Genomic DNA, 454,347 nt, shown 5'->3' with positions numbered 1-454,347 from the left:
TCACGGTCTGGCCGAGAATGAGGCGCAGATCCGCGGCATTGTGGCCGATCTGCTCGACTATGTGGGACTGGGCCGGTCCGCCGGGGTGAAATTTCCTCACGAGTTTTCCGGCGGTCAGCGCCAGCGCATCTCCATTGCCCGCGCCCTGGCTACCCGGCCGCGGCTGCTGATCTGCGACGAGCCCACCTCGGCGCTGGATGTGTCGGTGCAGGCGCAGATCCTCAACCTGCTCAAGGATCTGCAGGACGAGCTCAGGCTCACCATGCTGTTTATCAGCCACGATCTGCCGGTGATCCGGCAGATGTGCGATCGCATCGGGGTAATGAAAAAGGGCACCCTGGTGGAGGTGGCGCCCACCGAGCAACTCTTTACCGGAGCGGCAGATCCTTACAGCCGCTCGCTGATTTCCCTGATGCCCGAGTTCAGGGGCATGTCCCGGGAAGGACTGGATATTTCGCAACAGGCGCAAGGCCAACATTAACCCCGTAAATGGAGTGCTACATGAAAAAAGGACTCAACAAAATCGCCGCCGCCCTGGTGGCTGCCGGTTTCGCCTTCAGTGTGCAGGCCGCCGACATCACCATTGCCTACGACGCCGATCCGGTGTCGATGGATCCGCACGAGCAGCTTTCCGGTGCTACCCTGGAAATGTCGCACCTGGTGTTCGACCCCCTGGTGCGCTGGACCAAGGATTTTCAGTTTGAGCCCAGACTGGCGGAAAAGTGGGAACGGGTGGATGAAAACACCATGCGCTTTTACCTGCGCCAGGGGGTGAAGTTTCACAGCGGCAACGAGTTTACCGCCGATGACGTCGTCTGGACTTTCAACCGCCTGAAAACCTCGCCCGACTTCAAGGCCATTTTCGAGCCCTTTGCCGAAGCGAAAAAGGTGGATGATCATACGGTGGATCTGGTGACCAAGGGCCCGTTCCCGCTGGTGCTGAACACGGTGACCTATCTGTTCCCGATGGACTCCAGGTTCTACACCGGCACCACCGCAGACGGCAAGAACAAGGCCGAAGTGGTCAAGCACGGCAGCTCCTTTGCCTCCACCAATCCGTCGGGCACCGGTCCGTTCAGGCTGAAATTCCGCCAGCAGGGGGTCAAGGTGGAGTATGAGCGCAACGCCGATTACTGGGATAAAACCTCGCCCGGCAACGTGGACAACATGACCCTGGTGCCGATCAAGGAAGACGCCACCCGGGTGGCGGCGCTGCTGGCCGGCGACGTGGACTTTATCAAACCGGTGTCGCCCAACGATCACAAGCGGGTAGAGTCCGCCGGCGGGGTGAAGCTGATCACCGAGCCGGGCACCCGTATTATTACCTTCCAGCTCAATCAGGACCGTTTTGAGCCGTTCCGCGACGTGCGCGTTCGTCAGGCGGTGAACTACGCCATCAACCAGGAAGGCATCGTCAAGCGCATTATGCGTGGCTTTGCCACCACCGCCGGGCAGCAGGCCCCCGCCGGTTATGTGGGCCACAACCCGGAGCTGGTGCCGCTTTATGATCTGGACAAGGCCAAGGCGCTGATGGCGGAAGCGGGTTACAAGGACGGCTTCAAGCTCAGCATGATCGCCCCCAACAACCGCTATGTGAACGACTACCGCATTGCCGAGGCGGTCAAGGCCATGCTGGCCCGCATCAACATCGACGTTGAGCTTAAAACCATGCCGGTGGCCCAGTACTGGCCCGAGTTCGACAAGTGCGCCGCCGACATGCTGATGATTGGCTGGCACTCCGACACCGAGGATACCGCCAACTTCTCGGAGTTCCTCACCATGACCCGCAACGAGGAAACCGGTCGGGGCCAGTATAACTGCGGCCACTATTCCAACCCGGCGCTCGACAAGTTGATCGAGGAGGCCAACCTGGAAACCGACGGCGCCAGGCGTGAAAGCATGCTGCAGCAGGCCGAGAAGATGCTCTATGACGACGCCGCCTTTGTGCCCCTGCACTGGCAGAACCTGGCCTGGGGCGCCCGTGACGGAGTGCAGGCCGAGGCGGTGGTGAATGCCATGGACTTCCCCTACCTGGGTGATCTGGTCGTCGAATAAACCGGTAGGGACTCGGGACTGGGGATTAGGGACCAGGTTTGTTCCAGTCCCCAATCCCCGATCCCTAATCCCGCAGTTGGAACTTAAAACATGTTCACTTTTCTGCTTAAACGGGTGTTTCAGGCCCTGGTGGTGATGTTTGTCATCAGCCTGGTGGCCTTCTCGATTCAGGATAATCTGGGTGACCCCCTGCGTGAGCTGGTGGGTCAGTCGGTGTCGGAAGAGGTGCGTCAGCAGATGCGCGACGACATGGGCCTGAACGATCCCTTTTTGGTGAAGTACGGCCGCTTTGTGGGCAATGCGCTGCAGGGCGACTTTGGCACCTCCTATTTCTTCAAGCAGCCCACCCTGGAGGTGATTTTTGACAAGCTGCCGGCCACCCTGGAACTGGTGTTCTGCGCCAGCGTGCTCATTATTGCCCTGAGCATTCCGCTGGGGGTGTATTCCGCCATCAAGCCCAGAGCCGTGCTGTCCAAAATCATTATGGGCGTCAGCATAGTGGGCATTTCGGTGCCGGTGTTCCTCACCGCCATTCTGCTGATGTATGTGTTTTCCATCGAGCTGGGCTGGCTGCCCGCCTATGGCCGGGGTGAGCTCACCAGCCCCCTGGGCTGGGAGTCGGGGCTGTTCAACTGGCAGGGCTTTCGTAATCTGATTTTGCCGAGCATGGCGCTGTCGTCCATCATGCTGCCGCTGTTCATTCGCCTGGTGCGTTCGGAAATGCTGGAGCAGCTCGGTGCCGAATATGTGAAATTTGCCTGGGCCAAGGGCCTGGACAAGTACCGCATCTGGTTTGTGCATGCGCTCAAAAACACCCTGCTGCCGCTGATCACCGTGGGTGGGGTGCAAATCGGCACCATGGTGGCCTACACCATTCTCACCGAAACCGTGTTTCAGTGGCCGGGTATCGGCCTGCTGTTCCTCGAGGCCATTACCCGGGTGGATACGCCGCTGATCACCACCTACGTGATTTTTGTGGGCTTTATCTTTGTGGTGACCAACACCATTGTCGACTTGATCTACGGCCTGGTGAACCCCACCGTTAACCTGGCAGCAAAGGGATAAGCGCATGAGCACCGAACTTCAACTGAGTCGCTGGGCCCGTTTTTGCCGCTCCGACTTTCTCTATCATTTTCTGCGCGACAAGGTCGCCATGGTCAGCTTTGCGGTGTTTGTGGCGCTGGCGGCGTCGGCCTTTCTGTCGCCGGTTATCGCGCCCCACAACCCCTATGATCTGGCCACCATCGACATTCTCGACTCCGAGCTGCCGCCGAGCTGGCTGGACATGGGGGACGAGCGTTTTGTGCTGGGCACGGACGTGCAGGGCCGTGACATTCTCAGCACCATTCTCTATGGCTCGCGGGTGTCGCTGATCATCGGTCTGGGCGCGGTGGCGCTGCAGCTGGCCATTGGCATCGTAGTGGGGCTGAGCGCCGGTTACTTTGGCGGGCGCATTGACAACTTTCTTATGCGCATTGCCGATGTTCAGCTGTCGTTTTCCACCATGATGGTGGCGATTATCGTGTCGGCGGTGTTTCAGGCCACTCTGGGGGCCGACTTTTACGCCCGCTATGCGGTGCTGATGCTGGTGGTGATCATCGGGCTGGCCGAATGGCCGCAATATGCCCGTACCATTCGCGCCACCGTACTCGCCGAGAAGAAAAAGGAATACGTGGAGGCGGCGCGAGTGATGGGCTTCAGATCCATGCGCATCATGTTCCGCCATATTCTGCCCAACTGCCTGTCGCCGATTCTGGTGATCTCCACGGTGCAGGTGGCCAACGCCATCATGAGCGAGGCGGCGCTGTCCTTCCTCGGCCTCGGCATGCCGGTAGACAAGCCCTCGCTGGGGTCGCTGATCAGCATGGGCTTCAGCTACATCTTCTCCGGCTCCTGGTGGATCACCGCCTTTCCCGGCATTTATCTGGTGGTGCTGGTGCTGGTGATCAACCTGCTCGGCGACTGGCTGCGGGACGTGTTCAACCCGAAGATTTACAAAGGGTAAAACATGGCTGTAAGCCATCAGCTTTAAGCTATAAGTTCGTTATGACCTGCAGGCACAGCCTTGTGTCTGCAGGTTTTTTTGTGTTCGTCATTCCGGGCTTGAGCCGGAATCCATACTACAGGCAACCTTGGTAGCTTTGCGCCAGCTGAAGCGGTGCCTGCAAACAACAACGACTTACAGCTGACAGCTTACGGCTTACAGCTCGCGGTGTTTATGGTTATCATCTCGCCTTTACTGCCGTTATCCCGGAGCCCGCCTTGCTCGCCACCCTGTATTCGCTGTTTCCCCTTGCCTTGCGCCGGCAACTGGCCGGAGGCCTTATTCTGGCGGCCATGGTGCTGATCGCCGCCGGTCTGCTGGGCCTGCCGCTGGCAACCCACTGGGCGGGGCTGGCCTACTGGTGCGCGGCAGCGCTGCTGTGGCCGGGGCTGGCCAAACGCAACCGCACCCAGGCGCTGGTGTTGTTGCTGGTGGGCGGCGGCTGTCTGGCCTGGAGTGCGGGGCAGGGGGCCGAGGTGGATCCACAGCGACTGCTGGCGGGCAACAGCGGCCTGCTCTCCATGCTGGTGGCGGTGAGCTTTTTAAGCCTGGTGAGCCGGCCGACCGAAGCCGACGAGCGCGTGCCCAAAGGCCGCCGGGCGCTGGCGTCCACTCTGGCGGCGGTGCATCTGTTTGGCTCTGTGATCAACCTGTCGTCGGTATTTATTATCGGAGATCGCCTGGCCCGGCGCGGCAGCGTGACCCGGGAGCAGGCGCTGGCACTGATTAGAAGCTTTACCGCCGCCGCCTTCTGGTCGCCGTTTTTTGCCGCCATGGCGGTGTCCCTGAGCGTGGCCCCCGAGGCCCGGCTGAGCATCCTGTGGCTGGTGAGCATGCCGCTGGCGCTGTGCAGTCTGCTGCTGACCGGCTGGCAACTCAGCCGGCCCGGTGGCGCCAATGCCCCGGTCAGTGAGTTTACCGGCTATCCGCTCCATGCCGGCGGTCTGTTGCTGCCGGGCCTGCTGGCGGCGGCGGTGCTGGCGTTGCACGAATGGCAACCACAGCTGTCCATTCTGGCGGTGATCACCCTGATGGCGCCGGCGCTGACCCTGATCATGCTCACCCTGAAGCGGCAACGGCCGCTGGCGGCGGTGGGCGGACTGGTGAGTGGCCGGTTGCCGCAAATGGGCAACGAGCTGGCGCTGTTTCTGGCCGCCGGGGTGCTTGGCTATGGCCTGGAAAGCCTGTTTTCCACCCTGGGCGGCAGCCTGCCGCTGACGCACTTCGGCGCCCTGGAAGCCAGCGTCACCTATCTGGCCACCGTGACACTGGCGTTGCTGGGCATTCATCCCATTATCTGCATCTCGCTGGCGGGGGCGGTGCTGATGCCCCTTGCGCCCAACCATACCTTGCTGGCGCTGGTATTTTTGTCGTCCTGGGCGGTGGGCACCGCCACCGGGCCGTTGTCGGGCATCAACCTGGCGTTTCAGGGCCGCTACGGGCTGGACTCGTTTCGCATCATGCGCTGGAACCTGGGCTACGCGGCGGCCATGTCGGCACTGGTGGTGGCAGGAATTTTTGCGCTGGCGACCCTGCTCGGGCTGGCGTAATAGCGGGGAGGGTGACACAATCGGGAGCGGCAAAACGGGCTGAACCGGCCCCACAGGAGACGACCGTGAAATTTATCTGGCTCAAGGTGTTGCTCACCGTGGTGATTTTTGCCGGCCTGTTTGGCTGGGTCTATTACAAGGTGGCCAACGGCGGAATCTGAGTGTGGCAACCCGGTCACACGCCGCGGTAGCAGGCGGCGTTTGGGCGAGGCGGGGGCCGAGACGGTCTGCACAAAAAATATGCGGCAACCCGGTTGGGCCATTTGCGCACGGCGGGGTTCTACTGCATAATGTGCGCCTCGAAATCTGAGGTGCGGTGTGCTGGTACTCTTCGCATGCTCCGTCTACTTCTTTAATCAACCATATAAAGTTGCATCATGTCTGACTTATCACATTACAGAAATATCGGTATTTTTGCTCACGTTGACGCGGGCAAGACCACCACTACCGAACGTATCCTCAAGCTGACCGGTAAAATCCACAAGGCGGGCGAGACCCACGACGGTGAGTCCACCACCGACTTCATGGAGCAGGAAGCCGAGCGCGGCATTACCATTCAGTCCGCGGCCGTAAGCTGCTTCTGGAAAGGTCACCGTTTCAACGTTATCGACACCCCCGGACACGTTGACTTCACCGTTGAAGTGTACCGCTCCCTGAAGGTACTGGACGGCGGTATCGGCGTATTCTGTGGTTCCGGCGGCGTTGAGCCCCAGTCCGAAACCAACTGGCGCTATGCCAACGAATCCGGCGTTGCCCGTATCATCTTCGTGAACAAGCTGGACCGTCTGGGCGCCGACTTCCTGCGCGTGGTACAGCAGACCCGCGACATTCTGGCCGCCAACCCGGTGGTAATGGTACTGCCCATTGGCCGTGAAGACGAGTTCAAGGGTGTGGTTGACCTGCTGACCCGCAAGGCCTACATCTGGGACGACTCCGGCGAAGCCGAAAACTACGTGATTGAAGACGTGCCGGCCGACATGGTTGACATGGTTGAAGAATACCGCGAGAAGCTGGTAGAAAGCGCCGTTGAGCAGGACGACGACCTGATGGAAGCCTACATGGAAGGTGAAGAGCCCTCCATCGAAGACATCAAGCGTTGCATCCGCAAGGGTACCCGCACCATGGCCCTGTTCCCGGCCTACTGTGGTTCCGCGTTCAAGAACAAGGGCATGCAGCTGGTGCTGGACGCCGTGAACGACTACCTGCCGAGCCCGACCGAAGTTGATCCGCAGCCGCTGACCGACGAAGAAGGCAACGAAACCGGCGAATACGCCATCGTTGACGCCGACGCCCCGCTGAAGGCGCTGGCATTCAAGATCATGGACGACCGTTTCGGCGCCCTGACCTTCGTGCGTATCTACTCCGGCCGTATCAAGAAGGGTGACACCATCCTCAACAGCGCCACCGGCAAGACCGAACGTGTGGGCCGCATGGTGGAAATGCAGGCCGACGAGCGTACCGAGCTGGAATCTGCCCAGGCCGGCGACATCATCGCCATCATCGGCATGAAGAACGTGCAGACCGGTCACACCCTGTGTGACGTCAAGCACCCCTGCACCCTGGAAGCCATGGTGTTCCCCGAGCCGGTAATCTCCATCGCCGTTGCGCCGAAAGACAAGAACGGCTCCGAGAAGATGGGTGTAGCCATCGGTAAACTGGTTGCCGAGGATCCGTCTTTCCGCGTTGAAACCGATGAAGACTCCGGTGAAACCATCCTGAAGGGCATGGGCGAACTGCACCTGGACATCAAGGTAGACATTCTGAAGCGTACCTACGGCGTTGAGCTGGTTGTGGGTGAGCCGCAGGTAGCCTACCGCGAAACCATCACTGCCCAGGTTGAAGACAGCTACACCCACAAGAAGCAGTCTGGTGGTTCCGGTCAGTACGGTAAGATCGATTACATCATCCGTCCGGGCGAGCCGAACACCGGTCTGGTGTTCAAGTCTTCCGTTGTGGGTGGTAACGTACCGAAGGAATTCTGGCCCGCCATCGAAAAGGGTGTTGCCAGCATGATGAAGACTGGTCCGATCGCCGGCTTCCCGGTACTGGACATCGAGTTCGAGCTGGTTGATGGTGCCTACCACGCCGTTGACTCCTCCGCCATCGCGTTTGAAATCGCCGCCAAGGGCGCCTTCCGTCAGTCTCTGCCGAAGGCCCAGCCGCAGCTGCTGGAGCCGGTGATGAAGGTTGACGTGTTCACTCCGGAAGACAACGTGGGTGACGTTATCGGTGACCTGAACCGTCGTCGTGGCATGATCAAGGATCAGAACGCCGGCGTGACCGGTGTGCGCGTGAAGGCTGACGTACCCCTGTCCGAAATGTTCGGTTACATCGGCTCTCTGCGTACCATGACTTCTGGCCGCGGCCAGTTCTCCATGGAATTCTCTCACTACGCTCCCTGCCCGGCCAACGTGGCCGACAAGGTGGTTGAGAAGGTGAAAGAGCGCAAGGCTGCCGAAGCCAAGAAGTAATTCCGGCTAACCCCGCTTACTTCGATAAAAACCGCTGCTTCGGCAGCGGTTTTTTTATGCATCTGAAGGAAGCAGCAGGCCTTGTTGCAATTGAAACAACAGGCAACCACAGCCAGAATGGAGCCATTTCATTCACGGAATAACATATGTCCACCTTTCTCTCCGGGTTTGCCTTAAGCTTTTCCCTTATTCTTGCCATTGGCTCGCAGAACGCCTTTGTGCTGAAGCAGGGCATCAAGCGCCACCATGTGTTTGTGGTGTGTGCGGTGTGTGCTCTGTCCGATGCGGTATTAATCTCCCTCGGGGTGGCAGGCTTTGGCGCCATCGTGCAGCAGTTTCCGGCCATTGAGACCGTTGCCCGTTACGGCGGGGCCACCTTTCTGGCGGTATATGCCTTTCTGAGTTTCAAGTCGGCCTTTGCCACCAGTCACGCCATGACGGCGGCGGGGGACACCCGGCAGTCGCTGCCGAAAACCGTGGCCATCTGCCTGGCGTTTACCTGGCTGAACCCTCATGTCTATCTGGATACGGTGGTGCTGCTGGGCTCCATTTCCACCCAATATCCGGCCCAGGGGCTGTTTGCTCTTGGGGCCATGTCGGCCTCGCTGGTGTTTTTCTTCAGCCTGGGTTACGGCGCCCGTATGCTGGCCCCGGTGTTTCAGCGACCGCAGGCCTGGAAGGTGCTGGAGTTTGTGGTGGGGGTGATGATGGCCACCATTGCCGCCACCCTGGTGATGGGGGCGTAAGGGGACGTCATTCCCACGAAGGTGGGAATCCAGAGCATGGAGCAGAATACTGATGACAAGGTAGCGTCTGCAGAGACAAACCAAAAAGCGAAGCCGGGTGGCTTCGCTTTTTTTATGTTGCCAGCTGAGCCGGAGCCGTTTGCTATGGACCCCCGCCTTCGCGGGGGTGACGTACTGTTAGAGCTATCGCCTTTTTCTCGTTCCCACGCTCAGCGTGGGAACGTATAGTGAGTCTGAAAGCCCGTGATATACATCCACACTGGAGCGAAGGATGGAGTGCCCCACTAAGGTGGGGCCGGTATCAGCGGGCCTGATAGTCCTGCACGGCTTTGGTAATGCCGTCGGCGTCCAGGCCCAGTTTGGCCAGGATCTGCTGCTGGCTGCCCTGCTCAATAAAGGTGTCGGGAAGCCCCAGGTTCAGCACCGGCACCGGTTTTTTATGGCGCATCAGGCACTCGTTCACCGCCGAGCCGGCGCCGCCCATGATGGCGTTTTCTTCCACCGTTACCAGCAACTCGTGCCCGGCGGCAAGCTCCAGCAGCAGGGCTTCGTCCAGGGGCTTGACGAAGCGCATGTCCACCAGGGTGGCATCAAGGGCGTCGGCGGCGGCTTCGGCGGCGGGCAGCAGGGTGCCGAAGTTCAGCAGCACCACCTTGCTGCCCTTGCGAATACGCCGGCCCTTGCCGATCTCCAGCGCGGTCATGGCATTGTCTATTTTCGCACCCCGGCCGCTGCCGCGGGGGTAGCGCACCGCCGCCGGGCCGGGGTGCATATAACCGGTGTAGAGCATTTGCCGGCATTCGTTTTCGTCCGCCGGAGTCATGATCACCATGTTGGGCACGGTGCGCATAAAGCTGAGGTCAAAGGCGCCCTGGTGGGTGGGACCGTCGGCGCCGACGATGCCGGCACGGTCGATGGCAAACAGCACGTCCAGGTTTTGCAGCGCCACGTCGTGGATCAGCTGATCGTAGGCGCGCTGCAAAAAGGTGGAGTAAATGGCCACCACCGGCTTTTTGCCTTCAATGGCCAGGCCCGCAGCCAGGGTGACGGCGTGCTGCTCGGCAATGGCCACGTCGAAGTAGCGTTTGGGATATTCCCGGGAAAAGCGCACCAGGCCCGAGCCTTCGCGCATGGCCGGGGTAATGGCCATCAGTCTGTTGCAGTCGCGGGCCATGTCGCACAGCCAGTCGCCGAAAATGGCGGAAAAACTGGGGCTGGCAGCGGCGCTTTTGGGCAGGGCGTTGTCCGCCGGGTTGAATTTGGGCACGCCGTGGTAGCCGATGGGATCCTGCTCGGCGGGCAGGTAGCCCTTGCCCTTGCGGGTCATCACATGCAGAAACTGCGGGCCCTTGAGCTTGCGCATATTGCGCAGGGTCTCCACCAGGGTATCGATGTCGTGACCGTCAATGGGGCCCACATAGTTAAAGCCGAATTCCTCGAACAGGGTGCCGGGCACCACCATGCCTTTCAGGTGCTCTTCGGTGCGCCGGGCCAGCTCCTTCAGCGGCGGCAGTATTTCCAGCGCCTTTTTGCCACCCTCGCGCAGGGTGCTGTAGAGGGAGCCGGACATGATTCTGGCCAGGTGGTTGTTGAGCGCGCCCACGTTTTCGGAGATGGACATTTCATTGTCGTTCAGCACCACCAGCATGTCTTTGTGCAGGTCACCGGCGTGGTTCAGGGCCTCAAAGGCCATGCCGGCGGTGAGGGCGCCGTCACCGATCACCGCCACCACCTTGCGGTTCTGTTTTTCCTCATCGGCGGCAATGGCCATGCCCAGCGCCGCGCCTATGCTGGTGCTGGAATGGCCCACCGACAGGGTGTCGTATTCGCTTTCTTCCCGCCAGGGAAAGGGGTGCAGGCCTTCATACTGGCGAATGCTGGCCATGCGCTCGCGCCGGCCGGTGAGGATCTTGTGAGGATAGGCCTGGTGGCCCACGTCCCACACCAGGCGGTCAAAGGGGGTCTTGTACACATAGTGCAGCGCTACGGTGAGCTCCACCACCCCCAGGCCCGAGGCCAGGTGGCCGCTGCTGCGGCTGACTGAATGCAGCAGGTAGGATCTCAGCTCGTCACACAGCGCCGGCAGGCGCTCCTGGGGCAGGCTGCGCAGCTCTTCCGGCAGGTTGGCCAGGGCCAGGGTGGGGTAATCGGCAATATTCAGACTCATAGGCTTGTCGTTATTGTTGTCGCTTCAGTACTCGCGCTGCACTATGTAGTGGGCGAAGGCTTCCAGAGTGTCGGTGTTGCAGGGCAGGCCGGCCAGAGCGGCGAGGGCGTCCCGGTGCAGTTGCCGGGCCAGCTCCCGGGCACCGTCCAGGCCCAGCAGCGCCGGATAGGTGCTTTTCTGCTGGATCTCGTCCTTCCCCTGAGTTTTGCCCAGGGTGGCGGTGCTGGCGGTAATGTCGAGAATGTCGTCCTGCACCTGAAACGCCAGGCCAATGGCCTCGGCGTAGCGGCTGAGGGCGGCCAGTTCGGCTTCCTGCATGGTGGGCGAGCACAGCGCCCCCAGGCGTACGGCGGCGCGGATCAGCGCCCCGGTCTTGTGACGGTGAATACGCTCCAGGGTGGCGCGCTCCACCGGCTTGCCCTCGTGGTAAATATCCAGCGCCTGGCCGCCGCACATGCCGCGGTAGCCGCTGGCGGTGGCCAGCTCCCGCACCAGCTGCAGTTTGCGCTCGGCGGGCAAGGCTCCGGCGGCATCGCTCAGCAGTTCAAAGGCCAGGGTCTGCAGGGCGTCGCCGGCGAGAATGGCGGTGGCCTCGTCAAAGGCCTTGTGCACCGTGGGCTTGCCCCGGCGCAGATCGTCGTTGTCCATGGCGGGCAGGTCGTCGTGGATCAGCGAATAGGCGTGAATGCATTCAATAGCGGCGGCGGCGGCGTCCTGAGCCTGTTCGTCGGCATCAGGAGTCAGCCCGGCGGTGGCATACACCAGCATGGGGCGCACCCGCTTGCCGCCCTGCAGCAGGCCATATTCCATGGCGTCGCGCAGGGTGGGGGCCAGGCTGTCGAGCCGGTCCAGCGCCTGGCGCAGGGCGGCGTCAATGCGCTCGCCGTATTGCTGTTGCCATTGGCCGATCACGCCTCGTCCTCCCCCGGGTTGAAGTCGGTCAGGGTGTCGTCCTTCAGCAGGATCTTGACCTGCTGCTCGGCCTGGCTCAGCCGCTGCTGGCCGGCACGCACCAGCTGCACCCCGCGCTCAAACGATTTCAGTGCCTGCTCCAGACTCAGCTCTCCCTGTTCCAGCTGACCCACCAGCCCTTCCAGCTCGGCGAGTGCGCTTTCAAAGTCCATGTTTTCCGGTTTTCTGGCAGCCACGGGCATCCCCTGTTCTATCGCTTGCAAAATTGGGCCAATAGTAACACCGCTGCCCGGAATTTGGCGAAGGATTAGCGACTTTCAGCCGCCGGCTTCGCGGACCGTTAAGCATTTTTGCCCGGTGCCGATAACAACACCGGCGACAACACTGGCCCCCAAGGGGTAAGATTGAGTCGTTTTTGCCCGCATTAACCTGAGAGGATTCCCGTTTTGGATCTGGCAACACTGTTCGGACTGATTGGCGGACTGGCGTTCGTCGCCATGGCGATGGTGCTGGGGGGCAGCATCACCATGTATGTGGATGTGCCCTCCATTTTCATTGTGTTTGTGGGCTCTCTGTTCGTGGTGATGATGAAGTTCAACCTGGGTCAGTTTCTGGGGGCGGCCAAGGTGGCCGGCAAGGCCTTCATGTTCAAGCTGGAAAAGCCCGAGGAGCTGATTGAGCGGGTGGTGCAGCTGGCCGATGCGGCGCGCAAGGGCGGCTTTCTGGCGCTGGAAGAAGCGGAAATCACCAATCCCTTTCTGCAAAAGGCGGTCAACATGCTGGTGGACGGCCACGATCAGGGCGTGGTGAAGGCGGCGCTGGAAAAGGACATCGACCTCAACGCCGAGCGCCAGGAGCAGGGCGCCAAAATCTTTCGCGCCCTGGGCGACGTGGCCCCGGCCATGGGCATGATCGGTACCCTTATCGGCCTGGTGGCCATGCTCGCCAACATGGACGACCCCAAGGCCATCGGCCCGGCCATGGCCATTGCCCTGCTCACCACCCTGTACGGTGCCATGCTGGCCAACATGATTGCCCTGCCCATTGCCGACAAGCTGGATCTGCGCTCGGAAGAGGAGCGGCTTAACCGCACCCTGATCATGGACGCTGTGCTCGGCATTCAGGACGGCCAGAACCCCCGTGTGCTGCAGGGGCTGCTGGAGAACTACCTGGCCGAGAACAAGCGCACCAAGGAGGACTAGTGGCCAAAAAGAACAAGCCGCAGCCGGCGGGCGCTCCCGCCTGGATGGCCACCTTTGCGGATCTGGCCACCATTCTGATGAGCTTTTTCGTGCTGTTGCTGGCCTTTGCCGAGATGGACGTGCTCAAGTTCAAGCAGATTGCCGGCAGCATGAAATATGCCTTTGGCGTGCAGAACCAGATCGAGGTCACCGAAATTCCCAAGGGCACCTCGGTGATCGCCCTGGAGTTTCGCCCCGGCCGGCCCGAGCCCACGCCCATCAACACCATCATGCAGCACACCACCGACTCCACCCTCACCGAGCTTGATTTTCAGCCCGGTGAGTCGGATCAGGCCTCGGGCCAGAGCCGGGAAGACGGCAACATGAGCGGCAGCCAGCAGCCCAACATGCCGCAAACCAGTGCCGAGGCCATCAGCCTGGCCCAGGCCATGGCCGAGCAGCTGAGCAGCGCCATTGAACAGGACGCGATAGAGATTGAAGCGCTGGGTCAGCAGGTGGTGATCCGCATCAAGGAGAACGCCTCCTTTCCGGCGGGCTCGGCATTTTTGCAGCCCCAGTTCTGGCCGGTCATTCGCCTGATCGGTCGTCTGGTCAAGGATGTGCCCGGCGAAATTCTGGTGTCGGGTCACTCCGACGACATTCAGAGCGGCTACGAGCTGTTCAGCTCCAACTGGGAGCTGTCTACCCAGCGGGCGCTGGCGGTGGCGGATCAGCTGCGGAGCACCGAGGGCTTTGACGATGGCCGCATGGTGGTGATGGGGCTGGCCGATACCAGGCCGCTGGTGGACAACGACACCCCCGAAAACCGCCGCCGCAACCGGCGGGTGGAGATCACCATTTCCCAGGGCAAGCCGGTGTATACCGAGCCGCTGGAAGCGGCGCCGCCCGCTTCCCCCTGAGCTGCTTTTCTTTTAACCGCAAGCCCGGCACGTGTATAATGCCGGGCTTTCTTTTTTATGTGTTGTTCGAGCGTACCGAATTATGAAATTTATCATCAAGCTTCACCCGGAAATGACCATCAAGAGCAAGTCGGTGCGCCAGCGCATGAGCAAGATCCTCTCCGGCAACATTCGCAACACCCTCAAGCCCCTGGATGAGACCATCAAGGTGCGGGTTGACTGGGACAAGCTGGTGGTGCGCAGCAACAATAACGATGCCGAACGTCGCCGGCAGCTGATTGACGCCCTAGCCTGCATTCCCGGCATTCAGTCGTTTCTGGAAGTGGTGGAATACAAGGTGTCCTCTCTCGATGACATTCTCGAGCACACTCAGGCCATGTTTGGCGACCAGCTCGCCGGCAAGACCTTTTGCGTGCGCGCCAAGCGCCGGGGCAGACAGGAATTCAGCTCCCTGGACGTGGAGCGCTACGTGGGCGGTGGCCTGAATCAGCGTTGCGCCACCGGCGGCGTCAAACTCAAGCAGCCCGATGTGCAGATCAACCTGGAGCTGGACGACGACAGGCTCTATCTGGTGAGCGAGCAGCACGCCGGCATGGGGGGGTATCCCATCGCCACCCAGGAAAGCGTGCTCAGCCTGATGTCGGGCGGTTATGACTCGGGCGTGTCGTCCTGGCAGTTCATCAAGCGTGGCAGCCGGGTGCATTACTGCTTCTTCAACCTGGGCGGGCGCGAGCATGAGGCCGGGGTGCGCGAGGTGGTGCATTTTCTGTGGAAGAAATACGGCGCCTCGCACCGGGTCAAGTTTATTTCCGTGCCCTTTGAGGGCGTGGTGACCGAGATCCTGGAGAAAATCGACAAGGGCCACATGGGCGTGGTGCTCAAGCGCATGATGATGCGCGCCGGTGCCGCCGTGGCCGAACGCCTGGGCGTGAATGCCCTGGTCACCGGCGAGTCCATGGGGCAGGTATCGAGCCAGACCGTGACCAACCTCAATGTCATCGACCGGGTCACCGACACCCTGATCCTGCGTCCGCTGATCGCCACCGACAAGCAGGACATCATCGATCAGGCCCGGGCCATCGGCACCGCACCCTTTGCGGAAAAAATGCCGGAATACTGCGGCGTGATCTCGCAAAAGCCCACCATCAAGGCGGTGCTGAGCAAGGTGGAGGAAGAGGAGGCCAAGTTCGACTTCGGTGTGCTCGACACCGCGGTGCAGGCCTCCTTTGTGGAAGACGTGCGCGATCTGGGCAAGGTATGGGAGGTGCCGGAAGTGGAATTCAGTGAACCGGCCAGTGAAGCCGAGGTGATCCTCGACATTCGTGCCCCCGAGGAAGAAGAGTTGTCGCCGCTGGAAGTGGAAGGTCACCAGGTGGTGCACTTGCCGTTCTTTCGTCTGGCCCATCAGTTTGGCGAGCTGGATCAGAACAAGACCTACCTGCTCTATTGCGCCCGGGGCGTGATGAGCCGGCTGCAGGCCATTCACCTGAAAGAGCAGGGTTTTGATAATGTGAAGGTGTACAAGCCCTGACTCCACGAGGGGGGGAGGGGGCAGGAGTGAGGCGATTCACTTCCTCCTCACCTCTCCCGTTTTATATCTTACGTTTCACGTCAGCCGTTTTGCGTCTTACGTTTTTCACCCGCCCTGTTTTTTCACCTCATGATACAACTGCCGGCACACCGGCACCGGCAAGTCACCCGCATGCTGGAGTACATAGCCGGTGATGTAATCGATCTCGGTGGGGCGGCCGTGGGCCAGATCCTGGTGCATGGAGGAATAGTTGGTGGCGGTAAGTTCAATCACGCTGTTGAGCCGGCGGCGAAACTGCGCCAGGGTGTCGGTTTCGCCCAGCCGGGTCATGACGCCGTGCACCTCCTCACTGAGCTGCGCCAGCACATCGGCAAAGCGGGGCTCATGCAACTGGCCGTTGCGAATGTCGTGGCAGGCGGTGAGCGGGTTGATCACGGCATTGATGGCCAGTTTACGGTGCTGCCGTGAAAGTATGTCCTCACTCCATTCGGCATGGCCCAGGGCCGTTGCCAGCAGGGGTTGCAGATGAGCAAAGTCTTTGCCGCGCTCATTCACCGGTCCCAGCCAGGTTTCGCCCTTGCCGGTGTGGCGCACCTGCCAGGGACCTTCCTTGAGCGCACCATGGCTGGTAACGCCCGCCAGCAGCGGGTTGTGGGGAAAGACGCGGGTCACCACCTCGGCCACACCCATGCCGTTGTGCAGCAGCAGGATGGGCGTGTCGGCGGGCAGGCCGCGCAGTCCGGTGAGGGCGGGCAGTACCTGATAGGCCTTGGTCATCACCAGCAGGCAGTCGATGCCGGCGGCCTGCTCGGCAAAGCGTGGGTGAGTGCTTACCAGCCGGCGGCGCTCGTTCAGGCCGATAAACTCAAAGGCCGGATGAAAATGCCCCCGGTGGCGTTCGCTCAGCAGCAGCGACACCGGTTGTTGCCGTGCCTTGAGCAGGGCGGCAAAGGTGCAGCCCAGGGCACCGGCCCCCAGTATGGTCCACTCACGCATCACTCTTCCCCTGAACTCTGATATTCTTCTGCCTTGTTAACCCCATACGTTAGCCGTGAACCCTTGCCGTTGCCAGCGGTTTCGGCGCTCAGCCCAGGAGCCACCATGCCCTCTTTTGATATTGTTTCCGAAGTGGAAATGAATGAAGTACGTAACGCCGTGGACAACGCCAACCGCGAGCTGACCACCCGCTTTGACTTTCGCGGTGTGGAAGCCAGCTTCGAGCTCAGCGACGGCAAGGTCAAGCTGGGCGCCGACGCCGAGTTCCAGTTGCAGCAGATGCTCGATATTCTGCGCGCCAAGCTGATCAAGCGCGACATCGACACCCGCGTGATGGACGAAGACAAGGTGGTGCACTCGGGCAAGCGTTATTATCAGGACGTGAACTTCAGGCAGGGTATCGACAGTCTGCTGGCCAAGAAGCTGGTGAAGAAGATCAAGGACAGCAAAATCAAGGTACAGACCGCCATTCAGGGCGACCAGCTGCGCGTGACCGGCAAGAAGCGGGACGATTTGCAGCAGGTGATCGCCCTGCTGCGCGCCGAGGAGCAGGAGCAGCCGCTGCAGTTCAATAACTTTAGGGACTAAAACCGTGAGGAGTGAGGTGTAAAGGGTGAGGAGAACATGGTTGCGCCGTCTCAAACGGCGCTAAAATACACGCCTCACGCCTCACGCCTCACGCCTCACGCCTCACGCCTCACGCCTCACGCCTCACGCCTCACGCCTCACGCCTCACGCCTCACGCCTCACGCCTCACGCCTCACAGGCACTCGCCGGGCCACCATCGCAATCAGCACCAGCACCGGCAGGCCGAGCAGGGCGGTGCCGGTAAAAAAGCCGGCATAGCCGATGGCGTCCACCGCCATGCCCGAAAAACCGGCCACAAACTTGGGCAGCAGCAGCATCACCGAGCTGAACAGGGCGTACTGGGTGGCGGAAAAGGCCACGTTGGTCAGGCTCGACAAATAGGTGACAAAGGCGGCGGTGGCAATGCCGGCGCTCAGGTTGTCGAGCGAGATGATCACCGTGAGCAGGCGCACGTCCGGCCCCAGCTGGCTCATCAGGGCAAACAGCAGGTTGGTGCCGGCGGTGAGCAGGGCGCCCAGCATCAGAATGCGCAGGGTGCCAAAGCGAACCACCAGAACGCCCCCCAGCGCCGCCCCGGCCAGGGTCATGATCACCCCGTACACCTTGGTCACGGTGGCGATCTCGGTCTTGGAAAAGCCCATGTCCACGTAAAAGGGATTGGCCATCACTCCCATCACCACATCGGCAATGCGGTAGCTGGCGATCAGTCCCAGGATCAGCAGGGCCTGCCAGCCGAAGCGCTGAAAAAAGTCGGCAAAGGGCGCCACTACGGCGCTTTTGCCAAAGGCGGCCAGTCCCGCCAGCCAGCCCGGCCAGCCCCGGGACACCAGATGCTCCCGGTGTTCACGTTGTGAACGTTGTTGCTTGCCCAGATCCACTTGTGGCTCGTGCAGCAGCAAACAGGTGATCACCCCCACCAGCATGCAGCCGGCCATGGCCAGATAGGCGGTTTGCCAGCCCGTCATGTTATAGCCGGTGTCGGAGCCGGCCCAGGCGGCAATGGCCAGCGCCCCGGCGCCGGCCAGGATCATGGCAAGCCGGTAGCCGGTCATGTAGGCGGCGGCCAGCGCCCCCTGCAGCCGCTCCGGGGCCGACTCAATGCGGTAGGCGTCGATAACGATATCCTGGGTGGCGGAGGCAAAGGCCACCGCCAGGGCAAACAGTGCCAGCCGGCTGAGGTCCGTGACGGGATCGGAGAAGGCCATGCCCGCCAGCGCCGCCATGATGATGCCCTGAGAGAGCAGCATCCAGCTGCGCCGCCGGCCCAGCCAGCGGGACAGCAGTGGCAGCGGCAGCCGGTCCACCAGCGGTGACCACAGCCATTTCACACCGTAGGCCAGCGCCACCCAGCTGAAAAAGCCGATGCTGGTGCGGCTGACGCCGGCTTCCCGCAGCCAGAACGACAGGGTGCCGAACACCAGCAGCAGCGGCAGGCCGGAAGAAAACCCCAGCGCCAGCATGACAAGCACCCGTCGCTCGGTGTAGAGCGCCAGGCTTTGCTGCCACTTCATGACACGGGCGAGAATGGGTTACTCCTCGGGCAGGCGGTGCACCTGCTCAAGCACGATGGGCTCTTCCGGTACATCCCGGGCGCGCAGTTGCAGGCTCATGCCGGTGGGCACGGCGGCCATGCGCGCCAGCACCTCTTCCCCCTTGACCACGCGGCCAAACACGGTGTAACCGGCGCGGCGGCCACCGTCCAGCGAGGTGTTGTCCGACAGGTTGATGTAGAACTGGCGGGTGGCACTGTGGGGATCCTGGGTGCGGGCCATGGCGATGGTGCCGGTGGTATTCGACAGGCCGTTGCCTGACTCGTTCTGCACCGGATCATAGGTGGGCAGGGGTTCATAATCGGCATTGTAGCCGCCGCCCTGCACCACAAAGCCCGGGATCAGCCGGTGAAACAGGGTGCCGGCATAACTGCCGTCATCCACGTAGCGTAAAAAGTTGGCCACGGTGGCGGGTGCGGCCTGCTCGTTCAGCTCCACTTCCAGGGTGCCCAGGCTGGTGACCAGCTCGACCCGGGGGCCGGCGAGGGCGGTGGCGGACCACAGGCCTGCCAGCAGGATTAACATTTTTTTCATTAATTATCGTCCGTGTTAAAGGTGAAACTGTGTCATGAAATCAATGACTTGATCCCGCCCCCTTGTAGCTGCCGCTTTAGCTGGCAGAGCCTGTGTAACAGGCTTTAAGCGCAGGTTTGTCTGCGAGTTTGCGCCGGCTAAAGCGGCGCCTACAGCGCAAGTACATGCTGACCTTAGTTACCGTTGATAAAGCTCTGTACGTCACGATCGGACAGAATGTCCTGCACCATCAGGCCGAGTTGCTTGTTGAGGGCCTCGGTCACCGGGGCCAGCTCCGGGTGCAGGCGACCGGGGAATTCCTGCTGGGCGCTGCGGCGATACTGCTTGGTGATGCGGCGGCCATCCCGCTCCAGCACCAGTTGTACCCGTACCCTTTGCACCACGTCGTAGCTGATGTGGCCGCGGATCACCCGGGACAGCACCTCCTGCAGCTCCAGGGTGGCACGGGTGTTGGCACCCTGCTCGATAAAGGCGCCCTGAGTGCTGAATCCCTGCGCCAGCGCCTGTTCCAGCTGCAGCCGCAGGTTGTTGGCGGCACCCACCACCACCGGGGACTTGTCTTTCTGCTCAATCTGAATAATGAAGTCACTGGCCCGGTTGTCGGTGCTCGACAGCGCCAGACTCTGGCCCCGGTATACGCCGCCACCCACCTCGGCCGGCGCCGGCTTGACGTCCACGGCAATGGGGTAGTAGCTGGCGCAGGCACTCAGCCCCAGAGCCAGCAGGGGAGCGGTCAACCATTTGATGCAGTTCATGAATAATTCCTTCAGGCGGTTTGAATGGCTCTCAGAATAACGAATTTGCGGTTGGATGCCACTACCCGCTGATTGCCAAACAGCCGTTTGAGCTTTTGGTGGTAGTCGAGGTGGCGGTTGCCCACCAGCAGCAGCTCGCCGCCCCGGCGCAGCACCCGGCGGGCGTCGGTCATCATTTGCCAGGCAATGTGATCGGTAATGGCCTGCTGCTGGTGAAAGGGCGGGTTGCACAGCACCGAATCGGCGCTGTCGGGGCCCATGCCGTCGAGACAGTTGTTGACCATAAAGCGGGCCCGAGCCAGGGCCTCGGGCAGGTTTTTCTCCACGTTCAGCCTGGCACTGGCCACCGCCATATGGGATTCGTCCACAAAGGTGACGGTGGCTTCGGGATTGCGCGCCAGGGTCATCAGCCCCAGCACGCCATTACCACAGCCCAGATCGACAACCCGGCCCGGGCGATTGGCGGGCAGGTGCTCCAGCATAAAGCGGGCGCCGATGTCGAGGCTGGCCCGGGAGAACACACTGGCGTGGTTGTAAAGGGTGAAGGGGCTGTTTTCCAGCGGCCAGCTCAGGGGCGCCGGCGAGGCAGCGGGGGCGATATTCATGTCCCGCTTTGCAAAGATCAGCCGGGCTTTTTTCCAGGCCAGGCTGGTGCGGGTGGGGCCAAGCATCTGCTCAAACAGCTTGAGGGTGGAGCTGTGCACGTCCCGGGCCTTGGCGCCGGCGATGATCTGCGTTTGCGGTCCCGTCACCCGGCTGATGGCGGCGAGCTGGTGCTCGAGCATGGCGTTGGTCTTGGGCAGTTTCATCAGCACCAGCCCGGGGGCCTCGGGCAGTTCGTCCAGGCTGGTGAGCGGGTGCCAAGTTGGCGCAAGGTCATTGGCGGCGGCATTGTCAGCCAGGGCCAGCTCGGCCACCCGGGAGTCGGTAACTGTAAAAGGCCGGTACTGATGCAGCGCCAGCGTCAGGGCGCCAAAGGCGTCGTTGAAAATCACCAGGGGCGCACGCCGGTCCCAGTCCAGAGTGGCCAGCTCGTTCATGATATATTCGTCGGCCGCCTCCCAGGCCTGCAGGCCGTGGCGGGCCTGGCGCGGGTAGCGGTGCAGCTCGAGCTCGCCGCCCTCGGGCAGGGGAAAGTGATGATTCATGGGATTTACGCCTGATGATTGCAAAGGGCGGCATTTTAGCAGTTTGGAGGGGAAAATCAGCATGCGGCTGTGGTCGGAGCCCGAGTGGCTCACCCTAAACGACGGGCGGTTGTTGTGGTGGCCCGGTGCCTTTGCCGCCGAGGCGGACGCCTGGCAGGCCGAGCTGCGCCGGGACATTCCCTGGCAGCAGCACCGGCTGACCATGTTTGGCCGGGAAGTGAATGAGCCCCGCCTGTCCTGCTGGATGGGCGACTGGGCTTATCGGTATTCCGGCCGGGAACGCCGGCCCGTGCCCTGGCATCCGCGGGTGAAAGAAATGGCCGAAAGGCTTGAGACCATCTGCGGTCAGCCCTTTGACGGTGTGTTGCTCAACCTTTACCGCAATGGCCAGGACAGCATGGGCTGGCATGCCGACGACGAACCGGAGCTGGGCCCCAACCCCATGGTCGCCTCGATCAGCCTGGGCGAACGCCGGCGGTTTTTGCTGCGTCACACCGGCGGCGAGCGGCGCGAGCTGTGGCTGGAGCACGGCAGCCTGCTGGTGATGGCGGGAGAAATGCAGCATCATTGGCGCCACGCCTTGCCCAGAATGGCCCGGGCCACAGGGGCACGCATCAATCTGACCTTCCGCCGCCGGCATTCCGCGTGAAATGAGTCGGGAAGCGCGCCTGTCATCTGTCCTGTTAACCGCGAGGAACTACCATGTCGATGCAAAACACCATAGAGCACAAGGTCCGGGAGGCGCTGTCTCCCGAACATCTGGAAGTGATTAACGAAAGCTACATGCACAGAGTCGAGCCGGGCTCGGAAACCCACTTCAAGCTGGTGGTGGTGAGTGCCGCCTTTGAAGGCCAGCGTCTGCTGGCCCGCCACCGCACCCTGAACACCCTGCTGGCCGACGAGCTGGCCGGTGGCGTGCACGCGCTGGCGCTGCACACTCTGACCCCGGCCGAGTGGCGGGAGCGGGGAGCGGTGCCCGCCAGCCCCAACTGCATGGGCAAGGGCGGCGTGTCGGCCTGAGCCGACTGTTATTTGTGGTTAGCGAAATTGTTATCAGCCCGGTGAGCATGGAAACCGCTTCCATTCCGGAGCCGCTTGCGACCAAAGCATGATTCTGCCTTGAAAATCATGGCCTTATTTTTGCTTGGTGAATTAACGAGCAAGCCGATTTTGCTGACCATAACGGTAATTTTTAGCAATTGCCATGGCAGCCGTTGTCGTAAAAGTGCTAGAATTACGCGCCTTTTAAATCGGGCTGGATGTTACCGGAGTGTAGTCGTGCTGTTGTCAGGGCGATGCGAACATGCCGGTAGCGACTCATCAGCATGTTGTCATGTTCTGCATGGCAAGTACCTGTCTTCCCCTAACAAGTAGTGCAAGTGAGTATGATTACAATTAAAAAAGGACTGGACCTCCCAATTGCCGGGGCACCAGAGCAAGTAATCTACGATGGTCCCTCCATCAAGCGCGTTGCTACGCTGGGCGAGGAGTATGTGGGTATGCGCCCTACCATGCACGTCAAGGTAGAGGATCGCGTCAAGAAAGGTCAGGTTATCTTCGAAGACAAGAAGAACCCTGGCGTCAAGTTCACAGCTCCCGCCGCCGGTACAGTGGTTGAAATCAACCGTGGCGCCAAACGTGTACTGCAATCCGTTGTTATTGCCGTTGATGACAGCGAAGAGCAGATTACTTTCAAAAGCTACAGCTCTGCCGAACTGGCCAAACTGGAACGTGAAACCGTGCAGGAACAGCTGGTTGAATCCGGCCAGTGGACTGCGCTGCGCACCCGCCCCTACAGCAAGGTGCCTGCCGTGGGCTCGGCCCCGCGCTCCATTTTCGTTACCGCCATGGACTCCAACCCGCTCAGTGCCAATGCCGAGCTGGTGATCAAGGAAAACGCTCAGGCGTTTACCGATGGTCTGCAGGTGCTGAGCCGCCTGACCGATGGCCAGGTGCATGTGTGCAAGGGCGAAGGCAGCCTGCCTCAGGCCACTGCCGGCAACGTCAAGGAACATGTGTTCGGCGGCGTGCACCCGGCCGGTCTGCCCGGTACCCACATTCACTTCATCGATCCCATCGTGCCCGGCAAGGTGGTGTGGTACATCAACTATCAGGACGTGATCGCCTTCGGCAAGCTGTTCACCACCGGTGAAATCTGCACCGATCGCGTGGTGGCCCTGGGGGGCCCCGTGGTCAACAAGCCCCGTCTGCTGCGCACCCGGCTCGGCGCCTCCCTCGACGAGCTGACCGCCGGTGAATTGCAGGACGGTGAAAATCGCGTCATCTCCGGCTCCGTGCTGTCCGGCAACACCGCCAATGGTCCTCACGCCTACCTGGGTCGCTACCATCTGCAGGTCTCCGTGCTGAAGGAAGGCCGCGAGAAGGAATTCATGGGCTGGCTGGCCCCGGGCTCCAGCAAGTTCTCGGTCACCCGCGCCTACCTGGGCCACCTGGCCAAGGGCAAGCTGTTTGACCTGACCACCACCACCAACGGCTCCTCCCGTGCAATGGTGCCAATTGGCAACTACGAGCGTGTGATGCCGCTGGACATTCTGCCTACCCTGCTGCTGCGTGATCTGCTGTCCGGCGACACCGACAGCGCCCAGAACCTGGGCTGCCTGGAGCTGGATGAAGAAGATCTGGCGCTGTGCACCTATGTGTGCCCGGGCAAGTACGATTACGGCCAGGTGCTGCGTCAGTGTCTGACCAAGATTGAGCTAGAGGGCTAAGAGAAATGAGTTTGAAGCACACTCTGGAAAAAATGGAACACCATTTCGAACCGGGTGGTAAATACGAAAAGTTTTACGCCCTGTACGAAGCGGTGGCGACCGTGCTCTATACCCCGGGCATGGTAACCCGCAACGCCTCCCATGTGCGCGACAGCATCGACCTGAAGCGCATCATGATCATGGTGTGGCTGGCGACCTTCCCCGCCATGTTCTTCGGCATGTACAACGCCGGTGGCCAGGCCATTGCAGCCCTCACCAGCATGTACAGCCCGGCCGACCTGGCCGGCGTGATCGACGGCAACTGGCGCTATGGCCTGGCCGAGAGCCTGGGGGCAACCCTGGGTGAAGGGGCCGGCTGGGGCAGCAAGCTGCTGCTGGGGGCCACCTACTTCCTGCCCATCTACCTGACCGTATTCGTGGTCGGTGGCTTCTGGGAAGTGCTGTTCGCCACCGTACGCAAGCATGAAGTGAACGAAGGCTTCTTCGTGACCTCGGTGCTGTTCGCCCTGATCGTGCCCGCCACCCTGCCGCTGTGGCAGGCAGCCCTGGGCATCACCTTTGGTGTGGTCATGGCCAAGGAAATCTTTGGCGGCACCGGCAAGAACTTCCTCAACCCGGCACTGGCGGGTCGTGCCTTCCTGTTCTTCGCCTACCCGGCCGAGATCTCCGGCGACACCGTATGGACCGCCGTTGACGGCTTCTCCGGCGCCACCGCTCTGGGCCAGTGGGCCGCCGGCGGTCAGGCCGCGCTGATGGACGCCAACACCGGCGCCGCCATCAGCTGGATGGATGCCTTTATCGGCAACATTCAGGGCTCCATCGGTGAAGTCTCCACCCTGGCCATTCTGATCGGTGGTCTGTTCATCATCTACCTGGGCATCGCCTCCTGGCGTATCGTGGGCGGTGTGATGATCGGCATGGTGGCCACTGCGACCCTGTTCAACCTGATCGGTTCCGACACCAACGCCATGTTCTCCATGCCCTGGTACTGGCACCTGGTGCTGGGCGGTTTCGCCTTCGGCATGATGTTTATGGCCACCGACCCGGTCTCCGCGTCCTTTACCAACAAGGGCAAGTGGTGGTACGGCGCCCTGATCGGCGTCATGGTGGTGCTGATCCGTGTGGTCAACCCGGCCTTCCCCGAAGGCATGATGCTGGCCATTCTGTTCGCCAACCTGTTCGCTCCCCTGTTCGATCACTTCGTGGTTCAGGCAAACATCAAACGGAGGCTGGCCCGTGGCTAAGAAAGAAACTATCGGCAGAACCTTTGCCGTTGTCGGCGGTCTCTGCCTGGTCTGCTCCATCATCGTATCCGGCGCCGCCGTGATGCTGAAGCCGACCCAACAGCGCAACCAGGCGCTGGACGTTCAGACCAACATCGTCAGCGTGGCCGGTCTGGGCCGGGACAATGTGGCGGAAAACTACGAGCGTTTCATCGACGCCCGCCTGCTTGACCTGACCACAGGTGAACTGACCGACCAGTCCGCCGCCGGTTACAACCAGCGTGCCGCCGCCAAGGATCCGGCCACCAGCATCAGGCTGAGCGCCGACGAAGATCCGGCCGGTATTCGCCGTCGCGCCAACCTGGCCCCGGTTTACCTGGCCAAGGACGAAAACGGCGAGCTGGACAGCATCATTCTGCCGGTGCACGGCCAGGGCCTGTGGTCCACCATGTACGCCTTTGTGGCGGTCGCCCCCGATGGCAACACCATCAAGGGCATCACCTATTACGAGCAGGGTGAAACTCCCGGACTCGGCGGTGAGGTGGAAAACCCCAACTGGCGTGCCCAGTTCGTCGGCAAGAAACTGTACGACGATAACGGCAAGCCGGCGCTGAAGGTGGTCAAGGGCGGTGCCCCCGCCGGTGCCCCCTCCAGCGTGGACGGTCTGTCCGGTGCAACCCTGACCTCCGACGGTGTGCAAAAAACCTTTGAATTCTGGCTGGGTGAGAAAGGCTTTGGTCCTTTCCTGGCCAAGGTTCGTGAAGGAGAACTGAACAATGGCTGATAAAGCTGAAATGAAAAAGGTTCTGTTCGGTCCCATCATCGGCAACAACCCCATCGCCCTTCAGGTGCTGGGTATCTGTTCTGCCCTGGCGGTGACCTCGCAGATGCAGACGGCATTCGTAATGTCGCTGGCGGTAATTGCGGTAACGGCGTTCTCCAACCTGTTTATCTCGCTGATCCGCAACCAGATCCCCAACTCGGTACGGATTATTGCCCAGATGGCGATCATCGCCTCTCTGGTCATCGTGGTGGACCAGATCCTCAAGGCCTACGCCTACGACATCTCCAAGCAGCTGTCGGTGTTTGTGGGTCTGATCATCACCAACTGTATCGTAATGGGTCGTGCCGAGGCCTACGCCATGAAGAGCCCGCCCATGATGTCGTTCCTGGACGGTATCGGTAACGGTCTGGGCTACGGCCTGATCCTGCTGGTGGTGGCCACCGTGCGTGAACTGTTCGGTTCCGGCACCTGGTTTGGCATTGAAATCCTGCCGCTGATCAAAAACGGTGGCTGGTATCAGGCCAACGGTCTGCTGCTGCTGCCGCCAAGCGCCTTCTTTATCATCGGTGGCTTTATCTGGGTACTGCGTACCTTCCGCCCTGAACAGGTGGAGGCCAAGGAGTAAAAGATGGAACATTATCTGAGTCTGTTTGTTCGTGCCGTGTTCATCGAGAACCTGGCGCTGGCCTTCTTCCTGGGTATGTGTACCTTCCTGGCGGTGTCCAAGAAGGTAAAAACCTCTTTTGGTCTGGGTGTGGCGGTGACCGTGGTACTGACCATTTCGGTCCCGGTGAACAACCTTATCTACAACTTCATCCTGAAGGACGGCGCCCTGGTCGAAGGCGTGGATCTGAGCTTCCTGAACTTCATTACCTTTATCGGGGTAATTGCGGCGCTGGTGCAGATCCTGGAAATGACCCTGGACAAGTTCTTCCCGGCGCTTTACAACGCCCTGGGCATCTTCCTGCCGCTGATCACCGTGAACTGCGCCATCTTTGGTGGTGTGTCCTTCATGGTGCAGCGGGACTACAACTTCGGCGAGTCTATCGTCTACGGTTTCGGTTCCGGTATCGGCTGGATGCTGGCCATCGTGCTGCTGGCCGGTTTGCGTGAGAAGATGAAGTATGCGGATGTGCCCGATGGTCTGCGCGGCCTGGGTATCACCTTTATTTCCGCCGGCCTGATGGCCCTCGGCTTCATGTCTTTCTCTGGCATTTCTCTGTAAACCCAGTGACGGAAAAGGAATAAACGATGGAAATCATTCTAGGCGTGGTCATGTTCACCGTGATCGTGCTGGCCCTGGTAAGCATTATCCTGTTTGCCAAGTCCAAGCTCGTCGCGGAAGGGGATGTGACTATCAGCATCAATGACGATCCCGAAAAGGCGATCACCTCCGGTGCCGGCGTCAAGCTGCTGGGCGCCCTGGCCGCCAACGGTATCTTCGTGTCTTCTGCCTGTGGTGGCGGTGGCTCCTGTGGCCAGTGCCGCGTGCGCGTGCTCGAGGGTGGCGGTGAAATTCTGCCCACCGAGCTGGATCACATCTCCAAGCGCGAAGCCCGCGAAGGCGAGCGCCTGTCCTGTCAGGTGAACGTCAAGCAGGACATGAAGATCGAACTGCCGGAAGAAGTGTTCGGCATCAAGAAGTGGGAATGTGAAGTTATCTCCAACGATAACAAGGCCACCTTCATCAAGGAACTCAAGCTGAAGATCCCCAACGGCGAAAGCGTGCCTTTCCGTGCCGGTGGTTACATTCAGATCGAGGCGCCGCCCCACCATGTGAAGTACAAGGACTTCGATGTACCGGAGAAATTCCGCGAAGACTGGGACAAGTTCAAGATCTTCGATCTGGAGTCCAAGGTAGACGAGGAAGTGATCCGCGCCTACTCCATGGCCAACTACCCGGAAGAAGAGGGCATCATCATGCTGAACGTGCGGATCGCAACTCCGCCGCCCAGCAACTGGTCTGCTCCTCCCGGCAAGATGTCTTCCTACATCTGGTCGCTGAAGCCGGGTGACAAGGCTACCATCTCCGGTCCCTTCGGTGAGTTCTTCGCCAAGGACACCGACGCCGAAATGGTGTTTATCGGTGGTGGTGCCGGCATGGCGCCGATGCGTTCGCACATTTTTGACCAGCTCAAGCGCCTGAACTCCAAGCGCAAGATCAGCTTCTGGTACGGTGCCCGCTCCAAGCGCGAAATGTTCTACGTGGAAGACTTTGACGGTCTGCAGGAGCAGTTCGACAACTTCCAGTGGCATGTCGCCCTGTCTGATCCTCAGCCCGATGACAACTGGGACGGTTACACCGGCTTCATTCACAACGTGCTGTACGAAAACTACCTGCGTGACCACGAAGCGCCGGAAGACTGTGAGTACTACATGTGTGGACCGCCCGTGATGAATGCCGCCGTGATCAACATGCTCAAGAACCTGGGCGTGGAAGACGAGAACATCCTGCTGGATGACTTCGGCGGTTAATTACTGATGATCACTCGCGTAATTAAATGGCTGGCCCCATGGGGGCTGGCCTTTTTATTGGCGGCCTGCCAGCCGGCCGACGACGCCACCCCGCAGCTGCACCTCACCGGCAACACCATGGGCACCTACTATTCCATCAAGATAGTGGGCGCCGATGACAGCCGGGCGAGTGCACTGCAGGCGGAGATCGACCGCCGGCTGGAGCAGGTCAATGATCAGATGTCCACCTACCGTGAAGACTCGGAGCTCAGCCGCTTTAACCGGCATAAAGCCGACACCCCCTTTGCGGTGTCGGAGAATACCGCCCGGGTGGTGACCGCCGCGCTGCAGCTGGGCCGGCTGACCGGCGGTGCCCTGGATGTGACCGTGGGCCCGCTGGTGAACCTGTGGGGCTTTGGCCCCGACGCCAGGCCCACGCACATTCCCGGTGATGAACAGCTGGCTGCCGTCAAAGCGCAGACTGGCCTCAAACATCTGAGCGTGCTCACCGCTGCCGACGGCGATTACCTGCAAAAATCCCTGCCCGGGCTGTATGTGGATCTGTCGTCCATCGCCAAGGGCTTTGGTGTGGATGTGGTATCGGAATACCTCTCCGAGCAGGGGTTCACCCACCACCTGGTGGAAATCGGCGGTGAGGTGCGCACCCGCGGCCTGAACGCCCACGGCCAGGACTGGCGCATTGCGGTGGAAAAACCCGGCCCGGGCACCGGCATGGTGCAGCAGGTGGTGGCCCTGGCCAACACCAGCGTGGCCACCTCGGGGGATTACCGCAATTACTATGAGCTGGACGGCCAGCGGCTGTCCCACACCATGGATCCGGCCACCGGCAAGCCGATTACCCACCGGCTGGCATCGGTGACAGTGATCCATCCGTCCTGTATGATGGCGGACGGCCTGGCCACGGCGCTGACGGTGATGGGCACCGACAGGGCGCTCGCCTTTGCCGAGCGGCACGGGCTGGCGGTCTATCTGCTCACCAAAACGGATGACGGCTTCAGGGTGGATATGTCCAGTGCCTTCAAGAAGTACCTAAGAGGTTGATATGCTGTATTTTCTGATTACCTTCGGGGTCTTTGCCCTGGTGATTGCCGCCATGGCCATTGGCTACATCATTCAGCGCAAGACCATCTCCGGCTCCTGTGGTGGCCTGGGCAGCATTGGCGTGGAAAAGGCCTGCGACTGCCCGGATCCGTGCGAAAGCCGCAAGAAGAAAATGGCCAAGGAAGAAGCCCGCCGCAAAATGCTGGAAGAAAACCGCATTATCTGACCGCCGGAGGTGAGGGGTGAGGAGTAAGGTGTGAAGAGATCGTCCTCACGTCTCACCCCTCACCCCTCACGTTTTGATGCGTAAAATCATTCATGTGGACATGGACTGCTTCTTTGCCGCGGTGGAGATGCGGGCCCATCCCGAATGGCGGGACATTCCCCTGGCCATTGGCGGCAGTGCCAGCCGGCGCGGGGTGATTGCCACCTGCAACTACCCGGCCCGCAGGTTTGGTGTGCGCTCGGCCATGCCCAGCCATCAGGCGCTGCGGTTGTGCCCCGATCTGCTGTTGATTTCCGGCAATATGGCGGAATACAAGCGGGTTTCGCAGCAAATCCGCGCCATCTTTCAGCGCTACACCGAACTGGTGGAGCCCCTTTCCCTCGATGAAGCCTACCTGGACGTGACCGGCAGCCCGCTGTTTGGCGGCAGTGCGACCCTGATTGCCGAGGATATTCGCCGGGCCATTCGCGATGAGCTGCAGCTCACCGCCTCGGCGGGAGTGGCGCCCAACAAGTTTCTGGCCAAGATCGCCTCGGAAGAAAACAAGCCCGACGGCCTGTTTGTGCTGCCGCCGGCGGCGGTGGCGGACTATGTCAGCAAACTGCCTCTGAGCAAGATTCCCGGTGTGGGCCGGAAAACGGCGGAAAAACTGGCGGCCATGGGGCTGGAGACCTGCGCCCAGGCGGTGGCCGCGGGTGAAAGCACACTGGTGCGCCGTTTTGGCAAGTTCGGCCGGCTGCTGTGGCAGCGGGCCCAGGGCATCGACGAGCGGCCGGTGCAAACCGAGCGGGTGCGCAAGTCGGTGGGCGTGGAGACCACCCTGGCTGCCGACATTTATGCCGCCAGCGAAGGCCGGGCAGTTCTGGCCCGGCTCTGGCCCGAGCTGCGGCGCCGGCTGGGTGAGCGGGCCATTAGCGGCCTGTGCATCAAGCTCAAGTTCGCCGATTTCGAGCAGACCACCCTGTCCCGGCGAACCACAGCGCCGGAGCTGGACTCGGCGCTGAAGCTGTGTGATCAGGCCTGGAACCGGGCCGAGGGGCGCGGCGTGCGGCTGGTGGGGGTGAGCGTGGAGCTGGCCGGAGAAGACAGCGGCGTCCAGCTCGGGTTTGACTGGGATTAAGAGCCGGGAATGGGGATTAGGGACTTGGGATTAGTCGAGTAGACTGGAATGAGCGAAGCGAAATTCAACATTCCGCAAGCGTCTGTATTTGTTGCGATTCACTTCGTTCATCACAACCTACGCCCGTATTCTGTCCCCAGTCCCCAGTCCCCAGTCCCCAGTCCCCAGTCCCCAGTCCCCAGTCCCCAGTCCCCAGTCCCCAGTCCCCAGTCCCCAGTCCCCAGTCCCCAGTCCCCAGTCATTTAAGATGATCCTCTTCCACAAACCAGCCCTGATTGTTCCGGGGCGTGGTGGCTGCGGGCGGAGACGGTGGCGCTACCACGGCGGCCGGGCCGGTGGTGGCCGAGCCGTAGCCCGGCTCCAGCGCCGGCGCATCACGGCCGTCGTCCGGGTGGGCGCTGGCCTGGCGGGGCGGCGGTGTACTGTGATCGTTCTGGATTCCGGGAGCCAGCTTGCGGGTTTCGTCAAGCAGCTCGCGACCGAAGTCGACCGCCCGGCTGAGAATATTGTCGGCCAGGGCCGGGGGGGTGACCAGCGCCAGCATCAGTAACAGGGACCTGGATTTCATGACGCCTCCAAAAGCAATGAATCGTGTTCAATAATACGCCAAAACCGGGACCGTGAACACGGCCCCGAAGTCCGGCCTGTCGTCAGTTGTCGCGGGCAGGTATTTGTTCCAGCACCCGTATCAGCAGCTGCCAGAAGCGGGCCACGGCTTCAATATTCACCCGTTCATCGGGAGAGTGCGCCCCCTGAATGGTGGGGCCGAACGATATCATGTCCCAGTGCGGGTAGGCGCGCTTGAACAGGCCGCATTCCAGCCCGGCATGGATCACCCTGACCGCCGGCAGGGTGCCGAACACGTCTTTGTGGGTGTCGAGCACCAGTTTCATGATGGGTGAGTCCGGATCGGGCTGCCAGCCCGGATAGGCGCCGTCAAACGACACCGAGGCCCCGGCCAGTTCAAAGGCCGACGCCGTCATCGCCGCCACTCTGTTCCGGCCGGTATCGTCGAGGGAGCGGATCAGGCACTGCACATGCACATGATCGTCACGGGTTTCAATGACGCCCAGGTTGGTGGAGGTCTGCACCACGCCGGCCATGGCACGGCTCATGGCCATCACCCCGTGGGGGCAGGCCAGCAGGGCGCGCACCAGCCGTTGCTGCATGGCCTCGCTCATCACTCTGGCGGGGGGCTCGGCGTTACTCAGCTTAAGACGAATAAAGTCATCCACACCAGCAAACTCGGTGGCGTATTGCTGCTGGTAGTGGGCCAGCAGGGCCTGCAGCGATGCCAGCTCGGCCTCGGGCACCAGCAGCAGGGCCGAAGCTTCCCGGGCGATGGCGTTGCGCAGGGTACCTCCCTCCAGGCTGGCCAGCCGGACCTTGTCGAGCTTGCTGAAGGCATGCAGCAGCTCGGCCAGCAGCCTGGTGGCGCTGGCCCGGCCTTCATGAATATTGATACCGGAGTGACCGCCACGCAGGCCGGTAATGCTAAGCTGAAAGGCTTGATAGCCGGCAGGTACCGTTTCGGCTTCATAGGGCAGGGTGATATTGGCGTCCACGCCGCCGGCGCAGCCCATGTATACATCGCCGTCCTGCTCGGAATCGGTGTTGAGCAGGATATCGCCCTCAAGCCAGCCGGGCTGCAGGCCAAAGGCGCCGGTCATGCCGCTTTCCTCGTCGACCGTCAGCAGCACCTCCAGCGGGCCGTGGGTGAGTCTGCTGTCGGCCAGCACTGCCAGGCAGGCGGCCATGCCAATGCCGTTATCAGCCCCCAGGGTGGTGCCGGTGGCATATACCCAGTCGCCGTCGATGCGCGGGCGAATGGGATCCCGGGTGAAGTCATGTCTGGTGTCGGCATTGGCCTGGGGCACCATGTCGAGATGGGCCTGCAGCACCACGCCCCGGCGGTTTTCCATGCCGGGGCTGGCGGGCTTTTTGATGATCAGGTTGCCGGTGTCGTCCTGGCGCACGGCAAGCCCCTGTTCTTCGGCCCAGCCGGTGATCCAGCGGCGCAGGGCGGCCTCGTGGCCCGACGGGTGGGGAATGCTGCAGATGGTGTCGAAAAAGCCCCACAGGCTAGCGGGGGCCAGAGTGCGAATGGAAGTCATCAGGTTCACCGGCAAGAAACAGATAACCCAAGCTTACCTTGCTCCTGCCGGTATTCGCTACGGTTGTCGGTAAACCCCGCTCACGCTTTGAAGCCATTTACCTCGTTCGCCAGCCGCTGGCCCAGGCTGAACAGGGCCTCCCCGGCGTGGTCGGTTTCCTGGGTCTTGCTGCGCACCTCGTCTGCCAGCTCGCTCAGCCGGGTGAGGTTGCGGCTCATTTCCTCCGTGGTCTGACGCTGCTGCTCGGCGGCGGTGGCAATCTGGTTGTTCATGTCGTTAATCAGTGCCATGCGCTCGGTAATGGTGGCCAGGGCCTCGCCGGCCTGCACCGCGCTGCCGCGGGTCTGCTCGGCCCGCTGCATCAGGGCGTGCATGCGGGCAACGGTGTCGTCCGATTCTTTTTGCAGGCCGTGAATGATCTGCTCAATTTCGTTGGTGGAGCTCTGGGTGCGGGTGGCCAGTTCGCGCACCTCATCGGCCACCACCGCAAAGCCCCGGCCCTGTTCGCCGGCCCGGGCCGCTTCAATGGCGGCGTTCAGCGCCAGCAGGTTGGTCTGCTCGGCAATGGTGCGAATGACTTCCAGCACGGTGCCGATGGTCTGGGTGCGCTCGGCCAGTGCCCCCAGCCGATGCTGGGCCTGGCCCAGCTCGTCCACCAGGGCCGAGGCATGCTCGCGGGTATCGGCCACCCGCAGCGAGCCCTGCTCGGCGGCCTGGGCCGACTCCTCGCTGGCGCCGGCGGCCTGCTCGGCGGAGCGGGCCACTTCGCTGCTGGTGGCCAGCATTTCCTGCATGGCGGTGGCCACCTGCTCGGTTTCTTCCGACTGCTGCTCCGACACGCTGCGATTGTGACGGACGATGTCTGACAGCCGGCTCGAGGCCTGGTTGACTTCCTGGCTGATGGGGGAGAGCTTGCGCACCGTGTCGCCGAGGCGCGCGCAAAACTGGTTGAAGCTCTGGCTGAGCTGGGCGATTTCATCCCGGCCGCTTTCGTCCAGCCGCCGGCGCAGATCCGCCTCTCCGTGGGAAATATCGCGCAGGGCGCGCACTGTCTGGCCCACCGGATTGAGTATGCTGCGAATAAGAATAATCGCCACCAGCACCGCCAGCGTGCCCAGTCCCAGCATCATGCTCATCACCTTGCCGGCCAGGGCCAGCAGCTGGGTTTCCACATCGTCAATGTAAATACCGGTACCGATGATCCAGCCCCAGGGCTTGAACAGCTGCACATAAGACACCTTGGCAACCGGGGCGTTGTGGCCCGGCTTGGGCCAGAGATAATGCACAAAGCCCTGACCGGCTTCCTCCACCCGGTGCACCATTTCCACAAACAGCCGCTTGCCGTCGGGATCTGCAAAGTCGCTCAGATCGCTGCCGTTGAGCTCGGGTTTCATGGGGTGCAGAATCATGCGCGGGTGATGATCGTTGATCCAGAAATAATCGTTGTCGCCATAGCGCAGCCCGGCAATGGCCGCCATGGCCTGCTCCCGGGCCTGCTCGTCGGAAAGGCGGCCCTGCTGCTGCAAGGCATGATAGTGGCCGGCCAGGCTGACCACCGACTGCACCTGGCGCATGGCCTGCACCCGTTTTTCTTCCACCAGCCCCTGGTAAAAGAACCACAGCATCAGCAGGGTGACGCCGAGAATGCCCAGTGACAGCAACAGCAGGTTGAGATAGAGCCGTTTGGCGATAGTGAGGGAGCGAAGCCAGTTCACAAGTATCTTCCTTGTATGAGTTCGTGCAGGTCCGTGTCACCACGGATTTTAGCCAGCCACCGGCTCGATGAATGTAAGGAAAATGTAAAAACGGGATCTGGTCGTCTGATACTTTGGTCTAATCTGCAGGCCCTTGCTCCCGCCGGCAAAAAAAGCTGTTTAGCTGGTCAAGAATGGGCGTGATCTCTATAATGCGCCCATTGTTTGCTCAGGGCCTGTTAAAACGGGCCCCCGAGCGGCTATTCTGTTTTAAAGCCAACACCCAAAGGTTCTTTCTATGTCCAACAAATTCGTCGTCACCTGGGACTCATTTCAGCGCGAAGCCCGCAAGCTGGCCGCTCGCCAGCTGCCCGCCAGTCAGTGGAAAGGCATTATCGCCGTCAGCCGTGGCGGTCTGGTTCCGGCCGCCATTCTGGCCCGCGAGCTGGGCATTCGCCACGTGGATACCCTGTGCATCTCCAGCTACGATCACAACCAGCAGCGCGATGACCTGCAGGTGCTGAAGCAGGTAAACGGTGACGGCGAAGGTTTTCTGATCGTGGACGATCTGGTGGACACCGGCAACACCGCCCGGGTGATCCGCGAGCTCTACCCCAAGGCCAAGTTCATTACCGTGTTTGCCAAGCCCAAGGGCGAGCCGCTGGTGGATGACTTTGAAGTGCGGGTTGGTCAGGACACCTGGATTGAACAGCCCTGGGACATGAGCGTGACCTTTGTACCGCCCCTGTGCGAACAGGACCAGGCGTGATAAAAAGGCTCTGCGGAGCCTTTTTTACGCTTTGATGCCGGAGCCTTCATGACGAGCCAGCAAAGCACCCTCAGCGAGCGGCTGTTTTCCCCCGTGCAGCACGCCCCGGAAACCTCCACCATCACCTTTGCCGGTCGCCGGCCAAACCCCTTCCAGCCGCCGGCTCCCTATGTGGACGGGGCCGATCTGCCCGGTTTTTACCGGCTGCAAAAGCGTGCCTTCTGGCACTGGCAGGGGATCGACAGCATCGAAATCGAGGCCACTCTGGCACGGATGGCGGCGGCACCGGGTCCGCGCAGCGTGGACGACTGGATTGATACCGTGGCCGAATACCGGCCCGGCAACTGGGTGTTTGAGTGGAGCCGGCTGGGCGCCGAGGCGCAGCAGAAGGCACAACAGGCCACCCGCGATGAAGACGCCAGCGTGCAGTTTCTGGCGGCGGCGCGTTATTTTGCCCTGGCCAGTTACCCGCACCTGAAGGGCGACCGGCTGGCGTTGCAGGCCCAGTTGCTGGCCAACCAGGCCTACCGGGAAGCGGGCCGGCGGCTGCCGGTGCCGCTGAAGGAGCTGCGCATTCCCTTTAACGGCAAGGAGGTGCAGGGTTACCTGCATCTGCCCGCCACCGACCGGCCGCTGCCGCTGGTGATTGTCAGCGGCAGCCTCGACAGCCTGCAGCTCGACTTCTGGCATTTTTACCGGCGTTTTCTGGCGCCCGCCGGCATCGCCATGCTCACCGTCGACATGCCCGGGGTGGGTTACTCTGCTCACTGGCCGCTGGTGCAGGACAGCAGCCGGCTGCACCAGGCCGTGCTGCATCATGTGCCCAGCATTCCCTGGGTGGATGAGCGCCGGGTGGCCATGCTGGGGGTGCGCATGGGCGGCAATGTGGCCGCGCGGCTGGCCAGCCTGGAGCCGTTCCGGCTGCGGGCGGTGGTCACCATTGCCGGTGCCGCCAACTTGTTCTTTACCGAACGCGAGCGTTTTATGCGGGCGCCGGCCATGCTGCGGGACTGCATCGCCAATCGCCTGGGCATGAAAAGCAACGACTGGGAAGGGGTCTATCAGCACTGTCGCGGCCTGTCGCTCAAGACCCAGGGGTTGCTGGGACGCAAAACCCCGGTGCCCCTGCTCAGCATTGGCCATCGCCACGACTTTCTCTGCCCCGAGCCCGAGATCCAGGCGCTGGCCGCCACCAGTCGCGGCGGCGAGGCGCTGGTGCTCGACAAGCTGCCGCTGCTGCAGGTGTATGAAACCTCGCTGGCCCGGACCCGGGACTGGCTGCTAGCCCATCTTTAACCTCTGCACAAGGTGAGGCTGAGGCTTTTTTGCTCACCAAGGGCGGCCGACCTTTATTATTGGGTGAAAAAGCGTTACATATAGGCCAGTTACCAGGGAGGTGGTTATGAGTACTGAAACGGTGAGTCATCAGAAGCTGTTGCGCGTGTTTACGGCCATAGGTCCTTACCTGCGCAGCGAGCAGTCAACGGAAAACAGCTATTTCTTTGATTGTCTGGCGGTGTGCGCCAGCGCCAAGGCCGCGCCGGAAAAGCGCGAGTTCTGGGGCTGGTGGCTGAAATTGACGCCAAAGAGCGAGCAGCACTTTGAATTCCACTACCGGCTGGGTTTTTACGACGCCGAGGGGCAGTGGCAGGAGCGGGACATTCCCCGCAAACACGAAGACGAAGTGGCGCGTACCCTGCGCGATTTTTACGACAAGCTTGCCACCTGCCTCGATGAACTCTCCCTCAGTGCCGGCCCGGCGCCGGAGCTTGGTGACAAGCACCTGCTGAGCCCCGTCTGACGGCCCCGCGGCCTGGTGCCGCAGGGGCCGTGTTCCGTCCATCTTGATCGTGCCGGCATCTCGCCGGCATTGCTGTGTTGTAAAGGAGCCGCAGGGCGTTCCATGAAAGGCAAAACCATTGTTGTAAAACTGGGTACCAGTGTGCTCACCGGCGGCACCCGCCATCTCGACAAGGCGCACATGGTGGAGCTGGTGCGCCAGTGCGCCAGCCTGCACCGGGCCGGGCACCGCATTATTGTGGTGACCTCGGCGGCCATTGCCGCCGGGCGCGAGCACCTGGGCTTTCCCGAGCTGGCCGGCACCATGGCCAACAAGCAGATGCTGGCGGCGGTGGGGCAGACCCAGCTGATCCAGACCTGGCAGTCGCTGTTCAATATCTACGGCCTGCATGTGGGCCAGCTGCTGCTGACCCGGGCCGATCTGGAAGACAGAGAGCGCTACCTCAACGCCCGCGACAGCCTGCGTGCCCTGCTGGATCACCGTATTATTCCGGTGATCAACGAAAACGACGCCGTCGCCACCAACGAGATCAAGGTGGGCGACAACGACAACCTGTCGGCCCGGGCCGCCATTCTGGCCGAGGCCGATCTGCTGATCCTGCTCACGGATCAGCGTGGCCTGTTTACCGCCGATCCGCGCAACAACCCGGATGCCCAGCTGATCGAGGAAGTGCAGACCATAGACGACACCCTGCGCAAGCTGGCCGGCGGCAGCGTCAGCGGCCTGGGCACCGGCGGTATGGCCACCAAGCTGCAGGCCGCCGACGTGGCGCGTCGCGCCGGGGTGGACGTGGTGATCGCCACCGGCCAGATCCCCGAGGTGATTGGCCGGCTGGCCGCCGGCGATCGGGTAGGCACCCGTTTTCCTGCCCTGGCCACGCCGCTGGAGAGCCGCAAGCGCTGGATCCTGGCCGGGCCGCCGCCTCACGGCGAAATTCATGTGGACGCCGGCGCCGTCAGCGCGGTCATGGCCAAGGGCTCCAGTCTGCTGCCCAAGGGCATAGTGCGGGTGGAAGGGCGCTTTCGCCGGGGCGAGGCGGTGCGTATTGTCAACCCCGAGGGCCGGGAGCTGGCCCGGGGCATCTGCCGCTACGACGCCCAGGATCTGGAGCGGATCAAAGGACAACATTCAGACCAGATTGAGACTCTGCTGGGCTATGGCTACGGCAGTGTCGCCATTCACCGCGACGATCTGGTGCTTTTGTAGGAGATAACATGGACTTGCAACACATGGGCCGCGCCGCCCGCGACGCCTCGTATGTGCTGGCCGAGGCCGGTACCCACACCAAGAACGCCGCCCTCGAAGCCATGGCCGAGGCGCTGGAAAGCCATGCCGAGGTCATTCTCGCCGCCAATGCCAAGGATCTGGACGCCGCCCGGGAAAACGGCATTGGCGAGGCCATGCTGGATCGGCTGATGCTTAACCCCGGGCGGCTTACCGCCATTGCCGATGACGTGCGCAACGTGATACGGCTGCCGGATCCGGTGGGCGCCGAGCTGGAGTCCCGGGTGCTGGAGAACGGCATGCGGCTGTCCCGCCGCCGGGTGCCGCTGGGGGTAGTGGGGGTGATCTATGAGGCGCGCCCCAATGTCACCATCGACATCGCCGCCCTGTGCCTGAAAACCGGCAACGCCAGCATTTTGCGCGGCGGTCGCGAGACCTTTCATACCAACCAGGAGCTGGTGAAAGTCATTCGCCATGCGCTGGCGGCCTGTGCGCTGCCCGAGGCCTGTGTGCAGTACATCGGCGAGCCGGGCCGGGAGTGGGTCAGCGGCCTGCTCAGGCTCGACCAGTACGTGGACATGATCATTCCCCGGGGCGGCCCCGGCCTGCACCAGCTTTGCAAGGAGCAGGCCACCATTCCGGTGATCATCGGCGGCTTTGGCATCAGCCACACTTATGTGGACGACAGCGCCGATCTGACCCGCGCCATTGAGGTGATCGACAACGCCAAGACCCACAGACCCAGTGCCTGCAATGCCCTCGACACCCTGCTGGTGCACGAGGCGGTGGCTGCCGCACTGCTGCCTGCCCTGAGTGCCCGCATGGCCGGGAAAGGCGTGCAGCTGGTGGCCTGTGAGCAGGCGCTGCCGCTGCTGCAGCAGGGCCCGGCCGCGGTGCGCGCTGCTGAAGAGGGTGACTTTGACACCGAATGGCTGAGCCTGACCCTGGGCGTCAAACTGGTGAGCGACGTGAATGCCGCCCTGGCGCACCTGCGTGCCTTTAATGCCAGCCATTCCGACGCCATTCTGACCAACAGCCTGGCCAGTGCCGAGCGCTTTGTGAACGGTGCCCCGTCGGCGGCGGTCTATGTGAATGCATCCACCCGCTTTACCGACGGCGCCCAGTTCGGCCTGGGGGCCGAGGTGGCGGTATCGACCCAGAAGCTGCACGCCCGTGGCCCCATGGGGCTGGAAGAGCTGACCAGTTACAAGTGGGTGGGGCAGGCGGATTACCTGATCCGCCGGTAACAGCCCGGGCCCGCGGGGGCTCTGGTTTTTCGTTGCGAGGGGAGAGGAGTATTATGCCGTCCAAGTTGCTGGATGCCCTGTTGCTGGCGATGCCCTTGTCGCCCACGCTGGAGTCCTGGCGTCAGCACCTGCTCAACCACCTGAACTACCCGGTACAGGGGGCACAGAGCCTGTTTATCGGCGATCCGGTACTGGTGATAGTGTCGTTCCACCACGATCGGGCCGAGGTGCTGCTGCCGGCCATGGAGTGGCGTCATCATGACATGCAGACCACCAAGCCCAGCTCACGGGGAGTGGTGGAAGAGCAGGGGGGGAGCCTGGAGCAGCTGCTGGCGCTGGTGGAAGAATGCATAGCGTTGCGGTTGAAGTCGTTCCACGAGTGCAGCCGCTGCGGCAAGCGCTGTGCCCCCGAGGCGCTGGGCTCCCTGATGGGAGATCCCACCTGCCGGGACTGTCTCAAGGGCCGGCGGGTGCTTTTCTGAAAAAGCAGTGAATAGGGATTGGCGAATAGGGAATCGTATCCCTAATCCCTAATCCCTAATCCCCGATTTGAACCAGCCAGCGCCTTAACATCATGCCCGGCAGGGTGGTAAAGCCGGTGGTGGCCAGTTTCAGCTCACCCCGGTGCACCACCATCAGGGTGGGCGTCACACCAATATTCAAGCGGCGTGCCAGCCGGTTGTTTTCATCGTTAATCACTGCAAAATCGTGGCCCTTGTCCTTCAGGTAGGCTGCAACCTTTTGATCGCTGCCCGAAGCGATGGCCATGGTCATCACTGCCCCGGGCACCAGATCCACCATGGGGGACACCAGCCGGCACACGCCGCACCAGCTGGCCCACACATACAGCAGCACCGGCTCATTGTGGCTGTGCGCCACCAGATCCACCCGTTTGCCGTCAAGCGTGACCAGCTCGCCCAGCCCCTCGGCCGAGGCGGGCAGATCCCGGCTGCGCCACAGATCCACCGCGGTCATTACCAGCAGCAACATCAGCCCGTATCCCAGCAGGCGTTTAAGGCGGCTCATTTGGCCGCCTCCAGGGCGGCGATCACCCTGTCGCTGGTCAGCAGCACCTCCAGCTCCTGGCCGTTCGGTGAGCCCGGGCCAAACACCTGGTTAAAGGGAATGCCGGCCCGGCCGTGGGCGCGCAGGTAGTCGGTGATCACCGGATCGGGACGAGTCCAGTCGCCCTGCATCAGTACCACGTCCTTGCGGGTAAGCGCGCCGTATACCGGATCCCGCTGGATCACGCCAATCTTGTTGGCCTGGCAGGTAATGCACCAGTCGGCGGTTATGTCCACAAACACTCGGTTGCCGGCGGCCACTTCGCGCTCGATGCGGGCAATGTCCAGCGGCTGCCAGGGCAGCTCCGGGTTGGCCGGGCTGACCCAGCGGTCCTGGGTCAGCAGGGCCACGCCACCGAGCACGGCGCCGGCCAGGCTGATGCCGGCCAGGCCGAAGATCAGGGCACGTGCGCCGTGGCGGCGCAGCAACGACCACAGCGGCAGCACCACCAGCAGGGCGCCCAGCAACAAGCTGGGGGTGCTGCCCAGGGTGGGGGAGAGCAGCGACAGCAGCCACAGGCTGGTGGCCAGCAGCATCAGGCCGAACAGCCATTTCACCTTGACCATCCAGGGGCCGGGTCTGGGCATGAAGCGCACAAAGCCCGGAAAGGCGGCCAGCAGCAGCCAGGGCAGAGCCATGCCCAGTCCCAGGCCGGTAAAGATGGCGATCAGCACCAGCGGCGAGGACGCCAGCGCCGCCGCCACCGCCGTGCCCAGAAAGGGGGCGCTGCAGGGAGTGGCCAGCAGGGTGGCAAACATGCCCTGTATCAGGTGGCTGCCGCCTCCGCCGGAGCGGGTGGCCAGCCAGGTGCTGAGCCGGCCGGGCAGCTGAATTTCAAACAGGCCAAACAGGTTGAGAGAGAACAGGGCGGTGACCGCCAGCATAAAGCCGATAAAGCCCGGCTGCTGAAACTGAATGCCCCAGCCCAGTTGGGCTCCGGACCAGGTCAGCACCAGCATAAAGGCGGCCAGCCCCCAGAACGACAGCAGAATGCCGGTGGCGGAGAGCAGCAGCGGCCGGCGTACCTGGGCCCGGCTGCGCTGGCCCAGCAGCAGGCTGTTGAGTTTGAGTCCGAGCACCGGCAGCACGCAGGGCATGACATTGAGAATAAGCCCGCCCAGCAGGGCATAGCCCAGGGCCAGCCACAGCCCGGGCCGACCGCTGCCACCGGCGGGCAGCGAGCCCCGAGTGACAACGGCCTCGAGCTCTTCGGCCAGGTTGGTGTCGGCCACGGTCACGGTCAGCGAGACACCGTCGAGATTGAGCCCGGGATCCCAGCTGTTGACGTTGAAGCGCGCGTCCAGCCGCTCACCGGCAAGCTGCAACTCGGGCTGACTGAATACCGCGGTGTCGGTATCGTCGATAAAGACGGTGGGATCCTGCCAGCCTTCCGGATTTATCAGGGTGACGGCCACTTTTTCTTTGGCCGCGTCCCAGCGCCAGTCGCCCGCCTGTACGCGGCTGGCCGGGCGTGGCACTCGGGACAACGCCTGCTGAAAATGGTGGTTGGTGGTTTCATTCAGTGCCAGATCGGCCTGCAGTGGCAGCGCCAGCGAGTACTCGGTCAGCACGCAGATGGTGGTGCAGCTTGGCAGGGTCAGAGTGGCGTTCAGCACCGCCGGCTCACCGGTGTTTACCGGGGTGATAAACAGCGGAAAGTTGACATCGTGCTGGTAGCCCTGAGTTTCAATGCCCAGCAGGTGAAAGCGGTCGGGCAGGGGCCAGCGCCAGTCCAGCGCCTGCACATTGGTGGAGTCCTGCCACTCCAGCCGGGGGGCAATGCCGCCTTCGCCGGGAGAGCGCCAGTAGGTTTTCCAGTCGTCGGCGAGTTTTACCTGCAGCAGAGCGGCGTACTGGCCGCTGGCGTTATCCAGCGGACCATTCTGCACCAGCCGCACCTGCACCGGCGGATGGTCGGGAGATTGCAGCCAGCCGGTATCGGCGGCGTGAACGGTGAGGCTGGCAAGCAGCAGTAAACACAGTGAAAAAAGTCGGTACACGTTGAATTCTCCGGTGGTCAAAGCCAAGCATAAGGTGAGTGGACCTTGACTGTCATTCCCGGAATACGCACAGCAGCAGGTGGCGACGGTACTCGGGCACCGGCTCGGGAGGGGGCATGGGGTGCCGGCTATGGCGGCGGGGCGGTGCCAGCCACCAGCTCAACAGGGCGAGCAGGCCCAGCAGCAGGCTGTCGGGGTGATCCCAGAACTTGGTCAGCAGTTGTTCCGACAGTGAGCAGGAGCCGCCCTGGTGCAGCTGGCCGGCGTCGTCGGATTGTGCCACCGTCAGCACTTCCCCGCTCTGCTGGCCACAGTGACTCACCAGGCCGGTACGCTGGCCGAGGCAAATGACCCCCACCAGCAGCACCAGCACAATGGCCAGCCGGGCCCGGCTCAGCCCAGCGCCAGCCACAGGGCCACTCCCAGCATCAGGCTGCCGGCAATGCGGTTCATCAGCCTGACCTTGCCCTTTTGCTGCAAGACCCGGCTCAGGGTGCGCCCGCCGCTGGCGTAGAGCAGCAGGCAGATAAACTCCAGGGTCAGAATGATCGACACCAGAGTGAGCAGCTGGCCGGCCAGCGGGGCCTGGTTATTGATAAAGGGTGGCAGCAGGGCAATGAAAAAGGCCCATCCCTTGGGGTTGGCAATGGCGGTCACAAACCCCTGGCTTATCAGGGTGGCAACGGGAATATGGCGCGGGCCGGCGTCCACCGGGCTCAGGGCCAGCTTGCCCCGGGAGCGCCACAACTGAATGCCGAGCCAGGCAAGATACAGGCCGCCACCGTATTTCAGCAGCAAAAACAGCTGGGGATATTGCAGCATCAGGGTGGCCACCCCGAGCACCGCCAGGCAGGCCACCAGGCCCACGCCGGCCAGCTCGCCCAGCATCATCCACAGAGCGCGCCTTACCCCCACCGTCATGCCCAGGGAAAGGGCCAGGGTCATGCACATGCCGGGGGTGACCGACACAAAGAAAAAGGTGGGAACAAACACCATTAAAACTGCCGTGTTAATAGGTCACCTGCCTGCCAGTTTCGCTTGAGTTGAACATAATCTGCGCCATTGTAGGCCAGGTGCCACAGATTAGGCCAGCCCTCGCCGAGCTCATTTCATCAGTCGCTGAAGCGGGGGCTGAACACCAGCCGGCCGGGGGCGATATCCATGGCCACGGGCACGGTTTTGAGCCAGCCGTAGCGGCCGTCGTCCAGAGTGTATACCGGCTGGTTTTCCAGCACGGCGCGCACCAGCTGCATCATGCCCGCCGAGGCGGCGGCGACGTCACCCTGATAGCCAAAGGCGTTCACCCGGCTTTTGAGCAGGTTGAGATCCCGAATAAAGACGGCGTTTTTCTGCCGGTCGTACACCGGACGGCCTTCAATCTGCAGATCCAGGGCGGCGGGAAAACGGGCGATCAGCGCATTGATGGCGGTTTCGCCGCGAATGTCGAGACGCACCACCTGGCGGCTGTCGGGGCCGATGGTGAGGTCCAGCTCATCGATGCGGGTTTCCACCAGCCCCTGGCTAAGGCGGGGCGCCTGCTCTTCCAGCTGGGTATAGAGCGCCTTTTCCAGCTCGGTTTCGGAGATGCTGTACTGGCTGACACTGGCGCAGGCGCTCAGCATCAGCGCACTCAGGGCAAGGGTAAGAGTTCTGAACATGGTTTACCTCTGGTTTGAAAGAAAGACGTAAGAGGTCACAGGTAAGAAGACGTCTTACATCTCACGTCATACGTTTTTACGTCTCACCGCAGCAGCCGGTCGAGCTGGTTGGCAAAGGCCTGGCGGTCGGCCTGGCTCAGGGTGGGCGGGCCGCCGGTCTGCACGCCGCTGGCACGCAGGGTGTCCATAAAATCGCGCATGGTCAGTTTGGCGCGAATGGTGCCCTTGTCAAAGCGCTCGCCCCGGGGGCTGAGCACCTCGGCACCCTTGTCCAGGGCCTCGGCGGCCAGCGGAATATCGGCGGTGACCAGCAGATCTCCCGCTTCAATACGGTGCACGATTTCGTTGTCGGCCACGTCAAAGCCTTTCGCGACCTGCAGCTGGCGCACCAGTTGTGAGGCCGGCACCGGCAGGGCGTGGTTGGCCACCAGAATCAGCGGCGTGCCGGTGCGCTCGGCGGCGCGCAGCAGGATTTCCCGAATCACCCTGGGGCAGGCGTCCGCATCCACCCAGATCTGCATCAGTTGCGCCGCCCCAGCGACTTTTTGCGATCCAGGGCCTCTTTCAGCTCATAAGGATCCACCACCACGCCGGTTTCGTCGGGGGTGGGGAACACCGCTACCAGCAGCTCGTCGTCGGCCATGCCGGGGACCCAGCGCTTGAGCCACACATTCAGGCTGATGGCCTCGGGCTGGCAGTTCTTCCAGTCGCCTTCGGCCCAGTCCCTGGCGTAGTCGGCGTGGGGCCATACCGGAATGCAGTCCTCGTCGTCGTCGGTGGTGAGCATCATGCAGCCGTGCTCGTCGGTGAGGATCCAGATCTCGTCCTGTTCGCACACCCGGTTGACGAAATGATTGAAACGCTCGTCATCGCCAAGGGCGAGCACGGTGGCCTTGTCTTGTTCGCTGAGGGAATAGCTCATGAAGATTCTCGTTAGGGAAAGCGTGACGCATGTTCACATTGCCGGCCCGGTCTTGTCCAGCTTCGCCTTGCCAAAGCGGCTCCAGGCCTGTTCGTGAAAGAAATAGGCAACGGTATTGACCATGGGTTCGACCAGGGCGATCAGGCCCCCCACCAGCAGGCTGCCGGACAGCAGCCAGGCCACAGTGAAGGCCACGGTAAAATGCACCAGGGCAAAGGTCAGGGTCTTGTACATGGCTGGCTCCTTGGAAGCGGCAAAGTCCTGTGATAAATAATAATGGTTATCAGTTAATGTTCTAATCGTTCTTTTTTATCGGCGTCATTGGTGTTTCCTGTCAAACAAATGGCGTCCGGCGGCAATCCAGCGTTTACAGCCGGTCCCCGCTCGGGATAGATTGAAAACAGTTTCTAATACGGGCCAGGGGGTCCACCAGTACAAGCAGGGTTGCTCATGCATTTTCAGACCGACGATATCCGCATTAACGAAATCAAGGAATTACTGCCGCCGGTGGCGGTGCTGGAGAAGTATCCGGCCACCGATACCGCCTCGGCCACCGTCTTTGAATCCCGCCAGGCCATTCACCGCATTCTGGCCAGCGAAGACGATCGTCTGCTGGTGGTGGTGGGCCCCTGCTCCATTCACGATACTCAGGCCGCCATTGAGTACGGTCAGCGGCTCAAGGTGCTGCGTGAGCGTTATGCCGATACCCTGGAAGTGGTGATGCGGGTGTATTTCGAAAAGCCGCGCACGACCGTGGGCTGGAAAGGGCTGATCAACGACCCCTATCTCGACAACAGCTTTCAGATCAACGACGGCCTGCGCATCGGCCGCAAGCTGTTGCTGGATCTCAACGACATGGGTCTGCCCACCGCCAGCGAATTCCTCGACATGATCACGCCCCAGTACCTGGCGGATCTGATGAGCTGGGGCGCCATTGGCGCGCGCACCACCGAATCCCAGGTGCACCGGGAGCTGGCCTCGGGCCTGTCGTGTCCGGTGGGCTTCAAGAACGGCACCGACGGCACCATCAAGGTGGCCGCCGATGCCATCGGCGCCGCCAGCGCTTCGCACCATTTTCTGTCGGTGACCAAGTTTGGCCATTCGGCCATTGTGTCCACCGCCGGCAACCCGGACTGCCACATCATTCTGCGGGGCGGCAAGGAGCCCAATTACAGCGCCGACCACGTGGCCAGTGTCTGTGCCGGGCTGGAACAAGCCGGCCTGCCGCAGAAGCTGATGATCGATTTCAGCCATGCCAACAGCAGCAAGCAGTACCAGCGTCAGATGGTGGTGGCCGAGGACGTGTGCGGCCAGATCGCCGCCGGCCAGCAGGCCATCATGGGCGTAATGGTGGAAAGCCACCTGGTGGAAGGCCGCCAGGATCTGCAGGAAGGCTGCGCGCTGACCTACGGCCAGAGCATCACCGACGCCTGTATCGGCTGGGACGATACCGAAAGAATGCTGGCGCAACTGGCGGAAGCCGTGGCCGCCCGCCGCCAGGTGTGAACGTTTGACGTAAGAAGTAAGAGGTGAGGGGCGAACTGCCTGGAGTGCCCCCGATAAAGTAGACACTTAAGTTAAGCGGCAGCTGCGTAGGCATCGGGAGTCATCCCTCCCAGCGCCATGTGGCGCCGCACTTTCGGGTAATACTCGTCTGTATAATACCGGACTTCATCTGCCATTTCGTCTCTTCCGAGCACGCCCAGAGGGCGAGTCCACTCCTTCTTGAGTAGCGCGAAGAAGCTTTCCGAACAGGCGTTATCCCAGCAGTTACCTCGGCGTGACATGCTGATGGTGATTCCCCGTGTATTCAGCCATCTCATCACCTCTCCGTTGCGATACTGACTCCCTTGGTCCGAGTGGAACAACAGCTGTTTCCCATCTGGCCGCTGATGTTGCCATGCCTGCTCAAGGGCCTCCAGCACCAGTTGGGCGCTATTGATGGCACCCATGGCTCGGCCCACCACGCGGCGTGTGCCCAGGTCTAGGACTGCTGCGATGTAGAGCCAGCCTTCACTGCACCGGATTTGGGTGATATCTGATACCCAAACTCGGTTCGCTGAACCCACCGAGAACTGGCGATTCAACAGATTCGGTAACACAGGCAAGGACGATGTTGGCTTTTGATATCCTGCTTTAGGAGCCGTGCATGAACGATAACCAGCGTCTCTCAGCAAGCGCTGAACCTGGTTCTTGCCGCAGCAGAACCCGGCATCCCGTGCTTCCAGCCACAGCTTGCGATAACCCGGCACATTCTTCAGTTGCCTGGCTCGCTCGAGCAGGAAGGTGTTCAGCGTCCGTCGCTCGATGGCACGCGCCCCCGGAGAGTGTTGACGTGTTCGCCAGCGATAATATCCCGCTCGTGACACGTCGAGTACTTCACACATTATCGAGACCCGCCAGCGTTGACTTCGGTGGGCCTCGATAAAGGCAAACCTTACTTGCCGTGCTTGGCGAAGTACTCTTGCGCCTTTTTTAGGATTTCGTTCTCCAGCTCTTTCCGCTCAAGCTGCTTCTTCAGCCGAGCTACCTCGCGCTCCAGCTCCTGCAGGCTTTTTTCTGGTCCGGTGTTTTCAACGGCTTTGTCGGATGATTTCTTGGTCATGCTCCACTCTCTACGCCAGCGACTCAATTGGTTAGGATGGATCCCAAGTCTGCCAGCAAGCTGAGCTTGTGTCTCTGTGGTGGAGAGCGAGGCCTCGACGGCCTCACGTTTGAATGCATCGCTAAAGCGACGGTGGGGTTTGTATTTCATAACACCTTCTCATCTAATGAAGGTGTCTACTTTTCTCGGGCCAGTCCAGCCTCTGATCTGAACAACAAAAAGGAGCCGCAAGGCTCCTTTTTTGATGCTGGTTGACGTGAATTTTCGTCTAACGTCTCTACGTCTTACCTTTCACGGGGTTATTTCACTTCCACACCCTGGGCCTGCAGATCGGCGTGGTAGGACGAGCGCACGAAGGGACCACAGGCGGCGTGGGTAAAGCCGATGCTTTCGGCCACCTCCTTCAGCTCGTCGAACTCGGCGGGCGGCACATAGCGCTTCACCGGCAGGTGGTGACGACTGGGCTGCAGGTACTGACCCAGGGTCAGCATGGTGACATTGTGCTCGCGCAGATCCTTGAGCACTTCCACGATTTCCTCGTTGGTTTCACCCAGTCCCATCATCAGGCCGGACTTGGTGGCCACCTGGGGGTGCATTTCCTTGAACCGGCGCAGCAGCTCCAGCGACCACTTGTAGTCGGCGCCGGGGCGGGCCATGCGATACAGGCGCGGGGCGGTTTCCAGGTTGTGGTTGAACACGTCCGGCGGGGTGTCCTTGAGGATCTCCAGGGCGGTGTCCATGCGGCCACGGAAGTCCGGGGTCAGAATTTCGATTTTGGTGTTCGGGCTCTGCTCGCGAATGGCGCGAATGCAGTCGGCGAAGTGCTGGGCCCCGCCGTCGCGCAGATCGTCCCGGTCCACCGAGGTGATCACCACGTACTTGAGGCCCAGTTCCTTGATGGTCTTGGCCAGCTTGGCGGGCTCTTCCGGGTCCACCGGCAGCGGGCGGCCGTGGGCCACGTCGCAGAAGGGACAGCGGCGTGTACAGATGGCGCCCAGGATCATGAAGGTGGCGGTGCCGTGGTTGAAACACTCGGCCAGGTTGGGGCAGGACGCCTCCTCGCACACCGAGTGCAGCTTGTTCTCGCGCATGATGTTCTTGAGGCCCTGTATGCGCTGGTTGCTGGGAGGAAGCTTGATCTTCATCCACTCCGGCTTGCGCAGCACCTCCTCTTCCTGGTCGGGCAGGTGTTTGACCGGGATCAGGGCCATCTTGTCGGCGTCGCGCAGTTTTACGCCGGGTTCGACGCGTACGGGTTTGCTCATAATTTCACTTTCTCTGTGGTGTAGAAGAGATGTTGATAGCCAAGCCGGTTCGCCAGCAGGGGCACCAGGCGGGACTGGGCTTCATCGAGGGTCTGGGGGCCGCCCAGGGTGCTGCACTGGGTCATGGCCATGCCGGCATAGCCGCAGGGGTTGATGCGCAGAAACGGGCTCAGATCCATGTTTACATTCAGGGCCAGGCCATGAAAGGAGCAGCCCCGGCGCACCCGCAGGCCAAGCGAGGCGATCTTGCTGTCGGCCACATACACCCCGGGGGCATCGGGCTTGGCATAGGCCTCGATATGGTATTCACCCAGCAAACCGATAATGGAGTCCTCCATGGCGGTGACCAGGTTACGCACGCCGAGTTTTTTGCGGCGCACGTCAAGCAGCAGATACAGCACCAGCTGGCCGGGGCCATGATAGGTCACCTGGCCACCGCGGTCGGCCTGCACCACCGGAATGTCGCCGGCGTTGAGCACGTGCTCGGCCTTGCCGGCCTGGCCCTGAGTGAACACCGGCAGGTGCTCCACCAGCCAGAACTCATCACCGGTGTCTTGATCTCGCCGATCGGTGAAGGCCTGCATGGTGTGCCAGACGTGTTCGTAGGACGAGAGGCCCCAGTGCCTGATGGTGAGTTTGTCCTGCTGCATGAATGGCCCTCAGAGCACGTACTTGACCAGTTCGATCTTGCCGAGCTCGCGATACAGCAGCTCGACATGCTCCTTGCTCTGCACCATGACATGCACGCTCACAGAGTGGTAGTTGCCCTTGCTGCTGGGGCGAACCTGGGGGCTGTAGTCACCGGGGGCGTGTTGCTGCAGTACTTCCACCACCAGGTCGGGCAGGCGCGCATCGGCCAGGCCCAGCACCTTGAACGGAAAACGGCAGGGAAACTCGAGCAACTCATCAAATTTGGTATTCATGGCAACCTTTGAAAACGGCAGTATTCAATTGGGAATGGAGGTAATTTCCATCACCCTTGGCGCATTTTTATCATAAATGCGGCTAATTCGAAACCGACAACTTGCAGGGGCTTTTGAGGGCGCTGAACAGCAAACGGGGCCAAATGAAGATTGGCCCCGTGCGGATATCAGTTGAACAACCCTTGAATCAGCAGGGTGAGGTAGTCGATCAACCGGCTGAACAGGCCACCCTGTTCAATGTCTTCCAGTGCCACCAGGGGCACGGTGGCCACCTCCTTGTCACCCAGCTTGAGATGCAGGGTGCCCACCTGCTCCCCCTTGGCCAGCGGCGCCTTCAGGGCCTGATCCAGGGTGAAGTCGGCCTGCAGGTTCTGGGCCTGGCCGCGGGGAATGGTGACTGCCACCGCCTTGTCGACGCCCAGGGCCACGGTGTCCTTGTCGCCCATCCAGATCTGCTGATCCACCAGCTTGCTGCCCGCCTGGTAGGGGGTCAGGGTTTGGTAGAAGCGGAAACCGTAGGTCAGCAGCTTCTTGCTTTCCGCCGCCCGGGCGCGCTCGTTGGCTGCCCCCATGACCACGGCGATCAGGCGCATGTCGTCCTTGGTGGCGGAAGACACCAGGTTGTAGCCCACGGCTTCGACGTGGCCGGTCTTGATGCCGTCCACGTTCAGGGACTGATCCCACAGCAGGGAGTTGCGGTTGTGCTGGGTGATGCCGTTAAAAGTGAACGATTTCTCGGCGTAGATGGCGTACTCTTCCGGCACGTCACGGATCAGCGCCTGGCCCAGCAGCGCCATGTCGTAGGCGGTGGTGTACATGTCTTCGCTGTGCAGGCCGTGGGGCGTCACGAAGTGGCTGTTGTGCATGCCCAGTCGCGCGGCCCAGGAGTTCATCAGATCGGCAAAGGAGTTGACGCTGCCGGCCAGGTGCTCGGCCACCGCCACGGTGGCGTCGTTGCCCGACTGAATGATGATGCCGCGGTTGAGATCGTCAATGCTGACCTGCTTGCCCACTTCCAGGAACATCACCGAGGAGCCGGGAAAATTCTGGGCCCAGGCGGCTTCGCTGATGGTGACCATATCCTCGCGCTTGACCTTGCCTTCCTCCAGGGCCTGGCCAAGGATGTAGGAGGTCATCATCTTGGTGAGGCTGGCCGGCGGCAGTTTCTGATCGGCGTTTTCGGCCACCAGCACCTGGCCGCTGGCGTAGTCCATCAGCACGTAGGATTTGGCGGCAATGGCCGGCGGCTCGGGGATCATGGACACCGAGGTTTGCGCCTGAGCGGCAAAGGACACCAGGCCGGCGATGGCGAAAGTAGAAAGAGTGTTAACCGTACGCATAAGGTGAGTCAGACCCTTGTTTGAAAAATGAATGGGCAGCGGTGTGCCGTTAAAAATACATTGAAATCCGTTCACTTCAGGAAATATGCCTGCTTGTAGCCTTCGGCGATCAGCCGGGCCAGAAGGTCGTCCGTCTGGGTTGCCGGAATGGGCCCCATCTGCAGCTTGTACCAGTCCGACTGGTGCTCCACCCGGGCCGGGAAACCATACTCCCTGCTCAGGCGGGCGGCAAGCTCCCTGGCCTTGTCTCCGGAGCGGGTGGCCAGCAGCTGAATGTGCCGGCCCGGCCCCTGGTTGGCCAGACGCACGTCTTCCTTGTTGGGAGCCACCTTGATCAGCTCCACCTTTACCGGCGCCGTGCCCTTGCCGAGCATGCCCAGCTTCCAGGCGGCGGCGTAGGAAAGGTCGATAATGCGGCCGTCGTGGAAGGGGCCGCGATCATTGACCCGTACCACCACCTGCTTGCCGTTCTCGGTGTTGGTGACCCGCACAAAGGACGGCAGCGGCAGGTTCTTGTGAGCCGCGGTCATGGTGAACATGTCGTACACCTCGCCGTTGGAGGTGTGGTAACCGTGGAACTTGGCGCCATACCAGGAGGCCATGCCCTCGTCCTTGTAGTTCTGCACATCGCGCCACACTTCATAGTCCTGGCCCCAGACGTTGTAGTCCTTGTTGCCCTGGCGGCTGTAGGGTTCAAAGCGGGGCACCGCGTCCTTGACGTGGGACATGTCGGGCATTTCCCCCGGGGCCATGTCCTTGCGCAGGGCATAACGGCCACCGGCGGTTTCCCGATCGTAGCTGTCATCCTTCTTGACCGGCTCACCGGGCTGGCTGCTGCAGGCGGCCAGCAGCAGGGCCGCCAGGGGCAAGAGGCGTTTAACGTTGTTGTTCATGGGCCTGCCTGATTGCTTCACTCAGTTGGTACACCGCCATGGCATAGAGCGGGCTGCGGTTGTAACGGGTGATCACGTAAAAGTTGTGGCGCACCACCCAGTATTCCGGGCCTTCGGCGCCGTCCAGCTTCAGCAGCTTGACCGGGGTATCCGGGGCCAGTTCATGCTCGGTGCTCACCCCGGCGGCGGTCAGCTCGGCCCAGCTGTGGTCGAGCTCCAGGGCGGTGGACAGCAGCGCCTCGGCGGCCTGCTCGTCGGCAACCTGTGCCCGGTGGGCCACGGGCTCGTCCGGCTGCCACTTGTGCGCATGAAAGTAGTTGGCCACGCTGCCGATGGCATCGGTGGCGTCAAACAGGTTGGTGTGGCCGTCCTGGTTGAAATCCACCGCGTAGTGGCGGTAGCTGGAGGAAATGAACTGGCCCATGCCCATGGCGCCGGCGTAGGAGCCCTTTTGTTCTTCAAGCCGCCACTCCTGCTGCTCGGCCAGCTTCAGGTAGTGGCCCAGCTCGGAGCGGAAAAAGGCCCCTCTGGGCGGGTAGTGAAAGCCGAGGGTATAGAGGGCGTCGAGTACCCGGTAAGAGCCCATGTGAGCGCCATAGAAGGTTTCCACCCCGATAATGGCGGTAATGATCTGGGCCGGTACCTGAAACTCCTGCTCGGCCCGGGCCAGCAGGTCGGTATGCTGTTGCCAGAAGGCGGCGCCCTGTTCAATGCGCTTGTCGGTGAGGAAGATGGGCCGGTACTGGTGCCAGGGCTTGGCCTCGGCGGGCCGGGTCATGGCGTCGATGATCGGCTGCTGGTACTGCGCCTGGGCCAGGGCTGCGTTCAGCGCCTCCTGGGACAGCTCGAACTTGCCGGCCAGCTCGTCGAGCCATTGCTGTTGCTCCGCCACGGTCGGTGCCGCCGAGGCCGACATTGATAACCACACTGCCGCTGAAAGAAGGGCGAGGCGCATTAATGGGTTCCTTGTTTGTTATTTCGCCAACAGGCGTTTGTGAGTATGAACGGACATGAGAATGCCAAATCCGGCCATCAGTGTCACCATGGAGGTGCCGCCAAAGCTGATTAACGGCAGCGGCACCCCCACCACCGGCAGCAGGCCGCTGACCATGCCGATGTTGACGAACACATAGACGAAAAAGGTCAGGGTCAGGGCGCCGGCCAGCAGCCGCGGAAAGGCGCCTTGAGCCTGCACCGAGATCTGCAGGCCGCGGCCGATGATAAACAGGTACATCAGCATCAGCAGGCTGACCCCCACCAGGCCGAATTCCTCGGCCAGCACCGCGAAGATGAAATCGGTATGGCGCTCGGGCAGAAATTCCAGCTGGGACTGGGTGCCGTGCAGCCAGCCCTTGCCCCACAGGCCGCCGGAGCCGATGGCGATCTTGGACTGAATGATATGATAGCCGGCGCCCAGGGGATCACTTTCCGGGTTGAGCAGGGTCAGCACCCGTCGCTTCTGGTAGTCGTGCATCAGAAAGTACCAGAGCGCCGGCAGAAAGGCGGCCAGGCCGGCCAGCGCCAGCAGAATCAGCCGCCAGGGCAGGCCGGCGAGAAAAATCACGAACAACCCCGATGCCGCCACCAGCACAGAGGTGCCCAGATCCGGCTGCTTGGCGATCAGCAGGGTGGGCACCAGCACCAGCGCAAAGGCAATGGCCACGTGCAGCAGGCCGGGGGGCAGCGGATAGCGGCTGATATAGGCGGCAATGGTAATGGGCATGGCCAGTTTGAGCGCCTCGGAAGGCTGAAAACGAAAGCTGCCGATTTCCAGCCAGCGCTGGGCGCCCTTGCCGATGTCTCCCACCAGCAGCACCAGCACCAGCAGTATCACGCCAACAATGAATACCGGCGGTGCCCAGCGGGCGTAAAAGCCCGGCGACAGCTGGGCCAGCACCACCATCACGGTGAGCGACAGGCCGATGCGCATGCCCTGGCGGGTGACCGCCTGCAGATCTTCGCCGGTGGCGGAATAGAGGATCACCATGCTGGCACTCAGCAGCAGCAGCAGGCCCGCCAGCAGCGGCCAGTCCAGGTGCAGACGTTCTCCCAGGGAACGACGATGCTTATTCATGGGCGATGACTTCCTCGTTGGACAGGGACTCGGGCGCCAGGTAGGCATCCAGCATGGCGCGGGCAATGGGGGCGGCATGGGAGCTGCCGCCGCCGGCGTTTTCCAGCACCACCGACACCACCGCCTCGGGGTTTTCAAAGGGGGCAAAGGCCACGAACAGGGCGTTGTCGCGCAGGTGCTCGCGCAGGCTCTGGTGATCGTACTGCTGGTTTTCCGCCAGGCTGAATACCTGGGCGGTGCCCGATTTGCCGCCGGCCACATAGGGGGTGCCGACAAAGGCCTTGCGCGCCGTGCCCTCGCTGCCGTTGACCACCCGCCACATGCCGGTGAGGCCGACCTTCCAGTAGTTGTCCTGCTTGAGTACGATGGGGTCGCCATGGCTGATGGGCATACTCACCTTGTTGCCGTCGATCACGATGCCGTTAAGCAGGCGCGGGTGCACGGTGTCGCCGTGATCCACCATGATGGAAGTGGCCCGGGCCAGTTGCAGCGGGGTGGCGGTCCAGTATCCCTGGCCGATGCCCACCGAGATGGTGTCGCCCTGGTACCAGGGCTGCTTGTGGCGGCGTTGTTTCCAGTCCCGTGAAGGCATGATGCCGGTGGCTTCCTCATGCAGGTCGATGCCCGAGGGCTGGCCAAAGCCAAAGCGGCTCATGTAGTCGTTGATGGTGTCGATGCCCACCCGGTAGGCGAGATCGTAGAAAAAGGTGTCGGCGGAGATCTCGATGGCCCGGTAAACGTCCATCCAGCCGTGCCCCCAGCGCCGCCAGTCGCGGAACTTGCGCTTGGTATTGGGAATTTGAAAGTAGGGGCCACCGAAATAGCGGGTGCTGGAGGTAATGGCGCCCTCGTTCAGCCCCATCACCGACAGCATGGGCTTGACGGTGGAGGCGGGGGCGTAAATGCCCTGGCTGGCCCGGTTGATCAGCGGGCGGTCGGGATTTTCCAGCAGCGCCTTGTAGTCGGGGCCGCTGATGCCGTGCACAAACAGGTTGGGATCGTAGCTGGGATTGGACATGATGGCCAGCACCTGGCCGTCTTTCGGGGTCATCAGCACAATGGCGCCGCGGCGGCCTTCCAGCAGCTTCTGGGCCTGCTGCTGCAGCCGAATGTCGATGTTCAGGTAAATATCGCTGCCGGGCACCGGCGGCTCGTACTTGAGGGTGCGGATCACCCGGCCGCGGTTGTTGACCTCCACCTCCTGATAGCCCACATGGCCGTGCAGCAGGTCTTCGTAATAGCGCTCCACCCCGAGCTTGCCGATGTCCCGGGTGGCGGCGTAGTTGGCCAGTTTGTTGTCTTCCCGCAGGCGCTCCAGATCCCGGTCGTTGATCTTGGCCATGTAGCCCAGCACATGGGTGAGGGTGTCCTTGTAGGGATAATGGCGCTTGAGATAGGCCTCGATGGCGGCGCCGGGAAACTTGTGCTGGTTGATGCTGAAACGGGCTACCTGATCCTCATTCAGCCGGCTGACCAGCACCACCGGATTGAAGCGCCGGTTGCGGCGCACATCATGAAAAAAGCGTTCCTTCAGCTCCGGGTCCAGATCCAGCAGGGCAATCAGCCCGTCGACGGTGGCGTCCAGATCCTCCACCTTCTCGGGGGTGATCTCCAGGCTGTAAATGGGCCGGTTTTCCGCCAGCAGCACGCCGTTGCGGTCGTAAATCAGACCGCGGGTGGGGGCGATGGGCACCACCTTGATGCGGTTGTCGTTGGAGCGGGTCTGGTAGCTCTGGTGCTGGTTCACCTGCAGATGATAGAGGTTGGCGAACAGCACCCCCATCAGCAGCACTATGCCGATAAAGGACACCAGGGTACGGCGCCAGTGCAAGGAGGACTCGGCGACATGGTCGCGCATTTTTACCCGGGACCTGGCCATGACTTACTCGCGGTGGTAGGGGTGATTGTTGTTGATGCTCCAGGCGCGGTAGAGGCTTTCCGCCGCCAGCACCCGCACCAGGGGGTGGGGCAGGGTCAGGGGAGAGAGCGACCAGCTTTGTTCGGCGGCGGCCTTGCACGCCGGCGCCAGTCCTTCCGGGCCGCCGATCAGAATGGCCACGTCGCGGCCGTCGTGCTGCCAGCGGGTGAGCTGGCCGGCGAGTTGCTCCGTGGTCCAGGGCTTGCCGGGAATGTCGAGAGTCACGATGCACGCCGACTTGCCGACGGCAGCCAGCATCTGCTCGCCTTCCTTGTGCAGAATACGCTCGATATCGGCATTCTTGCCGCGCTTGCCGGCGGCAATTTCGGTCAGCTCCAGGGGCATGTCCCGGGGAAAGCGGCGCTGGTATTCCTGAAAGCCCGTGGTTACCCAGGCCGGCATTCTGGTGCCGACCGCCACCAGCTGCAGTTTCATCCGGCCAGGGCTCCGGTCGTGCTGCCGCCCCAGAGTTTTTCCAGCTGATAGAAGTCGCGGGTTTCTTCCTGCATCACGTGCACGATGGCTTCACCCAGGTCGACCAGCACCCACTCGCCCGCGCCCTGGCCTTCGATGCCCAGCAGGGGCAGGCCGGCGTGTTTGGCCTCGGTGGCCAGGTGATCGGCGATGGAGTTGACGTGGCGGCTGGAGTTGCCGGAGCAGATGATCATGCAGTCGGTGATGGTGGATTTGCCGGTGACGTCCAGTACACGAATGTCACGGGCCTTGAGATCGTCCAGTTTGTCGACGATAAAATCGTGCAGTGCTTGGTCTTGCAAGAGCGCATTCTCCTCGTTGAAACAACGGTCGATTATACCACGGACCCGCTATAGAGTCCCTGTTGTCGAATATAGTTCGCTACCGCATCCGGCAACAAATATTGCGGATTGTTCCCGCGGCGAACGCAGTCGCGGATCTGGGTGGACGACACTTCCAGCTCCGGATTGTCGAGCAGGAAAATATGGCCGGCGGGGGTGCGGTGCAGCGCTTCACGGTCCTGGATACCGTGGTGTTGATAAAGACCGGCCAGGGTGTCATTCAGTTCGGGCTTCCAGCCTGGCCTGTGGCTGACCACCAGATGAGCGTGATCCAGCAGCTCGTGCCAGCGGTGCCATTTATCAAGGCCGCATAACGAGTCCATGCCCATGATAAAGCACAGCGGCCGCGTGCCCAGCTCGGTGCGCAACTCAATCAGGGTGTCGATGGTGTAGGACGGCGTGGTGCGCTTCAGCTCCCGTTCGTCCACGGTGAGCCCGGGGGTGGCCGCCGCCGCCAGGCGAGTCATGGCCAGGCGGTGCCGGGGTGCGCTGTCGGGGGTGGCCCGGTGGGGGGGAATATGGTTGGGCAGCAGCCGCACCTCGCTCAGGCCCAGTTGTTCTTTGGCCTGAATGGCGGTGCGCAGGTGGCCGACATGAATGGGGTCAAAGGTGCCCCCCAGCAATCCGATGGGTGCAGTCATGGCAGTATGGTAGGTGGTTGGTCGTCAAGAAAAGCCACACACAGGGCCTGCAGCCAGCGCCAGGCGCTGTCGTCATCAAAGGCCGCCACGGCGGCGTCGGCGGCGGCCAGCAGGCGCGTGAGGGCGGCGAGCTTGGCGGTGCCAAGCCGGTTCAGTGCCGCCTGCATCAGCGGCTGGCGGTTGGACCACACCTGCAGGGCGGTGGCCGCCTGGTGAAAGGACTGGCCGCTGGCCAGTGCCGCCTGCAGGCTTTGCAGGGTGGTGAGTTCTTTCGCCAGCAGGTGGCAGAGCATGCCCGCCTCCACCCCTTCCTGACGCAGTTGCAGCAGAATGCGACAGCCCCGCCGGATCTTGCCCTGCAGCAGCGGATCGAGCAGCTGAAAGGGGTTGAAATGGTAATGGGGCTGCACATGTTGCTGCAGGTCGGCCAGCGTCAGCGGCTGGGGCAGGTTGAGCAGGGCCAGTTTTTCAATCTCGCCGGCGGCGGCCAGCAGGTTGCCTTCAAAGGCCAGGGCCAGCCAGTGCAGGGCATCGGGCTCGGCGGCCAGGTGATGCCGGTGCAGCCGTTGCTCCAGCCAGCGGGCCAGGTGACGGGCATCGGGGGTAAACACCGGTACCACCGGACCGGCGGCCGCCAGGGCCTTGTACCAGGCGGTTTTCTGCTGCTGCTGGTTGAGGCGGGGGCCGCTGACCAGCAACAGCAGATCGGTGTGGCACTGCCCCAGCAGCTCCCGCAGCCGGTCCGAGCCGGTTTTGTCGAGCTTGTCCGGCAGGCTCAGCTCGATGATCTGCCGGTTGCTGAACAGACTCAGGGTCTGGCTGGCATCGAAGATGGCGTCCCAGTCCAGACCGTCGTCGGCGTCGAACTTGTGGCGTTCGTCAAATCCCAGAGCCCGGGCGGCCCGGCGCAGTTCGTCCAGGGCTTCCTGCTTGAGCAGGGGATCGTCGCCATAAATGAAATAGCAGGGCGCGAGCCCTGCCTGAAGATGTTTGCCCAGTTGTTCGGGATAAAGACGCATCAGAACGACAGGCGGCTCAGCTGACGCAGGATCTGCTCGGCGGCCTCGTGCTCCATCTGCTCGCGCAGTTGCTGCTGCTCCCGGCTGGAGGCCAGGGCCTGGGCCGACTTGTCGAGAAAGCTGCGGTTAAAGGCGACGTTGAACACCTGGCGAGGCTCGTCGGGCATGTCCAGGGTAAAGCGGGTGCCAAAGCGCATGGCGTATTCCAGGGTATCGCCCCTGGGATTTACCGAGGCGGTGGTGTTGGCCTGGCCCAGCTGACCTATGGTCAGCACCGGGGTGTTGCCGTCGTCGGGCACCAGTGTCACGCCGGCGCGCAGCAGGCGGGCCGACACCAGCCGGTAGAACTGGGTCTTGTCGTCGCCACTGAGCACCAGCCGCTGCAGTTCCGGCGGCAGGTTGTCGCCGCCGCGCAACTGGAAGCCGCAGCCGGCCAGCACCAGGGTCAGCGACAGCAGTGCAATGGCCTTGATTCGAGTGAGCATAACAACTCCTTGATTCTGCCGTGAGGAGTGAAGGGTGAGGTGTGAGGCGTTTGCTCCTCTCTCCTTTCACCTTACTCCTCACCGTCTGGTCAGTTGGCCACGATATTCAGCAGCTTGCCCGGCACGTAAATGACCTTGCGAATGGTTTTGCCATCCAGGTGGCGGGCGACGTTGTCGTCGGCCTTGCCGGCGCTTTCAACCGCGTCTTTATCCGCGTCGGCGGGCACGGTAACCTTGCCCCGCACCTTGCCGTTGACCTGCACCACCACCAGTTTTTCCTCTTCCACCAGGGCGTCGGCATCCACCTGCGGCCAGGCGGCGTGATCGATGTCGTCGTGACCCAGGGCGCGCCACAGTTCAAAACAGGTGTGCGGCACTATGGGGTGCAGCATCACCACCACGGCTTCCAGCGCTTCCTGCAGCAGGGCGCGGTTCTGCTCGTCGTTCATGTCCACTTTCGCCAGGTGATTGAGCAGCTCCATGATGGCGGCGATGGCGGTGTTGAAGGTCTGGCGGCGGCCGATGTCGTCGCTCACCTTGGCAATGGTCTTGTGCACTTCCCGGCGCAGGGCCTTCTGTTCACTGCTCAGGCCGGCCAGGTTCAGGGCCGGGGCGGCGCCGCGGGCCTGGTGCTCAAACACCAGCTTCCACACCCGCTTGAGGAAGCGCTGGGCGCCTTCCACACCGGAGTCGGACCATTCCAGGGTCATGTCGGCGGGGGAAGCGAACATCATGAACAGGCGCACGGTGTCGGCGCCGTATTTGTCGACCATCACCTGGGGATCGATGCCGTTGTTCTTGGACTTGGACATCTTGGTCATGCCGGTGTGTACCAGCTCGCGGCCGTCGGCGTCCACCGCCTTCTTGATGCGGCCCTTTTCGTCCCGCTCCACGGTCACGTCCAGCGGGCTCACCCACACCCGGCCGCCCTTGTCGTCGGTATAGTAGAAGGCGTCGGCCAGCACCATGCCCTGACACAGCAGGCGCTTGAACGGCTCGTCGGACTCCACCAGGCCGGTGTCACGCAGCAGCTTGTGGAAGAAGCGGGCGTAGAGCAGGTGCATGCAGGCGTGCTCAATGCCGCCGATGTACTGATCCACCGGCAGCCAGTAGTTGGCCTTTTCCACGTCCAGCATGCCCTGATCGTACTCGGGGCTGCAGTAGCGGGCGTAGTACCAGGACGACTCCATAAAGGTGTCAAAGGTGTCGGTTTCGCGCAGCGCCGGCTGGCCTTTGTAGGTGGTTTTGGCCCACTCGGGATCGGCCTTGATCGGGCTCTGAATGCCGTCCATCACCACGTCTTCCGGCAGCACCACCGGCAGGGACTCTTCCGGTGCGCCGACCACGGTGCCGTCTTCCAGGTTGAGCATGGGAATGGGGGCGCCCCAGTAGCGCTGGCGGCTCACGCCCCAGTCGCGCAGGCGGAAGTTCACGGTCTTGCGGCCCAGGCCTTTCTGTTCCAGAGTGCTGGCAATGGCGTCAAAGGCCTGTTCGAAGTTCAGGCCGTCAAACTCGCCGGAATTGAACAGTACGCCCTTGTCGGTATAGGCCTCGGTGCTCACGTCGAGCTCGCTGCCGTCGGCGGGCTTGATCACCGGCACGATATCGAGGCCGTACTTGCCGGCAAACTCATAGTCGCGCTGATCGTGGGCGGGCACCGCCATCACGGCGCCGGAGCCGTAATCCATCAGTACGAAGTTGGCAACCCAGATGGGCACCTGCCTGCCGGTGAGTGGGTGCACCGCCATCAGGCCGGTGGCCATGCCCTTTTTCTCCATGGTGGCCATGTCGGCCTCGGCGACCTTGTTGTGCTTGCAGTCGTCGATAAAAGCGGCCAGTTCCGGGTTGTTTTCGGCGGCGCGGGCGGCCAGCGGGTGGCCGGCGGCAATGCCCACATAGGTGACGCCAAACAGGGTGTCCGGGCGGGTGGTGTACACTTCAAAGCTGTCGTCGCTGCCGGCCACGTCAAAGCGCAGGGTCACGCCCTCGCTGCGGCCAATCCAGTTGCGCTGCATGGTCTTGACCTGCTCGGGCCAGCCCTCCAGCTCGTCGATGTCGCGCAGCAGCTCATCGGCGTAGTCGGTGATCTTGATAAACCACTGGGGAATTTCCTTTTGCTCCACCGGGGTGTCGCAGCGCCAGCAGCAGCCGTCGTTGACCTGCTCGTTGGCGAGCACGGTTTCGTCGTTGGGGCACCAGTTGACCGAGGAGGTCTTTTTGTACACCAGGCCCTTTTCATACAACTTGGTAAAGAACCACTGTTCCCAGCGGTAATACTCCGGCGTACAGGTGGCCAGCTCCCGGTCCCAGTCGTAACCAAAGCCCAGCCGCTTGAGCTGGTTCTTCATATATTCGATGTTTTCGTAGGTCCAGGGCGCCGGCGCCGTCTTGTTGTTGATGGCGGCGTTTTCGGCGGGCAGGCCAAAGGCGTCCCAGCCGATGGGTTGCAGCACGTTTTTGCCCTGCAGCCGTTGATAGCGGGAGATAACGTCGCCTATGGTGTAGTTACGGACGTGCCCCATATGTAGCCGACCTGAAGGGTAGGGGAACATCGACAGACAATAGAACTTGTCCTTGCCGGGCTGCTCCGTGGCCTTGAAGGTCTGCTGCGCGTCCCAGTGCTGCTGCACGCGGGGCTCGATATTCTGGGGATTGTATTGCTCTTGCATTATGACGTCCGGTTCCGTAAATGAGTGGTAACACCAGCGATAAATCGGCATAGAATACCTTAGGGGGTAGCCGGCAACAATAGCTCACCCCGGGCCTGCCTGAGAGGACAAGACCATGAGCGAGCAAGACGACAAGCACAGGAAAGGGTACGACGCCTTTGTGGAAGAGCTGCAGCGCCAGTGGGAAATGGCGGAGAACACCACCATCAAGGAAGCGGTGGAAAAGACCCAGGCCTACATGGAAGCGGCCGGGGATCTCACCAAGGACGAGCTGGCGCTGATCGCCGAGTATGTAAAGCGGGATCTGGCCGCCTTTGGCGATGAACAGGGGGGCTTTCGCGACAGTCTGTTTTACCGGCGCATCAGCGAAACGGTGTGGGGCTGGCTGGCCGGCGTGACCGACAAGAGTCAGCTGGAATGGCAGGAGCTAGGCGAGGACCTGGCCCATCACGGTGAATATCAGGCCGGCGAGGTGGTGGGCCCGGGTCTGTACGACTGTACCCTGTGCGCCCACCGCCATGAGGTAACACACCCCGAGGTGCTGACCACCTGTCTGGAATGCAATCACCATACTTTTATTCGCCATCCGCTCACGCCTTGAGGCGTTACAAAATACCGGCACTCCGGGCATGACCCGGAGTCCATGGCATGGAGCACAGTCTCCTGCGAAATCCTTCCTTGTCTCGTAAACCGGTTATTTAAACAGCCGCCGTTCGGCCATGACCAGCCGGCCGGCAGGCTGGCGACAGCGGGCGGCAATCAGCAGGCTCAGTCCCAGCACCGCCAGCAACGGCAGGTTGCCAAAACGGGCATAGGGGGTGAGCCCGGTCATGCCAATCACCTCGGCGGTAAGCACCCCCTGCTCAAACTGGGGCAGGCTGGCGCTCATGCGGCCTTTTTCATCGGTCACCAGGGTCACGCCGTTATTGGTGGCGCGGATCATCGGCCGGCCCAGCTCCAGAGCGCGCATGCGGGCGATTTGCTGGTGCTGCCAGGGGCCGATGGAGCGGCCAAACCAGGTATCGTTCGACACCGTCAGCAGAAAGTCGGTGCTCGGCTTCATGTTGGCCCGCACCAGCCCCGGGAAGGCCACCTCATAGCAGATGGCCACGCTCATGTCGCGGCCGGCGGCGTGAATGTCGGCCTGGCCGGACTCCCCCCGGGAAAAGGACGACATGGGCAGGTTGAAAAACGGCGCCAGGGGCCGCAGCCAGTCGCCAAAGGGCACGAACTCGCCAATGGGCACCAGCTGCTGCTTGTAGTAGCGGTTGTCCTGGCCCGGCCGGTAATGGCCGTTGCCCAGCCCCAGCACGGCGTTGTACACCTCGCCTTCGGCGGGGCGGGACACCAGGCCGGTGATCAGGCTCTGGCCCCGCTCAAACATCAGTTTGTCGACCTGCTCCAGCCAGGGGGCCAGCTGCTGCTCGGAGGCGGGCAGGGCGGATTCGGGCCAGATTACCACATCGGCATTCAGCGCCGGCCGGGTCAGGTCCAGATAGCGCTTCAGGCTGTGCTCCAGTTGCCCCGGAACCCACTTCAGGGATTGTTCGATATTGCCCTGCACCAGGGCCACCCGCAGGGTTTGAGTGGGAGATACCCACTGCAACTGCTGGCTGGCCACGCCCAGGGCCCAGAGCACGCCCGCAAGGGCGGCGGCACGCCAGCGTAGCCCGGTGCCGAGCCAACACAGGGCGGCGGCGGAAAAGGTCAGCAGCCAGCTGATGCCCTGCACGCCTAGAATGGGCGCCAGCCCCGCCAGCGGGCCATCCAGCTGGGAGTAGCCGAACCACAGCCAGGGAAAGCCGGTGAGCATCCAGCCGCGCAGCCAGTCGGCACCGATCAGCAGCACCGGCAATACCCACAGCAGCCGGGCCCGGGGCGAAGCCACAAAGCGGTGGGCCAGCCACAGGGCGAGCGCCGTGTAGAGGCTGAGATAGGCGGCCAGCAGGGCCACCAGCACAAAGGCCACCGGCAGCGGCAGGCCGCCGAACAGGGTCATGCTGTTGTGGATCCACCACAGGCCGGGCAGGTAAAGCCCCAGGCTCCAGACAAAACCGCGGCGGGCGGCGGGGCCGGGGGCGCAATGGTGAGTAACGGCGAACAGTCCGGCCAGCGACACCAGCGCCAGCGGCCAGAGATCAAAGGGGCTGAAGGCCAGAACGCCAAGGGCCCCGCACAGCAGGGCCCCGAACAATGGCAGCAATTTAAGCACTTATACCGGCTCCGACGAGGAGGTTTCCTGATTGTCGGGTATCTTAACCTGTAATTGCAGCAGCCGTCGACGATCGGCGTGGGCCACCTTGAAGATGAAGCCACCCAGCTCCACCTGTTCACCCTTGCCGGGCAGATGGCCAAAGGCGTGCATCACCATGCCGCCCACGGTGTCGGCCTCTTCGTCGCTGAAGTCGGTATGAAAGAAGTCGTTGAAATCCTCGATGTCGGTGAGCGCAGCCACCGAATACACCCGCTTGCTGATCTGACGGATTTCGGCGCTTTCCTCGGCGTCGTACTCGTCTTCGATGTCGCCCACAATCAGCTCGAGAATGTCTTCGATGGTGACCAGGCCCGACACGCCGCCGAATTCGTCCACCACAATGGCCATGTGGTAGCGTTCTTCGCGGAACTCCTTGAGCAGTTTGTCGAGGCGCTTGCTTTCGGGGACCACCACCGCCGGGCGCAGTACTTTGTCGATGGAGAATTCTTCCTCGGTGAGGCCAAAGCCGTAGGGCAGCAGATCCTTGGCCAGCAGAATGCCTTCGATATGATCCTTGTCTTCGTTCACCACCGGAAAGCGGGAGTGGGTGGACTCGATGATCATGGGCAGAAAGCTGGAAACCGGCTGGGATTTTTCCACCGTCACCATCTGGGAGCGGGGGATCATGATATCGCGTACCCGCAGTTCGCTCACTTCCAGTACGCCTTCGATCATGTCCTTGGTGTCCTGATCAATCAGATCCCGTTCACCCGCGTCCATGATCACTTCAACCAGTTCTTCCCGGTTCTTCGGTTCGCCCTGAAACATCTGGCCCAGTCGCTCCAGCCAGTTTTTCTTTGTGGACGAACCGTTTTCTGAGTGTGAATTATCGTCGCTCACTTGTTAACCTTCGTCGTCTTGATAGGGGTTGTCCATGCCCAGCCCGGCCAGAATGACTATCTCTCTGGCTTCCATTTCTTCGGCCTCGTCATCCTTAATATGGTCAAAACCGAGTAAATGCAAGCAGCCGTGCACCACCATGTGGGCCCAGTGCGCCTGCGGCGGCTTGTTTTGCTCGGCCGCTTCCCGCTCCACCACCTGGCGACAGATCACCAGATCGCCCAGCAGCGGCAGCTCCACACCGGGAGGGGCTTCAAAGGGAAACGACAGTACATTGGTGGGCTTGTCCTTGCCGCGATAATCCCGGTTGAGGGCCTGGCTTTCGGCCTCGTCCACCAGGCGCACGGTCACTTCGGCCTCATTCTGCTCGCCGTCAAGGGCGGCGGCAAGCCAGCGTTCAAAGTCCTGCTCGGTGGGCAGGCCGGGGGCTTCGTCACAGGCGATTTGCAGATCCAGCCACAGGGTCATGCCTTGGGCTCCTCACGGGAAGGGGGCGCTTGTTCTTTCTGTTTCTGTTCTTTTTGTTGCTTCTGGGCGTCGTCAAAGGCCTCGTAGGCGCGCACGATGCGGGCCACCACCGGGTGGCGCACCACGTCTTCGGCACGAAAGAAGTTGAACGACAACCCTTCCACCCCGCTCAGCACTTCAATGGCATGGCGCAGTCCGGAACGGGCGTTGCGGGGCAGGTCGATCTGGGTGATGTCGCCGGTGATCACCGCCTTGGAGTTGAAACCGATGCGGGTGAGGAACATCTTCATCTGCTCCACCGTGGTGTTCTGGCTTTCGTCGAGAATGATAAAGGCGTCGTTGAGGGTGCGGCCGCGCATGTAGGCCAGCGGCGCCACTTCGATCACGTTGCGCTCAATCAGCTTTTCCACCCGCTCAAAGCCCAGCATTTCAAACAGGGCGTCGTACAGGGGACGCAGGTAGGGGTCGACCTTCTGGCTCAGATCCCCGGGCAGAAAACCGAGTTTTTCGCCCGCTTCCACCGCCGGCCGGGTCAGCAGAATGCGGCGGATTTCCTGGCGCTCCAGGGCGTCCACCGCCGCCGCCACCGCCAGATAGGTTTTGCCGGTGCCCGCCGGACCGATGCCAAAGGTGATATCGTGGCTGAGAATATGGGCCACATAATGGGCCTGATTGGGGCTGCGCGGCTTGATCAGCCCCCGTTTGGTCTTGATCACCACTTCCTTGCCGTAGCGATAGCCGCTGTGGGCCTCCTGTTCGTCCTGCTCCAGTACCCGGCTTTCCTTGATGGCCAGATGAATGTGCTCCGGAGTAATGTCGGGTACGGCCTGGCCCTTGATGGACTGGGTCTCTACATAGAGGCGGGTGAGAATGTCGCCGGCCACCCGGGACAGGCGCTCGGGGCCGACAATCTGAAAGTGCTGGTCCTGATGGTTGATTTCCACCCCCAGGCGACGTTCCAGTTGCTTGATGTTGTCGTCAAAGGGGCCGCACAGGCTGGCCAGGCGCTGGCCGTCGGCGGGCTGCAGTTCAAGGTCCAGATGAGTGACGTTGGCTGTCAAGGTAACTCCTGAATATAGGGGAATAGGGCACAGGGACGAGGGAGCAGGACATCCAGTCCCTGTTCCCTAATCCCGCGCCCCTGTTTTTAGGGGGTAAAGGTGGCCACGCCGGTGTCGTCGGGCACGCCGTCGGGGCGGCGGGCCAGAATGCTTCGGGGGGATACCTGGGTGCGCAGATCCATTTCGTCTTCGCCGCGCAGGAATTTGCCGCGCAGGCTGTGGGGCATGACCTCGGTGATCTCCACATCGGCAAAACCGCCAATCAGGTGATGGGGGCCTTCGAAGTTCACCACCCGGTTGTTCTCGGTGCGGCCGCGCAGCTCCATGGGGTTCAGCTTGGACGGGCCTTCCACCAGAATGCGCTGGGTGGAGCCCAGCATCTGCCGGCTGATCAGCTGCGCCTGGTTGTTGATGGTGTTCTGCAGCCGGTACAGCCGTTCCTTTTTCTCTTCCATGGGAATGTCGTCGGGCAGATCGGCGGCCGGGGTGCCCGGACGGGGGCTGTAAATAAAGCTGAAACTCATGTCAAAACCCACGTCCTCGATGAGTTTCATGGTCTTTTCAAAGTCATCGGCCTCTTCCCCGGGAAAGCCCACGATAAAGTCGGAGCTGATGGTGATGTCGGGGCGGGCGGCGCGCAGCTTGCGGATCTTGGACTTGTATTCTAGGGCGGTGTGCGGGCGCTTCATCAGGGTCAGAATGCGATCCGAGCCGCTCTGCACCGGCAGGTGCAGGAAGCTGACCACCTCGGGGGTATCCTTGTACACCTCGATAATGTCGTCGGTGAACTCGATGGGGTGGCTGGTGGTGTAGCGAATGCGGTCGATGCCGTCGATGGCCGCCACCAGGCGCAGCAGCTCGGCAAAGCTGCAGATGTCGCCGTCGTGGGTTTCGCCCCGGTAGGCATTGACGTTCTGGCCCAGCAGGTTGACTTCGCGCACGCCCTGCTCGGCGAGCTGGGCGATTTCATAGAGCACGTCATCCAGCGGGCGGCTCACCTCCTCGCCGCGGGTGTAGGGCACCACGCAGAAGGAGCAGTACTTGGAGCAGCCTTCCATGATGGAGACAAAGGCAGTGGCACCTTCGGCTTTGGGTTCGGGCAGGTTGTCGAATTTCTCGATCTCGGGAAACGCCACGTCCACCTGGGCACCGCGGCCTTCCAGCACCGACTTGATCATGGCCGGCAGCCGGTGCAGGGTTTGCGGACCGAACACGATGTCCACAAAGGGAGCACGGGCGCGAATGGCGTCGCCTTCCTGCGAGGCCACGCAGCCACCCACGCCGATCACCAGTTTGGGATTGGCTTCCTTGAGCGGGCGCCAGCGGCCGAGCTGATGAAAGACCTTCTCCTGGGCCTTCTCGCGAATGGAGCAGGTGTTGAGCAGCAGCACGTCGGCCTGCTCTGCTTCTTCGGTGAGCTGGTAGCCGTGGCTGGCGTCCAGCAGATCGGCCATCTTGGATGAATCGTATTCGTTCATCTGACAGCCCCAGGTCTTGATATGAAGTTTTTTGCTCATGGCGCTCTTGAATTACTGCAAAAGGTCGTGCGTTTTGGACCGGGCATTCTACTCCTTTCTCCCGGTAGTGGCCAGATAATATCCAGCCACAAGGGGGCGCCAAGTGGGCAAATTGCCCCCGGCGAAATCAGGGAAATTGGGGTAGAATGGCCGAAAAATCCGGAGGTTGGACAATGCAACAGTGCGATATCGCCATTATTGGCGGCGGCATGGTGGGGGCCCTGGCGGCGGCGCTGCTGGCGCCCAGCGGGCTGGCCATTCGGGTGCTGGAAAGCCGGCAGCCACGCGAGTTTTCGCCCGCGCAACCCCATGATCTGCGCATTTCCTCGGTCAGCGCCGCCTCGGTGCGGCTGCTGCAGCAGGCCGGTGCCTGGGAGGCCATCGCTCACATGCGCGCCTGGCCCTATCAGCGACTGGAAGCCTGCGAGTGGCCGGGCTTTGCCACCCGCTTCAGCGCCGCCGAGCTGGGCTGCGAGTATCTGGGCTACATGCTGGAAAACCGGGTCATTCAGCTGGGCCTGTGGCAGGCGCTGGCCCAGTGGCACAATGTCACCCTCGACTGTCCGCAAACGCTGGATACGCTTGAGCAAACCTCTGAAGGCGCGTTGCTGACGCTGGGGGATGGCTCTCGGGTGCAGGCGCGGCTGGTGCTGGCCTGTGACGGTGCCGAGTCCCGGGTACGGCAACTGGCCGGCATTGGCGTCACCGCCTGGGACTACGCCCAGCAGTGCATGCTGATAAGCGTTCAAGGCGAGCAACTGGAGCAGGACATCACCTGGCAACAGTTCTGCGCCAGCGGCCCCCGGGCGCTGCTGCCGCTGGGCCATGGTAAGGCTTCGCTGGTGTGGTACGACGGCAAGGCGCGTATCGAGCAACTGGCGGCCCTGAGCAACCAGGCGCTGGAAGCCGAGATAGGGACGCATTTTCCCGCCCGTCTTGGTCCGGTGCGGGTGCTGGACAAGGGCCACTTTGCCCTGCGCCGGCGCCACGCCAATCACTACGTCAAGGGGGCAGTGGTGCTGCTCGGCGATGCCGCCCACACCATCAATCCACTGGCGGGGCAGGGAGTGAACCTCGGCTTCAAGGACGTGGCGGTGCTGAGCGAGCTGGTACATCAGGCGGTGGAACGGGGAGAGGATATTGCCACCACTACCCTGCTCAGGCGCTTTGAATGCCGCCGCCGCCCCGACAACCTGCTGATGCAGGGGGCCATGGACGTGTTTTACCTGGCTTTCAGCAATGAGCTGGCGCCGCTCAGGCTGCTGCGCAATCTGGGTCTCAGGGCCGCCGAGCACAGCGGCCCGCTGAAGAAACAGGTGATGAAGTACGCCATGGGGCTGTAACTGCAGGGAATGGGGAGCAGGGACTGGTACGATTCCCTAATCCCTAATCCCTAATCCCTAATCCCTAATCCTTAACCTCAGAAAGCAAAAAAGCCGACCCAAAGGCCGGCTTTTCGATAGATGGCTGGGGTACCAGGATTCGAACCTGGGAATGGCGGGATCAAAACCCGCTGCCTTACCGCTTGGCGATACCCCAATTTTTAATGGTGCGGGAGGCGAGACTTGAACTCGCACACCTTGCGGCGCCAGAACCTAAATCTGGTGCGTCTACCAATTTCGCCACTCCCGCGAAAAGAGTGGTGGCTATGGCGGGATTCGAACCTGCGACCCCATCATTATGAGTGATGTGCTCTAACCAACTGAGCTACATAGCCACATAAAGCATTGAGTCGCCTCAATGTTGCGATACGCACTGGCCGTCGTATGCGCTTGAAATGGCTGGGGTACCAGGATTCGAACCTGGGAATGGCGGGATCAAAACCCGCTGCCTTACCGCTTGGCGATACCCCAACAGCGAATGGATGATAACAAATTTTTTGATATCAGCCACTGTGAAAACGGTTGAAGCTGCGGTTTGTGCCTGGGCACCAGCGCCGGGATAATACCCGCTTGGTCTTCAACCTTTTCTGAAAATGGCTGGGGTACCAGGATTCGAACCTGGGAATGGCGGGATCAAAACCCGCTGCCTTACCGCTTGGCGATACCCCAGCAATGGTGGCTATGGCGGGATTCGAACCTGCGACCCCATCATTATGAGTGATGTGCTCTAACCAACTGAGCTACATAGCCACTGCTTGTTGATGACCATCCGTCACCGAACGGGGCGCATTATGCGTATCCGGGCCGACAGCGTCAACCGTTTTTCCGTAAAAAAATGGCGTGCCACGGTCGGTTGGCCATAAAAGCGGCATGGTGATGAAGGGGTGGTCAACAAGGCCGGTTTTTTCTGCGAAAACGGGAAAAACAAAAAAGGCCGGGAACATGCCCGGCCTTGAAGCAAGCGTGCAGAACGCTCAGACGTTGAACAGGAAGTTCATCACATCGCCGTCTTTGACGATGTAGTCCTTGCCTTCGGAGCGCATCTTGCCCGCTTCCTTGGCGCCCTGCTCACCCTTGTAGGTGATGTAGTCTTCATAACCTATGGTCTGGGCGCGAATAAAGCCCTTTTCAAAGTCGGTGTGGATCTTGCCGGCGGCCTGGGGCGCGGTGGCGCCCACGGGAATGGTCCAGGCACGCACTTCCTTCACCCCGGCGGTGAAGTAGGTCTGCAGGTTCAGCAACTGGTAACCGGCGCGGATCACCCGGTTCAGACCCGGCTCTTCCAGACCCATGTCATCCATGAATTCGGCGGCTTCTTCCGCGTCCAGCTCGGCGATTTCGGATTCCATGGCGGCGCACACCGGCACCACAATGGCGTTTTCGGCGGCGGCAATGGCTTCCACCTCGGCCAGGTAGGGGTTGTTTTCAAAGCCGTCTTCATTGACGTTGGCAATGTACATGGTCGGCTTGATGGTGAGGAAGTTCAGGTAGTCGATGGCGGCCTTTTCTTCCCTGGTCAGCTCAACGCTGCGCAGCACTTTGGCTTCTTCCAGCACCGGCAGCAGTTTTTCCAGTACGGTGATTTCGAACTTGGCGTCCTTGTCGCCACCCTTGGCCTTCTTGGCGTTACGGGTAATGGCGCGCTCGCAGGTATCCAGATCCGCCAGGGCCAGCTCGGTGTTGATGATTTCGATATCGTCTTTCGGCGATACCTTGCCGGCCACGTGGACGATATTGTCGTTTTCAAAGCAGCGCACCACATGGCCGATGGCGTCGGTCTCGCGAATGTTGGCCAGAAACTTGTTGCCCAGGCCTTCGCCCTTGGAGGCACCGGCCACCAGGCCGGCGATGTCCACGAATTCCATGGTGGTGGGCAGCACCCGCTGCGGGTTGACGATGGCGGCCAGGGCGTCGAGGCGTTTGTCCGGCACCGGCACCACGCCGGTGTTCGGCTCTATGGTGCAGAAGGGAAAGTTGGCGGCTTCGATGCCGGCCTTGGTCAGAGCGTTGAACAGGGTGGATTTGCCCACGTTGGGCAGACCCACAATACCGCATTTAAAACCCATGATGGTGTCCTGAAATTACTTGGTGGAATCGGCGTTGAAGGCATGCAGGCGGTTCATCGCCCTGACCATGCCATCCTTGAATAAAATATCGGTGGCGCGGGCGGCTTCGTCCACGGTGGCGTCGAGCAGGGTCTGCTCGGCGGCCGGTGCCCTGGTCAGCACAAAGCCGGCCACCCGGGACTTGTCGCCGGGGTGGCCGATGCCCAGCCGCAGCCGGTAAAAATCCTTGCTGTTGCCCAGACTGCTGATGATGTCGCGCAGGCCGTTGTGGCCGCCGTGACCGCCGCCCTGCTTGAAGCGGGCGGTGCCCGGGGGCAGGTCCAGTTCGTCGTGGGCCACCAGAATGCCTTCGGGCGGGATCTGGTAAAAGTTGGCCAGGGCCGCCACCGCCTTGCCCGAGCGGTTCATAAAGGTGGCCGGGATCAACAGACGCACGTCGCGGCCGGCAATGCGCACGCGCCCGGTCCAGCCAAAGAATTTGCCTTCTTCCTTGAGCTGGGCGCCGTGCAGCCGGGCCAGCTCGGTGACGTACCAGGCACCCGCATTGTGGCGGGTGTGGGCGTATTCCGGGCCGGGGTTGGCCAGCCCGACAATGAGTTCGATAGGTTGCATAGCAGAATCGGCCGTTAAAATGACGCCACATTCTAATGAAGTGCGGCGATAATGGCCACCGTCAGGGCCGGATTTGCCATGGCACCGGCCGCGTATAGATACCACATGTATTGTTTACAATCTGTGCTATGATTGTGCATTCAAAAGCGGCTCCTTCGCTTTATCCTGCTTTTCTGCACTCGATTTTCACGGATACCATCATGTTTGAACTTCTGGGTTGGTCCCTGCTGGCCGGCGTGGTCAATGCGCTGGCCGGTGGCGGTCTGTTTTTTACTCTGCCGGCCCTGCTGGGGGCGGGCATTCCCAGCACCGGGGCCGTGGCCACCGCCAGTGTGGCATCCTGGCCCGGTTATGTCAGCGCCTTCTGGGGCATGCGCCGTCGCCTGCGGGGCGGTCCGCTGCTGGCGCTGACCCTGATCGGCCTGGCCGGGGGCGGGCTGGGGGCTTTTGCCCTGACCCGGTTTCATGCCGACCACTTCAATTATCTGGTGCCCTGGTTGTTGCTGGGGGTGAGCCTGCTTTACGGCCGGCAGCTGCTCAGCAGCCAGGGGTTTGAAGGCCCCCTTGCCATGAAACCAAAGGCCTGGCCGGTGCTGTTAAGTGGCAGCTTTTACGGCGGCTTTTTTGGCGGTGGTCTGGGCGTGCTGCTGATGGCGCTGATGGGTCAGCTGCGGCTGGGCTCCAGCCTGCAGCAGCACGCCATCAAGCTGTATCTGTCGATGCTGGCCAGCGGTGCCACCATTGTGGTGTATTCCCTGTCGGGACTGGTGTACTGGCACGAGGCCCTGTTGCTCGCGCTGGGCTATCTGCTCGGCGGCAAGCTGGGTGCCCGGCTGCTGGAGTGGATCAAGCCGAAGCTGCTGGCCTGGGCCATTGTCGCCTTTGGTGTGGGCCTGAGCGGGTACTATTTTGTGCGCTTTTACGGATAAAAAACGGGGATTAGGGAACAGGGACTGGTATTGCTGCCCGGCGAAATCCGAACCGGAGTCTACAATTTCCCCAGTCCTCAGTCCCCAGTCCCTGCACTTAAATCCCGTCCACAAAAAAGCCCGCGAAGTTCGCGGGCTGTTACTTCCAGCTTGTCCGGGCTTAGTGCTCGAACATGGCGGAGATAGACTCTTCGTTGCTGATGCGACGAATGGCCTCGGCCAGCATGGGCGACAGGGTCAGCTGCTTGACCTTGTCCAGGGCCTTGATTTCCGGGCTCAGGGGCACGGAGTCGGTGATGATGACTTCATCGATCACGGAGTCGCGAATGTTTTCGGCGGCCTTGCCGGAGAACACGGCGTGGGTGGCGTAGGCGAACACCCGCTTGGCACCGCGCTCCTTCAGGGCTTCGGCGGCCTTGCACAGGGTGCCGCCGGTGTCGATCATGTCGTCCACGATCACACAGTCACGGCCTTCCACGTCACCGATCAGGTGCATCACCTGGGACACGTTGGCGCGGGGGCGGCGCTTGTCGATGATGGCGATGTCGGTTTCGTCCAGCAGCTTGGCCACGGCACGGGCGCGCACCACGCCACCGATATCGGGAGACACCACCACGGCGTCCTGCAGGCCCTTGGCCTTCATGTCTTCCAGCAGCACCGGCGTGCCGAACACGTTGTCTACCGGCACGTCAAAGAAGCCCTGAATCTGCTCGGCGTGCAGATCCACGGTCAGCACCCGGTCCACACCCACGCTGGACAGGAAGTCGGCCACCACCTTGGCGGTGATCGGCACCCGGGCGGAGCGCACTCGGCGATCCTGGCGAGCGTAACCGAAGTAGGGAATGACGGCGGTAATGCGACCGGCGGAGGCGCGACGCAGGGCGTCGACCATGACGATCAGCTCCATCAGGTTGTCGTTGGTGGGCGCGCAGGTGGACTGGATGATGAAGACATCGCCGCCGCGTACATTTTCGTTGATTTGCACGCTGATCTCGCCGTCGCTGAAACGGCCGACATCGGCAGCGCTCAGTTTGATGAAAAGACGATCGGCGATACGTTGGGCGAGTTCCGGCGTTGCATTACCAGCAAACAGCTTCATGTCGGGCACGGTTTAAAACCTCGGGGTTGCTTCGTGGGTGGCGAGACTGGACGGGGCCGTGAACCCGTGTCACGAAAAACGTTTTCGCTATCCAGCCCCTGGTCGGAATTATTCTGCTTCGGAGCGCCGGCAGGGGGTTGAGTGAGAGCACGCAACGGTGAGTCGGCATTAGCCGTGTCATCCTGCTGGCGACCGCCGGCAGCGAACTGACCCTCGGGATAAGGGAGAAGGCGAGCCCACCCCGCCTTCATGCATCGCTGCCTGATCTGTCTTGTTCGATAACGGGTGCTTACAGGGCCTTCAGTGCCGCCAGCAGCGGCGAGTGGTTGCAGCCTCGGGCTACAAAACCACTGGCGTCATCCGGCACATTCCTGAGCGCTGTTTCGGCCGCCTCGCGGCTGTCAAAGGTGCCGAAAATACAGGCGCCGGTGCCCGTCATTCGTGACGGCGCATATTCTAGCAACCAGCTCAGAAGTTTGGCAACCTCGGGGTGTCGCTTTTTGACCAGCCCCTCGCAGTCGTTTTGCCAGGGGGAAGACAGCCGTTGTTGCAGGCTCAGCACCGGGCTGTTGCGGGGCAGATCCGGGTCGGTGAAGATGGCCGGCGTAGACACCTCCACCCCCGGATTCACTACCAGATACCAGGGCTCGGGAGGATGGGCTTCGGTGAAGATGTCGCCCACGCCTTCGGCAAAAGCGGCGCGGCCGTGCACGAACACCGGCACATCGGCGCCCAGTTGCAGACCCAGGGCGGCCAGCTCCTCGGCCGGCAGATCCAGTTGCCACAGCCGGTTCAGCCCCACCAGGGTGGTGGCGGCGTCGCTGGAACCGCCCCCCAGGCCGCCGCCCATGGGCAGCCGTTTGGTCAGGTGAATGCGGGCGCCCCGGGTGCAGCCGGTGTGGCTTTGCAGCAGCCGCGCGGCGCGTATAATGAGGTTGTTCTCGGTGGCCACCCCGGGCAGGGCCGGAGACAGGGTGAGCTCATCGGCTGCCTCAAAGCGCAGTTCGTCGCCAAAGTCCACAAACTGAAACAGGGTCTGCAGGTTGTGATAACCGTCGTCCCGGCGTCCGGTAATGTACAGAAACAGGTTGAGTTTGGCGGGGGCGGGCAGGCGCATCATGGATTCAGCTCCCACCGGTTTACCGCCAGTTTCAGGTTGGTGGTGTCGTGACTCAGCTCCAGCCGGCTGGGCAGCCAGAGACCGTCGATTTGGGTGTAACCCAGGTAGCTGAGTTGCCAGCCGTGGGACTGCACTCGCGCCGGGCGGCCGTCGGCGTCAAAGCTGACGGTGTCGGCGTCACCGGGCAGGCCCTTGATCCAGTCGGCCAGCTGCTCCACCGGCAGGTTCCAGCCGGTCAGTTCATACACCAGGGCCTGGGCGTTGGCGGCGGTATGGCGCCGTCCTTCGCTGTCGATGAGTTCAATGCGTCCGCTGCGGCGGCTGAGATCGAACACCCGTTTGCCGACCACATTGGTGAGGTTCAGGCGATAGTCGCCGCTGTCCTGACGCCAGAACAGGCTCAGACTGCCGCGCTCCTCGGGGGTAATGATGCCGAGCCTGGCGGCCAGCTGCCAGTTCTGCAGCCCGGCCAGTTGCTGTTTCTGAGCCTGCCAGCTGCCGGCCGGGGCTTCTTCGGCCCGGTAGGCACAGCCCGACACCAGCAACAAGCCAAGGCAGATCAATAAAATACGCACGGCGAGCACTCCGCGTTTGAAAGGGGCGGCCAGTATAAGGGCAAGGCCGGTGCCTTTTAAAGATTTGGCCTTTCTCGTACAATAGCCGGCTACTTGAAGAACGTTGTGAGCCGCATCAAATCCTCATGAGCCTGCTGGTACTGGGAATCAATCATAAGACAGCGTCCGTCGCCCTGCGCGAGCGGGTGGCGTTTGGCCCTGATCTTGCCCCCAGGGCACTGCAGGAGCTGAGTAACACACAGGGTGTGGCCGAAACCGTGATCCTGTCTACCTGCAACCGCACCGAGCTGTATTGCAGCCTGAAGGACGACGGTGACAGTGATGTGGTGCGCCACTGGCTGCAGCGTTTTCACAATCTGGACGAGGACGAGCTCACCGCCTGCCTGTATCAGCATCAGGGGGAAGAGGCCATTCGCCACCTGATGCGGGTGGCCTGCGGACTCGACTCCCTGGTGCTGGGCGAGCCCCAGATACTGGGCCAGATCAAGCAGGCCTACAGCCAGTCGCACCAGGCCGGCACCCTCAAGGGCCTGCTCGAGCGGTTGTTCCAGAAGTCCTTTTCCGTGGCCAAACGGGTGCGCACCGAAACCGACATTGGCGCCAGTGCGGTGTCCGTGGCTTTTGCCGCGGTCAGCCTGGCCAAGCGCATTTTTTCGGATCTGGGCCGCACCAAGGTGCTGCTGGTGGGGGCCGGTGAAACCGTCGAGCTGGTGGCGCGTCACCTCAAGGAGCAGTCGGTGACCCGTATGATGGTGGCCAACCGCACCCTGGAGCGGGCCCAGAAGCTGGCCCAGGAATTTGAGGCCGAGGTGATGACTCTGGAGCAGATCCCCGAGTTTCTGCCTCAGGCCGATATCGTGATCAGCTCCACCGCCAGCCCCCTGCCCATCATCGGCAAGGGCATGGTGGAGCGGGCGCTCAAGGTCCGCCGGCACAAGCCCATTCTGCTGGTGGACATCGCCGTGCCCCGGGACATCGAGCCCGAGGTGGACGAGCTCAACGATGCCTATCTGTATACCGTGGACGATCTGCAGGGCATCATCGAGCAGAACCTCGAGGCCCGCAAGCGGGCCGCCGCCCAGGCCGAGCGCATTATTCTGGAAGAGCGGGATCAGTTCATGGCCTGGTACCGCTCCCTGCGCTCGGTGGATCTCATTCGCGATTACCGGGCCCAGGCAGAAAGCGTGCGCCAGCAGGAGCTGGCCCGGGCGCTGCAGGCCCTGGCCCAGGGTGACGACGCCACCCTGGTGATGCAGCAGCTGACCCGGCGGCTCACCAACAAGCTTATTCATACCCCCACCCAGGCTCTGAGCCAGGCCGGCAAGGACGGCGATCAGGACATGCTGGCGGTGCTGTCCCGTAGCCTGGGCATCAGCCGGCCCTGAGCCGGCATAACGGCGAGACCCTCGATGAACGAATCCGTACTGAAGAAACTGGAAGGCCTGGAAGAACGCTACCAGGAGGTGCAGGCGCTGCTGGGCGAGGCCTCGGTCATCAACAATCAGGAGCAGTACCGGGCCCTGACCCGGGAATATGCCCAGCTGGAAGACGTGGTAGCCTGCTTTCAGCGCTATCGTCAGGCCGAGGCGGATCTGGCCGAGGCTCAGGAAATGCTGGCGGAAGACGACGCCGAGCTGAAGGCCATGGCCCGGGACGAGATCGACAGTGCCGCGGCGGCCATCGAAACCCTGGGTCAGGAGTTGCAGATTTTGCTGCTGCCCAGGGATCCCAGAGACGACAACAACTGTTTTCTGGAGATTCGCGCCGGTGCCGGCGGTGACGAGGCCGCCATTTTTGCCGGCGATCTGTTTCGCATGTACAGCCGCTATGCCGAGACCCGGCGCTGGCGGGTGGAGATCGTCAGTGCCAGCGAAGGCGAGCACGGTGGTTTCAAGGAGATCATCGCCCGCATCGAGGGTGCCGGCGCCTATGGCCAGCTCAAGTTTGAGTCCGGCGGTCACCGGGTGCAGCGGGTGCCGGAAACCGAATCCCAGGGCCGCATTCACACCTCTGCCTGCACCGTGGCGGTATTGCCCGAGGTGCCCGAGGCCGAGGCGCCGGAGATCAACCCGGCGGACCTCAAGGTAGATACCTTTCGTGCCTCCGGCGCAGGCGGCCAGCACGTCAACAAGACCGACTCCGCCATTCGCATTACCCACCTGCCTACCGGCATGGTGGTGGAATGCCAGGACGAGCGCTCCCAGCACAAGAACCGGGCCAAGGCCATGGCGGTGCTGGCCTCGCGCCTGGCCCAGGCGGAGCAGGACAAGCGCCAGGCCGAGGAGCAGAGCACCCGGCGCAACCTGCTGGGCAGCGGCGATCGCTCCGATCGCATCCGCACCTACAACTACCCTCAGGGCCGGGTGTCGGATCACCGCATCAACCTCACCCTGTACCGGCTGAGCGAGGTGCTGGAAGGTCAGCTCGAGATGCTGACCCAGCCCATTCTGCAGGAGCACCAGGCCGACCAGCTGGCCGCCCTGGCGGGGCAATAATGCAGCTCAGCGAGCTGCGCACCTGGCTGCGCGAGCAACTGGCCGGCGGCGAGTCGCCGGCGCTGGATGCGGACGTGCTGCTGTGCCATGTGCTGGGCAAACCCCGCAGCTTTTTGCTGGCCTGGCCGGAATTTGAGGTGTCTGCCGAGCAGAAGACCGAGCTGGCCGAACTGATCACTCGCCGCCGGGCCGGCGAGCCGGTGGCCCACCTGACCGGTCAGCGCGAATTCTGGAGCCTGATGCTGGAAGTGACCCCCGATACCCTGATTCCCCGGCCCGACACCGAGGTGCTGGTTGAAAGCGCGCTGGCACGCCTGCCCGAGCGGCCGGCGCGGGTAGTGGATCTGGGTACCGGCACCGGCGCCATTGCGCTGTCCATCAAAAGCGAGCGACCCGCCGATACCGTGCTGGCGGTGGAATTCAACCCGCAGGCCGCCGCCCTGGCCCGGCGTAACGCCGAGCGGCTGGGGCTGGATGTGACGGTGGTTGAGGGCAGCTGGCTGGCGCCACTGGCCGGGCAGGTTTTTGACATGATAGTGTCCAACCCGCCCTATATCGATGCCGCCGATCCGCACCTGGCCGAGGGCGACGTGCGCTTTGAGCCGCGCACCGCCCTGGTGGCCGGTGAGCAGGGCCTGGCCGACATTCGCCATATCGCCGCCGAAGCGCCGGCACACCTCATGGCCGGCGGCTGGCTGCTGGTGGAGCACGGCTGGCAGCAGGGCGAGGCGGTGCAACGGATTTTTATCAATAATGGTTTTGAGAAGGTCACCACCCTGCGCGACTACGGCGGGCAGGACAGGGTGACGCTGGGCCGGTGGCCCGGGAGAGAGCATGCTTGAAAGCAATATCAGTGCGCGCTGGCTGGGCGATGAGCCCCTCGATCTGATGACCCTGGCGCTGGATGTGGTGGAAAGCCTGGCCGGCCTTGACGCCCGGGATGAGGCCGAACGGGAGCTGTTTGCCCTGGAGCGGGCGCTGAGTGAGGAGCTGGAAGGCATGGTGGCGCCCCTGCACCTGCTGCCTTGCCTGTATGACGGCCTGGGCCTGAGCGGGGACAGCGAGACCTTTTTCTCCATCGACAACTGTCTGATGAACCGGGTGCTGGCCCGGCGGGAAGGCATTCCGGTGAGTCTGGGGATCCTGCTTATTCATCTGTGCCGGCGTTTTGGGGTGGAAGCCGAGGGCATCTGTTTTCCCGGCCACTTTCTGGTGCGGGTCTTCTCGGAGGAAGAAGGGGCCATTATCGATCCCTTTACCGGCCGGCAGCTTTCCCGGCGGGAAATCGAACAATTGCTGCGGGGCGCCCAGGGCAACCTGGCCCGGCTTACGCCCGGGCACCTCAAGAGCGCTGAGGACAGCGAGATCCTGGCGCGGCTGCTCAATGTTACCAAGGCGGCCTTTATTCATGACCAGCAGTTTGGCAAGGCGCTGGCCTGCAGCGAGCTGCTGCTGCGACTCAAACCCGACTGCCCCTTTGAGCGGCGGGACCGGGGCTTTCTGTATCAGCAGCTGGATTGTGGACAACTGGCGGCCGACGATTTTGAATTCTTTATCGAGCACTGCCCCGACGACCCCATTGCCGACGTGCTGAAAGCCCAGATGGCGGGGCTTGATCTGACCCCGAAAACCCTCCACTAAGGAGTTGTGATGAAAACCGTACACATCAACGACATTGCCGTTGCCAACGACCAGCCCATGGTGCTGTTTGGCGGCATCAATGTGCTGGAATCCCGGGATCTGGCCATGACGGCCTGCGAGCACTACGTGAAGGTGACCGAGAAGCTGGGCATTCCCTACGTGTTCAAGGCCAGCTGGGACAAGGCCAATCGCTCCTCCATTCACTCCTTTCGCGGCCCGGGCCTGGAAGAGGGCATGAAGCTGCTGCAGGAAGTGAAGGACACCTTTGGTGTGCCGGTGATCACCGACCTGCACGAGCCCCATCAGGCGGCCCCGGTGGCCGAGGTGGCCGACGTGATCCAGCTGCCCGCCTTTCTGGCGCGCCAGACCGATCTGGTCAAGGCCATGGCCGATACCGGCCGGGTGATCAACATCAAGAAGCCCCAGTTCCTGAGCCCGGGGCAGATGAAAAACATCACCGACAAGTTTATCGAATGCGGCAACGATCAATTGATCCTGTGCGAGCGGGGCAGCAACTTCGGTTACGACAATCTGGTGGTGGACATGCTCGGTTTTGGGGTGATGAAAAAGGCCACGAATGACGCCCCCATCATCTTCGACGTGACCCACGCCCTGCAGTGCCGGGATCCGCTGGGCGAAGCCTCCGGCGGCCGCCGCGAGCAGGTGCTGGATCTGGCCCGGGCCGGGCTTGCCACCGGCCTGGCCGGCCTGTTCCTGGAGGCCCACCCGGATCCGGACAAGGCCCGCTGCGACGGCCCCAGCGCCCTGCCGCTGGACAAGCTCGAGCCTTTCCTGGCCCAGCTCAAGGCGCTGGACGAGCTGATCAAGGGTTTTGAACCGCTGAATATTCGCTGACACCGTTAGCCAGCCACAAAAGGCCCGACCATGTCCGGGCCTTTTCAGTTTTTCTTCCTGTCTTTCTTTTGTCTTGATCAGGTGATCTCGGTGGGCGCATCGGGATCTTCCGGTGGCGCTTCCGTGCCCATGTTTCGCAGGATTTTGCCCAGCTCCATGGGCAGGGGAAACACCACTATCTTGCTGTTGTCACTGCTGATCTCGGTGAGGGTCTGCAGGTAGCGCAACTGAATGGCTTCCGGCTGCTGGGCCAGCACATGGGCCGCTTCCCGCAGTTGTTTTGACGCTTCCAGCTCACCGGTGGCGTGGATCACCTTGGCCCGGCGGGAGCGCTCTGCCTCGGCCTGGCGGGCGATGGCGCGGATCATGGACTCGTCGAGATCCACGTGCTTGATCTCTACCGCCGTTACCTTGATGCCCCAGCCGTCGGTGCTCTGATCCAGAATGCGCTGCAGATCCGCATTCAGGGTGTCCCGGGCCGAGAGGATCTCGTCCAGCTCGTGCTGGCCGAGCACCGAGCGCATGGTGGTCTGGGCCAGCTGGCTGGTGGCTTCCAGGTAGTTCTCCACATTGATGATCGCCTTTTGCGGATCCAGCACGCGAAAATACAGCACAGCGTTCACCCGTACGGTGACGTTGTCTTTGGAGATCAGATCCTGGGACGGCACGTCCATGGTGACGATACGCAGATCCACCCGCACCATCTGCTGCACCAGGGGGATCAGAATAATAAAGCCGGGCCCCTTGACCTTGTAAAAGCGGCCCAGCAGAAACACCACCCCGCGCTCGTATTCCCGCAGAATGCGGAACATGCTGGCAAACAGCATCACCACCAGAATGACGATCAGCAGCTGAAAATAAAGTAGGTCGATGATCATGCCTGTGTCTCCTTTACCGGTTCCACTTCAAGTACCAGATCCTTTACCGCCACCACCACCACAGGGCTCTGTGCCGCCACCGGGGTTGGACTGAGCGCCTGCCAGCGTTCCCCCTGCACCAGCACGGCGCCGGAGGGGCTGAGTGGGGTGAGTGCCACGCCGCGCTCGCCGATCATCGCCTCGGCTCCCGACACCGGTGCCGCCCGGCGCTGTTTTACCAGCATGCGTACCACCACCAGGATCAGGGTGAGGGAAAATACCGTAAAGGCGGCGATAAAGGGCCAGGCCACGCGAAAGGCCTGGTCGGGGGTGTCGAACAGCAGTACCGAGCCGAGCACAAAGGCCACCAGGCCGCCGCCGCCGAGAATGCCAAAACTGGGCGACAGCCCTTCCGCCACCATCAGCGCCAGCCCCAGGGCCAGCAGCCCCAGCCCCGCGGTATTGAACGGCAGCATCTGCAGCGACAGCATGGCCAGCAACAGGCAGATAGCGCCGATCACCCCGGACACACCAAACCCCGGGCTGTAAAACTCCAGCAGCAGGCCATAGACGCCCACCAGCATCAGCAGATAGGCGATATTGGGGTTGCTGATGGTAATAATGAACTGCTGGCGCCAGTCGGGCTGGCGTTGCTCGGCCGTGAGCCCGGCGGTGGAGAGGGTGAGGGTGCCGTTTTTAAGGGTGATTTCGCGGCCGTCCAGTTGCCGCAACAGATCGGGAATATCACTGGCCAGCAGTTCAATCACGTTGTGTTCCAGTGCCTCGGTGGCGGTGAGGGTGGCGGCGTCGCGCACCGCCTGCTCGGCCCACTCCACATTGCGGCCCCGTAGCTGGGCCAGGCTGCGCAGATAGGCGATGGCGTCGTTGAGGGACTTGCGCTCCATGGCGCTGCCAGCCGGTGAAGGAGAGGCTTCGCCGTCCTGTTCGTCCTTGGCCGGCTCGCCGGGCGGGGGCGTGCCGGTGGGCATCATCTGCACCGGGGTGGCGGCGCCCAGGTGGGTGCCCGGGGCCATGGCGGCCACATGGCTGGCGTAGATAATATAGGTGCCGGCGGAGGCGGCCCGGGCCCCGCCGGGGGAGACATACACCACCACGGGCACGCTCGATTCCAGCATGGCGGTAATGATATCGCGGGTGGCGCTGTAAAGGCCGCCGGGGGTGTCCATGGTCAGCAGCACCAGGGCCGGGCGCTCGTTCTGGGCCTGGTTCAGCTCGCTTACCAGATAGTCGGAAATGCCGGGGCCGATGGCGCCCTTGATGTCGAGCTGCCAGTAACGCTCCTGGGCCGGCACCATGACACTGACCAACAGCAGCCACCATGCCCACCAGCCTGTTCGCCCACTCATGCTGCCTCCTTTTTGTTCACACTCTGAAGCTTAGCCGGGTGGTTATTATTTATACAGTCCGAGTGAGGGAAAGCCGGGTGGCTTTGTTGTAGCTGCCGCTTTAGCTGGCAGGGCCTGTGCAACAGGCCTTTGATGCGCTTACCATGTTGCCCGCAATGTAAGGAACAGGAACAACCGATGAAAATAAGAACCGCAACCGGGGCCGATCTGGCAGCGGTCCATGGCCTGGAGTGCGCCGCCTTTGGGGAGCACGGCTACCCGGACTTTTTTCTGCGCCAGGCCTGGGATCTGTGGCCGGGCTCGCTATTGGTGGCCGAAGGCGAGAGCGAGCCGCTGGGTTATGTACTGGCGGGCCGGGGCGAAGCGCGAAACGAGGGCTGGATTTTGTCGCTGGCGGTGGCACCGGCGGCGCGGGGGCAAGGGTTGGGCCGGCAACTGCTGCAGGCGGCGGTTTCCGCGCTGGAAGGTCAGGGTTGCGCGCGCATTAAACTGACGGTATCGCCCGACAACCCGGCCCTGCATCTTTACCAGAGCCTGGGCTTTATTGAAGCCGGCCGTGAAACAGACTACTTCGGCCCCGGCGAACCCCGGCTGGTAATGGTGAGAAGCTAAACACACCAACAATCGCCATGCGAAGCAGCTGCGTTATGCCGACACGCTTTGGTTAATGTCATCCAATAAAACACTTGTGCGAGCATATTCAAAGTTCGGTCAGGCCCTGGCCGCCTGCTCCAGGCTGCGCCAGTCGCTGAACAGGTGCACAGGATCACACACCTTGCGCATGGCGTGCAGGGCGGTGGCGTAGCCCAGCTGCAGGCCAAACAGACGCACACCCAGGGCCTCCTTGCCGTGCTCCACCTGGGCTTGCAGCTCTCTGGACACTTCAAACTCGCCATCGCTTACCAGCAGAATGTCGGCCTGGCGCCATTCCTGCTGTTGCAGCCGGGTGAGGGCGGCATTGAGCGGCGTGCTCACATCGGTGCCGCCGCTGAAGGAGCCGCGCAGCATGTCGAGCAGCTCGGGCAGGGTCAGGGTGTGATTGTCGAGCACCAGCAATTCACCGGCACCGCCAAACAGATACACCAGACAGCCCCTTTGCTGCTGTTTGGCCATACGCAGGGCTTCCAGCACCATGGCCTTGGACACCTGCTCGGCCAGGCCGTGCATGGAGGCGGAGGTGTCCAGGCACAGAATAATGGGGCCCAGCTGCGTGCCCTTGCCGTCTCCTTCGCCCTTGCCGGCCCGGGGCAGGGGCCAGTCGTTGCCGGCATCGATGGGCATGACCCCGGCCACGGCGTAGCTGAGCAGGCTCTGCTCGGCCCGGCGGGCGTGCCACAGCATGTGCAGGGACGGGTGCCCGAGCAATGCCGCTTCCAGCGCCAGCATGCGTGACAGGTTATCGGAGCGGGTAATGCCCTGGGTTTCCATGGGAATGCCCGGCAACCGCCGCTCCCGGGGGCCGTTGTCGCGGGGGCTCATCATCTGCTGCAGCTGGCTCAGGGTGGCGCTTTGCTCCGGATCCGGCCGCTGCTGGCCCATGAGCTTGAGCAGCTTCTGTAACTGGCGAATGTCCGCCACCCAGCGGGCCAGGCGCAGCAGATCAAACCAGGCACGGTCGCGCAGAGTGCCGTTGTCCTTGTCGGTGCCGATGGCCGGTGCGATGCCGAACTCCTCGGCCACGTCATCCAGCGCCTGCCACAGGCTGATGCGCTGCTGCCACTGCTCCGCCAGTTTGGCGAGGGCTTTGCGCGTGTGCCGGGCCCGGGCGCGGCGCTCGGCCCGCTCGGGTGTGATGCCCTGTTGCACCAGCAGGCCGGCGGTGGCCGGCCAGGCCAGCTCCACCTGCTCCAGCACCAGCAATATGTCCTGCACGATGGCCCGGGCCACGTCCGGGGTTTCCCTGCAGTATTCCAGCGCACTGGCGCGCACCAGCAGCTGGCGAATGCGTCGCTCCGTGCTGGTGCTCAGCCAGTCGCCGGGGGCCGGCAGCCGGCCCTTGTCGAGCTCGCTCAGCATGGCCAGCACCCGGCTGGCCCGGGGCAGCAGACTGCCCAGGGGGTGGGTGACCACCAGGCTGAACAGGCTCTCGGGCAGTTCGCTTAAGGGCGCCAGGCCAGTGGGTTGTGCGGGGGCCATGTCAGTCTTCAACCGGCAGTTCGGCAAAGGCCTGGCGCAGTGCCAGCAACCGCTCATGCTGGCGGCTGAGGGCGGCCTGTTGCTGCTCCAGCTGGGTGCGGGCACGCTCGCCCAGCGCCGGGCTCAGCCACAGGTGCTGGCGAAGCCGCTGGTCCAGGTCTTGCTGCTGGGTTTCCAGCCATGCAAGGTAGTGGGCCAGCTCGTCGATGCGTTCATCCAGCTGGCGCAGGCGCGAGGCCACATGGCTGGCGGGCCAGGCCCTGGGCTGCAGGGCGCTGGGGCGCTGATAGCTTTCCATCAGCGGCTGGTATTGATCCAGGTTGCCGCCGAGATTTTGAATTTCCTGCTCGGTAAATACCGAGTCGGGCAGCCGGGGCTGGCGATAGAGCAGCTGGCCGGATTCGTTGCGTTTGTGGCGCTGGCCCCTGGCCTCGGTGACCGGCTGGCCCTGCTCGTCGAGATAAAGCTGATAGCCCTGCTCGTTGAGGGACGGCAGCACCGGATCGGCGTCCTGATCCAGCCGTTCCTGCCAGCTGTCCACCAGCTCGCTCACCAGCTGCGGGCTGAAGCCCGGATCGGCGGCAATGTGCTCGTGCAGCCAGTCGGCCAGCCGGCCCTGCTGCTCCGGTTGCTGCCACAGACAGTGGGGCAACAGCCAGGCGTCGAGCAGGTCGGCCTGTGGCTGGCCATTGCAGCAGGCCGACACCTTGAGCAGCTTGACCACCTTGCGCCAGCGCCGGTCCGACACCGGAATTTCCTGCTCCGCCAGAAAACGGCGCAGGCTGTGCAGCAGGCGGATCAGCGCCGGCGACAGCGGCAGCTGCCCGGCTTTTTGGCGCAGCGCGGCCAGCTCGGTGCCGGTTAACTTCAGCTCGGCCGCCGGGGCCTGATAGTCGTGGTTCAGGGTAAGCAGGCCGGTAAAGGCGTCGTCGCCCACCGGGGCCACCTGGTAACGCAGCAGAAAGCGATCGTACAGGGCGTTGAGCTCGGCCCCTTCCGGCAGCTCGTTGCTGGCGGCGATCACCGACACCAGCGGCACCGGCAGGCGTTCGTTGCCGTTGTCGAACTGGCGCTCGTTGAGCAGGGTGAGCAGGCTGTTGAGAATGGCGCTGTTGGCCTTGAAGATTTCATCGATAAAGGCGATGGACGCCTCGGGCAGGTAGCCTTTGGTCTGGCGCAGGTAGCGGTCCTGCTCCAGCGCCTTGATGGACAGGGGGCCAAACAGCTCTTCCGGCACCGAGAAGCGGGTCAGCAGCCGCTCAAAATAGCTGCCGTCGGCCATCAGGGTGTGCAGCCGGCGCGACAGCTCGCTCTTGGCGGTGCCGGGCGGGCCCAGCAGCAGCAGGTGCTCGCCGGAAAGGGCCGCCAGCAGGGCCAGCCGGGCCGGTGTTTCCCGCTCCAGCAGGCCCTGTTGCAGGTGTTCGATAAGTGCCGCAATGCGGTTTTTTGCGTCCATGTGCCAGACCTGTAAGTAATTTGTATTAAAAGCTTGGCAACATTGTACTGAAAAAGCCGGGTGTGACCACTGTCACGAAAACAAATCCAGCCACCGAACGCCGTTATAAAGCACACCGGCCATGCCCATCAGCAACAGCAGCCAGGCCGAGAGCCGGCCAACCCGCTTGCCCTGTTTGCCCGTCATCCAGCGGCCGATAACCCAGATATATAACGACAGCACCAGCAGATCGAACAGCACCCACAGGCCGGACAGGATCAGCAAGCTGACGCTTGTATTTTGAGTAATGCTGATGAACTGGGGAAAAAACGCCACAAAGAACAACAGATCCTTGGGGTTGGAGATTCCGGTCCAGAATCCTCTGGCCACACCACCGCCGGTGGCGTCAGCCGCGGCGCTGGCCGGGCTGTCCCGCAGATCCTGCCAGGCACTCACACCGAGGTAGGCAGAGCCCGCCAGCGCCAGCCCGTATAGCCGTGGCTCCGGCAGAGTGAGCAGGCCGGCCAGCATCAGAACAGCCAGCGCCATCAGCACCAGGGAGGCGGCATTGGTCCCCAGCACGGTGACAAAGGCCCGGCGAGCGCCATGGCGGGCGGCGGTGCCGGTGATCAGGGCCACCACCGGGCCGGGGGTTAAAAGCAGTAACAGCACGGCCCCGATGTAGGCCAGCAGCAGGGTAAGGTTCATGGTAATGACTCGGCACAATAAAAAGGTGCCTGCATTGTTGGGGCGGCGCCCGTGCTTGAAAAGCGGATAAAGCTGCCATTTAATGTGAGCTAAACTCAATATGGAGCCCGCCGTGTCACTGCCGCCGCTGTATGCACTACGCGCCTTTGAGGCCGCCGCCCGTTTTGGCTCTTTCAGCAAGGCCGCTGCCAGTCTGCATGTGACGCCTGGCGCGGTAAGCCGGCATATCCGCACCCTGGAAGACTGGTTCGGCTGTGAGCTGTTTGTGCGCAAGGGCCCCAGAGTGGACATTACCAGTGCCGGAAAAGTGCTGGCCGGCCAGCTGGGCGAGGGCTTTCAGTTGCTGGAAACCGCCTGCCACGGGTTTCGTCGCCAGCAGCATGAGCTGCGGCTGAAGGCCCCCTCCACCCTGACCATGCGCTGGCTGTTGAATGTACTGAGTGAGTTTCAGCAACGTCATCACACCCCGAAAGTGCAGATCAGCAGTGTCTGGATGGATGTGGACGAGGTGGATTTCAGCCGGGAAGCCTTTGACTGTGCCATTTTGCTGGGTAATGGCCAGTTCGGCCCGGGCACGCAAAGCCAGCCCTTGTTTGATGAGTGGCTGATTCCTGTGTGTGCACCGGCACTGGTGCAGCAGGCCAGGCAAAATCTGGCCGAGTGCGAGCTGATCCATCCTTCACCGGACCGGCGCGACTGGCAGCGCTGGCTTGCCGCCACCGGCCGCAGCGAGCAGGTTGAGCTGCTCAGCGGCAAGGTGTTCGACACCCTGGAGCAGGGCAGTCTGGCGGCCATCAGCGGTCACGGCGTCTCGGTGGGTGACCTGCTGTTAAGTCTGGACGCCGTTAACAGCGCGTTGCTGGCGCTGCCCTTTAATACGGCGGTGGCCACCGGTGACGGCTATTACCTGGTCTGGCCCGCCAACACCCGGTGCCGGCAGCAGATTGATGTCTTTTATGAATTTATTGCCGGTCGGCGACCCTCGGACCTGCCCGAATACATTGAGCAGGTGCGGCTGAATTAACCCGAGGGCCGCCGCCGGACTCCTTCGGCTTTTCGCTTTGCAGCACTTGTGCCAAAATGCCCCTTTACCGCAAGCAAGAGGCCATTACATGTATCAGAATCTGATCCGCAGCGAGCTGAACGAAGCCGCCGAGGTGCTGAGCCGCTTTCTGGCCGATGACGCCAACATTGCCGCCATTGAGCGGGCTGCCAGACTGCTGGCCGACAGCTTCAAGGCCGGCGGCAAGGTGCTGTCTTGCGGCAACGGTGGCTCTCATTGCGACGCCATGCACTTTGCCGAGGAGCTGACCGGCCGCTACCGGGAAAACCGCCCCGGCTATCCGGCCATTGCCATTTCCGATCCCAGCCATCTGTCCTGCGTGTCCAACGATTTTGGCTACGAATTCGTGTTCTCCCGCTATCTGGAGGCGGTGGGCCGGGAAGGGGACGTATTGCTCGGCCTGTCCACCAGCGGCAACTCGGCCAATATCCTCAAGGCCATTGAAGTGGCCAGGGCCAGGGGCATTCGGACCATTGCCCTTACCGGCAAGGACGGCGGCAAGATGGCGGGGCTGGCGGATGTGGAAATTCGCGTGCCGCACTTTGGTTACGCCGATCGCATTCAGGAAGTGCACATCAAGATCATTCACATTCTGATCCAGCTGGTCGAAAAGGAAATGGAGCAAGAGTAAGCCGCATGTGTGAACTGCTAGGGATGAGCGCCAATGTGCCCACCGACATCTGTTTCAGCTTTACCGGCCTGATGCAGCGGGGCGGGCGCACCGGCCCCCACAAGGACGGCTGGGGCATTGTCTTCTACGAAGGCAAGGGCCTGCGTACCTTCAAGGATCCGCAGCCGTCCAGCCAGTCGCGCATTGCCCAGCTGGTGCAGGAATACCCCATCAAGAGCTGCGCCGTGGTCAGTCATATTCGCCAGGCCAACCGGGGCGGCATCGCCCTGGAAAACACCCATCCCTTTACCCGGGAGCAGTGGGGCCGCTACTGGACCTTTGCCCACAACGGCCAGCTCAGCGGTTACAAAAAACTGAAGACCGGCCGTCACAAGCCGGTGGGGGACACCGACAGCGAACTGGCCTTTTGCTGGATATTGCACGAGCTGGAACGAAAATATCCGCGCAAGCCCGGCAACATGGCGGCCATGTTCCGCTATGTGGCCACCCTGTGCGATCAGCTGCGCGGGCTGGGGGTGTTCAACATGCTGCTCACCGACGGCGAATACCTGATGACCTACTGCAGCAACAACCTGCACTGGATCACCCGGCGTGCTCCCTTTGGCCCGGCCCGGCTCATCGACGAAGACGTGGAGATCGACTTTCAGCAGGAAACCACCCCCAACGACATCGTCACCGTGATTGCCACTCAGCCGCTCACCAACAACGAGCAGTGGCACAAGATGCAGCCCGGCGAATACAACCTGTTCTGGCTGGGAGAGCGGGTGGCGAGCAACGGCCCCACGCCCTGAGGCTTATTGGCTAAGCTTTGTGCAGACTGTCTGCACGAGGCTGGCCATGACCGCTGTTTTCCCCCTTGAACCCCAGCGGCTTTATCGCACCTGCGATGAAGCCCTGTTTACCTTTACCACCACCGACGAACTCACCGACAGCGGCGCCCTGGTGGGCCAGGAGCTGCTGCTGGAAGCCCTGTCGTTCGGCACCGGCATTCGCCGCCAGGGCTTTAACATCTACATGATGGCGCCGGAAACCTGCAACCGGCATACCCTGATCCGGCGCTTTCTCAGCGGCCGCGCCGAAAGCGAGCCGGTGCCGGCGGACTTGTGTTATGTGCATGGCTTTGAGGAAGCGATACGGCCCGAGCTGTTGGTGCTGCCGCCGGGGGTGGGCCGGCGCCTGCGTGCCAGCCTCGACAAGCTGGTGGAAGAATTGCTGCTGTCCATTCCGGCCATATTTGAAACCGAGGAATACCATAACCGGCTGGACGAGCTGAACCAGCAGCTGGCGGAGCGTCAGACCGCGGCCATGAGCGAGATCAAGGCCCTGGCCGAGGCCGAAGGCGTGGCGCTGCTCAGCACCCCCACCGGCTTTACCCTGGCCCCGAAAAAGGACGGCGAGGTGCTCGATGCCCGGCACTTCCGGCAGTTGCCCGAGGCGGAGCGAACCGCCATGGAGCGGGCCATTGAACGGGTGGAAAAACGGCTGCAGGAGGTGCTGCAGCAGTTTCCCCTGTGGAAGCGGGAAACCCAGCAGCACATTCAGTGGCTGAACGAGGAAATGGTGATGTTCGCCGGCGGCAACCTGATCGACGAGCTGCGTGCCGAATACGCCGGCTGCGAGCCGGCCATTCATCATCTGGAAGCCATTCAGCAGGACCTGTCCGGCAACGTTAACCTGCTGCTGGCCCACATGCGCGAAGGCGAGTTGCCGGCCCAGCTGCTTACCCGTTACCGGCTCAACCTGCTGGTGGACAACGCCGACACCAAAGGCGCGCCGGTGGTGTACGAAGACTGGCCCAACCTGGCCCGGTTGCTGGGTCGGGTGGAGCACCATGTGGAGCAGGGCGCACTGGTCACCGATTTTACCCTGATCCGCGCCGGCGCCCTGCACAAGGCCAATGGCGGCTACCTGATCCTCGATGTGCAGCGCCTGCTGCAGCAGCCCATGGTGTGGGAGGTGCTCAAGCGGGCGCTCTATGCCGAGGAGATCCGCATCGAATCCCTCGAGCGTTTTTACAGCCTGGCCAGTACCGTCAGCCTGGAGCCCGAGCCGGTAGCCCTGGAGCTGAAGGTGATCCTGATCGGTGATCGAAGGCTGTACTACCTGCTGGCGGCCCATGATCCGGACTTTGGCAAGCTGTTCAAGGTGCAGGCGGACTACAACGACGACATTGAAGTGACCAACGAAAACCTGCAGCGCTACGCCCGTTTTATCGGCTGGCTGGCCCGCCAGCAGGATTTGCGTCCGCTTACCCGCTGCGGTGTGGCCCGGATGATCGAATATGCCGGCCGGCTGGCGGATGATCAGCAGCGGCTGTCGGCACTGACCGAGGAGCTGACCGACGTGCTGCAGGAAGCCAACTACCTTACCGAGAGCAAAAGCCAGCCCCATATCGACGGTGATGCGGTGGAGCGGGCGCTGAGTGCCGGCCGGCGGCGGGCGGCGCGCATACACAGGCGCATGGAAGAGTCGATACTGCGCGGCAGCAAGCTGATCGACACCACAGGCAGTGTGGTGGGGCAGGTCAACGGCCTGACGGTGCTGGATCTGGGCAACTACCGTTTTGGCCAGCCGGCACGCATTACCGCCACTGCCCGGCTGGGCACCGGCTCGGTGCTCGACATCGAACGCGAGGTCAAGCTCAGCGGTGCCGTGCACGCCAAGGCCATGCTGATCCTGTCCCGCTTTCTCAGCCAGCGTTATGCCGCCGAAGGACCCATGGCGGTATCGGCCAGTCTGGCTTTCGAACAGTCCTACGGCATGATTGAAGGCGACAGCGCCTCGATCGCCGAGTGTTGCGCCCTGATCTCCGCCATCGGGGAAGTGCCCCTTAACCAGGCGCTGGCGGTGACCGGCTCCATCAACCAGTTTGGCCGGGTGCAGCCCATCGGCGGGGTCAATGAAAAGATCGAGGGCTTTTTCGAGCTGTGCCATGCCCGGGGGCTGGCGCCCGGGCAGGGGGTGATCATTCCCGCCGCCAATACCGACAACCTGATGCTGAACCGGGAGGTACGCCAGGCGGTGGCCGAAGGCCGGTTTTACGTGTATGCGGTGTCGGTGCTCGACGAGGCGCTGGCGCTGCTCACCGGCATGGAGGTGGAGCAAGTCAACCGCCGGGTGCGGCAGCGCCTGACGCGGCTGGCCGAGGTACAGCGCCGGCTGCACCGCCACGACGATGACACCGGCGGTGACGAGGAGAACAACGCATGATGCAGCGTCTGGTCTGGTATCTGGAGCTCGGCGGTGGTGAGCTGGAGCAACTGGAAGCGGTGGTGGAGCTGGCCGCCGGCCAGGGAGCGAGCCTGCGCACCGTGTTTGTGGAAAACGAAGCCCTGCTGCGCTGCGGCGAGCTGCCCTGCAGCCGTGAAGTCAGCCTGCTGACCGGGCGTATTCGGCCGCTCAGCAGCGAGCAACTGGCCCGGCAACTGCGCCGGCGCCGGGAGCGTGCCGAGCAGCGGCTGGCGGTCCTGACCCGTCAGCGGAAGCTGGAATGGAGCCGGGAAGTGACCAGAGGCCGGCGCGAGCAACTGCTGAGCGCGGCCGGCAGCGATGAACTGGCGGTCATGATGCTGATGGAGGGCGAGCCGCTGCCGGCCTGGCTGGACGGACTGCGCCGGCCCCTGCTGTTGCTGGGAGCCCGCTTTCGTCCGCTGAATCAGCTGCTGGTGGCGCTGGATGAGGAGAACGACAGCGAGCTGCTGGAGCAGGGCCAGGCCCTGGCCGGCCGGGGCGGCTGGCCGCTGTGGGTGCTGGTGCCGGCGGCGCACATGGAGGCGCGGGCGCCGGTACTGGCCAATCAGGGGCTGAGCAAGGCGGTGTTGCCCCTGCGCCACTGGTCGCTGGCCGCCTGGTTGACCGCCGCCACCGACCGGGCCTGCCTGTTGCTGGCGCGGGCCGACAGCCCGGCACTGGCAGGGTCCAGCAGCACCGGCATTAACGCCATGCTGTTGTTGCCTGGGAAAGGGGAGTAAGGTTTACGACGTTGCCCGGCATTTTGTTACCGGGCGGTGCCGTTCGCTGAAAGGTGCTGGGGCTGTCATGTTGAACTTAATTCAGTGCCGGCACAACGGTATCAATGTGTGTCATTCCGGCCTTGAGCCGGAATCTTGAAGCAGAAAGAAAGCCATAAAAAAGAATGCTTAAGCATTCTATTCTACACTACACTTGAATTATGTTAATTGACGCTCAGGATATATTGAGGTTTTTTAATAATTGAATATGCTAAAAAACGAAGTTCAAGGAGGTAATGTGAGAGGGCGCGCTATTTTATTACTGCTTTTTTTGACGGCTTGCACATCTCAAAATAATAATGAGCGTGTTGATTTTTCAATGGTTGATGGGTCATGGATAGCACATCCAATGCTTTGCACTACCTTCTACCCCCAAAATTCTCAGGAATGTACTGAAGTATCCATCCAGCGACACTATGAAGAAAAAACAAAAAACACAGCTCAAGCTAAAATGCTTAGAGGTAAACTTAATATTACAAACCCTGATTTAGAGGTTTTTATTTTAAATGGTGTTAATGTAAATGACAAAGGCGAACTAGTTCCATATGGTGAGTTCTCTTTGTTTAAGATAATGCAAAGGGGAGAAGGAAAAGATGATATACTTTTATATGGCCTAGCAACCTACCCCTACTACTTGGCCGTATTTAAGGAAGATGCAAACATTAACCTAAAAGAAATAACTTACAATAATAAGCTATATGAAGTTATAAGGTGTGGAGTTATGAGTGATGCTATAAAAAACTCACTTAATAAGCCAAGTTTTCTTATAGTGCCAATATCTTGCTATTAATTAATGTTTTTAATCTCACTTTTCTTTTGTTAGTTCTGATTTGATCTGGTGCACACCTTGAGGGTGTGAACATCAGGTTGAATTAGAACTAATGTAATTTGAAATTGATTTTAATTGTACTGTCGCAGAATTTAAACTGTGCACGGCGGTACTTTTCAGCAGAATGATTATGAGTTCTAGTATTTTAAAAAAAGTATCAAAAGCTAAAGTTCAGCCAGAAAGATTATTTGCTAATGCAACTGTTCTGTTATGTTTAAAGTTGCTGGCAATACTCCTGTGCTTTCAGTCGGGAAGCGGTAAAGCCGTTGAGGCTGAAACTGTCCCTGGTAATGTCGTTTTCTTGGGTAAACACATCAGGATAGAGAACACTTACATCAATATTCTGCCCCTTACTCAGCAACTCAACTAATGTAGGGGTTGCCTTGATGTAACTGAGGATCATGATCAGGGTATTGGGTGTAAGTTCTGCTGTGCTCACTAGCGGTGCATTAAGTCCGAAACGCGTATTATCAACCTGGAATAACATGGGAAGCTCTCTTCCTTTAAGAGTAGAAATTTTACTGTTTTCACTGGACCAGTACATCAATAATGTATCGTTGTCACAATCGCCCTTGTGTTTGGAAAAACCAAACTCTCTTCCCCAAACCACATCGCCATGTGATGAGTAACTGATCATTTGGCTATTATCGTGTCGGGTGACTTTCCAGTCTTTATAGGTCCACTCCACTTCCATTGCACTTGAACTCTGGACTAAAAAAACCATTGATAACATAGTGCCTAACAAGTGATTCATGATATTCCCTTACATTAAAAATTTATTATTGCCACCGAAGGAATCATAAACTTTCCTTGCGTCTAAAAAACTACCTCATTGAATGTCGAAAAAGCTTAGGCTCACCAACTTCTTCATTAACTCTACACTTGCCTATACTTGCCAGCGCATAAATCATCATTTTTTTATCACCAGATTCCACCATTTCTCGCACCCGCCTTTCACATTCTTCATCCCTACCCAAATAAGCGAAACACTGAGCGACTACGAGATGAACTCTTTTATCGTTATAATCACCCTGTGTATCAAGGTGGTAATTAAAAGCATCTATTGATCTGTCAACTTCATCTTGTGTTATTTTTGATATGGCTTGGGAGCACTCTCTAGAACCTACTGAGTAATAGTTATTATCAAGATTAATTAGACCAACCCCAAAGTAATTGTGATCATTCCCTTCAAGGGGATCTCCGGAGGAATCATACCCTTTAACATGAATATACTCATGAGGTTTACTGTAGTCAGGGGGCTCATTTGAAGTCATTTTATAAGCGAGAAACGCTGCCCCACCTAAAAAAATCCATTTATACATATCCACTCCTCTCATCATCCATACCAAAAGTAGTAGCTATCATCTGGACTTGCAAGAAACTAGGAGCTGACCTAGACATATATGACTCATAAAAAACTGGAGGGAATGAAAATGAATAAAAGCATCTTGCAAGCATCTGACTATGAGACAGAAAAAGCAATCATCCTTACTACAATAAATGGAGGGAAGTTTGATGCAATACTGAGATTGAAAATTGAAGATGCAGAGTGCCAAGTGACGGTTACAGATGTAGAGAAATCAAAAGACTGTTGCTATCAAGGGATTATAGACACGATAAGAAAGGATGGTGAACAGAAGCATGATTTAAAGTGTAGGGGTAAAGCAATAAATTTCTGTGAAAGGCATATAACTCATAAAAACACCGAAGCCCCTGCATTTAAAAGATCATAACCTTCTCATAAATAAGTGGAGGGAAAACCTCCGCTTACAGTCAGACAATGAGGTCTGACAGTCGGCAAGAACCGAACATGTAAGTCATTGATTTAAATGTGTTCTAGGTCATTCAGAATAAAAAAAGAATGCCGAAGCATTCTTTTTTACGCTCAACCAATGTTGGCTTACTCGCCGGCGTGACCTTCGGGGGGCAGGGGCTCACCGTCGAGCCAGGCCTGGCCGCCCTTCATGGCCAGCCGGCCGTCACAGAACCAGCGCACCGCCAGCGGGTAGATGGCGTGCTCCTGCACCTGCACCCGGGCCGCCACGGCGGCGGCGTCATCGTCGGCAAACACCGGCACTCGGGCCTGCAAAATCACCGGGCCGCCATCCAGCTCCTCGGTGACAAAGTGCACGCTGCAACCGTGCTCGTCGTCGCCGGCGTCGATGGCGCGCTGGTGGGTGTTCAGGCCTTGATATTTCGGCAGCAGGGAAGGATGAATATTGAGCATTCGTCCTTCATAGTGGCGCACGAAGCCGGGGGTGAGAATGCGCATAAAGCCCGCCAGCACCACCAGATCCGGCCGGTAGCCGTCGACGAGGGTCATCAGGGCGGCGTCATAGTTTTCCCGGTCGGCAAAATCCCGGCCCGGCAGTACTTCGGTGGCCACACCGGCCAGCCGCGCCCGCTCCAAGCCGTAGGCGTCGGCCTTGTTGCTGATCACCGCCACCACTTCGCCGCCCAGGCGGCCGTTGGCCGCCTGATCCAGCAGGGTCTGCAGGTTGCTGCCGTTGCCGGAGATCAGCACCACAATGCGTGTCATTTGATCTCGACCTGCTCGGCGCCGTCGGCGGCCTGCTCGATGCGACCGATGACCCAGGCGTTTTCACCGGCGTCCTGCATGAACTTGACGGCGGCGTCGGCCTGGTCGGCGGGCAGGGCGATGATCATGCCCACGCCGCAGTTGAAGGTGCGGTACATTTCATGGGTTTCCACATTGCCGGCCTGCTGCAGCCAGGTGAACACCTCGGGCCATTGCCAGCTGGCGCCGTCGATCACCGCCTTGGCGCTCTCGGGCAGCACGCGGGGAATGTTTTCCCAGAAGCCACCGCCGGTGATGTGGCTGAGGGCGTGAATATCGAACTGCTTGATGAGCTCCAGCACCGGCTTCACATAGATGCGGGTGGGGGCCATCAGGGCGTCGGCCAGGGTTGCGCTGCCCAGGGGCTGGTTCAGGTCGGCACCGCTCACTTCCAGGATCTTGCGGATCAGGGAATAGCCGTTGGAGTGCGGGCCGCTGGAGCCCAGGGCGATCAGGGCGTCGCCGGCGGCCACCTTGGTGCCGTCGATAATGCCGCTTTTCTCAACCACGCCCACACAAAATCCTGCCAGATCGTAGTCGCCGGCTTCGTACATGCCGGGCATTTCCGCGGTCTCGCCACCGATCAGGGCGCAGCCGCTCAGCTCGCAGCCTTCACCAATGCCGGTGACCACATCGGCGGCGGTGTCGACATCGAGTTTGCCGGTAGCGTAGTAGTCGAGAAAGAACAGCGGCTCGGCGCCCTGCACGATCAGGTCGTTGACGCACATGGCCACCAGATCGATGCCCACGCCCTGATGACGCTGAAGATCAATGGCCAGGCGCAGCTTGGTGCCCACCCCGTCGGTGCCGGCCACCAGCACCGGCTCCTTGTAACCGGTGGGCAGCTGGCACAGGGCGCCAAAGCCCCCGAGACCGCCCATGACTTCCGGGCGCTGAGTGCGGCGGCTGACGCCCTTGATGCGTTCAACCAGGGCGTTGCCGGCGTCGATGTCGACACCGGCGTCTTTGTAGCTCAGGGGTTTGTTCTGCGTCACGTGTTGTTACCTTGTCATTGGTGTTGAGCCCGTTCGGCGCTCTCTGGCACCGTGGCCGGCCCGGGTAAGTGTTTCGGCGGCTATTCTAATTTAATGCGTGGGTCAGTGCCACTGGCAGCGCGGCGTGAGGTGCCGGGTGAATCCATTAACGGCGCCCGGGCCGTTACGGATGCCGGCCCGGGTTTCCGTTTGCTAAAATTGCTGCTGAAAGTCTGCCGCCGGGCGCTATTTTATGCTAGAGTTCCGCGGTTTTTTGTGTCCGTTATTCAGTGCGTCGGGAGAGTTGTCGATGAAAGTCGTTGAGGTGAAGCACCCTTTGGTAAAACACAAGCTGGGTCTGATGCGGGAAGCCGACATCAGTACCAAACGCTTTCGTGAACTGGCAAAGGAAGTCGGCAGCCTGCTGACCTACGAAGCCACTGCCGATTTTGAAACCGAGAAAACCACCATCGACGGCTGGACCGGCCCCACCGAGGTGGACCAGCTCAAGGGCAAGAAGGTCACGGTGGTGCCCATTCTGCGCGCCGGTCTGGGCATGATGGACGGTGTGCTCGAGCACATGCCCAGCGCCCGGGTGAGTGTGGTGGGGGTATACCGGGACGAGGAAACCCTGCAACCGGTGTCCTACTTCAACAAGCTGGTGAGCCACATCGACGAGCGTCTGGCGCTGATCGTGGATCCCATGCTGGCCACCGGTGGCTCCATGATCGCCACCATCGATCTGCTGAAGCAGCACGGCTGCAGCAATTTCAAGGTGATCGTGCTGGTGGCCGCCCCCGAAGGCATCAAGGCGCTGGAAGCGGCCCACCCGGACGTGGAGCTGTATTGCGCTTCGGTGGATGAGCGGCTCGATGAGCGCGGCTACATCATTCCCGGCCTGGGCGATGCCGGCGACAAGATTTTTGGTACCAAGTAATGTCAAAACCGGCGCAGGCCGGTTTTTTTCCGTTTGTTTGAGGTTTGCAGTCAATGAATTCCGCTGAACGCACCCAGTCGCTGGCACCCGGCCAGCCGGTGGTGAACACTCCCCTGCGCCAGGCCCTGGCCGGCTCCCAGATGCTGTTTGTGGCCTTTGGCGCCCTGGTGCTGATGCCGCTGATCACCGGCCTGGATCCGAACGTGGCGCTGTTTACTGCCGGTATCGGCACCCTGGTGTTCCAGGTGTGCACCAAACGTCAGGTGCCCATTTTTCTGGCATCTTCCTTTGCCTTTATCGCGCCCATTCTCTACGGCGTGCAGACCTGGGGCATTCCCGCCACCATGAGCGGCCTGATGGCGGCCGGCCTGATGTATGTGCTGCTCAGCCAGCTGGTACGCTGGCGCGGCACCGCGCTGCTGACCCGGCTGCTGCCGCCGGTGGTGGTGGGGCCGGTGATCATGGTGATTGGCCTGGGGCTGGCGCCCATGGCGGTGAACATGGCCATCGGCAAGAGCGGCGACGGCAGCGCCGTGCTGGTGGCGCACGACACCGCGCTGTGGTTGTCGCTGGCGTCGCTCATTACCACTTTGCTGGTGTCCACCCTGGCCAGGGGCGTGTTCCGGCTGGTGCCCATTACCGCCGGCATTGCCGTGGGTTACGGCATGGCCCTGGCCATGGGCGTGGTGGACTTCACCCCGGTGCGGGAAGCTCCCTGGTTCTCCATGCCTCACTTTGTGGCGCCGGAATGGAACTGGCAGGCGGTGCTGTTCATGATTCCGGTGGCCATCGCTCCGGCCATTGAGCACATTGGTGATGTGCTGGCCATCGGCTCGGTTACCGGCAAGGACTACCTGAAAAAGCCCGGCCTGCACCGCACCCTGCTGGGCGACGGCCTGGCCACCGGTGCCGCCTCGCTGTTCGGGGGGCCGCCCAACACCACCTATTCCGAGGTGACCGGCGCCGTGATGCTGACCAAGAACTTCAACCCGGTGATCATGACCTGGGCCGCCGGCTTTGCCATTGCCCTGGCCTTTGTGGGCAAGTTCGGTGCCCTGATGCTGAGCATTCCGGTGCCGGTGATGGGCGGCATCATGATCCTGCTGTTCGGCTCCATCGCCACCGTGGGCCTCAACAGCCTGATCAAGCATCAGGTGGACCTGTCCCAGGCCCGCAACCTGTGCATTGTGGCGGTGATCCTGGTGTTCGGCATTGGCGGCATGGCCTTTGGCATTGGCGACTTCAGCCTGCAGGGCATCAGCCTGTGCGGCATTGTCGGCATACTGCTCAATCTTGTGCTGCCCAAAGAGCGGCCCCATTGATTCTGGCGTGAGTCCGGTTCAGTGGTTATCATGAGCGCCCGATTTTCGACAATGGCCCTGTCATGCTGAAACAATTGTTGCTGTCGCTGATGCTGCTGGGGTTCGCCGGGGGGGCGGTTGCCTCGGTGTTCGAGGTACAACTTGACCCTGCCCCCTACAGCCGGGCCCAGGCCCGGGCGCAGGCGGTGGATCTGCTGCTGGCGCGTCTGGCCGGCGAACCGGCCAGGGCGTCCTGGGTGCGCGACGAAATGCTGGAGAACTGGCCCCGCTACCGTGCCGAGGAGCACAGTCGGGGGGGCTACCGGGTGCGGTTCAATCAGGCCGAATTGTTGCCCCTGCTGAGCAGCGCCGGGCTGCACGTCTGGGCCGGTGAGCGTCCGTCCCTGCTGGTGTGGCAGGTGAACGGCGAGCGGGCTCTGGACGGCGCCGACACCCGCTGGCGCCGGGCCTCCGGTGATTACGGCATTCCCCTGCTATGGCCACTGTGGGATCTGCAGGAGCACATGCAACTGGACAAACACCGCCTGCTGGAAGGCAAGGGGCTGGCGCAGGCCAGTCGTCGTTACGGCGCCGACACCTGGCTGGCGGTGCAGCGCCAGGGCGAGCGGCTGCACTGGCGCCTGTTTGGCGTGAACAGCGAGCAGGCGCTTGCTCAGGGCGACGCCGGCTCGCCGGCTGAACTGCTGGCGGCGGTCAATGGCTACTGGGTCGCTCACCAGGAAACGCGGCGGGCGCCCTTGCCGGGGAACAGTGCGCCGGCCGAGGCGCTGAGCGTGGGGGCCGATGCCCCGGGCGAGCTGACCATAGTGGTCAGTGGCCTGAAGCAGTTTACCGACATGGTGCGGCTGGAGCAGCGACTGAACGGCCTGGATGGTGTCAAAGGGGTGGCTCTGCTCGACAGCGCCGGCGATCAGGGCCGTTTTCGGCTGACGCTGGCAAGCCCGGCGGCCACACCGGCACTGAGCGGCGCCGGCCTGGCGCCCCTGGGGGAACGGCGTTACCGCCTGGCGGAGGCGGACCGGTGAACCGGGACGGCGATGACGAGCAGCAACCGGCGCAGCTGGCACTGGCGGTGCAGCTGCCCGATGATGAGACCTTCGCCAGTTTTTATCCGGGCGACAATGCCCAGCTGATCACCGCCCTCAAGAACGCCGCCCTCGGACAGGGCGACGACGTCATCTATCTCTGGGGCCAGCCCGGCTCGGGCCGTTCCCACCTGTTGCACGCCACCTGCGCCGAGGTCAATGCCGGCGGTGAGGCGGCCACCTGTCTGCCGTTGCACGCCCACCGGCGCATGTCGCCCCGGCTGCTGGACGGCATGGAGCTGTTGCCTCTGGTCTGCCTCGATAACCTGGACGCCATTGCCGGCGTGGAGGAATGGGAGCGGGCGGTGTTCAATTTCTTTAATCGCCGGCGGGAGCGGGGCGCAGGGTCTTTGGTGATCAGCGCCTCGGCGCCGTCGCGCAACCTGGGGCTGAGTTTGCCGGATCTGGCTTCGCGGCTGGACTGGGGAGTGGCCTATCAGCTGAAAACCCTGGATGACGAAGGCAAGCTCAGCGCCCTGCAACTCAGGGCCGAGCTGCGCGGCTTCAAGCTGCCGACCGATGTCGGCCGGTTGCTGCTGAGCCGCCTGTCCCGGGACATGAGCACCCTGCTGGCGGCGCTGGACCTGCTCGACAATGCCTCGTTTCAGGCCCGGCGCAAGCTGAGCCTGCCCTTTACCCGGGAAATACTGGGGCTTTAACTGACAGCCGTAAGCCGTAAGCCGTAAGCCATAAGCTTTCAGCTGTAAGTTAAACGACCGAGCCTGCAGGCAAGATGGACTTTTGTAGCTGCCATTTTAGTCGGCAGGGCCTGCGAAGCAGGCCGTTAGATTAAGCGGCCATATTGATATGACCTGCTGCGCAGGTTCCGCCAGCTGAAGCGGCGGCCACACACCCTATTCCCTATTCCCTATTCCCTATTCCCCATTCCCAGGCCGTTAATCCTTTTTCTTCTTGCGAATACTCAGGCCCAGTTCGCGACCGCGCAGTTTGGCATAGTAAGTGCTGCCCACAAACATGGTGGTGGCGAACAGCAGTTCTACAAGTGCCAGCCAGCGCTCTCCTTCATCCACCCACAGCAGGGTGAGGGAGTGCAGAAAATAGGGCATGATCAGAAACACCGCCCAGGCGTGGGTGTAGGGGTTGCCCCTGAGCATGCCCGGCATGGGAATAAACAGCCAGGGCAGCCACATCAGCAGCATAAAGCCGGCACCCAGCTCCGGGTGCGGCGACAGTACGCCGTGCCACAGGGCGACCCAGGCGATCAGCCCCAGGTAGCCGGTGAGCGCCAGTTTGCGGGCGAGTGCGGTGGTCATGCCAGAATGTCCAGTACCTGCTCGGGCGGGCGGCCCAGGGCGGCCTTGCCGTTGCACACCACGATGGGGCGTTCGATCAGTTTGGGATTGGCCACCATGGCGGCAATCAGGGCGTCCTCGTCGGTGACCCCCGCCAGCCCCAGGGTTTTGTATTCTTCTTCCTTGGTGCGCATCAGTTGCCGGGCCGAGCTCATGCCCAGCTGAGCCAGCAACACCCTGAGTTGTTCTGCGTCAGGGGGGGTGTCCAGATATTTGATAATCTCGGGTTCAAGGCCCCGCTGTTGCAGCAGGGTCAGGGTTTCCCGGCTTTTGGAGCAGCGGGGATTGTGGTAGATAAACAGACTCATTATTCACTCCTGTGGCGTGACTGCGGGCATTGTATAGAAGGGGAGCCGGAATGGGCAAACTTCAGGTCTGGTTTTTGACGGCGCTGCTGGTGCTGACGGGGTGCCGGGAAGCGGCCACCCTGACCCTGGCCAACGGCGAGCAGCGGCAACTGGCCGACTACCGGGGCGAATGGCTGGTGGTGAACTATTTTGCCGAATGGTGTGCGCCCTGCCTGCGCGAGCTGCCGCTGCTGAACGAGCTGGGCGAGGCCGCCGGGCCGGCGGTGCTGGCGGTGAGCTTTGATGCCATGCCGGCCCAGGCATTGCAGGCGCTGCAACAGCGGCTGGCGATCAAGGTGCCGGTGGTGGCCGGCCTGGCCGGGCCCTGGCCCTTTGAGCTGCCCAGGGTGCTGCCCACCACCTTTGTGCTCGATCCCGACGGCCGGCTGGCCGAGCGCCACCAGGGGGAACTCAGGGCCGAGGACATTGCCCGCTGGCGGGATAGTTATTGGGGGACCAGGGACCAGGGAATGGTTAATCCGTAGCATTCCCCATTCCCGGGGCGGCTCTCAGTTCCTCAGCGCTTCCCATTCCTGCTGTTGCTGGCGCAGCTGCTCCAGCCGGGCGCCGAGGCGGGCCCGCTGCATGGCATTCTGTGACAGGGTGGCGGCCAGCTCCATCTGCTGTACCGCCACCTCAAAGCGACCCTCCAGGGCGGCCAGCTCGGCCTGAGCCTGGCGAAACGCCGACTCGTCGCCCAGGGGGCGCAGCGCCTGGGCAAGCAGCTCCCAGGCCAGGGCATTGTCGCCGTGGCGGCGGGCATAGCCGTCGAGCAGGGAGGCGGCGTCCTGATGGCGGCCGGCCTGCAGCAGGGTATCAGCCAGGTTGACCACCACCACCCGGTTGTCGGGCAGGCGCTTCCGGGCCTGCTCCAGGCGCCTGATGGCGGCATCGTGGCGGCCTTCGGCGTTATCGAGATCGGTGAGGGCGTCGAGCACAAACAGGTTATCGCCGTGGGTTCTGGCCACCTGCTCCAGCAGCGGCCGGGCCGCCTCGGGCCGGTTGATGGCCATCAGCCCGAGGGCCTGGCCGTAGCGGGCGGCGTCGGGCAGCCAGCTCCCCTTGCCGGCCACTTCTTGTTCAAAGTACTTGTGCAGCTCCTGGGTACCGGCCTGTTGCAGCCGCACCATGATGCGCGCCTTGGCCAGCTGAAAGTTCAGTGACGGCGCCAGCGGCGGCACCCGGTATTCCGCCGCTCGGGTGCGGGCTTCGGCAATGCGGCTGGCGGGCAGGGGATGGGTCAGCAGCATCTGCGGCGGGGTGCTGGCAAACTGATACTTGTCGGACAGCTTCTGAAAGAAACTGGCCATGGCGTTGGGATCGAAGCCGGCGTTATGCAGCAGGCGAAGGCCCAGCCGGTCGGCCTCGAATTCGTTGTCGCGGGTATAGTTGATGGCCGACTGCATACGCAGTCCCAGGGTGGTCTGCAGCGCGGCCATGCCTGCCTGGGGGTTGACCACCGCCAGCGCCACCGAGCCCACCAGACCGGCAATGGTCAGGGGCGTGCTGCGCGACTGGGACTCCAGATAGCGGGCGATATGGCGCTGGGTCACGTGGGTGATTTCGTGGGCCATGACCGAGGCCAGCTCGCTTTCGTTTTCCGCATACAGGAACAGGCCGGTGTGCAGCTGCACCACACCACCGAGAAAGGCGCTGGCGTTGATGCTGTCGTCGCGGATCAGCAGAAAGCGAAACGGAAAGCGCACCGAGTCGGCCTGGGACAGCAACCGCAGCCCCAGATCGGTGATGTATTCGTTAAGCACCGGATCGTCCACCACCGGCTGGTTGGCCCGGGCAAAGCGGCTGAAGGCCTCGCCAAAGCGTACCTCACGCTCCACCGACATGGCACTGACCCCGGCGGTGCCGATGTCGGGCAGGCGGTTGTCGCCCCGGGCGGGCAGGGCGGAGAGCAGGGAAAGTGCCAGTATCAGGGGCGCGGAGCGTAACCTCATAGATAAACCTTTTGCCGGTGCAAGGCAGGCAGCATAACCGCCCGAATCGGGCCTCACAAGCATTGTTTGCGGGCCGCAGGCGGGGGATAATGCTTTCTTTTTTCAGGAGCCGCGCCATGGACCAGCTGGATGCAAGCCGCCTGCGCTGCCCGCAGCCGCTGCTGGAGCTCAAGCTGTGGCTGAGGTCGGCCGAGGACGGGCAGCGGCTCAGGCTGGTGCTGGCCGATGCGGGTTCCCGCCGGGACATTCCCGCCTACCTCGAGCGTATCGGGCAGGGGGTTGAGGTGGTAGCGCAACAGGCGCACCGGCTCGAACTCATCGTTACCAAACACCCATAAGGACACTTCGCATGTTGGATATTCTCAGGCACTGGTACCGGCAGCGCTTCTCCGATCCGGGCGCGGTCGTGCTGTTTTTGCTGTTGTTGTTCGGCTTTGTGGTGGTGTATTTCATGGGGCGCATACTGGCGCCGTTTTTTGCCGCCGTGGTCATTGCCTACCTGCTGGAGTGGCCCGTGGGCCGGCTGCGCCGGCTGGGGCTGGGCAGAGGGCCGGCGGCGGGGGTGGTGCTGCTGGTGTTTGCGGTGGTGCTGGTGGTGTCGCTGGTGAGCCTGGTGCCGTCCATTCTGAGTCAGAGTGCCAATCTGGCCCGGGAAGTGCCCACCATGATCAACCGCGCCCAGGAAGTGCTGCTGACCCTGCCCGAGCAGTACCCCGAGCTGGTGGACGTGACCCTGGTGCAAAGCCTGCTCAACGATGTGCGCGGCCGCCTGCTGGGCTCGGCCGATGCCATTCTCAGCGTGTCCATCAGCTCGCTGACCAATGTGGCAGTGCTGCTGGTGTACCTGATCCTGGTGTCGGTGCTGGTGTTCTTCATGCTCAAGGACAAACCGGCGCTGTTGCACAGCATGAGCCGCTTTCTGCCGGAAAACCGCGAACTGATTTCCCGGGTGTGGCACGAGATGAACGTGCAGATCGCCAACTATGTGCGCGGCAAGGTCATTGAAATTCTGATCGTGGGCGGGGTCAGCTATGTCACCTTTGCCCTGCTGGGCCTCAACTACGCCCTGTTGCTGGCGGTGCTGGTGGGTTTTTCGGTGCTTATTCCCTATATCGGCGCCGCCGCCGCCACCGTGCCGGTGGCCATGGTGGGGCTGTTTCAGTGGGGCTTTACCCCGCCGTTTTTCTACCTGATGGTGGCCTACGGCATCATTCAGGCGCTGGACGGCAACGTGCTGGTGCCGGTGCTGTTCTCCGAAGCGGTCAACCTGCACCCCATCGCCATCATTGTGGCGGTGCTGGTGTTTGGCGGCTTCTGGGGCTTTTGGGGGGTGTTTTTCGCCATTCCCCTGGCCACCCTGGTCAAGGCGGTGATCAACGCCTGGCCTCATCAGGATGGCTCCCCGGCCTGATCATTCACTGCATTAAATTCAAGGAATACAGAGTGAGAGAACATTTCGCTTCCCGCTTCGGGTTTATCATGGCGGCCGCGGGAGCGGCGGTGGGGCTGGGCAATATCTGGGGTTTTCCCACCCAGGCCGCCAGCAACGGCGGCGGTGCCTTTCTGGTGGCCTACCTGGTGCTGGTGCTGGCCTTTCCCATGCTGGTAATGGAGGTGGCCATTGGCCGCCACGGTCAGGCCAACCCGGTGGACTCGGTGCGCAGGCTGGGTAAAAGCCCGCTGCAAAAGGCACTGGCATCGCTGGTGGGCTATGCCGGCATGCTAGTGCCCAGCCTGGTGCTGTCGTTTTACGCCATTGTGGCCGGCTGGCTGCTGGCCTTTCTCGCCGCCAGCGTTACCCGCATGCTGGGCTGGCAGGCGGCCACCGACTGGCTGGAAGCCTTTGGCCTGGGCCGCAACATCGTCTGGACCCTGGTGTTTTACCTGCTCACCATTCTGGTGGTGCAGGCCGGGGTGCGCCGCGGCATTGAGCGCTGGTCGGCCCGGCTGATGCCGGCGCTGTTTGTACTGTTTATTCTGCTGTTTGGCTACATTCTCACCCAGAACGGCGCCGTGGAAGGGCTGCGCCATTACCTGATCCCCGACTTCAGCAAGGTAATGGACGGCCAGCTGCTGATCAGCGCCATGGGCCAGGCGTTTTTCTCGCTTACCATCGGCGGCTGCTCCATGCTGATGTACGGCTCCTACCTGAGCCGGCAGGAAAGCATTCCCGCCACCGCCTTTCAGGTCACCCTGATCGACACCGGCGTGGCCTTTCTGGCGGGCCTGGTGATATTGCCGGCCATGTTCGTGGCCATGCATAACGGCGTGACCATTTATGCCGACGACGGCAGCCTGCTGAGCAGTGACACCCTGGTGTTCCAGGTGCTTCCGGCGCTGTTCGACACCATGGGTCCGGTGGGCCTGGTGATGGCACTGGTGTTTTTCGTGCTGATGGGCATCGCCGCCCTGACCTCGTCCATTTCCATGCTGGAAGTGCCGGTATCCTACGCCACCGAGCGCTTTCAGGCACCGCGGCCGCTGATGACCTGGTTGCTGGGGGGCGCGCTGGCGCTGTTCAGCGTGGTGATCTGCCTGAATTTCGGCACCCTGTTCGGCTTTGTGATCCGGCTGTCCACCCAGAATATTCAGCCCCTGGTGGGCCTGGGCTTCTGTGTGCTGGGAGGCTGGATGTGGGGCCGGGCCAAACTGTTTGATGAACTGGTGAAGGGCACACCGGCGCTGGCCGGCAGTCTGTTCTGGCGCATCTGGCCCTGGTATGTGCGGCTGGTGTGCCCGTTGCTGGTGGTGCTGGTGATCGGCGCCAGCTGGTAAATTGACTCAGGGATCGGGGAATGGGGATTAGGGACTGGTAAGTTATCCTTGGTCCCTAGTCCCTAGTCCCTAGTCCCTAGTCCCTAGTCCCTAGTCCCTAGTCCCTAGTCCCTAGTCCCTAGTCCCTAGTCCCTAGTCCCTAGTCCCTAGTCCCTAGTCCTTGGTCCTTATCAGTACAGCATGCTGTACAGCTTGCGGCGGTAGCGGGATGCCACCGGATCGGCGCCCATGCTGGTGAGCATGTCGAGCAGGTGCTTTCTGGCCTCGCCGAAAGCCAGATCCCGTTGCAGGATTTCGGTCAGTAACTGCAGGGCTTCTTCCTGGCGGCCGGCCTGAAAATACTGCACCGCCAGCTCTTCCTTCAGGCCCAGATCTTCCGGCGAGGCGGCCAGCTTCTGCTCCAGCTCGCGCAGTTCGGGGCTGTCGGCGGCTTCTTCCGCCAGCTCCAGCCGGGCCAGCACGTGCTGGTACTGACTGTCCTGATCCGCCATGCCGATGGTGTCGAGCAACTGCCGGGTTTCTTCCAGCTTGTTCAGGGCCAGGGCCGTCTCGGCCAGGGTCAGGCGAATGGCCGGGGTGTCTTCCAGCCCCCGGGCCTGTTGCAGCAGTCCATAGGTGGCTTTGGGATCCACGCCCAGCATCTGCCTGGCCTGATCCAGCAGCAGCTCGGCCTCGTTGGGCAGGTAGGGCTTGAGAAACGCCCTGAGCGCGGCCTCGTCCTGAGGGCCTTCCAGCATGTCCACCGGCTGGCCGCCCTTGAACGCTACCAGGGCCGGCAGTGCCTGCAGACCCAGTTGCATGGCCAGGCTTTGCAGTTGCGGATCGGCCACATCCACCCGGGCCAGATCCACATGGCTGTTATCGGCGCCAATCAGCCCCTCAAGCAGGGGGCGCATGGGCTGGCATTCGGGCACCTGATCGGCGTGGAAAAACACCACCACCGTTTTATCCATGGAGGCCTGAAGCAGTGCCTGCTGAAAATTCTCTACCGTGATATCAAGGATCATTGAAAAGCCTCATTAGGGGTTTATGGCTAGATTGGGTTGCGGTCCGGTAATTTCAAGCGCCGGCGCGCAATCGGCAAGGGAAAGCCGGCGCAGCCGGCCGGGCTCTCCCGCCACCGCCAGGGTGAGACTGGCATCGGCGGCCCGGCCCTGATACAGCCGGTAAACCCGCTCGTTGAAGTGCGCCCGGGGCTCGCCGGGACGCCACTCGACCCGGTCCAGGTTGTTGGCAATGCCATCGCCGCCGGCCTTGAGCACGGCTTCCTTGACGGTCCACAGCCGCTGAAAGTCTTGGGCCGGTTGCCGGCTCTGAGTCAGCCATGCCTGTTCGGCGCCGGCCAGGTAGCGCCGGGCCAGGCGGGTGATGCGTGCCGGCTCCAGTTGTCGCCTCTCCAGATCCACCCCCACGGCCGAGTGCGGGCTCAGCGCCAGCGCCAGCAGGGAACCGCTGTGGCTCAGGTTGAACTGCCAGCCGCCGCCGGCCAGCTCGGGCTTGCCCTTGTCGCTCAGGCCGATTTCAAGGGTGGCCGGGGGCTGGCCCAGCAACCGGCCCAGGCGCTGGCGCAACAGGTAACGGCCCAGTAAAAACAGCCGGGCCTGGACCGCATTGGTGATGCCGTCCAGGCGCTGGCGCTCTGCCGGGGAGAGCGTTTTGCAGACAGTTTGTGGTGACTTAATCGCCATGACGTCACAAATCAGCAGTTCGACGTCAATATCATTGTTTTCGCTCATTTTTCGCTTTGCAAAGTACGCAGAAATTGGACTATGCTGGAGCCCATTCTTTGGTTGCCATTGTTCATATGATCAAACATATCATTGTTATCGGCAGTCTGCTTGTGATGGCCGGGTGCAGCAGCACCCAGGGCCTCGAGTCAGGCAAAAGGATGACTGGCAAAAAGCCGTCCTCTTCCCTGACTTACAGCATCAGCACCCAGCCCATGAAGCCCAAACGGACCCTGGCCACGGTCAGCGATTTGCATCAGGTCTATCAGCGCTGGCGGGGCGTGCCTTACCGCTTTGGCGGTGAGGGGGCGGACGGCATCGACTGCTCTGCCTTTACCCAGACCCTGTATCAGGAAGCCTTTGGCATGGAGCTGCCACGCAGCACCAATGAGCAGGTGTTGCTGGGCCGGGAAGTGGAGCGGGACGAACTGCGTCCGGGTGACCTGGTGTTTTTCCGCACCGGCCGCAGCATGCGCCACAATGGCGTGTATATCGGCAATGGCAAATTTGCTCATGCCTCATCGAGCGTGGGGGTGACCATTTCCAGCCTGGACAACGTCTACTGGCGCAGCCGTTACTGGCAGGCCCGCCGGGTACTGGACTGAATAACAGGGAATAGGGACTGGTGACGGGGGAATTAACTGCTCACACCATCCCTAATCCCTAATCCCTGCTATTTCCCCTGAAACCGGTTCAGCTCGTTCATTACCTGCATCAGCAGGGTCAGCTCCGGATTGCTTCCTTCCCGCTCGCCGTAATCGGTGGCATTCAGCAACTGCAGATCGCCGCGCCGGTTGAACAGGGTGATGTCACCATTCTGATAAATGGCGTATTCCTCTTCATCCGATGCCAGCCGCCAGCGGTTCGGACGCACCGCAAACAGCGACTGGCCACTGGCATAGCTGCGCAGCGGATTGGTCACGCCCAGAGCCTGTTGCAACAGGGTAGGCGCCAGATCCAGATGGCTGGTGGGGTGACTGAAACGTGCGGGGGCATCGCGTCCGGGCCAGGCAATCACCAGCGGCACGCGCAACTGGGCTGGTGAATAGGCGTTGCCAAAGCCCCAGGTGTTATTGCCGTTGTCGTTGAATTCCATGCCATGGCCGGAGGTCACCACCACCAGGGTGTTCCGCTCCAGACCCTGCACCAGGCCCAGCAGGCCGCCCAGCAACTGATCGGTATAAAACACGGCGTTGCGATAACGGTTGAGCAGGGCCTCGTGCTGTTCGGCCCGGTAACTGTCGGCCGGGTTCAGTTGCGTCAGCGACGGCTGAAAGGGGCCGGTCATGCCCTCGGGCAGCGACAGCGCATTGAGCGCATCCAGGTAGACATAGGAAAACCAAGGGCGATCGTCCGGCTGCTGGCTCAGCCAGCCGGCAAAACGGCCCAGCACTCGGCGGTCGCCCTCGGCGCCGCCGGGGGCCGGCTCCATGGCAGGGCTGCGCAGGGTGCTGAAAATGGCATTCCGGTACAGGTCCGCGTCGGTGCCGCCGCTGGCAAACAGGCCAATGCGATAGTCCTGGCGCTGCAGTTCGTTGATCAGCACCGGCGCTACCCGCTCTAGCTCGGCTTCCCGCCGGTAGTGGGCGGGCAGGCTGTAGAACAGACTGAACAGGGCCGGCTCGGGGCGGTTGCCGGCGCTGAGGTGATTGTCAAAGCGCAGGTGCTGGGCGGCAAAACGGCTCAGGTTGGGCATGGTGATGGCATCGAGCTGATCGGCACGCAGGCCGTCGGCCACCACCAGCAGAATATTGGGTGCTTGCTCCGGAGGCTGTACCGACAGCGGACGCAGCGGGTAACTGAGCCGCTGCTGCGGGTTGTCGGCCACCTGCTCGGAGCGCTGGCGGTAACTTTCCTCGTCCAGCCAGCCCTGACGGATCAGAAAGCCCTTGGCGGTCATGGGGTAGGAGAGGGGAAAGTTGGCCTTCTGCAGGGTAATGGGAGTATACAGGGTGGCGTCGGCCCAGATATGCACGCTGTGGGTGAGGAAAAAGCAAACCAGCAGCGGCAGGGTAAGCGGCCGCGACAGCGAGCGGGAACGGCCCCGGCTCCAGCGCCACAGCCAGGCGCCCAGCCACAGCTCCAGCACGAACAGCACCGGCACCCAGGCAAACAGCCAGCCCCAGCCCGGGGCCCCTTCCGCCTGGGCCTGGTCCAGCAGCAGCCGCCATACCGCCGGATTAAGGTGAAAGCCGAACAGGCTGAATACCTGAGTGTCCACCAGCAGCAGGGTGAGGGCGGCGGTGGCGATGCCGGCCCCGAGAAACTGCACCGCCCTGAGCCGGGGAAACACAAAGGTCAGCGGAAACAGGGTGAGCAGGTAGGTGCAGAAGGTAAGAAAGGCAAAGTGCCCCACCCAGCTGACCAGCATGTAGCCCATGCCGAGGGCGCTGTCGGGCAGGCCGGCGGCAAACAGATAGCGGACGGACACCGCCATGGCCAGCAGTATGTTGAAAAAGACAAACCAGTGGCCCCAGCCGATCAGGCGGGAGACGTTATCGCGGTAGTGGGGGCCGGTTTCAACCATGAGGGGGTGAATCTCGGTGAATGAAAGGGCGCTCAGTGCGCCCCTTTTTGCGTGTCGACGGAGGAGGTCAGCACACTGGCGAACTTGTCGGCAATGGCCTTGCGCTGGCCGGGGGCCACCTGGTGATTGATCACATGGGTGGCCAGGTTGCCCAGTACCATCAGCCGCAGGTCCGCCGGGGCCTGGTGTTTGTCCATCACCGCCTCCAGCTCGCTCAGCAACTGGTCAAATTGTTTGTCGTACTTGGAAATAACAGGCATGGGCGTTCAATCGTTTAACTTGGTAACAGGGCGTCTATAATACCCCACCCCATTCGGCAACTCTATGGCAATCTGACATGAGCCTGGACATCGAACACATCATAGTGCACTCCCTGTTTATCAATGAGCAGGGCCAGACGGCGCTCGCCAGGCGCGACGACGAGCTGGCCACGGGCCCGGCGGTGAACCAGCTGATGAGCGAGCTGCATCACGTTTACAACACCAAGGCCGGCAAGGTGTTTGGCTATTTCAGTGACGAAGACACCGGCTTTCGCGATCTGGTGCGGCGCATGGAGGATCAGAGCCTGGGCTTTGCGCCGTTTTCCCACCTGGCCGCCGAGCGGTTGCTGGGCGAGCTGAACCGGCTGGACATGCAGGAAGAAGGCGTGCTGTTGTTTGTACGCTACCGTTGGCTGGGGGCCCGCTACCTGCTGATCGCCCTGCTCGATAATAAGGACAGCGTGACTGTGACCGACAAGCTCGACGTCAGCCGGGCCAGCTACCTGGATCTGGGGCGCATGCAGCTGGCGGCGCGGTTGGATCTGACCGAGCTGCAGACGCGTCCCGAGTCAAAACGCTACTTCTCCTTTATCAAGGGCCGGGCCGGGCGCAAGGTGTCGGATTTCTTTCTCAACTTTCTGTCCTGCGTCGAGGGTATGGATCCCAGGGCCCAGAGTCAGGGGCTGATGAAGGCAGTGGAGGAATACTGCGAGGTCCGCCAGCTGAGCAAGGAAGAGCGTGAACAGAGCAAGGCCACCATCAGCAAGTATTGCCGGGAGCAGCTCAAGGAAGGGGAAGAGCTGGAGTTGCGCGAACTGTCGGCGGAGCTGGGCACCGATGACGATCTCGACTTTTATCAGTTTGTCAGCGAGGAATATGCCCTCGAGGAGCGGTTTCCGGTGGACCGTTCGGCCCTCAAGGGCCTGACCAAATATGTGGGCTCGGGAGGCGGGCTGACCATCAGCTTCGATCAGAAGCTGCTGGGCGAGCGCATCGAATACGATCCGGCCACCGACACCCTCACCATCAAGGGCACGCCGCCCAACCTCAAGGCGCAACTAAAAGGCGGGGAATAGGGAGCAGGGAATCCCTATTCCCCATTCCCCGGTTTTACGACCGGATCAGGTGATCAAAGGCGCCCAGGGCGGCGGTGGCGCCGGCCCCCATGGAAATAATGATCTGCTTGTAGGGTACGGTCGTGGCGTCGCCGGCGGCAAACACACCGGCCATGGAGGTGGCGCCCCGGCTGTCGATGATCACCTCGCCGGTGCGGGTCCGCTCCACTTCCGAGCCTTGCAGAAACTCGGTATTGGGCACCAGGCCAATCTGTACAAAGATGCCGGCCACCTCCAGGTGTTGGGCTTTACCACTGGTGCGGTCGGTGTATTGCAGACCGGTCACCTTGCTGCCGTCCCCCAGCACTGCTGTGGTCCGGGCATTCATGATGATATCGATATTGCCCATGGAGCGCGCCTTGCGCTGCAGCACCTCGTCGGCGCGCAGGCTGTCGGCGAATTCCAGCACGGTCACGTGCTCGACGATGCCCGCCAGATCGATGGCCGCCTCAATGCCGGAGTTGCCGCCACCCACTACGGCCACCCGCTTGCCCTTGAAGAAGGGACCGTCGCAGTGGGGGCAGTAGGCCACGCCCCGCGTGCGGTATTCGGCCTCGCCGGGCACGTTCAGCTCGCGCCAGCGGGCGCCGGTGGCGAGGATCACCGACCTGCTTTTGAGCACGGCGCCGCTTTCCAGCGGGACTTCAATCAGCTCGCTCTGGCGAAGGCCGGCGGCGCGCTGGCTGGTGATCAGTTCCACCTCATATTCCCTGACGTGCTGCTCCAGGCTGGCCGCCAGTTTCGGACCCTCGGTATAGGGCACGGAAATAAAGTTCTCTATGCCTACCGTGTCCATCACCTGGCCACCGAAGCGCTCCGCCACCAGGCCGGTGCGCACCCCCTTGCGGGCGGCATAGATGGCGGCCGCTGCGCCGGCGGGGCCACCGCCCACCACCAGCACGTCAAAGGGAGCCTGCTCATTCAGGGCGGCGGCCTGACGCTCGGCGGCACCGGTGTCCAGCTTGCCGACGATTTCCTCCAGGGTCATGCGGCCCTGGCCAAAATGCGCGCCGTTAAGAAAAACGGCGGGCACCGCCATGATATTGCGCTCGTTGACCTCGTCCTGAAACAGGGCGCCATCTATCATCACATGGCTGATATTGGGATTCAGTGTTGCCATCAGGTTCAGGGCCTGCACCACATCCGGGCAGTTCTGGCACGACAGCGACACATAGGTTTCAAAGTGGTATTTACCTTCAAGGTTGCGGATCTGCTCCAGCAACTCGGGGGCGGCCTTGGACGGATGACCGCCGGTCTGCAGCAGCGCCAGCACCAGGGAAGTGAACTCGTGGCCCATGGGCACGCCGGCAAAGGCCACCCGGGGCGCCTGGCCGGCGGCGGCAATGCTCATGCTGGGGGTGCGGGCGGCGGGCGCCTGCTCCAGGCTGATCTTGCTTGAGAGCGCGCTGATTTCGCCAGCCAGCTCCCGTAATTCGTGTGATTTTGCAGAGTCATCACCGGACACGCTGATCGCTATCGGCGAGACGATGTGTTGCAGATAGGTGTCCAGTTGTTTTTTGAGATTGGCATCCAACATAACGTGTCCTGTGCTGAAAATGGGGTGTAAAAAACCCGGCCCGCCGCCGAATATGGGCGGGCCGGGTGCAAGCCGTCTGGATGATTAGATCTTGCCAACCAGATCCAGGGACGGGGCCAGGGTGGCTTCGCCTTCCTGCCACTTGGCGGGGCACACCTCACCCGGGTGGGCAGCCACATACTGGGCGGCCTTGATCTTGCGCAGCAGATCGGCGGCATCGCGGCCAATGCCTTCTGCAGTGATTTCCATGGCCTGGATCACGCCTTCGGGATCGATGATGAAGGTGGCGCGGTCGGCCAGGCCCTGGCCCTCACGCATCACGCCGAAGTTGTTGGTGATGGTGCCGGTCTGGTCGCCCACCATGTAGTAGCGGATTTTACCGATGGTCTCGGAGCTGTCGTGCCAGGCCTTGTGGGTAAAGTGAGTGTCGGTGGAGACGGCAAACACTTCCACGCCCATGCGCTGCAGCTCGTCATAATGGTCGGCCAGATCGCCCAGTTCGGTGGGGCAGACAAAGGTAAAGTCGGCCGGGTAGAAGAACACCACGGACCATTTGCCCTTGAGGTCGGCCTCGGTCACCTGCACGAAGTCACCGTTGTAATAGGCCTGGGCGGTAAAGGGCTTGATTTCGGTATTGATGGAAACGGCCATGAATAGCTCCTTGTGTTTCTCTGAGTGAGTGTGTTTCGAACGCTGCTCATGTTAGGTAAAGCCGTTCATTCGGTGAAATCATTCTTTTCTATTAAATTGATTGTCTTAACCAATCAACAACCGTGCCGGGCCACATTTCAGCCCTCAGTCAAAAACATTTTTTGTTGTCGTGGCCGCCGCCGACCGGGCCCCAGGAGCGCGTGCCGGTGCGCTCCTAAAGGCAAAGCTGACCGGCGTCATGGAATATGACAAAACAACAACACTGCCCGGTGTTCGTGGCCGTGATCCTGTTGTTCCCCCTGTTTTTTGCGAACGCAAAAAAAATACCTCTCGCTGTATTGAGCGCCCACCCTGCCCGGCTTTATGGGGGCTGAAGTGGGCGGTGGCGCGTGTTTGCCATTCACTCATAATATTGAGTTAAATCCAATGTTTTGTGATTTTTTGTTGTTTATTTACGTTTTATTTTTTCTTTTTCAGGTATTGCTGTGGAATGTGGTGGCGGGTTGATGTGGCTTAATTTAAGGGTTTAGAGCCAGTTATGCTTTAGTATTAGGCCAGTGGGGTTATGTGACGCATGTTGTGTTTTAGTTAAATTGGATCTTGATCGAACTGTTTTTTTTGCGCAACGTAATAGTCACACCGCAACGCAAAAGAAACGGGCAAGGGTTCGGTAAGGCACATGACCGTAACCCGCCGAACAAACGGAAGCGAGCTGCAAGGCCGCACATAAAAACAACAACACCGAAGTACTGCCAAACCAGCCGAACGGCGGTGTAAACGCTGGTTTGACAGGGATGTACAACTGTTTGGGCGCCGATTGCTCAACGACAACAAGACAGGACTGAAACCATGCCATACGCCAATGAGATCGATACCCTGGCCACGCTGATCAAGCAGAACCCGACCTGGGGTGCCATCAAGCCCGAACATGCCGCCCGCATGCGGGTGCAGAACCAATTCAAGACCGGCCTCGACATTGCCAGGTACACCGCCAAAATCATGCGCGAAGACATGGCCGCCTACGACAAGGATCCGGCGCAATACACCCAGTCCCTGGGCTGCTGGCACGGCTTTATCGGTCAGCAGAAGCTGATTTCCATCAAGAAGCACTTTGGCAGCACCAAGCGTCGCTACCTGTACCTGTCCGGCTGGATGGTGGCCGCCCTGCGCTCCGAATTCGGCCCGCTGCCGGATCAGTCCATGCACGAGAAAACCTCGGTACCGGCGCTGATCGAAGAGCTGTATACCTTCCTGCGTCAGGCCGATGCCTGGGAGCTGAACCACCTGTTCCGTGCCCTGGAAGACGCTCAGAAGGCCGGTGACAGCGCCAAGGCCAGGGAAATTGAAGCTCAAATCGACAATCACGAAACCCATATCGTGCCGATTGTCGCCGACATCGATGCCGGCTTTGGTAATGCCGAAGCCACCTACCTGCTGGCCAAAAAGATGATAGAAGCCGGTGCCTGCTGTATTCAGCTGGAAAACCAGGTGTCCGACGAGAAACAGTGCGGCCACCAGGACGGCAAGGTCACCGTGCCCCATGCCGACTTCCTGGCCAAGATCAACGCCGTGCGTCTGGCCTTCCTCGAGCTGGGGGTAGACGATGGTGTGATTGTGGCCCGTACCGACTCCCTGGGTGCCGGTCTGACCAAGCAGATTGCCGTGACCAACGAGCCGGGCGATCTGGGCGACCAGTACAACAGCTTTCTTGACGGCGACTACATCAACAGCGCCGACGAAATCGACAACGGCGACGTGGTCATCAAGTCCAACGGCAAGCTGAAAAAGGTCAAGCGTCTGCCTTCCGGCCTGTTCCAGTTCAAGGCCGGCTCCGGTGAAGACCGGGTGGTGCTGGACTGCATCACCAGCCTGCAGCACGGTGCCGACCTGTTGTGGATTGAAACCGAGAAGCCCCATATCGGCCAGATCAAGGGCATGGTGGACCGCATTCGCGCCGTGGTGCCCGATGCCAAGCTGGTGTACAACAACAGCCCGTCCTTCAACTGGACCCTGAACTTCCGTCAGCAGGTGTTCGACGCCTGGGCCGCCGAAGGCAAGGACGTCTCTGCCTACGACCGGGATCGCCTGATGAGCGCCGATTACGACGCCACCGAGCTGGCCCTGGCCGCCGACGAGAAGGTGCGTACCTTCCAGGCCGACGCGGCCCGGGAAGCCGGCATCTTCCACCACCTGATCACCCTGCCGACCTACCACACCGCGGCCCTGTCCACCGACAATCTGGCCAAGGGTTACTTCGGCGACGAAGGCATGCTGGCCTATGTGGCGGGCGTTCAGCGTCAGGAAATCCGTCAGGGCATCGCCACCGTCAAGCACCAGGACATGGCCGGCTCCAACATCGGTGACGACCACAAGGAGTTCTTCGCCGGCGAAGCCGCGCTCAAGGCCGGCGGCAAGGACAACACCATGGGTCAGTTCGAAAACATCTGACCGGGTTAAGCCGCATAATTACAACACTTCAAGGTCCATCTCGTTTTTGGCAGCCCTTCGGGCTGCCTTTTTTCGTTGGGCGCCAGGCCGGGCCGCCGGAATAAAAGCGACTAGAATTAGCCACGAGGTTCCAGTTGGACTGCGAGGGCGGCATGACCAATCCCAATAACGCCACCATTACCCTGGTGCACCGGGCCCGGTTCGTGGACGGCCACGGCCTGACCATTCCCACCTTTCGGCTGCTGAAGGACGATGGCCAGCTTTATGCCGATGCCGCCGAGCCCGTGCTCGACAGGCAGCAGGCCCTGGCCATGTACCGCAGCATGGTCGCTACCCGCCTGCTGGATGAGCGCATGCTGGCGGCCCAGCGCCAGGGGCGTATCAGCTTTTACCTGCAAAGTCTGGGGGAAGAGGCGCAGGCGGTGGCCAGTGCCGCGGCGCTGGCACCCGACGATATGATCCTGGCCCAGTACCGGGAGCAGGGGGCGCTGCTGCACCGGGGATTTACCCTGGATCAGTTCATGAACCAGCTGTTTTCCAATGAAGACGATCTGGGCAGAGGCCGGCAGATGCCGGTGCACTACGGTTGCCGTGAACTCAATTTCATGACCATTTCCTCGCCTCTGGCCACGCAAATTCCCCAGGCCACCGGTTATGCCTACGGTCAGCGGCTGGCCGGGGAGGCGGCGGTAACCCTGTGTTATTTCGGCGAGGGGGCGGCCTCGGAAGGGGACTTCCACGCCGGCCTGAACATGGCGGCGGTGCTGAAAACCCCGGTGATTTTCTTTTGCCGCAACAACGGCTACGCCATTTCCACTCCGGCCAGCGAGCAGTTCGTGGGCGACGGCATCGCCAGTCGTGCCGTGGGTTACGGCATTCGCACCCTGCGGGTGGACGGCGCCGACACCCTGGCGGTGTTTGAAGCCACGCGCCAGGCCCGGCAATTGATGCTTGAGGAACCCCAGCCGGTACTGATCGAAGCCATGTCCTACCGGCTGGGGGCCCATTCCTCGTCGGACGATCCCAGCGGCTACCGCTCCCGGGCCGAGGAGGAGCGCTGGCGCAAGCGGGACCCCATCGGCCGCTACCGGCTGTGGCTGGGGCATCGAGGCTGGCTCAACGAAGATGAAGACCGCCGCCACAGCGATGGGCTGCGCCGGCAGATACTGGAGGCCATGAAGCGGGCCGAGCAAAAACACAAGCCGCCCCTGGAGAGCCTGGTGGAAGACGTATACGCGGCGGTGCCGCGTCACCTTGAGCGCCAGCTGGACAGATTGAAAAAGCAGGATGCGGCCAACCGGAAAAGGGAGCGTGCATGAAGCAGATGAACCTGTTGCAGGCGGTCAATAACGCCTTGGATCTGGCCATGGCACGGGACGACACCGTGCTGTGTTTTGGCGAGGACGTGGGCCATTTTGGCGGCGTATTCCGGGCCACCAGCGGGCTGCAGGACAAGTACGGCAACGACCGCTGTTTCAATACGCCGCTCACCGAGCAGGGCATCGTCGGCTTTGCCAACGGTCTGGCGGCAAAGGGGCTGAAGCCGGTGGCGGAAATCCAGTTTGCCGATTACATCTTTCCCGCCTTTGATCAGCTGGTCAACGAAACCGCCAAATTCCGCTATCGCTCCGGCAACCAGTTCAATGTGGGGGGCCTGGTGGTGCGCACACCCTACGGCGGCGGCATTGCCGGCGGCCACTACCACAGCCAGTCGCCGGAAGCCTATTTTGTGCACACGCCGGGCCTGCGGGTGCTGGTGCCCCGGGGGCCGGTGCAGGCCAAGGGCCTGCTGCTGGCGGCCATCGACTGCCCGGATCCGGTGATCTTTTTTGAGCCCAAGCGGCTGTACCGGGCGGCGGTGGCCGAGGTGGACGAAGGCCATTACCAGTTGCCGCTGGACCAGGCCGAGGTGGTGCGGCAAGGCTCGGATATCACCCTGCTGGGCTGGGGCGCCCAGATGGAGTATCTGTTAAACGCCGCCGAACTGGCCGAAGGCGAGGGTATTTCCTGCGAGGTGATCGATCTGCAAAGCCTGTTGCCCTGGGATGAAGACACTGTGGTGGAATCCGTGCTCAAGACCGGACGGCTGCTGATCAGCCATGAGGCGCCGCTCACCGGTGGTGTGGGGGCGGAGATCGCCGCCACCGTGCAGCAGCGCTGCTTTTTGTATCTGGAAAGTCCCATCGCCCGGGTATGCGGCCTTGATACCCCCTTTCCGCTGGCGCTGGAAAAACAGTACATGCCCGACCAGTACAAAATTCTGGATGCCATTCACGCCACCATGAATTTTTAGGAGCGCCCATGAAAAAGGACTTTCTGCTGCCGGACATCGGCGAAGGCATAGTGGAATGCGAGCTGGTCGACTGGCTGGTGGCCGAGGGCGACCGGGTGGAAGAAGATCAGGCCATTTGCGATGTGATGACCGACAAGGCGCTGGTGCAGATCCCGGCGGTGCACGCCGGTACCATTTCCCGGCTCTATGTGCAAAAGGGCGCCATGGCCCGGGTGCATGCTCCCCTGTTTGAACTGGAGCTGGCGGATGAAGACACCGCCGCCGAGCAGGAAAAGGCGGCGCAGGATCCCAGGCCGGCAGCAGAGCCGGCACCAGCCTCAAGCGTTTCATCGGCACCGGCTGCCAGCGGTCGGCGTGCCGTGGCCAGCCCGGCGGTGCGCCGGCTGGCCCGGGAGCACAATGTGGATCTGACGCAGGTGCCGGGCTCCGGCGACAAGGGCCGCATCTACAAGGAAGACGTGGAGGCCTGGCTGGCGGCGCAGGGCGCCCCGGCCCGCACCGAGTCGGCCTGGCGCGAGCCGGTAACCGGGGTGCGTGCCGCCATGGCCCGGCACATGACCGAGAGCCTCGCCGTTCCCCGCTTTACCTATTGCGAGGAATTTTGCCTCGACGAGTTGCTGGCGCTGAAAAGCCGCCTGGCGCCCGAGTGTGAGCGGGAAGGCGTAAAGTTGACCCTGCTGCCGTTTTTTATCAAGGCGCTGTCACTGGCGCTGTCGGACTTTCCGTTGCCGGGCGCCCGGCTTGAAGAAGGCGGCCAGACTCTGGTGTATGAAGACGGCCACCATGTGGGGGTGGCGGTGGACACCCCGGCCGGCTTGCTGGTGCCGGTGCTGCACCACTGCGAAGACAAGTCGCTGCTCACCCTGGCCCGGGAACTCAGCCGGCTGACCAGGGCGGCCCGGGCCGGCCGGCTGACCCAGGCCGAGCTTCAGGGGGGCACCATTACCCTGTCCAATATCGGCGTGCTGGGCGGCACCGTGTCCACGCCCATCGTCATGCCGCCGCAGCTGGCCATTGCCGCCCTGGGGCGGCTGCAGCGGCTGCCCCGCTTTGATGAGCAGGACAGAGTGGTGGCCAGGCACATCATGACGGTGTGCTGGTCGGCGGATCACCGGGTGATGGACGGCGCCAGCCTGGCACGCTTCAACCGTTGCTGGCAGGGCTACCTGGAGCAGCCCGGACGCATGCTGGCCCGGCTGCACTGATGCCGGCCATGGATGCCCTGGGCAACTTCTATATTCCCGAAGAGCAGTCCATCTATCTGCTGAGCGCCAACGATGCGCAAAAACTGAAAGACTGGATTGCCCTGTGCCAGGCCGAGCTGGAAAAGCTCGGCTACCGCGACATCACCCTGGCGGGCAAGGGGGTATACGGCTTTACCTTTGCCGGCACCGGTGAAAACGGCGAGCAGGTGGCATTCAAGTTTTCCCGACTCGACCTGCCCGAGGCGGTGCGCGAGCGGCTGGCGGACGAGGCCTATATGCTGTCCTGCGTGCGCCATCCGCTGGTGCCCGAGTATATTGCCTATGCCCTGCGCGGTCGCCAGGGCATTTTGCTGATGAGCCGGGCGCCGGGGGAAGATCTGGAGCATTACAGCCTGCGCCGGGGCCGACTGTCGGCCCGGGAGATCATCGACATCGCCGCCCAGCTGGCGGACATACTGCTGGCCCTGCGCCGGCATACTCGGGACGGCGAGCCGGCGCCGGTGGTGCACGGTGATATCAAGCCCTCCAACATCATGTATGACTCATGCAGCGGGCGCATCAGCCTGGTGGACTGGGGCTCGTCGGTGTTTGCCCAGCTGGACGCCGAGGGCCACTGGGCGGGAGCGCGCGGGCTGGCGCTGCTCTCGGGGGATCTGCAGCAGTCCAACGCCCGCATGGGCGATGTGTATTTTATCGGCCCGGAGCAGCTGGCAGGCGCCCTGTCGAGCCCCCGCTTTGACGAGCAGGGCGTGGCCGGCACCCTCTATGCCCTGGCCTCGGGGCAGGCCTGCCGTTTTGGCCGCAAGGCCATGCCCGCCACCAGCCTGGGGCTGCCCCAAGAGTTCGCCCGGCTGCTGGATGCCCTGCTTGATGACGATCCCGAGCGCCGCCGCCGGGCCGGCGACTACTGGCTGAAGGCCATGCCCCGGCTCAGGCAACTGGTGCTGCCCGAGCTGCCGCTGTTTGACGACAGCCCGCAGTTGCCGGTGTGGCCGGGCACGGACACGCGGGACATCGACACCGTGGTGTATTCCTCGCGCAAGTCCTTTCTGCGCGAACGCAGCGAGCGGCAAGACATTCATCAGGTGACCGATGCCCAGCTTGAACGCTACTACAAGCAATATCTGGAGGGGATGGGGGAAACCGAAAAGGCCTTTGTGGCGGCGGTGAGCCGGCTGGGGCGCTATCCGGTGATGGGCGGGCTGGCGCTGCACTGGCACAAGCAGGGAGTGGATATCGACTCCAGCCTCAACCTTTACGACGCCAGCCTGTTGCCGGCCTTCGCCGTGGCGGTCAACAATGTGGTGACCCTGGCCCGGGCCATTACCAAAACCGGGGTGTTCAAGGCCTGCCTGTTCAATGCTCGCAACACCCTGCATCTGAGTCGCAGCGGCCCCGGCCAGCCCTTTGTGCCGCCTGTGGACATGCGCATTCCCTACCGGCTGGCGGACCGGCCCGACACCGGTGCCGATCGTCAGCCCCACTCCTACTTTGAAGACGGCCGGGATCCCGACGAACAGCTGGTGCTGCCCGCGGAGATCATGGCGGTGATTACCCGGCTCAACCAGATCCACCACAGCGGCTGCATTATCTTTGAAGTGACGTCCGAGCATCTGAAACTGCACAGTTACTACCGGCTGCTGGACGCCGCCGCCGAGGCCGAATTTGCCGCCCTGCTGGCGCAAATCGTGGAGTATATTCCGCTGATCGATGATCAGGGCGTGGGTGGTTTTATGAAACTGCCCTGCAAAAACACCCGCTTCTTTACCCACCAGCCGGTGCAGCCTGACTGCTTCTATCCCGCCAACCCCCGGGCCTGGCGTAAGACGAACTTCTCCAGCTCGGGGTAGAAGCCGAGAAAGGCCTGTTCAAAGTCGGTGTAATGCTGCTCCAGCAATGCACGGCACTGAGGCAGGGGCGTGGGCCGTTGAAAACGCCGGTCGATGCGGGTAAGGGCCGTTACGATGCCGTCGAATTCCCGGTAGTGCAGCAGCAGCCCGCTTTGCTCCATGCGCATGACCAGCTGCACCATGGCCTCGGGCCAGTGCCGGTCTGGCTGCAGTTCGGCATGGATCTCTTGCACAAACTGCTCAAGGGGCTGAGCGTGAAAGCGCGGCCAGTGCCGGGCCAGAAAATGATCGAACATCATGTCGGTGATAATGCCGCCAAAGCGGCGAAAGGGGGGCGGCAACGCGCGCACTCTGGCCATGTGCAGCGGGTGGGCGTCGGTAAAGCTGTCGATACGCCGGTGCAGCACAATGCCGGTTTGCAGGCGCACCGGCAAGGATGGTTCCACGGCGCCCCGGGCATATTCCCCCAGCAGGGCGCCGGCCAGGCTGGTGCCGCTGAGTTCGGCCAGGTGCAGGTGAGCTAGGTAATTCATTCAGCGGGGGGAGTCGTCCCGGTATTCAAAGCCTTCGGTCTCGGCCTGCAGCTCGTCCAGCTCGCCGGCGTCAAGCCCGTCGTCCTGCTCGGCCAGCTGGTTGTCGAGCACTTCCAGCAGGTGAATGGCCACGGCGACGAAGTCGCTGTCGGTGACAATGCCCACCAGCCGGCCCCTGTCCACTACCGGCAGGCAGCCGTACTTGTGTTTTTGCAGATACAGCGCCGCCTCGCGAATGCCGGCCCGGGGGCTGACGGTGGTGACCCCGGTTTTCATGATCTCCGAGAGGGTGTGCTGCTCCAGAAACTGGCCGTTGCGTCCCTGCTCCAGGCTCGACTCCTGAGCGGCGAGAATGTCCCGCTGGCTGACCAGTCCCACCAGCCGATCCTGCTCCAGCACCGGCAGATGGCGAATATGATGGCGCTGCATCAGGGTGCGGGCGTCGGCCAGGGTAGCCGAAGGAGGCAGCCCCAGCACGCGGGATGACATGATCTCGGAAACGATGGCGGCCATAGTGGTTCTCCTCTTTTTATATCAAGATAGCCCAACACCATGCTTGAGTAACCTGACCGGGATCACGCTCACCGCAAAGATTGCCCGGTTTTCACCGCGGCGGGGCCCTGGCTTCAACATCGAATTGCCTTGATCCCTCAGGGTGCGCTCACTAGACTAGCGCTCGTCTTACACAGAGGTAGTTATGCAGGTCCAAGATTTTTCCTTTGAACTTCCCGATGAACTCATTGCCCGCCACCCCATGCCCGAGCGCACCGCCAGCCGGCTGCTGCAGCTGGACGGTAATACTGGCAATCTGGTACACGGCCGCTTTGGCGACATTCTGGACCTGATCAATCCCGGCGATCTGCTGGTGTTCAACAACACCCGGGTCATTCCGGCCCGGCTGTTCGGCCGCAAGGCCAGCGGTGGCAGGCTGGAAGTGCTGGTGGAGCGCATGCTCGACGACAAGCGGGTACTGGCCCATGTGCGCGCTTCCAAGGCGCCCAAGCCCGGCACCGAGCTGATCCTCGAGCCCGACGTACGGGCCACCATGGTGGCCCGCCACGATGCCCTGTTTGAAATCGAATTCCACGACCCGCGCACCGTGCTGGAGATCCTGGAAGCGGTGGGGCACATGCCGCTGCCGCCCTATATTGACCGGCCCGACACCGACGCCGACAAGGAACGCTACCAGACCGTTTACAACGAAAAGCCCGGCGCCGTGGCCGCGCCCACCGCCGGCCTGCACTTCGACGAGCCGCTGCTGAATGCCTTGCGTGCCAAGGGCGCCGAACTGGCCTTTATTACCCTGCACGTGGGCGCGGGCACCTTTCAGCCGGTGCGGGTCGACAACGTGCTCGAGCACAAAATGCACGCGGAATACATCGAAGTGCCCGCCGAAGTGGTGGCGCAAATCGAGGCCACTCAAGCCCGGGGCGGCCGGGTGATTGCCGTGGGCACCACCTCGGTACGGTCGCTGGAAAGCGCGGCCCAGGCCAGCCTGGCCAGGGGCGAGCCTCTGGCGCCCTTCTATGGTGACACCGACATCTTTATTTACCCCGGCTACCGTTTTCAGCTGGTGGACGCCATGGTGACCAACTTTCACCTGCCGGAGTCGACCCTGATCATGCTGGTCAGTGCCTTTGCCGGCCGGGATCATATTATGGAAGCCTACCGTCAGGCGGTGGCCGAGCGTTACCGTTTCTTCAGCTACGGCGACGCCATGTTTATTACTCGACAACAGGGAATGGGGACTGGGGAATAGGGACTGGTTAAGGGGTTTGTAGGCCCCACTTTAGTGGGGCGAACATGGCAGCCGCCAACGGTATTGCCCGAATAAATTCGGGCCTACAGGTACCTACAACTAATCACTATTCCCTAATCCCCGATATTAAAGGTCGGACTGTTTCTCCGGCCAGTGAGGTAAAGAATGAAATTTGAACTGGATACCACAGACGGACGCGCCCGCCGCGGCCGGCTGATCTTCGACCGGGGCGTGGTGGAAACCCCGGCCTTTATGCCGGTGGGCACTTATGGCACCGTCAAGGGCATGACCCCGGAAGAAGTGGCCGCCACCGGCGCTCATATACTGCTGGGCAACACCTTTCACCTGTGGATCCGTCCCGGGCAGGACGTGATGAAGCTGCACGGCGATCTGCACGACTTTATGAACTGGCAGGGGCCCATCCTCACCGACTCCGGCGGTTTTCAGGTGTTCAGCCTGGGGGACATTCGCAAGATCACCGAAGAAGGCGTGCATTTCCGTAATCCGGTCAACGGCGACAAGATCTTCCTCTCACCGGAAGTGTCCATGGAGATCCAGTACGATCTGGGCTCCGACATCGTGATGATCATGGACGAGTGCACCCCGTATCCGGCCACCTGGGAGGAAGCCAAAAAGTCCATGGAAATGTCCCTGCGCTGGGCCAGACGGTCCCGGGATCATTTCGACAAGCAGGGTAACAAAAATGCCCTGTTTGGCATTATTCAGGGCAGCGTTTACGAAGATCTGCGGGATCAGTCTCTGGAAGGCCTGCTCGAGATCGGCTTTGACGGCTATGCCGTGGGCGGTCTGGCGGTGGGCGAGCCCAAGCACGAAATGCACAAGGTGCTGGAGCATACCTGCCCGAAAATTCCCGAAGACAAGCCCCGTTACCTGATGGGGGTGGGCAAGCCCGAGGATCTGGTGGAAGGCGTGCGCCGGGGCATCGACATGTTCGACTGCGTCATGCCCACCCGCAACGCCCGCAACGGTCACCTGTTCACCACCGACGGCGTGGTCAAGATCCGCAACGCCAAACACAAGACCGATACCGGCCCGCTGGATGCCGACTGCGACTGCTACACCTGTAAAAATTATTCCCGCGCCTACCTGTATCATCTCGACAAGTGCAACGAGATCCTGGGTGCGCGTTTAAACACCATTCACAACCTGCGTTACTACCAGCGGGTGATGGAAGGTTTACGCAGCGCCATTGAGCAGGGTAAATTAGATGACTTTGTGGCAGAGTTCTACCGTCGGCAGGGCAAGCCCGTGCCGCCGCTGGGCCAGCCAGCTTCGACGAGTGAATAACGGCTTTTAACCATAACGAGGAAACTGCAAGAATGGATATTATCTCCAGTGCTTACGCCCAGGGTGGCGGTGCCGCCGGTGGCGGTATGGAAATGATCATCATGCTGGTCGTGTTCGGCCTGATCTTCTACTTCATGATCTTCCGCCCTCAGTCCAAGCGGGTTAAAGAGCACAAGAACCTGATGGCCTCCCTGAGCAAGGGTGACGAAGTGCTCACCAACGGTGGCCTGGTGGGCAAGATTGCCAAGATCTCCGCCGACAACGACTATGTGGTACTGAGCCTGAGCGAGCAGAGCCAGGTGACCATCAAGAAGGACTTCATCACCGCCGTCCTGCCCAAGGGCTCCATTCAGTCCCTCTAATTCTTTCCTGTCGAGGAGCACAGCGTGTTGAATCGATATCCGCTGTGGAAATACTTGATGGTGATCCTGGTGATCACCATCAGTTTTCTTTATGCAGCACCCAACCTGTTTGGTGAAGATCCGGCGCTTCAGGTGTCCGGCAGCCGCGGAACCCAGGTTTCTTCCGACATTCTGGTCAAGGCCCAGCAAAGCCTGACCCAGGCCGGCATCGAGGTAAAAAGCGCCGCCCTGGAAAACGACCAGTTGCTTATTCGTTTTCGCAATACCGATGATCAGCTCAGGGGCAAGGATCTGGTGACCGAGGCCCTGGGCGACGACTACGTCACCGCCCTCAACCTGGCCCCGTCCACCCCCGCCTGGCTGGAAGCCATCGGCGCCGGCCCCCTCAAGCTGGGTCTGGATTTGCGGGGTGGCGTGCACTTTCTGATGGAAGTGGACATGGCCGAGGCCCTGAACCGGGTGCAGGAGCAGACGGTGCAGGACTTTCGTACCGAGCTGCGTCAGGAGCGGCTGCGCTATTCCGGTGTGCTTAACCGCGACGGCGGCACCCTGGTGGTGTTCCGTGATGAAGCCACCCGCGACAAGGCCATCAGCCACCTGCGCCAGCGCTACCCGGATCTGGTGTTCAGCACTCAGAACAGCGGTGACAGCTTTGGCCTGCTGGCGGTGATGAGCGAGCAGCGGCTGAAGGAAGTAAAGGAATACGCCCTGCAGCAGAACATCACCATCATCCGCAACCGGGTGAATGAGCTGGGCGTGGCCGAGCCGCTGGTACAGCGCCAGGGCGCCGACCGTATCGTGGTGCAACTGCCGGGTATTCAGGACACCGCCCGCGCCAAGGAAATTCTCGGCGCCACCGCCACCCTGGAATTCCGTCTGGTGGACGAGCGCGCCGATGCCGCCGCGGCGGCCGCAGGCCGGGTACCGCCGGGCTCCGAGCTGTTCACCGATCGCAGCGGCCGTGCCGTGGTGCTGCAAAAGCGGGTGATCCTCACCGGTGAGCATATCGTCGATGCCAACTCCGGCATGGACGAGTTCAGCCGCCCGCAGGTGAACATCAGTCTGGATGCCCCCGGTGGCAGCCGCATGGCCGATTTCACCAAGGACAATGTGGGCCGCGCCATGGCCACGGTATTCACCGAGTACAAGCCCGGTGGTGAGCCCGGCGCCGATGGCAAGCCTGTTCTTCGCAAGGAGCAGGAAGTGATCAACGTGGCCACCATTCAGTCCCGGCTGGGCCGCAGCTTCCGTATTACCGGCATCGACTCCATGGCCGAGGCCCAGAACCTGGCCCTGCTGTTGCGTGCCGGTGCCCTGATTGCGCCCATTCAGATCGTGGAAGAGCGCACCATTGGCCCGAGCCTGGGTCAGCAGAACGTGGAAAACGGCCTGATGGCCATGATCTACGGCCTGCTGGCGGTGGTGCTGTTCATGAGCATCTACTATCGCAAGTTCGGTCTGGTGGCCAACCTGGCGCTGCTGGCCAACCTGGTGATCATCATCGGGGTCATGTCCATGGTGCCGGGGGCGACCATGACCCTGCCGGGCATTGCCGGTATCGTGCTCACCATCGGCATGTCGGTGGATGCCAACGTGCTGATCTTCGAGCGTATCCGCGAGGAATTGCGGGACGGCCGCAGCATTCAGCAGGCCATTCACATGGGCTATGAAAAGGCCTTTGGCACCATTACCGATGCCAATATCACCACCTTTATTACCGCCATCATTCTGTTTGCGGTCGGCACCGGCCCCATCAAGGGCTTTGCCGTGACCCTGATGATCGGCATTCTGGCCTCCATGTTTACCGCCATTGTCGGTACCCGGGCCCTGGTCAACCTGCTCTGGGGCGGCAAGCGTCTCAAGAAGCTGTCGATATGAGGAGGCTGAGCGATGTTTGAAATCCTCAAGACCAAAGAGCCGCTGCCCTTTATGCGCTTTTCCAGGGGGGCCACCGTGCTGTCGCTGGTGCTGATTGGCCTGTGCTTTTTCAGCCTGGCCACCCGGGGCCTGAACTGGGGCCTGGACTTTACCGGCGGCACCGTCGTGGAAGTGGCCTTTGAACAGGCGGTGGCGCTGGACGGCGTGCGCGCGCAACTGGACGATGCCGGCCTGAGCGGCGCCACCGTGCAGCATTTTGGTACCAGCCGGGATCTGCTCATTCGCATGCCGCCCCAGGAAGGCGCCAATGTGCAGCAGCAGGGCGATGCGGTATTGTCCGCCATGCAGCGGTTGTCGGCTGACGCCGAGATGAAACGGCTGGAGTTCGTCGGCCCGTCCATCGGCAAGGAGCTGGCGGAGCAGGGCGGCCTGGCCATTCTGGTGGCGCTGTTGTGCATTCTCGTTTACGTGGGCATGCGCTTTGAGTGGCGGCTGGCGTCCGGTGCCGTGCTGTCGCTGGCCCACGATGTAATCATCACCCTGGGGGTGTTTTCCTGGCTGCAGATCGAGGTGGATCTCACCATAGTGGCGGCATTGCTGACCGTGGTGGGTTATTCCCTCAACGACACCATAGTGGTGTTTGACCGGGTACGGGAAAACTTCCGCCGGGTACGTGAAGCCACCACGGCCCGGGTGTTTGACGAGGCCATTACCGATACCCTGAGCCGGACCCTGATCACCTCGGCCACCACCCTGGTGGTGGTGGTGGCGCTGTTCATGAAGGGCGGCGCCCTGATCCACGGCTTTGCCACCGCGCTGCTGCTGGGCATCGGGTTCGGCACCTACTCTTCCATCTATATCGCCAGTGCCTGGGCCATGCTGCTCGGGGTGAAGCGGGAGCACATGCTGCCGCCGGTGGTGGAAAAGGAAGGGGCGGATCAGGAGCCCCTGGTGTAATCGCCGTCATGCAAAATCAAAGAAGCCTTCGGGCTTCTTTTTTGTCTGGCCCTTTAAAACATGCTGAAACGCGCCTTTGACCCCCTTTATTGAGATTGATTGCATTTGCAGCATGACAAACGTCCTGCGGCTGCATAACATGGGGTCATAGAACAAGACAAGTTCGGAGCCTTCTTGAAACACAGATTTTTGCTCGGTCCGCTGGCCCTGCTGGGCGTGATGCTGACCGGTTGCAGTGCGCCCCAAGTGGTAACGCCGACCCTGGTGTTGCCGGTGCCGATGCAGGTGTCCTACCAGAGCGAACTGGGCATTGCCCGCCTGGGGCAGATGCTCAATGCGCCCGGGCTGACCCCGGAGCAGCGGGCCGAGCTGTTTTTTCAGCGCGGCGTGGTGTTTGATCGGGTGGGCCTGCGCGCCATGGCCCGGCTCGACTTCAACCGCGCCCTGCGCGAGCAGCCGGACTTTGCCGACGCTTACAACCTGAACGGCGTTTATCTGACCCAGAATCAGGAGTTTGACGAAGCCTACGAGGCCTTTGACTCGGCCCTGGAGCTGGCCCCCGATTATGTCTATGCCAACCTCAACCGGGGCATCGCCCTCTATTACGGTGGCCGGCCCGAGCTGGCGGCGCGGGATCTGAAAGTGTTTCTCGACAAGGAGCCGGACGATCCCTATCGTCTGTTGTGGTGGTACCTGGCGCTGGAGCGGGTTGATGCCGACATGGCGCAGGAACGTCTGGCCGCCCATCGTGCCCAGTATGGCAGCGAGGAGTGGGCCTGGGACATTGTCGACGTCTATCTGGGCACGCTCACTGCGGAAGCGCTGCTCAACCGTATTTCCGAGCGCAGTCAGGACAACCAGGAGCTGGCCGAGATGTTATGCGAGGCCTATTTCTACCTGGCCAAGCGGGCCCAGCACAACGGCGAGCCCGAGCAGGCCGAGGTCTACCTCAAGCTGGCGCTGGCCACCAACATCTACGACTTTGTCGAGCATCGCTACGCCCTGCTGGAGCTGGATCTTATCGGCCAGCAGGCCCGTCTCAAGCGCTGACGGGCCACTCCTTTCTCCTGTTCAGATTTCCATGCCGGCCGGGGCCGGCAGCCACTCCATGCCCGGCAGCTGGTTCCAGTAACCGTTGCAGTAGCGGGATGCCAGCGGCCAGGGCTTCCCGTTGGGAGCATTGAAGCGGGCAATCCATTCCAGGCACGCCGGACTATGGGCGCTGATGCGCACCGCGTCCACCCAGCCGGCCATGCCATCCCGATCGTTAATCAGGTTGTAGCAATAGCCGGACTGGGTCTGAATGCCGTTCAGGTTGAACACCGGCTGGCCTTCCTGAGTGCTGACAGGCCGCCCTGCGGGGTAGTCGATGCACATCAGTCCGCATTCGTCCTTGGGCCGGTTCTCCGCCCGGGCGGTAAAACAGCGCGCCGACCAGGCCAGGGGCAGGTGGCCGTAACCGAACACTTCCAGCCGAAAGCGGTCACGCACTCCGGCATCCTCCGCCGCCCGGTGAATGCGTAACAGCCAGTCCCGGGACAGCTCCACCGGCGGTACCCAGGTGGTCATGCCCTTGTCCAGCAAAATGCGCAGTGTGTCCAGGTTGTAGACATTGAGCGCCGGCCCGGCCACAAAGGGCAGGCCATGCTCGTGGGCCAGCTGCACCGTGCCCGGATCGTTGGCCTCAATCTGCAGCCCGCCCTGTTCACACAGTTGTTGAATGACTCGCAGCTCCGCCGGTGTCTGGATCAGCGCCAGGGTCGACAGCACCGCTTCCTTGCCGGCGGCGGTCAGCTCACGAGCCCATTCCAGCCAGTCAACCGTTTTCAGCTCCCGGCGCTTGGGACAGACGGTTTCCCCCAGATAAATGCGCCGGCAGGGGGTGTCGAGGGCGGCCCGGTAAAACGCATCAACCTGCCGGCGGGGCCAGAAAAACAAAAGAGGACCCAGATGAACGTGCATGTGCGCTCCTATTGCCATTTGCGGTGGTAGGCACCCAGGGTGGTCTGGCTGCCTTCGGAGAGGGCGTCGAGCTGCCGTTGCCAGCCGGGCTCGACATGATAGTCCCCGGCATGACCCAGGCAGGCATCCAGCGCCTGGCGCCACACCCGGGTTACCTGGCTCACATAAGCCGGGCTGCGCTGGCGGCCTTCGATTTTCACCGACTTCACTCCCAGCCGGACCAGCTCGGGCAGCAGGCTCAGGGTGTTGAGGCTGGTGGGCTCCTCCAGGGTGTGGTAACGCCGGCCATCCACTTCAAAGCGACCCTTGCACAGGGTGGGGTAGCCGGCCTGTTCACCGTCGGCAAAGCGGTCGATCAGCACATGATTGAGGCGGGATTCGAGCAAGCCCTGGCGCTCCTCCCAGCGCACAAAACGGGCGGGCGAGCAGGCACCCACGGTATTGGGGCTTTCCCCGGTGAGGTAGGAAGACAGGTAGCAGCGGCCCTCGGCCATGATGCACAGGCTGCCAAAGGCGAACACCTCCAGCTCGGCGTCGGTGTCCTTCGCCAGCTGGCGCACCTGCTGAATGGACAGGACCCGCGGCAGCACCACCCGGCGCACCCCGAAGTTTTGCTGAAAAAAGCGAATGGCGGCGGCGTTGGTGGCGCTGGCCTGCACCGACAGATGCAACTCGGCATCGGGATAGTGCCGGGCGGCGTAGTCGAGCATGGCGGTGTCGGCGATGATCAGGGCGTCGGCGCCCAGGCTCATGGCCTGATCCACCGCACCTCGCCAGACCGTCTCCCTGCCCTGGTGGGCAAAGGTATTGATGGCCACGTGCAGCCTGCGGCCATGGCGGCGCAGATAATCGACCCCCTCGTGCAGCCCTTGCGGGGTGAAGTTCAGGCCGGCAAAGTGGCGGGCGTTGGTCTGATCCTTGAAGCCGATGTAAACCGCATCGGCACCCTGATCGACCGCAGATTTCAGTGCCGGCAGACTGCCGGCTGGGCAGAGCAATTCCATGATAATGGCCCCCTGGTGCAGAAGAATGTCACTCTAATGGGGATGGCATCAGCAGAATTTGATTTGAAACAATTGCGGCCGATTTGATTTGGCGCAGTAAGCGCACCACCACGGCATGATGAGATAGGGCCTTTTGCAGGAGAGGTTATGTATGCTGCCGATCATCTGTCAACAGCTCAGCCGGCGCGGCCCTGGCTGGCTGAAACAACCACTGGCGCGGGTGCCGCTGCGCCTGCAGGCGCCGGTGCTGGAGGCGGTGTTGTGCCGGCTGCTGGACGAGCCGCTGCACCGGGGCGAGCTGGTTTTTTTGCAGGGGCGCCGGCTGCAGGTGTGGGTGCCGGATCTCGATTACCGGCTGACCCTGACCTGCTCCGGCGACAGGCTCAGGATGCTGCAGGATGACAACGCCGATGTGGTGATTCGGGCCGGCTTTAACGATCTGATCCGGCTCGGTAACCGGGAGTGCGATCCCGACACCCTGTTTTTTCAGCGCCGGCTGCTGATCTCCGGCGACACCGAGCTTGGCCTGGAATGTAAAAATCTGCTCGACCGGCTGGAGCCTTCGCTTCAGCCGGCCTGGCTCAGGCGGGGGCTGGCGGGAATGGCCTGGGTGCTGCGTCAGGCGGAATGCCGGCCCCACGGCAAGGGCATGGCGGCCGAGGATAAAACCTGATCCCCTCACACGACTGTGTTAAAATCCTGCGCCCTGAGCGCAACGGAAACAAGGTCAACATGCTTGAGCAAGTACGCATCGTGCTGGTAAACACCTCCCACACCGGCAACATGGGCTCCGCCGCCCGGGCCATGAAAACCATGGGCCTGAGCGATCTCTGCCTGGTGGATCCGGTCAGCCCGCCCGACGGCCAGTCGGTGGCCCTGGCCGCCGGCGCCAGCGACATTCTGGCCAGTGCCCGCACCGTGCCTACTCTGGCCGAGGCGGTGGCCGACTGTGGCCTGGTGATCGGCACCAGCGCCCGTTCGCGCACCTGGTCCTGGCCCATGCTCAATGCGCGGGAAGCGGGGGAAAAGGCGATGGCGGAAGCCCCCTGCCACAAGGTGGCGCTGGTGTTCGGCCGGGAGCGCACCGGGCTGACCAATGAAGAGCTGCAGCAGTGTCACTACCACGTGGCCATTCCCGCCAACCCGGAATACAGCTCCCTCAACCTGGCCATGGCGGTGCAGACCCTGAGTTATGAGGTGCGCATGGCCTGGCTGGCCGGCCGGCAGGAGCAGCCGGTGACAGAAAGCTACCCGCTGGCGTCGGATCTGGAACGGTTTTACGAGCATCTGGAACAGACTCTGCTGGACACCGGCTTTATCATCAAGCCCCATCCGGGGCAGGTGATGACCAAGTTGCGCCGGCTGTTCAACCGGGCCCGGCCGGAAGATCACGAGCTCAATATACTGCGGGGCATTCTGACCTCGGTGCAGCGTCGCATGGCGCACAAAAGCGCGGAATAACCGACAGCGGCGCCGGGGTAAATACTTGACTGAAACACTCGGGTATGACACCCTGACGCCATGTTCGAAAACGGTTTGAATCCATGAGACTGACATCGAAAGGGCGCTATGCGGTCACCGCCATGCTGGACGTGGCACTGCATGCCAACCAGGGGCCGGTATCCCTGGCCGATATCTCGGAGCGGCAGGGCATTTCCCTGTCCTATCTTGAACAGCTGTTCTCCCGCCTGCGCAAGCAGGGGCTGGTGAGCAGCGTGCGCGGCCCGGGTGGCGGTTACCTGCTGGGGCAGGACGCCGGTGACATCTCCGTGGGCGCGGTGATCGCCGCCGTCGACGAGTCGGTGGATGCCACCAAGTGTCAGGGCAAGGGGGACTGCCACGGCGGCAACCAGTGTCTGACTCACACCCTGTGGTGTGCCCTGAGCGAACGGATCAGCAACTTTCTCGACGCCATAACCCTGGCCGAGCTGGTCAGTCAGAACGAGGTCCGGCGCATATCCGGACAGCAAGACAAACATCTGAGCATGCTGAACCTGGAAGAAAACCAGGATCGGTCTGTGAGCGTTAAAGTTCAACTTTAAAATGTCGATGACAAGACTGCCGTACAGGGCAGCGTTGGAACGGAGAATATGATGAAACTGCCCATTTATCTCGACTATGCGGCTACCTGCCCGGTAGACCCTCGCGTCGCCGAAAAAATGATGCAATACCTGACCCCGGACGGCTTTTTCGGCAACCCGGCGTCCCGCTCCCACCGCTTTGGCTGGCAGGCGGAAGAGGCGGTGGACATCGCCCGCAACCAGATTGCCGAGCTGATCAACGCCGATCCGCGGGAGATCGTGTTCACCTCCGGCGCCACCGAGTCCGACAACCTGGCCATCAAGGGCATTGCCCACTTCTATGGCAAGAAGGGCAAGCACATCGTCACCTCCAAGACCGAACACAAGGCGGTGCTGGATCCCTGCCGCCAGCTGGAGCGGGAAGGCTATGAGGTGACTTACCTGGAGCCCCAGCCCAACGGCCTGTTCACCCTGGAGCAGATCGAAGGCGCCCTGCGTGACGACACCATTCTGGTGAGCATCATGCATGTCAATAACGAAACCGGCGTGATCCAGGATGTGAAAGCCATTGGCGAGCTGTGCCGCAGCCGCAAGATCATGTTCCATGTGGATGCCGCCCAGAGTGCCGGCAAGATTCCGCTGGACGTTCAGGCCATGAACATCGACCTGTTGTCGCTGTCGGCCCACAAGATTTACGGCCCCAAGGGCATCGGTGCCCTGTATGTATGCCGCAAGCCGCGGGTGCGTCTGGAAGCTCAGATGCACGGCGGCGGTCACGAGCGTGGCATGCGTTCCGGCACCCTGGCAACCCACCAGATCGTGGGCATGGGCGAGGCCTTCCGCATTGCGAAAGAAGAAATGCAGGCCGAGGGCGAACGTATTCGCGCCCTGCGCGACCGTCTTTACAACGGTGTGAAAGACATTGAAGAAGTTTATGTCAACGGCGATCTGGAACAGCGGGTGCCCGGCATTCTCAACATCAGCTTTGCCTATGTGGAAGGCGAGTCCCTGATGATGGCGCTGAAAGATCTGGCGGTGTCCTCCGGCTCGGCCTGTACCTCCGCCAGCCTGGAGCCGTCCTACGTGCTGCGTGCCCTGGGCCTGAACGACGAGCTGGCGCACAGCTCCATTCGCTTCAGCATCGGCCGCTTCACCACCGAGGAAGAAGTGGACTATGCGATACAGCTGGTGAACGAAGCCATTGGCCGCCTGCGGGAAATGTCCCCGCTGTGGGAGATGTTCAAGGATGGCGTGGACCTGGAAAAAGTTGAGTGGGTACACCATTAAGGTGTGACGGACTGCAGAGGAATTGAATCATGGCTTACAGCGAAAAAGTAATCGATCACTATGAAAACCCCCGCAACGTCGGCGGTTTTGACAAGAACGACCCCAGTGTGGCCACCGGCATGGTGGGCGCGCCGGCCTGCGGCGACGTGATGAAGCTGCAACTGAAGATCAGTGACGACGGCATCATCGAGGATGCCAAGTTCAAGACCTACGGCTGTGGCTCCGCCATCGCCTCCAGCTCGCTGATCACCGAGTGGGTCAAGGGCAAGAGCCTGGATGAAGCGGCCAGCATCAAGAACACCGACATTGCCGAAGAGCTGGCCCTGCCGCCGGTGAAGATCCACTGCTCCATTCTGGCGGAGGATGCCATCAAGGCGGCCATCGACGATTACAAGAAGAAAAAGAACCTGGCGTAAGACGGAGACATTATGGCGATCACCATTACCGACGCGGCCGCCCAGCGGGTGCAGACCTTTCTCAACAACCGGGGCAAGGGCATTGGCCTGCGGCTGGGAGTGAAAACTTCCGGCTGTTCCGGCCTGGCCTATGTGCTGGAGTTCGTGGATGAGCTGTCCGAGGGCGATCAGGTGTTCGAGCATGGCGAGGTCAAGGTGATCGTCGACAGCAAGAGCCTGGTTTATCTGGATGGCACCGAGCTGGACTTCGTCAAGGAAGGGCTGAACGAAGGCTTCAAGTTCAACAACCCCAATATCACCGGGGAATGCGGTTGCGGCGAGAGCTTTAACGTTTAAGGAAAGCGGCATGAACTACTTTGAGCTGTTTGATCTGCCCGCTCAGTTTCAACTCGACGGTCAGGCCTTGTCCGAGGCCTACCGCCGGCTGCAGACCCGGTTCCATCCCGACAAATTCGCCTCCCGCCCCGAGCGGGAGCGTTTGCAGGCGGTACAGCAGGCCGCCCGCATCAACGACGCTTTTTCCACCCTCAAGGATCCGTTGGCTCGGGCCGAATACCTGCTGTCGCTGCAGGGCGTGGATATTCGTGGCGAGCAGCAAACTCTCAAGGATCCCGCGTTTCTGATGCAGCAAATGGAATGGCGCGAGCAGCTGGAAGAGATTCCCGCCGCCAGCGACGTGTTTGCCGCCATCATGGCCTTTGAGCGCGAGCTGAAACAGGCTTCGAACGATTATTATCGCGAACTGGAGCAGCAGCTTGACGCCGGTCACTGGAGTGACGCCGCCGACACGGTGCGCAAACTCAAATTCATGGCCAAGCTGCACGCCGAGCTTGAACGGGTGGAAGACGCCCAGCAGGAATTCTGAATCTCATGGCATTGTTACAAATTTCCGAGCCGGGCCAGAGCGCGGCTCCGCACGAGCACAAGTGGGCCGTAGGCATCGATCTGGGCACCACCAATTCCCTGGTGGCCGTGGTGCGCAGCGGCCTGGCCGAGACCCTGGCCGACGAGCAGGGCCGGGAACTGCTGCCGTCCGTGGTGCACTACACCGCCGACGGGCTGCGGGTGGGCTTTGATGCCAGGCACGAGGCCGAATTCGATCCGCAGAATACCATCGTTTCGGTCAAGCGGCTGCTGGGCAAGGCCCTGGCCGATGTGCCGCAAGCGCGACTGCCCTACGATTTCCGCGATACCGGCGACGGCATCATCGAGCTGAACACGCCGCAGGGACCGGTGAATCCGGTTCAGGTATCCGCCGAAATTCTCAAGACCCTGGCCGCCCGGGCCGAATCCGCCCTGGGCAACCCCATTGAAGGGGCGGTGATCACAGTGCCGGCCTATTTCGACGACGCCCAGCGCCAGGGCACCAAGGACGCGGCCAAACTGGCCGGGCTGAATGTGCTGCGCCTGCTCAACGAGCCCACCGCCGCCGCCATCGCCTATGGCCTGGACTCCGGTCAGGAAGGGGTGATTGCGGTGTATGATCTGGGCGGCGGCACCTTTGACATTTCCATTCTGCGCCTGCACAAGGGCGTGTTTGAAGTGCTGGCCACCGGCGGCGACTCGGCCCTGGGTGGTGACGATTTCGATCACGCCCTTGGCGACTGGATTCAGCAGCAGGCCGGTGTGACCGAGCTGACTCCGGCTCAGCAGCGCAACCTGCACGATGCCGCCACCGCCGCCAAGGTGGCGCTGACCGACAACGACAGTGTCACCGTCAGCTGGGAAGGCTGGCAGGGTGAGCTCAGCCGTGAACAGTTCAACAGCCTGATCCAGCCCTGGGTCAACAAGACCCTGATGGCTTGCCGCCGCGCCCTGAAGGACGCCGGTGTCAGCCAGGACGAGGTGCAGCAGGTGGTGATGGTAGGGGGCTCCACCCGGGTTCCGCTGGTGCGGGAGCGGGTCGGGGAGTTTTTTGCCCGGGAGCCGCTCACCAGCATCGATCCCGACAAGGTGGTAGCCATCGGCGCCAGCATTCAGGCCGATATTCTTATCGGCAACAAGCCCGACAGCGACATGCTGCTGCTGGATGTGATCCCCCTGTCCCTCGGCCTGGAGACCATGGGCGGCCTGGTGGAAAAGGTGATTCCCCGCAACACCACCATTCCCGTGGCCCGGGCCCAGGAATTCACCACCTTCAAGGACGGTCAGACCGCCATGGCCATTCACGTGGTACAGGGCGAGCGTGAGCTGGTGGCCGACTGCCGCTCCCTGGCCCGTTTCGTGCTGACCGGCATTCCGCCCATGGCCGCCGGCGCCGCCCATATCCGCGTGACCTTTCAGGTGGACGCCGACGGCCTGCTGTCGGTGAGCGCCATGGAGAAATCGTCAGGAGTACAGGCCAGTATCGAGGTCAAGCCCTCTTACGGTCTGAAGGAAGAGGATATTTCCTCCATGCTCAAGGCCTCGTTCGAGCATGCCCAGGAAGACATAGCCGCGCGCATGCTGGCCGAGCAGCGGGTGGAAGCGGCCCGGGTGGTGGAGAACATCATCAGCGCCCTGCAGGCCGACGGCGATGAGCTGCTCAGCGAGCAGGAGCAGGCCGAGGTGGTGGCCTGCCTGGAGGCGCTGCAGCAGGTGGCTCAGGGGGACGATCCGGACGCCATCAAGCGCGCCATTGAACAGACCGACAAACAAACCGCCGACTTTGCCGCCCGCCGAATGGACGCCTCCATTCGCAAGGCACTGGCCGGCCAACGAGTGGACAAGGTGTAACGATGCCGAAGATTGTATTTCTGCCCCATGCCGAGCTTTGCCCCGAGGGCGCTGCCGTCGAGGCCGAAACCGGGGAAACTGTACTGGATGTGGCGCTGCGCAATGGTATCGACATTGAGCACGCCTGTGAGAAGTCCTGTGCCTGCACCACCTGCCATGTGATCGTGCGGGAAGGCTTTGACTCGCTGGAGGAAAGCTCCGAGCTGGAAGACGACATGCTCGACAAGGCCTGGGGTCTGGAGCCCGAGTCCCGTCTGGGCTGCCAGGCCCGGGTGGACGATGAGGATCTGGTGGTGGAAATTCCGCGCTATACCGTCAACATGGTATCCGAAGGCCACTGATCACGGAAAAGTCCAAGGAGGAGGGGGACCCATGAGCCTGAAATGGACCGACAGCCTGGACATTGCCCTGGCGCTGATGGAGCAGTACCCGGAGGTGGATCCCAAAACCGTGCGCTTTACCGATCTGCACCGGTGGATCTGCGAGCTGGACGAGTTCGATGATGAGCCCGAGCATTCCAACGAGCGCATTCTGGAAGCGGTGATCCTCGCCTGGATGGACGAATACGACTGAATCGACCTTGCGTTGCAGGCTGGGCCGTGCAGTCTCGTCGACCAAAGGGCACTACTTCTGCGGCACGCCGTGAATACCTCCATGTAGGCTCCACTGCGCCATCCCTGGCGCAGAGGGCGCGCCGAAGCAGACACCCTTTGCCCTCCTGATTTTGGCACTGAGTTGCCGGCCACTTGCCGGCAGACAATGCGAGTGTCAGGCGAAGCTGCAGTGTGGATTACCGTAGCCGACCGTCAAATGTCATGGATGACATTTGCCGAGCGCCCCACGGATGGGCTTGAAGCGTGTCGGCGGAGTGTAACCACGCTTCAGCTTCGAATTGTCAGAGCTTATAGCTTTCTCTTGAGCCACAGTGATACTGTGGCTTTTTCCGTTTTTGACGAACAACCAAGGAGTCATGATGTCCGCGACCATGAAGGTAATGCTGACCACAGATGCCGCCCCGGCCTGCTGGGGCGACAAGGCGCTGCTCAGCTTTCAGAATGACGAGGTGCGGGTGCACCTGGGTGAAAACGGTGAGCCGCTGCGTCGGGTGCAGCAGGCGGGGCGCAAGCTCGATGGCATGGGCATCAAAAACGTGGCGCTTTGTGGTGACGACTGGACGCTGGAAAGCCGCTGGGCCTTTGCCCAGGGCTTTTATAACGCCAAGGGCGGCCAGCGGCTGGAGCTGGGGGAGATGAGCGCCGACGACCAGGCCGAGTTCGATGCCCGCCGCACCGCCATCAACTGGGTGCGGGAAATGATTAACGGCACCCCGGAAGACGTTTATCCGGCCTCCCTGGCCACCGAGGCCGGCAAGTTTATTCAGTCCCTGGCCCCCGAAGCGGTGAGCTACCGCATCTACAGCGGCGAACAGCTCAAGGATCTGGGCCATGTGGGCATTTACGAAGTGGGCCGGGGCAGCAGCCGTCCGCCCACCCTGCTGGAGCTCGACTACAATCCCGGTGGCGACCCCGATGCCCCGGTGGCCGCCTGCCTGGTGGGCAAGGGCATTACCTTTGACTCCGGCGGTTACAGCATCAAATCTTCTGACGGCATGTCGGTGATGAAGTCCGACATGGGCGGCGCCGCCACCGTGACCGGCGCCCTGGCCCTGGCCATTGCCCGTGGCCTCGGCCGCCGGGTGAAGCTGTTTCTGTGCTGTGCCGAAAACCTGGTGTCCGGTCACGCCTTCAAGCTGGGGGACATTCTCACCTACCGCAACGGCCTGAGCGTGGAGATCCTCAACACCGACGCCGAGGGCCGGCTGGTGCTGGCCGACGGCCTGCTGGCGGCGTCCGAGACCGGTGCGCCCTTTATTCTGGATGCGGCCACCCTCACCGGCGCCGCCAAAATGGCGCTGGGCCGGGATTACAACGCCGTGTTCAGCATGAACTACGAGCTGGCACAGCAAACGGTACAGGCGGCGAAGGACGAAGGCGAAAAGGCCTGGCCGCTGCCGCTGGAGCCGTTCCACCAGAACCTGCTGACCTCGGCCTTTGCCGACATGGCCAACGTGCATGCGGGCGAGGGTCAGGCCGGGGCATCCACCGCCGCGGCGTTTTTGTCCCGCTTTGTGCCGGACAACGGCCGCAACTGGGTGCACCTGGATCTGTCCGGCTCCTACCAGAAGGTGCCCAACGAGCTCTGGGCCGCCGGTGGCAAGGGCCATGGCGTGCGCACCATTGCCGCCATGCTGGCCCGGATGTGCCAGGCCTGAGCCGCAAGAAAAATACACGCAGGCGGTGTTAACTCGCCGCCGCTTTACGTATAATCCGCGCGTTTTTACCGTTGAAAACAGAACCTGTTGATTTAAAGGATACCCCTATGGCTATCGAACGTACCTTTTCCATCGTCAAGCCCGACGCCGTTGCCAAGAACCTGATCGGTGCCATCTACGGCCGTTTTGAGTCTGCCGGCCTGAAAATCGTTGCCGCCAAAATGGTTCACCTGAGCCGCGAGCAGGCCGAAGGTTTCTACGCCGAGCACAGCGAGCGCCCCTTCTTCAAGGCCCTGGTTGACTTCATGACTTCCGGTCCGGTGATGGTGCAGGTGCTGGAAGGTGAAGATGCCATCCGTCGCAACCGCGAAATCATGGGTGCCACCAACCCCGCCGAAGCTCTGGCCGGTACCCTGCGCGCCGACTACGCCGACAGCATCGACGAGAACGCCGTGCACGGCTCCGACGCCCCGGCTTCCGCTGCCCGCGAAATCGCCTATTTCTTCAGCGACGAAGAACTCTGCCCGCGCACTCGTTAATCGCGAGCCGACCGGCAAACAAAAAGGCGCTTCGGCGCCTTTTTTTATGCGTGGATCCCGGGCTCATGCTCTGACTGTTATTTATGTATACATAACCTGTAAAAATTGTTTACACTTATTGCAACATAAAAGATGATATTGTTGTAATTATGGTATGCATCAATTAACAAGTTCAGGGAGTGATCATGAATACAGAGTCACGTAGCAGCGCGGCAGGGAAGCGCCCGGAAGACGAAAACCTGGGGTTGGGCGCCAACATCGCCTACGGTTTTCAGCATGTGCTGACCATGTACGGCGGTATTATTGCGGTGCCGCTGATCGTGGGCCAGGCGGCGGGCCTGGCCTCGGCGGAAATCGGCATGCTGATCGCCGCCTCGCTGTTTGTGGGCGGCGCCGCCACCCTGCTGCAGACCCTGGGGATTCGTTTCTTTGGTTGCCAGCTGCCGCTGGTGCAGGGCGTGTCCTTTGCCAGTGTGGCCACCATCGTTGCCATCGTCACCTCCGGTGGCGGCCTGCCTTCGGTGTTTGGCGCGGTGATCGGCGCGGCCCTGATCGGCCTGCTGATCACCCCCGTCTTTTCCAAAATCATTCGCTTTTTTCCGCCCCTGGTGACCGGTGCGGTGATCACCACCATCGGCCTGACCCTGATGCCGGTGGCGGCGCGCTGGGCCATGGGCGGCAACAGCCAGGCCGAAGACTTTGGCAGCGTGACCAACATCGGCCTGGCCGGCGCCACCCTGGCCATTGTGCTGTTGCTGAGCAAGCTGGGTAACGCCGCCATCAGCCGGCTGTCCATTCTGCTGGCCATGGTGCTCGGCACCCTGCTGGCCTGGTCCATGGGACTGGTGGACTTCTCCCGCGTGCTGGAGGGGCCCGTTTTTGCCTTCCCCACGCCGTTTCATTTCGGCATGCCGGTGTTTGAGCTGGCCGCCATCATCTCCATGCTGATCGTGGTGCTGGTGATCCTGGTGGAAACCTCCGCCGACATTCTGGCGGTGGGTGACATCATCGACACCAAGGTAGACTCCCGTCGCCTGGGCGACGGCCTGCGCGCCGACATGATCTCCAGCGCCATCGCGCCCATGTTCGGCTCCTTTACCCAGAGCGCCTTTGCCCAGAACGTGGGCCTGGTGGCGGTCACCGGCGTCAAGAGCCGCTACGTGGTGGCCGCCGCCGGCTGTATTCTGGTGACCCTGGGGCTGCTGCCGATCATGGGCCGCATAATCGCCACCGTGCCCACCGCCGTGCTGGGGGGAGCCGGTATCGTGCTGTTCGGTACCGTCGCCGCCAGCGGCATTCGCACTCTGGCCAAGGTGAACTACACCAACAACATGAACCTGATCATCGTGGCCACCTCCATCGGCTTTGGCATGCTGCCCATTGCCGCGCCCAGCTTCTATCACCATTTTCCGGACTGGTTCGCCACCATCTTCCACTCCGGCATCAGTTCCACCGCCATCATGGCCATTGTGCTGAACCTGCTGTTCAACCACCTGAACTGGGGTAATTCCGACAAGCAGTCGGTGTTTGCGGCGGGCACCGACCGTACCATTCGCCAGGAAGACATCGCCTGTCTGCAGGACGGTGACTACTTTGTGGACGGCAAGCTGTTCGATGCCGAGGGTAACGAGGTAACCATTGAAGTGTGCAAGGGCCGTTCCGGCCGGCAGCCGGTGCTCAAGCCGGTGGCCGAAGGACACTGAGGCCGCGATTGCCAACTGCCATGAGGCCGCCTTGCGCGGCCTTTTTCACGAGTGCCGTACGACGCCGGTTCAGGCCGGCACTGGCAACCCGGTGCTAAACTCTGTACAATTTCGCGCCCTGTGGGCTCTGGTCATAACGCGTGAGGCAACCGATGAGTGAAACCAAAATCAATCTGCTGGATCTGGATCGTGACGGCATGCGTGAACTTTTTCACGAGATGGGTGAAAAGCCCTTTCGTGCCGATCAGGTGATGAAGTGGATTTATCACTTTGGTTGCGACGACTTTGATCAGATGACCAACATCAACAAGGTGCTGCGGGGCAAGCTGAAGGAGCGCGCCGAGATCCGCGCGCCCGAGATCAGCGTGGAGAAAAAGTCCGCCGACGGCACCATCAAGTGGGCCATGCAGGTGGGCGGCCAGGAAGTGGAAACCGTGTATATTCCCGACGGCGACCGCGCCACCCTGTGTGTGTCGTCCCAGGTGGGCTGCGCCCTGGACTGTAAATTCTGCTCCACCGCCCAGCAGGGCTTTAACCGCAACCTCAAGGTGTCGGAGATCATCGGCCAGGTCTGGCGCGCCGCCAGCCGGGTGGGGTTCAGCCGGGACTCCGGCCGCCGGCCCATCACCAATGTGGTGATGATGGGCATGGGCGAGCCCCTGCTCAACCTCAACAACGTGGTGCCGGCCATGCGGCTGATGCTGGAGGACTACGGCTTTGGCCTGTCCAAGCGGCGGGTGACCCTGTCCACCTCCGGCGTGGTGCCGGCGCTGGACAAGCTGGGCGACATGATCGACGTGGCCCTGGCGGTGTCGCTGCACGCCCCCAATGACAAGCTGCGCTCCGAGATCATGCCGATCAACGACAAGTACAATATCGCCGAGCTGCTCGCCAGCATTCGTCGCTATGTGGCCAAGTCCAATGCCAATCAGGGCAAGGTCACCATCGAGTATGTGCTGCTCGATCACATCAACGACGACATGCAGCACGCCCACGAGCTGGCCGAGCTGCTCAAGGACCTGCCCTGCAAGATCAACCTGATCCCGTTCAATCCCTTTCCGGGCAACCCCTATGGCAAGCCCAGCAACAGCCGCATTGACCGCTTCAACAAGGTGCTGATGCAATACGGTAATACGGTGACCATTCGCAAGACCCGGGGCGACGACATCGACGCCGCCTGTGGCCAGCTGGTGGGGGATGTGATCGACAGAACCAAGCGCACCCTGAAAAAACGGATGCAGGAACAAAATATATCCGTCACAATGGTTTAACTTCAAAATCAGTGGCGGGAAAGGAATGGGAAAGGCCATTTTATTGCCGGCAGTCTTGATGGCCGTAGCCCTGGCCGGTTGCGTCAGTGAAACCGTTCATCTGAGCCAGGGCCGGCAAACCGGGGAAGTGGTGTTTGAGCCGTCCCAGGCGGCCCTCACCAGAATGAACCTGGGGCTGGAATACCTGCGTCGGGGTGATACCGGCCAGGCCAAGTTCAACCTGGAGCGGGCCCTGTCCCAGGACGCCGCCAATCCCGATATTCATCTGGCCCTGGCGTACTTTTTTCAGACCGTGTCCGAATATGACAAGGCGGAACAGCATTACCGCCAGGTGCTGCGGCTCAATCCGCAGCACGGCGACGGGCTGAACAACTACGGTGCTTTTCTGTGTGCTCGGGAACGATTTGACGAAGCCGATGTCATGTTCAGGAAGGCGGTGGCGGTGTTTGGTTATGCCAAGGTGGCAGACACCCTTGAAAACGCCGCCCTCTGTGCCCAGGACGGGGGCAATGACGCCGCGGCGCTGGACTATTTTCGCCGGGCGCTGGAATACAGCCCGGGCAAGCCCCGGGCCCTGCTCGGCATGGCCGGGCTGGAGCTCGAACGGGGTGAGCCGGTGTTTGCCCAGCTTTACCTTGACCGTTACCGGCAACGACATTCACCCACCGCACAGAGTTTATGGCTGACAGTGCGTACCGCACAGGCACGGGGGCAGGGCACACAGGCCCGGCAGGCCGGTGCCGAGCTGGTACGTTTATTTCCGGATTCAGAACAGGCCGAGCGATTGCTGAAACATGACGATTAACGAAGAACAACAACAAGCCGGTGACGAGCCCCAGACACCGACAACCGGGCCGGGCGCCCTGCTGCGCCAGGCGCGTGAAGGCCGGGGCTGGAGCCAGAACGAGGTGGCCCGCCGGCTCAACCTGAGAGTGGCGGTGATCGAGTCCATTGACGGCGATCATTACAAGGCCGGCGTAGCCATGACCTTTTTGCGGGGCTACGTCAAGGCCTACGCCCGCCTGGTGGGCGTCAGCGAGCAACAGGCGCTGGCGGCCTTTGACGGCATGGCGGGCATGGAGCAGTTGCGCAGCGCCGGCCCGGCGCCCATGCAGAGCTTTTCCAAAAAGACCCGCCAGCAGGCCAGCGACAAATGGCTCAAGCGCATCAGCTGGCTGGTGCTGCTGGGGCTGCTGGCCTCACTGGTATTCTGGTGGTGGCAAAACAGCGGCTCGGGCTACATTACCCGGGAGCCCGAGCTTCCCGAGAGCAGCCTGCCCGCCGAGCCTGCGCCGGCGGTGCCCGACACCGCCGTGCCGGCCCCCGATGCCGCAGAGGTAGCTGCGCCGGCCGGTGAAGAACAGCCTGCAGCCGTACCGGCTGAGGTGACGGCTCCTGACACGGCGCCGGCGGACGTTACCGAAACGGCTGAAACTGTCGAGGCGTCGAGTGAGCCGGTGCAGGCCGAGGCCGCCGAGGCGGCTAAGCCGGAGCCGGAACCCGCACCCGCCGCCGATCCCGGCCTGCTGGTGCTGAACTTTACCGCCGATTGCTGGATAAAGGTCACCGATGCTCAGGGCAGGGTGCTGTCGGAAGGGGTGAAGACCGCCGCCGATCGCCTGGAGCTCCGGGGCACGCCGCCGTTCCGGCTGGTGCTGGGCGCGCCCCAGGCGGCCAGCGTGGAATACCTGAACCAGGCGGTGGATCTGACCGCCTTTCGCGCCGGCCGGGTTGCCCGTCTGACCGTGCCGCAATCCTGATGTAACGAACAAGAGCAAACCATGTCCCAACACGAATCTCCCATTATTCGCCGCAAGTCCAAGCAAATTCGTGTCGGCTCCGTGCTGGTGGGGGGCGATGCCCCCATCAGTGTGCAGACCATGACCAATACCCTGACCACCGACGTGGCCGCCACCCTGGCCCAGATTCGGGCGGTGGAAAAGGCCGGTGCCGATATCGTGCGGGTGTCGGTGCCCACCATGGAGGCGGCAGAAGCCTTCAAGGCCATTCGTGCCGGCACCTCCATGCCGCTGGTGGCCGACATTCATTTCGACTACCGCATCGCCCTGCAGGTGGCGGAATACGGCGCCGACTGCCTGCGCATCAACCCGGGCAACATCGGCCGGGAAGACCGGGTGCGCGCCGTGGTGGACTGCGCCCGGGACAAGGGCATTCCCATCCGCATCGGCGTCAACGGCGGTTCGCTGGAAAAGGATCTGCAGGAAAAGTACGGCGAGCCCACGCCGGCGGCGCTGGTGGAGTCGGCGCTGCGTCATGTCGACATTCTCGACAAGCTCAACTTCGACCAGTTCAAGGTGAGCGTCAAGGCTTCCGACGTGTTTCTGGCGGTGGGCGCCTACCGGGAGCTGGCGCGCCAGATTGAGCAGCCGCTGCACCTCGGCATCACCGAAGCCGGCGGCTTTCGCAGCGGCGCGGTCAAGTCCGCCATTGGCCTGGGCATGCTGCTGGCCGAGGGCATCGGCGACACCCTGCGCATCTCCCTGGCCGCCGATCCGGTGGAAGAGGTCAAGGTCGGCTTTGACATTCTCAAGTCCCTGCGCATTCGCGCCCGGGGCATCAACTTTATCGCCTGTCCGTCCTGCTCCCGTCAGGAATTTGATGTGATTGGCACCGTCAACGCCCTGGAAAACCGGCTGGAAGACATCACCACCCCCATGGATGTGTCCATCATCGGCTGTGTGGTCAACGGGCCGGGCGAGGCGCTGGTCTCCGATCTGGGGCTGGCCGGCGCCCAGCGCAAGAGTGCCTTCTACGACGGTGGCGAGCGGGTGGACCGGCTCGACAACACCCAGCTGGTGGATGCCCTGGAAGCGCGCATTCGCGCCAAGGTGGCCATGATGGATCCCGCTGCCCGCATTCCGGTGCAGGACAAGGACTGAGCCCGCTTTTACCCTATCGATTCAGAACAGAGATTTTTTTGTGGCCAAACAAATTCAAGCAATTCGAGGAATGAACGACTGCCTGCCGGAACAGACTCCGGCCTGGCAACAGGCGGAAGCCGTGCTGCGCAACACCATGAGCGCCTACGGCTACAGCGAAATCCGCCTGCCCATCATGGAAGTGACCGGCCTGTTTCAGCGTGCCATCGGCGAAGTGACCGACGTGGTGGAAAAGGAAATGTACACCTTTGAGGATCGCAGCGGCGACAGCCTGACCCTGCGCCCGGAAGGCACCGCCGGCTGTGTGCGCGCCGGCATCGAGCACGGCCTGCTCTACAACCAGGAGCGGCGCATGTGGTACATGGGCCCCATGTTTCGCTACGAGCGTCCGCAAAAGGGGCGCTACCGTCAGTTTCACCAGTTCGGGGTGGAAGTGTTCGGCCTGAACGGCCCCGACATCGACGCCGAGCTGATTATGCTCACTGCCCGTTTCTGGAAGACGCTGGGCGTGACCGAGCACCTGACCCTGCAGCTCAACAGCCTGGGCCAGCCGGAAGAGCGGGCCCAGTACCGCCAGGCGCTGGTGAAGTTTCTGCAGCAGCACGAAGCGCGTCTGGATGAAGACTGCCGCCGGCGCATGCACACCAACCCGCTGCGGGTGCTCGACAGCAAGAACCCCGAAGTGCAGGCGCTGCTGGCCGACGCACCGGTGCTGTCCGACTACTTCGGCGAGGCGACCCGCGCTCACTTCGACGGTCTGCAGGCGCTGCTGAGCGCCGCCGGCATTGCCTTTGAAATCAACCCGCGGCTGGTGCGCGGCCTGGATTACTACAACCTCACCGTGTTTGAATGGGTGACCGAAAGCCTGGGCGCTCAGGGTACCGTCTGCGGCGGCGGCCGCTACGACGGCCTGGTGGAGCAGCTGGGTGGTCAGGCCACGCCGGCGGTGGGTTTTGCCATGGGCATGGAGCGGCTGGTGCTGCTGCTGGAAACCCTGAACCGGGTGCCCGAGGAGCCGGTCCAGGCCGATGTATATGTGGCCATGATGGGCGACAGCACCCGCACCGCCGGTTTTGCCCTGGCCGAGCGGCTGCGGGACGAGCTGCCGGCGCTGCGCGTGATGAGTCACTGTGGCGGCGGCAATTTCAAGAAACAACTCAAGCGCGCCGACAAAAGCGGCGCCGCCGTGGCGCTGATCCTGGGCGAAGACGAAGTCGCCAGTGGTCAGGTGACGGTGAAATACCTGCGTGGCCAGGGCGAACAGCAGACCCTGGCACAAAGCGAGCTGGTCGCACTACTCAAACAGAAGGGGATTTGAGTTGGATATTTACAGCACGGAAGAACAACAGATTGAAGCCATCAAGCGCTGGTGGCACGAATACGGCAAGGCCATCATTCTGGGCTCGGCCCTCGGCCTGGCCGGCCTGTTCGGCTGGCGTTACTACCAGAGCGAACAGCTGGAAAGCCGCGCCGCCGGCGCCGAGGCCTTTGAGCAAATCAGCCGGGAGCTGGCCAGCGGGGGCAGTGCGGCCTTTGACCGGGCCGCGGCCTTTGTGAGTGAAAACCAGGGCAACAGCTACGGTGAGCTGGCGGCCCTGCTGCTGGCGGCGGAAGCGGTCAAGGCCAATGATCTCGCGCTGGCGCAACAGCAGCTGGAGCAGGCGCTGGCCGGCACCAGTGATGCGGCCCTGGCCAATACCGTGCGGCTGCGTCTGGCCCGGGTGCTGATCGCCGGCAACGAGCTGGATGCCGCCCAGGGCCGGCTCGATGAGGTGACCGGTGATGCCTTTGCCGCCCAGAAACATGAAATTCAGGGCGATCTGTTCCTGGCCCGGCAGCAGCCCGCCGAGGCCCGCGCCGCCTACGAGGCCGCCCGCAGTGCCGGCGGTGTGGGTGAAAACCCGGCGCTGACCCTGAAGCTGGACCACCTGGCCGCCGCGGCCGCACAGGGAGAGCAGCCATGAGCAGACCGCTGACCAAACTGCTGCCCCTGGCGCTGGCCCTCGGCCTGAGTGCCTGCGCCAGCCAGGCGCCGGTAGCCCCGGTGAGCCCCCTGCCGAACGTCGACAATGCCTTTGCCCCCGGCACCCGCTGGAGCGACTCGGTGGGCAAGGGCGTGGGCGATTACTATTCCCAGCTCAGTCCGGTGGTGGACGGCGACCGGCTGTTTGCCGCATCGCGGGACGGCGTGCTCAAGGCCTTTGAGCGTTCCAGCGGCGACGAATTGTGGGAAACCGAGCTCGACGAGCTGGACATCAACAGGAACCAGCGCAGCCCGCGCATTGCCGGCGGCCTGACCGCCGCCTATGGCAATCTCTATTTCGGTTCGGAAAACGGCGTGGTGTATGCCGTGTCCCAGAGCGACGGAACCCTGTTGTGGACCCGGGAAGTGCCCGGCGAAGTGCTGGCCGCCCCGGCGGTGGACGAAGGCAAGGTGGTGGTGCATACCAGCGCCGGCAACCTGGTGGCGCTGGATGCCACCACCGGCGAGCAGCAGTGGCTGCTGCGCAACGAGCAGCCCAGCCTGACCCTGCGCAGCATGGCCACGCCCATTACCGCCGGCGGCGCCGTGCTCTACGGCCGGGCCGACGGCCGGCTGGGCATTGCCCTGCTGGCCAACGGCCAGCCGGTGCGCGACACCCGCATTGCCAGCCCCCGCGGCGCCACCGAGCTGGAGCGTATGGTGGACGTGGCGGCCCGGCCGGTGATCCTGGGCGATATTCTGTTCACGATCGCCTATAATGGCCAGCTTACCGCCCATCAGCTGATTTCCGGCCAGCAGTTGTGGAAGCGCCAGTACCAGGGCTCGGAAGATCTGAGCACCGACGGTCGCCTGCTGTATATCACCGACAGCCGCAGCCACCTGTTTGCGGTGGATGCCCGCAGCGGCAGCGAAGTCTGGTCCAACACCGAGCTGGAAAACCGCCGGCTGACCGCCCCCGTGGTGTTTGGCGACCACCTGGTGGTGGGCGATGCCGAGGGCTACCTGTACTGGCTGGACCGCACCAGCGGTGCCATTGTCGCCCTGGAGCGGGTAGACAGCTCGGGCCTGTATGCCGCCCCTGTGGTGGCCGGTGACACCCTTTATGTGCAAAGCCGTGACGGTGAGCTGGTGGCGATAGCCCGCCCCTGAACCAGCCCCTCGGCGGCCACCGGCTCCTGATTCCAAGATTCAGGAGCCGTTATTGTTTTTTGGAGACGTTGTTATGATGCCAGTAGTGGCTCTGGTGGGCCGCCCCAACGTGGGCAAATCCACCCTGTTTAACCGCCTGACCCGCACCCGCGATGCGCTGGTGGCGGACTTTCCCGGTCTGACCCGGGATCGCAAATACGGCCAGGCCCGGGTGGGCGAGCTGGAATATATCGTGGTGGATACCGGCGGTATCGACGGCAGCGAGCAAGGCATCGAGCTGAAGATGGCGGCCCAGTCGCTGGCGGCCATCGACGAGGCCGACGTGGTGCTGTTCATGGTGGATGCCCGGGCCGGTCTGACTTCTGCCGACCAGGCCATTGCCGCTCACCTGCGCCGTTGCCAGAAGAAGACCCTGCTGGTGGCCAACAAGACCGATGGCATCGACGCCGATGCCGCGGTGGGCGAGTTTTACCAGCTGGGCCTGGGCGATATTTACCAGATTGCCGCGGCCCACGGCCGGGGCGTGCTGTCGTTGCTGGAAACCGCCCTGGCGCCTCAGCTGGAGCGGCTGGCCGGCGACACCGGTGGTGAGGAGCGCCCGGACGAGGAAAACGCCGACGGCGAGCAGGGCGATGAGCACGAGTTTGACGACGCCAGCCTGGAAGAGGCCATGGCAATGATCGACGAGCTGGCCGAGGAAGAGGCGATTCCCTTTGAGGATGCGCCCATCAAGCTGGCCATTGTCGGTCGCCCCAACGTGGGCAAGTCGACCCTGACCAACCGCATTCTCGGGGAAGAGCGGGTAGTGGTGTACGACATGCCCGGCACCACCCGGGATTCGGTGTACATTCCCATGCAGCGGGACGAGCAGGACTACATTCTGATCGACACCGCCGGGGTGCGTCGCCGGGGCAAGGTGCATGAGGCGGTGGAAAAGTTCTCGGTGATCAAGACCCTCAAGGCCATCGAGGATGCCAACGTGGTGCTGCTGGTGCTGGATGCCCGGGAAGGCATTTCCGATCAGGATCTCAGCCTGCTGGGTTTTGTACTCAATGCCGGCCGCAGCATCGTGCTGGCGGTGAACAAGTGGGACGGCCTGAGCCAGGACGTGCGTGACGACATCAAGCGCGAGCTGGATAGGCGCTTAGGGTTTATCGATTTCGCCCGTCTGCACTTTATCTCGGCGCTGCACGGCAGCGGCGTGGGCAACCTGTTCGAGTCGGTAAAAGAGGCCTATGCCTCGGCCACCAAACGGGTCAGCACCTCCATGCTCACCCGTATCATGCAGATGGCCCAGGACGATCACCAGCCGCCGCTGGTGCGTGGTCGCCGGGTCAAGCTCAAATACGCCCATGCCGGGGGCTATAACCCGCCGCGCATTATTGTGCACGGCAATCAGGTGAAGGATTTGCCCGACTCCTACAAGCGTTATCTGATCAACTATTTCCGCCGTTCGCTGCAGATAGTGGGCAGCCCCATTCGGGTGGAATTTCAGGAGGGGGACAACCCTTACGCCGGGCTGAAGAACAAGCTCACCGCCAGCCAGCTGCGCAAGCGCAAGCGACTGATGAAGCACCTCAAGAAAAAGTAACTTTAAAACGCCGGTCCAGCCGGCGTTTTTTTATCCATTTGAACCCTGTCTTTTTGCGCAGCAGGGCACTCCCGCCTAGGCTTGGTATGCATGCCCAACGATGGATTCCATGGAGGAAAACTATGTACGAGTCTCTGCTGGTCGCGGTGGATGGTTCCAAGCATGGCCGCAAGGCGCTGGAGCTGGCCTGCCACCTGGCCAAGGTCGACAATGCCGAGCTGCATATTCTGCACGTGCCCGAGGTGCTGCCCCACGAGGCCACGCTGATCTGGGGCATAGGTGCCGTCGCCATTGGTGACGAGCTCAAGGAGATGGAAGCCCTGGGCCATCGCATTATCTCCGGTGCCGAGGCCGAGGCGCGCAAGCTGGGGGTGAGCAATATTCATACCCATGTTGAAAAAGGCGAACCGGCCCGCACCATTTTAAGGCAGGCCGAGGCGCTGGGGGTGGAAGTGATCGTGCTGGGAACGCGCGGCCTGGGGGATCTGGCCGGGCTGATGCTGGGAAGTGTGTCTCACAAGGTGGCCAACAACGCCAAATGCGGTGTGATCACCATTCGTTGATGTCCGGGGGCGCCTCACCGGAGTGGGGCGTTACTCAAACCCGGCCTGGGTCAGAAAAAAGGTGGCGTTGCGGCGCACTATCTTGCGGCGCATGTCATTCATCATCAGTCTGCGGCGCGAGCCGCCAAGGGGTTTATGCTGTTTCAGCGGGGTACGTCTTCTTTTCAACATGGGTTTCTCCTGTTTCGGGGCCGTGTTCGCGGCCTGCCTGCCTTGATATCAGCTAGTAATAACGGCGTAAAGTGACAGTGTTATTAATATGTTGAAACTGTCGGCTGGCTCTCAGCCTGGGCGGTGGCCAGGCCGTTGTCGGTGGTGGGTTTATACAGCCACAGCAGGCTCTGGTAATACTGGCGAATGTTATTGACAAACTTCTGGGCCTCTCGGCCCCGGGCGTAACCATAGCGGGTTTTGCTGTGCCACTGGGGCTGATGCAACAAGGGCAGGTTTTCCTTGACCGCGGCCCAGGCGTCGGGATCCTGTCCCCGCAGCCGGGTGATGCGCCGGGCGTCGAGCAGATGGCCCAGTCCCAGGTTGTAGGCGGCCAGGGCAAACCAGACCCGCTCGCCGTCGGGAATGCTGTCGGGCAGGCGCTCAATCAGGCCGGCCAGATAGCCGGCACCACCGCGAATGCTCTGCTCCGGATCCAGCCGGTCGTGCACGCCCATCTGCCGGGCGGTGTCTTCGGTCAGCATCATCATGCCCCGTACCCCGGTGTAAGACTGGGCCTCGGGCTGCCAGTGGGACTCCTGATAGCTCACCGCCGCCAGCAGGCGCCAGTCCAGGTTGCCGGCGTGACGCTCGAACAACGGGCGGTAGCGAGGCAGCAGATCCTCGGCCCGGCGCAGAAAGGTGCGGGTATCCACATAGTCAAAGTCCTGAATGTGGCCAAAGTATTTTTCATTGAGCCGCGCCAGGGCGCCACTGGCCCGCTGCTCGGCAAAATAGCCGAGCATGGCCGCCAGCAGGCTGTCGTCGTCACGCCGGTCCATCACCCAGCTCACCGGCTGGGAGCTGGGCAGGCTGAAGGCGGCGTCCACGTTGGGGTAGTAGCGCTGAGTGCGGGCCAGCAGGGTGTCTTCCACCAGGGTGTAGTCGGTGCGGCCTTCGGCCACCTGGCGCAACAGATCTTCTGCGTCCGTGTCGCGGCGGGCTTCCCATTGCAACCCCGGCAGTTCTCCGGACATGCGGTGCAGCCATTCCGCCTGGCTGGAGCCGGCCAGTACCCGCAGCGTGCCGTTGAGCCGGGTCAGCTCCTGCGGCCGGGGCTCGCCCTTGCGATAGACCAGGGTCTGGGCCACCTCGTACAGGCTGGGGCCAAAGCGGTAGTGTTGCCGGCGCACCGGGGTGTCGGCCAGGCCGGCGGCCAGCATGTCGACCTGGCCGGCATCCAGCAGGGCGAACAGCTCGTCCAGGCTGTAGGCGGGCACCATGGTGAGGTCGACCCCCAGGTAGTCGGCAAAGCCCCGGGCCAGTTCGTAGTCCAGTCCTTCCTGGCGATCGTTGCGCAGAAAGTAATAGAGCGGATGATAAAGCGTGCCGACCCTGAGTTCCCCTCGGGCCTGAATATGCTGCTGCTGGGTGGCAGTCTCGGGATGGTCACAGCCGCTCAGGGCAAGCAGCCCCAGCAGCAGGATCAGGCCGGCGCGCAGACGCATGATAAGCAATGGCAACTCCTGATGTAAAAACGCCGGCATTTTATAGCAAAAGCCGGCGCATTCGTCAGGTTATTGCCGATATTTACGTCGCAAAGCCAGCCATTGCTGCGGCAAATCGGCGTCGACAGGGCAGGGGCGTAAACCTATAATAGCGCCAGTTTGAGAACCCCCCATACACTCACGCTTTGAGAATTAGCCACTATGGAAATACTGAGAGGCTCACCGGCCTTATCCGGTTTCAGAACCCAGGCGATCATCCGTCGTGCCCGGGATCAGGCGCTGCCGCTGTCCGCCATTGAAACCGAGTATGTGCACTTTGTCGCCCTGACCGCCGAGCTCGACGACGCGGGCCGGCAAACCCTGACTCAGCTGCTCGACAGCCCCGCTCAGGGCATTACGCCCGCCGCCGGAAGCCGCATGGTGCTGGTGACGCCCCGTCCCGGAACCCTTTCCCCCTGGTCGTCCAAGGCCACCGACATCGCCCGCAACTGTGGCCTGGCCCAGGTCAAGCGCATCGAGCGTGGCATTGTCTACCATCTGAGTTTCGAGCGTGAGCCCACCGAGGCCGAGCTGGCGGCGGTGAGCCACCTGCTGCACGACCGCATGACCGAAACCGCCTTCTCCAGCCTGGCCGAGGCCGAGTGCCTGTTTGCCGAAGCCGAGCCGGCGCCGCTGACTTCCGTGGATATTCTCGGCGGTGGCCGCACCGCCCTGGCCGAGGCCAACGTGCGCATGGGCCTGGCCCTGGCGGAAGACGAAATCGACTACCTGTTCGAGGGCTTCAGCAAGCTGGGCCGCAACCCCAACGACATCGAACTGTACATGTTCGCCCAGGCCAACTCGGAACACTGTCGTCACAAGATCTTCAACGCCGACTGGACCATCGACGGCGTCGAACAGCCCAAGTCGCTGTTCAAGATGATCAAGAACACCTTTGAGCAGGTGCCCGAGCACGTGCTCTCTGCCTATAAAGACAATGCCGCCGTCATGGCGGGCTCGCCGGCGGGGCGTTTCTTCCCCAGTCCCGAGTCGGGCGAATACCGCTACCATCAGGAAGACATTCACATTCTGATGAAGGTGGAAACCCACAACCACCCCACCGCCATCTCCCCCTATCCGGGGGCCGCCACCGGCTCCGGCGGCGAAATCCGCGACGAAGGCGCCACCGGCCGGGGCTCCAAGCCCAAGGCCGGTCTGGTGGGCTTCAGCGTGTCCAACCTGAAAATCCCCGGCTACCATCGCCCCTGGGAGCAGGACTTCGGCAAGCCCGAGCGCATTGTCAGTGCCCTCGACATCATGATCGACGGCCCTCTGGGCGGCGCCGCCTTTAACAACGAGTTCGGCCGTCCGGCCCTGCTCGGCTACTTCCGAACCTATGAAGAGCGGGTATCCAGCTTCAACGGCGAGGAAGTGCGCGGCTACCACAAGCCCATCATGATTGCCGGCGGCCTCGGCAACATTCGCGGCGAGCACGTGGAAAAGGGCGAAATTCCGGTGGGCGCCAAGCTGGTAGTGCTGGGTGGCCCGGCCATGAACATCGGCCTCGGCGGCGGCGCGGCGTCGTCCATGGCGTCCGGCCAGTCCAGCGAAGATCTGGACTTCGCCTCGGTGCAGCGGGACAACCCGGAAATGGAGCGCCGCTGCCAGGAAGTGATCGACCGTTGCTGGGCCCTGGGTGAGGACAACCCCATCGTGTTTATTCACGATGTGGGCGCCGGCGGCCTGTCCAACGCCATGCCCGAGCTGGTGAACGACGGCGACCGCGGCGGTCGCTTCAACCTGCGCGACATTCCCAATGACGAGCCGGGCATGAGCCCGCTGCAGATCTGGTGCAACGAATCCCAGGAGCGCTACGTGCTGGCGGTGGCCGAAGACCGGCTGGCCGAGTTCGAGGCTTTCTGCCGTCGGGAGCGGGCCCCCTATGCGGTGATCGGGGAAGCCACCGCCGAGCGTCATCTCAGCCTGTACGACGAGCACTTCGACAACCAGCCCATCGACATGCCGCTGGAGGTGCTGCTGGGCAAGCCGCCCAAGATGCAGCGGGATGTGGAAAGCAAGCAGCATCAGAGCCCGGCGCTGGATCTGCACGGCATCAACCTGAAGGACGCGGTCGAGCGGGTGATGACCCTGCCCACCGTGGCCGACAAGGGCTTTCTGATCACCATCGGCGACCGTACCGTCACCGGCCTGGTGGCCCGGGATCAGATGGTGGGCCCCTGGCAGGTGCCGGTGGCCGACTGTGCGGTCACCGCCGCCGCCTACGACACCTACGCCGGTGAGGCCATGTCCATGGGTGAGCGCGCCCCGGTGGCGCTGCTCGACTTCGCCGCCTCCGCCCGGCTGGCGGTGGCCGAGGCCATTACCAACATCGCCGCCACCGAGATCGGCGAGCTCAACCGCATCAAGCTGTCTGCCAACTGGATGTCCGCCGCCGGTCACCCCGGTGAAGACGCCGGTCTGTACGAAGCGGTCAAGGCCGTGGGGGAAGAGCTGTGTCCGGTGCTGGGGCTGACCATTCCGGTGGGCAAGGATTCCATGTCGATGAAGACCCGCTGGCAGCAGGACGGCGAAGAGCGCAGCGTGACCGCGCCGCTGTCGCTGGTGATCTCCGCCTTTGCCCGGGTCACCGACGTGCGCAGCACCGTCACCCCCTGGCTGCGTACCGATATGGGCGAGACCGACCTGATCCTGGTGGATCTGGGCAACGGCAGAAACCGCCTGGGCGCTTCCGCCCTGGCCCAGGTTTATCGTCAGCTGGGTGACAAGCCCGCCGATCTGGACGATGCCGAGCAGCTCAAGGGCTTTTTCAACGCCATGCAGGCGCTGGTGGCCGAGAAAAAACTGCTGGCCTATCACGACCGCGGCGACGGCGGTCTGTTCGTGACCCTGGCGGAAATGGCCTTTGCCGGCAACACCGGCCTGAATGTGGAGCTGGATCTGCTGGGTGGCGATCACCTGGCGGCGCTGTTCAGCGAAGAGCTGGGCGCCGTGCTGCAGGTGCGCCGCGAAGACAAGGAAGCGGTGCTCACCTGCCTGGCCGGTCACGGCCTGGCCGCCTGCACCCACGTGATTGGCGAGCCCAACGACGACGACACCCTGCGCCTGCTGGCCGACGGTGAAGAGCTCTATGCCGAATCCCGCACCGAGCTGCGCCGGTTGTGGTCCGAGACCAGCTACCGCATGCAGGCGCTGCGCGACAACCCGGAGTGCGCCCAGGCCGAGTTCGAGGCCAAGCTGGAAAGCAATCCCGGCCTGTCCGCGTCGCTCACCTTCGATCCGAAAGAAGACATCGCCGCGCCCTTTATCGCCAAAGGGGTGCATCCGAAAATGGCCATTCTGCGCGAGCAGGGCGTCAACTCCCACATGGAAATGGCCGCCGCCTTTGACCGGGCCGGCTTCAGCGCCATCGACGTGCACATGAGCGATCTGCAAAGCGGCCGCCTGCGGCTGGACGAATTCGCCGGCCTGGTGGCCTGTGGCGGCTTCTCCTACGGTGATGTGCTGGGTGCCGGCGGTGGCTGGGCCAAGAGCATTCTGTTCAACGAGGCGCTGCGCGCCCAGTTCGAGGCCTTCTTCCAGCGCGACGACAGTTTTGCCCTGGGCGTGTGCAACGGCTGCCAGATGCTGTCCCAGCTGCGGGATCTGATCCCCGGTGCCGGCCACTGGCCCGACTTTGTGCGCAATACCTCCGAGCGCTTTGAAGCCCGCTTCAGCCTGGTGGAAGTGCAGGACTCACCCAGCCTGTTCCTGTCCGGCATGGCCGGCTCCCGCCTGCCCATCGCCGTGTCTCACGGCGAGGGCCGGGTGCAGCCCAGGCGCGCCGACATCGCCACACTGGAGGCCAGCGGCACCATCGCCCTGCGCTATGTGGACAACCACGGCCAGGCCACCGAGCGCTATCCGTTCAACCCCAACGGCTCCGCCAACGGCATTACCGGCCTGACCAGCGAGGACGGCCGGGTGACCATCATGATGCCGCACCCGGAGCGGGTGTTCCGCACCGTGGCCAACTCCTGGCACCCGGACCACTGGGGCGAGGACGGCGGCTGGATGCGCATGTTCCGCAATGCCCGCAAGCAACTCGGCTGATTTGCCATTTGCAACTCATAATAAAAGGCCCGCAAATCGCGGGCTTTTTATTTGTCGTTTGAGTCTATATGATGAGGGCGCTCAAAAATAAAACATCGGGTTGCCCGGTTGCAAGGGACGCCTATAAAGCCAAGCAAGAGCGCGACGATGGATCAACACAACTGGTTACCACGGGGTGACGCCCCTGTGCCTGGAAGCACCTCGGCGCCCCGCCGGGCCCCGCCCGCCGGCTCCCTTACGCTGGCCCGGCAAGTCATGCAGTACACGCGGGAAGGCATTGTCATCATGGATGCCCGGGGACGGGTGCTGGAAGTCAACCCGGCCTTCTGCCACCACTGCGAGCTGGCCGCCACCGAGCTGGAAGGGCGCCACATCACTCAGGTGAGCAAGGGGCTGCACGAGGGCCGCTATTACCGTCGCATCTGGCAGCGGTTGCAGCTGCAGCAGCAGTGGGAGGGGGAGGTGGAGCATATTACCCGCCGCGGCGAGGTGGTTACGCACTGGCTGATGCTGCGGTTGATCCACGACGAGGCCGGCCGGATCACCCACATCGTCGGCATTCTCGACAACATCAGCCGGCTGCGCCAGTCGGAAGAGCGGCTCAGTTTTCTGGCTCACCACGACAGCCTTACCGGCACCGCCAACCGGGAGTTTCTGCTGAGCTGGTTTTCCCGCATTCGCGCTGATCTGGCCGCTAACGAGCAGCTGGCGCTGCTGTTTATCGATCTGGACCGGTTCAAGCCGATCAACGACGGCTTTGGTCATGGCGTGGGGGATCGGGTGCTCCAGGCGCTGGCCGAGCGACTGCAGCAAATGGTGGACGCCAATGAGATGGTGGCGCGCATTGGCGGTGACGAGTTTGTGATGGTGTGGCGCGATATTGACACCGAACAGACCCTGTTTGAGCGGGCCGCCAGGCTGCTGGAGCGGCTGGAGGCGCCGGTGCGGGTGGACCAGCACGAGCTCAGTGTGGGCGCCAGTGTGGGCATCAGCCTGTATCCTAAACACGGGCTGGAAATTGAAACCCTGCTGCGCTACGCCGACACCGCCATGTACGAGGCCAAAACCTACAGCCGGTCGCACATCGCCCTGTTCGACAGCGACAGTTTTGCGCAGCTGGAGCAGCGCGGCCGGCTGGCCGGGGATTTTCGCGCGGCCCTGGCGCAGGGGCAGCTGTTTCTGGAATATCAGCCGCGCATGGATCTGGCCAGCGGCACCCTGCCGGCGGTGGAGGCACTGTTGCGCTGGCACCACCCCACCCTGGGGCTGGTGGCCCCCGACGCCTTTTTGCCCGCGGCCCGGGATGCAGGCCTGCTGGGCCGGCTGGCGGAGTGGGTGTTTACCGAGGCGGCGCAGCAGCAGCGGCGCTGGCATGAGCTGGGCTGGCGCGGCCGCATCAGCCTGAACATGAGCGGACTGGAGCCGGAGCTGGAGCAGCCGCGCATTTTGCGGCTGATCGAGCTGTTGCGGGCCCGGGGCGTCAACCCGGCGGATTTTGAGCTGGAGCTGCGCAGCGATTTCATTATGCGCCGCAGTGAGTCCCTGCTCAGGGTGATCGAAGGCTTTCGTGCCGCCGGCATGGCGGTGTACCTCGACAACCTGGGCCATGGCCGGTTTCGGTTCGATATTCTGAAGGGGTTGCCGGTGGACGGCATCAAGCTGGATCGGGGGCTGCTGACCGAGCCGCTCGACGCCTTTGATCGGTCGGTCATTCAGGCATTGCTGTTGCTGGCACACACCCTGGGGCTCAATACCGTGGCCTGTGGTGTGGAAAGCGCCGGCCAGCTGGCTTTTTTGCGTGAGCACGGCTGCCGGCAGGTGCAGGGGGAATGGCTGGCCGGCCCGCTGGCCTCCGAGCGGGTGCCGGGCTTTATTCCAGCCCTTCCAGGGTCAGCCGTCCCGGGCTGATCGACAGGCTCAGGGGGCTGTTTTTCAGCCGTTGCTGCAGGGGATCCTGTTCGTTCAGGCGGTATACCGGGTAGCGTGACAGGTAATCGGCCAGGCTCTGCAGCAACAGCGGCAGCACAAAGCCGGCCTGGGGGCTGGCGTCGTTGTTGTTGAGGCGATACCCCAGCAGCTCGAATTCGTCCAGATACAGGGCGCCCTGCTCGCTGTCAAAGCGCGGCCGGGCGCTGAAGTCGCCGCTGATGTCCCAGTCATGCAGCACGCCGCCCTGCTCCAGGCTGACCAGTCCCCGGCCCGATACCCGCGCCTTGTCGGCCTCCTCCCGCCCCAGGGCCACCTGAATGTCTTCAATGCGTACGCCGGCCTTGAGCCAGTCGCCCAGGCTGACCGGAAACTCCCGGCCCAGCTGAGTGGCCAGCTGGCGGTTGAGCTGCTGCTCGGAAAGGGTCAGGGTCTGTGCCGCAAGGGCCGTACTTATCCCAAAAAGGATGAAAAACAATATACTTTTCATAGTCCTGTACTCATGATGCGAAGAGACCTTTGCTACAGTTTGCCCCCTTCATTCCAAAAGGAGCAAGGCGTTTTTGAACGACTATATCTATACCGTTGCCGGCTGGCTGCTGTTTGCGGCCCACACCAGCCTGGTGGTGGGCGTGACCTTCAGGGTGATCATGAAGCGCCGGCCGGTGGGGGTCTCCCTGGCCTGGCTGGCGCTGATTTTTGCCATTCCGGTGCTGGGCGTGGCCACCTATATTCTGTTCGGGGAAGTGCGCCTGGGGCGCAAGCGGGCAGAGCGGGCCCGGGCCATGTACCGGCCCCACGCCGACTGGATCAATGTGCTGGTCACGCGTTTTCCCGGCCAGCAGTTTGAGGTGAGCGATCAGGTCAGGCCCATTTACGAGCTGGTCAAGGCCCGTTTCAACATGCCCATGCTGAGCGGCAACGGCATGACCCTGCTGCAGCAGCCGGCAGACATTCTGAGCTCGCTGCGCATGGACATAGAGCGGGCGCGCAGCTCCTGCTATCTGGAGTTCTATATCTGGCACCAGGGCGGCATGGCCGACGGCATTGCCCATGCGCTGATGGCGGCGGCCCGGCGCGGGGTGGACTGCCGGGTGCTGCTGGACTCGGTGGGCAGCGCCGACTTCTTTCGCAGCCGCTGGCCGGCGCGGCTGAAGGAAGCCGGGGTCAAGGTGGTGGAAGTGCTGCCGGTGGGGGCCTTTCGCGTGCTGTTTGAGCGTCAGGATCTGCGCATGCACCGCAAGCTGGTGGTGATCGACGACGATGTGGCCTACACCGGCTCCATGAACCTGGTGGATCCTGCCTGCTTCAAGCAGGATGCCGGCGTAGGCCAGTGGGTGGATATCATGCTGCGCATTCGCGGGCCCATTGTGCCCATTATCTGGTCGTTGTTTGTGTGGGACTGGGAAATGGAAACCGGGGAGCGGCTGCTGGAGCAACTGGAATACCACCCCATCAGTTGCCTGGATAACCAGCTCAAGCTGCAACTGCTGCCGTCGGGCCCCTTTATGGGTGGCGACGCCATTTCCCAGAGCCTGCTCTGTGCCGTGTATCAGGCACGGCGCCGGCTGGTGCTGATCACCCCCTATTTCGTACCGGACGATCCCCTGGTGGCGGCGCTGTGCTCCGCCGCCGACCGGGGGGTTGAGGTGCAGTTGCTGTTGCCGGCGAAAAACGACTCGCGCATGGTCAACCACGCCTGCAACGCCTTTTTTGACGAACTGCTGCATGCCGGGGTGGAAATCCACCTGTATTCCGCCGGCCTGCTGCACACCAAGTGCGTGCTGGTGGATCACCAGTTCGCCCTGGTGGGCACGGTGAACCTGGACCGGCGCAGCTTCTGGCTGAATTTTGAAATGACCCTGCTGATAGACGATGGCCAGGCCATGGGGGAGCTGTTGCAGCTGGCCGACCGCTACCTGGCGGATGCCCGGCCGCTGTCGTGGCTGGAGTGGCGGCAGCGGCCGCTGCGCAAGCGGCTGCTGGAAAACCTGTTTTATCTGCTCAGCCCGTTGCTGTAAGAGCTGGTGAGGAGAGAGGGGTAAGGAGGACGGACTCCTTACCCCTTACTCCTCACCCCTCACCGGGATTACTGCTGGTAATGCTTGAGGAAGCGGGCGATACGCTCGACGGCGTCGGTGATGTCGTCGACCCGGGGCAGGGTGACCAGGCGGAAGTGATCCGGTTTCGGCCAGTTGAAGCCGGTGCCCTGCACGATCAGCATTTTTTCCTGCAACAGCAGGTCATACACCATCTTCTGATCGTCCTTGATGTTGTACACCTTGGGATCCAGTTTGGGGAACATGTAGATGGCGCCCTTGGGCTTGACGCAGCTCACTCCCGGAATTTCGTTCAGCAGCTCCCAGGCCCGGTCGCGCTGGCGGCGCAGCCGGCCGCCGGGCAGCACCAGCTCGTTGATGCTCTGGTAACCGCCCAGTGCCGCCTGAATGCAGTGCTGCATGGGCACGTTGGCGCACAGCCGCATGGAGGAGAGCATTTCCAGCCCTTCAATATAGCCTCTGGCCTGGTGCTTGGGTCCGCTCAGCATCATCCAGCCCTGGCGAAAGCCGGCGGCGCGGTAGCTTTTCGACAGGCCGTTGAAGGTGGCCACCAGCACGTCGTCGCACAGGGTGCATACCGAGTGGTGAGCCACGTCGTCGTAAAGAATTTTGTCGTAGATTTCGTCGGCGAAAATAATCAGCTTGTTCTGGCGGGCGATTTCGATCACCTCCAGCAGAAACTCGCTGCCGTATACGGCGCCGGTGGGGTTGTTGGGGTTGATCAGCACTATGCCCTTGGTGCGCGGGCTGATCTTGGATTTGATGTCGTCCAGATCCGGGTACCAGTCGGCCTGCTCGTCGCACATGTAGTGCACGGCCTTGCCGCCGGACAGGGTCACGGCCGCGGTCCACAGCGGGTAGTCGGGCGCCGGCACCAGAATTTCGTCACCGTTGTTGAGCAGCGCCTGCATGGCCATCACGATCAGCTCGGACACGCCGTTGCCGATGTAGATGTCGTCCAGATCCGTGGTGCGCAGTCCCTTTTGCTGGTAGTACTGCATCACCGCCTTGCGTGCCGAAAACAGCCCCTTGGAGTCGCAATACCCCTGGCTGGTGGGCAGGTTGAGAATGGCGTCCTTCAGCAGCTCTTCCGGCGCGTCAAAACCGAACGGCGCCGGGTTGCCGATGTTGAGCTTGAGAATACGGTGTCCTTCGTCTTCAAGGCGGCGGGCTTCCTTGTGAACGGGTCCGCGAATGTCGTAACAGACGTTGTCCAGCTTGTGGGATTTTTCTACGGAATGCATGGGTGTTTACGGCCTCGGAATCATACGGCTGCCCGGTGGGGCGAAACCGGCAACGGCCGGTCCGGCCCCGGTTGCAACGGAAATCCGGTCCGCTGGCGGGCAGTACCATTCAGGTAATGGGACCCATGATGGAGCTTTGGCCGCCGAATGAAAAGAGGCAAAAGGGGAGCCTGAACGAAAAAAATTCTGAAAACGGTGATTTTTCAGCAAGGTTGGCGGGAAAGACACCAAAAGGCGGCCGGGCGGCCGCCCCGGACGGCACGCTTACTGATACAGGCCCAGGTGCTCTCTGGCGTGGGCTTCAAAATCGGTGAAACCGCCGATGTGCTGCTGGTCGAGGAAAATCTGCGGCACGGTTTCCACCGGTTTGCCCACGGTTTTTTCCAGATCCGCCTTGGAAATGCCCTCGGCGTGAATGTCCACATAGCGGTACTTGAAATCGTCCCGTTCGCTGGAGAGTTTTTCCGCCAGATCCTTGGCGCGGACGCAGAAGGGACAACCGGGACGACCAAAAATCACTGCAAACATGCTGTTCTCCTTTTTTGTTGACGGGCGGCAGTATAGGGCAAGCCGGCACTGCCGCGAAAATCGTTAATTGCTGGGGGATTGATTGGCACTGGCAATGGATGCCCGTTGCATGACCCCTTCCAGCCAGTCCCGCTCGAAGCGCCGCGCCGGCCATTCCAGCGCGCCTTCGGCCATGGCCTGCTCCTGTTCCGGAGTCAGCGACAGGCCGTTTTGCAACAGTACAAAGGCCTTGCGCTCGCCCTGGGGGGTATCGATAAAGCCTGCCAGGTTCTGCACATGGGCAATGGTACCGGTCTTGGCGGTGATCCTGCCCTTCAGCGCCGGGCTCAGCACGCTCTTGCGGTAGCGCAGGGTGCCGCTTTCGCCGCTGACCGGCAGCCGGGCCATCAGCCACTGGGCGCGTGGGTCGCGGCTGATGGTAAGCAGCACCGCCAGCAGATCCTTCGCCCGCAGCAGGTTGTGGGCCGAGAGGCCGGAGCCGTCGGCCAGCCAGGCCGGCCCCAGATCGATATTGGCCTGTTCTTTCAGAATGTCACGCACCGCCCGGGTGCCATTACGAAAGCTGCCGGGCTGGCCAAAGTGCGTGGCCCCAAGAGTACGCAGCAGGCTGTCGGCATAGAGATTGTCGGAGTGCACCAGGATCTGTTCGGCCAGTTCCGCAAAAGGCGGTGAACGGTGGCGGCCGAGCACCGGCCAGTCGGCGGCGTTCAGCTGGCTGCCTTCAATATGGCCCGAGAGGGTAATGCCGGCCTGTTGTAGCGCCCAGAGAGTGAGCTGCTCGCCCCAGGCGGTGACGTCCTGAATGGCAAAGCGCAGCGGCCAGGGCTCCTGGCGCGGGCCGATACAGCCGGTAAGGTGGTAGCGGTTGGGGGGGCTCATGTCGAGCTCCAGCGAGCAAAATTGTTGCTCGCGCTCGGCCTTGTTCAGCACCGCCACCTCGGCGCTGACGCTGATCGGCTGGTGCGACGGCACCGTGGCCCGGGCCGGCTGTCCCGAGCGGGCGTAGAGGGCGCCTTGCACGCAGTTGCGATCCAGGATCAGCGCCGCCGCCGGCGCCGTATAGCAGACCCCCAGATCGTTCCACGACCAGCCGTTGCCCCGGTCGTAGCCGGCAAAGCGGTACTGGTTTAGCAGCACCCGGCCGCTGACATGGCGAATGCCGCTGTGGCGCAGCAGGCCGGCGAGCTGCTCCCGGGTGAAAGTGGGATCGCCGCCAAAGTCGATCAGCAAATCGCCGTCGAGCCGGCCCTGCTGCAGCTCGCCCCGGTAGCGAAGTGGGGTGGTATAGCGCCAGTCCGGCCCCAGTGCCAGGGCGCCGGCCAGCACGGTGACCAGCTTCTGGGTGGAGGCGGGCTTCATCAGCAGTTCACTCTGGTGGCTGAGCTCCACCTCGCCGCTGCCGGCATCGGCCAGCATCCAGGCGCTCTGGCTGTGCTCGGGCGGGGCCGACGCCATGGCGGTGGTGGCATACACGGCTGCCAACAAGGCAGAAAAAATCGTCGCAAACAGTTTCATCGGCTCTTCTACAAGGCATGGGCGGTGCGAAACCGGCCCTGATAATCAAAAATGGTTTCCCGGACCTGCCAGCCGCGCTTGTGGGCCCGGGCGATGACAAAGTCCGGGTGGCGAAAACGACCGGCGGCGGCCAGCACCTGCTCCAGCCCGGCAAAGTCGGGCTCGGTGCCCGGCGCCGGCCAGTGCGGGCGCACAAATTCCCGGTAAAAACGGCCCTTGGGACCCTTGGCGTCGAAAGCATACCATGTGTGCAGCTCGGTGCCGTCCTCGTCGTGGTAGGTGACCTTCAGCGCCGGGCCGTATTTGCCGTTGGCGGCCTCAAGGGTGAGGCCGGCGCAGCGCAGCACCAGGGCATCCTTCAGCGCCAGGGCGTCCTTCAGTTTTTTGTCCGGATCCACCAGTACCTCGCCGCAGTCGTGGCACTGGCGGGCGGCGATGTCGTTTTCCGCCAGGCACTGGGGGCAGCTTTTAAAGCGAAAGCGGTAGCCACATTCTTCCCGCCCGCCGTCTTCGTCTTCAAACAGCCCCTGGCAGCGGCGGCCAAAGTGCTCCAGCACCCGGCCCTCGGCGTCGGTCCTGCCCCAGAAGATATTGGCAAAGCCGCAGGCGGGGCAGGGCACCTGCACCTGGGTGGTGTCGGGGTTGGGCCTGGGCTCGCCCACTTCCGGGGCGAAGATGTCCATGTTGTTGCCGGCGTAATCCAGCACCAGGCAGTCGGTCTTGCCCGGACTGAGCCGCAGGCCCCGGCCGATGATCTGCTGGTACAGGGCCACCGACTGGGTGGGCCGCAAAATGGCGATCAGATCCACATGGGGAGCGTCAAAGCCGGTGGTAAGCACCGCCACGTTCACCAGAAACTTGAGCTCTTTGGCCTTGAAGCGGGCAATGATAGCGTCCCGCTCCGGCCCCGGCGTGTCGCCGGTCACCAGGGCGGTGTGCCCGGGGGGCAGCAGGCCGGCCACCTCGCTGGCGTGGCGCACGGTGGCGGCGAAGATCATCACGCCCTGGCGGTCTTCGGCGTAGTCCTTGATCTGCTCCACCACATGGGGCGTGACCCGGGGCTGGCGGGCCAGCTCCCGCTCCAGCGCCTGCTCGGTAAACAGGCCCTGCTCATACAGCCGGGAAAAGTCGTAATGCACCACGGGGGCGTCCACCAGCTCGGGTGGACACAGGTAGCCCTGCTTGATCATCAGTCTGAGCGGCAGCTCAAACAGGCAGTGTTCAAAAAAGCGCGGGCCCCGGCTGCGCACCATGCCATGGTGGTGGGTGCGGTAAATCCAGCCCAGCCCCAGCCGGTAGGGGGTGGCGGTGAGTCCCAGCACCTTGAGCGCCGGATTGCCGGCGCGCAAATGATTGATGACCTGGGCGTACTGGCTGTTGTCGTCGTCGGAGACCCGGTGGCACTCGTCGATGATCACCAGGCTGAAGCCGCTGAAGGCCTTCAGGTTGCGGGCCACCGACTGCACCGAGCCAAACACCACCTGGCGGCTGCTTTCCCGGCGCTTGAGCCCGGCGGAGAAGATATCTGCTTCCACCCCGTAGGCCTGATACTTGGCGTGGTTCTGCTCCACCAGCTCGCGCACGTGGGCCAGCACCAGCACCCGGCCGCGGGCGAGGCGCGCCAGCTCGGCGATCACCAGGCTCTTGCCGGCGCCGGTGGGCAGCACCAGCACCCCGGGCTCGCTGTGGCGGCGAAAATAGGCAAGGGTGCGGTCAACCGCCTCCTGCTGATAGGGACGTAACGTAAACATGCTTTGTTCCTTCAGAACTGTGAGGAGGGAGGTGTTAGGGGTGAGGAGAAGAAAAAAAGAAGGTACCTTCGGCGCAAGAGCTGCTGGGGGCGTGTTACTCTTCTCACCCCTCACCCCTCACCCCTCACCCCTCACGCTTTAACACGTTGGGCCTCACATTTGCCCCGGAATAGGGTATCTTTAGCCCCTATTCTTTGTAATAACCGAGGCAACCATTTCTATGATCATCAAACCCAAGGTTCGTGGCTTTATCTGCACCACCACCCACCCGGTCGGCTGTGAGGCGAATGTACGTGAGCAGATCGCCTACGTCAAAGGCAAGGGCAAACTGGAGCAGGGGCCGAAAAAGGTGCTGGTGATCGGCGCGTCCACCGGTTACGGCCTGGCTTCACGCATCAACGCCGCCTTCGGCAGCGGCGCTGCTACCATAGGTGTGTTCTTTGAAAAGCCGGGCACCGACAAAAAGCCGGGCACCGCCGGCTGGTACAACGCCGCCGCCTTTGACAAGGCCGCCAAGGAAGAAGGCCTGTACGCCAGGAGCATTAACGGCGATGCCTTCTCCAACGAGTGCCGCGAAAAAGTCATCGAGCTTATCAAGCAGGATCTGGGCGAAGTCGACCTGGTGGTGTACTCCCTGGCCTCGCCGGTGCGCAAGCTGCCCGACACCGGTGAAGTAGTGCGCTCCGCCCTCAAGCCCATCGGCGAGCCCTACAAGTCCACCGCCCTGGACACCAACAAGGACGTGCTGGTGGAAGCCGTGGTGGAGCCGGCCAACGAGCAGGAAATTGCCGACACCATCAAGGTGATGGGCGGTCAGGACTGGGAACTGTGGATGAACGCCCTGGAAGAGGCCGGCGTGCTGGCCGAGGGCGCCAAGTCCGTGGCCTATTCCTACATCGGCACCGATCTCACCTGGCCGATCTACTGGCACGGCACCCTGGGCAAGGCCAAGGAAGATCTGGACCGCGCCGCCCACGCCATCGACAGCAAGCTGAAAGCGCGCGGTGGCAACGCCCATGTGGCGGTGCTCAAGTCGGTGGTAACCCAGGCGTCTGCCGCCATTCCGGTGATGCCGTTGTACATTTCCATGGCCTTCAAGGTGATGAAGGAGCAGGGCATTCACGAAGGCTGCATCGAGCAAATTCAGCGTCTGTTCTGCGATCGCCTCTACAGCGGTCAGCCGGCCCCGGTGGATGAGCAGAACCGTCTGCGTCTGGACGACTGGGAGCTGCGCGACGAAGTGCAGAACGCCTGCCGCGAGATCTGGAAACAGGTGCAGGACGACAACATCTACCAGCTCACCGACTATCAGGGCTACAAGGACGAATTCCTGCGCCTGTTCGGGTTCGGCCTGAAGGGAGTGGATTACGACGCCGACGTGGATACTCAGGTCGACTTCGATGTGATTGAACTGGCCTGAGCCCGACCCTTTTGCATAACGCCAAAGCCCCGTTACGGGGCTTTTTTGTGTGTGTTTGACAATATCCGTCTCGGTGCGACCGGCCGGCCATGGTCAGGCGGGCCCGGCGGCGCTAGGGTTAATAACATCTTTAACGGCAGGAGAGCCGCCATGAACAAGCATACCCTGATCGCGTCACTGTTATTGGCCGGGCTGGCGCTGCCGGCCCAGGCCCAGCCGCCCGAAGGCAAGGGGCCGGATCATGCCCCCGGCCGGCACAAGGAGCCAAAAGAGCAGAAATGGCAGCGGGAAGAGGGCCGTCCGCATGAGGCAGGGTACGAACACCGCGAGGAGCACCGCGACTACCGTCAGGACCGGCGCCATGAGCGGGAGCTGCACATTGATGATCTGGTGCTGCGCCGGCTGTTCCGCGAGCACAGGGACTGGCTCGACCACGATGGCCGGCGCAGCCTGCCGCCGGGCATTGCCAAGAACCTGCGCCGGGGCAAGCCGTTGCCACCGGGCATTGCCAGGCAGTTTGACCCGCGGCTGAGAGCGCGCCTGCCCTACTACGAAGGCTACGAGTGGCGGCGGGTCGACAACAAGGCGGTGCTGGTGGATCTGGCCACCGAAAACGTGCGTTACATTCTCGAGGACATTCTCAACTGAGCCGGCAGGAGCCGCTCAGTCGTCAAGGGCGCACACGCGGTTGCGCCCTTCCCGTTTGGCCTGGTACAGCGCCCGGTCGGCCCGCTCCAGCCACTCCTGGGCAGTGGCCGTGGCGGGGGTGAGCGAGGCCATGCCCATGCTGATGGTATAACGCAGTAACTGGCCATGGGTGTCGACCCTGGCATCGGCAATGGCGCGGCGCAGCCGTTCGCTGATCACGCCGGCGCCTTCCAGGTCGGTCTGGGGCAGGATCAGGCCGAACTCTTCCCCGCCGTAGCGACCGGCCACGTCGGCATCGCGCAAGCAGCCCTGGATCAGCGCCGCGGCATGGCGGATCACATCGTCACCTGCCGGGTGGCCATGGCTGTCGTTGATGCGCTTGAAGTGGTCGATGTCGAGCATCACCAGCGTGCAGGGCTGGCGATAGCGGCGGTAACGGGCAAACTCGGTATGCAGCAGGCTTTCCCAACTGCCCCGGTTGAGCAGGCCGGTGAGCCGGTCGGTGCGGCTCAGGCGCGACAGTTGCTTGTTGGCCTGCTCCAGCGCCAGCTTGCTGGTGGCCACGTCGGTCACGTCATACACCATCAGGCACACGCGACGTATGTGTCCGTCCGGGTCGGCCAGCGGATGTATGGTCAGGTTCTGAAACATGTAGTCGTGGGTGCCGGTAATGGGCCGGGTGCTGCGAAAGCGAAACAGCCAGGGCCGCTGTTCCCAGCTGGTAAAGGTACGGGTGTTGAGGGTGACCACGGTATCCACCTTGCGCCTGAGCCACTGTTCGGGCAGTTCCGGAAACAGGCTGAACAGGTTCTGGTCGCGCACATGGGTGGAGCTCAGGCCGCTGTGGTTTTCCATAAAGCCGTTCCACAGCTCGATGCGGTACTCGCAGTCCAGCACCACCAGGCCGATGTCGACCGACTCCAGCATGTCGACCAGCCAGTGAAAGTCGCGGGGGCTCTGTGCCGTCAGTGCCATGGGGTTACTCCGTCAGGTAGGCGAGATTCTGCTCCAGCCGGCTGACCGAGGCCTCGGTCAGCAGCACCAGCAGGTTGCAGTGGATCTGGTGTTGTTCCAGGGCATAGGGGATCTCGATGCACAGCAACTGTTCATGCTTGTTGCTGTGGTGTTCCAGCAGGGTGGTAATGGGCTGGTGGCGGCCCAGCACGGTGGGCTGGCCCAGCCCCAGGCGCACATCGAGCTGATCCCCCAGGCCCTTGAGAAAGGCGCCGAACAGTATGCTGGACATGTCCATCAGCACCTCCACGTCGGGTGCCGAGGTGTCCGACGGGGCGTGGTGCAGCAGGCGGGCCATTTCCTCCATGCCGCTGTCGGAAAACAGCAGCAGCGCCTCGCCGGAAATGCCGGCGCCCACAAAGCCCTGGCACACGGCGGAAAAACCGCCGTCGTCATCGGCGGCAGAAATGGCCATGCTGAGTTCGGTGCGGGCAATGTGGGCCACGCGGGGCACCGGCTGGCGCACAAACACATCCAGCAGCCGGGCCAGCAGATCCGAGGCCCGGCCCATGGCGATGTTGGCCACTTCCTGCAGGTAGTCGCACAGCTCCAGAGAGGCATCCGGGCTGGCGGCAACAATGGCGGCCTGTTGCTCTCCGGGGTGATAAAGGCCGTAGCGGCGCAGCAGCGTGGTCAGCTCGGTGGTGTCTATTGGCTTGGCGATAAACGCCATGGCGCCCAGGGTCTGCACCCGCTCCCGGGCCCTGGGCTGAATGTCGGCAGACACCACCAGGGTCAGCACCTCCAGGCCTTCAGCGCGAATGGCCTCGAGCACGCCAAAGCCATCCAGCTCCGGCATGTTCAGGTCGAGCAGCAGCAAATCAAAGGCACGCTGGCGCAGCATGGCCAGCGCCGCCTTGCCGTGTTCGGCAAAGTGCAGCTCTGTGTCCCAGTCCGGGGGCAGGGCGCGGGCCATTTGTTTACGGGCCACAACGGAGTCGTCGCAGATCAGTATGTGAGTGGTCATGCCGGGGTCTGATGTCCTGATGGCAGTCCCTTCCGTGGGACGCTGAGAAGCCAATTTAACCACAGACTTGATGGGTACAAAAGCGCGTAAAATGCTGGCGACCACAAAAAACCGGAACAGGCACGACGGCCGCGGCAAATGGAGGGCTGCAAGCCAAACAGCCCGGCTGGCTGTATTCGGCACCGGCTTGGCGCTATAGTCTCGCGCCGGCTCCGGCGCAGGCTGGCGCGGGAGACGGTCTGGTTATTATATAACCAGCTGAAAAGCAAGACTTTCTATTGTGAATTCCGGGGTGGCGCGCCATATTGAAGCATAGGGAGCGCCGCTCGCTGCAGGGGATGATGAATTAACGATGCGGGATTTATTTACTCTGGCTCGCTGGATGCCGGGCCTGGTGAGCTTGCTGAATTATCGCCGTGACTGGCTGACGGCGGACGTGCGTGCCGGTCTGTCGGTGGCCGCCGTGGCGCTGCCGGTGGCCATTGCCTATGCCGAGCTGGCGGGGGTGAGTGCGGTGGTGGGCCTGTACTCGTGCATGCTGCCCATGGTGGCCTATGCCCTGTTTGGCACCTCGCGCCAGCTGATCGTGGGGCCGGACGCGGCCACCTGCGCGGTGATCGCCGCCGTGGTAACGCCCCTGGCCGCCGGTGACGCCACCCGCCACTGGCAGCTGGTGATGACCATGACCGCCATGACCGGCCTGTGGTGCCTGGTGGCAAGCTATTTTCGCCTCGGGGTGCTGGCGGACTTTCTGTCCCGGCCCATTCTGCTGGGCCTGCTCAACGGCGTGGCCATCACCATCATGGTGGGGCAGTTGTCGCGGATTTTCGGTTTTACCTTTGACGAGTCCCAGCTGATCGAGCGCCTGGCGGCCACCCCGGACTACTTGGCGCTGGTGCACTGGCCCACTCTGGGGGTGAGTGCCCTGACCCTGAGCCTGATGCTGTTGTGTCGGCGTTTTCGTCCGCTCTGGCCCAGCAGCCTGCTGGCGCTGACGGTGGCGGCGACCCTGCTGTGGTTGCTGGGGCCGAACCAGCCCGGCATTGAGGTGGTGGGCAACCTGAGCGGCGGGCTGCCGGAGTTTCAGTTGCCGGAGTTTCCCCCCGGGCTGATGCGGGATCTGGTGATGCCGGCGCTCAACCTGGCCATGGTGAGCTTTGTGTCCATGATGCTCACCGCCCGCAGCTTTGCCGCCCGCAATGGCTATGACATAGACGCCGACCAGGAATTCCGTGCTCTGGGGGTGGCCAATCTGGCTTCGGCCATCTCTCAGGGGTTTGCCATCAGCGGCGCCGACTCCCGTACCGCCGTGAACGATGCCAACGGCGGCAAAAGCCAGATGGTGTCCGTGGTGGCCGCCGGGGTGATCGCCCTGGTGACCTTTTTCCTGACCGCGCCCCTGCAGTACATTCCCTCGGCGGCCCTGGGGGTGGTGCTGGTGATGGCGTCCTGGTCGCTGATCAACCTGCGCGGCCAGTGGGCACTGCGCAAGTCCGACATGGCCGCCTTCTGGCTGGCCTGGATCACCTTTGTCAGCGTGCTGTTCATGGGAGTGATCCCGGGTATTACCCTGGCGGTACTGTTGGGGCTGTTCCAGTTTTTGCGCAATGTAATGCGGCCCACGGATCAGCTGATGGGCATAAACGAGGAAGGAGTGGTGCACACCCTGGGGCGCAACGAGGAGGTGAAGGCCATCGCCGGCGTGCTGATCTACCGCTTCAATTCGCCGCTCACCTACTTTAATGCCTCCTATTTCAAGCGCCGGGTGCTGTCGTTGATCGGCAACGAACAGGCCCAGCCCAACTGCCTGATCATCGATGCGGTGTCCTGTTTTACCCATCAGGACATCAGCGTGATGAGTGTGGTGGGGGAGCTGCACAAGGAGCTGAAGCGGCGTGGCATCCACATGGTGATGGCGGGCCGTCGCAGCCAGATGACCCACTGGTTGCAGCAGGCGGGCATTCGAGTGGGAGAAGAAGGCATACTGGTGTACCCGGATCTGTATGAAGCCCTTCGTATGACCCGCAGCTACCTTGTTGCATCCTCGCCCGACGAGCGTCAGAGCCGTAATGACAGCGCAGCGCCGGCCGGAACCGGGGCGCTCAGGAGCGAGGCATGAACCGGGCGCGATGGCTGCTGTGGCTGCCACCCCCTGCCGTGGCGGCGCTGGTGGCCCTGTTAATGTGGTCGCTCGCCGGACAATGGCCCGGTGCCTTCTGGCCACGCTGGCTGGCATGGGGACCTCTGCTGGCCGGGCTGGCGCTGATGCTGCTGGCGGCTCGGGCCCTGCACCGGGCACACACCACCCTGTTGCCCTTTGCGCCCGAGCGGGCCAGCCGGCTGGTGACCTCGGGCGTGTTTGCGTATTCCCGCAATCCCATTTATCTGGGAGACGCCTTATTGCTGCTGGCCTTTGCGCTCTGGCTGCAAAGCTGGCCGGCCCTGCCGGGGCCGGTATTGTTTGTGGCTTACATGAACCGGGTGCAGATAAGCGCCGAGGAGCGGGCCCTGCATGCCCGCTTTGGAAAAGCCTTTGCCGACTACTGCGCTCGGGTACGGCGCTGGTTGTGACCGTTAAGTACATAATCTGAGCGAGCGTAACGCGAAGCATCAGTGCGGTTGCACTACGCCGACACGCTTCGGTGAAGGCCACTCACTAAAAAACCTGCTGCGAACATTGACTATGTTCGCAGCAGGTTGAAACATTTGAGTGACATGTCATTACAGCGTGCCGGTGAAGTAGTGCCCTTTGACCGACGAATGTGCACAAACGTACAAGCGATACGGCTTCCTTTCATGAAGCGACTGCCAGCTCTTGCGGGGTGGGGGGCGGAGCCTTACACTGGCGCGCTTTGGCCAGGCCTGCTCGTGAACAGCCCTCGCCCGGCTGTTTTGTTATGACCACCGAAAGGGAGCCTGAGCCCATGACCGCAGACAATGGCGATACCCGCCTGAACAAATTCATCAGTGAAACCGGCATCTGCTCCCGACGGGAAGCCGACCGGCTGATTGAGCAGGGGCTGGTCAGGGTGAACGGCGAGGTGGCCGGCATGGGCGTGAGGGTCAGCGATGCTGATGACATCACCGTGCGCGGCAAACCGCTGCGCGCCAAACCCAGGGCGGTGTATCTGGTGTACAACAAGCCCATCGGCATCACCTGCACCACCGACCGCGCCATTCCCGACAATATTGTGGATGCGGTCAACTACCCTGCCCGTATCTTTCCCATCGGCCGGCTCGACAAGCCGTCCTGCGGGCTGATTTTGCTCACCAACGACGGCGATATCGTCAACAAGATACTGCGCGCCGGCAATGCCCACGAGAAAGAATATATCGTGTCCATGGACAAGCCCATTACCGATGACTTTGTCGCCAAAATGGCGGCGGGCGTGCCCATTCTCGAGACCGTGACCAAGCCCTGCAAGGTGCGCAAAATCGGCCCCAGAACCATTAATATCATTCTGACCCAGGGACTGAACCGGCAGATTCGGCGCATGGCCGAGTATCTCGACTACCGGGTGACCAGTCTGAAGCGGGTTCGCATCATGAACATTCGGCTCGGCAACCTCAAGCCGGGTGAATGGCGCTATGTCAGCGAGGACGAGCTTCAGCTGATTAACCGCATGATCGCCGGCTCCAGCAAGACCGAGGAAGCCTCGGTGCTGGCGCAGCCCAGGGCCGCCCGCAAGGGGCCTCGCAAACCTGCCGCTCAGGGTCAGCGCCGGCCGGCCAATGGTGAGCGACAAAAGCCCAAAGACTCAGAGCAGAAGAGCGGCACCGGCCGCCATAAGCGCCGTGAAGGCTCAGAGGGCAGCAAGCCCGGTGGCTCCCGCATTGAGCGCTGGAAGGCACCCTCGTCGGGCCGGGGCAAAAAGGCCTGAGGCAACCTCTTTACCTGAAGATGTCCAGACGTCTTTCGAGACTCGCTCAAACGGAGTGCCGGTGTATAATGGCCGCCACTTCGGGCGATTTCGACAAGGACAAAGGGGACGCAGGTCATGATCCCAAGGTTAGCGCTGCCACAGCAAACAACCCCCATCTACCACTCATTTCTTGAGGCACTGGCCGACAGCGGCTTTCGCGGCGACATAGAGCGCAGCTATGCCAGCCGGCTGGCGGTGGCCACCGACAACAGCGTGTATCAGTGTCTGCCCCAGGCGGTGGTGTTTCCGCGCTCATCCCAGGATCTGGTGGTGATGCTGACCCTGGCCGCGAAAGATGCCTACAGAGACATTCGCTTCTCGCCCCGGGGGGGCGGTACCGGCACCAACGGCCAGTCCCTGAACGACAATATCGTGGTGGACCTGTCCCGGCACATGACCCAGCTGCTGACCCTGGACGCCGGTGGCCGCCGGGTGCGCATTCAGACCGGCATGGTCAAGGACCGGCTCAACCAGCTGGTGGCGCCTCACGGCCTGTTCTTTTCGCCGGATCTCTCCACCAGCAACCGGGCCACCGTGGGCGGTATGATCAATACCGACGCCTCCGGTCAGGGCTCGCTGGTGTATGGTAAAACCTCGGATCACGTGCTGGGCGTCACCGCCGTGCTGGTGGACGGCACCCTGATTGAAACCGGCCCGGTGTCCGGCGAGGCGCTGAATAAAAAGCTGGAGGAAGACAGCCAGGAAGGGGAGCTGTATCGCTGCGTGTATCAGAGCGTCACCGGCCACGCCGAGGAAATTGAGCGGCGCTTTCCCAAACTGAACCGCTTTCTCACCGGCTACGATCTCAGGCATGTCTACGACCAGGCCAGCCACACCCTGGATCTGACCCGCATTCTGTGCGGCTCGGAAGGCTCCCTGGCCTTTATCACCGAGGCCTGGCTGGATCTGACCCCCATTCCCAACTACCGCACTCTGGTCAACGTCAAGTACGACAGCTTTGAGTCGGCCCTGCGCAACGCCCCCCTGATGGTAGAAGCCAGGGCGCTGTCGGTGGAAACTGTCGACTCAAAGGTGCTCAATCTGGCCCGGGAAGACATTGTCTGGCATTCGGTAAGCGATCTTATTCAGGATGTGCCCGGCAAGGTCATGGACGGCTTGAACATGGTGGAATATGCCGATCAGGATGAGACCGCCCAGCGGGAAAAAGTCGAGGCCCTGTGTGCCCGCCTCGACGGCCTGATTGAACGGGGCGAGGCCGGCGTCATCGGTTATCAGGTATGCGACGATCTGGCGTCCATCAACCGCATCTACGGCATGCGCAAAAAGGCGGTGGGGCTGCTCGGCAACGCCAAGGGCCGCAAAAAGCCGGTGGCCTTTGTGGAGGACACCGCCGTGCCCCCGGAGCATCTGGCCGACTACATTATGGAATTCCGCCAGTTGCTCGACGACCACGGCCTGCAATACGGCATGTTCGGCCATGTGGACGCCGGCGTGCTGCATGTACGCCCGGCCCTGGACATGACCGATCCGGAGCAGGAAGTGATGCTGCGGCGCATTTCCGACAAGGTGAACGCGCTTACCGCCAAATACGGCGGCCTGATGTGGGGCGAGCACGGCAAGGGCTTTCGCTCCGAATACAGCCCCACCTTTTTTGGCGAGGTGCTGTTTACCGAGCTGCGTCGCATCAAGTCGGCCTTTGATCCCTTTAACCGGCTGAATCCGGGCAAGATCTGCACGCCGCTGGACAGCCTGGAGCAGCTGGTGTCGGTGGACGCCACCAAGCGCGGCTATTTCGACCGGCAGATCCCGGTGCACGTGCGCGACGGCTTTACCCAGGCCATGGACTGCAACGGCAACGGCCTGTGTTTCGACTTTGACGTGCGCTCACCCATGTGCCCGTCCATGAAGCTCTCCGCCGACCGCCGTCATTCGCCCAAGGGCCGGGCCGGCCTGGTGCGGGAATGGCTGCGCCAGCTCTCGGCCCAGGGCTTTGATCCCATGGCCGGCGAGGCTGCAGTGCAAAGCCGGGGCACCAGCGTCAAGGACATGGTGCTCAGAGTGAAAAACACCCTGGACAAGCGCCGGGGTGAGTATGACTTCTCCCATGAGGTGAAAGAGGCCATGGACGGCTGCCTGGCGTGCAAGGCCTGCTCCAGCCAGTGCCCGATCAAGGTGGATGTACCCACCTTCCGCGCCCGCTTTCTGCAGCTGTATTACCAGCGTTACCAGCGCCCGCCCCGGGATTATCTGGTGTCCTGGGTGGAGACCTATACTCCCTGGATGGCCAAGGCGCCGGGGCTGTTTAACCCCGTCATGAAGCACAAGTGGCTGCAGGGCGGTACCGCTTCATTGCTGGGCATGGTGGACATGCCGCAACTGAGCCAGCCATCGCTCAAGGCGCGCCTCGGCAAGGGCCCGGCGGCGCAGTTCGATCTGGAACAACTGCAGGCGCTGAGCGAGCAGGAAAGGGCGAAAACCCTGCTGGTGGTGCAGGATCCCTTTACCTCCTTTTACGATGCCGGCGTGGTGCACGATCTGGTGCGCCTGGCCACGGCACTGGGCTTTAACCCCGTGGTGCTGCCGTTCAAACCCAATGGCAAGCCGGCCCACGTAAAGGGCTTTTTGCGCCGCTTTGCCGCCATGGCTGCCGACAGCGCCCAGTTCCTCAACCGGCTGGCCCGGCTCAATATTCCCATGGTGGGGGTGGATCCGTCGCTGGTGCTCTGTTACCGGGACGAATACGCCAAGGTGCTGGGCCCGGCCCGGGGCGACTTTGAGGTGTTGCTGCCCCAGGAATGGCTGCTCAGCGTGCTGGAGCAGGTGCCGGCCCGCGAGCCGAGCGGCGAGCCCTGGCACCTGTTTGCCCATTGCACCGAGAAAACCGCCAAGCCCACCACCCATCAGGACTGGAGCCGCATTTTTGCCCATCTGGGCGCCAAACTGAACGCCGTGCCTGTGGGCTGCTGCGGCATGGCCGGTACCTATGGCCATGAGCGGGAGCACGCCGAGGGCTCACGCTCGCTGTTCGCCATGAGCTGGGCCGAGCCCCTGAGCAAGTTGCCCAGAGAGCGCTGCCTGGCCACCGGCTTTTCCTGTCGCAGCCAGGTCAAACGCATCGAAGGTGAAGGCCTTCGCCATCCGCTGCAGGCCTTGCTAAGCTTGTTGGCCTGAGGCTGAGGTGAGGGAAAGGCGTGAGGAGTGAGGGGAAACACACTGGCTCTGCCAACTCGGTGTTGTGCTCCTCACCTCTTACTCTTCACCCCTCACCAATGGGATAAGGAGCGTGTATGGGATTACTCTGGGGATTGATTATTGGTGGCCTGGCCGGCTGGATCGCCGGCAACCTGACCCGAGGCGGCGGTTTTGGTCTGCTCGGTAACATCATTGTCGGCCTGGTGGGCGGCTTTCTTGGCGGTGTGCTGTTCCGCCTGCTGGGCCTGGCGGCTACCGGCATGATCGGATCCTTGGTGATGTCGGTGATAGGTGCCGTGCTGCTGATCTTTATTGTCGGCAAAATCAAAGGCCGACGTTAAGAACAGGGACTGGGGAATAGGGACCAGGGACTAGAACGCCCTGTTCTTAGTCTCCAATCACTAATCCCCAGTTCCGAGCAGTTAAATATGTGGAAACGTGAATTTACGCTGGACAGTTTGAACCAACTGTCGGAGAATACGCTCGCAGCCCAGTTGGGCATGACCTTTTGTGAAGTGGGTCACGATTATTTGCGCGGTACCATGCCGGTAGACCATCGTACTCATCAGCCTCTTGGCATGTTGCATGGCGGCGCGAGTGTCGCGTTTGCCGAGACCCTGGGTTCAATAGCTGCCAATATGTGCGTTGAAGCGGGTTTTTATTGCGTTGGGCAGGAAGTTAACGCAAATCACGTCCGCGCCAAACGAAGCGGCCTGGTAACAGGAACCGCACGTCCCCTCCATTTGGGCGCGACGACACAAGTCTGGCAGATCGACATCCATGACGAGCGTGACCGCCTGGTATGTACCAGCCGGTTGACCATGGCGGTGTTGAGACAAAAACGGCCAGATTAGCCTTGTGTATTCATGTGTGACACCTTTCGTGTGAAGGAAAGCCCTCACTTCGAGTGAGTAGGGCTGTTCCCGGCCTTTTACTGTATCAGTCCGCCGACATTTTATTTTTTCGGAACTGTTAAATGACAAATACCTCTGTAGTACCCGGTTTTGCCGATCTCGGGCTGGCGCCTGCCGTTCTTCAAGCTCTGACCGATGCCGGTTATGAGCAGCCTTCTGCCATTCAGGCCGCCGCCATTCCGACTCTGCTGACCGGGCGCGACGTGCTGGGTCTGGCCCAGACCGGCACCGGCAAGACCGCCGCCTTTGCCCTGCCGATGCTGAGCCGCATCAGCGGTGGCAACGCCTATCCGCAGGTGCTGGTGCTGGCCCCGACCCGGGAGCTGGCCATTCAGGTGGCCGAGTCCTTTGAAAACTACGCTAAATACCAGAAAGACATTCGCATCGTGTCCATCTACGGTGGCCAGGCCTACGACAGCCAGATCCGTGCTCTCAAGCGCGGTGTCGACATCGTGGTGGGCACCCCCGGCCGGGTCATGGATCACATGCGCCGCGGCACCCTCAAGCTGGACAGCCTGCAGGCGCTGGTGCTGGACGAAGCCGATGAAATGCTGCGCATGGGCTTTATCGACGACGTGGAATGGATTCTGGAGCACACTCCGGAGACCCGTCAGATCGCCCTGTTCTCCGCCACCATGCCACCGGCCATTCAGCGCGTGGCTCAGAAATACCTGAAAGATCCGCAGGAAGTGCGCATCGCCAACAAGACCCGCACCAACGCCAGCATTCGCCAGCGTTACTGGTTCGTGCGTGGCATGCCCAAGCAGGAAGCCCTGTGCCGTCTGGTGGAAACCGAAGACATGGACGCCTGCCTGGTTTTTGTGCGCACCCGCAAGGACGCCGAAGACGTGGCCGAGCTGATGAGCCGCGAAGGCCATGCCTGTGAAGCCCTGCACGGCGACATTCCCCAGAAGCTGCGGGAAAAAGTGGTGGATCGGCTGAAGAACGGCCGCCTGAACATTCTGGTGGCCACCGATGTGGTGGCCCGTGGTCTGGATGTGGAGCGCATCAGCCACGTGATCAACTACGACATGCCCCACGACAACGAGTCTTATGTGCACCGCATCGGCCGTACCGGTCGCGCCGGCCGTGAAGGCGACGCCATTCTGTTTGTGACCGGCCGTGAAAAGCGCAGCCTGTACAACCTGGAGCGGCACACCCGCCAGCCCATCGAAGAAATGAGCATGCCCACCGCCGCCGAGATCAACAAGATCCGCGCCGAGCGTTTCAAGGCCCGCATTCGCACCAGCGTGGACGCCGACGAAAAGGCGCTGGCGCCGTTTGTGGAAATGGTCAACGAGCTGCAGGCCGATGGCATGGACACCGCCGCCCTGGCCGCCGGTCTGGCCCGCCTGCTGCAAGGCGATCGCCCGCTGTTCGTGGAAGACAAGCCGATGGCGGCCCGTCGCCCCGACGTGCGTGAAAGCCGTGAGCGCTTTGAGCGCAGTGATCGCCCCGAGCGTGGCGAGCGCCCCCGTCGTGGCGGCAAGGATGAGGTATCCGGTGTGACCATGGAAACCTTCCGCGTCGACGTGGGCCGGGTGCACGGCGTCAAGCCGGGCCACCTGGTGGGTGCCATTGCCAACGAGGCGGATCTGGAGTCCCGTTACATCGGCCAGATCCAGATCCACGACGATTTCTCTACCGTGGATCTGCCCGAGGGCATTCCCGCCGAGCTGCAGCAGATCCTGCAAAAGGTGCGGGTGTGCCAGCGTCCGCTGAACCTGGCCAAATACGAGGGTGGCCCGCTGCCCCGTCGCCAGTTCCGCAACAAGGACGACCGCGGCGGTGACCGTGGCAAGTTCCGCCCCCGTCGCAACGACAAGCGCCTGAACGGCTGACCGCCGTTTCTCGCTGACTGAAAAGCCCGCCGGTGTTCCCGGCGGGCTTTTTTATTGCGTGGAAGATGGAAGACCTTGGAGGAAAAACGTAAGGGGGAGGAGGCAGAGTAGTGAAGATAGCCTGTTTGTTTGCTGGATAGGCGCTGGCCTGGAACAGCAGGCAGTGAAGCTGGGTGATTTGCAGACGGTGATAAACGACGTTAACTCACCATCTTTATGGTGAAGGTGGTTGCTCCCCGGTGCACTGGGCGGCCCATAATGGTGGACTGGCCCGAGAAAAGTAGACACCTTCATTAGATGAGAAGGTGTTATGAAATACAAACCCCACCGTCGCTTTAGCGATGCATTCAAACGTGAGGCCGTCGAGGCCTCGCTCTCCACCACAGAGACACAAGCTCAGCTTGCTGGCAGACTTGGGATCCATCCTAACCAATTGAGTCGCTGGCGTAGAGAGTGGAGCATGACCAAGAAATCATCCGACAAAGCCGTTGAAAACACCGGACCAGAAAAAAGCCTGCAGGAGCTGGAGCGCGAGGTAGCTCGGCTGAAGAAGCAGCTTGAGCGGAAAGAGCTGGAGAACGAAATCCTAAAAAAGGCGCAAGAGTACTTCGCCAAGCACGGCAAGTAAGGTTTGCCTTTATCGAGGCCCACCGAAGTCAACGCTGGCGGGTCTCGATAATGTGTGAAGTACTCGACGTGTCACGAGCGGGATATTATCGCTGGCGAACACGTCAACACTCTCCGGGGGCGCGTGCCATCGAGCGACGGACGCTGAACACCTTCCTGCTCGAGCGAGCCAGGCAACTGAAGAATGTGCCGGGTTATCGCAAGCTGTGGCTGGAAGCACGGGATGCCGGGTTCTGCTGCGGCAAGAACCAGGTTCAGCGCTTGCTGAGAGACGCTGGTTATCGTTCATGCACGGCTCCTAAAGCAGGATATCAAAAGCCAACATCGTCCTTGCCTGTGTTACCGAATCTGTTGAATCGCCAGTTCTCGGTGGGTTCAGCGAACCGAGTTTGGGTATCAGATATCACCCAAATCCGGTGCAGTGAAGGCTGGCTCTACATCGCAGCAGTCCTAGACCTGGGCACACGCCGCGTGGTGGGCCGAGCCATGGGTGCCATCAATAGCGCCCAACTGGTGCTGGAGGCCCTTGAGCAGGCATGGCAACATCAGCGGCCAGATGGGAAACAGCTGTTGTTCCACTCGGACCAAGGGAGTCAGTATCGCAACGGAGAGGTGATGAGATGGCTGAATACACGGGGAATCACCATCAGCATGTCACGCCGAGGTAACTGCTGGGATAACGCCTGTTCGGAAAGCTTCTTCGCGCTACTCAAGAAGGAGTGGACTCGCCCTCTGGGCGTGCTCGGAAGAGACGAAATGGCAGATGAAGTCCGGTATTATACAGACGAGTATTACCCGAAAGTGCGGCGCCACATGGCGCTGGGAGGGATGACTCCCGATGCCTACGCAGCTGCCGCTTAACTTAAGTGTCTACTTTATCGGGGGCACTCCAATCGGGGGCACTCCACACTCCACACGTCTCACGTCTCACGTCTCACATTTCACAGGCATAAAAAAGCCCCGCACGGTGGCGGGGCTCGGTATTGATTGCTGGCCTGGTTTAGTTGGCCAGGGACTCGGGCAGGTGCTCGCGAATGGTGGACAGCATCACCTTCAGTACCTTGGGGTTGGCACAGACCACATTGCCGCTGCGGTCAAAGTTGTGGCCACCCACAAAGTCGGTGACGATGGCGCCGGCTTCCCGGGCGATCAGGCTGCCGGCGGCGGTGTCCCAGGGCTTGAGGCCCAGCTCCCAGTAACCGTCTACCCGGCCGGCGGCCACATAGGCCAGATCCAGACTGGCGGCACCGGCTCGGCGAATGTCGGCGCACTGTACGAACATGTCCTTGAACATGGCCAGGTAGGCATCGGCCTGGTGCTTTTGCTTGAACGGAAAGCCGGTGGCCAGCACGGTGTTGGTCAGATCCTTGGCCTTGCCGGTACGAATGCGGTAGCCGTTAAGCTGGGCGCCGGCGCCGCGGCTGGCGGTGAACAGCTCGTCACGGATGGGATCGTAAATCACGGCCTGCTCGGTGCGGCCCTTTACCCGCAGGGCAATGGACACGGCAAAGTGGGGAATGCCCTTCATGAAGTTGGTGGTGCCATCAAGGGGGTCGATGATCCACTGGTAATCGGGGTTGCTGCCAGTCAGCTCGCCACACTCCTCACCAATGATGGTGTGCTCGGGGTAAGACTTGCGAATGGTGTTTATTACGGCGCTTTCCGCGTCAAGATCGACATTGGTTACGAAATCATTCTGGCCTTTTTGGCGCGTTTCCAGATTGTCCGGGTTGGCAAAACCCTTGACGATAACCTGACCGGCGTTACGCGCAGCGCGCACCGCAATATTCAGCATCGGATGCATATGAGAAGACCCACTTGATGTTAAAGAACAAAATTCGAGCGCGAATTATACCAGCGTCCCTGAAGCAGGCAAGGGATAAAATGTGTGGCTAAAATTTAACCAGGCTTGTGGTAAGAGGTAGGCCGGCATGAAGAGGGAAGCGACGGGGTTGTGGCTGATGCTGCTCTTAATCTGGCCGGCCATCCTGCACGGCGAGCCGGCTGTGGTGGTTTCGACCGGTCATGGCGACGATGCCGAACGCTACACCCTGGGGGCGCAGTGGCTGCGAGAATGGCGGCAACTGCAAGGTGGAGGGCTGGATTTTGCACTGAACCTGGACGGCAGTTACTGGACCCTGGAGCGGGACGGGCTGGCCCAGTTCAGTCTGGTGCCGGGGCTGGTTTACAAAGGCAGTCAGCCCGGGCTCAGGCCCCTGGCCTATGCCGGCGTGGGGCCGGCCTGGATCAATCAGGAGCAGCTGGGCTCCCGGCAGTTGTCCACCCGCTTGCAGTTCAATTCCCGTGCCGGTCTGGGGGTGGCCATGGGCCGGCACAGCCTGGCGCTGGAGGCCTGGCATTTGTCCAACGGCGGGCTGAAAAAGCCCAACGACGGCCTTACCTCCTGGGGCATCAGCTATCGCTACCGGTTCGATTAGAAAAACTGGGTCTGGCCATTATAAAACCTCGCATGAATCTCGATTGCCAGCAGATCTCTCCACTCTCTATGATATGGATCATATTCCCTGCCTGTTTTTGTGAAGAGAGTGACCATGTCCGGCTTGTCCCTGGTGCTGCTGACCGTGCTGATGGTGGCCACGGGTCAGATGACCCAAACCCTTTATGTACCCGCCATGGGCGACATGGCCGAGGCCCTGCAGGTGAGCGGCCAGGCGCTGCCGCTGGTGATGGGATTTTATCTGGTGCCCTATGGCCTGTTTCAGTTTATCTATGGCCCTCTGTCGGATCGCCATGGCCGTCGCCCCGTGCTGCTGGCCGGCCTGGCTATCTATGTGCTGGGCTCGGTGCTGATCCTGCTGGTGCCGGTGTATTCCATGCTGCTGCTGGGCAGTTTTGTGCAGGGCGCCGGCACGGCGGCCGCCGGCAGCCTGTGCCGCAGCCTGATGCGGGATCGCTTTGAGGGCGCCGAGCTGGTGCGTTACAACGGCTATGTGTCCATGGGCATCATGCTGGCGCCCTTGCTGGCGCCCCTGGCCGGGGGCTGGCTCAACCAGCATTATGGCTGGCAGTCCATGTACGGCTTTTTGCTGGGACTGGGACTGGTGATCCTGCTGGTGATGGTGGTGTGGTTTCGGGAGACCCTGCCGGTGGAGCGGCGCCACGTGCAACCCATGCTGCCTGCCTATCAGCATGTGCTGCATCACGGCGGTTTTCGCCGTCAGCTGGGCATGCTGATCGCTACCTTTGCCGGCCTCATTCTGTATGAGGCGGTGTTCAGTGTGCTGGCCGCACGGCATCAGCTGACCAGTACCCAGATCAGCCTGCTGTTTATTCTGCCGCTGCCGCTGTACTTTGGCGGCGCCATGCTGGCCTCCTGCAAGGCGTCTAGCTGGTCGGTGCGGCGGATGCAGGCCTGGGCCAGCCTGGGGCTGGTGAGTGGCGCGCTGCTGGTGCTGGCAGGCAGTTTTTCCGGGCAATGGGCACTGGCGGGGCTGGTGGCCGGAGGCGGCCTGTATTTTGCCGGCGCCGGTTTGCTGTTTCCGGTGGCCACCTCCGCCGCGGTGTCGCCGTTTCCGCAACACAGCGGCACCGCCGGTGCCTTGCTGGGCGGCTGCGCCAATCTGGGTGGTGGTCTGTTCCTGCTGGGCCAGGGGGCTTTGCCGCAAATGAATCAGCCGGTACTGGGCGGACTGTTGCTGGCCTGTGCCGGGCTGGTGGTGTGGTTTCTGCTGCCCGCCGATGAAGCCCTGCCCGAGCCCGGAGTGTAAGCCAGAACGAACAACCGGCCATGACGGCCGGTTGTGTTATTGCGGGGGATGCAGCAGCACAAACTTTTCCCATAACTGCTCTTCGGTTTCCCGGTGCTCCGGGTGATCGATAATGCAGTCGATGGGGCAGACGCTGATGCAGGTCGGCTTGTCGTAATGGCCTACGCACTCGGTGCACAGGGCCGGATCGATTTCATAAATCTCCGGCCCGTAGTAGATGGCGCCGTTCGGACATTCCGGCTCGCACATGTCGCAATTGATGCACTTATCGGTGATCAGCAGCGCCATGAGCTTGCTCCGCGTGAGGGTTGCGGGTGTCCTGCTGTTCGCCCAGGTTGCGCATCAGAATGCCGTAGGTCACATCAATGCCGGCATCAACGGGAATATACATCACATGACCGTTGCCCGGGGCTACGTCCACCTGCTCGCCCTTGCGGTTTTTCATCTGCTCCAGGGTAAAGGTAATGTTGCCCTTCGGTGTCATCAGCTCCAGGCTGTTGCCCACCAGGAACTTGTTCTTGACCGCCACTTCCACCCAGTCGCCGTCGCGGCCGGTGATCTCGCCCACAAACTGCTGGCTGGTGGACACCGAGTAGCCGTAGTCGTAGTTCTGGTAGTCGCCGTGGGCATGGCGCTTGAGGAAGCCTTCGGTGTAACCGCGGTGCGCCAGGTTTTCCAGGGTGCTCATCAGGGTGGTGTCGAACGGCTTGCCGGCCACGGCGTCGTCAATGGCCTTGCGATACACCTGGGCGGTACGGGCCACGTAATAAAAGGACTTGGTGCGGCCTTCAATTTTCAGCGAGTGCACGCCCATCTGGGTCAGGCGCTCCACGTACTGCACCGCGCGCAGATCCTTGGAGTTCATGATGTAGGTGCCGTGCTCGTCTTCATAGGCGGCCATGTACTCGCCCGGACGGTTGCTTTCTTCCAGCAGCACCGGCTGGTCATGGGGCGCACCGGCACCCAGGGTGGGGGTGATGTCGCTTTCCACCGGCTGCACCAGGATCGGCTCCTGTTTGTGCACTATCTGGCCGGCATCGTCTTCCCTGGCCTCGTGCACCTTGTATTCCCAGCGGCAGGCGTTGGTGCAGGTGCCCTGGTTGGGGTCGCGCTTGTTGATGTAGCCCGACAGCAGGCAGCGGCCGGAGTAGGCCATGCACAGGGCGCCGTGCACAAACACTTCCAGCTCGATGTCGGGGCAGTGTTGGCGAATCTCTTCAATTTCTTCCAGGGACAGCTCCCGGGACAAAATCACCCGCTCAATGCCGTAGTCCTGCCAGAACTTCACCGACGCCCAGTTGACCGCGTTGGCCTGCACCGACAGGTGAATGGGCATGTGCGGAAAATGCTCGCGCACCAGCATGATGAGGCCGGGATCGGACATGATCAGCGCATCCGGCTTCATGTCCACCACCGGCTTCATGTCGCGCAGAAAGGTTTTCAGCTTGGCATTGTGGGGCTGAATGTTGACCACCACGTAGAACTTCTTGCCCAGGGCATGGGCTTCGTTGATGCCGATTTGAAGGTTCTCGTGGTTGAATTCGTTGTTGCGCACCCGCAGGGAGTAACGGGGCTGGCCGGCATACACGGCGTCGGCGCCATAGGCAAAGGCGTAACGCATGTTCTTGAGGGAGCCGGCGGGGGAAAGCAATTCGGGTACAAACATGGAAGTCTCGTCTGATGTCAGGTCAGCAGGCCGCCACCTGATGGCGGCCGGGGCCGGCATTTTACTCCCTCGGGCCGCTGATTTCGAGTGATGGTTACCGCCAGGCCGGCCGCACCCGCTCTACCTCCAGTTTCACCCGGCGTTTTTTCCGCTCCACCTCGGCCCAGATCAGGATTTCGCCCCGGCGATGGCGGCGCAGTCTGCGCCAGTCGTCCTCGTCCATTTCGATTCTGATGGTGCCGGTGCCGTCGCGGAACAGAAATTCGTCGTCATCCAGCCGGCGCACGATATGGCCGGAAAGAATAATGCGGCTGTCGTCCGCCAGCCGGCGGGCCTCGGCCACCGTGGTAATGGGCAGGCGATGGCGGCGGTCTTCCCGGTAGTATTGATCGCGATAATCCGGCCCATGTTCATGGCGCTGCCAGCGGTGGTCGTCATGGGCCGAAACGGGGCCGGCGGCCAGCCACAAGAGTCCCAGCAGGCCGGCAAAAGAAAAGTGACGCATGGGTAAGCTCCCTTCATGGAATATGGTGGCACCATAGTACTCACCTGCGAAGGAAGCCGTCGCTGCCGGTGAAAACGGGCAGAAACGGGCCGAAAAACGGAACCCGTGGGACAGCTTTGGTCATAGGAGGGCGGTCCTATGCCCCATTTCAGTGGGGCATAGGGAGGCTGGCTGGTTTGCCCGGTCTGCTTACCGGCTTTCCTCGCCGCCCATGGCCTCGATCAGCTCGGGAATAAAGCGGGACAGCTCGCCGGTGACCAGGGCGAAGTCGGCGTCGAAGCGGGCGGCCGGATCTTCGCTGGTGACGTCGTCGTTCTGCTCGCGCAGCTCTTCCGAAAACTTGAGCCGCTTGATGCTCATGTCGTCGCCCAGAATAAAGCTGATGGTGTCGCTCCAGTTCAGCGCCAGTTTGGTGACCAGTTTGTCGGCGTCGAGATGGGCCCTGATTTCATCGCTCAGCAGATCCTGTTGCTTGGCGCGAATAATGCCGCCGTGCTCCAGTGCCGAGCGCAGCTCGGCCTCGTCTTCCAGCGCAAAGCCGGCGGGGGCGGCCCCTTCTTTCAGCCAGTCGGTCAGGGTCAGCTCCGGGGGCGTGGTCATGGCCAGGGGCACCACCGGCAGGCTGCCGATGCACTTGCGCAGCAGCGCCAGCAGATCTTCGGCGCGTTTGGCGGAGCTGGCGTCCACGGCAATAAAGCCGTCATCCGGGTTGATCCAGGCCCAGGTTTGCTGGTAGCGGCTGAAGGCCCGGGGCAGCAGGCTGACGATCACCTCTTCCTTGATGGCGTCCTTTTCCTTTTTCTTCAGCGCCCGGCCCTGTTCGGTTTCCAGGCTTTCCACCTTTTCGGCCACTTCATCGTTGACCACCGAGCCCGGCAGCATTTTTTCTTCCTTTTTGGCGCACAGCAAAATCTGGCTGCCGGCGCTGTGGGTCAGGGCCTGGCCCTGTTTGCCCAGGGGGGAAATCCAGCCGAACCTGGCCTGCTCCTGGCTGCCGCAGGGGCTGAAGGTCATGGTTTCAAGCTGTTTTTCCAGCTCTTCCAGGCTGAGCTCAAAGGGGCGGGTAAAACGGTAAACTTGCAGATTCTTAAACCACATGGCGTCCTCGGTCACGAGCCGAAAAACCGGCATTGTATAGCAATCCGACTTTGTGATCAGTGGGTCATTCTCGAATCATAAAGGCGGATCCCGCTCACAGAGGCGCACAAATCCCCCCTCGGTCACGGTCTGGCTCCATACAATGAAATCACCAGTCAGCCGGGGGAGAAGGGGAATGATACGACAGGCCAGGCCGGAAGATACCGACGCCATTCTGGACGTCTGGCTGCTTGCGTCGCTGCAGGCCCACGATTTTGTGCCCGCCGCCTACTGGTGGCAGCAGCAGGAACAAATGCGGGCCCGTTACCTGCCCTCGGCGGAGGTGTGGGTATGCGAGCGGGACGGGGAAATACAGGGCTTTATCGCCCTGGCGGAAGACTACCTGGCGGCGCTGTTTGTGCGCCCCGACTGCCAGCAAAAGGGCATTGGCAAGGCACTGATGGCCACCGCCAAGCGCCGGCGCCGGTATTTGTCGCTCAGGGTGTATTGCGAAAATGACATTGCGGTGAACTTTTATCGCCAGCACGGTTTTGCCATTACCGCCGAAAGCGTGGACCCGGGCACCGGCCAGCCTCAGCTGTGCATGGGGTTTGGCGGCGCCTGAGTCCGGTTGTGCCTTGGTTTTCAAATGAAACCTTTGCGTCATGTTTTCATAAAAATGTCATACTTGCTTCCAATAATGGGTTAAAGCGACAAGACCCATACCAAGAGGCAGTTGAAGAATGACACGGAAAATACTGGTGGTTGAAGACGAGGCACCCATTCGGGAAATGCTGTGTTTCGTACTGGAGCAAAAGGGCTTCGCAACCCAGGAGGCCGAAGACTACGACCAGGCGCTGGAGATGATCAAGGAGCCTTACCCCGAGCTGATCCTGCTCGACTGGATGCTGCCCGGCGGCAGTGGCATTCAGCTGATCAAGCACCTCAAGCAGGATGAACTCACCCGCCAGATCCCGGTGATCATGCTCACCGCCCGGGCCGAGGAGGAAGACAAGATCAAGGGCCTGGACGTGGGCGCCGATGACTACATTACCAAGCCGTTTTCTCCCAAGGAGCTGACCTCCCGCCTCAAGGCGGTGCTGCGCCGGGTGGCCCCCACCTCGGTGGAAGACGTGATCGAGGTGCAGGGCCTGCGCCTGGATCCGCTCAGCCACAGGGTCAGCGCCGACAACCAGCAGCTCGACATGGGACCCACCGAGTTCAAGTTGCTGCATTTCTTTATGACCCATCCGGAGCGGGTATACAGTCGCGAGCAGTTGCTGAATAATGTGTGGGGCACCAATGTGTTTGTGGAAGATCGCACCGTGGATGTGCACATTCGCCGGCTGCGCAAGGCCATTTCGCCAGCCGGACACGACAAGCTGATACAGACGGTGCGGGGTGCCGGCTACCGTTTTTCCGTTCGCCTATGAGGCTTTCATGCAGCAACAGACTTCCAACCGGGGCAAATGGTGGCGGCTTGGCCTGTTTTACTTGGCCTTTGGACTGGGGGGCCTGCTGGCAGGCAACCTGGCGCTGGGGCTGCTGGCCGGCACCCTGATCCAGCTGTTTGTGCAATATCGTTATCAGCACAAGCTGTCGGTGTGGCTGTGGCAGGATCGCAGCCTGACCCCGCCCGAGGGCAAGGGCAGCTGGGAAGACATTTTCAACGGCATCTACCGGCTGCAACAGCGCCAGCGCGCCCGTCGCCGGGAGCTGGCGGGACTGGTGCGCCGGTTTCGTGAAGGGGCCGAGGCCCTGCCCGATGCCGCCGTGGTCATTCGCCGCGACGGCAGCATTATCTGGTGCAACAAGCTGGCCCAGCAACTGCTGGGGTTTCGCTGGCCCGATGACGCCGGCCAGCACATCGCCAACCTGATCCGCACTCCGGTGTTTATTGCCTACATGAAGCGGGCCGACTTTCGCGAGCCCCTGGAAATGCCGTCGCCGCTCAGTGAAGAGCGGCTGCTGGAGTGCCGTATCATGCCCTATACCGAAGATCAGGCGCTGCTGGTGGTGCGCGACGTCACCCGGCTGCGCAGTCTGGAGCAGGTGCGCAAGTCCTTTGTGGCCAACGTTTCCCACGAATTGCGTACCCCCCTCACCGTGCTCAAGGGCTACCTGGAAATGCTGGAGGATCCGCCCTCGGAGGCCATGTGGCGCAAAACCCAGAAGGTGTTGCTGGAGCAGACCCAGCGCATGGACGCCCTGGTCAACCAGCTGATGACCCTGACCCGTTACGAAGCCGCTCCCGACTCCGACTTTACCAAGGTGGTGGACATGCCCGCCATGTTGCAGATGCTGGAGCAGGAAGCGGTGGCGCTCAGTGGCGAGCGCAAACACCAGTTCAGTTTTGTGGTTGAAGCCGGGCTGCGAGTGCGGGGCGAGCCCGAGCAGTTGCGCAGCGCCGTGTCCAATCTGGTGTATAACGCCGTGCGCCACACGCCGGCGGGCAGTCATATTCGCGTGGAATGGGGCCGCCAGGGCGACGCTGGCCGCTTTGCGGTGAGTGATGACGGCGACGGCATCGCGCCCGAGCACATCGCCCGCCTGACCGAACGCTTTTACCGGGTCGACAAGGCCCGCAGCCGCCAGACCGGTGGCTCGGGGCTGGGCCTGGCCATCGTCAAGCATGCGCTCGGCCACCACGACAGCCATCTGGAGATAGAAAGTCGTCCGGGCAAGGGCAGCTGTTTCAGCTTTCGCCTGCCCGCCCGACTGCTGGTGCTGGATGCCAGTGTGCAGCAAAGCGCCTGATAACCCCATGATGAGGCACGGCCTCCGCCCTGCGGAGGCCGTGTTGTTTACGGCGCCGGCCGGCCATGACGGCACCGGGAACAGGGGAGCGGGTTGTCATAAAAGCGTCACTTTCGGGTCATATAGTTGTCATTGCCGGCAGCAATACTGGCCGCGTCTTGAAAGACCGAACTTATTGGAGATTAAGGATGAAACTGAACAAACTGGCAAGTGCACTGGGACTGACCGTGGCCATGGCCGCCACTTCCGCCTTCGCAGCCGTGGACGATTCCCTGCCCGATTATCAGAAAGTCAGCGGCGTGTCCGGTAACGTGTCTTCTGTCGGCTCCGACACCCTGGCCAACATGATGACCCTGTGGGCCGAGGAGTTCAAACGCCAGTATCCCAACGTGAACGTGCAGATCCAGGCCGCCGGCTCTTCCACCGCGCCGCCTGCCCTGACCGAAGGCACTTCCCAGTTCGGCCCCATGAGCCGCGCCATGAAGAGCAACGAAATCGAAGCCTTTGAAAAACGCTACGGCTACAAGCCCACGCCGATCCGCGTGGCCATCGATGCCCTGGCGGTGTTCGTGCACAAGGACAACCCCATTGAGGGACTGAGCCTGGATCAGGTTGACGCCATCTTCTCCAGCACCCTGGCCTGCGGCATGGCCGAGCAGATCACCAAGTGGGGCCAGACCGGCCTGGACGGCGACTGGAGCAACCGCGACATTCAGCTCTACGGCCGCAACTCCGTGTCCGGCACCTACGGTTACTTCAAGGACGAGGCCCTGTGCAAGGGTGACTTCAAGAACAACGTGAACGAGCAGCCCGGCTCCGCCTCCGTGGTGCAGTCCGTGTCTTCCTCCCTGAACGCCATCGGTTACTCCGGTCTGGGCTACAGCACCTCCAGCGTGCGCGCCGTGCCCCTGGCCGAAGCCGGCTCCAGCGATTATGTGGAAGCCAACGCCGAAAACGCCATCAGCGGCGAGTATCCGCTGTCCCGCTTCCTGTACGTTTACGTTAATAAGCACCCCAACAAGCCGCTGGGTCCGATGGAAGCCGAATTCGTGAAACTGATGCTCTCCAAGCAGGGCCAGCAGATTGTTGACAAGGACGGCTACGTGCCGGTGCCCGCCGCCGTGGTGGAAGCCGACCTGAAAAAGCTTGGCCTGAAATAACCCCTGATTTCACATCATGGTGGTTTGAGCCCCGGTTCGCCGGGGCTTTTTTCGTTTCCGGGCCGTGCGTTTTTTCATCTGTTCAGCGTGGCCATTCACCGGCGGTCCGGTATTTGTTGTGGCCCGGTCACGCCCTGGGCCCACTCCGGAGCTTGCCGAATGCGCCCCGCAGGGCGTGGCACACTGCGCCCGCCACCGGCAAAAAACCGGCTAACGGATTGATCGTGGCCGAAAAGCCGCTTTTTTATTGGCGGTAACTGTGGCTATATAAAGGGGAGCGTGTAAGCAGTATCAGCAGCAGGAGCAATTATGGAAATCAGGAAGATCCGCAGTGGTGAAACGGGCAGTATCTGGCAGTTGTTCCACGATACCGTGCACCGGATCAACCAGGCCGACTACAGCGAAAGCGAGCTGGCGGTCTGGGCACCTGAGGAGTATGACGAGCCGCGCTGGGTCAGCCGTTTCATTCGCACCCGGCCGCTGGTGGCAATGGAAGGCAAACGGTTGCTCGGTTTTGCCGAGCTTGATGACGACGGTCGTATCGATCTGTTTTATGTGCACCACGCCCGCCAAGGCGAGGGCATCGGCCGGGCGCTGATGCAGCGGCTCAAGGCCGAGGCGGCGTCGAGAGGACTGTATCGGTTGTATTGCGATGCCAGCATCAATGCCCGGCCATTTTTCGAGGCCATGGGCTTTACCGAGGTGGAGCAGCGCCGGCTGGAGCGTCATGGCCAGCCGGTGCAGGTGTTGCTGATGGAGTATAAGGCCTGAGGGAGCCAAGGCCCCGCCTGGTTATCCGGCCTGGAGCCGGACCCTGGCCGGGGGCCGCAAAAAGAGGCGGGCCGAACCCGGCATGACCGCAGAGACGGCGTTGCCGTCCCGAAACGTAAAAAGCCCACCGCAAGGTGGGCTTTTTGAGGATGATTTGGTCGGCGTGAGAGGATTTGAACCTCCGACCCCTGACACCCCATGACAGTGCGCTACCAGGCTGCGCTACACGCCGAATCGGGAGCAACTATAAAGACCCGCCCGGTCTGCTGCAAGTCCCTTTTTTATGTTTTGTGTCCGTTTGGCGCTTTATTGCTCGTGATGGCGTTTTTTTCGGCCTTTTTTCGCTTTGCTTGCAGCGGGGCCGGCTTTTGCCATAATAGCCGCCTTCAGGAGGCGGTGAATGAACGAGCAAGACGAATACTGGATGCGCCGGGCCATGGCGCTGGCGGCCCGGGCCGAACAGGAAGGGGAGGTGCCGGTGGGCGCCCTGGTGGTATACGGAGGGGAATGCGTGGGAGAAGGCTGGAACCGCTCCATCGGCCACCACGACGCCACCGCCCATGCCGAGATCATGGCGCTGCGCCAGGCCGGCGCTCACCTGGGCAATTACCGCCTGCTGGACTGTACCCTTTATGTCACCCTGGAGCCGTGCATCATGTGCGCCGGCGCCATGGTGCACAGCCGCATTCGGCGGCTGGTGTACGGTGCCGCCGACGCCAAGACCGGCGCCGTGGACTCGGTGCTGCAACTGCTGGCTACCCCCGGCCTCAATCATCGCATCGATTGGCAGTCGGGCGTGCTCGCCGAGGCCTGCTCTGCCCAGCTCAGCGATTTTTTCCGGCGCCGCCGGGCGGAAAAAAAGGCCGCCCGCAAGCGGGCGGCCGAATTGCCAGTAGCCGATCAGGCGGAAATGGGCGGCGGGTAAACCGCCATTACTCTGCCCCCTTCTTCTGGGGGGCCCCCCGGGTTCGCACCAGCGTCAGTTTCCAGCCGACCTTGTCCTGACAGGCCTGCTCCCGCTCCAGCGTGGTCAGCAGCAGGGCGTTGCTGTCGCACCACTCGGCGGGAAGGTGCAGGCGCAGTTCGTCATCGGCGGCCGGCTCCAGCACCGGTGCCGGCAACACACCGTCCTGGCGGCGGCGATTCAGTGCTACGGCAATGCGCAGCAATCGTACCAGCCGCCACAACTGGTGCTCGGGCAGGTAGTTCAGCGGCTCCAGCTCGGACAGTCTGAGCGCCTTGCGGTGAAAGCGCACCAGGGCCGCCAGCGCCTTTTGTTGCTCCTGGGTAAAGCCGGGCAGATCGGTATTGCCGACGATATAGGCGGAATGGCGGTGAACACCGGTGAAGTTGATGTGCAGGCCAATTTCGTGCAGCCGGGCCGCATGGCCCAGCAGATCGCCGAAGTCCGCATCCAGCCGCCAGGCGTCACATACCTGGGCAAAGAGCCGGCTGGCGGTGTCCTGCACCCGGTCTGCCTGGTGCCGGTCGATATGATATTCCCGGGCAAGGGCCTGCAGGGTATTAAGCTGAATATCATGGTGTTTGACCCGGCCGAAGAAGCTGTGCAGCAGGCCTTCGCGCAGGGCTCCATCGGAAAAGCCCATGCGCTCCAGATTGAAACTGCGGTAGATGCCAAGCAGGATTGCCAGTCCGGCGGCAATCAGGGGTTTTCGATCCTCGCTCAGGCCGGCCATGTTCACCTGATCGATATGCCCGGCCTGCACCAGTTGGCGCTGGATATGTAACAGTGCAGGCAGGTCAATGACCGGCTCGCCGGTGGCGGCGGTACACATTTCCAACAGGGTCTTGACGGTGCCGGAGCTGCCGAGCGCCTGATCCCAGCCCAGTGCTAGGTAACGATCCTGTATCGGCACCAGTTGATATTCCGCGGCTTCGGTCGCCTGCTTGAAACGCGCCGCGGTGAGCACACCGTCGGCAAAATACCTGCGGGTGAAACTGACACAGCCCATGCTGCGGCTGGAGACCTGCCGGCAGTCGAAATCCTGGCCGATAATCAGCTCGGTACTGCCGCCACCGATGTCGATCACCAGCACGCGGCCCTGAGTCTGCTGCGTGTGGGCCACCCCCTGATAAATCAGCCGGGCCTCTTCGTTGCCGCTGACAATGTCGATGGGAAACCCCAGTACCTGCTGGGCCCGGCGCACGAACGTCTGGGCATTGACGGCCTCGCGCAGGGTGTAGGTGCCCGCCACCCTGACGCGGGTGGCATCAAAGCCGTGCAAGCGTTCGCCGAACAGTCTCAGGCACTCCAGACCCCGGGCCATGGCCTCCTCGCCGAGGCGGTTATCATCATCCAGCCCATCGGCCAGGCGCACGCGCTGTTTCAGCCGGTCGACGATGCGCAGGCTGTCGCCATGGTAACGGGCGATCACCATATGAAAGCTGTTGGAGCCCAGGTCTATGGTGGCTACATACTGATCGGTCATGAACGCTTATTCCTCCAGCGCCTTGAGGTAGTCATAGGTGGCGGTCTGGGAACGCACCTTGCGCCGGTTGCCCCGTTTTACATAACGGTTGCTCTGGGCAGCGTCCAGCACGCGGGCCTTGGTGGTGTCGTTGAGCTGCAGCTCCAGCAGATCCATTATGCGCCGGCGCAGCTCGGGCTCCAGTACGGGAGTGGCCACTTCCACGCGAAAGTCCATATTGCGTGTCATCCAGTCGGCGGAAGACAGATAGACCCTGGGCTGGCCGTTGTTGTGAAACACCATGACGCGCGGATGCTCAAGATAACGATCGACAATGCTGATGGCGCGAATGCGCTCGCTGATCCCGGGCACCCCCGGCATCAGTGAACACATGCCGCGAATGATGAGATCCACCTGCACACCTTCCTGGCTGGCGGCGTAAAGCCGGTGGATCAGGCCCTTGTCGACCAGGTTGTTGAGCTTGAGGATCATGCGCGCCGGCAGACCCTGGCGGGCATGGGCAATTTCGGCGTCGATCAGCGCATACAGGCCCCGGCGCTGGTTGAGGGGCGACACCAGCAGGTGCTGGAACTTGCTGCGACGATAGGGCTGGCGAATAAAGTCGAACACCGCCGCCACTTCCTGGGTGATCTCCGGGTTGGCGGTCAGCAACGAGAAGTCGGTGTAAATATTGGCGGTTTTTTCGTTGAAATTGCCGGTGCCGACATGGGCATACTGCACCAGCCGGCCTTCTTCCCGCCGGGTGACCAGGCACAGCTTGGAGTGCACCTTGAGGCTGGGCACGCCGAATTCCACGGTAATGCCGGCCTCGGTCAGCTGTTTGGCCCAGTCGATATTGGCGGCCTCGTCAAAGCGGGCGCGCAGCTCGATCACCACGGTCACCTTCTTGCCGTTGTTGGCGGCGTCCATCAGCGAATACATGATGCGTGACAGCGACGCCACCCGGTACACGTTCATTTTGATGCTGACCACTGCCGGGTCAAAGGAGGCCTGGCGCACGAACTCGGTGACATGGCTGAAGCTGTGGTAGGGAAAATACAGCAGAATGTCGCGCCGGCGAATGGCGTCAAAGGACGAAGGGCTGTCGCGAAACTCCCGGCACTTGAGCGGCGGCAGCGGCCGGTTCACCAGGTGTTTGCGGCCCACGTTGGGAAAGCCGATAAAATCCTTGAAGTTGTGGTAACGGCCGCCCGGCATCACGCTGTCGTGATGCTGAATGCCGAGCTTGTGCAGCAGGGTGGCGAGCATGTCGGCGGGCATGTCCCGATCGTGCACAAAGCGCACCGGCAGGGCGGTCAGCCGTTGTTTGAGGCCGTCGCTCATTTTTTCCAGCAGGCTCTGATCGAGTTGATCCGACAGATCGTATTCCGCGTCCCGGGTCATCTTGAAGGCGTGGGCGCCGATGTGATCGTAATCGAAAAATCCGGCAAACAGGTCATTCAGGCACAGCCGAATCACGTTATCCAGAATGATGATGCTTTTTTTGCGCCGGCTTTTGCCCGGCGGCAGCACCACAAAGCGGGGCAGTACATCGGTGGGAATTTCCACCAGGGCATAGTGGTGCTGGCGGTTCTTGCTCATGCCCACGCAAAGGTAGGTGTGCTCATCTTTCAGAAAATGCACCGGATTGATGCCGGCGTTCAGTACGATGGGGGAGAGGTAGGCGCGCACCTCGTTTTCGAAATAGCGCCGCACCCAGCGCTCCTGTTCGGCGTCGAGCTGGGATTCGTTGAGCAGGAAAATGTTCTGCCGCGCCAGGGTGACGATCAGTTCCCGGTAAACCTCGTCAAAGGTTTCGCCCAGGCGCACCACCTTTTGCTGAATGCGCTGCAGCAGCGCGGCGGCGCCATTGGTCCGCCCGCTGTCGGCGTCTATCATTACCCGGCGTTTGACGTCGGCCACGCGCACCCGGAAAAACTCATCCTGATTATTGGAAAAAATGCCCAGAAAGCGTACCCGCTCGATCAGGGGGACGCTTTTGTCCATGGCCTCCTGTAATACCCGCTCGTTAAACGACAGCCAGCTGAGTTCCTTCTCCAGGTACCATTTGTCCGTGCCCATTGTATTTCCCGTTATATTTAATTTGTCATTTTTGGGCACTTTTTATGACAAATGATTATGACATTTTAATGACCACTCAAATGAGATCTATGTCCACCACCAGATCGTCGCTCAGGGCTTCCAGCCGTTGTTGCAGGTCGCCCAGGGTCTGGCCGTGGGGCAGCACCAGGGTGCTTTGTACTTCAAACAGGGGAATGCCCGTGATGGGCGCCGGGTGGCTGTCGGTTTTCAGGCTGTGCACACTGATGTTGAGGCCGTTGATGATGTCGGTCACCTCGTCGATGATGCCGACCCGGTCGTTGGCGGTAACCGTCAGCCTGAGCTGCTGGCCACGGGGCGTGGGGCTTTGGCCTTCCACCAGCTGCACCTGAAAATCGGGCAGGGAGGTCAGCGCCTGTTCCAGTGCCGCGCTGTGCTCGGCGGGCACGCGAATTTCCACAATACCGGCGAAATAGCCGGCCAGCTCGCTCATGGCGCTGCTCTGCCAGCTGCCGTGATGCCGGCGGATAAGGGCGGCCAGTTGCCGGACCAGGCCGGTCTTGTCGGGGCCAATCAGGGTGGCGACCAGGGTTTTCATGGGTTCTCTCCTTGAATGATGACATCGTGCACCGTTCAAGATACACGCCAGCGATGTTTTTTACAGGGGGAGACTTGCGGCTTTTGTGCTCTGTAACAAAATTGTCATTTGATCGCCATAGAATGCAGGCAATTGCAAAGTAACGGAGTGACGGCATGTCAACCCAGACTCAAACCATGGCCCTGACCGGCAGCCGCAAGCGCTGGCTCAAGGACAGAGCGGCCCAAATGGGCGTGACCGCCGGCGGTATTATCGTGCTGGTGGCCCTGCTGCTGATTTTTTTCTACCTGTTGTATGTGGTCAAACCCATCTTCGACGGCGCCAGCGTGGAGCCCGCCGGGCAACTGACCCTGGCGAACAACGAGACCCCGTTGCTGCTGGGAGTGGAAGAGCAGAACGAGCAGGCCTTTACCTTTTCCGCCGGCGGCGAGGTGCGTTTTTACTCCCTGCTGCAGGGAGGCGCGCTGCTGGCCAGCGAGACCTTGACCGGCGACATCACCACGGCAACCGCCAGTGATGCCAAGCCGATGGTGGCTTATGGCCTGAGCGACGGCACCATGCAGGTGCTGGCGCCCAAATTCAGCGTCAGCTATCCGGACAACGTGCGCACCATTACTCCCGGCATTACCTGGCCCTTTGGCGAGGCTCCGCTGCAGGTGGATGCGCAGGGCCGGGCGCTGGAGCGGCTGAGTTTTGCCACCAATGGCGAAGATCTGCTGGCGGCGGCGGTGGTGGCCGGTGGCGACATCGTGCTGACCCGCTTCTCCGGCAAGGAAAACTTCCTCACCGGCGAGCTGGAGCTGTCTCCCACTCAGGTGGCCATTCCCGGCCTGCCGGCACGGGTGGATCAGATCCTGGTGACCCCCAATCTGCGTTTTATGTTCGTGCGCAGCGGCAACGAAGTGTCGGTGTATGACGTGCGCAACATTCACAAGGTGCGGCTGCGCTCGGTCATTCCCATGAATGCCCAGGGGGGCAACATCAGCGCCATGATCCTGCTGGCCGGTGGCAATTCCCTGCTGGTGGGCAACGACAACGGCGTGGTGTCCCAGTGGTTTGAGGTGGCGAAGGACGGCAAGCGCGAATTTACCTTCATTCGCCAGTTCAAGGCCGCCGGGCCGGTGGCGCACATCGCCAACGAGATCAACCGCAAGGGCTTTGTGACCGTGAGCACGCGGGGCGATGTGGACATTTTCCATACCACCGGCGGCAGCCATCTGTTTTCCGAGCGGCTGGCCGGCCAGGACGTGTCGGCCCTGGCCCTGTCGCCGCGCAACAACCTGCTGCTGGTGGCCGAGGGCGACAGCCTGTCCACCTTTGAGGTGGAAAACGAACACCCGGAAGTGACCTGGCGGGCGCTGTGGACCAAGGTCTGGTACGAAGGCTATCCCGAGCCCCAGTATGTGTGGCAGTCCACCTCCGGCAGCAGCGACTTTGAAGCCAAGCTGAGTCTGGTGCCCATTTCCTTCGGCACCATCAAGGCGGCCTTCTATGCCCTGCTGTTTGCGGTGCCCATCGCCATTGCCGGCGCCGTGTACACCGCCTATTTCATGTCGCCGGGGCTGCGCAAGGTGGTCAAGCCCACGGTGGAGATCATGGAAGCCCTGCCCACGGTGATCCTCGGTTTTCTGGCCGGCCTGTGGCTGGCGCCGCTGATTGAAACCCACCTGCCGGGTGTGGTTATGGTGCTGGTGCTGATGCCCGCGGGCATTCTGCTGACCGCCTTTGTCTGGTACCACCTGCCCAAGCACATCCGTAACGCCGTGCCCGATGGCTGGCAGAGTCTGCTGCTGCTGCCGGTGGTACTGCTGGTGGGCTGGGCCTGCTTTGCCTTCAGTCCGGCGGTGGAAAGCGCCTTTTTCGGCGGCGATGCCCGCGGCTTCCTCACCAACGAGCTGGGCATCGGCTTTGACCAGCGCAACTCTCTGGTGGTGGGCGTTGCCATGGGCTTTGCGGTGATCCCGACCATTTTCTCCATCGCCGAAGACGCCGTGTTCTCGGTGCCCCGGCACCTGACCAACGGCTCCCTGGCGCTGGGCGCCACCCCCTGGCAGACCCTGACCCGGGTAGTGATGCTCACCGCTAGCCCGGGTATCTTCTCGGCGGTGATGATGGGCCTGGGCCGGGCCGTGGGGGAAACCATGATAGTGCTGATGGCCACCGGCAACACCCCGGTGATGGACTTCAGCATCTTCAACGGCATGCGTACCCTGGCCGCCAACATCGCGGTGGAAATGCCGGAAGCGGAGGTGAACAGCTCCCACTACCGGGTGCTGTTCCTGGCAGCCTTTGTGCTCTTTGTCTTCACCTTCCTGTTCAACACGGTTGCGGAGTTCGTGCGTCAGCGGCTGCGTGACAAGTACAGCTCAATGTAAGGGGCGAAACGAATGAGTAAATGGTTCAAATCGGGTGCGCCCTGGATCTGGATGACCGGCGGGGCGGTAAGCCTCAGCCTGGTGGCGGTGCTGGGCCTGCTGCTGATGATCGGCTGGCGCGGCCTGACCTACTTCTGGCCGCACACCATCTATGAGTGGCAACTGAGTACCCCGCAAGGGGAGCGCTATACCGTTATCGGGGAAATTCACGACCGCGAACAGGTGCCGGTGGCCCAGCTGCGCGGTGCCGGCCTGGCGCTGGAAGGGGTGACCGACGACACCCTGACCCGCTACCTGGTGAAAACCGGCAACCGGGAATTTGTGCCCCTGGACTTTCGCTGGTTGCTGGAAACCGACATCGTCTCCCGCAGCGAGCCGGTCAATCTGGCGGTGCTGGAGCGCTCTCACAACGGCAACTTCTACGGCTACGTGGAGCGCGTGCAGGAAAACGGCAATGCCGTGGCCGGCGACGTACGTGAGCAGTTGCTGGCGCGCATCGAACGGGTGAGCGAGCTCAACGAGCGCATGGACGATCTGCAAAAGGGCGACATCGGTGCCATCAACCACCAGCTGGAGCGGCTGCGTCTGAAGCAGCGCGGGCTGGAGCTGGACGGCGAACTGACCGACGCCGCGCTGGCCGATATTCAGGCTCAGGAGCAGCAACTGCGTGCCGACTATCAGGTGCTGGAAAAGGAACTGTTTGAACTGCGCGAGCAGGCACGCCGCGACAGCGTGGTGGTGCGCGACATGCGCGGTCAGGAGGTGACGATCTCGCTGGGTGAAGTGCTGGATGTGGCCTGGCCCAACGACATGAGCTGGCTGGCCCAGACCGGTCACTGGTTCGGTGAAATGGGCAAGTTCATCAGCGGTGAGCCGCGGGAAGCCAACACCGAGGGCGGCGTGTTCCCGGCCATTTTCGGCACCGTGTTCATGGTGATCCTGATGGCCATTATCGTCACCCCGCTGGGGGTGGTGGCCGCCATCTACCTGCATGAATACGCCGGCAAGAACAACCTGACCAAGATCATTCGCATCGCGGTGATCAACCTGGCGGGGGTGCCCTCCATTGTATACGGCGTGTTTGGCCTGGGCTTTTTCGTCTATATGCTGGGTGGCTCGCTCGACAAGCTGTTTTACCCGGAAGCCCTGCCCACGCCTACCTTTGGCTCCCCCGGGGTGTTGTGGTCGGCGCTGACCCTGGCCATTCTCACCCTGCCGGTGGTGATCGTGTCCACCGAGGAAGGCCTGTCACGCATTCCCGCCTCGGTGCGCCAGGGCTCGCTGGCGCTGGGTGCCACCAAGGCCGAGACCCTGTGGCGGATCATCATTCCCATGGCCAGCCCGGCGATCATGACCGGCCTGATCCTGGCCATTGCCCGGGCCGCGGGCGAGGTGGCGCCGCTGATGCTGGTGGGCGTGGTCAAGCTGGCGCCCAACCTGCCGGTGGACGGCAACTTCCCCTATCTGCATCTGGACCGCAAGTTCATGCACCTGGGCTTTCATATTTACGACGTGGGTTTTCAGAGCCCCAACGTGGAGGCGGCGCGCCCGCTGGTGTATGCGACCTCGTTTTTGCTGGTCACGGTGATCGTGGGCCTGAACCTGACCGCTATCGGCATTCGCAACCATCTGCGTGAAAAATTCCGCTCGCTGGATCAGTAATTCGGCCGGCCACTTGTTAGAGGTATAGAAACATGATTAACGTAGCGACCCCCCTGAGTCAGGACACCACCCTGGATCTTGGCCGCCTGAGCGAAGAGCAGACCGCGCTGGAAGTGCGCGGGCTGAACCTGTATTACGGCGCCAAGCAGGCGCTGTTCAATGTGGATATGAAAATTGCCAAGGGCCAGGTGACCGCCTTTATCGGTCCGTCCGGCTGTGGCAAGTCCACCCTGCTGCGCTGCATCAACCGCATGAACGACCTGGTGGAGACCTGCCGCATCGAGGGTGAGATCCTGCTGCACAACCAGAACATCTACGGCAAGGAAGTGGATGTGGCCGCCCTGCGCCGCCGGGTGGGCATGGTGTTTCAGCGCCCCAATCCCTTTCCCAAGTCCATTTACGAGAACGTGGTGTACGGCCTGCGGCTGCAGGGCATCAACGACCGTCGCCGGCTGGACGAGGCGGTGGAGCGCTCCCTGCGTGGCGCGGCGCTGTGGGACGAGGTGAAGGACCGGCTGCACGACAACGCCTTTGGCCTGTCCGGTGGCCAGCAGCAGCGTCTGGTGATCGCCCGGGCCATCGCCATCGAGCCGGAGGTGCTGTTGCTCGACGAACCCACCTCGGCGCTGGATCCCATTTCTACCCTGGTGATCGAAGAGCTGATCAACACCCTCAAAGAGCAGTACACTGTGGTGATCGTGACCCACAACATGCAGCAGGCGGCGCGGGTGTCGGATCAGACCGCCTTCATGTACATGGGCGAGCTGATTGAATACGCCGACACCAACACTCTGTTTACCACCCCCAGCAAGAAAAAGACCGAAGACTACATCACCGGTCGTTACGGCTAAGGAGCTCTGCAAGAATGGACAAGCTGAATCTCAACAAACACATTTCCGGCCAGTTCAACGCCGAGCTGGAAGGGGTGCTCAACCAGGTGCTGGTGATGGGTGGCCTGGTGGAACAGCAGCTCACCGACGCCATTACCGCCATTCACGAGCAGAACATGGATCTGGCCCGCCAGATCGTGGCCAACGACCATAAGGTCAACGCCCTGGAAGTGCAGATCGACGAGGAATGCACCCGCATTATCGCCAAGCGTCAGCCGGCGGCCTCGGATTTGCGCCTGGTGCTCGCCATCATCAAGACCATCACCGATCTGGAGCGCATCGGCGACGTGGCCAAGCGCATCGGCATGATGCTGCTCGACAACGCCAACAAGAAACAGCCGCCGCTGGTGTCGATGGAAAACATGGGCCGGCGTACCGTGCGCATGCTGCACGAGGCGCTGGATGCCTTTGCCCGCATGGACGTGGAAGCGGCCATCGAGGTGCACAAGGAAGACGACAAGGTGGACCGGGAATACGAGTCCATCATTCGTGAGCTGATGACCTTCATGATGGAGGATCCCCGCTCCATTCCCCATGTGCTCAACGTGCTCTGGTGTGCCCGCTCGCTGGAGCGGGTCGGGGACCGGGTACAGCATATCTGCGAATACATCATCTACTTCGTCAAGGGCAAGGACGTGCGCCATACCAGCGACGAAGACATTCACAGCATGCTGGACTGAGCCGGCCCGGCCGCGACCGGGATGGCTGTGACTGACTTCAAAACGCGCTTCGGCGCGTTTTTTGTTTTTTATCCGGGCAAGGGCGGATGCTTGCAGGGGAGGATCCGCACAGGATCCTGTTTGATCCTGAACCCGGGATATAAAACACGGAACGTAGACATTATCTCATTGAATTGTATTGAGTATTACAAAGTGCGTGATTTTTTATTCACAATTTGTGAAGATCCTGTGACCATATATTGCAATTCGACTTTGCCTAGACCCGTCTTCGCGGGTAAACTATCGCTCCCAAGCGATTAGGGTTAGTGATCGGTCGATTGAACACTACTGACAACTAGAATAGAAGAAGCAACTATGACGGAACGTACTCACCTCGGCACTTTGCAAGTCGCTACCGTTCTACATGATCTGGTAGTAAATGAAATCATTCCCGGTACCGGCGTTGAGCCCGCCGCGTTCTGGAATGGCATGGAGCAGATCGTTAATGATCTGGCCCCCAAGAACCGCGCCCTGCTGGAAAAGCGTGAAACGCTGCAGCGTCAGATCGACGAATGGCACCGCGCCAACGCCGGCAAACCCCACGATGCTGCGGCCTACAAGCAATTCCTGACCGACATCGGTTATCTGGTGCCGGTGGTGGAAGACTACCAGATCACCACCACCAATGTTGACGCCGAGCTGGCCACCCTGGCCGGTCCGCAGCTGGTCGTGCCGGTGAACAACGCCCGTTACTGCCTGAACGCCGCCAACGCGCGCTGGGGCAGCCTGTATGACGCCCTGTACGGCAGCGACGCCATTCCCGAAACCGATGGCGCCGAAAAGACCAAGACCCTGAACCCGCGCCGCGCCGAGAAGGTGATCGCCTGGGGGCGTAACCTGCTGGATCAGGCCGCTCCCCTGGCCGCCGGCAGCCATGCCGACGCCACCGCTTACCAGGTGGTGAACGGTCAGCTGCAGATCACCCTGGAAAACGGCGACACCACCACTCTGGCCGATGCCGACAAGTTCGCCGGCTACAAGGGCGACACCGCCGCCCCGACTTCCGTGCTGGTGCGCAACAACGGCCTGCACATCGAGCTGCAGTTCGACGCCAGCAACCCGGTTGCCCAGCTCGACAAGGCCGGCATCAAGGACCTGATCGTTGAAGCCGCCCTGTCCACCATCATGGACTGCGAAGACTCTGTGGCCGCCGTCGACGCCGAAGACAAGGTCGGCGTATACCGCAACTGGCTGGGCCTGATGAAAGGCACCCTGACCCAGAAAGTGAAGAAGGGCGACAAGGAAATCGTTCGTGCGCTGAACCCGGATCGCGAATACCTGAACCCGCAGGGTGAAGCCTTTACCCTGCACGGCCGCAGCCTGCTGTTCGTGCGCAACGTGGGTCACCTGATGACCAACGACGCTGTGCTCGACAAGGACGGCAACGAGGTGCCGGAAGGCATCATCGATGGCCTGGTCACCTGCCTGATCGCCATTCACGACCTGAAGGGCAACGGCAAGTTCCGCAACTCCCGCACCGGCAGTGTGTACATCGTCAAGCCCAAGATGCACGGCCCGGAAGAAGTGGCCTTTGCGGTGGAGCTGTTCGAGCGCATCGAGCAGGTACTGGGTCTGGCCAAAAACACCCTGAAAGTGGGCATCATGGATGAAGAGCGTCGTACCAGCGCCAACCTGAAGTCCGCCATTTACGAAGCCCGCGAGCGCGTGGTGTTCATCAACACCGGCTTCCTGGATCGCACCGGTGACGAAATTCACACCAGCATGGAAGCCGGCCCGGTTGTTCGCAAGGGCGACATGAAGCAGCAGGCCTGGATCCAGTCCTACGAAAACAACAACGTGGACGTGGGTCTGGCCGCCGGCCTGCAGGGCAAGGCGCAAATCGGCAAGGGCATGTGGGCCATTCCCGACAACATGGCCGACATGCTGGAGCAGAAGATTGCCCACCCGCTGGCCGGTGCCAACACCGCCTGGGTGCCGTCTCCGACCGCCGCCACCCTGCACGTGACCCACTATCATCAGGTGAACGTGAAGGCCCGTCAGGACGAGCTCAAGTCCCGCGAGCCGGCCAGCCTGGACGACCTGCTGACCATTCCGCTGCTGACCCAGGCCGACAAGGATGCCCTGACCGCGGAAGAAATCCAGAACGAGCTGGACAACAATGCTCAGGGCATTCTGGGCTATGTGGTGCGCTGGATTGACCAGGGGGTGGGCTGCTCCAAGGTGCCCGACATCAACAACGTGGGCCTGATGGAAGATCGCGCTACCCTGCGTATTTCCGCTCAGCACATTGCCAACTGGCTGCGTCACGGCATCTGCACCGAAGAGCAGGTGATGGAAACCATGAAGCGCATGGCCGCGGTGGTGGACGAGCAGAACGCCGGCGATCCGCTGTATCGCAACATGGCGCCGGGCTTTGACGGCGTGGCCTTCCAGGCCGCCTGTGCCCTGGTGTTCGAAGGCACCACCCAGCCCAGCGGTTACACCGAGCCGCTGCTGCACGCCTACCGTCGCAAGCTGAAAGCCCAGGGTTAAACCCGGCTGTTGCGGACCCAAAACCCCTGGCTTGTGCCGGGGGTTTTTGTTTTTATGCGCGCTCAGGGCCACGGGCCGCGAGAAAAGTGATCCATCCCCGATATTGAACGGCCAGGACTTGTTCAGCCCCACCCTGTGCTGTCACTCTGAGCGTCTTTCATTTTCGCTCAGATTGTCGCCATCATGATAAAACGCCTGGTCATTTCCCTGTCGTCGCTGATCTTCAGCGTGTTTCTGCTGATGGGGGGCAACACCTTCGTGATGACCCTGCTCGGGGTCAACCTGGGGCTGAAACAGGTGGAGCCGACCCTGATCGGCAGCATCATGGTGTGTTATTCGGTGGGGTTCGTGCTGGGCTCCCTGTACGGGCCCAGGGTGATCAAGCGGGTAGGGCACATTCGCGCCTTTGCGGTGTTCAGCGCCGTGCTGGCCAGCTCCACGCTGATCTTTCCGCTCACCGACAGCATCATGATCTGGGCCCTGCTGCGGGCGCTCAGCGGCATTGCCGTGGCCGGCAGCTTTGTGGTGATTGAAAGCTGGTTCAGCGCCGTGGCCACCAGCGACAATCGCGCCACCCTGTTTTTTGCCTATCAGATCTGCGCCTATCTGGCCGCCACCGCCGGCCAGCTGCTGATCGGCTTTACCGATCCCGCCGCCTTTGTGCCCTTTACCCTCGGCGCCATATTACTGACCGCGGCCCTGGTGCCGCTGTCGCTGACCCGCATGGAAGCGCCCACGGTGGAGCACAGCGAGCGCATCAGCCTGAAGTCCATTGTGCGCAGTGCCCCGGTGGGGCTGTTGGCGGCCCTGTGCAGTGGAGTGCTGATCAGCAGTTTTTACGCCATGGCACCGGTTTATGCCATTCAGGTGGGGCTGCCGGTGGATCAGCTGTCTTACTTTATGGCGGCGTCCATTTTCACCTTCATTCTGTTTGCCTGGCCCCTGGGACGCTTGTGTGACCGGCTGGACCGGGGCCGGATCATGGTGGCCATCAACCTGGTCATCGCCGTCAGCGCCGCCGGCGTGATCGCCGGTGGCGGCCATCATGTCGGCATTCTGATCGGCTTTTCCGCCCTTTACATGGGCATGGTGGCGTCCATTTACCCGGTGGCGGTGGCCATCACCAACGACCGTATGGAGGCCCATCATATCGTGGCGGCCAGCACCACTCTGCTGCTGAGTTATGGCCTGGGCAGTTCACTGGGGCCCCTGTTCAGCTCGGGCATGATGACCTGGCTCGGCCCCCAGGGGCTGTATATCGGCTGTGGCGCCGTGGCCTTGCTGCTGGGCAGCTACACCTGGTGGTGGCAATGGCGCACCCCCGTGATGCCGGTGGAGGAGCAAACCGCCTGGATCGCCACCCCGGTGGATACCGCGGGTGTGATCACCGAGCTGGATCCCCGTAACGAGGAGTTCGTGGATCTGCCCATGGAGGAGGTGTTTCCGGATCTGGAAGAGGAAGCCATGGCCGAAGCCAGCGCCGGCCAGATGGAGCTGGAGCTGAACGAGCCGGCGCCCGAGGCCGAGAAAGAGCCACAGATCCAGGCCGGGGAGGCACGGGCGGCTCAGCCCCATTAGCGCTCGCGGGGCACCTGTGGCGACCGGGCGGCCTTGTGGCTCAAATTGGTCTTTCCTGTTTAAATGATGTACTGTCATCAAACCGTCAATCGGTATGGTTAACCTGAGTTCGGTTTTATCAGCGAGGACAAGTTCATGGATAAGTTGCCCCGTATGAGTGCTGTCTCAAGCCCGCCGCCCTGCATCTGGTCGGCGGACGATTGTTACCCAGCCCACATGCTGCGCTGGCTGCAGCAAGAGGCCGGGCAGGCGAGGGAGACGCCCGTGGTCACCGAGCCGGAGCCCGGGCTGGAAGTTGTCTGAATTTTGCTCCCCCTGATCGTCCCGGCCGGGCAAATGGCCGGGATTTTCCTTTTTAGCGCTGCATCACTGCCTTCACCATTCCCCTTGCTTTCAATCCTCGTTAGACTTGGGCCTGAATTCTGATACCGGGCCCACGCCCTCAGCCCAGCAGGAAGCAGACAGCAATGATTCGACTCGCCATCAATGGTTACGGCCGCATCGGCCGCAGTGTGCTGCGCGCCTTTTTCGAGCGCGGCCTTCAGCGGCGCATGAAAATCGTGGCCATCAACGAGCTGGCCGAGCCCGAGGCCATGGCCCACCTGACCCGTTACGATTCCAGCCACGGCCGCTTTGGTCAGCCGGTGAGCCTGGCGGGGGAATACATGCGCATTGGCGATGACATTATTCGCCTGTGCCACGAGCCTGACGCGGCCCGCCTGCCCTGGGCCGAACTGGGGGTAGATCTGGTGCTGGACTGCACCGGTGTGCTCTCCAGCCGGGCCGATGCCGGCCTGCACCTGCTGGCGGGGGCGGGCAGGGTGCTGTTTTCCCATCCGGCCGACAGCGACGTGGACGCCACCATCGTCTATGGTGTCAATCACCAGCAGCTTACCGGCCGTGAGACCATCGTCTCCAACGCGTCCTGCACCACCAACTGCGTGGTGCCGGTGATCGAAACCCTGCACCGGGTGTTCAATATCAAGTGTGGCAACATCACCACCATTCACTCGGCCATGAACGATCAGCAGGTGATCGACGCCTACCATGCCGATCTGCGCCGTACCCGCGCCGCCAGCCAGTCCATCATTCCGGTCGACACCAAGCTGGCCAAGGGCGTTGAGCGCATATTGCCGCACTTTGCCGGCAAGTTCGAGGCCATTTCCGTACGGGTGCCCACCATCAACGTCACCGCCATGGATCTCAGCGTGATCGTGGAACAACACGCCTCGGTGGAGGAGGTGAACCGGGTGCTGCGTGAGGCCGCCGCGGGCCCGCTCAAGGGCATTCTCGACTACACCGAAGCGCCGCTGGTGTCGGTGGACTTCAACCACGATCCCCATTCTTCCATTATCGACGGCACCCAGACCCGGGTCAGTGACGCCAACCTGATCAAGATGCTGATGTGGTGCGACAACGAATGGGGCTTTGCCAACCGTATGCTGGACACCAGCCTGGCCTGGCTGGCGGCGGGCAAGACGATTTAACAGACTCGATTAACCACAGTACTGCCAATTTAGAGGACGCATTATGTCTGTCATCAAAATGAATGAACTCGATCTGTCCGGCAAGCGGGTGCTGATCCGCGCCGACCTGAACGTGCCGGTGAAAAACGGCAAGGTCGGCTCCGATGCCCGCATCCTGGCCTCGCTGCCCACCATTGAGGCGGCCCTGGCCCAGGGCGCCAGAGTGATGGTGACCTCGCACCTGGGCCGCCCCACCGAAGGGGAATATGCCGACGAGTTTTCGCTGCAGCCGGTGGTGGACTACCTGGCCGGCAAACTGAGCGTGCCGGTGCGCCTGGCCAAGGATTACCTGGACGGCCTGGACATTGCCGAGGGCGAGCTGGTGGTGCTGGAGAACGTGCGCTTCAACAAGGGCGAGAAAAAGGACGACGAGACCCTGTCGCGCCAGTATGCCGCCCTGTGTGATGTGTTCGTGATGGACGCCTTCGGCACCGCCCACCGCGCCCAGGCCTCCACCCACGGCGTGGCCAAATACGCTCCCGTGGCCTGTGCCGGCCCGCTGCTGTCCGCCGAGCTGGACGCCCTGGCCAAGGCCATGGACAAGCCGGCCCGGCCCATGGTGGCCATTGTGGGCGGTTCCAAGGTGTCCACCAAGCTGACCGTGCTGGAGTCCCTGTCCAGGGTGGCCGACCAGCTGGTGGTGGGCGGCGGTATCGCCAATACCTTTATCGCCGCCTCCGGTCACCCGGTGGGCAAGTCGTTGTATGAGCCGGAGCTGCTCGACACCGCCCAAAAGCTGGCCGCCGAGTGCGCCATTCCGCTGGCCACCGACGTGGTGGTGGGCACCGAATTCTCCGAGCAGGCCGAGGCCGCCACCAAGCCGGTGAGTGAAGTGGACGCCGACGACATGATCTTCGATCTGGGTCCCGACTCCGCCGAGGCCCTGGCCAAAATCCTGAAGGAAGCCAAAACCATTCTGTGGAACGGCCCGGTGGGCGTGTTTGAATTCGATCAGTTCGCTCACGGCACCGAAGTGGTGGCCCGCGCCATCGCCGAGAGCGATGCCTTCTCCATCGCCGGTGGCGGCGATACCCTGGCGGCCATCGACAAGTTCGGCATCAAGGACCAGGTGTCCTACATTTCCACCGGTGGCGGCGCCTTCCTGGAGTTCGTGGAAGGCAAGACCCTGCCGGCGGTGGCCATGCTGGAACAGCGTGCCAAAGACTGAACCCATTTTTTCAACACGGCCGGTTACACCGGCCGTGATGCAGCATACAGGAGCAATACAATGTCCCAGAAAATTTCCGACGTGGTCAAGCCGGGTGTGGTCAGCGGCGATGACATGCAGAAGATTTTTGCCATCGCCAAGGCCAACCAGTTCGCCCTGCCGGCGGTCAACGTGGTGGGCACCGACTCGGTCAACGCGGTGATGGAAGCCGCCGCCAGGGTGAAAGCGCCGGTGATCGTGCAGTTCTCCAACGGCGGTGCCGCCTACTTTGCCGGCAAGGGCCTGAAACTGGAAGGCCACCAGGCCGCCATTCTGGGTGCCATTTCCGGTGCCCGTCACGTGCACGCTCTGGCCGAAGCCTACGGCATTCCGGTGATCCTGCACACCGACCACGCCGCCAAGAAGCTGCTGCCCTGGATCGACGGCCTGCTCGAGGCCGGCGAGCAGCACTTTGCCGAAACCGGCAAGCCGCTGTTCAGCTCGCACATGATCGATCTGTCCGAGGAAAGCCTGGAAGAAAACATCGAGATCTGCGCCCGTTACCTGGAGCGCATGAGCAAGATTGGCATGACCCTGGAAATCGAACTGGGCTGCACCGGCGGTGAGGAAGACGGCGTCGACAACACCGGCATGGACAGCTCGCTGCTGTATACCCAGCCGGAAGACGTGGCCTACGCCTACGAGAAGCTGAGTGCCATCAGCGACAAGTTCACCATTGCCGCCTCCTTTGGCAACGTGCACGGCGTGTACAAGCCGGGCAACGTCAAGCTGACCCCGAAGATCCTCGACAACTCGCAGAAGTTCGTGTCCGAGAAGTTCGGCCTGGCCCCCAAGTCCCTGAACTTTGTGTTTCACGGCGGCTCCGGCTCTTCCGCTGAGGAAATCAAGGAATCCATCGAGTACGGTGTGATCAAGATGAACATCGACACCGATACCCAGTGGGCCACCTGGGCCGGGGTGATGAACTACTACAAGGACAAGGAAGCCTATCTGCAGGGTCAGATCGGCAACCCGGACGGCGACGACAAGCCCAACAAGAAATACTACGACCCCCGCGTCTGGCTGCGTGAAGGCCAGCTCAGCATGATCGCCCGCCTGGAGCAGGCGTTCCGCGAGCTGAACGCCGTGAATGTGCTGTAAGGCATTTATCTCGTGAATAAAAATACCGGCCAGCTGGCCGGTATTTTTTTAGGTGTATGGGCTGGTTTTCTGTCATGCCGGCCTTGAGCCGGCATTCGAAGAGGCCGGGCCAAGATCCGGCACGGCGTTTTTAGCCTTCCAGCTCGCCGCAGAAGCGGTAGCCTTCGCCGTGAATGGTGGCGATGATTTCGGGGGTGTCGGGCACCGACTCGAAATGCTTGCGAATGCGGCGAATGGTCACGTCCACGGTGCGGTCGTGGGGCTTGAGCTCGCGGCCGGTCATTTTCTTCAGCAGCTCGGCACGGCTCTGGATCTGGCCCGGGTGCTCGCAGAAGTGCACCATGGCTCGGAACTCGCTGCGGGGCAGCTTGAACACCTCGCCACTGGGGCTGACCAAGGCACGGCTGTTGATGTCCAGGGTCCAGCCGTTAAAGCGGTAGGCTTCCACCTGCTTGTCGTCTTCCTGGGCGTCGGGTGCCTGCATGGTGCGGCCCAGCAGATTGCGGGCGCGGATGGTCAGCTCGCGGGGGTTGAACGGCTTGGTGATGTAGTCGTCGGCACCGATTTCCAGACCGAGGATCTTGTCGACCTCGTTGTCGCGGCCGGTGAGGAACATCAGTGCCAGGTTGTGCTGCTCACGCAGCTCCCGGGCCAGCAGCAGGCCGTTTTTGCCGGGCAGGTTGATGTCCATGATCACCAGGTTTACCTTGTGATCGGACAGGGCCTTGTACATTTCCTCACCGTCGGTGGCTTCCAGCACGGTGTACCCTTCCGCCTCGAAAATGCCTTTCAGGGTGTTACGGGTGACCAGTTCGTCTTCAACGATAAGAATGTGTGGAGTCTGCATGAGCTTACCTGTTCTCTGAATGTAAAAATACTGTCGTCGGCACCACGCGGAAAAGGACAGGCTGCATGGCAAGGTGTTTGTGTAACAAACTTACGTATGCAAGACACTCAGAGTGCCGGGGCCGGCCTTTTTGGTTGTGCCGTTATTGTTTTTATATGCATCCCATGCAGTTACTGCGTCATACCCAACAGACTAGAATACGGGAAGAACAGAGGTCCTTTTGCTAAATTGGTGTTATTTTAACAGTTAACAGGGGCATAACAACCATATCAAAATCATCGTCCTAAGCCCCTGTTTTTCATAGACTTTTTTCACCGTCTTCCTGTGTCCCCGGCTTTGGGGACGTATAGGGGACAAAGCCACCTAATTTGCTTCCCAGTAACTGAGCAGGGGACTGCATGGCTTGAGGGATCCATTTACCGTAAACCGTTCGGATCACACCCCAGTCACTGTGTCCCATCTGCCGGGCAACCCACATGGGATCAGCGCCGTTCATCAGTGCCCAACTGGCGTAAGTATGCCTCAACTGGTACGGCCTGCGATACGGCACATCAACTTTGTTAAGAATACGTCCCCAGGTAACAGTAGGAAAGGTTAAATTCTCATGTAACCTACGAAAAACACCTTTGGAAGAACGGTATAGGAAAACATTGCGCCGCAGCACCTCCTTTGTCTTGTTGTAATGTTCCGTCACCGTCATCAACTCACCGGGCAGATGACCGGTCACCGGAAACATCTCGGCTAAGACCTCGGCCGCCTGAGGCAGTAACTCGATGGTGCGCCGGCCGTGGGTTGTTTTGGGGAGCTTGAGCCCGTTGGAGTGGCGGGAGTAGTTGTACCGGACCTTTACGACGTTGGCTTCCAGGTCGATATCTTCCCATGCCAGGGCCACAATTTCTCCCGGGCGCATACCGGTGTACACCATCCACCGGACCAAGCGGTGTTTGAGAGGGTTCTTCGCCAGGTATTCCAGGATCCGGGACAGCTCCTGGGGAGAGAAAGGGTACACATCCTGATCCTCATCATCGGAGAAGGACCGTCCCTCTTTAAGCGCCGGCACCTTCTTGAACGGGTTGGAGTAGATCTGATTGGTACGCTCCCCCAGCTCCTCCAGGTATAGATCCAGCAGATATTGGCTCTGCTTCAGGTACATGTTCACAGTACGGGAAGCCAAGGGTTTGTGTCGATCTTCCCCAGAAAGGAGCTTTTTCTGTAATTCCCTCACATGGGAGCTTCTTACTTGATCTACCGGCAGGTGCCCCAGGTACTGGCTGACGGTAGACACAGCATACCCGTAGGACCGCTGAGAACTACCACTCCAGGTGTATAAAAGATCGTTGTATTTTGCATACAATACCTCTTTCAAGGTAGGGGTTTGTTCGGCCTTGGATTGGAGTTCTTCGGGGAAGTGTTTAAGCCAGAAGGCCTCAGGATCGTTGCTGTACAGGCCAAAGGTAATGTCCTGTTTTATGGTCCCCAATTTGTTGGCCGCGAACAGAATGTTGGGTTCGGTCGGCTCTAATTTCAGGGACCGCTTGGTGGGTTTAGTTTCTCCGGGCAGACGAAATACGACCCGCAGCTTATTGTTGTGCAGATGTAATCCGGGAGTGGCCGCCAGTAGTTTTTCGGCTTTTTTTGTAATTTTCATGGTGGTACGCATCGAAGGCTGTCCCCAGGCCGTAGCCTGGGAACTCTACGGATACCGTAGCATATTGAGGAGGGGGGTTATACTTGAGGAGCAGAGCTGAGCCACTGCTCCAGGGCCGGCAGGTTAACCATAATGCGGCCTTCAGGGGTGTATCGCCAGATGGTCCCTTGGGGGATCTGACCACGCTTGAACTTCCGATACAGCGTCTGTCGCTTCAGACCCACACGATTGGCGACTTCCTCACACAGGTAGACGTTGTTGGCCATTGGACGGTCCACCAACTCGGCAAGGCGTACCACTTCCTTAGACAAGAAAGCAAGTTGTTTCTCCAGATGCTGGATGCGGGATTCACCCGCGCCCTGAGGTTGAGTCATCGGCATCATGCTGCATCCTTTACCGTTTCATTAGCAATCTCTTTACGGAACTGCCTGAAGTTTCGGAAGTTACTGCTGCGACCAGGAAACGCCTGGGCTTGATGTTCAAAAGGTGAAGCGTGAACGGGAAGACTTTCAACCAACTTTTGAAAAATCAACCCGGCCTTTTCTTCACTGGTGTCATTTTTTCTATAACTGGTTTGGGCGGCGCAACTGGCGGATATTCGTTTCGCAGAATCTAACGAAACCAATTCCCCCTCGGAATAATAAAGCAATTCACCTTTGTCATTCCTTTTTCGATCAATAAAAGGCAGATGCCATTCACCCTGGTGTAATTCAAAGGGGGTGCTGCTCTGTTCCGCTTCAAACATCAGAGCGGCCAGACATTCAATTTCTGGTTGCGCATCAGGGTGGTGACGAAGGGCATACCAATTCGCCATATCCGTGCTGCTGACCAGAACTTTAATGCGTTGAAAAGGCTCCAGAAGGCGGTTGACAATCTGTTTGTGAAGGCCTTTTTTACGCATACGCTCGGCATGGAAAAGGGCACTACGCATGGCCGCCAGCCACTCCTCCCGGGCGCCCTCAACGTCTTCAACCTCTTGCCGTGCCTGCATTCCGGGCTGATCCGCCCCCCAGTGGATGGGCATGGCAGGGTCGGCTTCCACCAACTGCATAACGGTAGTGATTGGAATAGCACGACTGCTGGCTGAGTTCCGGGAGAATACCCGATGGGTCATCAGTTCGGCGTGAATGAACCGAGGATATTCAAGTAGGAAAGATCGAAGCTGAGTGCCAGTCTGAGAACAAATGGAATGAGTGATTAAGTCGGCCGTGATCATAATATCTCCGTGGCAGCTCCCCGTGGAGGGGAGCGCAAGTTTTGGATTCGCTAAAGGTCAGAGTACAACATCTACCCTGTGAGGACAGGTATCCCTGAACGGCGACATTTATAACTCTGAGATATGACTTAGATCAATTGAAAACAGGTCTGACCAGTGAGGGTTAGGAATTAAAAATAAGCCGGAACTTACGTTAAGTTCCGGCTTATCAATTATTTTGCATTCTGAGAATCTAGTTTCGCAAAGTTAAATGTTGATTATATTTTCAGCACTCAACTCCTTATGACTGACAATCAGAAGCTGGCCGATTTTAGGTGTAATTTTTGTTAAACAATTGTGAGTATACGTCGCACGCTCCCAATCCATGCCGGCATCATGTTCATCTACCATGAACAAGGGGAGGACCTTGTGCGTCAGTATTTGACCCAGCCCCAACCGGATAGCCAGGTTGGTAATGTCCTGGCCGCTCCCGGATAGCGTGCGCAAAGGTTGACCATCTACTTCTACCTCAAATGATTCATCAATCACCACCTGGGCTCGCTCACCTCCCGTCATTTCATTAACCAGATAGGAAGCGGCCTGGTTGAGGCTTGGCAGAAGGTAGTTCTTGACCCGGGCTTTCACGGCCTTGATCCCCGCCTGAGCCGCCTGATGGTCTTTCAGTTGTACCCTCATCCGCTCGATTTCTGCTTGATGCTGCTCATATTTCTTCAAGGCTGTTGTGTACTGCTCCATGGCGAAATCGTATACCTCCCAGCGGCGCTCTACGGCCCGGACTTCCTCAATGGCGTTATGAAGTTCCGCCTCGTCGGGGAGCTGCTGCAGCTCCTCTTGAGCCGCCCGGCGGGCTTCCTGGGCCTCCTGAGCCCTCACCAGCTCTCTCTGATAGTGTTCAAGGGCCTTCTGGTACCGGTCTTCTCCTGCTGCGTTCTCCTGCTGCGTCTGAGTACATAGCTGGTCCCATTTCACCATTTGCTGAGCGTAGTGTTCAGCGCCGGCCTGATTGGCTTGAACCACGCGCTTGCACTGGTTCTTCCAGTGGTCGCGGGCCTGAGCATTGAGTTCCTTCACCTGGGCACAAGCCTGCTCCCAGTGCATCAGTGACAGATTCCACTTCTGCAGGGCCTGGTCGTAAGCCTCCCACTCGGCAATGGTAGAGGCAGCGTCTGGGTACATTTCGAGTTCGTTATAAGCATTCTCGATAGTGTTCTCCAGCTTCTGCTTTTGCTCCAGTTGAGCTTCAAAACGGGCAATATCGCGGGCGGTGAACTGTACGGTGAAGTTGTCGGGGACGTCAGCCAGCTCAGCCAGCGCCTGATGCTCCAGAGGGAAGTGGTGATTGCAGTTAGGGCAGTCCACCTCACCCATGGCTTGAAGCCGGGCTTTCTCCTTGCTTTGCTCGGCGGTGGCCAGCAGGGTACGCAACTGATCGACCTTATCGGGGTCAATACTCCCGATATCCAGCAGCTCCGCCTTCAACCGTTCGATACGACCCAGCAATTGTTCACGCCATTTCTGGTTCTCTTTCAGCTGCTCCAGCGCCGGGCGGCTGAAGCCTTCGGGTTCATCCTCGCTGCCGGGGAACACCGGTTGCTCCGGCTCTGCCTGATACTCGGGCTCTGCCGGCAACGCCTGCTCCTGGTAGGGCAGGGGACGCTCCGGCATGGGGCGAGAGGTGAACGGAGTGGGTTGTTCAGGAATGTGAATCGTCTGCTCGGCCACCGCCTTCAACCGGTTCACCTTCGCAAACTGGTCCTGAAGCTGCTTCATCTTGTTCTCCAGGTCGGCCCGGGAAAGGCCTTCAGGCTTCTCAGGGGCTTCAGGTTTGTGAACCACCCCTTCAATGGCTGAAAGCTGGTCCTTGTAGGTCTTGATGGTCTCTTTCAGAAACAGCTCCAGGGCATCCAGCTGATTGAGACCGGACACGTTATCCACCATGGCTTTGCGTTCGGTGGGCTTCATGTTGGCCAGCGCCTGAATGTCGCCTTGGGCGCACCAGTGGGCGATGCGGAACACCGACAGGTCATAACCCATCAGCTCGGTCACCTTGGCGTTCACGCCCTTGGTACCTTCGGCCAGTACATCACCGTTGGCGGCCAGCACCTTGCCGTTGGATTTGGTACGCTCAATCACATAATCCTGGCCACGGATCGACAGCTCAAGACGGCTCTTTATCTTGGTGTAGTCGCCGCTCTTTCCCCGCAGAGCTTCAGTGCCATACAGGGTGTAGGCGATCATCTCCAGGTTCATCGATTTCCCGGCCTCGTTCTTGCCGGTGATCAGCCAGGAGCCGGCGTCGAGCGTCAGCTCTCGTTTAAGCTGTTTCCCGTTGGAAAAGGTTACATCGTAGGTCAGTTGCTTAATCATCGGAGTCTCCTTGGGGGGCGGCTTACAGCTGCTTCCATAGTTCATCGGTGAGGTCGGGGGTTACGCCTTCCTCAGCCATTACATCGAAGAAAATGGTTTTGAGGTCGAAATCATCCACCTGAGTCGTGACATCTTCCAGCCCCTCGGCGGCCACCCGCTTATGGGTCAGGCTGAGGCAGTCAATGCCGGCCAGAGGGTCTTCGTGAGGCTCCAGCTCCACCCGCAGGTGGTGGTTGAAGTAGACGTCCGGTTTCTCCTCCAAGGCAGCCAGAACTGTTTTTCGGCTACGGGTCACATAGAGTTCTTCCAGCGGGTCTTCAGCATGGCTGCAGGGCAGCATGGAGCCGGTGCCGATCACCAGCATGTCACCATAGGTTCGGTTCTCGGCAATATGAATGTGACCCGTCACCACCACGTCGGTGACCTTGCTCAGGGTCTCGTAGGGAAGCACATTGAGGTCTTCGGCGCCCTTGAAGTTGTCCAGGTCCCAGTGGCCGAATACGGCGGCAAAGGGGCAACCGGACGGCAGGTGGGCCACCACCTCCTCGGCGTCCTTCCCCAACACCCAGGGCACGAACAGGTATTCCTGGCCGGCACTGGCCACGATTTGAGGGTCTGTCTGCACCACCACCATGTTGGGGATACCGTCGAGCAGGTGGGCCAGCACATCAAAGGAACTGGCCTTGCTGGCGTCCCGGCTGGCGTCGTGGTTGCCCTCGATCAGCACAAAAGTAGTGTCGGGGTGGCCGGCGCAGGCCTGCTTGTAGGTCCGGTACACGCGCAGTACCAGGGACTCCGGTACATGGGGGCGGTCGAACAAGTCACCCATGCAGACGTGCAGGTGAGTATTGTCGGGGATCGTGAGCAAGGATTGCTTGAAGGTATCGAACTGAATTTTGTCCCGGTCACCCATCCGGTGAGGCGGGGTGCCGGTCTTGAAGGCCTTGCCAAGGTGCGGGTCGCCCAGCAGGACAACCCCGGGAAGTTGGGGATGTTGCATCGTGTTACTCCTGTTTTGGATTCGAGCCCCCGGGGGGCAGTTATTTGGCTTTGTCAGCCAGGGCGTATTGTCTCAGTTCTTCCATGTATTCGGTGCTGTCATGCTCTTTCAGTTCGTCCCAAGTGACCGAGGCTTTACCCTCCTCCCGAGCTTTTAACAGCTCCTCGGCAGGGATCTCGAACCAGCGACCATGAGCGGTGGATTTCACCCAAAAGACATAAAGCCCTCCCGCCATTGTACAACGCTTGGCGCGAAGCCATTGGTGGGTGCGTATGTTCTTCAGTGAGAACCGCTTGGGGTCGGCACTGGCCTTCACTTCCAGATAGCACATCTGACCCTTCCAGGTCAGCAGGTAGTCGGAAGGTTTGGCTGAAACGATCTTGCGGGTTTTGGTTGGGCCTTTGAAATTGGCTTCGGCATAGTCCTCGAAGCGGTACAGGTCGGCGTCCTTACCCATGAGGTCAAAAAAGGCCTCAATCTCCTGTTCTTCAGGCTTGCCACGATTGGCGGTGGTCATCGGATTCTCCAGTTTGGATTCAAGATGGGGCAATGCCCCACACATTACTGATTATCGTATGAGAGCTTTCGTTTTTTCCTGATCACTACCGTGGGGGCCGGAGAGTTTCTACGGGGAGTGGATGATAGGGATTGGGGGGTAGATCTACGTCCTGGTCCTTTCTTTTTGCCCCGGTTAAGCAACTTCCGATGTTTTTTTCCTCGTTGTTTGTGAGCCAGCTGAGCTTCTTCGGCGGTAACGACACCGCTTACCTTGCCGTTAATGTCAAACCTCTGAGCCCCTTCTTTCATACTGATCAGATAAGAGTGACTGTTAACGTGATGTCCGATGGCTTTGTAGATATCCCCGGACAACATCAGATGTCCTACACGTTCCTTGAGCTGATGGTACATACCTTTCGCCAGTGGACGGTTCCAGAATATACGGATTCCTTGCTCCTTACACAGGCGACGGAGCAGGTACAGTGCCTCCTTGCTGTTTTTCGGATGATACTTAATGGTCATTAATCTCCCCGTTATCTCTAGTCTTACCACGCCGGGCATACCCGACGTGGTATTATTCTATAGCGTTCACCCAGTTACCGGAAGATGAGCATTCCTAATACCGGGATAGACCATATCCAATTGCCGGTTCAACTCTTTGTTGAGTATAGGGTGCAGATACTCCTGTAGTCTGCCCACCATCTTGTGAACCGGAGATCCGGTAACATCCTGTCCCTGCAATTTTGCCAACGAATAGGTCATCAACGGACAATCCGGTGCCAGCGTGTAATCCTGACGATAGTACGGGCTCTTGCTGTGCGCTCTGGCCCGGGCCAGATCCTCATTCAAGGCGTCCAAACACTCAGGGTCAATGCTGCGAACCCGAATGAATCCATCATCAGTACGAACCCGGGAAACTCTAAAGGTTCCCAGCCCTGCGGCCTTCAGCACGGTGGCTACGCTCTGGGCGATTTTCTTGGTGTCCTCAATGGCAGGCATCGAGAAGCCCAGCACCGTCTTGATGATGGAAAAACGATGCCCTTCAGGGCTCAAGCCGTTATCCACCTTATACAACCAGTTATACAGCGACGCCATCTGATCAGGGTCCCAGGTACGGCCATTGGAAACGATGCGGTCGCCTTCCCAAGAAAGACCCAGCTTACCCATAAAGTCTTCCAAAAAGTCCACGACCTCGGTCTGAATGGCTCCTTCCCAGCGTTCCCGGCCCGGGCGGGTCAGTCGTTCCATATCCAGCAGCAGAGCCCGGTTCAGCGTCAGACCAAACTTGAGGCCGTTCTGCCGGTAGCGGCGTTTTGCGTCGCTGAGCAGGTACACCTCATTGGCTTCTTCCACCGTTTCAAAGCCGAACAGATCCGCAATCCGCTTCTTGGCTACCATCTCCTTTTCTTCACCGGTTAACTGCTCCTGCTCCTGCAGCTTGGCCATGGTGTCGTCATCGATCAGGGGATAGGCGGCTTTCAGCTGCTCCTCATTCTCCTTGTAGGTCTCCTTCGCTTCCTTGACCTGCTCCAGGCAGGATTCAAGTTCGGAAGACCCTTCCCCACTAAGCAGCTCGTAACCCTCCAGTTTCAGCCGGTTACGCAGGTTGTCCGAGAAGTTGTTTCGGTCGGTATGGTTTCGACCGGTCAGGTATCCATAGGCCAGTTCGTAGGCCTGGTGCATTATCTCGGTGCGGCCGGTGGTGGGATTATAGGTCAGGCTCAGGTCCTGGTATTTGGAGATTTCGTGAAACTTCTTCTCTCCCAGCAGGGCGGCGGCCAGCAGCTCACTGATGATCAGCTTGTTGGGGTCAGTGGGCAGTACCTTGTTGCTCTCGGTCACCGTCAGGTAATTCTCGCACAGATGCCCTTCACGAACCCGCTCCAGGTGCTGCATGGCGTCGGCAGAGGTGGGGCCGGCAGAAGCTGAGGCAAACAGGAACCGGACAGGAAACAGCGGCTTGCCCTCTACGGCGTCGATACTGAAACCGGTACCCATGGACGGAGACCCGATCAGAATATCGGTGGGCTTCAGGAAGCGGTTGGCATCGGTCAGGAACGGTTTGGCCGCATCCTCGCTGACCGTATCCTGGTTGACCAGGATCATCCGCCGGCCATCAGGGAGAGGGGTTTCAAACTGCAGCTTGTAACCCTTCTCCTTGGGTTCGCTGACAACCCCCAAGGTCTGCAGCACCAGCCAGGCCAGGGTCCGGGATTTTTCCCGAGCCTGACAGGCCAGGTACATGCCCCGAGTCGGGTCTTGCAGCAGCTCCACCAGCTTGGCCTCTGCTACTCCTTTACCTTCCAACTCGGTGATGGTGGCCGGGGCTACCCGCTTCCAGCGGTTGATGTAATGATGGACTTCGCCGGCCTTCAGACCGATCTTGCACAGGAAATCGACCGTGGCAGGGTCGAGGTCAGCGTCCAGAAACACCCGACGCTCCGCCTGATTCAGCGCACCGATGAAGAAGTTCAGCGCCGTGGATTTACGCTTCACGGTACCGGCCTTGATGTGCTCCACAACCTGTTCAAACTCATCAATGACCACGGTGGTGTGGGGCAGACCCTCCAGCATGAACTTATGCAGGGAGTCGTAAGTGGTCACCAGTGCCGGGGCATTGTGGAAGTCGGTAGCCGGGCGCTTCTCGTTGTAGCAAGCCACTCCCAGACGGGTAGCCATCTGCTCGGCCAGGGTTGTCCGGTGAACCACGATAATGGTACGCCCCCACAAACCAATCTGGTCCTTGAGCCATTCTGTTTTACCTGTCCCTTTGGGGCTGCGCACGGTCACGGTCCCAGTACGGGTGCAGCCCTGGATCTCCGGGGCATTACCCAGATACTGTTGCTCCACCATGGTAACCGAATCATCACCGTGCATCTCTTGAACGATGGCGGCGCTGGCTTCGGCGTTACTGGCCGTCAACTGAACCTGCAACAGGTGCGCTTCCATCAGATTGTAGATACCCCCGCCGCGCACAAAGGTGTGGATCATCGGCTGGTTGGTGTCATCGTTCGAGTAGAACATGGCTTTGGAGGGGCCTTTCTCGGGCTCCAGCGGATCCGCCAGACTCAGCCGATCATATTTCATCGGGTTCATCATGGCTTCGAAGACGGTCACGGGTTCATCAAGACCATCAAACAGCAGCTCGTCAGTCAGCATGAGCTTGCCCGCCATGCGATGTTCCACCATCACCTGGGCTTCCTGCCGGCTATGGCCTTCCGTCATCAGCTTTTCGATACGGGATTCCCGTATCGCTTGGATTCGGGCCTGCAGCTCAGGGCTGTTCTCCTGCGTTTTCTTCCATTTGTCGTAGGCCTTGATCTCGTCGTCTGACAGGTCCGGGATCAGGGTTTTCGTATCAAGGGCCGGCAGACCCGCGTGATAGGAGGGGACCGGCCGGCGTTGCACCAATCCCTCTCCCAGAACAGGATCTGCCTCAAATAACAACCGCTCGGGGCTGAATACCGCGCAGTCGATCAGGTGACGTTCCAGCTTGGCACCAGATCGGGACAGGGTAATACGGCCCAGACCGGCGAGGCTCAGGCGTTTGTTCAGTACGTCCCGGATCCGGGTCAGGTCATCCCCATCCACCATCGCAAAAAACAGGTGGAAGGATTTTGCCGGCTTCAGGCATTCACCGGTCTCGGCATGATAGATGCCCGAAGAAGACGAGTAGGACACTACATGGGCATACTGGGACAGTCCCGGGATCACGGCTTCCAGCTTCTGTACCAGCTCCTCTGGAGAGTTGATGGGTGCTTCGTCGTTGTAGTCGTAGTCGATGGGAAGCAGGCTCAGCCCTTTCTGGTGCATCGAATCCAGTGTTCGGGTTGCATAAGAAATGTCACCCTGTCGATGTACGGGCAGTTGCCAGCTACGGTCCTGAAACTTGGCCCGGGCAATGATTTGGTGTTCGTCGGTGTGGTCGTCGTTAACCCAGCCGGAGGTAATGGCCTGATGGTGGCCCAGTTGTTGAAGCAGATAGGGCAGGGCTTCCAGTGCAATATCTACACGGTTGGCCACACCATTGGTCATTTTACATTCAGTAGCATCAGAGACTGCTCGACCATCCTGGAGGGTAATCCGCTTGGTCAGCAGGGGATCGGTACCATTTTTGGTGATAACAGAAAGTGACAGTTTCATAGCCGTACCAGAGTTGGATTCGAAGGGGGGCATACGCTGCCCCCGGGTGTCTATAGCTTGACCGATTTAACCAATAAATTCCATGAGATTAGGCGCTTGAAAGTTAGCCGGCTTCAGGAGCTTGCCCTTCTTCACCTCGTCGGTGTCGTTGGCAGCCTTGGCAATGTACTTGCCCGTGATGTCGGTGGGAGTGAACTCCACCATGATGCCTCGGGCCTGATAGTGGGCCTGCACCGCCCATACCTGTGCCTCATCCACCAGCTTGTCCATATTGGCTTTATGAACGGCAGCCCAGGCACCGGCGAAATCAAAGCCTAGACGCTCGGCGGTGCGCACAATCAGGCTAAGGTAGAAACACAGCTCAGGAGCCTTCTGTTTCAGCTCTGCCAGCGACAGCAAGCCACGCTGAACACAATCGCCCAGGGTGACATAGGCACTGTCCACCAGTGCGTCCAGGCGGTCTACTTGGGTGTCGGCCAGTACCGCTTCCTCGAATTCTTCCAGACGCAGACGGTCATGCAAAGTCGCGTCGGAATCCGTGGGCAGTTCCAGGCTTAGGTCAAACGCCCGGCGGAATTCCAGCACGTCGGCATACATGGTGGCGTAGAGGCGGTCATCAATCATTTCGGTTTCCTCAGGTAATAACGTAAGGGATCCCGCATGGCGGGTTTGTATTTGTGACCACGGCCAGTGGTAATTTGAATGGCTCGCCCGGATGCGGCCAGTTGTTGCAACAGTGATCGGGTAAGAGACGTAGGGGCTCCGACCAACTCCGCGACATCACTCACGGCCATGGCGGTGTTTTCATAGGTGAGCACCAGGAGGGCGCGGCGCAGCTGTGCCTCATGACTCAGCCGCTCGAAAGGGGATAGTCGTCGTTCCGTCATTTTGGATTCGCTGTGCAGATGAGGGCGCCCAGCGGCGCCCTCGGCTGCCCACTGTCACCAATGAGCGACAGGATACTACCCAAATATCAATATGTTAAGCCGCCTGTTGCAGTTTGCGTTCACCAAAAAGATACTCCACAACAGCCTGCTGTTGGTCCTTGTTGAGTGCGCCATCTGTCGTATCCTTCGGCAGAATCCCGGGTAATGACGGGGCCTCATCCAGCTCCACCTGTCCAAAGGGGGCCTTTTTCGGATGGTAAGGTTCCAGGGTTCGGCCAATGGATCCGGTGGCATCCGTCTTGAGCAGGCTGATAATCTCCGGGTGATCGCACATCGCTTGTTTAACACGGGCCACGAACTCGACAGCCTGGTCCCGGTGGACGCTGAACACCAATTCATCGTGGATAGGCATCCAGAAGGCGGCATCCCAGCCCTCCGACTCGATCATGCGCTCAATGGCGATGATGCTGCGTTTTGCCAGGGTGGCACAGCTGCCCTGGATCTGGGCGTTCACCACCTGATTGGCCGCCCGGCGCTGAATGGTCTTGACCACGGTACGGCCAAAGGCGCTGATTGCCGGGTTCTTGTAGGCGTCAAACTGGGCAGTCATCCACACCGCCCAGTATTGGGTGGCCTCGAAGCGGGTGCGGCGGTGGCCATCCGGCAGCACGATATACCCCTGCTGCTGGGCGGTGCGCTGCAGCTGTACCCGGTAGGCCTCGGCCACGGGGAAGGTGCGCCGGTAGTTTTCGGTGGCTTCCCACATTTCCTCGGAGTTCCACCCCATCTTTTCCTGAACGGTCATCAGGCTGCCGGAATACCAGTAACCGAAATTCGACGGCTTGCCGGCGTCGTTCCGCCATTTCTTGTAGACGTAGCCCTGATCCAGAGGCTCCATCGATACCGGGTCGGTACACACTTTGGGCCACTTGTCCCGGTAATCCGGGTACTGCTCGGCGGGAAGGCTACGAACGGCCTTCAGGTCGTCCACAGTAAACTCGGGGTGGAATACCTTGAGGGCCGACACGGCGGCGCCCAGGTGCAAGTCGTTGTAGGGGATCTGGCCGTAAGCCTCATAAAAGGCGGGGTCCCGGCTGAATTCACCCATCAAGACCAGCTCAATCTGGGACCAATCCACGGAAACCAGAACATGGTCTTCCCGATCAGGCTCGTAGAAACCACGGATGTAGGTACTCTCACCCCGCTTGCTGAGCTGCATCGGGTTGGGATCCTGGGCAGCCATCCGGCGCGTGTTAAGCCGGCTGGAGATGATGGGGTACATCCTCTGGGTCTCGGGGTCGGTGAGGTAAAGGTACGGGTTGATGAACAGCTTGATGCGTTGCTCAATGTTGGTCATGCGATCCAGTGCCCCAATCACCGCCAGAACCGCAGGCAGCTTTTCCTGGTAGGCCGCCACCTTGGCCTGGGCCTGCTCCATGGTCATGGTGCCGCCGTAGCGTTCAGCTTCCTTAATCCACACCTTGGGATTCTCGGCCAGCTCCCGGGCCTTGTCTTTCATTTTTCCTCGGGCTTCGGCATCGGTGGTAATGGCGCCGGCCGAGTAAACAAATGGCAGTTCGCACAGGTCATGCAGAAGCACTCGCTGCATCATGTAATGGCTCAGATTGCCTCGCTTATCCTTCTCCTTGCCAGTCCACTTGTCCCCCTTCACGGCCATCCAGCGTTCGGTCACGGCACCGGAAATCTGCTTACAGACGGTGTAGTCGTCCCCGTCCGGGGCGGTGGCCAAGGTTATGATGCGATTACGGTATTTCAGGTAGGCGTCCTCGTTCTTCCCGACATACCACTTCTGACGCTGCCACAGGCGAGGGGAGGGCTGGTCGTCAAAGGGGACCAGGGTAGCCAGCGACTGTTTCAGGTCACGGATGGTTTGAGCCATGTTGGCCCGTTCGGTGTCCTGCCGGGAATACACCGCCGCCAGGTTAATCTTTACGCCACGGATCCACCGTTTGGCAAAGATTCTGGGCATAGGGTTTTCCTGTTCCAGAAAGGTTTTGAACACCTGAGGGTTGGTACGCATCATGAAGTCATAAATGGCATGGAACAGGCGCATACATACCACCGCATCGTCGGCGCCGTAGTGCAGCACTTCCTCGCCCGTCAGCAATCCCATGTGGGCCTTGCCGTTCAGAGTGGCTTCAAAGGTGTCCTGGTCGTAGTTCAGCCAGCTCTTGCTGGCCGTCTTCAAGGCATAACCATAACGGATGGATTTGACCAGACCGTTGTAGCTGTGGGCGGCGTCGGAGGTTTTGCCGCAGACCTTGTTCAGCAGCTCCTGCTGCTCGGCGGTGCGGCCCTTACCTTCCTGGAAATCGGAGAAGGCCTTCACCACATCCTTCATCAGGCCGCCAATGGCACCCAGACCATGGGCAAATAGTCGCTGAGGGTCATATTCGTCGTCGTTGTAGGCGGATACCGCCATCTGCAGGGTGCAGATGTAGTTGGTACCCAGATCGATGTCCCAGCAGGCCTTGAGCATCCCCCATTCATAAGCGGCGTTGTGAATGAACAGGGTGCAGCTGTTCCTGAGTACCGTCACGATCTGTTTGGCCGTGGCCAGCGGGATACGGTTCTCTGCATCGGCGTGGAAGGTGTTGAAGTAGTATGCGGTGTCGTCGCCGTCGAAGTACACAGAGAAGCCGGTGATGTTGGTGCGGCGAGTATCAAACACCAGCTTTTTGGCTTTCTTGAACTTCTCACTGCCGGCTTCCAGGTTCATGAACTTGTTCAGACCATCGTGCCGGTTACTGTCCTCGGTTTCGATATCGAAACCGCAATTGCTGTACTGCTTGGCCTTCTCCAGGATCGTGGGCAGCACGGCCTCTAAGTTACGAGCGTCCACCAGGGTTTCGGTAACGCCCAACTTATCGTTGAATCGTGAAAGCATGATCGGTTCTCCTTGGATTCGAAACCGCCGGCGCGGGGCCGGCGGTTGGGTTAGTCTCGAAGTATGGTTTTGTCCAGCATGAACTGGGAGGCGTAAGTCAGTAACACCAAACCTGCCAGCGTGATTTCCTGAACCTCTACCATCAGGACGGCCCAAAGCACCACATGGGCACAGCCCCAATGCGTGAAACGTGTCGGCTCATGAGGTTCATCAAGAACATACGGATACCCCAACAGGTCCAGTGTCATGATCAGGATGATCAGAATACCGTTGAGGCCGCCGAAGGTGATGACTGCAGACCAAACAAACCCCACACCAAGCTCCACAAGGGAAGGTATTTCATGGATGTGGCCGACGACTATCATGGCGAAAACGAGGATGTCTCCGATTAGAAACATCCATCTCAGAGTGGCAATCGCCACAGGTGAGGGATTCACGCCGCCTGTTCCTCCTTGTACTCGACCAGTTGCAGCAGTTCACCGTACACCTGATCCAACAGGTAAACCTTCATCGCGGCGTCTTCCTGCCAGGCTTCATGCTCGTCCTCAGCGTCTTGGTCATCGCTGTCTTCCCACTTCAAGGACTTCAGGTGGAAGTCCTGGGTCAGCGTCATTTCCAGGCCCTCCCAGTTGAGTCGCAGGGACTCCACCTTGAACCCGGACTCCAGCTTGTCCACCAGTTCATCGCAGGAGGCGATGTCCAGGCCGGTGTAGTTGATGGTTTCTTTGGTTTCCAGCTTCCGGGTCAGCTTGCAGGCATCGCCGGGCTCGAAATCCCCGAAGGCTTCCCATGGTTGCGTGTCCGTGGTCAAGAAGGCTTGCAAGCGGGTAGTCAGGCCGTGCTTAACATCGGTAACGTGGGTCGTTTCGGTTTTCACCGAACCCACGACCTTCACCAGCAGATTCATCACTACCTGAGCCATTCGCTCACTGGCCGTTACCACAAACAGGCGCTTGCTGGAGGGGACGTAGTAGGCGTGGATCAGTTGTTGGCGGGCCAATGCTGTCCGAACCACTTCACCCATCACCTGATCCTTGATGGCTGATTTCTCTTTGCGGCTGACGGGGCGCTCCTCCTCGGCCTCGATGTGAGCCACCCGGTTGGCCACTTCCGCTTTCACGGCCGCCGCCGGGATCACCTTCTCGTCGTAACGAACAACGAAAGCAAACCCATCCTCGAAAGGGGATACCATCTGCTTGGTAATCGGGTGCTGGACGAAGCCGGCAGTCTGGTACTCGCTGGATGCCAGCTCCTTAAAGGGGAGTTTGGCCAAGTGCCCTTCCAGGTCCTTGGCTTCAGGCAGCTGAGCGGCAAAGGTGATGATGTTCTTCAGAGGGTTCAGTATAGCCATTATGGTTCTCCGTTTTTGGATTCAGGGGCTCAACGTGGAGCCCCGGGGTAGGTTATGCAGCCAGTAACTGCTGCAGGGTTTTTCCGTAGTTGGGATGCAGCTTGGCATACAGCAACAGGTCACCCTTACTGACGTAGGTCACGGTATGGTGGTCAACCTCGGGTCGGAAGATTAAGAAACAGCTTCCTTTGGGATTCCCCGGCATCTCCTCACCGGTAACCGGGTGGATAAATGCGATGCGGCCACTGCGCCACTTGTTGTTCTCATCGTAATAGCCGGTGATCACACGCAGCTCCTGAGCGTTATCCCCCGGCCACCAAGAGGCAGTGGCATCCATGGGGACCAGCATCACCGTCGTGACCCCGTTGTGACGCTCAATCATGGCTTTTTTTACCCAAGGTTTGGGATTGGAATAGGGCGGGTTAAGCCAGACATGGGCGTTGTTCTTGAGAGGGTCCAGCTGATCGGCCCAGGGCACGATCAGGCTGTTCTCCCGGGGGGTCAGGTAGGCGCCGGGCACCAGCGCGGTGTGGTCCATGCAGGCGGCGTCCAACGCAAAGTCGAACTCCAGATCCATGGCTTGAAACAGCCATAAAGGGGTCTGGGTCTGGTCCCGGGTCTCGGCCGGGGTGGTAGATCCTCCGTAGTCAGCCATTCTGGGTTTCCTTGTTTATCTCGGTGCATCGATACACCGTGTTTCCGACACAGAACTTGCCCAAAAGCTGGCACTCCCGGGCAACGGTTTTATGGGCTGCGGACCATCCCCACTGATGCCCTATGATCAGGGCGAGGATGGTAGCTAGGACGTATCCCATCAATCCCCCTCGGCCTTGCCGTGTTCGTCCACTTCCACCACGGGAAGATCCTTCCACTCGATCCCACTCTGGAAGCCTTCGCTCCAGACATAACCGCCCTGAATCACCTTGCGTCCATCGGGATACAGGGCCAGCCGAAAAGTGGACGGCATGTTGTTGTAGATACGTGCGGGCTTGATGATTGACTGCTCCAGCTTATCGGCTGTAAGGGTTACCAAACGGGCTGGGGGTAACGGGATCACGTTGGAGTTGTCAGTATCTTGGGTCATGTTTCTTCTCCTTGGGCCTGTGATGACTGCACCAGATTTGAGGCCAGCGGCGCTTCTGCCGCTGGCTGAGGGATTTACGACGGCGGGCCATCAGCTGTTTTCCACCCATTCTTCAGGGGTGCCGTGGTCGCCTTCATGGCAATAGTCCGCCGGTGGGTCTATCTCCCCCGGCTCCCGCCAGGCGGGGGCTCCGCACCAGGGGCAGTTGTAAGGGGCGTCCATCACACCACCTCCGGCACGGGCATGGTCAGCATGTATTTGTGCAACAAGGCGGTGCCGGCCTGTAGGTTGGGAGTGCCAGGCTTCATGGCCCCGCTCATCAGGTCCAGTGGCACCTCGTAGAAACCAATGATGCTCCAGAAGGTCTTGAGCTGGTCCTGTTCAGCCAGCCAGTTCTCCAGCGCCTTGCCTTTCAGCTCCAGGAACTGGGCTACTTCCTCGGCGGTGTGATCGGTATTCCCCCGAAAATAGCTCTTGAGTACCTGCCGCTCGGACGGCAGCAGCTTCTTGAATGCGGTCTCACCAAAACGTGTCATGCCGGGGATGCAGTCTGACTTGTCACCCACCATGGTTTTGAACAAGCGGATGTCTTCGGCGGGCATCTTGCGCTCCTTCTCGGAGAGCACACGGATCCGGGAGGATTCAATCTGGTAGTAGTCCTGGTCGGTGGACTGGATTACCACCTGGTCTTCAGTGCCCTGGGCCAGAGTGGCGATCACGTCGTCAGCTTCATACCCCTCTACTTCTATCTGGATGGCTGCGGAGTGGGTCAGCACCTCTTTGAACAGGTCGGTGACGTGGTAGAAATCATCGGCCACATGGCCGTCTGAACGCTTGTAGCCGGGGAATTGCTCACGCCGGCGAGCGTTGGCATTTTTACCGTCCCATACCCAAATCAGGCGAGTGCCTTGGGGTGGGGTAAGGGCTTCCATAAACAGGGTTTCAAGGGCTCCCGGTCCCATGGCGTGGAACAGGCGCTTGAGTTGGTTGTTACCGTCAATGAGTTTAAGCATCGGTTGTACTCCAGGTTTTGGATTCGAAGGAGGGTGTTGTGGTGGCCGGTGCTGATCTCCGACATGATGATTTTTACGTTCGTTGCACTGTCCAGTGTCGTTGTCACCGCAGGATTACATCAGATCCATCTCTTGCACATCAGCCTGTGCATTCACCACAACGGTCAAGGGCACTGAGTCTATTCAGGCTTCCCGGCACTCAATTACCGGGTTCCAATCCTGAACCGGGGGCCTAGTCCCCCGATACAGTACAAGCCCTATTGTTGCCCTTGCCGTTGTGTGCCCGGGAGTCAGCCCGGGCACTGGTTATGCTTTTGTGTTGAACATCATTGGCCACAGGATCATCGCTACGCCGACGGCCAGCAGCAGGTCGATGCCCACCGACAGGATGCGGCTGGTGAAATCCACCAGCACCATACCCAGCAGCAGCACCACGGCCGCTGCTTTTCGGAAAGCATTGTCACTCAAGGTCATAATCCCGCAGGTTGATACCCAGGGTCTGGCCAACCTTCTTCAGTACAGCCAGTTCCTTGTCGCAGATATCACCATCTGATTCGGCGGTGGTAAGCATGGCCACAAATACTTCCTCGGCCTCCTCCTTGCTCGCCTTAATGTCGGCGATCTCACGCATCACCTTGAGCATACCCATCCGGGGGCCAGCATCGAACATGGAGGAGAATTTGGCGATGGTCTGGTTAATCTCACTGCCGTAACCGTCCATCGAGGGGTTGGCGGCGATCTGAGCTTCCAGGTTCTGCAGCTCCTCATCCTCCACACTACCATCGGCGTACATCACGGCCACACAGCCACCTACATAGGCTTCCATCAGGTCGCGGTTCTCAAATTTCTTGGCTTCCGCTTTTGCAGCGGCGACCTTCTTGCCAAACAGTTTTCCCAGCATCAGGGCATCCTTATCTTTTGGTTCATCATCGGAAAGGGCTTTCGAGCTTGTGCTCTGCCTGAAAAGCACCCGGGTCAAAACGGACAAAACCCCCGGTAAAAGCCCTTTCCGATAAAAAGCCCCGGCCCGAAAGCCGGGGAAGATCAGGGTCTACTGCACTAACAATCCCTCTGAAAGGGGTCTGAGACAAACCCCTTTCAAAAAGACCCTGGCCCGCAGGCCAGGGATAAGTCCGGTGCTGTCTGACCACCGGCATTGCCTTCGAATCGGCGGGCTGGTACCCCCACCCGACAGGACTCTCCGAGCGTCGCCCATCTACCAAGGAGCAGGTAAGTGGATCGGAAAGCCCTGTCGGGTGGTGCCCCGGTATTCCGGGGCAACCTGTATTAACGCTTCAGAGCTTCCTTGAGCTTCTGGCTCGGGTTGAACTTCACCCGATAATGGGCAGGAACCACGGTCTCACGACCAAAGCCCTGATAGGTGCGAGCAGCGGTAGCAACGGGTTTCAAGGTACCCAGAGGAGACAGGGCGACGGACTCGCCGTGGGCTAAGCTGTTTGCAGTTAGGTCCAGAAACTTTTCCAGTGCAGCTTTAGCTTTAACCTGGCTGATGTCGGCGGCCTCAGCCATAGCAACAATGATTTCGCGTTTAGTCATCACAGTCATGAGATAGTCCTTGTTGATTTGGATTCGATCACAAGGGGGAGGAAATACCTCCCCCTGTTATGGCCTTAGGCCTGAGCGTCAGTCAGCAGCTCGTAGCGCAGGTTGCCCCACTTGTTACCAGCAGCGTTCTTCTTCGGCTCATTGGTGAGGCGAACAACCACACGCTGACCCAGCAGGCCCTTCATAGCCACCTGACGGTGGAAGGCCAGCCAGGAGTTCCAACCAGAGTAGGGGGTGGTGTAACCCAGACTGGTGCCGGCGGTGACGACGGTCTGGCCGTCAACATCCACAACGTCCTGAACCGCCATCATGGGGATTTGAACGGAGCGGAAAGGCTTGGCTGAGGGGTCCACGCTAATGGCAGTGGCCAGCGCCTGAGGCCAGCTCATGCCGTCCTGGCAGGACACACCATCGGTGGTGAAGTGGTATACGGCGGGGTTACCGTACCGGATACCCATACCCAGAACGAAACCCACGTTCTCGGTCATATCGATCTCAACAATCGCCTCTCGGATGATGGCGTCGTGGTCGCCCACGGTCATGCCCTGGTAGTCAGGCTTGAACCACTGTTCGACGGACAGACCCATAGCGGCCATGGATTCCATGGTGAAGGTCTGAGGCGCGGCAAACTGCTGCAGGTGAGCCGGCAGGGCGGGCTGGCCAGCGGGGGCCTGAGCCGGCATTTGCTGCTGAGGAGCCTGCTGATAGTGTTGGGCAACCTGAGGGTGCATGTGACCCTGAACCGGCGCCTGTTGAGCCTGAGGCTGATATTGGGGCTGAGCGTGAGCCTGCGGCTGGTACTGCTGCTGAGGCTGAGCCTGAGGCTGTTCAAAATTCTGAGCTTGCGGCTGCTCGAAGGTCTGGCCCTGGGGCTGGGTGAAAGATTGAGCTTGGGCGTTGGCGTCAGCCAGCATCTGATCGATGTTGTTCATAATTTTCTCCAGATTTTTGGATTCGAGATTCGAGATTCGAGATTAAGATTCGAGATTACGAAGTCAGGCCCAGTAGGCGCTGACGGGCATATAATCGTTGACGTTTGATCCCACGTCAAGGGCGTATGTGAAATTTGTTAACCGGACATAAAATCACCTCCCATCATAGAGTTAGATTGCACAATATGGACTTGTGTGTCGTCCTTGAACACCTTGGTTCGGTCCTTGCTCTTGCTGTTCGCAATGTGGGCGATACGCTGATCTATGCTGTTGCGATACTGCAGCACATAGATTTTCAGCGGGGTGTCTCGCTTGCCCCTCAGAGCCCGGCGGTAGGCCTGAATGAAGCTGCTGTCCTGATAGTCGATGCTGTTGAATATCAGGGTATCGACGTGACTCCAGTTGAAGCCAACGCCGGCGACCTCGGGACTACACACCATCACGTCCAGGAACCGGGATCGGAACTCGCTGTCAGCCTTGGCCCGGGCATTCCCTGTGACGGTGCCGTTAAGCAGACCGACCTTGGCCCCCAGACTCTCAGCCAGGGCGACAATCTGGTTCTGAGCCTCACGGGTGACCTCAAAAATGACCAGCGCCTTGTTGGCGTCCAGCGCACTCTGGATATGCACTCGTAAGTGGTCCGGCTTGGTATCGCCGCTGTTCATCGGGATTCCAAAGGTCTCCGGGTGCTGCATGATTTGCCGGCACCGCATGACGGCCACCGCCGGGGTGCCCGCTTCGATAAACCCATCCTCCAGCTCCAGCAGTGCCGTTTCCTCCATCTCGGCGTAGGCCCGGCGCTGGGCAGGGCTCATGGTGCAAAGCTCCACGAAAACCTGCTTGTTCTCTGCACCGTAAGCATCCTCAAAGGTCACCCGAACCGAATGCTTCATCAGGATCTGGGCCAGATGCTCATGGTTCTTCCAGAGCCATGGCTTGCCGTAATCGTCCAGCAAGGCGTGGGTGGCCATGAAGTTGTCGTAAGTGCCGTAATACCGGGGCTCGATCACGTTGATAGCCGGGTAGGCCGAGTTCAGTCGGCCGTCGATCAGGGTACCGGTCATCGGCAAGAACCAGGGTATGCGGCGCATGGCCTGATACATCTCCAGAGTGCGCTTGGCGCCGTGGACCTTGCCCCGGTACATCCAACCATGGGTGCTGAAACCAAGATGCCACTCATCCACCACCAGACTTTGGATCTGGGGGTGACACTCCAGCAGTTGCCGCCAGTTCCGGGCAAAGGCGTCGAACCCCATCAGGAACACCTTGGCGTCGGTGGCCATCTGCTTGTCCCGTTGCTTGGGGTTGCCGTCGAAAATCACCACGTCATCGGGCATGAAGTTCGACCACAGCAGCAGTTCTTCCCAGTTTTTCACCAGCAGCGATTTGGGCATGGCCCAGATGCTCTTGATGCCTTCGCTGGCCCACAGGCCGTACATGTACACGGCAGCAGGGCAGGTCTTACCGGTGCCGGGGTGGGACAAATCCATCTTGCGCTCCTCGGCAAAGAACCGGGCCAGGTGCGTTTTCTGGTAGTCCCGCAGGGAAAGCGTCTCACGACGCTCCTTCAGCTCGTTAACGTCCACCCAGGTGGGTTGGTTGGGGATAGCGGCTGACGCCGCTGGTTTACGTTTAGAGGTCATGGTCCAGTTCGACTCCCTGACAATACCGGCGGATCAGGTAAGAACCGATCTGCTCCAACGGCAGACCCACCAATGTCTGCACGTCACATTCCTGCAGCTTGGTTTCCACACGTTCCACCCCGGGCGGCAACACCTGGAAACTGGAACCGACCAGCAGCAAGGGGCGGGAGTAGACCTGGGCCAACTCCAGCGACTGTTGGATTTTCTGGCTGTCGTCCATGGTGCCGCCATACAGCACCATCGGGTGAAGGTTGGTCAGCACCAATTGGGATTTGAGCTGAGCGGCGGTGACGCTCCACAGGGGGCGCACCCAGCTGTACACCGGGCTGGACAACCGTTCCAGACAGCGCAGCAGCACGGACAGGTCGAGGTTGTCGGGAGTCGCCAGGTAATACGCGCTCTGAGGCCGTGGGAGCGGCAGCAGGGCGTTCACAAGGGGATCGGCCATGTAAGCCCTAAACTTGTCCCAGTGAGGCCGTGCAGGCTCTCTCAGGCCCGCTCCTGGGGGAATGGCGTGGGAGCATTTGCCTTTGAGGTGATTCACCTTGCCATCGGGGTTCCCACCCTTCAGGCCAACGAACTGGGCACCGTCGAGGGTAATGTCCTGATGCAGGTACCAGACGCCATCCGAGGCCTTGTGCAGGCCGAAGCAGGGCAAGGGAGCCCGAGTATCGGTTTGAGGTTTCAACATGAGGTCTCCAGTTTGGATTCGTGCCACCCTATTTAGAAATGGTGGAAAGACATTATTAATAGAAATAGGGTGGCACAATTCGCTTATTTTTTAAGCGTTCCACCCTGTTTTTCAGGCTCAGCTTGCCGCTTTCAGGCTCTGCTCTCTCACCGCCAGCTTCACATCCTGCGGGATCTTGATCTTGTTTCGCTCGCAGTAGTCCACCAGCAGACTGGCCACTTCCCGGCTCACCCGAGCCGGCGGGACGGTGTTCTTGGTGCTGCCCCAGCTGATCCCGCCTTCCATGTTCAAGCATCCCTGACGCATAACGCCGGCGGTCTTGTGATAGAACTCGACGACCGGAACATGCGGAACCAGATCATCGGTGTTGTCCTCTTTCGGGCGAATGTAGCTGACCAGCTTCACCAGATGACCATCGATAGGATCCTTGTAAACGGGGTAGATCCCTTTCTCCACACCATCCTTGGCCGCCTTCTGGATTTGCTTCTGAAGCTCGACGTTCTTGGCTTTTAACGCCACATTTGCGGCTTTTAGCTCCTCGTTTTTGGCCTTCAGGGTTTTGTTGTGCTTGGCCAGCCGGGTGGGATCCAGGCTGCGGAGATCTTTGAGCTGACGTTCCGTTTCCTTGAGCTTACGCTTCGCGTCCAGATGCTGCTGGGCCTGCTCATTACGCTGCAGCTGGGCCTTCTCCACCTCTTTTTTGAAGTGCCGGATGGTTTCTTCGTGCGCCGCTTCAGCTTTGGCCAGCTGGTCTTTCGCTGACATTAAGGCCAGTTCCAGGCGGTCTCGCTCGTCCAGTAGCTCGTTAAACTCCTGGGCCTCGTCGTTGTACAGGGCTTTGGCTTGGGCGGCCAGGTTGTGAATTTGAAACAGTACGTCTTGCATGTTGTTCTCCAATTCGGATTCGTGGCCGGGGTTGCCGGCAGGTACTTCATCGATCATTCTTGGGTAGCCAGTATTCCAACGACATCCCCGTGATGTCGCTGAGGTGTTCCAGATCAGCCAGCAGTAACGGGTACTGGCCGGCGATCAGTTTTCGGTACTTGGTCAGGCTGTAATGCAGCCGGCGGCAGAACTCCCGCTCAGTCAGTTCGGGGTCCATCAGACGGTAATGCTCCACTTTGAGCCCTACCTGCTGATGCCAGGGACTGATAGGGGTAGTGTCGTATCCTCGAAAGTGCAATTCCTTGCTGGCCGCTGCCCATTCCTCAGGCTTCTTACGGCCTGACAGGAGCTGCCAGAAGGCCACCGGCTGGTGAGGGTATCGTTGCAACCAGTATTCGTTGTCCATGGCTTACAGGCCCCCTCAGGGGCCTTCTCCTTACTGTAGAGTGGTGGGTGCCGTGGTCTTCAGGTACATCTCGGCTTTAACCTTGCCAAAATCGTAGGTCTTGGGAAGGTCAAACTCCTCAGCCAGGGCATCAAGCCCCGCATAGGCCATCATCAGGCTCTGGTAGTCGGGGATCGTCTTGGCGTTTTCCTCCGAGATGATGCGGTTAAACACCGCCGCTCGTTGTAGAACCTGAGCCAGGTCTTCAGGACTTAACTGCCCCATGGCTTGGGCAAGCTCTGTAGGGGAGGCACATTGCATCGGTGGTACTCCTATAGAAGGGTTAATCGAGAAAGGTGAACTCATCATCGTCAAGCTGAGGCAGCGCGGCCTCCGGCTCCGAGGTGAGATTGTTCAGTTGGGGTTTATCCCGCTGTTTGGACAACATCTGCCATTCAAACCACAGATTATCCCCCAACAGCATCTTCAGGTAGATCCGCTTGGTATTTCCCGGCCAGTGGTACCAGGGATTAACATTGAACCCCCTGAACCTCTGGTGTGGGCGTCTCAGGCCAATCCAACGGCAAGACATCCTCCGGCTGTCTATCAGCTCAGGATACATCCACATCCAGATGGCGTGTTCGGCCCTCAACCGTCGTTCACTGCCCCAGGCACCGTGGTACAACGGCATTTGCAGGTATGGCTCTCCTTGGTCATTGATAGGGCCAGGCCAAGAGAAAGGCTTGTCGGGCCGGAAAGCCAAAAGGCGGAGGTCACGCCATCGGTTAAGCCGGCGGCGGCCGATACCCTGTTCAAGCATGGCGGCTTCGACCACACGGTACCAATTATAATCGGGCGCCGGCCGGGCAAGGTCCGACATCCCAGGATCCCAGAACCGGTCAGGTAACCGATGAGGATCCTGGATCCAGTCAGGAAAGCGGGTAATCATTATGCGACACCCCGAACCAGCCTTAGCTGATCGGAAGGAACCTCTGTCCGTGGCAGGTGCCGCAGCTCCATACCGTAGTAGGTACGGTTACCACGGTGAAAATGGGCGAGGTCATACCCTTTGTCTTCAAGCACTATCTGGGCGGCTTCGCCAAGACTGGAGGCCCCAGCTGACCCCAGGTACTTGGGGTGACCATCATCCAACACCAGAAAAACATTGAAATACGTCATCAGCAGCCCTCCGAACGAACCAGTAAGGGTTGACGGTTGCGGCGGATCAGCTCTTTGTTGATGTCGTTGAAACGGAGTCGAGCCTCACGCTCTGCTCGCATACAGTCCAGGTGGTAGTCGTAGGCCTTGTGGGCGAGCTTATACAGCTTCTCGTCGCTGCATTCGGTTAAGGATTCAAAATCCTCGATAGCGAAAGGATGGGGCATGGTGTTCTCCAATTTGGATTCAAAAGGCCGGGGGTCGCCGGCCTGTAGCTATTTTCGGGAAGTTTTGGGGAGGGGTCAAGCCATCTCAGCCTGTTGGTAACTGATCCAGCAGTCCAGCAGTTGCCGCACCATCTCCACTTCCTGGCCGGGGATCAGGCTGATCTTCACATCCCCGCCCTGATTACGATACCGGGCCTCAATCTCCCGAACACCCCAGCCTCGATCCTCCACCAGGGAGATAACCGGGGTGAACGCAGGAACGGTCATAACAACCACACCCCCCTCGGCATAATCAAAACCGGGCCGAAAATCGAACTCGGTGTAGTCCTTTCCAAGGCGCCGGCGCAGTTCAAACCGTGAGTCGTGACGGGCTCCGTCCCAGCGCAGCCGGGGCTCTGACGTAGGGCGAGATTCCGCAGCTTCGGGCATGGTTTGCACCATCAGGTCGTAAATCTGATCCAAGGTCTCCCTGTAGGATTCGTCCTTGGTCTGGGCTTCCCGAAAGAGCTGCCCAGTGATTTCGGCGCTGACGCCCAGCTTGCGCCATACCTCAGCGGCGGCTTTGGTCACGTCCCGGCCGCGCCCCACGCTGCATTCCAGCCAGCCGCCCTCGGCCTGATGTGGCCGGATATAGCGTTTAAAGCGGGTGTGGCCCCCCGACACCGAGACTTTCACCCGGTCCATGTGGTTGTATTCGATTTCCGCGAACAGCCTCCAGTTCGGGTGACGAAGTGAGGCACTTCGGGTCAGGGTGGGGCTGTCGTGGACGGCTTTTACCTCGGCGCCCAGCGCCTCGGCCAGTTGCTCGATGGTGAACAGTTCAGTGGATTTACTCATGGTCGTTCTCCAGTTCGCTTTTGGATTCGATGGGTGACGCCTTAATCCGAGCAGGCGTCAAATAGGTGTCCAGCTTGCCCAGCTCGGCGTACTTGGTGAAGTAGCGGGCCTCGGGCTCAAACCCCCACCGGCACACCTGCAGCACGATGTTGCCTGTCTGCCGCTCCGACAGATTGAACCGCTCGAATAGGGTGTTAAGGCCCGTCCAGTTCTCCGGCGGCAACACCTCCAGCAGCTCCCAGAAGCGTTCAGCGGAGATTTCCTGAATAGGCTTGTCCAGGTACTGTTTTTTCTCCCAGGCCATCAGCAGGGCGTTGAACTCGTCATCTGTCAGCAGCTCCAGGTGCTGCTTCTCAGGCAGCGCCAGGTACTCCTCGGGGGTCAGCAGCCGGCCACGCTCAGGGCAGCGGCTGTAGGCCACCCGAACAACGCCCTCGGCATCAGTGGTGGTGTGAGTGTGGGCATAGCCCTGAAAGTTGTTGCGATCAACGATCCATTGCATATCGTGCATGGTGGTACTCCAGTTTGGATTCGAGGCCGGCGTGACGCCGGCGGGGTGGGGTTCAGGGTTGAACCCCGGGTTTACCAATCGTATGTTGGGAGGTCTTCAATCGTCTCAACATCACGGTCCAGCAGCAGCCACTGGGCACCACGTTCCCGAACGTAGTCCAGCACCCAGGGGAGGCTGGTTAGCGGTAACTGGCATTCGGCAATGGCGTCCTGCATCAACTCCACCTGCATCATGAAGCCGTAACCTCGGTTCCACAATCGTTCCTCCATGTGCAGTTCCCGGGCCAGTTGCTCCAGTCGTCGGGCATCAGGCTCGCTGATGTGGCCGGTGCTCAGCAGCACCAATTTTTCCTGTTCCATCATCATTCTCCATAAATCAGCAGGTCATCGCCCAGGTACAGATGTATCTCTGAATACTGCTCAGCGGCCTGTGTGAGGAGTTGACCTTCCGAACCGTAGCCACGGTCCCAGAAACCAGAACCGTGGCCGTTGCGGGTCAGCCAAAAATCGTGCCCCATCTGCACCCAATCGGTGTAATGCTTGATACACAGGTTCTGCATCCGGGCGAAATGGGTCTGCCAGAAGGCTTTACAATCGGCCCACGCCTGCTGTTGGAACGCAGGGGACGGCTCGAACTCGACCAGGCTTTCCAACAACTCACCGGAGAAAGGATGGGTAGACCCGGTGGCCCAGGTGGCACAGATCAGGTATCCCCGGTAAAAGTCCACCAGCTCGGCGTCGGGCGGGTCGAATTGCAGAAAATCAAGCATCAGTCTTCTCCTCAACGTAACAGTGGTGGCGGGCACCAGCGTCAATGTCGCCGCAGCAGTCGCAGGGCTGGTTGTCGAACTCTTTGTCCAGATCCTGGTCACCCAGACTGACCCAGCCCAGCTCGGCCAGGCCGGCGTTGATCTCCTCCATTCGGCGCTCGGCTTCCTCGGGGCCGTAGTGGTAGTCCAGCCCGGAGTAGTCGTTGTTGGCTATCGCCATGAGACAGTCAACGCAGACGTAGATGTCCTTTAGTGCCATGAGACCTCCCTATCGGCAGTCAGCCACTCGTCCGGCCAATGACCAGCCATACCGTTCTCATTTGGTTCGTCGGGGTCACCATAGAACCCCCAGCAGGAGTCCAGAAACACCCCATCCTCCGGGTCTTCGTCCTCATCATGCTCATAGGCTTCGAACCCCCAGACGTTGCCGGTCAGGTATAGGTCGTAGACCTCGACCTCGGCCCGGAGATAGTCGCCCACCTTTTCGGCTCGCGCCGGCGTTATCCGCTTCCAATCGGTCCAGCTTTCAAGCACCTCCCGGTAGGTCACGAAGATCCAGCCGACCTGGCCACTGTCCCAAGGGCAGCCGAAGCTACCGGTGGACATCGTGATACCACTGTGGTCGTAGAGGTAGAGCGGCAGATAAATCAGCCGCATTTCGTAAGGCACCAGATGCTCGTACTCCTGATAGATGGCCAGAGCTTGACCCGGGTCTTCCTTGTCGAGGTAGAAGGGATTGGGAACGACCCCCCAACCCTCACAGGTGGCGCAGTTATCACCTCCGTATCGGCCCAGGTGACTGCACCGAGGACACGCTAATTCACTGTCATAGGCGGTATAACCCTCACGAACGGAGGCTGCCCGACGATGTTTCATGATGGCTGTCAGGGCATCATGCAGGACATCGAAAAAATACTCCTGGCCCCCCTCATCACCCAGGTTGTAGCTGCGGTGCCAACACGCCATGGTGGCAAAGTTATCCCAGCTGCGGGGGCTTTCAGCATCGTGGTCAGGACAGATTCGAATAGTGACCTTCTTGTTGAGGTCGTGGTCTAATACAGTCATGGGTGGTACTCCAGTTTGGATTCAAGGCCGGCGGCGAGCCGGCGAGGTGGGGTTCAAGGTTGAACCCCGGTCAGTTACAGGGCCTCAGCCCCGGGGTGGTAGGGGTATTCGTCTACAAAGCGTTGGCAGAGCCGGGCGACAGTGTGAAAAGCGTGAATTTCTTCCTCACACATATCATCAAAGTCCACTTCGTTGTGCTCCAGAACATCAACGCAGTCCGCCAGGTCGGGAAGGGTATTACGGAACAGTTCGCTCATCGTTATCTCCTTGGATTCAAAGGGGTTCAAGGTTGAACCCCTGGAGATTATCGACGATTGCAACTTATGAACCAAGCGTCTCCTGAATCACCTTCAAGAACCTTCTTCCTTTAGGCGTTAACAGGAGTGCCCGCTCTTTGCCCCTGAGTTTGTCGCCCCAACACAACACATTCGCTCCGTTGTAACCACGGTTTGAGGCTCCTAGCATCAGCTGTCTGATAGCCCCGTAGTAAGTGGAATACTCAGGGTTGCCGGGCTCAACTCCAAAAATATCGAACACTCCCAGACCTTGCTTTTCAGCACATTGCAAGAAGACTGATAGTTGGAAGGTTGATAACACACCATAGTCTTTGGCCGCCATGGCGACCTGTGAGACTTTACTGATCACATTGTCCTCTCAATTCAGGCGTCCATTTAAACTTCCAGTGCCGCCCGCCACCGCAGCCGGGGACGAACAGGCTCACGCCTAACACCTTGGCTTTCTCTTTCACGGCCTTGTGGGTGCGGCCGAACTCCTCGGCCATTACTGGTGCCGGCACCTTGCCGGCCCATCGCTTGAGGTTTTCCAGATCCTGACGAGGCCAGGGCCGGCGATTTCCTGGGCAAGCCATCAAACCCCCTCCAGCAGCTTATCCACTGCAGCCAGCTTGTCGTTGATCTTGTCCAACTCTTGGTGCAGGTTAATATATTCTACCTGCAGGGCACCTTCGAAGGCAGCCAAGGTATCAGGATCTTCCAGCAGCAGGCAGGGCGAATGGTCTAAGGCTCCCCCGTTCAGGGTAAGGGTCGCCCCCTCATTGAGATTGAGATCCTGCAACCCTTTGGTGAAATGCCCAATCATGCTCATTCTGGCGACCAGTGCGTCCCGTCGGGTCAGTAAGGCGTCCAGTTTGGATTCGGTTTTGTTGTTCACAGTGTTCTCCTGTTTGGATTCGATAACGGGCTCTTTAGCCCAAGGGATGTAATAGCCCACAGTGTTATAGCGCCGGCTTGGTTGGTTTCGCTCTTGCCGGCGCCGGCGCTTGACCTCCTCCCACCTTTCAATCCGGGTTCGGAGGATATGCTTTTGGGACTCATGAAGCATCAGGACACCTCCTCGGCGGCCTGCTTCAGCAAGGACACCGCCTCATCACCCAGTTCATCGGATTCAGCCTGCTCCACCAGTTCCCGGGCAAACCGCTCCAGCTGTACCGGCTGCAGACGTTTGGTGGCCAGCAACAACCATTCCCACAACAGGTCGGCTTCGTCCATGGTGTGTTGGGTGTGCTCCCGCCGAACATCGTTCAGCAGGCACAGGAAATTTTCTTCATTTGGCAGCATCATTCCTCCTCGTCGTCTGGTATCTCTTCTAGCCGAAGGTAGGCTTCCTCCAACGCATCCAGTTCATCATCGCTGACCAACCCTTCATTGTTCAGCCGGTCGTACAGGTAGCGCAGCTGAGTACCCAGGTCGTCGTTGCTCATGCGGGGCCAGTTGATGTTACTCATATCGCCACCTCCAGACCCTCGTTCAGGTCGTCAAATTGCGCTGAAATCCAGCCGCCGTCAGTGCAATCATGCACCGTCTCATGCGGGGCCACAGCGGGGGCGTTGACCACCTGCATCACTTCCCACCGGCCTCGGGCTTTAATACGCACCGTGGCTGAGCAGCAGGCCGTCACTTCGTCCCAGGCAGCCTTCAAAGTCCGAACATCCATAAACTCATCGTCGTCCTCGTAGGCCACCTCCACCGGATGCCCCGCCCGGAATGCTCGGTTTAGGATTTCATACGCCAGGTTGTGCCGGCCATCTTGCCGGGGCAACGTCAGCACCAGACCGTGTTCCATGCAGTAGTCGAAGAACACGGACTCGGAAAAACCGTTTTGCTCAGGCCAGTATTCCTCCTGCCACAAACGAGCGGCCAAGGCCTCGGTGTGATCGTAATCCCACACACCATCGTAAACATCCCAATCGATATATTTATCCACCAGTTGACCGACCCGGCTGCAGGTATCCACCAGGCTGGCCATCAGGCCAATTTCACCTCCCCAGGGCTCGCAGTTAAAGTCCTCGTCCTGCAGCTGGGCTTTGTAGGAATCGTCCCACATCTCTACCAACAGGTAGCCGGCAGTCGTGTTGAAGGGGTTGTTGCTCATGTTGTTCTCCAGTTTGGATTCAGGCCGGCGGGTCTCGCCGGCGGGGTGGTGGGGGTCAAGGTTGAACCCCCAAATTCTGGGTTACTTGTCAGAAACCCTCTCCTTGTAGTCAGCGAGAATCTTCTGGGCTCGCTCAAACTCGGTCTTGAACGCGGCCAGATGGTTGGCTGCAAGATCCAAGGCCCGCTCCAGATTGACTGCCTGATCTTCAACGTCACTGAGCAGGTCGCACAGCTCGTCATACTCGTCGTCAATGCCTTCCAGGTCTTCATTGTCAGTCCAACGCTCGAATGCCAGCTCATACTCTCGGGGGCGTAGGTCCTTCAGTACCTCAGAGGCCGGAATATCCGTGGAAGCCACTTCCACGTTAAACTCCTCATCAAGGTATTCGTCAAAAGCCTCCCGAAACTCGTAGCCGAACCTGAAGTTATCCTTCTCGGACAGCAGATCGGTGTGTTTGTCCTGAATGTGGAGGAGCTGGTCGCTCATCTCATCGATCTGGGCCTGAAGGTCATAACAAGGAGAGGGGGACTGTACCATCGGAACATACTGAAACTGCCCCGGCTTAAAGCACCAGCGGTGACTTGGGCTCAGGTCATAAGGCTCCGGGGCACCCACCTTAATCAGCTCCTCGTAGGTGACGGAGATGGCACCTTTAATATCTCGGTGAGGCTCGGCCGTGACCTCCACAGGGAAAGTCATCCCGCTCAGAAAGGCATACCCGGCATCAGTCAATAATTGGACTCGCATGTTGTTCTCCAGTTTGGATTCGAAATAGGGTGGAACAGGGGGCTCAAGGTTGAGCCCCTTCAATCAGGCGGCGCCGGCAGACATATCAAGGCCACCCGGCACCATCACAAAGCGACCGTCCTCCATCTCGGCTTGTGACCGCATCCAGATCAGGCCGTCGCTCACCGCCTCATACAGGTAGGCCGGCTCGCCGGTGGCTTCCAACCGGTGCTTATCCGGTAATCCCCGAATGTGGTAGCAGCCGCCTGTCTTCACATGGCGAACCAAATCACCAACGCTGAAGCTGTATCGGTCAGCCTCATCCAGCATCTCATTGCCCATCTCCACCAGTCGGTCGGTGATACCTTTCAGGGTTCCAGGTTGAACCCCTTCAATCTCCTCGGGGTACCACAGCACCACCAAACAGCCGTGTTTACGAAGGAGGCTCACGGCCTCCTCAATTTGCTTTGCCATGTTCTCTCCTCAATGCAGGGTCACGTCCTCGGCACGGGCCGCAACACGGCGCCGAACCTGAGACACGAAATTCTTCACTACCCGGTGGTCGCCGGGGGTCTTGCTAATAAAGTGGGTGGAGCCGTCCTCCAGTTCAAAGGCCAAATGCCCCTTGCTGGTGTAACTCCATCCCGTGGCCATAAAGCCGGCTTTCTCTAACGAGTTTTCAATGGTTCGAACGTATTTGTTTATCCCGCTCATAGGTGTAAGGTTTCCTCAGGTCTTGTTTTAAGGCCAAAACTGGCCGGGTGGACCCGAACGTAGTAGTGCAGGTATCTTCCGCACTCAGGTTCGGGGTAGGCCTGCAGTATCTCCCCACACAGACGGGTGAACCGCTGAATCGCCGTCTCATCGTGCTTGTCCTCATGCCGACGTACCACGCCGGGCTGCCACGGGCCAAAGGGGTACAGCTTGCAGGGGCAAAATAAGACGTCCTCGCCCCGACTGTAGGCCACCAAAGCCACATCCTTACGCACACGGCGCCATTTACCGTTCTTGGGATCGTTGATGATGTCGAGTTGTGCCATGTTGTTTCTCCAGTTTGGATTCAAAGGCCGGGGATACCCCCGGCATAGGGTGGAACAGAGGGGTTTATGGTTGAGCCCCAATCATCATGTCGGCATGGTCGCGGAGACCAATCAGGCCTCGGCAGTTGTACAAGGAACGTCCCAGCTTCTTGTTGTTCCGAAGCAGGGTCACAATCTTGCCCAGCATCAGCACCGGGTCGGGTTCATCGAGAATCGAGAAGGCGTAGCCCTCGGCATCACGACCATACAGCGTCCAGAAGTGCTCGGTGACCAGACAATCGTCCTCCGGGTGGGGTGACTTGAACTCGGTGCCCACCGCCACACACTCACCGGGACTCCCGTCTTCCAGGTACTTGCTCTCCCACACATACTCCAGCTCCAGGCTCTCGGCCTTGGCCAGTAAGTCTCGAACGCGCTGAATATCCATCACACCCCCTTCAACAGGTTGAGGAACAAGGCGGTACCCATAAGGCCGGTCACCACCCAATAGGCCCAAAAACAGATTTTTTGCATGGTTGCTCTCCAGTTTGGATTCGAAGGGGCTCAAGGTTGAGCCCCGGTTTCAGTTTTCTTCCACATCCCAGCGCGGGTCCCACCACACGCTGTCGATTTCAATAAAGGGGTCGCCGTGCCGGGGGTGCTCCGGGTTGGTGTGGGTGGTCAATTGCCCTGACACCAGGCCACGGGCAATCAACACACCATCCGCCTTTTCCAGTAAGGTCTGCTGTTCCACCCTGTTCAGGTTGGCCGGCGCTTTTAACGCCACGGTGCAGAACTTCCATCCCAACCGGCGACAGTGGTAGGTCAGGCCCAGATCAGCAGACACCTGTTTGATGGTGTTTACAATTTGACGGTCGTCCATCGTCGTTCTCCTCGTGGATTCGAAGGGGGTTCAGGCTTGAACCCCAACAATTTGCTTGGCCTCAGCCAGGTATCTTTCAGGAATCAAGGCTTCAGCATGATCCAGCTTCCCCCCAAATGGGGTGGCACAGCGCCAAGTCAGTTGCACATCATGGCCATCAGCCGCTATCACCATCTCGCCACCGTAACTGGTGGTCATCAGGCCCAGTTGGGAAGCCAGCTTAAAGAACTGGCTTAGCTCCATCGGAATAATTTCACAGCTCATGAATGACTCCTCGCTTTTGGGTGGTTGGCTCTTGGTTGACGATTCGGTGCGGGGATCACTCATATCCCTTCTCCCTCAAATAACGGGCGGCGTGGGCCGCAAAGTCTCGGCGCAGGGCACCGTATTCTCCTACCCAGAGGTCAGGGGATCTTTGAAAGGCATCTTGTGGATCCTGGGAAGGGTTCGTTGAGGGGATGGGATACATCCTCGAGCCGGTGGCAAGTGGATGAGCCTGTAAAGAGACAAACAGTATGGCTGTGGTGTAGTCCCGCGCAGTTTTATAAATGTCTGCGCAAATACCCAAATCCCGGTCATAAGGTTCACCACCTGCCGCCAGGTATTCCAGCCGGGTGACCATGGTCCACTTCACAATCTCGTTGCTCATGAGTGAGACCCCCACTGCGGCTCACGGATGGTGCCGTGGTTAATCAGACCACCATGCAGGTAGTGACGCTCACCCACTGAAACGTGGGTGTAGTCCCAATACCATTCGAGGTTGGCCGGCGGCTTCACCCCACAGAAGGCACCGCGCAGATACTCAAACGTCGTGGAACCCGAGCTGTCTTGCTGAACTCCCACACGGGCCGGCTTCCAGGCCCAGGAGATATCCTTGGCCACGGCCAGCCCGGTTTCCTCGTCCACTTCCACATCGGCAGGGTTGATGTACACGGCCACCACGGTGTCGGGGTACATCATCCACTCCAACAGGTAGTCGGTGAATTTCTTCTCCCGCCGGTGAGGGTGGTACAGGGCGTGGTGCTGCTCAAAGCACAGGGTCTGGGTCAGGATGACCCGGGTGTAGTCGTTCATCTCTAAGTTCATCATAAGGTCGTTCTCCAGTTCGGATTCAAATAGGGTGGAACACGTCAAAGGTGTTTCACATGGAACACATGTCAGAATAGGGTGGCACAGGGTTCAAGATTGAACCCCAACGCCGGCGTTCTTCACCGCCTGCTCCAGCATCGGGATCAGCTCGTCCTCACGCACCTCCATCAGGTTGTAACCCCCGATGATGGTGCGGAACATCAGACGCAGGTAAATACGTCCATCCTGCGACTTCACCAGTTCCAGATAGTGGTAATGGTTGAACGCCTTCAAGTCCCCGCCGTAGATGGAACGCTCGTCCAGGATTTGAGACATCACCGGCGTCAACGCAACGTGAAACCACCCCTTAACGTCCAACTGATCCAGCTTGAACGTGTGCAGATACCCCCAGTCAGTGTCCATCGGGGGATGGTTGACCCCGTAAGGCGTGAACTGCACGTCGCTAATCAGCTCGGACAAATCACCGGCGTAGGCCGGACGGTACCGGCCCTGATACTCAAGTTTTTGCATGGGTCGTACTCCAATTCAGATTCAAAGCCACCCCAAACCGAATGGGGTGGAACATCGGGGCTCAAGGGTGAACCCCGATAGGGTGGAACAACCCCCCTCATTTTCCATCCGCAATAGGGTGGAACATCAGAGCGCCGGCGGCTGGATAGCCGAGAGCAAGTGCCGACGTCTCACCATCGGTACCAGCTTCCAACCATACTCACGCCGACCATCTCGAACACGCCAAGTGCGCCGGACTACCCATCGGTCAGGCCCCCCTTTGAGGTGTACCATCCGGTGGGCAGCCAGCTCACAGCCGTAGAAGTTATCCCGGCTCACAGCATTGTCCCCCGTGGAACAGGACGCAGACCTTGACGGCCACGGATCAGGTACTGTTTACGCTCAGCCTCGCTCAGTTTTTCCGCTCGCCACTCGCCTTTCCGGTTCAGACAAACAGGGAAGGTCAGACTGTCGAGCATTGTTAAAACGAGGCCCGTGGAAACGAGTCGCTGATTCTTGGGATTACGCCGAAAGACCGGCATACGAGACACAACTGTGCCCTGAGGGGTAGGTAAGGTTTGCATCGGTTATCTCCAAAATCTGGATTCGTGCTGGCCCGCCCAAAACAGGGCGCAGGCCAAGCGGTTCGGAAAATACGTCGGTCAGACTCTAGCTGTCAACTCCGACCAGCTATCCCGACCAATAGGGTGGAACACAGGGGGTTCATCCTTGAACCCCCGCCAACGGAAATAGGGTGGCACAAGTCAAAAATTACCACCGGGTTGAAAAAACTGTCCAAATCCAGCTCACGCGGAACTACCTCACCCACGACCACCACCACGGAAATAGGGTGGAACACGCCACACAACACGCCGACGGAAATAGGGTGGCACACACCCAAGAGGTCGGCGTGAGGGTGGGGGCGGCTCAGGGGCTCTGTAAAGCCTTCTGAGAGGTCGAAAAGGTTTAGCAGTAGGTGAGCCTGGCTCAGGGGCTCGAACGCGCCCTCAGCCCCGAATAAGGCCCTCAGCGTGGGAGTGAGGGTGGGGGTCGGGGTGAAGGGGGACGTTCGAGAGTGTTTGAAACGGATTTCTGACTGCACAGTCAGAATTTGTGCCACCCTATTTAGAAATGGTGAAAGGACATTATTAATAGAAATAGGGTGGAACACTTCACGTAAAGATATCCTGTTGTTGTGTGATAATTGAACAAAGCTGAACGGGGAGTCAGAATTTGTGCCACCCTATTTAGAAATGGTGAAAGGACATTATTAATAGAAATAGGGTGGCACAAACGAGAACTCCTCTCAGTTAGTGGGCTCGTTGTTGTTGGGGTTGTTGTTGTTGGGGTTGTTGGGGTTCAGTGTTGAACCCCTTGGCCGCCGTGGCTGGGATGTAACGGTCAGCTCGACGGCGCTGAGCTGCCAGTAAGATGCCCTCAGCCATCTCACAGGCCGTGACCGGGGAGGTCATCGCCAGACGTTCCAGCTCATACCAATCCTCAACCGCCCGGCGGGCAATGTCCTCGTTCATGAGAACCCCTTGGTTCATGCCCCGGAAGCGGTAGTCGTTCAGCGCAAAACGGCTCGCGCCGGCGGCCTTGGCACGAAGGTGCTTCTGAGCTAAGACCACAATCACAGGCTTACGGGCATTGATAGGGTGGAACAGACGGTTGGTGCGCAGGATAGCCATAATATGTCTCCAGTTTGGACTCGAAGGGGGTTCAACATTGAACCCCAGATTGTTGATTAAAAAATGTTCTTGTGGGGACGCCCCAATTCCCCCTGTCAACCCCTTTTTTGCCGACAGCCATCACAAAATCCACCTCCACCACATAACGGTGGCCGTGAACAACCAACACCGCAACCGCGACGCCGTGACCGTGGGGATGGGGCTCAATGTTGAACCCCTCAAAATCAAAATTCAGGGCTCAGTTCAAAAAATCGTCCAAATACAGCTCGCGCGGAACTACCCGAGAGCCGAAATAGGGTGGAACAACTGAACTTTCATCTGGGCCAGTAAAATAGGGTGGCACAGGGGGGTGTATACACACACGGCGTACACATACACCTGCACATGCACACATGCACAGGTGTATATATAAACCTGGGGGTGGTGGGGGGCCAGGCTCCCGGCCCCCGTCTGGTATCAGCCCTTGTTGTTGAGCTGGTCAACCATGGCTTGCAACTTGGTTTCATAGTGGGAAACCAGTGCCTTTAAGTCCTTGGCAGACTTGCCCGGCATGTTCCGGCCCTCGGTCAGAATGTTCTCCAGCTCCTGACCTATGGCCGACACCATGGTGCCCCATTGCTCCAGCTTGGCAGCCTCGGCACCGGCGGCTTGATTGGCCTCGGCCACGGCGTCACCTGACCCATTGCTGGCCTTGCCGTTGGCGGTCACTTTCTTGCCCTCGCCGGCGGCCTTGTCCGAATCGGAGCCCTTGCCAGAGCCGGAGCCCTTGCCGTTGTGGCTACCCATGCCGATGGCGTTATATACCATCTCCATGGTCATACCAGCCAGACCGTTGAACTCGATCCATTCTTGGATCTTGTCGGCCTCCAGTGACTCGGGCAGGGCTGACCAGTGAACATCAGCTTTGCCCTCAGTGGCGGCGATGATCTTGCCGGCAGTCATCCAGTAGCGTTTGTGGTGGCTTTTCAGGTGCTTAGTGGTGCGCACTTTCTCGCCATTAGGCTGGAGCCAGAACCGGCGGGCCTCAGCATTGGCCGCTTGGGCAGCTTCGTTAATGGCGTCTGCCGCCATGGCTAAGTTATCGTCACACTGTTTGCGCAGCACGGCCAGAGACACACGGGCGGCAAAAGCGGAAAACAATTCTGAACCCTCATAGTTAACAAAAGCAGTGGCGGCAGTGGCGGCGGAGATCGCGGTCATAGTCATAATATTACCCTCAAGTTTTTGGTTTTAGCGGTGGGGTTCAATGTTGAACCCGTCCCGGTTTTTGCTGTGGGGTTCAATGTTGAACCCCGTTCCGTTTTGTTCCGGTGGGGTTCAATGTTGAACCCCGTTCCGGTGGGGTTCGGTGGAACCCCGGCACTAATCCCAACAGGGATAAGGCCTCAACAGGGGCCGCTGTTCCGGCCTCCTGTCTACGGTTCGAACTATAGCAAGGGGGGGATGCAAAAACTAGGTTTGCTAGAGGCTGGTGGGGTGGTTATCCCTTTGATTTCCCTGAAAAAATTTTGAAATTTTGGGTGGTGCAAATGGCACCGCCGACGCCCTATGCCACCCTGTTTACGAGGCCCTTTTCCAGCCCCTAAACCTGCACAGTATCGAGGTTTAGGGCCAGATGGTTGACGTATGGAACCAGAGAATCTACACTTGGCCACGCCCCTCAGGGGTAAAAATGTAGTCGGGGTTACCCCCTATGTTTTTGGTTTTCTGAAGACCCCCAAGGTGCGCACCCTGGGGGTATCATTTTGCCCGGAAGAAAAGATTGCGGTAATCGGGGAGCCTGTTACGCTGTATCACGCATCGGAGAATACTCCTTGGGGTCTCCCCGGCCTCATCTCAACGCCCTGGTCTCACCCAGGGCGTTTTCTTTTGCCTCAGATAGGCCCGTTCCGACCCCTAGCCTGATAGATACGCCGTTTACGAAGCCTATCGTCCGTGGCTGGGCGCACTGACTGGCCCAGGTTCAGGTCCTGCAGCAGATTATGGACCCGCTCGGCCCACCAGGCGGTGAACCGAACGGCGCCGGGTTTCAGGCCCGGCCGGCAGCTATGTTTCAGCACCAACAACTTGCTCCCCCGGTGTTCTACCAGTCGAAAACCCAGTTTTTCGCAGTCGTTTTGCATCCTGAGCCATTGGTCCGGGCTTAACGCTGTTTCCTGGCGGTCTGTTTCGCTATCCATCCCATCCCTTGAGCCATGTTCCGGCGCATTTTTTCCTCCTCCCTCATGCGCTGACTCACCGACCGAATGGTCACGCCGAAGTAGATGAAGTCGGTCTTTCCGCTCTGGTACTGCACCCGGCGCTGCAGGATGTTGTTGGTCTGGCACAGTTCGCCCAGTATCCGGTGGAACTCCCGCTGCAGCACATGCGTGGCAATGCCCTGTTCGGATACGAACCTCAAATAGGCGTCCCACATCACCTCGCCCGAAGTGTAGGGGAGCTTCTTGCACAGCTGATTGCGCTGCTCCGGGTTGAGGGTGCTCAGGTCTGGCCGGCTCGGGTCCAGATCCACCCAACCGCTCCCCAGCAGAAAAAAACGCAGAGGGTTCACCGAGTTGGACATCTCAATCAGGGTCTGCTGATGGCTTTCGGGCAGGGTGTAGTTGTTGTGCCGGGTCAGTCGGGGGATAGCCTGGCACGCCCACGCCATGATTGCCGCCTGTTCGTTGTTGACGATGGTCTGGCCCAGGTCCCGAACCAGCTTGTGGCTGTCGGTGATGGGCTGGTTGAAGGTCAGGATCAGCCACCGGCGAGTGAACCCCTCGGACGTGTCCTTGGATTTGGGCAGATGGTTGGAGGCAAACCAGTGTGCCGCCCGGGGCCGGAACTGGAACGGTTGCCGGCGTTTGACCTCGGCGGTGCGTTCGGTGCCATCCACGATGTCCTTGAAGGTCTGGCCATCGATGTATTTGGTCTCCGACAGCTCGCCGCAGATGTTCAGCAGCTTTCGGTTCAGCAAAGCCGGCTTGAACTGCATCCCCCAGTCGGTGGGCGGCACCGAACACTTGGCATTGGGGGGTACCAGGGCCGAAATGATGTTCAAAAGCTGGGTTTTGCCTGAGCTGGGCACCCCATAGAGCAAAAATGCCCGCTGATACCGGGGGGCTATGCCAAACAATGTCGCCGCCATGGCCTCCTGCAGAGCGTCCTTTTTGGCCTGAAAATCGGGGTCATTGCCCCAACAATCCGCCAAAAACTGCTCGAACATGGGCATTTTGTTGGCGTTTTCGGCGTGATACTCGTAGGGCAGGGTGTAAGTCATGGCCCGGCCGGGGGTATGTGGGTGCATGGTGAGGTCTTCGCTCAGGTACCCGTTCACAAAGTTGATGCCGCTCTTGTCCTGCTCGGGAAACCGGCGTTCCAGTGCGTGTCTGACCATGTTCATGATGCTGCGCTGGTCCTGCTCCTTGCGGGCCGACTTGCACCGGCCGTAATTGAGCGAGATGAACCGGCGCAGGTAGCCGTAGGCGGTATACTCCCAGTGACTGCCGGTGTAGCGGTAGTAGGCGTAGTCGGTATACCGGTAATCGTGAACCCGGGTCAGCCGTCGCACCATATCTTCGGCAATTTCGGTGTGGGTGGTCCCGAACACCCGCTCTTGTTGGCGGTCCCGGAGTCGCTTGTTCAGGCCGGCTTGCTTGAGGCCCAGCCGGGACTGCCGGCACAGGAACTGTTTCAGCAGGTCAGCCTCCACCTCAGACAGACTGGGGGCCTTGGCCATCTCGTTCAGACAGGCCTCCAGTACCTGGGCACGGCCCTGCTCGTTGTCGTAATGCTTGGAAAACCCCTCGTAGGCGTAATCTCGCAGCCGTTCAAATGACCATTCCTGCAGGTGGTCTCCCCAGGGCAGGTTGAGGGCCTTCTTTTCCCCCTCAGTGAGCCCATCGTCCCAACCAAGAGGGAGCGCCAGTTGCCGCCGTTGCAGGTCTTCCTCTCCCCAGCGGAACATCATTTGCTGGTAATGGTCCAGCGGGTGGGAGGGTTGCCAGGTCTCATGGGCGCCGGCAAGACGAGCCAGCCCGTCCTTCAGGGTCACACTGCCTTCCAGCACCTGATCGCAGACCTGAACCAGCACTTTTCGGACCTCGATGTCTCGCTGCCCCACCGGCGTTTTATTTGCGGTCTGGGTCAGGTGTTTGGACCGCAGGTTGAACCCCTCGGACAGCAACACGCTTCGAAGCAGGGATTCCAGGTCTTGCGGGGCTGAAGGCCGGGGCAGGTCGAAGATATCCGCCGGCAGCTCGGCCAAGCCGGCGTGTTGCGCGGACTTCTTGCTTGGCGGCATCAGCATCAGGGTCTCGTCCGACTGGCAGAACACCAGCGGCGCCCCGGTTTCATCCTCGCTCAACACAAAACTGGGTTGGCCGTCGTACTGATACAACAGAACCCGGTAATCCCCCTGAACAAAGCTGGCGGGGGTGGGGGGAAGCAGGTCCAGCACCGCGTTCATACTCTGCCCGTCCCGTTGGGCACACCAGACAGCGATGACCCCGGACAACCGGCCGGTAGGGAGGCCGGCGTTGTAGTGGCTGTGATGTTCCAGCCAATACTCCAGGTCGTCCTCACTGGGGGCTTTGGTCAGGGAAACCCCCCGCACCGGCTGTTGGGAGTAGGGGTAGCAGGGGACCAGTGGTAATTGTGGCCACCGTTCGGCGGCCAGGCTGAAGATAGCACTGGGAGGCATCATCATGGTCAACTCCTTGGATTCGCTAAAGCATTACAGTTCTTTTTCCAGCCGCTCCATCAATTCGGTGCGTTCGCTGGGGGTCAGATATTCATCCATGGCCTCGAACATCAGGCGTTTAAAGCCCATGTACTGGTTCACACCCTGAGCCCGTTCCTGGATGGTGATCAGCTTTTCGAGCAGGGCGGTACAGGTACGGAACATGGCGGCCCGCTCGGAGACATCAGACTTCTCGATTCCCTTCAAAAATCCGCGCATCTCATGGTACAGACGGCGGCTTTCCGTTTCGATATCCACGTCCTCAGGTTCGATGTCATTTGCCGGCTCGGTTTCGGTGGAGATTTCTTCGAGGGGATTTTTTCGTTCAGGTAGTATCTCTTTCAGAAACTCTGCCAGCTCTGCGCTGTAGGGGCAGCTCGGATGATCAAGATACTCCGGGTCTTCCTGCAGGTGCCGGCGAATGAGCTTTAGCGAATCCAAAGTTACTGGTTCTGACAACCGTGGGTAAAACATGCAGTGTCCTCAATACGTTGTGGGTCACGCCTATCTTACTGATTGGAGTGATTCATGCCGGACAAAGTAAAAGACCTGATATTCAACAGTGAGTCGGTGTTCGTCGTGGGCTTGATTGTCCTCGGAATGCTGGCCCGTCATCTGGTTGCTGAAAAAATGCCGTCCGGCCGACAACTCCTGGGCGAAGCCATCCTGTCGGTGATCACCGGTGTGCTGGTGGTGGCCATCAGCTCCCTCAAGAACCTTGAACTTCCCGAAATGATTATCCTCGCCGGCCTCACCGGCGTGGGCGTCACCCATTCTCTCCAGCGCATCCTGCAGCTGCTGGAAAAACTCAAACGCATCTAAGGAGCACGGCATGGGATGGTTGCGGAAAATTGCCTGGGGACTGTTGTGGAAGTGGATCAAGGCCCGGCTGATGGAAAAAACCACCTGGGTGGGCCTATTTGCCCTCCTGGCTGCGTTGGGCGTCCCAGTGAACCCTGAATTGCAGGACAAACTGGCCTATCTGCTGGCCGAGAGCGTGGAAGGTGATTTCTGGCAGGTAGAGTACCTGCAGGCGGCGGTGACTATCGTTGGTGCATTATTGGGAGGGACCCTCATTGGCATTAAGGAAAAGGGCAAGGAAAAGGACCAGCCGGCGGAGAATCCTTTGGCTGAAACCACCTTCGGCGCCGGCGAATCCGGCCGGCTCAATGCCGAGCAAGTGAAGGCATTCAAGGCCGAGCTGGACGAACTGGATGCCAAGGGCAAGCTGGAAATCCCGCCGTTGACACCCAAGGCACCGGTGCCGCCGGAGCCTCGTCCGCTCAGTGACAAGGTGAAGAACGCCAAGCCGCGCAAGGGGCGGGGAGGCCGCCGATGAGCGCCGGCCGCAAGTTTGACCAGGGCAAGCTGCAGTGGTGGCTGCTGCCGATTACACCCGTGGAAGCCATCATTCGGGTGCTGATGTTCGGCGCCAAAAAGTACGCCCCCAATAACTGGCAGAAGATAGAAAACGCCGAGGAGCGGTACTTTGATGCCGCCCTGCGTCATCTCATGGCCTGGCGGCAGGGTGAGAAGTACGACCCGGAATCGGGCCACTCACACCTGGCCCACGCCGGCTGCTGCATCCTGTTCATGCTGTGGTTCGAGATCCACCGCTGTGGGAAGAAGACACATGGTTAACCCGTTTCTCGACAGCTTCCTGAAGGACGCCAACAACCGCTACAACATCGACCGGGACTCCATGAGCCACGGCGACTGGATGTGTGCCAACACCAAGCTGATGGGCAAGCCTTTCAGCTTTAAGCGGTACCCGTTCCAGAAGGCGATTGCCGACGATATGCACGACAACATGGACGTTATCAAACCGTCCCAGGTGGGTCTGGCCCTGGACCTTAACACGCCCGTACCCACACCCAATGGATGGAGCACCATGGGTGCCCTTCAAGTGGGGGATACAGTGTATGACGAGAAAGGCCAGCCCTGCCGAGTGGAGTATGTTTCACCCGTCTACACCGACCACCCGTGTTTCGCCGTGACTTTTGATACCGGCGAAACCATCGTGGCCGACGCCAATCACCGCTGGTATGTGGAGTGGCAGGGCGGTTCGGGAGTGATGCGCACCGAGGACATGGTGGGGGGGGATTACTGGATCCCCAACGATGTGGACCCCGACTCCCCCGCCTTTCAGGACGGTGACCCTTTCCAATGGAATATCGAGAGCATTACCCCGGTGGAAACCCGACCGGTGCGTTGTATCTCGGTCAGCTCCGAGAGTCACCTGTTCCTGGCCGGCCGTGGCCGGATCCCCACGCACAACACCGAGGTCCAGATCCGCAAGGCCCTGGCCATCCTGAAGCGAAGCCCCGGGATCAGCCTGATCTTCACGCTACCCAACGAGAAAATGTACAAGCGGATTTCAAAGGCCCGTATTCAGCCGCTGCTGGACGACCGGGCTTTCCGCAACCCCGACGCCGCCGGCACAAAACAAGCCATGAGCTTGATGAAGATCGGCTCCAGTTGGCTGTATGTCACCGGCGCCGCCGAGGCCGATGCGACCTCTATCAACGCCGATATCGTGTTCAACGACGAAATCGACCTAACTTCCCAGGATATGCTGGCCCTGTTCAACTCTCGTCTGCAGGGCTCCGATCTGCGCATCAATCAGCGGTTCTCCACGCCTACCTATGAGGGGTACGGGGTGCATAAGGGTTATTCGGTCAGTGACCAGATGCACTACCTCATCAAGTGCCAGGCCTGCGGCCACCATCAGGATCCGGTATTTACCCGTGATTTCATCCATATCCCGGGCCTGCCTGATCATGTGCAGGATCTGCTGGACCTGGAGCAGCAGTTGCTCGATGAGGGCGTGATCAACCTGGACGGTTGCCATGTGAAGTGCGAGAAATGCCACAAGCCCTTGGATCTGGGAGACCATGACAACCGGGAGTGGGTGGCCAAGTACCCCAGCCGCTCCAGCTTCGCCCGAGGCTATCAGGTGCGGCCGTTCTCCACCGAGCGCCTGGACGTTCGCTACATCGTGACTCAGCTGTTCCGCTACAAGGCCCGGGACAACATGAAGGGCTTCTGCAACACCGTGCTGGGCGAGGTGGACAAAAACGGCGAGAACCGGCTTACCGAAAAGGCCCTGGAGCTTTGCTTTCAAATCAGCAGCGCCGTTCCCCCTCCTCAGGAAGGAAAGGCCTACTGGTTGGGTATCGACGTGGGTCAGGTGTGCAACCTGGTGCTGGGCGTGGGCGACTCCATGGCCAAATTCGACATCGTGCGTTGGGATACCTGCCGGGCCGACGAGCTTGAGGGATTGGTGGCAAAGCTGTTCCAGCGGTATCGCATTGTGGGCGGCGGCATCGACCGTCATCCGTACACGCCGACCGCTGACCGTATCCGGGATATGACCAATGGCATCATCATGCCCATGGAATACCGAGGTACCAAGGAAGTGGCCGAGGCGAAGGATGCCACCGGTGCTGTCTCTCACCTGCAGATCAACCGGACCCTGGTACTGGACTACATCAGCAACGCCATCAAAAAAGGCCATGTGTCCTTCACCGGCTACACCAACCAGAAAGCCCTGATTATCGAGCACTTCCGGGATATGGTGCGGGATGTTCCCGAGGAAGGGGAGGCGGTGTGGCGCAAGCTGAACGGCAAAGACCACTACTTCCATGCCAGTGCCTTCATGATGGGCGCCATGTGTTATCACGGCGTTCAGCTGGCCAATCAGGACTATCAGCATGTTGGTCTGGGCTTTGACAACCTGGATGCGTTCGGTTTCGAGAGCAACACCATACTGCCCGGCTACCAGCCCATGGGTGGGGATCTGTTTGGTGGCGAGTGGCGGGCAAACCGGAACGGAAAAATCATTACCCGGCATCGGGGCTAACTTGAAAGGGCAATCATGGCTGAAGTATTAAGCAAACTGAAAATCCTGCTGCCGAAACGCACCAAACCCAAGGGTACGTCGGTTACGGCAACCTACAACTCAGACAACCCGAAGGAGATACTGAGCGCACCCGAGTACCGGGAACACCTGCAGAATATCTTCTCTGACCGGCAGACTCAGACCTCTCAGGAGCTGCTGGAGACGTTGTTTGAAAGCGACCCGGATATGAGTGCGGCGGTAAACGCATTCCTTACCACGGCGGATATCGAGCCGCTGATCCTGGTCCAGGACCCGGAAGGTCAGGTGGACCGGGACGGTTACAAGATTTGTGCTGAGCTGCTGGAGCGGCTGACCGTGCGCCGGGACTACTCCAAAGGCTTCCAGCGTAGCAAGAGCCTGAGGGTGATAGCCGAGGAAATGCGCTACATGGTGCTGCTGAGGGGCGGTATCGCCGCCGAGGCGGTGTTTGATGAACTCCTGACGCTTTCAGAAGTTCGTCAGGTGGACCTCAAGAACATCAAGTGGCAGGAGCCCGAGCCCGGCCGCGTTGTGCCATTTCAAGATGTGGGAGGCGGAGACCCCGTACCTCTGGATATTCCCACGTTCTTTGTGGAGTATTTTCGCAAGGCCCCCAACAAGGCCTACAGCACCTCGGTGTTCGTCTCGGCCATCAACACCATTGCTGCCCGGCAGCAGGTGATCAATGACCTCTACCGCATCATGCAGGTGACGGGCTACCCCCGTATCACCATCAAGATCCTGGAGGAAGTGGTGGCCCGCAATGCGCCGGCGAACGTGCGCAATGACCCGGTGGAGTTCCGTCGCTACCTGAACGCACGTCGAAGTGAGCTTGCCGGCCAGTTTGCCGCGCTGCGACCGGACCAGCCGATTGCTCACTACGACAGCGCCGACATCAGCATTCTGAACGACAAGAACCCGGGCATGGCCCTGGATATCACCGCCATCATCAACGTGCTTAACGCTCAGAATCAGGCCGGACTCCGCACCATGGCCACCATCCTGGGTCGTGGCGAGTCCGGGGTGAACACCGCTACCGTTGAGGCTCGCATTTTCGCCTTGAACGCTGAAGCCATTAACGGCCCGGTGGGCGATATCCTGTCTCGTATACTGACCATGGCCCTGCGCCTGCAAGGTAGCGAGAGCCGGGTAGTAGTGAGATTCCCGGAGGTGGAGCTGCGCTCCGAGATGGAGCTGGAAGCCCAGTTGAACCTGAAGGCGAACCGGCTGCGGCAAGACCTCTCGGACGGTCTGATTACCGACGATGAGTACCATCTGTGGATGTACCGCCGGCTGCGCCCCGACTCCTCCCCTGAGCTGTCGGGTACCGGGTTTATGTCTGCCGGCGGCGCCCTGGCTGAAGGGGAAGTGAGCCCGAATGACGATCCCCTGGGTCGTTCAGTCAGCAAGGCCAGCGACAAGTCAGTCAAGTCCAAAGCCAACAAAAACCGGCCGAAAAAATGATTGACCTGCCGCAATGTCAAAACATTGCGGCAATTTTTTACATCCGGCACACTGCCGAAAACTCGACCATCGGGTCTTTAGCGAATCCAAATTATGGCAAAACGAATCACCATGACGCCTGAACTTCAGGCACTGATCGCCAGGTCTGCAGGCGATGACGTAGATGTCAGTCAACTGGCTGCTTACGAATGTGTGGCAGCTTCTACCCGTCCTATTTCCCAGAAAGCGACGGCCTATCATGGTGCCGTAATGTCTGAAGGTCTACTTCAAGCTGCGGCTGACTGGCTGACCCACGAAACCGTTCCTCTCATCACCATGCACCAGGGTGAAATGCTGCCCGTGGGTAAGGTGTTTCATTCTGAGGTGGTTCTTGCTGAGCAAGATCACAAGGAACTTCGCACCCTGTTCTACCTGCAGGAAAGCGACCCCCTCACCCAGAAGATTGATCTTGGCATCATTGATGAGGTGAGCGTGGGCATGATGGCCGAACACGCTTATTGCTCGGAATGCGGCTTTGATTACCTGAAGGAAGGCAATGAAGGCGCCTTCTGGTTTCATGAGTGCGACAACGGCCATGTGATTGGCCAGAACGGCACTCATCTTCGTTTGACGGGCCTACGCCGGTGGAGCGAACTCTCACTGGTGGGTAAGGGCGCTTCTAATCGACCCAAAATTGTCGGTCAGAACGACCGCCGTTTGGCTGCCGGTATCAACGAATCCTATCTGGAGCTGCGGGCTTCCCCGAGCACCAATTCTCAACCTGCATCCAATCAACCAAAGGGGAAACCTGATATGGATCTGAAAGAACTGGTCGGGGAACTGACCGAAACCAAAGTCCAGCTTCAGCTGGCTCAATCCGGCAAGGAGACTGTCGAAGCTCAGCTCTCCGCCGCCAATGGCCGTGTGGAGGCCCTGCAACAGGAGGTCGAGCAGCTGAAAGCCAAGCTCAACCCCGAGCAGGAAGCCGAGCTCTCCGATCTGAAGGCGGAGCTGGAGCAGGCCAAATCCTTTATCCAGGAGCACGCCAAACTGGCGGCCACCGCTGCTGGTCTGGAACTGAAGGCTGATGCCGGCCTGGCCGACCAGCTGGAGGTGCTGAAAGCTGCCCAGGTGAAACTGGCCGCTATCCCTCGCGGTGGTGTGGCTCGTGGCCAGGGTGAAGATGTTGAACTGAAGTCCGCGCCTTCCATGGCCGGGTTTATCCGTGGCTGATAACAGGAGACAACCATGAGCCAAGTAATCGGTGATGGCGTAATCCACGCCTCCATTTATAACGAAGACGCCTCACTCACCTGGCATTTTGACGGTGTGATTGACGGCAGCGAGCGCAATGCTCCGGTGTCGGTGAAGGCCGGCGTGAACAAGACCGTGGAAGTGGCTCCGGCCGATGCCGAGCTGGTGGGTCGCCTGTTCAAGGCCGAAGACCGTACCGTGGAAGGCATCAAGGTGTGTTCCGTGTTCCACCACGGCGTCTGGACCTTCCCTTATGACGAGCTGGCGGCCCCGGCCGTAGGTGACAGCGTAGTGGGTGCCGGTGCCGGTAAGGTGAAGAAGGCCGGCGCAGGTGCCGGTAAAAACACCTTGGTCAGCTCGGTGGACACCACCGCCAAGACCTGTGACGTGATCTTCCGTTAATAGTTTTTCGGGGGGAAACCCCCGTTTCGAATCCAAAATCTGGAGTAAACCATGTCTCTGAAACGACTGAGTGAAATTCAACGCCGTCCCCTCGAAATGGTACTGGATGGCCTGCAGGGCACCGACCCGGAAACCTCCCGCCGCGCCGGCCAGAAGCTGGTAGGTGAAGCCAAGAAGTACGGTCTGAACCTGCGTGACTATCTGGACCTGGCTGTTGATGTTCGCGCTTCCAAGGACGCCGACCGTTTCCGCCTGCCTAACGGTATGGCCGCCTCTGGTTATGAAGCGGCTCTGGCCCAGCTGAACCTGCCGATCCGCAACGACTTCCGCAGTGGTGTTACCCTGCAGGCCGCTGCCGACTCCTTCGACTCTACCCCGGGCGCCCGTGGTCTGTTCCCTGAGGTCATCGACGATATGATCCAGTGGAGCCACCGTCAGGACAACCTGGAGCGCGTGGAAGGTCTGCTGGCCAACAGCCGTACCGTATCCAGCACCGAGCTGCTGAGCCGTGTGGTACAGGACGACTCCGACGCCCTGAAGACCGCTACCGTGGCGGAAGGTTCTCGTATCCCGGTTGACTCCATCGAGACCGATGAGCGTACCGTTCGCTTCTACAAGCACGGCCGTGGTATCCGCACCACCTACGAGTTTGAGCGTCGTGTATCCCTGGACATCCTGACTCCTTACGCCCGTCGTATCGACCGTCAGCTGGAGCTGTCCAAGGTTCGTGCGGCCACCAACGTCCTGGTGAACGGTGACGGCCTGAACGCTGCTGCGCCCACCAAGGGTATTTCCGAGTTCGGCGCTGACCTGACCGGTGGTAAGACCCTGAAGGACAACTACCCGGCGCTGATGAAGTTCCTGGTGAAACAGGCTGCAGCCGGCACCCCCGTGGACACCGTGGTGGGCAACCTGGACTCCTACCTTGAGCTGTTCCTGATGTTCCAGCCGGTTGTGGGCCAGAAGTCCATGGCTGAGCATCTGCAGGAGCATGGTGCGCCGAACGTGTCTCTGGTACTGCCGGTGATGCAGAACATCAAGTTCCAGCTGTCCAGCGCCATGCCTGCCGGCAAGCTGCTGTGCTACTCCGTGGGCGACACTCTGGAAGAACTGAAGGAAGCCAACTCCAATATCGAGGAGTCCGAGAAGGCGATTCAGAACCAGACCATCACCTACCTGAAGACCGAGAACACCGGTTATCGCCTGGTTTACGGCGACACCCGTACCCTGCTCGACTTCACTGCGTAACCTTTAGGGGTTTGGGGGCTCCGGCCCCCTTTTTTCTGGAGAACTCCCAATGACCAAAAAACTACTGGTTGAAACCATCGGTGATATCACCTTGATGGATATGAATCAGAATGCCGAGATCCGCTGGAACCGGCCTACCGTGGTGCTGCCGTCTCCCTTTATCTCGCTCAAGCAGGCAGACGGCCAACTCCGTGTGCTGGAAAACGACCTGGATGAGAAAGCGTCTGATGACGAGTTTGCTCAGTTCTGGGCCGAGCACGACGATAAGGACGCTGCTGTAGCGAATTTCCTGACCTCCCTGAAGGGGGCAGAAAAGGAGCTGGAAAAGCCCAAGAAAACCACCCGCAAATCGGCGGCCAAGGCCGAGCCGGCTGAGGAGTAATCACCATGCTGACCATTGATCCGGGTGAGGTGATTGAGCTGCCCCTGCTGTTCCGGGTGGACGGGTTTGAAACCGCACCCGATGATGGTGTGGTCAGCTGGAAACTCTATCGGGGCGGTGTTCAGGTGGCGTCGGGCACGACCACTGCCGGGTCCACTTCTCTGACCATCCCGGGTACTCATCATGGGTTAACGGACCAGAGCAGCCAGATGATGATGGTCCGGTGCAGCTTCAAGGTCGGTGGGCAACCCCGTCAAGCTACTCTAACGTACCGTATTGTCGAACCGCTACCCATCTATGTGGGGAGTGAGGAGGTTCGGCAGGTGCTGGGGGTTACCCCTGACGAACTCCCTGATCATCACATCGACATCTATCAGGGGTACCTGCAGGTGCAACGAGACCTGGAGCAAGAGCCTTTTGGCTTGGGGGTAGACCTGGAGATCGTGAACCGCATGGTCTGCCTGGCCGAGTGCCGGCGACAGATGGTGGGGCTGCAGAACAAGATGCTGGCGGTCTATGCGACCGATGACCAGCGTCAGGAGCGCCTGAAAAAGCTGGATCTGGAAGACCTGCATGAGCGCCTGTCGGCGGAATACTATCAGCTGCTGGCCAACTCCGGTGTGGACTTCTACAGCGATTCGTTGGTTCTGGCCGTGCCCCGCTCCGACCCCTTCCTGGGAGAATAACCATGCTCACACCCACGCTCTACAAGGTGGGGAATACCCGGGTTCCCGGGCTGCTATCCCCCACCCATGACCGTCAACCGCACATCGCCAACATGACCTTTCCGGCTGGTGCCCCGGGCCTGGCCGAGGGGGTAGTGGTGGTCTCTCGCAGCGGCTCACAATACCTGCTGGGACAGGCTCGAACGATCCTGGGGGGCCGGCAGCGTTTCCTGGCGTACCCCCTGGTGCGGGATGTGGCCTGGGAGTCGTTTACCGAAAGCGTTCACCCGGTTACCGGTTTGGCTGGCCCCCGGGTCTCCGCCGGCGTGGAAGAAGTACGCATGGGTTACCAGGGAATGGGGGTGCTGCTTCATGAAGGCCTCAGTTCCGACCATTTCCGCTACTTCACCCAGCATGACGTTCAGGTAGGGGATAACCTGGATGGACGGCAGGTTCGCCGGGTACGGCGTGAGGGTGGCGTGAACATCGTGGATACCTGGTAATGGCTCGCCGGCCTACCCTGGGCGTGGCCCTGAAGAAGAACCTGGATGCCGTGGTCTGGGCGGCGGTCCAAAAAGCCGCCATGACCCGTATCCAGGACTTGCTCAAGGAGCTGGAGCACTCCGTTCAGGGGGGTATGGAAGACCTTATCTATGAGGCCTTCGACGCTATCAATACCAGCGAGCCGCCCGATGGTGCCACCTGGAAGCCGCTCAGCCTGAGCTGGAACTACGACAAGTACCGCAAGTGGGGCGGAGAGGAGAACGCCTTTTACCGGGGCAAGGGATTTTATACCCAGAGGGACGACAGCCTTCATGCCACCTTCAAAGCCTTGGACCAGAACTCCGCCCAGAGCGGCCGGAGGCTTTATCACGCGCTTGGCGGCATCACCTACCAGATGGCCCAGCCTCATGTGCTGAACGCCGGTTTTGAACTGCGAACTCATTATGTCAACGACGTCAACCGGGCGCTGAAGAACCCTTATTTTGTTCACAAGGCGACGGGCAAACGGGCCAATGCCGAGCTGGCGGTGAATGTGCGACGCTTTGTGGCTGCCGCCTCGGCGCCGGGCGTCAGTCGTACTGAAAACCCGTTGCTTCGTCGCTATGACGGGAGAAACCTGGGTCCGGCCCGTCTGTTGGCCGAAAATCTGGTGGGTAACAAGCCCAAGGTGGAGTCGTTCACCCTGTTTGGCCATATCCAGAACCTGGGGTACCTCACGGATCGATCCACCAAGGTGCTGGATACGCTCGATGAACATGACACTTCGTTGCTCGGTGAGCGGCGCAAGACCAAAGGATCCCGCAAAGGGCGTCCGGCCTCGGCCGCAGACAAGCTCTATGTGGGGGCCAAGAAGCATAAACGTCAGTTGCTCGATGCCCTGATGAAGCAATACCTGAAGCAGGACCTGCAGAATAACGTCGAAGCAGCCCTGACCGTACTGGAGAGAAATAAACGATGACCCCCAATTCCTATCGCAATGTGCAGGCCAGTCTTCTGCGCTGGCTCAATGACCGAGCCGTTCCCTTAGGTGCCACCACAGTGAACATGGAAGCGGCTGAAGACCTTGATGATTGGCCGGATACCGATATGTTTGCCCTGGACGCGCTGACGGTGCGTACCGAGCGCCGGGGGGAGCCGTTGGAGGTGTGTTCAGCGGTGATGATGGTGGCGACTCAGGACGACCCCAACAACATGCGTTTGGCCGCCCGTGTCAGCGATCTGTACGACGCGCTCAAGCCCGAGCAGACGCTGCCGCTGTACGATGTGAACACCGGTGAGAAGATTGGCCTGCTGGTGTGTTACGGCCAAACCCAGATCATGCCGGTGGTGCGTACCGGCGGCAAAAAACGTCTTCAGGGCGTGCAGTTTACCGCCGGCGTGTCTCTGGTGGATGACCTGGTGATCAGTTAATGATAGGGCGGCGGGATAACCTCGCCGCTGCAGACGCTCTGAGCCAGTATCAGAGCCACCACATTGGCCGGCTCCCGCAACTCACTGTCGGCCATGACCTTGATTCGCTCAAACATATCTTCCGGGATCCGCACCGTCCGGCGTGACCCATTTCCCTGCCAGATACCCGTCACATCGCGGCGTTCGCAACCATATTGGAGGAAAAATCCCAGCCGGGATAGGATAGCGTCGTTGAGGGTTTTACCCTTGGCCATACCGTTCATCAGCACCGGTTGCAGGTGTTCAGGTATTGTCAGTGAAAGGTTTACGGTTTTTCGTTTTGTCATGACTCCTCCTGGACTCAGCCTAACGATAACCGGCCCTGGGTTCAATGCTCTTGGCCGCTCTCAACTCTCAACCTACTTCGAATCCAAATATGGGAGTGTTTATGGCTGGTGAAGCTAAAACGAACAAGTTTATGCTGTCCACCGCGACCGTGATGATCGGCGCCCGCGACAAGCTGAACGAACTGGGTATGGCCGACTCTGTGGGCCTGGTGAAGAACTTCACCTTTGAATCCACCCCGGAGTTCACCGAACTGACCCAGGGTGTGACCAATGAGGTGGTGTTCGCACTGAAGACCTCCAACCCGATCCGCTGTACCTTCGAGATGTATGAGTACACCGAAGCCAACCTGCAGATTGCGCTGGGTCTGGCCGGTGCCAAGCTGGCTCCGATCACCGGTGATGCCTACAAGCTGACTGCCGCCAGTACCGCCGGCGCAGATGAAACCACCCTGACCGTGGATGACCCGGCTTCGCCTCAGGCGCTGTCTCCGGGCGATTCCGTGGCTCTGGTGGGTCTGGATGGCAACGTGACCCTGGCCAAGGTGAAGACCGCCCCCAGCATGAACAGCATGACCATCGAAGGTACCTGGACCAACCAGTTTGCCTCCGGCACCATCGTGCGCAAGGTCAACGTGCTGGATCTGGGCAGCAACGAAACCGACATCACCGAGTATGCGGTGAAAGCGGTTGGTAAGCTGGCAGACGGCACCATTGCCACCTTCCTGTTCAGCCGTTGTCGGGTCACCTCCGGCCTGCAGATGGCCTTCAGCACTGATAACTTCGGCAACATCCCGTTTGAGTTCACCCCGATGGCGGTGCTCAACGATGTTGACGACCCCGGCTACCCGGACTTTATCGGCTGCAAAGGCAAGCTGCTGCTGAGCTGATCCACAAGGGGAGGGGGGACCCTCCCCTTCAACCATTAAGGAACAACCATGACAGATACCCCTAAACCTGTTCTGGCCGACCGTCACACCCTGACCTTTCTGGATGGTACCGAGAAGGAAGTGGTGATGACCTTTGGCCTGCTCAACCTGGTGTCCGGCCTGGTCCGTGACATCTCCTCAGTGCCGTTCATCATGATGGACCCTGAACTTCGTCATCAGCTGATGATTGCTCTGCTGTCCCCCCGGGATGCCCACGGCAAGATCACCGACGAATACAATGAATACCTGGAGCCTGTGAGCACTGCTGAAGCACAGGCGCTCCTGACCTGGGTATCGGAGCACCTGACGGATTTTTTTCTGAAAGCGGTTCGCCAGTATCGGACGATTCTGGAAACCGTGGAGCAGGAAAATCCGGGGGCCTTAAACTCAGCGTCTACGACAGCTGGTTCCGTGGACTGAGCTTTGAGGACTCGGTGGCCTGGGCTTTTGACACCGTTCCCAGTCAGCTCGCCCTCATCTACTGGTCCTACACCTACCGCGATTTGCGGTTTCGTATTCGGATCCGTTACGGAGAGCAGCAGGCCAGCCTGACCACACAGTTCGAAGCCTTGTGCCAGACCGCCAGCCTGGCTCTGGGAGGCAGCAAGACTGAGGATCAGGAGCCCGATGAGGATGTGAAGGTGCCTCAGACCGGCGCCGAACTCAAAGCGATGTTCACCAAAATGTTTAGCTGAGCCCGGCTCAGCCTTCGAATCCAAAACTGAGAGTACCCCGGCATGGCGAATGAAAACGATGTAGATATTGGCTTAGAGATAAGCAAAACGCTGTTCAGAGACCTGCAACAGGTTCAGAGCGAGCTGCAAAGCATCAGTGCCTTGGTGGATCGTATTGGCGGCACCAAAGGTGGTGCCGGCGCTGCGTTTCAGAAGATGAAGCAGGAGTCCAAGGAGCTGACTCGTCAGCTTCAGGCTCTGAAGAACGCCATGAGCCAGGTAGGGGATGGGCAAGGGTTGAACTACAACCAGGCGTTTGCCCGCCGTGCCGGGTACCATCAACTCTCCATGACACAAGGGGAGCGGTTCAAGTTCCGTCACTCCCAGTCACCGCTTACCACCAGTCAAATTCAGTCAATGTCTATGGCCGAACTGACCCATACCAAAAAACTGGTGGGTCAACTGGTGTCCGAGGCCTTGGCCAAGGGCGACAAGGCTATGGCGGAGGCTCACCGTAAGGTGGGCCAGCAAATGGCGGAACAACTTAAATCCATGCAGACGGTCATGCAGAAGCAGACCGCTCTGCAGCAAGGTAATCTGGCGGGCTTTAACCGGATGAACGCCCGGGATTACAAGGACCGTCAGCTTAATGATTTGCTGTCCCGGGCGCTGGACCAGCGTACAGGAAGCGGTGGGATCGCCCCCAACTCACGGGGCAAGGTGGCTAGTCTGGACGCTGCCCTGGCCGCGCCGCCGGCCGAGCGAAAGCGTATTCTCGAAGCCCAGAAACAATTGTTTGACAGTGCGCTGGTTGATGCGTTGAAGATCCCCAAGTCGGTCCAGGATGAAGCCCGCACTTTCCACGCGAAGCTGGAGCGTGCCTTTCAGATTGCCGATAAGGCCGGAAAGGACTTCGAGCGCCGGCAGCGATACACCCGTGAGGGGCGCACCTCCAGCATTACTCAGGACTTCAAGGACGCTGAACTGCGCCGTCAGGCCCGGTCCCGGCAGACGCTGCAAGGACTGAACGGTTTTCGTGATCTGGATGAGGCCAAAGAGCGGATCCGCCGGCAGGAGTTCCGCGCCGGTCGTGCCCTCAATGACTACCAGCGTCTGCAGACCCCTGAACTGAAGGAGCAACTGGCCCTGGAAGCCAAGGCGCTTGAGCAGCTGAAGGACTGGGTAGATCAGACCAAGAGAGCCCAGCAGGCCAGTAAAGACCGTCTCAAAGCCCATAAAGAGGAGCTACGGGAGCGGGCCAAGCTGCAGCAGGAAGAAGACCGGCTGAATCAGGCAGAGTACGGTGGCACCTTGTACCGCCGTAACCAGAAGCAGCGGTACTTCGAGCAGACGCAAACTGATCGGGGCCTGAATAGTTTCAATGACCTGGGTGAGGCCAAGCGGCGCCTGGAGGGGCAAAAAGCCCGGGTGGGCTCTGCCGAGGTGCGTCTGGAGCGTGAGACCACGGAGCAGAACCGGAAGCAGCTGGAGATTGAACGGGAGGCGCTACGGGCACTGGAAACACGCATTGCCCGCCTCAAGGACCTGGAGCAGGCGGAGAAGCGCCGTCTGAAATCCCTTGAAAAGGCTCAGGCCGAAGAACAGGCCTGGACCCGTAAGAACGACCCCACCTACATGCAGCGCAACGCTGATTACCAGCGTCGGGCCACCAATGAGCGGCTGTTCGGGGACGGCGGCGCCAACCTGATCGGCATTCAGGCCTCCTTGATGGCCCATTACGCACTGCTGAGTGGCGTGCAGAACCTGTTCTCGGGCTCGGCCAACTTCATCCTGGAGCTGGATAGAGGGCTGCGTCAGCTGCAATCCATCGTTCGGGTGACGGATAACGATATGGCGGGGCTGAGTCAGCGCCTGATCGACATCTCGGAAATCACCAAATTCACGGCTCTGGAAGTTGTTCAGGCCGCGACCGTGCTGGGTCAGGCCGGCTTCGGCAAGCGTCAGATCGAGGAAGCCATGGAGTCGGTGACGCTGTTTGCCACTGCGGTGGGCACTGACCTGAATACTGCCGTGGATCTGGCTACCTCGGCGCTGGGTGTGTTCAACAAGGACGCCGATCAGATGTCGGTCATGGTCAACCAGATGACCACCGCCGTGAACACTTCAAAGCTGAACCTCGACAAACTGACCCTGGGCCTGCAGTACGCCGGTAACACCGCACACCAATCCAATGTCCCGTTTGAGGAGGTTGTGGCCACCCTCGGTGCCATGGCTAACTCGGGTATCAAGTCGGGCTCCACCCTGGGTACCGGTCTTCGTCAAATCCTGATCACCCTGCAGAAACCCAGTGCTGAGTTCAAGCAGCAGATGAAGGATTTGGGCATCACCATGGACGAACTGGACCTGGAAACCCATGGTCTGGTCGGCGTGATGACCACCCTGGCCGAGAAAGGCTTTACCGTCACCGATGCCATGAAGACCATGGAAGTCCGGGCGGCGGCCGCCTACGGTGCCTTTGCCAACAACTTGGACGTGGCCAGAGATATGATGGTCAACTTGGACGACCATACAGCGGCAGCCAAGGCCAACGAAACCCAGATGAAGGCCCTGGCCAACCAGCTGGATCGTCTTCGTTCCGCTTCGCTGTCCATGGTGAATGAGGGGGCACGGCCCACGTTGTCCGTGCTGACCCAGATGGTCACCAAGATGGCTGATGCAGCGGGTGCGGCGCAGAACTTTGGCAACGCCCTGGCGTTTGTCGGCACTGCGGCCACCCTGCTGGTTGGCGGGGGCCTGCTGGGCTGGCTGGGCCGGCTGGGCGGGGGCCTGCTGCGGGGCAATCCTTTGCTCCGGGCCAGTCAACAAGTGGCGGGAAGCCGGGGACGGGGTAACCTCTTGCTCGGGGGGGCTACTCTGGCAGCGTCCACTGGCGGGGCTTACTACTACCAGCAGATGGAAAAGGAGCGAGCCCTGAGCGACCGCATCGACAAGACCCAGACTGAGGTCGATGCGTTTGCGTCCGAGAGTGACCGTCTGCAGGGTTACTCGGAAAGGATCAGCAAGGCCCTGGAGGATATCTGGCACAAACGTCATCAACTGGAAGACGACGCCGCCTTTCAGGCCATGATTCGCCGGATGCAGACCGAATTCGAGAAAGTGGGGCTGGTTCTGGACAGCTCCGTGGTGGATGTGGAGGGGCTGATCGATAAGCTGAAGGACCTCAAAATCTCCCTAGATGATGAGTACAAGCTGAAGATTGTGCTGGAGCAGACTGCCCTGGAAGAAGCCCGCCAAGCCCATCTGGACCAGTTGCAGGCGACCACCCGGAAGGCGCTGGCTTCTCGGGACAGTCGCCAGCAAATCCGGGATCAGTTCCAGGCAGAGCAGGACAAGTTCTTTGCGTTCCCTGAGCAGATTGCCGAGATGGAGAAACTGCGGGGGACCAACAATTATCAGGCGCCGACTCGTCCGGTGAATACTGACTCCTTCGGGTACTGGCAGGATCAGAACCCTGAACAGGAGCAGGTTCGGCAACAGGCCTGGAAGGTGATTGAGCAGGTGGCCAAGGCTTACGACTCCTCCGTGGCGATGTCCGAGGAGGAGCGCAGTCGTCTCAAACAGGACAGCACCGCCCAGCTTGGCCCGCTGCAGGCTCAAATCGACACCATCTACCAGTCGCTGATGAAGAATGAGGCCGGCGACCAGGTGCTGGGCGAGTTCCAGGCGCTGCGTGAACAGCTGATTGAAACCCGGGGTACGGTCTCCAGTATCAATCGGTTGAGCCAGGATCAGGACCGTACTCAGCAGGAGCGCGTCAACTTCGACTGGCTAAAAGAGGTGGCCCCGCAATTCCGGCCGGAGGCTTCCTCTTTGCGTGACGACGTGGTGGAGATCCAGCGTGGGCTGCAACGGGGAGATTTCTCGGACGATCCGTTACGGCGTTACCGGGAAGTCACTCCACAACTGACGGCGCTGCAGGAGCGGCTGGACAACCTGCTGTCTGATATTCGGGAGCTTGACCCCTCACGGGCCAATCTGTTGACCCAGGAGCTGGGTACCGAAAGTCTGATGGGAGATATCACTACTGCCCTGCGGGAGCTTCGTGAGGAGGCCGAGAAGCCCCGTCAGCGTATTTTGCACAACCAGCTCACCCAAGAAAAAGACTATTCCCGGGCGGTCGATATTCAGTTTGAGAACGCCAATAACCTGGAAGACCTTGATCGGCTACGGGCAGAGCTTGAAGCCAGTGAACGTCAGCGCATTGAGACGCAGACCCAAATCCGAACCCTGAAGGCGGCTCCCGGTAGCATAGAGGCCCAGCGGATCACGGCCGATATGCAGATGATGCTGGATGAGCGCCTGGCGGAGATTGACCGGGAGTATCGGGTGGCCCGGGACGTGATCACCGGCAACATCGATTACAGCCTGGCCGGGACCGGGGCCGAGTTCGATGAGAAGCTGGCGGGGCTGGTTCAAAACAAGGTGCTGTATCCGTTCCAGCGTTCCCTTGAAGCCATGGACTCTGCCGCCAAACAGGCCTCACAGCAGGCTCGTCGTCAGGCTGAAGATGCTGCTGACCGCCGTCAGGCTCTCACCGACACCGTGGGGGTCGAAGGGCTGAGCCGGGAGGAGCGGGGCGCCTTGTTTGACCAGGCCTTGCAAGCCATGGCAGAGGAGACCCAATACTCCCGCCAGGCCTTGCTGGAGCTGAAGAAGGGGAATGAAACTCAGCTGGCCCGGTTGACCGAGCGCCTGACTCAGATGCGGGTGGATCAGGAGCAGGCCGGAGAGTTTACCCGCACCGGTCAGGTACTGGGTAAGGCCATTGAGCGGGCCGAAGCCGAGCAAGTAAAGCTACAGGCTGAACTGGAGAAAAATACAAGGGAGCTGCAACAGAACACCCGTAGCACTTCTCAGCAGACCCAACAGCTGCGGAGAATGCGTAACCTGGATCAGTACCGGGGCAGTAATTATCAGAGCGCCGCCTACAGGCAGCGTCGAGCTGAATTTGGTGTTTCGGGTATTGATGGGATTGGGGACCACCAGTACCACGACAGTCAGGGTGAGGTGCGTACCGCGAGCCGGGGAGGATGGGAAGCCATGTTTGATAATGTGGCGCAGGCCTATGAAGGAATCGACGCCCTGACCGAGGTAAGCCTCAAGGCCGAGGAGATCATGGGGGGGCTGGCCGATAATATGGCCAATATGTGGCTCCAAGTGGCCCAAGGCGCCATAAGCGCCGAAGACGCCATGAAGAACATGATCATGAATGTAGCCGCTCAGTTAGTTCAGAGTCAAATTGCTGGCTTGTTGGGAAAATTGATCAGTTACGCGGCTTCTGCTGCAGCGGGATATTTTGGGGGCGGATCTGGCTTCGGTTCTGGCGACTCCATGGCGGGGAGTCCCAATATTGATTACAGCACGGGAGTGGCCTGGCAGGGCGGCGAGGTGAAAGGTTTTTACGGTGGAGGGGTTATTACCTCAGGCCGAGAAGACAGGGACTCTACCTATATCAAGGCGGCCAAAGGCGAGTTTATAGTTCGTCGTGAGGCGGTAAAAGCCATAGGCCTGGATACCCTGCACGAACTGAACCGTCTTGACCGTTCTACCGTGAGAAGTAAGGCGGCTGCAGCCCGCGCCGGCCGCCGTGAGCCGGCGCCTGCGAAAGACAGCGGTATCGATCAGGTCAACGTCTATGTGGTGAGCAAGGAATCGGTACCTAACAACCTGGGGCCCAATGATGTAGTGGCCATCATCAGCGACGATCTGGCCCGGGGCGGCAAGACCAAGAAATTGATCCAGCAAATCAACGCGAGGCATATCTGATGGCCAGATTTATCTATAAACATCATACCGAAGCCACCCAGTACCCGGACCCGGGTGGCCGGACCAAAATGGGGCGGGGCTGGGTTCATGCGGTGGCTCCGGCCTATCCGGGGCAACGGACTTTTGAGCTTAATTTTCCGGCGATGAAGTGGTTTTTGACTCCCGAAGGGGTACTGGATCGAGATACCAAGCCTGAAGTGAATCTGGGGCATCTGGAGCAGTTTTACCTTGATCATCAACTGCATGTGCCCTTTATCTATCCTCACCCCCGGTTTGGGGACTTGAATGTGCTGTTCAAATCCCCGCCCAACTTCCCTCCCGCTGTCATAGGTGGAAGTGGTGTGGTTCAGGGATTTAGGGTCGAACTGGTGGAGTTGGTGTACTGACCGTCAAGTTATCGACTGGTCAGATGAGCTGGTTAAGTCGTTGATTTAATGGGGGTAGTTTTCCTAACCCTCGATTATTTGGGAGGATATGAAATATTGTTGGTTGACCTCCTAAGTCATTATGCTCTACATTTAACCCGTCGGCCAGCAATGGTCGGCTAAATCTCGAAGCACGTCATGTCTACACATGGTCGTTGTCTCCAGATTTGGATTCGCTAAAGACCCTCAACCTCGGTTGGGGGTATTATTTTTGGGCGAAAAAAAATCTCCTGCTTTACACTGTCGGCAACGCTCGAATCCAATGCTGGCAGACCATGAAGACCGATCTCCCCTTATCGCATCAACGGCAAAGCCATACCCTGACAGGCAAGGAATATATTGAACTGCTCAAGATTGAGCTGGTCAATCCTGATCAGTCCCTCACCATCTTGCGTTACACCTCAGGTCCTTCGCTACAGTTCCAGGGTTTTACCTGGAACTATTTCCCTTACAACCTGGCAGGTGTCGCCGTGGATGAGTCGGGGGAGCACTCTCGACCTAAGCTAAGTTTCCCCAACCCAGAATCCCAGTTCAGTGCCCTGATTAAGGCTGGTGTGTTTGATATGGCTCGGGTGGTTAGATATCGAGTACATCCCGATGACCTGCAGACCGGGCTGGCGGATACCTCCGAGTGGCACATAAGCCGGGCCTTCTCTGCCAACTCTGCCATGGTGGTGTTTGAGCTTCGCCGCCATTCTGACACCCCCCATTTCACCTTACCCGCCCGGAAGTTTCTCCCCCCTGAGTTTCCGGGTGTGGTGCTGTAAGGAGGTACTGTGGATTTATCCTATCTGGAAGGTCGCCCGTATGACCCGGGGCGGCAACATTGCTTAACTCTGGTGGCGGAGTTCTACCGTGAGGTGATGGGACTTAACCCCCGAAATTACGCCAACCCAGAAGGCTGGCCTTTACAGCCGGATTTTGATCTGATCGCGGAAGGGTTGGAGGCCGAGGGTTTTGAGTTAATCAACGGTGGACTCAACAGCTGTCGATTCGGATATCTACTGGCCTTGGACATCTACCATGTTGGCCGTATTAACCATCTGGCCGTATATGTGGGGCAAAACAAGGTTCTGCATCAGTCCCGTAACCGGGTGTCGGTTATTGAGGAGATATCTCCGGTAATGCGTCGTCTGGTTCGGGGTATGTATCGACCGCCAAATTATGAGCAATGGTGTGAGTCTCGGTCGTCCTTATTGCTTGAGACACTGCCGTTGTACCAACAACAACGATTGGTCAAGGCTCAGGAGATTTCTAATGACTGAACTGATTGTACAGCTTCAAAGGTTGTGGCAACCGGGCCCGGAACGCTGCGGCGTGGTGCTCGACAATGGTGAGATCATTGAGCTGCCCAACCGGGCCGAACAGCCGGCCCTCGCCTTTGAGGTGGCTGATGCCGACCTGGCCCCTTATATGGGGCGAGTGGTGGCCAGCTGGCACACCCATCCGCGTACCAGTGGAAATCTGTCCGTGTCTGATTACCGAACCTTTCAGCATTACCCTGACTGGCAGCATTACATTATTGACCAGAGCAGTGTCTGGCAGTACAGCGTGGCCTTTGACTACATGGTGCTGCTGGATCAGGTCTTTGACAAGGAGATGAGCGATGAGTGACGGCTTTATCACTATTCACCTTCACGGTCACCTAAAGCAACACCTATCGGAACCCTTGCGAGTTAAGGCCAAAACCCTTCGTCAGGCATTGACGGCCTTGCAGACGGTGGATGCCTTTAATCCTCATAAGACCCGACGAAAGATCCCGGTACGGGTGGATCACTTCTCTACACCGGCCCAGCTTGACGATACCTGGGGCCGGGACGAGGTTCATCTTCGTCCAGAGCCCGGCTTTGCCGGCGCCGGAGGAGGAGATTGGTTGCGAGTGGTGGTTGGAGTCACATTGATCGTAGTGGGTATCCTGCTGTCGCCCTTCACTGGGGGGGCCTCCCTGACCGCTACAGCTGTTGGCGGTTCTATGCTCGCGACGGTTGCTGTAGCTACTCTCTCCGTATTGGTAACTATGGCGGGGTCTTATTACCTTATGACGGGGTTACAGGGACTCCTCTACGACAAACCGACGGCGCCGGCCCCTCAGGAGCAAAAGCGGAGCTACTTTGGTAACTACCAGGCCACTGTTCAGGCGGGTACCCCGATCCCGATCATTCTGGGCTGTCATAAATGGTCTGGTCATCTCATATCCTATGCCATGGATGTGAAGCCCGGAACCAATGGAGAGCTGCCGGTAATGGAGAACCGAGGGGGTTGGAGTTATTTGCAGGATAACACGACACCACCGTCCGACTTCACTTTCAACTGGCAACAGATTAACCAGGCGTTTACCAGTTAAGCGCCCTTCGAATCCAGACTGAGATCACGACATGAGCAACAAGCCTAACTTTTTGAAAGGGGCGGGTGGCGGGAAAGGGGGGGGGCAACCCAAAGAACCTACCATCCACCCTGACGGTTTACATTCCCAGGCCTTAATAGAAGGGGTGTTGGCGATATCGGAAGGTCCGATTGCCGGCCCTCTGCATGATTCGTTTCAGCACGTCTACTTAGCCGATACTCCTGTCAGAGACCCCAACGGGCAGCTGAACTTTGAGACGGGTTCCATCCGTTTGGGGTACAACAACGGGGATGAGCTAAACCCCACCCCCATCCCTTACCATTTGAAAGGGAGTGGTATTGCTTACGGGGTCCAGGCTCAGTTGAAGCAGGGTGAGCCAGTGATTCGGACCACCCCGGCCGTTCGTCGAGGGTTGTTTAACCGTCTCGAAGTGATCCTTAATATTCAACGGCTGATGCTGTCGAACACTGACGGCCAGATGAGGACATCCTTCACTTATAACATCGATTACCGGCCCTCGGGGACCACGGATTGGCAGCCATTCCCCGGCAGTCCTTTTACGGTGAACGATAAGACCACAACGGGAGCCAGGGTGGAACATGGTGTTCGACTGGCTACTGAGGCGGTGGATACCGATTATGATATCCGGGTGCTTCGATCATCAAAAAACTCCGACACCGAGTATCTGGCTGATGTCTCGTGGGAAGCCTATGAGGTGGTTCTGACTCATGACCAGAGTGCTACCAAGCGGTCTCACACTGATCTGGCCATGATGCACGCTGTTCTTTACAGTAATGATCAATTCACCCGCCTCCCCAATATTTCAGGTATCTATGGTGGGTTGTTGGTGAGTCTGCCCACCAACTACGACCCCCGTACCCGCACCTACGATGAGTTTCATCCTTGGGACGGTACTTTTACCACTACCAAGCATTGGACAGATAACCCCTTCTGGCTTATTCGAGAACTGGTGATGAATGAGCGGTTTGGTATGCGTAAATACCAGCCTTTCATCACCCTGAATGACTACGATCTGTATCGCCTCGCCAAGGATGCCGACACCATGGTGGGTCATCCAACGGTAGGACCAAAATACACGTTTAATGGGGTACTGGCCGAGGCCAAGCCGGGGCTGGAAACCCTGCGTTATATCGCGGGTACCGCCTTTGCCAACATTCTGGATGATGGGCGTGGTAATCTTACAGTCGTTGCCGAACGAGCCGAACCGGCGATTATGCTGTTGACCCCCGAATCGGTAGTGGCCCCTGATCAAGGCGATGACATTACCTTCCAGTACAGCTTCACCGATGTAAAGGAAAGATACAACCTCATCAATGCTTCGTATGTTAACCCCAACCGGGGTTGGGATATGGAGGCTCTACCACCGTTAACGCTCTCAGGAAAGCCCGAGAGTCAGGACCCCACTATTCAAAGGTTGGGTGTTCAGCCCTTAGAACTGGAGCTTCCCGGCTGTATTTATGAACATGAAGCTCATCGTAAGGCCGTTCGGATCTTGGTGGAAGCCAATACCGAAACCATCCTGGTGAGCTGCGCACTCCCTATGGCGGGACAGGTGTTGCAGTTAGGGGACATTGTGGCCCTGGGTGACGCCGAAATGGGGTGGGGGTTGACTGGCCGTTTAAAATCCATTGATGGCTCTACGGTTCATCTGCATGAACCGGTGTATTTTGAACACCCCGGTACTTACACCTTGAGGGTCCAGGGTTATCTGGACCTTGAGGAGTGCAGCTTTGAGGTGACGTCAAAGGGAGAACTCTCCTCCCTGCCTTGTAGTCGTGTTCTTGAGGATATCCCCCCACATGCACCGTTTGTGATCGAACATTCGGATTATGTTGGGACGGCACAAACCTTCCGGGTGATGTCGCTGGATGAATCCCAAAGTTCGGCCGGACAGTACATGGTGCAGCTCAAGCTGCTCAACATGGACAAGTTCGTGGCCGAGGAGCAGGCGTACTTCGAAGGGATTCCTGAACCAGAAGCCATCGACAAGTCTCTAACTCCCCCCACCAATGTGCAGGCCGAGTTTGTACGGGAAATGAAGGACGGGGAACCCTCACTCAGGCTGAAAGTTACCTGGGATGCCAGTCCTCAGGCACTTCGTTATGAGGTATGGGCGGGACCCGATACCAGTTCAGCTTTCCAGATGTTGGGGCAAACACCCACTACTGATGCTTGGTTGGATGTTGAGCCCAACAATTATCAGCTGTTCGTTCGAGCAGTGGGGTTGTTCGGCACCAAGGACAGTGCTCCAGTACAGCTGACGCTGGTAAAAATTACGGCGGCGCACCTGGCGGCCAATGCCACAAACGTGAAGGTGACCGAGCGCACTACGGGTTTCCAGCGCCGGGATCTGCACTTCAACGTGGGGCTGTCCTTTGCGGAGACCTACGAGGGGCAGACCTTCCATGTGGACCTGTTTAACCTGTCTACCATCAAACGAGCCTTCGTACAGATTAAAGACCGCCCTACTGGCGAAGTTCTGCGGGAATTAGATTTGCCGCGCACCGGTGTGGTCTATACCTATGAGCAGCAGCTTTTTGACCGTGAATATCCCTCAGGAAAGCTGGATGTGGAGTTGTACCTGGAAGATTACCTGGGGGATCGCTTTGGTCCGTTATTCTACCAGTATGACTCTGTACAGTACCCCGAAATCTTATCGTTTCAGGATGTTTCCAAACACTGGGGCCTGATTATTGACCCGGAACTAACTTACGACATCGTTCCGAGACCAAACGTGCGTTGGTTCCTGAGTAGCCAGAATAGCTTTGCCACGGCCAAGGAAGTGGCATTGAGTCCACAGCTTCAGTACCTGGATGTAGACGTTGATCAGCTATGGTTTGTTTGGGGGATCTTGGAGACCCCATTCACCTCGGGTCACGTCTTCCCGAGTAACACTACGGGCTTTGAGGTTCGTATCCCTTCTGCGGTTCAGCCCCCGACCAAACCCACAGGGGTGGAGGTGGCCGCCTTCTCAACCTGGGCCAATATCTCCTGGGATGAATACCCATCCCACGGTACCGGGTACACTCGTATTTATCGTCAGGAGACGGCTCTCAACCCTGATAAAACGCCGGTGGACCCTCCCCGCCTGGACATTACTTCCATGCTGGTGGCCGGTTCCCCCACCATGATGTACCACGACACCAACCTGAAAAGTGATCGGGGTTATTACTACTGGGTGACCCATGTTAATGCTAACGGGGACGAGGGACCACTTCATGACCCTAACGGCACCTTTGTGGTTACTGTGCGTAACCCTTCGGAGATTCTGGATGAAATCTCCGGGGAGATCAGTTGGGATGACCTTCATCCCGATACCCAGAAGGTGGTCACGGTTCCTCAGGAAGCTAACTCGTTAGCGGGTATCAACAACCTGATTGAGAACGCTCGGGGGCAGACTCGGCAGCGTGTCAATGAGCGGCGGGGCTTGGAAAAAGCCCTTGGTGAGGTGCAAAAAGAGGCCGGGGAGCGGATTGCCGCGATCCAAGCAGAAGCGGCAGCCCGGGCAGCAGACATTCAGGCGGAACAGGGGGCTCGCGCTGCGGCTATCCAAGCTGAGCGGACCGCCCGACAAGAGGGGGATACCGCCCTCTCTAACCAGATCACGACGCTGACCAGTGCCGTGAATAAAAACGTGGCGGATATTCTGGCAGAGCAGACGGCCCGGGCGGATGCTGACTCGGCCATGGCCAGTGATATTTCAGCGTTGACGGCGACGGTGAACAGCAACAAGACCACGACCGATGCTGCGATCCTGGCAGAGCAGACGGCCCGGGCGGATGCTGACTCGGCCATGGCCAGTGATATTTCGGCGTTGACGGCGACGGTGAACAGCAACAAGACCGCGACCGACGCCGCGATTCTGGCAGAGCAGACGGCCCGGGCGGATGCTGACACGGCCATGGCCAATGATATATCGGCGTTGACGGCAACGGTGAACAGCAACAAGACCACGACCGATGCTGCGATCCTGGCCGAGCAAACCGCCCGCGCTGACGCTGACACGGCCATGGCCAATGATATATCGGCGTTGACGGCAACGGTGAACAGCAACAAGACCACGACCGATGCTGCGATCCTGGCCGAGCAAACCGCCCGCGCTGACGCTGACACGGCCATGGCCAATGATATATCGGCGTTGACGGCAACGGTGAACAGCAACAAGACCGCGACGGATGCCGCGATCCTGGCCGAGCAGACCGCCCGTGCTGACGCCGACACTGCGATGGCAAACGATATCTCGGCACTGACAGCGACGGTGAACAGCAACAAGACCGCGACCGATGCCGCGATCCTGGCTGAGCAAACCGCCCGGGCCGACGCCAACACTGCGATGGCAAACGATATCTCGGCACTGACGGCAACGGTGACCGGTAACAAGGCGGCGACTGATGCTGCGATTGCCGCTGAGCAGACGGCCCGGGCGGATGCTGTCTCAGCCATGGCTAACCAGATCAGCAGTGTTAGCGCCTCAGCGGCAGCCGCCCAAACGACGGCGGATGGTAAGGGACGTTTGTTTTACCAATCGTCAGCCCCCACTGGATCGAACCGAGATGCTAAGAACCTGTGGATCCGGTCCACGGATAATAAGCCTCATCGGTGGGATGGTACAAAATGGGTAGGTGCCACCGATAAGGTAGCGACGGATGCGGCGGCGGCGGCGGCGGCGGCTCAAGGGACGGCTGATCAGGCTAAAGCTGACATTCTGGCAGAGCAGACGGCCCGGGCGGATGCTGACTCAGCCCTGGCTCAATCCGTCGAAACAGTGCAGTCCAGTTTGAACGGCACTCAAAGCACAGTGCAAACTCTCAGTCAGACGGTTAGCACCATTGATGAGCAAGGATCTGAAGCACATAAAGCGTTGTGGGGGGTCAAAGCCAGCGCCGGTGACGTGACTGCTGGTATTGGTCTGGTCGCTAAAGCTGGGGGAGGAAGTGAGTTGGCATTGGCGGCGGGTAAAGTGGTCGCTTTCGACCCCGCCAAACCCACGACTAAAGAAAACCTGTTCGTTGTTGAAGGTGGTAAGGTGTTGATGAATGAAACATTCATCAAACAGGCCTATATCGACCAATTGATCGCTAATAAGGTGGATGCCCCTTATATCAACACCCTGGACTTGAACGCTGTAAATATCTCTGGTGGCCAAATCAACATTGGCTCAGGGTTTTCGGTAGACCCTCAAGGAAACCTGGTGGCCCACAATGCTGATTTGAGAGGAACGCTGCAGGTTCCCAACGCTTGTATTGATACACTGCAGTTGGCCGGGCAGGCGGTAACAATCCCTTCGGCGGTTGCCTCCAGCAGCACATTCTCGACCACGACCAGAAATGAGAATAACCGTGTCACTGTGTTAACGCTAACCGTGACTACAACAGGAAACCCGGTACTTATTACCGCCAACGCAGCCATGGCACCAGACACCGAGGTACATAACGCTTCGTATGGACGGCGCAATTACTACATGACTCTGGATTACGACGACAATCGGATAGCCCTTCAATTTGTTGGTTTTTTTACACGGTTCAAATCCTATGCGGTAGTGTCCATGGGGAATGGAGCCATCGCCCTTAAACACACACCACCGGCAGGAACCCATACCTATAAAATAAAGGTGTTTCAGACCTATGATCAAACCTCAGCTTGGACCCTTGATGTTAGGAACCGATCCCTAGTGGCCTTGGAGGTAAAACGATGATTCAGCAATACGTTGTGTACGACACGAATACCGGGGAGATATCTCACTGCTTTTCGGGGATACCTGAATTTTTACCGTTGAATGTTATGGAGGGGCAATCGGCCTTACCTTGTCCTGATGGTGTTACTGATGCAGAGTATTGGGTTGAGCACGCCACGGGCACCATTCACTCCAAGGGGGATTACCCCCTTGAGCAGCTGCCGCTACCTTGCACCGTAACCATCGAAGGAGTGAACTACCACTGTACCGAGCAACCTGTGTTCGAGTTTGATGCCCCAGGTACCTACATCATCAAAGTGAACGCGGGTCCTCAATTTTTGAAAAAGGAGTTCGAGTTTGATTATCAGCCATAAGTCTCCTGACAAGTCGGGACGGGTGAATGCACAGCGGCATGAGAATATTGCCGCAGGTTTTACCTGGAACGGCAGTGTCTTTGATATCGATCCTGACAGTATGGGGTTGATTGCCAGTAGGGCTTTGCGTCTGATACTGGACCCCGACATCACCGAACTGATTTGGCGGTCCAAGGATAATCAAAACATCACCTTTACCCGGGGGGAGTTCCTGAACTTCTCCCGGGCGGTGGACGCTCATGTAGAGTCTATCTACCAACAGAGCTGGGCGTCCAAAGATCCCCCCTATAAAAACCAGTGAGGAAAATTCCTCACTAGCCTAACATACTCCCAGACTTGGCCAGTCTCCCGGCTGGCCCTTCGAATCCAAACTGGAGTTGTACAATATGACCACCGAGATCACCGCTCCGCAGGTGTATCAGAAACTGGCCAACATGATAAATGAGTGGCAGCAGTTTCTGGATCAGTTTGGCGACTGGCAGACTGCCGCCGGTCCTACGGTTACCTTAACGCACCCTGACGGTTCGACCAGCCTACATCAAACCCTGGCGCATCTGACGCAGACGCTGACCAACTGGGACACCTGGTATACCTCCCGGTCGGCAGAGATCGCGTCATCGGCGGAGTGGGCGGTTCATCCGGTGGACCAGCTGGTTCCTATCGGTAATGGCGTGGATGAGTATTCGGCCCTCCATCATCGCCATTATGCAGATTTAGCCCAAGCGGCTGCCGAAGTTGCTCAAGCCGCCGCTCATAACAGTGAACTGGCGGCCAAGGCTTCTGAGTTGGCCGCAGCGGCTTCTGAAGCGGCGGCAGCCTCCAGTGCCTCCGCCGCCTCAGCAAGTGAAGTGGCCTCGGCCAATAGTGCAGCGGCGGCGGCTACCAGTGAAACGGCGGCGGCCAATAGTGCATCAGCGGCCTCCGCGAGCAAGACTGCAGCGGCGAATAGTGCCTCAGCAGCTAACGTCAGTAAGAACGCTGCCAAGGCCAGTGAGACTGCGGCGAAGGCCAGTGAAACGGCAGCTAAGAGCAGTGAGACTGCTGCAGCGGCGAGTGAGGCTGCTGCTGCCAACAGTGCCTCATCAGCGAACACCAGCAAAAATGCTGCAAAGGCCAGCGAGACGGCGGCCAAGGCCAGTGAAACCGCTGCAGCTAACAGCGAGACGGCCTCTGCCAACAGCGCCTCCGCAGCGAACACCAGTAAAAATGCGGCAGCCGCCAGTGCTTCCGCCGCTTCGGCAAGTGAAACGGCTGCGGCCAATAGTGCATCAGCAGCAAACACCAGCAAAAATGCGGCAGCGGCCAGTGCCACTGCCGCAGCGGCCAGCGAGACGGCGGCTAAGAACAGCGAGACTGCCGCAGCGGCCAGTGAGACAGCGGCCAAAGCAAGTGAAACGGGGGCGGCCAGCAGCGCATCCTCAGCCAGTTCCAGTAAAACAGCGGCGGCCAATAGTGCAGCGGCGGCGGCTACCAGTGAAACGGCGGCGGCCAACAGTGCTGCAGCAGCCTCTGCCAGTGAGATGGCAGCGGCCAACAGCGCATCCGCAGCGAACACCAGCAAGAATGCTGCTGCTGCTAGTGCGACTGCGGCAAAGTCCAGTGAGACGGCTGCGGCTAACAGCGCGTCTGCCGCCAGCTCTAGCAAGACTGCCGCCGCCAGTAGTGCCACCGCCGCCGCCAGTAGTGCTTCCTCAGCCAGCTCCAGTAAAACAGCGGCAGCTAACAGTGCCTCGGCGGCTTTAGCCAGTGAAACAGCAGCGGCGTCAAGCAAAAGTGCAGCCGCTGCCAGCGAAGCTACCGCCACCATCAAGGCCAGTGAGGCGTCATCCTCGGCTACCAAGGCTCAACAGTGGGCCGAGCATCCTCAAGACTCGGACATTCCTGGTGAGGCTGTGGGTACCCGTTCAGCCAAACACTGGGCTGAAATCGCCCATCAGTATGCTCAGACGGTATCGTCAGCCTTAATCTGGCGTGGTGGCTGGGATGCCAGCGCCGGCAATTACCCGACTCCCAGCATGAGCCCCGAGACCGCCGACTACTACCGGATCACGGTCCCGGGCACCATGACAGGTACTCAAGGTTCCCTGACCGTAGAGGCCGGCGATTACCTTCACTGGGATATTCAGCAAGACATCTGGTTCAAGATCGACGCCACCGATGCCGTGAACTCCGTGAATGGTAAGACCGGCGCTGTAGTGTTAAGTAAGGCCGACGTGGGGCTTGGGAATGCGCGAAATGTCCCTTCGTACAGCCAAGCGGAATCTGATGGTCGCTATGTGAGAAGTGATGTCGATACCTCCACCTCAGGAAGTTTCCACTCAAAAAATCTAACATTCGATAAGGCGACGGTGTTAGCAAACGGAACTGACCTGAATACGTTGACCACCTCGGGTTTTTACAACGGACATTCTTTAATCAACGCGCCAAATGGAGATACTAATTGGTGGTACTTGTTTGTGCTGTGCCACACCTATAACACCTCTTACTGCTTACAGAGGGCATGGGACCTTAACACCCAAGACAAGGTGATCTACGAACGCCGGCGGGTATCTGGTGTCTGGGGGGAGTGGTATAAAAGCTGGACTTCGGGTAACGATGGGTCTGGCTCAGGCTTGGACGCCGACATGGTTGACGGCCTGCAGGGTTCACAATTGGCCAGAGTGGATGCCGCGAATACCTTCCTTGAAAGCCAGAGATTTACCGCTGGTAAGGGCCTGTTAAAAGACGGAGAAGGCGTACTTTTCATCGGTAACTCTGGGGGGCTGTCCACAGAAGCACCTTTCTGGAAAGCGTTCCAGGTTGCGGGGGAAACAGTCACCCAGGCTGGGTCTCCCAAATATCCTCGGGGTGCTCTCTACTGGACCATGGGTAAGGTTGACGACCCTACCGATCTGCGTTTTGTTATTGAGACAGGGAATCTGGGAACTCTCCCCTGTGACATACAGGTGGAGCCGTCAAACGGTGGTAGGTTTCTGGTGGAATCGGGTTCTGAGATTTCTGGAGATCTTAATGTTACAGGCGCCAACCTGACACACATGGGTAACCCTGTGTGGCATACCGGAAATGATGGTAATGGTTCAGGACTGGATGCGGATTTACTGGACGGGCGTGAAGGTTATATTTACGCCAAGGAAACCTCTACCAAACCCGTATCAAGAATTACGTGGGCCGAAGCCGGCAGTGTAGGAACACCCGGTAATACCATCACTGATGTTTACGGTGAATCCGACTTTTCCTCAATTGATGCCAATAAAACCTTCGGGTTCCTGGATGCCTGGGCAGCTGTCGAAACCCACGGCGGGAGGCTTCCTACACTCGAAGAAGTGATGGATGGTGTGGGGAGAGGATCAGGTCAAGGGTATGACACCAACTACATTTGGACCTGTACTTTTGAAGACTCGACGCATGTTTGGGTGGTCAAAGGAGACTACATTACATACCCGCAAAAGAAACTGGTGGATATTACAGATCCTGCCGAGGTATATCACACCCGATGTTTCTTTGACGTCGAGCGGGGAAATAAGATTGTACGCTACCACTCGGACGGTGTTCTCAGATCAGGGAATAACCTGGTTTGGCATGCAGGGAATGATGGTGCGGGTTCCGGCCTGGACGCCGACACTGTAGACGGTATTCAAGGCGCTAATATCGCAAGGAGAGGGGCTTCCCTTACCAGTCTAGATAAGAGTTTTTTCCTGTCTTACCTTAACAATCCGGCATTGGCTAACGCAGAATTTCCAAGTTCGGGGGGAGGGATATTTCCCGGTAATGGTGATAGTGCTACAAGTCTGGTCGCCAACGTGAAGGTCGGGTCCTGGTACGGCATTGGTTTTTCTCCAACCATTTCAGGTATGCCGGTACCGAAAGGAGAGAACGCGGTCTGGATTAATGTTCGCGATGGTCGCCTTTATGCCCGTGATGAGTTGTACGCGCAATCGAACCAGAAAGTGTGGCACACAGGCAACGACGGCGCCGGCTCCGGACTGGATGCCGATACCTTGGACGGTAAGCAACTGGCCACTATCGAGTCTGAATACCAGTCAGCAGACGCAAATAAGCTGGACAAGTCCGGTGGTACCATGACCGGTCGTATCACCACCTCGTCGGATATTCGGTTTACCGGTGTTGGGGTTGGTAGCGGCTTGCTGTTCAACTCTACCACTATCGCCAACGATGCCGCAGGTATTCGTCAGATGGGTACCAACAACAACGGCGAACTGGAGTTTTTCACCACCGACGACGATGTTGAGCCTTTCGTGTTCCGACATTACACCGCTGGTCAAGATGGTAGTGGTTCCAGTGTCGAGTGGTTCAAAATCGATGGTAGCCACGCCTACCATCGAGGAAGCGTGGTATGGGATGCCAGTAACGACGGTGCCGGGTCTGGGCTGGATGCTGACACTCTAGACGGCCAGCAGGGTGTGTATTATGACCATACAAAATATGGTCTGGGGGGACTTAGTGTAATATCCCCCGAGCCGAATTCTGTAGGTCCTGTGAGCGGTTTCTATAACCATAACTCAAGCACTACAAACACCCCCCATGAATCCCTGGGGAATTTCGTCTTCTTGCAGGCCGTAGGGGATAATAATAACCAAATATTTCAGATAGGTAGTTATGGGTCTGGGGGAGACGGAGGCAACGGGCATATCTATGCACGGCGCAGATGGCAGAGTTCATGGAAACCTTGGGAGAAGTTGTGGACCGACCAAAACCATGGTGCTGACTCTGGTCTGGATGCCGACAAGGTTCGCGGGGTCTCAGGTACGCTATTGGCCAGGAAAGACACCGATAATTACTATCAACCAGGTAGTAATCAGATCCTATCAAACAACCAGGGGTACTACATAAAAGACGCCTCAGGGGCGAACCGGCGGGTGGCGGCCATAAATCTTAATAGCCGATTACAGCTCGGGCAAAGCACAACCGCCATGGAATTGTGGGCACTTAACGGTGAGGTCACCATCAACAGTTCCGTAATGTGGCACGCTGGTAATGACGGCTCGGGCTCAGGGTTGGACGCCGACACTTTGGACGGTTTGAACTCGACAGACTTCGTGCGAAGCAATGCGGTAACCAACGCGACAGCCGAATACTCAACGACCTCTCATATTGAGTCAGGTAGGGGAAGTGGTGGCGTAGCTCTGACCATAAATGATGGTCACGGGAACGCTAACGTCACTTGGAACCATAAGGCCGGTGTTCCTGAACAAAATGGTAACGCTGCCCGCATTAAGGTAAACACCGATAGCCAAACCGGTGCCACTATGTGGTTCGAGTTAAAGAGTGGTGTGACGGCAGGACAAGCGGTACAGACAGTCCCTGTTCTTATTCTGACGGAGAATGAGGTCAAGGTGGAGTGTCCCAACCTGAAAGTAGGGACTGAGACGGTATATCATACGGGTAATGACCCTAGAGGAGATTATGCTTATCTTTCTGCTCCGACGGCCTTCACCTCAGATTATAAAAACTACTGGGCGAGTCATGCCTCGGTTGGAAACTCTATGAGCACATCTTCCGACGGAATTCTTATTCTGGAGACAGGTCATTATAAAGTGGAAGCATACCAACGATCCAAGAATGCAGAGAGACCTTATATAAGTGTGGCATTGAACGGGGACCGTGGCCTTTTGGAGGGCAGGACTGCAGGTACTTGGTACCACGACCACGCATCTTCTGACCAAAACTCCTCGTCGCAATCTTTCTATCTTGGTCTTCTTAACGCGGGAGAACTTATAACAGTTGGTCCCCCTTCATCTCACTCAGCGAACCTCCACTATGGGGCGGCGAGTTACCAGGGAAAGGTTATGATTACGAGGGTTAAATAAATGAGGACCCACATCTTCATCACCTTGGCCGCCGTTCTGGTGGCCATTCCCCTCGGCACCCAATGGTGGACGTTAGCCGTCATGGCAGGGTTTTGGTTGGGTAGGGAGCATAGCCAGGCCGAATACCGATGGATGAGTAAACACCGAACTAACCGGGCAGGGATGCCCTGGTTGGCGGGTTTTTACCCTGAGAGCTGGACGTATAAGGCACTGATGCCGGATCTAATAACCCCAATCCTAATAGGATGGGTGATATGTTTCATTAGCACTTGAGGAGAAATATATGGCAATTCAATATACCATCACTGCCCCCGAGGCAGAGAAATACACTGTGGAAGTGGTATTTTTCAATGAAGGAGCCCCCCACTTGGTCCATCGCCGGCATGTAAATGCTGTGTTTGATGATACGGGGGTATATAATGCAGAAGCCACCGAAGAACGGGTGGCTCAGGTCGCCTTGGGGGTAGACCATAAGCTGGCAGTGGGGGCGATCACCCTAGTGGATGAGACCCAGAGCGAAGATCCGGCGGAACCTGAAGCCGAACCTACGGCTTAAATATTGAAGTTATGGTGGGGATGCCCCGTCTTTGAATCCAAATCTAAGCATAGCGAGAGCGACTATGGCCTTAAAGTATTTCAAGCGAGAAGAATTCGCCTGTCCTCATTGTGGGGAAAATCATATTGAACAAGGGTTTGTTCAACGCCTGGATAAAGCCCGGGCTGCCGCCGGCGTTCCCTTCGTGATTAATAGCGGCTACCGCTGCAAAATTCATAACGCTGATGTGGGTGGTGTTGAATCCAGCGCCCATCGTGTGGGTTTGGCCGCAGATATTAAAACGCCGAACAGTGTCGTCCGGTTCAAAATCCTGAAGGCGCTTCTGGATGAAGGGTTTACCCGAATTGGGGTTTACTCGGAGGGGGCCGGCGATTTCATTCACGTCGATGCCGATCCTCGTAAGCCCGCCGAGGTGTGCTGGGCCAAGTAGGGATGGTACACTCTACCTAACCTTCCCGGGCTACGGCCCGGGAAGTTTTTCCTGGAGTATCCCGATATGCACACACCTCCTATTAATCAGCACGGATTACTGCTGCCTTTACATCTCACTTCCCTTGGCCACGACCCCAACATTATTTACCTGGACTGCGAAAGCACTGGCCTCGGCCCCACAGCAGAGCCGGTGGAAATCGGCATCTATTCCGACGCCGGGGAAATTCTGCTGGACACCTTGGTGCGTCCCGTTAATCACGAACGCTGGGACGAAGCTCAAGCCATTCATCATATCAGCCCGGAGATGGTGAGGGACGCGCCGACGTTGGCCGAGCTGGAGCCAACGCTGACCCAAATCATTCAAGGCAAGAAGCTGGTCATCTACAACTCGGCTTACGATGTGAAGGTGGTTGGGGACCCGTGCCTGACCTCGTTTTCGATCCACTGTGCAATGAAGGCGTATGCTCCACTGCATGGTGAGTGGAATGAGCGGTACCAGAGTTATAAATGGTGCAAGCTGACGGTGGCCGCTGAGGAGCTGGGCCATGTTTGGGAAGGGGACGCCCACCGAGCCATTCACGATTGCATGGCTACCAGGACTGTGTGGCGCCATGTTTTGGAGCACCGATGGGCTCAGGCACAAAGTCAAGTAAGTCATTGAAAAGGGGGCGAAAGCCCCCTTTTTTGTCCCCAATTCGGTTTGGGGACGATTTGGGGACAAATCCCGTCCCCCTTCTGTACACTCAGGTACTGCTAGAATTCATAGATGTACGGTAAATCAAGGACTTGTCCTGCTATGTTCTCCTATGTACCCTCGTACCGTACAACAGGGGCATAACAACAGTTTGCAACGGATATTGTTAAATAGTTTTATGGAAGGGCTTGATCCAGGTCAAGCGCCGATTCGATGTCATTATGGCCGGTGCAAACGGCGATACCGCTTTTGAAAACCGGGACTTTCGCCCAAGATGAAAGCCCGACAGTCTGTGCTGATAACGGAGGAAAACATGCTCGATTTGTTGCCGGATTTGTGTGACGAACACGCCGACCTGGTCAAGGTACTGGACCCGGTGTTTCGTGACTTTGGCGGAGAGTCCCTGTTCTGGGGCCAGGCGGTGACGGTGCGCTGCTACGAAGACAACTCCCGGGTGCGGGAGCTGGTGTCCCAGCCCGGCACCGGCAAGGTGCTGGTGGTGGACGGTGGCGGCCTGCTGCGCTGCGCCCTGATGGGCGACATGCTGGCGGAAAAGGCACTGGAAAACGGCTGGGAAGGCATTGTCATTCATGGCGCCATTCGCGACGCCGGCACCCTGAGTGAGCTGGCGCTGGGCATCAAGGCCCTGGCGGCGTGTCCGATCCGCTCGGAAAAACGCGGCGAGGGCGTGGTGGACGTGCCGGTGACCTTTGCCGGGGTCACCATTTATCCGGGGGATTATATCTACTCCGATCTCAACGGCGTGCTGGTATCCCGCGAACCCCTGAGCCACCCGCAGCTTTGATGTTTGTGTGAGGGGGGAGGAGACAGGAGTGAGGAGATGCTGCTTCATCTTACCCCTCACTCCTCACGGTTTTCACCGTACTTGTATTTAAACCGCTGCCGGCGCCGGTAGGGGAAGATGTCTTCCACCCGGCCCTGTTCAATGTTGTGCTGCAACTGCCGCCAGTAATCCGCGGTAAACAGCTCCATGTGCCGCTCGGCAAAGGCGGCGCGAATGCGCGGCCTGACCAGCAGAAAGGTTTTGAACTCTTCGGGAAACACATCGTTCGGCCCCACCGAGTACCAGGGCTCGGGGCTCAGCTGATCCTGCAGGTGGTCGGTTCTGGGCATGTCGCGAAAGTGACACTCGGTCATGTAGGCGATTTCGTCGTAATCGTAAAAAATGACCCGGCCATGGCGGGTGACGCCGAAGTTCTTGAACAGCATGTCGCCGGGAAAGATATTGGCGGCGGCCAGCTGGCGGAGGGCACTGGCGTATTCGTCCAGGGCATCTCTCAGTTGCTCGTCATCGGCCTGGTCCAGATACATATTGAGCGGGGTCATGCGCCGCTCGGTATACAGGTGATGAATGATCAGCCGGTCTTCCTTCTGGGTCAGCAGGGATGGCACTTCCCGCCGCAGCTCGGCCAGCAGCTCGGGACTGATGCGGTTAAGGGGCAGCTCGAAGTTGGTGAATTCCATGGTGTCGGCCATGCGCCCCACCCGGTCGTGCTGCTTGACCAGCCGGTACTTGGCCTTGACGGTATCCCGGTTCACGGTTTTTGGGGGAGTGAAGTGATCCTTGATCACCTTGAACACCACGTCGGACGAGGGCAGGGTAAACACGCACATCACCATGCCCTTGATGCCTTCCGCCGGCACGAACTGGTCCCGTGAGTGCTGCAAGTGCTGCAGAAAGCCCCGGTAGAAAATGGTCTTGCCGTGTTTTTGCCAGCCGATGGCATTATAGATTTCGTAATCCGACTTGTTGGGCAGCAGTGGCCGCAGAAACTGCACCAGCAGCGAGGGCTGCGGGCACCACACCATGAAATAGGCCCGGGCAAAGCCAAACAGAATGGAGGCGTCGTCCCGGCTCAGCAGCAGGGTGTCCAGCACCAGTCCCCCCTCTTCGTGCAGAATGGGCACAATAAAGGGCTGCGGTCCTTCGGGGCGTTCCAGCCGGCCGATCAGGTAGGCCCCCTTGTTGCGGTAAAACAGGGTGTTGATCACTGTCAGCTGCAGGGGGACGCCGGCCAGTCCGTGCTCGGCCAGGGTGCGTTCCATGTGCTCCAGATCCTGCGCCAGCCGCACAAAGGGCCGCTCCAGGCCCAGGCGTTTCAGCAATTCCGTTAAAGTGGTGCCCAGCTCACCGGGGGCAATGCGGTACTGCCAGATGACCGGGGCAAGATCCTGCTCTCCCGGGTAAGGCACAAAGGGGTGCACATACAGGTTTTCGGCACGAATGCTGCGATGGCGGGTGGAGCGGCGGTAAACCGAATTGTAGAAGGACTCGGCCATGTCGGCGTTGGCATGATTGATCAGCAGATCGTTGAAGGCCTGCTTCAGTGCCTTCAGCTCCCCGTGGCGCAGGGGCCCCCGGTTGTAGTCGAGCACGGCGCGCACGGTATTGTTGACGTGTTCGTCATACAGCCAGATGCGCCGGCGCGAGGCCAGCTGCACGCCGGGCCAGTCCTGGGCTTCAAAGCGGCTTTTGGCCCCCTGCGTGATCACCAGAAAATAGCGGTGAAAGGCATCGAATCCGCGCATCACGATATGCGCCATTTCCCGTGTGCGGCTGTTCATGTTTTTGCTGCTCCCGATAAAGACCGAACAGCATGTTAATGAGCAGAAAGGGAAAAAAGCGAAGAGGGCGTGGCGGTTTTGTGGTCTGCCGCAAGTTGTGGCGGCGCCGTATGGGAAATTTGTGAAGCAGGGCGAAGCGCGCTCGCTTCGCCCCTTCAGGCTTACTTCAGCTCGTCGGTGAGCTGTACTGCACGGCCGATGTAGCTGGCCGGGGTCAGTTGCTTGAGCTCGTCCTTCACGGACTCGGGAAGCTCCAGGGTGTCGATAAAGGCACGCATGCCGGCACCGTCCACCCGCTTGCCCCGGGTCAGCTCTTTCAGCTTCTCGTAGGGCTTTTCAATGCCGTAGCGGCGCATCACGGTTTGCACCGGTTCGGCCAGTACTTCCCAGTTCTGATCCAGATCGGCGGCCAGCGCCTCGGGGTTGGCTTCCAGCTTGCTGATGCCCTTCAGGGTGGCCTGGTAGGCGATCAGTGAATAACCCACGGCCACGCCCAGGTTGCGCAGCACTGTGCTGTCGGTGAGGTCGCGCTGCCAGCGGGACACCGGCAGCTTGGCGGCCAGGTGATTGAAGATGGCGTTGGCCAGCCCCAGGTTGCCCTCGGAGTTTTCAAAGTCGATGGGGTTGACCTTGTGGGGCATGGTGCTGGAGCCGATTTCGCCGGCCACGGTTTTCTGCTTGAAGTAACCCACGGAAATGTAGCCCCATACGTCCCGGTCGAAGTCGAGCAGTATGGTATTGAAGCGGGCCAGGGCGTCGAACAGTTCGGCGATGTAGTCGTGAGGTTCAATCTGGGTGGTGTAGGGGTTCCAGGTCAGGCCCAGACCGGTGACGTATTTTTCAGAGAAAGCGTGCCAGTCCACTTCCGGGTAGGCGGAGATATGGGCGTTGTAGTTGCCCACGGCGCCGTTGATCTTGGCCAGCAGCTCCACGCTCTGAATCTGCTTGAGCTGGCGCTCCAGGCGATAGGCGACGTTGGCCATTTCCTTGCCCAGGGTGGTGGGCGAGGCGGGCTGACCGTGAGTGCGGCTCAGCATGGGCAGATCGCGGTACTGGGCGGCCAGGCGCTTCACTTCGGCGATCAGCTGCTGGCAGTAGGGCACCACCACCTCGTCGCGACCGGCCTTCAGCATCAGGGCGTGGGCGTTGTTGTTGATGTCTTCACTGGTGCAGGCGAAGTGAATAAACTCGCTCACCGCGGCCAGCTCGGGCAGGGCTTCAACCTTTTCCTTCAGGAAGTATTCCACGGCCTTCACGTCGTGGTTGGTGGTGCGCTCAATGTCCTTGATGCGCTGGCCATCGGCTTCATTGAAGTTGGTCACAATGGCGTCGAGCAGGGCGCTGGCTTCATCGGAGAAGGCCGGCACTTCGGCAATGGCCGGCTCGGCGGCCAGGGCCTGCAGCCAGCGTACTTCCACTTCTACGCGAAAGCGCAGCAGGCCGAATTCGGAGAAAATGGCGCGCAGCGCCTCGGTTTTGTTGCCGTAACGGCCATCGACCGGGGAAATGGCCGTTAATGCTGACAATTCCATGAACTGAAACTCCTGAAGGTTGGGGGGTAATAACACTTAATAACGCAGGGCGGCCTGGGCCTGAGCCACCAGCCGTTTGCGGGAAAACAGAATATGCCGGCGCTTGCCGCCGAGCTGGCGCCACAGCACGGCACTGCGAATGCCCGCCAGCAGCAGGGCACGGATCTGGTGTTGCACCAGCGGCTGCTGCAGAAAGCTGGGGTTGCCCGCCACCTGAATGCGCGGCCCCAGCGGGCTGATAATGTCGCTGTAAATGCCGGCCAGGTTGCCCAGCACCTGCTCGTCGAGCAGCTCGAAGTGATGCAGCTGGCGTTTGACCTGGCTGATGCGTTCACCCAGCATCGACAGCAGATCCCGGCGCCTGGAGAGCTTGCGCTCCAGCGCCACCAGCCCTACCAGATAGCGGGTGAGCTCGGCGTCCTTTTTGCTGCTGTCGCCGTTGAGCTGCTCGATCAGGGTCTGGTAGCCCAGCCGCAGGTGATCGTGACCACCGTAGATGTCCGCCGACTGTTCGGCGTCGGTCACCAGAATACTGTTCAGGGTGCTGGACAGCACCTCCTTGTCTTCAATCACGCCCTGGCGGGCCACCTGTTGCACCAGGCGTGCTGCCTGGCAGATGCCGGCAAAGGCCAGGGTCTGGTTTTCGAGACTGTGACTCACGCTTGATCCTTGTTGAACCGGGTTTCAATAATGCCGCCGCCCAGACACACGTCGTCCAGATAGAACACCGCCGACTGGCCCGGGGTCACCGCCGCCTGAGGCTCATCGAACAGCACGCGAACGGTGTCGGCGTCTACCGGCGCTATGGTGCAGGGAATGTCGGCCTGGCGGTAACGGGTTTTCACGGTGCAGCGCAGGGGCGCGGTAACGGGCCGGCGATCCACCCAGTGCAACTGACGGGCAATGAGGCCGTCGGAATAGAGCCGCGGGTGATCGCCCTGGGCTACCACCAGCACATTGCGCTCCACTTCCTTGTCGACCACGTACCAGGGCTCGTCGCCGGCGTTTTTCAGGCCGCCAATGCCAAGGCCCTTGCGCTGCCCGAGGGTGTGGTACATCAGGCCCTGATGCTGGCCGATCACCTCGCCGTCCACGGTTTCAATGTCGCCGGGCTGGGCGGGCAGGTAGCGGGCCAGAAAGTCCCTGAACTTGCGCTCGCCGATAAAGCAGATGCCGGTGGAGTCTTTCTTTTTGGCGGTCACCAGCTCCAGCTGTTCGGCAATGCGGCGCACCTCGGGCTTTTCCAGCTCGCCCACCGGGAACAGGCTTTTGGCCACCTGCTGTGAGCTCAGGGTGTAGAGGAAATAGCTCTGATCCTTGTTGCCGTCGAGGCCGCGCAGCAGTTTGGGGTCGTCGTCAAAGCTGCGGCGCACATAGTGGCCGGTGGCGATGTAGTCGGCGCCCAGATCTTCGGCGGCGAATTCCAGAAACGCCTTGAACTTGATTTCCTTGTTGCAAAGGATATCGGGGTTGGGAGTGCGGCCGGCCTTGTATTCCGCCAGAAAGTGCTCGAACACATTGTCCCAGTACTCGGCGGCAAAGTTGATGGTGTGCAGTTCGATGCCGAGCTTGTCGCACACGGCCTGGGCGTCGCGCAGATCTTCCGCGGCGGAGCAGTACTCGTCGGTGTCGTCTTCTTCCCAGTTCTTCATGAACAGGCCTTCCACCTGATAGCCCTGCTGTTGCAGCAGGTACGCCGAGACCGAGGAATCCACACCGCCGGACATGCCGACAATCACTTTCAGCTGACTGTTATCGCTCATAACGCCCATTACTCGATTGCAAAACGGGCGCTATTTTACCAGACAAATGTCATGAGGGGGAGGGAGCTTTCAGCGCCGACAACGGAAACCGCTCACCGGCCAGGTAATCCCGAAGGGAGGCCAAAATCAGCGGGCTGCGCAGCTGCTTGCCCAGGGATTCAATCTCTGCCAGGGTCAGCCAGTGGCAGCGAATAATGTCCCCGTCCGGGTCTTGAGGATGAGTGGCCAGCGGTTCGGGTACTTCGGTGCAGAAGGTAAAGCGCACAAAGTGTTTGCCGTTGTCCGGCGCCGTGTACTGGTATACGGCCACGGCGTCTTCAAGGGGCAGGGCCAGGCCGGTTTCTTCCAGCAGCTCGCGGCGGGCACCGTCCAGCAGGTTTTCGCCGGGCTCGAGGTGGCCGGCGGGCTGGTTGAACATCACTCTGCCCTGCTGCCATTCTTCCACCATTAAAAAACGCTCACCGGCGCGCACGATCACCGCCAGGGTTACCGCATGACTCATAGTTTTCTCCATTGTCCGGGTTGCAGATCGCCAAGGGTCCAGTTGCCCACGGCATAGCGGATCAGCCGCAGGGTGGGAAAACCGATATGGGCGGTCATGCGCCGCACCTGGCGATTGCGCCCCTCGGTGATTTGTATCTCCAGCCAGGTGACGGGAATTTCCCTGCGCTCGCGAATGGGTGGGTGGCGCGGCCACACCGCCGGCTCTTCCATGCGCCGTACCCTGGCCGGCAGGGTGGGGCCGTCCTTCAGCTCCACGCCCTGGCGCAGCTTATCCAGATCAGCCTCAGTGGGGTCGCCTTCCACCTGCACCCAGTAGGTTTTGGCGGTCTTGCGCCCGGGCTGGGTCAGGCGGGCATTGAGGGCGCCGTCACTGGTCAGCACCAGCAGGCCCTCGCTGTCCCGATCCAGCCGGCCGGCGGCATAGACGCCGGGCACGTCCACATAATCGGCCAGGGTCTCGCGACCGTCGCCGTCGGTAAACTGGCACAGCACCATATAGGGCTTGTTCAGCAGCAGAGTCACGGTTGGGCCGGAAGGCTTTTTCGGTGCGGGTTTGCGGGGACGGCGGGTAAAATTGGGTTTCATGGGGGATTGGCCTGGCTCGAAAAATCATGGAGCGCGGGCGGCTCGCCCGCACTTTGCCGCGTAGCGGCAATAAGCTCGTCGGTTATTTCACAATGCGACGCATCAGCCGGGTTGCCTCCACCGACACGCTGCAAGTACATCCATGTAGCGCTCGTCAAATGCCTTCCCTGGCATTTGACGGTCGGTTACGGCAATCCCTGCTGTTACTTCGCGAAACGCCGCTGTCGCTTGCTTTATGCTGTCAGTCAGCACTGTGCCAAACAAGGAGGCCGGAGGGTGTCTGCTTCGCCGTGCCCTCTGCGCCATGGATGGCGCAGCGGAGCCCCCACGGATGGGGTTACGGCGTGCCGGAGAAGCAGTGCCCTTTGGCCGACGTATTTGCAAGGCCTGACAAACGACTCGGCTTCAGGCGGTAATAATTCGCGGCAGGTTGTCGTCCTTGCGCAGGGTCAGCACTTCGCAGCCGGTCTCGGTCACCAGAATGGTGTGCTCATACTGGGCCGACAGGCTGCGATCCTTGGTGACCACGGTCCAGCCGTCGTTCAGCATCTTGCTGTGGCGCTTGCCCACGTTGATCATGGGTTCAATGGTCAGACACATGCCGGCCTTCAGCACCTCGCCGGTGCCCGGCTTGCCGTAGTGCAGCACCTGGGGCTCCTCGTGGAACTCCTTGCCGATGCCGTGGCCGCAGTATTCCCGCACCACCGAATAGTTGTGAGCCTCGGCATGCTTCTGAATGGCGGCGCCAATGTCGCCCAAGTGCACGCCGTCCTTCACCATTTTAATGCCCAGCTCCATGCACTCCTGGGTGACCCGGCACAGGCGCTCGGCCATAATGCCGGGCTTGCCCACGGTAAACATTTTGGAGGTATCGCCGTGGTAGCCGTCCTTGATCACGGTAATGTCGATATTGACAATGTCGCCGTCCTTGAGCTTTTTGTCCGACGGAATACCGTGACAGATCACATGGTTGACCGAAGTGCAGATGGACTTGGGAAAGCCGTGGTAGTTGAGCGGGGCCGGAATGGCCTGCTGCTCGTTCACGATATAGTCATGGCAGATCCGGTTGAGTTCGTCGGTGGTCACGCCGGGTTTTACATAAGGCTCGATCATCTCCAGCACCTCGGCGGCCAGGCGACCGGCCACGCGCATCTTTTCAATTTCTTCCGGGGTTTTTATGACTATGCTCATTAAACTCGTCTCTGTGAAATGGCTGGGCGATTAGCGGGCGTACCCGTGAAAGGGCCAAAAGTGTACCCTTGCCGGGCGGTAACTTCCAGCACCGAAATGGGCTCCGGCGCTGGTGTAGGCGGGGCAATTATGGTATAAAGCGCGCCGTGATACCGGGTTAAAAGTATCCGGCTTCGCACAACCATTCACTTTATTTAACACACACACACATCGGCACATGCTCCAGGGTGCCTTCGGGTCGGAGTCATGGGATGTGTGGAGGCCTAACCCAATACACTTTTGAGGAAATCATGGCACAAGTATCTATGCGCGACATGCTGAAAGCCGGCGTTCACTTCGGTCACCAGACCCGTTTCTGGAACCCCAAGATGAAGCCCTACATTTTCGGCGCCAGCAACCGGGTTCACATCATCAACCTGGAAAAAACCGTACCCCTGTTCAACGAAGCACTGAACTACCTGGGTAGCGTTGCCTCCAAGAAGGGCAAGATCCTGTTTGTTGGTACCAAGCGCGCAGCCTCTGAAGCCGTTAAAGAAGCCGCCACCAAGTGCGACCAGTACTACGTCAACCACCGCTGGCTGGGCGGTATGCTGACCAACTGGAAAACCGTGCGTCAGTCCATCAACCGCCTGAAGGATCTGGAAGCCCAGTCTCAGGACGGTACCTTCGACAAGCTGACCAAGAAAGAGGCGCTGATGCGTACTCGCGAAATGGAAAAGCTGGAGAAGTCCCTGGGTGGTATCAAGGACATGGGCGGTCTGCCCGACGTACTGTTCGTCATCGACGCCGATCACGAGCACATTGCCATCAAGGAAGCCAACAACCTGGGCATCCCCGTGGTATCTGTAGTTGACACCAACTCCAACCCGGACAGCGTTGACTACATCATCCCCGGCAACGATGACGCCATCCGTGCCGTTCAGCTGTACCTGAACGCCGCTGCCGACGCCGTGAACGCTGCCCGCGCCCAGGATCTGGCCGTGCAAGCCGAAGACAACTACGTCGTAGAAGAATAATAAAGACTGAGCCCCGCGCTCACGCCTTTATTAACCATACGCAAGTTATAGGTTAACGGGGGCCGGTGTGCCCCTGTTTTCTTGGAACAAGACCGAGGACATTACACATGGCAAACATTACCGCCGCCCTGGTAAAAGAACTGCGCGAGCGCACTGGCGCCGGCATGATGGATTGTAAAAAAGCCCTGATCGAAGCCAACGGTGACATCGAGCAGGCCATTGAAGACATGCGCAAGTCCGGCCAGGCCAAGGCCGCCAAGAAAGCCGGCCGCATCGCCGCTGAAGGTATCATCCTGGCTCGCCAGGAAGGCAACGTTGCCGTGCTGGTAGAAATGAACAGCGAAACCGACTTCGTTGCCAAGGACGCCGGTTTCCGTGCCCTGGGCGAGCAGATCGCCGACCTGGCCCTGGCCAACAAGATCGGTGACGTTGAAGTTCTGAAGGCCGCCACACTTGCCAGCGGTGAAACCGTTGAAACCGCCCTGACCAACCTGATCGCCAAGATCGGTGAGAACATGAGCCTGCGCCGCGTGGTGCTGGTGGAAGGCGACAACCTGACTACCTACCTGCACGGTACCCGCATCGGTGTTATCGCCAACCTGCAAGGCGGCAACGAAGAACTGGCCAAAGACGTGGCCATGCACGTGGCGGCTTCCAGCCCGCAGTTCGTCAAGCCCGAAGACGTGTCTGAAGAAGTAGTGGCCAAGGAGCGTGAAATTCAGGTGGAAATCGCCGTCAACTCCGGCAAGCCGAAAGACATCGCCGAGAAGATGGTTGAAGGCCGCATGAAGAAGTTCACCGGTGAAATTTCCCTGACCGGTCAGCCCTTCGTCAAGGATCCGTCCATCTCTGTGGGCGACCTGCTCAAGCAGCATGGCGCCGACGCCCTGGGCTTCGTGCGTTTTGAGGTGGGTGAAGGTATCGAGCGCAAGGAAGAAGACTTCGCTGCCGAAGTTCAGGCTCAGATCGCCGCTTCCAAGGGGTAATTCCCGCCTTTTTGATGCTATTCGGACCGCGGCATTTCGTCGCGGTCTTTCTATGACCAGGAATAGAAAGCATGAGTACCAATCCTAAACCCGCATACAGACGCATTCTTCTCAAGCTCAGCGGCGAAGCGCTGCAGGGAGAGGAAGGCTTTGGTATTGACCCCGCCGTACTGGAGCGTATGGCTCAGGAAATCAAGGAACTGGTGGAACTGGGCGTCCAGGTGGGCCTGGTGATCGGCGGCGGCAACCTGTTCCGTGGTGCGGGCCTGGCCAAGGCGGGCATGAACCGCGTGGTGGGCGACCACATGGGTATGTTGGCCACCGTGATGAACGGCCTGGCCATGCGCGATGCCCTGCACCGTGCTTATGTGAATGCCCGTCTGATGTCTGCCATTACCCTTGAAGGCGTATGCGACAGCTATAACTGGGCCGATGCCATCAGCCTGCTGCGCAAGGGCCGGGTGGTGATCTTCTCCGCCGGCACCGGCAACCCCTTCTTTACCACCGACTCGGCGGCCTGTCTGCGCGGCATCGAGATCGAGGCCGATGTGGTGCTCAAGGCCACCAAGGTGGACGGCGTGTTCAGCGAGGATCCGGTCAAGAACCCCGACGCCGAGCTGTATCATCACCTGGGCTATGACGATGTGCTCGATCGGGAGCTCAAGGTGATGGATCTGGCCGCCTTTACCCTGGCGCGGGATCACAATCTGCCGATTCGCGTGTTCAACATGAACAAGCCGGGTGCACTGCGTCGCGCCGTCATGGGTGAAACCGAAGGTACCCTGATCAGCAACAAGCTCTGATACACTGTGAGGGGTGAGGGGAAAAGTGTGAGGAGAATAGAGCGCAGACCAAACAGGTGCCGACTGTTGGTTTCCCCCTCACTCCTCACTCTTCACGCCTCACCGAGACAAAACAAGGATAACGACCGTGATAAACGACATCAAAACCGACGCCAAAACCCGCATGGAAAAAAGCGTGGAAGCGCTGAAAACCCAGATGAACAAGGTGCGCACCGGTCGTGCTCACCCCAGCCTGCTCGACAGCATTCACGTGGACTACTACGGTGCTTCCACGCCGCTCAACCAGCTGGCCAACATCACCACCGAAGATTCCCGCACCCTGGCGGTGACCGTGTTTGACCGCTCCATGATCCAGGCCGTGGAAAAGGCCATCATGACCTCCGATCTGGGTCTGAATCCGTCCAGCGCCGGCGCCATGATCCGCATTCCGCTGCCACCGCTCACCGAAGAGCGCCGCAAGGATCTGATCAAGGTGGTGCGCAACGAAGCGGAGCAGGGCCGGGTGGCCATTCGCAACATTCGCCGCGACGCCAACAGCAGCCTGAAGGCGCTGCTCAAGGACAAGGACATCTCCGAAGACGAAGAGCGTCGCGCCCAGGACGACATTCAGAAACTGACCGATCTCTTCATCAAGCAGGTGGATGACGCCCTGGCCGCCAAAGAAAAAGAGTTAATGGAAATCTGATAGTTACATCAGGTATAGTAGCCAACGCCGTGTAGCTGCCTGCACGGCGTTTGTTTTTGTGCAGGAGTGACTATGCCAGCAACGGCAGCATTTGAAGGCCAGCCGCTGCCTCGCCACGTCGCCATTATTATGGATGGCAACGGGCGCTGGGCCGAGCAGCGGGGAAAATTTCGAGTATTCGGTCACAAGGCCGGGGTAAAGTCGGTGCGTGCCGCGGTCAGGTTTGGCTACAAGCTTGGCCTCGATGCCCTGACCCTGTTTGCCTTTTCCAGCGAGAACTGGCGCCGGCCCGAAGATGAGGTCAGTGCCCTGATGAGCCTGTTTATCGCCGTGCTGGGCTCGGAGGTGCGCAAGCTGCACCGCAACAACATCCGGCTGCGCATTATCGGCGATCGCAGCGCCTTCGCCCCGCACCTGCAGCGCAAGATCAGCGATGCCGAATCCCTCACCGCCAACAACACCGGTCTGACCCTCAATATCGCCGCCAATTACGGTGGCCGCTGGGACATTACCCAGGCGACCCGGGCATTGGCCGAGCGGGTGGCGCAGGGCGAGCTGGCGGCGGCGGAGATCACCGAGGCGCTGATGCATGAGCACACCCAGCTGGCCGACCTGGCCCCGGTGGATCTGCTGATCCGTACCGGCGGCGAGCAGCGCATCAGCAATTTTCTGCTGTGGCAGCTGGCCTATGCGGAACTCTATTTTACCCCCGTGCTCTGGCCCGACTTTGATGAAGACGCCTTCAGCGAGGCCATTGCCGCCTTTGTGGGACGGGAGCGGCGTTTTGGCTGCACCGGCGCCCAGATAAGAGAGCTGCTGGAGCACAAGGCCGGCGCCGACAACGAATAATAACGACAAGGGTGAGCATGCAAGGCGAAAAGCCTTCACCCTCGAAGAGAGGACATTTCTTGCTAAAGCTTCGTATTATCACGGCCCTGTGCCTGATCCCCGTGGTGCTGGGGGCCATTTTTCTGCTGCCCCTGCCGTTTTTCGCCCTGTTTGCCACCGCCGTGTACCTGCTGGCGGGCCGGGAGTGGGGCCGCTTTATCGATACGCAAAAATCCAATGTGGTCATGGTGTTCCTGGCGCTGGTGCTGGTGGCGCTGATGGCCACCGTGCCCATCGGGCACATCTGGGCCGATGGCCTGCATGGTCTTGTCGCCGCCGTGCTGGGTGCCGGTGCCCTGTGGTGGCTGGCGGCCCTGCCGCTGGTGCTGGGTTATCCGGCCAGCAGCCGGCTGTGGCAACAGCGGCCCTGGCTCAAGGCGGTGTTTGCCCTGCTCAGCCTGGTGCCGTTTTTCTGGTCGCTGCTGGTGCTGCGCAGCTATCAGTATGAGCAGGATCCCCATTACGGTGCCTGGCTGCTGCTGTTTGTGATGGCGCTGGTATGGGCCGCCGATACCGGCGCCTATTTCGCCGGCAAAGCCCTGGGCAAACACAAGTTGTGCCCCAGGGTCAGTCCGGGCAAAACCCTGGAAGGCATGATCGGTGGCGTGCTTGCCGCCTGTGCCCTGGCGCTGGTGGTGGCCACCAGCCTGGGGCTGCCCGGCGCACAGCGCAATGCGGTGCTGCTGGCATCCATGGTGGCGGTACTGGCCTCGGTGCTGGGGGACCTGGTGGAAAGCATGTTCAAGCGCGAAGCCGGACTCAAGGACTCGGGCAGCATACTGCCCGGCCATGGTGGCGTGATGGACAGGGTCGACAGCCTGACCGCCGCCCTGCCCATCTTTATTGTGGTGTACCAGCTGGCGGGGCAGGGCTGACATGCAACAGCTGACCATACTGGGCGCCACCGGCTCCATTGGCCAAAGTACCCTGGCGGTGGTGCGTCGTCACCCTGAACGTTTTTCGGTGTTTGCGCTGACCGCCAGCCGTCGGGTTGAACCCATGCTGGCCCATTGCCTGGAGTTTGCCCCCCGCTTCGCGGTGATGGCCGACGCCATGGCGGCGGCCGAGCTGCGCCGGCAACTGCGTGATGCCGGCAGCGCCACCCAGGTTCTGCAGGGGGAGGCGGCGCTGAGTGAGGTAGCCGCTGCACCGGAAGTGAACCTTGTGATGGCGGCCATTGTCGGCGCCGCCGGCCTGCTGCCTACCCTGGCGGCGGTGCAGGCCGGCAAGCGGGTGCTGCTGGCCAACAAGGAAGCCCTGGTGATGAGCGGCGAGCTGTTTATCGACGCCGTGCATCATAGCGGCGCCGAGCTGCTGCCGGTAGACAGCGAGCACAACGCCATTTTTCAGTGCCTGCCCCTCGAGCTGCAGCGCAACCCCGGACGGGGTGATCTGGCCGCGGCCGGCATCGGCAAGATCCTGCTCACCGGCTCCGGCGGTCCCTTTCGCTACACTCCGGTCGCGGATCTGGCCGCCGTCACCCCGGCTCAGGCGGTCAACCACCCCAACTGGTCCATGGGGCCCAAGATCTCGGTGGATTCCGCCACCATGATGAACAAGGGACTGGAATACATAGAGGCACGCTGGCTGTTCAATGCCGCGCCGGCCCAGATGGAAGTGCTGGTGCATCCCCAGTCGGTGATCCACTCCATGGTGCAGTACTCGGACGGTTCCGTCTTGGCCCAGCTGGGCCAGCCGGATATGATGACACCTATCGCCCACACCCTGGCCTGGCCCGAGCGCATCGAGTCCGGCGTGGCGCCGCTCGACTTTACCCGCCTGGGTGAGCTCAGTTTTATGGCGCCCGACATGGCCCGCTATCCGTGCCTGCAGCTGGCCATGGATGCCTGCGCCGCCGGCCAGGGCGCCACCACGGCGCTGAATGCGGCCAACGAGGTGGCGGTGGCGGCCTTTCTGGAAGGCCGGCTCGGCTTTATGGCCATTGCCGGCATTAACCAAAAGGTCATGGACAGCCTGGGCGGCACCCGGGCGCAGGCGCTGGAAGACATACTGGCCCTCGACGCCGAGGCGCGCCGGCTGGCCGGACAACTGATCGAGACACGCGCATGACCGAAATACTGTGGAACCTGGGCGCCTTTATCATCGCCCTTGGCATACTGGTGGCGGTACACGAATACGGCCACTTCTGGGTGGCCCGCCGCAATGGCGTGCGGGTGGAGCGCTTTTCCATCGGCTTTGGCAAGCCCATCTGGCGCAAAACCGGTCGCGACGGCACCGAATACGTGGTGGCCATGATCCCTCTGGGCGGCTACGTCAAGATGCTCGACGGCCGGGTGGACGAGGTGCCCCCGGAGCTGGCGGATCAGGCCTTTAACAATAAATCGGTATGGGCACGCATGGCCATCGTCGTGGCCGGTCCCATGGCCAACTTTCTGTTTGCGGTGTTTGCCTTCTGGCTGATGTTCCTGATTGGCGTGCCTTCGGTCAAGCCGGTGGTCCGGGACGTGACCGCCGAGTCGCCCGCCGCCCTGGCCGGCATTCAGCCGGGCATGCAGATCACCGCCATCAACGGCAACGACATCCTGACCTGGGAGGACGTCAACTTTGCCCTGATCGGCCAGATTGGCGCCGAGCAGACCACCCTGGTGGTGCAAACCGACAGCGGCCGCCAGCAGCAGCTGACCGTGCCCCTGGCGCGCTGGCAGTTCGATCCCGACAGCGAGTCGCCCATCACCGCCCTGGGGCTGGTGCCCGAGGGCCCCCTGGCCACCCTGACCCTGGAGCAGGTAATGAAGGGGAGTGCCGGAGAGCAGGCCGGGCTTCTCCCCGGCGATACCCTGCTGAGCGCCAATGGAGAGCCTCTGAGCGACTGGGCGCAGTTTGTGACCCTGGTACAGTCTTCCCCCGAGCAGCCGATGGAACTTGTGGTGCGCCGCCATGGTCAGAGCCTCGACCTGGTGCTGACACCGGCGCTGCTTGAGACCGATGACAGGGCCATCGGCTATGTGGGACTGGCGCCGCAGGTGACCCCGGTGGACGATCGCTACCGCTTTGAACTGAGCTACGGTCCGCTGCAGGCCCTGTGGGAAGGGGCAGAGCGCACCTGGGAGCTGACGGTGCTGACCTTTCAGATGATCGGCAAACTGCTGACCGGCATCGTTTCCGTCGACAACCTCAGTGGCCCCATTTCCATCGCCAAGGGCGCCGGGGCCAGCGCCGGGTTCGGGCTGGTGTATTTTTTCAGCTTTATGGCGCTGGTGAGCGTGAACCTGGGCATTATCAATCTGTTGCCGCTGCCGGTGCTCGATGGTGGCCATCTGCTGTTTTACGGGGTGGAAGCCATCACCGGCCGGCCGGTGCCGGAGCGGGTTCAGGAGCTGGGATACAGAATCGGAGCGGCCCTGCTGATATTGCTGATGGGGCTGGCGCTGTTTAACGACATAGGTCGCCTGTGAGCGACAAGACACAAGGATCAAGTCAGGCTATGGCAAAAACAAGGGCAGTAAAGAACACGCTTGCCGCTTCCTGCCTGCTGGGCGCCAGCATGCTGGCCCAGGCGCAGAGCGGCATGACCCCCTTTGTGGTAGAAGACATTCAGGTAAACGGCCTGCAACGGGTCACCCTGGGCGCGGCATTGCTCAGCCTGCCGGTGCGGGTGGGGGAAGAAGTGGATCAGTCCCGCCTGGCCGAGGCCATTCGCAGCCTCTATGCCTCCGGCAACTTTGAGCAGGTGCAGCTGCTGCGCGACGGCGACACCCTGGTGGTGCAGGTGACCGAGCGGCCCACCATTGCCGGCATCAGCTTCAGCGGCAACAAGGAAATCAAGGAAGAGCAACTGCGCGAAAGCCTGGAAGGCGCCGGCGTGCGGGTGGGCGAGCCGCTGGATCGCACCACCCTGAGCGAGCTGGAGCAGGGCCTGGAAGACTTCTACTACGGCGTGGGCAAGTATTCCGCCAAGGTCAAGGCGGTGCTCACGCCGCTGCCGCGCAACCGGGTAGATCTCAAGTTTGAATTCGTGGAAGGCGAGGCCGCCGAGATCAAGCAGATCAACATTGTCGGCAACCGTGCCTTCAGCGAAGAGCAGCTGCTGAGCCAGCTGGAGCTGTCCGATGACGTGCCCTGGTGGAACTTCATGAGCGATCAGCGCTATCAGAAGCAGAAGCTGGCCGGCGACATTGAGACCCTGCGCTCCTACTACCGTGACCGGGGTTACCTCAAGGCCGACGTGACTTCCACCCAGGTGTCCATGTCGCCCGACAAGGAAGGGGTCTACATCACCCTGAACGTGACCGAGGGCAAGCAGTACACCGTTTCCGGGGTCAGCCTGCGCGGCAACCTGATCGACCGGCAGCGCGAGCTGAACGAGCTGGTGCCCATTGCCGCCGGCGATCTTTACTCCGCCGCCGACGTGGCCCACATGGAGGAGCTGCTGTCGCGTTTCCTCGGCCGCTTTGGCTATGCCTATCCGCGCATCAGCACCTTTCCGCAGATCGACGAAGCCAGCAACAAGGTGGAGCTGGTGGTCAACATCGAGCCGGGCAACCGGGTCTATGTGCGCCGCATCAACTTCAGTGGCAACGAGATCACCAAGGACGAGGTGCTGCGCCGGGAAATGCGCCAGATGGAAGGCACCTGGCTGTCAAGTGAAAACGTGGAGCAGTCCCGTACCCGTCTGAATCGCCTGGGCTACTTTGAAAAGGTGGACGTCGACACCCAGCGCCTGCCGGGCGAAGAGGATCTGGTGGATCTCGACGTCAAGGTCAAGGAGCAGCCCGCCGGCTCCATCAACTTCGGCGTGGGCTTTGGTACCGACTCGGGCTTCAGCATTCAGGCCGGCGTGGAGCAGGACAACTTCCTCGGCACCGGCAACCGGGTGGGCATCAACTCCCAGATGAACGACTACTCCAAGAACGTGTCGCTGGACTTTACCGATCCCTACTTTACCGTGGATGGCGTCAGCCTGGGCGGCCGGGTGTATTACCGGTCGTTTGAGTCCGACGACGATTATCTGGGCTCCGTCGATTATGAAAGCACCACCTACGGGGTGCGCGGCCTCACCGGCTTCCCCATCGACGAAAACAACAGCCTGAACTTCAGCCTGGGCTATGAGCACAATACCCTGAGCCAGCCGGATCGGCCCTCGCTGCAGTTGCAGGATTTCTGGACCGACAACGGCGCCAGCCCCGATGAAAAAGTCAGCTTTGATGACTTCGACGTCACCGCCGGCTGGACCCGCAACACCCTCAACCGGGGCGTGTTCCCTACCTCCGGCAGCCGCCAGAGCGTGGGCCTCAAGGTGACGGTGCCGGGCTCGGATCTGCAGTACTACAAGCTGAGCTTTGACGACGGCCATTACTTTCCGCTGGATCGCAAGCACAACTGGGTGCTGTACGGCAAGTTCCGCGCCGCCTACGCCGATGGCTACGGCAACACCAGCCGGCTGCCGTTCTTTGAAAACTACTACGCCGGCGGCTTTAACACCCTGCGCGGATTCAAGAGCAGCTCGGTGGGCCCGCGCGCGGTGTATAACGAAAACGGCAGCCTGACCACCGACGGCAGCGCCATCGGCGGCAACGCCCTGCTGGCGGGCTCGGTGGAGCTGATTGTGCCCACCCCCTTTGCCGGCGAAGACCTGCAGCGCTCCCTGCGCACCAGCCTGTTTATGGACGTGGGCACGGTATGGGATACCGAATACGATGCGTCCGAATTTGCCGGCTGCGTGAGCGGTTGCTATGACTTCGGCGATCCGGGCGAGTATCGTGCTTCCGCCGGTGTGAGCATGCAGTGGCTGTCGCCCCTGGGGCCGCTGGTGTTCTCCCTGGCCACCCCGGTTACCGAGGTGGAAGGAGACAAGACCGAAGTGTTCAACTTCAATATCGGCCGCACGTTTTAACTGCGTGAGGGGTGAGGAGCGAGGAGTGAGGAGATTTTTCCCCCTCACCTCCAACGCCTCACCCCCCACCGAACAAGGAGTAGGTAAATGAACAAACTGGTTAAACTGGCCGGCGCCCTGGCGCTGGTGATGACCGCAACCCTGGCCCAGGCCCAGGGCAAGATTGCCGTGGTGGATACCGCGGAAGTATTTCAGAAAATGCCCCAGCGTGACGTGGTACGTAACCAGCTGAAAAACGAGTTCGCCTCCCGGGTGAAGGAAGTGCAGCAACTGGAAGAGCAGGGGCGCAGCTTTGTGGAAAAGCAGCAGAAAGACATGGCCTTTATGAACGATCAGCAAAAGGCCGAAGCGCAGAAAAAACTGAATGAAATGCAGGCCAACTTTGTGCAAAAGGCGCGCGCGCTGGAAGAAGACCGGGCCCGCCGCGAGCACGAAGAGCGCCAGAAAATGCTGTCGCGCATCAAGGGCGCGATAGATGAAATCACCAAGGCGCAGGGGCTGGATCTGGTGCTGGAGCGGGGAGCCGTGATTTATGTCACGCCTTCTCTCGACATCACACAACAGGTGATCAGCCGCGTCAGCAAGTAACAAGAGCAAGCCCATGAGCGTAACACTGCAACAACTGGCCCAGGCACTGGGCGCCGAGCTGCACGGCGATGCGGCAAAGCCCGTTCACCGGGTGAACACCCTCGACAAGGCCGGCCCCGGCGAGGTCGCCTTTCTCACCGACGGCAAATACCGCCACCTGCTCAAGGACACGCGGGCCGCCGCCGTTATCCTTCGGGAAGCCGACCGCGAGGCCTGCCCGGTGGCCTGCCTGGTGATGAAGGATCCCTACCTCGGCTTCGCCCTGGCGGCCCAGGCCCTGGATACCACTCCGGCGCCGGCACAGGACATTCATCCCAGTGCCGTGGTGGCCGAAGATGCCAGCCTGGGCGAGGGGGTGGCCATTGGCGCCAATGCGGTGATCGAGTCCGGTGTGGTGCTGGAAGACGGCGTTATCGTCGGTCCCGGTTGCTTTGTGGGCAAAAACACGCGCCTGGGCGCACGCACCAAACTCTGGGCCAACGTCACCATCTACCACGGTGTGACCCTGGGCCACGACTGCCTGGTGCAGGCGGGCGCGGTGATCGGCGCCGACGGCTTCGGTTATGCCAACAACCAGGGCGAGTGGGTCAAGATCCCCCAGCTCGGCGGCGTGGTGATCGGCAACCGGGTTGAAATCGGCGCCTGTACTACCATAGACAGAGGCGCGCTGGAGGATACCCGCATTGCCGACAACGTGATCATCGACAACCAGTGCCAGATCGCCCACAACGTGGAGATCGGCTACGGCACCGCCATGGCGGGGGGCACCGTCATGGCCGGTAGTCTCAAGGTCGGTAAATATTGTATTATTGGCGGCGCTTCGGTGTTTAACGGCCACATGGAAATCTGTGATGGCGTCACCATTACCGGCATGGCCATGGTAATGCGTCCCATTACCGAGCCCGGCATCTATTCCTCCGGTATTCCGCTGCAACCGAACAAGGAATGGCGCAAAACGGCGGCGCGCGTGATGCGCATCGACGACATGCACAAGCGGCTGAGCCAGCTTGAAAAAAAACTGAACAACAACGACTAAGCACATTTTTTGGTAGGGTTTAATTTTGAGTAACGAACTGAATCAGTTGGACATCCAGGAAATTCTGGAACTGTTGCCGCACCGCTATCCTTTTCTGATGGTCGACAAGGTGGCTCACTACGAGATCAGCCCCGAGCGCAAGACCCTGCGCGGCATCAAGAACGTGTCGTTCAACGAGCCCATGTTCACCGGCCACTTTCCCAACAAGCCGGTGTTCCCCGGTGTGCTGATCCTGGAAGCCATGGCGCAGGCCACCGGCATTCTGGCGTTTAAAATGGTGGGCAAGCCCAAGCCCAACGAGCTGTATTATTTCGCCTCCATCGACAATGCCCGTTTCAAGCGCCCCGTGGTGCCGGGAGACCAGCTGGTTCTGGATGTGGTTTATCTGAAAGAGCGCAGAGGCATCGCCAAGTTTACCGGCGTTGCCAGCGTTGACGGCGAAGTGGTATGTACCGCCGAACTGATGTGCGCCAAACGCGAGGGTTGAGTGTGAGTGAACAAGGTGCAGTGATCCATGAAACCGCCATCGTCCATCCCGATGCCAAAATCGGCAAGGGCGTGGAGATCGGCCCCTGGACCCTGATCGGTCCCGACGTGGAAATTGGTGACGATTGCCAGATTGCCTCTCATGTGGTGATCAAGGGGCCGACCCGCATCGGCAAGCGCAACCGCATTTTTCAGTTCGCCTCCATCGGTGAAGACTGCCAGGACAAGAAATACGCCGGCGAGCGCACCGTGCTGGAAATTGGCGACGACAACATTATTCGTGAATCCTGCACCTTTCACCGGGGCACCACCCAGGATGAAAGCCTGACTGTGGTGGGCAGCCGCAACCTGTTTATGGTCAACGTGCACGTAGCCCACGACTGCCGCATTGGCAGCGACTGCATTTTCGCCAACAACGCCACCCTGGCCGGCCATGTGCACATCGGTGACCATGTGATTTTTGGTGGCCACGCTGCCATTCACCAGTTTGGCCGGGTGGGCAGCCACGCCTTTATTGCCGGCTGCGCCGCCCTTAATAAAGACGTGCCGCCCTATGTGATGGCCGCCGGCCACTATGCCAAACCCTTTGGCATCAATTCCGAAGGGCTGCGCCGCCGGGGCTTCAGCAAGGAGGCCATTTCCGCCATCAAGCTGGCCTACCGGGAGCTGTTCCGCAGCGGCAAAACCGTGGAAGAGGTGATTCCGGCGCTGGAAAGCCTGGGCGAAAAGCAGCCGGAAGTGGCCATCATGGTCGAGTTCCTCAAGTCCAACGAGCGCGGTATCATTCGTGCCTGAGGCTCCGTTGCGCATTGGCCTGGTTGCCGGCGAAGTGTCCGGCGACACGCTGGGCGCCGGGCTGATTCGCGAGCTGCGCCGGCGCCACCCGAATGCCGTTTTCGAAGGCATTGCCGGCCCGCAGATGCAGGCGGAGGGTTGCCGTGCCCTGTTCGAAATGGACGAGCTGGCGGTAATGGGGGTGGTGGAAGTGCTGGGGCGGCTGCCGCGCATACTGCACATTCGCCGGCGCATCATTGCGCACTTCACCGCCAATCCGCCCGATGTGTTTGTGGGCATAGACGCCCCCGACTTCAACATCGGCGTGGAGCACCGGCTGCGCAAGGCGGGCGTTGCCACCGTGCATTACGTCAGCCCGTCGGTATGGGCCTGGCGGCAAAACCGCATTCACAAGATCAAGGCGGCCACCGATCTGGTGCTGGCCTTTCTGCCCTTTGAAAAGGCCTTTTACGACCGCTTTGACGCGCCCTGCCGCTTCATTGGCCATACTCTGGCGGATAAAATGCCGTTGGTGCCCGACACTCAAGGGGCCCGGGAACGGCTGGGCCTGGCTGTGAATGGCCGCTACCTGGCGCTGCTGCCCGGCAGCCGCCATGCCGAGGTGACCCTGCTTGCCCCTGTGTATCTGGAGGCCTGCAAGCAGCTCAAGGTGCGCCATCCCGAGCTGGAGTTTGTGGTGCCCCTGACCAGCGAAAAGCGCCGGCAGGAGTTCCTGGCCATCAAGGAAAAGGTGGCGCCGGGACTGAAGGTAACCCTGGTAGAAGGCCGGGGCCGTGAAGTGATTACCGCCGCCGACGTGGTGCTGCTGGCGTCGGGTACCGCCACCCTGGAAGCCATGCTGGCCAAAAAGCCGATGGTGGTGGGCTACAGGCTGAAGGACTTCAGCTACTGGCTGGCCCAGCGGCTGGTAAAAACCGAGCATGTATCGCTGCCCAACCTGCTGGCGGATCAGACCCTGGTGGCCGAGCTCATTCAGCACGAATGTACGCCGGGCCATATTGTGGATGAAATCGGCAAGCTGCTCGACTACGACACCAGCGAGCTGGTTGACCACTTTACCCAACTGCACAAACGAATTCGCTGTAATGCCGACGAGCAGGCCGCCCTGGCGGTGCTGGAGTTGGCACGAAAACCATGACCGACATTATTTACCCCAGCGGCGTGCTGGTGGCCGGGGTCGACGAGGTGGGCCGCGGCCCCCTGGTCGGCGACGTGGTTACCGCCGCGGTGATCCTCGACCCTAACCATCCCATTCCCGGCCTCGCCGACTCCAAGAAAATCAGCGAAAAAAAGCGTGAGCAACTGGCGCCGCTCATTCGTGAGCGCGCCCTGGCCTGGGCCATTGGCCGCTGCTCCGCCGCCGAGATTGACCAGCTGAACATACTGCAGGCCACCCTGCTGGCCATGAGCCGGGCGGTGGCGGGTCTTTCCGTGCAGCCCGGTTTTGTGTTTATCGACGGCAACCGCTGCCCTCCGTTGCCCATGCCGGCCCGGGCGGTGGTAAAAGGCGACAGCCGGGTCGCCGAGATCAGCGCCGCCTCCATTCTTGCCAAGGTCGAACGGGATCACGAGATGCTGGCTCTGGACGCCAAATATCCCCAGTACGGCTTTGCCCGCCACAAGGGCTATCCCACCAAAGAGCACCTGGCGGCGCTGGCCCTGCACGGCGCCCTGGCCGAGCACCGCAAAAGCTTTAAGCCCGTGGCCCGGGCGCTGGAGGGCGCATGACCCCGAGCTTTATTCATCTGCGCATTCACTCCGACTTTTCCATGGTGGATGGCCTGGCCAAGATCGGCCCCATCAACAAGCGGGTGCAGGAGTTGGGCTACCCGGCGCTGGCCCTGACCGATGAGATGAACCTGTGTGGCCTGGTGCGTTTTTACGGCGATGCCCACGGCAAGGGGCTCAAGCCCATTGTCGGCACCGATGTGTGGGTGCAAAGCGAGGAACTGGGCGAGCAGTTGTTCCGGCTGACCCTGCTGGCCATGGACAACACCGGTTACCAGAACATTACCCAGCTGATCTCCAGAGCCTACCTGCGTGGCCATATTCAGCACAGGCCGGTGATCGACAAGGCCTGGCTGGCGGAGCACGGAGAAGGGCTGATTGTGCTTTCCGGCGGCCGGGAAGGGGACGTGGGGGTCTATCTGCTCAAGGGCAACCGGGCGCTGGCAGAGCGGTGCCTGGGGTTTTACCGTGAGCATTTTCCCGATCGTTATTACCTCGAGCTGCTGCGTACCGGCCGCCCCGACGAAGAAAGCTACCTGCACATGGCGGTGGCGCTGGCGGCGGCACAACAGCTGCCGGTGGTGGCCACCAACGAGGTGGTATTTCTGGACAAGAGCGACTTCGACGCCCACGAAATTCGGGTGGCCATTCACGACGGCTACACCCTGGACGACAAGCGCCGGCCCAAACGCTACAGCCCCGAGCAGTATCTGAAAAGCGCCGAGGAAATGGCCGAGCTGTTCGCCGACATTCCCGAGGCGCTGGAAAACAGCGTGGAAATCGCCAAGCGCTGCAATGTGACCGTGCGCCTGGGTGAATACTTTCTGCCGGACTTTCCCACCGGCGACATGAGCATTGAAGACTACCTGGTCAAGCGCTCGCAAGAGGGCCTGGAAGAGCGGCTGGAGTTCCTGTTCCCCGACCCGCAGGTGCGGGCGGAAAAGCGCGGCGAATACGACGAGCGCCTGCAGGTGGAGCTCGACGTGATCAACCAGATGGGCTTTCCCGGCTACTTCCTCATCGTGATGGAATTTATTCAGTGGTCCAAGGACAACGGCATTCCCGTGGGACCGGGCCGGGGCTCGGGCGCCGGCTCGCTGGTGGCCTATGCGCTGAAAATCACCGATCTCGATCCGCTGGAATTCGACCTGCTGTTTGAACGCTTTCTGAACCCGGAGCGGGTGTCCATGCCCGACTTCGACGTCGACTTCTGCATGGACCGGCGCGATGAGGTGATCGAGCACGTGGCCGAGCTGTACGGCCGGGATGCGGTCAGCCAGATCATCACTTTCGGCACCATGGCGGCCAAGGCGGTGGTGCGCGACGTGGGCCGGGTGCTGGGTCACCCCTATGGCTTTGTTGATCGCATCTCCAAGCTGATCCCCCCCGATCCCGGCATGACCCTGGCCAAGGCCTTTGAGGCCGAGCCCAAGCTGCCCGAGCTGTACGATCAGGATGAGGAAGTACGGGCCCTGATCGACATGGCCCGCAAGCTGGAAGGGGTGACCCGCAACGCCGGCAAGCACGCCGGGGGTGTGGTCATCGCCCCCACCAAAATCACCGACTTCTCGCCACTGTACTGCGATGCTGAAGGCCGCCACCCGGTCACCCAGTTCGACAAGAACGACGTGGAATACGCCGGCCTGGTGAAGTTCGACTTTCTTGGCCTGCGCACCCTCACCATCATCGACTGGGCGCTGGGCATGATCAACCCCAGGCTGGAGAAGGAAGGCAAGCCCCCGGTCGACATTGCCGCCATTCCCATCGATGACCAGGCCTCGTTCCAGCTGCTCAAGCGTTATGAAACCACGGCGGTGTTCCAGCTGGAATCCCGGGGCATGAAGGATCTGATCAAGCGCCTGCAGCCGGACTGTTTTGAAGACATGATCGCCCTGGTGGCGCTGTTCCGCCCGGGGCCGCTGCAGTCGGGCATGGTGGACAACTTTATCGATCGCAAGCACGGTCGCGAGGCGGTGTCCTATCCCGACGAGCAGTGGCAGCACGAGTCGCTCAAGCCCATTCTGGAACCCACCTACGGCATTATTCTGTATCAGGAGCAGGTGATGCAGATAGCCCAGGTGCTGGCCGGCTATTCCCTCGGCGGCGCCGACCTGCTGCGCCGGGCCATGGGCAAGAAAAAGCCCGAGGAAATGGCCAAGCAGCGCGCCGGCTTTGAAGCGGGCGCCGTGGCCAACGGCATCGACGGCGAACTGGCGATGAAGATCTTTGACCTGGTGGAGAAATTCGCCGGGTACGGTTTCAACAAGTCCCACTCCGCCGCCTATGCCCTGGTGTCGTACCAGACCCTGTGGCTGAAAACCCACTATCCGGCGGAATTCATGGCGGCGGTGATGACCGCCGACATGGACAACACCGACAAGGTGGTGACCCTGGTGGACGAATGCCAGCGCATGGGGCTGACCATCATTCCCCCCGACGTTAACACCGGCCGTTACCGCTTCACCGTCAACGAAGACGGTCATATCGTCTATGGCATCGGCGCCATCAAGGGGGTGGGTGAGGCGCCTATCGAATCCATCCTTGAGGCTCGCGAGCAGGGCGGGCCGTTCCGGGATCTGTTCGACTTCTGCAACCGGGTGGATCTGAAAAAGCTCAACAAGCGGGTGATGGAAAAGCTGATCCTTTCCGGGGCCATGGACCGGCTGGGCCCGCACCGGGCATCCATTATGGCGACCCTGGAAGAAGCCATGAAGGCCGCCGATCAGCACGCCAGAGCCGAGGCGCTGGGTCAGGGCGACATGTTCGGCGTGCTGGTGGAAGAAGACAAGGTCGAGCACGCCTTTGCCGACGTGCCACCCTGGCCCGACAAGATCTGGCTGGACGGCGAGCGCGACACCCTGGGGCTGTATCTCACCGGCCACCCCATCAACCAGTACGCCCGAGAGCTGCGTCACTACACCAGTGGCCGGCTGAGCGAGGTGCAGCCCGGCGGCCGCGACCGGGTGAGCACGGTGGCGGGGCTGGTGATCGCGTCCCGGGTGATGACCACCAAGCGGGGCAACCGCATGGGCATTCTTACCCTGGACGACAAATCCGGCCGGCTGGACGTGACCCTGTTCTCCGATGCGCTGGAACGCTATGAGTCTTTGCTGGAAAAAGATAAAATTCTGGTCATCAGCGGACAGGTCAGCTTTGACGACTTCTCCGGTGGCCTTAAAATGTCGGCCAGAGAAGTGCTTGACATCAGCGATGCCCGGGAGCGCTTTGCCCGCGGGCTCGCACTGTACATCGACAAAAGCCGCATCGATCAGGGCTTTTTTACTCAATTGCTGGACATACTCACGCCGGTAAGGGCGGGCGTATGTCCTGTGCGTGTGACCTATAACCGACCCGGCGCAAGAGCCGAGCTCACTCTGGGCACCGAGTGGCGGGTAACCCCCACCGACCAGATGCTGGAATCGCTCAGGGCCTTGCTGGGGCCGGACAAGGTCGAACTGATTTTTGACTAGAGGGCAGCCATGAGCCACCATTTCCTGGATTTTGAACAACCCATCGCCGAGCTTCAGGCCCAGATTGAAGAGCTTCGTCACGTGGGCGAAGGCGAGGGCCTCGACATCGACCTGGACGAAGAGATCAGCCGGCTGGAAGCCAAGCGTGACGAGCTGACCAAAAAAGTCTTCGGCAACCTGGGCCCCTGGCAGATTTCCCAGCTGGCCCGCCATCCCCGTCGCCCCTACACCCAGGACTACCTGGAGCTGATGTTCGGCGAGTTTGACGAGCTGGCCGGTGACCGCGCCTATGCCGACGACAAGGCCATTGTGGGCGGGGTGGCCCGCTTTGACGGCCGCCCCGTCATGGTGATTGGTCACCAGAAGGGCCGCGAGACCAAGGAGAAGATCAAGCGCAACTTCGGCATGCCCCGCCCGGAAGGCTACCGCAAGGCCCTGCGCCTGATGGAAATGGCCGAGCGTTTCAATATGCCGATCCTGACCTTTATCGACACGCCCGGTGCCTATCCGGGTGTGGGGGCGGAAGAACGTGGCCAGAGTGAAGCCATTGCCCGCAACCTGAAGGTGATGTCCGGCCTCAAGACCCCCATCATCTGCACCGTGGTGGGCGAGGGCGGCTCCGGCGGTGCCCTGGCCATTGGCGTGGGCGACCGGGTCAACATGCTGCAGTATTCCACCTATTCGGTGATCTCGCCGGAAGGCTGCGCCTCCATTCTGTGGAAGAGCGCCGACAAGGCTTCGGTGGCCGCCGAAGCCATGGGCATTACCGCCGGCCGCATTCACGAGCTGGGCCTTATCGACAACGTGGTGGAAGAGCCCATGGGCGGCGCCCACAGCAACCCGCTGCTGATGGCCGAACGCCTGAAAGCCCGTCTGGCCACCGACCTGGCCGATCTCGACCGGCTCGACACCGACACCCTGCTTGAGCAGCGCTACCAGCGCCTGATGAAGTACGGTTATTGCTAAGTCGGTGATGCCGTTGCCCCGTTGAAGCGGGGTCTGCGAACCAGCAGGTCCCGTTGACACGGGGCCTGCGTTGAATAAATACTCGCCTCCATGTCTCTCTGCGACCACTTTCACCGCCACCTTCAGGCACTGTATCCGGCCGGTCCGCTTTTTGTGGCCTTCAGCGGCGGGCTCGACTCCACCGTGCTGCTGGCGCTGGCCGCCAGGCTGGCCGCCGAACAGCAGCGCGATATTATGGCCCTGCATGTGCACCATGGCCTGCAGGCGGCGGCCGAAGCCTGGCCGGCCCATTGCCGGCAGGTGGCAAAACGGCTGGGGGTGGAGTACCGCATGCTGAAGGTGAAGGTGAACACCGGCCCGAGGGTGAGTGTGGAAGCCGCCGCCCGCGACGCCCGCTATGCCGCCCTGGCGGCGGAGCTGCCGCCGGGCGCGGCCCTGCTCACCGGGCACCATCTGGACGATCAGGCCGAGACGCTGCTGCTGGCACTCAAGCGCGGCGCCGGCATCAAGGGGCTTGCCGCCATGCCGGCATGCAAGCCGCTGGGCCGGGGGATACAACTGCGGCCGCTGCTGGAGGTTGAGCGCGCCGAGCTTGAACGCTTTGCCACTGAGCAGGGCTTACGCTGGGTAGAAGATCCGTCCAATGCCGACAACCGCTTTGACCGCAATTTTCTGCGCAACGACATTCTGCCCCGGCTGTTGACGCAGTGGCCGGCCTTTGCCCGCACCGCCAGCCGCAGTGCCGCCTTGTGCGCCGAGCAGCTGGAGCTGGCTCGGGAGCTGGCCGAGCAGGATCTGCGGCCGCTGCTGAATGCCAGCAACGGGCTCGGCATTGCCGGCCTTTCCCGGCTCAGCCCGGCCCGGCGCAACAATGCCCTGCGCCACTGGCTGAGCGAGCGAGGAATGCATTTAAGCCGCAGCCAGCTTGAGGTGGCCTGGACCGAGCTGGCCCTGGCCCGGGAAGACGCCGATCCCGTGGTTAAGATTGGCGGACAGGAATTACGGCGCTACCAGGAGCATTTGTATGTGCCGGCGTTGCAGGGGGCACCGGTTGCCGTTTCGGCCCTTCAACCCGGGCAATGGCTGGAGCTGGGCGTAGGCCGGCTGCGGTGCAGGCGGGTGGAAAGTGGTGCGCAAATTCGCGCCGATGTGCAGCCAAGCGAGCTGCACATCGCCTTTGGGATCTCCGGCCTGCGCGCAACCCCGCTGGGCCGCAGTGGCTCCCGGTCGTTAAAAAAACTGTGGCAGGAATACGGTGTGCCGCCCTGGCAACGGCCGCGGGTGCCGCTACTGATGCACAAAGACAAGCTGGTCGCCGCCGTGGGTTTGTTTGTGTGCGCCGACTACGCCCCTGAACCCAGCCAACCCGGCTGGCAGCTGGAATGGGAGCCATATGCACTGTAGGCGGTTCAGAACACGCCGTCCGCCTGCAATAGTGCCCGTGCTCCTCACCGCCCTCACGTCTTTCGTCTTACCTCTGCCGTCTCACGTTCCGGTCTTTCGCAACGTCACGTCCAGCTTCAGAAACAAGCACACCTCCTCCAGCCGCGCCCGCGTGTCGGAATAGCCCAGATCGATCAGCTCCCGGGTATAGTCTTGCTCAAACAGCAAAAAGCTGGCCAGGCCGGTGGCATCTCCCGCCTCCACGCCAAACAGCCGCAGCAGGGTGCGTATGTTCCAGGGCAGGCGTTGAAAGTGTTTGACCGTCAGTTCATCCAGGTTCCGGCTGGGCTTGAGCACCAGGTTGTCGATGTGGCGCAGCGACAGCTGCTCGCGCCGGCGCTCGGGGATCAGCCGAATGGTGCTGTTAATGCGCTGCAACCGTTCAATATCCGAGGTGAGCGCGTCGGTAAAAATGGTGTCCAGCAGGTGGCCGGCAATGTCGGAGCTGCTGGGGTCGCTGGGCAAGTGGCCCTCATCCGGCTCCTCGTGCGCCAGGGAAATAATCAGAATACGGCTGGCGCCCAGGTGAATGGCGGGGCTGAGCGGGTTCAGCTGGTGAATGGAGCCGTCGCCATAAAAATGGTTTTGCAGCCGGCAGGGCTTGAACACAAAGGGCAGGGCGCTGCTGGCCATCAGGTGCGGCGTGGCAATAATGGACGAGCGGCCCGAGCGGCCGGCCCGGGCCCAGGGCTGATGGTAGGGCCTGCCCTGAAAAAAGGTGGTGGAATCGCCGGTGTTGTAATTGGAGGCGGTGACCGCCAGCACTTCCAGGGCGCCGTAAAGCAGGTTGTTGTCGATGCGCTGAAAGTCGATCAGGGTTTCCAGCAGTCGCTCGAGCGGGCTGTTGTCGAACAGCGGCAACGCCATTTGGGTGGGCTTGCCCAGCGCTCCCTTGATCAGGCTTTTGGCCGAGTGGCGAACAATACGGCCCAGTTGCAGGCGCAGTATTTTATGGGTGTTGAGATGGCGCCACACGTACTCCAGCTTGCGTACCCCGAGGTGAAAGCAGGAGGCATAACAGGCCAGCGCGGTGGCGTTGATGGCGCCGGCCGAGGTGCCGCACAGAATGGGAAAGGGAATGGCATGCCCTCTTGGGTAGCACTCGGCAATGGCCTTGAGCACCCCCACCTGATAGGCGGCCCGGGCGCCACCGCCGGTCATCACCAGGGCGCAGGCATTGCTGGCTTCTCGTTCCATGATGCTCCTCCCTTTTGCACTCAGTATAAGTAATTGTTAAAGGAGGAAGAAAGAGGAAATACGGAAGGCGGCGGGGCCGTGACTGAATTACCCCTTAAAGCAAAAGCGCCCTTGCGGGCGCTTTCAATCGTTACATCAGGCCTTGCAGTTTGGCCACCACATCGGCAATGGCCACTTCCTGCTTGTCGCCGCCGCGGCGGTGTTTGTATTCCACCACGCCGTTGTCCAGGCCACGCTCGCCAATCACTATGCTGTGGGGCACACCCAGCAGCTCCATGTCGGCGAACATCACGCCCGGGCGCTCCTTGCGATCGTCGAACAGTACCTCGATGCCGGCGGCGGTGAGCTCGGCGTAGAGCTGCTCGGCCACTTCCTGCACCCGGTGGGACTTGTGCATGTTCATGGGAATAATGGCCACCTGGAAGGGAGCGATGGCGTCGGGCCAGATAATGCCGCGGTCGTCGTGGTTCTGCTCGATGGCGGCGGCCACAATGCGCGACACGCCAATGCCGTAGCAACCCATTTCCAGCACGGTGGCCTTGCCGCCTTCGTTGAGCACGGTGGCGTTCATCTTTGCGGAGTAGTTGTTGCCCAGCTGGAAGATATGGCCCACTTCAATGCCGCGCTTGATCTGCAACACGCCCTTGCCACAGGGGCTGGGATCGCCTTCGCGCACGTTGCGCAGGTCCGCGACTTCCGGCAGCGGCAGATCCCGGCCCCAGTTGATGCCGAAGTAATGCTTGTCGTCGATGTTGGCACCGGCGCCAAAGTCGCTCATCACCGCCACGGCGCGGTCCACAATCACCGGTACCGGCATGTTCAGCGGGCCCAGGGAGCCGGGGCCGGCACCCACGGCGGCGCGCACTTCTTCTTCGGTGGCAAAGGTCAGGGGGCTGGCTACCTGGGGCAGCTTCTCGGCCTTCACCTCGTTCAGCTCGTGATCGCCACGCACCAGCAGTGCCACCAGGGGGGCATCCACCTCGTCGGCGGCCTTCACCAGCAGGGTTTTCACGGTCTGCTCGATGTTGAGGCCGAACTTCTCCACCAGATCCGCAATGGTCTTGGTGTTGGGAGTGTCGACCAGGGTCATTTCCTGGGTGGGGGCATCGGGCGCGGCCTTGGGGGCCAGCGCCTCGGCCATTTCGATGTTGGCGGCGTAATCGGACTCGGTAGAGAAGGCGATATCGTCTTCACCGCTCTGGGCCAGCACGTGGAACTCGTGAGAGGCACTGCCGCCAATGGCGCCGGTGTCGGCCAGCACGGCGCGGAAGTCCAGACCCATGCGCTCAAAAATGCGGCTGTAGGCGTCGTACATGTCCTGGTAGGTTTGCTGCAGGCTTTCCTGGGTGGTATGGAAGGAGTAGGCGTCCTTCATCACGAACTCACGGGAGCGCATCACCCCAAAGCGCGGGCGCACTTCGTCGCGGAATTTGGTCTGGATCTGGTACAGGTTCAGGGGAAGCTGCTTGTAGGAGGCCACCTCGTTGCGCACCAGGCTGGTGATCACTTCCTCGTGGGTGGGGCCCAGCACAAAGGGGCGGTCGTGGCGATCCTTGATGCGCAGCAGCTCGGGGCCGAACTTGTCCCAGCGGCCGGTTTCCTGCCACAGATCGGCGGGCTGCACCACCGGCATCAGCATTTCAATGGCGCCGGCGCGGTTCATTTCTTCCCGCACAATGGCGGCGACCTTGTTCAATACCCGCAGGCCGCTGGGCAGCCAGGTGTAGAGGCCCGAGGCCAGCTTGCGGATCATGCCCGCGCGCAGCATCAGCTGGTGACTGATGACTTCGGCGTCGCTCGGGGTTTCTTTGAGTGTGGAAAGCAGGTATTGGCTGGTACGCATGAACAGGAACCTTGTAAGCTTGAAATCCGTTAAAGCCCGGATTGTAGCAGGGGGGGGAGGCTGGCAGAAGAGCATTGTGATAGGGGCGAGGGAGGAGGAGGTATTCGGTCTGGAGATGTTTTACTTTGCCAACCGGCCACTCCCTGCCTTCACGATGCTAAAACAGCTTGCTGCCCCAGCCCAGTTTACTGCGCAACACCTCAAAATAGCTGTGGCCGCGGGGATGCAGCAGCTTCAGCCGGTGCGGGCTCTTGTTAATGTGAATTTCATCACCGGGCTGCACCGCCAGCGACACATGGCCGTCGCAGCTTACCAGCATGTGTTCACTCTTGTTGGCGGGGGAAAGCACCATCTTTATCTGGGCATCGGCGTCGATCACGATGGGCCGGCAGCTCAGGGTATGAGGGAACATGGGCACCAGGGTAATGGCATTGAGGTTGGGGGTGAGAATGGGGCCGCCGGCGGAAAGCGAATAGGCGGTGGAGCCGGTGGGGGTGGCCACTATCATGCCATCGGCCCGCTGGCTGTACATGAAGTGGCCGTTGATGTAGACCTCGAATTCGATCATGTGGGCGATTTTGCCCGGATGCAGCACCGCCTCGTTCATGGCGGTGTTGCTGGCCTTGAGCTGGCCGTGGCGGTGTACCTGGGCTTCCAGCAGAAAGCGGTGCTCGGTCTGATAATCGCCGGACAGCAGCCGCTCCAGCGGCTGTTCAAAGCTGTCGGGGGAGAGGTCGGTCAGAAAGCCGAGGTTGCCCCGGTTCACCCCCACTACCGCCACATCAAAGCGCGACAGCACCCGGGCCGAGCCCAGCATGTTGCCGTCGCCGCCCACCACGATGGCCAGATCGGCACGCTCGCCCAGCTCTACCATTTCCAGCAGCTCGGCCCGTTCCAGCCCCAGCTGTTCGCCCACCCGGCGTTCGATCACCACATTCAGGCCCAGTCCGGACAAATAACGATACAGCGCCACCAGGGTCTGGTTGGCACCCTGATGATCCGGCTTGCCGATAAGGGCGATGGTGTTGAAATCGGTTTCCATAAAGTAGCTGTCCGGCTGGCCTGTGTTATTGGGCGTTAATCATGAAGTCATCGCCATTCTAATCAGAGAGGTGCTCAAGCGCTACCGAAGGGAAACACAAGTCTGTGAGCCCGCCCCCCTTGAAATGACAATCCGCGTCCCCATATAGCCAGCAACGTTGATTGATACACACGGGAGACACCATGAGCAGCAAGCACAATCAGGTTGATACGGAACAGTCCGAGGCGCTTGAGCAGGAGCAACAGGCCGAGCAGGCGCAGCCGACCGAGCAGGCCGAGCAGGCCGAGCAGCAAGACGCCGTTCAGCCCGATGCGGCTTATGTTGCCGAGCTGGAGCAGAAACTGGCTGCCGCCGAGAGCAGCGCCAAGGAAGAGCGGGACAATGCCCTGCGTGCCGTGGCCGAGATGGAGAACATTCGCCGTCGCGCCGCCCAGGACGTGGAAAAGGCACAGAAGTTCGCGCTCGAAAAGTTTGTGAACGAGTTGCTGCCGGTGATCGACAGCCTGGAGCGGGCCATTGAGCACACCAGCGATGAAAGCGACGCCTTCAAGGCGGTGCACGAAGGGGTGGAGCTGACCCTGAAATCCCTGCTGAGCGCGGTGGAAAAATTCGGCGTGGCGGCCATCGATCCCAAGGGCGAACCCTTCGATCCCAACAAGCATCAGGCCATGAGCATGGTGGAAAGTGACGAAGTAGCCCCCAATGCCGTGCTGGCGGTAATGATGAAGGGCTACGAGCTCAACGGCCGGGTGCTGCGCCCCGCCATGGTGATGGTGGCCAAGGGGCCGGCCATCGACACCCAGGCCTGAATAACGAAATTCAGCAAAAAAATGTGACTGCCGTCTTGAAAGCCATATAAGGCAGCCACATATAGACGTTAAAGCGAAATACACCAACGCTCGTAACCGAATTTGTAATATCAAGAGAGGATTCTATGGGTAAAATCATCGGCATCGATCTGGGTACCACCAACTCCTGCGTTGCGATCCTGGACGGGGATACTCCCAGGGTCATTGAAAACGCCGAGGGTGCCCGCACTACTCCCTCCATCATCGCCTACACCGACGATGGCGAAACCCTGGTAGGTCAGCCGGCCAAGCGCCAGGCGGTGACCAACCCCAAAAACACCCTGTTCGCCATCAAGCGCCTGATCGGTCGTCGTTTTGAAGACGAGGAAGTGCAGCGCGACATCAAGATCATGCCCTTCAGCATTATCAAGGCCGACAACGGTGACGCCTGGGTGGAAGCCAAAGACAAGAAAATGGCGCCGCCGCAGATCTCCGCCGAAGTGCTGAAGAAGATGAAAAAGACCGCCGAAGACTACCTCGGCGAGCCGGTGACCGAAGCCGTGATTACCGTGCCGGCCTACTTCAACGATGCCCAGCGTCAGGCCACCAAGGATGCCGGCCGCATCGCCGGTCTGGACGTCAAGCGGATCATCAACGAGCCCACCGCCGCGGCCTTTGCCTATGGTGTGAACAAGTCCAAGGGTGACCGCAAGGTGGCCGTCTACGACCTGGGTGGCGGTACCTTCGATATCTCCATCATCGAAATCGATGACATGGACGGCGAAAAGACCTTTGAGGTGCTGGCCACCAACGGTGATACTCACCTGGGTGGTGAAGACTTCGACAACCGCCTGATCACCTACCTGGTGGAAGAGTTCAAGCGCGAGCAGAACTTTGATCTGCGCAACGACATGCTGGCCCTGCAGCGGCTGAAGGAAGCCGCCGAGAAGGCCAAGTGCGAACTGTCTTCCGCCCAGCAGACCGAAGTGAATCTGCCCTATATCACCGCCGATGCCTCCGGTCCCAAGCACCTGAACATCAAGGTAACCCGGGCCAAGCTCGAGTCACTGGTGGAAGACATGGTCAAGAAGTCCCTGGAGCCGGTACGCACCGCGCTCAAGGATGCCGGCCTGTCCGTGTCCGACATCGACGATGTGATCCTGGTGGGCGGTCAGACCCGTATGCCGCTGGTGCAGAAGGCGGTGAGCGACTTCTTCGGCAAGGAGCCGCGCAAGGACGTAAACCCCGATGAAGCCGTGGCCGTGGGTGCCGCCATTCAGGGTGCCGTGCTGTCCGGTGACAAGAAGGACGTGCTGCTGCTCGACGTGACCCCGCTGTCGCTGGGCATCGAGACCATGGGCGGCGTGATGACGGCGCTGATCGAGAAGAACACCACCATTCCGACCAAGAAGTCCCAGGTGTTCTCCACCGCCGAAGACAACCAGTCAGCCGTGACCATTCACGTCATTCAGGGTGAGCGCAAGCGGGCCGCCGACAACAAGTCGCTGGGCCAGTTCAATCTGGAAGGCATTCGTCCGGCGCCCCGTGGCCTGCCGCAGATCGAAGTTACCTTCGACATCGACGCCGACGGCATCCTGCACGTGTCCGCCAAGGACAAGGACACCGGCAAGGAGCAGAAGATCACCATTCAGGCCTCTTCCGGCCTGAGCGAGGAGGAGATCGAAGCCATGGTGCGCGCCGCCGAGGCCAACGCCGCCGAAGACAAGAAGTTCGAGGAGCTGGTGGCGGCCCGCAACCAGGCCGACGGTCTGGCCCACGCCACCCGCAAGCAGCTGGAAGAAGCCGGTGACGCCCTGGCCGCCGACGACAAGAGCGCCATCGAGGCTGCCCTGAGCGCGCTGGAAACCGCCGTTCGTGGTGAAGACAAGGCCGAGATCGAAGCCAAGCAGCAGGCGCTGCTGGAAGCGTCTCAAAAGCTGATGGAGGCCGCCCAGGCCAAGGCGCAGTCCCAGGCCCAGGACGCGGGTGCCCAGGACGCCGGCAGCAAGAAGGCCGACGATGACGTGGTGGATGCCGAGTTCGAAGAAGTCAAAGACGACAAGAAGTAAGGCCACCCCGGCGCACAGACGCTGACCGTGCGGGCGTTGGGTTACCAACGCCCGCCTTTGTGTTAATCAGCAGGTAAGCACACAAGCTATGTCGAAACGAGATTACTATGAGGTGCTCGGCGTCTCCAAGGGAGCCGACGAGCGCGAAATCAAGAAAGCCTACAAGCGAATGGCGATGAAGTACCATCCCGATCGCAACAAGGACGACGCCGACGCGGCCGAAAAATTCAAGGAAGCCACCGAGGCCTATGAAGTACTGACCGACGCCCAGAAACGAGCGGCCTACGACCAGTTCGGCCACGACGCGGTCAATGGTCAGCACGGCGGTCATGGTGGCTTTGGCGGCGGTGCCGACTTCAGTGATATTTTCGGTGACGTATTCGGCGACATCTTCGGCGGCGGACGGGGCCGGCAGCAGCGTTCTGCCCGCGGATCGGATCTGCGCTACAACATGGAGCTGACCCTGGAGGAAGCGGTCAGGGGCGTGACCAAAGAGATCAAGGTGCCCACCCTGGCAAGCTGCGACGTCTGCGACGGCAGCGGTGCCAAACCCGGTACCCATGCCAAGACCTGCCCTACCTGTCACGGCCATGGCCAGGTGCAGATGCGCCAGGGCTTCTTTACCGTGCAACAGCCCTGTCCGCATTGTCGCGGCAAGGGCAAGATCGTCAGCGACCCGTGCAACAAGTGCCACGGTGAGGGCCGTTACCAGAAGACCAAAACCCTGTCGGTGAAAATTCCGGCGGGGGTGGACACCGGCGATCGCATTCGGCTGTCCGGTGAAGGGGAGGCGGGCGAGGCCGGCGCACCGGCAGGGGACCTGTACGTACAGATGCACGTGCGCGAGCACGACATTTTTGTGCGCGACGGCAACAACCTCTACTGCGAGGTGCCCATCAGCTTTACCTCCGCCGCCCTGGGGGGAGAGGTGGAAGTGCCCACCCTGGATGGCCGGGTCAAGCTCAAGATCCCCGCCGAAACCCAGACCGGTCGCATGTTCCGGCTCAAGGGCAAGGGCGTGCGTTCGGCCCGCAGCGGCCAGCTGGGGGATCTGGTGTGCAAGGTCTACATAGAGACCCCGGTCAACCTGACCGAGGAGCAGAAAGAGCTGCTGCGTGAGCTGGAAGTCTCCTGTGGCGGCTCGGCGGCCAAGAAGCACAGGCCCAAGTCGGAAGGTTTTTTTGAAGGGGTAAAACGCTTCTTTGACGATTTGACCCGCTGAGCCGGCTGTATTAGGCTGGAGCCATCTTCAAACCGGCCTTCGGCCGCACTTGCAGCCGCACCCGCAGCCGCATAAAAACGTAAACGATTTGAGCCCTGTTCCGGCAGGGCTCTTGTTATTCTGTTGTTCGAAAGGAAACGGGTTTTCCATTATGAAACAAACACCCATGACCATACGTGGCGCGCAAAAGCTGCGTGAAGAGCTGGACTATCTCAAGTCGGTGCGCCGCCCCCAGATCATTGAAGCCATCGCCGAGGCCCGAGAGCACGGTGACCTGAAGGAAAATGCCGAATACCACGCTGCCCGTGAGCAGCAGGGGTTTTGTGAAGGGCGCATTCAGGAGATTGAAGCCAAGCTGTCCAACGCCCAGATCATCGACATTACCCGCATGCCCAACAACGGCAAGGTGATCTTCGGTGCCACTGTGACCCTGTTCCGGCTGGATGACGAGCAGGAAATTACCTATCGTATCGTGGGCGACGACGAATCTGACATCAAGGCCAACCTGATTTCGGTGAACTCGCCCATCGCCCGGGGCCTGATCGGCAAGGAAGAAGACGACGTGGCCGTGGTCAAAACCCCTGCCGGTGATGTGGAATATGAGATCATGAAGGTCGAATACCTGTAATCCTGTGCGAGCGGCCGTTCAGGGCCGCTCCTGCTCTACCCTTTCCAGAAAACCGCGAAACACGAACTCCGACAGGGTCAGCCGGTCTGCCATGGTCAGTTCAAATCGTACCGTGGTTACCCACAGCCGCTTGCCATGGCGCTCCTTGACCCGCTGCAGCTCCAGCGGCAGCTGCTGATGTTCGTCCAGTTTCAGCAATACCGGTCTGATTGTGTTTTCCCCAAACAGCGATTGCTCCGACACCAGTCGCATGCCGTTGACGGAAAGATCGCGAATGCCCGCGGCCACAGGCTGGCCGCTTGGGGTCAGCAGTTGCAGTCCTTCCGGGCTGGGCAGCCGCCAGGCGCGGCGTCCGGCGTTACCGGCTAGGGTGGTAATAAGGGGCGCGTGCAGGGCCGCTTGTTCGCCTCCGGGCTGATGAGGTGCCAGGGTGACCGGAAAGCTTAATTCGGTGCCATGCAGATTCAGTTTCAGTTCAAGGTCACTGGCGCCGCTTAGCAGGGCAAACAGGGCCTCATCCATGCCGATGGACAGGGTGCTGTGGGCGCCGGCATGCTCTTCACGAAACAGATCGCCAAGCATTTCCAGCTCTTCATCATTGAGGTAGCGATGGGACATGGGCTCGTCAGTTGGGAACGACCCTATAAGATTAGGCGCTGTACGGCCTGTGAGGAGTAAAAAGCGGCAAGGAAAATCAGGCGGGAGGGGCGAAGCCGCGAAGCCCGGGCGGGCTTCGCGAAAAGGGCACTGTCTCAGCCCCGGGGCAGAATGATCTTTCTCTGCTCGCTCTGGCGGTAAATCGTCAGAATGTGACCAATGGTCTGCACCTTGACCGCACCGGTTTCCCGCACAATGGCGTCCATGATCAGTTTTTTCACGTCCCTGTCTTCGGCGGCGACCTTGACCTTGATCAGTTCATGGTGGTTCAGGGCCAGGTCAATCTCGGCCAGGACGCCTTCGGTCAGGCCATGCTGGCCAAGCAATACCACCGGCTTCAGGCTGTGGGCCAGGCCCTTGAGGTATTGTCTTTGCTTATTGTTCAGGGTCATTGCAAAATGCTTCGGTTAATCAGGTTGAAAGGGGAGCATTGTACCCCCATCTAGGCACTAATGGTAATAGCAGAGCGACAAATTAATGGGCAAAAAGAAACGCTCGGCCAGCTCAACCCGCTGGCTGAAAGAGCATTTTGACGACAAATACGTACAACAGGCACAAAAGAAGGGCCTGCGCTCGCGTGCCGTATTCAAGCTGGAAGAGTTGCAGGGCCGCGACAAGTTGCTGCGGGCCGGCATGACGGTGGTCGACCTGGGCGCCGCACCCGGGGGCTGGAGCCAGTATGCCACCGAGCAGGTGGGCCAGGGCGGCAAGGTCATCGCCTGTGACATTCTGCCCATGGACCCCATTGCCGGGGTCGACTTTCTGCAGGGCGACTTTCGTGAAGAGGCGGTGCTGGGAGCCCTGCTCGAACGGGTAGGCGACGACAAGGTGGATGTGCTGCTCTCGGACATGGCGCCCAACATGAGCGGCACCCCCGAGGTGGATCAGCCCAGGGCCATGTATCTGGTGGAGCTGGCGCTGGACATGTGCAAGCAGGTGCTGGCCCCCAGGGGCAGTTTTGTGGTCAAGGTATTTCAGGGGGCCGGATTTGATGAATTTCTTGCCGAGGTGCGCCGGTCTTTTGCTACGGTGAAAGTAAGAAAACCCGACTCGTCGCGGCCCCGTTCCCGAGAAGTCTACATTGTGGCTACAGGTTTTAAACTGTAGTACCCTGTTTCAGTCATAAACTGTCAGCCGGTGAGGTTAGTAATTTGAGTGACATGGCGAAAAACTTGATCCTGTGGTTGGTCATAGCCGTGGTGTTGATGTCGGTATTCCAGAGCTTCAGCCCCGGTGAACCGTCCGGCCGCCAGACGGATTATTCCACCTTTGTGCAGGAAGTGGCCCAGGGCCAGATCCGCGAAGTGCGTATGGACGGCCAGACCATCAACGGTGTCAAGCGCAGCGGTGACCGGTTTACCACCATCATGCCTGCCGAAGACCCTCAGCTGCTCAACGATCTGCTCAATAATAATGTGCGGGTGGTGGGTGAAAAGCCGGAAGAGCCGAGCCTGCTGACGTCCATCTTTATTTCCTGGTTCCCCATGCTGCTGTTGATCGGCGTCTGGGTGTTCTTCATGCGCCAGATGCAGGGGGGGGGCGGCAAGGGCGCCATGACCTTCGGCAAGAGCCGGGCGCGGCTGATGAGCGAAGACCAGGTGAAAACCACCTTTGCCGATGTGGCCGGTTGCGACGAGGCCAAGGAAGACGTGAAGGAACTGGTGGATTACCTGCGTGACCCCAGCCGCTTCCAGAAGCTGGGTGGCCGCATTCCCACCGGTATTCTGCTGGTGGGCCCGCCCGGTACCGGTAAGACCCTGCTGGCCAAGGCCATTGCCGGCGAGGCCAAGGTACCCTTCTTTACCATTTCCGGCTCCGACTTTGTGGAAATGTTCGTGGGTGTGGGTGCCTCCCGGGTACGCGACATGTTCGAGCAGGCCAAGAAGTCCGCGCCCTGTATCGTGTTTATCGATGAAATCGACGCCGTCGGTCGCCAGCGTGGTGCCGGCCTGGGTGGCGGTCACGACGAGCGTGAACAGACCCTGAACCAGATGCTGGTGGAAATGGACGGCTTTGAGGGCAACGAGGGCGTTATCGTCATCGCCGCCACCAACCGTCCCGACGTACTCGACCCGGCGCTGCTGCGTCCGGGACGGTTCGACCGCCAGGTGGTGGTGGGTCTGCCCGATGTACGTGGCCGTGAACAGATCCTCAAGGTGCACATGCGTCGCGTGCCCCTGGGCGATGACGTTGAGCCCGCGCTGATCGCCCGGGGGACCCCTGGCTTCAGCGGTGCCGATCTGGCCAACCTGGTGAACGAGGCGGCCCTGTTTGCCGCCCGTGCCGGCCGTCGTCTGGTATCGATGGAAGAGTTTGAAAAGGCGAAAGACAAGATCATGATGGGGGCCGAACGCCGCTCCATGGTGATGTCGGAGTCCGAAAAGGAAATGACCGCCTATCATGAGGCCGGCCACGCCATTGTGGGCCGTCTGGTGCCCGAGCACGATCCCGTATACAAGGTATCCATCATTCCCCGTGGCCGTGCCCTGGGGGTGACCATGTACCTGCCCGAGCAGGACCGTTTCAGCTACAGCAAGCAGCATCTTGAGTCGATGATCTCCAGCCTGTACGGCGGCCGTCTGGCGGAAGAAATCATCTACGGTTTTGACAAGGTGACCACGGGCGCGTCCAACGACATCGAACGGGCCACCGAAATCGCCCACAAGATGGTGACCCAGTGGGGCCTGTCCGAGAAAATGGGGCCGCTGCTCTATGCGGAGGAAGAAGGCGAAGTGTTCCTGGGGCGTACCGCGGCCAAGAGCAAGCACATGTCCGACGAAACCGCCAAGCTGATCGATGCCGAGGTCAAGCAGGTGATTGAGCGCAACTTCAACCGGGCCAAGCAGATCCTGACCGATAACATCGATATTCTGCATGCCATGAAGGACGCGCTGATGAAGTACGAGACCATCGACGCCCGCCAGATCGACGATCTGATGGCGCGCCGGGACGTGCGTCCGCCCGCCGACTGGAAGGACGAACACGGCGACAAGCCCCAGGGCCCGACCGCCGGTACCGGTGACAAGCAGGAAGAACGCGATGATAAAAAAGCGTCTTCGCCCGACCTGAACAAGCCCGGTGACGTCACCAGCAACTGATTTTTTATGATAAATTAAGCCCCGGTTATGCTCACCGGGGCTTTTTGTTTTTTAGGGAACACCCGTTTATGTTGTTATCTTCCGAATCCAGAACACTGGATCTTTCCACGCCACAGGTGATGGGGGTGCTCAATATTACGCCCGATTCTTTTTCCGATGGCGGTCGCTATCACGGCCGGGATGCGGCCCTGCGCCATGCCCTGCAGATGGTGGCAGAGGGTGCCACCATTATCGATGTGGGCGGTGAGTCGACCCGTCCCGGTGCCGATGAGGTGGCCGAGCAGCAGGAGCTGGAGCGGGTGGTGCCGGTGATCGAGCGGCTGCGGGCCGAGCTGGACTGCTGGATTTCGGTGGACACCAGCAAGGCGGTGGTCATGGATGAAGCGGTCAGGGCCGGCGCCGATCTGATCAACGACATTCGCGCCCTGCGCGAGCCGGGGGCGCTGGATGTGGCTGCCGCCAGCGGTGCCGCCGTGTGCCTGATGCACATGCAGGGCCAGCCCCGCACCATGCAACAGGCACCGGATTATGACAATGTAACCGCCGAAGTGGCTCACTTTCTCGAGGAGCGACTGGCCGTCTGTGCGGCGGCGGGCATCGCCCGCGAGCGCATTTGCCTGGATCCGGGCTACGGTTTCGGCAAGTCGCTGGAGCACAATTACGAACTGCTGGGCCGGATAGGGCAGTTGCACCGGCTCGGGTTGCCGCTGCTGGTGGGCATGTCGCGCAAGTCGATGATCGGCCAGTTGCTGAATCGCGAGGTCAGCGAGCGTCTGGCCGGTACCCTGTCGGCCCATCTGTTTGCGGTGGCCCAGGGCGCTCAGATCGTCCGGGTACACGATGTAAAGGAAATGGCCGATGCCCTGCGTGTATGGCGCAAGGCGGCACACTATCAGGAACAGAATGCATGAGCAGAAAATATTTTGGCACCGACGGGGTCCGTGGCCGGGTCGGTGAATACCCCATTACTCCCGAATTTGTGATGAAGCTGGGCTGGGCCGCCGGCAAGGTGCTGTCGCAAACCGGCACCAGAAAGGTACTGATCGGCAAGGATACCCGTATCTCCGGCTATATGCTGGAGTCGGCACTGGAAGCGGGCCTGTCCGCTGCCGGTTTGCAGGCGGCGCTGCTCGGTCCCATGCCGACCCCGGCCATCGCCTACCTGACCCGAACCTTTCGGGCCGAGGCGGGCATTGTGATCAGCGCTTCGCACAATCCCTACTACGATAACGGCATCAAGTTCTTCTCTCACGACGGCACCAAGCTGCCCGACGAAGTGGAGCTGGCCATTGAGGCCATGCTCGATCAGCCCATGGACTGCGTGCCCTCGGATCAGCTGGGCAAGGCCAGCCGCATCAACGATGCCGCCGGTCGCTATATCGAATTCTGCAAAAGTACCTTTCCCTCGGATCTCAACCTCGACGGCCTGAGCATCGTGCTGGACTGTGCTCACGGCGCCACCTATCACATAGCACCGGCGGTGTTTGAAGAGCTGGGTGCCCGGGTGATCCGTACCGGGGTGCAGCCCAATGGCCTCAACATCAATGATGCCGTGGGCTCCACCGCACCGGCAGCGCTGCAGGCGGCGGTGCTGGAGCACGGCGCCGATCTGGGCATTGCCTTTGACGGCGACGGCGACCGGCTGGCCATGGTGGATCACACCGGCGCCCTGGTGGACGGCGATGAAATCCTTTACATCATCGCCCGCCATGCCCAGCGCAAGGGCACCCTCAACGGCGGCGTGGTCGGCACCCTGATGAGCAACATGGCACTGGAGCTGGCCCTGGCGCAGCTGGATATTCCCTTCAAGCGTGCCAAGGTGGGTGACCGTTATGTGATGGAGCTGCTCAAGGAGCACGGCTGGAAGCTGGGCGGGGAAAACTCCGGCCACATTATCAGCCTGGATCACAACAGCACAGGAGACGGCATTGTGGCGGCGCTGCAGGTATTGCGTGCCCTGGTGAGTGAGGGGGGCAGCCTGGCCGAGTTACGCAGCGAGCTCACTCTGTTCCCTCAGGTGCTGGTCAACGTTCGCTTTGCCGCCGGTACCGATCCGCTGGCCAGTGAGGAAGTACAACGCCGGGTGGCCGCCGCCGAGGCGGAACTGGCCGGCAACGGCCGGGTGCTGCTGCGAAAGTCGGGCACCGAGCCGCTGATCCGAGTCATGGTGGAAGGCGCCGACAAGGTACAGGTCCGGCACCTGGCAGAGCATATTGCCGCAGCCATACCGGCCTGAGTTTGGTGAGGGAGAAGTGTGAGGGGCAATGCTCTTCATTTCTCTCCCTCCTTACCCATCACGGTAAAAACGGTTGTGTTATCATCGCTTTGCCGGCTTTTTATGCACTTGAACGATTTTTTTAAAATTGCGCTTGTATCCCACCGGGGCTGTCGCTAGTATTAGCCCCGCTCCCAAGGGCAGACCGCCCCGGGATGCAAGCGCCAACCAAAGGTAGCGATAATGTACGAAATTCTTTTGGTGGTGTACCTGCTGATAGCGCTGGCCCTGATTGGCCTGGTGCTGATACAGCAAGGAAAGGGCGCAGACATGGGCGCTTCCTTCGGTGCGGGTGCATCCAATACGGTATTCGGATCCAGCGGATCGGGTAATTTCCTGACCAAGACCACTACGCTGTTGGCAGCTGGATTCTTTGTAGTAAGCCTGGTGCTGGGCAACCTTTCTACCCATAGCACCAAGCAGAGCAGTGAGTGGGAAGACCTGTCGGCTCCCGAAGTGGTTGAAGCTCCTGTTCAGGGCGACGTGCCGGTCAGTAACGGCGGTGACGTACCCAATTAAGGTTTTTGCCGAGATGGTGGAATTGGTAGACACGCTATCTTGAGGGGGTAGTGCCCGTATGGGCGTGCGGGTTCAAGTCCCGCTCTCGGCACCAATTTATAGACAAGTTGAGAGTTAAGCTCGATTTGACTATAATCTCGCACGATTTCGGACGCGGGGTGGAGCAGCCTGGTAGCTCGTCGGGCTCATAACCCGAAGGTCGTCGGTTCAAATCCGGCCCCCGCAACCAATTTCACGTTCATCGTCTGCTCACGATGAATGGTCGCTGCGAGGCGACAATCAGGGTCCAGGTGAATAGCCCCGATTTGAATATCGGGGCTTTTTGTTATCTGTACTTTGGCATTGGCCCGGCCGATGCCACCATCACTGGGCTGCGAGCCCTTTTTTTGTTTTTGAAGGGGGGTAGCTTTGGCTACATTGGAACAACGATTGACCGAGATGCTCAGCGAGCCGGTAGAGGCGCTGGGCTTTGAACTGCTGGGGCTCGAGTTTGTTCGCGCCGGCCGGCATTCGACCCTGCGGCTGTACATCGATCATGAAAACGGCATTGATGTGAATGACTGCGCTGAAGTCAGCCGGCAGGTCAGTGCCGTGCTGGATGTGGAAGATCCCATTTCCACCGAGTATGATCTGGAAGTCTCATCCCCGGGGCTCGCACGACCTCTGTTCAAACCGGCCCATTACCAGGCCATTATCGGTCAGGAAGCCGAACTGGCGCTGCGCATGGCCGTGAACAATCGCCGCAAACTCAAGGGCATTGTGGTGTCGGCCGATGACACCCTGGTCCGGCTGGAGGTGAATGGCCAGGAATTCCCCGTGGCCTACGCCAACATTCAAAAAGCAAATCTGGTTCCGAACTTTGACTGACGAGGCCATCGGACATGAATAAAGAAATATTGCTGGTTGTAGACGCCGTTTCCAACGAAAAGGCGGTGCCTCGCGAGAAGATTTTTGAGGCGCTGGAAACCGCGCTGGCCACGGCCACCAAGAAAAAATACGAAGGCGACATCGAAGTGCGGGTAGCCATCGACCGCAAGAGCGGTGATTTCGATACCTTCCGTCGCTGGCAGGTGGTGGAAGATCAGGAAGCCCTGACCAACCCCTACCGGGAAATCACCCTGGAAGCGGCCCGCATCGACGAGCCTGAAATCCAGGTGGGCGACTATGTTGAGGATCAAATCGAGTCCATCACCTTTGACCGCATTACCACCCAAACCGCCAAGCAGGTGATCGTGCAGAAGGTGCGCGAAGCCGAGCGTATGCAGGTGGTGGAGCAGTTCCAGGATCAGGAAGGCGAGATCATTACCGGTGTGGTGAAAAAGGCCACCCGCGACAATGTGATCCTGGATCTGGGCAACAACGCCGAGGCGGTGATCTTCCGTGAAGATCTGCTGCCGCGCGAATCCTTCCGCTCCGGTGACCGGGTGCGAGGCCTGCTCTACGCGGTGCGCCCCGAGGCCCGTGGTGCCCAGCTGTTTGTGAGCCGTTCCAACCCGGACTTCCTGAAAGAACTGTTCCGCATTGAAGTGCCGGAAATCGGTGAGGAAATCATCGAAATCATGGCCGCTGCCCGGGATCCCGGCAGCCGCGCCAAGATTGCGGTCAAGACCAATGACCGCCGCATCGATCCCATCGGCGCCTGTGTGGGCATGCGCGGTGCCCGGGTGCAGGCGGTGTCCGGCGAGCTCGGTGGTGAGCGCGTGGACATCGTGCTGTGGGACGACAACCCCGCCCAGTTCGTGATCAACGCCATGGCTCCGGCCGACGTGGCCTCCATTATCGTGGACGAAGACGCCCACTCCATGGACATCGCGGTGGAGGCCGGCAACCTGGCCCAGGCCATCGGTCGCAACGGCCAGAATGTGCGTCTGGCTTCCCAGCTGACCGGCTGGGAACTGAACGTGATGACGGTGGAAGACCTGCAGCAGAAGCACCAGGCCGAAAACGACAAGATCATGAACCTGTTCGTGGACAACCTGGACATCGACGAGGATTTTGCGGCCCTGCTGGTGGGCGAGGGCTTCTCTACCCTGGAAGAAATCGCCTACGTGCCGGTCAGTGAGCTGCTGAGTGTGGACGGCCTGGACGAAGATACCGTGGAAGAGCTGCGCAACCGCGCCAAGGATGCGCTCACCACCAAGGCGCTGGCCCAGGAAGAATCCTTTGAAGGGGTAGAGCCGGCAGAAGACCTGCTGGGTCTGACCGGCATGACCCGCGAGCTGGCCTATCAGCTGGCCGCCCGCGGTGTTGCGAATCTGGAAGAACTGGCAGAGCAGGGCATTGACGACCTGGAAGGCATTGACGGTCTGGACGAAGCCCAGGCGGGCGAACTCATCATGGCTGCCCGTAACATCTGCTGGTTCGGAGAGCAGAATCAAGATTAAGATCATCGGAGGTAAATGAATGGCAGAAGTATCATTGACGCAACTTGCCAGTGACATCGACACGCCGGTTGATCGTCTGATCCAGCAGTTTCGTGAAGCGGGCATGGAGAAATCCGGCAACGACACCGTTTCCGAAACTGAAAAGGCCGCCCTGCTTGCGCATCTGAAAAAGCAGCACGGTGGCAATGACGATAATGAACCCAAACGGATGACCCTGCAGCGCAAGACCATCAGCACCCTGAGTGTTCAGGGCGCCGGCGGCAAGAACAAGGCGGTGCAGGTTGAAGTGCGCAAAAAGCGCACTTACGTAAGACGCGATGCGCTGGAAGAGCAGCGCCGTGAAGAGGAAGAAAAGGCGCGCCAGGAAGCCGAGGCTCAGGCGCGTCGCGAGGCCGAGGAACGGGCCCAACGAGAAGCAGCAGAACAAGCCAAGCGCGAGGCGGAAGAAAAGGCCAAACGTGAGGCGGAAGAAAAAGCCAAGCGTGAAGCGGAAGACAAAGCCCGTCAGGCTCAGCTGCAGGCTCAGAAGAACACCGAGCAGGGGGCAAAACCCCAAAGCAAAGAGCAGAAAAAGGCGGACGAAATGGCCAAGCGCGAAGCAGAAAACCTGAAGAAACAGCGCGAAGAGGAAGCCCTGCGCAAAGCCGAGCTGGAAGCCCAGCAGAAGGCGGAAGAAGTGCGCCGGCTTGCGGAAGAAAACGAAAAGCGCTGGGCGGAAGAAGCGGCCAAAAAGCCGGAAGACGCCGATTATCACGTCACCACCAACCAGCACGCCCGTGCCGCGGAAGACGAAGCCGATCAGAGCGAGGAGCAGAAGGCCCGTCGCACCGGTGGCAAGAAGCGCAAGGGTGGCAAGTCGAAGGAAGACCGTGAAGATCGCGAAAGCCGCAGCGAGCGCCAGCGCAAGGGCAAGCGCGCCAAGGTGATGACGCCCAAGTCCATGAAGCATGGCTTCCAGAAGCCGGCCCAGCCGGTGAGCCGTGAAGTGGAAATCGGCGAAACCATTACCGTGGCCGAACTGGCCAACCGCATGGCGGTCAAGGGCACCGAAGTCATCAAGGCGATGATGAAGATGGGCGCCATGGTCACCATCAACCAGGTGATCGATCAGGAAACCGCCCAGCTGGTGGCCGAGGAAATGGGCCACAAGGTGGTGCTGCGCCGTGAAAACGAGCTGGAAGAGCGCGTGCTGTCCGACCGTGACACCGACGCCGAGCGCAAGTCCCGCGCGCCTGTGGTCACCATCATGGGTCACGTTGACCACGGCAAGACCTCCACCCTGGACTACATTCGTCGTACCAAGGTGGCGTCCGGCGAGGCCGGTGGTATTACCCAGCACATCGGTGCCTACCATGTGGAAACCGATAACGGCATGATCACCTTCCTGGACACCCCGGGACACGCGGCCTTTACCAGCATGCGGGCCCGGGGAGCCAAGGCCACCGATATCGTGGTACTGGTCGTTGCCGCCGATGACGGCGTGATGCCCCAGACCATTGAAGCCATTCAGCACGCCAAGGCGGCGGAAGTGCCGCTGATCGTGGCGGTGAACAAGATGGACAAGCCGGAAGCGGATCCGGACCGGGTCAAGAGTGAACTGTCCCAGCACGGCGTGATGTCGGAAGAATGGGGTGGCGAGAACATGTTCGTGCATATCTCCGCCAAGACCGGTGAAGGTATCGACGAGCTGCTGGAAGCGATTCTGCTGCAGGCCGAAGTGCTGGAGCTGACCGCGGTATACGACGCCATGGCCTCCGGCGTGGTGATCGAATCCCGGCTCGACAAGGGCCGTGGCCCCGTGGCCACCGTGCTGGTACAGGACGGTACCCTGAACCAGGGCGACATCGTGCTGTGCGGTCTGGAATACGGCCGGGTGCGTGCCATGAAGGACGAGCTGGGCCGCGAAGTGAAGTCTGCCGGTCCGTCCATTCCGGTGGAAATTCTGGGTCTGTCCGGTGTACCCACCGCCGGTGACGAAGCCACGGTAGTACGGGATGAGAAAAAGGCCCGGGAAGTGGCGCTGTACCGTCAGGGCAAGTTCCGCGAAGTCAAGCTGGCCCGCCAGCAGAAGGCCAAGCTGGAAAACATGTTCGCCAACATGAACGAAGGCGAAGTGGCCGAGGTCAACCTGGTACTGAAGGCGGACGTACAGGGCTCCATCGAAGCGATCTCCGACTCGCTGATGAAGCTGTCCACCGACGAAGTGAAGGTGAAGATCGTGGGCTCCGGCGTGGGTGGCATTACCGAGACCGACGCCAGCCTGGCGGCCGCGTCCAACGCCATCATTCTGGGCTTCAACGTGCGTGCCGATGCTTCTGCCCGCAAGGTGATCGAGGCGGAAGAGATCGACCTGCGCTACTACAGCGTGATCTATGAGCTGCTGGACGAAGTGAAGCAGGCCATGACCGGCATGCTGGCACCCGAGTTCAAGCAGGAGATCATCGGTCTGGCTCAGGTGCGTGACGTGTTCCGTTCGCCCAAGTTCGGTGCCATCGCCGGCTGTATGGTCACCGAAGGTGTGGTCAAGCGCAGCAACCCGATTCGCGTACTGCGCGACAACGTGGTGATTTACGAAGGCGAGCTGGAGTCCCTGCGCCGCTTCAAGGACGATGTACAGGAAGTGCGTAACGGCATGGAATGCGGCATCGGCGTGAAGAACTACAACGACGTGCGCGTGGGCGACCAGATCGAGGTATATCAGATTGTGGAAGTACAGCGCACCCTGTAAGGTGGCCGTTAACCACGTCTGAACACAGTAATCAACGGGGGCCTCGAGGCCCCCTTTGTCTTGGAAAAAAGCAATGGCCAGAGAATTCAGCCGTACCCGCCGGGTAGCGCAGGAGCTGCAAAAAGAGATTGCCGTTATCCTGCAGCGGGAAATCAAAGACGACCGTCTGGGCATGGTCACCGTTTCCGGAGTGGAAGTGTCCCGGGACCTCAACTACGCAAAAGTGTTCGTGACCTTTCTCGACAACGACGCCGAGCGGGTGGAGCAGGGCATGGAAGCACTGAAGGATGCCAGCGGTTACATTCGCAGTCTGGTGGCCAAGGCCATGCGCCTGCGGGTCACCCCGGAGCTGCGTTTCTCCTACGATCAGAGCCTGGTGGAAGGCATGCGCATTTCCACCCTGGTGTCGAGCACCGTCGCCGAAGACAAGCGCCGCAGTGCCGGCCGCGACGACGAAGACGACAAGGAGCAGGACTGAGATGGGGCGTCAGCGACGTTTTCGCGGCCGTGAGGTAGACGGCATTCTGCTGCTCGACAAGCCGGCGGGCATCACTTCCAACGATGCCCTGCAGCAGGTCAAGCGTATTTACGCCGCCGCCAAGGCCGGACACACCGGTGCCCTGGACCCGCTGGCCACCGGCATGCTGCCGATCTGCCTGGGTGAAGCCACCAAGTTTTCCCAGTTTCTGCTCGACGCCGACAAGCGCTACCGGGTGGTGGCCAAACTGGGTGAGCGCACCGACACCAGCGACGCCGACGGCGAAGTGGTGGAAACCCGCCCGGTGAATGTCTCCACCGGCGAGCTGATTGAAGCCCTGGATCATTTCCGCGGCGACATTGAGCAGATTCCGTCCATGTACTCGGCGCTCAAGTATCAGGGCAAGCCCCTGTACCAGTACGCCCGGGAAGGCATAGAAGTGCCCCGGGAAGCGCGGCCCATCACTGTGTTTGAGCTCAAGCTCATTCGCTTTGAAGGGGACGAGGTGGAGCTGGAAGTACACTGCAGCAAGGGTACCTACATTCGCACCATCGTCGACGATCTGGGTGAGCGCCTGGGTTGCGGCGCCCACGTCACCGTGTTGCGCCGGCTGGCGGTGGCCGGTTACCCGGCGGAGCGCATGCTGACCCTGGAGCAGCTGCAGTGCATTCTCGACAACTGCAAGGCCAACGAGATTTCGCCCCGGCTGGAGCTGGACCCGCTGTTGCTGCCCATGGACACCGCCGTGCAGAGCCTGCCGGAAGTGAATCTGTCCGAGCTGGTGGCGGGGTATCTGCTGCACGGCCAGGCGGTGCAGGTGGCGGGCGCGCCCCTTGAAGGCTTTGTGCGCATGACGGTGGGCGAAGACCATCGTTTTGTCGGCGTCGGTGAAATCGACGACGACGGCAAGGTGGCGCCGCGCCGTCTGGTGCGTTAATTAGCGCGCATTTCAGGTTGCCAAGCGCGGCGTTGCTGGTAGAATGCCGTGCTTCCTTCCGGCTGAATTAGTGATCGGCTGGAATTCATTCATGTTATTTGGAGTAGACACAATGTCACTAAATGCTGAAACCAAAGCCCAGATCGTTGCCGAATTCGCCCGTGGCGAAGGCGACACCGGCTCTCCCGAAGTGCAGGTAGCTCTGCTGAGCGCCCAGATCAACCACCTGCAGGGCCACTTCAAGCAGCACATCCACGATCACCACAGCCGCCGCGGCCTGCTGCGCATGGTATCCCAGCGTCGTAACCTGCTGGACTACCTGAAGCGCAAAGACGTAGAGCGCTACCGTGCCCTGATCGAAAAGCTGGGCCTGCGTCGTTAATCGACTCCAAAGCCTTGTTAAAAAGGGAGCCTCGGCTCCCTTTTTTCTTGCCTGTTTTTAGCAGTGAGGGGAAAGGAGTGAGGGGTAAGGGGTAAAGAATCCTCACGCCTTACCCCTCACGCTTTTATTTCGGCCATTCTGTCCTTTAAACAGGAATCAAGTATACTGTGCCGGCGTATTAAAGAATCAAACAGTTAAAGGAATCTACCACGTGAATCCTATCGTAAAGACCTTCCAGTACGGTCAGCATACCGTCACCCTTGAAACCGGCGTGATCGCCCGCCAGGCCACCGCCGCCGTGATGGCCAGCATCGACGACACCTCCGTGCTGGTGACCGTGGTCGGCCGGCGCGAAGCCGATGAAAGCCGCGACTTCTTTCCGCTGACCGTCAACTACCAGGAGCGTACCTACGCTGCCGGTCGTATTCCCGGCAGCTTCTTCAAGCGTGAAGGCCGCCCCACCGAAGGTGAAACACTGACCGCGCGTCTGATTGACCGCCCCATTCGTCCGCTGTTTCCCGAAGGATTCAAAAACGAAGTTCAGGTCATTGCCACCGTGATGTCCGCCAACCCGGAAATCGCCCCGGACATCATCTCCATGCTGGGCACCTCCGCCGCCCTGGCCATTTCCGGCATTCCCTTTGCCGGCCCCATCGGCGCCGCCCGTGTGGGTTACATGAACGGTGAATATGTGCTCAACCCCAGCATCAGCGAGCTGAAAGACAGCCAGCTGGACCTGGTGGTGGCCGGTACCGCCGGCGCCGTGCTGATGGTGGAATCCGAAGCCTCCGTGCTGCCCGAAGAGGTCATGCTGGGTGCCGTGATGTACGGTCACGAGCAGATGCAGGCCGCCATTACCGCCATTAATGAATTTGCCGCCGAAGTGGGCACCCAGCCCTGGGACTGGCAGCCCAAGGCGGAAAACGAAGCCCTCAAGGCCAAGGTGGCCGAGCTGGCCTCTGCCGAGCTGGGTGAAGCCTATCGCATCACCGACAAGACCGCCCGTCGTGACGCCATTGCCGACATCAAGGCCCGGGTGCAGGCTGCCATTCTCGAGCAGATGCCGGAAGCGGAAATCAAGGAAATTCAGGAACTGCTGGGCAAGCTGGAAAAAACCATCGTCCGTGGCCGTGTGGTCCGTGGTGAGCCGCGTATCGACGGTCGCGAGCCCGACATGATCCGTGCCCTGAACGTGGCCACCGGTCTGCTGCCCCGTGCCCACGGCTCCGCCCTGTTTACCCGCGGTGAGACCCAGGCGCTGGTGGCCGCGACCCTGGGCACCGAGCGTGACGCTCAGCTCATCGACGAACTCACCGGCGAGCGTGCCAACCGCTTTATGCTGCACTACAACTTCCCGCCTTACTGCGTGGGTGAGACCGGCATGGTCGGCAGCCCCAAGCGCCGGGAAATCGGTCACGGCCGCCTGGCCAAGCGGGGTGTGGCCGCGGTGATGCCGAGCCAGGAAGAGTTCCCCTATACCGTGCGGGTGGTATCCGAGATCACCGAATCCAACGGCTCTTCTTCCATGGCTTCCGTGTGTGGCACCTCGCTGGCGCTGATGGACGCCGGTGTGCCCATCAAGGCGTCCGTGGCCGGCATTGCCATGGGACTGGTAAAGGAAGAAGAAGGCTTTGTGGTGCTGTCCGACATTCTGGGTGACGAAGATCACCTGGGCGACATGGACTTCAAGGTGGCCGGTACCAGCGAAGGCGTGACCGCCCTGCAGATGGACATCAAGATCGAAGGCATCACCAGGGAAATCATGGAAGTGGCCCTGAAGCAGGCCCGCAACGCCCGCCTGCACATTCTGAAGGTGATGGACGAGGCCCTGCGGGCGCCCCGTGCCGATATTTCCGACTTTGCCCCGCGCATTCACACCATCAAGATCAACCCCGAGAAGATCCGTGACGTGATCGGCAAGGGCGGCGCCACCATTCGCGCCCTGACCGAAGAAACCGGTACCACCATCGAGCTGGATGACGACGGCACCGTGAAAATCGCGGCCGTCGACGGTGAAGCCGCCAAGGCCGCCATTCGCCGTATCGAGCAGCTGACCGCGGAAGTGGAAAGCGGCACCATCTACGAAGGTCAGGTGGTGCGTCTGGCCGACTTCGGCGCCTTCGTCAACATTCTGCCCGGCAAGGACGGTCTGGTGCACATCTCCCAGATCACCGAAGAGCGGGTGAAAAATGTGTCCGATCACCTGAAAGTGGGTGATACCGTCAAGGTCAAGGTGCTGGAAGTGGACCGTCAGGGCCGCATCCGCCTGTCCATCAAGGAAGCCAACAAGCCGGAAGAAGCCGAAGCGCCCGCCGCCGAGGCCGCTGTTGCCGAAGAAACCAAGACCGACAGCGCCGAATAAGCCACTCGGTTAACGCCAAAGCCGGAGAATTTTCTCCGGCTTTTTTTATTCACTTCTCTCCTCACTCCTTACATTTCACGTCTCTGCGTCCCACGTCCTGGCAACAACACTTGCCAAGCCCCGGCCGGCTTTGCACAATGAAGCCACTTTCAGCCGACGGAAACAACACACATGGAGCTGGCGGATTACCGACGGGAATACCTGCAGGGCGGCCTGCGCCGCAACGACCTGCCCGATACCCCCCTGGCCTTGTTTGAAACCTGGATGCAGCAGGCCATTGCCGCCGGGCTGCCGGATCCCACTGCCATGGTGGTGGCCACGGTGGACGAGCAGGGGCAGCCTTTTCAGCGCATTGTGCTGCTCAAGCAGGTGGACGAGCGCGGTTTTGTGTTTTACACCAACATGGGCAGCCGCAAGGCCGCACACCTGAATCACAACCCCCGCATCAGCCTGTTGTTTCCCTGGCACCCGCTGGAGCGCCAGGTGCATGTGACCGGCCGAGTGGAAAAGCTCGCTGCCACCGAGGTGATGAAGTATTTTGCCAGCCGCCCCAAGGACAGCCAGATCGGCGCCTGGGTATCAAAACAGTCCTCGCGCATCTCGGCGCGGGGGATGCTTGAAGCCAAGTTTCTGGAAATGAAGCAGAAGTTCGCCAGCGGCGAAGTGCCCTTACCCAGCTTCTGGGGCGGATTCCGGGTGAGGTTCGACGCGGTGGAGTTCTGGCAGGGCGGCGCCAACCGGTTGCACGATCGTTTTCTCTACCAGCGTGAGAATGACGGCTGGGCCATTTCCCGTCTGGCGCCCTGAGTTGTCAACGCGAGCCGGGAGGCCAGCATGCTGATTTGCAGAACCGAGCGTCCCGGTGACGGCGACGACATCGATGAGGTGGTGTACGCCGCCTTTAACCGCCCCGACGAGGCGGATCTGGTGCTGGCCCTGCGGGAGCAGGGCGCCATCAGTGTCAGTCAGGTGGCGGAGTATGAAGGCGCCATCATCGGCCATCTGGCCATGAGCCCGGTGCTGATCAATGGCGCTGACATCGGCTGGCTGGGACTGGCACCGGTGAGCGTGTGGCCCGACTGCCAGAATCAGGGCGTGGGCACGGAAATGATCCGCGAGGCCATTCAGGCCGCCAGCGACTTTGACTGGGCCGGCATAGTGGTGCTGGGCAACCCGGCCTATTACCGGCGCTTTGGTTTTCGCCCGGCCCGTGAGCTGGGGCTGACCTGCCCCTATCCCGATGCCGGCGATGCCTTTATGGCACTGGCGATGAAGCAACCGGTGCCCGCCGGCCTGGTGACCTACCACCCGGCCTTTGACTCGCTCTGAGCGAAAGGTGTGAGACAGCTTATACCTATGATTATGCCCGCACCGCGGGCATAATAAGCCGCTATTCTTGAAGCATTATTGCCCCCGTTGCGAGTTTTTCATGCACAGCCCTCTTAAACTGGATATCGACCATTTTCTGGCCCACGACTGGCAGCGTCGGCCGCGCCTGTTCAAGGCCGCCCTGCCGGACTTTGAAGACCCCTTAAGCCCCGACGAGCTGGCCGGTCTGGCGCTGGAGGCCCATATCGAATCCCGTCGGGTGTGGCGCGAGCAGGACCGCTGGCAGGCGGAAACCGGGCCGTTCGAGTCTTACGATCACCTGGGGGAAAGCGACTGGACCCTGCTGGTGCAGGCGGTCAACCAGTGGCACCCCGGAGTGCAGGATCTGGCCGAGCTGTTCCGCTTTATTCCCGGCTGGCGTTTTGACGACGTCATGGTGAGCTTTTCCACTCCCGGTGGCGGCGTGGGCCCTCATATCGATCAGTACGGTGTCTTTATCATTCAGGGTGCCGGCAGCCGTCGCTGGCGGGTCGGGGAGCAGCAGCGCCTGCGCGAATTCGCCGCTCATGGCGCCCTGCGCCACTGCGACGAGTTCGAGGCGGTGATCGACGAGGTATTGCAGCCCGGCGACATGATTTACATTCCTCCCGGCTGCCCCCACGAGGGTTATGCCGAAACCCCGGCGCTGAACTATTCCATCGGCTTTCGCGCTCCCGACGCCCGGGATCTGTTCTCCAGTTTTGCCGATTACCTGCTGGCTCACGTGGAAACCAGCCGTCGTTTTGACGATGCCGGCATGAGCGCCGCCAGCGCCCATGGTCGCCTCGACGCCACCGTAATGGCGCAGGTCAAGACACTGATGCGCGAGCTGCTTGACGACGATGCCCGCCTCAACGACTGGTTTGGCGAAATGATCTCCGAAGCCAAGCACGACCTGGATCTGGAAGCCGCCGAGCCCGTCTACAGCCTGGAAGAGCTGGTATTGCGGCTGGATCATGGCGACCACCTCTACCGCCTGGGCGGCGTGCGCTGCTTCTACCATGAAGGCAGCGCAGACGTGTTTTACCTGGACGGTGATCGCTACCAGCTGGCAGAAGCCGATGCCGACGCCATCGCCCTGCTGTGTGATCAAAACCGTATCTGCGGCCCGGAAGTGGCCTGTCTGCAAGCGCCGCGCAACCTGCTCGACTGCCTGCTGCCGCTGGTGAATCAGGGCTACTGGTATTTTGAGGAAGACGAGTAATGGCGGTGGAGCTGTATTTCGTACTGGAGTCACCGGCCCGTCCGGAAAACGTCGGCGCCGCCGCCCGCGCCATGAAAACCATGGGCTTTGAACGCATGCGCCTTGTCAACAGCCGGGTGCACCAGCAGGAGCAGGCCCAGTGGGTGGCTCACGGTGCCCAGGAGCTGCTGGAGCAGGCCGAGTATTTTCCCACCCTGGCCGAAGGCCTGGCCGATATGGATCTGGTGATCGCTACCACCGCCCGCCGGCGCGGCCGATACCAGTATTACCTGACGCCCCGGGAGGCCGTGGCCCAGATCAACAACAAGGCGGTGCAAAAGGTGGCGGTGCTGTTTGGCTGCGAGGAGTCGGGACTGAGCAACGAGCACCTGGCCCAGGCCGATATCATCAGCTATCTGCCGCTCAAGGTGAGCTATCCGTCCCTCAATCTGGGGCAGGCCATCATGCTCTATGCCTGGGAATTCAGCCAGGGGCTGGCGCCGGAAAACGAACAAAAAACCGACGTTCGGCAGGAAAATGCCCAGCTTCGCGTGTTACAGCAAAAAACAGAGCAATTGCTGGATTCAATCGGGGTTTCGCAGCAGGAAAAACTGGCAGAGTGGGTTAAAGACCGTCTTCCTGTGCTGGAACAGCGGGATCTGAACCTGCTGCACCTGCTCTGCAAGGACCTTGAGCGGGCCCTCAAAACCCGGGAGTGAAGTTGACAAGCCACCGGCCCCGGGTTATTGCTATGCCATTCGTTGTTACAGGTTGTACGTCATGCTGCTGTTCACCCGCACCACCACCATTATTATTACCGGCACCACCATGGGTGGCACCGGGGCGGGCTGATGCGCTGACGACAAACAGAATTTGAATCGAAAAGCCCGTGTCCCAACCAGATACGGGCTTTTTTTGTTTTACACAGGGAGTAATGAATGCGAGTCCTGAAATTTGGCGGTACATCGCTGGCCAACGCCGAGCGGTTCGATACCGTGGCCGACATCGTGGTCAACAATCAGCGCCAGTCCCAGGTGGCACTGGTGCTGTCGGCCCCGGCGCGGGTCACCAATCACCTGGTGGCCGTGGTGGAGCAGACCATTCGCGGCCTGGAAGCGGCGCCGGTGCTGAAAGAGATCGAGCAGATCTTTCACGGCATTATCGACGGACTCAAGGGCAAATATGCCGTTCTGGATGATGCCACCCTCAAGGTGACCGTTGAGCGGGAGCTGAACCAGCTGACCCGGTTGTTGCAGGGCGTCAGCCTGCTGCAGCAGTGCCCCGACAACATACAGGCCCGCATTCTCAGCCGGGGCGAGGCGCTGTCCATCGCCGTCATGTCCGAGCTGCTGCGCGCCCGGGACGAGCAGGTGGAAGTGATTTCACCCCAGGAAATGCTGCTGGGCGAGGGCAGTGTGCTGGAAGCCCAGGTCAATATCGAGGTGTCTCGTCAGCGCTTTGCCGACAAGGGCCTGCGTGACGACTGCGTCTACCTGATGCCCGGCTTTACCGCCGGCAACGAAAAGGGTGAAACCGTTATTCTCGGCCGCAATGGCTCCGACTACTCCGCCGCCGTGCTGGCCGCCTGCGTGGGCGCCGAGTGCTGCGAGATCTGGACCGACGTGGATGGCGTGTACAACTGTGATCCGCGCCTGGTGCCCGACGCCAAGCTGCTGCGCCAGCTGTCCTACAAGGAAGCCATGGAGCTGTCTTATTTCGGTGCCAAGGTACTGCACCCCAAAACCATCGCCCCCATCGCCCAGTTCCATATTCCCTGTCTGATCAAGAACACCGGTAACCCTCAAGGGGAAGGCTCGCTCATCGGCCCCGAGTGCAGCGACGACGATCTGCAGGTGAAGGGCATTTCCGATCTGGCCGGCATGACCATGATCAACATCTCCGGCCCCGGCATGAAGGGCATGGTGGGCATGGCCGGCCGGCTGTTCTCCTGCATCTCCCGCGCCGGTGCCAGCATAGTGCTGATCACTCAAAGCTCGTCGGAATACAGCGTCAGCTTCTGTATCCACACCTACGACAAGCAAAAGGTACAGAAGGCCATCGCCAGCGAGTTTGCCCTGGAGTTCAAGAACAACCTGCTGGAGCCGCTGGATGTGCTGGACGATCTGGCCATTATCTCCCTGGTGGGGGATCGCATGCGCACCGCCCGGGGGGTGTCTGCCCGCTTCTTCAACTCCCTGGCCGAAGCCTCCATCAATATCGTGGCCATCGCCCAGGGCTCCAGCGAGCGCTCCATCTCGGCGGTGATCCGCAAGGAAAAGGTGACCGAGGCGATCAAGGCCTGTCACCAGAACTTCTTCTCCAGCCGCCAGTTCATCGACGTGTTCCTGGTGGGCTGTGGCGGTGTGGGCGGCGCCCTGCTTGAGCAGATCCGCCGCCAGCAACCGGTGCTGGAAGCCCAGGATATCGGCATTCGGGTGGTGGGTATCGCCAATTCCCGGCAGATGCTGCTGGACAAGAACGGCATCAACCTGAACGACTGGCGTGACAGGCTGGCCCAGGCCCAGGAAAGCTTCAGCCTGGAGCGGGTCACCCGGCTGGTGGAAGACAGCCACCTGATCAACCCGGTACTGGTGGACTGCACCACCAGCGAGCAGATTGCCGATCAGTACGCCGACTTTCTTGCCGCCGGCTTTCACGTGGTCACCCCCAACAAAAAGGCCAACACCGCCAGCCTGGATTATTACCGCGAGCTGCGCCGCTCGGCCCGCTCCACCCGTCGAAAGTTCCTGTATGAAACCAACGTGGGCGCCGGCCTGCCGGTGATCGAGAACCTGCAGAACCTCATTCGTGCCGGCGACAAGCTCAGGGCCTTTGGCGGCATTCTGTCCGGCTCCCTGTCCTATATCTTCGGCAAGCTGGACGAAGGCATGAGTTTTGCCGAGGCCACCCGCATCGCCCGGGAAAACGGCTTTACCGAGCCGGATCCGCGGGACGACCTGAACGGCATGGACGTGGCCCGCAAGCTGCTGATCCTGGCACGGGAGGCGGGCATGGAGCTGAATCTCGACGACATCGAGGTGGAGCAGGCGCTGCCGCCGGGCTTTGACGCCGGCGGCGACATCGAGTCCTTTATGGCCCGGCTGCCGGAAGCGGACGCCTGGTTTGCCCAGAAGGCCGCCGAGGCGGGCGAGGGCCGGGTGCTGCGTTATGTGGGTGCCATCGAAAATGGCCAGTGCAAGGTTGCCATTCGGGCCGTTGACGGGGATGATCCCCTGTTCAAGGTCAAGGACGGCGAAAACGCCCTGGCGTTTTACACCCAGTATTACCAGCCCATTCCGCTGGTGCTGCGCGGCTACGGCGCCGGTGCCGATGTGACCGCCGCCGGTGTGTTTGCCGACCTGTTGCGCACCCATAACTGGAAGCAGGAGATTTAAATGAGTGTTGTAGCCTATGCGCCGGCCTCTACCGCCAACGTCAGTGTTGGGTTTGATGTGCTGGGGGCCGCGCTGGCCCCCCTCGATGGCTCCCTGCTGGGAGACCGGGTGCTGGTAGAAGACGCCAGCGGTGAGTTCAGCCTGACCAACGCCGGCCCCTATGCCCACAAGCTGCCGGCCGACCATACCCAGAACATCGTTTACGACTGCTGGCTGGCCTATGAAAAGGCGCTCGACAAAAAGGGGCTGGCGCGCAAACCGCTGACCATGACCCTGGAAAAGAACCTGCCGGTGGGCTCGGGGCTGGGCTCCAGCGCCACCAGCATAGTAGCCGCCTTCGTGGCCCTGAACGCCTTTTACGACAACGCCATGAGCGAGCATGAGCTGATGCTGCTGATGGGCGAGCTGGAAGGCCAGATCTCCGGCTCGGTGCATTACGACAACGTGGCGCCCTGTCATCTCGGTGGCATGCAGCTGGTGCTGGATGAAGCCGGTGTGGTCAGCCAGACCCTGCCGTCCTTTGATGAATGGTACTGGGTGGTATGCTACCCGGGCATTGCCGTGTCCACTTCCGCCGCCCGGGAAATTCTGCCGGCCCAGTACCGCCGTCAGGACTGCCTGGAATACGGCCGCCGGCTGGCGGGCTTTGTGCATGCCAGCCACACCGGTCAGGAAAGGGTGGCCGCCGCCATGCTCAAGGACGTGATCGCCGAGCCCTATCGCGCCCAGCTGATCCCCGGCTTCAAGGAAGTGCGCGAGCATGCCGCCGCCATGGGCGCCCTGGCCACCGGTATTTCCGGCAGCGGTCCCACCGTGTTTACGGTGATGAAAGACCTGCATCAGGCAGAAAAGCTCAAGGCCTGGCTGGCCGACCACTTTATTCAGAATCAGGATGGCTTTTGCCATATTTGCAAACTCGATGCCGAAGGCGCGCGAGTCACAGGAACCAAGCTATGAAGTTGTACAACATCAAGGATAACGCAGAGACCATCAATTTTGCCGGCGCCGTCAAGCAGGGCCTGGGCCGTGGCCAGGGCCTGTTTTTTCCGGAAAACCTGAGCCCGCTTGCCAACGTGGACGCCCTGCTGGAGCTGCCGCTGGTGCCTCGCTCCGTGGCCATTCTGCAGCACCTGATCGGTGACGAAATTCCCAAGGACACCCTCACCGCCATGGTGGAGCACGCCTTTACCTTTCCGGCGCCGCTGGTGAAGGTGGACGAGCACACCTACGCCCTGGAGCTGTTCCACGGCCCGACCCTGGCGTTCAAGGACTTTGGCGGCCGCTTCATGGCCCAGTGCCTGGCCACCCTGAGCAGTGAAGGCAAGATCACCATTCTCACCGCCACCTCCGGTGACACCGGTGCCGCCGTGGCTCACGCCTTCTACGGTCTGCCCAATATCGAAGTGGTGATCCTGTATCCCGAGGGCAAAATCAGCCCGCTGCAGGAAAAGCTGTTCACCACTCTTGGGGGCAACATTCGCACCTTTGCGGTTCAGGACGACTTCGATGCCTGTCAGGCCCTAGTCAAGAACGCCTTTGACGATGAAGAGCTGAAGGCCGCAGTGGGTCTGAACTCCGCTAACTCCATCAACATCAGCCGGCTGCTGGCCCAGGTGTGCTACTACTTTGAAGCCGTGGCCGAGCTGCCCGCCGAGCAGCGTAGCAAGGCGGTGATTTCCGTGCCCTCCGGCAACTTCGGCAACCTGACCGCGGGCCTCATCGCCAAGGCCATCGGCCTGCCGGTGAAGCGCTTTGTGGCCGCCACTAACGCCAACGATACCGTGCCGCGTTACCTGGAAAGCGGCAACTGGGACCCGCACGCCACCGTGGCCACCCTGTCCAACGCTATGGACGTGAGCCGCCCCAACAACTGGCCGCGAGTGGAAGAGCTGTGCCGGGTCAAGGGCTGGAGTCTTTCCGATATAGCCTCCGGCGCCCTCAACGACGAGCAGACCCAGGATGCCCTCAAGCGGCTGTTTGCCAAGGGCTACCTGTGCGAGCCCCACGGCGCCATCGCCTGGGATCTGCTCAACAAGGAGCGCGGCAAGGACGAAGTGGGCATCTTCCTGTGTACCGCCCATCCGGCCAAGTTCAAGGAAAGTGTGGACCGCATTCTCGAGCAGGACATTGAACTGCCGGGCCCGCTGGCCAAACACGGCGCCATGGAATCCCTGTCCGAGACCATTCCCGCCGACTTCGCCGTGCTCAAGGCGAAAATGATGGGCTGAGGCGAATTTCTTGCCATATGACCATGCCGGGCTTGTCCCGGCATTTTTTTGCCATTCCCCATTCCCCCTGCTCTTTGTAAGCGATCTCTCAAGGTACGCACGGAAAAGGCGCTTTTGATATATGGCTTTTGGATTGGTGACTTAACAACTTATTGAGTGTAAAGGGATTTATTTTATTGTTCAAAGCGTGAGCGGTTCGGCCGGTGTTCCGGCTGCATTGTTCCGGGCAGCGGAAAGGGTATAGTTAATTCCAACAGCAAGGCAGGCTGAGTTGCCAGGACAGGCAAGAAGCAGGAAGGCCGACAGGATACCCGGCAGTGACGCCGGAACAGGGACAGGAAGACAGTGCGGGCAGGAAAGCCGGCAGCCAGGAACGGCAAGGGACCCGGTCGTGGATGACCAAGGGGAAAGGGTCGGGAAGACCGAAGGATACCTTCAGGACGAAGCGGTTGGCAGCAGGAACGCAGCCATTCACGGAAGAGACAGGGACGAGCCCGACGGAACGGGAAAGGGGAAGGCCCGGAGTGGGTCAGGTCAGGGATTGCAGGGAGCAATCAGGTTCAGGAACGAGCCGTCGACACCAAAAGGGGCAGCCAGTGGCTGCCCCTTTTCTATAGCGCTTTTAACACACCGTCATACCGGGTTTGATCCGGTATTTGGCTCCAGAAAAGCACAGGCTCTGCCGGCTGTATCATTGGCATTACATGGCCGGCGGCTGAACATCCAGCTCGTCCACAAAGCGCTCCACCGTCAGCTCCGCCTGCTTGATTTCGTCAAACAGGGCAATATGGCAGACGGCGTCTCCCTCGTTCACCAGGGGCATGGTCAGGCTGCCGATCACAATGCCGCTGCGCGGGGCAATGACCTTGCATTGCTCGGCTCCCAGGGGGGCGCTGATGGTGCCCAGACAATCCCCCTTGCGAATGCGATCTCCCAGTCGCACATCCAGGTGCAGCAGGCCGTCGTGCTCGGCCCGTATCCAGGTGCTGCTGCGGGCAATGATGGGTGTGGCCACCGGTTTGGCGGTGGTGCTCTTGAGCATGCCCAGGCTGCGCATCACCCTGAGCACGCCGCGCACCCCGGCCTTGATCGGCAGGGCGTCAAAGCGCAGCGCCTCGCCGGCTTCATACAGGATCACCGGCACGCCCCGGGCCTCAGCCACCGCCCGCAGCGAGCCGTCACGAATGCTGGCATCCAGAATAATGGGGGCGCCAAAGCTTTCCGCCATTTGCCGGGTAACCGGGCAGTCGAGCTGGGCCCGGATCTGAGGCAGGTTGGACCTGTGAATGGCGCCGGTGTGCAGATCAATGATATGACTGCATTTGCTGACGATCTCATCCACAAAAAAATGGGCGACCCGGGCCCCCAGAGATCCTTTTTCCGAGCCGGGAAAGCAGCGGTTGAGATCGCGCCGGTCGGGCAGGTAACGGGATTTGTGAATAAAGCCGAACACGTTGACCACGGGCACCGCCACCAGGGTGCCTCTGAGCCGGGCCGGGTTGACCCTGGCTAGCACCTGGTTGACCACCTCAATGCCGTTGAGCTCATCGCCGTGAATGGCGGCACACAGCAGCAACACCGGCCCGGGTTGCTTGCCGTGCACCACTTCCACCGGCACCGTCAGCGGCGACTGGGTATAGAGCTGGGCCAGGGCCAGCTGCATGATCTGGCGCCGGCCCGGCGCCACATGCTGGCCGGCGAGTTCAAAGGTCGGGCTCATCAGCCACGCTCCCGGCTGCGGGTTTTACGATGGGCCTGCTTCTCAATGTGTTCAATAATCATGTCCGCCACGTCCTTGCCGGTGGCACTTTCAATGCCCTCCAGCCCGGGTGACGAGTTGACCTCCATCACCAGGGGGCCACGCTTTGAGCGCAGCAGATCCACCCCGGCCACCTGCAGGCCCATGGCTTTCGCCGAGGCGATGGCGGTCTTGCGCTCTTCGGGGGTAATGCGCACCAGGCGGGCTTCGCCACCCCGGTGCAGGTTGGAGCGAAACTCGCCTTCCTGGGCCTGGCGTTTCATGGCGGCAATGACCTTGTCGCCCAGCACGAAGCAGCGAATGTCGGCACCGCCGGCTTCCTCGATAAATTCCTGCACCATGATGTTGGCCTTGAGTCCCATAAAGGCTTCCAGCACGCTCTCTGCCGCCTTGCGGGTTTCCGCCAGCACCACGCCAATCCCTTGAGTGCCTTCCAGCAGTTTAATCACCAAAGGTGCGCCGCCCACCATGCGAATGAGATCGGGCACATCATCGGGCTTGTTGGCAAAGCCGGTGATCGGCATGCCCACGCCATGGCCCGACAGCACCTGCAGCGAGCGCAGCTTGTCTCTTGAGCGGCTGATGGCGGCGGAATGGTTAAGGGTGTAGCAGCCCATCATTTCAAACTGGCGGAGCACGGCGGTGCCGTAAAAGGTCACAGAGGCACCAATACGGGGAATGATGGCGTCAAAGTGTTCCAGATCCTGGCCTTTATAGTGAATGGAGGGCTTGTTGTCGTTGATGTTCATGTAACAACGCAGCGCATCTATGATGCTGACCTCGTGGCCCCGGGCTTCGGCGGCGGCCTGCAGCCGGCGAGTGGAATACAGGGACGGGTTGCGGGAAAGAATGGCAATTTTCATGAATGGAACGGTTCTCTTTGACTTTGAGTGCCCGAAGGCGGAATGCGGCCCACTATCTACGCGATTGCGGCCGCCGGCGCCAGCGAGAAAAAACGCGGCTGAGGCATAAAAATTTTGTGCCGGCGGGTCATGGCAGTCCCTCCTGCGGCGGTGGTTTTGCCTGCACTGCAACCATGCATCATACTGTAGACCTAATTTGTTGATATCCCAAACAATCAGCTTCCGGCCGTGCGCCGGGCAATCAACCAGGAGGAGCCATGTCTTCCGAAGCGAGCAAGGGTGTCATACGCCAACTCACACTGGGCGAGCAGTCCTATCATTATTATTCCCTCGAGCAGGCCACGGGTAACACCGCGCTGGCGCGGCTGCCCAAGTCCCTCAGGGTACTCACCGAAAACCTGCTGCGCCACGGTGCGGCTTCCGGTGATCTTCGTGCCATGCAGGACTGGCTGCAGCAGGGGCATAGCGATCGGGAAATTGCCTTTCGTCCGGTGCGGGTGCTGATGCAGGACTTTACCGGGGTGCCGGCGGTGGTGGATCTGGCCGCCATGCGCGAGGCGGTCAAGCGCCTGGGCGGCGAGGTGGAAAAGGTCAACCCGCAGTCGGCGGTGGATCTGGTGATCGATCACTCGGTGATGGTGGATGAGTTTGCGAGTGCAGGCGCCTTTACCGCCAACGTGGATCTGGAAATGGCCCGCAATGGCGAGCGCTATGCCTTTCTGCGCTGGGGTCAGCAGACCTTTGACAATTTTCGTGTGGTTCCGCCCGGCACCGGCATCTGTCATCAGGTCAACCTGGAATACCTGGGCCAGACGGTGTGGCAGCAACGCACAGAGCATGGCCTGCTGGCCTGCCCGGACACCCTGGTGGGCACCGACTCCCACACCACCATGATCAACGCCCTTGGGGTGCTGGGTTGGGGCGTGGGCGGCATTGAAGCAGAAGCCGCCATGCTGGGGCAGCCGGTGTCCATGCGCATTCCCGAGGTGGTGGGCTTCAAGCTCACCGGTGCTCTGCGTGAGGGCATGACCGCCACCGATCTGGTGCTGACCGTTACCGAAATGCTGCGCAACAAGGGCGTGGTGGGCAAGTTTGTGGAATTCTATGGCGACGGCCTGGCCAGCCTGCCGCTGGCCGACCGGGCCACCATTGCCAACATGGCCCCGGAATACGGCGCCACCTGCGGCTTTTTCCCGGTGGATGAAGAAACCCTGCGCTACCTGCGCCTGACCGGTCGAGCCGAGCAGCACATTGCGCTGGTGGAAGCCTACAGCAAGGCTCAGGGGCTGTGGCGCCACCCCGGCGACGAGCCGGTGTTTACCGACACGCTTGAACTCGACATGGGGGAGGTGGAAGCCTGCCTGGCCGGCCCCAGGCGCCCGCAGGACCGGGTGGAGCTGGGCCGGGTACCCCAGGCTTTTACGCTGGCGCAGGAACAGTCGGTCAGCCCCCGGGCCGAAAGCCGGCTGGAAGGCGAGGGCGGCCAGACCGCGGTGGGTTGCGAAAAGGTGCAGCAGGGTACGCCCTTTCACCTGGATGGCGCCACTCATCACCTGCACGATGGCGCCGTGGTGATTGCCGCCATCACCTCCTGCACCAACACCTCCAACCCCAGCGTACTGATGGCCGCCGGGCTGATGGCCAGGGCTGCGGTGGACAAGGGCCTGGCCCGGGCCCCCTGGGTGAAAAGCTCGCTGGCGCCGGGCTCCCGGGTGGTCACCGACTACCTCAAGGCGGCCGGCCTGATGCCGGCCCTGGAGCAACTGGGCTTTCACCTGGTGGGCTATGGCTGCACCACCTGCATCGGCAACTCGGGGCCGTTGCCCGAGCCCATTGAAGCGGCCATTCGCAAGGACGATGTCACCGTGGCCTCGGTGCTGTCGGGCAACCGCAACTTTGAAGGCCGTATTCACCCGCTGGTTAAAACCAACTGGCTGGCGTCGCCGCCGCTGGTGGTAGCCTATGCCCTGGCCGGTAACATGAAGGTGGATCTCACCAAGGATCCGCTGGGCACCGATAAAAACGGCAAACCGGTGTATCTCAAGGACATCTGGCCGTCACAGCAGCAGGTGGCCGAGGCGGTGGCCCGGGTGAAAACCGACATGTTCAGCAAGGAATACGCCGAGGTGTTTGACGGCGACGAACGCTGGCGCGCCATTGAGGTGACCGGCAGCGCCACCTTTGACTGGCAGGACGACTCTTCCTACATTCGCCATCCGCCCTTTTTCAGCGACATGGCGGCGAAGCCCGCGCCGGTGGCCGACATTGAGTCGGCCCGGGTGCTGGCGCTGCTGGGCGACTCGGTCACCACGGATCACATCTCGCCGGCGGGCAGCATCAAGGCCGACAGCCCGGCGGGCAAATACCTGCAGTCACTGGGCATCAAACGGGCCGACTTCAACTCCTATGGCTCCCGCCGGGGCAACCACGAGGTAATGATGCGCGGTACCTTCGCCAATATTCGCATTCGCAACCTGATGCTGGACGGCGTGGAAGGGGGAGAAACCCGTCATTATCCCAGTGGCGAGCAGCTGTCCATCTATGACGCCGCCATGCGCTATCAGGACGAAGGCGTGCCCCTGGTGGTGGTGGCCGGCAAGGAGTACGGCACCGGCTCAAGCCGGGACTGGGCCGCCAAGGGCACCCGGTTGCTGGGCGTGCGTGCCGTGCTGGCTCGCTCCTATGAGCGCATTCACCGCTCCAACCTGATTGGCATGGGGGTGCTACCGCTGGAGTTCACCGGCGACGACAGCATTGAACACCTGGGGCTGACCGGTGAGGAGCAGCTGTCGATCCGTGGCCTGAGCCAGCTTGAGCCCGGTTGTACGCTGACCGTGGCCATTACCGGTGTCGACGGCAAGCAGCGGGAGATTCAGGCTCTGTGCCGCATCGACACTCAGGACGAACTCACCTACTACCGTCACGGCGGCATACTGCACTATGTAATCCGCAATATGCTGTAGGCCCCACTTGAGTGGAGCGCTGTGCCCCATGCTTGCTGATTTGCCCGGCTGAGGCCGGGCAAATCAGGTTTCCAGTGTGGCCAGTATCACTTGCTCCGGACCAAAACAGGCAAATGCCCGCTCATTGCGGGCGGGCACCGGCTCGCTGACCGGGCGCAGGGCGCAGATCTCGCCCCCCTGATCCAGGGTGAGCAGCACTTCATTAAACTGCTCGCCGCTGATGACCTCACCAACGGTGCCGGGCAGGCGGTTGGGCGTTGGGACGCTGCGTTCAGTCTCAATGGTCACCCAGGGGGCCTTGACCAGCGCCAGCACTTCCTTGCCCGGCGCCAGCCCCAGCCGCTGGCAGCTGCGCTCGGTAATGTCCGCAACCAGCTGCGCTCCGCCGTTCAGGCGCAGGCCGACCTGATGGCGGAGATCCCGGCGACCCACCGACTGCACACAGGCAAAAAACTGGTTGCGGGCGCTGGTCTGCAGACCAAAGCGCGACACCACCGCCAGCAGGCTGTCGAGGGACGCGCTTTCGTCCTGCAGGGCATCCACCGCCATGCGTTCAATCTGCCCCAGCAGGCCATAGATTTTCAGCAGCCGTTCGCCATAACCGGTGAGGCGGGCACCGCCCCCTCCCTTGCCACCGGCTTCGCTGGTCACCAGAGGCTGGCCGGCCAGCTCGTTCATGTCCTTGACCGCATCCCAGGCCGACTTGTAGCTGATGCCCGCCGCTTGCGCGCCCCGGCTGATGGAGCCCTGCTCGCGAATGCACTCCAGCAGGCGCACCCGTCTGGGGGAGATAAACAGGCGCCCCCGTTGTTGCAGGCTCAGCAATATATCCAGCTCCATTCTGGTCCTCATGGTCGGTGACAACGCAGGGTTGCCATGATACGTCAATATCGTTGTATTTTTTATTATACAGCGATACATTGAATCGCTGTATATGAAACTATATAACCGTTAGGAAGGTGTCATGTTGGGTCGTACCGCTTTGCTGTTGTGTACGCTGGGGGCCGCCGTGCCCCTTCATGCCGATGAGATCAAAGTGGCGGTGGCCGCCAATTTTCTGGATGTCATCACCACGCTTGGCGAGCAGTTTGCACAGCAAACCGGCCACCGCGTGCTGATCTCTTCCGGCTCCACCGGCAAGCTCTATGCCCAGATCAAAAACGGCGCGCCCTTTGATGTGTTCTTTTCCGCCGACGATATCCGCCCCGCACTGCTGGAGCAGGAAGGCGTCATTGTGCCCGGCAGCCGCTTTACCTATGCCCTGGGCACCCTGGTGTTGTGGAGTCCCGATGACCAGCTGATTGATGACGAGCTCACGGCCCTCAAGCACGGCGATTTTCGTTTTCTGGCCATCGCCAACCCGGCCACTGCACCTTATGGCCGGGCCGCGCAGGAGGTGCTGACCGGCATGGGGCTGTGGAAAGACTTCAGCAAGCGCATGGTGCGGGGCGAAAACATCGGCCAGACCTATCAGTATGTCTACAGCCGCAATGCCGAGCTCGGCTTTGTGGCCAAGTCTCAGGTGTTCAGCCAGGGGGAATACGCCGGTGGCTCCTGGTGGGAGGTGCCTGCCGATCAATACGCCCCCATCGTGCAGCAGGCGGTGCAGTTGAGCGATACGCCCGCAACGACAGCGCTGCTGGATTATGTGCGCTCCGCCGAGGGACAGGCGGTGATCCGGGCTTACGGCTACGGCATCGAGCAGGCCAACTGAATGCTGGTGCCTCAGGACATGGCGGCGCTCGGCCTGACCCTGCGGCTGGCCGGGGTGACCGTGCTGGTGCTGCTGGTGCTGGGCACACCGCTGGCCTGGTGGCTGAGTCAGACCCAAAGCCGCATCAAGACCGCCGTCGAGGCGGTGGTGGCGCTGCCGCTGGTGCTGCCGCCCACGGTGCTGGGATTTTACCTGCTGCTGGCGCTGGGGCCCCACGGCATTATCGGTGGTCTGTCCCGGACCCTGGGGGGGGGCAGCCTGGCCTTTACCTTTACCGGCCTGGTGATCGGCTCGGCGTTTTATTCCCTGCCCTTTGTGGTGCAGCCGCTGCAGGGGGCCTTTGAGGCCATGGGCCGGCGTCCGCTGGAAGTGGCGGCCACCCTGGGGGCCTCGCCCCTGAACCGGTTCTTTACCGTGGCGGTGCCCCTGGCCCGGCGCGGTTTTCTTACCGCCATCGTGCTGGGCTTTGCCCATACCCTGGGAGAGTTCGGCGTGGTGCTGATGCTCGGCGGCAATATTCCCGGCGCCACTCAGGTGATTTCCATCGCCATTTACGATCACGTGGAAATGCTGCAATACGGCCAGGCCCATACCCTGTCGGCGTTGCTGCTGGTGCTGTCGTTCAGCATTCTGATGACGGTGTATGCCCTTAACCGCCGCTTCTCGGTGGTGCACCCATGATCAAAGCCCGGTTTCAGCTCTCACGCCCAGGGTTTTGCCTCGACGCCGCCTTTGAACAGCCGTCGAGCGGGGTGACCGCGTTGTTCGGCCCGTCCGGCTGTGGCAAAACCACCCTGCTGCGCTGCCTGGCCGGGCTGGAGCGGGCCGATGGCGAGCTGTGGCTGAACGGCGCAAACCTGCACCGGCTGCCGGTGCACCGGCGCCGCTTTGGTTATGTGTTTCAGGAGGCCAGCCTGTTCACTCATCTGTCGGTGCGTAACAACCTGCTTTATGGCTGGCGCCGCTTGCCCAAGGGGCAGAGCAGACCGGACTTTGATGAAATAGTCGGCTGGCTGGGGCTTGAACCTTTGCTGGAGCAGGGCACGGCCTCGCTTTCCGGCGGCCAGCGCCAGCGGGTGGCCATTGGCCGGGCTTTGCTCACGGCGCCCCGGTTGTTGCTGCTCGATGAACCCCTGTCGGCCCTGGACTCTCGGGCCAAACGGGAAATATTGCCCTGGATTGAAGGCCTGTCAGCGCGGGCCGGAGTTGCGGTGTTTTATGTCACCCACGCCCCGGACGAAGTGGAGCGGCTGGCGGACCGGGTGATCTTTATGGAGCAGGGCCGAACCACCCGCATGGAGACCTTGCAGCAGGCCATGGCCCGGCCCGACTCGCCGCTGTTTGTGGAGCTGGGGGCGGCCAGCATGCTGGAAGGGGAGCTGGGCACCGGGCTGGCCGACGGGCGCACGCCCTTTGTGTTTCACGGTCAGACCCTGTGGCTGGTGCATGCCCGCCGGCCCGGAGGCGAACGGGTCCGGGTGCGCATACAGGCCTCGGACGTGAGTCTGGCGCTGGCGCCGGTGGGCGGGGTATCGATCCTGAACCAGCTGCCGGTGCGGGTGCTTGCATTGCATGACATGGGTGAGGGCAGAGTGCTGGTGGATGGCGAGCTGAATGGCGGCCAGCGACTGCTGGCCGAGGTGTCCGCCTGGTCGGCGAACCAGCTGAAATTACATCAGGGCATGCACTGTTATGCCCTGATCAAGGCGGTGGCGCTGGTGAACTGAGTTCGCCGGCCTCAGCCGCCTTTGCGCACCACACCGTCGGGGGTGCCGATCAGCAGCACGTCGGCGCCGCGTTCGGCAAACAGGCCGTTGGTGACCACGCCCACAATGGCGTTGATGCGGGTTTCCAGCACTTTGGGCTCGGTAATGCTGAGGCCATGCACATCCAGAATGTGGTTGCCGTTGTCGGTGATCACGCCTTCCCGGTATACGGGTGTGCCACCGAGTCTGGCCAGCTCCCGGGCCACGTATTCCCGGGCCATGGGGATCACTTCCACCGGCAGCGGGAAGGCGCCCAGCACGTCCACGGTTTTGCTGCCGTCGACGATGCACACGAACTTGTCGGCCACGGCGGCGACGATTTTTTCCCGGGTCAGGGCCGCGCCGCCGCCCTTGATCATGGCCATGGAGCCGTCGATTTCATCGGCGCCATCCACATAGACGCTGAGCTCGCTGATGTCGTTGAGATCAAACACCGGAATGCCCAGTGCTGCCAGGCGCTCGGTGGAGGCCTCGGAGCTGGATACCGCGCCCTTGATCTGATCCCGGACGGAGCCGAGGGCGTCGATAAAGTGATTGACGGTGGAGCCGGTGCCCACACCAACAATGCTGCCCGGGGTCACGAACTCCAGCGCCGCCCAGCCGGCGGCCTTTTTCATTTCGTCTTGTGTCATGGCTGTGCTGTTCTCCTGCAAAAGTGCCGCGCATTATAGCAAAGCCGGCTCTGGTTGCATGGGGCTTTTACCAGCGCCAGTGCCGGGCCGGGGTGAGCAGCTCGGGCAGGGGCACGTCCCAGTGGTCGGTGGGGATTTCCGGCAGCTGCTGGCAGTCGTGGGCCAGGCCGACCGGGCGCGGGCCCAGCCCCTGATGCCAGCCGGCCAGGGTGCGGTCGTAAAAGCCGCCGCCCATGCCTATGCGGTTGCCGGTGGCGTCAAAGGCCACCAGCGGGGTGTAAATTACCTCCAGCTCATTTTTGGGCAGCAGCAGGCGAATGTCGAGGCGGGGCTCGGGAATGCCGAAGCGGTTGGCAATCAGGCGCGCGTCGGGGTCGTAGCGCAAAAACATCAGGTGGCCCGGGCTGAAATGGTGCAGCACCGGCAGATACACCTGGGCCCCACGAGACCAGTACCAGTCGATCAGCGGGTGGGGGTCGAGCTCGCCGTCATTGGCCAGGTACAGGGCCACTTTTTGCGCCCGGGCCAGATGAGGGGTGCCGGCCACCCGTTCGGTAATGGCGTGGGCGGCGGCCTGTTGCTCGGCGTGGGTCAACCGGCGGCGGGCGGCTCTGATTTGCTGGCGGATGATATGGCGTTCGGTCATGGTTCATTCCGTTGAAGACAAGAATGAGCCGAGCTTATGCCCAACGCCGGGTTGAAGGCAAAGGGTCAGCGATGCCAGGGGCTGTTTTTGAGACGAAGATACAGCTCTTCCACCTGAGTGCGGGCCCAGGGAGTACGGCGCAGAAACTTCAGGCTGGACTTGATGCTGGGATCGTTTTTGAAGCAGTTGATATTGACCCGGCGGGCCAGCTCGTCCCAGCCGTATATTGTCACCAGCTCGGTGAGCAGGGCTTCAAGGGTGATGCCGTGCAGGGGATTATTGGGTTGCTGCTGGGTCATGAGAGTGCCCGAAGAAGGAATGGGTCCCCGGAGTGCCGTTGCGAGTGTTAGTCCTTGAACCCGTCGGTTCAAGGCGGAAGCCCGGTACCCGCCGCAGGCGTCTCGGTCTGGGCCGAGCATGCTCAATAGCGAACAACGCGGGATTCCTGTGCTGTTGATATCGGCTCAGGGACGCCACCCACTGACGAACACCCCAGGGAAAAACAAATTGTGCGGACTCAGCCTACCTTGCTGGCAAGTGCGTCTTCAATGGTATGCTGAAGCATCTTGATGCGCTTGTCCATGGCGTCAGCATATTGATGATTCTTGTCCTTTTCAAGCTCAAGCTCGTGACAGACGTTCAGCGCCAGCATAATGGCGATTTGTTCGTTGGTTGCGGACTTGCCGCTTTCCTTGAACTTGCGGATTCGCTCGTTGAGCATATCGGCTGCCCGGTGCAGAGCATCTTCCTGCCCGGCAGGACAGGCCACCTTGTAAGGGCGCCCGAGAATAACAATGTCGATTGCCGCTCTGGTCATGTGGTCCTCAGGTGGCTTGCAATGAGCAATATAAAGTCTCGGGAATATATAGTGGGCCATCAGAACTTTCAAGGGGTTGCTGGTCTGCATCAAGGGACGGTGCTAGGATCTGCGGTAATTTTGAATAGTATCAGCCGAGTAAATGATGAACGAGAAAGCCCGCCTCAACTTTGATGCCTTTACCACCCTGCTGGAGCAGCACAACCTGGTGGTAACCGCCGCCGAAGTGCACGGGGTGATTTGCGGCCTGATCTGCGGCGGCATGGCCCGGGACGATGCCCGCTGGCAGCAGCATTTCAACGAGCTGCTCAACGACGGTTTCGGTCTGCCCGCCGAGCTGAAAAAGGCGGTTAATCTGCTGTTTAACCGGGTTTACGATGATCTGATGGAGCAGACCCGCTTTGAGCTGTTGCTGCCCGACGACGAAGAGCCCCTCGACGATCGGCTCGACGCCATGATGGAGTGGGCCGGGGCCTTTCTCGCCGGCTTTGGCGTGGTGCAGCAGGAGCTGAACAAGGCCTCGCCCGAATTGCAGGAAATGATCCAGGACATCAGCAGCATTACCCAGGTGTCCGGTGAGTTCGAGCAGGAAGATGAAGAAAGTGAAGCCGCCTTTGTGGTGCTTTACGAACACCTCAAGCTCGGTGCCACCATGGCCTTTGAGGAATTCGGCAAGGGCCGCCCGGCCCCGGCGCAACCCACCCTGCACTGATCGTCCGGCAACAAGGGCTCCGTCATGACCCATTACGATCTGGTTATCAATGGTGCCGGCATGGCCGGCGCCGTTCTGGCCCTGGGCCTGGCCGGGCTGCGCCGGCCCGATGGCGGCCGGCTCAACATAGCGCTGATTGAAGCCGCCAGCCCCGGGCCGGATCTGCACCCGGGCTTTGATGCCCGCAGCATTGCCCTGGCCTGGCACAGCCAGACCCTGCTGCAGCAACTCGACATCTGGCCGGCGCTGGCGCCTCTGGCCACCCCCATCACCCATATTCAGGTATCCGATCAGGGTCATTTTGGTCGGGTGGAAATGAGCGCGGAGGAATACGGCGTACCGGCGCTGGGGCAGGTGATTGAACTGCACCCCACGGGGCGTGAACTGCACCGCCGGCTGGCGGCCTGCGAGCACATTACCCTGTATTGTCCCGACCGTATTATCCGTTTCGAACAGCAATTGCAGCAGGTCAATGTGGAGCTGGCGTCCGGTGCCGCTTTCAGTGCCGGCCTGCTGGTGGCCGCCGACGGCAACCGCTCGCTGATTGGCGAGCGGCTGGGCATGCCCCGCCGCCGGCTGGACTATGGCCAGAGCGCCATTATTGCCAACATTGCCACCGCCGAGCCCCATCGGGGCCGGGCCTTTGAGCGCTTTACCCCGGAAGGCCCGCTGGCGCTGCTGCCCATGAGCGAGGGCCGCAGCTCGCTGGTATGGTGCGTCAGTCCCGGGCGGGCAGAAGCGCTGATGGCGATGAGCGAAGCCGCCTTTCTGGCCGCCCTGCAACGGCAGTTCGGTTACCGGCTGGGCAAACTGGAGCGTACCGGCGAGCGCCATTGTTATCCGCTGGTGCTGGACGAGGCGCTCCGGCCCTGGCAGCACCGTGTGGTGTTGCTGGGTAACGCCGCCCATCTGCTGCATCCCATTGCCGGCCAGGGCTTTAACCTGGGGCTGCGGGATGTGGCCACCCTCACCGAGCACCTGGCGCGGGCCCTGACTGCCGGGCAGGATCTCGGCAGTCACGCCGTGCTCAGCGGCTACGGCCGCGCGCGGCTGCCCGATCAGGCCGGCATGGTGGGGCTCACCACGGCGCTGGCGCTGCTGTTTTCCAACGATCACCCGGTGCTTGCCGCCGGGCGCAACCTGGGGCTCTCGGCCATGGCGGCCTGCTCCCCGTTAAAGAGTCAACTGGCCTGGCGGGCCATGGGCAAGAGGTAAGCTGATGCAAGCGGCAGATATCATTATTATTGGCGGTGGCATGGTGGGGCTGAGCCTGGCGCTGGCGCTGGCCCCCAGCGGCATGAAGGTGGCGGTGGTGGAAGGGCAGGAGCCGGACCCGCACTTTGGCGCGGTGGCCGACAACCGGGTCAGTGCCATCAACCTGGCCTCGCAAACCCTGCTGGAAAACCTGGGGGCCTGGCCCGGCCACAGCGACCGCCTTGGCCCTTATACCGAGATGGAAGTGTGGGAGGCCGCAAGCCGTGCCCGCATCGGTTTTTCCGCCGAACTGATGCATCAGCCTCATCTGGGCCATATTGTCGAAAACCGGCTGCTGCAATATCACCTGCTGGAGCGGGCGCGGCTCAGCCCGCACATCAGCCTGCACCTGCCGGCCCGGGCTGCCACCGTCTCTGCCAGCGACGCCGGTGCCTTTGTGCTGCTGGACAACGGTACCCCCATTACCGGCCGGCTGCTGGTCGGCGCCGACGGCGCCCGCTCCTGGCTGCGTAGCCAGATGCAACCGGGCATGCTCGAATGGGATTACGATCACCACGCGCTGGTGGCCACCCTTGAAACCGACGAGCCCCACGGCCGGTGTGCCCGGCAGATCTTTCATGGCAACGACATTATCGCCTTTCTGCCGCTGGCGAATCCTCACCAGTGCTCGCTGGTGTGGTCCTGCGCCCCGGAGCGGGCCGAAGCTCTGTTGGCGTTATCCGAAGTTGAGTTCAACAAGCAACTGGCCACCGCCTTCGATCTGCGTCTGGGCCTGTGCCGGGTGCTGGGGCCGCGTGCGGCCATTCCCCTCAGGGCCCGCTACAGCCAGCAGTTCTGCGGTCCGCGCTGGGCGCTGATCGGCGATGCCGCCCATACCATACATCCGCTGGCGGGGCAGGGGGTGAATCTGGGCCTGCAGGATGCGGCGGCCCTGGCCGACACCCTGCTGGCCCGCCATGCCGCGGGCCAGGACATCGGCAAGCTGGCCGGGCTGCGCGGTTTTGAACGCTGGCGCAAGGCCGAAGCCGCCACCATGCTGGCGGGCATGGAAGGATTGAAACGACTGTTTGGCATCGAATTAGGGCCATTCAGGGCATTGCGTGCCCTGGGCCTTGGCCTGACCGACAGGCTGACGCCGCTCAAGCGACGGCTGGCGGCCCATGCCCTGGGCGTGGGCGGGCTGCAACCGACGCTTTCCCGCAGGCATGAAAATACTTGAGAAAAACTAATCCGACCCCGGCTGGTAATTAGTTTTTCTAAGCCTGGTTAAGACGGGTGCACAAGCGCAAAATTTGCGCTTGTGCTTGTTTAGGGGCCTATTTATATAAAATATTTTAATTAAATGTTAAATTTTGGTGTTTTTAACCAGTTTTGTTGCATTCTTCACGTTAAAGCGGCTGTGTTGTTGCCGGTTGCATTTTGTTCACCCATTTTAACTGATTAGTTTTTTTTGGCTTCCTTGCCATGTTATCCCGGGTTTGCTTGAGTATAATCAGTTTGCCATACCGGATTATCGCTCGCTGGCCGGGCTCGGAATATAAGGAAGCGTCATGACTCAGCAAACAGTTTTGCATCCGCAGCACCTGGAAGCCGGTGCCAAAATGGTGGATTTTCACGGTTGGGAAATGCCCATCAACTACGGCTCCCAGCTTGAAGAGCACCATGCCGTCCGCCAGGACGCCGGCATGTTCGACGTCTCCCACATGACCATCGTCGATGTGAAGGGGATCGGTGCCAAAGCCTTTCTGCAGCGCCTGCTGGCCAATGACATCGGCCGCCTTACCCAGCCCGGCAAGGCCGTTTACAGCGGTATGCTCAACGAGCAGGGCGGGGTGATTGACGATCTCATTACCTATTACTTCGCCGACGACGACTACCGCATGATCGTCAACTCGGCCACCCGCGACAAGGATCTGGCCTGGATGGCGAAGCAGGCCGACGGCTTTGAGGTGACCCTCACCGAGCGGCCGGAACTGGCCATGATCGCGGTGCAGGGCCCCAACGCCAAAGCCAAAGCCGCCACCGTGTTTACTCCCGAGCAAAACGCCGCGGTGGAAGGCATGAAGCCCTTCTTTGGCGTGCAGTCCGGCGACCTCTTCATTGCCACCACCGGTTACACCGGGGAAGACGGCTACGAAATCGTGGTGCCCGCCGAGCAGGCCGGCGCCCTGTGGAATGCCCTGAAGGAAGCCGGCGTACGTCCCTGTGGCCTGGGTGCCCGCGACACCCTGCGCCTGGAAGCGGGCATGAATCTTTACGGCCAGGACATGGACGAAACCGTGTCGCCCCTGGCCGCCAACATGGCCTGGACCATTGCCTGGGAGCCGGCCGATCGTGACTTTATTGGCCGTGCCGCGCTGGAAAGCCAGCGCGAAGCCGGCGACCAGCCCAAACTGGTGGGACTGGTGATGAAGGAGAAAGGTGTGCTGCGCGCCGGTACCGCGGTGCGCTTTACCGATGCCGATGGCAACGAGCAGCAGGGTGTGATCACATCCGGCACCTTCTCGCCTACACTGGGTTTCAGCATTGCGCTGGCGCGGGTACCGCGCACCATTGGCGACAATGCGGAAGTGGAACTGCGCAAAAAATGGATGCCGGTGTCCGTGGTAAAACCGACGTTTGTACGTTTCGGCAAAGCGGTCGCCGAGTTTTAAGAACCAAGAGGAACAACTGATGAGCAATATCCCCAGTGAACTGAAGTATGCCCGCTCACACGAATGGGTACGGGTTGAAGAAAACGGTGAAGCGGTGATCGGCATTACCGAACATGCGCAGGATCTGTTGGGTGATATGGTATTTGTTGAGCTGCCCGAAGTGGGTCGCACCGTGGACGCCAGCGAAGATTGCGCCGTGGCCGAGTCCGTGAAGGCAGCGTCCGACATCTACGCCCCGGTCAGCGGTGAAATCATTGCCGTGAACGAGGCGCTGGAAGACAGCCCCGAGCTGGTGAACTCCGACCCCTACGGTGACGGCTGGCTGTTCCGCATCAAGCTGGCCGACGAGTCCGATCTGGACGAGCTGCTGGACGCCGAAGGCTACGAAAACAGCATCGACGAAGATTAAGTTCGCCAAAGCCCCCGTTATGGGGGCTTTGTTGATGCTGCCGTTCACAGCGGGCAGCCGCGGCTGCTGACATGCCATTTCAATGTCAGACTCTTGCCGGCCAGTACCCCCCGAAAACGCCGGTCGTCTGTCTACCCTCGGGCTCTGGCCCGAAGAAGGAAGTAAGGAAAAATGACCCAGTCTTTGTTTGAACTTGAGCAGAATAACGCCTTCATCGGCCGTCATATTGGTCCTTCCGAGCAGGAAGTGGCCGACATGCTGGCGGTGGTGGGCGCCGACAGCCTGGACGATCTCATCAGGCAGACCGTGCCGGCGAGCATTCTCAACGACCAGCCTCTTGGCATTGGCGCCCCGCGCACCGAGCAGGAAGCCCTGAGCTACCTGAAGTCGCTGGCCCGCCAGAACAAGGTGTTCAAGAGCTATATCGGCATGGGCTATCACGATACCCATGTGCCCCTGGTGATCCAGCGCAACGTGCTGGAAAACCCGGGCTGGTATACCGCCTATACCCCGTATCAGCCCGAGATCGCCCAGGGCCGCCTTGAAGCCCTGCTCAACTTCCAGCAAATGACCCAGGATCTGACCGGGCTGCCTCTGGCCAGCGCTTCGCTGCTGGACGAAGCCACCGCCGCCGCCGAGGCCATGGCCCTGGCCCGCCGGGTGAGCAAGAACAAGAAGGCCAACATCTTCTTTATTGCCGACGACGTGCACCCCCAGACCATCGACGTGGTGCGTGAGCGCGCCGAGCATTATGGTTTCGACATCAAGGTCGCTCCCGCCGAGGCGGTGGTGGAGCACGACGTTTTTGGCGCCCTGTTCCAGTATCCGTCCACCACCGGCCAAATCCGTGACCTCAAGGAGCTGATCGCCCGCGTGCAAGGTGGCAAGGGCATTGCCTGTGTGGCCGCCGACATTCTCTCTCTGGTGCTGCTCAAGGCCCCGGGCGAGCTGGGAGCCGATGTGGTACTGGGCAATGCCCAGCGCTTTGGGGTGCCCATGGGTTACGGTGGCCCCCACGCTGCCTTCTTCGCCACCCGCGACGAGCACAAGCGCTCGCTGCCGGGCCGCATTATCGGTGTGTCCAGGGACACCCGCGGCAAGCCGGCCCTGCGCATGGCCATGCAGACCCGCGAGCAGCACATTCGCCGCGAAAAGGCCAACTCCAACATCTGTACCGCCCAGGTGCTGCTGGCCAACATGTCCAGCTTTTACGCCGTGTATCACGGCCCGGAAGGTCTGAAGCGCATTGCCGAGCGGGTGCACCGCCTGACCGATATTCTGGCCTTGGGCCTGCAGAGCAAGGGTGCTCAGCTCAGGCACGACACCTGGTTCGACACCCTGACCGTTGAGACCGCCGACAAGGACGCCATTGTGGCCCGTGCCCTGGCCTGCGGTGTGAACCTGCGCACCGACCTCGACGGCGCCCTGGGTGTGTCCCTGTCCGAGACCACCACCCGGAGTGACGTGGCCGAGCTGTTCGATATTTTCCTGGGTGAGGGCCATGGCCTGACAGTGGAAGATCTGGATGCCAAGGCCGCCGCCGGTACCGGCTCCATTCCCGCCGCGCTGCAGCGCGACAACGCCATTCTCAGCCACGAAGTATTCAACAGCTATCACTCGGAAACCGAGATGCTGCGTTACATTCACAAGCTGGAAATGAAGGATCTGGCACTGAACTACGGCATGATTTCGCTGGGCTCCTGCACCATGAAGCTGAACGCCACCGCCGAAATGGTGCCGGTCAGCTGGCCCGAATTTGCGCAAATTCACCCCTTTGCGCCGCTGGATCAGACCCAGGGCTACCAGAAAATGATTGGCGAGCTTGAAGACTGGCTGGTGAAAATCACCGGTTACGACGCCATCTGCATTCAGCCCAACTCCGGTGCCCAGGGTGAGTACGCCGGCCTGCTGGCCATCAAGAAATACCATGAGTCCCGGGGCGAGGGGCACCGCGACATTTGCCTCATTCCGAGCTCCGCCCACGGCACCAACCCGGCCTCGGCCCAGATGGCCAACATGAAGGTGGTGGTGGTGGCCTGTGACAAGCAGGGCAACATCGACATGGTCGACCTCAAGGCCAAGGCCGAGGAGGCGGGTGAGAATCTGTCCTGCATCATGGCGACCTATCCGTCTACCCATGGCGTGTATGAAGAGAACATTCGCGAAGTGTGCGAAATCGTGCACGGCTTTGGCGGCCAGGTATACATGGACGGCGCCAACATGAACGCCCAGGTGGGCATTACCTCACCGGGCTTTATCGGCTCCGACGTGTCGCACCTCAACCTGCACAAGACCTTCGCCATTCCTCACGGTGGCGGCGGTCCGGGCATGGGCCCCATCGGCGTCAAGGCGCACTTGGCGCCCTTCGTGGCCGGCCATGCGGTGGTGAAAACCGACAAGGAAAGCCGCAACAACGGCGCCGTGTCGGCCGCCCCCTTTGGCTCCGCCAGCATTCTGCCGATCAGCTGGATGTACATCGCCATGCTGGGCGACGAAGGCCTGAAGCGCTCCACTCAGCTGGCCATTCTCAACGCCAACTACCTGATGCGCAGCCTGGCCGAGGATTACCCTATCCTCTACACCGGCCGCAACGACCGCGTGGCCCACGAGTGCATCGTGGACATTCGTCCGCTCAAAGAAACCAGCGGCATCAGTGAAATGGACGTGGCCAAGCGCCTGAACGACTTTGGCTTCCATGCCCCGACCATGAGCTTCCCGGTGGCGGGCACCCTGATGATCGAGCCCACCGAGTCCGAGTCCAAGGCCGAGATCGACCGTTTCATTCACGCCATGAAGCAGATCCGCGCCGAAATGCGCAAGGTGGAAAGCGGCGAGTGGACCCTGGAAGACAACCCCCTGGTGCACGCCCCGCACACCCAGGACGACATCATGGATGCCGAATGGAACCGTGCTTACAGCCGCGAGCTGGCGGTGTTCCCGTCCGAGGACGTGCGCCGCAGCAAGTTCTGGCCCACGGTTAACCGCATCGACGACGTGTACGGTGACCGCAACCTGTTCTGCAGCTGCCTGCCCACCGACGCCTACGGCGAGTGATTCCTGCCGTAGCCTGGTGGAATAGCAAAAGCCCCGCTGGAAAGCGGGGCTTTTTTGTATTTGGCAGGGCTTGTGGTCAGAGGGGGAGTATTTATCAGCCAGCCAACGTCTGTCATCTCCGCGAGGGCGGAGATCCAGAGCATAGTGCACTATATTCCTCCCTCGTTGGTGCCGGCAGAGAAAAACGGGCTGCTTCAGTATTGTTTTGGCACAGCGTCAGGAGCGGGCGTGCAGGCTGTTGTTCTGGCCGACAAGCTGGCATGGCCTACAGCCATTCAGCCCCCATGCAAATTGTCAGGAATCGACGATACTTAGGTCGCTTAATGCATCCCGAACTGTTCCAACAATCGAAAGAGGTGTGACATGCCAATGCCAGACTGGATCGTGGTTGCCGATGCCGCCAAGGCCGTTGTTTACCGGCAGGACTGGGTTGAAAACGTGGGGGAAGAGGTGATGGATCTGGCCCACCCGGAGGCGCGGCTCAAAACCAGCGAGCTGACCACAGACGTGTCGGCCATACCGGAAAAGACCGACGCCAGTCATACCGAGAACCAGCGCTTTGCCCGCGACATCATGGCCCGGGTACGGCACGCGCTGGATCACAACGAGATCGGGGGTTTCTACCTGGCGGCACCGCCCCAGTTTCTGGGCCTGCTGCGCGAAGCCATGGACGATCGCCTGCGCAAGGCACTGAACAGGGATATCGATAAAAACCTGAGTGGGGTGCCCTACAAGGAAGTTCTTGCCGCCTTTACCAATTCAGGCAGAAAAGACTGACTCCAATATCGGGACGGCCTGCGGGCCGTCCCTGCCAGATTGCGCCTCATGGCGCCGGGCCCGGTGTCTTTCGGCCCAGCGCCGGGTTACTGCCTGTTCAGCGTCAGCACAAAACTCACCGGCACGGCGCGGGTGATGGACGGCAGACCGGCCAGCTCCTGCAGCTTGTCGATGCCGGCGGTAAAGCCAAAATCTTCCTGCTGCACGATCACCGGTTTCCAGCTGGATACCACCAGATCGCCATTGCCCTTGTGACTGACCAGCACGGCAATGGGCAGGGTCTTCTCCTTGCCGTGCAGGTTGAGACTGGCGTCGGTTTCAATCACTTTATCTTCACCACTTTCAAGGGCGTCGAGCTGGCCGGACAGATCGGCGCTCAGGACCAGTTTGGGAAAGCGGCCTGTTTCAAACAAATATTCTTCCAGCCGCTCGTTGCGAATGGGAATGCCGGACTCCACGCTGGCCAGATCAATGGTGAGTTCAAACCGGCCGGCGTCGCTGAGCCGGCCGGTGATCCGTTCAAAATGGTTGGGCTCGCCGACGCTTTCCTTCTTTACCGTGACAAAACTGACCCGGCTCAGTTCATTGTTCAGCTGCCAGTCGGCCAGGACCGAGGTGCTGGCCAGGCACAGGGAGGTCAGCAGGACTTTTTTAAGCATGGTGTTCTCCTTTACAGGTTGAGGCTGGTTCGAGTATAGGGCAGGGCGGCGTGAGGGAAAGACAGTGATGAAGGCCAGCGAGGCCGCTGCGACGGTGTCGATCGCATCCTTTACTAAAATGTGTGTTCCGGCTGGCGAACGGCAACGCCAGGCCATATGGTGTATGGGGAGTATCCGGTTTTGGCTTGAATATCATCACAAGGAGGCAACATGGCCGGTAAATATGAGGCGGAACGCGCCGCATTAATGGACGACGTAAAACAACTGCTGAAGGATGCGGAAGCCCTGTATCAGGCGGCGGCCGACGACGGCACCAAGGAAGGAAAGGCCCTGAAGGAAAAGCTCAAGGCACAGCTCGAGCGGGCTCAGCGGCAATATGCCGACATGGAGGAGGCCGTGATTGAACGTACTCGTCAGGCCGCTCATCACACCGACGATCTGGTGCACAGCAAGCCGTATCATGCCATGGGCATTGCCGCCCTGGTGGGGCTGGTGGTGGGTGCGCTGCTGTGCCGGGGCCGTTAACGGCATGGCCGGCAAGACGCCACTGCGAGAGCTGCTGGACACCCTGATTGAGTTGCTGTTTGTGCGCCTTCGCATGGCGCGCATCGAGTTTATTGCCCAGAAGGAGCGCATGGTGCGCCTTGGCGTGCTGGCGCTGGTGGCGGGGGCCTTGTTCTTTATGGCCTTTATCAGCCTGTTGTTCGGCCTGAACGAAGTGCTGTCGCCGGCGGCCCGGGTGTGGGTGTTTTTTGGCCTGGCGCTGGGCCTGCTGCTGGGCATGCTCTGGGCCTGCCTGGCCATGATGAAAAATCTGGCCGGGCAGCGCCGCTTTCTGGAGCAGACCCTGAAGGAGGTACAGGAAGACCTGGCCTACCTGCGTGGCCGGCGCGACATGAGTGACTGGTCGATGAAGGACTGAGGAGCCCACATGCACAGAGAACTGGAGGAGGAGCAGCGGTTGCTGCAACTCAAGGCCGAAGCGTTGCGCCTGAAGCTGCTGACCCAGCAGGCCCGGCGGCGCCAGCAAACCGAGGTAGACTGGCTGGCGCTGGCCGAGCAGGTGCCCAAAGTGGGGCTGGCCTGGCGGCTGGCGCGCTTGCCCCGGCGGCTGAGCAACAAGCTGTTGCTGGGAGCAGGGCTGCTGGCGCTGATCTGGTGGCGGCTTTAACTGCGGTAATCGCCGATATCCGGCCGGCGGCTGGGGCCGCGCAGGGCAATGTCTACCGGGTGAAAGGCCTTGATGGCTTCAAAGCAGAAATCCCCCACTGCCCGGTGCAGCGACTGGGGATCGTGGTTGCTGATGATAATGATGCTTTTCGACAGGTTGCGCCGGCGCCGCAGCAGGTGGCCGAGGAAGCTGGACTGGCTTTCCGCCAGCCGGCTGCGGTTGGCGGCCACTTCGTCCAGCACCAGCAGATCCACCTCTTCCAGAGCCCGGCGATACTGGTTGCGGCTTTCCTGATCTTCAATCACGCCAAAAAACAGCCGGTCCACCACCGAGGCCCATTGCTGAAAAATGACCGACTTCTGGTGCTGCCGGATCAGCTCATGGGCAATGGCGCCGGCCAGCGTCGACTTGCCGGTGCCGAAATCGCCGTAAATCAAAATGCCGGTGCCGCCCTTTTTCTCCCAGTGATCAAAGGCATTGATAAAGTGATGGGCGGTTTCAATATGAGGCGCCAGCGCCGGATCATGGTGATCCATGTTGGCAAAGGTCCAGTCGGAATTTAAGTCGGCCTGGGCCAGCAGCCGCTCGGTGCGCTGTATCCTGGCCTGCTGCTGCAATTGTTTTACATCGGCATTGGCCTGCTGCTCATACAGCTGGCGCAGGGTCTGATAATCGTATTGCGGCAGGCCGCCGCTTTCCCTGAGCTGCCGCAGACGCCTGAGCACCTGCTGCACTTCGCCCTTGGCGGCGGCGGGGGAGGTGTCCTTGTGCGGGCGCTGCTGTTGCCGGCGACGGCGGGCGATTTCGGCCATGTCGGCGGCCATTTCTTCAGGTGTCTTTTTCATCATGGCTCTCCTGTTGCTCACCGCCCAGACGCCGGGCTTCTGCCATCATTTCCTGCGCCCGCTTGCTGGGGCCGCTGGCGGACTGGACCGGGGGGGTTTGCTGATAACCGGTGTGGGGCTCAAGGCCCGGAGTGCGACGCAGGGCGCGGCGGTTTTTCAACTGGCGTACAAAGCGCAGCATCCACTGGTGCTGGTTTTCAAACACTTCCGGCCGGCCCAGCCAGTAGGCGATAAATTCGCCCAGCTCCACATCATCAAAATGGCAGTCGAGCAGACCGCACAGCCGTGCCAGGCCCTCGAACTGCTCATCGGGCCGCCATTCGGGATACATGGCAAACTGGCGGGCGGGCAGGGGAGTGAGCCCCTGCAGGTTTTTCAACGGCAGCCGAAAGCGGGCGCCGTGATAGTGCTGTGGATGAGGGCGTTCTTCCAGCGCCAACAGGCCGGCCTGCTGCAGTTCATCCACCAGGGCGGTGAGATCCGCCGGAGTTACCCGGTAGCGGTAATCGCCCTTGCCCTGCACCGCCAGCGCCCGGCCCAGGCTCGGGTAATCGAGGGGGTGGGTGAGCTCGCCCCGTGCCTGGTGCCTGAGATAAAGCAGGTAAAGGCTACGGGCGGGATGCGAAAGCCGGGGGGAGGTCAGAGCCTGGTGTTCTGCGGGAGTCATGGCGCCTGGATACTTGAATGGTGCGGCCATTATCCAATAAAGCGGCGCCGGAATACAGCCGGGACTACACGGTGAGTGAAATCGGCTAGGCTGAATTCAGGTATCATTTTCATTTGCGGAACTCGCCATGTTCATGCGAAACCCATGCATATTATTGCTGGACGACGACGTGCTGTTCCGGCGCCAGATGCTGGCCTATCTGGAGTTGTGGGGGGCCCGGGTACTGGAGGCCGACACCCCGGCCAGGGGGCTGCAGCTGGCGGTGCAATACCGGCCCGCGCTGGTACTGGGCAACTGCAGGCTGGCGGTTGACGGCCACTCCCTGCCTGCGGCGTTTCGCCGGCACCGGGTGGAGACACCCTTCATCGCCATTTCCGGTGAAGGCAGCATGGCCGAGGTGGCGGCGGCGCTGCGTGCCGGGGCGGCCGATTATCTGGTCAAGCCGGTGCGCAACTGGCATGCGCTGAAGTGGCGACTGGGAGCCTGTCTGGTGTCGGGCAACCGGCAGGCGCAGCGGGAGCTGGCGGAGTTTGAAGCGCATCTGGCGTTTTATCGCCGACAGGACATGGCCGCCACCCGGCTGCTGCAGGAGCTGGCGGTATCGGGAGAGCGGCGGCTGGGCAGCTGGCAGCTGAACTGCCATTACAGCACCCCTTGGGTGCTGACCCGGTCGCTGCGGCTGGGGCAGGATTTGCTGTTGCTGGCGGCGGAGTTTGATCCTCTGCATCAGGACACGCCCATGCTGATGCTGCTGGTGGCATTCTTGCTGCACGAGCCCCTGCGTCAGTACCGCAGTGGTACCAGCCGGATGCTGCAAAGTCCGGCCCGCACCCTGGAATATCTTAACCGGCGGTTGTCTGACAGCGAGCTCAATGCCAGCGTGAATCTGATGCTGCTCAGATTGCGGGCCGACAGCAACAGCCTGGAGGTGGCTAACGGTGGCATGGGCGGCTGCGACTGGCTGGCCGGCTGTAATGCCGGCCCCCTGGGGCGGGGCGAGTTCACCGCCAGCCCCTGGTGTCAGCCCTGCCATTTCCCGCTGCGGCTCAGCCTCAGCGGCAGCCATGGCGGACGCATTGAACTTACCGCCAGTCGCGCCCCTTACTGAGCCTGCAGTTGTTGCAGGTAGCGACGAAAGCCCTCACCCAGCTCCTTGTGGCGCAGGCCATATTCCACGTTGGCCATCATGTACCCCAGCTTGCTGCCGCAGTCGTGGCTTTTGCCGGTAATGTGGTGGGCGTCGACCCGCTCCCTGTCCATCAGCATGGCGATGGTATCGGTCAGCTGAATTTCGTCGCCCTTGCCCAGCGGGGTTTTCTGCAGCAACGGCCAGATGCTGGCAGGCAGTACGTAACGACCCACGACAGACAGGTTTGAAGGGGCTTCTTCCCGGGACGGCTTTTCCACCATGGCGGCAATGGGGGCCGACTCGCCCTGAGCGATGTGTGCATCGCCCAGATCGACAATGCCGAACTGATCCACCAGCTCCTCGGCCACTGGCTCCACCAGGATCTGACTGTGCCCGGTTTCCTCAAAGGCGGCGATCATGGCGGCCAGGTTGTCCCGGCTCAGGTTGCAGGCGGCGTCGTCGATCAGCACATCGGGCAGCAAAATGGCAAAGGGGGCGTCTCCCACCAGCGGGCGGGCACACAGAATGGCATGCCCCAACCCCCGGGCCTCGCCCTGGCGCACATGCATGATGGTGACGTCGGACGGGCAGATATTCTGTACCTCGTCGAGCAGCTGACGCTTGACCCGTTTTTCCAGGGTGGCCTCCAGCTCGAAACTGGTATCGAAGTGGTTTTCAATGGAGTTTTTACTGGCGTGGGTAACCAGTACGATTTCCTTGATGCCGGCCTTGACCGCCTCGCTGACCACATACTGGATCAGGGGCTTGTCGACCACCGGCAGCATTTCCTTGGGAATGGCCTTGGTGGCGGGCAACATGCGGGTGCCCAGGCCGGCTACGGGGATCACGGCCTTGCGAATGGATTGTTGGTGTGACATGGATGCATCGCTGTTGAAAACAAAGCGGTATCATAACCAAAGCTGCCCCTTTCGGCCACGGCACGAAAGGGGCAGTGAGGTCAGCGTAACGGTGTTAGTTGCTGAGCAGGTGCCGGTTCTTTTCCACCGTGGCTTCGCCAATGCCCTTGACCCGGGCCAGATCGTCCACCGAGGCGAACGGACCGTTGGCATCCCGGTATTCCACAATGGCCTGAGCCTTGGCCGGACCGACGCCGGATAGCTGGGCGAGCTGATCCGGTGTGGCGGTGTTGATGTTGACGCTGGTAACCACCACGTCTTTGGCGTCGGCTTCGTTGGCCAGGGCCGGTGCTCCGGTGGCCAGCAACATTGCCAGCAGGGCAGGGGCTAATCGTTTTTTCATCCCGAGTCTCCTTTTCTTTTTCAAGACGTTCCCACACAGGTCCTGTTTTTTCAGGACCATTCAAGACTCGTTCAGAAACCTGAATTGCGCAAATATTCAGCACAAAAAGCCGGCGCCAGTGCGCCCGTGATGGAAGGCTGCGGGGCGTGACATGTGGCATGCGGGTGTAAAGTTCAGCCTTCGCTTAACTGAGATTTATAAAGTTTATATTTAACAGGCATTCAAGGGGGAGCATGATGAGCCTATCGGATCACATCTGTGAGGCGGCAAGGAGTCGTGATGAACACCATGGCAAGCATGAGCAGCAAGGAAACCATCGGCCGGCAGCTGGATTTGAATGCCTTCTGGATGCCCTTTACCGGCAACCGGGCCTTCAAGGCTGCTCCCCGGCTGATCGCCGAAGCGAACGGCGCGTATTTTACCGATGTGAACGGCCGTAAGCTGTTCGACAGCCTGTCCGGGCTCTGGTGCACCGGCCTTGGCCACCGGCACCCCAAAATCATTGAGGCCATTCACCGTCAGCTCCATACCCTGGACTACGCGCCCGGCTTTCAGACCGGACACCCGCTGGCCTTTGAGCTGGCCACACGGCTGGCGGGTCTGGCTCCCGCCGATTTAACCAGGGTGTTCTTTACCAACTCCGGCTCAGAATGCGCCGACACTGCCCTGAAAATGGCCCGGGCCTACTGGCGCGCCAGGGGCAAACCGGAAAAGACCCGGCTGATTGGCCGGGCCAGGGGCTATCACGGGGTCAACATGGGCGGCACCAGCCTGGGTGGTATGGGTCCCAACCGCAAGCACTATGGCCAGCTGGTGGAGGCGGATCACCTGCCTCATACACTGCTGGCGGAAAACGCCTTCAGCCGGGGCCAGCCCGAGCACGGCGCAGAGCTTGCCGATCATCTGCTGCAACTCATTGAATTGCACGACGCCTCCAACATTGCGGCGGTTATGGTGGAGCCCATGTCCGGCTCGGCCGGGGTGATAGTGCCGCCGGCGGGCTATTTGCAGCGGTTGCGGGAGATCTGCGACCGGCACGACATTCTGCTGATTTTCGACGAGGTGATCACCGGCCTGGGGCGCATGGGCGAGCTGTTTGGTGCCGAGGCCTTTGGGGTGGTGCCCGACATGCTGAGCGTGGCCAAGCAGCTCACCAACGGCGTGGTACCCATGGGCGCGGTGATCGCCAGAGAGCAGATTTATCAGGCCTTTATGGAGCAGCCCGGGCCGGACTACATGGTGGAATTTCCTCACGGTTATACCTACTCCGGCCACCCGGTGGCCTGCGCCGCCGCCATGGCGTCACTCGACGCCCTTGTGGAAGAGAACATGCCGGGTCGTGTGCGGGCGCTGATGCCGGTGTTTGAAGAGCAAATCCACCGGCTGAAAGGGCTGCCCCATGTGGTGGACATTCGCAATTGCGGCCTGGCCGGGGCGGTGCAGCTGGCGCCCTGCCCGGGCGAGCCGGCACGCCGGCCCATGGAGCTGGCCATTGCGCTGTGGCAAGCGGGCTATTACGTGCGTTTTGGCGGCGACACCCTGCAGTTTGGTCCACCCTTTATCTCCACCCCCGATGAGCTTGAGCAGTTGTTCAATGCCGTGGCCGCAGTGCTGAAAGCATCGGCAGCATGATATTCCGGTTTGCGCCGGAACGACTGAATATGGGGCTGAGCCGACAGGCTTTTCATCATTACATGTACAAGGACTTAGCATGAATATTATTCCTCACCTGATCAACGGCGAACATCACCGCGGCAGTCAGTGGCTGGATGTCTTTAACCCGGCCACCGGTGCGGTCTGTGCGCAAGTGGCCCTGGCCGATGCCGGCACGGTGGCGCAGGCGGTGGCCGCCGCCGAGGCCGCCTTTCCCGCCTGGCGCGATACCCCCCCGGCCAAGCGGGCACGGGTGATGTTCCGTTATCGTCAGCTGCTGGAAGAGCGCGCCGACGATATTTGCCGGCTGATTGCCGAGGAGCACGGCAAAACCCTGGAAGACGCCCGCGGCGAGCTGCAGCGGGGTATGGAAAACGTGGAATACGCCTGCGGTGTGCCGGGCCTGCTGAAAGGGGAATTTACCCGTAACGTGGGCCCCGACATCGACGCCTGGTCTGACTTTCAGCCCCTGGGGGTGGTGGCCGGTATTACCCCGTTCAATTTTCCCGCCATGGTGCCGCTGTGGATGTTCCCCATGGCCATCGCCTGCGGTAACTGTTTTGTGCTCAAGCCCTCGGAAAAGGATCCCGGCGCGTCCTTGCTGATTGCCGAACTGCTGGAAGAAGCCGGTCTGCCCAGGGGGGTGCTCAATGTGGTGCAGGGCGGGCGCGAGGCAGTGGAGGCACTGCTGGAGCACAAGGGGGTAAAGGCGGTGAGCTTTGTGGGCTCCACCCCGGTGGCCGAGCACATTTATGCCAGGGGTACGGCCCGTGGCAAGCGGGTGCAGGCGTTGGGCGGCGCCAAGAATCACGCGGTGCTGCTGCCCGATGCGGATCTCGACAATGCGGTCAGTGCCCTGATGGGGGCGGCCTTTGGTTCCTGTGGCGAGCGCTGCATGGCCATCTCGGTGGCGGTGTGCGTGGGCGAGGCGGTGGCTGATGCCCTGGTGGCAAAACTGAGCGAAAAAATCCGTATGCTCAACATTGGCCCCGGTACGGAAGGCGGCCACGACATGGGCCCGGTAATAAGCAGGGAGCACCTGGAGAAAATTACCGGTTACATTGCAGACGGCGAGCAGGCCGGGGCCGCCCTGGTGGTGGACGGCCGGGGTGTGACGGTGCCGGGCCACGAAGGCGGCTACTTTATCGGTGGCTGCCTGTTCGACCGGGTGACCCCCGACATGCGCATCTACCGGGAAGAAATCTTTGGTCCGGTGCTGTGCGTGGTGCGGGTCGAGAGCCTGGAAGACGCCATTGCCCTGGTCAACGCCCATGAATACGGCAACGGCACCTGCCTGTTCACGCGGGACGGCGAAGCGGCGCGGCTGTTTGGCGATCACATCGAGGTGGGCATGGTCGGCATTAACGTGCCGCTGCCGGTGCCCGTGGCCTATCACAGCTTTGGCGGCTGGAAGCGCTCGCTGTTTGGTGATCTGGCCGCCTACGGTCCCGATGCCGTGCGCTTTTACACCCGGCGCAAGACCATTACCCAGAAATGGCCCGAGCGCGCCAGCCACCAGGCTTCGGACTTCGCCTTTCCGAGTTTGTGAATGTTGGTGAGGCGTAAAGAGGGAGGTGTGAGGAGGTTCACCGGTGTATTTCTTCCTCGCCCTTTACTCCTTACCCCTCACGGTCCTTTTCTTGCCCGTCGCAAGCTGTCACAATATGCGCCTCTTGAGGGAGTAATCGTTCGGTGAATGCCGAAACTGCTGTCAACAATCTCTGAGCCGAAGGCTTATGGCAGTAGTGTCCTGTGGATTGATGAGACTCGAGACGCAGCCACCAACCGGGCGGGAGGTGGAGGCGTCTTCGGTGTTTTGGTCCCGCCCCAAGAGCGCTTATGAATCTGTCTAGCCTGTTGTTTCTGCTTTCCACCCCCGTTCAAGGGGGGATTTCATTATGCTGATGTCTGTTGCCGCCATCGTGCTGGGCCTTGCGGTGCTGGTATGGAGTGCCGACCGCTTTGTGGACGGTGCTTCGGCCACCGCCCGTTATGCCGGTATGCCCCCCTTGCTGATTGGCATGGTGATCGTGGGGTTCGGTACCTCGGCCCCGGAAATTGTGGTGTCCATTATTGCGGCGCTGGAAGGTAACCCCGGGCTGGCCCTGGGGAATGCCTATGGCTCCAATATTGCCAATATTGGCCTCATTCTCGGGGTAACGGCACTGATCAGTCCCATTGCCGTGCACTCTCAGGTGCTGCGCAAGGAGCTGCCCATACTGTTGCTGATCACCCTGCTGTCGCTCAGCCTGCTGTGGAACGGCTGGCTTGCCCGTACCGATGCCATGGTGTTGCTGGTGGTGTTCGTGCTGCTGATGGCCTGGAGCATTCGTCAGGGTCTGCGTGACGGCAACGACAGCATGGCCAGCGAACAGGAGCAGGAGCTGGGTGAAAATACCATGAGCCTGAAACAGGCGCTGTTCTGGCTGGTGGCCGGTCTGGTGCTGCTGATCATCAGCTCGCGTTTTCTGGTATGGGGAGCGGTGAATGTGGCCCAGGCCTTTGGCGTGAGTGATCTGATCATTGGTCTGACCATCGTCGCCATTGGCACCTCGCTGCCCGAGCTGGCCTCCTCCATTGCCGCCATTCGCAAGAATGAACACGATCTGGCCCTGGGCAACGTGATTGGCTCCAACCTGTTCAATACCCTGGCGGTGGTGGGGCTGGCCGGCATCATTCACCCGCTGGCGGTGGTGTCGGAAGTGATCAACCGCGACTTTGTGGTGATGATAGCGCTGACCCTGTCGCTGTTCGTGCTGGGCTTTGGCTTTCGTGGCCGCCCGGGACGCATCAATCGCGTTGAAGGTGCCTTTTTGCTGGCGGTGTACCTGGCCTACACCGGCTGGCTGGCCGGCAATGTGATTGCTGCGTAGCAGTGAAGCAGCAGTGCGGTTGCACTCCGCCGACACGCTTCGGGCCCATCCCCGGGACGCTCGTCAAATGTCATCCCTGACATTTGACGGTCGGCTTCGGCAATCCCCACTGCGACTTCAGGCTATATCTGTGTTTTTATGCTGCCGGGCGTAAAGCTCGGCCTGCAATTTCCTCATTCCCCCAAAATGGGCGCTTTGCTCGCCCTTGCCCATCTGCATCAACCACGCCTGTGTCTATACTGACCCGCATAACCCCATCTGGCGCGTGAAGAACATATGAAAATACACCTCCGTATGCGACGGGCCGCCACCGGCCTGCTGTGCAGTCTGCTGGCGCTGCCGGCAACGGCTCAGCCTGAGCCGCTTTCCGCCAGCAGCAGCGATCCCGTCACCCTGGGCTGGATGCAGGGCTTTCCGCCGCCGCCGGAAAAACGTCTGCGCGCCGCCGACGGCTCCTTTTTTGAGTTTCCCGCCCTGCGCTACAGTGTGGCGCACATGCGCGAGTTTATGCCCACGGTGGAAGTGTCTCGGGGCCTGGGCGCGCCCTTGCCGCTGAAGTATCGTCTGGATCCGTTAGTCGACAAGCTGCGCTTTCTGCCCTGGGACAGCGATGAGCCCATCACCTTTGCCGATGCCTTTGAGCGCAATTACACCGACGGCCTGATTGTGCTGCACCGGGGGGAGGTGGTGTATGAGCGTTATGCCGGCGCCCTGAAAGAAAGTGGTCAGCACGCTGCCATGTCGGTAACCAAGTCGGTAACCGGCCTGCTTGCCGCCGTGCTGGTGGCCGAAGGCCGGCTGGATGAAAGCAGGCTGGTGGCCGAATACGTGCCCGAGCTGAAAGACTCCGCCTTTGGCGATGCCACCGTACGCCAGCTGATGGACATGACCACGGGTCTGCAATACAGCGAAAACTATGCCGATCCCAACGCCGAGGTATGGCAATACTCCGCCGCCGGCAGCCCCTGGCCCAAGCCGGCAGGATACACCGGCCCGGTGGGCTATTTTGAGTATCTTGCCGGGGTGCAAAAGCAGGGTGAGCATGGCGAGGCCTTTGGCTACAAAACCATCAACAGCGACGCCCTGGGCTGGGTGATCTCCCGGGTCACCGGCCAGTCGGTGGCTGAGCTGCTGTCGGAAAAAATCTGGCGGCGCATCGGCATGGAGCAAAGCGCCTATTACCAGGTGGACGAGCTGGGTACTCCCTTTGCCGGCGGCGGGCTGAGCGCCGGCCTGCGCGACCTGGCCCGTTTTGGCGAGCTGGTGCGCAACCGGGGCCGCTGGCAGGGCGAGCAGATCATTCCTGCGGCGGCCATCGACGACATTCGCCGTGGCGGCAGTAAAAACGCCTTTGCCCGTGCCGGCTTTGACAGGCTCAAGGGCTGGTCTTACCGCAACATGTGGTGGATAACCCATAACCGCAACGGTGCCTTCGCCGCCCGGGGGGTGCACGGCCAGACCATTTACATCGATCCCGCCGCCGACATGGTGCTGGTGCGCTTTGCCTCTCATCCGGTGGCGGCCAATGGCGCCAATGATCCCTACTCGCTGCCGGCGTATCAGGCCGTGGCTGATTACCTGATTTCTCTTGAAATGCCCTGAAAGGAGCTTCCATGAAACCTGCTGAACTGTTTGATCTCACCGGCAAGGTGGCCATTATTACCGGCGGTGCCAACGGCATTGGCAAGGGCTGTAGTAAAATGCTGGCCGCGTTTGGTGCCAGCGTGGTGGTGGCGGATCTGAAACTCGACGCCGCCGAGGCCACCGCCGAGGAAATCCGTCGCGAGGGAGGCAAGGCGCTGGCCGTGGCCTGCAACGTCACCAGAGACGACGATCTGGTGGCACTGGTCAACCAGGCCCTGGCGGAATTCGGCCGGATCAACATTCTGGTGAACAACGTGGGCGGGGGCGGCGCCGGCCGTGAAAGTCCGGCCACCCTTACCGTGGAGCAGTTTGCCCGTACCTTTGAGCTGAACGTGTTCAGCAACTGGCGGCTGGCCCAGCTGTGTGCCCCGCACATGGAAAAGGCCGGCTACGGCTCCATTATTAACATGTCGTCCATGAGCTCCATCAACAAGAGCCCGGCCATCAGCGCCTATGCCTCGTCCAAGGCCGCCATCAACCACATGACCGCCAACCTGGCCTTTGACTATGGCCCCGCCGGCATTCGGGTAAACGCCGTGGGGCCGGGCGCCATTCGCACCGACGCCCTGGCCTCTGTGCTTACCCCCGAAATCGAGGCACGCATGCTGGCGCACACCCCGCTCAAACGGCTGGGCGAAGCCGAAGACATTGCCGGTGCCGTGCTCTATTTTGCCGCCCCAATATCGCGTTGGGTGAGTGGCCAGACCCTGTTTGTGAACGGCGGCGGCGTGCAAACTTTGGACTGAGCCACATTGTTGATCCTTCCTACCAAGGTGTAATGGCCCCGGCCGGCGACCTCTGTTAAGGTCGCCGGCTTTATTATGTGGCAAACACATATCTTGCCTATTTAACCATCAGTGTTGTTGTATTTTGGTTTTTACAGGGATTAACAGACGATCATGTGGAACATCATCAAAATAGCCAGTGCCTTTATTGGCATCATCGTGGGGGCGGGATTTGCCTCCGGTCAGGAAGTGCTGCAGTACTTCACCAGCTTTGGCTACCTGGGCACGGCGGCGGCCGTGGTGGCCACGGCCCTGTTTGCCTATCTGGGCATGATGCTCACCTGGCTGGGCAGCCGCACGGGCACTCGTTCCCATAAAACCGTGGTCTATCAGATAAGCGGTCGCTACCTTGGCGTGATCGTGGATGGGGTGATCATCTTTACCCTGTTTGGCGTGGGGGTGGTGATGATCGCCGGTGCCGGCTCCACCCTGCACCAGCAGTTTGGCCTGGCGCCCTTTGTGGGCAGCGTGCTGATGACCCTGATGATGGGCGCCACCCTGATGCTGAACGTGCAGCGGGTGGTGGCACTGATTGGCAGCATTACGCCGTTTCTGGTACTGGCGCTGGTGCTCATCTGCATTTACAGCCTGTTCACCATGGAGCGCAGTTTTGAAGAGCTGGCGCCCATTGCCGAAAGCGTGGAGTCCACCCTGCCGCACTGGCTGGTGTCGGCGGTGAACTATGTGTCGTTCAACATTGCCGTGGGCGCGGCCATGGCGCTGGTGATGGGCGGGGCCGAGCCCGATGCGCGCATCGCCCGCTGGGGCGGCCTGCTGGGCGGAGCCGGGGTGGGAGTGCTGATCATGATCAGCCACCTGGCCATGTTCTCTCAAATCGATCTGGTGGCCGGTTATGCCCTGCCGCTGCTCAAGATCATCGACGGCATTTCCCCCTGGCTGGCCAAGGCCATGGCCTTTGTGCTGTTTGGCATGATCTTCAGTACGGGGGCCAGCATGTTTTATGCCTTTGTGGCCCGTTTCGTGGCAATGCGCACGCCGGCGGCCAATCGGTTCAGCATCATTACCCTGGTGGTGGGCTTTGTGGCCAGCTTTGCCGGTTTTACCCAGCTGGTGGCGTTTTTCTATCCGCTGATCGGTTACCTGGGGCTGTTTCTGGTGGGGGCGCTGATGTATGCGCCGCTGCGGCTGAAACGCGCCGGGTTTGCCGGCCTGCAGCCCCTGGCCGGCAACGATTAAGATGAAACTGCCTGTCCTGCCCGGCGCTGACCGGGCGGGTTATATCAGTGCCTCCGGCGACTCGGGCAGCACCTGGCCCCCGTCCACCACCAGGGTTTGCCCGGTAATGTAGCGGGCTTCCCTTGATGCCAGAAAACAGACGGCGTGACCAATGTCGTCCGGCGTGCCCAGGGTGTGGGTGGGGATGGCCGCCTTCATCTGCGCCAGATAATCCTCGCCCTGCGCCAGCAGGCCTTCGGTAAGAATATTGCCTGGCATCACGGCGTTAATGGTAATACCGTCGCGGGCGCATTCCAGCGCCGCGCTGCGCATAAAGCCCAGCTGACCGGCCTTGCTGGCGGCATAGTGGCTCCAGCCGGGAAAACCGGTAAGCGGTCCGGTGATGGACGAGGTGATCACGATGCGGCCGTAGCCCTGGGTACGCATGGCCTCCAGTGCCGCCTGCACCATAAAAAAGGTGCCTTTCAGGTTGATGCCATGCATTTCATCCCAATGCTGCTCGGTCATGCTGGCCAGATCACACTGGGGGAAAATGCCGGTGTTGGAGCACAGAATATCAAGCCGCTCAAGGTCGCGCATGACCGCCGCTACCGCCTGCTTGCAGCTTTCCTGCCGGGCCACATCCAGATAAAAATAGTGAGCACCCAGTTCCTCGGCGCTGGCCTTGCCGGCGGTTTCGTCGATATCGGCAATCACCACGGTGGCCCCGGCACTGGCCAGCACTTTCGCAATGCCCTTGCCAATGCCTTTGGCGCCGCCGGTTACCAGGGCAACCTGGCCCGTTAAATCAAACATGTGCTCTCCTGTTTGTTCGTTGTGTGCTTGAAATGCGAGCAGCCATGCAAGCATAAAACAGAAATCAAATGAGTGATGCTGATCTACTTTTAAATTTTTAGTTTCTTCAGTACCTTGGAGAGCAGACAGACCAAATAACCATGTTTGCGAACAGGAGGTAAACGTGAGCATTACCGAAAAGGATCTGCGCCATTTGCGCCGTTGCGTTGAGCTGGCCGAAGAAGCCCTGAGCGAGGGTGACATGGCCTTTGGCTCCGTGCTGGTGTCGGCCGAGGGCGCCGTGCTGGCGGAAGACCGCAACCGCATTCACACCGGCGAGGCTACCTGGCACCCGGAGATCGCCCTGGCCCGCTGGGCTGCCGAAAACCTGAGTGCTACCGAGCGCTCCCGAAGCACTCTGTATACCTCGGGTGAACACTGCCCCATGTGCTCTGCTGCCCACGCCTGGGCCGGACTGGGCCGTATTGTGTACGCCAGCTCCGCCGAGCAGTTTTCAGCCTGGTGTCAGGAGTGGGGACTGGGCGCTTCACCGGTAAAGGCGCTGGCCATTAACGATGTGGCCCCCGACATTCCCGTGGCCGGTCCGGTGCCGGAGCTGGCCGAAGAAATCCGCGAGCTGCACCGGCGGTATTTTGGCATTGAGAGCCAGGACTAAACCAACGGCCATTTGGGCTACCTCACGTTGCCCCCGTAAAGATGGGGGCCTATTCCACTTTTCCTTCAACACGCAGATCTCCCGAAGTAGCCGCATGGGGACTTATTCCGATCTCAAGGCGTCTTGTCGTGCCGCGCGGCCCCATTATAATGATTGAAATCAAATGAGTCCTTTCTAGGGCAGTTACTCGGAGGCAGGATGTCTAGAGGGTGGTCAAAGGCTGAGGTAGAGGCAACGATTGCAGATTATCTGGATATGCTCTGCTTGGAGTTGGCCGGCAAAAAATATAGTAAGACTGAGCACCGCAGGAACCTACAGCCTAAGCTCAATGGTCGCAGTGAAGGTGCCATTGAATTAAAGCATCAGAACATAAGTGCGGTGATGATAGAAATGGGTATTCCATATATTAATGGCTACAAGCCACGCACTAACTACCAACGCTCGCTATTGCCGGAAGCCGTATTTAATCTTGTTTCAAAAAGGGACGCCCTGCATAAGATGTTAGACGTCGAGGTGGAAAAAGCCCCAGTGGCTTTGTCTCGGTTTAACGTTGATGGTGTGTTAGAGGACCCACCCAAGATAGGCAAGGTAGGCGAAGTGAAGGCTAACTACCTGGTGAGCAAAGTCAACTATTTGGAGCGAGAGGCTCGTAACCAAGCCATCGGCGACTTTGGGGAGGCATTTGCGCTCGCCTATGAAAAAGAAAGGCTAGAGAAGTTAAGTAAAGGTTTTTTAGCGGATCGGATCGAACATGTTGCGCAAACTGTAGGCCCATTAGCCGGGTATGATATTCGTTCTTATAACGCCGATGGCAGCGATAGGTTTATCGAGGTGAAAGCCACGAAGTACGGGAAAAGTATTCCGTTCTTCGTCACATCGAATGAATTGAAATTCTCAAGGGAAAACTCCAATAATTACCACTTGTACCGAGTGTTTGATCTACAGGCCAACCCTAGGATGTTTCATTTGAGCGGTAACTTGGAAAGTGTCTGCAACCTTAAGCCAACAGAGTTTATGGCAGTAGTGGGCTGAGTTGCCACATAAGCCTTGAAGCCGGGGCTGGTCCCACCATCCTGAGGAGAGGGGAAAACGGGGCAGAACCGCCCCGTTTTCCGTTCTGTTATCTCTTAGGCGAGTGCCTGGTGCATAAAGTCCTGCACTTGCCGTGTCAGCCGCTGCTTGTGGGCGTCGTCGATAAAACTGGCCTCAATGGCATTGAGGGTAAATTGTGCCAGTTCTTGCGGCGTCAGTGCATGGCTATTGGCTACCGCCTGAAAGTTATCGGTCATGTAGCCGCCAAAGTAGGCCGGATCATCCGAGTTGATGGTCACACAGACATTTCGGCGCAGCAGTTCAACGATGTTGTGCCGATCCATATGGTCAAACACCTTCAGCTTGGTATTGGAAAGCGGGCAAACGGTGAGGGGCACGCGACGTTGGGCCAGTTTCTCCACCAAGGCCGAATCGTCCACACAGCGCACACCATGATCGATGCGTGAAATGCTCAGCAGCTCAAGGCTGTTGTGAATGTTCTCAACCGGCCCTTCTTCTCCGGCATGGGCCACGGTCAGAAAGCCGTGACCAATCGCCTCCTGAAACACGCGCTCAAATTTCTCCGGCGGATGGCCCAACTCCGACGAGTCGAGGCCGACGGCCACAATTTTGTCCTTGTGCGGCAGTGCCATGCGCAGGGTGTCAAAGGCGCTGTCTTCGTCCAGGTGGCGCAGAAAGCACATGATGAGGTGACTGCTGATGCCCAGCTGCTCCCGGCCGTCACGCAGTGCCCGGTCAATGCCGTTGAGCACGGTGTCAAAGGCAATGCCCCGCTCGGTATGGGTTTGCGGGTCAAAGAAGATTTCGGTATGGATGACGTTATCTGCCTGGCAACGCAGCAAATAGGCCCAGGTCAGATCGTAAAAGTCCTGCTCGTGGATCAGAACCCTGGCACCCTGATAGTAGATGTCGAGGAAGGATTGCAGGTTGCTGAACTGATAGGCGGCGCGCACGGCTTCCGGCGTGTTAAACGGCAGGGCTATCTGGTTGCGTTGCGCCAGCTCGAACATCATTTCCGGCTCCAGCGTGCCTTCGATGTGCAGATGCAGTTCAACTTTCGGGAGTTGCTGAATAAAGGTGGTTTGGTTCACGCTTGTGTCTCCATTCAAGGGATATCAACAAGCGCTTTTCTCTTGCCTGACTATTGACGATGTACAAAGAGAAAAGCGCTATGCACTTTCTCTTCGTAATCTGGAATTTACGGCTCCAGGTAGAGACCCTCACCCCTTATCAGTGAGGTTATACGAAGCATCGGCGTTGCCGATAGGAAGCCATTGTAGCCATACCGGAACCGCCATGCCAATAGGTGGTCAGCGGTAAAGTAGCTGAAGCGTTTGAAGCCGAAAAAATGGCACCAGGGCTAACCCTGGTGCCATTCTGAGTCGTGAGGAAAGTGGGGGAGTTTTTTCTCATCCCTTACTCCTCACGTTCAACGTCTTACTTGCGCGTCGCGGCCTTCATCTCTTTTACAAAGGCGGTGAGGGCGTCGAGCATGGCCTGGGGCTGGTCCAGGTGCTGTTCAATGATTTTCACCACGGCGGAGCCGGAGATGGCGCCGGCGGCACCGGCGGAAATGGCATCGCGCACCTGTTCGGGGCTGGAAATACCAAAGCCGAGCAGGGACGGCGGCGCATTGAATTTGGCCAGGGTGGCCAGCAGGGTGTCTACCGGGGTGCCGGCTTTGGTTTCGGTGCCGGTCACGCCGGCACGGCTCAGCAGGTAGGTGTAGCCGGAGCCCATTTCCGCCACGGCCTTCAGGGTGGCCTCACTGCCGTTGGGCGGCGCGATATAAATGCTCTCAATGCCGGCCTTGTCGGCGGCGGCCTTGAACGGCGCGGCCATTTCCAGCGGCACATCGGCCACCAGCACCGAGTCTACGCCGGCCTCGGCGGCGCGGGAGTAGAAGCTGTCTACTCCGGGCGCATACACCAGGTTGGCGTACACCAGCAGGCCAATGGGCAGCTCGGGGTATTTTTCCCGCACCTGTTTGAGCATGTCAAAGCAGGTCTGGGTGCGGGTGCCGGCATTGCGGGCACGCAGGGTGGCGGCCTGAATGGTGGGGCCGTCGGCAATGGGATCGGAGAAGGGAATGCCCAGCTCCAGGGCATCGGCGCCGCCGGCCACCAGGGCATCAATCACCTTGAGCGAGTGCTCGGGGGTAGGGTCGCCCAGGGTCACGAAGGGCACAAAGGCGCCTTCGTTGCTGGCATTCAGTCGCTCGAACAGGCGGTGGTAGCGGCTCATTTGATTTCTCCTTTTTGCTCCAGAATATCGGCCACGGTAAAGATGTCCTTGTCGCCACGACCGGACAGGTTAACCACCAATACTTGTTCTTTTTCCGGCTCGGCCTCGGCCATTTTCAGGGCGTAGGCCAGGGCGTGTGAAGATTCCAGCGCCGGAATAATGCCTTCGTTGCGGGCCAGGGCCTGAAAGGCGTCGAGGGCTTCGTCATCGGTCACCGACACATACTGGGCCCGGCCGGTGGTGGCAAGAAACGCGTGCTGGGGGCCGACCGAAGGAAAGTCGAGGCCGGCGGAAACGGAGTAGGACTCTTCCACCTGGCCGTCTTCATCGTGCATCATCAGCGACAGCATGCCAAAGAACACGCCCTTGGTGCCTTCACCCAGGGTGGCGCCGTGCTCGCCGGTGTGAATGCCCTTGCCCGCCGGCTCCACGCCGATAAGTTTGACGCTCTCTTCCTCAATAAAGTCGGCAAACAGGCCAATGGCGTTGGAGCCACCGCCCACGCAGGCGATCACCGCATCGGGCAGGCGCGCTTCGTGCTCCACAATCTGTACCTTGGCTTCTTCGCCAATCATGCGCTGAAATTCCCGCACTATGGTGGGGAAAGGGTGGGGGCCGGCGGCGGTGCCCAGCAGGTAGTGTGCCTGCTCATAGTTGGCGGCCCAGTCGCGCAGCGCTTCGGTGCAGGCGTCCTTGAGGGTGGCGGAGCCGGAGTGCACCGGAATCACTTCGGCGCCCATCAGCTTCATGCGGAAGACGTTGGGCTTTTGCCGCTCGCAGTCCACCGCGCCCATGTATACCCGGCACTTGAGACCGAGCAGGGCACAGGCCAGGGCGGTGGCCACGCCGTGCTGACCGGCGCCGGTTTCGGCGATGATCTCGGTCTTGCCCATGCGCTTGGCCAGCAGTGCCTGGCCCAGTACCTGGTTGGTTTTGTGGGCGCCGCCGTGCAGCAGGTCTTCCCGCTTCAGGTAGATGCGGGTCTTGGTGTTGGCGGCCAGGTTGCGCACGCGAGTGAGCGGAGTGGGGCGGCCGGCGTATTCCGCCAGCAGCTCGCGAAATTCGCGGTCAAATTCCGGATCCTGCTGGGCGTCCACAAAGGCCTGCTCCAGTTGCAGCAGTGCCGGCATCAGGATTTGCGGTACATACATGCCGCCGAAGTCGCCGAAAAAGGGGTTCAGTAAGCTCATTTTTGTGTCCTGCGTCCGTAATGTCTGAGGGTGGCAAAGGCGGCCTTGAGTTTGGCTGCGTCTTTCTGGCCGGGGGCGCTTTCCACGCCGGAGTTAAAGTCCAGGCCGCGACAGCCCTGGCTTGCCGCGGTGGCGGCGTTGTCGGGAGTGAGCCCGCCCGCCAGCATGGCATTGGCCTTGTCGATGTCGTTTAACAGTGCCCAGTCAAAGGCCAGCCCGGTGCCGCCACTCTGGTTGCCGGATTTGGTATCAAACAGCAGCCGGTCGGCATTTTTCGGCAGGGCCGGCAGTTCGTTGCTTACCGCCACCGCTTTCCAGATGGCCACGCCGGGCAGCCGGGCCTTGAGTTCGGCGATGGTGGCATCGTCCTCAGAGCCGTGCAGCTGCACCGCAGCCAGGCTCAGCTCGGTGGCGGTGGTGACAATATTCTCCACGGCGTGATTCTGAAACACGCCCACATAGTGGAGCGGGGCGGCGGCCATGATAGTGCGCGCCTGGTTCACATCCACACAGCGGGGGCTTTTGGCCACAAAAATCAGGCCGCCATAGACGGCGCCGGCCTCATGGGCGGCGGCGGCGTCTTCCGGACGTGTCAGGCCACAGACCTTGTTGTCGCCCAGGATCAGCCGGCGTACCGCCAGGTCCAGATCGTCTTCGGCCATCAGCGAGCTGCCCACCAGAAAGCCGTCGGCATGGGCAGAAAGCGCCTTGGTCTGGCCGTGGTGGTGAATACCTGACTCGGAAATGACCACGCGGTCGTCGGGGATCAGCGCCGCCAGCCGTTTGGTGCGGTCGAGATCGATGGAGAGATCCCGCAGATCCCGGTTGTTGATGCCAATGACTTTGGCACCCAGTGCCAGGGCGCGGGCCACTTCGTCCTCGTCGATCACTTCGGTGAGCACGCCCATGTTCAGCGACTCGGCCACTGCAGCCAGCTCGGCATACTCTTCGTCATTCAGTACCGACAGCATCAGCAGAATGGCGTCGGCGTTGTGATGACGGGCCAGCTTGATCTGATAGGGGTCGATAATGAAGTCCTTGCAGATCACCGGCTGGGTGACCTGATTGCGCACCTGGGTGACAAACTCAAAGCGACCCTGAAAGTATTTTTCGTCGGTCAGCACCGAAATGGCCGAGGCGTAGCGGCCATACACGCCGGCAATGGCGTCCAGGTCAAACACTTCCCGAATCAGCCCCTTGGAAGGGGAGGCTTTTTTGCACTCCAGAATAAAGGCCGGTTTGCCGGCGGCCAGGGCCTCGGCAAAGGGGCGATCACTGGGGGTGAGGCCAGCCTCAAAGCTCGCCAGCGGCTGGCTTTGCTTGCGTTCCTGCACCCAGATTTTTTTGTCGGCAACGATTTTGCCGAGCACCGTATTCAGCATTGACTCAACTCCGCCAGTTGTTTAACCACGCCCATGGCATGGCCGGATCTTAACACGGACAGCGCCCGCTCCACGCCCTGCTTGAGGTTTTCCACCTGGCCGCTCATCAGCAGCAGCGGCGCCACGTTCATGGCAATCACGCTCTGCTGGGCCAGGGTACCTTCACCGGCCAGCAGGGCCTCGGTAATGCGGCGGTTTTCCGCCGGCTCGCCGCCCACAATGGCGCTGATGTCGTGGCGCTCCAGCCCCAGCTCTTCGGGGGTGATGTCATATTCGCTGATGGTGTCGCCATTGATCTCGGCAATGTGGGTGGTGCCGTGAATGGCAATTTCGTCCAGGCCGCTGCCGTGTACCACCATGCCGCGGGTCAGACCCATGGCCACCAGGGTGTCGGCAATGGGGCGCACCAGCGCCGGGCTGTATACCCCCAGCACCATAAAGCTGGGGCGCGCCGGGTTGATCAGCGGGCCCAGCACGTTAAAGATGGTGCGGGTTTTCAGCGCCTGGCGCACCGGCATGGCGTGGCGAATGCCGCCGTGGTAGTGGGGGGCAAACAAAAAGCACACATTGGTCTTGTCCAGGCAGCGACGGGCCTGTTCCGGGCTCAGGTCCAGGCGAATGCCCAGCTGCTCCAGCAGATCGGAAGAGCCCGATTTGGAGGACACGCCCCGGTTGCCGTGCTTGGCCACCTTGATGCCGCAGGCGGCGGCCACCAGCGCCGAGGTGGTGGAGACGTTAATGGTGTTCATGCCGTCGCCGCCGGTACCTACTATGTCGCAAAAGGCGTAGTCGGGGCGCGGAAAGGGTCTGGCGGCGGCCAGCAGGGCGCTGGCGGCGCCGGCGATCTCATCCGGGGTTTCGCCCTTGATTTTTAATGCGGTCAGCAGGGAAGACAGCACGATCGGGTCCATATCGCCGCTCATCACCTGCTCAAACAGGGCGTGGGCCTGCTCACGGCTGATGTGTTCGCCCCGGTAAAGTTGCTCCATGGCCTGGCTCATGCGGCGTTCTCCTTGTTGGTAATACATTCCAGACTCTGGGCCAGCAGGCGCGCCCCGTCCGTGGTCATGATGGATTCGGGATGGAACTGAAAGCCCAGCACCCGGTTGGCCTTGTCCTGTACCGCCATGGTCATGCCGTTGAAGTCGGCAATCACCTCAAGGCCGGCGGGAATGTTGCTGCCCACCAGGGAGTGGTAACGGGCCACCGGCAACGGGTTGGTCAGGCCGCTGAACACGCCGTTACCGCTGTGGCTGATCAGCGAGCTTTTGCCGTGCTTGATTTCGCCGGCGCTTTCCACCGTACCGCCGTAGTGCTGCACCAGGGCCTGATGGCCCAGGCAAATGCCCAGGATGGGAAAGCGGCCCAGGCATTCTTTAATCAGCGCGGGCATATTGCCGGCGTCGGCGGGTTTGCCCGGACCGGGGGAGAGTACCAGCACCGGGTTCTCTGCCCGCTCCATGGCGGTGAGCAGTTGGGCCACCGGCACGGTGTTGCGGTAAATGTTCACCGTGGCGCCCAGGGCGCGGAACTGATCCACCAGGTTGTAGGTAAAGGAGTCGTAGTTGTCGAGCAGGAAAATGGTCTGGCTCATGAGCTCACCTCCGCCAGTGTGGTGCCGTGGGAAAGGGCGATGGCATTGAGCACCGCCGCCGCCTTGTTGCGGGTTTCGTCGGCTTCCGACTGCGGGTTGGAGTCATACACCACGCCGGCGCCGGCCTGCACATGGGCCTGGCCGTTACTGACAAAGGCGGAGCGGATCACGATGCAGGTGTCCATATCGCCGAGGCCGTTCACATAGCCCACGGCACCGCCGTAGCTGCCCCGGCGCTGGCCTTCCACCTCGCGTATCAGCTCGCTGGCGCGAATTTTGGGGGCGCCGGTGAGGGTGCCCATGTTCATGCAGGCCTGATAGCCGTGCAGGGCGTCGAGATCGGCACGCAGTGTGCCCACTACGCGAGACACCAGGTGCATCACATGGCTGTAGCGATCCACGCTCAGCAGATCCTTGACATAGCGGCTGCCGGGCTCGCTGATGCGGGCAATGTCGTTGCGGGCCAGATCCACCAGCATCAGATGCTCGGCGGTTTCCTTTTCGTCCTGGCGCAGATCCAGCTCGATGCGGCCGTCCAGATCCAGGTTGATGCTGCCGTCCGGGTTAAAGCCCCGGCGGCGGGTGCCGGCGATGGGGTACATTTCCACCTGGCGGTTGTGATGGTCAAACTTCACCGAACTCTCGGGGCTGGCGCCGAACAGAATGAAGTCTTCATCGTTCACATAGAACATGTAGGGGCTGGGGTTGGTCTGCTTGAGCTTGCCGTAGGCCGCCAGCGGGCTGGGGCAGGGCAGGGTGAAACAGCGGGACGGCACCACCTGAAAGATGTCACCCGCGACGATATTGCCCTTGAGCCGCTCCACGTCGGCGCGAAATTCGGCATCGCTCTTGCTGGCTGTGACCTTGCCGCTCAGGCCGGACTCGGCCTCGGGGCTGGCATGACGCTCGCCACAGGCGGCGGCCAGCGCGTTCAGGCGGGCCTGCAGCCGCGCCTGCTCGCCGGCATCAAAGGCGCAGGCGGCCAGATGGCACTGCTCCTTCACGTGATCCAGGGTGATCAGGGTTTCCGCCAGATAAAAACAGAAGTCGGGGCAGTGGTTGATGCCCTCGGCCACCTCGGGCAGGCGCTCAAAGGAGGCAATCAGGTCGTAGGCAAAGGTGCCGCCCATAAACAGGTGCTGCTGGCCCTTGTCGGCGGTAAAGCGGGTCAGAATAAGCCGAATGGTTTCCAGCACAGAGGGCGCTTTCAGCCGGCTGTCTTCATCCTGGTCGGCATCGGCCTCTGCCAGGGTCACGGTAAGCTGGGTGTCGGTGCGTTCGCCCCCCAGCTCACTGGCTATCAGCTCAAGGGCGGGCAGGCCGTTGGCATTGAGGGCGGTGAGGGTCACTTCCCGGCTCCGGCATACCAGACGCACACAGGCGTCGAGCATCAGCAGGCTTTGGGTGCCCGCCTTGGTGTCGATTTCGGCGGATTCCAGCAGCAGGCTGTTGTCGCCGGGCCGGCTGAGGGCGGCGTATAACGCCAGAGGATCATCGGTGTAGGGTGCATCTTGCAATAAAACGTGGAGCTGACCTTGCGCCATGGGGTATTCCTTATGTGTTAATGCTGATCATCAGGGATCTGTCTGATGACCTGGCTGGCAATGTCGTCGTCGGTGACGGACGCGAATGCCGGTTGCTGAACAGGCCGGTTTTCGGGTTGCCATCGCCAAAAAATGAAAGAGGTCGGTTTCATCGCATCACCTTTTACTGGATAATAAAAAAGCCCGCAGAGTTGCGGGCTTTTATGTTCGCTGAGACTGTTGAATGAATACAGCAAATCACACCCGCTTCAGGGAGTGTGCCACCACCAAATGGTCAGAGTGGAAGTTTGCTGCAACATGGCGCTCAATCTCGCTAATCGAAAAACTGGGTACAGTTAAACGATATTTGCGGTGCCAAGTCAAGCCCGACCACAGGATTTTTTATGCGCATTGACCTGCACAGCCATTCCACCGCCTCCGACGGCAGCCTGAGCCCCGGTGAACTGCTGGCCCGGGCCGCCGAAAAGGAGGTGGATGTGCTGGCGCTGACCGACCACGACACGGTGGCGGGGCTGGCCGAGGCGCAGGCCGCCGCCGACGAGCACGGTATCCGGCTGGTGACCGGGGTGGAAATCTCGGCGCTGTGGCAGCACAAGGAAATTCATGTGGTGGGCCTGAACCTGGATCCGGCTCACTCAGGGCTTACGCAGCTGCTCGCCGACCAGGCCGCCCGTCGCGATGCCCGCGCCCGGCTGATGGGGGAGCGGCTGGAAAAGGCCCGTTACCCGGGCGCCTATGAGGGCGCCAGGGCCATTGCCGGCGAGGCCGCCATTACCCGTACCCACCTGGCGCGCTGGCTGCTGGCGCAGGGCGCGGCCGACTCCATGGGCAAGGTATTCAAGAAGTTTCTGAGCCGGGGTAACACCGGCTATGCGCCGCCGGACTGGTGCTCCCTTGAGGAGGCCATCGACACCATACAGGCGGCCGGCGGGGTGGCGGTGCTGGCGCACCCCACCCGCTACGATTTATCGAACAAGTGGATTCGCAACATGCTCACCGCCTTTGCCGGGGCCGGTGGCGATGCCATGGAGGTGTCCATGGCCCAGCAAAGTCCGCAGGAACGTGCCACCCTTGGCAAGTGGAGCAAGGAATACGGCCTGGCCGCGTCCGTGGGCTCCGATTTTCATTTTCCCAGCCAGTGGCGGGAGCTGGGCCGCCAGTTGTGGCTGCCCAAAGAAGCCACTCCTGTGTGGGAGCGCTTTCTGTAAATCATTCCGGGAGGAATCATGAGTCAGTTTTTTGAAATTCATCCAGACAACCCCCAGCCACGGCTGATCAACCAGGCCGTGGCCATTGTGCGCCAGGGTGGGGTGGTGGTGTATCCCACCGACTCGGGCTATGCCATCGGCTGCCTGGTGGGCGACAAGAACGCCATGGAGCGTATCTGCCGCATTCGCCAGATCGACAAGGACCACAACTTCACCCTGGTGTGCCGGGATCTGTCCGAGCTGTCCGCCTACGCCCGGGTCGACAATACCGCCTTCCGGCTGATGAAAAACAACACGCCGGGGGCCTACACCTTTATTCTGCGGGCCACCAAGGAAGTGCCCAAGCGGCTGCAGAACCCCAAACGCAAGACCATTGGTCTGCGCGTGCCGGATCACGCCATCAGCCTGGCCCTGCTCGAGGCCCTGGGCGAGCCCATGATGTCCTGCAGCCTGATTTTGCCCGGCGAAACCGAGGCGGAATACGACCCCTTTGAAATCCGCAACCGGCTGGAAAAGGTGGTGGATCTGATTATCGACGGCGGGGTGATCGATTCAAAGCCCACCACGGTGGTGGACCTGTATGACGACACCCCGGTGATCGTGCGCGAAGGTGCGGGCGATCTCACCCCTTTTGAATAAGTGAACATCATGACTGAAAAACTGCAAAAAGTGCTGGCCCGGGCCGGCAAGGGCTCGCGCCGGGAAATCGAGGGTCTGATCAGCCAGGGCCGGGTGAGCGTCAACGGCAAGGTGGCGGTGCTGGGCGACCGGGTTACCGGCAGTGAGCAGATCCGGGTAGACGGCCATCTGGTGGAAACCCAGGCCGAAAGCGACATCGTGTGCCGGGTGCTGGCCTATCACAAGCCGGAAGGCGAGGTAAGCACGCGCAAGGATCCGGAAGGCCGCCCCACGGTATTTGATCGCCTGCCGCGGCTGCAGGGTGCGCGCTGGGTAGCGGTGGGCCGGCTGGACGTGAACACCTCCGGCCTGCTGCTGTTTACCACAGACGGTGAGCTGGCCAACCGGCTGATGCACCCCCGCCATGAAATCGACCGGGAATACGCGGTGCGGGTGTTTGGCGAAGTGGACGAGGCCATGCTGCAACGGCTGCGCAAGGGCGTGATGCTGGAAGACGGCGAGGCCCGCTTTGAAACCCTGAAATACACCGGCGGCGAGGGCATGAACCTCTGGTTCCACGTCACCCTGAAGGAAGGCCGCAACCGGGAAGTGCGCCGCTTGTGGGAGTCTCAGGGCGTGCAGGTGAGCCGGCTGATGCGGGTACGCTACGGCAAGATTGAGATGCCCAAGAACCTGCCCCGGGGCGGCTGGGCCGAGCTGCCCCTGGAGCAGGTGAACTACCTGCGCAAGGAAGTGGGCCTGCCGCCGGAGCAGGAAAGCAAGGTGGACGTGAACGCCCCGGATCGCTACAAGCAGGTGGCCCGCATTCGCAAGGCGGTGCGCAAGCACAACACCCGGGTCAAGGGCGCCGGCACCGGCGCGGCCCCGAAAAAGCCGGCACCCACCGGCTCCCGCGGCCAGGGCCCCAAGCCCGGCCAGCGGCAAAAGCGCAAGACACGGATGTAAGCCTGTAGGCCCCACTTTAGTGGGGCGACAACGAGGTAACATTTTGATATGTCTGCCCGAATAAATTCGGGCCTACAAAAAAACGGTGCCGGGGTTAACCCCGGCACCGTTTTTGCTTCCAGCTGTGTGTTCAAAGTTCGCTGGCAAATTCCTTTCGGGAAAACGCCACCCGTTCGTCCGGGGTCATGGTGATTTTGCGGCCGAGCTTTTCAATCTTGCGCAGCCGCGGCACCAGCCCGGCGGCGTTGGCGGTCTGAATCGCCAGGCCGGGGCGGGCGTTCAGCTCCAGCAACATGGGCCCCTTGTGCTTGTCGAGCACCATGTCGGTGCCGATGTAGCCCAGCCCCGACATCTCGTAGCAGGACGACGACAGGTTGAGCAGCTGCTCCCAGTAGGGCACCTTCAGCTCAAACAGATCCCGCCCGGTGTCGGGATGGTAGCGTACCGGCGCGTTGAACTGCACCGCCCGAATGGCCCGGCCGGTGTTGATGTCGAGGCCCACGCCCACGGCGCCCTGGTGCAGGTTGGCCTTGCCGTCCGACGCCTGGGTGGACAGCCGCATCATGGCCATGATGGGAAAGCCCCGGAACACGATCACCCGGGTGTCGGGCACGCCTTCGTAGGAGAAGCCGTCGAACACATCGTCGAAGTTGATCAGGGCTTCAATCAGCGCCACGTCCGGTTTCCCCCCCAGGGAGTAGAGTCCGGCCAGAATATTGGACACATGGCGTTCCAGATCTTCGATGGTCTCGGCCTTGCCGCTGGGTTTGGTAAAGCGCTGGCGATCGTGATCCACGATCACCGTAATGCCCTTGCCCCCCGAGCCCTTGGCGGGCTTGATGCAAAAGCCCGGCCAGTCCTTGACCATGTCCCACAGCCGGGACACCTGGTGCTGGTACTCGATCACCCCCACCAGATCGGGCACGGTCACGCCGGCATCCAGGGCGATTTGCTTGGTCTTGAGCTTGTTGTCCACCAGCGGATACAGCCGTCGCGGGTTGTAGCGGCTGATATAGGAAATATTGCGCCGGTTCATGCCCATAATGCCGTGACGGCCCAGCTCAAAGGGCGAGGCGTATTTGGCCAGCAGGTTCTTAATCATGTTTCAGCTCGTCAACCAAAGGCTTGAAGCGCTTGAGTTCGGTCAGGCGATAGCCGGTGTAGTTGCCCAGCAGCAGCACCGCCGCCATCACGATCAGCTGTAATCCGAGGAAGTTGAAGGTCAGGTGACGGATCAGCTCGTTGTTCATGGCCAGGAAGGCCATCACCGCCACCACCAGGGAGCCGCCGCCCTGCTTGAGCACTTCCTTGGGGCCTTCCTCTTCCCACAGCACCGACATGCGTTCTATGGTCCAGGCCAGAATGATCATGGGGAAGAAGGTGATCTTCATGCCCTCGGTCAGGCCCAGCTGGTAGGCCACGATACTGAAAAAGCCGATCATGCCGATGACCATGATGATCACCGCCGAGATGCGCGCCACCAGCAGCAGGTTGAGGTGCGACAGGTAGGAACGCAGCACCAGACCGGTGCCCACGATCAGCAGAAAGCCCACCAGGCCGGTCAGCAGGCTGGTCTGAATAAAGGCCATGGCGATCAGCACTGGCATAAAGGTGCCCGAGGTTTTTACCCCCACGATAATGCGCAGGAACACCACCGCCAGCACCCCGATGGGGATCAGCAGAATGCCCTTGAACAGCGCCTGCTCTTCCAGCGGCAGGTTGTAGAGCGACACGTTGATCCAGTCGGGCTGGTCAAACTTCTTGGCCAGGGCCACGTTCACCGGCTGCTCCTGCTCCAGCATGGAGAAGCTGACCCGGGAGTTGCTGCCGCCCACCAGATCCAGCACCGGGGCCGAGTGGTATTCCCACAGCAGCAGGTTTTCCTGCAGGCCCTGATCGCCGGTAGCCGGGTTGAAAATCTGGTAGCGTTCGCCGTCGTACACCTGCACCACGTCCACCAGCGGCTGGCGCCGGCGGCCGTCTTCCAGTTGCAGGCCCTTCAGCAGCCGGGCCGGTACGCCGGCACGGTGCAGCATTTCCAGCAACAGCGGGCCGGCCGACTTGTGCTGGGCCAGCAGTTCGGCATTCTGGCCACCGTTGTTCAGCTCCTTGAGCAGCTCGCGGGTAAAGGTAATGTTGTCGGACGAGCGCTCCCGGGCCAGGGTCAGCACCTGATCCATGGCGGTGGCATAGGGCTCGGCCACTTCCACCGTGGGGATCTGGGGCGGCGCATTGCCGATGGGGCCCTTGGCAAAGGGGTCGAGCATCATGTCGACCTTGTAATACAGCTCCTGATGGCCGGTGGCGGAGCGAATGGACCACTCGGCCCGGGTGCCGCCCTCGGTTTGCACAAACGACAGGCCATAACCGGGAGAGGCGGCGGACTCGTTCATCAGGGTAAAGCCGGGCTGACTGCCGGGCACCGCCAGCGAGGCCTTTACCGGCCGGCCGTTGGCCTCGAACTCCACCTTGGCTTCCACCGACCAGATCTGGCGTTTCTCGCCGGGCAGCCAGGGCACCTCATACACAAAATGGCGGTGCAGCATGAGGGCCAGCCCCACCAGAAACAGGGCCGCCACGATCAGATAAAAGGGTTTGCGAGAGTACATGGACTTTACTCGTTAGAAGTTTTGGGGCGCTTGGGCTTGCCCTGCACATTACGGCGGGCGATATCAACCACGGCGATGTCTTTGAGAAACTCACGACCCAGCAGCACCGGGTAGGTCATCTGGGAGCGGTCGGTGAGGGTAAATTCGGTTTTTTCCGACAGCCGGCCCAGACGCAGGGTCAGCTCCACCACCGGGCGGCGCTCGGTCTCCTCGGCGGAGGCCTGGCGAATGCGCACATAGCGTACCAGCGGCGCTTCCACCGGCAGTTTTTCATCCACGCCCTCGTGGGCCATGTTGAAGCTCACCCAGGGCTTGCCGTCGCGCTCAAATTCGGTAATGTCCTGGGCGCTGAGCGACGAGGTGGTGGCGCCGGTGTCGATGCGCGCGGGGAACATATCGTTGACCGCGTCCAGCCACACGCTTTCGGTTTCGCCCACCACCAGCTTGCCGTCCCGGGTTTCGTTGTCGGGAGTGCTGGCGGGCTCACTTTCGCTGGCCGGGGCGGGCGTGGCCGCCGGCGGCGCCGCTTTCATCTGTTTTTTCAGGTTGCGGATTTCCTGCTGCAGGGCAGTCATAAAGGCATGGTGACTGGTGCTGAGCCGCGAGTTCTGCTCTTCCATGGCGGTGACCAGACGGCTTTCCTGCTCGGCCAGCGCCGCCGCCAGCTCGGGGCCGGACACGGGATCGGGCCGGGGCTCGGGCTCGGATAACTGGCCGGCGCAGGCGCTCAGCAACAGGGGCATCAGCAATGACAGGGCCGCTTTGTTCATCCTTTACTCTCTTGTGGTTTGTGTTGCGGGTCTACCGGCTTGTTGGCGATGATGATGGCACGCTTGGGAGCCGGGTATCCTTCAATGGTTTTGCCGGGGTCGTTCGGATCGAGAAAGTCCGCCAGCGATTCGTTGCGCATCCAGTCGGTGCGCCGTTGTTCGTCCTGGGTGGTAATGCTTTCATCCACCACCCGAATATGTTCAAAGCCGCATTTGGCGAGCCACCCCACCAGGGCCGCCGAGCTTGGAATAAACCAGACATTGCGCATCTTGCCGTAGCGCTCGCCTGGCACCAGCACCTGATGTTCATCGCCGTCGATCACCAGGGTTTCCAGCACCAGTTCGCCACCGTCACGCAACTGGGCCTTCAGTTGCAGCAGATGATCGACGGGCGAACGCCGGTGGTAGAGCACGCCCATGGAAAACACGGTGTCAAAGGCTCGCAGCTCGGGCAGCGCTTCTATGCCTAAGGGTAATACCTGGATCCCTTTAAAACCATTGGCGAAGTGCCTGATGGCCTCGAACTGGCACAGAAACAGCTGGGACGGATCTATGCCCACCGCCATTTCGGCGCCGTCGCCCATCATGCGCCACAGGTGGTAGCCGCTGCCGCAACCCACATCCAGCACATAGCGGTATTTCAGCGGGCTGATGTGGGGCCTGAGCCGCTCCCATTTCCAGTCGGAGCGCCACTCGGTGTCGATATGAATGCCGTGCACCTCGAATGGCCCCTTGCGCCAGGGGTGAAACTGGCCCAGCAGGCTTTCGATTTTTTTCTGCTCTCCCGCCGACACCTCGCCGGGCTGGCCGATGGCCACCCGGTCTGTCAGCTCGATGCGGTTGGTGTGAATGCGGGGCAGTTTGTGCAGGGCCCGGCTCCAGCGCGCCAGATCGCCATGCTGATGCTGCTTTTGCCAGTCGTGCAGCTGGGCGGGCAGACAGTGCAGCCAGTGGCTGAGCCGGGTCTTGGCAATCTGCTGGTAAAAGTCGCTAAAGTCGATCATTTGATGGCCACCATGGAGCCGAAGTTAAAGCACTGGAACCACATGTCGACGTGGGCAAAGCCAATGTCCTTGAGCCGGGCCTTGTGCCGCTCGGGGGAGTCGGGGCGCAGCACGTTTTCCAGTGCGGTGCGTTTCTGGCTGATTTCCAGCTCGCTGTAACCGTTGGCGCGCTTGAAGTCGTGGTGCAGATCGATCAGCAATTCGTTGACGGTGTCGTCTTCACTGACAAACTTTTCGCTCAAAATCAGCACGCCGCCGGGGTTGAGGCCGGCATGGATTTTGGTGAGCAGGGCTTCGCGTTTTTCGGGCGCAATGAATTGCAGGGTGAAGTTGAGCACCACCACGGAGGCATGTTCAATGGCCAGGTCGCAGATATCCGCTTCCAGCAGCTCCACTTCCACCCCGGAGCGAAAGGCGGCCAGATGGTTGCGGGCCCGCTCCACCATGGCGGCGGAATTGTCGACCGCCACAATGCGGCAGCCGGGCTGGCTCAGGTTGCGGCGCATTTCCTGCGTGGCGGCACCCAGCGAGCAGCCCAGATCATAAAGCCGGGTATGGGGCTGGGCAAAACGGGCCGTCATCATGCCGATGGCGGAAATGATATTGGAGTAACCGGGCACGGATCGCTTGATCATGTCCGGAAAGACGTCGGCGACCCTGTGGTCAAAGCAAAAGTCGCCCAGCCGGGCAATGGGCGCGGCGAAGATGTGATCTTTTTCTTGCATGGTGTCGTGAATACTGAACTCTGGCTCACGGCCGTATTGCCGCGGTGAATGGCGGGTATTGTAAAAGAAGCGTAATGGGTTGTCTTGGTGAGCACCATTGAGTGCGACAAATTCTTTTTGTGCTTAAAACAAACTTCCCTGCGCATCGGGTATCTGACCGGGAAAGGCGGGCAAGGTCATTCCCAGTGCCTCGGCGAGGGCGGCGGCCAGGGCCGGTGCCTCGACGTTGTCGGCGGTGTGCACAAACAGGTAGACCGACTTGCCCTCATCCAGCCAGCCCCGCAGGCGGGGCAGCCAGGGCTGCCAGAAGGGGGTGTTGGCGGGGAGGTCCGGATTGCCGATAAAGCGCACCACGGGTGAATGCCCCGTGCTGATGATGTGCACCGGCACCCTTGGCTTCTTTTGCTGGGCATCCGCCAGCGCCGGGGTGGCGGGAGCCACGGCAAACACCGTGCGGGAGTCCATGATAATGCGGTTGACGCCTCGCTCCAGCAGCAGCCGGTTAAGCCGGCGCTCGGCCTCGCCCTTGGCAAAAAAGGCCGGGTGGCGCACTTCCACGCCTACTTCAAAGCCGTCGGGCAGGGCCTCAAGCAAGTGCGCCAGGCCGTCGAGCTGCTCCGGGCCGCAGGCGGCGGGCAGCTGCAGCATCAGCATGCCCAGCTTGTGATGCAGGGGGGTGAGCTGCTCAATAAAGGCCTGCGCCGGCGCAATATTGTCGCCAAGGCGGCCCTGATGGCTGACGGTGGACGGAAACTTGAAGGTAAAGCGAAAGTCGTCACCGGTCATGGCGGCCCAGCGCGTCAGGCTCTGGGTGTCGGGCATGCCGTAAAAGCTGGTGTTGCCTTCCACGGTATTGAACACACGGGCATAGTCGGCCAGATGCTCGGTGCTTTTCAGTCCCCGGCTCAGCAGGCTGCCCGGCCAGCCGGCATGGGACCACTGGCTCAGGCCCAGATATAACGGCATATTTCTCCTTTCAACCAAGGGAGCAGGGACCGGGGAATCGGCACCAGAAGAATGCGGTTTTTGCCTTTACCAGTCCCTATTCCCTATTACCGCCTTTTAAAGACATGATTTTACCCCTGTTCGGGTTTCCGATTATACTAGCGCGCTGTTTACAGACCAATTCAAGCCTGCGGCCGGGCGCCGCAGCCAAAGCACATCATAGGAAGACTCCATGCGCACTCATTATTGCGGGCAGGTAGACGCCTCCCTGGTTGGCCAGAGCGTAACCCTCAGTGGCTGGGTTCATCGTCGTCGTGATCTGGGCGGTCTCATCTTTATCGACATGCGCGACCGGGAAGGCATCGTTCAGGTGTTTTTCGATCCCGACAAGGCCGATGCCTACGACCAGGCCTCCGGCCTGCGTGCCGAGTTTTGCGTGCAGATCACAGGCGTGGTGCGCGCGCGTCCCGAGTCTCAGGTAAACAAGGACATGGCCACCGGCGAAGTGGAAATCTTCGCCCACGAACTCACCATCATCAACAAGGCGGCGCCACTGCCTCTGGACTTCAACCAGAACAACTCCGAAGAGCAGCGCCTCAAGTATCGTTACCTGGATCTGCGCCGCCCCGAGCAGGCCCGTTTCCTGAAGACCCGCGCCCGGGTCACCAGCCGGGTGCGCCGCTTTATGGACGAACACGGCTTTCTCGACATTGAAACCCCCATGCTCACCAAGGCCACCCCGGAAGGCGCCCGCGACTATCTGGTGCCGAGCCGGGTGCACAAGGGCTATTTCTACGCGCTGCCCCAGTCGCCCCAGCTGTTCAAGCAGCTGCTGATGATGAGCGGCTTCGATCGCTACTACCAGATTGTAAAGTGCTTCCGCGATGAGGATCTGCGCGCCGACCGCCAGCCCGAATTTACCCAGATCGATGTGGAAACCTCCTTTATGAGTGCCGAGCAGGTGCGTGAGGTGATGGAGCGGCTGGTGCGTGAACTGTGGCAGGATGTGGCCGGTGTGGATCTGGGCGCCTTCCCGGTAATGAGCTTCGCCGAAGCCATGCGCCGCTTTGGCTCCGACAAGCCGGATCTGCGCATTGCCATGGAGCTGACCGACGTGGCCGATCTGGTGAAGGACGTCGACTTCAAGGTATTTTCCGGCCCCGCCAACGATCCCAAGGGCCGGGTGGCGGCGCTGCGCGTGCCCGGTGGTGCTCAGCTTTCCCGCAAGCAGATCGACGAATACGGCAAGTACGTGGGCATTTACGGCGCCAAGGGCCTGGCCTGGCTCAAGGTGAATGAAGCGGCCAAAGGCCTGGATGGCATTCAGTCACCCATTGCCAAGTTCCTCAACGAAGGCATTGTGGCCGAGCTTGTCAGCCGTACCGGCGCCACCGACGGCGATGCCATCTTCTTTGGCGCCGACAGTGCCAAGGTGGTGGCCGATGCCATGGGCGCCCTGCGCCTGAAGCTGGGCAAGGATCTGAACCTCGTCGAAAACAGCTGGAAGCCGCTGTGGGTGGTGGACTTCCCCATGTTCGAGGAAGAGGACGACCGTCTCTATGCCATGCACCATCCCTTTACCGCCGCAAAGGACGTGTCCGCTGCCGAGCTGGAGGCCAACCCGCTGGCGGCCGTGGCCAACGCCTACGACATGGTGATCAACGGTTATGAAGTGGGCGGTGGCTCGGTGCGGATACACGACAATGCCATGCAGCAGACCGTGTTCCGCCTGCTCGGCATCAACGCCGAGGAGCAGCAGGAGAAGTTCGGCTTCCTGCTCGACGCCCTCAAGTACGGCACGCCCCCTCATGCCGGCCTGGCCTTTGGCCTGGACCGCCTGGTGATGCTGCTGACCGGCACCGACAACATTCGGGACGTGATTGCCTTCCCGAAAACCACTACCGCCTCCTGCCTGCTCACCGATGCGCCCAGCCTGGCCAACCCGGATGCACTGATGGAGCTTGCCATTCGCACCGAGCAGCCCAAGGCGGAGTAAACCATGCACAAGCACCCGGAGTCGGTCCTCATCCTTATTCATACTCGGGATCGGGTGCTGCTGCTGCAGCGCAAGGACAACCCGGACTTCTGGCAGTCGGTGACCGGCAGCCTGGAAGCCGGCGAGAGCCGGCTGCAGGCCGCCACCCGTGAGCTGGAGGAAGAAACCGGCCTGGTGGTGGGCAACGGCCTGCAACTGGTGGAAACCGGGCACCGGGTGCGTTTTGAAATCTATCCCCACTGGCGGCACCGCTACCGCCCGGGGGTGACCCACAACTGGGAATACGAATTCCGTTTATGCCTGCCCGAGCCGCAAGCCGTGCGGCTTACCGAGCACCTGGACCAGTGCTGGCTGCCCTTTGAGGAAGCCCGCGCCCGGGCCGGCTCCTGGACCAACCGGGACGCCATCGGCAGGCTGATAAACACCGAATAAAGGAGACTCAAGTTATGGCAGGTCACAGTAAATGGGCCAACATCAAGCACCGCAAGGCGGCTCAGGACGCCAAGCGCGGCAAGATTTTCACCAAACTGATCCGTGAGCTGACCACGGCGGCCCGTGAGGGCGGCTCCGACCCCGCCGCCAACCCGCGACTGCGCGCCGCCATCGACAAGGCGCTGTCCAACAACATGACCCGCGACACCATCGACCGGGCGGTGAAGCGCGGTGCCGGCGAGCTCGACGGCCAGCAACTGGAAACCATTATTTACGAGGGCTACGGTCCGGGCGGCACCGCCGTGATGGTGGAGTGCATGACCGACAACCGCAACCGCACCGTGTCGGAAGTGCGTCATGCCTTTTCCAAGAGCGGCGGCAACCTGGGCACCGACGGCTCGGTGGCCTATCTGTTCGAGAAAAAGGGGGTGATCAGCTACGGCGAAGCCGACGAGGAAACCCTGATGGAAGCGGCGCTGGAAGCCGGGGCCGATGATGTGGTGGTGAACGAGGACGGCTCCATCGACGTGTACACCCAGTGGGACGAGTTCGGTGCGGTGAAGGATGCGCTGGATGCCAGCGGTCTGACCGCCGACAACGCCGAGGTGACCATGATCCCGTCCACCAAGTCGGAGCTGGATGAAGACACCGCACCCAAACTGTTGCGCCTGGTTGACATGCTGGAAGACCTGGACGATGTACAGGAGGTTTACCATAACGGCGAGATCTCCGACGAACTGGCCGAGCAACTGTAAACAACGGAATGTCATCTCCGCGTAGGCGGAGATCCCGTGCGGCTCTGCAGACGATGCCATGTCTGCAGAGCCGTACACCTTTTCTCTGGATCCCCGCCTTTGCGGGGGTGACCATTGGCTCTTCTTCCTATGTCCATTATTCTCGGTATCGATCCCGGCTCGCGCATTACCGGTTACGGCGTGGTGCGCCAGACCGGCAATAAAATGGAGTATCTGGGCTCGGGCTGCATTCGCATGACCGACGAGGCGCTGGCGCCCCGGCTCAAGAAAATTTACGACGGGGTCAGCGAAATCATTTTGCAGTTTCGCCCCGAGCTGTTTGCCATCGAGCAGGTATTTATGGCCCGAAACCCCGACTCGGCGCTGAAGCTGGGGCAGGCCCGGGGCGCGGCCATTGTCGCCGCCGCCAACGCCGGGCTGGAGGTGGCGGAGTATTCCGCCCGCCAGATCAAGCAGGCGGTGGTGGGGCAGGGCGGTGCCGGCAAGGAGCAGGTGCAGCACATGGTGGTGCGGTTGCTGAGCTTGCCGGGCACGCCCCAGGCCGATGCCGCCGACGCCCTGGCGGTGGCTCTGTGCCACGGTCATACCCGGCAGAGCCTGATCAGCATGGCCGGCCAGGTGCGCGGCACCGTGCGCGGTCGCATGCGGTAAATCAGGGACTGGGGATTGGTGACTCGGGACTGGAAAGCCTGAAATCCCTAATCCCCATTCCCGAATCCCCGTTTTTGATACATGGATATTTATCCAGTTATTTATTATTCTTGGCCCAGTTTTGTTCGGGTTAGCGGAGTGCCTTCGTGATAGGTCGGTTAAAAGGTATTATTGTCGAAAAACAGCCCCCTGAAATCCTGCTGGATGTCAACGGCGTGGGCTATGAAGTCACCCTGCCCATGAGCTGCTTTTACGAGTTGCCCAATGTGGGCCAGACGGCCACCGTATTGACCCACTTTGTGGTGCGGGAAGACGCTCAGCTGCTGTTTGGCTTTAACACCAAAACCGAGCGGGCGCTGTTCCGGGAGCTGATCAAGACCAATGGCGTGGGCCCCAAACTGGCGCTGGCCATTCTTTCGGGCATGACCGCCGATCAGTTTATTCACAATGTGGAGCAGGGCGAGATCACCGCCCTGGTCAAGCTGCCCGGTGTCGGCAAGAAGACCGCCGAGCGGCTGGTGGTGGAAATGCGTGACCGGCTCAAGGGTTTTGGCGGCTACGATCTGTTTAACCCGGCCCCCGAGGCGGCGCTGGCCGCCGGCGGCGACGGCGCCCGGGACGAGGCCCTGGCCGCATTGCAGGCGCTGGGCTACAAGGCGGCTCAGGCCGAGCAGCTGATGAAGAAAATTGCCAAACCGGGCATGGACGCGGAGCAACTGATCCGCGAAGCCCTGAAAAGCATGGGATAAGCCATGATAGAAGCGGATCGTTTTATCAACCCGGCCCCCCGCCAGGAAGAAGAAGCCATCGACCGGGCCATACGCCCCAAGGTGCTGGCGGATTATCGCGGTCAGGATCACGTGCGCGGCCAGATGGAAATCTTTATCGAGGCAGCGCGCCGGCGGGAAGAGGCCCTGGATCACCTGCTGATCTTCGGTCCGCCGGGGCTGGGCAAGACCACCCTGGCCAACATCGTCGCCAACGAGATGGGGGTGAGCATCAAGACCACCTCGGGGCCGGTGCTGGAAAAGGCCGGCGATCTGGCGGCCATGCTCACCAACCTCGAGCCCGGTGACGTGCTGTTTATCGATGAAATTCACCGCCTGAGCCCGGTGGTGGAGGAAATTCTCTACCCGGCGATGGAAGACTACCAGCTCGACATCATGATCGGCGAAGGCCCCGCCGCCCGCTCCATCAAGCTGGAATTGCCGCCCTTTACCCTGGTGGGAGCCACCACCCGGGCCGGCTCTCTGACCTCGCCCCTGCGGGACCGTTTTGGCATCGTGCAGCGGCTGGAGTTCTATCAGGTGGCGGATCTGGCCCATATCATCAGCCGCAGTGCCGGCAAGCTGGGGCTGACCATCGACGATGACGGCGCTCTGGAAATGGCCCGCCGCGCCCGGGGCACGCCGCGCATTGCCAACCGTCTGTTGCGGCGGGTGCGTGACTTCGCCGAGGTCAAGGGCAGTGGCCGCATCGACGCCGCCATTGCCGCCCTGGCCCTGGACATGCTGGACGTGGACAAGCAGGGCTTTGACTACATGGACCGCAAGCTGCTGATGGCGGTGCTCGACAAGTTCATGGGCGGCCCGGTAGGGCTCGACAACCTGGCGGCGGCCATCGGCGAGGAAAAGGAAACCATCGAGGACGTGATCGAGCCTTACCTTATTCAGCAGGGCTTTTTGCAGCGCACCCCTCGCGGCCGTCTGGCCACGCCGCGCGCCTACCTGCATTTCGGCTTCGATCTCCCGGAATAAAGTGTGAGGGGAGGAGTGAGCACTCCGGTCTGAGCTTCCCCTCACGCCATCCCCTTCACGCCCCGCGAGGGTCATTCAATGTCGTGCACCGACGCAGCCGTCTTCTTTCACGGCACCGACTTGGGTATAGTAATTCCATCTTTTTGGCCGGATTTCCGGGATTTGCATGTCACAAACGCCATTTTGCTGGCCGGTGCGTATCTATTACGAAGATACCGATGCCGGCGGTATCGTCTACAACGCCAACTATCTGAAATTCATGGAGCGGGCCCGCACCGAATGGCTGCGTCATCTGGGCATTGAGCAGGACGGCCTGCTGGCGCAGGGCATCGCCTTTGTGGTTCGCCGGGTGGAAATGGATCTGCGCCGGGCGGCCCGGTTCAATGATGCATTAAAAGTCACCGTCACGGTGAAAATGCTCAAACGTGCCTCTATTGTGTTTGAGCAGGAAATTCTGGATCATGCGGGCCTTTCTCTGGTGAGGGGCGAAGTGGTCATCGCCTGTGTGGATATCACCAAAATGAAACCTTTTGCCATTCCTGAGCCGTTGATGGGAGTACTGTCGGGTGCACGCTGATATTTCGTTTATTGGTCTTTTTCTTCAGGCCAGCCTGCTGGTCAAACTGGTGATGCTGGGTCTGGTGGGCATGTCGGTGCTGTCCTGGGCGCTGATCATCAATCGCCGCAAGGTGCTGACTTCGGCCCGGGCCGACGCCGAACAGTTCGAAGACAAGTTCTGGTCCGGTGCCGATCTCAGCCGGCTCTACCACGAGTCCAACGCCCGCCGCGACAGCCTGGCGGGCATGGAGCAGATCTTTCATGCCGGCTTTCGCGAGTTTGTGCGCCTGCAAAAGCAGGGCCGCCCGCAGGACACCATTCTTGAAGGCACCTACCGCACCATGCGGGTGGCCCTGTCCCGGGAAGTAGACCGGCTTGAAACCAACCTGTCGGTACTGGCTACCATCGGCTCCATCAGCCCTTATATCGGCCTGTTCGGTACCGTATGGGGCATCATGAACGCCTTTATCGCCCTGTCGGAGATCAAGCAGGCCACCCTGGCCATGGTGGCGCCGGGCATTGCCGAGGCGCTGATCGCCACCGCCATGGGCCTGTTTGCCGCCATTCCGGCGGTCATCGCCTACAACCGTTTCAGCTATCAGGTGGAGCGCCTGGAAAACCACCTGGCCAACTTCATGGATGAGTTTTCCACCATTCTCAACCGGCAAGTGACCACGGGTAACCAGTAATGCAGAGCTATCAGCGCAAGCGGCGCAAACGCGTGGCCGATATCAACGTGGTGCCTTATATCGACGTGATGCTGGTGCTGCTGATCATCTTTATGGCCACGGCGCCGGTGATTACTCAGGGGGTCAAGGTGGATCTGCCTCAGGCCGAAGCCGAGCTGTTGCCGGACGACAGCGAAACGCCGCTGGTGACCTCGGTGGATGCCGAGGGTCGTTATTTTCTCGATGTGGGCGAGACCCGGGACGAGGCGGTGGATCTGCTGGCGCTGGCCGAAATGGTGCAGCAAAAGCTGGCTACCAACCCCAAGGCGCCGGTGGTGGTGCAGGGGGATGCCAATGTGCGCTATGACGCCGTTATTCAGTTAATGGCCACCCTCAAGGCGGCCGGTGTGCCCAGCGTGGGCCTGATGACCCAACCGGAGCAGTAAGGCGTGTTCAGAAACGAAGACGGCAGCATTCGCAAGGCGCTGGTAATTTCGCTGGGGCTGCATGTGCTGGTCGGCGTGCTGTTCCTGGTGGGGGTGAATTTCAGCACCCCTAAGCGGCCCACCCAGGCGGCGTCCATTATCGAAGCCACCATGATTGACGACGGCATGGTCGCGGCCCAGGCCGAACGCCTGGCCGAAATGCAGGCCCAACGCAGCGCCCAGCAGGCCGCCGAACAGGCTCAGGCCGACGCCGAGCGCCAGGCCGCCGAAGAAGCCGCCCGCAAGGCGGCGGAGCAGGCCGCCGCGGCAGAAGCGGCGCGCCAGGCCGAGCAGCAAAAGGTGGTGGCTCAACAACAGGCCAAGGCCGAAGCGGAACGCCAGCGCGTGCTGGAGCAGCAACGTCAGGCCGAAGAAGCGCGCAAGGCGGCGGAAGCGAAGAAGCAGGCGGAAGCCGAGGCGGCGCGCAAGGCGGCGGAAGCGAAGAAGCAGGCGGAAGCCGAGGCGGCGCGCAAGGCAGCAGAAGCGAAGAAGCAGGCAGAAGCCGAGGCGGCGCGCAAGGCGGCGGAAGCGAAGAAGCAGGCGGAAGCCGAGGCGGCGCGCAAGGCAGCAGAAGCGAAGAAGCAGGCAGAAGCCGAAGCGGCCCGCAAGGCGGAGGAGGCCAGGAAGAAGGCCGAGGCCGAGCGCAAGGCGGCGGAGGCGAAGAAGCAGGCGGAAGCCGAGGCGGCACGCAAGGCAGCGGAAGCGAAGAAGCAGGCGGAAGCCGAGGCGGCGCGCAAGGCGGCGGAAGCGAAGAAGCAGGCGGAAGCCGAGGCGGCGCGCAAGGCGGCGGAGGCGAAGAAGCAGGCGGAAGCCGAGGCGGCCCGCAAGGCGGCAGAAGCCAGGAAAAAGGCGGAAGCCGAGCAGGCGATGAAGGATCTGGAGTCGCTGATGGGCTCGGCGCCGCCGGGATCCTCCTCCAGTGCGGCATCGCAGGGCGAGGTCGATCGCTATACCGGCATGATCATCGCCGCCATTCAGCGCAACTGGCTTGTGGGGCCGACCATGGTAGGCAAGCAGTGCCGTATTAACGTGCGGGTGGCGCCCGATGGCCTTATTCTGACCATAGGCCAGGGCCAGGGGGATGCGGAGGTGTGCCGCTCGGCGGAGCTGGCCATTCGTAAAACCGGCACCCTGCCCATGCCCAAGGATCCGGACGTGAACAAACAGCTGCAAAATCTGAATTTGACCCTGATACCGAGGCTTTGATGATGACAAAACGATGGTTGTGGTTATGGCTGCCGCTGCTGATGCTGGCAGGACGCGCCCAGGCGGCGCTGGACATAGTGATTACCGGCGGCATAGACAGCGCCCGGCCGGTGGCGGTGGTGCCCTTTGAATGGACCGGTGGTGGTGCCGCGCCTCAGGAATTGTCCGAGGTGATCAGCAATGACCTGCGTAACAGTGGCATGTTCCGGCCGCTGGACAGGAATGCCTTGCCTCAGCGGGTGTCCCGGGCCGATCAGCTGGAGCCCATGCTGTGGCGTTCACGTCAGGCGGAAGCCGTGGTGGTGGGCAGCATAGCGCCGGCGGGCAACAACCAGTATCGGATCAGCTTTGAGCTGGCCGACGTGCTGGGCGGCAACGGCGCCAGGCTGCTGGAAAGCCGCAGCGCCACCGTGCCTGCCGCCCAGTTGCGCCAGTATGCTCACCGCATTGCCGACATCGTGTTTGAGAAGCTGACCGGTATCAAGGGTGCGTTTCTGACCCGTATTGCCTACGTCAACGTGCAGCACGGTGCCCAGTATCCCTACCAGCTGATGATTGCCGACTACGACGGCTTTAACGAGCAGGTGCTGCTGCGCTCCCGCGAGCCGCTGATGTCACCGGCCTGGTCGCCGGATGGCCGCAAGCTGGCCTATGTGTCCTTTGAAAACAAGAAGGCCGAAATCGTGGTGCAGGACATTTACAGCCAGCAGCGCCAGGTGGTGAGCTCCCAGCCGGGCATAAACGGTGCCCCGGCCTGGTCCCCCGATGGCAGCCGGCTGGCGCTGGTACTGTCCCGGGATGGTCAGCCCGAAATATACGTACTCAATCTGGCCAGTCGCCAGTTGACCCGGGTGACCAATAACCGCACAATCGATACCGAGCCGACCTGGTCGGCGGACGGAAAAAGTATTTATTTTGTCTCCGAGCGGGGCGGCCGGCCACAGGTCTACCGTACCGAGCCGGGCAGCGGCGATGCCCGCCGCGTGACCTTTGAGGGAGACATGAATCTGGGCCCCAGGGTCACGGCAGACGGCAGCAATATGGTGCTGGTCAGCCGCTCCCAGGGGCAATACCGGATTGCCCGACAGGAGCTGGACGGTGGTTATCTGCAGGTGTTGACCGAAACACGGCTGGATGAGTCCCCGAGCCCGGCGCCCAACGGCACCATGATCATCTACAGTACCACCTATCAGGGCCGTCAGGTGCTGTCGCTGGTATCTATGGATGGTCGATTCAAGGCCAGGCTGCCGGCGCGCAGCGGCGATGTCCGCTCACCGGCGTGGTCACCGTTTCTAAACTAGTAATTGCTTTTTCTTAAGGAAAAACCATGCAAATGAAAAAACTGCTTCAGAGTCTGGCGGTTGCACTTCCCATGTTGACCCTGGCTGCATGTAGCTCAACCGGCGATGCCGACAGCATGTCCGGCGCCGATGGCAGCTATCAGGACGGTGGCGCATACACTGGTGGTGCCCAGAACGGCGGCGCCCTGTCCGCCGACGAGCAGATGCGTCAGCAGTATGAAGCCCTGCGTCGCGAAAACGTGATTTATTTCGAATTCGACCAGGACGAAGTAAGCGGTCACTACGCCCAGGTGCTGGAAGCTCATGCCAGTTTCCTGCGCTCCAACCCCAATGTCAGCATTCTGGTGGAAGGCCACGCCGATGAGCGCGGTACGCCCGAGTACAACATTGCGCTGGGTGAGCGTCGTGCCAAGGCCGTGACCAGCTACCTGCAGAGCCTGGGTGTAAGCGGTTCCCAGCTGGCCATCGTCAGCTACGGTGAAGAGAAGCCGATTGATACCTCCCGCAGCGAAGCCGGTTTTGCCAAGAACCGTCGCGCGGTACTGGTTTACTAAGGACTGATTCGGTTACATGATGATTAAATTCGCGGCCATTTCGATGGCCGCTGTTTTATCCACCGCCAGCTGGGCTCAGGCCCCGGTGGCCAGCGTGGGTGGCAGCGGCTCCGTTAACGAGCGCCTGGCCGAGCTGGAGCGGAGCTTCAGTGCCCGGGCTCAGGCGCAGATCGATCAACAACGCCAGCTCAACGCCATGCAGCAGGAGCTGAGCGAATTGCGCGGCCTGCTGGAAGAGCAGAGCTACCGGCTGGAGCAGGTGATTGAGCGCCAGCGCAGCATGCTGGCGGCGCAGCAGGAAGCGGCGTCGGCGCCCCGGGCCGCACCGGAGGCAGCTCCCCGTGCCGAGGCGGAACCGGCGCCCAGCCAGACCGCGGCTTCTGCTTCGCCCGAGCCGGCCGGCGACGAACAGGCCACCTACGATCGGGCGGTGAATCTGGTGTTGCAGGACAAGGATTACAATGCCGCCATTCCGGCCTTTGCCCGCTTTATTACCCAGTATCCCCAGTCCACCTATGTGCCCAATGCTCATTACTGGCTGGGACAGCTGCTCTATGCCCAGAAGCGCTTTGATCAGTCCAAGGCGCAGTTTGGCCGGGTGGTGGAAGCCTATCCCAAGTCCAACAAGCGGGCCGACTCGCTGCTGAAACTGGGGCTGATTGCCCGGGAGCAAAAGGACGATGCCCAGGCACGGCAGTACTTCGAGCAAATACTGAGCGAATATGGCAGCAGCAGCGCCGCCCGGCTGGCTCAGGAAAACCTGGATGCGATGAAATAAACGGCGGATTGACGGAATTTTGTGAGAGTCGCTTGTTCCTTGAGCAAACAAAACAAAATGACAATTTAGCTGTTGCGTCACACAATTAAATCCGTATTATAGGCCGCCGTTGGCAGGGGGCAGCAGCCACCCACCAGGCCGGGTCGTTAGCTCAGTTGGTAGAGCAGTTGACTTTTAATCAATTGGTCGCAGGTTCGAATCCTGCACGACCCACCAGATTCCCGGACGCTTAGCTCAGCCGGGAGAGCACCTCCCTTACAAGGAGGGGGTCACTGGTTCGATCCCAGTAGCGTCCACCAGTTTTGGTGCTTTTTGTAAAAAGTACTTCCCAGGGTGATTAGCTCAGCTGGGAGAGCACCTCCCTTACAAGGAGGGGGTCACTGGTTCGAGCCCAGTATCACCCACCACTTTCGCAGGAAAGTAATACAATTCGGGTCGTTAGCTCAGTTGGTAGAGCAGTTGACTTTTAATCAATTGGTCGCAGGTTCGAATCCTGCACGACCCACCAGATTCCCGGACGCTTAGCTCAGCCGGGAGAGCACCTCCCTTACAAGGAGGGGGTCACTGGTTCGATCCCAGTAGCGTCCACCAGTTTTGGTGCTTTTTGTAAAAAGTACTTCCCAGGGTGATTAGCTCAGCTGGGAGAGCACCTCCCTTACAAGGAGGGGGTCACTGGTTCGAGCCCAGTATCACCCACCACTTTCGCAGGAAAGTAATACAATTCGGGTCGTTAGCTCAGTTGGTAGAGCAGTTGACTTTTAATCAATTGGTCGCAGGTTCGAATCCTGCACGACCCACCAGATTCCCGGACGCTTAGCTCAGCCGGGAGAGCACCTCCCTTACAAGGAGGGGGTCACTGGTTCGATCCCAGTAGCGTCCACCAGTTTTGGTACTTTTTGTAAAAAGTACCTCCCAGGGTGATTAGCTCAGCTGGGAGAGCACCTCCCTTACAAGGAGGGGGTCACTGGTTCGAGCCCAGTATCACCCACCACTTTCGCAGGAAAGTAATACAATTCGGGTCGTTAGCTCAGTTGGTAGAGCAGTTGACTTTTAATCAATTGGTCGCAGGTTCGAATCCTGCACGACCCACCAGTTCCCGGACGCTTAGCTCAGCCGGGAGAGCACCTCCCTTACAAGGAGGGGGTCACTGGTTCGATCCCAGTAGCGTCCACCACTTATTCCGACGAATAAGCCTCCGTTTATACGGGTCGTTAGCTCAGTTGGTAGAGCAGTTGACTTTTAATCAATTGGTCGCAGGTTCGAATCCTGCACGACCCACCATTCCTGTAAATACTCTCTGTTCAAAACCCCCTTTATTCTGTTTCGTTGTTTCATATTGTTAACCCGGATTTGGGTTGCTTCGCCTTCGGCGGTATAATGGCCGCAGATTGTGATTGAATGGAGCACTGGCACACCGCCATGACTGAAGCCGTTGATATTGTCGAATTTGACTATCCTTTTCCCGCCAAACCGGCCCCGCTCACTGCCGAGCAGCAGCATGCCCTGAAGGATGAGATCAAGTCTCTGCTGACAGCCCGCAATGCGGTGCTGGTGGCGCACTATTACACCGATCCCGAGATCCAGGCGCTGGCCGAGGAAACCGGTGGTTGCGTGGCCGACTCGCTGGAAATGGCGCGCTTTGGCAAGGAGCACGAGGCCCAGACCCTGATTGTGGCCGGCGTGCGCTTTATGGGGGAAACCTCCAAGATCCTGAGCCCGGAAAAAACCGTGCTCATGCCCACCCTGGAAGCGGAATGCTCGCTGGATCTGGGCTGCCCGGCCGACGAGTTCAGTGCCTTTTGCGATGCGCACCCGGATCATACCGTGGTGGTGTATGCCAACACCTCGGCGGCGGTCAAGGCCCGGGCCGACTGGGTGGTGACCTCCAGCATCGCGCTGGAAATTGTCGAGCACCTCGACAGCGAAGGCCACAAGATCATCTGGGCACCGGATCGTCATCTGGGGTCCTACATCGAGAAGCAGACCGGCTGTGAGATGCTGCGCTGGCAGGGGGCCTGCATCGTGCATGACGAATTCCGGGCCAAGGCGCTGAAGGAGCTGAAGGCACAGAACCCGGATGCCGCCGTGCTGGTGCACCCCGAGTCGCCCCAGTCGGTGGTGGAGCTGGCCGACGCCGTGGGCTCTACCAGTCAGCTGATCCAGGCAGCCAGAGATCTGCCTCAGAAGAAGCTGATCGTGGCCACCGACAAGGGCATCTTCTACAAGATGCAGCAGGCCTGTCCCGACAAGGAAATGGTGGAAGCCCCCACCGGCGGCAACGGCGCCACCTGCCGCAGTTGCGCTCACTGCCCCTGGATGGCGATGAACGGCCTGATGGCCATTCGCGATGCCCTGAAGGAGGGCGGTGCCGCCCACGAAATTCACGTGGATGAAGCCACCCGGGTCAAGGCCATGATCCCGCTGGAGCGTATGCTCAACTTTGCCAAGGCATTGAAGATGAAGGTCAAGGGTAACGCCTGATCCCAAGCGGCAAGAAAAAGGCCGGCGCACTGCGCCGGCCTTTTTGATCCTGGGGGAAGGGGCCTTATACCAAACAGATGAATCATTTGGTCAGGTTGTCATCCTGGCGAAGGTCAGGATCTTCCGGCAGAAAGATACCGGGTCAAACCCGGTATGACACTGTTTGAAACGTGGCATTGTTGCCAGAAAATGCTCACTTCTTTGGTCGAATTGGTATTACTTCGAGATATGGGTGATCAGATCCAGTACCTTGTGGGAGTAGCCCACTTCGTTGTCGTACCAGGCCACCAGCTTGACGAAATGGTCGTTGAGGGCAATGCCGGCCTTGGCGTCAAACACGGCGGCATTGGGCTCGCCCAGAAAGTCGGTGGAAACCACGGCGTCTTCGGTATAACCAAGAATGCCTTTCATTTCGTTTTCCGAGGCGGCCTTGATCACGGCGCAGATTTCCTCATAGGTTGCTGCTTTTTCCAGGCGCACGGTCAGATCCACCACCGACACATCCGGGGTGGGCACGCGAAAGGCCATGCCGGTGAGCTTGCCCTTGAGGGCGGGAATCACCTTGCCCACCGCCTTGGCGGCACCGGTGGAGGAAGGAATGATGTTCTGGCCGGCGCCCCGGCCGCCGCGCCAGTCCTTGGCGGACGGGCCGTCCACCGTGTTCTGGGTGGCGGTGGTGGCGTGCACCGTGGTCATCAGGCCTTCGACAATGCCGAAATGATCGTTGACCACCTTGGCCAGGGGCGCCAGGCAGTTGGTGGTGCAGGACGCATTGGAGATGATGTCCTGACCGGCATAGTCGGTGTGGTTCACGCCCATCACAAACATGGGGGTGGCGTCCTTGGACGGGCCCGTCATCACCACCTTTCTGGCGCCGGCCTGAATGTGCTTGCGGGCGGTTTCGTCGGTGAGGAATACGCCGGTGCCCTCGGCCACCACGTCCACCCCCACCTCGTCCCATTTCAGGTTGGCCGGATCCCGCTCGGCGGTAACCCGTACCGGCTTGCCGTTCACGATAAGCGTGCCGCCTTCTACATGTACATCCCCCTGAAAACGACCGTGGGTGGAGTCGAATTTCAGCATATAGGCCATGTAATCAATATCCAGCAGATCATTGATGGCGACCACTTCGATGTCGTCCCGTTCGCAGGCGAGGCGAAACACGAAACGACCAATACGACCGAACCCGTTGATACCTACCTTGATAGTCATACATTCACCCGAAAGTTGAAAAAGCAATAAAAATGAAGGGGCTTACTGGTTGTAACGTTACTTAAACTGGGCGGCCCGTCAACGACGATAAACCGGCTCTCCTTGTGCTGGATCATGTCTTTTGGGACTTTGTGTCAAAATAAACGGGCGCCGGAATCCGGCAACTGAGCCGGGGCGCCTGCTCAGTTGCTGGCAGCATAACGCCGATAGCGGCCCCGTTCCAGCTGCTGTGCCAGATGCTCGACCTGCTGCTTCATGGCGTCTTTTTGCTGGTTGCTGAATCTGACATGGGAGTCCATGCGCTGCCAGTTGACCCACTCCTCACCATGCAGCTCGGCCAGGGCTCCGGCCCAGATCCAGGCTTGCTCGTAGCGTTTTTGTCCGATGTAAAGATCCACCAGGCTGGCCAGCAGGCTGGCGTCGGGCTTGCTGTCTTCCCGGGTCAGCTCCAGTGAGCGGTGCAGGGCGCGCTCGGCGGCGGCCGGATCCCGGTGCAACAGCAAGCCGGCCAGGGCCTGCTGCAGCTCGGCCTGTTGCATCTCGGGGCGGGAGGCCTGGGCAATAAAGCTGTCGCGGGCCGAGCGATCACCATGGCGCTGCCAGCGCCACAGTTGCAGATAGGGGTAGTCGGAGCCGGCGGTGAGGGCTTCCAGCCGGGCCAGTTCCTCACCGATGTCGATAACGGCTTCCACCTTGATGTTTTTGCGCTCATGGCGCTTGGTGTATTCGATGTCGAGCAGCGGATCCAGGCACAGCCGGTAGTGTTCCAGGCTGCTCATCAGCCGGTAGCGGCTGGCATCGCCGGGGTGCTCGGCGTTCTCATAGCGTGCCTCAACCAGCCGTTCCCGCTCCCGGGTGCACCAGCTGTCGTCGTGCAAATCGGCACAGAACTGGGGGAATCGGCCGCACAGGCCACGGGTGCGATCTCGCTCACAGCCTGCCAACAAAAGTATGCCAGCAAGCAGAAATAACAGGGGTTTGGTTCTCATTTCGGTCTTTTTGCGCTCGGCTCCGGTCTGGTAATCATACCCCCTATCCACTAAAATGGGCGCGCCTGAAAAGCCCAAAAGCAGCAACTTTTTGTTTGGCTGCTCATACCAATAACGGTTACGTGAATTAAAAGGATCCGGTCGATGACCCATGAGAGTTACCTGTCCGCCTGGCAACAGAGCCAGGAACTGGCAGAGTCCATGCAGCCCCTGATTGGCAAACTGTACCGCAACCAGGGCGTGGAAACCTGCGTCTATGCTCGCCCCCTGCTGAACGCATCTACCATTGACATTCTCAAGGCTCACCGTGTGGTGCGTCGTCACGAAGGCCAGCCGCTGCCGGTCAGCCAGAGCTACCCTGTGCTCAAGGCCCTGAGCGAGATGGAACTGGCCCCGGCCAGCATCGACCTGGGCAAACTGGCGGTGCGCTACTGGAAAGATCATCAGGACGAGTCCGGCCTGGCCGACTTCCTGAAAGCCGAGCTGGCCCCGGCCCTGAACGCCAATACCGACGCCAAGCCCACCGACGTGGTGCTGTACGGCTTTGGCCGCATCGGCCGCCTGCTGGCCCGCCTGCTGATTGAACGCGCTGGCAGCAACAACGGCATGCGCCTGCGTGGCATAGTAGTGCGTGGCAGCAGCGACGATCTGGAAAAACGCGCCAGCCTGCTGCGTCGTGACTCCGTGCACGGTCCTTTTAACGGCTCCATTGAAGTGGACGCCGACAACAACGCCATTATCGCCAACGGCACCTACATTCAGGTGATCTACGCCAACAGCCCGGACGAAATCGATTACACCCAGTACGGCATTCACGATGCCCTGGTGGTCGACAACACCGGCAAGTGGCGCGACGAAGCCGGCCTGGGCCTGCACCTCAAGGCCAAGGGTGCCGCCAAGGTGCTGCTGACCGCGCCGGGCAAGGGTGACATCAAGAACATCGTGTTCGGTGTGAACGACGACATGATCCAGCCGGAAGACCGCATCATGTCCGCCGCCTCCTGCACCACCAACGCCATCACCCCGGTGCTGAAGGCGGTGAACGATGCCTACGGTGTGAAGAATGGTCACGTTGAAACCGTGCACTCCTACACCAACGATCAGAACCTGATCGACAACTACCACAAGGGCGATCGCCGTGGCCGCAGCGCCGCGCTGAACATGGTGCTCACCAGCACCGGCGCCGCCTCCGCCGTGGCCAAGGCCCTGCCCGAGCTGAAAGGCAAGCTGACCGGCAACGCCATTCGCGTTCCTACTCCGAACGTGTCCATGGCCGTGCTCAACCTGAACCTGGAAAAAGCCACCACGGTAGAAGAGCTGAACGACTACCTGCTGCAGGTGTCCCTGGACTCCCCGCTGCACAACCAGATCGATTACAGCACTAGCAGCGAGCTGGTTTCCACCGACATGGTCGGCTCCCGCTTTGCCGGTATCGTTGACTCCCTGGCTACCATTGTGGAAGGCGACCGCGCCGTGCTGTATGTGTGGTACGACAACGAATTCGGTTACAGCTGCCAGGTGGTGCGCGTGATGCAGAAGATGGCCGGTATCGAGCTGATGGATCTGCCCGCGCGCGGCTGATCGCATTTTTGCAAACCGGCAGACAAAAGGGGTGGCAGAAGCCACCCCTTTTTTCATGGGGAATGGTAAATTGAGCCCATCTATACAGGAGGAAGTGTCATGTCATCGTTTCAGCAAGCCATTGCCGCCATGCCCAAAGAAGTATATGAGCGGCTCAAGACCGCGGTGGAGCTGGGCAAGTGGCCCGACGGCTCCGTGCTCACTCAGGAGCAGAAGGAAAACAGCATGCAGGCGGTACTGGCCTGGCAGGCCATGCACAACGACAACCCCGAGCACATGACCATTGGCAAGGGGGGCGAGCTGGTGATGAAAAGCAAGGCCGAGCTGCGTCGCCAGTTTCGTGACGAAGAAGAAATTGTACGCAGCAAGCTGAACTGAACCTTGCCGGCCCGGGTTTATCCCGGGCAATATTTCAGCCCCAGCCCCAGCCCCAGCCCCAGCCCCAGCCCCAGCCCCAGCTCCGGTTCACCCATTCCAACCCTGTCCTGCGTCTTCGCGCCTCACGTCCAACCTTTATCTCCTGCCTTGGGAAATTTTCTTGTACAACCTTGATCATCTTGTACAACCAGCGCTATGGTAAATACATAGTTGTACAAGAGGGTTGGCAATGTACAAGTTTGATCCCCATATCATCAAGGTAGGTATTAGCGGTTGCCTGATGGGCCAGAAGGTGCGTTTTGACGGCGGACACAAACGTTCCGACTTCTGCACCGAGCAGCTGGCCAAATTCGTGGAGTTTGTTCCCGTCTGTCCGGAAATGGCCATTGGCCTGGGCACACCCCGGCCCAGTATTCGGCTGATTGGCGCACAGGGGCAGGTGATTGCCCAGACCGCCAGGGGCGTGGATGTGACCGGGGCGCTGCGCGACTACGGCCGCACCATGGCGGCGCAATTTGAAGGCCTGAGCGGTTATGTGCTGTGCGCCAAGTCGCCCAGTTGCGGCATGGAGCGGGTGCGGGTCTATCACGAAAGCGGCAAGGGCAACGCCAAGGAAGGGGTGGGCATCTATGCCGCCGAAATCATGCAGGCGCTGCCGTTGCTGCCCTGCGAGGAAGACGGCCGGCTCAACGATCCGGTGCTGCGGGAAAACTTCGTCACCCGGGTGTACGCCCTGCACGACTGGCAGTGCCTGCTGCACCGCGGGCTGACACCGTCGAGCCTGATTGCCTTTCACAGCCGCTACAAATATCTGCTGATGGCCCATCACAGAGACAGTTATCAGGAGCTGGGCCGGCTGGTAGCGGATCTGTCGGAGCATCCGCAGCAAAAAGCCGGGCAGTATATTCACGGCCTGATGCAGGCCCTGAGCCACAGGGCCAGCCGCAAGGGCCATACCAATGTGCTGCAGCACCTGCAGGGCTATTTCAAGCGCCAGCTGACCTCGCGCCAGCGCCAGGAGCTGGCCCGCACCATTCACCAGTACCGGGAAGGCATATTGCCGCTGCTGGCGCCCATCACCCTGCTGCGCCACTACCTGGAAGAGCACCCCAACGACTACCTGCGTCAGCAGGTCTATCTCGATCCGCATCCGGAGGCATTGCGACTGCGTTATGGCATCTGAGCCCCAATATCCGATTCGGGAAGTATCCCGCTTAACCGGCATCAACCCGGTCACCCTGCGCGCCTGGCAGCGCCGTTACGGTCTGCTCAAGCCGGCGCGCACCGACAAGGGCCACCGGCTCTACTCCGATGAAGACATCGCCCTCATTCGGCAAATACTGCACTGGCTGGAGCAGGGAGTGAGCATCGGTCAGGTCAAGGGCCTGCTGAACAACCCGCAGCCGGTGGAGGAAGGCTCCAACTGGGAACAAGCTCGCCTCCGGCTGCTGACGGCAGCCGGAGATCTCAATCTGGGCCGGCTGGAAGCGGAGCTGGTTGAGCTGGCCAGCCTGTATCCGGCGGAGCTGCTGTTGCGTCATGTGATTGAGCCCTGGCTGGCCGCGCTGGCCCGGCTGGAACGGCCCGACAGTCAGCTAATCGAGCAAAGCGCCACCGCCCTGCTGGCCCGGGTCTTTACCCAGTTGCTGACCATCAAAACCGGCCCGCGCATTGCCGTGGCCCGGGTGGGGCAGGGCCACGGGCTGAGCAGCCTGCTGACCTGCTTTGAACTACAGGGGCTGGAATGCCGCAGCCTGGAGTTGGGGCTGCTGGAGCCGCTGCAACTGCCGCTGGCGGTGGAGCGGCTGAAGTGTGATGCCCTGGTGGTGGTGCTGGGGGGCGGCCTGCCTCAGAGCTGGTTTGCCGAACGGGTCCAGTGCTGGCCCGAGCACAGCTTTTTTATCGGAGAGCTGGGGCGGGTGTATGCCGAGCAGGGCTGGCTCACTCGCCCCCATGAAAATACCGTGAGCGAACTCGCGAGGAAGCACGATGCGACATTTGGTGTGGTTTAGAAACGATTTGCGGGTGGCCGACAACCCGGCGCTGCATGCCGCCGGTAATGAAGGCGAGCAGGTGCTGGCGGTGTACATCGACTGCCCCGGCCAGTGGCGGGAGCATGGTCACAGCCCCATGCAGCGGGACTTTCTGAACCGCAATCTGCAGGCCCTGGCGGAACGGCTGGCGAAGCTGGGCGTGCCCCTGACCGTGCTCGAATGCGAGCGTTTTGACGACGTGCCCGAGCTGCTCGCCGACTGGGTGGCGCAGCACGGGATTGATGCCCTCTATGCCAACCGGGAGATCGGCGTCAACGAGCGCCGCCGCGATAAGGCGGTGCAGCAGCGGCTGGCCATTCCCTGCCGGGTATACAACGGCGACTGCGTGATGAACCACGGCAGCATTACCACCCAGGGCGGGGACATGTACAAGGTGTTTACGCCCTTCTCCAAAGCCTGGCTGAGCGCCCTTCGGAGCCAGGGCTACCGCTTGTTGCCCGTGCCCGCGGCCGTTGGCAAACCGTGTCACCCCGGTGCCGTCACGCTCAGGGGCGATAAAAAGGACAGCGGCGCCTGGCCCGCCGGCGAGCAGGCGGCACAGCAGGCGCTGGCGCGGTTTTGCGCCGAACGGCTGCTCGATTACGGCGAGCAGCGGGATTTTCCTGCGGCGGAGGGCACCAGCCGCTTGTCGCCCTGGCTGGCGCTGGGGGTGCTGTCTCCCAACCAGTGCCTGGCGGCGCTTGAGCAGGAGCTCGGCAGCCTGCCTTTTGGCCGGGGCGAGCGCGGCTTTACCTGGCTCAACGAGCTTATCTGGCGGGAGTTTTACCGTCACCTGCTGGTGGCCTTTCCCCGGCTTTCCATGAGCCGGGCCTTCAAGGAAGAAACCGAGGCGCTGCAATGGAGCAACGACGACGACGCTTTTTCCGCCTGGTGCCAAGGGCAGACCGGCTACCCCATAGTGGATGCGGCCATGCGTTGCCTGCGCGAAACCGGCTGGATGCACAACCGGCTGCGCATGATAGTGGCCAGCTTTCTCACCAAGGATCTGCATCTCGACTGGCGCCGGGGCGAGGCCTGGTTTATGACCAACCTGATCGACGGTGAGCTGGCCGCCAACAACGGTGGCTGGCAGTGGGCGGCGGGCACCGGCGCCGATGCCGCGCCCTATTTTCGCGTGTTCAACCCGGTGACCCAGAGCGAGCGCTTTGACCCCGACGGCGACTTTATTCGCCGCTGGGTACCCGAGCTGGAAAGCGTACCGGCCAGACACATTCATGCCCCCCACGAGTGGCTGCGCCAGCGCGGACGGGCAGGGGAGTATGCGCCGCCCATCGTCGATCACGCCAGGGCCCGGCTGCATGCCATTGCCATGTTCGATGCCCTGAAGGATGAGGAGGCGGTATGAGCCCGGCCCTTGACGCCTTTTGCCGGTTGTATCAGAGCCTGTCGCCTGCACAGCTGGATGGCCTGCGCCGGGTGTATTCCCAGGATGTGCTGTTTGCCGATCCGGCCCACGACATTCGCGGCATCGACGCCCTGGTGGCCTATTTCGAGGGGCTGTTCGCGCGGGTCAAGCAATGTCGCTTTGACATTATTCAGGTGATGGAGCAGGACGGCGAGGCCTACGTGCGCTGGGAAATGCACTTTATTCACCCCAGCCTTAACCATGGCCGGCCGGTGAGCGTGCCCGGAGTCAGTCACCTGTGTTTTGCCGACAGGGTGTTTTACCACAGGGACTTCTTTGATCTCGGCACCATGCTCTACGAGCGGTTGCCGCTGCTGGGCAGCTGCATTCGCGCCCTGAAACGGAGGCTGAATTCATGAAACGGGTTTTAATCACCGGCGCCAGCTCCGGCATTGGCCTGCAACTGGCGCGGGATTATGTGGCGGATGGCTGGACCGTGGTGGCCTGCGGCCGACATCACCACAAGCTGAAGCAGGCGATGAGTGGCGAGCGGGTGGAATATGCCGTGTTTGATATCAACGACCGCACCGCTGCCACTGACGCCTTGAACGCCGTGGCGCCGGTGGATCTGGCCATTCTCAATGCCGGCACCTGTGAATACGTGGACGATGCCCACGCCTTTGACGCCGCCCTGTTCGAGCGGGTGGTGCAGGCCAACCTGATCGGCACCGCCAATTGCGTGGCGGCGGTGCTGCCGCGCATTAAAACCGGTGGCCGGCTGGCGCTGGTGAGCTCGTCGGTGACCTTTGTGCCCCTGACCCGCGCCGAGGCCTATGGTGCTTCAAAGGCCGGAGTGGATTACCTGGCCCGCACCCTGGCGGTGGATCTGAAGCCGGACCAGGTGGCGGTGAGCCTGATCCGCCCCGGTTTTGTGGACACCCCGCTCACGCAAAAAAACGACTTTCCCATGCCCGGCCGGGTCAGCCCGGCGCAGGCCAGCCGCGCCATTCGCTCAGGGTTGGCCAAAGGCAAACGCGAAGTGACCTTTCCCGCCGGCTTTATCGCCACCCTGAGTCTGCTGTCCTGGCTGCCCCAGGGGCTGTGGCTGAGTCTGGCCCGCCGTATGAAAAAGGAGCAGGCATGAGCAAGATAGCGGTGATTGGCAGCGGCATTGCCGGCCTGACCTCGGCCTGGCTGCTGAGCCGGGAGCATGAGGTTACCTTGTTTGAAGCCAATGACTACCTCGGCGGCCACACCGCCACCGTGGACGTGACCCTGAACGGCCGTACTCATGCGGTGGACACCGGCTTTATCGTGTTCAACGACCGCACCTACCCGCGTTTTCGGCGGCTGCTGGCCAGGATCGGACTGACGGCCCGGCCCACGGAAATGAGCTTCAGTGTGCAGCAGGCCGCCACCGGACTGGAATACAATGGCCATACCCTCAATACCCTGTTTGCCCAGCGCAAAAACCTGGTGAACGGCCGCTTTTACGGTTTTCTGCTGGAGATCGTGCGCTTCAACCTGCTGTGCAAGCGGGCGCTGAAGCAAGGCCGCCTGAGTAACGACGAGACCCTGGGCGGGTTTCTGGCGGAGCACGGCTTCTCGGACTTCTTTGCCGGCCATTATGTGCTGCCCATGGTGGCGGCCATCTGGTCGTCGTCTTTGGCCGACAGCCGGGATTTTCCGCTGGTCTTCTTTCTGCGCTTTTTCAACCATCATGGCTTGCTCAATCTGGTGGACCGGCCCCAGTGGTATGTGGTGGAAGGGGGCTCGCGCAGCTATATTCCGGCGCTGGTGAAGCATGTTCAGGATATTCGCCTGAACTCGCCGGTGCAGTCGGTGCGCCGGCTGGACGGCGGCGTCGAGATTGTCACTGCCGCCGGGCGTGAACAGTTTGATGAGGTGATCCTGGCCTGCCATTCGGATCAGGCGTTACGGCTGCTGGCGGATGCCAGCGAGGCCGAACAGTCGGTGCTGGGCAACCTTGCCTATCGCAACAACGAGGTGGTGCTGCATACCGACACGCGCCTGCTGCCCAGCGAGCGGCGGGCCTGGGCCAGCTGGAACTATTACCTCGGCGGCGGCGAGCAGGCGTTGCCGGCGGTGACCTACAACATGAACATTCTGCAGGGCATCGAGTCTGACGACACCCTGTGCGTCACCCTGAACCGCAGCGAGGCCATCGATCCTGCGCGCATATTGCGTCGCTTTACCTATGCGCACCCGGTGTATAACCAGGCCGCCATGGCCGCCCAGGCCCGCCGCCTTGAAATTTGCGGCCATGGTCACACCCATTTCTGCGGCGCCTACTGGTACAACGGCTTTCACGAGGACGGGGTGCGCAGTGCCCTGGATGTGTGCGAGCGTTTCGGAGCCGGCTTATGAGCCTGAACAGCGCCATTTACACCGGTGTGGTGCGCCACCGCCGTTACCGGCCCAGAGCCCACGCCTTCAGCTATGGCCTCTACATGCTGGCGCTGGATCTGGACGAGCTGCCGGTCCTGGCCGCCAGCAGCCACGACTTTGCCCTGGAGCGCTTTGCGCCCTTAAGTTTTTGTCGCCGGGATTATCTGGGAGATGAAGGCACGCCGCTCAAGCAGGCGGTGCTGGAAGAAGTGGCCCGTCTCGGTGGAGAGTCCCTCGGCCTGGAGCGGGTGCTGATGCTCGGCCAGGTGCGCTGTTTCGGCATCTATTTCAGCCCGGTGAACCTGTTTTTCTGTTACCAGCACGGCGAGGCCCGCTACCTGCTGGCCGAGGTCCGCAACACCCCCTGGAACGAGCGCCATTGCTACCTGGTGGATCTGCGCCAGCCCGAAGCCACCGCCAAGGCCTTTCACGTGTCGCCCTTTATGGGCATGGCCATGAACTACCACTGGCGCATTTCACCGCCGGCAAAGCGGGCGCTGGTGCACATTGAAAACCGCGATCCCGGGCTGTTGTTTGACGCCACCCTGGCCCTGCGCCGCCGGCCCTTTGAGGCCCATGTGTTGCGCACGGCCCTGCGCCAGTGGCCGGTAATGACCCTCACCGTGATGCGCGGTATTTACTGGCAGGCGCTGAAACTGCTGTTAAAGCGCATTCCCTATCATTCACACCCTTAAGGACGCCAAGATGGACACAACCCTGACCCTAGCCGCCCCCCGCCGCCTGGATCGCTGGGCCCGAACTCTGGCATTTTCCTTGTTGTCCGGGCTGAAACACGCCGGACTCACCGTATACGACGGCGACGACCGCTTCTTCTTCGGCGAGGCCGGTGCCGCACTGCAGGCGGAAGTGCGGGTGCGGGACCCGCGGTTTTATCGCCGGCTGATGAGCGGCGGCAGCATAGGGGCCGCCGAGTCCTGGGTGGAAGGGGGCTGGCACAGCCCGGATCTCACCAGTCTGGTGCGGCTGTTTGCCCGCAACATGGCGGTGCTGGACAAGCTCGAGCGGCGCCTCGGCTGGCTTACCCGGCCCTGGCACCTGCTCACGCACCGGCGCAACCGCAACTCCAGGGCGGGCAGCCGGGCCAATATTGCCGCCCATTACGATCTGGGCAACGACATGTACCAGCTGTTTCTCGATCCGCACATGCAGTATTCCTCGGCGGTGTTCCCAAGAAACAACTCACCGCTGGAGCTGGCCCAGGAGCACAAGCTCAGGCTTGTCTGCTCGCGGCTGGATCTCAAACCGGACGACCACCTGCTGGAAATCGGCACCGGCTGGGGCGGACTGGCCTGCTATGCGGCGCGCCATTACGGCTGCCGGGTGACCACCACCACGCTGTCAAAGGAACAGTTCGACCATGCCAGGCAGCGGGTGCAGCGGGAAGGGCTTGAAGACAGGGTGACCCTGCTGCTGAAGGATTACCGGGAGCTGACCGGTCAGTATGACAAGCTGGTCTCGGTGGAGATGATAGAGGCGGTGGGTCATGAATACCTGCCGGCGTATTTCCGCGTGCTCAACCGGCTGCTCAAACCCGACGGCCGGCTGCTGATCCAGGCCATTACCATTGCCGATCAGCGTTATCAGCAATACCGCAAGGGTGTGGACTTTATTCAGCGTTACATCTTTCCCGGTGGCTGTCTGCCCTCGGTGAGCGAGATGACCCGTCACCTGCGCGAGCAGACCGACATGACCCTGGTGCGCCTTAACGATTACGGCTGGCACTATGCCGAAACCCTGCGCATCTGGGCCGAGCGCTTTCGCCGGGCCGGCCCCGAGCTGGCCCGGCTGGGCTACAGCGCCGACTTTCAGCGGCTGTGGGCCTTTTATTTCGCCTACTGCGAAGGCGGCTTTCTTGAAGGCACCATTGGCCTTGCCCATTTCGAGGCGGCCAAACCCGGAGCGAGAGTATGTCGAAATGGCAATGGACCCAGCTGGTAGCCTTTGAAGGTTTCTGGCTGCTGGCGGTGGCCGGGCAAAACACCTGGGCCTGGCTCACCGCCGCCCTGCTGGGGGTGCATTTTGCCTTTACCCCCAGCCGCCGGGCGGATGTGCGGGTGTTATGGCTGGCGGTACTGGGCATGGCAACAGATGCCCTGCTGACCCTGAGCGGGGTGTTCGCGTTCAGCCACTGGCCGCTGTGGCTGGGGCTGTTGTGGGTGGGCTTTGTGCTGACCCTGGGGCACAGCCTGGTATGGTTGCGGCGTTTCTCCCGGCCCTGGCTGGCGCTCACCGGCGCGGTGGCGGGAGCATCGTCATATCTGGCCGGCTGGAAACTGCAGGCGGTGGCACTGCCGCTGGGGTTCTGGCCTTCGGCGCTGGTGCTGGCGCTGATCTGGTCTGGGTTGCTGCCGCTGCTGGTGGTACTGGACCAACGACTGCGAAGGAGTGAACCATGAAAAGGCTCTGTTTACTGTTATTGCTGGTGGTGTCATCGGCGTCGGCCAGCCCGGTGGCCGATCTGGCGCTGGTGGGCCAGGGCAAAATGAGCTGGCTGTTCTGGGATCTGTATCAGGCCCGTTTTTACAGCGAAAACGGCCGTTATCAGCCGGGGCAATATCCTCAGGCATTGTCGCTGCGCTATGCCCGCAATATCGACAAGGAGGATTTGCTGGCCGCCACCATAGAGGAGTGGCAGCGCCTGGGGGTGAACTGGAAGCCGGAATGGCCCGAGCGGCTGGCACAGCTCTGGCCCTCGGTGCGCACCAATGACGAGCTGGTGCTCAGGGTGGACGAAAACGGTGCCAGCTCGTTTTACTTTAACTGGCGGCTGCTGGGGCGTATCGACGATCCGGCATTTGCGCCGGCCTTTCTGGCCATCTGGCTGTCACCCGACAGCCGGGATCCCGCTTTGACCCGGCAACTTAAAGGAGGCTGACATGAAGGTATTGCTGGCGGCACTGGCGCTGTTGCTCACATCCTGCAGCAGTCAGATCGCAGACTATAAAGACACCACCCCGGCGCTGGCGCTGGATGAGTTTTTCAACGGCGAGCTGGTGGCCTTTGGCATGGTGCAGGACAGATCCGGCCGGGTATTACGTCGCTTCAGAGTGGACATGGTGGCCAACTGGGAAGGCAACCAGGGCGTGCTGGAAGAAGACTTTTATTATGATGACGGCGAGTGGCAGCGCCGGGTCTGGTATCTGGAAAAACACCCAAATGGCCGCTACACCGGCACCGCCGGTGACGTGGTCACCCCCGCCGAGGGCCAGACCCAGGGTTATGCCCTGAACTGGCGCTATACCCTGGCGGTGCCGGTGGACGGAAAAGTATGGGACATCGACTTTAACGACTGGATGTACCTGCTGGACGAAAACCGCCTGATCAACCGCGCCGAAATGACCAAGTGGGGTTTCAAGGTCGGGGAAGTCACCCTGTGGATTGAACGTAAATCTGACGTGTGAGGAGAGAGGGGTGAGGAGTGAGGAGTGAGGAGACCTCACTCCCAACCCCTCACATCATTACTCAAAACCCCGGGGTGGAGATTTCATCCAGCGACAGGGAAAAACTGGGCACGAACACCTCGATAAAATACCGAACTTCGTCGTTCATGCGCGCGTCCAGCATGGTGGTGAGCCGTTCCCGGGCCTTGGCGAATTCCCGGTTGCCCGCCGACAGCTCTTCCTCGCACTTGAGATAGGCGCATAGAATGTCGGCGGACTTCACCAGATGGCTGTAGTCATCCTGCACATGGCCGCACAACAGGGGCTCAAAGGCGGATTGCAGCTCGGCGGGCAGCATGGCCAGCAGGCTTTGCTCGGCGTTTTGCTCAATGGCCTTGTAGGTGGTGGCCATCTCCTGATTAAAGTATTTCACCGGAGTGGGCAGATCACCGGTGAGCACCTCGCTGGCATCGTGATACAGGGCGCGCAGGGCGGCGGTGCCCGGATCCAGCCGGCCGCCAAACAGGGTGTTTTTAATCACCGCCAGGGCGTGGGCCACCATGGCCACCTGCAGGCTGTGCTCGGCGACGTTCTCGGGATCCGTGTTGCGCATCAGCGGCCAGCGCTGGATCAGCTTCATGCGGGCCATCTGGGCAAAAAAGTGACTGCGGTTCATGCTGTTGCCTCATGAGGTTTGCGGGGCTTGCCGTTATAATGGCACCACAACTGCCAATGGAGAACAAGATGGACAAGCAAACCCAAACCGAGCTGGAAGCCGCCGCCTTTCGCACCCTGCTGGCGCATCTCGACAAGCGCAAGGACGTGCAGAACATCGATCTGATGAACCTGGCCGGCTTTTGCCGCAATTGCCTGAGCAAGTGGTATCTGGCCGCCGCCGAAGAGCGGGGTGTGGAGATGAACTACGACCAGGCCCGGGAGCGGGTATACGGCATGCCTTACGGCGAGTGGAAGGAAAAGTACCAGAAAGAGGCAACGCCTGAGCAGAAGGCGGCCTTTGAGCAAAGCCACAGGCACGACTGACGTCGTGCGGGATGAGGGAGCAGTGAGTTATTCAGGCTCCGCCAGAGCCTGAATAACACGTTTCACGTCTTACATCTCACTTGAACACCACGGTGCGGTTGCCGTACACAAACACCTTTTCTTCCAGCACCAGGTTGAGCGCCCGGCTCAGCACCGATTTTTCCACGTCCCGGCCGGCCTTGGCCATGTCGGCGGCGGAAAAGGCATGGTTCACGTGGGTGACGTCCTGCTCGATAATGGGGCCTTCGTCCAGATCGTCGGTCACGAAGTGGGCGGTGGCGCCAATCATCTTCACGCCCCGTTCATAGGCCTGGCGATAGGGACTGGCGCCGATAAAGGCGGGCAGAAAGGAGTGGTGAATGTTGATGATGCGCTTTTCATAGCGGGCCACAAAGGCCGGGCTGAGAATGCGCATGTACTTGGCCAGCACCACATAATCGGGCTGATAACGGTCGATCACCTCCGCCAGCAGCTGCTCGTGCTCGGGCCGGTTCAGCCCGTCGTGAGACACGGTATGCCAGGGAATGTCGAATTTTTCGGTCAGCCCCCGGAGGGTGTCGTAGTTGCCTATCACGGCGGCGATGTCGATGTTCATGGCACCGCTGAAGTGTTTCATCAGAATATCGCCCAGGCAATGGGCTTCCTTGGTCACCAGGATCACCACCCGCTTGCTGCCCGCCGGCACCAGCCGGTTCTGGCCGCCTTCAGGCAAGGCTTCGTTCAAGTCTGCCAGCAGGGTGTGGTCGTTAAAACGCCCTTCCAGTTCGGTACGCATAAAAAAATGACCGTTGTCGTGATCCACGAACTCGTCGTTGCGCACGATATTGAGCTGGTGCTTATAGCAGATATTGGTGATTTTCGAGATGAGGCCCCGGGCATCGGGGCAGTGGCTCAGCAGAATTTTTCGTTCCATGGGTTTCTTCTTGTTGTTGGCAAGGCTGCTTATCGTCGGCCGCAGCACTGTTTGTATTTTTTGCCGCTGTGACAGGGGCAGGGCTGATTGGGACCGATTTTGGACGGGTTGAACTGACCCGAGTGGTACACCCAGCGGCCTTCATGGCGCACAAAGCGGGAGCGCTCGTGCAGCAGTACCACCCGGCCGTTCTCGCGGTAACGTACCCTGAACTCCACCTCGCCTTCGCTGTCGGCACAGCCGCCCCGGGCAAACACGATGGCCAGCCCCAGCCACTCGGTGTTGCGTCCGGATTCGCTCAGGGTGGCGGCGTTCAGCTCCCCCAGGGTGTCCGGATGCCAGGTGTGCACCAGATAATCGCCCAGTCCCAGCCGGTAGGCGCTGTAGCGGGAGCGCATCAGCGCCAGGGGCGTCGGGGCCGTGAGCCGACCGTCCAGAAAGGGCTGGCAGCAGTCGGAAAACCGCTGTCCGCTGTCACAGTGGCATTGCATGGCGTTGGATCAAAAAATGAAAAGCAGCAGTATGCCAGATCAGAGGAGAGAAGGTGAAAAACAAAACGGCCCTCTCGGGCCGTTTGTGACGGAGATGGCAAGGCCGCTTATTCGATGATTTCCACCTGAATGCTGGCCTGACCCTTGGCATCTACACGGCGATCGCGCTGACGCTCTTCCTCGCTCATGCCCTGAGCCAGCTCTTCACCGTACCAGGCAGTCTGAATGTTCTCGGCAGCCACACCCCGTTGCACCAGGTAGTCCTTGGCGGCCAGCGCACGGCGCTCGGACAGCTTGCGGTTGTACTCGGCACTGCCCAGTCGGTCGGCATAACCGGCCAGTTCAATCTGGTAGTCCGGGTTCTGCTCGGCAAAGCGGGCCACATCGTCCAGGGTGGCACGGGCTTCGGCAGACAATGCGGAACTGTCAAAGGCGAAGTAGACGGAGCCATCGGCGGTGACGGTACGGGTTTCGTAGGTCACTTCAGGCTGCGGCTGAGGCGCCACCGGCGCGACCGGCGCGGGAGCGGCCACGCGGCGGTTGGGGTGCAGCACCAGCTCCAGCATCACGTTGTTGACGTCGGTCTCAAAGCCGTTGTTGACCAGGTCGCCCATGTCTTCAATGCGGCGATAACGCAACTGTACGTCCACCAGGTCGCTGGCGCGGTAGGCCAGGCCCAGGCCGGCCAGGGGAGACACGCCTTCGTCGCCGTTGGCCACGTCGGCATCCCAGCCCAGGGCACCGACCTCGCCAAACACGGAAACGCGTTCGGTCAGGGGCAGGCGGCCAATGGCGGACAGGTTGAGGGCGCGGGTATCGGCGTCGCCGCCATAGTTGCTAAAGCCCAGCTCGGCACCAAAGTACTGGTTGAAGTTGTAACCGCCAAACAGGCTCACCGCTTCGGCATTGTCATCGGCGCCGGTGTTGTTGCGATCGATATCTTCATAGTCGGCGTAACCGGCACCGGCACCCAGGTACCAGTCGTTGGCCTGTACACCGGCAGACAGGCCGGCGGAAGCCAGCGCCATTGCGATCAAAGAAGAAGCCACTGTCTTTTTCATGTTTTTGTTCCTCATTCGAATGAGTTGTTGGCGTGCTCACAGCGGAATAACCGGCCCCGTACGGGAGACCCATTCGGGAAAGCTGTTTCGGAATGTTGCACTCGGTTACTGCATTCCCGTTCCTGTTCCACGCGGGGCCAGACTATCTTGTTTTCAGGTGGCTCACAAGACGGGAAAAGTGGACGTGAGCAGGCCGACCGGTCAGTAATGGAACCATAAAATAGAAAGAAGCGAGCGAATTCGGTGGCCAAATGAACAATTATTTGTCATATGGAAACATTTTTTCAACAAAAAACGGCCAGTTCATAACGAGTCTGTAGAGGGGTGTTAAACTAAATACTGTATGCAACATACCTGTCGTAATCTGCCATTGAGGAGTAGCTAGATTATGAATCCTGATACCAGCCTGGTCGGAAAAAAGATCCGGCAAATTCGTGAGGCGATGGGACTCAGCCGGCCAAAATTTGCCGAGTTGCTTCAGGTTCCTCCCACCACACTTAAAAATTATGAACTGGGGTATCGGGAGGTCGGTGGCGCCTTTCTGGTGGCCTTGTCTCAACATCCGGAATTACACAAATATACCCTGTGGCTGCTGTCCGACACTACCGTGCCCGAAGCGGGGCAGGTCAGCCCGGAGTCATGATCATCTGAGGGCCCAGGGCGGTTGAGGCATCGCCCTGCGTCGGTTTTTGCGCGGTCTCCCTTCTGCATACGTTTTTTCCTTCCCTTTTTGTATGCTAATAAGGTGTTTCATCCATTCTTGTGAGGCCATTGTCGTGCGTGCCATTCTACTTGCCCTGCTGTTGGGCTCGCTGACCGCCTGTGTCCAGTCTCCCACCGGCCGCAGCCAGGTGCTGCTGTTTTCCGAAAATGACATGCAACGCCTGGGAGAGCAGTCGTTTGCCCAGTTGAAGGAGCAGGAAACCGTCAGCAAGGATCGTGCCCTTAACGGTTACGTTCAGTGCGTCACCAACCAGCTGGTGGCGGAATTGTCCGGTGGCGGTCAGTGGGAAGTGGTTCTTTTTGACTCCAATCAGGTGAACGCCTTTGCCTTGCCCGGCGGCAAGGTGGGGGTGTATACCGGCCTGCTCAGGGTTGCCAACACCCAGGATCAGCTGGCGGCGGTGATCGGTCATGAAATTGCCCACGTGCTGGCCCGGCACAGCAACGAGCGGGTGTCCCGCACGCAGCTTGCCAATATCGGCCTGAGTGCTGCCGACACCGCCCTGGGCCAGTCGGGCATTCGCCAGCCGGCCATGGCGGCCCTGGGCCTGGGAGTGCAGGTGGGCTATTTGCTGCCCTATGGCCGCGAGCAGGAAGCCGAAGCCGACCGGCTGGGCCTTGAGCTGATGGCCCGGGCCGGCTTTGACCCGCAGCAGGCCGTAACCCTGTGGCGTAACATGGCGGCGGCGGAGTCGGGCAACCAGCCCCCCGAGCTGTTGTCTACCCACCCGTCTCACGGCACCCGCATTCAGGGGCTGTCGACCCTGCTGCCACAAGCCAGCAACCTCTATATGCAGGCCCGGGCCCAGGGCAAGCAACCGGCCTGTGCACGCTGATGCTGTACGGGGTTGATATCGGCGGCACCAAAATCGCCTTTGGGGTGTTCGATGAGCACTACCATTGCCTTGAGGCCAGCCAGCATGCCACGCCTGCTCATGACTACGCCGCCTTTCTGGAGCTCGTCACCGGCCTGGTGCGCAGTGCCGACCAGCGCCTGGGCGGACAGGGGCGGGTGGGAGTGGGGTTTCCCGGAGTGCTCAATGCCGACCAACGCATTCTGGCGCCCAATGTCCCGGCCATTCACGGCCGGGATCTGCTGGGCGATCTGCGGCGCCGGCTGAAACGCCCGCTGCATGGTGACAACGACGCCAACTGCTTTCTGCTGTCGGAATACCATGGCGGCGCCGTCGCGGGCAGCCGGCTGGCGCTGGGACTGACCCTGGGCACCGGCGTGGGCGGTGCCCTGATCCACGACGGCCGGCTGGTCAACAGCCGGCGCGGTGGCAGTGGTGAATTTGGTCATGGCGCCATCGGCGCCGGGCTGCTGACGCGGTATCCCGACCTGCCGCTGTTTGACTGTGGCTGCGGCCGCAGCGCCTGTCTGGAAGCCTATGTGTCCGGTACCGGTCTGGCCCGGCTGTACCGCCACTGTGGTGGTCCGGAGCGCGACGGCAAGGCCATTGTTGCCGCCTGGCAACAGGGGGAAGCCGAAGCAGGGCGCTGCCTGGAACTGTACGTTGAGGTGCTGGCGGCCGGGCTGGGCGCCCTGATGACCCAGCTTGACCCCGATGCCCTGGTGCTGGGGGGCAGCCTGGGGGAAGCGCCCTGGCTGTATGACCGGCTGGCCGCGCGGTTGCCCGCGTATCTGATGCAGGGCATCACTCCGGCGCCGGTGTGCTCACCGGTGTTTGGGGGAGCCGGCGGCGTGCGCGGTGCGGCATTATTGGCCGCCCGGCCGGATTCGCCATTCAGCATGGAGGCATAATTTGTTAGCATTGGGGTTTTGCACCCAAACAGAGGGAATTCCATGTCGTCTTACGAGACAGTAGAACAGAAAGCCAGCTATGGCATCGGCCGTCAGATCGGCGATCAGCTGGCCCAGCAGCCGTTTGAAGGGCTGGACATTGCCGCCGTGCAGCAGGGTCTGGCCGACTCCCTCAACGGGGTAGACTTTGCCGTATCCCGGGAAGACATCAACGCCGCCTTCGGCGTGATCACCGAGCGCATGAAGGCCGAGCAGGCATCCCAGTCTGCCAAGGCCAAGGAAGAGGAAGCCGCCTTCCTGTCTGCCAACGCCGCCCGTGACGAAGTGCAGCAGACCGAATCCGGCCTGCAGTACGAAGTACTGACCGCCGGCGAAGGTGCCAAGCCTGCCGCCACCGACACCGTACGGGTTCACTATCACGGCACCTTTACCGACGGCTCCGTGTTCGACAGCTCCGTGCTGCGTGGTGAGCCTGCCCAGTTTCCGGTAAACGGCGTGATCAAGGGCTGGGTTGAAGCCCTGCAACTGATGCCGGTTGGCTCCAAGTGGAAGCTGTACGTGCCTCATCACCTGGCCTACGGTGAGCAGGGGGCCGGCTCCATTCCGCCGTGCTCCACCCTGGTGTTTGAAGTTGAACTGCTCGAAATCGCCTGATGACGAACAGCCTGAAAAAAACCGGCAGCTGCCGGTTTTTTTATGGCCGCTTTGGGGCGGGCAGAATTTGCAAGCGATGCGCATTCTGGCACACTTCGAAACATGCGCATGAACATTATTGAACAAAGGAAAGACGACATGACCAACCCGGTTCGCATCGCCATTGCCGGCTGTAACGGCCGCATGGGCAAGGTACTGGTGGAATCCGTAACCAACACAGGCGGTGTGGTGCTGACCGCCGCCATCGAGCATGCCGGCTCCAGCGTGCTGGGCGTTGATGCCGGCGAGCTGGCCAATGTGGGCCGGCTGAATGTGCCGGTCACCGCCAGCCTGGCCGAGGTAATCGACAACGTGGATGTGATCATCGACTTCACCCGTCCGGAAGCCACCCTGGCCAATATTGCCCTGGCCCGCCGGCACGGCAAGCGGCTGGTGATCGGTACCACCGGCTTTACCGATGAGCAAAAGGCCGACATTCTGGCCGCCGCCGCCGATACCGCCATGGTGATGGCCTCCAACTACAGCGTGGGCGTGAATCTGGTATTCAAGTTGCTGGAGCAGGCGGCGAAGGTGATGGGGGATTACACCGACATCGAGATCATCGAGGCCCACCACCGTCACAAGGTGGATGCCCCGTCCGGCACCGCGCTCAGCATGGGCGAGGTGATTGCCAACACCCTGGGGCGTGATCTGAAACAGTGCGCCGTGTATGGTCGTGAAGGCATCACCGGCGAGCGGGATTCAAACACCATCGGCTTTGCCACCATTCGCGCCGGCGACGTGGTGGGTGAGCACACCGCGCTGTTTGCCGATATCGGCGAGCGGGTAGAGATCACCCACAAGGCATCCAACCGGCTGACCTTCGCCAATGGCGCGGTGCGGGCCGCTGCCTGGATTGCCGGCCAGCCCGCCGGTCTGTTCGACATGCAGGACGTACTGGGGCTGAAATAGCCGCAGCATAAGTCATATGAGGCCTGACCGGCCGCGGTATGGCCGGTCGGGTTTGTTGTTTTTTATTGATTATCGTTTTGATTATAAAAGGTTTTTTGGTTAACTTTTGTTTTTTTATATATCTTTCTGTGAAGATACTTTCAAGCCCGCATTTTCTGCCGTGTCCTGCCGCGCGCCATATTAACCTCTGAGTTTTATGTTTTTTTTGTGAATACCTATGCGTCCTGTGCCGAAGTTTTCGTCAGCCGCCATTTGGTAACGTAAAAAAGTTTGTCGAAAACAATGCTTACAGATAAAATACACAGAATTTGCCCAGTATTAGCCGAGATGCAGTAAATTTTTTTTGTCTGTAACTCGGGACAGCCAGGTAAATTGTTGATTTATAAGAATTAACTTGGAGGTTGTCTTGAATCACTCAGCGCTGCTCGTATTGGAAGATGGCTCGGTCTTCCGCGGTACAGCCATTGGCGCCGACGGTTGTTCCGTTGGTGAGGTGGTATTCAACACGTCGATGACGGGATACCAGGAAATCCTTACCGATCCATCCTATGCCCGCCAGATCGTCACGCTCACTTATCCTCATATAGGCAATACCGGCACTAACGCCGAAGATGAAGAATCCGACCGGGTTCACGCTCAGGGGCTGATCATTCGAGATCTTCCGCTGATTGCCTCCAACTTCCGCAATCAGCGTACCCTGTCCGACTATCTCAAGGCTCACAACATAGTGGGTATTGCCGATATCGATACCCGCAAGCTGACCCGCATTCTGCGTGAAAAGGGCTCCCTGGCCGGCTGCATTCTGGCCGGAACCGGCCTGGATGAGGCCAAGGCGCTGGCCGAGGCCAAGGGCTTTCCCGGCCTCAAGGGCATGGATCTGGCCAAGGTGGTGTCTGCCGCCAGCCGGTATGAGTGGCGCGAAGGCAGCTGGCAACTGGGGCAGGGCCACAGCCAGCCCACCGATGCCGAACTGCCCTACCATGTGGTGGCCTATGACTTCGGCGCCAAGCGCAACATTCTGCGCATGCTGGTGGATCGCGGCTGCCGCCTGACCGTGGTGCCGGCTCAGACCCCGGCCGCCGAGGTGCTGGCGATGAACCCGGACGGTATTTTCCTGTCCAACGGCCCCGGCGACCCCGAGCCCTGCGACTACGCCATCGAGGCCATCAAGACCTTCCTGGAAACCGACATTCCGGTGTTCGGTATCTGCCTGGGTCACCAGCTGCTGGGCCTGGCCAGCGGTGCCAAGACCGTGAAAATGGGCCACGGCCACCACGGTGCCAACCACCCGGTGAAGGATCTGGACCGCAATGTGGTGATGATCACTTCCCAGAACCACGGTTTCGCGGTGGACGGCGACACCCTGCCCGACACCCTGCGCGCTACCCATGTGTCGCTGTTCGACGGCACCCTGCAGGGCATGCACCGCACCGACAAGCCGGCGTTCTCCTTCCAGGGGCACCCCGAGGCGAGCCCGGGTCCGCACGACGCAGCCCCGCTGTTTGACCATTTCATCGAACTGATCCAGAAGTACCGCGCATAAGGAGTAGGGTAGAGTCATGCCAAAACGTACAGACATACAGAGCATTCTGATCCTGGGCGCCGGCCCCATCGTGATCGGCCAGGCCTGTGAATTCGACTACTCCGGCGCCCAGGCCTGCAAGGCCCTGCGCGAAGAAGGCTACCGCGTCATTCTGGTGAACTCCAACCCGGCCACCATCATGACCGATCCGGAGATGGCCGACGCTACCTACATCGAGCCCATCGACTGGCAGGTGGTGCGCAAGATCATCGAGAAGGAGCGCCCCGACGCCATTCTGCCCACCATGGGTGGCCAGACCGCGCTGAACTGCGCCCTGGAGCTGGAAAAGCACGGCGTGCTGGCCGAGTTCGGTGTGGAAATGATCGGCGCCACCGCCGATGCCATCGACAAGGCCGAAGACCGTCACCGCTTCGACCAGGCCATGAAGAGCATCGGCCTGGAATGTCCCCGCGCCGGCATCGCCCACAACATGGACGAAGCCTACGGTGTGCTGGAGGAAGTGGGTTTTCCCTGCATCATTCGTCCCAGCTTCACCATGGGCGGCACCGGCGGCGGCATTGCCTACAACCGCGAAGAATTTGAAGAAATCTGTACCCGTGGCCTGGACCTGTCGCCTACCAACGAGCTGCTCATTGACGAGTCCCTGATCGGCTGGAAAGAGTACGAGATGGAAGTGGTGCGGGATCGCAACGACAACTGCATCATCGTCTGCGCCATCGAAAACTTCGACGCCATGGGCGTGCACACCGGCGACTCCATTACCGTGGCGCCGGCTCAGACCCTGACCGACAAGGAATACCAGCTGATGCGCAACGCCTCCATGGCGGTGCTGCGCGAAATCGGTGTGGAAACCGGCGGCTCCAACGTGCAGTTTGGCGTGAACCCCAAAGACGGCCGCATGGTCATCATCGAGATGAACCCCCGGGTGTCCCGTTCTTCCGCCCTGGCGTCCAAGGCCACCGGCTTCCCCATCGCCAAGATCGCCGCCAAGCTGGCCGTGGGCTACACCCTGGACGAGCTGCAGAACGACATCACCGGCGGACGCACTCCGGCTTCATTCGAGCCGGCCATCGACTACGTGGTGACCAAGATCCCGCGCTTCAACTTCGAGAAGTTCGCCGGCGCCAACGATCGTCTGACCACCCAGATGAAGTCCGTGGGTGAGGTCATGGCCATCGGCCGCAACTTCCAGGAGTCGGTGCAGAAGGCCCTGCGCGGCCTGGAAACCGGCATGAGCGGTTTCGATCCCGTGGTTGACCTGAACGAACCCGAAAGCCTGGCCCGCATCCGTCACGAGCTGCAGGATCCGGGTGCCGAGCGTATCTGGTACATCGCCGATGCCTTCCGGGCCGGCATGTCCGTGGACGGCGTGTTCAAGCTGACCAACGTCGACCGCTGGTTCCTGGTGCAGATCGAAGAGCTGGTGAAGCTGGAAGAGCAGGTCAAGGAAGTGGGCCTGGCCGGGCTGACCCCCGAGCTGTTGCGTGCCCTCAAGCGCAAGGGCTTTGCCGATGCGCGCCTGGGCAAGCTGCTGGGTGTGAGTGAGAACGAAGTGCGCAAGCTGCGTCATCGCCACGAGATCTTCCCTGTGTACAAGCGGGTGGATACCTGTGCCGCCGAGTTTGCCACCAACACCGCCTACATGTACTCCAGCTACGACGAAGAGTGCGAAGCCAACCCGTCCGACAAGGACAAGATCATCGTGCTGGGTGGCGGCCCCAACCGTATCGGCCAGGGCATCGAGTTCGACTACTGCTGCGTGCACGCTTCACTGGCCCTGCGCGAAGACGGTTACGAGACCATCATGGTCAACTGTAACCCGGAAACCGTGTCCACCGACTACGACACCTCCGACCGTCTCTACTTTGAGCCGGTCACTCTGGAAGACGTGCTGGAAATCGTGCGCGTGGAGCAGCCCAAGGGCGTGATCGTGCAGTACGGCGGCCAGACTCCGCTGAAACTGGCCCGTGCCCTGGAAGCGGCCGGTGTGCCCATTATCGGCACCAGCCCCGACGCCATCGACCGCGCCGAAGACCGCGAGCGCTTCCAGCAGGCGGTGGACCGTCTGGGCCTGAAGCAGCCCCAGAACGCCACCGTCACCGCCCTGGATCAGGCCGTGAACCTGGCCGTGGACATCGGTTACCCGCTGGTGGTGCGTCCGTCCTACGTACTGGGCGGACGGGCCATGGAAATCGTCTATGACGAGCAGGATCTGCGCCGTTACTTCAACGAGGCGGTGAGCGTGTCCAACGAGTCCCCGGTGCTGCTGGATCGCTTCCTGGACGACGCCACCGAGGTGGACATCGACGCCATCTGCGACGGCAAGGACGTGGTCATCGGCGGCATCATGGAGCACATCGAGCAGGCCGGCGTGCACTCCGGCGACTCCGGTTGCTCGCTGCCGCCTTACACCCTGAGCCAGTCCATTCAGGACGAGATGCGCGAGCAGGTGCGCAAGCTGGCGCTGGAGCTGGGCGTGGTCGGCCTGATGAACGTGCAGTTCGCGGTCAAGGACAACGAGATTTACCTGATTGAGGTGAACCCCCGTGCCGCCCGCACCGTGCCCTTCGTGTCCAAGGCCACCGGTGTGCCCCTGGCCAAGGTGGCGGCCCGGGCCATGGCCGGCAAGTCCCTGGCCGAGCAGGGCGTGACCGAGGAAATCATTCCGCCTTACTACTCCGTGAAGGAAGTGGTGCTGCCGTTCAACAAGTTCCCCGGCGTTGACCCGCTGCTGGGCCCGGAAATGCGCAGCACCGGTGAAGTGATGGGCGTGGGCGAGACCTTTGCCGCCGCCTTTGGCAAGGCCCATCTGGGCGCCGGCAAGGCGGTACCGAAGGAAGGCCGTGCCCTGCTGTCGGTGCGTCACAGCGACAAGCAGCGGGTGGTGGATCTGGCCGCCAGCCTGATCGAGGCCGGTTACCAGATCGATGCCACTCACGGCACCGCCGTGGTGCTGGGTGAGGCCAACATCAACCCGCGTCTGGTGAACAAGGTGCACGAAGGTCGCCCGCACATTCTTGATCGCATCAAGAACAACGAGTACAGCTACATCGTGAACACCGCCGAGGGTCGTCAGGCCATCGAGGACTCCCGTCAGCTGCGCCGCGGCGCCCTGGCCCAGAAGCTGTCGTACACCACGACCCTGAACGGGGCCTTTGCCACCGTGATGGCCATGGCCCACGACGCCACCGAGTCGGTCATTTCCGTGCAGGAAATGCATGCCCGGGTGGCCAGCGGCAAGTAAGCTCTCGATACAGATAGATTCAAAAGGCACCTTAGGGTGCCTTTTTAGTGCTGTATAAAAAATGTTCTGTTTTTTTGCCGATAGTGTTTGACGCGCCCCCCGTACTGCCGTAGAGTGCACCTCAGCAAGATTCTCAAGTCAGTGCAGCATCAGTACATTGTTGGTCCCTTTCGGTTCTTCAGTCTCCAGGCTTCCCTTATTTGATATTTATTGCGTCTTCGAGCATTTGCTCATTCATATGTTTAAAAAGGTAAGTACACATGGCTACTGGCACTGTAAAATGGTTCAACGAAGAAAAAGGTTTTGGCTTCATCACTCCGGCTGACGGCGGCAAGGATCTGTTTGCCCACTTCTCCGCGATTGTTGGCGACGGCTTCAAAACCCTGAGCGAAGGTCAGCAGGTATCCTACACCGCCACTCAGGGCGCCAAGGGTCCGCAGGCATCCGAGATCAAGGTGCTCTGATCGACCGCTCTCGTCGATATTCGTAAAAAACCCGCCTCGGCGGGTTTTTTTGTATCTGTGGTTTAGCTTGCCGGCCGGGTCAGTTCGCCCCGCAGGCTTTGCCCCATCAGCGTTCTGATCTGCTCGGGGGGCAGGCCCTTGCTCAGCAGGTAGTGCAGCTTGGTCAGGGCCGCTTCCGTGGTCATGTCATAGCCCGAGATCACCCCGGCATCGGCCAGCGCCTTGCCGGTGGCGTAGCCTTCCATGTTTACCGAGCCCCGCAGGCACTGGGTCAGGTTGACGATGACCACGCCCCGGGCCGAGGCCTCGGTCAGCAGGCCGAGCATGGCCTCGTTCTGGGGCGCATTGCCCACGCCGTAAGACAGCAGCAGCAGGGCCTTGACCGGCTGGCGCAGCAGGTTGGCGATCACCTCGGCGCTGATCCCGGGGTAGAGGGTGACCACGCCGATGGGCTGGGGGGTGATGGGGCTGACCGTCAGCGGCTTGCCACTGGTCTGGCTGAGGGTGCCGCTTTCAAGGCTGATATGGATGCCGGCGTTGAGCAGGGGTGGAAAATTGGGGGAGTCAAAGGCGTTGAAGCCGTCGGCATGCACCTTGCTGGCCCGGTTGCCCCGATAGAGCCGGTTATTGAAAAACAGTCCCACCTCGTGAATGGGGTACTCGGCGGCGATATAGAGGGCGTTGAGCAGGTTGGTGCGGCCGTCGGAGCGCAGCTCCACCAGCGGGATCTGGGAGCCGGTGACGATCACCGGCTTGTCCAGATCTTCGAGCATGAACGACAACGCCGAGGCGGTAAAGGCCATGGTGTCGGTGCCGTGCAGTACCACAAAGCCGTCGTACTGATCGTAGTGGGCGCGAATATCGTCGGCAATGCGCTGCCAGTCGGCGGGGGTCATGTCCGACGAGTCGATTAAGGGCTCGTATTCGCTGATGTGGTAGGCGGGCATTTCCGGACGATGCAGCTCCGGGGTGGCGGCCAGACTGTCGGTCATAAAGCCCGCCAGGGGAATATAGCCCTTGGCGGACTTCTGCATGCCGATGGTGCCGCCGGTGTAGGCGATGTAGATTTTCTTGCGGTTCATTCAGAACTCCTGGCATTCCACGCACAGCACATACTGGCCGCGAATGTCGTTAAAACGGGACAGGGTATTCAGCTCCTGGCCCAGCTGCGCGCCGGCCGGGCGCAAGGCCTCGGGCAGGGCCGACTGCAGCAGGGCGGCAGCGTCGAGATTGGTGTCCAGCAACTGCTCCATCAGCAGCTCCCTGGGCGAGCGGGGCAGCTGTATTTTTTTCACCCGGTATTCGGGCAGGCCGGCCAGCTCGGCGGCGCCGGCCAGGGCGTCGTCCAGATAGCCGAGCTCGTCCACCAGTCCCAGCGCCTGGGCATCGGTGCCGGTCCACACGTGCCCCTGGGCGGCCGCTTCCACCTGCCTCGGCTCCAGTGCCCGGCCTTCGGCCACCAGGGTGACGAAGCGGTCATAGGTGTGCTCGACCCCCAACTGAATCAGCTCCTGCGCGTGTTTGGGCAGGCCGGTGGTGAGGCCGGCGCCGACAAAATCGGTGGTGCCCACGCCGTCGGTATTCAGGCCGAGTTTGGCCAGGGCGTCTTCAAAGGTGAGAAACAGGCCGAACACGCCGATGGAGCCGGTGAGGGTGGTGGGGGCGGCGTAGATCTTGTTGGCATCGGCGGCAATCCAGTACCCCCCCGAGGCGGCGGTGCTGCCCATGGATACCACCAGCGGCTTGCCGCTTTCCTTGAAGCGCAGCAGGGCGGCGCGGATCTGCTCGGCGGCAAAGGCGCTGCCGCCGGGGCTGTCGATGCGCAGCACCAGGGCATTGATGTCGTTGTCGCGCCGGGCCTGATCGATGAGCCGTGAGAGCTGCTCGTCGCTGATGGTATTGGGCCCGGGTTCGCCGCTCATGATGGCACCGCTGGCGGTAATCAGCCCCACCGCCGGGGCGGTGCTTTTCTCATCGGGGTGATGGGCCAGGTAGCGGCTGACGCTCAGGCTTTGGTAGCTGCCGGCCTGGTGATCCCAGCCCGCCAGTTGGCCCACATGGCGCAGCATGTCGTGTCGGGTGGCGAGCTTGTCCACCAGCCCCTGCTCCAGGGCATATTTGGCCGGATCACCGCCCACGGCGCGAAACCGGCTCAGCAGCAGCTCCTTGCCCGGGCTGATGTGATCGGCGGGAATGTTGCGCAGGGTGCTGACATTGTCCTGATAGTGGCGCCACAGCTGGCCCAGCCAGCGCAGGGCGTCTTCCCGGCTTTCCGCCGACATGTCGTCGCGCAGGTAGGGCTCCACAAACGACTTGTAGGTGCCCACCCGGAACACATGGGGGGTAATGTCAAAACGCTCAAAGGCCGACTTGTAGTGCAGCCGGTACACGCCCAGCCCCTGAATGGTCACGGCGCCGGCGGGGTTCAGCCAGATCTCGTCGGCGTGGGCCGCCAGGTAATACTGCCCCTGGGTATAGTAATCGCCAATGGCATACACCGGCTTGCCCGAGGTCTTGAAGCTCTCCAGGGCGGCACCGATTTCATCCAGCCGGGTCAGGCTCGACTCGCTCATGTTCTGCAGTTTGAGCACCACCGCCTTGATGCGGTCATCGTTGCGGGCCAGGGCCAGGGCCTGCTTGATTTGTCCCAGAGTGAGGGCGGGCGGCGCCTCGTCGCCCGCCAGCCACCGGTTCAGCAGGCGGCGGGGGCTGGCCTGGGCATCCTGCTCCAGTACCGGGCCATTAATGTCCAGGGTGAGGGCGGCGCTGGACGGCAGGGTGGGGGCTTCCTTCTCGCTGAAGAAAATAATGAAAACGGACAGCAGCCCCAACAGAAAGAACAGATTGATGAGCAGGGTGCGCAGTACGCTCAGCACCCGGCCCAGGGTGCGAAACAACCACTTGATGGCAGACCACATAGCAACGCCTTAAAAAAGAGGGTCGAATCAGTCCATTATGACGTGGCGCCATGAACATTTCCATGCATGGCCCCGGCAACTGCTGCGTGTTTCACGGAAAAGCGGAGTAAAACGCCTGTTTGAAAAATACCCGGCCATCCACTAGCCTGACGAAGCCGGTCATGGCCTGCCTGTGGAGATCCTATGCGCGCCTATCCTCACCTGTTCACCCCTCTGGATCTGGGCTTTACCCGGCTGAAGAACCGGGTACTGATGGGCTCCATGCATACCGGGCTGGAAGAGCAGCGCGGCGGGTTTGACAAGCTGGCCGCCTTTTACCGGGAGCGGGCCGAGGGCGGCGTGGCGCTGATCATTACCGGGGGCATCTCCCCCAGCCTGCGTGGCCGGCTCACGCTCCACGGGGCCCAGCTGAGCTTTCCCTGGCAGCTGCGCGGCCACCGCAAGGTAACCGCCGCGGTACACGCGGCCGGTGGCAAGATTGCCCTGCAAATTCTGCATGCCGGGCGGTATGCCCTGCATCCGTTTGCCGAGGCGCCCTCGGCCGGGCGGGCCCCCATCAGCCCGTTCAGGGCCCGCGCCATGAGTGAACGGCGCATTCGCCGCTGTATTGCCGATTTTGCCCACACCGCGCTCATGGCACGGCGGGCCGGTTACGACGGGGTCGAAATCATGGGCTCCGAAGGTTACCTCATCAACCAGTTCCTGTGCCCGCGCACTAATCATAGAGCCGATGCCTGGGGCGGCAGTGCCGCCAACCGCCGGCGGCTGGCGGTGGAAACTGTGCGTGCCGTGCGCGCGGCCGTGGGGCCGCACTTCATCATTATTTTTCGCCTGTCCATGCTCGATCTGGTGGAGCAGGGTTCTGCCCTGAACGAGGTGATAGAGCTGGGCCAGGCGCTGGAGCGGGCCGGGGTCACGCTCATCAATACCGGCATCGGCTGGCACGAGGCGCGGGTGCCCACCATTGCCACCAGCGTGCCCCGGGCGGCCTTTGGCTGGATTACCGAGCGGGTGAAACAGTCTCTGACGGTGCCGGTGGTGGCCACCAACCGCATCAACACGCCGGAGGTGGCCGAGCATCTGCTTGCCTCGGGACAGGCGGATCTGGTGTGTCTGGCCCGGCCTTTTCTGGCCGATGCCCGCTTTGTGGCCAAAGCCGAAGCCGGCACCCCCGAACGCATCAACACCTGCATCGCCTGTAACCAGGCCTGTCTGGACCGGGTGTTTGAGGGCGAGCGGGCCAGTTGCCTGGTCAACCCCTTTGCCTGTTTTGAAACCGAGCTCAGGGTCACGCCCGCCGCGCCAGCCAAACGGCTGGCGGTGGTGGGCGCGGGCCCGGCGGGCCTGGCCGTTGCCTGTACCGCCGCCGAGCGGGGACACAGCGTGACCCTGTTTGAGCGCAGCGGCGAAATCGGCGGCCAGTTCAACTTTGCCTGCCACATCCCCGGCAAGGAGGAGTTTGCCGAAACCTTGCGTTACTTTCGCCAGCGGCTCACCGAGACGGGGGTGACGCTGCGCCTGCAGACCGAGGCCCGCGTGCAAAGTCTGGCGAACTTTGACGAAGTGGTGCTGGCCACCGGGGTACGGCCACGCCGGCCTGCCATTGACGGCATCGAGCATGCCAGGGTGCTCGATTACCCCGAGGTCCTGAGTGGCCGAGTGCAACCGGGCCGGCGGGTGGCCATTGTCGGTGCCGGTGGCATTGGGGTGGATATGGCGCACTTTCTGCTGGTGAAGCCATCTCCTTCCTTGCCGGACTGGCTGGCGGAATGGGGCATTGATATGACTTATCGTGCACCCGGCGCCCTGATGCCGCCACGGCAACCGCCGGCGGCACGGCAGGTGTGGCTGCTGCAGCGCAGTCCGGGCGAGCCCGGCCGGGGGCAGGGCAAGACCACCGGCTGGATCCACAAGGCCAGCCTGCGTCATTACGGTGTGCACCTGTGGGGGGGAGTGCGCTATGTGCGCATCGATGATGAGGGCCTGCACATTGAACGCAACGGCGAGGCAATATGCCTGGCGGTGGATCACATCGTGCTTTGCGCCGGTCAGGAGCCGGAGCCGGGCCTGTTGCCGGCACTGCAGCGGGTGGGAAAACGGGTGCACCTGATCGGCGGCGCCGAGCGGGCCGCCGGGCTCGACGCCCAGCGCGCCATTCGCCGGGGCACCGAGCTGGCCCTGGCGCTGTAGAAGGCTTTATGCCTCAGGCCCGGGCTGGTAAGGTAACGCGGTCTCAAAACAGGAGTAAATAGATGGACGCACTGGAACTGTTACTGAACCGCCACTCCAACCCCCGCCTGGTGGCGCCGGCCCCCGCCGGCGAGCAGCTGGACACTCTGTTCCGCGCCGCCCTGCGCGCACCGGATCATGCCGCTCTCACGCCCTGGGAATTTATCGTGTTTGAAGGCGAGCAGCGCCGGGCCCTGGGGGATGTGCTGGCCGCCGCCGCCGAGGTGCAGGGGGAAAGTGAGGACGCCATCGACAAGGCCCGCAATGCGCCGTTGCGCGCGCCCATGGTGATTACCGTGGTGGCCAAGGTGAAGGAGCACGACAAGGTGCCGCGTCTGGAGCAGGAGCTGTCTGCCGGCTGTGCTCTCATGGCCATGCAGATGGCGGCCCAGAGCATGGGGTTCAACGGCATCTGGCGTACCGGCTGGTTTGCCTTTGACAGGGGTGTGCACCGGGATTTGGGGCTGGAAGAGCAGGATCAGATTGTCGGCTTTTTGTATCTGGGCACGCCGGAGGTGGCGGTGCGCAAGCTGCCCGAGCGGGATCCGGCGCAGTTTGTGCGTTACTTCGGCCGTTAAGCAAGAAAGGAGGGCGGAGTCATTGTTAATGTCTCCGCCCCTTTTTTAGGTTTCGCCCCGCCCTTCCAGCGCTACCAGCGCCTCGGGGGTATTCAGGTTATAAAAGGCTTCGGCCTGATCGCTGAAATCCACCGGCACCAGCTGGTGGCGTTCATACCACAGTTGCAGTTTGCGATCGCCGCCGTCCAGGTAATTGCACAGGGACGGCAGCAGCGACTGGTGAATCAGGGCGGTGGCGGCATGCAGCTGAGTGCCATCGTCCACCACGGCAATCTGGTCGTGGCGGTGCACCGAGGCGCACAGCCGTGCGGCCAGATCGGCGGGTACCAGCGGGCTGTCGCAGGGCACGAACAGTACCCATTCGCTGGGGGCGTGAGTGAGTCCGGCCTCAAACCCGGCCAGCGGCCCGGCAAACTGGTAACCGTCGTCGGGGATCACGGTGGCCAGCTCCCGGTAGTGCTCCAGATTGCGGTTGGCATTGATCAGCACCTGCCCCACCTGAGGAGAGAGCCGCTCCAGCACATGGCTGACCAGCGGCCGGCCCCACAATGGCAGCAGACCCTTGTCGGCCCCCTGCATGCGCAGCCCCCGGCCCCCGGCCAGAATAACGGCGGTAATGTCTTTCGGATCCAGCATAATCCCTTCCGTTTCATGATTTTCTTTTGTGATTCTAACCCGTTAAGTCCTGTCCCGTGAGGGGGGCGGTCACACAAAAGGGGTTTTTAATGGCTTGAGCCGGGCCGGCATCACTCCTAACATGAACCGCTTTCCCGCCGTTTACGTCAACAAGGTATAACAACAATGAGCACAGACTCCGCACCGGAAGACCCCTTTAACGGCCGCCCCCTGGTCGCTGCCCTGGCGGTGATGGCCCTGCTGCTGGCCGCGGCCAATCTGCGCGGTGGCATTGTAGTGGTGGGACCCCTGGTGGAACAGATCCGCGCCAGCCTGGCCATCAGCGCCAGCGCCTTCAGCCTGCTGACCACACTGCCCTTGCTCTGCTTTGGCATTCTTTCCCTGTGCGTGCCGGCGCTGTCCCGGCGCTGGTCGCCCCAGGTGCTGGCCATTGCCGGATTGCTGGTAATAAGTTTCGGCGTGCTGTTGCGGCTGGCCGGCGACTACGCTCTGGTGCTGCTGGGCACGCTGTTGCTGGGGGCGGCCATTGCCCTGCTCAACGTGCTGATCCCCGGGCTGGTGAAGGCGTTTTTTCCCCGCCGGGTGGGGCTGATGACCGGACTCTACTCGGTGACCCTGAGCACCGGCGCGGGCCTGGGGGTATACCTGGCGGTGCCGCTGCAGGAGCACTTTGGCCACTGGCATTACCCGGTGGCCCTGTGGGCGGTATTGCCGCTGCTGTGCGTGCTGTTCTGGCTGCCCATGCTCAGGGTGAAGGGGGTCGGACGCCCGGCCAACCCGGTCAGGGTGAGCCTGTGGCGCGACCGGCTGGCCTGGGCCATTACCTTTTACATGGGACTGCAGTCGTTTTATTTCTATTCCATGGCCACCTGGCTGCCCAAGATCCTGCTGGAGAGCGGCCTGAATGCCCATGAGGCCGGCACCGCCACCGCGCTGATCAACCTGGTCAGCATTCCGTTCAACTTTCTGGTGCCGATTCTGGCGGCCCGCCTGGCCAGCCAGCGCCGGCTGGTGGTGAGCATTTTTATCGCCTCGTTTGCCGGGCTGGCGGGGTTATGGTGGCAGCCGGCGGCGGCCCCCCTGCTGTGGGCATCCCTGATTGGCGTGGGCTGTGGCGGTGCCCTCAGCCTGGCGCTGTCGTTTTTTGTGCTGCGGGCCAGCAATACCGCCCAGGCCACGGCGCTGTCGGCCATGGCCCAGAGCGTGGGCTACCTGCTGGCAGCGGCGGGGCCGGCGGCCCTGGGCCTGCTGCGGGACTGGCAAGACGCCTGGCAGGGCGCCCTGCTGCTGTTGATGGTGCTGCAACTGTGGCAGCTGGGCTGTGGCTGGTTTGCCGCCCGGCCCGTGCAGGTGGTGCCCGATCAGCAAAAATGACGGCTGTTTGTTGTACACCGGCTAGACTTTGCTGGAAAAACAACCAGGAGCACGACATGAAAGCCATCCCTCTGGTCATTCCCTTGTTATGGCTGGTGCCGCTGTTGCCGGTCCGGGCCGAGGCGCCGCCGCTGCAACTGGCAGTGGAGTATGCTGCGCACCACAACCCGGCCGACTATCTGGTGAGCGAAAAGCTCGACGGAGTGCGGGCATACTGGAACGGCCGGCAGCTGATTTCCCGTGGCGGTCATGTATTGGCCGCTCCCGACTGGTTTGTGGCCGGGTTTCCCGACATGCCTCTCGATGGCGAGTTGTGGCTGGGGCGCGGCCGCTTTGCCGAGCTGTCGGCGGCGGTGCGCCGTTTCGAACCCGTTGAGGCACAGTGGCGGCATATTCGCTTTATGGTATTTGACTCGCCCGCAAGCGCTCAGCCCTTTGAGCAGCGGGCGGCACATCTGGAACGTTTGCTGGCTGAGCTGAACCTGCCCTGGCTGCAATGGGTGGAGCAGCGTCGGGTCACCGATGCCGCCGCCCTGGCCGCGTTGCTGGATGAGGTGACCGCCAAAGGCGGAGAGGGGCTGATGCTGCATCATCGCCAGGCCCGTTATACCGCCGGCCGGAATCAGCATCTGCTCAAGCTCAAACAGTTTCAGGATGCCGAGGCCACCGTGCTGGCCCACCTGCCGGGGCAGGGCAAATACGCCGGCATGATGGGGGCGCTGCTGGTCGAGACAGCAGACGGCCGGCGTTTTAAACTGGGCACCGGTTTCAGCGACGCGCAGCGCCGCCATCCGCCGGCGCCGGGCAGCGTGGTGACCTATCGCTACCGGGGCGAAACCGCCACCGGTCTGCCCCGTTTTGCCAGTTTCTGGCGCGTGCGTGAACCCGGGCAGTAATCACCCGGAGCACAGGGCCGGCTGGAAAGTGTGATGCAAAGAGGTAACAGGATGTGTGTTTAATTGCCTTTGACTGGCAACCGGCCGACGGCCGGTTGCTGTTGCTGGCCAACCGGGATGAATTTCATGCCCGGCCCACGGCGCCCGCCGGCTGGTGGCCGGAGCATCCCGGGCTCTGGGCCGGACGGGATCTGCAGGCCGGCGGCACCTGGCTGGGTATTACGCGAAGCGGCCGTTTTGCGGCGCTCACCAATTTTCGTGAAGGGGCGCTTCAGGCCGGCAAGCGCAGCCGGGGGGAGCTGGTCACCGGTTTTCTCACCGGCGAGCGCAGCCCGGCCGAGTATGTGCGGCAGGTGCTGCAGCGAGGCGATGACTACGCCGGCTTTAACCTGCTGGTGGGGGATCTGCGCAGCGGTGCGTTTTACTATGGCGGCAATCGCTGTGAAGCCGGGGCGCACGCGCTGCAGGCCGGTATTTACGGGCTCTCTAATGGCCTGCTGAACACGCCCTGGCCCAAAACGGTGCGGCTGAAGCGCGGTCTGGCCGGCCTGACGGCCGGTGACGATGATGCCGCCCTGGCGCTGCTCAGTGACCCCACCCGCGCCCCCGACGCCGCCCTGCCCGAGACCGGTGTGCCCT

At 60.9% G+C, this 454,347-nt stretch carries 444 protein-coding genes, 21 tRNA genes, 1 other RNA gene, 1 pseudogene and 1 riboswitch (2 of these 468 cut by a window edge); of the genes and pseudogenes, 271 read left to right on the top strand and 196 right to left on the bottom strand.

Annotated elements, in window-relative coordinates:
• The 7 genes from PU634_RS11700 to PU634_RS11670 all read left to right on the top strand — a co-directional run.
• Nucleotides 1-481, top strand: the 3' portion of a protein-coding gene (locus PU634_RS11700) for a dipeptide ABC transporter ATP-binding protein (protein WP_306760996.1). 1,259 nt of this gene lie to the left of the window's left edge; only the last 481 of its 1,740 coding nucleotides appear in the window; its start codon lies off the left edge, out of view; the stop codon is at nt 479-481.
• Between the two features lie 20 nt (nt 482-501).
• On the top strand, nt 502-2,055 hold the full coding sequence (locus PU634_RS11695; protein ID WP_306760995.1) for an ABC transporter substrate-binding protein: 1,554 nt from the start codon (nt 502-504) through the stop codon (nt 2,053-2,055).
• 90 nt (nt 2,056-2,145) lie between these two features.
• Nucleotides 2,146-3,120 carry an ABC transporter permease gene (locus tag PU634_RS11690; RefSeq protein WP_306760994.1) on the top strand — a complete coding sequence of 325 codons (975 nt, stop codon included), beginning with the start codon at nt 2,146-2,148 and terminating at the stop codon, nt 3,118-3,120.
• Nucleotides 3,121-3,124: 4 nt separating this feature from the next.
• A complete protein-coding gene (locus tag PU634_RS11685) occupies nt 3,125-4,060 on the top strand; it encodes an ABC transporter permease (protein ID WP_306760993.1) in 936 nt (311 codons plus the stop codon).
• A gap of 257 nt (nt 4,061-4,317) precedes the next feature.
• The gene (locus tag PU634_RS11680; RefSeq protein ID WP_306760992.1) at nt 4,318-5,649 is read left to right on the top strand and encodes a hypothetical protein; all 1,332 of its coding nucleotides are present in this window, start codon (nt 4,318-4,320) and stop codon (nt 5,647-5,649) included.
• Between the two features lie 377 nt (nt 5,650-6,026).
• Nucleotides 6,027-8,120, top strand: a complete 2,094-nt coding sequence (fusA, locus tag PU634_RS11675; protein WP_306760991.1) for an elongation factor G — start codon at nt 6,027-6,029, stop codon at nt 8,118-8,120.
• 146 nt (nt 8,121-8,266) lie between these two features.
• Nucleotides 8,267-8,866 carry a LysE/ArgO family amino acid transporter gene (locus PU634_RS11670; RefSeq protein ID WP_306760990.1) on the top strand — a complete coding sequence of 200 codons (600 nt, stop codon included), beginning with the start codon at nt 8,267-8,269 and terminating at the stop codon, nt 8,864-8,866.
• 301 nt (nt 8,867-9,167) lie between these two features.
• Here PU634_RS11670 and dxs read toward each other — a convergent pair whose 3' ends face one another.
• Genes dxs through xseB form a run of 3 tightly spaced genes read right to left on the bottom strand, consistent with a single transcriptional unit; the run spans nt 9,168 to nt 12,181 of the window.
• Nucleotides 9,168-11,033, bottom strand: coding sequence for a 1-deoxy-D-xylulose-5-phosphate synthase (gene dxs, locus PU634_RS11665; protein ID WP_306760989.1), 1,866 nt, complete (start codon nt 11,031-11,033; stop codon nt 9,168-9,170).
• A gap of 24 nt (nt 11,034-11,057) precedes the next feature.
• Nucleotides 11,058-11,945: a (2E,6E)-farnesyl diphosphate synthase gene (gene ispA, locus PU634_RS11660; protein WP_306760988.1), complete on the bottom strand. Its 888-nt coding sequence runs from the start codon at nt 11,943-11,945 to the stop codon at nt 11,058-11,060.
• Nucleotides 11,942-12,181: an exodeoxyribonuclease VII small subunit gene (gene xseB / locus PU634_RS11655; protein WP_306760987.1), complete on the bottom strand. Its 240-nt coding sequence runs from the start codon at nt 12,179-12,181 to the stop codon at nt 11,942-11,944. Before xseB ends, ispA begins: the two co-directional genes overlap by 4 nt.
• A 210-nt stretch (nt 12,182-12,391) precedes the next feature.
• Here xseB and pomA point away from each other — a divergent pair, with 210 nt between their 5' ends.
• The 3 genes from pomA to thiI all read left to right on the top strand — a co-directional run bounded on the left by pomA (nt 12,392) and on the right by thiI (nt 15,577).
• On the top strand, nt 12,392-13,147 hold the full coding sequence (gene pomA / locus PU634_RS11650; RefSeq protein ID WP_306760986.1) for a flagellar motor protein PomA: 756 nt from the start codon (nt 12,392-12,394) through the stop codon (nt 13,145-13,147).
• Between the two features lie 44 nt (nt 13,148-13,191).
• Nucleotides 13,192-14,046 carry a flagellar motor protein MotB gene (locus tag PU634_RS11645; protein WP_371319643.1) on the top strand — a complete coding sequence of 285 codons (855 nt, stop codon included), beginning with the start codon at nt 13,192-13,194 and terminating at the stop codon, nt 14,044-14,046.
• An 82-nt stretch (nt 14,047-14,128) separates the two neighbouring features.
• Nucleotides 14,129-15,577 (top strand): tRNA uracil 4-sulfurtransferase ThiI, encoded by a 1,449-nt coding sequence (gene thiI / locus PU634_RS11640; RefSeq protein WP_306760984.1) that lies wholly within the window; start codon nt 14,129-14,131, stop codon nt 15,575-15,577.
• A 105-nt stretch (nt 15,578-15,682) separates the two neighbouring features.
• Here the strand turns inward: thiI and PU634_RS11635 are convergent, their stop codons facing one another.
• Nucleotides 15,683-16,573 (bottom strand): ketopantoate reductase family protein, encoded by an 891-nt coding sequence (locus PU634_RS11635; RefSeq protein ID WP_306760983.1) that lies wholly within the window; start codon nt 16,571-16,573, stop codon nt 15,683-15,685.
• 105 nt (nt 16,574-16,678) lie between these two features.
• Between PU634_RS11635 and PU634_RS11630 the strand changes: the two genes are divergently transcribed.
• Entirely contained in the window at nt 16,679-17,161 is a 483-nt protein-coding gene (locus PU634_RS11630; RefSeq protein ID WP_306760982.1) for a YajQ family cyclic di-GMP-binding protein, read from the top strand.
• A 158-nt stretch (nt 17,162-17,319) separates the two neighbouring features.
• Here the strand turns inward: PU634_RS11630 and PU634_RS11625 are convergent, their stop codons facing one another.
• The 4 genes from PU634_RS11625 to PU634_RS11610 form a co-directional block, all read right to left on the bottom strand.
• Nucleotides 17,320-18,672 carry an AmpG family muropeptide MFS transporter gene (locus tag PU634_RS11625; RefSeq protein WP_306760981.1) on the bottom strand — a complete coding sequence of 451 codons (1,353 nt, stop codon included), beginning with the start codon at nt 18,670-18,672 and terminating at the stop codon, nt 17,320-17,322.
• Between the two features lie 18 nt (nt 18,673-18,690).
• Complete coding sequence (locus PU634_RS11620) at nt 18,691-19,245, bottom strand: peptidylprolyl isomerase (RefSeq protein ID WP_306760980.1); 555 nt, start codon at nt 19,243-19,245, stop codon at nt 18,691-18,693.
• A gap of 173 nt (nt 19,246-19,418) precedes the next feature.
• Nucleotides 19,419-20,000, bottom strand: a complete 582-nt coding sequence (locus PU634_RS11615; protein WP_306760979.1) for a YajG family lipoprotein — start codon at nt 19,998-20,000, stop codon at nt 19,419-19,421.
• A gap of 11 nt (nt 20,001-20,011) precedes the next feature.
• Nucleotides 20,012-21,148 (bottom strand): methyltransferase, encoded by a 1,137-nt coding sequence (locus tag PU634_RS11610; RefSeq protein ID WP_306760978.1) that lies wholly within the window; start codon nt 21,146-21,148, stop codon nt 20,012-20,014.
• Between the two features lie 61 nt (nt 21,149-21,209).
• Between PU634_RS11610 and PU634_RS11605 the strand changes: the two genes are divergently transcribed.
• The 11 genes from PU634_RS11605 to dinB all read left to right on the top strand — a co-directional run bounded on the left by PU634_RS11605 (nt 21,210) and on the right by dinB (nt 30,746).
• A complete protein-coding gene (locus PU634_RS11605) occupies nt 21,210-21,797 on the top strand; it encodes an alpha-ketoglutarate-dependent dioxygenase AlkB family protein (RefSeq protein ID WP_306760977.1) in 588 nt (195 codons plus the stop codon).
• Between the two features lie 53 nt (nt 21,798-21,850).
• Complete coding sequence (locus PU634_RS11600; protein WP_306760976.1) at nt 21,851-22,168, top strand: BolA family protein; 318 nt, start codon at nt 21,851-21,853, stop codon at nt 22,166-22,168.
• Nucleotides 22,169-22,533: 365 nt separating this feature from the next.
• Nucleotides 22,534-23,877 (top strand): Na(+)-translocating NADH-quinone reductase subunit A, encoded by a 1,344-nt coding sequence (locus tag PU634_RS11595; RefSeq protein ID WP_306760975.1) that lies wholly within the window; start codon nt 22,534-22,536, stop codon nt 23,875-23,877.
• 5 nt (nt 23,878-23,882) lie between these two features.
• Nucleotides 23,883-25,121: an NADH:ubiquinone reductase (Na(+)-transporting) subunit B gene (locus PU634_RS11590; protein ID WP_306760974.1), complete on the top strand. Its 1,239-nt coding sequence runs from the start codon at nt 23,883-23,885 to the stop codon at nt 25,119-25,121.
• Nucleotides 25,114-25,884, top strand: coding sequence for a Na(+)-translocating NADH-quinone reductase subunit C (locus PU634_RS11585; RefSeq protein WP_306760973.1), 771 nt, complete (start codon nt 25,114-25,116; stop codon nt 25,882-25,884). Before PU634_RS11590 ends, PU634_RS11585 begins: the two co-directional genes overlap by 8 nt.
• Nucleotides 25,877-26,509 (top strand): NADH:ubiquinone reductase (Na(+)-transporting) subunit D, encoded by a 633-nt coding sequence (locus PU634_RS11580; RefSeq protein WP_094276794.1) that lies wholly within the window; start codon nt 25,877-25,879, stop codon nt 26,507-26,509. The genes PU634_RS11585 and PU634_RS11580 overlap by 8 nt, the downstream gene beginning before the upstream one ends.
• A 3-nt stretch (nt 26,510-26,512) precedes the next feature.
• Entirely contained in the window at nt 26,513-27,109 is a 597-nt protein-coding gene (gene nqrE, locus PU634_RS11575; RefSeq protein ID WP_306760972.1) for an NADH:ubiquinone reductase (Na(+)-transporting) subunit E, read from the top strand.
• A 26-nt stretch (nt 27,110-27,135) separates the two neighbouring features.
• Entirely contained in the window at nt 27,136-28,359 is a 1,224-nt protein-coding gene (gene nqrF, locus PU634_RS11570) for an NADH:ubiquinone reductase (Na(+)-transporting) subunit F (RefSeq protein WP_306760971.1), read from the top strand.
• A 6-nt stretch (nt 28,360-28,365) separates the two neighbouring features.
• Entirely contained in the window at nt 28,366-29,400 is a 1,035-nt protein-coding gene (locus PU634_RS11565) for an FAD:protein FMN transferase (RefSeq protein WP_306760970.1), read from the top strand.
• A 1-nt stretch (nt 29,401) separates the two neighbouring features.
• Nucleotides 29,402-29,626: a (Na+)-NQR maturation NqrM gene (nqrM, locus tag PU634_RS11560; RefSeq protein ID WP_306760969.1), complete on the top strand. Its 225-nt coding sequence runs from the start codon at nt 29,402-29,404 to the stop codon at nt 29,624-29,626.
• A 76-nt stretch (nt 29,627-29,702) separates the two neighbouring features.
• Nucleotides 29,703-30,746 carry a DNA polymerase IV gene (gene dinB, locus PU634_RS11555; protein WP_306760968.1) on the top strand — a complete coding sequence of 348 codons (1,044 nt, stop codon included), beginning with the start codon at nt 29,703-29,705 and terminating at the stop codon, nt 30,744-30,746.
• A gap of 238 nt (nt 30,747-30,984) precedes the next feature.
• Here the strand turns inward: dinB and PU634_RS11550 are convergent, their stop codons facing one another.
• The 3 genes from PU634_RS11550 to PU634_RS11540 all read right to left on the bottom strand — a co-directional run bounded on the left by PU634_RS11550 (nt 30,985) and on the right by PU634_RS11540 (nt 34,575).
• On the bottom strand, nt 30,985-31,314 hold the full coding sequence (locus PU634_RS11550) for a hypothetical protein (RefSeq protein ID WP_306760967.1): 330 nt from the start codon (nt 31,312-31,314) through the stop codon (nt 30,985-30,987).
• Between the two features lie 82 nt (nt 31,315-31,396).
• Nucleotides 31,397-32,860, bottom strand: a complete 1,464-nt coding sequence (locus PU634_RS11545) for an aminoacyl-histidine dipeptidase (protein ID WP_306760966.1) — start codon at nt 32,858-32,860, stop codon at nt 31,397-31,399.
• Nucleotides 32,861-32,940: 80 nt separating this feature from the next.
• Nucleotides 32,941-34,575: a methyl-accepting chemotaxis protein gene (locus PU634_RS11540; protein ID WP_306760965.1), complete on the bottom strand. Its 1,635-nt coding sequence runs from the start codon at nt 34,573-34,575 to the stop codon at nt 32,941-32,943.
• Between the two features lie 277 nt (nt 34,576-34,852).
• Between PU634_RS11540 and gpt the strand changes: the two genes are divergently transcribed.
• The 6 genes from gpt to PU634_RS11510 all read left to right on the top strand — a co-directional run bounded on the left by gpt (nt 34,853) and on the right by PU634_RS11510 (nt 40,077).
• Entirely contained in the window at nt 34,853-35,323 is a 471-nt protein-coding gene (gpt, locus tag PU634_RS11535; protein ID WP_107853166.1) for a xanthine phosphoribosyltransferase, read from the top strand.
• 48 nt (nt 35,324-35,371) lie between these two features.
• On the top strand, nt 35,372-36,619 hold the full coding sequence (frsA, locus tag PU634_RS11530) for an esterase FrsA (protein ID WP_306760964.1): 1,248 nt from the start codon (nt 35,372-35,374) through the stop codon (nt 36,617-36,619).
• Between the two features lie 106 nt (nt 36,620-36,725).
• The gene (crl, locus tag PU634_RS11525) at nt 36,726-37,124 is read left to right on the top strand and encodes a sigma factor-binding protein Crl (protein ID WP_306760963.1); all 399 of its coding nucleotides are present in this window, start codon (nt 36,726-36,728) and stop codon (nt 37,122-37,124) included.
• A 102-nt stretch (nt 37,125-37,226) separates the two neighbouring features.
• Nucleotides 37,227-38,330: a glutamate 5-kinase gene (gene proB / locus PU634_RS11520; protein ID WP_306760962.1), complete on the top strand. Its 1,104-nt coding sequence runs from the start codon at nt 37,227-37,229 to the stop codon at nt 38,328-38,330.
• 8 nt (nt 38,331-38,338) lie between these two features.
• Nucleotides 38,339-39,595, top strand: coding sequence for a glutamate-5-semialdehyde dehydrogenase (locus PU634_RS11515; RefSeq protein ID WP_306760961.1), 1,257 nt, complete (start codon nt 38,339-38,341; stop codon nt 39,593-39,595).
• A gap of 53 nt (nt 39,596-39,648) precedes the next feature.
• On the top strand, nt 39,649-40,077 hold the full coding sequence (locus PU634_RS11510; protein WP_306760960.1) for a hypothetical protein: 429 nt from the start codon (nt 39,649-39,651) through the stop codon (nt 40,075-40,077).
• Between the two features lie 55 nt (nt 40,078-40,132).
• On the opposite strand, the gene PU634_RS11505 is transcribed toward PU634_RS11510, so the two are convergent.
• From PU634_RS11505 to PU634_RS11470, 8 genes are all read right to left on the bottom strand, one after another.
• Nucleotides 40,133-40,621 carry a thioredoxin domain-containing protein gene (locus PU634_RS11505; protein ID WP_306760959.1) on the bottom strand — a complete coding sequence of 163 codons (489 nt, stop codon included), beginning with the start codon at nt 40,619-40,621 and terminating at the stop codon, nt 40,133-40,135.
• Complete coding sequence (locus PU634_RS11500) at nt 40,618-42,660, bottom strand: protein-disulfide reductase DsbD family protein (protein ID WP_306760958.1); 2,043 nt, start codon at nt 42,658-42,660, stop codon at nt 40,618-40,620. The genes PU634_RS11505 and PU634_RS11500 overlap by 4 nt, the downstream gene beginning before the upstream one ends.
• Before the next feature lie 52 nt (nt 42,661-42,712).
• Complete coding sequence (locus PU634_RS11495; protein ID WP_306760957.1) at nt 42,713-43,072, bottom strand: hypothetical protein; 360 nt, start codon at nt 43,070-43,072, stop codon at nt 42,713-42,715.
• Nucleotides 43,054-43,656 carry a LysE family translocator gene (locus tag PU634_RS11490; protein WP_306760956.1) on the bottom strand — a complete coding sequence of 201 codons (603 nt, stop codon included), beginning with the start codon at nt 43,654-43,656 and terminating at the stop codon, nt 43,054-43,056. The genes PU634_RS11495 and PU634_RS11490 overlap by 19 nt, the downstream gene beginning before the upstream one ends.
• A 116-nt stretch (nt 43,657-43,772) precedes the next feature.
• Nucleotides 43,773-44,318 carry a YceB family lipoprotein gene (locus tag PU634_RS11485; RefSeq protein ID WP_306760955.1) on the bottom strand — a complete coding sequence of 182 codons (546 nt, stop codon included), beginning with the start codon at nt 44,316-44,318 and terminating at the stop codon, nt 43,773-43,775.
• Between the two features lie 83 nt (nt 44,319-44,401).
• Nucleotides 44,402-44,839, bottom strand: coding sequence for a YaiI/YqxD family protein (locus PU634_RS11480; RefSeq protein ID WP_306760953.1), 438 nt, complete (start codon nt 44,837-44,839; stop codon nt 44,402-44,404).
• Nucleotides 44,839-45,240, bottom strand: a complete 402-nt coding sequence (locus PU634_RS11475; RefSeq protein ID WP_306760951.1) for a DUF2750 domain-containing protein — start codon at nt 45,238-45,240, stop codon at nt 44,839-44,841. The genes PU634_RS11480 and PU634_RS11475 overlap by 1 nt, the downstream gene beginning before the upstream one ends.
• Before the next feature lie 33 nt (nt 45,241-45,273).
• A complete protein-coding gene (locus tag PU634_RS11470) occupies nt 45,274-45,474 on the bottom strand; it encodes a DUF2061 domain-containing protein (RefSeq protein WP_371319597.1) in 201 nt (66 codons plus the stop codon).
• Between the two features lie 216 nt (nt 45,475-45,690).
• On the opposite strand from PU634_RS11470, the gene aroG reads away from it, so the two are divergent.
• A complete protein-coding gene (gene aroG / locus PU634_RS11465; RefSeq protein WP_306760949.1) occupies nt 45,691-46,746 on the top strand; it encodes a 3-deoxy-7-phosphoheptulonate synthase AroG in 1,056 nt (351 codons plus the stop codon).
• Nucleotides 46,747-46,817: 71 nt separating this feature from the next.
• On the opposite strand, the gene PU634_RS11460 is transcribed toward aroG, so the two are convergent.
• From PU634_RS11460 to leuS, 15 genes are all read right to left on the bottom strand, one after another.
• Nucleotides 46,818-47,995 (bottom strand): IS3 family transposase gene (locus tag PU634_RS11460; RefSeq protein ID WP_306760800.1). Its coding sequence is split into 2 segments (ribosomal slippage): nt 46,818-47,704 and nt 47,704-47,995, totalling 1,179 coding nucleotides; the frame shifts between segments, so codons are not numbered across the junction.
• A gap of 149 nt (nt 47,996-48,144) precedes the next feature.
• Entirely contained in the window at nt 48,145-49,110 is a 966-nt protein-coding gene (lipA, locus tag PU634_RS11455) for a lipoyl synthase (protein ID WP_306760947.1), read from the bottom strand.
• Nucleotides 49,107-49,760, bottom strand: coding sequence for a lipoyl(octanoyl) transferase LipB (gene lipB, locus PU634_RS11450; RefSeq protein WP_306760945.1), 654 nt, complete (start codon nt 49,758-49,760; stop codon nt 49,107-49,109). The genes lipA and lipB overlap by 4 nt, the downstream gene beginning before the upstream one ends.
• Nucleotides 49,761-49,769: 9 nt before the next feature.
• Nucleotides 49,770-50,033, bottom strand: coding sequence for a DUF493 family protein YbeD (gene ybeD, locus PU634_RS11445; protein ID WP_306760943.1), 264 nt, complete (start codon nt 50,031-50,033; stop codon nt 49,770-49,772).
• 167 nt (nt 50,034-50,200) lie between these two features.
• Nucleotides 50,201-51,373, bottom strand: a complete 1,173-nt coding sequence (locus PU634_RS11440; RefSeq protein WP_306760941.1) for a serine hydrolase — start codon at nt 51,371-51,373, stop codon at nt 50,201-50,203.
• Between the two features lie 71 nt (nt 51,374-51,444).
• Nucleotides 51,445-52,266: a septal ring lytic transglycosylase RlpA family protein gene (locus tag PU634_RS11435; protein ID WP_306760940.1), complete on the bottom strand. Its 822-nt coding sequence runs from the start codon at nt 52,264-52,266 to the stop codon at nt 51,445-51,447.
• Nucleotides 52,250-53,221, bottom strand: a complete 972-nt coding sequence (gene mltB / locus PU634_RS11430) for a lytic murein transglycosylase B (protein WP_306760938.1) — start codon at nt 53,219-53,221, stop codon at nt 52,250-52,252. Before mltB ends, PU634_RS11435 begins: the two co-directional genes overlap by 17 nt.
• 18 nt (nt 53,222-53,239) lie before the next feature.
• The gene (gene rodA, locus PU634_RS11425; protein WP_306760936.1) at nt 53,240-54,340 is read right to left on the bottom strand and encodes a rod shape-determining protein RodA; all 1,101 of its coding nucleotides are present in this window, start codon (nt 54,338-54,340) and stop codon (nt 53,240-53,242) included.
• Nucleotides 54,333-56,219: a penicillin-binding protein 2 gene (gene mrdA / locus PU634_RS11420; protein WP_306760934.1), complete on the bottom strand. Its 1,887-nt coding sequence runs from the start codon at nt 56,217-56,219 to the stop codon at nt 54,333-54,335. Before mrdA ends, rodA begins: the two co-directional genes overlap by 8 nt.
• Nucleotides 56,220-56,222: 3 nt before the next feature.
• Entirely contained in the window at nt 56,223-56,693 is a 471-nt protein-coding gene (gene rlmH, locus PU634_RS11415) for a 23S rRNA (pseudouridine(1915)-N(3))-methyltransferase RlmH (RefSeq protein ID WP_306760932.1), read from the bottom strand.
• Nucleotides 56,690-57,034: a ribosome silencing factor gene (gene rsfS / locus PU634_RS11410; protein ID WP_306760931.1), complete on the bottom strand. Its 345-nt coding sequence runs from the start codon at nt 57,032-57,034 to the stop codon at nt 56,690-56,692. The genes rlmH and rsfS overlap by 4 nt, the downstream gene beginning before the upstream one ends.
• 32 nt (nt 57,035-57,066) lie before the next feature.
• The gene (nadD, locus tag PU634_RS11405; RefSeq protein WP_306760929.1) at nt 57,067-57,714 is read right to left on the bottom strand and encodes a nicotinate-nucleotide adenylyltransferase; all 648 of its coding nucleotides are present in this window, start codon (nt 57,712-57,714) and stop codon (nt 57,067-57,069) included.
• The gene (holA, locus tag PU634_RS11400; RefSeq protein WP_306760928.1) at nt 57,711-58,733 is read right to left on the bottom strand and encodes a DNA polymerase III subunit delta; all 1,023 of its coding nucleotides are present in this window, start codon (nt 58,731-58,733) and stop codon (nt 57,711-57,713) included. The genes nadD and holA overlap by 4 nt, the downstream gene beginning before the upstream one ends.
• Nucleotides 58,733-59,218 (bottom strand): LPS-assembly lipoprotein LptE, encoded by a 486-nt coding sequence (locus PU634_RS11395; protein WP_306760927.1) that lies wholly within the window; start codon nt 59,216-59,218, stop codon nt 58,733-58,735. Before PU634_RS11395 ends, holA begins: the two co-directional genes overlap by 1 nt.
• Before the next feature lie 89 nt (nt 59,219-59,307).
• Nucleotides 59,308-61,887, bottom strand: a complete 2,580-nt coding sequence (gene leuS / locus PU634_RS11390; protein ID WP_306760925.1) for a leucine--tRNA ligase — start codon at nt 61,885-61,887, stop codon at nt 59,308-59,310.
• 115 nt (nt 61,888-62,002) lie between these two features.
• Between leuS and PU634_RS11385 the strand changes: the two genes are divergently transcribed.
• The gene (locus PU634_RS11385; protein WP_306760923.1) at nt 62,003-62,488 is read left to right on the top strand and encodes a zinc ribbon-containing protein; all 486 of its coding nucleotides are present in this window, start codon (nt 62,003-62,005) and stop codon (nt 62,486-62,488) included.
• Nucleotides 62,489-62,581: 93 nt separating this feature from the next.
• Here the strand turns inward: PU634_RS11385 and lnt are convergent, their stop codons facing one another.
• The 5 genes from lnt to miaB form a co-directional block, all read right to left on the bottom strand.
• Complete coding sequence (lnt, locus tag PU634_RS11380; protein WP_306760922.1) at nt 62,582-64,099, bottom strand: apolipoprotein N-acyltransferase; 1,518 nt, start codon at nt 64,097-64,099, stop codon at nt 62,582-62,584.
• Nucleotides 64,100-64,981, bottom strand: coding sequence for a CNNM family magnesium/cobalt transport protein CorC (gene corC, locus PU634_RS11375; protein ID WP_306760921.1), 882 nt, complete (start codon nt 64,979-64,981; stop codon nt 64,100-64,102). It lies immediately after the preceding gene.
• Between the two features lie 3 nt (nt 64,982-64,984).
• Nucleotides 64,985-65,449, bottom strand: a complete 465-nt coding sequence (gene ybeY / locus PU634_RS11370) for an rRNA maturation RNase YbeY (protein ID WP_306760920.1) — start codon at nt 65,447-65,449, stop codon at nt 64,985-64,987.
• Complete coding sequence (locus PU634_RS11365) at nt 65,446-66,510, bottom strand: PhoH family protein (protein WP_306760919.1); 1,065 nt, start codon at nt 66,508-66,510, stop codon at nt 65,446-65,448. The genes ybeY and PU634_RS11365 overlap by 4 nt, the downstream gene beginning before the upstream one ends.
• Nucleotides 66,511-66,596: 86 nt before the next feature.
• Nucleotides 66,597-68,027: a tRNA (N6-isopentenyl adenosine(37)-C2)-methylthiotransferase MiaB gene (gene miaB, locus PU634_RS11360; protein WP_306760917.1), complete on the bottom strand. Its 1,431-nt coding sequence runs from the start codon at nt 68,025-68,027 to the stop codon at nt 66,597-66,599.
• A 173-nt stretch (nt 68,028-68,200) separates the two neighbouring features.
• Between miaB and PU634_RS11355 the strand changes: the two genes are divergently transcribed.
• Nucleotides 68,201-69,370, top strand: coding sequence for an FAD-dependent monooxygenase (locus PU634_RS11355; protein WP_306760916.1), 1,170 nt, complete (start codon nt 68,201-68,203; stop codon nt 69,368-69,370).
• 121 nt (nt 69,371-69,491) lie between these two features.
• On the opposite strand, the gene PU634_RS11350 is transcribed toward PU634_RS11355, so the two are convergent.
• The 9 genes from PU634_RS11350 to pth all read right to left on the bottom strand — a co-directional run bounded on the left by PU634_RS11350 (nt 69,492) and on the right by pth (nt 72,087).
• Nucleotides 69,492-69,566, bottom strand: a tRNA-Gln gene (locus PU634_RS11350).
• Nucleotides 69,567-69,574: 8 nt separating this feature from the next.
• Nucleotides 69,575-69,659 (bottom strand) — tRNA-Leu (locus tag PU634_RS11345).
• Nucleotides 69,660-69,667: 8 nt separating this feature from the next.
• Nucleotides 69,668-69,744 (bottom strand) — tRNA-Met (locus tag PU634_RS11340).
• Between the two features lie 61 nt (nt 69,745-69,805).
• Nucleotides 69,806-69,880, bottom strand: a tRNA-Gln gene (locus tag PU634_RS11335).
• A gap of 123 nt (nt 69,881-70,003) precedes the next feature.
• Nucleotides 70,004-70,078: transfer RNA gene (locus PU634_RS11330), tRNA-Gln, on the bottom strand.
• Nucleotides 70,079-70,082: 4 nt separating this feature from the next.
• A tRNA-Met gene (locus tag PU634_RS11325) sits at nt 70,083-70,159 on the bottom strand.
• Nucleotides 70,150-70,353 (bottom strand): hypothetical protein, encoded by a 204-nt coding sequence (locus PU634_RS11320; protein WP_306760915.1) that lies wholly within the window; start codon nt 70,351-70,353, stop codon nt 70,150-70,152. The genes PU634_RS11325 and PU634_RS11320 overlap by 10 nt, the downstream gene beginning before the upstream one ends.
• A 30-nt stretch (nt 70,354-70,383) precedes the next feature.
• Nucleotides 70,384-71,475, bottom strand: coding sequence for a redox-regulated ATPase YchF (gene ychF / locus PU634_RS11315; RefSeq protein WP_306760914.1), 1,092 nt, complete (start codon nt 71,473-71,475; stop codon nt 70,384-70,386).
• Between the two features lie 15 nt (nt 71,476-71,490).
• On the bottom strand, nt 71,491-72,087 hold the full coding sequence (gene pth, locus PU634_RS11310; RefSeq protein ID WP_306760913.1) for an aminoacyl-tRNA hydrolase: 597 nt from the start codon (nt 72,085-72,087) through the stop codon (nt 71,491-71,493).
• Between the two features lie 200 nt (nt 72,088-72,287).
• On the opposite strand from pth, the gene PU634_RS11305 reads away from it, so the two are divergent.
• A complete protein-coding gene (locus PU634_RS11305) occupies nt 72,288-73,016 on the top strand; it encodes a TSUP family transporter (RefSeq protein WP_306760912.1) in 729 nt (242 codons plus the stop codon).
• A gap of 160 nt (nt 73,017-73,176) precedes the next feature.
• Here the strand turns inward: PU634_RS11305 and PU634_RS11300 are convergent, their stop codons facing one another.
• From PU634_RS11300 to lolB, 3 genes are all read right to left on the bottom strand, one after another.
• Nucleotides 73,177-74,124, bottom strand: coding sequence for a ribose-phosphate pyrophosphokinase (locus PU634_RS11300; RefSeq protein ID WP_306760911.1), 948 nt, complete (start codon nt 74,122-74,124; stop codon nt 73,177-73,179).
• Nucleotides 74,125-74,404: 280 nt separating this feature from the next.
• Nucleotides 74,405-75,235 (bottom strand): 4-(cytidine 5'-diphospho)-2-C-methyl-D-erythritol kinase, encoded by an 831-nt coding sequence (gene ispE, locus PU634_RS11295; protein WP_306760910.1) that lies wholly within the window; start codon nt 75,233-75,235, stop codon nt 74,405-74,407.
• Nucleotides 75,232-75,810: a lipoprotein insertase outer membrane protein LolB gene (gene lolB, locus PU634_RS11290; protein WP_306760909.1), complete on the bottom strand. Its 579-nt coding sequence runs from the start codon at nt 75,808-75,810 to the stop codon at nt 75,232-75,234. Before lolB ends, ispE begins: the two co-directional genes overlap by 4 nt.
• A 125-nt stretch (nt 75,811-75,935) precedes the next feature.
• Between lolB and hemA the strand changes: the two genes are divergently transcribed.
• The 5 genes from hemA to kdsA are packed head-to-tail and all read left to right on the top strand — an operon-like array spanning nt 75,936 to nt 80,801.
• The gene (gene hemA, locus PU634_RS11285; protein WP_306760907.1) at nt 75,936-77,195 is read left to right on the top strand and encodes a glutamyl-tRNA reductase; all 1,260 of its coding nucleotides are present in this window, start codon (nt 75,936-75,938) and stop codon (nt 77,193-77,195) included.
• A 24-nt stretch (nt 77,196-77,219) separates the two neighbouring features.
• Nucleotides 77,220-78,305, top strand: coding sequence for a peptide chain release factor 1 (gene prfA / locus PU634_RS11280; protein WP_306760906.1), 1,086 nt, complete (start codon nt 77,220-77,222; stop codon nt 78,303-78,305).
• Nucleotides 78,305-79,147: a peptide chain release factor N(5)-glutamine methyltransferase gene (prmC, locus tag PU634_RS11275; RefSeq protein WP_306760905.1), complete on the top strand. Its 843-nt coding sequence runs from the start codon at nt 78,305-78,307 to the stop codon at nt 79,145-79,147. The genes prfA and prmC overlap by 1 nt, the downstream gene beginning before the upstream one ends.
• Nucleotides 79,140-79,946, top strand: coding sequence for a SirB1 family protein (locus PU634_RS11270; RefSeq protein ID WP_306760904.1), 807 nt, complete (start codon nt 79,140-79,142; stop codon nt 79,944-79,946). The genes prmC and PU634_RS11270 overlap by 8 nt, the downstream gene beginning before the upstream one ends.
• Nucleotides 79,947-79,955: 9 nt before the next feature.
• Entirely contained in the window at nt 79,956-80,801 is an 846-nt protein-coding gene (gene kdsA, locus PU634_RS11265) for a 3-deoxy-8-phosphooctulonate synthase (protein ID WP_306760902.1), read from the top strand.
• Nucleotides 80,802-80,878: 77 nt separating this feature from the next.
• On the opposite strand, the gene PU634_RS11260 is transcribed toward kdsA, so the two are convergent.
• The gene (locus tag PU634_RS11260; RefSeq protein ID WP_306760900.1) at nt 80,879-81,679 is read right to left on the bottom strand and encodes a slipin family protein; all 801 of its coding nucleotides are present in this window, start codon (nt 81,677-81,679) and stop codon (nt 80,879-80,881) included.
• A complete protein-coding gene (locus tag PU634_RS11255; protein ID WP_306760899.1) occupies nt 81,676-83,025 on the bottom strand; it encodes an NfeD family protein in 1,350 nt (449 codons plus the stop codon). The genes PU634_RS11260 and PU634_RS11255 overlap by 4 nt, the downstream gene beginning before the upstream one ends.
• Nucleotides 83,026-83,202: 177 nt before the next feature.
• On the opposite strand from PU634_RS11255, the gene PU634_RS11250 reads away from it, so the two are divergent.
• Nucleotides 83,203-83,637, top strand: a complete 435-nt coding sequence (locus PU634_RS11250; RefSeq protein WP_306760898.1) for a GNAT family N-acetyltransferase — start codon at nt 83,203-83,205, stop codon at nt 83,635-83,637.
• A gap of 99 nt (nt 83,638-83,736) precedes the next feature.
• On the opposite strand, the gene PU634_RS11245 is transcribed toward PU634_RS11250, so the two are convergent.
• From PU634_RS11245 to PU634_RS11235, 3 genes are all read right to left on the bottom strand, one after another.
• Complete coding sequence (locus tag PU634_RS11245) at nt 83,737-85,161, bottom strand: vWA domain-containing protein (RefSeq protein ID WP_306760897.1); 1,425 nt, start codon at nt 85,159-85,161, stop codon at nt 83,737-83,739.
• Nucleotide 85,162: 1 nt separating this feature from the next.
• Nucleotides 85,163-86,617 (bottom strand): AAA family ATPase, encoded by a 1,455-nt coding sequence (locus PU634_RS11240; protein ID WP_306760896.1) that lies wholly within the window; start codon nt 86,615-86,617, stop codon nt 85,163-85,165.
• A 72-nt stretch (nt 86,618-86,689) separates the two neighbouring features.
• The gene (locus PU634_RS11235; protein ID WP_306760895.1) at nt 86,690-87,304 is read right to left on the bottom strand and encodes a LysE family translocator; all 615 of its coding nucleotides are present in this window, start codon (nt 87,302-87,304) and stop codon (nt 86,690-86,692) included.
• A 112-nt stretch (nt 87,305-87,416) separates the two neighbouring features.
• Here PU634_RS11235 and PU634_RS11230 point away from each other — a divergent pair, with 112 nt between their 5' ends.
• From PU634_RS11230 to PU634_RS11205, 6 genes are all read left to right on the top strand, one after another.
• Nucleotides 87,417-88,328, top strand: coding sequence for a LysR substrate-binding domain-containing protein (locus PU634_RS11230; protein WP_306760893.1), 912 nt, complete (start codon nt 87,417-87,419; stop codon nt 88,326-88,328).
• A gap of 88 nt (nt 88,329-88,416) precedes the next feature.
• On the top strand, nt 88,417-88,998 hold the full coding sequence (lpcA, locus tag PU634_RS11225; protein WP_306760892.1) for a D-sedoheptulose 7-phosphate isomerase: 582 nt from the start codon (nt 88,417-88,419) through the stop codon (nt 88,996-88,998).
• Between the two features lie 5 nt (nt 88,999-89,003).
• A complete protein-coding gene (locus tag PU634_RS11220; RefSeq protein WP_306760891.1) occupies nt 89,004-89,789 on the top strand; it encodes a class II glutamine amidotransferase in 786 nt (261 codons plus the stop codon).
• Nucleotides 89,790-89,835: 46 nt separating this feature from the next.
• Nucleotides 89,836-92,208, top strand: coding sequence for a Lon protease family protein (locus PU634_RS11215; protein ID WP_306760890.1), 2,373 nt, complete (start codon nt 89,836-89,838; stop codon nt 92,206-92,208).
• Complete coding sequence (locus PU634_RS11210) at nt 92,205-92,969, top strand: adenine nucleotide alpha hydrolase family protein (RefSeq protein ID WP_306760889.1); 765 nt, start codon at nt 92,205-92,207, stop codon at nt 92,967-92,969. The genes PU634_RS11215 and PU634_RS11210 overlap by 4 nt, the downstream gene beginning before the upstream one ends.
• A gap of 277 nt (nt 92,970-93,246) precedes the next feature.
• Complete coding sequence (locus tag PU634_RS11205; RefSeq protein ID WP_306760887.1) at nt 93,247-93,798, top strand: hypothetical protein; 552 nt, start codon at nt 93,247-93,249, stop codon at nt 93,796-93,798.
• Nucleotides 93,799-94,051: 253 nt separating this feature from the next.
• On the opposite strand, the gene PU634_RS11200 is transcribed toward PU634_RS11205, so the two are convergent.
• Together PU634_RS11200 and PU634_RS11195 are read right to left on the bottom strand one after the other, a co-directional pair.
• Nucleotides 94,052-94,591 (bottom strand): hypothetical protein, encoded by a 540-nt coding sequence (locus PU634_RS11200; protein ID WP_306760886.1) that lies wholly within the window; start codon nt 94,589-94,591, stop codon nt 94,052-94,054.
• Between the two features lie 70 nt (nt 94,592-94,661).
• Nucleotides 94,662-95,159, bottom strand: a complete 498-nt coding sequence (locus tag PU634_RS11195) for a hypothetical protein (RefSeq protein ID WP_306760885.1) — start codon at nt 95,157-95,159, stop codon at nt 94,662-94,664.
• A gap of 111 nt (nt 95,160-95,270) precedes the next feature.
• Here PU634_RS11195 and PU634_RS11190 point away from each other — a divergent pair, with 111 nt between their 5' ends.
• The gene (locus PU634_RS11190; protein ID WP_306760884.1) at nt 95,271-95,570 is read left to right on the top strand and encodes a hypothetical protein; all 300 of its coding nucleotides are present in this window, start codon (nt 95,271-95,273) and stop codon (nt 95,568-95,570) included.
• A 167-nt stretch (nt 95,571-95,737) separates the two neighbouring features.
• Here PU634_RS11190 and purN read toward each other — a convergent pair whose 3' ends face one another.
• Complete coding sequence (gene purN / locus PU634_RS11185; RefSeq protein WP_306760882.1) at nt 95,738-96,376, bottom strand: phosphoribosylglycinamide formyltransferase; 639 nt, start codon at nt 96,374-96,376, stop codon at nt 95,738-95,740.
• On the bottom strand, nt 96,373-97,410 hold the full coding sequence (gene purM, locus PU634_RS11180; protein ID WP_306760881.1) for a phosphoribosylformylglycinamidine cyclo-ligase: 1,038 nt from the start codon (nt 97,408-97,410) through the stop codon (nt 96,373-96,375). The genes purN and purM overlap by 4 nt, the downstream gene beginning before the upstream one ends.
• Before the next feature lie 289 nt (nt 97,411-97,699).
• On the opposite strand from purM, the gene upp reads away from it, so the two are divergent.
• The 4 genes from upp (at nt 97,700) to hda (ending at nt 101,392) form a co-directional block, all read left to right on the top strand.
• Nucleotides 97,700-98,326, top strand: coding sequence for a uracil phosphoribosyltransferase (upp, locus tag PU634_RS11175; RefSeq protein WP_306760880.1), 627 nt, complete (start codon nt 97,700-97,702; stop codon nt 98,324-98,326).
• Between the two features lie 53 nt (nt 98,327-98,379).
• Nucleotides 98,380-99,648: a uracil-xanthine permease family protein gene (locus PU634_RS11170; RefSeq protein ID WP_306760878.1), complete on the top strand. Its 1,269-nt coding sequence runs from the start codon at nt 98,380-98,382 to the stop codon at nt 99,646-99,648.
• A 62-nt stretch (nt 99,649-99,710) separates the two neighbouring features.
• Nucleotides 99,711-100,673, top strand: a complete 963-nt coding sequence (locus tag PU634_RS11165) for a DUF2066 domain-containing protein (protein WP_306760877.1) — start codon at nt 99,711-99,713, stop codon at nt 100,671-100,673.
• Nucleotides 100,670-101,392: a DnaA inactivator Hda gene (hda, locus tag PU634_RS11160; protein WP_306760876.1), complete on the top strand. Its 723-nt coding sequence runs from the start codon at nt 100,670-100,672 to the stop codon at nt 101,390-101,392. The genes PU634_RS11165 and hda overlap by 4 nt, the downstream gene beginning before the upstream one ends.
• 237 nt (nt 101,393-101,629) lie before the next feature.
• Here hda and PU634_RS11155 read toward each other — a convergent pair whose 3' ends face one another.
• A complete protein-coding gene (locus tag PU634_RS11155) occupies nt 101,630-102,007 on the bottom strand; it encodes a DUF2069 domain-containing protein (RefSeq protein WP_306760875.1) in 378 nt (125 codons plus the stop codon).
• Nucleotides 102,004-102,354 (bottom strand): arsenate reductase (glutaredoxin), encoded by a 351-nt coding sequence (gene arsC, locus PU634_RS11150; protein WP_306760874.1) that lies wholly within the window; start codon nt 102,352-102,354, stop codon nt 102,004-102,006. The genes PU634_RS11155 and arsC overlap by 4 nt, the downstream gene beginning before the upstream one ends.
• 50 nt (nt 102,355-102,404) lie before the next feature.
• Here arsC and PU634_RS11145 point away from each other — a divergent pair, with 50 nt between their 5' ends.
• Nucleotides 102,405-102,878, top strand: coding sequence for a TlpA family protein disulfide reductase (locus tag PU634_RS11145; RefSeq protein WP_306760873.1), 474 nt, complete (start codon nt 102,405-102,407; stop codon nt 102,876-102,878).
• A 24-nt stretch (nt 102,879-102,902) separates the two neighbouring features.
• On the opposite strand, the gene bepA is transcribed toward PU634_RS11145, so the two are convergent.
• Nucleotides 102,903-104,345 carry a beta-barrel assembly-enhancing protease gene (bepA, locus tag PU634_RS11140; RefSeq protein ID WP_306760872.1) on the bottom strand — a complete coding sequence of 481 codons (1,443 nt, stop codon included), beginning with the start codon at nt 104,343-104,345 and terminating at the stop codon, nt 102,903-102,905.
• 116 nt (nt 104,346-104,461) lie between these two features.
• On the opposite strand from bepA, the gene PU634_RS11135 reads away from it, so the two are divergent.
• Genes PU634_RS11135 through PU634_RS11125 form a run of 3 tightly spaced genes read left to right on the top strand, consistent with a single transcriptional unit; the run spans nt 104,462 to nt 107,120 of the window.
• Nucleotides 104,462-104,683 (top strand): sulfurtransferase TusA family protein, encoded by a 222-nt coding sequence (locus PU634_RS11135; RefSeq protein ID WP_306760869.1) that lies wholly within the window; start codon nt 104,462-104,464, stop codon nt 104,681-104,683.
• 11 nt (nt 104,684-104,694) lie between these two features.
• Entirely contained in the window at nt 104,695-105,756 is a 1,062-nt protein-coding gene (locus PU634_RS11130) for an AI-2E family transporter (RefSeq protein ID WP_306760867.1), read from the top strand.
• 32 nt (nt 105,757-105,788) lie between these two features.
• A complete protein-coding gene (locus PU634_RS11125; protein WP_306760865.1) occupies nt 105,789-107,120 on the top strand; it encodes a sodium-dependent transporter in 1,332 nt (443 codons plus the stop codon).
• Between the two features lie 170 nt (nt 107,121-107,290).
• Here the strand turns inward: PU634_RS11125 and PU634_RS11120 are convergent, their stop codons facing one another.
• On the bottom strand, nt 107,291-108,127 hold the full coding sequence (locus tag PU634_RS11120) for a tetratricopeptide repeat protein (protein WP_306760864.1): 837 nt from the start codon (nt 108,125-108,127) through the stop codon (nt 107,291-107,293).
• Nucleotides 108,128-108,139: 12 nt separating this feature from the next.
• A complete protein-coding gene (locus PU634_RS11115) occupies nt 108,140-108,856 on the bottom strand; it encodes a 4'-phosphopantetheinyl transferase family protein (protein WP_306760863.1) in 717 nt (238 codons plus the stop codon).
• Nucleotides 108,857-109,008: 152 nt separating this feature from the next.
• Here PU634_RS11115 and PU634_RS11110 point away from each other — a divergent pair, with 152 nt between their 5' ends.
• Nucleotides 109,009-109,452 carry an NlpC/P60 family protein gene (locus PU634_RS11110; protein WP_371319596.1) on the top strand — a complete coding sequence of 148 codons (444 nt, stop codon included), beginning with the start codon at nt 109,009-109,011 and terminating at the stop codon, nt 109,450-109,452.
• Nucleotides 109,453-109,520: 68 nt separating this feature from the next.
• On the opposite strand, the gene PU634_RS11105 is transcribed toward PU634_RS11110, so the two are convergent.
• Nucleotides 109,521-111,374, bottom strand: coding sequence for a DUF3413 domain-containing protein (locus PU634_RS11105; protein WP_306760862.1), 1,854 nt, complete (start codon nt 111,372-111,374; stop codon nt 109,521-109,523).
• Nucleotides 111,375-111,406: 32 nt separating this feature from the next.
• Complete coding sequence (locus PU634_RS11100; protein ID WP_165662121.1) at nt 111,407-111,634, bottom strand: YejL family protein; 228 nt, start codon at nt 111,632-111,634, stop codon at nt 111,407-111,409.
• Between the two features lie 77 nt (nt 111,635-111,711).
• Between PU634_RS11100 and yejK the strand changes: the two genes are divergently transcribed.
• Complete coding sequence (gene yejK / locus PU634_RS11095; protein ID WP_306760861.1) at nt 111,712-112,710, top strand: nucleoid-associated protein YejK; 999 nt, start codon at nt 111,712-111,714, stop codon at nt 112,708-112,710.
• Nucleotides 112,711-112,744: 34 nt separating this feature from the next.
• On the opposite strand, the gene ahpF is transcribed toward yejK, so the two are convergent.
• Both ahpF and ahpC read right to left on the bottom strand, forming a co-directional pair.
• Nucleotides 112,745-114,286 (bottom strand): alkyl hydroperoxide reductase subunit F, encoded by a 1,542-nt coding sequence (gene ahpF, locus PU634_RS11090; protein ID WP_306760860.1) that lies wholly within the window; start codon nt 114,284-114,286, stop codon nt 112,745-112,747.
• An 84-nt stretch (nt 114,287-114,370) separates the two neighbouring features.
• The gene (gene ahpC / locus PU634_RS11085; RefSeq protein ID WP_306760859.1) at nt 114,371-114,937 is read right to left on the bottom strand and encodes an alkyl hydroperoxide reductase subunit C; all 567 of its coding nucleotides are present in this window, start codon (nt 114,935-114,937) and stop codon (nt 114,371-114,373) included.
• Nucleotides 114,938-115,786: 849 nt separating this feature from the next.
• On the opposite strand from ahpC, the gene PU634_RS11080 reads away from it, so the two are divergent.
• From PU634_RS11080 to PU634_RS11060, 5 genes are all read left to right on the top strand, one after another.
• Entirely contained in the window at nt 115,787-117,385 is a 1,599-nt protein-coding gene (locus tag PU634_RS11080) for an isocitrate lyase (protein ID WP_306760858.1), read from the top strand.
• 152 nt (nt 117,386-117,537) lie between these two features.
• Complete coding sequence (locus tag PU634_RS11075; protein ID WP_306760857.1) at nt 117,538-118,704, top strand: thiamine pyrophosphate-dependent dehydrogenase E1 component subunit alpha; 1,167 nt, start codon at nt 117,538-117,540, stop codon at nt 118,702-118,704.
• Nucleotides 118,701-119,678, top strand: coding sequence for an alpha-ketoacid dehydrogenase subunit beta (locus tag PU634_RS11070; protein ID WP_306760856.1), 978 nt, complete (start codon nt 118,701-118,703; stop codon nt 119,676-119,678). The genes PU634_RS11075 and PU634_RS11070 overlap by 4 nt, the downstream gene beginning before the upstream one ends.
• Before the next feature lie 8 nt (nt 119,679-119,686).
• Entirely contained in the window at nt 119,687-120,883 is a 1,197-nt protein-coding gene (locus PU634_RS11065) for a 2-oxo acid dehydrogenase subunit E2 (RefSeq protein ID WP_306760855.1), read from the top strand.
• Complete coding sequence (locus PU634_RS11060; RefSeq protein WP_306760854.1) at nt 120,883-122,733, top strand: protein kinase domain-containing protein; 1,851 nt, start codon at nt 120,883-120,885, stop codon at nt 122,731-122,733. The genes PU634_RS11065 and PU634_RS11060 overlap by 1 nt, the downstream gene beginning before the upstream one ends.
• Here PU634_RS11060 and PU634_RS11055 read toward each other — a convergent pair.
• Together PU634_RS11055 and PU634_RS11050 are read right to left on the bottom strand one after the other, a co-directional pair.
• Nucleotides 122,679-123,266 carry an acyl carrier protein phosphodiesterase gene (locus PU634_RS11055; RefSeq protein WP_306760853.1) on the bottom strand — a complete coding sequence of 196 codons (588 nt, stop codon included), beginning with the start codon at nt 123,264-123,266 and terminating at the stop codon, nt 122,679-122,681. The two genes, PU634_RS11060 and PU634_RS11055, sit on opposite strands and share 55 nt — an antisense overlap.
• A complete protein-coding gene (locus tag PU634_RS11050) occupies nt 123,267-123,779 on the bottom strand; it encodes a CBS domain-containing protein (protein WP_306760852.1) in 513 nt (170 codons plus the stop codon). It lies immediately after the preceding gene.
• A gap of 184 nt (nt 123,780-123,963) precedes the next feature.
• Between PU634_RS11050 and queA the strand changes: the two genes are divergently transcribed.
• The 6 genes from queA to nlpI all read left to right on the top strand — a co-directional run bounded on the left by queA (nt 123,964) and on the right by nlpI (nt 130,580).
• On the top strand, nt 123,964-125,025 hold the full coding sequence (queA, locus tag PU634_RS11045) for a tRNA preQ1(34) S-adenosylmethionine ribosyltransferase-isomerase QueA (protein WP_306760851.1): 1,062 nt from the start codon (nt 123,964-123,966) through the stop codon (nt 125,023-125,025).
• A gap of 165 nt (nt 125,026-125,190) precedes the next feature.
• On the top strand, nt 125,191-126,333 hold the full coding sequence (gene tgt, locus PU634_RS11040) for a tRNA guanosine(34) transglycosylase Tgt (protein ID WP_306760849.1): 1,143 nt from the start codon (nt 125,191-125,193) through the stop codon (nt 126,331-126,333).
• A 32-nt stretch (nt 126,334-126,365) separates the two neighbouring features.
• Nucleotides 126,366-126,695 carry a preprotein translocase subunit YajC gene (gene yajC, locus PU634_RS11035; RefSeq protein WP_306760848.1) on the top strand — a complete coding sequence of 110 codons (330 nt, stop codon included), beginning with the start codon at nt 126,366-126,368 and terminating at the stop codon, nt 126,693-126,695.
• A gap of 24 nt (nt 126,696-126,719) precedes the next feature.
• Entirely contained in the window at nt 126,720-128,573 is a 1,854-nt protein-coding gene (gene secD / locus PU634_RS11030) for a protein translocase subunit SecD (RefSeq protein WP_306760847.1), read from the top strand.
• Nucleotides 128,574-128,585: 12 nt separating this feature from the next.
• Nucleotides 128,586-129,530 carry a protein translocase subunit SecF gene (gene secF / locus PU634_RS11025; protein WP_306760846.1) on the top strand — a complete coding sequence of 315 codons (945 nt, stop codon included), beginning with the start codon at nt 128,586-128,588 and terminating at the stop codon, nt 129,528-129,530.
• 174 nt (nt 129,531-129,704) lie between these two features.
• Nucleotides 129,705-130,580 carry a lipoprotein NlpI gene (gene nlpI, locus PU634_RS11020; RefSeq protein WP_306760845.1) on the top strand — a complete coding sequence of 292 codons (876 nt, stop codon included), beginning with the start codon at nt 129,705-129,707 and terminating at the stop codon, nt 130,578-130,580.
• Between the two features lie 21 nt (nt 130,581-130,601).
• Here nlpI and PU634_RS11015 read toward each other — a convergent pair whose 3' ends face one another.
• Together PU634_RS11015 and ubiU are read right to left on the bottom strand one after the other, a co-directional pair.
• The gene (locus PU634_RS11015) at nt 130,602-131,492 is read right to left on the bottom strand and encodes a U32 family peptidase (protein WP_306760844.1); all 891 of its coding nucleotides are present in this window, start codon (nt 131,490-131,492) and stop codon (nt 130,602-130,604) included.
• An 8-nt stretch (nt 131,493-131,500) separates the two neighbouring features.
• Complete coding sequence (ubiU, locus tag PU634_RS11010) at nt 131,501-132,496, bottom strand: ubiquinone anaerobic biosynthesis protein UbiU (RefSeq protein ID WP_306760843.1); 996 nt, start codon at nt 132,494-132,496, stop codon at nt 131,501-131,503.
• A gap of 151 nt (nt 132,497-132,647) precedes the next feature.
• Between ubiU and ubiT the strand changes: the two genes are divergently transcribed.
• From ubiT to PU634_RS10900, 22 genes are all read left to right on the top strand, one after another.
• On the top strand, nt 132,648-133,169 hold the full coding sequence (gene ubiT, locus PU634_RS11005; protein WP_306760842.1) for a ubiquinone anaerobic biosynthesis accessory factor UbiT: 522 nt from the start codon (nt 132,648-132,650) through the stop codon (nt 133,167-133,169).
• Nucleotides 133,170-133,228: 59 nt separating this feature from the next.
• Entirely contained in the window at nt 133,229-133,957 is a 729-nt protein-coding gene (gene trmJ / locus PU634_RS11000) for a tRNA (cytosine(32)/uridine(32)-2'-O)-methyltransferase TrmJ (protein ID WP_306760841.1), read from the top strand.
• An 83-nt stretch (nt 133,958-134,040) separates the two neighbouring features.
• Nucleotides 134,041-134,538, top strand: coding sequence for a Fe-S cluster assembly transcriptional regulator IscR (iscR, locus tag PU634_RS10995; protein WP_306760840.1), 498 nt, complete (start codon nt 134,041-134,043; stop codon nt 134,536-134,538).
• A 51-nt stretch (nt 134,539-134,589) separates the two neighbouring features.
• Nucleotides 134,590-135,804, top strand: coding sequence for an IscS subfamily cysteine desulfurase (locus PU634_RS10990; RefSeq protein WP_306760839.1), 1,215 nt, complete (start codon nt 134,590-134,592; stop codon nt 135,802-135,804).
• A gap of 29 nt (nt 135,805-135,833) precedes the next feature.
• Nucleotides 135,834-136,220, top strand: coding sequence for a Fe-S cluster assembly scaffold IscU (gene iscU, locus PU634_RS10985; protein WP_306760838.1), 387 nt, complete (start codon nt 135,834-135,836; stop codon nt 136,218-136,220).
• 12 nt (nt 136,221-136,232) lie between these two features.
• Nucleotides 136,233-136,556: an iron-sulfur cluster assembly protein IscA gene (gene iscA / locus PU634_RS10980; RefSeq protein WP_306760837.1), complete on the top strand. Its 324-nt coding sequence runs from the start codon at nt 136,233-136,235 to the stop codon at nt 136,554-136,556.
• A gap of 10 nt (nt 136,557-136,566) precedes the next feature.
• Nucleotides 136,567-137,085, top strand: coding sequence for a co-chaperone HscB (gene hscB / locus PU634_RS10975; RefSeq protein WP_306760836.1), 519 nt, complete (start codon nt 136,567-136,569; stop codon nt 137,083-137,085).
• 5 nt (nt 137,086-137,090) lie between these two features.
• Nucleotides 137,091-138,935, top strand: coding sequence for a Fe-S protein assembly chaperone HscA (gene hscA / locus PU634_RS10970; protein ID WP_306760835.1), 1,845 nt, complete (start codon nt 137,091-137,093; stop codon nt 138,933-138,935).
• 2 nt (nt 138,936-138,937) lie between these two features.
• Nucleotides 138,938-139,276, top strand: a complete 339-nt coding sequence (gene fdx, locus PU634_RS10965) for an ISC system 2Fe-2S type ferredoxin (protein ID WP_306760834.1) — start codon at nt 138,938-138,940, stop codon at nt 139,274-139,276.
• A gap of 31 nt (nt 139,277-139,307) precedes the next feature.
• Nucleotides 139,308-139,508 carry a Fe-S cluster assembly protein IscX gene (gene iscX / locus PU634_RS10960; RefSeq protein ID WP_306760833.1) on the top strand — a complete coding sequence of 67 codons (201 nt, stop codon included), beginning with the start codon at nt 139,308-139,310 and terminating at the stop codon, nt 139,506-139,508.
• Nucleotides 139,509-139,908: 400 nt separating this feature from the next.
• Nucleotides 139,909-141,207 (top strand): aminopeptidase PepB, encoded by a 1,299-nt coding sequence (gene pepB / locus PU634_RS10955; protein WP_306760832.1) that lies wholly within the window; start codon nt 139,909-139,911, stop codon nt 141,205-141,207.
• 107 nt (nt 141,208-141,314) lie between these two features.
• A complete protein-coding gene (ndk, locus tag PU634_RS10950) occupies nt 141,315-141,746 on the top strand; it encodes a nucleoside-diphosphate kinase (protein WP_306760831.1) in 432 nt (143 codons plus the stop codon).
• Nucleotides 141,747-141,931: 185 nt separating this feature from the next.
• On the top strand, nt 141,932-143,449 hold the full coding sequence (locus PU634_RS10945; protein ID WP_306760830.1) for a nucleobase:cation symporter-2 family protein: 1,518 nt from the start codon (nt 141,932-141,934) through the stop codon (nt 143,447-143,449).
• A gap of 152 nt (nt 143,450-143,601) precedes the next feature.
• On the top strand, nt 143,602-144,720 hold the full coding sequence (gene rlmN / locus PU634_RS10940; RefSeq protein ID WP_306760829.1) for a dual-specificity RNA methyltransferase RlmN: 1,119 nt from the start codon (nt 143,602-143,604) through the stop codon (nt 144,718-144,720).
• Nucleotides 144,721-144,778: 58 nt separating this feature from the next.
• Nucleotides 144,779-145,525 (top strand): type IV pilus biogenesis/stability protein PilW, encoded by a 747-nt coding sequence (pilW, locus tag PU634_RS10935; protein ID WP_306760828.1) that lies wholly within the window; start codon nt 144,779-144,781, stop codon nt 145,523-145,525.
• On the top strand, nt 145,515-146,480 hold the full coding sequence (locus tag PU634_RS10930) for a RodZ domain-containing protein (protein ID WP_306760827.1): 966 nt from the start codon (nt 145,515-145,517) through the stop codon (nt 146,478-146,480). The genes pilW and PU634_RS10930 overlap by 11 nt, the downstream gene beginning before the upstream one ends.
• 21 nt (nt 146,481-146,501) lie before the next feature.
• A complete protein-coding gene (gene ispG, locus PU634_RS10925; RefSeq protein WP_306760826.1) occupies nt 146,502-147,620 on the top strand; it encodes a flavodoxin-dependent (E)-4-hydroxy-3-methylbut-2-enyl-diphosphate synthase in 1,119 nt (372 codons plus the stop codon).
• A 40-nt stretch (nt 147,621-147,660) separates the two neighbouring features.
• Complete coding sequence (hisS, locus tag PU634_RS10920) at nt 147,661-148,938, top strand: histidine--tRNA ligase (protein WP_306760825.1); 1,278 nt, start codon at nt 147,661-147,663, stop codon at nt 148,936-148,938.
• Between the two features lies 1 nt (nt 148,939).
• The gene (locus PU634_RS10915; protein WP_306760824.1) at nt 148,940-149,584 is read left to right on the top strand and encodes a YfgM family protein; all 645 of its coding nucleotides are present in this window, start codon (nt 148,940-148,942) and stop codon (nt 149,582-149,584) included.
• Nucleotides 149,581-150,753, top strand: a complete 1,173-nt coding sequence (gene bamB, locus PU634_RS10910; protein WP_306760823.1) for an outer membrane protein assembly factor BamB — start codon at nt 149,581-149,583, stop codon at nt 150,751-150,753. Before PU634_RS10915 ends, bamB begins: the two co-directional genes overlap by 4 nt.
• Nucleotides 150,754-150,826: 73 nt before the next feature.
• Entirely contained in the window at nt 150,827-152,344 is a 1,518-nt protein-coding gene (gene der, locus PU634_RS10905; protein ID WP_306760822.1) for a ribosome biogenesis GTPase Der, read from the top strand.
• A gap of 122 nt (nt 152,345-152,466) precedes the next feature.
• Nucleotides 152,467-152,907: a universal stress protein gene (locus tag PU634_RS10900; protein ID WP_306760821.1), complete on the top strand. Its 441-nt coding sequence runs from the start codon at nt 152,467-152,469 to the stop codon at nt 152,905-152,907.
• Nucleotides 152,908-152,937: 30 nt separating this feature from the next.
• On the opposite strand, the gene PU634_RS10895 is transcribed toward PU634_RS10900, so the two are convergent.
• Together PU634_RS10895 and mltF are read right to left on the bottom strand one after the other, a co-directional pair.
• Nucleotides 152,938-153,078: a hypothetical protein gene (locus tag PU634_RS10895; RefSeq protein ID WP_306760820.1), complete on the bottom strand. Its 141-nt coding sequence runs from the start codon at nt 153,076-153,078 to the stop codon at nt 152,938-152,940.
• Nucleotides 153,079-153,161: 83 nt separating this feature from the next.
• Nucleotides 153,162-154,565 carry a membrane-bound lytic murein transglycosylase MltF gene (mltF, locus tag PU634_RS10890; protein WP_306763685.1) on the bottom strand — a complete coding sequence of 468 codons (1,404 nt, stop codon included), beginning with the start codon at nt 154,563-154,565 and terminating at the stop codon, nt 153,162-153,164.
• A gap of 201 nt (nt 154,566-154,766) precedes the next feature.
• Here mltF and purL point away from each other — a divergent pair, with 201 nt between their 5' ends.
• Together purL and PU634_RS10880 are read left to right on the top strand one after the other, a co-directional pair.
• On the top strand, nt 154,767-158,654 hold the full coding sequence (gene purL, locus PU634_RS10885) for a phosphoribosylformylglycinamidine synthase (RefSeq protein ID WP_306760819.1): 3,888 nt from the start codon (nt 154,767-154,769) through the stop codon (nt 158,652-158,654).
• A gap of 147 nt (nt 158,655-158,801) precedes the next feature.
• Complete coding sequence (locus tag PU634_RS10880) at nt 158,802-160,562, top strand: putative bifunctional diguanylate cyclase/phosphodiesterase (RefSeq protein ID WP_306760818.1); 1,761 nt, start codon at nt 158,802-158,804, stop codon at nt 160,560-160,562.
• On the opposite strand, the gene PU634_RS10875 is transcribed toward PU634_RS10880, so the two are convergent.
• Nucleotides 160,525-161,070, bottom strand: coding sequence for a YceB family lipoprotein (locus PU634_RS10875; RefSeq protein WP_306760817.1), 546 nt, complete (start codon nt 161,068-161,070; stop codon nt 160,525-160,527). The two genes, PU634_RS10880 and PU634_RS10875, sit on opposite strands and share 38 nt — an antisense overlap.
• 73 nt (nt 161,071-161,143) lie before the next feature.
• Here PU634_RS10875 and cls point away from each other — a divergent pair, with 73 nt between their 5' ends.
• Nucleotides 161,144-162,601: a cardiolipin synthase gene (gene cls / locus PU634_RS10870; protein WP_306760816.1), complete on the top strand. Its 1,458-nt coding sequence runs from the start codon at nt 161,144-161,146 to the stop codon at nt 162,599-162,601.
• A gap of 68 nt (nt 162,602-162,669) precedes the next feature.
• Here cls and PU634_RS10865 read toward each other — a convergent pair whose 3' ends face one another.
• From PU634_RS10865 to radD, 4 genes are all read right to left on the bottom strand, one after another.
• On the bottom strand, nt 162,670-163,884 hold the full coding sequence (locus PU634_RS10865; protein WP_306760815.1) for a pyridoxal phosphate-dependent aminotransferase: 1,215 nt from the start codon (nt 163,882-163,884) through the stop codon (nt 162,670-162,672).
• Nucleotides 163,885-164,148: 264 nt separating this feature from the next.
• A complete protein-coding gene (locus PU634_RS10860) occupies nt 164,149-164,412 on the bottom strand; it encodes a GrxA family glutaredoxin (protein ID WP_306760814.1) in 264 nt (87 codons plus the stop codon).
• A 63-nt stretch (nt 164,413-164,475) separates the two neighbouring features.
• Nucleotides 164,476-165,927 carry a D-alanyl-D-alanine carboxypeptidase/D-alanyl-D-alanine endopeptidase gene (gene dacB / locus PU634_RS10855; RefSeq protein WP_306760813.1) on the bottom strand — a complete coding sequence of 484 codons (1,452 nt, stop codon included), beginning with the start codon at nt 165,925-165,927 and terminating at the stop codon, nt 164,476-164,478.
• A gap of 8 nt (nt 165,928-165,935) precedes the next feature.
• A complete protein-coding gene (gene radD / locus PU634_RS10850) occupies nt 165,936-167,678 on the bottom strand; it encodes a DNA repair helicase RadD (RefSeq protein ID WP_306760812.1) in 1,743 nt (580 codons plus the stop codon).
• 220 nt (nt 167,679-167,898) lie between these two features.
• On the opposite strand from radD, the gene fabV reads away from it, so the two are divergent.
• The gene (gene fabV / locus PU634_RS10845) at nt 167,899-169,098 is read left to right on the top strand and encodes an enoyl-ACP reductase FabV (protein WP_306760811.1); all 1,200 of its coding nucleotides are present in this window, start codon (nt 167,899-167,901) and stop codon (nt 169,096-169,098) included.
• A 150-nt stretch (nt 169,099-169,248) separates the two neighbouring features.
• Nucleotides 169,249-169,746 (top strand): anti-virulence regulator CigR family protein, encoded by a 498-nt coding sequence (locus PU634_RS10840; RefSeq protein WP_306760810.1) that lies wholly within the window; start codon nt 169,249-169,251, stop codon nt 169,744-169,746.
• 15 nt (nt 169,747-169,761) lie between these two features.
• Here the strand turns inward: PU634_RS10840 and PU634_RS10835 are convergent, their stop codons facing one another.
• Nucleotides 169,762-170,721 (bottom strand): GGDEF domain-containing protein, encoded by a 960-nt coding sequence (locus PU634_RS10835; RefSeq protein WP_306760809.1) that lies wholly within the window; start codon nt 170,719-170,721, stop codon nt 169,762-169,764.
• Nucleotides 170,722-170,725: 4 nt separating this feature from the next.
• The gene (locus tag PU634_RS10830) at nt 170,726-171,727 is read right to left on the bottom strand and encodes a response regulator (RefSeq protein WP_306760808.1); all 1,002 of its coding nucleotides are present in this window, start codon (nt 171,725-171,727) and stop codon (nt 170,726-170,728) included.
• Between the two features lie 352 nt (nt 171,728-172,079).
• On the opposite strand from PU634_RS10830, the gene PU634_RS10825 reads away from it, so the two are divergent.
• From PU634_RS10825 to PU634_RS10790, 8 genes are all read left to right on the top strand, one after another.
• On the top strand, nt 172,080-173,846 hold the full coding sequence (locus tag PU634_RS10825) for a SulP family inorganic anion transporter (protein ID WP_306760807.1): 1,767 nt from the start codon (nt 172,080-172,082) through the stop codon (nt 173,844-173,846).
• Complete coding sequence (locus PU634_RS10820) at nt 173,843-174,298, top strand: methyltransferase family protein (protein WP_306760806.1); 456 nt, start codon at nt 173,843-173,845, stop codon at nt 174,296-174,298. The genes PU634_RS10825 and PU634_RS10820 overlap by 4 nt, the downstream gene beginning before the upstream one ends.
• A 353-nt stretch (nt 174,299-174,651) precedes the next feature.
• Nucleotides 174,652-175,608, top strand: coding sequence for a 23S rRNA pseudouridine(2604) synthase RluF (rluF, locus tag PU634_RS10815; RefSeq protein WP_306760805.1), 957 nt, complete (start codon nt 174,652-174,654; stop codon nt 175,606-175,608).
• 117 nt (nt 175,609-175,725) lie between these two features.
• Entirely contained in the window at nt 175,726-178,782 is a 3,057-nt protein-coding gene (gene ydiJ, locus PU634_RS10810; RefSeq protein ID WP_306760804.1) for a D-2-hydroxyglutarate dehydrogenase YdiJ, read from the top strand.
• A gap of 116 nt (nt 178,783-178,898) precedes the next feature.
• The gene (locus PU634_RS10805; RefSeq protein WP_306760803.1) at nt 178,899-179,144 is read left to right on the top strand and encodes a GlsB/YeaQ/YmgE family stress response membrane protein; all 246 of its coding nucleotides are present in this window, start codon (nt 178,899-178,901) and stop codon (nt 179,142-179,144) included.
• A gap of 87 nt (nt 179,145-179,231) precedes the next feature.
• Nucleotides 179,232-179,657, top strand: coding sequence for a hotdog fold thioesterase (locus PU634_RS10800; RefSeq protein ID WP_306760802.1), 426 nt, complete (start codon nt 179,232-179,234; stop codon nt 179,655-179,657).
• 122 nt (nt 179,658-179,779) lie between these two features.
• The gene (locus PU634_RS10795; protein ID WP_306760801.1) at nt 179,780-181,558 is read left to right on the top strand and encodes a DEAD/DEAH box helicase; all 1,779 of its coding nucleotides are present in this window, start codon (nt 179,780-179,782) and stop codon (nt 181,556-181,558) included.
• Nucleotides 181,559-181,868: 310 nt separating this feature from the next.
• A protein-coding gene (locus PU634_RS10790; RefSeq protein ID WP_306760800.1) for an IS3 family transposase occupies nt 181,869-183,046 on the top strand; the annotation gives its coding sequence in 2 pieces (ribosomal slippage) (nt 181,869-182,160 and nt 182,160-183,046; 1,179 coding nt in all).
• Between the two features lie 139 nt (nt 183,047-183,185).
• On the opposite strand, the gene suhB is transcribed toward PU634_RS10790, so the two are convergent.
• Nucleotides 183,186-183,989: an inositol-1-monophosphatase gene (gene suhB / locus PU634_RS10785; protein WP_306760799.1), complete on the bottom strand. Its 804-nt coding sequence runs from the start codon at nt 183,987-183,989 to the stop codon at nt 183,186-183,188.
• Nucleotides 183,990-184,146: 157 nt separating this feature from the next.
• Here suhB and PU634_RS10780 point away from each other — a divergent pair, with 157 nt between their 5' ends.
• Both PU634_RS10780 and PU634_RS10775 read left to right on the top strand, forming a co-directional pair.
• A complete protein-coding gene (locus PU634_RS10780; RefSeq protein WP_306760798.1) occupies nt 184,147-184,623 on the top strand; it encodes an acyloxyacyl hydrolase in 477 nt (158 codons plus the stop codon).
• Nucleotides 184,624-184,737: 114 nt separating this feature from the next.
• Nucleotides 184,738-185,913, top strand: a complete 1,176-nt coding sequence (locus PU634_RS10775; RefSeq protein WP_306760797.1) for an MFS transporter — start codon at nt 184,738-184,740, stop codon at nt 185,911-185,913.
• A gap of 36 nt (nt 185,914-185,949) precedes the next feature.
• On the opposite strand, the gene PU634_RS10770 is transcribed toward PU634_RS10775, so the two are convergent.
• From PU634_RS10770 to rdgC (PU634_RS10755), 4 genes are all read right to left on the bottom strand, one after another.
• Nucleotides 185,950-186,201, bottom strand: coding sequence for a YfhL family 4Fe-4S dicluster ferredoxin (locus PU634_RS10770; protein ID WP_306760796.1), 252 nt, complete (start codon nt 186,199-186,201; stop codon nt 185,950-185,952).
• Complete coding sequence (gene trhP / locus PU634_RS10765) at nt 186,179-187,579, bottom strand: prephenate-dependent tRNA uridine(34) hydroxylase TrhP (protein WP_306760795.1); 1,401 nt, start codon at nt 187,577-187,579, stop codon at nt 186,179-186,181. The genes PU634_RS10770 and trhP overlap by 23 nt, the downstream gene beginning before the upstream one ends.
• A 94-nt stretch (nt 187,580-187,673) precedes the next feature.
• Entirely contained in the window at nt 187,674-188,084 is a 411-nt protein-coding gene (locus tag PU634_RS10760; protein WP_306760794.1) for a YgiW/YdeI family stress tolerance OB fold protein, read from the bottom strand.
• Between the two features lie 189 nt (nt 188,085-188,273).
• Nucleotides 188,274-189,182: a recombination-associated protein RdgC gene (gene rdgC, locus PU634_RS10755; protein ID WP_306760793.1), complete on the bottom strand. Its 909-nt coding sequence runs from the start codon at nt 189,180-189,182 to the stop codon at nt 188,274-188,276.
• A 175-nt stretch (nt 189,183-189,357) separates the two neighbouring features.
• Between rdgC (PU634_RS10755) and PU634_RS10750 the strand changes: the two genes are divergently transcribed.
• From PU634_RS10750 to PU634_RS10730, 5 genes are all read left to right on the top strand, one after another.
• Nucleotides 189,358-189,786: an N-acetyltransferase gene (locus tag PU634_RS10750; RefSeq protein WP_306760792.1), complete on the top strand. Its 429-nt coding sequence runs from the start codon at nt 189,358-189,360 to the stop codon at nt 189,784-189,786.
• A gap of 118 nt (nt 189,787-189,904) precedes the next feature.
• Nucleotides 189,905-190,594, top strand: coding sequence for a phosphate regulon transcriptional regulator PhoB (gene phoB / locus PU634_RS10745; RefSeq protein WP_306760791.1), 690 nt, complete (start codon nt 189,905-189,907; stop codon nt 190,592-190,594).
• A gap of 7 nt (nt 190,595-190,601) precedes the next feature.
• Nucleotides 190,602-191,918: a phosphate regulon sensor histidine kinase PhoR gene (gene phoR, locus PU634_RS10740; protein ID WP_306760790.1), complete on the top strand. Its 1,317-nt coding sequence runs from the start codon at nt 190,602-190,604 to the stop codon at nt 191,916-191,918.
• Nucleotides 191,919-192,106: 188 nt separating this feature from the next.
• Complete coding sequence (locus tag PU634_RS10735) at nt 192,107-193,078, top strand: PstS family phosphate ABC transporter substrate-binding protein (RefSeq protein WP_306760789.1); 972 nt, start codon at nt 192,107-192,109, stop codon at nt 193,076-193,078.
• A 309-nt stretch (nt 193,079-193,387) separates the two neighbouring features.
• Complete coding sequence (locus PU634_RS10730) at nt 193,388-193,849, top strand: GNAT family N-acetyltransferase (RefSeq protein WP_306760788.1); 462 nt, start codon at nt 193,388-193,390, stop codon at nt 193,847-193,849.
• 155 nt (nt 193,850-194,004) lie between these two features.
• Here the strand turns inward: PU634_RS10730 and PU634_RS10725 are convergent.
• Nucleotides 194,005-194,081, bottom strand: a tRNA-Pro gene (locus PU634_RS10725).
• A 168-nt stretch (nt 194,082-194,249) separates the two neighbouring features.
• Here PU634_RS10725 and tadA point away from each other — a divergent pair.
• Entirely contained in the window at nt 194,250-194,774 is a 525-nt protein-coding gene (gene tadA, locus PU634_RS10720) for a tRNA adenosine(34) deaminase TadA (protein WP_306760787.1), read from the top strand.
• 7 nt (nt 194,775-194,781) lie between these two features.
• Here tadA and PU634_RS10715 read toward each other — a convergent pair whose 3' ends face one another.
• From PU634_RS10715 to PU634_RS10705, 3 genes are all read right to left on the bottom strand, one after another.
• On the bottom strand, nt 194,782-196,299 hold the full coding sequence (locus PU634_RS10715) for a Ppx/GppA phosphatase family protein (RefSeq protein ID WP_306760786.1): 1,518 nt from the start codon (nt 196,297-196,299) through the stop codon (nt 194,782-194,784).
• Between the two features lie 6 nt (nt 196,300-196,305).
• On the bottom strand, nt 196,306-198,360 hold the full coding sequence (gene ppk1, locus PU634_RS10710) for a polyphosphate kinase 1 (RefSeq protein WP_306760785.1): 2,055 nt from the start codon (nt 198,358-198,360) through the stop codon (nt 196,306-196,308).
• A 76-nt stretch (nt 198,361-198,436) separates the two neighbouring features.
• On the bottom strand, nt 198,437-198,937 hold the full coding sequence (locus tag PU634_RS10705) for a glycine cleavage system transcriptional repressor (protein ID WP_306760784.1): 501 nt from the start codon (nt 198,935-198,937) through the stop codon (nt 198,437-198,439).
• Between the two features lie 155 nt (nt 198,938-199,092).
• Between PU634_RS10705 and PU634_RS10700 the strand changes: the two genes are divergently transcribed.
• From PU634_RS10700 to fbaA, 10 genes are all read left to right on the top strand, one after another.
• Nucleotides 199,093-201,312, top strand: a complete 2,220-nt coding sequence (locus tag PU634_RS10700) for an ABC transporter permease subunit (RefSeq protein ID WP_306760783.1) — start codon at nt 199,093-199,095, stop codon at nt 201,310-201,312.
• A gap of 12 nt (nt 201,313-201,324) precedes the next feature.
• The gene (pstA, locus tag PU634_RS10695) at nt 201,325-202,974 is read left to right on the top strand and encodes a phosphate ABC transporter permease PstA (protein WP_306760782.1); all 1,650 of its coding nucleotides are present in this window, start codon (nt 201,325-201,327) and stop codon (nt 202,972-202,974) included.
• A 32-nt stretch (nt 202,975-203,006) separates the two neighbouring features.
• Nucleotides 203,007-203,825, top strand: a complete 819-nt coding sequence (pstB, locus tag PU634_RS10690) for a phosphate ABC transporter ATP-binding protein PstB (protein ID WP_306760781.1) — start codon at nt 203,007-203,009, stop codon at nt 203,823-203,825.
• 14 nt (nt 203,826-203,839) lie between these two features.
• Complete coding sequence (phoU, locus tag PU634_RS10685; RefSeq protein ID WP_306760780.1) at nt 203,840-204,544, top strand: phosphate signaling complex protein PhoU; 705 nt, start codon at nt 203,840-203,842, stop codon at nt 204,542-204,544.
• A gap of 354 nt (nt 204,545-204,898) precedes the next feature.
• Nucleotides 204,899-207,076 carry a malate synthase G gene (locus PU634_RS10680; RefSeq protein WP_306760779.1) on the top strand — a complete coding sequence of 726 codons (2,178 nt, stop codon included), beginning with the start codon at nt 204,899-204,901 and terminating at the stop codon, nt 207,074-207,076.
• Between the two features lie 183 nt (nt 207,077-207,259).
• Entirely contained in the window at nt 207,260-208,654 is a 1,395-nt protein-coding gene (locus PU634_RS10675; protein WP_306760778.1) for an MFS transporter, read from the top strand.
• Nucleotides 208,655-208,807: 153 nt separating this feature from the next.
• Nucleotides 208,808-208,957: a hypothetical protein gene (locus PU634_RS10670; RefSeq protein WP_306760777.1), complete on the top strand. Its 150-nt coding sequence runs from the start codon at nt 208,808-208,810 to the stop codon at nt 208,955-208,957.
• Nucleotides 208,958-209,121: 164 nt separating this feature from the next.
• Nucleotides 209,122-210,141 (top strand): erythrose-4-phosphate dehydrogenase, encoded by a 1,020-nt coding sequence (gene epd, locus PU634_RS10665; RefSeq protein WP_306760776.1) that lies wholly within the window; start codon nt 209,122-209,124, stop codon nt 210,139-210,141.
• 43 nt (nt 210,142-210,184) lie between these two features.
• Nucleotides 210,185-211,348 (top strand): phosphoglycerate kinase, encoded by a 1,164-nt coding sequence (locus PU634_RS10660; RefSeq protein ID WP_306760775.1) that lies wholly within the window; start codon nt 210,185-210,187, stop codon nt 211,346-211,348.
• Between the two features lie 60 nt (nt 211,349-211,408).
• Nucleotides 211,409-212,488 carry a class II fructose-bisphosphate aldolase gene (fbaA, locus tag PU634_RS10655; RefSeq protein ID WP_306760774.1) on the top strand — a complete coding sequence of 360 codons (1,080 nt, stop codon included), beginning with the start codon at nt 211,409-211,411 and terminating at the stop codon, nt 212,486-212,488.
• A 130-nt stretch (nt 212,489-212,618) separates the two neighbouring features.
• On the opposite strand, the gene arcA is transcribed toward fbaA, so the two are convergent.
• The 56 genes from arcA to PU634_RS10375 form a co-directional block, all read right to left on the bottom strand.
• The gene (gene arcA, locus PU634_RS10650; RefSeq protein WP_306760773.1) at nt 212,619-213,335 is read right to left on the bottom strand and encodes a two-component system response regulator ArcA; all 717 of its coding nucleotides are present in this window, start codon (nt 213,333-213,335) and stop codon (nt 212,619-212,621) included.
• A gap of 298 nt (nt 213,336-213,633) precedes the next feature.
• Entirely contained in the window at nt 213,634-214,995 is a 1,362-nt protein-coding gene (locus tag PU634_RS10645) for a site-specific integrase (protein ID WP_306760772.1), read from the bottom strand.
• Nucleotides 214,996-215,060: 65 nt separating this feature from the next.
• On the bottom strand, nt 215,061-215,366 hold the full coding sequence (locus tag PU634_RS10640) for a helix-turn-helix transcriptional regulator (RefSeq protein WP_306760771.1): 306 nt from the start codon (nt 215,364-215,366) through the stop codon (nt 215,061-215,063).
• Nucleotides 215,363-216,199, bottom strand: a complete 837-nt coding sequence (locus PU634_RS10635; RefSeq protein ID WP_306760770.1) for an FAD-dependent thymidylate synthase — start codon at nt 216,197-216,199, stop codon at nt 215,363-215,365. Before PU634_RS10635 ends, PU634_RS10640 begins: the two co-directional genes overlap by 4 nt.
• Before the next feature lie 246 nt (nt 216,200-216,445).
• Nucleotides 216,446-218,566 carry an AAA family ATPase gene (locus tag PU634_RS10630; RefSeq protein WP_306760769.1) on the bottom strand — a complete coding sequence of 707 codons (2,121 nt, stop codon included), beginning with the start codon at nt 218,564-218,566 and terminating at the stop codon, nt 216,446-216,448.
• Between the two features lie 22 nt (nt 218,567-218,588).
• Complete coding sequence (locus PU634_RS10625; RefSeq protein WP_306760768.1) at nt 218,589-219,566, bottom strand: metallophosphoesterase; 978 nt, start codon at nt 219,564-219,566, stop codon at nt 218,589-218,591.
• Between the two features lie 40 nt (nt 219,567-219,606).
• A complete protein-coding gene (locus PU634_RS10620; RefSeq protein WP_306760767.1) occupies nt 219,607-220,083 on the bottom strand; it encodes a Holliday junction resolvase RecU in 477 nt (158 codons plus the stop codon).
• 44 nt (nt 220,084-220,127) lie between these two features.
• Nucleotides 220,128-220,586 (bottom strand): ProQ/FINO family protein, encoded by a 459-nt coding sequence (locus PU634_RS10615; protein WP_306760766.1) that lies wholly within the window; start codon nt 220,584-220,586, stop codon nt 220,128-220,130.
• A 66-nt stretch (nt 220,587-220,652) separates the two neighbouring features.
• On the bottom strand, nt 220,653-224,207 hold the full coding sequence (locus PU634_RS10610; RefSeq protein ID WP_306760765.1) for a plasmid replication protein, CyRepA1 family: 3,555 nt from the start codon (nt 224,205-224,207) through the stop codon (nt 220,653-220,655).
• Nucleotides 224,208-224,273: 66 nt separating this feature from the next.
• Nucleotides 224,274-224,831: a nucleoside triphosphate pyrophosphohydrolase family protein gene (locus PU634_RS10605; RefSeq protein WP_306760764.1), complete on the bottom strand. Its 558-nt coding sequence runs from the start codon at nt 224,829-224,831 to the stop codon at nt 224,274-224,276.
• Between the two features lie 357 nt (nt 224,832-225,188).
• Nucleotides 225,189-228,002, bottom strand: a complete 2,814-nt coding sequence (locus PU634_RS10600; protein ID WP_306760763.1) for a DNA polymerase — start codon at nt 228,000-228,002, stop codon at nt 225,189-225,191.
• 50 nt (nt 228,003-228,052) lie between these two features.
• Nucleotides 228,053-228,439: a hypothetical protein gene (locus PU634_RS10595; protein ID WP_306760762.1), complete on the bottom strand. Its 387-nt coding sequence runs from the start codon at nt 228,437-228,439 to the stop codon at nt 228,053-228,055.
• Entirely contained in the window at nt 228,436-229,353 is a 918-nt protein-coding gene (gene rdgC, locus PU634_RS10590; RefSeq protein WP_306760761.1) for a recombination-associated protein RdgC, read from the bottom strand. The genes PU634_RS10595 and rdgC (PU634_RS10590) overlap by 4 nt, the downstream gene beginning before the upstream one ends.
• 52 nt (nt 229,354-229,405) lie before the next feature.
• Nucleotides 229,406-230,008, bottom strand: coding sequence for a phage N-6-adenine-methyltransferase (locus PU634_RS10585; protein WP_306760760.1), 603 nt, complete (start codon nt 230,006-230,008; stop codon nt 229,406-229,408).
• Between the two features lie 159 nt (nt 230,009-230,167).
• Nucleotides 230,168-230,437 carry a hypothetical protein gene (locus PU634_RS10580; protein ID WP_306760759.1) on the bottom strand — a complete coding sequence of 90 codons (270 nt, stop codon included), beginning with the start codon at nt 230,435-230,437 and terminating at the stop codon, nt 230,168-230,170.
• A gap of 90 nt (nt 230,438-230,527) precedes the next feature.
• Nucleotides 230,528-230,659, bottom strand: a complete 132-nt coding sequence (locus tag PU634_RS10575) for a hypothetical protein (protein WP_306760758.1) — start codon at nt 230,657-230,659, stop codon at nt 230,528-230,530.
• Complete coding sequence (locus tag PU634_RS10570) at nt 230,659-231,450, bottom strand: hypothetical protein (RefSeq protein WP_306760757.1); 792 nt, start codon at nt 231,448-231,450, stop codon at nt 230,659-230,661. Before PU634_RS10570 ends, PU634_RS10575 begins: the two co-directional genes overlap by 1 nt.
• 306 nt (nt 231,451-231,756) lie before the next feature.
• Nucleotides 231,757-231,918, bottom strand: a complete 162-nt coding sequence (locus PU634_RS10565) for a DUF3927 family protein (RefSeq protein ID WP_306760756.1) — start codon at nt 231,916-231,918, stop codon at nt 231,757-231,759.
• Nucleotides 231,911-232,351 (bottom strand): tellurite resistance TerB family protein, encoded by a 441-nt coding sequence (locus PU634_RS10560; protein ID WP_306760755.1) that lies wholly within the window; start codon nt 232,349-232,351, stop codon nt 231,911-231,913. Before PU634_RS10560 ends, PU634_RS10565 begins: the two co-directional genes overlap by 8 nt.
• 386 nt (nt 232,352-232,737) lie before the next feature.
• On the bottom strand, nt 232,738-233,016 hold the full coding sequence (locus PU634_RS10555; protein ID WP_306760754.1) for an HU family DNA-binding protein: 279 nt from the start codon (nt 233,014-233,016) through the stop codon (nt 232,738-232,740).
• A 65-nt stretch (nt 233,017-233,081) separates the two neighbouring features.
• Nucleotides 233,082-233,948 (bottom strand): hypothetical protein, encoded by an 867-nt coding sequence (locus tag PU634_RS10550; RefSeq protein ID WP_306760753.1) that lies wholly within the window; start codon nt 233,946-233,948, stop codon nt 233,082-233,084.
• 137 nt (nt 233,949-234,085) lie between these two features.
• Nucleotides 234,086-235,591 carry a helicase-related protein gene (locus PU634_RS10545; RefSeq protein WP_306760752.1) on the bottom strand — a complete coding sequence of 502 codons (1,506 nt, stop codon included), beginning with the start codon at nt 235,589-235,591 and terminating at the stop codon, nt 234,086-234,088.
• The gene (locus PU634_RS10540; RefSeq protein WP_306760751.1) at nt 235,581-236,282 is read right to left on the bottom strand and encodes a hypothetical protein; all 702 of its coding nucleotides are present in this window, start codon (nt 236,280-236,282) and stop codon (nt 235,581-235,583) included. The genes PU634_RS10545 and PU634_RS10540 overlap by 11 nt, the downstream gene beginning before the upstream one ends.
• Before the next feature lie 117 nt (nt 236,283-236,399).
• Nucleotides 236,400-237,224, bottom strand: a complete 825-nt coding sequence (locus tag PU634_RS10535) for a hypothetical protein (RefSeq protein ID WP_306760750.1) — start codon at nt 237,222-237,224, stop codon at nt 236,400-236,402.
• A complete protein-coding gene (locus PU634_RS10530) occupies nt 237,214-237,573 on the bottom strand; it encodes a hypothetical protein (protein WP_306760749.1) in 360 nt (119 codons plus the stop codon). Before PU634_RS10530 ends, PU634_RS10535 begins: the two co-directional genes overlap by 11 nt.
• 30 nt (nt 237,574-237,603) lie before the next feature.
• Nucleotides 237,604-237,873 carry a hypothetical protein gene (locus PU634_RS10525; protein ID WP_306760748.1) on the bottom strand — a complete coding sequence of 90 codons (270 nt, stop codon included), beginning with the start codon at nt 237,871-237,873 and terminating at the stop codon, nt 237,604-237,606.
• Nucleotides 237,874-237,895: 22 nt separating this feature from the next.
• Entirely contained in the window at nt 237,896-238,501 is a 606-nt protein-coding gene (locus PU634_RS10520) for a hypothetical protein (protein ID WP_306760747.1), read from the bottom strand.
• On the bottom strand, nt 238,501-238,731 hold the full coding sequence (locus PU634_RS10515; RefSeq protein ID WP_306760746.1) for a hypothetical protein: 231 nt from the start codon (nt 238,729-238,731) through the stop codon (nt 238,501-238,503). Before PU634_RS10515 ends, PU634_RS10520 begins: the two co-directional genes overlap by 1 nt.
• Nucleotides 238,731-238,937 carry a hypothetical protein gene (locus PU634_RS10510; protein WP_306760745.1) on the bottom strand — a complete coding sequence of 69 codons (207 nt, stop codon included), beginning with the start codon at nt 238,935-238,937 and terminating at the stop codon, nt 238,731-238,733. The genes PU634_RS10515 and PU634_RS10510 overlap by 1 nt, the downstream gene beginning before the upstream one ends.
• Before the next feature lie 75 nt (nt 238,938-239,012).
• Nucleotides 239,013-239,774 (bottom strand): hypothetical protein, encoded by a 762-nt coding sequence (locus tag PU634_RS10505; RefSeq protein WP_306760744.1) that lies wholly within the window; start codon nt 239,772-239,774, stop codon nt 239,013-239,015.
• A complete protein-coding gene (locus PU634_RS10500) occupies nt 239,767-240,285 on the bottom strand; it encodes a hypothetical protein (RefSeq protein ID WP_306760743.1) in 519 nt (172 codons plus the stop codon). The genes PU634_RS10505 and PU634_RS10500 overlap by 8 nt, the downstream gene beginning before the upstream one ends.
• 71 nt (nt 240,286-240,356) lie before the next feature.
• A complete protein-coding gene (locus tag PU634_RS10495) occupies nt 240,357-240,644 on the bottom strand; it encodes a DUF5983 family protein (RefSeq protein WP_306760742.1) in 288 nt (95 codons plus the stop codon).
• 2 nt (nt 240,645-240,646) lie between these two features.
• Nucleotides 240,647-241,054, bottom strand: coding sequence for a hypothetical protein (locus PU634_RS10490; RefSeq protein ID WP_306760741.1), 408 nt, complete (start codon nt 241,052-241,054; stop codon nt 240,647-240,649).
• Nucleotides 241,047-241,313, bottom strand: a complete 267-nt coding sequence (locus PU634_RS10485) for a hypothetical protein (protein WP_306760740.1) — start codon at nt 241,311-241,313, stop codon at nt 241,047-241,049. Before PU634_RS10485 ends, PU634_RS10490 begins: the two co-directional genes overlap by 8 nt.
• Entirely contained in the window at nt 241,304-242,119 is an 816-nt protein-coding gene (locus PU634_RS10480) for a hypothetical protein (RefSeq protein WP_306760739.1), read from the bottom strand. Before PU634_RS10480 ends, PU634_RS10485 begins: the two co-directional genes overlap by 10 nt.
• 74 nt (nt 242,120-242,193) lie before the next feature.
• On the bottom strand, nt 242,194-242,376 hold the full coding sequence (locus PU634_RS10475) for a hypothetical protein (RefSeq protein ID WP_306760738.1): 183 nt from the start codon (nt 242,374-242,376) through the stop codon (nt 242,194-242,196).
• 64 nt (nt 242,377-242,440) lie between these two features.
• Complete coding sequence (locus PU634_RS10470; protein WP_306760737.1) at nt 242,441-242,764, bottom strand: hypothetical protein; 324 nt, start codon at nt 242,762-242,764, stop codon at nt 242,441-242,443.
• A complete protein-coding gene (locus tag PU634_RS10465; RefSeq protein ID WP_306760736.1) occupies nt 242,754-242,987 on the bottom strand; it encodes a hypothetical protein in 234 nt (77 codons plus the stop codon). The genes PU634_RS10470 and PU634_RS10465 overlap by 11 nt, the downstream gene beginning before the upstream one ends.
• Complete coding sequence (locus tag PU634_RS10460) at nt 242,987-243,289, bottom strand: hypothetical protein (RefSeq protein WP_306760735.1); 303 nt, start codon at nt 243,287-243,289, stop codon at nt 242,987-242,989. The genes PU634_RS10465 and PU634_RS10460 overlap by 1 nt, the downstream gene beginning before the upstream one ends.
• A 170-nt stretch (nt 243,290-243,459) precedes the next feature.
• A complete protein-coding gene (locus PU634_RS10455; protein ID WP_306760734.1) occupies nt 243,460-243,699 on the bottom strand; it encodes a hypothetical protein in 240 nt (79 codons plus the stop codon).
• Nucleotides 243,696-243,863 (bottom strand): hypothetical protein, encoded by a 168-nt coding sequence (locus PU634_RS10450; RefSeq protein WP_306760733.1) that lies wholly within the window; start codon nt 243,861-243,863, stop codon nt 243,696-243,698. Before PU634_RS10450 ends, PU634_RS10455 begins: the two co-directional genes overlap by 4 nt.
• Nucleotides 243,860-244,510, bottom strand: coding sequence for a hypothetical protein (locus PU634_RS10445; protein ID WP_306760732.1), 651 nt, complete (start codon nt 244,508-244,510; stop codon nt 243,860-243,862). Before PU634_RS10445 ends, PU634_RS10450 begins: the two co-directional genes overlap by 4 nt.
• Nucleotides 244,511-244,591: 81 nt before the next feature.
• The gene (locus PU634_RS10440; RefSeq protein WP_306760731.1) at nt 244,592-245,260 is read right to left on the bottom strand and encodes a hypothetical protein; all 669 of its coding nucleotides are present in this window, start codon (nt 245,258-245,260) and stop codon (nt 244,592-244,594) included.
• A 63-nt stretch (nt 245,261-245,323) separates the two neighbouring features.
• Nucleotides 245,324-245,713 (bottom strand): hypothetical protein, encoded by a 390-nt coding sequence (locus tag PU634_RS10435; protein WP_306760730.1) that lies wholly within the window; start codon nt 245,711-245,713, stop codon nt 245,324-245,326.
• A 9-nt stretch (nt 245,714-245,722) separates the two neighbouring features.
• Complete coding sequence (locus tag PU634_RS10430) at nt 245,723-245,953, bottom strand: hypothetical protein (RefSeq protein ID WP_306760729.1); 231 nt, start codon at nt 245,951-245,953, stop codon at nt 245,723-245,725.
• Nucleotides 245,950-246,279 (bottom strand): hypothetical protein, encoded by a 330-nt coding sequence (locus PU634_RS10425; RefSeq protein WP_306760728.1) that lies wholly within the window; start codon nt 246,277-246,279, stop codon nt 245,950-245,952. The genes PU634_RS10430 and PU634_RS10425 overlap by 4 nt, the downstream gene beginning before the upstream one ends.
• A 64-nt stretch (nt 246,280-246,343) precedes the next feature.
• Entirely contained in the window at nt 246,344-246,706 is a 363-nt protein-coding gene (locus tag PU634_RS10420) for a hypothetical protein (protein ID WP_306760727.1), read from the bottom strand.
• A 135-nt stretch (nt 246,707-246,841) separates the two neighbouring features.
• Nucleotides 246,842-247,141: a hypothetical protein gene (locus PU634_RS10415; RefSeq protein WP_306760726.1), complete on the bottom strand. Its 300-nt coding sequence runs from the start codon at nt 247,139-247,141 to the stop codon at nt 246,842-246,844.
• 30 nt (nt 247,142-247,171) lie between these two features.
• On the bottom strand, nt 247,172-247,468 hold the full coding sequence (locus tag PU634_RS10410) for a hypothetical protein (RefSeq protein WP_306760725.1): 297 nt from the start codon (nt 247,466-247,468) through the stop codon (nt 247,172-247,174).
• Nucleotides 247,461-247,790 (bottom strand): hypothetical protein, encoded by a 330-nt coding sequence (locus PU634_RS10405; protein ID WP_306760724.1) that lies wholly within the window; start codon nt 247,788-247,790, stop codon nt 247,461-247,463. The genes PU634_RS10410 and PU634_RS10405 overlap by 8 nt, the downstream gene beginning before the upstream one ends.
• A complete protein-coding gene (locus tag PU634_RS10400) occupies nt 247,787-248,230 on the bottom strand; it encodes a hypothetical protein (RefSeq protein WP_306760723.1) in 444 nt (147 codons plus the stop codon). Before PU634_RS10400 ends, PU634_RS10405 begins: the two co-directional genes overlap by 4 nt.
• 90 nt (nt 248,231-248,320) lie before the next feature.
• A complete protein-coding gene (locus PU634_RS10395; RefSeq protein WP_306760722.1) occupies nt 248,321-248,740 on the bottom strand; it encodes a hypothetical protein in 420 nt (139 codons plus the stop codon).
• 1,289 nt (nt 248,741-250,029) lie between these two features.
• Nucleotides 250,030-250,410 (bottom strand): hypothetical protein, encoded by a 381-nt coding sequence (locus PU634_RS10390; protein ID WP_306760721.1) that lies wholly within the window; start codon nt 250,408-250,410, stop codon nt 250,030-250,032.
• Nucleotides 250,411-250,866: 456 nt separating this feature from the next.
• Nucleotides 250,867-251,616 carry a hypothetical protein gene (locus tag PU634_RS10385; protein WP_306760720.1) on the bottom strand — a complete coding sequence of 250 codons (750 nt, stop codon included), beginning with the start codon at nt 251,614-251,616 and terminating at the stop codon, nt 250,867-250,869.
• 937 nt (nt 251,617-252,553) lie between these two features.
• Nucleotides 252,554-255,100: a DNA primase family protein gene (locus PU634_RS10380; RefSeq protein WP_306760719.1), complete on the bottom strand. Its 2,547-nt coding sequence runs from the start codon at nt 255,098-255,100 to the stop codon at nt 252,554-252,556.
• Between the two features lie 27 nt (nt 255,101-255,127).
• Nucleotides 255,128-255,607 carry a hypothetical protein gene (locus PU634_RS10375; RefSeq protein WP_306760718.1) on the bottom strand — a complete coding sequence of 160 codons (480 nt, stop codon included), beginning with the start codon at nt 255,605-255,607 and terminating at the stop codon, nt 255,128-255,130.
• Between the two features lie 54 nt (nt 255,608-255,661).
• Here PU634_RS10375 and PU634_RS10370 point away from each other — a divergent pair, with 54 nt between their 5' ends.
• From PU634_RS10370 to PU634_RS10310, 13 genes are all read left to right on the top strand, one after another.
• Nucleotides 255,662-255,955: a hypothetical protein gene (locus PU634_RS10370; RefSeq protein WP_306760717.1), complete on the top strand. Its 294-nt coding sequence runs from the start codon at nt 255,662-255,664 to the stop codon at nt 255,953-255,955.
• A 10-nt stretch (nt 255,956-255,965) separates the two neighbouring features.
• Entirely contained in the window at nt 255,966-256,472 is a 507-nt protein-coding gene (locus PU634_RS10365) for a hypothetical protein (protein ID WP_306760716.1), read from the top strand.
• Nucleotides 256,469-256,774 carry a dATP/dGTP diphosphohydrolase domain-containing protein gene (locus PU634_RS10360; protein WP_306760715.1) on the top strand — a complete coding sequence of 102 codons (306 nt, stop codon included), beginning with the start codon at nt 256,469-256,471 and terminating at the stop codon, nt 256,772-256,774. The genes PU634_RS10365 and PU634_RS10360 overlap by 4 nt, the downstream gene beginning before the upstream one ends.
• Nucleotides 256,767-258,995, top strand: a complete 2,229-nt coding sequence (locus tag PU634_RS10355) for a phage terminase large subunit family protein (RefSeq protein WP_306760714.1) — start codon at nt 256,767-256,769, stop codon at nt 258,993-258,995. The genes PU634_RS10360 and PU634_RS10355 overlap by 8 nt, the downstream gene beginning before the upstream one ends.
• Nucleotides 258,996-259,010: 15 nt before the next feature.
• The gene (locus PU634_RS10350; RefSeq protein ID WP_306760713.1) at nt 259,011-260,477 is read left to right on the top strand and encodes a hypothetical protein; all 1,467 of its coding nucleotides are present in this window, start codon (nt 259,011-259,013) and stop codon (nt 260,475-260,477) included.
• A 93-nt stretch (nt 260,478-260,570) separates the two neighbouring features.
• Nucleotides 260,571-261,689 (top strand): hypothetical protein, encoded by a 1,119-nt coding sequence (locus tag PU634_RS10345; RefSeq protein ID WP_306760712.1) that lies wholly within the window; start codon nt 260,571-260,573, stop codon nt 261,687-261,689.
• A 15-nt stretch (nt 261,690-261,704) separates the two neighbouring features.
• Nucleotides 261,705-262,112 (top strand): hypothetical protein, encoded by a 408-nt coding sequence (locus PU634_RS10340; protein ID WP_306760711.1) that lies wholly within the window; start codon nt 261,705-261,707, stop codon nt 262,110-262,112.
• Between the two features lie 51 nt (nt 262,113-262,163).
• Entirely contained in the window at nt 262,164-263,360 is a 1,197-nt protein-coding gene (locus PU634_RS10335; RefSeq protein ID WP_306760710.1) for a hypothetical protein, read from the top strand.
• Nucleotides 263,361-263,409: 49 nt separating this feature from the next.
• Nucleotides 263,410-263,742 carry a hypothetical protein gene (locus tag PU634_RS10330; protein ID WP_306760709.1) on the top strand — a complete coding sequence of 111 codons (333 nt, stop codon included), beginning with the start codon at nt 263,410-263,412 and terminating at the stop codon, nt 263,740-263,742.
• Between the two features lie 5 nt (nt 263,743-263,747).
• Nucleotides 263,748-264,428, top strand: coding sequence for a hypothetical protein (locus tag PU634_RS10325; RefSeq protein ID WP_306760708.1), 681 nt, complete (start codon nt 263,748-263,750; stop codon nt 264,426-264,428).
• Nucleotides 264,429-264,430: 2 nt separating this feature from the next.
• Entirely contained in the window at nt 264,431-264,910 is a 480-nt protein-coding gene (locus PU634_RS10320; RefSeq protein WP_306760707.1) for a hypothetical protein, read from the top strand.
• Between the two features lie 23 nt (nt 264,911-264,933).
• A complete protein-coding gene (locus tag PU634_RS10315; RefSeq protein ID WP_306760706.1) occupies nt 264,934-265,869 on the top strand; it encodes a hypothetical protein in 936 nt (311 codons plus the stop codon).
• 128 nt (nt 265,870-265,997) lie between these two features.
• Entirely contained in the window at nt 265,998-266,321 is a 324-nt protein-coding gene (locus tag PU634_RS10310; RefSeq protein WP_306760705.1) for a hypothetical protein, read from the top strand.
• Here PU634_RS10310 and PU634_RS10305 read toward each other — a convergent pair.
• On the bottom strand, nt 266,318-266,647 hold the full coding sequence (locus PU634_RS10305) for a hypothetical protein (RefSeq protein ID WP_306760704.1): 330 nt from the start codon (nt 266,645-266,647) through the stop codon (nt 266,318-266,320). The two genes, PU634_RS10310 and PU634_RS10305, sit on opposite strands and share 4 nt — an antisense overlap.
• A gap of 131 nt (nt 266,648-266,778) precedes the next feature.
• Here PU634_RS10305 and PU634_RS10300 point away from each other — a divergent pair, with 131 nt between their 5' ends.
• The 17 genes from PU634_RS10300 to PU634_RS10220 all read left to right on the top strand — a co-directional run bounded on the left by PU634_RS10300 (nt 266,779) and on the right by PU634_RS10220 (nt 291,187).
• Nucleotides 266,779-267,534 (top strand): hypothetical protein, encoded by a 756-nt coding sequence (locus PU634_RS10300; RefSeq protein WP_306760703.1) that lies wholly within the window; start codon nt 266,779-266,781, stop codon nt 267,532-267,534.
• A 48-nt stretch (nt 267,535-267,582) separates the two neighbouring features.
• On the top strand, nt 267,583-267,993 hold the full coding sequence (locus PU634_RS10295) for a hypothetical protein (RefSeq protein ID WP_306760702.1): 411 nt from the start codon (nt 267,583-267,585) through the stop codon (nt 267,991-267,993).
• Nucleotides 267,994-268,007: 14 nt separating this feature from the next.
• Entirely contained in the window at nt 268,008-268,268 is a 261-nt protein-coding gene (locus tag PU634_RS10290) for a hypothetical protein (protein WP_306760701.1), read from the top strand.
• Between the two features lie 42 nt (nt 268,269-268,310).
• Nucleotides 268,311-274,034: a phage tail tape measure protein gene (locus tag PU634_RS10285; RefSeq protein ID WP_306760700.1), complete on the top strand. Its 5,724-nt coding sequence runs from the start codon at nt 268,311-268,313 to the stop codon at nt 274,032-274,034.
• On the top strand, nt 274,034-274,420 hold the full coding sequence (locus PU634_RS10280) for a hypothetical protein (protein WP_306760699.1): 387 nt from the start codon (nt 274,034-274,036) through the stop codon (nt 274,418-274,420). The genes PU634_RS10285 and PU634_RS10280 overlap by 1 nt, the downstream gene beginning before the upstream one ends.
• A gap of 314 nt (nt 274,421-274,734) precedes the next feature.
• Nucleotides 274,735-275,226: a phage minor tail protein L gene (locus PU634_RS10275; protein WP_306760698.1), complete on the top strand. Its 492-nt coding sequence runs from the start codon at nt 274,735-274,737 to the stop codon at nt 275,224-275,226.
• A 9-nt stretch (nt 275,227-275,235) separates the two neighbouring features.
• Nucleotides 275,236-275,724: a hypothetical protein gene (locus PU634_RS10270; protein WP_306760697.1), complete on the top strand. Its 489-nt coding sequence runs from the start codon at nt 275,236-275,238 to the stop codon at nt 275,722-275,724.
• Complete coding sequence (locus PU634_RS10265) at nt 275,717-276,073, top strand: MPN domain-containing protein (protein ID WP_306760696.1); 357 nt, start codon at nt 275,717-275,719, stop codon at nt 276,071-276,073. The genes PU634_RS10270 and PU634_RS10265 overlap by 8 nt, the downstream gene beginning before the upstream one ends.
• Entirely contained in the window at nt 276,066-276,803 is a 738-nt protein-coding gene (locus PU634_RS10260; RefSeq protein WP_306760695.1) for a hypothetical protein, read from the top strand. The genes PU634_RS10265 and PU634_RS10260 overlap by 8 nt, the downstream gene beginning before the upstream one ends.
• A gap of 31 nt (nt 276,804-276,834) precedes the next feature.
• A complete protein-coding gene (locus tag PU634_RS10255; RefSeq protein WP_306760694.1) occupies nt 276,835-282,519 on the top strand; it encodes a hypothetical protein in 5,685 nt (1,894 codons plus the stop codon).
• Nucleotides 282,516-282,872 carry a hypothetical protein gene (locus PU634_RS10250; RefSeq protein WP_306760693.1) on the top strand — a complete coding sequence of 119 codons (357 nt, stop codon included), beginning with the start codon at nt 282,516-282,518 and terminating at the stop codon, nt 282,870-282,872. The genes PU634_RS10255 and PU634_RS10250 overlap by 4 nt, the downstream gene beginning before the upstream one ends.
• A complete protein-coding gene (locus PU634_RS10245; protein WP_306760692.1) occupies nt 282,856-283,173 on the top strand; it encodes a DUF4376 domain-containing protein in 318 nt (105 codons plus the stop codon). The genes PU634_RS10250 and PU634_RS10245 overlap by 17 nt, the downstream gene beginning before the upstream one ends.
• 85 nt (nt 283,174-283,258) lie before the next feature.
• Nucleotides 283,259-288,700, top strand: coding sequence for a pyocin knob domain-containing protein (locus tag PU634_RS10240; RefSeq protein ID WP_306760691.1), 5,442 nt, complete (start codon nt 283,259-283,261; stop codon nt 288,698-288,700).
• A gap of 283 nt (nt 288,701-288,983) precedes the next feature.
• Complete coding sequence (locus PU634_RS10235; protein WP_306760690.1) at nt 288,984-289,256, top strand: hypothetical protein; 273 nt, start codon at nt 288,984-288,986, stop codon at nt 289,254-289,256.
• Nucleotides 289,257-289,320: 64 nt separating this feature from the next.
• Entirely contained in the window at nt 289,321-289,686 is a 366-nt protein-coding gene (locus tag PU634_RS10230) for a D-Ala-D-Ala carboxypeptidase family metallohydrolase (protein ID WP_306760689.1), read from the top strand.
• 66 nt (nt 289,687-289,752) lie between these two features.
• The gene (locus tag PU634_RS10225) at nt 289,753-290,349 is read left to right on the top strand and encodes a 3'-5' exonuclease (RefSeq protein ID WP_306760688.1); all 597 of its coding nucleotides are present in this window, start codon (nt 289,753-289,755) and stop codon (nt 290,347-290,349) included.
• Nucleotides 290,350-290,695: 346 nt separating this feature from the next.
• Nucleotides 290,696-291,187, top strand: a complete 492-nt coding sequence (locus PU634_RS10220; protein ID WP_306760687.1) for a putative 4-hydroxy-4-methyl-2-oxoglutarate aldolase — start codon at nt 290,696-290,698, stop codon at nt 291,185-291,187.
• Nucleotides 291,188-291,243: 56 nt separating this feature from the next.
• Here the strand turns inward: PU634_RS10220 and aceK are convergent, their stop codons facing one another.
• The 7 genes and pseudogenes from aceK to map all read right to left on the bottom strand — a co-directional run bounded on the left by aceK (nt 291,244) and on the right by map (nt 298,543).
• A complete protein-coding gene (gene aceK / locus PU634_RS10215) occupies nt 291,244-292,968 on the bottom strand; it encodes a bifunctional isocitrate dehydrogenase kinase/phosphatase (protein WP_306760686.1) in 1,725 nt (574 codons plus the stop codon).
• Between the two features lie 161 nt (nt 292,969-293,129).
• On the bottom strand, nt 293,130-294,500 hold the full coding sequence (gene purB, locus PU634_RS10210; protein WP_306760685.1) for an adenylosuccinate lyase: 1,371 nt from the start codon (nt 294,498-294,500) through the stop codon (nt 293,130-293,132).
• 36 nt (nt 294,501-294,536) lie between these two features.
• Entirely contained in the window at nt 294,537-295,160 is a 624-nt protein-coding gene (gene hflD / locus PU634_RS10205) for a high frequency lysogenization protein HflD (protein ID WP_306760684.1), read from the bottom strand.
• Complete coding sequence (gene mnmA / locus PU634_RS10200) at nt 295,157-296,263, bottom strand: tRNA 2-thiouridine(34) synthase MnmA (RefSeq protein WP_306760683.1); 1,107 nt, start codon at nt 296,261-296,263, stop codon at nt 295,157-295,159. Before mnmA ends, hflD begins: the two co-directional genes overlap by 4 nt.
• Nucleotides 296,264-296,312: 49 nt before the next feature.
• The gene (locus PU634_RS10195; RefSeq protein WP_306760682.1) at nt 296,313-296,765 is read right to left on the bottom strand and encodes an NUDIX hydrolase; all 453 of its coding nucleotides are present in this window, start codon (nt 296,763-296,765) and stop codon (nt 296,313-296,315) included.
• Nucleotides 296,765-297,352 (bottom strand): annotated as a pseudogene (locus PU634_RS10190) (pseudouridine synthase); the annotation flags it as partial. The gene PU634_RS10195 and the pseudogene PU634_RS10190, both read right to left, overlap by 1 nt.
• 405 nt (nt 297,353-297,757) lie before the next feature.
• The gene (gene map / locus PU634_RS10185; RefSeq protein ID WP_306760681.1) at nt 297,758-298,543 is read right to left on the bottom strand and encodes a type I methionyl aminopeptidase; all 786 of its coding nucleotides are present in this window, start codon (nt 298,541-298,543) and stop codon (nt 297,758-297,760) included.
• A 290-nt stretch (nt 298,544-298,833) separates the two neighbouring features.
• On the opposite strand from map, the gene rpsB reads away from it, so the two are divergent.
• From rpsB to tilS, 18 genes are all read left to right on the top strand, one after another.
• Nucleotides 298,834-299,559, top strand: coding sequence for a 30S ribosomal protein S2 (gene rpsB, locus PU634_RS10180; RefSeq protein WP_306760680.1), 726 nt, complete (start codon nt 298,834-298,836; stop codon nt 299,557-299,559).
• A gap of 107 nt (nt 299,560-299,666) precedes the next feature.
• Nucleotides 299,667-300,545 carry a translation elongation factor Ts gene (gene tsf, locus PU634_RS10175; protein ID WP_306760679.1) on the top strand — a complete coding sequence of 293 codons (879 nt, stop codon included), beginning with the start codon at nt 299,667-299,669 and terminating at the stop codon, nt 300,543-300,545.
• A gap of 71 nt (nt 300,546-300,616) precedes the next feature.
• Nucleotides 300,617-301,348 (top strand): UMP kinase, encoded by a 732-nt coding sequence (gene pyrH, locus PU634_RS10170; protein WP_014293058.1) that lies wholly within the window; start codon nt 300,617-300,619, stop codon nt 301,346-301,348.
• A gap of 127 nt (nt 301,349-301,475) precedes the next feature.
• Entirely contained in the window at nt 301,476-302,033 is a 558-nt protein-coding gene (gene frr, locus PU634_RS10165) for a ribosome recycling factor (protein WP_306760678.1), read from the top strand.
• A 72-nt stretch (nt 302,034-302,105) separates the two neighbouring features.
• Nucleotides 302,106-302,882, top strand: coding sequence for a polyprenyl diphosphate synthase (gene uppS, locus PU634_RS10160; protein ID WP_306760677.1), 777 nt, complete (start codon nt 302,106-302,108; stop codon nt 302,880-302,882).
• Between the two features lie 59 nt (nt 302,883-302,941).
• Nucleotides 302,942-303,796, top strand: a complete 855-nt coding sequence (locus tag PU634_RS10155) for a phosphatidate cytidylyltransferase (protein ID WP_306760676.1) — start codon at nt 302,942-302,944, stop codon at nt 303,794-303,796.
• 1 nt (nt 303,797) lies between these two features.
• Nucleotides 303,798-304,991 (top strand): 1-deoxy-D-xylulose-5-phosphate reductoisomerase, encoded by a 1,194-nt coding sequence (ispC, locus tag PU634_RS10150; RefSeq protein WP_306760675.1) that lies wholly within the window; start codon nt 303,798-303,800, stop codon nt 304,989-304,991.
• Nucleotides 304,988-306,337, top strand: coding sequence for a sigma E protease regulator RseP (rseP, locus tag PU634_RS10145; RefSeq protein ID WP_306760674.1), 1,350 nt, complete (start codon nt 304,988-304,990; stop codon nt 306,335-306,337). The genes ispC and rseP overlap by 4 nt, the downstream gene beginning before the upstream one ends.
• A gap of 29 nt (nt 306,338-306,366) precedes the next feature.
• Nucleotides 306,367-308,775, top strand: a complete 2,409-nt coding sequence (gene bamA, locus PU634_RS10140) for an outer membrane protein assembly factor BamA (protein WP_306760673.1) — start codon at nt 306,367-306,369, stop codon at nt 308,773-308,775.
• 87 nt (nt 308,776-308,862) lie between these two features.
• Nucleotides 308,863-309,363, top strand: coding sequence for an OmpH/Skp family outer membrane protein (locus tag PU634_RS10135; RefSeq protein ID WP_306760672.1), 501 nt, complete (start codon nt 308,863-308,865; stop codon nt 309,361-309,363).
• Nucleotides 309,364-309,376: 13 nt separating this feature from the next.
• A complete protein-coding gene (gene lpxD / locus PU634_RS10130) occupies nt 309,377-310,399 on the top strand; it encodes a UDP-3-O-(3-hydroxymyristoyl)glucosamine N-acyltransferase (RefSeq protein ID WP_306760671.1) in 1,023 nt (340 codons plus the stop codon).
• Nucleotides 310,400-310,424: 25 nt separating this feature from the next.
• Entirely contained in the window at nt 310,425-310,886 is a 462-nt protein-coding gene (gene fabZ / locus PU634_RS10125) for a 3-hydroxyacyl-ACP dehydratase FabZ (protein ID WP_014293049.1), read from the top strand.
• Between the two features lie 2 nt (nt 310,887-310,888).
• The gene (gene lpxA / locus PU634_RS10120) at nt 310,889-311,680 is read left to right on the top strand and encodes an acyl-ACP--UDP-N-acetylglucosamine O-acyltransferase (protein ID WP_306760670.1); all 792 of its coding nucleotides are present in this window, start codon (nt 310,889-310,891) and stop codon (nt 311,678-311,680) included.
• Entirely contained in the window at nt 311,673-312,818 is a 1,146-nt protein-coding gene (lpxB, locus tag PU634_RS10115) for a lipid-A-disaccharide synthase (RefSeq protein ID WP_306760669.1), read from the top strand. The genes lpxA and lpxB overlap by 8 nt, the downstream gene beginning before the upstream one ends.
• The gene (gene rnhB / locus PU634_RS10110) at nt 312,815-313,408 is read left to right on the top strand and encodes a ribonuclease HII (protein ID WP_306760668.1); all 594 of its coding nucleotides are present in this window, start codon (nt 312,815-312,817) and stop codon (nt 313,406-313,408) included. The genes lpxB and rnhB overlap by 4 nt, the downstream gene beginning before the upstream one ends.
• A complete protein-coding gene (gene dnaE / locus PU634_RS10105) occupies nt 313,405-316,878 on the top strand; it encodes a DNA polymerase III subunit alpha (protein WP_306760667.1) in 3,474 nt (1,157 codons plus the stop codon). The genes rnhB and dnaE overlap by 4 nt, the downstream gene beginning before the upstream one ends.
• A gap of 9 nt (nt 316,879-316,887) precedes the next feature.
• Entirely contained in the window at nt 316,888-317,844 is a 957-nt protein-coding gene (gene accA / locus PU634_RS10100) for an acetyl-CoA carboxylase carboxyl transferase subunit alpha (protein WP_306760666.1), read from the top strand.
• A 90-nt stretch (nt 317,845-317,934) separates the two neighbouring features.
• Nucleotides 317,935-319,248, top strand: a complete 1,314-nt coding sequence (tilS, locus tag PU634_RS10095; RefSeq protein WP_306760665.1) for a tRNA lysidine(34) synthetase TilS — start codon at nt 317,935-317,937, stop codon at nt 319,246-319,248.
• A gap of 81 nt (nt 319,249-319,329) precedes the next feature.
• Here tilS and PU634_RS10090 read toward each other — a convergent pair whose 3' ends face one another.
• The 3 genes from PU634_RS10090 to nadK all read right to left on the bottom strand — a co-directional run bounded on the left by PU634_RS10090 (nt 319,330) and on the right by nadK (nt 323,369).
• The gene (locus PU634_RS10090) at nt 319,330-320,484 is read right to left on the bottom strand and encodes a patatin-like phospholipase family protein (RefSeq protein ID WP_306760664.1); all 1,155 of its coding nucleotides are present in this window, start codon (nt 320,482-320,484) and stop codon (nt 319,330-319,332) included.
• Nucleotides 320,485-320,614: 130 nt separating this feature from the next.
• On the bottom strand, nt 320,615-322,327 hold the full coding sequence (locus PU634_RS10085; RefSeq protein WP_306760663.1) for a proline--tRNA ligase: 1,713 nt from the start codon (nt 322,325-322,327) through the stop codon (nt 320,615-320,617).
• Nucleotides 322,328-322,484: 157 nt separating this feature from the next.
• Nucleotides 322,485-323,369, bottom strand: coding sequence for an NAD(+) kinase (gene nadK / locus PU634_RS10080; RefSeq protein ID WP_107850538.1), 885 nt, complete (start codon nt 323,367-323,369; stop codon nt 322,485-322,487).
• A gap of 182 nt (nt 323,370-323,551) precedes the next feature.
• Here nadK and grpE point away from each other — a divergent pair, with 182 nt between their 5' ends.
• From grpE to greA, 4 genes are all read left to right on the top strand, one after another.
• The gene (gene grpE, locus PU634_RS10075; protein ID WP_306760662.1) at nt 323,552-324,178 is read left to right on the top strand and encodes a nucleotide exchange factor GrpE; all 627 of its coding nucleotides are present in this window, start codon (nt 323,552-323,554) and stop codon (nt 324,176-324,178) included.
• Between the two features lie 125 nt (nt 324,179-324,303).
• Nucleotides 324,304-326,226 carry a molecular chaperone DnaK gene (gene dnaK, locus PU634_RS10070; RefSeq protein ID WP_306760661.1) on the top strand — a complete coding sequence of 641 codons (1,923 nt, stop codon included), beginning with the start codon at nt 324,304-324,306 and terminating at the stop codon, nt 326,224-326,226.
• A gap of 88 nt (nt 326,227-326,314) precedes the next feature.
• Nucleotides 326,315-327,448, top strand: coding sequence for a molecular chaperone DnaJ (gene dnaJ, locus PU634_RS10065; protein ID WP_306760660.1), 1,134 nt, complete (start codon nt 326,315-326,317; stop codon nt 327,446-327,448).
• A gap of 151 nt (nt 327,449-327,599) precedes the next feature.
• Entirely contained in the window at nt 327,600-328,076 is a 477-nt protein-coding gene (gene greA, locus PU634_RS10060; RefSeq protein ID WP_306760659.1) for a transcription elongation factor GreA, read from the top strand.
• A gap of 18 nt (nt 328,077-328,094) precedes the next feature.
• Here greA and PU634_RS10055 read toward each other — a convergent pair whose 3' ends face one another.
• Complete coding sequence (locus PU634_RS10055; RefSeq protein WP_306760658.1) at nt 328,095-328,694, bottom strand: PilZ domain-containing protein; 600 nt, start codon at nt 328,692-328,694, stop codon at nt 328,095-328,097.
• A 134-nt stretch (nt 328,695-328,828) separates the two neighbouring features.
• Entirely contained in the window at nt 328,829-329,125 is a 297-nt protein-coding gene (gene yhbY / locus PU634_RS10050; RefSeq protein WP_094199837.1) for a ribosome assembly RNA-binding protein YhbY, read from the bottom strand.
• Between the two features lie 85 nt (nt 329,126-329,210).
• On the opposite strand from yhbY, the gene rlmE reads away from it, so the two are divergent.
• The 21 genes from rlmE (at nt 329,211) to thrC (ending at nt 352,070) form a co-directional block, all read left to right on the top strand.
• Nucleotides 329,211-329,840: a 23S rRNA (uridine(2552)-2'-O)-methyltransferase RlmE gene (rlmE, locus tag PU634_RS10045; protein WP_306760657.1), complete on the top strand. Its 630-nt coding sequence runs from the start codon at nt 329,211-329,213 to the stop codon at nt 329,838-329,840.
• A 44-nt stretch (nt 329,841-329,884) separates the two neighbouring features.
• Nucleotides 329,885-331,831, top strand: coding sequence for an ATP-dependent zinc metalloprotease FtsH (gene ftsH, locus PU634_RS10040; RefSeq protein ID WP_306760656.1), 1,947 nt, complete (start codon nt 329,885-329,887; stop codon nt 331,829-331,831).
• Nucleotides 331,832-331,899: 68 nt separating this feature from the next.
• Nucleotides 331,900-332,742 (top strand): dihydropteroate synthase, encoded by an 843-nt coding sequence (folP, locus tag PU634_RS10035; protein WP_306760655.1) that lies wholly within the window; start codon nt 331,900-331,902, stop codon nt 332,740-332,742.
• Nucleotides 332,739-334,067 carry a phosphoglucosamine mutase gene (gene glmM / locus PU634_RS10030; protein WP_306760654.1) on the top strand — a complete coding sequence of 443 codons (1,329 nt, stop codon included), beginning with the start codon at nt 332,739-332,741 and terminating at the stop codon, nt 334,065-334,067. Before folP ends, glmM begins: the two co-directional genes overlap by 4 nt.
• Nucleotides 334,068-334,289: 222 nt before the next feature.
• Nucleotides 334,290-334,625, top strand: a complete 336-nt coding sequence (secG, locus tag PU634_RS10025) for a preprotein translocase subunit SecG (protein WP_306760653.1) — start codon at nt 334,290-334,292, stop codon at nt 334,623-334,625.
• 7 nt (nt 334,626-334,632) lie between these two features.
• A tRNA-Leu gene (locus PU634_RS10020) sits at nt 334,633-334,719 on the top strand.
• Nucleotides 334,720-334,777: 58 nt separating this feature from the next.
• Nucleotides 334,778-334,854: transfer RNA gene (locus tag PU634_RS10015), tRNA-Met, on the top strand.
• Nucleotides 334,855-335,033: 179 nt separating this feature from the next.
• Nucleotides 335,034-335,492 (top strand): ribosome maturation factor RimP, encoded by a 459-nt coding sequence (rimP, locus tag PU634_RS10010; protein ID WP_306760652.1) that lies wholly within the window; start codon nt 335,034-335,036, stop codon nt 335,490-335,492.
• A gap of 14 nt (nt 335,493-335,506) precedes the next feature.
• On the top strand, nt 335,507-337,009 hold the full coding sequence (nusA, locus tag PU634_RS10005) for a transcription termination factor NusA (RefSeq protein WP_306760651.1): 1,503 nt from the start codon (nt 335,507-335,509) through the stop codon (nt 337,007-337,009).
• 19 nt (nt 337,010-337,028) lie between these two features.
• Complete coding sequence (gene infB, locus PU634_RS10000; protein WP_306760650.1) at nt 337,029-339,737, top strand: translation initiation factor IF-2; 2,709 nt, start codon at nt 337,029-337,031, stop codon at nt 339,735-339,737.
• Nucleotides 339,738-339,810: 73 nt separating this feature from the next.
• Complete coding sequence (gene rbfA / locus PU634_RS09995; RefSeq protein WP_094199829.1) at nt 339,811-340,215, top strand: 30S ribosome-binding factor RbfA; 405 nt, start codon at nt 339,811-339,813, stop codon at nt 340,213-340,215.
• A gap of 1 nt (nt 340,216) precedes the next feature.
• Nucleotides 340,217-341,152 (top strand): tRNA pseudouridine(55) synthase TruB, encoded by a 936-nt coding sequence (gene truB / locus PU634_RS09990; RefSeq protein ID WP_306760649.1) that lies wholly within the window; start codon nt 340,217-340,219, stop codon nt 341,150-341,152.
• 112 nt (nt 341,153-341,264) lie between these two features.
• On the top strand, nt 341,265-341,534 hold the full coding sequence (gene rpsO / locus PU634_RS09985) for a 30S ribosomal protein S15 (protein WP_094200563.1): 270 nt from the start codon (nt 341,265-341,267) through the stop codon (nt 341,532-341,534).
• A 211-nt stretch (nt 341,535-341,745) separates the two neighbouring features.
• Nucleotides 341,746-343,896, top strand: a complete 2,151-nt coding sequence (gene pnp, locus PU634_RS09980) for a polyribonucleotide nucleotidyltransferase (protein WP_371319595.1) — start codon at nt 341,746-341,748, stop codon at nt 343,894-343,896.
• A 171-nt stretch (nt 343,897-344,067) separates the two neighbouring features.
• The gene (gene pdxH, locus PU634_RS09975; protein WP_306760648.1) at nt 344,068-344,703 is read left to right on the top strand and encodes a pyridoxamine 5'-phosphate oxidase; all 636 of its coding nucleotides are present in this window, start codon (nt 344,068-344,070) and stop codon (nt 344,701-344,703) included.
• 27 nt (nt 344,704-344,730) lie between these two features.
• Complete coding sequence (locus PU634_RS09970) at nt 344,731-345,225, top strand: GNAT family N-acetyltransferase (protein WP_306760647.1); 495 nt, start codon at nt 344,731-344,733, stop codon at nt 345,223-345,225.
• A gap of 100 nt (nt 345,226-345,325) precedes the next feature.
• Nucleotides 345,326-346,468, top strand: a complete 1,143-nt coding sequence (locus tag PU634_RS09965; protein ID WP_306760646.1) for a ribosomal protein uL16 3-hydroxylase — start codon at nt 345,326-345,328, stop codon at nt 346,466-346,468.
• Nucleotides 346,469-346,473: 5 nt separating this feature from the next.
• Nucleotides 346,474-347,166 carry a tRNA/rRNA methyltransferase gene (locus tag PU634_RS09960; RefSeq protein WP_306763683.1) on the top strand — a complete coding sequence of 231 codons (693 nt, stop codon included), beginning with the start codon at nt 346,474-346,476 and terminating at the stop codon, nt 347,164-347,166.
• Nucleotides 347,167-347,385: 219 nt separating this feature from the next.
• A complete protein-coding gene (gene thrA / locus PU634_RS09955; RefSeq protein WP_306760645.1) occupies nt 347,386-349,842 on the top strand; it encodes a bifunctional aspartate kinase/homoserine dehydrogenase I in 2,457 nt (818 codons plus the stop codon).
• On the top strand, nt 349,843-350,799 hold the full coding sequence (gene thrB, locus PU634_RS09950; RefSeq protein ID WP_306760644.1) for a homoserine kinase: 957 nt from the start codon (nt 349,843-349,845) through the stop codon (nt 350,797-350,799).
• The gene (gene thrC, locus PU634_RS09945; RefSeq protein ID WP_306760643.1) at nt 350,796-352,070 is read left to right on the top strand and encodes a threonine synthase; all 1,275 of its coding nucleotides are present in this window, start codon (nt 350,796-350,798) and stop codon (nt 352,068-352,070) included. The genes thrB and thrC overlap by 4 nt, the downstream gene beginning before the upstream one ends.
• 700 nt (nt 352,071-352,770) lie before the next feature.
• On the opposite strand, the gene PU634_RS09940 is transcribed toward thrC, so the two are convergent.
• The gene (locus tag PU634_RS09940) at nt 352,771-353,790 is read right to left on the bottom strand and encodes a succinylglutamate desuccinylase/aspartoacylase family protein (RefSeq protein WP_306760642.1); all 1,020 of its coding nucleotides are present in this window, start codon (nt 353,788-353,790) and stop codon (nt 352,771-352,773) included.
• A complete protein-coding gene (gene rimK, locus PU634_RS09935; protein ID WP_306760641.1) occupies nt 353,790-354,692 on the bottom strand; it encodes a 30S ribosomal protein S6--L-glutamate ligase in 903 nt (300 codons plus the stop codon). The genes PU634_RS09940 and rimK overlap by 1 nt, the downstream gene beginning before the upstream one ends.
• Nucleotides 354,693-354,949: 257 nt before the next feature.
• On the opposite strand from rimK, the gene acnA reads away from it, so the two are divergent.
• Nucleotides 354,950-357,655, top strand: a complete 2,706-nt coding sequence (acnA, locus tag PU634_RS09930) for an aconitate hydratase AcnA (protein WP_306760640.1) — start codon at nt 354,950-354,952, stop codon at nt 357,653-357,655.
• 63 nt (nt 357,656-357,718) lie between these two features.
• On the opposite strand, the gene PU634_RS09925 is transcribed toward acnA, so the two are convergent.
• Nucleotides 357,719-358,495, bottom strand: coding sequence for a TOBE domain-containing protein (locus tag PU634_RS09925; protein WP_306760639.1), 777 nt, complete (start codon nt 358,493-358,495; stop codon nt 357,719-357,721).
• A 124-nt stretch (nt 358,496-358,619) separates the two neighbouring features.
• On the opposite strand from PU634_RS09925, the gene modA reads away from it, so the two are divergent.
• Genes modA through modC form a run of 3 tightly spaced genes read left to right on the top strand, consistent with a single transcriptional unit; the run spans nt 358,620 to nt 361,096 of the window.
• On the top strand, nt 358,620-359,369 hold the full coding sequence (gene modA, locus PU634_RS09920) for a molybdate ABC transporter substrate-binding protein (RefSeq protein ID WP_306760638.1): 750 nt from the start codon (nt 358,620-358,622) through the stop codon (nt 359,367-359,369).
• Nucleotides 359,370-360,050 (top strand): molybdate ABC transporter permease subunit, encoded by a 681-nt coding sequence (gene modB, locus PU634_RS09915; RefSeq protein WP_306760637.1) that lies wholly within the window; start codon nt 359,370-359,372, stop codon nt 360,048-360,050. It begins immediately after the preceding gene.
• Nucleotides 360,047-361,096, top strand: coding sequence for a molybdenum ABC transporter ATP-binding protein (gene modC, locus PU634_RS09910; protein WP_306760636.1), 1,050 nt, complete (start codon nt 360,047-360,049; stop codon nt 361,094-361,096). The genes modB and modC overlap by 4 nt, the downstream gene beginning before the upstream one ends.
• An 11-nt stretch (nt 361,097-361,107) precedes the next feature.
• On the opposite strand, the gene rpiA is transcribed toward modC, so the two are convergent.
• The 5 genes from rpiA to zapA all read right to left on the bottom strand — a co-directional run bounded on the left by rpiA (nt 361,108) and on the right by zapA (nt 363,230).
• Complete coding sequence (rpiA, locus tag PU634_RS09905; RefSeq protein WP_306760635.1) at nt 361,108-361,767, bottom strand: ribose-5-phosphate isomerase RpiA; 660 nt, start codon at nt 361,765-361,767, stop codon at nt 361,108-361,110.
• A gap of 67 nt (nt 361,768-361,834) precedes the next feature.
• Nucleotides 361,835-362,413: a 5-formyltetrahydrofolate cyclo-ligase gene (locus tag PU634_RS09900; protein WP_306760634.1), complete on the bottom strand. Its 579-nt coding sequence runs from the start codon at nt 362,411-362,413 to the stop codon at nt 361,835-361,837.
• A 65-nt stretch (nt 362,414-362,478) separates the two neighbouring features.
• A complete protein-coding gene (locus PU634_RS09895; protein ID WP_306760633.1) occupies nt 362,479-362,712 on the bottom strand; it encodes a VF530 family protein in 234 nt (77 codons plus the stop codon).
• Nucleotides 362,713-362,732: 20 nt separating this feature from the next.
• A non-coding RNA gene (ssrS, locus tag PU634_RS09890) (6S RNA) lies at nt 362,733-362,915 on the bottom strand.
• A 15-nt stretch (nt 362,916-362,930) separates the two neighbouring features.
• The gene (zapA, locus tag PU634_RS09885; protein ID WP_306760632.1) at nt 362,931-363,230 is read right to left on the bottom strand and encodes a cell division protein ZapA; all 300 of its coding nucleotides are present in this window, start codon (nt 363,228-363,230) and stop codon (nt 362,931-362,933) included.
• 145 nt (nt 363,231-363,375) lie between these two features.
• On the opposite strand from zapA, the gene PU634_RS09880 reads away from it, so the two are divergent.
• From PU634_RS09880 to PU634_RS09850, 7 genes are all read left to right on the top strand, one after another.
• The gene (locus PU634_RS09880; protein ID WP_306760631.1) at nt 363,376-363,942 is read left to right on the top strand and encodes a UPF0149 family protein; all 567 of its coding nucleotides are present in this window, start codon (nt 363,376-363,378) and stop codon (nt 363,940-363,942) included.
• Nucleotides 363,943-363,966: 24 nt separating this feature from the next.
• A complete protein-coding gene (gene ubiH / locus PU634_RS09875; protein ID WP_306760630.1) occupies nt 363,967-365,157 on the top strand; it encodes a 2-octaprenyl-6-methoxyphenyl hydroxylase in 1,191 nt (396 codons plus the stop codon).
• Between the two features lie 4 nt (nt 365,158-365,161).
• On the top strand, nt 365,162-366,376 hold the full coding sequence (locus PU634_RS09870) for an FAD-dependent oxidoreductase (protein WP_306760629.1): 1,215 nt from the start codon (nt 365,162-365,164) through the stop codon (nt 366,374-366,376).
• A 331-nt stretch (nt 366,377-366,707) separates the two neighbouring features.
• Complete coding sequence (gene gcvT, locus PU634_RS09865; RefSeq protein ID WP_306760628.1) at nt 366,708-367,811, top strand: glycine cleavage system aminomethyltransferase GcvT; 1,104 nt, start codon at nt 366,708-366,710, stop codon at nt 367,809-367,811.
• Nucleotides 367,812-367,830: 19 nt separating this feature from the next.
• Nucleotides 367,831-368,220 (top strand): glycine cleavage system protein GcvH, encoded by a 390-nt coding sequence (gene gcvH / locus PU634_RS09860; RefSeq protein ID WP_306760627.1) that lies wholly within the window; start codon nt 367,831-367,833, stop codon nt 368,218-368,220.
• Between the two features lie 171 nt (nt 368,221-368,391).
• Nucleotides 368,392-371,274, top strand: a complete 2,883-nt coding sequence (gcvP, locus tag PU634_RS09855; protein ID WP_306760626.1) for an aminomethyl-transferring glycine dehydrogenase — start codon at nt 368,392-368,394, stop codon at nt 371,272-371,274.
• A 363-nt stretch (nt 371,275-371,637) separates the two neighbouring features.
• Nucleotides 371,638-372,051 (top strand): host attachment protein, encoded by a 414-nt coding sequence (locus PU634_RS09850; protein ID WP_306760624.1) that lies wholly within the window; start codon nt 371,638-371,640, stop codon nt 372,049-372,051.
• A gap of 86 nt (nt 372,052-372,137) precedes the next feature.
• Here the strand turns inward: PU634_RS09850 and PU634_RS09845 are convergent, their stop codons facing one another.
• On the bottom strand, nt 372,138-372,710 hold the full coding sequence (locus PU634_RS09845) for a YceI family protein (protein WP_306760623.1): 573 nt from the start codon (nt 372,708-372,710) through the stop codon (nt 372,138-372,140).
• Nucleotides 372,711-372,920: 210 nt separating this feature from the next.
• On the opposite strand from PU634_RS09845, the gene PU634_RS09840 reads away from it, so the two are divergent.
• Genes PU634_RS09840 through PU634_RS09830 form a run of 3 tightly spaced genes read left to right on the top strand, consistent with a single transcriptional unit; the run spans nt 372,921 to nt 373,881 of the window.
• Complete coding sequence (locus PU634_RS09840) at nt 372,921-373,235, top strand: ElaB/YgaM/YqjD family protein (protein ID WP_306760622.1); 315 nt, start codon at nt 372,921-372,923, stop codon at nt 373,233-373,235.
• Entirely contained in the window at nt 373,171-373,632 is a 462-nt protein-coding gene (locus PU634_RS09835) for a phage holin family protein (protein ID WP_306760621.1), read from the top strand. Before PU634_RS09840 ends, PU634_RS09835 begins: the two co-directional genes overlap by 65 nt.
• 9 nt (nt 373,633-373,641) lie before the next feature.
• Nucleotides 373,642-373,881, top strand: a complete 240-nt coding sequence (locus PU634_RS09830; protein ID WP_306760620.1) for a hypothetical protein — start codon at nt 373,642-373,644, stop codon at nt 373,879-373,881.
• Here the strand turns inward: PU634_RS09830 and PU634_RS09825 are convergent.
• A complete protein-coding gene (locus tag PU634_RS09825; protein WP_306760619.1) occupies nt 373,878-374,726 on the bottom strand; it encodes a DnaA ATPase domain-containing protein in 849 nt (282 codons plus the stop codon). The genes PU634_RS09830 and PU634_RS09825 overlap by 4 nt on opposite strands.
• Nucleotides 374,710-375,393, bottom strand: a complete 684-nt coding sequence (locus tag PU634_RS09820) for a DnaT-like ssDNA-binding domain-containing protein (protein ID WP_306760618.1) — start codon at nt 375,391-375,393, stop codon at nt 374,710-374,712. Before PU634_RS09820 ends, PU634_RS09825 begins: the two co-directional genes overlap by 17 nt.
• A gap of 127 nt (nt 375,394-375,520) precedes the next feature.
• On the opposite strand from PU634_RS09820, the gene PU634_RS09815 reads away from it, so the two are divergent.
• Complete coding sequence (locus PU634_RS09815; protein WP_306760617.1) at nt 375,521-376,501, top strand: response regulator; 981 nt, start codon at nt 375,521-375,523, stop codon at nt 376,499-376,501.
• Here PU634_RS09815 and galU read toward each other — a convergent pair.
• Entirely contained in the window at nt 376,495-377,400 is a 906-nt protein-coding gene (gene galU / locus PU634_RS09810; RefSeq protein ID WP_306760616.1) for a UTP--glucose-1-phosphate uridylyltransferase GalU, read from the bottom strand. The two genes, PU634_RS09815 and galU, sit on opposite strands and share 7 nt — an antisense overlap.
• A 94-nt stretch (nt 377,401-377,494) precedes the next feature.
• Nucleotides 377,495-377,782 (bottom strand): ComEA family DNA-binding protein, encoded by a 288-nt coding sequence (locus PU634_RS09805; RefSeq protein WP_306760615.1) that lies wholly within the window; start codon nt 377,780-377,782, stop codon nt 377,495-377,497.
• Nucleotides 377,783-378,061: 279 nt separating this feature from the next.
• Between PU634_RS09805 and aptA the strand changes: the two genes are divergently transcribed.
• The 6 genes from aptA to PU634_RS09775 all read left to right on the top strand — a co-directional run bounded on the left by aptA (nt 378,062) and on the right by PU634_RS09775 (nt 385,934).
• Nucleotides 378,062-379,414 (top strand): omega-aminotransferase AptA, encoded by a 1,353-nt coding sequence (aptA, locus tag PU634_RS09800; RefSeq protein WP_306760614.1) that lies wholly within the window; start codon nt 378,062-378,064, stop codon nt 379,412-379,414.
• A 79-nt stretch (nt 379,415-379,493) separates the two neighbouring features.
• Nucleotides 379,494-380,984, top strand: a complete 1,491-nt coding sequence (locus tag PU634_RS09795; protein WP_306760613.1) for a CoA-acylating methylmalonate-semialdehyde dehydrogenase — start codon at nt 379,494-379,496, stop codon at nt 380,982-380,984.
• Between the two features lie 349 nt (nt 380,985-381,333).
• Entirely contained in the window at nt 381,334-382,308 is a 975-nt protein-coding gene (locus tag PU634_RS09790; protein ID WP_306760612.1) for a calcium/sodium antiporter, read from the top strand.
• 276 nt (nt 382,309-382,584) lie between these two features.
• On the top strand, nt 382,585-383,910 hold the full coding sequence (locus PU634_RS09785; RefSeq protein WP_306760611.1) for a serine hydrolase domain-containing protein: 1,326 nt from the start codon (nt 382,585-382,587) through the stop codon (nt 383,908-383,910).
• Between the two features lie 11 nt (nt 383,911-383,921).
• Nucleotides 383,922-384,698, top strand: a complete 777-nt coding sequence (locus PU634_RS09780; protein ID WP_306760610.1) for a glucose 1-dehydrogenase — start codon at nt 383,922-383,924, stop codon at nt 384,696-384,698.
• A gap of 153 nt (nt 384,699-384,851) precedes the next feature.
• Nucleotides 384,852-385,934, top strand: a complete 1,083-nt coding sequence (locus PU634_RS09775; protein ID WP_306760609.1) for a YkvI family membrane protein — start codon at nt 384,852-384,854, stop codon at nt 385,932-385,934.
• 39 nt (nt 385,935-385,973) lie between these two features.
• Here PU634_RS09775 and fabG read toward each other — a convergent pair whose 3' ends face one another.
• Nucleotides 385,974-386,729 carry a 3-oxoacyl-ACP reductase FabG gene (fabG, locus tag PU634_RS09770; RefSeq protein WP_306760608.1) on the bottom strand — a complete coding sequence of 252 codons (756 nt, stop codon included), beginning with the start codon at nt 386,727-386,729 and terminating at the stop codon, nt 385,974-385,976.
• A 163-nt stretch (nt 386,730-386,892) separates the two neighbouring features.
• On the opposite strand from fabG, the gene PU634_RS09765 reads away from it, so the two are divergent.
• Together PU634_RS09765 and PU634_RS09760 are read left to right on the top strand one after the other, a co-directional pair.
• A complete protein-coding gene (locus PU634_RS09765; protein ID WP_306760607.1) occupies nt 386,893-387,384 on the top strand; it encodes a nucleoside deaminase in 492 nt (163 codons plus the stop codon).
• 198 nt (nt 387,385-387,582) lie between these two features.
• Nucleotides 387,583-388,416: a protein NO VEIN domain-containing protein gene (locus tag PU634_RS09760; RefSeq protein WP_306760606.1), complete on the top strand. Its 834-nt coding sequence runs from the start codon at nt 387,583-387,585 to the stop codon at nt 388,414-388,416.
• Between the two features lie 95 nt (nt 388,417-388,511).
• Here PU634_RS09760 and PU634_RS09755 read toward each other — a convergent pair whose 3' ends face one another.
• The 7 genes from PU634_RS09755 to PU634_RS09725 form a co-directional block, all read right to left on the bottom strand.
• Nucleotides 388,512-389,528 carry an adenosine deaminase gene (locus PU634_RS09755; RefSeq protein ID WP_306760605.1) on the bottom strand — a complete coding sequence of 339 codons (1,017 nt, stop codon included), beginning with the start codon at nt 389,526-389,528 and terminating at the stop codon, nt 388,512-388,514.
• A gap of 76 nt (nt 389,529-389,604) precedes the next feature.
• Nucleotides 389,605-389,704, bottom strand: a riboswitch (purine riboswitch).
• A 170-nt stretch (nt 389,705-389,874) separates the two neighbouring features.
• Nucleotides 389,875-390,681, bottom strand: coding sequence for a tryptophan synthase subunit alpha (trpA, locus tag PU634_RS09750; RefSeq protein WP_306760604.1), 807 nt, complete (start codon nt 390,679-390,681; stop codon nt 389,875-389,877).
• Nucleotides 390,678-391,871 (bottom strand): tryptophan synthase subunit beta, encoded by a 1,194-nt coding sequence (gene trpB / locus PU634_RS09745; RefSeq protein ID WP_306760603.1) that lies wholly within the window; start codon nt 391,869-391,871, stop codon nt 390,678-390,680. The genes trpA and trpB overlap by 4 nt, the downstream gene beginning before the upstream one ends.
• Nucleotides 391,868-393,253 (bottom strand): bifunctional indole-3-glycerol-phosphate synthase TrpC/phosphoribosylanthranilate isomerase TrpF, encoded by a 1,386-nt coding sequence (trpCF, locus tag PU634_RS09740; protein WP_306760602.1) that lies wholly within the window; start codon nt 393,251-393,253, stop codon nt 391,868-391,870. The genes trpB and trpCF overlap by 4 nt, the downstream gene beginning before the upstream one ends.
• The gene (trpD, locus tag PU634_RS09735) at nt 393,247-394,254 is read right to left on the bottom strand and encodes an anthranilate phosphoribosyltransferase (protein ID WP_306760601.1); all 1,008 of its coding nucleotides are present in this window, start codon (nt 394,252-394,254) and stop codon (nt 393,247-393,249) included. The genes trpCF and trpD overlap by 7 nt, the downstream gene beginning before the upstream one ends.
• On the bottom strand, nt 394,251-394,847 hold the full coding sequence (locus tag PU634_RS09730) for an aminodeoxychorismate/anthranilate synthase component II (RefSeq protein ID WP_306760600.1): 597 nt from the start codon (nt 394,845-394,847) through the stop codon (nt 394,251-394,253). Before PU634_RS09730 ends, trpD begins: the two co-directional genes overlap by 4 nt.
• Nucleotides 394,844-396,391, bottom strand: a complete 1,548-nt coding sequence (locus tag PU634_RS09725; RefSeq protein WP_306760599.1) for an anthranilate synthase component 1 — start codon at nt 396,389-396,391, stop codon at nt 394,844-394,846. The genes PU634_RS09730 and PU634_RS09725 overlap by 4 nt, the downstream gene beginning before the upstream one ends.
• A gap of 383 nt (nt 396,392-396,774) precedes the next feature.
• Here PU634_RS09725 and rnm point away from each other — a divergent pair, with 383 nt between their 5' ends.
• From rnm to rluB, 3 genes are read left to right on the top strand one after another with little or no spacing between them, the layout of a single operon-like run.
• Complete coding sequence (rnm, locus tag PU634_RS09720; RefSeq protein ID WP_306760598.1) at nt 396,775-397,599, top strand: RNase RNM; 825 nt, start codon at nt 396,775-396,777, stop codon at nt 397,597-397,599.
• An 18-nt stretch (nt 397,600-397,617) separates the two neighbouring features.
• On the top strand, nt 397,618-398,238 hold the full coding sequence (locus PU634_RS09715) for an L-threonylcarbamoyladenylate synthase (RefSeq protein ID WP_306760597.1): 621 nt from the start codon (nt 397,618-397,620) through the stop codon (nt 398,236-398,238).
• Between the two features lie 9 nt (nt 398,239-398,247).
• Nucleotides 398,248-399,183, top strand: a complete 936-nt coding sequence (rluB, locus tag PU634_RS09710; RefSeq protein ID WP_306760596.1) for a 23S rRNA pseudouridine(2605) synthase RluB — start codon at nt 398,248-398,250, stop codon at nt 399,181-399,183.
• A gap of 130 nt (nt 399,184-399,313) precedes the next feature.
• On the opposite strand, the gene PU634_RS09705 is transcribed toward rluB, so the two are convergent.
• The 6 genes from PU634_RS09705 to PU634_RS09680 form a co-directional block, all read right to left on the bottom strand.
• Entirely contained in the window at nt 399,314-400,285 is a 972-nt protein-coding gene (locus PU634_RS09705; RefSeq protein WP_306760595.1) for an alpha-L-glutamate ligase-like protein, read from the bottom strand.
• On the bottom strand, nt 400,278-401,792 hold the full coding sequence (locus tag PU634_RS09700) for an inactive transglutaminase family protein (RefSeq protein ID WP_306760594.1): 1,515 nt from the start codon (nt 401,790-401,792) through the stop codon (nt 400,278-400,280). Before PU634_RS09700 ends, PU634_RS09705 begins: the two co-directional genes overlap by 8 nt.
• Nucleotides 401,793-401,797: 5 nt before the next feature.
• Entirely contained in the window at nt 401,798-402,562 is a 765-nt protein-coding gene (locus PU634_RS09695) for an ATP-dependent zinc protease family protein (RefSeq protein ID WP_306760593.1), read from the bottom strand.
• Nucleotides 402,559-403,566 (bottom strand): tRNA 5-methoxyuridine(34)/uridine 5-oxyacetic acid(34) synthase CmoB, encoded by a 1,008-nt coding sequence (gene cmoB / locus PU634_RS09690; protein ID WP_306760592.1) that lies wholly within the window; start codon nt 403,564-403,566, stop codon nt 402,559-402,561. The genes PU634_RS09695 and cmoB overlap by 4 nt, the downstream gene beginning before the upstream one ends.
• On the bottom strand, nt 403,563-404,291 hold the full coding sequence (gene cmoA, locus PU634_RS09685) for a carboxy-S-adenosyl-L-methionine synthase CmoA (RefSeq protein WP_306760591.1): 729 nt from the start codon (nt 404,289-404,291) through the stop codon (nt 403,563-403,565). The genes cmoB and cmoA overlap by 4 nt, the downstream gene beginning before the upstream one ends.
• Before the next feature lie 123 nt (nt 404,292-404,414).
• Nucleotides 404,415-405,257: a DUF72 domain-containing protein gene (locus tag PU634_RS09680; protein ID WP_306760590.1), complete on the bottom strand. Its 843-nt coding sequence runs from the start codon at nt 405,255-405,257 to the stop codon at nt 404,415-404,417.
• Between the two features lie 211 nt (nt 405,258-405,468).
• Between PU634_RS09680 and aspS the strand changes: the two genes are divergently transcribed.
• From aspS to nadA, 26 genes are all read left to right on the top strand, one after another.
• Complete coding sequence (gene aspS / locus PU634_RS09675) at nt 405,469-407,232, top strand: aspartate--tRNA ligase (protein ID WP_306760589.1); 1,764 nt, start codon at nt 405,469-405,471, stop codon at nt 407,230-407,232.
• 3 nt (nt 407,233-407,235) lie between these two features.
• On the top strand, nt 407,236-407,664 hold the full coding sequence (gene nudB, locus PU634_RS09670) for a dihydroneopterin triphosphate diphosphatase (RefSeq protein WP_306760588.1): 429 nt from the start codon (nt 407,236-407,238) through the stop codon (nt 407,662-407,664).
• Between the two features lie 14 nt (nt 407,665-407,678).
• Complete coding sequence (locus PU634_RS09665; RefSeq protein WP_306760587.1) at nt 407,679-408,419, top strand: YebC/PmpR family DNA-binding transcriptional regulator; 741 nt, start codon at nt 407,679-407,681, stop codon at nt 408,417-408,419.
• A gap of 129 nt (nt 408,420-408,548) precedes the next feature.
• Nucleotides 408,549-409,070, top strand: coding sequence for a crossover junction endodeoxyribonuclease RuvC (gene ruvC, locus PU634_RS09660; RefSeq protein ID WP_306760586.1), 522 nt, complete (start codon nt 408,549-408,551; stop codon nt 409,068-409,070).
• Between the two features lie 146 nt (nt 409,071-409,216).
• Nucleotides 409,217-409,819 carry a Holliday junction branch migration protein RuvA gene (gene ruvA / locus PU634_RS09655; protein ID WP_306760585.1) on the top strand — a complete coding sequence of 201 codons (603 nt, stop codon included), beginning with the start codon at nt 409,217-409,219 and terminating at the stop codon, nt 409,817-409,819.
• Nucleotides 409,820-409,822: 3 nt separating this feature from the next.
• On the top strand, nt 409,823-410,827 hold the full coding sequence (gene ruvB / locus PU634_RS09650) for a Holliday junction branch migration DNA helicase RuvB (RefSeq protein ID WP_306760584.1): 1,005 nt from the start codon (nt 409,823-409,825) through the stop codon (nt 410,825-410,827).
• Between the two features lie 166 nt (nt 410,828-410,993).
• Entirely contained in the window at nt 410,994-411,404 is a 411-nt protein-coding gene (gene ybgC / locus PU634_RS09645; RefSeq protein ID WP_306760583.1) for a tol-pal system-associated acyl-CoA thioesterase, read from the top strand.
• Nucleotides 411,394-412,074 carry a protein TolQ gene (tolQ, locus tag PU634_RS09640; RefSeq protein WP_442604696.1) on the top strand — a complete coding sequence of 227 codons (681 nt, stop codon included), beginning with the start codon at nt 411,394-411,396 and terminating at the stop codon, nt 412,072-412,074. The genes ybgC and tolQ overlap by 11 nt, the downstream gene beginning before the upstream one ends.
• Entirely contained in the window at nt 412,074-412,499 is a 426-nt protein-coding gene (gene tolR / locus PU634_RS09635) for a protein TolR (RefSeq protein ID WP_306760582.1), read from the top strand. The genes tolQ and tolR overlap by 1 nt, the downstream gene beginning before the upstream one ends.
• Before the next feature lie 3 nt (nt 412,500-412,502).
• Nucleotides 412,503-413,744: a cell envelope integrity protein TolA gene (gene tolA / locus PU634_RS09630; RefSeq protein ID WP_306760581.1), complete on the top strand. Its 1,242-nt coding sequence runs from the start codon at nt 412,503-412,505 to the stop codon at nt 413,742-413,744.
• 2 nt (nt 413,745-413,746) lie between these two features.
• A complete protein-coding gene (tolB, locus tag PU634_RS09625; RefSeq protein ID WP_371319642.1) occupies nt 413,747-415,045 on the top strand; it encodes a Tol-Pal system beta propeller repeat protein TolB in 1,299 nt (432 codons plus the stop codon).
• Between the two features lie 26 nt (nt 415,046-415,071).
• The gene (gene pal, locus PU634_RS09620; RefSeq protein WP_306760579.1) at nt 415,072-415,599 is read left to right on the top strand and encodes a peptidoglycan-associated lipoprotein Pal; all 528 of its coding nucleotides are present in this window, start codon (nt 415,072-415,074) and stop codon (nt 415,597-415,599) included.
• A gap of 16 nt (nt 415,600-415,615) precedes the next feature.
• Nucleotides 415,616-416,377 carry a tol-pal system protein YbgF gene (gene ybgF, locus PU634_RS09615; protein ID WP_306760578.1) on the top strand — a complete coding sequence of 254 codons (762 nt, stop codon included), beginning with the start codon at nt 415,616-415,618 and terminating at the stop codon, nt 416,375-416,377.
• A 140-nt stretch (nt 416,378-416,517) separates the two neighbouring features.
• Nucleotides 416,518-416,593, top strand: a tRNA-Lys gene (locus PU634_RS09610).
• 7 nt (nt 416,594-416,600) lie between these two features.
• Nucleotides 416,601-416,676: transfer RNA gene (locus PU634_RS09605), tRNA-Val, on the top strand.
• A gap of 32 nt (nt 416,677-416,708) precedes the next feature.
• A tRNA-Val gene (locus tag PU634_RS09600) sits at nt 416,709-416,784 on the top strand.
• Nucleotides 416,785-416,809: 25 nt separating this feature from the next.
• Nucleotides 416,810-416,885, top strand: a tRNA-Lys gene (locus tag PU634_RS09595).
• 7 nt (nt 416,886-416,892) lie between these two features.
• Nucleotides 416,893-416,968: transfer RNA gene (locus PU634_RS09590), tRNA-Val, on the top strand.
• Between the two features lie 32 nt (nt 416,969-417,000).
• Nucleotides 417,001-417,076: transfer RNA gene (locus PU634_RS09585), tRNA-Val, on the top strand.
• Between the two features lie 25 nt (nt 417,077-417,101).
• Nucleotides 417,102-417,177 (top strand) — tRNA-Lys (locus PU634_RS09580).
• Nucleotides 417,178-417,184: 7 nt separating this feature from the next.
• Nucleotides 417,185-417,260 (top strand) — tRNA-Val (locus tag PU634_RS09575).
• Nucleotides 417,261-417,292: 32 nt separating this feature from the next.
• A tRNA-Val gene (locus PU634_RS09570) sits at nt 417,293-417,368 on the top strand.
• Nucleotides 417,369-417,393: 25 nt separating this feature from the next.
• Nucleotides 417,394-417,469 (top strand) — tRNA-Lys (locus PU634_RS09565).
• Nucleotides 417,470-417,475: 6 nt separating this feature from the next.
• A tRNA-Val gene (locus tag PU634_RS09560) sits at nt 417,476-417,551 on the top strand.
• Between the two features lie 31 nt (nt 417,552-417,582).
• Nucleotides 417,583-417,658: transfer RNA gene (locus PU634_RS09555), tRNA-Lys, on the top strand.
• 138 nt (nt 417,659-417,796) lie between these two features.
• Entirely contained in the window at nt 417,797-418,858 is a 1,062-nt protein-coding gene (nadA, locus tag PU634_RS09550; RefSeq protein WP_306760577.1) for a quinolinate synthase NadA, read from the top strand.
• A gap of 216 nt (nt 418,859-419,074) precedes the next feature.
• Here the strand turns inward: nadA and gap are convergent, their stop codons facing one another.
• Nucleotides 419,075-420,070 carry a type I glyceraldehyde-3-phosphate dehydrogenase gene (gene gap, locus PU634_RS09545; protein WP_306760576.1) on the bottom strand — a complete coding sequence of 332 codons (996 nt, stop codon included), beginning with the start codon at nt 420,068-420,070 and terminating at the stop codon, nt 419,075-419,077.
• A 182-nt stretch (nt 420,071-420,252) separates the two neighbouring features.
• Nucleotides 420,253-421,059 (bottom strand): DUF2989 domain-containing protein, encoded by an 807-nt coding sequence (locus PU634_RS09540; RefSeq protein WP_306760575.1) that lies wholly within the window; start codon nt 421,057-421,059, stop codon nt 420,253-420,255.
• A gap of 144 nt (nt 421,060-421,203) precedes the next feature.
• On the opposite strand from PU634_RS09540, the gene PU634_RS09535 reads away from it, so the two are divergent.
• The 13 genes from PU634_RS09535 (at nt 421,204) to PU634_RS09475 (ending at nt 432,248) form a co-directional block, all read left to right on the top strand.
• Complete coding sequence (locus PU634_RS09535) at nt 421,204-422,640, top strand: glyceraldehyde-3-phosphate dehydrogenase (RefSeq protein WP_306760574.1); 1,437 nt, start codon at nt 421,204-421,206, stop codon at nt 422,638-422,640.
• 99 nt (nt 422,641-422,739) lie between these two features.
• Entirely contained in the window at nt 422,740-423,018 is a 279-nt protein-coding gene (locus tag PU634_RS09530) for a YeaC family protein (RefSeq protein ID WP_306760573.1), read from the top strand.
• A gap of 229 nt (nt 423,019-423,247) precedes the next feature.
• A complete protein-coding gene (locus tag PU634_RS09525) occupies nt 423,248-424,201 on the top strand; it encodes a YbgA family protein (RefSeq protein ID WP_306760572.1) in 954 nt (317 codons plus the stop codon).
• Complete coding sequence (locus PU634_RS09520) at nt 424,191-425,030, top strand: MerR family transcriptional regulator (protein ID WP_306760571.1); 840 nt, start codon at nt 424,191-424,193, stop codon at nt 425,028-425,030. Before PU634_RS09525 ends, PU634_RS09520 begins: the two co-directional genes overlap by 11 nt.
• Nucleotides 425,008-426,417: a deoxyribodipyrimidine photo-lyase gene (gene phrB, locus PU634_RS09515; RefSeq protein WP_306760570.1), complete on the top strand. Its 1,410-nt coding sequence runs from the start codon at nt 425,008-425,010 to the stop codon at nt 426,415-426,417. The genes PU634_RS09520 and phrB overlap by 23 nt, the downstream gene beginning before the upstream one ends.
• Nucleotides 426,414-426,836 carry a nuclear transport factor 2 family protein gene (locus PU634_RS09510; protein WP_306760569.1) on the top strand — a complete coding sequence of 141 codons (423 nt, stop codon included), beginning with the start codon at nt 426,414-426,416 and terminating at the stop codon, nt 426,834-426,836. The genes phrB and PU634_RS09510 overlap by 4 nt, the downstream gene beginning before the upstream one ends.
• Nucleotides 426,833-427,561: an SDR family NAD(P)-dependent oxidoreductase gene (locus tag PU634_RS09505; RefSeq protein WP_306760568.1), complete on the top strand. Its 729-nt coding sequence runs from the start codon at nt 426,833-426,835 to the stop codon at nt 427,559-427,561. The genes PU634_RS09510 and PU634_RS09505 overlap by 4 nt, the downstream gene beginning before the upstream one ends.
• Nucleotides 427,558-428,805, top strand: a complete 1,248-nt coding sequence (locus PU634_RS09500; RefSeq protein ID WP_306760567.1) for an NAD(P)/FAD-dependent oxidoreductase — start codon at nt 427,558-427,560, stop codon at nt 428,803-428,805. Before PU634_RS09505 ends, PU634_RS09500 begins: the two co-directional genes overlap by 4 nt.
• Nucleotides 428,802-429,521 (top strand): DUF1365 domain-containing protein, encoded by a 720-nt coding sequence (locus PU634_RS09495; protein WP_306760566.1) that lies wholly within the window; start codon nt 428,802-428,804, stop codon nt 429,519-429,521. The genes PU634_RS09500 and PU634_RS09495 overlap by 4 nt, the downstream gene beginning before the upstream one ends.
• Nucleotides 429,522-429,531: 10 nt before the next feature.
• Complete coding sequence (locus PU634_RS09490) at nt 429,532-430,785, top strand: SAM-dependent methyltransferase (RefSeq protein ID WP_306760565.1); 1,254 nt, start codon at nt 429,532-429,534, stop codon at nt 430,783-430,785.
• Nucleotides 430,755-431,243: a DUF2878 domain-containing protein gene (locus PU634_RS09485; RefSeq protein ID WP_306760564.1), complete on the top strand. Its 489-nt coding sequence runs from the start codon at nt 430,755-430,757 to the stop codon at nt 431,241-431,243. Before PU634_RS09490 ends, PU634_RS09485 begins: the two co-directional genes overlap by 31 nt.
• Nucleotides 431,240-431,722: a chalcone isomerase family protein gene (locus tag PU634_RS09480; RefSeq protein ID WP_306760563.1), complete on the top strand. Its 483-nt coding sequence runs from the start codon at nt 431,240-431,242 to the stop codon at nt 431,720-431,722. Before PU634_RS09485 ends, PU634_RS09480 begins: the two co-directional genes overlap by 4 nt.
• Before the next feature lies 1 nt (nt 431,723).
• On the top strand, nt 431,724-432,248 hold the full coding sequence (locus tag PU634_RS09475; RefSeq protein WP_306760562.1) for a DUF3833 domain-containing protein: 525 nt from the start codon (nt 431,724-431,726) through the stop codon (nt 432,246-432,248).
• Nucleotides 432,249-432,309: 61 nt separating this feature from the next.
• Here PU634_RS09475 and yfbR read toward each other — a convergent pair whose 3' ends face one another.
• Complete coding sequence (yfbR, locus tag PU634_RS09470; protein ID WP_306760561.1) at nt 432,310-432,903, bottom strand: 5'-deoxynucleotidase; 594 nt, start codon at nt 432,901-432,903, stop codon at nt 432,310-432,312.
• A gap of 68 nt (nt 432,904-432,971) precedes the next feature.
• Here yfbR and PU634_RS09465 point away from each other — a divergent pair, with 68 nt between their 5' ends.
• Nucleotides 432,972-433,268, top strand: a complete 297-nt coding sequence (locus PU634_RS09465) for a DUF1244 domain-containing protein (RefSeq protein ID WP_306760560.1) — start codon at nt 432,972-432,974, stop codon at nt 433,266-433,268.
• 76 nt (nt 433,269-433,344) lie between these two features.
• On the opposite strand, the gene purU is transcribed toward PU634_RS09465, so the two are convergent.
• The 3 genes from purU to PU634_RS09450 form a co-directional block, all read right to left on the bottom strand.
• A complete protein-coding gene (purU, locus tag PU634_RS09460; RefSeq protein ID WP_306760559.1) occupies nt 433,345-434,181 on the bottom strand; it encodes a formyltetrahydrofolate deformylase in 837 nt (278 codons plus the stop codon).
• 29 nt (nt 434,182-434,210) lie between these two features.
• Nucleotides 434,211-434,672, bottom strand: a complete 462-nt coding sequence (locus PU634_RS09455) for a YchJ family protein (protein WP_306760558.1) — start codon at nt 434,670-434,672, stop codon at nt 434,211-434,213.
• 107 nt (nt 434,673-434,779) lie between these two features.
• Nucleotides 434,780-435,733, bottom strand: a complete 954-nt coding sequence (locus tag PU634_RS09450; protein WP_306760557.1) for an OmpA family protein — start codon at nt 435,731-435,733, stop codon at nt 434,780-434,782.
• A 388-nt stretch (nt 435,734-436,121) separates the two neighbouring features.
• Here PU634_RS09450 and PU634_RS09445 point away from each other — a divergent pair, with 388 nt between their 5' ends.
• From PU634_RS09445 to PU634_RS09410, 8 genes are all read left to right on the top strand, one after another.
• Complete coding sequence (locus tag PU634_RS09445; protein ID WP_306078379.1) at nt 436,122-436,376, top strand: helix-turn-helix domain-containing protein; 255 nt, start codon at nt 436,122-436,124, stop codon at nt 436,374-436,376.
• A gap of 133 nt (nt 436,377-436,509) precedes the next feature.
• Nucleotides 436,510-437,292, top strand: a complete 783-nt coding sequence (locus PU634_RS09440; protein WP_371319594.1) for a M48 family metallopeptidase — start codon at nt 436,510-436,512, stop codon at nt 437,290-437,292.
• A complete protein-coding gene (locus PU634_RS09435) occupies nt 437,292-438,221 on the top strand; it encodes an ROK family protein (protein ID WP_306760555.1) in 930 nt (309 codons plus the stop codon). The genes PU634_RS09440 and PU634_RS09435 overlap by 1 nt, the downstream gene beginning before the upstream one ends.
• Before the next feature lie 42 nt (nt 438,222-438,263).
• Nucleotides 438,264-438,875 (top strand): BamJ family beta-barrel-assembly machinery protein, encoded by a 612-nt coding sequence (bamJ, locus tag PU634_RS09430; protein ID WP_306760554.1) that lies wholly within the window; start codon nt 438,264-438,266, stop codon nt 438,873-438,875.
• 138 nt (nt 438,876-439,013) lie between these two features.
• Nucleotides 439,014-439,826: a 4-hydroxy-tetrahydrodipicolinate reductase gene (gene dapB, locus PU634_RS09425; protein ID WP_306760553.1), complete on the top strand. Its 813-nt coding sequence runs from the start codon at nt 439,014-439,016 to the stop codon at nt 439,824-439,826.
• A 406-nt stretch (nt 439,827-440,232) separates the two neighbouring features.
• Nucleotides 440,233-441,369, top strand: coding sequence for a glutamine-hydrolyzing carbamoyl-phosphate synthase small subunit (gene carA / locus PU634_RS09420; RefSeq protein WP_306760552.1), 1,137 nt, complete (start codon nt 440,233-440,235; stop codon nt 441,367-441,369).
• Nucleotides 441,370-441,385: 16 nt separating this feature from the next.
• The gene (gene carB / locus PU634_RS09415) at nt 441,386-444,613 is read left to right on the top strand and encodes a carbamoyl-phosphate synthase large subunit (protein ID WP_306760551.1); all 3,228 of its coding nucleotides are present in this window, start codon (nt 441,386-441,388) and stop codon (nt 444,611-444,613) included.
• Between the two features lie 260 nt (nt 444,614-444,873).
• Complete coding sequence (locus PU634_RS09410) at nt 444,874-445,077, top strand: cold-shock protein (RefSeq protein WP_306760550.1); 204 nt, start codon at nt 444,874-444,876, stop codon at nt 445,075-445,077.
• Nucleotides 445,078-445,139: 62 nt separating this feature from the next.
• On the opposite strand, the gene ansA is transcribed toward PU634_RS09410, so the two are convergent.
• Nucleotides 445,140-446,159, bottom strand: coding sequence for an asparaginase (ansA, locus tag PU634_RS09405; protein ID WP_306760549.1), 1,020 nt, complete (start codon nt 446,157-446,159; stop codon nt 445,140-445,142).
• A complete protein-coding gene (gene sppA / locus PU634_RS09400) occupies nt 446,160-447,995 on the bottom strand; it encodes a signal peptide peptidase SppA (protein ID WP_306760548.1) in 1,836 nt (611 codons plus the stop codon).
• A 183-nt stretch (nt 447,996-448,178) separates the two neighbouring features.
• On the opposite strand from sppA, the gene PU634_RS09395 reads away from it, so the two are divergent.
• A complete protein-coding gene (locus PU634_RS09395) occupies nt 448,179-450,185 on the top strand; it encodes an NADPH-dependent 2,4-dienoyl-CoA reductase (RefSeq protein ID WP_306760547.1) in 2,007 nt (668 codons plus the stop codon).
• A 62-nt stretch (nt 450,186-450,247) separates the two neighbouring features.
• Nucleotides 450,248-450,802, top strand: coding sequence for an NAD(P)H nitroreductase (locus PU634_RS09390; protein ID WP_306760546.1), 555 nt, complete (start codon nt 450,248-450,250; stop codon nt 450,800-450,802).
• A 45-nt stretch (nt 450,803-450,847) separates the two neighbouring features.
• Here the strand turns inward: PU634_RS09390 and mobA are convergent, their stop codons facing one another.
• Nucleotides 450,848-451,438, bottom strand: a complete 591-nt coding sequence (gene mobA / locus PU634_RS09385; RefSeq protein WP_306760545.1) for a molybdenum cofactor guanylyltransferase MobA — start codon at nt 451,436-451,438, stop codon at nt 450,848-450,850.
• A gap of 165 nt (nt 451,439-451,603) precedes the next feature.
• Between mobA and PU634_RS09380 the strand changes: the two genes are divergently transcribed.
• The 3 genes in view from PU634_RS09380 to PU634_RS09370 are tightly spaced (at most 56 nt apart) and all read left to right on the top strand, a layout consistent with a single transcriptional unit that may run on beyond the window.
• On the top strand, nt 451,604-452,812 hold the full coding sequence (locus PU634_RS09380; RefSeq protein WP_306760544.1) for a CynX/NimT family MFS transporter: 1,209 nt from the start codon (nt 451,604-451,606) through the stop codon (nt 452,810-452,812).
• Between the two features lie 56 nt (nt 452,813-452,868).
• Nucleotides 452,869-453,708 (top strand): DNA ligase, encoded by an 840-nt coding sequence (locus tag PU634_RS09375; protein WP_306760543.1) that lies wholly within the window; start codon nt 452,869-452,871, stop codon nt 453,706-453,708.
• A 53-nt stretch (nt 453,709-453,761) separates the two neighbouring features.
• A protein-coding gene (locus tag PU634_RS09370; protein ID WP_306760542.1) for an NRDE family protein crosses the window boundary here: on the top strand, nt 453,762-454,347 show its 5' portion. Its footprint extends 179 nt past the window's final position; 586 of the gene's 765 nt are visible here — the first part of the coding sequence; its start codon is at nt 453,762-453,764; the stop codon falls past the right edge of the window.

The sequence above is a fragment of the Oceanimonas pelagia genome (genome assembly GCF_030849025.1).
Classification (GTDB): Bacteria; Pseudomonadota; Gammaproteobacteria; order Enterobacterales; family Aeromonadaceae; genus Oceanimonas; species Oceanimonas pelagia.
Note: the sequence above shows the minus strand (reverse complement) of the source record. Positions and strands in the feature narration are given on the sequence as shown.

Bases quoted from the DNA above. Each gene is read 5' to 3' on its own strand.
- ybeY (WP_306760920.1), bottom strand. From the start codon at position 65,449: ATGACCCTGTGGCTGGATCTGCAAATCGCCTGTGACGAAGCCCCCGGC.
- PU634_RS10475 (WP_306760738.1), bottom strand. From the start codon at position 242,376: ATGAGCGAACTGTTCCGTAATACCCTTCCCGACCTGGCGGACTGCGTT.
- PU634_RS10895 (WP_306760820.1), bottom strand. From the start codon at position 153,078: ATGTTGAAAAGAAGACGTACCCCGCTGAAACAGCATAAACCCCTTGGC.
- phoU (WP_306760780.1), top strand. From the start codon at position 203,840: ATGGACAAGCTGAATCTCAACAAACACATTTCCGGCCAGTTCAACGCC.
- rseP (WP_306760674.1), top strand. From the start codon at position 304,988: ATGACCGAAATACTGTGGAACCTGGGCGCCTTTATCATCGCCCTTGGC.
- ubiU (WP_306760843.1), bottom strand. From the start codon at position 132,496: ATGGAATTGCTCTGCCCAGCCGGCAGTCTGCCGGCACTGAAATCTGCG.
- PU634_RS10630 (WP_306760769.1), bottom strand. From the start codon at position 218,566: ATGATTAAGCAACTGACCTACGATGTAACCTTTTCCAACGGGAAACAG.
- PU634_RS11110 (WP_371319596.1), top strand. From the start codon at position 109,009: ATGACTGGCAAAAAGCCGTCCTCTTCCCTGACTTACAGCATCAGCACC.
- trpA (WP_306760604.1), bottom strand. From the start codon at position 390,681: ATGAGCCGCTACCACCGCCTGTTCGAGCGACTGAATGCCAGCAACGAA.
- ubiT (WP_306760842.1), top strand. From the start codon at position 132,648: ATGCTGCCGATCATCTGTCAACAGCTCAGCCGGCGCGGCCCTGGCTGG.
- PU634_RS11590 (WP_306760974.1), top strand. From the start codon at position 23,883: ATGAGTTTGAAGCACACTCTGGAAAAAATGGAACACCATTTCGAACCG.
- mltF (WP_306763685.1), bottom strand. From the start codon at position 154,565: ATGCGTCTGCGCGCCGGCCTGATCCTGCTGCTGGGGCTGCTTGCCCTG.
- PU634_RS10285 (WP_306760700.1), top strand. From the start codon at position 268,311: ATGGCGAATGAAAACGATGTAGATATTGGCTTAGAGATAAGCAAAACG.
- PU634_RS09475 (WP_306760562.1), top strand. From the start codon at position 431,724: ATGAAGGTATTGCTGGCGGCACTGGCGCTGTTGCTCACATCCTGCAGC.
- proB (WP_306760962.1), top strand. From the start codon at position 37,227: ATGAAAGGCAAAACCATTGTTGTAAAACTGGGTACCAGTGTGCTCACC.
- tolR (WP_306760582.1), top strand. From the start codon at position 412,074: ATGCAGAGCTATCAGCGCAAGCGGCGCAAACGCGTGGCCGATATCAAC.
- gcvH (WP_306760627.1), top strand. From the start codon at position 367,831: ATGAGCAATATCCCCAGTGAACTGAAGTATGCCCGCTCACACGAATGG.
- PU634_RS09445 (WP_306078379.1), top strand. From the start codon at position 436,122: ATGAATCCTGATACCAGCCTGGTCGGAAAAAAGATCCGGCAAATTCGT.
- thrA (WP_306760645.1), top strand. From the start codon at position 347,386: ATGCGAGTCCTGAAATTTGGCGGTACATCGCTGGCCAACGCCGAGCGG.
- thiI (WP_306760984.1), top strand. From the start codon at position 14,129: ATGAAATTTATCATCAAGCTTCACCCGGAAATGACCATCAAGAGCAAG.
- PU634_RS09830 (WP_306760620.1), top strand. From the start codon at position 373,642: ATGCACAGAGAACTGGAGGAGGAGCAGCGGTTGCTGCAACTCAAGGCC.
- purU (WP_306760559.1), bottom strand. From the start codon at position 434,181: ATGGAACGAAAAATTCTGCTGAGCCACTGCCCCGATGCCCGGGGCCTC.
- PU634_RS10930 (WP_306760827.1), top strand. From the start codon at position 145,515: ATGACGATTAACGAAGAACAACAACAAGCCGGTGACGAGCCCCAGACA.
- PU634_RS11565 (WP_306760970.1), top strand. From the start codon at position 28,366: ATGATCACTCGCGTAATTAAATGGCTGGCCCCATGGGGGCTGGCCTTT.
- tgt (WP_306760849.1), top strand. From the start codon at position 125,191: ATGAAATTTGAACTGGATACCACAGACGGACGCGCCCGCCGCGGCCGG.
- lpcA (WP_306760892.1), top strand. From the start codon at position 88,417: ATGTATCAGAATCTGATCCGCAGCGAGCTGAACGAAGCCGCCGAGGTG.
- PU634_RS10860 (WP_306760814.1), bottom strand. From the start codon at position 164,412: ATGTTTGCAGTGATTTTTGGTCGTCCCGGTTGTCCCTTCTGCGTCCGC.
- PU634_RS10640 (WP_306760771.1), bottom strand. From the start codon at position 215,366: ATGATGCCGATGACTCAACCTCAGGGCGCGGGTGAATCCCGCATCCAG.
- pyrH (WP_014293058.1), top strand. From the start codon at position 300,617: ATGAGTACCAATCCTAAACCCGCATACAGACGCATTCTTCTCAAGCTC.
- PU634_RS10880 (WP_306760818.1), top strand. From the start codon at position 158,802: ATGGATCAACACAACTGGTTACCACGGGGTGACGCCCCTGTGCCTGGA.
- PU634_RS10430 (WP_306760729.1), bottom strand. From the start codon at position 245,953: ATGAGCGGGATAAACAAATACGTTCGAACCATTGAAAACTCGTTAGAG.
- PU634_RS10465 (WP_306760736.1), bottom strand. From the start codon at position 242,987: ATGGCTTGCCCAGGAAATCGCCGGCCCTGGCCTCGTCAGGATCTGGAA.
- PU634_RS10795 (WP_306760801.1), top strand. From the start codon at position 179,780: ATGACAAATACCTCTGTAGTACCCGGTTTTGCCGATCTCGGGCTGGCG.
- purN (WP_306760882.1), bottom strand. From the start codon at position 96,376: ATGACACGCATTGTGGTGCTGATCTCCGGCAACGGCAGCAACCTGCAG.
- PU634_RS11135 (WP_306760869.1), top strand. From the start codon at position 104,462: ATGGACCAGCTGGATGCAAGCCGCCTGCGCTGCCCGCAGCCGCTGCTG.
- PU634_RS09870 (WP_306760629.1), top strand. From the start codon at position 365,162: ATGCAAGCGGCAGATATCATTATTATTGGCGGTGGCATGGTGGGGCTG.
- acnA (WP_306760640.1), top strand. From the start codon at position 354,950: ATGTCTTCCGAAGCGAGCAAGGGTGTCATACGCCAACTCACACTGGGC.
- PU634_RS09850 (WP_306760624.1), top strand. From the start codon at position 371,638: ATGCCAATGCCAGACTGGATCGTGGTTGCCGATGCCGCCAAGGCCGTT.
- PU634_RS09525 (WP_306760572.1), top strand. From the start codon at position 423,248: ATGTACAAGTTTGATCCCCATATCATCAAGGTAGGTATTAGCGGTTGC.
- PU634_RS09480 (WP_306760563.1), top strand. From the start codon at position 431,240: ATGAAAAGGCTCTGTTTACTGTTATTGCTGGTGGTGTCATCGGCGTCG.
- PU634_RS10435 (WP_306760730.1), bottom strand. From the start codon at position 245,713: ATGGCAAAGCAAATTGAGGAGGCCGTGAGCCTCCTTCGTAAACACGGC.
- PU634_RS11055 (WP_306760853.1), bottom strand. From the start codon at position 123,266: ATGAATTACCTAGCTCACCTGCACCTGGCCGAACTCAGCGGCACCAGC.
- PU634_RS10485 (WP_306760740.1), bottom strand. From the start codon at position 241,313: ATGGCACTAAAGGACATCTACGTCTGCGTTGACTGTCTCATGGCGATA.
- aspS (WP_306760589.1), top strand. From the start codon at position 405,469: ATGCGCACTCATTATTGCGGGCAGGTAGACGCCTCCCTGGTTGGCCAG.
- rnhB (WP_306760668.1), top strand. From the start codon at position 312,815: ATGACCGACATTATTTACCCCAGCGGCGTGCTGGTGGCCGGGGTCGAC.
- PU634_RS11620 (WP_306760980.1), bottom strand. From the start codon at position 19,245: ATGAAAAAAATGTTAATCCTGCTGGCAGGCCTGTGGTCCGCCACCGCC.
- holA (WP_306760928.1), bottom strand. From the start codon at position 58,733: ATGCGTCTTTATCCCGAACAACTGGGCAAACATCTTCAGGCAGGGCTC.
- PU634_RS10660 (WP_306760775.1), top strand. From the start codon at position 210,185: ATGTCTGTCATCAAAATGAATGAACTCGATCTGTCCGGCAAGCGGGTG.
- PU634_RS09535 (WP_306760574.1), top strand. From the start codon at position 421,204: ATGACCCATGAGAGTTACCTGTCCGCCTGGCAACAGAGCCAGGAACTG.
- PU634_RS09725 (WP_306760599.1), bottom strand. From the start codon at position 396,391: ATGGCGCAAGGTCAGCTCCACGTTTTATTGCAAGATGCACCCTACACC.
- PU634_RS10445 (WP_306760732.1), bottom strand. From the start codon at position 244,510: ATGAGCAACAACCCCTTCAACACGACTGCCGGCTACCTGTTGGTAGAG.
- PU634_RS11690 (WP_306760994.1), top strand. From the start codon at position 2,146: ATGTTCACTTTTCTGCTTAAACGGGTGTTTCAGGCCCTGGTGGTGATG.
- fbaA (WP_306760774.1), top strand. From the start codon at position 211,409: ATGTCCCAGAAAATTTCCGACGTGGTCAAGCCGGGTGTGGTCAGCGGC.
- pilW (WP_306760828.1), top strand. From the start codon at position 144,779: ATGGCCGTAGCCCTGGCCGGTTGCGTCAGTGAAACCGTTCATCTGAGC.
- PU634_RS11505 (WP_306760959.1), bottom strand. From the start codon at position 40,621: ATGAGCCGCCTTAAACGCCTGCTGGGATACGGGCTGATGTTGCTGCTG.
- PU634_RS10415 (WP_306760726.1), bottom strand. From the start codon at position 247,141: ATGGACGACCGTCAAATTGTAAACACCATCAAACAGGTGTCTGCTGAT.
- PU634_RS10580 (WP_306760759.1), bottom strand. From the start codon at position 230,437: ATGACCCAAGATACTGACAACTCCAACGTGATCCCGTTACCCCCAGCC.
- PU634_RS10730 (WP_306760788.1), top strand. From the start codon at position 193,388: ATGGAAATCAGGAAGATCCGCAGTGGTGAAACGGGCAGTATCTGGCAG.
- PU634_RS09695 (WP_306760593.1), bottom strand. From the start codon at position 402,562: ATGAACAAAGCGGCCCTGTCATTGCTGATGCCCCTGTTGCTGAGCGCC.
- PU634_RS11630 (WP_306760982.1), top strand. From the start codon at position 16,679: ATGCCCTCTTTTGATATTGTTTCCGAAGTGGAAATGAATGAAGTACGT.
- nusA (WP_306760651.1), top strand. From the start codon at position 335,507: ATGAATAAAGAAATATTGCTGGTTGTAGACGCCGTTTCCAACGAAAAG.
- modC (WP_306760636.1), top strand. From the start codon at position 360,047: ATGATCAAAGCCCGGTTTCAGCTCTCACGCCCAGGGTTTTGCCTCGAC.
- PU634_RS09835 (WP_306760621.1), top strand. From the start codon at position 373,171: ATGCCATGGGCATTGCCGCCCTGGTGGGGCTGGTGGTGGGTGCGCTGC.
- PU634_RS11105 (WP_306760862.1), bottom strand. From the start codon at position 111,374: ATGGTTGAAACCGGCCCCCACTACCGCGATAACGTCTCCCGCCTGATC.
- ruvB (WP_306760584.1), top strand. From the start codon at position 409,823: ATGATAGAAGCGGATCGTTTTATCAACCCGGCCCCCCGCCAGGAAGAA.
- rdgC (WP_306760761.1), bottom strand. From the start codon at position 229,353: ATGGCTATACTGAACCCTCTGAAGAACATCATCACCTTTGCCGCTCAG.
- modB (WP_306760637.1), top strand. From the start codon at position 359,370: ATGCTGGTGCCTCAGGACATGGCGGCGCTCGGCCTGACCCTGCGGCTG.
- ruvC (WP_306760586.1), top strand. From the start codon at position 408,549: ATGTCCATTATTCTCGGTATCGATCCCGGCTCGCGCATTACCGGTTAC.
- PU634_RS11165 (WP_306760877.1), top strand. From the start codon at position 99,711: ATGCTGAAACAATTGTTGCTGTCGCTGATGCTGCTGGGGTTCGCCGGG.
- PU634_RS09450 (WP_306760557.1), bottom strand. From the start codon at position 435,733: ATGAAAAAGACAGTGGCTTCTTCTTTGATCGCAATGGCGCTGGCTTCC.
- PU634_RS11485 (WP_306760955.1), bottom strand. From the start codon at position 44,318: ATGTTCAGAACTCTTACCCTTGCCCTGAGTGCGCTGATGCTGAGCGCC.
- PU634_RS11470 (WP_371319597.1), bottom strand. From the start codon at position 45,474: ATGTACAAGACCCTGACCTTTGCCCTGGTGCATTTTACCGTGGCCTTC.
- PU634_RS09505 (WP_306760568.1), top strand. From the start codon at position 426,833: ATGAAACGGGTTTTAATCACCGGCGCCAGCTCCGGCATTGGCCTGCAA.
- PU634_RS10400 (WP_306760723.1), bottom strand. From the start codon at position 248,230: ATGATGAACTTAGAGATGAACGACTACACCCGGGTCATCCTGACCCAG.
- PU634_RS10615 (WP_306760766.1), bottom strand. From the start codon at position 220,586: ATGACCATTAAGTATCATCCGAAAAACAGCAAGGAGGCACTGTACCTG.
- suhB (WP_306760799.1), bottom strand. From the start codon at position 183,989: ATGCATCCGATGCTGAATATTGCGGTGCGCGCTGCGCGTAACGCCGGT.
- kdsA (WP_306760902.1), top strand. From the start codon at position 79,956: ATGAAAACCGTACACATCAACGACATTGCCGTTGCCAACGACCAGCCC.
- PU634_RS11210 (WP_306760889.1), top strand. From the start codon at position 92,205: ATGATGCAGCGTCTGGTCTGGTATCTGGAGCTCGGCGGTGGTGAGCTG.
- prfA (WP_306760906.1), top strand. From the start codon at position 77,220: ATGAACGAATCCGTACTGAAGAAACTGGAAGGCCTGGAAGAACGCTAC.
- purB (WP_306760685.1), bottom strand. From the start codon at position 294,500: ATGGAATTGTCAGCATTAACGGCCATTTCCCCGGTCGATGGCCGTTAC.
- PU634_RS10550 (WP_306760753.1), bottom strand. From the start codon at position 233,948: ATGAACAACATCGATCAGATGCTGGCTGACGCCAACGCCCAAGCTCAA.
- nadD (WP_306760929.1), bottom strand. From the start codon at position 57,714: ATGACTGCACCCATCGGATTGCTGGGGGGCACCTTTGACCCCATTCAT.
- PU634_RS09665 (WP_306760587.1), top strand. From the start codon at position 407,679: ATGGCAGGTCACAGTAAATGGGCCAACATCAAGCACCGCAAGGCGGCT.
- radD (WP_306760812.1), bottom strand. From the start codon at position 167,678: ATGTTTACGTTACGTCCCTATCAGCAGGAGGCGGTTGACCGCACCCTT.
- PU634_RS11255 (WP_306760899.1), bottom strand. From the start codon at position 83,025: ATGAGTGGGCGAACAGGCTGGTGGGCATGGTGGCTGCTGTTGGTCAGT.
- iscA (WP_306760837.1), top strand. From the start codon at position 136,233: ATGGCGATCACCATTACCGACGCGGCCGCCCAGCGGGTGCAGACCTTT.
- aptA (WP_306760614.1), top strand. From the start codon at position 378,062: ATGAACACCATGGCAAGCATGAGCAGCAAGGAAACCATCGGCCGGCAG.
- PU634_RS09490 (WP_306760565.1), top strand. From the start codon at position 429,532: ATGGACACAACCCTGACCCTAGCCGCCCCCCGCCGCCTGGATCGCTGG.
- PU634_RS10600 (WP_306760763.1), bottom strand. From the start codon at position 228,002: ATGCTTTCACGATTCAACGATAAGTTGGGCGTTACCGAAACCCTGGTG.
- frsA (WP_306760964.1), top strand. From the start codon at position 35,372: ATGACGAGCCAGCAAAGCACCCTCAGCGAGCGGCTGTTTTCCCCCGTG.
- PU634_RS11670 (WP_306760990.1), top strand. From the start codon at position 8,267: ATGTCCACCTTTCTCTCCGGGTTTGCCTTAAGCTTTTCCCTTATTCTT.
- PU634_RS10455 (WP_306760734.1), bottom strand. From the start codon at position 243,699: ATGATGCTGCCAAATGAAGAAAATTTCCTGTGCCTGCTGAACGATGTT.
- PU634_RS11600 (WP_306760976.1), top strand. From the start codon at position 21,851: ATGTCGATGCAAAACACCATAGAGCACAAGGTCCGGGAGGCGCTGTCT.
- PU634_RS11195 (WP_306760885.1), bottom strand. From the start codon at position 95,159: ATGTATAAATGGATTTTTTTAGGTGGGGCAGCGTTTCTCGCTTATAAA.
- tolB (WP_371319642.1), top strand. From the start codon at position 413,747: ATGACAAAACGATGGTTGTGGTTATGGCTGCCGCTGCTGATGCTGGCA.
- tadA (WP_306760787.1), top strand. From the start codon at position 194,250: ATGAACGAGCAAGACGAATACTGGATGCGCCGGGCCATGGCGCTGGCG.
- pstB (WP_306760781.1), top strand. From the start codon at position 203,007: ATGATTAACGTAGCGACCCCCCTGAGTCAGGACACCACCCTGGATCTT.
- PU634_RS10835 (WP_306760809.1), bottom strand. From the start codon at position 170,721: ATGGCACTGACGGCACAGAGCCCCCGCGACTTTCACTGGCTGGTCGAC.
- PU634_RS10055 (WP_306760658.1), bottom strand. From the start codon at position 328,694: ATGTCCCATCGCTACCTCAATGATGAAGAGCTGGAAATGCTTGGCGAT.
- secF (WP_306760846.1), top strand. From the start codon at position 128,586: ATGTTTGAAATCCTCAAGACCAAAGAGCCGCTGCCCTTTATGCGCTTT.
- pth (WP_306760913.1), bottom strand. From the start codon at position 72,087: ATGCAACCTATCGAACTCATTGTCGGGCTGGCCAACCCCGGCCCGGAA.
- ybgF (WP_306760578.1), top strand. From the start codon at position 415,616: ATGATGATTAAATTCGCGGCCATTTCGATGGCCGCTGTTTTATCCACC.
- PU634_RS11320 (WP_306760915.1), bottom strand. From the start codon at position 70,353: ATGTTCCCGGCCTTTTTTGTTTTTCCCGTTTTCGCAGAAAAAACCGGC.
- ybgC (WP_306760583.1), top strand. From the start codon at position 410,994: ATGTCACAAACGCCATTTTGCTGGCCGGTGCGTATCTATTACGAAGAT.
- crl (WP_306760963.1), top strand. From the start codon at position 36,726: ATGAGTACTGAAACGGTGAGTCATCAGAAGCTGTTGCGCGTGTTTACG.
- PU634_RS10225 (WP_306760688.1), top strand. From the start codon at position 289,753: ATGCACACACCTCCTATTAATCAGCACGGATTACTGCTGCCTTTACAT.
- zapA (WP_306760632.1), bottom strand. From the start codon at position 363,230: ATGACCAGAGCGGCAATCGACATTGTTATTCTCGGGCGCCCTTACAAG.
- PU634_RS10395 (WP_306760722.1), bottom strand. From the start codon at position 248,740: ATGCAAAAACTTGAGTATCAGGGCCGGTACCGTCCGGCCTACGCCGGT.
- PU634_RS09465 (WP_306760560.1), top strand. From the start codon at position 432,972: ATGGACAAGCAAACCCAAACCGAGCTGGAAGCCGCCGCCTTTCGCACC.
- PU634_RS10990 (WP_306760839.1), top strand. From the start codon at position 134,590: ATGAAACTGCCCATTTATCTCGACTATGCGGCTACCTGCCCGGTAGAC.
- PU634_RS11170 (WP_306760878.1), top strand. From the start codon at position 98,380: ATGAATTCCGCTGAACGCACCCAGTCGCTGGCACCCGGCCAGCCGGTG.
- PU634_RS10280 (WP_306760699.1), top strand. From the start codon at position 274,034: ATGGCCAGATTTATCTATAAACATCATACCGAAGCCACCCAGTACCCG.
- PU634_RS10440 (WP_306760731.1), bottom strand. From the start codon at position 245,260: ATGCGAGTCCAATTATTGACTGATGCCGGGTATGCCTTTCTGAGCGGG.
- PU634_RS11235 (WP_306760895.1), bottom strand. From the start codon at position 87,304: ATGAACCTTACCCTGCTGCTGGCCTACATCGGGGCCGTGCTGTTACTG.
- PU634_RS10635 (WP_306760770.1), bottom strand. From the start codon at position 216,199: ATGATCACGGCCGACTTAATCACTCATTCCATTTGTTCTCAGACTGGC.
- PU634_RS10570 (WP_306760757.1), bottom strand. From the start codon at position 231,450: ATGCTTAAACTCATTGACGGTAACAACCAACTCAAGCGCCTGTTCCAC.
- PU634_RS10250 (WP_306760693.1), top strand. From the start codon at position 282,516: ATGATTCAGCAATACGTTGTGTACGACACGAATACCGGGGAGATATCT.
- iscX (WP_306760833.1), top strand. From the start codon at position 139,308: ATGAGCCTGAAATGGACCGACAGCCTGGACATTGCCCTGGCGCTGATG.
- PU634_RS10305 (WP_306760704.1), bottom strand. From the start codon at position 266,647: ATGACAAAACGAAAAACCGTAAACCTTTCACTGACAATACCTGAACAC.
- ansA (WP_306760549.1), bottom strand. From the start codon at position 446,159: ATGAACCGCAAGAAAATCTACATCGCCTACACCGGCGGCACCATCGGC.
- iscU (WP_306760838.1), top strand. From the start codon at position 135,834: ATGGCTTACAGCGAAAAAGTAATCGATCACTATGAAAACCCCCGCAAC.
- PU634_RS10420 (WP_306760727.1), bottom strand. From the start codon at position 246,706: ATGGATATTCAGCGCGTTCGAGACTTACTGGCCAAGGCCGAGAGCCTG.
- PU634_RS11080 (WP_306760858.1), top strand. From the start codon at position 115,787: ATGCCATACGCCAATGAGATCGATACCCTGGCCACGCTGATCAAGCAG.
- PU634_RS09380 (WP_306760544.1), top strand. From the start codon at position 451,604: ATGAGCACAGACTCCGCACCGGAAGACCCCTTTAACGGCCGCCCCCTG.
- nqrE (WP_306760972.1), top strand. From the start codon at position 26,513: ATGGAACATTATCTGAGTCTGTTTGTTCGTGCCGTGTTCATCGAGAAC.
- PU634_RS10370 (WP_306760717.1), top strand. From the start codon at position 255,662: ATGCCGGACAAAGTAAAAGACCTGATATTCAACAGTGAGTCGGTGTTC.
- arcA (WP_306760773.1), bottom strand. From the start codon at position 213,335: ATGCAGACTCCACACATTCTTATCGTTGAAGACGAACTGGTCACCCGT.
- PU634_RS10805 (WP_306760803.1), top strand. From the start codon at position 178,899: ATGGGATTACTCTGGGGATTGATTATTGGTGGCCTGGCCGGCTGGATC.
- PU634_RS11550 (WP_306760967.1), bottom strand. From the start codon at position 31,314: ATGAAATCCAGGTCCCTGTTACTGATGCTGGCGCTGGTCACCCCCCCG.
- mobA (WP_306760545.1), bottom strand. From the start codon at position 451,438: ATGCTGGATCCGAAAGACATTACCGCCGTTATTCTGGCCGGGGGCCGG.
- PU634_RS11100 (WP_165662121.1), bottom strand. From the start codon at position 111,634: ATGCCTGTTATTTCCAAGTACGACAAACAATTTGACCAGTTGCTGAGC.
- prmC (WP_306760905.1), top strand. From the start codon at position 78,305: ATGCAGCTCAGCGAGCTGCGCACCTGGCTGCGCGAGCAACTGGCCGGC.
- rnm (WP_306760598.1), top strand. From the start codon at position 396,775: ATGCGCATTGACCTGCACAGCCATTCCACCGCCTCCGACGGCAGCCTG.
- PU634_RS10235 (WP_306760690.1), top strand. From the start codon at position 288,984: ATGGCAATTCAATATACCATCACTGCCCCCGAGGCAGAGAAATACACT.
- PU634_RS11355 (WP_306760916.1), top strand. From the start codon at position 68,201: ATGCAACAGTGCGATATCGCCATTATTGGCGGCGGCATGGTGGGGGCC.
- PU634_RS09815 (WP_306760617.1), top strand. From the start codon at position 375,521: ATGTTCATGCGAAACCCATGCATATTATTGCTGGACGACGACGTGCTG.
- mrdA (WP_306760934.1), bottom strand. From the start codon at position 56,219: ATGGCCAGGTCCCGGGTAAAAATGCGCGACCATGTCGCCGAGTCCTCC.
- PU634_RS09900 (WP_306760634.1), bottom strand. From the start codon at position 362,413: ATGACCGAACGCCATATCATCCGCCAGCAAATCAGAGCCGCCCGCCGC.
- PU634_RS11240 (WP_306760896.1), bottom strand. From the start codon at position 86,617: ATGGACGCAAAAAACCGCATTGCGGCACTTATCGAACACCTGCAACAG.
- PU634_RS10275 (WP_306760698.1), top strand. From the start codon at position 274,735: ATGAAGACCGATCTCCCCTTATCGCATCAACGGCAAAGCCATACCCTG.
- PU634_RS11480 (WP_306760953.1), bottom strand. From the start codon at position 44,839: ATGCAGATCTGGGTGGATGCGGACGCCTGCCCCAGGGTGATTCGGGAA.
- tilS (WP_306760665.1), top strand. From the start codon at position 317,935: ATGTCTCTCTGCGACCACTTTCACCGCCACCTTCAGGCACTGTATCCG.
- trmJ (WP_306760841.1), top strand. From the start codon at position 133,229: ATGCTTGAGCAAGTACGCATCGTGCTGGTAAACACCTCCCACACCGGC.
- PU634_RS11260 (WP_306760900.1), bottom strand. From the start codon at position 81,679: ATGATCATCGACCTACTTTATTTTCAGCTGCTGATCGTCATTCTGGTG.
- PU634_RS11305 (WP_306760912.1), top strand. From the start codon at position 72,288: ATGTTTGAACTTCTGGGTTGGTCCCTGCTGGCCGGCGTGGTCAATGCG.
- PU634_RS11075 (WP_306760857.1), top strand. From the start codon at position 117,538: ATGACCAATCCCAATAACGCCACCATTACCCTGGTGCACCGGGCCCGG.
- PU634_RS10775 (WP_306760797.1), top strand. From the start codon at position 184,738: ATGTCCGGCTTGTCCCTGGTGCTGCTGACCGTGCTGATGGTGGCCACG.
- yhbY (WP_094199837.1), bottom strand. From the start codon at position 329,125: ATGACCCTGAACAATAAGCAAAGACAATACCTCAAGGGCCTGGCCCAC.
- PU634_RS09705 (WP_306760595.1), bottom strand. From the start codon at position 400,285: ATGATTAAGAACCTGCTGGCCAAATACGCCTCGCCCTTTGAGCTGGGC.
- PU634_RS11015 (WP_306760844.1), bottom strand. From the start codon at position 131,492: ATGCACGTTCATCTGGGTCCTCTTTTGTTTTTCTGGCCCCGCCGGCAG.
- PU634_RS10255 (WP_306760694.1), top strand. From the start codon at position 276,835: ATGAGCAACAAGCCTAACTTTTTGAAAGGGGCGGGTGGCGGGAAAGGG.
- PU634_RS09455 (WP_306760558.1), bottom strand. From the start codon at position 434,672: ATGCAATGCCACTGTGACAGCGGACAGCGGTTTTCCGACTGCTGCCAG.
- PU634_RS10830 (WP_306760808.1), bottom strand. From the start codon at position 171,727: ATGACCACTCACATACTGATCTGCGACGACTCCGTTGTGGCCCGTAAA.
- PU634_RS10770 (WP_306760796.1), bottom strand. From the start codon at position 186,201: ATGGCGCTGCTGATCACCGATAAGTGCATCAATTGCGACATGTGCGAG.
- carB (WP_306760551.1), top strand. From the start codon at position 441,386: ATGCCAAAACGTACAGACATACAGAGCATTCTGATCCTGGGCGCCGGC.
- ispG (WP_306760826.1), top strand. From the start codon at position 146,502: ATGTCCCAACACGAATCTCCCATTATTCGCCGCAAGTCCAAGCAAATT.
- thrC (WP_306760643.1), top strand. From the start codon at position 350,796: ATGAAGTTGTACAACATCAAGGATAACGCAGAGACCATCAATTTTGCC.
- PU634_RS09790 (WP_306760612.1), top strand. From the start codon at position 381,334: ATGCTGATGTCTGTTGCCGCCATCGTGCTGGGCCTTGCGGTGCTGGTA.
- PU634_RS09435 (WP_306760555.1), top strand. From the start codon at position 437,292: ATGCTGTACGGGGTTGATATCGGCGGCACCAAAATCGCCTTTGGGGTG.
- PU634_RS09795 (WP_306760613.1), top strand. From the start codon at position 379,494: ATGAATATTATTCCTCACCTGATCAACGGCGAACATCACCGCGGCAGT.
- dapB (WP_306760553.1), top strand. From the start codon at position 439,014: ATGACCAACCCGGTTCGCATCGCCATTGCCGGCTGTAACGGCCGCATG.
- PU634_RS10330 (WP_306760709.1), top strand. From the start codon at position 263,410: ATGACCAAAAAACTACTGGTTGAAACCATCGGTGATATCACCTTGATG.
- PU634_RS11475 (WP_306760951.1), bottom strand. From the start codon at position 45,240: ATGAGCTATTCCCTCAGCGAACAAGACAAGGCCACCGTGCTCGCCCTT.
- PU634_RS11645 (WP_371319643.1), top strand. From the start codon at position 13,192: ATGGCCACCTTTGCGGATCTGGCCACCATTCTGATGAGCTTTTTCGTG.
- ppk1 (WP_306760785.1), bottom strand. From the start codon at position 198,360: ATGGGCACGGACAAATGGTACCTGGAGAAGGAACTCAGCTGGCTGTCG.
- yajC (WP_306760848.1), top strand. From the start codon at position 126,366: ATGGATATTATCTCCAGTGCTTACGCCCAGGGTGGCGGTGCCGCCGGT.
- glmM (WP_306760654.1), top strand. From the start codon at position 332,739: ATGAGCAGAAAATATTTTGGCACCGACGGGGTCCGTGGCCGGGTCGGT.
- lipB (WP_306760945.1), bottom strand. From the start codon at position 49,760: ATGCAGCAGGACAAACTCACCATCAGGCACTGGGGCCTCTCGTCCTAC.
- PU634_RS10645 (WP_306760772.1), bottom strand. From the start codon at position 214,995: ATGCGTACCACCATGAAAATTACAAAAAAAGCCGAAAAACTACTGGCG.
- PU634_RS10325 (WP_306760708.1), top strand. From the start codon at position 263,748: ATGCTGACCATTGATCCGGGTGAGGTGATTGAGCTGCCCCTGCTGTTC.
- trpCF (WP_306760602.1), bottom strand. From the start codon at position 393,253: ATGCTGAATACGGTGCTCGGCAAAATCGTTGCCGACAAAAAAATCTGG.
- PU634_RS11200 (WP_306760886.1), bottom strand. From the start codon at position 94,591: ATGAATCACTTGTTAGGCACTATGTTATCAATGGTTTTTTTAGTCCAG.
- rluB (WP_306760596.1), top strand. From the start codon at position 398,248: ATGACTGAAAAACTGCAAAAAGTGCTGGCCCGGGCCGGCAAGGGCTCG.
- dxs (WP_306760989.1), bottom strand. From the start codon at position 11,033: ATGAGTCTGAATATTGCCGATTACCCCACCCTGGCCCTGGCCAACCTG.
- PU634_RS11685 (WP_306760993.1), top strand. From the start codon at position 3,125: ATGAGCACCGAACTTCAACTGAGTCGCTGGGCCCGTTTTTGCCGCTCC.
- epd (WP_306760776.1), top strand. From the start codon at position 209,122: ATGATTCGACTCGCCATCAATGGTTACGGCCGCATCGGCCGCAGTGTG.
- PU634_RS09530 (WP_306760573.1), top strand. From the start codon at position 422,740: ATGTCATCGTTTCAGCAAGCCATTGCCGCCATGCCCAAAGAAGTATAT.
- ybeD (WP_306760943.1), bottom strand. From the start codon at position 50,033: ATGAATACCAAATTTGATGAGTTGCTCGAGTTTCCCTGCCGTTTTCCG.
- PU634_RS10405 (WP_306760724.1), bottom strand. From the start codon at position 247,790: ATGAGCAACGAGATTGTGAAGTGGACCATGGTCACCCGGCTGGAATAC.
- rpsO (WP_094200563.1), top strand. From the start codon at position 341,265: ATGTCACTAAATGCTGAAACCAAAGCCCAGATCGTTGCCGAATTCGCC.
- map (WP_306760681.1), bottom strand. From the start codon at position 298,543: ATGAGCATAGTCATAAAAACCCCGGAAGAAATTGAAAAGATGCGCGTG.
- PU634_RS09965 (WP_306760646.1), top strand. From the start codon at position 345,326: ATGCACAGCCCTCTTAAACTGGATATCGACCATTTTCTGGCCCACGAC.
- PU634_RS10505 (WP_306760744.1), bottom strand. From the start codon at position 239,774: ATGAGTAAATCCACTGAACTGTTCACCATCGAGCAACTGGCCGAGGCG.
- PU634_RS11595 (WP_306760975.1), top strand. From the start codon at position 22,534: ATGATTACAATTAAAAAAGGACTGGACCTCCCAATTGCCGGGGCACCA.
- PU634_RS11395 (WP_306760927.1), bottom strand. From the start codon at position 59,218: ATGCTCACTCGAATCAAGGCCATTGCACTGCTGTCGCTGACCCTGGTG.
- PU634_RS09500 (WP_306760567.1), top strand. From the start codon at position 427,558: ATGAGCAAGATAGCGGTGATTGGCAGCGGCATTGCCGGCCTGACCTCG.
- nqrF (WP_306760971.1), top strand. From the start codon at position 27,136: ATGGAAATCATTCTAGGCGTGGTCATGTTCACCGTGATCGTGCTGGCC.
- PU634_RS10670 (WP_306760777.1), top strand. From the start codon at position 208,808: ATGAGTGCTGTCTCAAGCCCGCCGCCCTGCATCTGGTCGGCGGACGAT.
- PU634_RS09495 (WP_306760566.1), top strand. From the start codon at position 428,802: ATGAGCCTGAACAGCGCCATTTACACCGGTGTGGTGCGCCACCGCCGT.
- PU634_RS09510 (WP_306760569.1), top strand. From the start codon at position 426,414: ATGAGCCCGGCCCTTGACGCCTTTTGCCGGTTGTATCAGAGCCTGTCG.
- PU634_RS10340 (WP_306760711.1), top strand. From the start codon at position 261,705: ATGAGCCAAGTAATCGGTGATGGCGTAATCCACGCCTCCATTTATAAC.
- PU634_RS11070 (WP_306760856.1), top strand. From the start codon at position 118,701: ATGAAGCAGATGAACCTGTTGCAGGCGGTCAATAACGCCTTGGATCTG.
- aroG (WP_306760949.1), top strand. From the start codon at position 45,691: ATGCATTTTCAGACCGACGATATCCGCATTAACGAAATCAAGGAATTA.
- PU634_RS09520 (WP_306760571.1), top strand. From the start codon at position 424,191: ATGGCATCTGAGCCCCAATATCCGATTCGGGAAGTATCCCGCTTAACC.
- PU634_RS09845 (WP_306760623.1), bottom strand. From the start codon at position 372,710: ATGCTTAAAAAAGTCCTGCTGACCTCCCTGTGCCTGGCCAGCACCTCG.
- PU634_RS10345 (WP_306760712.1), top strand. From the start codon at position 260,571: ATGGCAAAACGAATCACCATGACGCCTGAACTTCAGGCACTGATCGCC.
- PU634_RS09680 (WP_306760590.1), bottom strand. From the start codon at position 405,257: ATGCCGTTATATCTGGGCCTGAGCCAGTGGTCCCATGCCGGCTGGCCG.
- rodA (WP_306760936.1), bottom strand. From the start codon at position 54,340: ATGAATAAGCATCGTCGTTCCCTGGGAGAACGTCTGCACCTGGACTGG.
- PU634_RS11270 (WP_306760904.1), top strand. From the start codon at position 79,140: ATGCTTGAAAGCAATATCAGTGCGCGCTGGCTGGGCGATGAGCCCCTC.
- PU634_RS09840 (WP_306760622.1), top strand. From the start codon at position 372,921: ATGGCCGGTAAATATGAGGCGGAACGCGCCGCATTAATGGACGACGTA.
- lpxD (WP_306760671.1), top strand. From the start codon at position 309,377: ATGAGCGTAACACTGCAACAACTGGCCCAGGCACTGGGCGCCGAGCTG.
- PU634_RS11120 (WP_306760864.1), bottom strand. From the start codon at position 108,127: ATGATCCTTGATATCACGGTAGAGAATTTTCAGCAGGCACTGCTTCAG.
- trpD (WP_306760601.1), bottom strand. From the start codon at position 394,254: ATGAGCCAGGCCATGGAGCAACTTTACCGGGGCGAACACATCAGCCGT.
- PU634_RS11610 (WP_306760978.1), bottom strand. From the start codon at position 21,148: ATGAATCATCACTTTCCCCTGCCCGAGGGCGGCGAGCTCGAGCTGCAC.
- PU634_RS10605 (WP_306760764.1), bottom strand. From the start codon at position 224,831: ATGATTGATGACCGCCTCTACGCCACCATGTATGCCGACGTGCTGGAA.
- thrB (WP_306760644.1), top strand. From the start codon at position 349,843: ATGAGTGTTGTAGCCTATGCGCCGGCCTCTACCGCCAACGTCAGTGTT.
- rluF (WP_306760805.1), top strand. From the start codon at position 174,652: ATGACCGCAGACAATGGCGATACCCGCCTGAACAAATTCATCAGTGAA.
- PU634_RS11215 (WP_306760890.1), top strand. From the start codon at position 89,836: ATGACCGCTGTTTTCCCCCTTGAACCCCAGCGGCTTTATCGCACCTGC.
- mnmA (WP_306760683.1), bottom strand. From the start codon at position 296,263: ATGAGCGATAACAGTCAGCTGAAAGTGATTGTCGGCATGTCCGGCGGT.
- PU634_RS10760 (WP_306760794.1), bottom strand. From the start codon at position 188,084: ATGCGTCACTTTTCTTTTGCCGGCCTGCTGGGACTCTTGTGGCTGGCC.
- rbfA (WP_094199829.1), top strand. From the start codon at position 339,811: ATGGCCAGAGAATTCAGCCGTACCCGCCGGGTAGCGCAGGAGCTGCAA.
- gap (WP_306760576.1), bottom strand. From the start codon at position 420,070: ATGACTATCAAGGTAGGTATCAACGGGTTCGGTCGTATTGGTCGTTTC.
- PU634_RS10540 (WP_306760751.1), bottom strand. From the start codon at position 236,282: ATGTTGAAACCTCAAACCGATACTCGGGCTCCCTTGCCCTGCTTCGGC.
- PU634_RS10705 (WP_306760784.1), bottom strand. From the start codon at position 198,937: ATGAAAACCCTGGTCGCCACCCTGATTGGCCCCGACAAGACCGGCCTG.
- gcvP (WP_306760626.1), top strand. From the start codon at position 368,392: ATGACCCAGTCTTTGTTTGAACTTGAGCAGAATAACGCCTTCATCGGC.
- trhP (WP_306760795.1), bottom strand. From the start codon at position 187,579: ATGTTTGTACCCGAATTGCTTTCCCCCGCCGGCTCCCTCAAGAACATG.
- PU634_RS09715 (WP_306760597.1), top strand. From the start codon at position 397,618: ATGAGTCAGTTTTTTGAAATTCATCCAGACAACCCCCAGCCACGGCTG.
- PU634_RS10945 (WP_306760830.1), top strand. From the start codon at position 141,932: ATGAATACAGAGTCACGTAGCAGCGCGGCAGGGAAGCGCCCGGAAGAC.
- bamA (WP_306760673.1), top strand. From the start codon at position 306,367: ATGGCAAAAACAAGGGCAGTAAAGAACACGCTTGCCGCTTCCTGCCTG.
- hscA (WP_306760835.1), top strand. From the start codon at position 137,091: ATGGCATTGTTACAAATTTCCGAGCCGGGCCAGAGCGCGGCTCCGCAC.
- fabG (WP_306760608.1), bottom strand. From the start codon at position 386,729: ATGTTTGATTTAACGGGCCAGGTTGCCCTGGTAACCGGCGGCGCCAAA.
- pal (WP_306760579.1), top strand. From the start codon at position 415,072: ATGCAAATGAAAAAACTGCTTCAGAGTCTGGCGGTTGCACTTCCCATG.
- PU634_RS10425 (WP_306760728.1), bottom strand. From the start codon at position 246,279: ATGGCACAACTCGACATCATCAACGATCCCAAGAACGGTAAATGGCGC.
- PU634_RS10735 (WP_306760789.1), top strand. From the start codon at position 192,107: ATGAAACTGAACAAACTGGCAAGTGCACTGGGACTGACCGTGGCCATG.
- PU634_RS10680 (WP_306760779.1), top strand. From the start codon at position 204,899: ATGACGGAACGTACTCACCTCGGCACTTTGCAAGTCGCTACCGTTCTA.
- PU634_RS10390 (WP_306760721.1), bottom strand. From the start codon at position 250,410: ATGGCTATCCTGCGCACCAACCGTCTGTTCCACCCTATCAATGCCCGT.
- PU634_RS09785 (WP_306760611.1), top strand. From the start codon at position 382,585: ATGAAAATACACCTCCGTATGCGACGGGCCGCCACCGGCCTGCTGTGC.
- rlmN (WP_306760829.1), top strand. From the start codon at position 143,602: ATGAGTGAAACCAAAATCAATCTGCTGGATCTGGATCGTGACGGCATG.
- PU634_RS10800 (WP_306760802.1), top strand. From the start codon at position 179,232: ATGTGGAAACGTGAATTTACGCTGGACAGTTTGAACCAACTGTCGGAG.
- PU634_RS09410 (WP_306760550.1), top strand. From the start codon at position 444,874: ATGGCTACTGGCACTGTAAAATGGTTCAACGAAGAAAAAGGTTTTGGC.
- phoR (WP_306760790.1), top strand. From the start codon at position 190,602: ATGCAGCAACAGACTTCCAACCGGGGCAAATGGTGGCGGCTTGGCCTG.
- hscB (WP_306760836.1), top strand. From the start codon at position 136,567: ATGAACTACTTTGAGCTGTTTGATCTGCCCGCTCAGTTTCAACTCGAC.
- PU634_RS10300 (WP_306760703.1), top strand. From the start codon at position 266,779: ATGCTGTCCACCGCGACCGTGATGATCGGCGCCCGCGACAAGCTGAAC.
- grpE (WP_306760662.1), top strand. From the start codon at position 323,552: ATGAGCAGCAAGCACAATCAGGTTGATACGGAACAGTCCGAGGCGCTT.
- PU634_RS09540 (WP_306760575.1), bottom strand. From the start codon at position 421,059: ATGAGAACCAAACCCCTGTTATTTCTGCTTGCTGGCATACTTTTGTTG.
- PU634_RS10090 (WP_306760664.1), bottom strand. From the start codon at position 320,484: ATGGAACGAGAAGCCAGCAATGCCTGCGCCCTGGTGATGACCGGCGGT.
- PU634_RS09390 (WP_306760546.1), top strand. From the start codon at position 450,248: ATGGACGCACTGGAACTGTTACTGAACCGCCACTCCAACCCCCGCCTG.
- dnaJ (WP_306760660.1), top strand. From the start codon at position 326,315: ATGTCGAAACGAGATTACTATGAGGTGCTCGGCGTCTCCAAGGGAGCC.
- ychF (WP_306760914.1), bottom strand. From the start codon at position 71,475: ATGGGTTTTAAATGCGGTATTGTGGGTCTGCCCAACGTGGGCAAATCC.
- rdgC (WP_306760793.1), bottom strand. From the start codon at position 189,182: ATGTGGTTTAAGAATCTGCAAGTTTACCGTTTTACCCGCCCCTTTGAG.
- PU634_RS10365 (WP_306760716.1), top strand. From the start codon at position 255,966: ATGGGATGGTTGCGGAAAATTGCCTGGGGACTGTTGTGGAAGTGGATC.
- nudB (WP_306760588.1), top strand. From the start codon at position 407,236: ATGCACAAGCACCCGGAGTCGGTCCTCATCCTTATTCATACTCGGGAT.
- PU634_RS10820 (WP_306760806.1), top strand. From the start codon at position 173,843: ATGAACCGGGCGCGATGGCTGCTGTGGCTGCCACCCCCTGCCGTGGCG.
- PU634_RS11605 (WP_306760977.1), top strand. From the start codon at position 21,210: ATGCGGCTGTGGTCGGAGCCCGAGTGGCTCACCCTAAACGACGGGCGG.
- rimK (WP_306760641.1), bottom strand. From the start codon at position 354,692: ATGAAAATTGCCATTCTTTCCCGCAACCCGTCCCTGTATTCCACTCGC.
- PU634_RS10530 (WP_306760749.1), bottom strand. From the start codon at position 237,573: ATGGACAACGAATACTGGTTGCAACGATACCCTCACCAGCCGGTGGCC.
- PU634_RS10780 (WP_306760798.1), top strand. From the start codon at position 184,147: ATGCTGCTCTTAATCTGGCCGGCCATCCTGCACGGCGAGCCGGCTGTG.
- PU634_RS09895 (WP_306760633.1), bottom strand. From the start codon at position 362,712: ATGACCCAGCAGCAACCCAATAATCCCCTGCACGGCATCACCCTTGAA.
- PU634_RS10295 (WP_306760702.1), top strand. From the start codon at position 267,583: ATGACAGATACCCCTAAACCTGTTCTGGCCGACCGTCACACCCTGACC.
- PU634_RS10700 (WP_306760783.1), top strand. From the start codon at position 199,093: ATGTCAACCCAGACTCAAACCATGGCCCTGACCGGCAGCCGCAAGCGC.
- dacB (WP_306760813.1), bottom strand. From the start codon at position 165,927: ATGAAACTGTTTGCGACGATTTTTTCTGCCTTGTTGGCAGCCGTGTAT.
- PU634_RS11515 (WP_306760961.1), top strand. From the start codon at position 38,339: ATGGACTTGCAACACATGGGCCGCGCCGCCCGCGACGCCTCGTATGTG.
- PU634_RS11190 (WP_306760884.1), top strand. From the start codon at position 95,271: ATGAATAAAAGCATCTTGCAAGCATCTGACTATGAGACAGAAAAAGCA.
- bamJ (WP_306760554.1), top strand. From the start codon at position 438,264: ATGTCGTCTTACGAGACAGTAGAACAGAAAGCCAGCTATGGCATCGGC.
- ubiH (WP_306760630.1), top strand. From the start codon at position 363,967: ATGACCCATTACGATCTGGTTATCAATGGTGCCGGCATGGCCGGCGCC.
- PU634_RS09970 (WP_306760647.1), top strand. From the start codon at position 344,731: ATGCTGATTTGCAGAACCGAGCGTCCCGGTGACGGCGACGACATCGAT.
- yfbR (WP_306760561.1), bottom strand. From the start codon at position 432,903: ATGAACCGCAGTCACTTTTTTGCCCAGATGGCCCGCATGAAGCTGATC.
- PU634_RS10350 (WP_306760713.1), top strand. From the start codon at position 259,011: ATGGCTGAAGTATTAAGCAAACTGAAAATCCTGCTGCCGAAACGCACC.
- nadK (WP_107850538.1), bottom strand. From the start codon at position 323,369: ATGGAAACCGATTTCAACACCATCGCCCTTATCGGCAAGCCGGATCAT.
- miaB (WP_306760917.1), bottom strand. From the start codon at position 68,027: ATGAGCAAAAAACTTCATATCAAGACCTGGGGCTGTCAGATGAACGAA.
- leuS (WP_306760925.1), bottom strand. From the start codon at position 61,887: ATGCAAGAGCAATACAATCCCCAGAATATCGAGCCCCGCGTGCAGCAG.
- modA (WP_306760638.1), top strand. From the start codon at position 358,620: ATGTTGGGTCGTACCGCTTTGCTGTTGTGTACGCTGGGGGCCGCCGTG.
- PU634_RS09925 (WP_306760639.1), bottom strand. From the start codon at position 358,495: ATGGAGCTGGATATATTGCTGAGCCTGCAACAACGGGGGCGCCTGTTT.
- PU634_RS11615 (WP_306760979.1), bottom strand. From the start codon at position 20,000: ATGAACTGCATCAAATGGTTGACCGCTCCCCTGCTGGCTCTGGGGCTG.
- nadA (WP_306760577.1), top strand. From the start codon at position 417,797: ATGACTGAAGCCGTTGATATTGTCGAATTTGACTATCCTTTTCCCGCC.
- cmoA (WP_306760591.1), bottom strand. From the start codon at position 404,291: ATGCAAGAAAAAGATCACATCTTCGCCGCGCCCATTGCCCGGCTGGGC.
- PU634_RS09760 (WP_306760606.1), top strand. From the start codon at position 387,583: ATGTCTAGAGGGTGGTCAAAGGCTGAGGTAGAGGCAACGATTGCAGAT.
- PU634_RS10135 (WP_306760672.1), top strand. From the start codon at position 308,863: ATGAACAAACTGGTTAAACTGGCCGGCGCCCTGGCGCTGGTGATGACC.
- PU634_RS11440 (WP_306760941.1), bottom strand. From the start codon at position 51,373: ATGCGTACGGTTAACACTCTTTCTACTTTCGCCATCGCCGGCCTGGTG.
- sppA (WP_306760548.1), bottom strand. From the start codon at position 447,995: ATGTGGTCTGCCATCAAGTGGTTGTTTCGCACCCTGGGCCGGGTGCTG.
- der (WP_306760822.1), top strand. From the start codon at position 150,827: ATGATGCCAGTAGTGGCTCTGGTGGGCCGCCCCAACGTGGGCAAATCC.
- phoB (WP_306760791.1), top strand. From the start codon at position 189,905: ATGACACGGAAAATACTGGTGGTTGAAGACGAGGCACCCATTCGGGAA.
- PU634_RS11490 (WP_306760956.1), bottom strand. From the start codon at position 43,656: ATGGTGTTTGTTCCCACCTTTTTCTTTGTGTCGGTCACCCCCGGCATG.
- PU634_RS09375 (WP_306760543.1), top strand. From the start codon at position 452,869: ATGAAAGCCATCCCTCTGGTCATTCCCTTGTTATGGCTGGTGCCGCTG.
- PU634_RS09395 (WP_306760547.1), top strand. From the start codon at position 448,179: ATGCGCGCCTATCCTCACCTGTTCACCCCTCTGGATCTGGGCTTTACC.
- rpsB (WP_306760680.1), top strand. From the start codon at position 298,834: ATGGCACAAGTATCTATGCGCGACATGCTGAAAGCCGGCGTTCACTTC.
- PU634_RS11695 (WP_306760995.1), top strand. From the start codon at position 502: ATGAAAAAAGGACTCAACAAAATCGCCGCCGCCCTGGTGGCTGCCGGT.
- dinB (WP_306760968.1), top strand. From the start codon at position 29,703: ATGCGTAAAATCATTCATGTGGACATGGACTGCTTCTTTGCCGCGGTG.
- rlmH (WP_306760932.1), bottom strand. From the start codon at position 56,693: ATGAAACTGCAGCTGGTGGCGGTCGGCACCAGAATGCCGGCCTGGGTA.
- PU634_RS10610 (WP_306760765.1), bottom strand. From the start codon at position 224,207: ATGAAACTGTCACTTTCTGTTATCACCAAAAATGGTACCGATCCCCTG.
- ahpF (WP_306760860.1), bottom strand. From the start codon at position 114,286: ATGTTGGATGCCAATCTCAAAAAACAACTGGACACCTATCTGCAACAC.
- ydiJ (WP_306760804.1), top strand. From the start codon at position 175,726: ATGATCCCAAGGTTAGCGCTGCCACAGCAAACAACCCCCATCTACCAC.
- gpt (WP_107853166.1), top strand. From the start codon at position 34,853: ATGTCCAACAAATTCGTCGTCACCTGGGACTCATTTCAGCGCGAAGCC.
- accA (WP_306760666.1), top strand. From the start codon at position 316,888: ATGAGCCACCATTTCCTGGATTTTGAACAACCCATCGCCGAGCTTCAG.
- PU634_RS10620 (WP_306760767.1), bottom strand. From the start codon at position 220,083: ATGACCACCGCCAATCGTGGCAAGCCTGAAGAACAGGAGATTGAGGCC.
- PU634_RS10335 (WP_306760710.1), top strand. From the start codon at position 262,164: ATGTCTCTGAAACGACTGAGTGAAATTCAACGCCGTCCCCTCGAAATG.
- truB (WP_306760649.1), top strand. From the start codon at position 340,217: ATGGGGCGTCAGCGACGTTTTCGCGGCCGTGAGGTAGACGGCATTCTG.
- PU634_RS10750 (WP_306760792.1), top strand. From the start codon at position 189,358: ATGATACGACAGGCCAGGCCGGAAGATACCGACGCCATTCTGGACGTC.
- ispE (WP_306760910.1), bottom strand. From the start codon at position 75,235: ATGATGCGCCTGCCCGCCCCCGCCAAACTCAACCTGTTTCTGTACATT.
- PU634_RS11545 (WP_306760966.1), bottom strand. From the start codon at position 32,860: ATGACTTCCATTCGCACTCTGGCCCCCGCTAGCCTGTGGGGCTTTTTC.
- cmoB (WP_306760592.1), bottom strand. From the start codon at position 403,566: ATGATCGACTTTAGCGACTTTTACCAGCAGATTGCCAAGACCCGGCTC.
- PU634_RS10865 (WP_306760815.1), bottom strand. From the start codon at position 163,884: ATGCATTCCGTAGAAAAATCCCACAAGCTGGACAACGTCTGTTACGAC.
- aceK (WP_306760686.1), bottom strand. From the start codon at position 292,968: ATGAACAGCCGCACACGGGAAATGGCGCATATCGTGATGCGCGGATTC.
- PU634_RS11580 (WP_094276794.1), top strand. From the start codon at position 25,877: ATGGCTGATAAAGCTGAAATGAAAAAGGTTCTGTTCGGTCCCATCATC.
- PU634_RS10220 (WP_306760687.1), top strand. From the start codon at position 290,696: ATGCTCGATTTGTTGCCGGATTTGTGTGACGAACACGCCGACCTGGTC.
- PU634_RS09730 (WP_306760600.1), bottom strand. From the start codon at position 394,847: ATGAGCCAGACCATTTTCCTGCTCGACAACTACGACTCCTTTACCTAC.
- phrB (WP_306760570.1), top strand. From the start codon at position 425,008: ATGCGACATTTGGTGTGGTTTAGAAACGATTTGCGGGTGGCCGACAAC.
- PU634_RS10495 (WP_306760742.1), bottom strand. From the start codon at position 240,644: ATGGAACAGGAAAAATTGGTGCTGCTGAGCACCGGCCACATCAGCGAG.
- rpiA (WP_306760635.1), bottom strand. From the start codon at position 361,767: ATGACACAAGACGAAATGAAAAAGGCCGCCGGCTGGGCGGCGCTGGAG.
- PU634_RS10715 (WP_306760786.1), bottom strand. From the start codon at position 196,299: ATGACCGATCAGTATGTAGCCACCATAGACCTGGGCTCCAACAGCTTT.
- rlmE (WP_306760657.1), top strand. From the start codon at position 329,211: ATGGGCAAAAAGAAACGCTCGGCCAGCTCAACCCGCTGGCTGAAAGAG.
- tsf (WP_306760679.1), top strand. From the start codon at position 299,667: ATGGCAAACATTACCGCCGCCCTGGTAAAAGAACTGCGCGAGCGCACT.
- PU634_RS10840 (WP_306760810.1), top strand. From the start codon at position 169,249: ATGAACAAGCATACCCTGATCGCGTCACTGTTATTGGCCGGGCTGGCG.
- hemA (WP_306760907.1), top strand. From the start codon at position 75,936: ATGAGCCTGCTGGTACTGGGAATCAATCATAAGACAGCGTCCGTCGCC.
- PU634_RS09780 (WP_306760610.1), top strand. From the start codon at position 383,922: ATGAAACCTGCTGAACTGTTTGATCTCACCGGCAAGGTGGCCATTATT.
- PU634_RS10385 (WP_306760720.1), bottom strand. From the start codon at position 251,616: ATGACTATGACCGCGATCTCCGCCGCCACTGCCGCCACTGCTTTTGTT.
- PU634_RS10265 (WP_306760696.1), top strand. From the start codon at position 275,717: ATGACTGAACTGATTGTACAGCTTCAAAGGTTGTGGCAACCGGGCCCG.
- PU634_RS09485 (WP_306760564.1), top strand. From the start codon at position 430,755: ATGTCGAAATGGCAATGGACCCAGCTGGTAGCCTTTGAAGGTTTCTGG.
- PU634_RS10380 (WP_306760719.1), bottom strand. From the start codon at position 255,100: ATGATGATGCCTCCCAGTGCTATCTTCAGCCTGGCCGCCGAACGGTGG.
- PU634_RS10675 (WP_306760778.1), top strand. From the start codon at position 207,260: ATGATAAAACGCCTGGTCATTTCCCTGTCGTCGCTGATCTTCAGCGTG.
- PU634_RS10900 (WP_306760821.1), top strand. From the start codon at position 152,467: ATGTACGAGTCTCTGCTGGTCGCGGTGGATGGTTCCAAGCATGGCCGC.
- PU634_RS10085 (WP_306760663.1), bottom strand. From the start codon at position 322,327: ATGCGTACCAGCCAATACCTGCTTTCCACACTCAAAGAAACCCCGAGC.
- purL (WP_306760819.1), top strand. From the start codon at position 154,767: ATGGAAATACTGAGAGGCTCACCGGCCTTATCCGGTTTCAGAACCCAG.
- gcvT (WP_306760628.1), top strand. From the start codon at position 366,708: ATGACTCAGCAAACAGTTTTGCATCCGCAGCACCTGGAAGCCGGTGCC.
- lipA (WP_306760947.1), bottom strand. From the start codon at position 49,110: ATGAGCAAACCCGTACGCGTCGAACCCGGCGTAAAACTGCGCGACGCC.
- PU634_RS10500 (WP_306760743.1), bottom strand. From the start codon at position 240,285: ATGCACGATATGCAATGGATCGTTGATCGCAACAACTTTCAGGGCTAT.
- ahpC (WP_306760859.1), bottom strand. From the start codon at position 114,937: ATGGCCGTTTCCATCAATACCGAAATCAAGCCCTTTACCGCCCAGGCC.
- trpB (WP_306760603.1), bottom strand. From the start codon at position 391,871: ATGAGCTTACTGAACCCCTTTTTCGGCGACTTCGGCGGCATGTATGTA.
- fdx (WP_306760834.1), top strand. From the start codon at position 138,938: ATGCCGAAGATTGTATTTCTGCCCCATGCCGAGCTTTGCCCCGAGGGC.
- PU634_RS10230 (WP_306760689.1), top strand. From the start codon at position 289,321: ATGGCCTTAAAGTATTTCAAGCGAGAAGAATTCGCCTGTCCTCATTGT.
- iscR (WP_306760840.1), top strand. From the start codon at position 134,041: ATGAGACTGACATCGAAAGGGCGCTATGCGGTCACCGCCATGCTGGAC.
- PU634_RS10450 (WP_306760733.1), bottom strand. From the start codon at position 243,863: ATGAGTAACATCAACTGGCCCCGCATGAGCAACGACGACCTGGGTACT.
- PU634_RS11050 (WP_306760852.1), bottom strand. From the start codon at position 123,779: ATGGCCGCCATCGTTTCCGAGATCATGTCATCCCGCGTGCTGGGGCTG.
- PU634_RS10535 (WP_306760750.1), bottom strand. From the start codon at position 237,224: ATGATCGATGAAGTACCTGCCGGCAACCCCGGCCACGAATCCGAATTG.
- PU634_RS10875 (WP_306760817.1), bottom strand. From the start codon at position 161,070: ATGAAAAGTATATTGTTTTTCATCCTTTTTGGGATAAGTACGGCCCTT.
- infB (WP_306760650.1), top strand. From the start codon at position 337,029: ATGGCAGAAGTATCATTGACGCAACTTGCCAGTGACATCGACACGCCG.
- greA (WP_306760659.1), top strand. From the start codon at position 327,600: ATGAAACAAACACCCATGACCATACGTGGCGCGCAAAAGCTGCGTGAA.
- arsC (WP_306760874.1), bottom strand. From the start codon at position 102,354: ATGAGTCTGTTTATCTACCACAATCCCCGCTGCTCCAAAAGCCGGGAA.
- PU634_RS11065 (WP_306760855.1), top strand. From the start codon at position 119,687: ATGAAAAAGGACTTTCTGCTGCCGGACATCGGCGAAGGCATAGTGGAA.
- PU634_RS10360 (WP_306760715.1), top strand. From the start codon at position 256,469: ATGAGCGCCGGCCGCAAGTTTGACCAGGGCAAGCTGCAGTGGTGGCTG.
- PU634_RS10585 (WP_306760760.1), bottom strand. From the start codon at position 230,008: ATGGCTGACTACGGAGGATCTACCACCCCGGCCGAGACCCGGGACCAG.
- upp (WP_306760880.1), top strand. From the start codon at position 97,700: ATGAAAGTCGTTGAGGTGAAGCACCCTTTGGTAAAACACAAGCTGGGT.
- pstA (WP_306760782.1), top strand. From the start codon at position 201,325: ATGAGTAAATGGTTCAAATCGGGTGCGCCCTGGATCTGGATGACCGGC.
- PU634_RS11115 (WP_306760863.1), bottom strand. From the start codon at position 108,856: ATGAGCGAAAACAATGATATTGACGTCGAACTGCTGATTTGTGACGTC.
- secG (WP_306760653.1), top strand. From the start codon at position 334,290: ATGTACGAAATTCTTTTGGTGGTGTACCTGCTGATAGCGCTGGCCCTG.
- PU634_RS10410 (WP_306760725.1), bottom strand. From the start codon at position 247,468: ATGAGTGATCCCCGCACCGAATCGTCAACCAAGAGCCAACCACCCAAA.
- ispC (WP_306760675.1), top strand. From the start codon at position 303,798: ATGCAACAGCTGACCATACTGGGCGCCACCGGCTCCATTGGCCAAAGT.
- PU634_RS09820 (WP_306760618.1), bottom strand. From the start codon at position 375,393: ATGACTCCCGCAGAACACCAGGCTCTGACCTCCCCCCGGCTTTCGCAT.
- PU634_RS10240 (WP_306760691.1), top strand. From the start codon at position 283,259: ATGACCACCGAGATCACCGCTCCGCAGGTGTATCAGAAACTGGCCAAC.
- PU634_RS10520 (WP_306760747.1), bottom strand. From the start codon at position 238,501: ATGATTACCCGCTTTCCTGACTGGATCCAGGATCCTCATCGGTTACCT.
- PU634_RS10195 (WP_306760682.1), bottom strand. From the start codon at position 296,765: ATGAGTCATGCGGTAACCCTGGCGGTGATCGTGCGCGCCGGTGAGCGT.
- PU634_RS11130 (WP_306760867.1), top strand. From the start codon at position 104,695: ATGTTGGATATTCTCAGGCACTGGTACCGGCAGCGCTTCTCCGATCCG.
- PU634_RS11385 (WP_306760923.1), top strand. From the start codon at position 62,003: ATGAGCGAGCAAGACGACAAGCACAGGAAAGGGTACGACGCCTTTGTG.
- PU634_RS10555 (WP_306760754.1), bottom strand. From the start codon at position 233,016: ATGACTGTGATGACTAAACGCGAAATCATTGTTGCTATGGCTGAGGCC.
- PU634_RS11625 (WP_306760981.1), bottom strand. From the start codon at position 18,672: ATGAAGTGGCAGCAAAGCCTGGCGCTCTACACCGAGCGACGGGTGCTT.
- PU634_RS11155 (WP_306760875.1), bottom strand. From the start codon at position 102,007: ATGACCACCGCACTCGCCCGCAAACTGGCGCTCACCGGCTACCTGGGG.
- PU634_RS11060 (WP_306760854.1), top strand. From the start codon at position 120,883: ATGCCGGCCATGGATGCCCTGGGCAACTTCTATATTCCCGAAGAGCAG.
- PU634_RS11245 (WP_306760897.1), bottom strand. From the start codon at position 85,161: ATGGCCCCCGCACAACCCACTGGCCTGGCGCCCTTAAGCGAACTGCCC.
- folP (WP_306760655.1), top strand. From the start codon at position 331,900: ATGTTGTTATCTTCCGAATCCAGAACACTGGATCTTTCCACGCCACAG.
- pdxH (WP_306760648.1), top strand. From the start codon at position 344,068: ATGGAGCTGGCGGATTACCGACGGGAATACCTGCAGGGCGGCCTGCGC.
- PU634_RS10490 (WP_306760741.1), bottom strand. From the start codon at position 241,054: ATGCTTGATTTTCTGCAATTCGACCCGCCCGACGCCGAGCTGGTGGAC.
- dnaE (WP_306760667.1), top strand. From the start codon at position 313,405: ATGACCCCGAGCTTTATTCATCTGCGCATTCACTCCGACTTTTCCATG.
- mltB (WP_306760938.1), bottom strand. From the start codon at position 53,221: ATGCGCCTCGCCCTTCTTTCAGCGGCAGTGTGGTTATCAATGTCGGCC.
- PU634_RS09880 (WP_306760631.1), top strand. From the start codon at position 363,376: ATGAACGAGAAAGCCCGCCTCAACTTTGATGCCTTTACCACCCTGCTG.
- fusA (WP_306760991.1), top strand. From the start codon at position 6,027: ATGTCTGACTTATCACATTACAGAAATATCGGTATTTTTGCTCACGTT.
- PU634_RS09805 (WP_306760615.1), bottom strand. From the start codon at position 377,782: ATGAAAAAACGATTAGCCCCTGCCCTGCTGGCAATGTTGCTGGCCACC.
- PU634_RS10260 (WP_306760695.1), top strand. From the start codon at position 276,066: ATGAGTGACGGCTTTATCACTATTCACCTTCACGGTCACCTAAAGCAA.
- PU634_RS10525 (WP_306760748.1), bottom strand. From the start codon at position 237,873: ATGCAATGTGCCTCCCCTACAGAGCTTGCCCAAGCCATGGGGCAGTTA.
- uppS (WP_306760677.1), top strand. From the start codon at position 302,106: ATGCCAGCAACGGCAGCATTTGAAGGCCAGCCGCTGCCTCGCCACGTC.
- PU634_RS11635 (WP_306760983.1), bottom strand. From the start codon at position 16,573: ATGCGTGAGTGGACCATACTGGGGGCCGGTGCCCTGGGCTGCACCTTT.
- PU634_RS10375 (WP_306760718.1), bottom strand. From the start codon at position 255,607: ATGTTTTACCCACGGTTGTCAGAACCAGTAACTTTGGATTCGCTAAAG.
- PU634_RS11435 (WP_306760940.1), bottom strand. From the start codon at position 52,266: ATGAACAACAACGTTAAACGCCTCTTGCCCCTGGCGGCCCTGCTGCTG.
- PU634_RS09775 (WP_306760609.1), top strand. From the start codon at position 384,852: ATGTGGAACATCATCAAAATAGCCAGTGCCTTTATTGGCATCATCGTG.
- dnaK (WP_306760661.1), top strand. From the start codon at position 324,304: ATGGGTAAAATCATCGGCATCGATCTGGGTACCACCAACTCCTGCGTT.
- galU (WP_306760616.1), bottom strand. From the start codon at position 377,400: ATGTCACACCAACAATCCATTCGCAAGGCCGTGATCCCCGTAGCCGGC.
- PU634_RS10575 (WP_306760758.1), bottom strand. From the start codon at position 230,659: ATGGACGCCCCTTACAACTGCCCCTGGTGCGGAGCCCCCGCCTGGCGG.
- PU634_RS10515 (WP_306760746.1), bottom strand. From the start codon at position 238,731: ATGACGTATTTCAATGTTTTTCTGGTGTTGGATGATGGTCACCCCAAG.
- fabV (WP_306760811.1), top strand. From the start codon at position 167,899: ATGATCATCAAACCCAAGGTTCGTGGCTTTATCTGCACCACCACCCAC.
- nqrM (WP_306760969.1), top strand. From the start codon at position 29,402: ATGCTGTATTTTCTGATTACCTTCGGGGTCTTTGCCCTGGTGATTGCC.
- PU634_RS10320 (WP_306760707.1), top strand. From the start codon at position 264,431: ATGCTCACACCCACGCTCTACAAGGTGGGGAATACCCGGGTTCCCGGG.
- PU634_RS10825 (WP_306760807.1), top strand. From the start codon at position 172,080: ATGCGGGATTTATTTACTCTGGCTCGCTGGATGCCGGGCCTGGTGAGC.
- bepA (WP_306760872.1), bottom strand. From the start codon at position 104,345: ATGAGGTTACGCTCCGCGCCCCTGATACTGGCACTTTCCCTGCTCTCC.
- PU634_RS11250 (WP_306760898.1), top strand. From the start codon at position 83,203: ATGAAAATAAGAACCGCAACCGGGGCCGATCTGGCAGCGGTCCATGGC.
- PU634_RS09700 (WP_306760594.1), bottom strand. From the start codon at position 401,792: ATGTACTCTCGCAAACCCTTTTATCTGATCGTGGCGGCCCTGTTTCTG.
- yejK (WP_306760861.1), top strand. From the start codon at position 111,712: ATGAGCCTGGACATCGAACACATCATAGTGCACTCCCTGTTTATCAAT.
- ndk (WP_306760831.1), top strand. From the start codon at position 141,315: ATGGCTATCGAACGTACCTTTTCCATCGTCAAGCCCGACGCCGTTGCC.
- PU634_RS10355 (WP_306760714.1), top strand. From the start codon at position 256,767: ATGGTTAACCCGTTTCTCGACAGCTTCCTGAAGGACGCCAACAACCGC.
- bamB (WP_306760823.1), top strand. From the start codon at position 149,581: ATGAGCAGACCGCTGACCAAACTGCTGCCCCTGGCGCTGGCCCTCGGC.
- PU634_RS10545 (WP_306760752.1), bottom strand. From the start codon at position 235,591: ATGACCTCTAAACGTAAACCAGCGGCGTCAGCCGCTATCCCCAACCAA.
- PU634_RS09940 (WP_306760642.1), bottom strand. From the start codon at position 353,790: ATGAGCCCGACCTTTGAACTCGCCGGCCAGCATGTGGCGCCGGGCCGG.
- queA (WP_306760851.1), top strand. From the start codon at position 123,964: ATGCAGGTCCAAGATTTTTCCTTTGAACTTCCCGATGAACTCATTGCC.
- PU634_RS10560 (WP_306760755.1), bottom strand. From the start codon at position 232,351: ATGCTGGGAAAACTGTTTGGCAAGAAGGTCGCCGCTGCAAAAGCGGAA.
- PU634_RS10510 (WP_306760745.1), bottom strand. From the start codon at position 238,937: ATGCCCCATCCTTTCGCTATCGAGGATTTTGAATCCTTAACCGAATGC.
- PU634_RS10310 (WP_306760705.1), top strand. From the start codon at position 265,998: ATGTTTGCCCTGGACGCGCTGACGGTGCGTACCGAGCGCCGGGGGGAG.
- PU634_RS10625 (WP_306760768.1), bottom strand. From the start codon at position 219,566: ATGCAACATCCCCAACTTCCCGGGGTTGTCCTGCTGGGCGACCCGCAC.
- PU634_RS11510 (WP_306760960.1), top strand. From the start codon at position 39,649: ATGCCGTCCAAGTTGCTGGATGCCCTGTTGCTGGCGATGCCCTTGTCG.
- PU634_RS09825 (WP_306760619.1), bottom strand. From the start codon at position 374,726: ATGAAAAAGACACCTGAAGAAATGGCCGCCGACATGGCCGAAATCGCC.
- PU634_RS10480 (WP_306760739.1), bottom strand. From the start codon at position 242,119: ATGACTGTATTAGACCACGACCTCAACAAGAAGGTCACTATTCGAATC.
- PU634_RS11145 (WP_306760873.1), top strand. From the start codon at position 102,405: ATGGGCAAACTTCAGGTCTGGTTTTTGACGGCGCTGCTGGTGCTGACG.
- PU634_RS11220 (WP_306760891.1), top strand. From the start codon at position 89,004: ATGTGTGAACTGCTAGGGATGAGCGCCAATGTGCCCACCGACATCTGT.
- pepB (WP_306760832.1), top strand. From the start codon at position 139,909: ATGTCCGCGACCATGAAGGTAATGCTGACCACAGATGCCGCCCCGGCC.